The sequence below is a fragment of the Streptomyces sp. NBC_01384 genome, from assembly GCF_045040035.1.
Taxonomy (GTDB): domain Bacteria; phylum Actinomycetota; class Actinomycetes; order Streptomycetales; family Streptomycetaceae; genus Streptomyces.
In genome coordinates this window covers 8,876,246-9,337,618 of record NZ_CP109559.1, presented here as the reverse complement: position 1 = coordinate 9,337,618, position 461,373 = coordinate 8,876,246, and the positions used below count along the sequence as shown (strand labels likewise).

Annotated in this window: 391 protein-coding genes, 1 tRNA gene, 25 pseudogenes and 2 riboswitches (2 of these 419 only partly in view); of the genes and pseudogenes, 192 read left to right on the top strand and 225 right to left on the bottom strand. The window is 70.3% G+C overall.

Annotation, left to right across the window (positions count from 1 at the left end):
- Both OG747_RS42820 and OG747_RS42815 read left to right on the top strand, forming a co-directional pair.
- Positions 1-1,016 carry the 3' portion of an N-acetylglucosamine kinase gene (locus OG747_RS42820; RefSeq protein ID WP_405884730.1) on the top strand. Its footprint begins 40 nt before the window's first position, so 1,016 of the gene's 1,056 nt are visible here — the last part of the coding sequence; its start codon lies off the left edge, out of view; its stop codon occupies positions 1,014-1,016.
- A gap of 178 nt (positions 1,017-1,194) precedes the next feature.
- Positions 1,195-2,118, top strand: coding sequence for a sirohydrochlorin chelatase (locus tag OG747_RS42815; protein ID WP_405884729.1), 924 nt, complete (start codon positions 1,195-1,197; stop codon positions 2,116-2,118).
- 164 nt (positions 2,119-2,282) lie between these two features.
- Here OG747_RS42815 and OG747_RS42810 read toward each other — a convergent pair whose 3' ends face one another.
- From OG747_RS42810 to OG747_RS42800, 3 genes are all read right to left on the bottom strand, one after another.
- A complete protein-coding gene (locus tag OG747_RS42810) occupies positions 2,283-3,329 on the bottom strand; it encodes a lactonase family protein (protein WP_405884728.1) in 1,047 nt (348 codons plus the stop codon).
- A 62-nt stretch (positions 3,330-3,391) separates the two neighbouring features.
- Complete coding sequence (locus OG747_RS42805; RefSeq protein ID WP_405884727.1) at positions 3,392-4,798, bottom strand: nitric oxide synthase oxygenase; 1,407 nt, start codon at positions 4,796-4,798, stop codon at positions 3,392-3,394.
- A gap of 160 nt (positions 4,799-4,958) precedes the next feature.
- Positions 4,959-6,446 carry an FUSC family protein gene (locus tag OG747_RS42800; RefSeq protein ID WP_405884726.1) on the bottom strand — a complete coding sequence of 496 codons (1,488 nt, stop codon included), beginning with the start codon at positions 6,444-6,446 and terminating at the stop codon, positions 4,959-4,961.
- 214 nt (positions 6,447-6,660) lie between these two features.
- On the opposite strand from OG747_RS42800, the gene OG747_RS42795 reads away from it, so the two are divergent.
- Entirely contained in the window at positions 6,661-7,137 is a 477-nt protein-coding gene (locus OG747_RS42795) for an Lrp/AsnC family transcriptional regulator (RefSeq protein ID WP_405884725.1), read from the top strand.
- A gap of 61 nt (positions 7,138-7,198) precedes the next feature.
- On the top strand, positions 7,199-7,894 hold the full coding sequence (locus OG747_RS42790) for an HAD family hydrolase (protein WP_405884724.1): 696 nt from the start codon (positions 7,199-7,201) through the stop codon (positions 7,892-7,894).
- 82 nt (positions 7,895-7,976) lie between these two features.
- Here the strand turns inward: OG747_RS42790 and OG747_RS42785 are convergent, their stop codons facing one another.
- From OG747_RS42785 to OG747_RS42765, 5 genes are all read right to left on the bottom strand, one after another.
- Complete coding sequence (locus OG747_RS42785; RefSeq protein ID WP_405884723.1) at positions 7,977-8,909, bottom strand: NADP-dependent oxidoreductase; 933 nt, start codon at positions 8,907-8,909, stop codon at positions 7,977-7,979.
- A gap of 77 nt (positions 8,910-8,986) precedes the next feature.
- On the bottom strand, positions 8,987-10,159 hold the full coding sequence (locus OG747_RS42780) for an XdhC family protein (RefSeq protein WP_405884721.1): 1,173 nt from the start codon (positions 10,157-10,159) through the stop codon (positions 8,987-8,989).
- On the bottom strand, positions 10,152-12,320 hold the full coding sequence (locus OG747_RS42775) for a xanthine dehydrogenase family protein molybdopterin-binding subunit (protein WP_405884720.1): 2,169 nt from the start codon (positions 12,318-12,320) through the stop codon (positions 10,152-10,154). Before OG747_RS42775 ends, OG747_RS42780 begins: the two co-directional genes overlap by 8 nt.
- Entirely contained in the window at positions 12,317-13,309 is a 993-nt protein-coding gene (locus OG747_RS42770; protein ID WP_405884719.1) for an FAD binding domain-containing protein, read from the bottom strand. The genes OG747_RS42775 and OG747_RS42770 overlap by 4 nt, the downstream gene beginning before the upstream one ends.
- The gene (locus OG747_RS42765) at positions 13,306-13,929 is read right to left on the bottom strand and encodes a (2Fe-2S)-binding protein (RefSeq protein ID WP_405884718.1); all 624 of its coding nucleotides are present in this window, start codon (positions 13,927-13,929) and stop codon (positions 13,306-13,308) included. Before OG747_RS42765 ends, OG747_RS42770 begins: the two co-directional genes overlap by 4 nt.
- A gap of 215 nt (positions 13,930-14,144) precedes the next feature.
- Here OG747_RS42765 and OG747_RS42760 point away from each other — a divergent pair, with 215 nt between their 5' ends.
- Positions 14,145-14,735, top strand: coding sequence for a TetR/AcrR family transcriptional regulator (locus OG747_RS42760; RefSeq protein WP_405884717.1), 591 nt, complete (start codon positions 14,145-14,147; stop codon positions 14,733-14,735).
- A gap of 192 nt (positions 14,736-14,927) precedes the next feature.
- Here OG747_RS42760 and OG747_RS42755 read toward each other — a convergent pair whose 3' ends face one another.
- Positions 14,928-15,239: a hypothetical protein gene (locus OG747_RS42755; RefSeq protein WP_405886124.1), complete on the bottom strand. Its 312-nt coding sequence runs from the start codon at positions 15,237-15,239 to the stop codon at positions 14,928-14,930.
- On the opposite strand from OG747_RS42755, the pseudogene OG747_RS42750 reads away from it, so the two are divergent.
- The 3 genes and pseudogenes from OG747_RS42750 to OG747_RS42740 form a co-directional block, all read left to right on the top strand.
- Positions 15,172-15,480: pseudogene (locus OG747_RS42750) on the top strand (extracellular solute-binding protein); the annotation flags it as partial. The gene OG747_RS42755 and the pseudogene OG747_RS42750 overlap by 68 nt on opposite strands.
- 209 nt (positions 15,481-15,689) lie before the next feature.
- Positions 15,690-17,303, top strand: coding sequence for an MFS transporter (locus OG747_RS42745; protein ID WP_405884716.1), 1,614 nt, complete (start codon positions 15,690-15,692; stop codon positions 17,301-17,303).
- Positions 17,304-17,347: 44 nt separating this feature from the next.
- Positions 17,348-18,112 carry a dienelactone hydrolase family protein gene (locus OG747_RS42740; RefSeq protein WP_405884715.1) on the top strand — a complete coding sequence of 255 codons (765 nt, stop codon included), beginning with the start codon at positions 17,348-17,350 and terminating at the stop codon, positions 18,110-18,112.
- Positions 18,113-18,163: 51 nt separating this feature from the next.
- On the opposite strand, the gene OG747_RS42735 is transcribed toward OG747_RS42740, so the two are convergent.
- From OG747_RS42735 to OG747_RS42725, 3 genes are read right to left on the bottom strand one after another with little or no spacing between them, the layout of a single operon-like run.
- The gene (locus tag OG747_RS42735; RefSeq protein WP_405884714.1) at positions 18,164-19,126 is read right to left on the bottom strand and encodes a pirin family protein; all 963 of its coding nucleotides are present in this window, start codon (positions 19,124-19,126) and stop codon (positions 18,164-18,166) included.
- On the bottom strand, positions 19,123-19,641 hold the full coding sequence (locus tag OG747_RS42730; protein WP_405884713.1) for an OsmC family protein: 519 nt from the start codon (positions 19,639-19,641) through the stop codon (positions 19,123-19,125). The genes OG747_RS42735 and OG747_RS42730 overlap by 4 nt, the downstream gene beginning before the upstream one ends.
- A gap of 8 nt (positions 19,642-19,649) precedes the next feature.
- Positions 19,650-19,955, bottom strand: coding sequence for a GNAT family N-acetyltransferase (locus tag OG747_RS42725; protein WP_405884712.1), 306 nt, complete (start codon positions 19,953-19,955; stop codon positions 19,650-19,652).
- A 165-nt stretch (positions 19,956-20,120) separates the two neighbouring features.
- Here OG747_RS42725 and OG747_RS42720 point away from each other — a divergent pair, with 165 nt between their 5' ends.
- Positions 20,121-21,110 (top strand): pirin family protein, encoded by a 990-nt coding sequence (locus OG747_RS42720; protein WP_405884711.1) that lies wholly within the window; start codon positions 20,121-20,123, stop codon positions 21,108-21,110.
- Positions 21,107-21,538 (top strand): tetratricopeptide repeat protein, encoded by a 432-nt coding sequence (locus OG747_RS42715; protein WP_405884710.1) that lies wholly within the window; start codon positions 21,107-21,109, stop codon positions 21,536-21,538. Before OG747_RS42720 ends, OG747_RS42715 begins: the two co-directional genes overlap by 4 nt.
- Before the next feature lie 14 nt (positions 21,539-21,552).
- Here OG747_RS42715 and OG747_RS42710 read toward each other — a convergent pair whose 3' ends face one another.
- The 3 genes from OG747_RS42710 to OG747_RS42700 all read right to left on the bottom strand — a co-directional run bounded on the left by OG747_RS42710 (position 21,553) and on the right by OG747_RS42700 (position 24,537).
- Positions 21,553-22,803, bottom strand: coding sequence for an amidase (locus tag OG747_RS42710; RefSeq protein ID WP_405884709.1), 1,251 nt, complete (start codon positions 22,801-22,803; stop codon positions 21,553-21,555).
- Positions 22,800-22,937, bottom strand: a complete 138-nt coding sequence (locus tag OG747_RS42705) for a hypothetical protein (protein WP_405884708.1) — start codon at positions 22,935-22,937, stop codon at positions 22,800-22,802. Before OG747_RS42705 ends, OG747_RS42710 begins: the two co-directional genes overlap by 4 nt.
- A gap of 235 nt (positions 22,938-23,172) precedes the next feature.
- Positions 23,173-24,537 (bottom strand): FAD-dependent oxidoreductase, encoded by a 1,365-nt coding sequence (locus OG747_RS42700; RefSeq protein ID WP_405884707.1) that lies wholly within the window; start codon positions 24,535-24,537, stop codon positions 23,173-23,175.
- Between the two features lie 176 nt (positions 24,538-24,713).
- On the opposite strand from OG747_RS42700, the gene OG747_RS42695 reads away from it, so the two are divergent.
- The gene (locus tag OG747_RS42695) at positions 24,714-25,904 is read left to right on the top strand and encodes a PP2C family protein-serine/threonine phosphatase (RefSeq protein ID WP_405884706.1); all 1,191 of its coding nucleotides are present in this window, start codon (positions 24,714-24,716) and stop codon (positions 25,902-25,904) included.
- A gap of 274 nt (positions 25,905-26,178) precedes the next feature.
- Positions 26,179-26,352, top strand: a riboswitch (cyclic di-AMP (ydaO/yuaA leader).
- An 8-nt stretch (positions 26,353-26,360) separates the two neighbouring features.
- On the top strand, positions 26,361-27,746 hold the full coding sequence (locus OG747_RS42690; RefSeq protein ID WP_405884705.1) for a C40 family peptidase: 1,386 nt from the start codon (positions 26,361-26,363) through the stop codon (positions 27,744-27,746).
- 105 nt (positions 27,747-27,851) lie between these two features.
- Here the strand turns inward: OG747_RS42690 and OG747_RS42685 are convergent, their stop codons facing one another.
- The 7 genes from OG747_RS42685 to OG747_RS42655 form a co-directional block, all read right to left on the bottom strand.
- On the bottom strand, positions 27,852-28,061 hold the full coding sequence (locus tag OG747_RS42685; protein WP_405884704.1) for a DUF5825 family protein: 210 nt from the start codon (positions 28,059-28,061) through the stop codon (positions 27,852-27,854).
- Positions 28,027-28,719, bottom strand: a complete 693-nt coding sequence (locus OG747_RS42680; protein ID WP_405884703.1) for a SpcZ — start codon at positions 28,717-28,719, stop codon at positions 28,027-28,029. The genes OG747_RS42685 and OG747_RS42680 overlap by 35 nt, the downstream gene beginning before the upstream one ends.
- Positions 28,716-29,594: a TauD/TfdA dioxygenase family protein gene (locus OG747_RS42675; protein ID WP_405884702.1), complete on the bottom strand. Its 879-nt coding sequence runs from the start codon at positions 29,592-29,594 to the stop codon at positions 28,716-28,718. The genes OG747_RS42680 and OG747_RS42675 overlap by 4 nt, the downstream gene beginning before the upstream one ends.
- A 43-nt stretch (positions 29,595-29,637) precedes the next feature.
- Positions 29,638-30,363: a hypothetical protein gene (locus OG747_RS42670; RefSeq protein ID WP_405884701.1), complete on the bottom strand. Its 726-nt coding sequence runs from the start codon at positions 30,361-30,363 to the stop codon at positions 29,638-29,640.
- Positions 30,278-31,402 (bottom strand): GSCFA domain-containing protein, encoded by a 1,125-nt coding sequence (locus OG747_RS42665; RefSeq protein WP_405884700.1) that lies wholly within the window; start codon positions 31,400-31,402, stop codon positions 30,278-30,280. Before OG747_RS42665 ends, OG747_RS42670 begins: the two co-directional genes overlap by 86 nt.
- A 64-nt stretch (positions 31,403-31,466) precedes the next feature.
- Entirely contained in the window at positions 31,467-41,030 is a 9,564-nt protein-coding gene (locus OG747_RS42660; protein WP_405884699.1) for an amino acid adenylation domain-containing protein, read from the bottom strand.
- Positions 41,030-45,043, bottom strand: coding sequence for a non-ribosomal peptide synthetase (locus OG747_RS42655; protein WP_405884698.1), 4,014 nt, complete (start codon positions 45,041-45,043; stop codon positions 41,030-41,032). Before OG747_RS42655 ends, OG747_RS42660 begins: the two co-directional genes overlap by 1 nt.
- Before the next feature lie 721 nt (positions 45,044-45,764).
- Here OG747_RS42655 and OG747_RS42650 point away from each other — a divergent pair.
- Positions 45,765-46,919, top strand: a complete 1,155-nt coding sequence (locus OG747_RS42650) for a hypothetical protein (protein ID WP_405884697.1) — start codon at positions 45,765-45,767, stop codon at positions 46,917-46,919.
- 176 nt (positions 46,920-47,095) lie between these two features.
- On the opposite strand, the gene OG747_RS42645 is transcribed toward OG747_RS42650, so the two are convergent.
- Both OG747_RS42645 and OG747_RS42640 read right to left on the bottom strand, forming a co-directional pair.
- Complete coding sequence (locus OG747_RS42645; protein WP_405884696.1) at positions 47,096-47,713, bottom strand: GPP34 family phosphoprotein; 618 nt, start codon at positions 47,711-47,713, stop codon at positions 47,096-47,098.
- A 248-nt stretch (positions 47,714-47,961) separates the two neighbouring features.
- Entirely contained in the window at positions 47,962-48,918 is a 957-nt protein-coding gene (locus OG747_RS42640; protein ID WP_405884695.1) for an SGNH/GDSL hydrolase family protein, read from the bottom strand.
- A gap of 184 nt (positions 48,919-49,102) precedes the next feature.
- On the opposite strand from OG747_RS42640, the gene OG747_RS42635 reads away from it, so the two are divergent.
- The 3 genes from OG747_RS42635 (at position 49,103) to OG747_RS42625 (ending at position 52,531) form a co-directional block, all read left to right on the top strand.
- On the top strand, positions 49,103-50,839 hold the full coding sequence (locus tag OG747_RS42635; protein WP_405884694.1) for a 2OG-Fe(II) oxygenase: 1,737 nt from the start codon (positions 49,103-49,105) through the stop codon (positions 50,837-50,839).
- 88 nt (positions 50,840-50,927) lie between these two features.
- On the top strand, positions 50,928-51,434 hold the full coding sequence (locus OG747_RS42630; protein ID WP_405884693.1) for a methylated-DNA--[protein]-cysteine S-methyltransferase: 507 nt from the start codon (positions 50,928-50,930) through the stop codon (positions 51,432-51,434).
- 251 nt (positions 51,435-51,685) lie between these two features.
- Entirely contained in the window at positions 51,686-52,531 is an 846-nt protein-coding gene (locus tag OG747_RS42625; RefSeq protein WP_405884692.1) for a TetR/AcrR family transcriptional regulator C-terminal domain-containing protein, read from the top strand.
- Between the two features lie 708 nt (positions 52,532-53,239).
- On the opposite strand, the gene OG747_RS42620 is transcribed toward OG747_RS42625, so the two are convergent.
- A complete protein-coding gene (locus OG747_RS42620) occupies positions 53,240-54,892 on the bottom strand; it encodes an alkaline phosphatase family protein (RefSeq protein WP_405884691.1) in 1,653 nt (550 codons plus the stop codon).
- A 284-nt stretch (positions 54,893-55,176) separates the two neighbouring features.
- On the opposite strand from OG747_RS42620, the gene OG747_RS42615 reads away from it, so the two are divergent.
- From OG747_RS42615 to OG747_RS42605, 3 genes are all read left to right on the top strand, one after another.
- Positions 55,177-56,100 carry a phosphopantetheine-binding protein gene (locus tag OG747_RS42615; RefSeq protein ID WP_405884689.1) on the top strand — a complete coding sequence of 308 codons (924 nt, stop codon included), beginning with the start codon at positions 55,177-55,179 and terminating at the stop codon, positions 56,098-56,100.
- Between the two features lie 354 nt (positions 56,101-56,454).
- Entirely contained in the window at positions 56,455-57,243 is a 789-nt protein-coding gene (locus OG747_RS42610; RefSeq protein WP_405884688.1) for a CAP domain-containing protein, read from the top strand.
- A gap of 54 nt (positions 57,244-57,297) precedes the next feature.
- Positions 57,298-57,519 (top strand): hypothetical protein, encoded by a 222-nt coding sequence (locus OG747_RS42605; RefSeq protein WP_405884687.1) that lies wholly within the window; start codon positions 57,298-57,300, stop codon positions 57,517-57,519.
- An 8-nt stretch (positions 57,520-57,527) separates the two neighbouring features.
- Here the strand turns inward: OG747_RS42605 and OG747_RS42600 are convergent, their stop codons facing one another.
- The 7 genes from OG747_RS42600 to OG747_RS42570 all read right to left on the bottom strand — a co-directional run bounded on the left by OG747_RS42600 (position 57,528) and on the right by OG747_RS42570 (position 67,478).
- Positions 57,528-58,691: a substrate-binding domain-containing protein gene (locus OG747_RS42600; RefSeq protein WP_405884686.1), complete on the bottom strand. Its 1,164-nt coding sequence runs from the start codon at positions 58,689-58,691 to the stop codon at positions 57,528-57,530.
- A 70-nt stretch (positions 58,692-58,761) separates the two neighbouring features.
- Positions 58,762-59,901: an ABC transporter permease gene (locus tag OG747_RS42595; protein ID WP_405884685.1), complete on the bottom strand. Its 1,140-nt coding sequence runs from the start codon at positions 59,899-59,901 to the stop codon at positions 58,762-58,764.
- Positions 59,898-61,445 (bottom strand): sugar ABC transporter ATP-binding protein, encoded by a 1,548-nt coding sequence (locus tag OG747_RS42590; RefSeq protein WP_405885986.1) that lies wholly within the window; start codon positions 61,443-61,445, stop codon positions 59,898-59,900. Before OG747_RS42590 ends, OG747_RS42595 begins: the two co-directional genes overlap by 4 nt.
- Positions 61,446-61,645: 200 nt before the next feature.
- Complete coding sequence (locus tag OG747_RS42585) at positions 61,646-64,513, bottom strand: SpoIIE family protein phosphatase (RefSeq protein WP_405884684.1); 2,868 nt, start codon at positions 64,511-64,513, stop codon at positions 61,646-61,648.
- A gap of 141 nt (positions 64,514-64,654) precedes the next feature.
- The gene (locus tag OG747_RS42580) at positions 64,655-65,623 is read right to left on the bottom strand and encodes a cyclase family protein (protein ID WP_405884683.1); all 969 of its coding nucleotides are present in this window, start codon (positions 65,621-65,623) and stop codon (positions 64,655-64,657) included.
- Positions 65,624-65,853: 230 nt separating this feature from the next.
- The gene (locus OG747_RS42575; RefSeq protein WP_405884682.1) at positions 65,854-66,030 is read right to left on the bottom strand and encodes a hypothetical protein; all 177 of its coding nucleotides are present in this window, start codon (positions 66,028-66,030) and stop codon (positions 65,854-65,856) included.
- Positions 66,027-67,478: a purine-cytosine permease family protein gene (locus tag OG747_RS42570; protein WP_405884681.1), complete on the bottom strand. Its 1,452-nt coding sequence runs from the start codon at positions 67,476-67,478 to the stop codon at positions 66,027-66,029. Before OG747_RS42570 ends, OG747_RS42575 begins: the two co-directional genes overlap by 4 nt.
- A 544-nt stretch (positions 67,479-68,022) precedes the next feature.
- Between OG747_RS42570 and OG747_RS42565 the strand changes: the two genes are divergently transcribed.
- From OG747_RS42565 to OG747_RS42555, 3 genes and pseudogenes are all read left to right on the top strand, one after another.
- Complete coding sequence (locus OG747_RS42565) at positions 68,023-69,120, top strand: hypothetical protein (RefSeq protein ID WP_405884680.1); 1,098 nt, start codon at positions 68,023-68,025, stop codon at positions 69,118-69,120.
- 56 nt (positions 69,121-69,176) lie between these two features.
- Positions 69,177-69,725, top strand: a pseudogene (locus OG747_RS42560) (molybdopterin dinucleotide binding domain-containing protein); the annotation flags it as partial.
- Complete coding sequence (locus OG747_RS42555; RefSeq protein WP_405884679.1) at positions 69,715-70,359, top strand: protein-L-isoaspartate(D-aspartate) O-methyltransferase; 645 nt, start codon at positions 69,715-69,717, stop codon at positions 70,357-70,359. The pseudogene OG747_RS42560 and the gene OG747_RS42555, both read left to right, overlap by 11 nt.
- A 5-nt stretch (positions 70,360-70,364) precedes the next feature.
- Here OG747_RS42555 and OG747_RS42550 read toward each other — a convergent pair whose 3' ends face one another.
- Positions 70,365-70,817 carry a YbhB/YbcL family Raf kinase inhibitor-like protein gene (locus OG747_RS42550; RefSeq protein ID WP_266988595.1) on the bottom strand — a complete coding sequence of 151 codons (453 nt, stop codon included), beginning with the start codon at positions 70,815-70,817 and terminating at the stop codon, positions 70,365-70,367.
- A 111-nt stretch (positions 70,818-70,928) separates the two neighbouring features.
- Here OG747_RS42550 and OG747_RS42545 point away from each other — a divergent pair, with 111 nt between their 5' ends.
- Positions 70,929-71,489 (top strand): nucleoside-triphosphatase, encoded by a 561-nt coding sequence (locus OG747_RS42545; protein ID WP_405884678.1) that lies wholly within the window; start codon positions 70,929-70,931, stop codon positions 71,487-71,489.
- A gap of 189 nt (positions 71,490-71,678) precedes the next feature.
- Here the strand turns inward: OG747_RS42545 and OG747_RS42540 are convergent, their stop codons facing one another.
- Positions 71,679-72,101, bottom strand: coding sequence for a secondary thiamine-phosphate synthase enzyme YjbQ (locus OG747_RS42540; protein WP_405884677.1), 423 nt, complete (start codon positions 72,099-72,101; stop codon positions 71,679-71,681).
- Positions 72,102-72,231: 130 nt separating this feature from the next.
- Here OG747_RS42540 and OG747_RS42535 point away from each other — a divergent pair, with 130 nt between their 5' ends.
- Positions 72,232-72,429, top strand: a complete 198-nt coding sequence (locus OG747_RS42535; protein ID WP_405884676.1) for a hypothetical protein — start codon at positions 72,232-72,234, stop codon at positions 72,427-72,429.
- Positions 72,430-72,530: 101 nt separating this feature from the next.
- Positions 72,531-73,655: an NAD(P)-binding domain-containing protein gene (locus OG747_RS42530; protein ID WP_405884675.1), complete on the top strand. Its 1,125-nt coding sequence runs from the start codon at positions 72,531-72,533 to the stop codon at positions 73,653-73,655.
- 18 nt (positions 73,656-73,673) lie between these two features.
- Here OG747_RS42530 and mltG read toward each other — a convergent pair whose 3' ends face one another.
- Both mltG and OG747_RS42520 read right to left on the bottom strand, forming a co-directional pair.
- Positions 73,674-74,516: an endolytic transglycosylase MltG gene (gene mltG, locus OG747_RS42525; RefSeq protein WP_405884674.1), complete on the bottom strand. Its 843-nt coding sequence runs from the start codon at positions 74,514-74,516 to the stop codon at positions 73,674-73,676.
- 43 nt (positions 74,517-74,559) lie between these two features.
- Positions 74,560-76,359: an ABC transporter ATP-binding protein gene (locus OG747_RS42520; RefSeq protein WP_405884673.1), complete on the bottom strand. Its 1,800-nt coding sequence runs from the start codon at positions 76,357-76,359 to the stop codon at positions 74,560-74,562.
- A gap of 157 nt (positions 76,360-76,516) precedes the next feature.
- Between OG747_RS42520 and OG747_RS42515 the strand changes: the two genes are divergently transcribed.
- Positions 76,517-76,972 (top strand): MarR family winged helix-turn-helix transcriptional regulator, encoded by a 456-nt coding sequence (locus OG747_RS42515; RefSeq protein ID WP_405884672.1) that lies wholly within the window; start codon positions 76,517-76,519, stop codon positions 76,970-76,972.
- Positions 76,973-77,292: 320 nt separating this feature from the next.
- Here OG747_RS42515 and OG747_RS42510 read toward each other — a convergent pair.
- From OG747_RS42510 to OG747_RS42500, 3 genes and pseudogenes are all read right to left on the bottom strand, one after another.
- A pseudogene (locus tag OG747_RS42510) lies at positions 77,293-77,499 on the bottom strand (cation:dicarboxylate symporter family transporter); the annotation flags it as partial.
- A gap of 50 nt (positions 77,500-77,549) precedes the next feature.
- On the bottom strand, positions 77,550-79,211 hold the full coding sequence (locus OG747_RS42505; protein WP_405884671.1) for a peptide-N4-asparagine amidase: 1,662 nt from the start codon (positions 79,209-79,211) through the stop codon (positions 77,550-77,552).
- Between the two features lie 87 nt (positions 79,212-79,298).
- Complete coding sequence (locus OG747_RS42500) at positions 79,299-80,042, bottom strand: L,D-transpeptidase family protein (RefSeq protein ID WP_405884670.1); 744 nt, start codon at positions 80,040-80,042, stop codon at positions 79,299-79,301.
- A gap of 381 nt (positions 80,043-80,423) precedes the next feature.
- Here OG747_RS42500 and OG747_RS42495 point away from each other — a divergent pair, with 381 nt between their 5' ends.
- From OG747_RS42495 to OG747_RS42480, 4 genes are all read left to right on the top strand, one after another.
- Complete coding sequence (locus OG747_RS42495; protein ID WP_405884669.1) at positions 80,424-82,244, top strand: ABC transporter transmembrane domain-containing protein; 1,821 nt, start codon at positions 80,424-80,426, stop codon at positions 82,242-82,244.
- Complete coding sequence (locus OG747_RS42490) at positions 82,241-84,022, top strand: ABC transporter ATP-binding protein (protein WP_405884668.1); 1,782 nt, start codon at positions 82,241-82,243, stop codon at positions 84,020-84,022. The genes OG747_RS42495 and OG747_RS42490 overlap by 4 nt, the downstream gene beginning before the upstream one ends.
- Before the next feature lie 264 nt (positions 84,023-84,286).
- Entirely contained in the window at positions 84,287-84,757 is a 471-nt protein-coding gene (locus OG747_RS42485) for a DUF5709 domain-containing protein (protein WP_405884667.1), read from the top strand.
- 32 nt (positions 84,758-84,789) lie between these two features.
- Positions 84,790-85,065, top strand: a complete 276-nt coding sequence (locus OG747_RS42480) for a type B 50S ribosomal protein L31 (protein ID WP_405884666.1) — start codon at positions 84,790-84,792, stop codon at positions 85,063-85,065.
- A 162-nt stretch (positions 85,066-85,227) separates the two neighbouring features.
- Here the strand turns inward: OG747_RS42480 and OG747_RS42475 are convergent, their stop codons facing one another.
- Complete coding sequence (locus OG747_RS42475; RefSeq protein ID WP_405884665.1) at positions 85,228-85,470, bottom strand: hypothetical protein; 243 nt, start codon at positions 85,468-85,470, stop codon at positions 85,228-85,230.
- 210 nt (positions 85,471-85,680) lie between these two features.
- Here OG747_RS42475 and OG747_RS42470 point away from each other — a divergent pair, with 210 nt between their 5' ends.
- Positions 85,681-85,809, top strand: a complete 129-nt coding sequence (locus OG747_RS42470) for a hypothetical protein (RefSeq protein ID WP_405884664.1) — start codon at positions 85,681-85,683, stop codon at positions 85,807-85,809.
- Between the two features lie 371 nt (positions 85,810-86,180).
- On the opposite strand, the gene OG747_RS42465 is transcribed toward OG747_RS42470, so the two are convergent.
- Entirely contained in the window at positions 86,181-86,975 is a 795-nt protein-coding gene (locus OG747_RS42465) for a metal-dependent hydrolase (RefSeq protein WP_405884663.1), read from the bottom strand.
- A 145-nt stretch (positions 86,976-87,120) separates the two neighbouring features.
- On the opposite strand from OG747_RS42465, the gene OG747_RS42460 reads away from it, so the two are divergent.
- Positions 87,121-89,634 carry a DEAD/DEAH box helicase gene (locus tag OG747_RS42460; protein ID WP_405884662.1) on the top strand — a complete coding sequence of 838 codons (2,514 nt, stop codon included), beginning with the start codon at positions 87,121-87,123 and terminating at the stop codon, positions 89,632-89,634.
- Positions 89,635-89,653: 19 nt separating this feature from the next.
- Complete coding sequence (locus OG747_RS42455) at positions 89,654-90,520, top strand: acyl-CoA thioesterase (protein WP_405884661.1); 867 nt, start codon at positions 89,654-89,656, stop codon at positions 90,518-90,520.
- A gap of 63 nt (positions 90,521-90,583) precedes the next feature.
- On the opposite strand, the gene OG747_RS42450 is transcribed toward OG747_RS42455, so the two are convergent.
- Both OG747_RS42450 and OG747_RS42445 read right to left on the bottom strand, forming a co-directional pair.
- A complete protein-coding gene (locus OG747_RS42450; protein ID WP_405884660.1) occupies positions 90,584-91,528 on the bottom strand; it encodes a DUF6397 family protein in 945 nt (314 codons plus the stop codon).
- A gap of 128 nt (positions 91,529-91,656) precedes the next feature.
- Positions 91,657-92,070: a roadblock/LC7 domain-containing protein gene (locus tag OG747_RS42445; protein WP_405884659.1), complete on the bottom strand. Its 414-nt coding sequence runs from the start codon at positions 92,068-92,070 to the stop codon at positions 91,657-91,659.
- Between the two features lie 92 nt (positions 92,071-92,162).
- Here OG747_RS42445 and OG747_RS42440 point away from each other — a divergent pair, with 92 nt between their 5' ends.
- Positions 92,163-92,591 (top strand): PPOX class F420-dependent oxidoreductase, encoded by a 429-nt coding sequence (locus OG747_RS42440; protein WP_405884657.1) that lies wholly within the window; start codon positions 92,163-92,165, stop codon positions 92,589-92,591.
- An 81-nt stretch (positions 92,592-92,672) separates the two neighbouring features.
- On the opposite strand, the gene OG747_RS42435 is transcribed toward OG747_RS42440, so the two are convergent.
- From OG747_RS42435 to OG747_RS42415, 5 genes are all read right to left on the bottom strand, one after another.
- The gene (locus OG747_RS42435; protein WP_405884656.1) at positions 92,673-93,278 is read right to left on the bottom strand and encodes a GTP-binding protein; all 606 of its coding nucleotides are present in this window, start codon (positions 93,276-93,278) and stop codon (positions 92,673-92,675) included.
- Positions 93,279-93,305: 27 nt separating this feature from the next.
- The gene (locus tag OG747_RS42430) at positions 93,306-93,701 is read right to left on the bottom strand and encodes a DUF742 domain-containing protein (RefSeq protein ID WP_405884655.1); all 396 of its coding nucleotides are present in this window, start codon (positions 93,699-93,701) and stop codon (positions 93,306-93,308) included.
- A gap of 19 nt (positions 93,702-93,720) precedes the next feature.
- Complete coding sequence (locus tag OG747_RS42425) at positions 93,721-94,158, bottom strand: roadblock/LC7 domain-containing protein (protein ID WP_405884654.1); 438 nt, start codon at positions 94,156-94,158, stop codon at positions 93,721-93,723.
- Positions 94,155-96,743 carry a nitrate- and nitrite sensing domain-containing protein gene (locus OG747_RS42420; RefSeq protein WP_405884653.1) on the bottom strand — a complete coding sequence of 863 codons (2,589 nt, stop codon included), beginning with the start codon at positions 96,741-96,743 and terminating at the stop codon, positions 94,155-94,157. The genes OG747_RS42425 and OG747_RS42420 overlap by 4 nt, the downstream gene beginning before the upstream one ends.
- A 63-nt stretch (positions 96,744-96,806) precedes the next feature.
- Complete coding sequence (locus OG747_RS42415) at positions 96,807-97,580, bottom strand: MHYT domain-containing protein (protein ID WP_405884652.1); 774 nt, start codon at positions 97,578-97,580, stop codon at positions 96,807-96,809.
- 152 nt (positions 97,581-97,732) lie between these two features.
- Between OG747_RS42415 and OG747_RS42410 the strand changes: the two genes are divergently transcribed.
- Positions 97,733-98,332, top strand: a complete 600-nt coding sequence (locus OG747_RS42410) for a class I SAM-dependent methyltransferase (protein ID WP_405884651.1) — start codon at positions 97,733-97,735, stop codon at positions 98,330-98,332.
- Positions 98,333-98,356: 24 nt separating this feature from the next.
- Here the strand turns inward: OG747_RS42410 and OG747_RS42405 are convergent, their stop codons facing one another.
- Together OG747_RS42405 and OG747_RS42400 are read right to left on the bottom strand one after the other, a co-directional pair.
- Positions 98,357-98,614: an alpha/beta fold hydrolase gene (locus OG747_RS42405; RefSeq protein ID WP_405886123.1), complete on the bottom strand. Its 258-nt coding sequence runs from the start codon at positions 98,612-98,614 to the stop codon at positions 98,357-98,359.
- Between the two features lie 10 nt (positions 98,615-98,624).
- A pseudogene (locus OG747_RS42400) lies at positions 98,625-99,116 on the bottom strand (alpha/beta fold hydrolase); the annotation flags it as partial.
- A gap of 125 nt (positions 99,117-99,241) precedes the next feature.
- Here OG747_RS42400 and OG747_RS42395 point away from each other — a divergent pair.
- The 3 genes from OG747_RS42395 to OG747_RS42385 all read left to right on the top strand — a co-directional run bounded on the left by OG747_RS42395 (position 99,242) and on the right by OG747_RS42385 (position 101,226).
- Entirely contained in the window at positions 99,242-99,775 is a 534-nt protein-coding gene (locus OG747_RS42395) for a PadR family transcriptional regulator (protein WP_405884650.1), read from the top strand.
- 166 nt (positions 99,776-99,941) lie between these two features.
- Entirely contained in the window at positions 99,942-100,247 is a 306-nt protein-coding gene (locus OG747_RS42390; protein ID WP_405885984.1) for a hypothetical protein, read from the top strand.
- 136 nt (positions 100,248-100,383) lie between these two features.
- Complete coding sequence (locus OG747_RS42385; RefSeq protein ID WP_405884649.1) at positions 100,384-101,226, top strand: hypothetical protein; 843 nt, start codon at positions 100,384-100,386, stop codon at positions 101,224-101,226.
- Positions 101,227-101,265: 39 nt separating this feature from the next.
- Here OG747_RS42385 and OG747_RS42380 read toward each other — a convergent pair whose 3' ends face one another.
- The 3 genes from OG747_RS42380 to OG747_RS42370 form a co-directional block, all read right to left on the bottom strand.
- Positions 101,266-103,041 (bottom strand): hypothetical protein, encoded by a 1,776-nt coding sequence (locus OG747_RS42380; protein WP_405884648.1) that lies wholly within the window; start codon positions 103,039-103,041, stop codon positions 101,266-101,268.
- Between the two features lie 352 nt (positions 103,042-103,393).
- A complete protein-coding gene (locus OG747_RS42375) occupies positions 103,394-103,576 on the bottom strand; it encodes a hypothetical protein (RefSeq protein WP_405884647.1) in 183 nt (60 codons plus the stop codon).
- 129 nt (positions 103,577-103,705) lie between these two features.
- A complete protein-coding gene (locus OG747_RS42370) occupies positions 103,706-104,761 on the bottom strand; it encodes a fatty acid desaturase family protein (RefSeq protein ID WP_405884646.1) in 1,056 nt (351 codons plus the stop codon).
- 250 nt (positions 104,762-105,011) lie between these two features.
- On the opposite strand from OG747_RS42370, the gene OG747_RS42365 reads away from it, so the two are divergent.
- From OG747_RS42365 to OG747_RS42355, 3 genes and pseudogenes are all read left to right on the top strand, one after another.
- Positions 105,012-107,891, top strand: coding sequence for an SNF2-related protein (locus OG747_RS42365; protein ID WP_405884645.1), 2,880 nt, complete (start codon positions 105,012-105,014; stop codon positions 107,889-107,891).
- Positions 107,888-109,171, top strand: coding sequence for an SWF or SNF family helicase (locus OG747_RS42360; RefSeq protein ID WP_405884644.1), 1,284 nt, complete (start codon positions 107,888-107,890; stop codon positions 109,169-109,171). Before OG747_RS42365 ends, OG747_RS42360 begins: the two co-directional genes overlap by 4 nt.
- A gap of 138 nt (positions 109,172-109,309) precedes the next feature.
- Positions 109,310-110,527: pseudogene (locus OG747_RS42355) on the top strand (esterase-like activity of phytase family protein); the annotation flags it as partial.
- A 79-nt stretch (positions 110,528-110,606) separates the two neighbouring features.
- On the opposite strand, the gene OG747_RS42350 reads toward OG747_RS42355, so the two are convergent.
- Together OG747_RS42350 and xylA are read right to left on the bottom strand one after the other, a co-directional pair.
- Positions 110,607-110,867, bottom strand: coding sequence for a hypothetical protein (locus OG747_RS42350; protein ID WP_405884643.1), 261 nt, complete (start codon positions 110,865-110,867; stop codon positions 110,607-110,609).
- Between the two features lie 391 nt (positions 110,868-111,258).
- Entirely contained in the window at positions 111,259-112,425 is a 1,167-nt protein-coding gene (xylA, locus tag OG747_RS42345) for a xylose isomerase (RefSeq protein WP_405884642.1), read from the bottom strand.
- A 162-nt stretch (positions 112,426-112,587) separates the two neighbouring features.
- On the opposite strand from xylA, the gene xylB reads away from it, so the two are divergent.
- The 7 genes from xylB (at position 112,588) to OG747_RS42310 (ending at position 120,854) form a co-directional block, all read left to right on the top strand.
- Positions 112,588-114,033, top strand: coding sequence for a xylulokinase (gene xylB, locus OG747_RS42340; protein WP_405884641.1), 1,446 nt, complete (start codon positions 112,588-112,590; stop codon positions 114,031-114,033).
- Between the two features lie 58 nt (positions 114,034-114,091).
- Positions 114,092-115,300 (top strand): ROK family protein, encoded by a 1,209-nt coding sequence (locus OG747_RS42335; protein WP_405884640.1) that lies wholly within the window; start codon positions 114,092-114,094, stop codon positions 115,298-115,300.
- A gap of 439 nt (positions 115,301-115,739) precedes the next feature.
- Positions 115,740-116,081: a hypothetical protein gene (locus OG747_RS42330; protein ID WP_405884639.1), complete on the top strand. Its 342-nt coding sequence runs from the start codon at positions 115,740-115,742 to the stop codon at positions 116,079-116,081.
- On the top strand, positions 116,078-117,091 hold the full coding sequence (locus OG747_RS42325; RefSeq protein ID WP_405884638.1) for an acetamidase/formamidase family protein: 1,014 nt from the start codon (positions 116,078-116,080) through the stop codon (positions 117,089-117,091). Before OG747_RS42330 ends, OG747_RS42325 begins: the two co-directional genes overlap by 4 nt.
- Before the next feature lie 95 nt (positions 117,092-117,186).
- A complete protein-coding gene (locus OG747_RS42320; protein WP_405884637.1) occupies positions 117,187-117,786 on the top strand; it encodes an N-acetylmuramoyl-L-alanine amidase in 600 nt (199 codons plus the stop codon).
- 135 nt (positions 117,787-117,921) lie between these two features.
- Positions 117,922-119,274, top strand: a complete 1,353-nt coding sequence (locus tag OG747_RS42315) for a GAF domain-containing protein (protein WP_405885982.1) — start codon at positions 117,922-117,924, stop codon at positions 119,272-119,274.
- A 56-nt stretch (positions 119,275-119,330) separates the two neighbouring features.
- Positions 119,331-120,854, top strand: a complete 1,524-nt coding sequence (locus OG747_RS42310; protein ID WP_405884636.1) for an aldehyde dehydrogenase family protein — start codon at positions 119,331-119,333, stop codon at positions 120,852-120,854.
- Positions 120,855-121,016: 162 nt separating this feature from the next.
- On the opposite strand, the gene OG747_RS42305 is transcribed toward OG747_RS42310, so the two are convergent.
- From OG747_RS42305 to OG747_RS42295, 3 genes are all read right to left on the bottom strand, one after another.
- Entirely contained in the window at positions 121,017-121,394 is a 378-nt protein-coding gene (locus OG747_RS42305) for a hypothetical protein (protein WP_405884635.1), read from the bottom strand.
- A gap of 104 nt (positions 121,395-121,498) precedes the next feature.
- Entirely contained in the window at positions 121,499-122,842 is a 1,344-nt protein-coding gene (locus OG747_RS42300) for an endonuclease domain-containing protein (protein WP_405884634.1), read from the bottom strand.
- Between the two features lie 153 nt (positions 122,843-122,995).
- The gene (locus OG747_RS42295; protein ID WP_405884632.1) at positions 122,996-123,337 is read right to left on the bottom strand and encodes a hypothetical protein; all 342 of its coding nucleotides are present in this window, start codon (positions 123,335-123,337) and stop codon (positions 122,996-122,998) included.
- A 137-nt stretch (positions 123,338-123,474) separates the two neighbouring features.
- Between OG747_RS42295 and cutA the strand changes: the two genes are divergently transcribed.
- Positions 123,475-123,801, top strand: coding sequence for a divalent-cation tolerance protein CutA (cutA, locus tag OG747_RS42290; RefSeq protein ID WP_329371257.1), 327 nt, complete (start codon positions 123,475-123,477; stop codon positions 123,799-123,801).
- Between the two features lie 61 nt (positions 123,802-123,862).
- Here the strand turns inward: cutA and OG747_RS42285 are convergent.
- From OG747_RS42285 to OG747_RS42270, 4 genes and pseudogenes are all read right to left on the bottom strand, one after another.
- Positions 123,863-124,936, bottom strand: a pseudogene (locus tag OG747_RS42285) (transcriptional regulator); the annotation flags it as partial.
- A gap of 176 nt (positions 124,937-125,112) precedes the next feature.
- Positions 125,113-125,247, bottom strand: a pseudogene (locus tag OG747_RS42280) (helix-turn-helix domain-containing protein); the annotation flags it as partial.
- Positions 125,248-125,595: 348 nt separating this feature from the next.
- A complete protein-coding gene (locus OG747_RS42275) occupies positions 125,596-127,125 on the bottom strand; it encodes an MDR family MFS transporter (RefSeq protein ID WP_405884631.1) in 1,530 nt (509 codons plus the stop codon).
- A 58-nt stretch (positions 127,126-127,183) separates the two neighbouring features.
- Positions 127,184-128,626 carry an aldehyde dehydrogenase gene (locus OG747_RS42270; RefSeq protein WP_405884630.1) on the bottom strand — a complete coding sequence of 481 codons (1,443 nt, stop codon included), beginning with the start codon at positions 128,624-128,626 and terminating at the stop codon, positions 127,184-127,186.
- A 131-nt stretch (positions 128,627-128,757) separates the two neighbouring features.
- On the opposite strand from OG747_RS42270, the gene OG747_RS42265 reads away from it, so the two are divergent.
- From OG747_RS42265 to OG747_RS42255, 3 genes and pseudogenes are all read left to right on the top strand, one after another.
- Positions 128,758-129,315 (top strand): TetR/AcrR family transcriptional regulator, encoded by a 558-nt coding sequence (locus tag OG747_RS42265; RefSeq protein WP_329537201.1) that lies wholly within the window; start codon positions 128,758-128,760, stop codon positions 129,313-129,315.
- A gap of 157 nt (positions 129,316-129,472) precedes the next feature.
- Positions 129,473-129,661: pseudogene (locus tag OG747_RS42260) on the top strand (low temperature requirement protein A); the annotation flags it as partial.
- Between the two features lie 79 nt (positions 129,662-129,740).
- Positions 129,741-130,706, top strand: a complete 966-nt coding sequence (locus tag OG747_RS42255) for a Tn3 family transposase (RefSeq protein WP_405884629.1) — start codon at positions 129,741-129,743, stop codon at positions 130,704-130,706.
- Between the two features lie 232 nt (positions 130,707-130,938).
- Here the strand turns inward: OG747_RS42255 and OG747_RS42250 are convergent, their stop codons facing one another.
- Positions 130,939-131,763 carry a dienelactone hydrolase family protein gene (locus tag OG747_RS42250; RefSeq protein WP_053751392.1) on the bottom strand — a complete coding sequence of 275 codons (825 nt, stop codon included), beginning with the start codon at positions 131,761-131,763 and terminating at the stop codon, positions 130,939-130,941.
- A 99-nt stretch (positions 131,764-131,862) separates the two neighbouring features.
- Here OG747_RS42250 and OG747_RS42245 point away from each other — a divergent pair, with 99 nt between their 5' ends.
- The 3 genes from OG747_RS42245 (at position 131,863) to OG747_RS42235 (ending at position 134,047) form a co-directional block, all read left to right on the top strand.
- A complete protein-coding gene (locus tag OG747_RS42245; protein ID WP_405884628.1) occupies positions 131,863-132,873 on the top strand; it encodes a GlxA family transcriptional regulator in 1,011 nt (336 codons plus the stop codon).
- Positions 132,874-133,186: 313 nt separating this feature from the next.
- Complete coding sequence (locus tag OG747_RS42240; protein ID WP_405884627.1) at positions 133,187-133,534, top strand: hypothetical protein; 348 nt, start codon at positions 133,187-133,189, stop codon at positions 133,532-133,534.
- A gap of 15 nt (positions 133,535-133,549) precedes the next feature.
- Positions 133,550-134,047 carry a hypothetical protein gene (locus OG747_RS42235; RefSeq protein ID WP_405884626.1) on the top strand — a complete coding sequence of 166 codons (498 nt, stop codon included), beginning with the start codon at positions 133,550-133,552 and terminating at the stop codon, positions 134,045-134,047.
- 9 nt (positions 134,048-134,056) lie between these two features.
- Here OG747_RS42235 and OG747_RS42230 read toward each other — a convergent pair whose 3' ends face one another.
- Positions 134,057-134,593 (bottom strand): helix-turn-helix domain-containing protein, encoded by a 537-nt coding sequence (locus tag OG747_RS42230; protein ID WP_405884625.1) that lies wholly within the window; start codon positions 134,591-134,593, stop codon positions 134,057-134,059.
- Positions 134,594-134,776: 183 nt separating this feature from the next.
- On the opposite strand from OG747_RS42230, the gene OG747_RS42225 reads away from it, so the two are divergent.
- From OG747_RS42225 to OG747_RS42215, 3 genes and pseudogenes are all read left to right on the top strand, one after another.
- Positions 134,777-135,568, top strand: a complete 792-nt coding sequence (locus OG747_RS42225) for an alpha/beta fold hydrolase (RefSeq protein WP_405884624.1) — start codon at positions 134,777-134,779, stop codon at positions 135,566-135,568.
- A gap of 824 nt (positions 135,569-136,392) precedes the next feature.
- Positions 136,393-136,989: pseudogene (locus OG747_RS42220) on the top strand (DNA cytosine methyltransferase); the annotation flags it as partial.
- A gap of 227 nt (positions 136,990-137,216) precedes the next feature.
- Positions 137,217-137,966, top strand: a complete 750-nt coding sequence (locus tag OG747_RS42215) for an SDR family NAD(P)-dependent oxidoreductase (protein WP_405884623.1) — start codon at positions 137,217-137,219, stop codon at positions 137,964-137,966.
- 884 nt (positions 137,967-138,850) lie between these two features.
- On the opposite strand, the gene OG747_RS42210 is transcribed toward OG747_RS42215, so the two are convergent.
- Complete coding sequence (locus tag OG747_RS42210; RefSeq protein ID WP_405884622.1) at positions 138,851-139,099, bottom strand: hypothetical protein; 249 nt, start codon at positions 139,097-139,099, stop codon at positions 138,851-138,853.
- 105 nt (positions 139,100-139,204) lie between these two features.
- Between OG747_RS42210 and OG747_RS42205 the strand changes: the two genes are divergently transcribed.
- Positions 139,205-139,762, top strand: a complete 558-nt coding sequence (locus OG747_RS42205) for a hypothetical protein (protein WP_405884620.1) — start codon at positions 139,205-139,207, stop codon at positions 139,760-139,762.
- Between the two features lie 488 nt (positions 139,763-140,250).
- Here OG747_RS42205 and OG747_RS42200 read toward each other — a convergent pair whose 3' ends face one another.
- From OG747_RS42200 to OG747_RS42180, 5 genes and pseudogenes are all read right to left on the bottom strand, one after another.
- Positions 140,251-140,631, bottom strand: a complete 381-nt coding sequence (locus OG747_RS42200; protein ID WP_405886121.1) for a hypothetical protein — start codon at positions 140,629-140,631, stop codon at positions 140,251-140,253.
- 91 nt (positions 140,632-140,722) lie between these two features.
- Positions 140,723-141,319, bottom strand: a pseudogene (locus OG747_RS42195) (MGH1-like glycoside hydrolase domain-containing protein); the annotation flags it as partial.
- A 315-nt stretch (positions 141,320-141,634) separates the two neighbouring features.
- Positions 141,635-142,513, bottom strand: a complete 879-nt coding sequence (locus OG747_RS42190) for a universal stress protein (RefSeq protein ID WP_405884619.1) — start codon at positions 142,511-142,513, stop codon at positions 141,635-141,637.
- 26 nt (positions 142,514-142,539) lie between these two features.
- Complete coding sequence (locus OG747_RS42185) at positions 142,540-143,445, bottom strand: universal stress protein (protein ID WP_405884618.1); 906 nt, start codon at positions 143,443-143,445, stop codon at positions 142,540-142,542.
- Between the two features lie 492 nt (positions 143,446-143,937).
- Positions 143,938-145,041, bottom strand: coding sequence for an ABC transporter ATP-binding protein (locus OG747_RS42180; protein WP_405884616.1), 1,104 nt, complete (start codon positions 145,039-145,041; stop codon positions 143,938-143,940).
- A gap of 1,056 nt (positions 145,042-146,097) precedes the next feature.
- Between OG747_RS42180 and OG747_RS42175 the strand changes: the two are divergent.
- Positions 146,098-146,796, top strand: a pseudogene (locus OG747_RS42175) (CBS domain-containing protein); the annotation flags it as partial.
- Here the strand turns inward: OG747_RS42175 and tnpA are convergent.
- Positions 146,792-147,202 (bottom strand): annotated as a pseudogene (gene tnpA / locus OG747_RS42170) (IS200/IS605 family transposase). The pseudogenes OG747_RS42175 and tnpA sit on opposite strands and share 5 nt — an antisense overlap.
- Positions 147,203-147,388: 186 nt before the next feature.
- Between tnpA and OG747_RS42165 the strand changes: the two are divergent.
- The 3 genes from OG747_RS42165 (at position 147,389) to OG747_RS42155 (ending at position 150,939) form a co-directional block, all read left to right on the top strand.
- Positions 147,389-147,766, top strand: coding sequence for an STAS domain-containing protein (locus OG747_RS42165; RefSeq protein WP_405884615.1), 378 nt, complete (start codon positions 147,389-147,391; stop codon positions 147,764-147,766).
- Between the two features lie 517 nt (positions 147,767-148,283).
- Positions 148,284-148,865, top strand: a complete 582-nt coding sequence (locus OG747_RS42160; protein WP_405884614.1) for a hypothetical protein — start codon at positions 148,284-148,286, stop codon at positions 148,863-148,865.
- A 484-nt stretch (positions 148,866-149,349) separates the two neighbouring features.
- Positions 149,350-150,939 carry an oleate hydratase gene (locus tag OG747_RS42155; protein ID WP_405884613.1) on the top strand — a complete coding sequence of 530 codons (1,590 nt, stop codon included), beginning with the start codon at positions 149,350-149,352 and terminating at the stop codon, positions 150,937-150,939.
- 451 nt (positions 150,940-151,390) lie between these two features.
- On the opposite strand, the gene OG747_RS42150 is transcribed toward OG747_RS42155, so the two are convergent.
- From OG747_RS42150 to OG747_RS42125, 6 genes are all read right to left on the bottom strand, one after another.
- Positions 151,391-152,572, bottom strand: coding sequence for a PAS domain S-box protein (locus OG747_RS42150; protein ID WP_405884612.1), 1,182 nt, complete (start codon positions 152,570-152,572; stop codon positions 151,391-151,393).
- A gap of 39 nt (positions 152,573-152,611) precedes the next feature.
- A complete protein-coding gene (locus OG747_RS42145; protein WP_405884611.1) occupies positions 152,612-153,646 on the bottom strand; it encodes a SpoIIE family protein phosphatase in 1,035 nt (344 codons plus the stop codon).
- Positions 153,647-153,668: 22 nt separating this feature from the next.
- Positions 153,669-154,097: an ATP-binding protein gene (locus OG747_RS42140; protein ID WP_405884610.1), complete on the bottom strand. Its 429-nt coding sequence runs from the start codon at positions 154,095-154,097 to the stop codon at positions 153,669-153,671.
- Positions 154,094-154,480 (bottom strand): STAS domain-containing protein, encoded by a 387-nt coding sequence (locus OG747_RS42135; RefSeq protein ID WP_151474892.1) that lies wholly within the window; start codon positions 154,478-154,480, stop codon positions 154,094-154,096. The genes OG747_RS42140 and OG747_RS42135 overlap by 4 nt, the downstream gene beginning before the upstream one ends.
- A complete protein-coding gene (locus tag OG747_RS42130) occupies positions 154,477-155,697 on the bottom strand; it encodes a PAS domain S-box protein (protein WP_405884609.1) in 1,221 nt (406 codons plus the stop codon). Before OG747_RS42130 ends, OG747_RS42135 begins: the two co-directional genes overlap by 4 nt.
- Positions 155,698-156,082: 385 nt before the next feature.
- Positions 156,083-159,427, bottom strand: a complete 3,345-nt coding sequence (locus OG747_RS42125; RefSeq protein WP_405885980.1) for a BTAD domain-containing putative transcriptional regulator — start codon at positions 159,425-159,427, stop codon at positions 156,083-156,085.
- 162 nt (positions 159,428-159,589) lie between these two features.
- Here OG747_RS42125 and OG747_RS42120 point away from each other — a divergent pair, with 162 nt between their 5' ends.
- Together OG747_RS42120 and OG747_RS42115 are read left to right on the top strand one after the other, a co-directional pair.
- Entirely contained in the window at positions 159,590-160,288 is a 699-nt protein-coding gene (locus tag OG747_RS42120) for a hemerythrin domain-containing protein (RefSeq protein ID WP_405884608.1), read from the top strand.
- Entirely contained in the window at positions 160,285-161,211 is a 927-nt protein-coding gene (locus tag OG747_RS42115; protein ID WP_405884607.1) for a pyridoxamine 5'-phosphate oxidase family protein, read from the top strand. Before OG747_RS42120 ends, OG747_RS42115 begins: the two co-directional genes overlap by 4 nt.
- A 227-nt stretch (positions 161,212-161,438) precedes the next feature.
- On the opposite strand, the gene OG747_RS42110 is transcribed toward OG747_RS42115, so the two are convergent.
- The 12 genes from OG747_RS42110 to eccCa all read right to left on the bottom strand — a co-directional run bounded on the left by OG747_RS42110 (position 161,439) and on the right by eccCa (position 193,543).
- Positions 161,439-175,796, bottom strand: coding sequence for a hypothetical protein (locus OG747_RS42110; protein WP_405884606.1), 14,358 nt, complete (start codon positions 175,794-175,796; stop codon positions 161,439-161,441).
- A 10-nt stretch (positions 175,797-175,806) separates the two neighbouring features.
- On the bottom strand, positions 175,807-176,178 hold the full coding sequence (locus tag OG747_RS42105) for a WXG100 family type VII secretion target (RefSeq protein WP_405884605.1): 372 nt from the start codon (positions 176,176-176,178) through the stop codon (positions 175,807-175,809).
- Positions 176,171-176,602 (bottom strand): YbaB/EbfC family nucleoid-associated protein, encoded by a 432-nt coding sequence (locus tag OG747_RS42100; RefSeq protein ID WP_405884604.1) that lies wholly within the window; start codon positions 176,600-176,602, stop codon positions 176,171-176,173. Before OG747_RS42100 ends, OG747_RS42105 begins: the two co-directional genes overlap by 8 nt.
- 46 nt (positions 176,603-176,648) lie before the next feature.
- Positions 176,649-178,907, bottom strand: a complete 2,259-nt coding sequence (locus tag OG747_RS42095; RefSeq protein WP_405884603.1) for a hypothetical protein — start codon at positions 178,905-178,907, stop codon at positions 176,649-176,651.
- Between the two features lie 48 nt (positions 178,908-178,955).
- Positions 178,956-179,621 (bottom strand): hypothetical protein, encoded by a 666-nt coding sequence (locus OG747_RS42090; protein WP_405884602.1) that lies wholly within the window; start codon positions 179,619-179,621, stop codon positions 178,956-178,958.
- Position 179,622: 1 nt separating this feature from the next.
- Positions 179,623-179,913 carry a WXG100 family type VII secretion target gene (locus OG747_RS42085; RefSeq protein ID WP_405884601.1) on the bottom strand — a complete coding sequence of 97 codons (291 nt, stop codon included), beginning with the start codon at positions 179,911-179,913 and terminating at the stop codon, positions 179,623-179,625.
- Between the two features lie 41 nt (positions 179,914-179,954).
- Entirely contained in the window at positions 179,955-180,290 is a 336-nt protein-coding gene (locus tag OG747_RS42080; RefSeq protein ID WP_405884600.1) for a WXG100 family type VII secretion target, read from the bottom strand.
- 424 nt (positions 180,291-180,714) lie between these two features.
- Positions 180,715-184,008 (bottom strand): right-handed parallel beta-helix repeat-containing protein, encoded by a 3,294-nt coding sequence (locus OG747_RS42075; RefSeq protein ID WP_405884599.1) that lies wholly within the window; start codon positions 184,006-184,008, stop codon positions 180,715-180,717.
- Entirely contained in the window at positions 184,005-186,740 is a 2,736-nt protein-coding gene (locus OG747_RS42070) for a hypothetical protein (RefSeq protein ID WP_405884598.1), read from the bottom strand. Before OG747_RS42070 ends, OG747_RS42075 begins: the two co-directional genes overlap by 4 nt.
- Positions 186,741-186,744: 4 nt before the next feature.
- Positions 186,745-188,079 carry a type VII secretion protein EccB gene (gene eccB / locus OG747_RS42065; protein WP_405884597.1) on the bottom strand — a complete coding sequence of 445 codons (1,335 nt, stop codon included), beginning with the start codon at positions 188,077-188,079 and terminating at the stop codon, positions 186,745-186,747.
- A gap of 11 nt (positions 188,080-188,090) precedes the next feature.
- Positions 188,091-189,515: a type VII secretion integral membrane protein EccD gene (gene eccD / locus OG747_RS42060; RefSeq protein WP_405884596.1), complete on the bottom strand. Its 1,425-nt coding sequence runs from the start codon at positions 189,513-189,515 to the stop codon at positions 188,091-188,093.
- Positions 189,512-193,543 (bottom strand): type VII secretion protein EccCa, encoded by a 4,032-nt coding sequence (gene eccCa, locus OG747_RS42055; RefSeq protein ID WP_405884595.1) that lies wholly within the window; start codon positions 193,541-193,543, stop codon positions 189,512-189,514. Before eccCa ends, eccD begins: the two co-directional genes overlap by 4 nt.
- Before the next feature lie 250 nt (positions 193,544-193,793).
- Here eccCa and OG747_RS42050 point away from each other — a divergent pair, with 250 nt between their 5' ends.
- Together OG747_RS42050 and OG747_RS42045 are read left to right on the top strand one after the other, a co-directional pair.
- Positions 193,794-194,426: a response regulator transcription factor gene (locus OG747_RS42050; RefSeq protein WP_405884594.1), complete on the top strand. Its 633-nt coding sequence runs from the start codon at positions 193,794-193,796 to the stop codon at positions 194,424-194,426.
- Positions 194,427-195,150: 724 nt separating this feature from the next.
- Complete coding sequence (locus OG747_RS42045) at positions 195,151-195,900, top strand: ricin-type beta-trefoil lectin domain protein (protein ID WP_405884593.1); 750 nt, start codon at positions 195,151-195,153, stop codon at positions 195,898-195,900.
- A gap of 27 nt (positions 195,901-195,927) precedes the next feature.
- On the opposite strand, the gene OG747_RS42040 is transcribed toward OG747_RS42045, so the two are convergent.
- On the bottom strand, positions 195,928-199,407 hold the full coding sequence (locus tag OG747_RS42040; RefSeq protein ID WP_405884592.1) for an AAA family ATPase: 3,480 nt from the start codon (positions 199,405-199,407) through the stop codon (positions 195,928-195,930).
- Between the two features lie 566 nt (positions 199,408-199,973).
- Positions 199,974-200,165 carry a hypothetical protein gene (locus OG747_RS42035; protein ID WP_405884591.1) on the bottom strand — a complete coding sequence of 64 codons (192 nt, stop codon included), beginning with the start codon at positions 200,163-200,165 and terminating at the stop codon, positions 199,974-199,976.
- On the opposite strand from OG747_RS42035, the pseudogene OG747_RS42030 reads away from it, so the two are divergent.
- A pseudogene (locus tag OG747_RS42030) lies at positions 200,101-200,232 on the top strand (AI-2E family transporter); the annotation flags it as partial. The gene OG747_RS42035 and the pseudogene OG747_RS42030 overlap by 65 nt on opposite strands.
- A gap of 467 nt (positions 200,233-200,699) precedes the next feature.
- Here OG747_RS42030 and OG747_RS42025 read toward each other — a convergent pair.
- The gene (locus OG747_RS42025; RefSeq protein WP_405884590.1) at positions 200,700-201,338 is read right to left on the bottom strand and encodes a TetR/AcrR family transcriptional regulator; all 639 of its coding nucleotides are present in this window, start codon (positions 201,336-201,338) and stop codon (positions 200,700-200,702) included.
- A 297-nt stretch (positions 201,339-201,635) separates the two neighbouring features.
- Here OG747_RS42025 and OG747_RS42020 point away from each other — a divergent pair, with 297 nt between their 5' ends.
- From OG747_RS42020 to OG747_RS42005, 4 genes and pseudogenes are all read left to right on the top strand, one after another.
- Positions 201,636-202,286 (top strand): nuclear transport factor 2 family protein, encoded by a 651-nt coding sequence (locus OG747_RS42020; RefSeq protein ID WP_405884589.1) that lies wholly within the window; start codon positions 201,636-201,638, stop codon positions 202,284-202,286.
- Positions 202,287-202,547: 261 nt separating this feature from the next.
- A complete protein-coding gene (locus OG747_RS42015) occupies positions 202,548-203,291 on the top strand; it encodes an SDR family oxidoreductase (RefSeq protein ID WP_405884588.1) in 744 nt (247 codons plus the stop codon).
- A gap of 4 nt (positions 203,292-203,295) precedes the next feature.
- A pseudogene (locus OG747_RS42010) lies at positions 203,296-203,592 on the top strand (DUF5995 family protein); the annotation flags it as partial.
- Between the two features lie 110 nt (positions 203,593-203,702).
- Complete coding sequence (locus OG747_RS42005) at positions 203,703-204,635, top strand: LLM class F420-dependent oxidoreductase (RefSeq protein ID WP_405884587.1); 933 nt, start codon at positions 203,703-203,705, stop codon at positions 204,633-204,635.
- Between the two features lie 149 nt (positions 204,636-204,784).
- Here the strand turns inward: OG747_RS42005 and OG747_RS42000 are convergent, their stop codons facing one another.
- From OG747_RS42000 to OG747_RS41985, 4 genes are all read right to left on the bottom strand, one after another.
- Complete coding sequence (locus OG747_RS42000; protein WP_405884586.1) at positions 204,785-205,114, bottom strand: MarR family winged helix-turn-helix transcriptional regulator; 330 nt, start codon at positions 205,112-205,114, stop codon at positions 204,785-204,787.
- A 127-nt stretch (positions 205,115-205,241) separates the two neighbouring features.
- Complete coding sequence (locus OG747_RS41995; RefSeq protein WP_405884585.1) at positions 205,242-207,215, bottom strand: discoidin domain-containing protein; 1,974 nt, start codon at positions 207,213-207,215, stop codon at positions 205,242-205,244.
- Positions 207,216-207,291: 76 nt separating this feature from the next.
- A complete protein-coding gene (locus tag OG747_RS41990; RefSeq protein WP_405884584.1) occupies positions 207,292-210,852 on the bottom strand; it encodes a choice-of-anchor D domain-containing protein in 3,561 nt (1,186 codons plus the stop codon).
- 293 nt (positions 210,853-211,145) lie between these two features.
- Complete coding sequence (locus OG747_RS41985) at positions 211,146-214,310, bottom strand: discoidin domain-containing protein (RefSeq protein ID WP_405884583.1); 3,165 nt, start codon at positions 214,308-214,310, stop codon at positions 211,146-211,148.
- 184 nt (positions 214,311-214,494) lie between these two features.
- Between OG747_RS41985 and OG747_RS41980 the strand changes: the two are divergent.
- A pseudogene (locus OG747_RS41980) lies at positions 214,495-214,620 on the top strand (IS3 family transposase); the annotation flags it as partial.
- Positions 214,621-214,756: 136 nt separating this feature from the next.
- On the opposite strand, the gene OG747_RS41975 reads toward OG747_RS41980, so the two are convergent.
- The 3 genes from OG747_RS41975 to OG747_RS41965 are packed head-to-tail and all read right to left on the bottom strand — an operon-like array spanning position 214,757 to position 215,762.
- On the bottom strand, positions 214,757-215,092 hold the full coding sequence (locus OG747_RS41975; protein ID WP_405884582.1) for a transposase: 336 nt from the start codon (positions 215,090-215,092) through the stop codon (positions 214,757-214,759).
- Positions 215,074-215,571 carry a hypothetical protein gene (locus OG747_RS41970; protein WP_405884581.1) on the bottom strand — a complete coding sequence of 166 codons (498 nt, stop codon included), beginning with the start codon at positions 215,569-215,571 and terminating at the stop codon, positions 215,074-215,076. The genes OG747_RS41975 and OG747_RS41970 overlap by 19 nt, the downstream gene beginning before the upstream one ends.
- Complete coding sequence (locus OG747_RS41965; protein WP_405884580.1) at positions 215,568-215,762, bottom strand: hypothetical protein; 195 nt, start codon at positions 215,760-215,762, stop codon at positions 215,568-215,570. The genes OG747_RS41970 and OG747_RS41965 overlap by 4 nt, the downstream gene beginning before the upstream one ends.
- A gap of 271 nt (positions 215,763-216,033) precedes the next feature.
- Here OG747_RS41965 and OG747_RS41960 point away from each other — a divergent pair, with 271 nt between their 5' ends.
- From OG747_RS41960 to OG747_RS41920, 9 genes are all read left to right on the top strand, one after another.
- Complete coding sequence (locus OG747_RS41960; RefSeq protein ID WP_405884579.1) at positions 216,034-216,264, top strand: hypothetical protein; 231 nt, start codon at positions 216,034-216,036, stop codon at positions 216,262-216,264.
- 210 nt (positions 216,265-216,474) lie between these two features.
- Positions 216,475-217,233, top strand: coding sequence for an SDR family oxidoreductase (locus OG747_RS41955; protein ID WP_405884578.1), 759 nt, complete (start codon positions 216,475-216,477; stop codon positions 217,231-217,233).
- Entirely contained in the window at positions 217,230-218,045 is an 816-nt protein-coding gene (locus tag OG747_RS41950; protein ID WP_405884577.1) for an SDR family NAD(P)-dependent oxidoreductase, read from the top strand. Before OG747_RS41955 ends, OG747_RS41950 begins: the two co-directional genes overlap by 4 nt.
- 59 nt (positions 218,046-218,104) lie before the next feature.
- Positions 218,105-218,812, top strand: coding sequence for a hypothetical protein (locus OG747_RS41945; RefSeq protein ID WP_405884576.1), 708 nt, complete (start codon positions 218,105-218,107; stop codon positions 218,810-218,812).
- Positions 218,813-218,968: 156 nt separating this feature from the next.
- The gene (locus OG747_RS41940) at positions 218,969-219,670 is read left to right on the top strand and encodes an NAD(P)-dependent oxidoreductase (RefSeq protein ID WP_405884575.1); all 702 of its coding nucleotides are present in this window, start codon (positions 218,969-218,971) and stop codon (positions 219,668-219,670) included.
- Positions 219,671-219,727: 57 nt separating this feature from the next.
- Positions 219,728-219,871, top strand: coding sequence for a hypothetical protein (locus OG747_RS41935; protein ID WP_405884574.1), 144 nt, complete (start codon positions 219,728-219,730; stop codon positions 219,869-219,871).
- A 30-nt stretch (positions 219,872-219,901) separates the two neighbouring features.
- Positions 219,902-220,633, top strand: coding sequence for a DUF899 domain-containing protein (locus OG747_RS41930; RefSeq protein WP_405884573.1), 732 nt, complete (start codon positions 219,902-219,904; stop codon positions 220,631-220,633).
- Positions 220,626-221,579, top strand: coding sequence for a sigma-70 family RNA polymerase sigma factor (locus OG747_RS41925; RefSeq protein WP_405884572.1), 954 nt, complete (start codon positions 220,626-220,628; stop codon positions 221,577-221,579). The genes OG747_RS41930 and OG747_RS41925 overlap by 8 nt, the downstream gene beginning before the upstream one ends.
- A gap of 13 nt (positions 221,580-221,592) precedes the next feature.
- The gene (locus tag OG747_RS41920) at positions 221,593-221,826 is read left to right on the top strand and encodes a hypothetical protein (protein ID WP_143628633.1); all 234 of its coding nucleotides are present in this window, start codon (positions 221,593-221,595) and stop codon (positions 221,824-221,826) included.
- Positions 221,827-222,071: 245 nt separating this feature from the next.
- On the opposite strand, the gene OG747_RS41915 is transcribed toward OG747_RS41920, so the two are convergent.
- Positions 222,072-222,602 carry an IS110 family transposase gene (locus tag OG747_RS41915; protein WP_405884571.1) on the bottom strand — a complete coding sequence of 177 codons (531 nt, stop codon included), beginning with the start codon at positions 222,600-222,602 and terminating at the stop codon, positions 222,072-222,074.
- 928 nt (positions 222,603-223,530) lie between these two features.
- Between OG747_RS41915 and OG747_RS41910 the strand changes: the two genes are divergently transcribed.
- Positions 223,531-224,214, top strand: coding sequence for a phosphatase PAP2 family protein (locus OG747_RS41910; RefSeq protein WP_405884570.1), 684 nt, complete (start codon positions 223,531-223,533; stop codon positions 224,212-224,214).
- A gap of 22 nt (positions 224,215-224,236) precedes the next feature.
- On the opposite strand, the gene OG747_RS41905 is transcribed toward OG747_RS41910, so the two are convergent.
- From OG747_RS41905 to OG747_RS41805, 21 genes are all read right to left on the bottom strand, one after another.
- The gene (locus OG747_RS41905) at positions 224,237-225,571 is read right to left on the bottom strand and encodes a glutamate-1-semialdehyde 2,1-aminomutase (protein WP_405884569.1); all 1,335 of its coding nucleotides are present in this window, start codon (positions 225,569-225,571) and stop codon (positions 224,237-224,239) included.
- 7 nt (positions 225,572-225,578) lie between these two features.
- Positions 225,579-226,130 (bottom strand): dTDP-4-dehydrorhamnose 3,5-epimerase, encoded by a 552-nt coding sequence (gene rfbC / locus OG747_RS41900; RefSeq protein ID WP_405884568.1) that lies wholly within the window; start codon positions 226,128-226,130, stop codon positions 225,579-225,581.
- Positions 226,127-227,359 (bottom strand): polysaccharide pyruvyl transferase family protein, encoded by a 1,233-nt coding sequence (locus OG747_RS41895; protein ID WP_405884567.1) that lies wholly within the window; start codon positions 227,357-227,359, stop codon positions 226,127-226,129. Before OG747_RS41895 ends, rfbC begins: the two co-directional genes overlap by 4 nt.
- The gene (locus OG747_RS41890) at positions 227,356-228,303 is read right to left on the bottom strand and encodes a glycosyltransferase family 2 protein (RefSeq protein ID WP_405884566.1); all 948 of its coding nucleotides are present in this window, start codon (positions 228,301-228,303) and stop codon (positions 227,356-227,358) included. Before OG747_RS41890 ends, OG747_RS41895 begins: the two co-directional genes overlap by 4 nt.
- A complete protein-coding gene (locus OG747_RS41885) occupies positions 228,300-229,598 on the bottom strand; it encodes a hypothetical protein (protein ID WP_405884565.1) in 1,299 nt (432 codons plus the stop codon). Before OG747_RS41885 ends, OG747_RS41890 begins: the two co-directional genes overlap by 4 nt.
- Before the next feature lie 5 nt (positions 229,599-229,603).
- Positions 229,604-230,887, bottom strand: a complete 1,284-nt coding sequence (locus tag OG747_RS41880) for a DUF4910 domain-containing protein (protein ID WP_405884564.1) — start codon at positions 230,885-230,887, stop codon at positions 229,604-229,606.
- Positions 230,875-231,909, bottom strand: a complete 1,035-nt coding sequence (locus tag OG747_RS41875; RefSeq protein WP_405884563.1) for an NAD-dependent epimerase/dehydratase family protein — start codon at positions 231,907-231,909, stop codon at positions 230,875-230,877. The genes OG747_RS41880 and OG747_RS41875 overlap by 13 nt, the downstream gene beginning before the upstream one ends.
- Positions 231,910-231,912: 3 nt before the next feature.
- Complete coding sequence (locus OG747_RS41870) at positions 231,913-232,560, bottom strand: PIG-L deacetylase family protein (RefSeq protein ID WP_405884562.1); 648 nt, start codon at positions 232,558-232,560, stop codon at positions 231,913-231,915.
- Positions 232,557-233,366, bottom strand: coding sequence for a glucose-1-phosphate cytidylyltransferase (locus tag OG747_RS41865; protein WP_405884561.1), 810 nt, complete (start codon positions 233,364-233,366; stop codon positions 232,557-232,559). Before OG747_RS41865 ends, OG747_RS41870 begins: the two co-directional genes overlap by 4 nt.
- Positions 233,363-234,598, bottom strand: a complete 1,236-nt coding sequence (locus OG747_RS41860) for a class I SAM-dependent methyltransferase (protein WP_405884560.1) — start codon at positions 234,596-234,598, stop codon at positions 233,363-233,365. Before OG747_RS41860 ends, OG747_RS41865 begins: the two co-directional genes overlap by 4 nt.
- Positions 234,595-235,836, bottom strand: a complete 1,242-nt coding sequence (locus OG747_RS41855) for a glycosyltransferase (protein WP_405884559.1) — start codon at positions 235,834-235,836, stop codon at positions 234,595-234,597. Before OG747_RS41855 ends, OG747_RS41860 begins: the two co-directional genes overlap by 4 nt.
- A 2-nt stretch (positions 235,837-235,838) precedes the next feature.
- Positions 235,839-237,143: an O-antigen ligase domain-containing protein gene (locus OG747_RS41850; protein WP_405885979.1), complete on the bottom strand. Its 1,305-nt coding sequence runs from the start codon at positions 237,141-237,143 to the stop codon at positions 235,839-235,841.
- A gap of 1 nt (position 237,144) precedes the next feature.
- A complete protein-coding gene (locus OG747_RS41845) occupies positions 237,145-238,692 on the bottom strand; it encodes a right-handed parallel beta-helix repeat-containing protein (RefSeq protein ID WP_405884558.1) in 1,548 nt (515 codons plus the stop codon).
- An 8-nt stretch (positions 238,693-238,700) separates the two neighbouring features.
- Entirely contained in the window at positions 238,701-240,668 is a 1,968-nt protein-coding gene (locus OG747_RS41840) for an alginate lyase family protein (protein WP_405884557.1), read from the bottom strand.
- The gene (locus OG747_RS41835) at positions 240,665-242,863 is read right to left on the bottom strand and encodes a bi-domain-containing oxidoreductase (RefSeq protein ID WP_405884556.1); all 2,199 of its coding nucleotides are present in this window, start codon (positions 242,861-242,863) and stop codon (positions 240,665-240,667) included. Before OG747_RS41835 ends, OG747_RS41840 begins: the two co-directional genes overlap by 4 nt.
- Before the next feature lie 17 nt (positions 242,864-242,880).
- Positions 242,881-244,815 carry an asparagine synthase (glutamine-hydrolyzing) gene (asnB, locus tag OG747_RS41830; protein ID WP_405884555.1) on the bottom strand — a complete coding sequence of 645 codons (1,935 nt, stop codon included), beginning with the start codon at positions 244,813-244,815 and terminating at the stop codon, positions 242,881-242,883.
- 3 nt (positions 244,816-244,818) lie between these two features.
- Positions 244,819-246,339 carry a Wzz/FepE/Etk N-terminal domain-containing protein gene (locus OG747_RS41825; protein WP_405884554.1) on the bottom strand — a complete coding sequence of 507 codons (1,521 nt, stop codon included), beginning with the start codon at positions 246,337-246,339 and terminating at the stop codon, positions 244,819-244,821.
- Entirely contained in the window at positions 246,336-247,706 is a 1,371-nt protein-coding gene (locus tag OG747_RS41820; RefSeq protein WP_405884553.1) for a Wzz/FepE/Etk N-terminal domain-containing protein, read from the bottom strand. Before OG747_RS41820 ends, OG747_RS41825 begins: the two co-directional genes overlap by 4 nt.
- Positions 247,703-248,968, bottom strand: coding sequence for a glycosyltransferase family 4 protein (locus OG747_RS41815; RefSeq protein ID WP_405884552.1), 1,266 nt, complete (start codon positions 248,966-248,968; stop codon positions 247,703-247,705). Before OG747_RS41815 ends, OG747_RS41820 begins: the two co-directional genes overlap by 4 nt.
- A complete protein-coding gene (locus tag OG747_RS41810) occupies positions 248,958-250,274 on the bottom strand; it encodes a nucleotide sugar dehydrogenase (protein WP_405884551.1) in 1,317 nt (438 codons plus the stop codon). Before OG747_RS41810 ends, OG747_RS41815 begins: the two co-directional genes overlap by 11 nt.
- A 70-nt stretch (positions 250,275-250,344) precedes the next feature.
- The gene (locus tag OG747_RS41805; RefSeq protein ID WP_405884550.1) at positions 250,345-251,823 is read right to left on the bottom strand and encodes a sugar transferase; all 1,479 of its coding nucleotides are present in this window, start codon (positions 251,821-251,823) and stop codon (positions 250,345-250,347) included.
- Positions 251,824-252,974: 1,151 nt separating this feature from the next.
- Between OG747_RS41805 and OG747_RS41800 the strand changes: the two are divergent.
- Positions 252,975-253,127: pseudogene (locus tag OG747_RS41800) on the top strand (tautomerase enzyme); the annotation flags it as partial.
- A 19-nt stretch (positions 253,128-253,146) separates the two neighbouring features.
- Here OG747_RS41800 and OG747_RS41795 read toward each other — a convergent pair.
- A complete protein-coding gene (locus OG747_RS41795) occupies positions 253,147-253,737 on the bottom strand; it encodes a TetR/AcrR family transcriptional regulator (protein ID WP_405884549.1) in 591 nt (196 codons plus the stop codon).
- Between the two features lie 102 nt (positions 253,738-253,839).
- On the opposite strand from OG747_RS41795, the gene OG747_RS41790 reads away from it, so the two are divergent.
- A complete protein-coding gene (locus tag OG747_RS41790; RefSeq protein ID WP_405885977.1) occupies positions 253,840-254,271 on the top strand; it encodes a tautomerase family protein in 432 nt (143 codons plus the stop codon).
- On the top strand, positions 254,264-255,274 hold the full coding sequence (locus OG747_RS41785; RefSeq protein ID WP_405884548.1) for a zinc-binding dehydrogenase: 1,011 nt from the start codon (positions 254,264-254,266) through the stop codon (positions 255,272-255,274). The genes OG747_RS41790 and OG747_RS41785 overlap by 8 nt, the downstream gene beginning before the upstream one ends.
- A gap of 356 nt (positions 255,275-255,630) precedes the next feature.
- Here the strand turns inward: OG747_RS41785 and OG747_RS41780 are convergent, their stop codons facing one another.
- The 10 genes from OG747_RS41780 to OG747_RS41735 all read right to left on the bottom strand — a co-directional run bounded on the left by OG747_RS41780 (position 255,631) and on the right by OG747_RS41735 (position 268,028).
- Positions 255,631-257,418, bottom strand: a complete 1,788-nt coding sequence (locus tag OG747_RS41780) for an RICIN domain-containing protein (RefSeq protein ID WP_405884547.1) — start codon at positions 257,416-257,418, stop codon at positions 255,631-255,633.
- A 148-nt stretch (positions 257,419-257,566) separates the two neighbouring features.
- Positions 257,567-259,324: an amylo-alpha-1,6-glucosidase gene (locus OG747_RS41775; RefSeq protein ID WP_405884546.1), complete on the bottom strand. Its 1,758-nt coding sequence runs from the start codon at positions 259,322-259,324 to the stop codon at positions 257,567-257,569.
- Positions 259,325-259,430: 106 nt separating this feature from the next.
- On the bottom strand, positions 259,431-260,273 hold the full coding sequence (locus tag OG747_RS41770; RefSeq protein ID WP_405884545.1) for a carbohydrate ABC transporter permease: 843 nt from the start codon (positions 260,271-260,273) through the stop codon (positions 259,431-259,433).
- A complete protein-coding gene (locus OG747_RS41765; protein WP_405884544.1) occupies positions 260,270-261,253 on the bottom strand; it encodes a carbohydrate ABC transporter permease in 984 nt (327 codons plus the stop codon). The genes OG747_RS41770 and OG747_RS41765 overlap by 4 nt, the downstream gene beginning before the upstream one ends.
- 51 nt (positions 261,254-261,304) lie before the next feature.
- On the bottom strand, positions 261,305-262,552 hold the full coding sequence (locus tag OG747_RS41760; protein ID WP_405884543.1) for an extracellular solute-binding protein: 1,248 nt from the start codon (positions 262,550-262,552) through the stop codon (positions 261,305-261,307).
- 156 nt (positions 262,553-262,708) lie between these two features.
- Positions 262,709-263,740 carry a LacI family DNA-binding transcriptional regulator gene (locus OG747_RS41755; RefSeq protein WP_405884542.1) on the bottom strand — a complete coding sequence of 344 codons (1,032 nt, stop codon included), beginning with the start codon at positions 263,738-263,740 and terminating at the stop codon, positions 262,709-262,711.
- A gap of 329 nt (positions 263,741-264,069) precedes the next feature.
- Entirely contained in the window at positions 264,070-264,252 is a 183-nt protein-coding gene (locus tag OG747_RS41750; protein WP_405884541.1) for a hypothetical protein, read from the bottom strand.
- A 276-nt stretch (positions 264,253-264,528) separates the two neighbouring features.
- The gene (locus OG747_RS41745; RefSeq protein ID WP_405884540.1) at positions 264,529-265,677 is read right to left on the bottom strand and encodes an SMI1/KNR4 family protein; all 1,149 of its coding nucleotides are present in this window, start codon (positions 265,675-265,677) and stop codon (positions 264,529-264,531) included.
- A 411-nt stretch (positions 265,678-266,088) separates the two neighbouring features.
- On the bottom strand, positions 266,089-266,739 hold the full coding sequence (locus OG747_RS41740) for a response regulator transcription factor (protein ID WP_212728503.1): 651 nt from the start codon (positions 266,737-266,739) through the stop codon (positions 266,089-266,091).
- Positions 266,727-268,028 carry a histidine kinase gene (locus tag OG747_RS41735; RefSeq protein WP_405884539.1) on the bottom strand — a complete coding sequence of 434 codons (1,302 nt, stop codon included), beginning with the start codon at positions 268,026-268,028 and terminating at the stop codon, positions 266,727-266,729. Before OG747_RS41735 ends, OG747_RS41740 begins: the two co-directional genes overlap by 13 nt.
- 184 nt (positions 268,029-268,212) lie before the next feature.
- Here OG747_RS41735 and OG747_RS41730 point away from each other — a divergent pair, with 184 nt between their 5' ends.
- Positions 268,213-268,785, top strand: a complete 573-nt coding sequence (locus OG747_RS41730) for a hypothetical protein (protein WP_405884538.1) — start codon at positions 268,213-268,215, stop codon at positions 268,783-268,785.
- 113 nt (positions 268,786-268,898) lie between these two features.
- A complete protein-coding gene (locus tag OG747_RS41725) occupies positions 268,899-270,671 on the top strand; it encodes an amidohydrolase (RefSeq protein WP_405884537.1) in 1,773 nt (590 codons plus the stop codon).
- Positions 270,672-271,462: 791 nt separating this feature from the next.
- Here OG747_RS41725 and OG747_RS41720 read toward each other — a convergent pair.
- The 4 genes and pseudogenes from OG747_RS41720 to OG747_RS41705 form a co-directional block, all read right to left on the bottom strand.
- Positions 271,463-271,564, bottom strand: a pseudogene (locus tag OG747_RS41720) (hypothetical protein); the annotation flags it as partial.
- A 106-nt stretch (positions 271,565-271,670) separates the two neighbouring features.
- The gene (locus OG747_RS41715) at positions 271,671-272,462 is read right to left on the bottom strand and encodes an SAM-dependent methyltransferase (RefSeq protein ID WP_405884536.1); all 792 of its coding nucleotides are present in this window, start codon (positions 272,460-272,462) and stop codon (positions 271,671-271,673) included.
- A gap of 68 nt (positions 272,463-272,530) precedes the next feature.
- Positions 272,531-272,746, bottom strand: a complete 216-nt coding sequence (locus OG747_RS41710; RefSeq protein WP_405884535.1) for a Scr1 family TA system antitoxin-like transcriptional regulator — start codon at positions 272,744-272,746, stop codon at positions 272,531-272,533.
- Positions 272,665-273,156 carry a helix-turn-helix domain-containing protein gene (locus OG747_RS41705; protein ID WP_405884534.1) on the bottom strand — a complete coding sequence of 164 codons (492 nt, stop codon included), beginning with the start codon at positions 273,154-273,156 and terminating at the stop codon, positions 272,665-272,667. Before OG747_RS41705 ends, OG747_RS41710 begins: the two co-directional genes overlap by 82 nt.
- A 408-nt stretch (positions 273,157-273,564) precedes the next feature.
- Here OG747_RS41705 and OG747_RS41700 point away from each other — a divergent pair.
- Positions 273,565-274,017 (top strand): annotated as a pseudogene (locus tag OG747_RS41700) (helix-turn-helix domain-containing protein); the annotation flags it as partial.
- Here OG747_RS41700 and OG747_RS41695 read toward each other — a convergent pair.
- The 6 genes from OG747_RS41695 to OG747_RS41670 all read right to left on the bottom strand — a co-directional run bounded on the left by OG747_RS41695 (position 273,935) and on the right by OG747_RS41670 (position 279,768).
- Complete coding sequence (locus OG747_RS41695; protein WP_405884533.1) at positions 273,935-274,774, bottom strand: MIP/aquaporin family protein; 840 nt, start codon at positions 274,772-274,774, stop codon at positions 273,935-273,937. The pseudogene OG747_RS41700 and the gene OG747_RS41695 sit on opposite strands and share 83 nt — an antisense overlap.
- 2 nt (positions 274,775-274,776) lie before the next feature.
- Positions 274,777-275,589, bottom strand: a complete 813-nt coding sequence (locus OG747_RS41690; RefSeq protein WP_405884532.1) for an MBL fold metallo-hydrolase — start codon at positions 275,587-275,589, stop codon at positions 274,777-274,779.
- Between the two features lie 37 nt (positions 275,590-275,626).
- Entirely contained in the window at positions 275,627-276,277 is a 651-nt protein-coding gene (locus OG747_RS41685) for a DsbA family protein (protein ID WP_405884531.1), read from the bottom strand.
- A gap of 554 nt (positions 276,278-276,831) precedes the next feature.
- The gene (locus tag OG747_RS41680) at positions 276,832-277,587 is read right to left on the bottom strand and encodes an MBL fold metallo-hydrolase (protein WP_405884530.1); all 756 of its coding nucleotides are present in this window, start codon (positions 277,585-277,587) and stop codon (positions 276,832-276,834) included.
- A 170-nt stretch (positions 277,588-277,757) separates the two neighbouring features.
- Positions 277,758-278,807 carry a nuclear transport factor 2 family protein gene (locus OG747_RS41675; protein ID WP_405884529.1) on the bottom strand — a complete coding sequence of 350 codons (1,050 nt, stop codon included), beginning with the start codon at positions 278,805-278,807 and terminating at the stop codon, positions 277,758-277,760.
- A 160-nt stretch (positions 278,808-278,967) separates the two neighbouring features.
- Positions 278,968-279,768: an alpha/beta fold hydrolase gene (locus OG747_RS41670; protein ID WP_405884528.1), complete on the bottom strand. Its 801-nt coding sequence runs from the start codon at positions 279,766-279,768 to the stop codon at positions 278,968-278,970.
- Positions 279,769-280,056: 288 nt separating this feature from the next.
- On the opposite strand from OG747_RS41670, the gene OG747_RS41665 reads away from it, so the two are divergent.
- Together OG747_RS41665 and OG747_RS41660 are read left to right on the top strand one after the other, a co-directional pair.
- Positions 280,057-281,004: a GlxA family transcriptional regulator gene (locus OG747_RS41665; protein ID WP_405884527.1), complete on the top strand. Its 948-nt coding sequence runs from the start codon at positions 280,057-280,059 to the stop codon at positions 281,002-281,004.
- 118 nt (positions 281,005-281,122) lie between these two features.
- A complete protein-coding gene (locus tag OG747_RS41660; RefSeq protein ID WP_405884526.1) occupies positions 281,123-281,461 on the top strand; it encodes a response regulator transcription factor in 339 nt (112 codons plus the stop codon).
- A 16-nt stretch (positions 281,462-281,477) separates the two neighbouring features.
- Here OG747_RS41660 and OG747_RS41655 read toward each other — a convergent pair whose 3' ends face one another.
- The gene (locus OG747_RS41655; protein ID WP_405884525.1) at positions 281,478-281,750 is read right to left on the bottom strand and encodes a hypothetical protein; all 273 of its coding nucleotides are present in this window, start codon (positions 281,748-281,750) and stop codon (positions 281,478-281,480) included.
- Between OG747_RS41655 and OG747_RS41650 the strand changes: the two genes are divergently transcribed.
- The 5 genes from OG747_RS41650 to OG747_RS41630 all read left to right on the top strand — a co-directional run bounded on the left by OG747_RS41650 (position 281,749) and on the right by OG747_RS41630 (position 285,371).
- The gene (locus OG747_RS41650; RefSeq protein ID WP_405884524.1) at positions 281,749-282,426 is read left to right on the top strand and encodes a response regulator transcription factor; all 678 of its coding nucleotides are present in this window, start codon (positions 281,749-281,751) and stop codon (positions 282,424-282,426) included. The two genes, OG747_RS41655 and OG747_RS41650, sit on opposite strands and share 2 nt — an antisense overlap.
- 40 nt (positions 282,427-282,466) lie before the next feature.
- Positions 282,467-283,753, top strand: a complete 1,287-nt coding sequence (locus OG747_RS41645; protein ID WP_405884523.1) for a sensor histidine kinase — start codon at positions 282,467-282,469, stop codon at positions 283,751-283,753.
- Positions 283,754-284,078: 325 nt separating this feature from the next.
- Entirely contained in the window at positions 284,079-284,231 is a 153-nt protein-coding gene (locus OG747_RS41640) for a hypothetical protein (RefSeq protein ID WP_405884522.1), read from the top strand.
- A gap of 192 nt (positions 284,232-284,423) precedes the next feature.
- Positions 284,424-284,858, top strand: a complete 435-nt coding sequence (locus OG747_RS41635) for a MarR family winged helix-turn-helix transcriptional regulator (RefSeq protein ID WP_405884521.1) — start codon at positions 284,424-284,426, stop codon at positions 284,856-284,858.
- A 150-nt stretch (positions 284,859-285,008) separates the two neighbouring features.
- A complete protein-coding gene (locus OG747_RS41630) occupies positions 285,009-285,371 on the top strand; it encodes a hypothetical protein (protein ID WP_405884520.1) in 363 nt (120 codons plus the stop codon).
- Positions 285,372-286,123: 752 nt separating this feature from the next.
- Here OG747_RS41630 and OG747_RS41625 read toward each other — a convergent pair.
- On the bottom strand, positions 286,124-286,786 hold the full coding sequence (locus OG747_RS41625; protein ID WP_405884519.1) for an HD domain-containing protein: 663 nt from the start codon (positions 286,784-286,786) through the stop codon (positions 286,124-286,126).
- Positions 286,783-287,130, bottom strand: a complete 348-nt coding sequence (locus OG747_RS41620) for a DUF6616 family protein (protein WP_405884518.1) — start codon at positions 287,128-287,130, stop codon at positions 286,783-286,785. The genes OG747_RS41625 and OG747_RS41620 overlap by 4 nt, the downstream gene beginning before the upstream one ends.
- A 78-nt stretch (positions 287,131-287,208) precedes the next feature.
- On the opposite strand from OG747_RS41620, the gene OG747_RS41615 reads away from it, so the two are divergent.
- Both OG747_RS41615 and OG747_RS41610 read left to right on the top strand, forming a co-directional pair.
- Positions 287,209-288,174 carry a GlxA family transcriptional regulator gene (locus OG747_RS41615; RefSeq protein ID WP_405884517.1) on the top strand — a complete coding sequence of 322 codons (966 nt, stop codon included), beginning with the start codon at positions 287,209-287,211 and terminating at the stop codon, positions 288,172-288,174.
- Positions 288,175-288,369: 195 nt separating this feature from the next.
- Complete coding sequence (locus OG747_RS41610; protein ID WP_405884516.1) at positions 288,370-288,582, top strand: integrase core domain-containing protein; 213 nt, start codon at positions 288,370-288,372, stop codon at positions 288,580-288,582.
- Between the two features lie 102 nt (positions 288,583-288,684).
- On the opposite strand, the gene OG747_RS41605 is transcribed toward OG747_RS41610, so the two are convergent.
- The 7 genes from OG747_RS41605 to OG747_RS41575 form a co-directional block, all read right to left on the bottom strand.
- The gene (locus OG747_RS41605) at positions 288,685-288,999 is read right to left on the bottom strand and encodes a response regulator transcription factor (protein ID WP_405884515.1); all 315 of its coding nucleotides are present in this window, start codon (positions 288,997-288,999) and stop codon (positions 288,685-288,687) included.
- A 155-nt stretch (positions 289,000-289,154) separates the two neighbouring features.
- Positions 289,155-289,535: a YybH family protein gene (locus OG747_RS41600; RefSeq protein ID WP_405884514.1), complete on the bottom strand. Its 381-nt coding sequence runs from the start codon at positions 289,533-289,535 to the stop codon at positions 289,155-289,157.
- Between the two features lie 147 nt (positions 289,536-289,682).
- The gene (locus OG747_RS41595; protein WP_405884513.1) at positions 289,683-290,465 is read right to left on the bottom strand and encodes an alpha/beta fold hydrolase; all 783 of its coding nucleotides are present in this window, start codon (positions 290,463-290,465) and stop codon (positions 289,683-289,685) included.
- A 258-nt stretch (positions 290,466-290,723) separates the two neighbouring features.
- Positions 290,724-291,926, bottom strand: a complete 1,203-nt coding sequence (locus OG747_RS41590; RefSeq protein WP_405884512.1) for an AraC family transcriptional regulator — start codon at positions 291,924-291,926, stop codon at positions 290,724-290,726.
- Between the two features lie 256 nt (positions 291,927-292,182).
- The gene (locus tag OG747_RS41585; protein WP_405884511.1) at positions 292,183-292,758 is read right to left on the bottom strand and encodes an MIP/aquaporin family protein; all 576 of its coding nucleotides are present in this window, start codon (positions 292,756-292,758) and stop codon (positions 292,183-292,185) included.
- A 55-nt stretch (positions 292,759-292,813) separates the two neighbouring features.
- Entirely contained in the window at positions 292,814-293,158 is a 345-nt protein-coding gene (locus tag OG747_RS41580) for an ArsR/SmtB family transcription factor (protein WP_405884510.1), read from the bottom strand.
- Positions 293,155-293,613 carry an SRPBCC domain-containing protein gene (locus OG747_RS41575; RefSeq protein ID WP_405884509.1) on the bottom strand — a complete coding sequence of 153 codons (459 nt, stop codon included), beginning with the start codon at positions 293,611-293,613 and terminating at the stop codon, positions 293,155-293,157. Before OG747_RS41575 ends, OG747_RS41580 begins: the two co-directional genes overlap by 4 nt.
- 339 nt (positions 293,614-293,952) lie before the next feature.
- Here OG747_RS41575 and OG747_RS41570 point away from each other — a divergent pair, with 339 nt between their 5' ends.
- On the top strand, positions 293,953-294,237 hold the full coding sequence (locus OG747_RS41570) for a DUF1524 domain-containing protein (RefSeq protein WP_405884508.1): 285 nt from the start codon (positions 293,953-293,955) through the stop codon (positions 294,235-294,237).
- Positions 294,238-294,450: 213 nt separating this feature from the next.
- Here the strand turns inward: OG747_RS41570 and OG747_RS41565 are convergent, their stop codons facing one another.
- From OG747_RS41565 to OG747_RS41555, 3 genes are read right to left on the bottom strand one after another with little or no spacing between them, the layout of a single operon-like run.
- A complete protein-coding gene (locus tag OG747_RS41565; protein ID WP_405884507.1) occupies positions 294,451-296,799 on the bottom strand; it encodes an ABC transporter permease in 2,349 nt (782 codons plus the stop codon).
- A complete protein-coding gene (locus tag OG747_RS41560) occupies positions 296,796-297,488 on the bottom strand; it encodes an ABC transporter ATP-binding protein (protein ID WP_405884506.1) in 693 nt (230 codons plus the stop codon). Before OG747_RS41560 ends, OG747_RS41565 begins: the two co-directional genes overlap by 4 nt.
- Positions 297,485-298,009, bottom strand: a complete 525-nt coding sequence (locus OG747_RS41555) for a PadR family transcriptional regulator (protein ID WP_189145873.1) — start codon at positions 298,007-298,009, stop codon at positions 297,485-297,487. Before OG747_RS41555 ends, OG747_RS41560 begins: the two co-directional genes overlap by 4 nt.
- Positions 298,010-298,290: 281 nt before the next feature.
- On the opposite strand from OG747_RS41555, the gene OG747_RS41550 reads away from it, so the two are divergent.
- Both OG747_RS41550 and OG747_RS41545 read left to right on the top strand, forming a co-directional pair.
- Positions 298,291-298,638, top strand: a complete 348-nt coding sequence (locus OG747_RS41550; RefSeq protein WP_405884505.1) for a dihydropteroate synthase — start codon at positions 298,291-298,293, stop codon at positions 298,636-298,638.
- Between the two features lie 93 nt (positions 298,639-298,731).
- Positions 298,732-299,085 (top strand): annotated as a pseudogene (locus OG747_RS41545) (tyrosine-type recombinase/integrase); the annotation flags it as partial.
- 99 nt (positions 299,086-299,184) lie between these two features.
- Here OG747_RS41545 and OG747_RS41540 read toward each other — a convergent pair.
- Positions 299,185-299,258, bottom strand: a tRNA-Pro gene (locus OG747_RS41540).
- Between the two features lie 81 nt (positions 299,259-299,339).
- On the bottom strand, positions 299,340-300,266 hold the full coding sequence (locus OG747_RS41535) for a LysR family transcriptional regulator (protein WP_405884504.1): 927 nt from the start codon (positions 300,264-300,266) through the stop codon (positions 299,340-299,342).
- A gap of 71 nt (positions 300,267-300,337) precedes the next feature.
- On the opposite strand from OG747_RS41535, the gene OG747_RS41530 reads away from it, so the two are divergent.
- Entirely contained in the window at positions 300,338-301,225 is an 888-nt protein-coding gene (locus tag OG747_RS41530; RefSeq protein ID WP_405884503.1) for an SDR family NAD(P)-dependent oxidoreductase, read from the top strand.
- A gap of 8 nt (positions 301,226-301,233) precedes the next feature.
- Here OG747_RS41530 and OG747_RS41525 read toward each other — a convergent pair whose 3' ends face one another.
- The 4 genes from OG747_RS41525 to OG747_RS41510 form a co-directional block, all read right to left on the bottom strand.
- Entirely contained in the window at positions 301,234-301,722 is a 489-nt protein-coding gene (locus tag OG747_RS41525) for a hypothetical protein (protein WP_405884502.1), read from the bottom strand.
- 188 nt (positions 301,723-301,910) lie between these two features.
- Positions 301,911-302,135 carry a hypothetical protein gene (locus OG747_RS41520; protein WP_405884501.1) on the bottom strand — a complete coding sequence of 75 codons (225 nt, stop codon included), beginning with the start codon at positions 302,133-302,135 and terminating at the stop codon, positions 301,911-301,913.
- A gap of 116 nt (positions 302,136-302,251) precedes the next feature.
- The gene (locus tag OG747_RS41515; RefSeq protein WP_405884500.1) at positions 302,252-302,716 is read right to left on the bottom strand and encodes a hypothetical protein; all 465 of its coding nucleotides are present in this window, start codon (positions 302,714-302,716) and stop codon (positions 302,252-302,254) included.
- Between the two features lie 190 nt (positions 302,717-302,906).
- Complete coding sequence (locus tag OG747_RS41510; protein ID WP_405884499.1) at positions 302,907-303,155, bottom strand: hypothetical protein; 249 nt, start codon at positions 303,153-303,155, stop codon at positions 302,907-302,909.
- A gap of 3 nt (positions 303,156-303,158) precedes the next feature.
- Between OG747_RS41510 and OG747_RS41505 the strand changes: the two genes are divergently transcribed.
- Positions 303,159-303,314: a hypothetical protein gene (locus tag OG747_RS41505; protein ID WP_405884498.1), complete on the top strand. Its 156-nt coding sequence runs from the start codon at positions 303,159-303,161 to the stop codon at positions 303,312-303,314.
- Positions 303,315-303,480: 166 nt separating this feature from the next.
- A complete protein-coding gene (locus tag OG747_RS41500; RefSeq protein ID WP_405884497.1) occupies positions 303,481-303,825 on the top strand; it encodes a hypothetical protein in 345 nt (114 codons plus the stop codon).
- Here OG747_RS41500 and OG747_RS41495 read toward each other — a convergent pair.
- Positions 303,806-304,243, bottom strand: coding sequence for an Lrp/AsnC family transcriptional regulator (locus OG747_RS41495; RefSeq protein ID WP_405884496.1), 438 nt, complete (start codon positions 304,241-304,243; stop codon positions 303,806-303,808). The genes OG747_RS41500 and OG747_RS41495 overlap by 20 nt on opposite strands.
- Positions 304,244-304,426: 183 nt before the next feature.
- Here OG747_RS41495 and OG747_RS41490 point away from each other — a divergent pair, with 183 nt between their 5' ends.
- Positions 304,427-305,701: an ArgE/DapE family deacylase gene (locus OG747_RS41490; RefSeq protein ID WP_405884495.1), complete on the top strand. Its 1,275-nt coding sequence runs from the start codon at positions 304,427-304,429 to the stop codon at positions 305,699-305,701.
- A 30-nt stretch (positions 305,702-305,731) separates the two neighbouring features.
- Here OG747_RS41490 and thiD read toward each other — a convergent pair whose 3' ends face one another.
- The 5 genes from thiD to OG747_RS41465 all read right to left on the bottom strand — a co-directional run bounded on the left by thiD (position 305,732) and on the right by OG747_RS41465 (position 310,105).
- Positions 305,732-306,568 carry a bifunctional hydroxymethylpyrimidine kinase/phosphomethylpyrimidine kinase gene (thiD, locus tag OG747_RS41485; protein WP_405884494.1) on the bottom strand — a complete coding sequence of 279 codons (837 nt, stop codon included), beginning with the start codon at positions 306,566-306,568 and terminating at the stop codon, positions 305,732-305,734.
- A gap of 40 nt (positions 306,569-306,608) precedes the next feature.
- Positions 306,609-308,018 (bottom strand): purine-cytosine permease family protein, encoded by a 1,410-nt coding sequence (locus OG747_RS41480; protein WP_405884493.1) that lies wholly within the window; start codon positions 308,016-308,018, stop codon positions 306,609-306,611.
- A riboswitch (TPP riboswitch) is annotated at positions 308,008-308,102 on the bottom strand. Its footprint overlaps the gene before it by 11 nt.
- Positions 308,103-308,163: 61 nt before the next feature.
- Positions 308,164-309,243, bottom strand: coding sequence for a maleylacetate reductase (locus tag OG747_RS41475; protein ID WP_405884492.1), 1,080 nt, complete (start codon positions 309,241-309,243; stop codon positions 308,164-308,166).
- Between the two features lie 5 nt (positions 309,244-309,248).
- Positions 309,249-309,434 carry a hypothetical protein gene (locus OG747_RS41470; RefSeq protein WP_405886119.1) on the bottom strand — a complete coding sequence of 62 codons (186 nt, stop codon included), beginning with the start codon at positions 309,432-309,434 and terminating at the stop codon, positions 309,249-309,251.
- Positions 309,431-310,105: a class I SAM-dependent methyltransferase gene (locus OG747_RS41465; protein WP_405884491.1), complete on the bottom strand. Its 675-nt coding sequence runs from the start codon at positions 310,103-310,105 to the stop codon at positions 309,431-309,433. Before OG747_RS41465 ends, OG747_RS41470 begins: the two co-directional genes overlap by 4 nt.
- Before the next feature lie 622 nt (positions 310,106-310,727).
- Here OG747_RS41465 and OG747_RS41460 point away from each other — a divergent pair.
- On the top strand, positions 310,728-313,781 hold the full coding sequence (locus tag OG747_RS41460) for a hypothetical protein (protein ID WP_405884490.1): 3,054 nt from the start codon (positions 310,728-310,730) through the stop codon (positions 313,779-313,781).
- Positions 313,782-313,962: 181 nt separating this feature from the next.
- Here the strand turns inward: OG747_RS41460 and OG747_RS41455 are convergent, their stop codons facing one another.
- From OG747_RS41455 to OG747_RS41445, 3 genes are read right to left on the bottom strand one after another with little or no spacing between them, the layout of a single operon-like run.
- A complete protein-coding gene (locus OG747_RS41455) occupies positions 313,963-315,315 on the bottom strand; it encodes a serine/threonine-protein kinase (RefSeq protein WP_405884489.1) in 1,353 nt (450 codons plus the stop codon).
- Positions 315,296-317,440: an AIPR family protein gene (locus OG747_RS41450; RefSeq protein WP_405884488.1), complete on the bottom strand. Its 2,145-nt coding sequence runs from the start codon at positions 317,438-317,440 to the stop codon at positions 315,296-315,298. Before OG747_RS41450 ends, OG747_RS41455 begins: the two co-directional genes overlap by 20 nt.
- Before the next feature lie 29 nt (positions 317,441-317,469).
- Positions 317,470-318,309: an SAVMC3_10250 family protein gene (locus tag OG747_RS41445; RefSeq protein WP_405884487.1), complete on the bottom strand. Its 840-nt coding sequence runs from the start codon at positions 318,307-318,309 to the stop codon at positions 317,470-317,472.
- A gap of 410 nt (positions 318,310-318,719) precedes the next feature.
- Between OG747_RS41445 and OG747_RS41440 the strand changes: the two genes are divergently transcribed.
- The 4 genes and pseudogenes from OG747_RS41440 to OG747_RS41425 all read left to right on the top strand — a co-directional run.
- Positions 318,720-319,442: a tyrosine-type recombinase/integrase gene (locus OG747_RS41440; RefSeq protein ID WP_405884486.1), complete on the top strand. Its 723-nt coding sequence runs from the start codon at positions 318,720-318,722 to the stop codon at positions 319,440-319,442.
- 103 nt (positions 319,443-319,545) lie between these two features.
- Positions 319,546-320,070, top strand: a complete 525-nt coding sequence (locus tag OG747_RS41435; RefSeq protein ID WP_405884485.1) for a hypothetical protein — start codon at positions 319,546-319,548, stop codon at positions 320,068-320,070.
- Positions 320,071-320,158: 88 nt separating this feature from the next.
- Positions 320,159-320,686, top strand: coding sequence for a hypothetical protein (locus tag OG747_RS41430; RefSeq protein WP_405884484.1), 528 nt, complete (start codon positions 320,159-320,161; stop codon positions 320,684-320,686).
- 68 nt (positions 320,687-320,754) lie between these two features.
- Positions 320,755-321,825: pseudogene (locus tag OG747_RS41425) on the top strand (ISKra4 family transposase); the annotation flags it as partial.
- 74 nt (positions 321,826-321,899) lie between these two features.
- On the opposite strand, the gene OG747_RS41420 reads toward OG747_RS41425, so the two are convergent.
- Genes OG747_RS41420 through OG747_RS41405 form a run of 4 tightly spaced genes read right to left on the bottom strand, consistent with a single transcriptional unit; the run spans position 321,900 to position 326,106 of the window.
- Complete coding sequence (locus tag OG747_RS41420; RefSeq protein WP_331765063.1) at positions 321,900-322,382, bottom strand: hypothetical protein; 483 nt, start codon at positions 322,380-322,382, stop codon at positions 321,900-321,902.
- Between the two features lie 34 nt (positions 322,383-322,416).
- Positions 322,417-322,857: a DUF6262 family protein gene (locus OG747_RS41415; protein WP_331765064.1), complete on the bottom strand. Its 441-nt coding sequence runs from the start codon at positions 322,855-322,857 to the stop codon at positions 322,417-322,419.
- Entirely contained in the window at positions 322,854-325,007 is a 2,154-nt protein-coding gene (locus tag OG747_RS41410) for a tyrosine-type recombinase/integrase (protein WP_331765065.1), read from the bottom strand. Before OG747_RS41410 ends, OG747_RS41415 begins: the two co-directional genes overlap by 4 nt.
- A complete protein-coding gene (locus tag OG747_RS41405) occupies positions 324,997-326,106 on the bottom strand; it encodes a tyrosine-type recombinase/integrase (protein ID WP_405884483.1) in 1,110 nt (369 codons plus the stop codon). Before OG747_RS41405 ends, OG747_RS41410 begins: the two co-directional genes overlap by 11 nt.
- A 194-nt stretch (positions 326,107-326,300) precedes the next feature.
- On the opposite strand from OG747_RS41405, the pseudogene OG747_RS41400 reads away from it, so the two are divergent.
- Positions 326,301-326,774, top strand: a pseudogene (locus OG747_RS41400) (ISKra4 family transposase); the annotation flags it as partial.
- Positions 326,686-327,519, top strand: coding sequence for a site-specific integrase (locus tag OG747_RS41395; RefSeq protein ID WP_405884482.1), 834 nt, complete (start codon positions 326,686-326,688; stop codon positions 327,517-327,519). The pseudogene OG747_RS41400 and the gene OG747_RS41395, both read left to right, overlap by 89 nt.
- A gap of 964 nt (positions 327,520-328,483) precedes the next feature.
- Here OG747_RS41395 and OG747_RS41390 read toward each other — a convergent pair.
- From OG747_RS41390 to OG747_RS41365, 6 genes are all read right to left on the bottom strand, one after another.
- Positions 328,484-330,406, bottom strand: a complete 1,923-nt coding sequence (locus OG747_RS41390; protein WP_405884481.1) for a DUF2357 domain-containing protein — start codon at positions 330,404-330,406, stop codon at positions 328,484-328,486.
- Complete coding sequence (locus tag OG747_RS41385; protein ID WP_405884480.1) at positions 330,403-332,769, bottom strand: hypothetical protein; 2,367 nt, start codon at positions 332,767-332,769, stop codon at positions 330,403-330,405. Before OG747_RS41385 ends, OG747_RS41390 begins: the two co-directional genes overlap by 4 nt.
- A gap of 4 nt (positions 332,770-332,773) precedes the next feature.
- Positions 332,774-334,099 carry a hypothetical protein gene (locus OG747_RS41380; protein WP_405884479.1) on the bottom strand — a complete coding sequence of 442 codons (1,326 nt, stop codon included), beginning with the start codon at positions 334,097-334,099 and terminating at the stop codon, positions 332,774-332,776.
- A gap of 106 nt (positions 334,100-334,205) precedes the next feature.
- Complete coding sequence (locus OG747_RS41375) at positions 334,206-337,592, bottom strand: DEAD/DEAH box helicase (RefSeq protein WP_405884478.1); 3,387 nt, start codon at positions 337,590-337,592, stop codon at positions 334,206-334,208.
- A gap of 23 nt (positions 337,593-337,615) precedes the next feature.
- Complete coding sequence (locus OG747_RS41370; RefSeq protein ID WP_405884477.1) at positions 337,616-339,037, bottom strand: protein kinase domain-containing protein; 1,422 nt, start codon at positions 339,035-339,037, stop codon at positions 337,616-337,618.
- Between the two features lie 35 nt (positions 339,038-339,072).
- The gene (locus OG747_RS41365) at positions 339,073-339,726 is read right to left on the bottom strand and encodes a vWA domain-containing protein (protein WP_405885975.1); all 654 of its coding nucleotides are present in this window, start codon (positions 339,724-339,726) and stop codon (positions 339,073-339,075) included.
- Positions 339,727-340,095: 369 nt separating this feature from the next.
- Here OG747_RS41365 and OG747_RS41360 point away from each other — a divergent pair, with 369 nt between their 5' ends.
- Entirely contained in the window at positions 340,096-341,118 is a 1,023-nt protein-coding gene (locus OG747_RS41360; protein WP_405884476.1) for a hypothetical protein, read from the top strand.
- A 274-nt stretch (positions 341,119-341,392) separates the two neighbouring features.
- On the opposite strand, the gene OG747_RS41355 is transcribed toward OG747_RS41360, so the two are convergent.
- Together OG747_RS41355 and OG747_RS41350 are read right to left on the bottom strand one after the other, a co-directional pair.
- The gene (locus OG747_RS41355; protein WP_405884475.1) at positions 341,393-343,372 is read right to left on the bottom strand and encodes a hypothetical protein; all 1,980 of its coding nucleotides are present in this window, start codon (positions 343,370-343,372) and stop codon (positions 341,393-341,395) included.
- Between the two features lie 679 nt (positions 343,373-344,051).
- Positions 344,052-344,743 (bottom strand): annotated as a pseudogene (locus OG747_RS41350) (transposase family protein).
- Positions 344,744-345,197: 454 nt separating this feature from the next.
- Here OG747_RS41350 and OG747_RS41345 point away from each other — a divergent pair.
- From OG747_RS41345 to OG747_RS41315, 7 genes are all read left to right on the top strand, one after another.
- Positions 345,198-346,409: a hypothetical protein gene (locus OG747_RS41345; RefSeq protein ID WP_405884474.1), complete on the top strand. Its 1,212-nt coding sequence runs from the start codon at positions 345,198-345,200 to the stop codon at positions 346,407-346,409.
- A gap of 86 nt (positions 346,410-346,495) precedes the next feature.
- Positions 346,496-346,948, top strand: a complete 453-nt coding sequence (locus tag OG747_RS41340; protein ID WP_405884473.1) for a hypothetical protein — start codon at positions 346,496-346,498, stop codon at positions 346,946-346,948.
- Complete coding sequence (locus OG747_RS41335) at positions 346,945-347,625, top strand: hypothetical protein (RefSeq protein ID WP_405884472.1); 681 nt, start codon at positions 346,945-346,947, stop codon at positions 347,623-347,625. Before OG747_RS41340 ends, OG747_RS41335 begins: the two co-directional genes overlap by 4 nt.
- Complete coding sequence (locus OG747_RS41330; RefSeq protein ID WP_405884471.1) at positions 347,622-350,729, top strand: hypothetical protein; 3,108 nt, start codon at positions 347,622-347,624, stop codon at positions 350,727-350,729. Before OG747_RS41335 ends, OG747_RS41330 begins: the two co-directional genes overlap by 4 nt.
- Positions 350,726-352,087: a serine/threonine-protein kinase gene (locus OG747_RS41325; protein WP_405884470.1), complete on the top strand. Its 1,362-nt coding sequence runs from the start codon at positions 350,726-350,728 to the stop codon at positions 352,085-352,087. Before OG747_RS41330 ends, OG747_RS41325 begins: the two co-directional genes overlap by 4 nt.
- Positions 352,088-352,170: 83 nt before the next feature.
- A complete protein-coding gene (locus tag OG747_RS41320; protein ID WP_405884469.1) occupies positions 352,171-353,205 on the top strand; it encodes a hypothetical protein in 1,035 nt (344 codons plus the stop codon).
- 58 nt (positions 353,206-353,263) lie between these two features.
- Positions 353,264-353,437: a hypothetical protein gene (locus OG747_RS41315; RefSeq protein ID WP_405884467.1), complete on the top strand. Its 174-nt coding sequence runs from the start codon at positions 353,264-353,266 to the stop codon at positions 353,435-353,437.
- Positions 353,438-354,298: 861 nt separating this feature from the next.
- On the opposite strand, the gene OG747_RS41310 is transcribed toward OG747_RS41315, so the two are convergent.
- From OG747_RS41310 to OG747_RS41285, 6 genes and pseudogenes are all read right to left on the bottom strand, one after another.
- Positions 354,299-355,537 carry a tyrosine-type recombinase/integrase gene (locus tag OG747_RS41310; protein WP_405884466.1) on the bottom strand — a complete coding sequence of 413 codons (1,239 nt, stop codon included), beginning with the start codon at positions 355,535-355,537 and terminating at the stop codon, positions 354,299-354,301.
- A 61-nt stretch (positions 355,538-355,598) separates the two neighbouring features.
- Positions 355,599-355,805: a helix-turn-helix domain-containing protein gene (locus OG747_RS41305; protein ID WP_382119100.1), complete on the bottom strand. Its 207-nt coding sequence runs from the start codon at positions 355,803-355,805 to the stop codon at positions 355,599-355,601.
- A gap of 270 nt (positions 355,806-356,075) precedes the next feature.
- Positions 356,076-356,435 (bottom strand): MarR family transcriptional regulator, encoded by a 360-nt coding sequence (locus tag OG747_RS41300; protein ID WP_405884465.1) that lies wholly within the window; start codon positions 356,433-356,435, stop codon positions 356,076-356,078.
- Between the two features lie 420 nt (positions 356,436-356,855).
- A complete protein-coding gene (locus tag OG747_RS41295) occupies positions 356,856-357,737 on the bottom strand; it encodes a phosphotransferase family protein (protein ID WP_405884464.1) in 882 nt (293 codons plus the stop codon).
- Positions 357,734-358,753 carry a hypothetical protein gene (locus tag OG747_RS41290; RefSeq protein WP_405885973.1) on the bottom strand — a complete coding sequence of 340 codons (1,020 nt, stop codon included), beginning with the start codon at positions 358,751-358,753 and terminating at the stop codon, positions 357,734-357,736. Before OG747_RS41290 ends, OG747_RS41295 begins: the two co-directional genes overlap by 4 nt.
- 171 nt (positions 358,754-358,924) lie before the next feature.
- Positions 358,925-359,137, bottom strand: a pseudogene (locus tag OG747_RS41285) (helix-turn-helix domain-containing protein); the annotation flags it as partial.
- Between the two features lie 158 nt (positions 359,138-359,295).
- Here OG747_RS41285 and OG747_RS41280 point away from each other — a divergent pair.
- Complete coding sequence (locus OG747_RS41280) at positions 359,296-359,757, top strand: ATP-binding protein (protein ID WP_405884463.1); 462 nt, start codon at positions 359,296-359,298, stop codon at positions 359,755-359,757.
- 306 nt (positions 359,758-360,063) lie between these two features.
- On the opposite strand, the gene OG747_RS41275 is transcribed toward OG747_RS41280, so the two are convergent.
- Both OG747_RS41275 and OG747_RS41270 read right to left on the bottom strand, forming a co-directional pair.
- Positions 360,064-360,546 (bottom strand): SAM-dependent methyltransferase, encoded by a 483-nt coding sequence (locus OG747_RS41275; protein WP_382119104.1) that lies wholly within the window; start codon positions 360,544-360,546, stop codon positions 360,064-360,066.
- A gap of 72 nt (positions 360,547-360,618) precedes the next feature.
- Positions 360,619-362,007 carry a Tat pathway signal protein gene (locus OG747_RS41270; protein WP_405884462.1) on the bottom strand — a complete coding sequence of 463 codons (1,389 nt, stop codon included), beginning with the start codon at positions 362,005-362,007 and terminating at the stop codon, positions 360,619-360,621.
- A gap of 189 nt (positions 362,008-362,196) precedes the next feature.
- Here OG747_RS41270 and OG747_RS41265 point away from each other — a divergent pair, with 189 nt between their 5' ends.
- From OG747_RS41265 to OG747_RS41105, 33 genes are all read left to right on the top strand, one after another.
- Entirely contained in the window at positions 362,197-362,688 is a 492-nt protein-coding gene (locus OG747_RS41265; protein WP_376223318.1) for a DUF6415 family natural product biosynthesis protein, read from the top strand.
- A complete protein-coding gene (locus OG747_RS41260) occupies positions 362,685-362,828 on the top strand; it encodes a hypothetical protein (RefSeq protein WP_212726545.1) in 144 nt (47 codons plus the stop codon). Before OG747_RS41265 ends, OG747_RS41260 begins: the two co-directional genes overlap by 4 nt.
- A gap of 89 nt (positions 362,829-362,917) precedes the next feature.
- The gene (locus tag OG747_RS41255; RefSeq protein ID WP_405884461.1) at positions 362,918-364,819 is read left to right on the top strand and encodes a glycoside hydrolase family 15 protein; all 1,902 of its coding nucleotides are present in this window, start codon (positions 362,918-362,920) and stop codon (positions 364,817-364,819) included.
- Positions 364,820-364,845: 26 nt separating this feature from the next.
- Positions 364,846-366,363, top strand: a complete 1,518-nt coding sequence (locus tag OG747_RS41250; protein WP_405884460.1) for an ATP-binding protein — start codon at positions 364,846-364,848, stop codon at positions 366,361-366,363.
- 73 nt (positions 366,364-366,436) lie between these two features.
- Positions 366,437-366,952 (top strand): roadblock/LC7 domain-containing protein, encoded by a 516-nt coding sequence (locus tag OG747_RS41245; protein ID WP_405884459.1) that lies wholly within the window; start codon positions 366,437-366,439, stop codon positions 366,950-366,952.
- Positions 366,949-367,362, top strand: a complete 414-nt coding sequence (locus OG747_RS41240; RefSeq protein WP_405884458.1) for a DUF742 domain-containing protein — start codon at positions 366,949-366,951, stop codon at positions 367,360-367,362. Before OG747_RS41245 ends, OG747_RS41240 begins: the two co-directional genes overlap by 4 nt.
- A 52-nt stretch (positions 367,363-367,414) precedes the next feature.
- Entirely contained in the window at positions 367,415-368,002 is a 588-nt protein-coding gene (locus OG747_RS41235) for a GTP-binding protein (RefSeq protein WP_405884457.1), read from the top strand.
- Positions 368,002-368,637 (top strand): GAF domain-containing protein, encoded by a 636-nt coding sequence (locus OG747_RS41230; protein WP_405884455.1) that lies wholly within the window; start codon positions 368,002-368,004, stop codon positions 368,635-368,637. Before OG747_RS41235 ends, OG747_RS41230 begins: the two co-directional genes overlap by 1 nt.
- An 82-nt stretch (positions 368,638-368,719) precedes the next feature.
- Positions 368,720-369,973, top strand: coding sequence for an acyl-CoA dehydrogenase family protein (locus OG747_RS41225; RefSeq protein ID WP_405884454.1), 1,254 nt, complete (start codon positions 368,720-368,722; stop codon positions 369,971-369,973).
- 128 nt (positions 369,974-370,101) lie between these two features.
- The gene (locus tag OG747_RS41220) at positions 370,102-370,596 is read left to right on the top strand and encodes a LuxR C-terminal-related transcriptional regulator (RefSeq protein WP_405884453.1); all 495 of its coding nucleotides are present in this window, start codon (positions 370,102-370,104) and stop codon (positions 370,594-370,596) included.
- A gap of 74 nt (positions 370,597-370,670) precedes the next feature.
- Complete coding sequence (locus tag OG747_RS41215) at positions 370,671-371,243, top strand: hypothetical protein (protein ID WP_405885972.1); 573 nt, start codon at positions 370,671-370,673, stop codon at positions 371,241-371,243.
- Positions 371,240-371,815 carry a DUF6624 domain-containing protein gene (locus OG747_RS41210; RefSeq protein ID WP_405884452.1) on the top strand — a complete coding sequence of 192 codons (576 nt, stop codon included), beginning with the start codon at positions 371,240-371,242 and terminating at the stop codon, positions 371,813-371,815. Before OG747_RS41215 ends, OG747_RS41210 begins: the two co-directional genes overlap by 4 nt.
- A 74-nt stretch (positions 371,816-371,889) precedes the next feature.
- A complete protein-coding gene (locus OG747_RS41205) occupies positions 371,890-372,357 on the top strand; it encodes a DUF6082 family protein (protein WP_405884451.1) in 468 nt (155 codons plus the stop codon).
- Positions 372,358-372,489: 132 nt separating this feature from the next.
- The gene (locus OG747_RS41200) at positions 372,490-372,678 is read left to right on the top strand and encodes an FxLD family lanthipeptide (protein ID WP_057608338.1); all 189 of its coding nucleotides are present in this window, start codon (positions 372,490-372,492) and stop codon (positions 372,676-372,678) included.
- A gap of 87 nt (positions 372,679-372,765) precedes the next feature.
- A complete protein-coding gene (locus OG747_RS41195; RefSeq protein WP_405884450.1) occupies positions 372,766-374,805 on the top strand; it encodes a lantibiotic dehydratase family protein in 2,040 nt (679 codons plus the stop codon).
- Positions 374,802-375,872, top strand: coding sequence for a lanthionine synthetase LanC family protein (locus OG747_RS41190; RefSeq protein WP_405884449.1), 1,071 nt, complete (start codon positions 374,802-374,804; stop codon positions 375,870-375,872). The genes OG747_RS41195 and OG747_RS41190 overlap by 4 nt, the downstream gene beginning before the upstream one ends.
- Before the next feature lie 39 nt (positions 375,873-375,911).
- Complete coding sequence (gene fxlM / locus OG747_RS41185) at positions 375,912-377,957, top strand: methyltransferase, FxLD system (protein WP_405884448.1); 2,046 nt, start codon at positions 375,912-375,914, stop codon at positions 377,955-377,957.
- Positions 377,958-377,961: 4 nt separating this feature from the next.
- Positions 377,962-379,074 (top strand): hypothetical protein, encoded by a 1,113-nt coding sequence (locus OG747_RS41180; protein ID WP_212726558.1) that lies wholly within the window; start codon positions 377,962-377,964, stop codon positions 379,072-379,074.
- A 234-nt stretch (positions 379,075-379,308) separates the two neighbouring features.
- On the top strand, positions 379,309-381,249 hold the full coding sequence (locus OG747_RS41175) for an ATP-binding cassette domain-containing protein (protein WP_405884445.1): 1,941 nt from the start codon (positions 379,309-379,311) through the stop codon (positions 381,247-381,249).
- A 61-nt stretch (positions 381,250-381,310) separates the two neighbouring features.
- Entirely contained in the window at positions 381,311-382,447 is a 1,137-nt protein-coding gene (locus OG747_RS41170; protein WP_405884444.1) for an NUDIX hydrolase, read from the top strand.
- A 57-nt stretch (positions 382,448-382,504) separates the two neighbouring features.
- Positions 382,505-383,989, top strand: coding sequence for an NUDIX domain-containing protein (locus OG747_RS41165; RefSeq protein WP_405884443.1), 1,485 nt, complete (start codon positions 382,505-382,507; stop codon positions 383,987-383,989).
- On the top strand, positions 383,986-385,254 hold the full coding sequence (locus OG747_RS41160) for a M15 family metallopeptidase (protein WP_405884442.1): 1,269 nt from the start codon (positions 383,986-383,988) through the stop codon (positions 385,252-385,254). The genes OG747_RS41165 and OG747_RS41160 overlap by 4 nt, the downstream gene beginning before the upstream one ends.
- A 130-nt stretch (positions 385,255-385,384) precedes the next feature.
- Positions 385,385-386,287, top strand: coding sequence for an NUDIX domain-containing protein (locus tag OG747_RS41155; RefSeq protein ID WP_405884441.1), 903 nt, complete (start codon positions 385,385-385,387; stop codon positions 386,285-386,287).
- A gap of 29 nt (positions 386,288-386,316) precedes the next feature.
- Positions 386,317-387,489, top strand: a complete 1,173-nt coding sequence (locus OG747_RS41150; RefSeq protein WP_405884440.1) for a bifunctional class I SAM-dependent methyltransferase/NUDIX hydrolase — start codon at positions 386,317-386,319, stop codon at positions 387,487-387,489.
- 108 nt (positions 387,490-387,597) lie between these two features.
- On the top strand, positions 387,598-388,716 hold the full coding sequence (locus tag OG747_RS41145) for a hypothetical protein (protein WP_405884439.1): 1,119 nt from the start codon (positions 387,598-387,600) through the stop codon (positions 388,714-388,716).
- A complete protein-coding gene (locus OG747_RS41140) occupies positions 388,703-389,752 on the top strand; it encodes an enolase C-terminal domain-like protein (protein ID WP_405884438.1) in 1,050 nt (349 codons plus the stop codon). Before OG747_RS41145 ends, OG747_RS41140 begins: the two co-directional genes overlap by 14 nt.
- Complete coding sequence (locus tag OG747_RS41135) at positions 389,752-390,201, top strand: hypothetical protein (RefSeq protein WP_405884437.1); 450 nt, start codon at positions 389,752-389,754, stop codon at positions 390,199-390,201. The genes OG747_RS41140 and OG747_RS41135 overlap by 1 nt, the downstream gene beginning before the upstream one ends.
- Positions 390,198-390,896: an HAD family hydrolase gene (locus OG747_RS41130; RefSeq protein WP_405884436.1), complete on the top strand. Its 699-nt coding sequence runs from the start codon at positions 390,198-390,200 to the stop codon at positions 390,894-390,896. Before OG747_RS41135 ends, OG747_RS41130 begins: the two co-directional genes overlap by 4 nt.
- A complete protein-coding gene (locus tag OG747_RS41125) occupies positions 390,893-391,672 on the top strand; it encodes a class I SAM-dependent methyltransferase (RefSeq protein WP_405884434.1) in 780 nt (259 codons plus the stop codon). Before OG747_RS41130 ends, OG747_RS41125 begins: the two co-directional genes overlap by 4 nt.
- An 80-nt stretch (positions 391,673-391,752) precedes the next feature.
- Positions 391,753-392,523 (top strand): phytanoyl-CoA dioxygenase family protein, encoded by a 771-nt coding sequence (locus OG747_RS41120; protein WP_405884433.1) that lies wholly within the window; start codon positions 391,753-391,755, stop codon positions 392,521-392,523.
- Between the two features lie 14 nt (positions 392,524-392,537).
- Entirely contained in the window at positions 392,538-393,191 is a 654-nt protein-coding gene (locus OG747_RS41115) for an L-threonylcarbamoyladenylate synthase (RefSeq protein WP_405884432.1), read from the top strand.
- Positions 393,181-395,298: a phosphoketolase gene (locus OG747_RS41110; protein WP_405884431.1), complete on the top strand. Its 2,118-nt coding sequence runs from the start codon at positions 393,181-393,183 to the stop codon at positions 395,296-395,298. The genes OG747_RS41115 and OG747_RS41110 overlap by 11 nt, the downstream gene beginning before the upstream one ends.
- Positions 395,295-396,155, top strand: a complete 861-nt coding sequence (locus OG747_RS41105; RefSeq protein WP_405884430.1) for a phytanoyl-CoA dioxygenase family protein — start codon at positions 395,295-395,297, stop codon at positions 396,153-396,155. Before OG747_RS41110 ends, OG747_RS41105 begins: the two co-directional genes overlap by 4 nt.
- On the opposite strand, the gene OG747_RS41100 is transcribed toward OG747_RS41105, so the two are convergent.
- Positions 396,152-396,304: a hypothetical protein gene (locus OG747_RS41100; protein ID WP_405884429.1), complete on the bottom strand. Its 153-nt coding sequence runs from the start codon at positions 396,302-396,304 to the stop codon at positions 396,152-396,154. The genes OG747_RS41105 and OG747_RS41100 overlap by 4 nt on opposite strands.
- 107 nt (positions 396,305-396,411) lie before the next feature.
- On the opposite strand from OG747_RS41100, the gene OG747_RS41095 reads away from it, so the two are divergent.
- Positions 396,412-396,927: an AAA family ATPase gene (locus OG747_RS41095; protein WP_405884428.1), complete on the top strand. Its 516-nt coding sequence runs from the start codon at positions 396,412-396,414 to the stop codon at positions 396,925-396,927.
- Between the two features lie 108 nt (positions 396,928-397,035).
- On the opposite strand, the gene OG747_RS41090 is transcribed toward OG747_RS41095, so the two are convergent.
- Genes OG747_RS41090 through OG747_RS41075 form a run of 4 tightly spaced genes read right to left on the bottom strand, consistent with a single transcriptional unit; the run spans position 397,036 to position 400,663 of the window.
- Positions 397,036-398,466, bottom strand: a complete 1,431-nt coding sequence (locus OG747_RS41090) for an amidase family protein (protein WP_405884427.1) — start codon at positions 398,464-398,466, stop codon at positions 397,036-397,038.
- Positions 398,463-399,671, bottom strand: coding sequence for an MAB_1171c family putative transporter (locus tag OG747_RS41085; protein WP_405884426.1), 1,209 nt, complete (start codon positions 399,669-399,671; stop codon positions 398,463-398,465). The genes OG747_RS41090 and OG747_RS41085 overlap by 4 nt, the downstream gene beginning before the upstream one ends.
- The gene (locus tag OG747_RS41080; RefSeq protein ID WP_405884425.1) at positions 399,668-400,180 is read right to left on the bottom strand and encodes a ParH-like protein; all 513 of its coding nucleotides are present in this window, start codon (positions 400,178-400,180) and stop codon (positions 399,668-399,670) included. Before OG747_RS41080 ends, OG747_RS41085 begins: the two co-directional genes overlap by 4 nt.
- A 42-nt stretch (positions 400,181-400,222) precedes the next feature.
- Positions 400,223-400,663, bottom strand: coding sequence for an XRE family transcriptional regulator (locus tag OG747_RS41075; protein ID WP_235613867.1), 441 nt, complete (start codon positions 400,661-400,663; stop codon positions 400,223-400,225).
- Positions 400,664-401,546: 883 nt separating this feature from the next.
- Here OG747_RS41075 and OG747_RS41070 point away from each other — a divergent pair.
- The 10 genes from OG747_RS41070 to OG747_RS41025 all read left to right on the top strand — a co-directional run bounded on the left by OG747_RS41070 (position 401,547) and on the right by OG747_RS41025 (position 409,832).
- Positions 401,547-402,437, top strand: coding sequence for a helix-turn-helix domain-containing protein (locus tag OG747_RS41070; RefSeq protein WP_405884424.1), 891 nt, complete (start codon positions 401,547-401,549; stop codon positions 402,435-402,437).
- Between the two features lie 7 nt (positions 402,438-402,444).
- Entirely contained in the window at positions 402,445-403,143 is a 699-nt protein-coding gene (locus OG747_RS41065) for a hypothetical protein (protein WP_405884423.1), read from the top strand.
- Positions 403,144-403,303: 160 nt separating this feature from the next.
- Positions 403,304-403,945, top strand: a complete 642-nt coding sequence (locus OG747_RS41060; protein ID WP_405884422.1) for a WhiB family transcriptional regulator — start codon at positions 403,304-403,306, stop codon at positions 403,943-403,945.
- Complete coding sequence (locus OG747_RS41055) at positions 403,942-405,537, top strand: hypothetical protein (protein ID WP_405884421.1); 1,596 nt, start codon at positions 403,942-403,944, stop codon at positions 405,535-405,537. The genes OG747_RS41060 and OG747_RS41055 overlap by 4 nt, the downstream gene beginning before the upstream one ends.
- The gene (locus OG747_RS41050) at positions 405,534-405,725 is read left to right on the top strand and encodes a hypothetical protein (protein ID WP_212726578.1); all 192 of its coding nucleotides are present in this window, start codon (positions 405,534-405,536) and stop codon (positions 405,723-405,725) included. The genes OG747_RS41055 and OG747_RS41050 overlap by 4 nt, the downstream gene beginning before the upstream one ends.
- Positions 405,726-405,811: 86 nt before the next feature.
- The gene (locus OG747_RS41045) at positions 405,812-406,048 is read left to right on the top strand and encodes a hypothetical protein (protein WP_405884420.1); all 237 of its coding nucleotides are present in this window, start codon (positions 405,812-405,814) and stop codon (positions 406,046-406,048) included.
- A complete protein-coding gene (locus OG747_RS41040; RefSeq protein WP_405884419.1) occupies positions 406,045-406,656 on the top strand; it encodes a MobC family plasmid mobilization relaxosome protein in 612 nt (203 codons plus the stop codon). The genes OG747_RS41045 and OG747_RS41040 overlap by 4 nt, the downstream gene beginning before the upstream one ends.
- Positions 406,657-406,671: 15 nt before the next feature.
- Complete coding sequence (locus OG747_RS41035) at positions 406,672-408,411, top strand: mobilization protein (RefSeq protein WP_405884418.1); 1,740 nt, start codon at positions 406,672-406,674, stop codon at positions 408,409-408,411.
- 205 nt (positions 408,412-408,616) lie between these two features.
- On the top strand, positions 408,617-409,060 hold the full coding sequence (locus OG747_RS41030; RefSeq protein ID WP_405884417.1) for a hypothetical protein: 444 nt from the start codon (positions 408,617-408,619) through the stop codon (positions 409,058-409,060).
- 79 nt (positions 409,061-409,139) lie between these two features.
- Positions 409,140-409,832 (top strand): hypothetical protein, encoded by a 693-nt coding sequence (locus OG747_RS41025; RefSeq protein ID WP_405884416.1) that lies wholly within the window; start codon positions 409,140-409,142, stop codon positions 409,830-409,832.
- 57 nt (positions 409,833-409,889) lie between these two features.
- Here OG747_RS41025 and OG747_RS41020 read toward each other — a convergent pair whose 3' ends face one another.
- From OG747_RS41020 to OG747_RS41000, 5 genes are all read right to left on the bottom strand, one after another.
- Complete coding sequence (locus OG747_RS41020) at positions 409,890-410,297, bottom strand: hypothetical protein (protein WP_405884415.1); 408 nt, start codon at positions 410,295-410,297, stop codon at positions 409,890-409,892.
- Between the two features lie 146 nt (positions 410,298-410,443).
- Entirely contained in the window at positions 410,444-411,265 is an 822-nt protein-coding gene (locus OG747_RS41015) for a DUF317 domain-containing protein (RefSeq protein WP_405884414.1), read from the bottom strand.
- A 15-nt stretch (positions 411,266-411,280) separates the two neighbouring features.
- Complete coding sequence (locus tag OG747_RS41010; RefSeq protein ID WP_112438311.1) at positions 411,281-411,571, bottom strand: hypothetical protein; 291 nt, start codon at positions 411,569-411,571, stop codon at positions 411,281-411,283.
- Positions 411,572-411,675: 104 nt separating this feature from the next.
- Positions 411,676-412,029: a DUF317 domain-containing protein gene (locus OG747_RS41005; RefSeq protein ID WP_405884413.1), complete on the bottom strand. Its 354-nt coding sequence runs from the start codon at positions 412,027-412,029 to the stop codon at positions 411,676-411,678.
- A gap of 520 nt (positions 412,030-412,549) precedes the next feature.
- Positions 412,550-412,672 carry a hypothetical protein gene (locus OG747_RS41000; RefSeq protein WP_261679182.1) on the bottom strand — a complete coding sequence of 41 codons (123 nt, stop codon included), beginning with the start codon at positions 412,670-412,672 and terminating at the stop codon, positions 412,550-412,552.
- Positions 412,673-412,957: 285 nt separating this feature from the next.
- On the opposite strand from OG747_RS41000, the gene OG747_RS40995 reads away from it, so the two are divergent.
- The 9 genes and pseudogenes from OG747_RS40995 to OG747_RS40955 all read left to right on the top strand — a co-directional run bounded on the left by OG747_RS40995 (position 412,958) and on the right by OG747_RS40955 (position 422,543).
- The gene (locus OG747_RS40995; protein WP_405884412.1) at positions 412,958-413,854 is read left to right on the top strand and encodes a hypothetical protein; all 897 of its coding nucleotides are present in this window, start codon (positions 412,958-412,960) and stop codon (positions 413,852-413,854) included.
- A 7-nt stretch (positions 413,855-413,861) separates the two neighbouring features.
- A pseudogene (locus OG747_RS40990) lies at positions 413,862-414,088 on the top strand (hypothetical protein); the annotation flags it as partial.
- Between the two features lie 39 nt (positions 414,089-414,127).
- A pseudogene (locus tag OG747_RS40985) lies at positions 414,128-414,521 on the top strand (hypothetical protein); the annotation flags it as partial.
- A 409-nt stretch (positions 414,522-414,930) separates the two neighbouring features.
- The gene (locus OG747_RS40980) at positions 414,931-415,656 is read left to right on the top strand and encodes a TnsA-like heteromeric transposase endonuclease subunit (RefSeq protein WP_405884411.1); all 726 of its coding nucleotides are present in this window, start codon (positions 414,931-414,933) and stop codon (positions 415,654-415,656) included.
- The gene (locus tag OG747_RS40975; RefSeq protein ID WP_405884410.1) at positions 415,649-416,668 is read left to right on the top strand and encodes a hypothetical protein; all 1,020 of its coding nucleotides are present in this window, start codon (positions 415,649-415,651) and stop codon (positions 416,666-416,668) included. Before OG747_RS40980 ends, OG747_RS40975 begins: the two co-directional genes overlap by 8 nt.
- Complete coding sequence (locus tag OG747_RS40970; protein WP_405885970.1) at positions 416,589-418,115, top strand: integrase; 1,527 nt, start codon at positions 416,589-416,591, stop codon at positions 418,113-418,115. Before OG747_RS40975 ends, OG747_RS40970 begins: the two co-directional genes overlap by 80 nt.
- Positions 418,116-418,201: 86 nt before the next feature.
- The gene (locus OG747_RS40965) at positions 418,202-420,046 is read left to right on the top strand and encodes a hypothetical protein (protein WP_405884408.1); all 1,845 of its coding nucleotides are present in this window, start codon (positions 418,202-418,204) and stop codon (positions 420,044-420,046) included.
- A complete protein-coding gene (locus OG747_RS40960; protein WP_405884407.1) occupies positions 420,043-422,133 on the top strand; it encodes a hypothetical protein in 2,091 nt (696 codons plus the stop codon). The genes OG747_RS40965 and OG747_RS40960 overlap by 4 nt, the downstream gene beginning before the upstream one ends.
- Positions 422,130-422,543 (top strand): hypothetical protein, encoded by a 414-nt coding sequence (locus tag OG747_RS40955; protein ID WP_405884406.1) that lies wholly within the window; start codon positions 422,130-422,132, stop codon positions 422,541-422,543. The genes OG747_RS40960 and OG747_RS40955 overlap by 4 nt, the downstream gene beginning before the upstream one ends.
- A gap of 62 nt (positions 422,544-422,605) precedes the next feature.
- Here the strand turns inward: OG747_RS40955 and OG747_RS40950 are convergent, their stop codons facing one another.
- Positions 422,606-423,280 (bottom strand): hypothetical protein, encoded by a 675-nt coding sequence (locus OG747_RS40950; protein ID WP_405884405.1) that lies wholly within the window; start codon positions 423,278-423,280, stop codon positions 422,606-422,608.
- Positions 423,281-423,737: 457 nt separating this feature from the next.
- Here OG747_RS40950 and OG747_RS40945 point away from each other — a divergent pair, with 457 nt between their 5' ends.
- The 4 genes from OG747_RS40945 to OG747_RS40930 are packed head-to-tail and all read left to right on the top strand — an operon-like array spanning position 423,738 to position 427,238.
- Complete coding sequence (locus OG747_RS40945) at positions 423,738-425,045, top strand: Mu transposase C-terminal domain-containing protein (protein WP_405884404.1); 1,308 nt, start codon at positions 423,738-423,740, stop codon at positions 425,043-425,045.
- Entirely contained in the window at positions 425,039-426,109 is a 1,071-nt protein-coding gene (locus OG747_RS40940) for an AAA family ATPase (protein ID WP_405884403.1), read from the top strand. Before OG747_RS40945 ends, OG747_RS40940 begins: the two co-directional genes overlap by 7 nt.
- Positions 426,093-426,944 (top strand): TniQ family protein, encoded by an 852-nt coding sequence (locus OG747_RS40935; protein ID WP_405884402.1) that lies wholly within the window; start codon positions 426,093-426,095, stop codon positions 426,942-426,944. The genes OG747_RS40940 and OG747_RS40935 overlap by 17 nt, the downstream gene beginning before the upstream one ends.
- A 33-nt stretch (positions 426,945-426,977) precedes the next feature.
- Positions 426,978-427,238, top strand: a complete 261-nt coding sequence (locus OG747_RS40930; protein WP_405884400.1) for a hypothetical protein — start codon at positions 426,978-426,980, stop codon at positions 427,236-427,238.
- Between the two features lie 247 nt (positions 427,239-427,485).
- Here the strand turns inward: OG747_RS40930 and OG747_RS40925 are convergent, their stop codons facing one another.
- The 3 genes from OG747_RS40925 to OG747_RS40915 all read right to left on the bottom strand — a co-directional run bounded on the left by OG747_RS40925 (position 427,486) and on the right by OG747_RS40915 (position 430,502).
- Positions 427,486-428,736: a hypothetical protein gene (locus OG747_RS40925; protein WP_405884399.1), complete on the bottom strand. Its 1,251-nt coding sequence runs from the start codon at positions 428,734-428,736 to the stop codon at positions 427,486-427,488.
- A 612-nt stretch (positions 428,737-429,348) separates the two neighbouring features.
- Positions 429,349-429,648 (bottom strand): hypothetical protein, encoded by a 300-nt coding sequence (locus OG747_RS40920; protein ID WP_405884398.1) that lies wholly within the window; start codon positions 429,646-429,648, stop codon positions 429,349-429,351.
- Entirely contained in the window at positions 429,648-430,502 is an 855-nt protein-coding gene (locus OG747_RS40915) for an RNA polymerase sigma factor (protein ID WP_405884397.1), read from the bottom strand. The genes OG747_RS40920 and OG747_RS40915 overlap by 1 nt, the downstream gene beginning before the upstream one ends.
- Positions 430,503-430,812: 310 nt before the next feature.
- On the opposite strand from OG747_RS40915, the gene OG747_RS40910 reads away from it, so the two are divergent.
- Entirely contained in the window at positions 430,813-431,484 is a 672-nt protein-coding gene (locus OG747_RS40910; protein WP_405884396.1) for a helix-turn-helix domain-containing protein, read from the top strand.
- 327 nt (positions 431,485-431,811) lie between these two features.
- On the opposite strand, the gene OG747_RS40905 is transcribed toward OG747_RS40910, so the two are convergent.
- Positions 431,812-432,708, bottom strand: coding sequence for an aminoglycoside phosphotransferase family protein (locus OG747_RS40905; RefSeq protein WP_405884395.1), 897 nt, complete (start codon positions 432,706-432,708; stop codon positions 431,812-431,814).
- 42 nt (positions 432,709-432,750) lie between these two features.
- Positions 432,751-433,625, bottom strand: a protein-coding gene (locus tag OG747_RS40900; protein WP_405884394.1) for an IS5 family transposase whose coding sequence is annotated in 2 segments (ribosomal slippage) — positions 432,751-433,268 and positions 433,268-433,625 — 876 coding nt in all. Because the reading frame shifts where the segments join, the coding sequence is not laid out codon by codon here.
- Positions 433,626-433,921: 296 nt separating this feature from the next.
- Between OG747_RS40900 and OG747_RS40895 the strand changes: the two genes are divergently transcribed.
- Together OG747_RS40895 and OG747_RS40890 are read left to right on the top strand one after the other, a co-directional pair.
- Entirely contained in the window at positions 433,922-435,445 is a 1,524-nt protein-coding gene (locus OG747_RS40895; protein ID WP_405884393.1) for a gamma-glutamyltransferase, read from the top strand.
- A gap of 328 nt (positions 435,446-435,773) precedes the next feature.
- Entirely contained in the window at positions 435,774-436,277 is a 504-nt protein-coding gene (locus OG747_RS40890) for a DUF6233 domain-containing protein (protein WP_405884392.1), read from the top strand.
- Positions 436,278-436,646: 369 nt separating this feature from the next.
- On the opposite strand, the gene OG747_RS40885 is transcribed toward OG747_RS40890, so the two are convergent.
- The 19 genes from OG747_RS40885 to OG747_RS40795 form a co-directional block, all read right to left on the bottom strand.
- On the bottom strand, positions 436,647-437,378 hold the full coding sequence (locus OG747_RS40885) for a hypothetical protein (RefSeq protein ID WP_405884391.1): 732 nt from the start codon (positions 437,376-437,378) through the stop codon (positions 436,647-436,649).
- Between the two features lie 104 nt (positions 437,379-437,482).
- Positions 437,483-438,505: a collagen binding domain-containing protein gene (locus tag OG747_RS40880; protein ID WP_405884390.1), complete on the bottom strand. Its 1,023-nt coding sequence runs from the start codon at positions 438,503-438,505 to the stop codon at positions 437,483-437,485.
- 37 nt (positions 438,506-438,542) lie between these two features.
- On the bottom strand, positions 438,543-439,331 hold the full coding sequence (locus OG747_RS40875; protein ID WP_405884389.1) for a DUF317 domain-containing protein: 789 nt from the start codon (positions 439,329-439,331) through the stop codon (positions 438,543-438,545).
- Between the two features lie 52 nt (positions 439,332-439,383).
- Positions 439,384-439,872, bottom strand: a complete 489-nt coding sequence (locus OG747_RS40870) for a hypothetical protein (RefSeq protein ID WP_405884388.1) — start codon at positions 439,870-439,872, stop codon at positions 439,384-439,386.
- A 29-nt stretch (positions 439,873-439,901) separates the two neighbouring features.
- Positions 439,902-440,777, bottom strand: a complete 876-nt coding sequence (locus OG747_RS40865; protein ID WP_405884387.1) for a DUF317 domain-containing protein — start codon at positions 440,775-440,777, stop codon at positions 439,902-439,904.
- A complete protein-coding gene (locus OG747_RS40860; protein WP_405884386.1) occupies positions 440,774-442,003 on the bottom strand; it encodes an ATP-grasp domain-containing protein in 1,230 nt (409 codons plus the stop codon). The genes OG747_RS40865 and OG747_RS40860 overlap by 4 nt, the downstream gene beginning before the upstream one ends.
- A 54-nt stretch (positions 442,004-442,057) precedes the next feature.
- Positions 442,058-442,360, bottom strand: coding sequence for a hypothetical protein (locus tag OG747_RS40855; protein ID WP_405884385.1), 303 nt, complete (start codon positions 442,358-442,360; stop codon positions 442,058-442,060).
- A gap of 32 nt (positions 442,361-442,392) precedes the next feature.
- Entirely contained in the window at positions 442,393-443,628 is a 1,236-nt protein-coding gene (locus OG747_RS40850; protein WP_405884384.1) for an MFS transporter, read from the bottom strand.
- On the bottom strand, positions 443,625-444,104 hold the full coding sequence (locus tag OG747_RS40845) for a regulator (RefSeq protein WP_405884383.1): 480 nt from the start codon (positions 444,102-444,104) through the stop codon (positions 443,625-443,627). Before OG747_RS40845 ends, OG747_RS40850 begins: the two co-directional genes overlap by 4 nt.
- Positions 444,101-444,943 (bottom strand): winged helix-turn-helix transcriptional regulator, encoded by an 843-nt coding sequence (locus OG747_RS40840; protein WP_405884382.1) that lies wholly within the window; start codon positions 444,941-444,943, stop codon positions 444,101-444,103. Before OG747_RS40840 ends, OG747_RS40845 begins: the two co-directional genes overlap by 4 nt.
- 42 nt (positions 444,944-444,985) lie before the next feature.
- The gene (locus tag OG747_RS40835; RefSeq protein WP_405884381.1) at positions 444,986-445,399 is read right to left on the bottom strand and encodes a hypothetical protein; all 414 of its coding nucleotides are present in this window, start codon (positions 445,397-445,399) and stop codon (positions 444,986-444,988) included.
- A 10-nt stretch (positions 445,400-445,409) separates the two neighbouring features.
- Positions 445,410-445,853 carry a hypothetical protein gene (locus OG747_RS40830; RefSeq protein ID WP_405884380.1) on the bottom strand — a complete coding sequence of 148 codons (444 nt, stop codon included), beginning with the start codon at positions 445,851-445,853 and terminating at the stop codon, positions 445,410-445,412.
- Positions 445,850-446,332 carry a hypothetical protein gene (locus OG747_RS40825; RefSeq protein ID WP_405884379.1) on the bottom strand — a complete coding sequence of 161 codons (483 nt, stop codon included), beginning with the start codon at positions 446,330-446,332 and terminating at the stop codon, positions 445,850-445,852. Before OG747_RS40825 ends, OG747_RS40830 begins: the two co-directional genes overlap by 4 nt.
- Before the next feature lie 97 nt (positions 446,333-446,429).
- On the bottom strand, positions 446,430-446,750 hold the full coding sequence (locus OG747_RS40820; RefSeq protein ID WP_405884378.1) for an SH3 domain-containing protein: 321 nt from the start codon (positions 446,748-446,750) through the stop codon (positions 446,430-446,432).
- A gap of 180 nt (positions 446,751-446,930) precedes the next feature.
- Positions 446,931-447,674 (bottom strand): hypothetical protein, encoded by a 744-nt coding sequence (locus OG747_RS40815; RefSeq protein WP_405884377.1) that lies wholly within the window; start codon positions 447,672-447,674, stop codon positions 446,931-446,933.
- Positions 447,675-447,692: 18 nt separating this feature from the next.
- On the bottom strand, positions 447,693-448,388 hold the full coding sequence (locus OG747_RS40810) for a hypothetical protein (RefSeq protein ID WP_405884376.1): 696 nt from the start codon (positions 448,386-448,388) through the stop codon (positions 447,693-447,695).
- Between the two features lie 18 nt (positions 448,389-448,406).
- Complete coding sequence (locus OG747_RS40805; RefSeq protein ID WP_405884375.1) at positions 448,407-448,892, bottom strand: hypothetical protein; 486 nt, start codon at positions 448,890-448,892, stop codon at positions 448,407-448,409.
- Positions 448,889-449,422, bottom strand: a complete 534-nt coding sequence (locus OG747_RS40800) for a DUF4913 domain-containing protein (RefSeq protein WP_405885968.1) — start codon at positions 449,420-449,422, stop codon at positions 448,889-448,891. Before OG747_RS40800 ends, OG747_RS40805 begins: the two co-directional genes overlap by 4 nt.
- A gap of 233 nt (positions 449,423-449,655) precedes the next feature.
- Positions 449,656-450,411, bottom strand: coding sequence for a DNA-methyltransferase (locus OG747_RS40795; RefSeq protein ID WP_405884374.1), 756 nt, complete (start codon positions 450,409-450,411; stop codon positions 449,656-449,658).
- 514 nt (positions 450,412-450,925) lie between these two features.
- Between OG747_RS40795 and OG747_RS40790 the strand changes: the two genes are divergently transcribed.
- The 11 genes from OG747_RS40790 to OG747_RS40740 all read left to right on the top strand — a co-directional run.
- Positions 450,926-452,053: a C40 family peptidase gene (locus OG747_RS40790; protein ID WP_405884373.1), complete on the top strand. Its 1,128-nt coding sequence runs from the start codon at positions 450,926-450,928 to the stop codon at positions 452,051-452,053.
- A 138-nt stretch (positions 452,054-452,191) separates the two neighbouring features.
- Complete coding sequence (locus tag OG747_RS40785) at positions 452,192-452,506, top strand: DUF6112 family protein (protein WP_405884372.1); 315 nt, start codon at positions 452,192-452,194, stop codon at positions 452,504-452,506.
- Positions 452,506-453,198, top strand: a complete 693-nt coding sequence (locus tag OG747_RS40780; RefSeq protein ID WP_405884371.1) for a hypothetical protein — start codon at positions 452,506-452,508, stop codon at positions 453,196-453,198. The genes OG747_RS40785 and OG747_RS40780 overlap by 1 nt, the downstream gene beginning before the upstream one ends.
- 36 nt (positions 453,199-453,234) lie before the next feature.
- Positions 453,235-454,611 carry an ATP-binding protein gene (locus OG747_RS40775; RefSeq protein ID WP_405884370.1) on the top strand — a complete coding sequence of 459 codons (1,377 nt, stop codon included), beginning with the start codon at positions 453,235-453,237 and terminating at the stop codon, positions 454,609-454,611.
- An 81-nt stretch (positions 454,612-454,692) separates the two neighbouring features.
- Positions 454,693-456,165: an SCO6880 family protein gene (locus OG747_RS40770; RefSeq protein WP_405884369.1), complete on the top strand. Its 1,473-nt coding sequence runs from the start codon at positions 454,693-454,695 to the stop codon at positions 456,163-456,165.
- Between the two features lie 95 nt (positions 456,166-456,260).
- Complete coding sequence (locus OG747_RS40765) at positions 456,261-456,722, top strand: DUF6238 family protein (RefSeq protein ID WP_405884368.1); 462 nt, start codon at positions 456,261-456,263, stop codon at positions 456,720-456,722.
- A 28-nt stretch (positions 456,723-456,750) separates the two neighbouring features.
- Entirely contained in the window at positions 456,751-458,265 is a 1,515-nt protein-coding gene (locus OG747_RS40760) for a VirB4 family type IV secretion system protein (protein WP_405884367.1), read from the top strand.
- 14 nt (positions 458,266-458,279) lie between these two features.
- Positions 458,280-458,852 carry a hypothetical protein gene (locus OG747_RS40755; protein WP_405884366.1) on the top strand — a complete coding sequence of 191 codons (573 nt, stop codon included), beginning with the start codon at positions 458,280-458,282 and terminating at the stop codon, positions 458,850-458,852.
- A gap of 279 nt (positions 458,853-459,131) precedes the next feature.
- Positions 459,132-460,049, top strand: coding sequence for a hypothetical protein (locus OG747_RS40750; protein WP_405884365.1), 918 nt, complete (start codon positions 459,132-459,134; stop codon positions 460,047-460,049).
- A 30-nt stretch (positions 460,050-460,079) separates the two neighbouring features.
- Positions 460,080-460,853 (top strand): hypothetical protein, encoded by a 774-nt coding sequence (locus OG747_RS40745; RefSeq protein ID WP_405884364.1) that lies wholly within the window; start codon positions 460,080-460,082, stop codon positions 460,851-460,853.
- Positions 460,854-461,199: 346 nt separating this feature from the next.
- Positions 461,200-461,373, top strand: partial view of a hypothetical protein gene (locus OG747_RS40740; RefSeq protein WP_405884363.1) — the 5' end (the start) only. It continues 285 nt past the right edge of the window; only the first 174 of its 459 coding nucleotides appear in the window; its start codon is at positions 461,200-461,202; the stop codon falls past the right edge of the window.

Genomic DNA, 461,373 nt, shown 5'->3' with positions numbered 1-461,373 from the left:
CGGGTCTGCGCGTGGCACTCGGCGTGCGTGGCGGCGGCCGCAGCACGGTTCACCCGGGGCCGCTGACGTCCAAGAAACCGGTCCGCACAGGCCCGCGCGGCATTGAGGCCGGGCATCTGCTGGAGCAACTGCTCCCGATGGCCAGGGAATTGATGGCCGCTACCGGGGTAGAAGAACTTGAGGCCGTCGCCATCGGGGCGGCGGGCCTCGCCACCCTCGGCGACGAGCTGCGCACGGAGCTGCCCTCGGCGCTGGAGCGTGAACTCGGTGTGCGGCGGCTCGCGTTGGCCGCCGACGCGGTGACGGCGTACGCGGGCGCGCTCGGTCCCCGGCCGGGCGCGGTGATCGCCGCGGGCACGGGCCTGATCGCGGTCGGCACCGACCTGACGAGCTGGCGCAGGGCGGACGGCTGGGGTCATCTGCTCGGCGACTGCGGCGGCGGAGCGTGGATCGGCCGGGCCGGGCTGGAGGCGGCCCTGCGGGCTTTCGACGGGCGCCGGGGCGGGTCGGCGGCGCTGCTGGCTCGGGCCGAGAAGATGTTCGGGCCGGTGACCGGGTTGCCCGGAAAGGTGTACCCGCGCACCGACCGGCCCGCCGTACTCGCCGCCTTCGCGCCCGAAGTGGCCGCCTGCGCGGCGGACACCGCCGACGCCGCGGGAGATCCCGTGGCGCGGGACGTGCTGCGCGCCGCCGCCCGGCACATGGCCGAGTCCGCTGCCGCCGTCTGCCCGGACACGGACGAGGCCCAAGTCGCCCTCACCGGTGGTCTGTTCAAGATCGGCGATCCCCTCCTCGTACCGCTGCGCGAGGAGCTGGCGGAGCAACTGCCACATGCCCGGCGGGTACCGGCGGCGGGCGACCCGCTGGACGGCGCCGTACGCATCGCCGTCGATCTGGCGAACGACCGGCTCACGCTCCCCCGCAACGCACGCATGCTGTACGTGATGACCGAAAACGCCGCAAGCGAGCTATCCATGCCCCGAAAAGGGGATTCATCCGCCCTGTCGGACAAGTGAAATCACCCCTCGCCCCAGGCATCACAGCAGCACCACAGCAGCACCACAGCGCAGGCAAGTCCAGTCGTACCGATCATTTCTGATCCACGCGTAACTCATCAGACAAAAGCGGACGGAAACCGCTCACCTGCACCCTCCCCGAACAGGGGAGCCCAAGAAACCAGTAACATGCGGCGCCATGAGCTCCCCCACTGGGCCCGCGTCCGGCCTGCCAGTACGAATGCCGCGACCCCGCCAGCCCGGGCGGCACCGCCGTCCGGAACCCCTGGCGGCTCCCGAGGGCGCGCCCGCGCTCGTCCTCGCGGTGCCGGGCACCTCCAGCGCGGCCACGCGCAGCCTCGCCGAGGAGGTCGTGAGCATCGCGCGCTCCGAGCTGCCCGGCCTCGACGCCCGGATCGGGTACCTCGACGGGGACGACGCCGAGTTCCCCACGCTGCAGTCCGTGCTGACGCGCGCCGCCGCGGAGCGCACCGCCCGCTATGAGCAGGCCCGTGCCGCCGGTGCGGACGTGACCGCGCCCGACGGCCCCGTCGCCGTCGTGGTGCCGCTGCTCGCCGGCCCGGACAACGCGCTGCTGCGCCGGGTCCGCCAGGCCGTCATGGAGAGCCGGATCGCGGCCGACCTGGCCGATGTGCTCGGCCCCCACCCGCTGCTCGCGGAGGCGCTGCACGTGCGTCTGTCCGAGGCGGGTCTGGCGCGCGCCGACCGTGCCCGGCTGTTCACCGTGGCGACGGCCGCGGACGGCATCATCCTCGCCTCCGTGGGCGGCGAGGAGGCCGTGCAGGCGGCCGGGATCACCGGCATGCTGCTCGCCGCGCGGCTCGCCGTGCCGGTGATGGCGGCGGCGCTGGACGAGGAGGGCGCGATCGCGGCCACCGCCGAGCAGCTGCGCAACTCGGGCTCGCAGCAGCTCGCGCTGGCGCCGTATCTGATCGGCCCTGAGATCGACGCCGGTCTGCTGGACGCGGCCGCCAAGGAGGCGGGCTGCGCCGCCGCCGAGGCCCTCGGCCCGTACCCGGCGATCGGCAAGCTCGCGCTGGCCAAGTACACGACGGCGCTGGGCATCGCCCCGCAGCAGCCGCAGGGCGCGCCGGTCCGCTGATCGCCCCAGCACCACCCCTCGCACGCCGAAGGGCCCGCTCCTCTCGCAGGAGCGGGCCCTTCTCTCGTATCAGCGGCTCTCGTATCAGCAGCTCTCGTATCACTCCTGTCAGCAGCTCTCCTGTCAGCGGCTCTCGCGTCAGCGCCGCATCACCACCGGGCCGGTCAGCCGAAGACCACGCAGGAAGCCGCCGGAACCTCCACCGAGCCGCCCCGTCGCGGCACCCCGGTGTCCGGGTCGACCGTGAACCAGGTCACGTCCCCGGAGCGCTCGTTGGCGGCGTAGAGGAAGCGCCCCGAGGGGTCGAGGGCCAGCGCGCGCGGCCAGGTGCCCCCGCAGGGCACCGTGGCGACCAGCCGCAGTCCCTCGCCCACCGCGTCGGGCGTGAGTACGGAGACGACGTCCTGGCCGCGCGTGGCGGTCCACACGAAGCGTCCGTCGGGCGCCACCACGATGCCCGAGGGGTACGCGTCATCGTCCGGGACACCCGACAGCACCGGCGTCTCGCCGACGGGCCGCAGCGAGCCTTCCAGGGCGTTCCAGCGGCAGACGGTGACGGTGGGCGCGAGTTCGTTGAGGACGTACGCGTGTTCGCCGCGCGGGTGGAAGGCCAGGTGGCGGGGCCCGGAGCCGGGGCGCAGCGCGATCTCGCGGTGCAGCTCGAGCCGGCCGCCGTCCAGCGCGCACACCCGTACGGAGTCCGTGCCGAGGTCGACGCTCACGGCCCAGCGCCCGCTCGGGTCGGGCTGCACCTGGTGGGCGTGCGGGCCCTGCTGACGCCGGGTGTGCGGGCCAAAACCCTTGTGCTGGAGCACGCTGGAGGCGGCGCCGACGAAGGTGCCGTCGTCGCGCACGGGCAGCGCGGTGACGCTGCCGGAGCCGTAGTTGGCGGTCAGGACGTGTCCGGCGAACACGCTGAGGTGTGTCGGCCCGCTGCCCCCGACCGAGACCAGAGGCCCGGCGGGCTCCGGCTTGTCGCCGCCCACACGGTACGCGGCCACCGCGCCGTCGGCCGTCTCGCTGACCGTGTAGAGCATGTCGCGGGCGGGCGACAGGGCGAGGTACGAGGGGTCGGGTACGCCGTCCACCGCGCTCAGGAGGGTCAGCGCGCCGCTGCCGCGGTCCACGGCCGCGACGAGGACGCCCGGGCCTCCCGCCGCAGTGAACGAGCCGATGAACGCCCGCTGTTCCCGCCTGCCGCCGTCTGCCACTGCCGTTCCCCTCTCGGTCCCGCGCTGCTCGGGGCCGACGGTAGCAGTCGATGATCTGCGGTCTAGACCAAGGTCCCGCCCGTCTCGCCGTGCGCCCGGGTACGTGCCTCCGGGTGGTGGACGTACGCGGGGCGCCGCTCCACGGCCTCGTAGGTGCGGTGGAAGACGGGCGTGGCGCTGCCGGAGATGGGCGGCACGATCCACGACCAGTCGGCGCCCACCCGGCGGCCCTTGCGCTCCTCGCGGCCGAGGTGGGTGAGGAAGCGCCGGGACTCGGTGTGGTGGTCGGTGACGGTGACGCCCGCATGGTCGAAGGAGTGCAGGACGGAGCGGTTGAGTTCGACGAGCGCCCGGTCCTTCCACAGCGATCGGTCGCTGCGGGTGTCGAGGCCGAGGCGTTCTGCGAGGTGGGGCAGCAGGTTGTAGCGGTCGGTGTCGGCGAGGTTGCGGGCGCCTATCTCGGTGCCCATGTACCAGCCGTTGAACGGGGCCGCCGGGTAGCAGACGCCACCGATCTCCAGGCACATGTTGGCCACCGCGGGCACGGCGTGCCAGCGCAGTCCGAGGGCGCGCCACCAGGGGTACTCGGGGTGGGCGAGCTCCACTTCGAGCACCGCGTCGTCCGGCAGCGCGAACCAGCGCGGCTTGTCGTCGGCTCGCCGGCCGTCGGCTCCCTGGATCACCAGCGGCAGTACGTCGAAGGGGGTGCCCGGGCCGCCGGGCCAGCCGAGGCGCCGGGCGAGCGCGGTGAGGCCCGCGTTGCGCGGGTCGCCGGTCACACCGCCGTCCGGGCGTGCGTAGCCGGCGTAGCGGATGAGCTGTTCGTTCCAGATGCGCGGGCCCGGGCGGTCCGGCCGGTCGGGTGCGAAGACGGTGATGAGCGCCCGGATGCGGCCGTCGTGGGTGGCCTCCCGCAGATGGTCCGCCGACGCCTCGGCGACGTCCTGTGCCGTCCGCACGTCCCGGCGGTCGCGTACGCGCAGGGAGTGCCAGTACAGCCGCCCGATGCAGCGGTTGGCATTGCGCCAGGCGACGCGGGCTCCGAAGACGAGTTCCTCGGTGGTGTGGCGGTACGTGCCCGTCTCCGCGATCTCGGTCCGCGCCGCGGCGATACGGCGGGCCGGGTCGCCGAGGCGCTCCTCGGTGTGGCGGAGGGTGAGGAACTCGGCGGCGGCGCGGAGGAGTTCGTACGGCTCGGAGTGGTCGCGGGAGGTCGATACGGCGGCAGCGGCACCACCCCCGGTCACGGCTGTCAGGCGTCCTGTGAGGCCCGGGACGGACAGGTCGGCCTTGCGGGAAGCGGTTTCATGCGGTGGTGCGGCGGTCGGGGCCGCGCCGTGCGCCCGCCGACCGGGCGGGACCCGGTCCAGCCAGCCGCCCGGCCCCTCGGCCCACGGCGCCGGGTACCGCGCGCTCCCGTCGTCGCCGAAGCGCTCCGCGTGTCCGGTTCCGCGCGGGAAATCCCGCATGGTGCCACCCCCAAGCGGCTCCGCCCGCGGGCCGCGCCCGCACGGTCCGCGGGTTCCGTGCGTCTGATAGCCGCGGGGTTACCCCGCCCGTGCGGTGATCCACCCTCTACGTGGCCCGTGCATCTGCCTCACAACGGGGCCCGCTGTCCACCCGCCGACGTCAGACGCGCGCGAGCCGCGAGCCGCGCAGGGGCGTGGCCAGCGCGACAAGCGCCCGTTCCAGGCCGTGGAGGTGGGCGAGTGCCTGCTCGGCGCCCGGGTGGTGGCCCGGGGCGCCCTGGTGGGCGCTGAGGGCGCGTTCCGGCACCGCGCCGACCAGGGACTCCACCGCCGTCTCCACGCGTCGGCAGGCGGCCGTCAGACGGGCGTCGTGCGAGGCGTCCGGGTCGGCGGCGACGGCCGCGAGACCGCGCACCTCGCGGGCGCAGTCGTCGAGCAGGACGAGGACCTGGCGGGCCCGGCCCTTGCGCGCCCGCATCGGGGTGAGCGGATGCACCAGGGGCGCGAGCGCCATCCGTACGCGCCCCAGTAGTGCTTCGAGCTCCGCCGTGTGCGGTGCGGGGTCGGCCGCCGCGTCACCCGCGAGCCGTGCGGCCGCCGCCGCGGCGCAGGCGTGCACCGCGTGCAGCGCCCGCTCGACCCAGCGGTCGGTGACCGCGTGCGTGGTGATGGGCAGGATCAGCGCGACGGCGAGCGCGGCGCCGAGCGCGCCGACGCCGGTCTCGGCGAGCCGGAGGCCGAGCAGCCCCGGGTGCAGCACGCCGAGCAGCCCGTACAGCAGGCCCGCCATCACGGTCACCCAGAACATCATCCAGCTGTACGAGAGCGGGGCCGCGTAGAAGATCCCGAAGACGCTGACCGCGACAAGCACGGCGGTGGCTGCGGGGGCGCCGTGCAGGGGGACGGCGATCAGGAGCCCGGCCACGATGCCGGTGCCCGTTCCGAGGACCCGGCGGAAGCCCCTTACGAGCGTCTCGCCGCGCGAGGCCGTGTTGACGAAGATCCACCAGGCAGTGCCGACGGCCCAGTACCAGCGGTCGTGGGAGAGCAACTGGCCCGCCGTGAGGGCGAAGGCACAGGCGGCCGTCGCCTGGAAGGCCTGGCGCGTGGCGGGCCGGGCCAGGCCGCGTCCGTCCAACGGCGCGGTCGGGACGGGCGGCGGCGTGCGCCGCTCGACGCACCACGCGCCGAAGCGCACCACTGAGGACGCGGCCAGCGACAGTGCGACGGCCGCGTACAGCTGCGGGAGCTGATCCGGCACGGCGTGCAGGAACTGCGCGGTGAAGAACATCATGAACGCGAAGATGCCGAGGGCGTGGCCGCGCGGGCCCCAGCGGCGGGCGTACACCCCGCAGAAGATCACCGCGAGCCAGGTGGCGTCGCGCAGCGCCGGCACCCCGTGCAGCGCGGTGGCGAGGGCCAGGACCGGGAAGCCGACGACCGGCAGCAGGGCGGTCGTCACGGCCTGGTCGCGCACGGTCGGGTCGCCGATGGTGAACAGCGCGAGGAGCGCCGCGAGGCCGCCCGTGATCGAGGCGGGCAGCGAGAGCCCGGCCAGCTCCGACACGCTCACCGCGAGCCCGATGCCGAGGACCGCGCGCAGCGCGATCCGCAGTCGGAACAGTCCCGGATCCGGAGCCATGAACATCTTCTTCACCGTCGGCCGCCCGCCCCCATACGAAAAGACACACAAAATGGCGCTGCGGGTCCGGTACGGCGTCCTTGCCGTCCGGCGCTGTGCAGCGCCATCAATACAGACAAGGTAAACAGGAGGAGTGAACTGGCTCAACAGGCTCGCGGTCGGCTGGGCCATTGGTACAGTCGACGGAGATCACCCAAGGCGTCAGGGAGGCCAACGGACCATGGCCGTGGACGAACTCGACACCCGCATCCTGCGACTGCTGCTCGAGCAGCCGCGTACCAGCGTGCGCGAGTACGCCCGCATGCTCGGTGTCGCCCGCGGCACGCTGCAGGCCCGCCTGGACCGGCTGGAGCGGGACGGGGTGATCACCGGTACGGGCCCCTCACTGTCCCCCGCGGCGCTCGGCCATCCCGTCCTCGCGTTCGTGCACATCGAGGTCACGCAGGGCCATCTCGACGAGGTGGGTGAGGCGCTCGCCGCCGTTCCGGAGATCATCGAGGCGTTCTCGATCACGGGTGGCGGCGATCTGCTCACCCGGGTGGTGGCACGCGACAACGCGCACCTGGAGGATGTGATCCAGGCGCTCATCAGCATGCCCGGCGTGGTCCGCACCCGCACCGAGGTGGCGCTGCGCGAGCGCGTTCCGCACCGGGTGCTGCCGCTGGTGGAGTCGATCGGCCGGGCCCCGAAGAACTGACGGACAACACCCCGCGGGGTCGTTCCATGGCGGCGAGCCGCCCCTTGGCATCCTGGACCTCATGAGCACTCTCGGCAGCACTTCGGTCATCTTCGATCTCGACGGAACGCTCGTGGACAGCGAGCCGAACTATTTCGAGGCCGGGCGCCAGACGCTCGCCGAGCAGGGCATCACGGACTTCACCTGGGCGGAGCACGAGCGGTACGTCGGCATCAGCACCCGTGAGACGCTGTCGCTCTGGAAGGAGCGCTACGCCTTGCGGGCCCCGCTCGACGTGCTGCTCGCCGACAAGAACCGCCGCTACCTGGAGCTGGCCCGCGCCGCCACGCCCGTGTACCCGGAGATGCGGAAGTTCGTGGAACTGCTGGCCGGGGAGGATGTGCCCCTGGCCGTGGCCTCGGGCTCCTCCCCCGCCGCCATCGAGGCGATTCTGACGGGCAGCGGTCTGGCCGCCCGTCTGACCACCGTCGTCTCGGCCGACGAGGTCGCGCACGGCAAGCCCGCCCCGGATGTCTTCCTCGAAGCGGCGCGCCGCCTGGGGGCCGACCCGGCGGACTGCGTGGTCCTCGAGGACGCCGCTCCGGGCGCCGCCGCCGCGCACGCCGCAGGGATGCGCTGCATCGCGATCCCGTACGTGGCCGCGCAGGCCGACGACCCTGCGTTCGCCACGGCGGGGCTGCTGCTGCGCGGCGGCCAGGACGAGTTCACGGCGCAGGCCGCGTACGACTGGCTCGCGCGCTCGGCCTCGGCTTCCTGAAGCAGAGCTCCTGAACAAGGCAGAGCCCCTGAACATCGAAGACGCTGTCTGAACCGCGCGGTTCAGGAGACGTCGCGCCGGCTCAGGAGACGTGCAGCACGATCTTGCCCCGGCGATGGCCCTGCTCCAGCGCCGCGTACGCCTGCGCGGTCTCGGCGAGGGGGAAGACGCGGTCGACGGGCGGGGCCAGTTCGCCGTCCGTGACCAGGCGGGACAACTCCTCCAGTCCGCCGCGGTCGGGTTCCACGACGAAGAACCTGCCGCCCTCCTTCGTGGCGTCGGGCGGGGAGACGATGCTCACCAGCAGGCCGCCGGGGCGCAGCACCTGCCAGGAGCGGTCCTGGGTGTCGCCGCCGACGGTGTCGAAGACCAGGTCCACGTCCTTGACGTGCTCCTCGAAGCGTTCGGTCTTGTAGTCGATGACCTGCTCGGCACCCAGCTCCCTGACGAAATCGGCTGCCTGGGCGTCGGCCGTCGCGATGACGGAGGCGCCGAGCGCGGCCGCGACCTGCACCGTGAAGGAGCCGACGCCGCCCGCGCCGCCCTGCACCAGCACCCGGGCGCCGGGACGCAGCCCGCCGTGCACGACCAGGCCCTGCCAGGCGGTCAGCCCGGCCAGCGGCAGCGCCGCCGCGTGGTCGTGGTCGAGCTGAGCCGGCTTGGCGGCGAGCACGGCCGCGGGGACGGCGACGAACTCCGCCGCGGCCCCGTCCCGGGTGAACGGGATCAGCCCGTACACCTCGTCGCCGGCCTTCCAGTCCGACACGTCGGGACCGAGCTCGGCGACGACGCCCGACACCTCCTTGGAGGGCACGACCGGCAGGCGCGCAGTGCCGCCGCCGGTGAAGCTGTCGGTCCAGGTCGCGTCCCAGCCCAGTTCACCGAGCGTGATGGAGGCCGACCGCACCTCGACCAGAACCTCACCCGCGGCCGGCACCGGGCGCGGCGCGATCTCGTACGTGAGCTGCTCGGGGCCGCCCCGCCGGTGGCCGCGTACCGCGTGCATGGTGTCCATTCCAGCCCTCCCAGGTCATGCCGGCCAGGAACCGGCGATACCTCTACGGTGGCTGGTCGGGGCGCTTCCCGCATGAGTCATACGACTGCGTCCGCCCCCGCGCGGGCCGACGGGCGGCGCGTCCGTGGTGCCGCCCGGTGGATGGGCGTCCGCGAACCCGTCAGCGGGGCGCCCGTCCCGCCCTCCCGTGCCGCGACGATCTCCGCCGCGATGGACAGGGCGGTCTCCTCGGGCGTACGGGCACCGAGGTCGAGCCCGATCGGGGACCTCAGGCGGGCCAGCTCCCGCTCGGTGAGGCCGACTTCGCGCAGCCGCCGCTCGCGGTCCTCGTGGGTGCGGCGCGACCCCATGGCGCCGACGAACGCCACCGGCATCCGCAGGGCCGCCTCCAGCAGCGGTACGTCGAACTTGGCATCGTGGGTGAGCACGCACAGGACCGTGCGCTCGTCGGTCCCGGTGCGCCGGAGGTAGCGATGCGGCCAGTCGACCACGATGTCGTCCGCGTCGGGGAAGCGGACCCGGGTGGCGAAGACCGGGCGGGCATCGCACACGGTCACGTGGTAACCGAGGAACTTGCCCACCCGTACCAGTGCCGTGGCGAAGTCGACGGCACCGAAGACGATCATGCGGGGCGGTGGCACGCTCGACTCGACGAGCAGGGTCACGCCGCCCGGGCAGCGCGAGCCGTCCTCCGAGAGCTTGAGGGTGCCGGTACGGCCCGCGGCCAGCAGGGCGCGTGCCTCGTCCACCGCCGTACGGCCCAGCTCCGGATGGCCGCCGAGGCTCCCCTGGTTCGTGTCGCAGAAGCCGTCGGGGTGTACGAGCAGCGCTCTGCCCAGCAGTTCCACCGGCCCTTTGGCCACGCGGACGAGGGCCGCCGCCTCGCCCCGGGCCGCGGCCGCCAGCGCGGCCGCGTACACCCGCCGGTCCGGCGCGTCCGCGCCCACCGGCGTGATGAGGACCTCGATGACCCCGCCGCAGGTCAGCCCCACGGCGAAGGCGTCCTCGTCGCTGTAGCCGAACCGTTCGCGCACCGTGCGGCCGTCCCGCAGCGCCTGTACGCACAGGTCGTACACGGCGCCTTCCACGCAGCCGCCGGAGACCGAGCCGATGGCCGTACCGTGGCTGTCGACGGCGAGGGCGGCGCCGGGGCCGCGCGGGGCGCTGCCGCCGACGCTCACGACGGTGGCGACGGCGAAGTCCCGGCCCTCCTCGACCCACCGGTTCAGCTCGTCGGCGATGTCAAGCATCCCGGTCTCCGTCTCCCCCAGGGCCCGCATCCCGGTCTGCGCCCGCGCCTGCCGACAAAACGCGGTCGGGGCGGATCGGCAGGTTGCGGTGGCGTACGCCGGTCGCGTGCCAGACCGCGTTGGCGATCGCCGCGGCCGCTCCGACGACCCCGATCTCGCCGATGCCCTTGATGCCGACGGGGTCGTCCGGGTCCGGGTCGTCCACCCAGTCCGCCTCGATGGGCGGTACGTCGGCGTGCGCGGCGAAGTGATAGCCGGCGAGGTCGGCGCCGACATGGCCGCCACTGGCCCGGTCCCGGACCGCCTCCTCGTGCAGCGCCATGGACAGACCCCAGATCATCCCGCCGACGAACTGCCCGCGCGCGGTCAGCGGGTTGACGATCCGGCCCGCGGCGAAGATGCCGAGCATCCGCCGCACCCGCACCTCCCCGCTGCTGACGTCCACGGCGACCTCGGCGAACTGCGCCCCGAAGGCGTGCCGTTCCTTCTGCGTCAGCGCTCCGACGGCCTGGGAGGTGTCCGAGCGTGCCGTGATCCCCTCCGGTGGAATGCCGCCGCCCAGGGCGAGCCGCTCACGCAGTTCGCCCGCCGCGACCCGGATGGCCCAGGCCCAGGAGCGGGTGCCCATCGAGCCGCCGGCGATCATCGCGAACCCGAAGTCGCTGTCGGCGATCCGCATCCGGATGCGCTCCGGCGCCACCTCCAGCGCGTCCGCGGCGATCAGGGTGAGCGCGGTCCGCGCCCCGGTCCCGACGTCGGACGCGGTGATCCGTACGGTGTAGGTGCCGTCCGGCTCCGCCGTCACGGCCGCCGTGGACGGGGCGGAGAGGGTGGGGAACGTGGACGCGGCCGTCCCGGTGCCCAGCAGCCAGCGTCCTTCGCGCCGGATGCCGGGACGCGGATCGCGGTCCGCCCAGCCGAACCGGCGGGCCCCTTCCTCGAAGCACGCGAGGAGATTGCGGCTGCTGAACGGCAGCCCGGAGACGGGGCCGACGTCCGGTTCGTTGCGGGCGCGCAGCGCGATCGGGTCGATGCCGCACTTCTCGGCGAGTTCGTCGAGCGCGGACTCCAGCGCGAAGGAGCCCGGTGCCTCGCCCGGGGCCCGCATCCAGCTCGGGGTCGGCACGTCGAGCGGTACGACTCGGCTCTCGAAGTGGTGCGCCTCGGAGTCGTACATCGCGCGCCCGTACTCGGAACACCGCTCGACGAATTCATGGACGGTCGAGGTGAGGCACTCGGCCCGGTGCTCGAAGGCGCGCAGCCGGCCGTCCGCGTCGGCACCGAGCCTGACCCACTGGGCCGTGGGGCTGCGGTAGCCGACGAGCGAGAACATCTGACGTCGGGTCAGTACGACCCGGACGGGGCGGTGCAGGACGGTCGCGGCCATCGCGGCGGCGACCGAGTGCGGGCGGGTCCCCTTGGAGCCGAAGCCACCGCCGACATGTTCGGAGCGCACCCGAACCGACTCGGGGTCGAGCGAGAACAGCTTCGCCAGCTCGTCCGCCACGAACCTGCTGCCCTGGTTGGAGTCGATGACCTCAAGTCGCCCGCCGTCCCAGCGCGCGGTCGCCGCGTGCGGCTCCATGGGGCTGTGGTGCTCCTCCGGAGTGCTGTACTCGGCGTCCACGACGACGGCGGACGCGGTGAGTTCGGCCTCCACGTCGCCCTTCTGCGCGGCGGGGGCGCTCTCCGGCGTGTACGTGCCGGGCAGCCCGGCGGAGAACACGACGTCGTGCGGCTCCTCGTCGTACTGGACGACGAGGGCCTCGGCGGCCTCCCTGGCCTGCTCGGGCGTCTCGGCGACGACCAGCGCCACCGGCCAGCCGACGAAAGGCACCCGCTCGTGCTGGAAGAGCTGGGCGATCGGGTCGGGCACTCCGAACGCGTTCATGTAACCGCCGTTGAGACGCGGGGCGTTCTCGTGGTGCAGGACGGCGAGGACGCCCGGCATCCCGAGGACGGGCGCGGACTCCACGGCGCGGATCCGGCCGCGGGCCACGGTGGACAACACCAGCCAGCCGTGGGCGAGTTCGGGATACGCAACCTCGCCCGCGTAGCGCGCCGCTCCGGTGACCTTGGCCACGCCCTCCACGCGGGTGTGCGCGGTGCCGACGGCTCCGATCGTCGCCGTCGTCGCGGTCGTACCGGTCGCACTGGTCATCGGGCGGCCTCCTCGGTGAGTTCGGTCAGCATCGCCACGACGAGATTGCGCATCAGGGGCACCTTGTATCCGTTGTGGGGCAGCGTCCGTGCGGCCGCCAGTTCGGCGTCCGCGGCGGCGGCGAAGGCCTCGGCGCTCGCCGGTCCCCCGGTCAGCGCCCGCTCGGCCGCCCGGGCCCGCCACGGCCGGGACGCCACCGCTCCGAAGGCGAGGCGCACTTCGTGTACGACACCGCCCTGGACGTCGAGCGCGGCGGCGATCGAGCCGATCGCGAACGCGTACGAGGCACGCTCGCGCACCTTGCGGTAGCGGGAGTGGGCGGCGACCGGGGCGGCCGGCAGGGTGACGCCGGTGATCAGCGCGCCGGGCGGCAGGGCGGTCTCCAGGTGCGGGGTGTCACCCACCGGCAGATAGAACTCACCGAGCGGCAACTTCCCCGGCCCGTCGGCCGTTTCGTACGAGACGACGGCGTCGAAGGCGGCGAGCGCCACGGCCATGTCCGAGGGGTGCGTGGCCACACAGTGCGCGGAGGCGCCGAGGACCGCGTGGTTGTGGTGCTCCCCCTCGACGGCGGGGCAACCGCTGCCGGGGACACGCTTGTTGCAGGGCTTCGCGAGGTCGGTGAAGTAGCCGCAGCGGGTGCGCTGGAGCAGGTTTCCGCCGACGGTGGCCATGTTGCGCAGCTGCCCGGACGCGCCCGCCAGCACGGCCTGGGTCAACGCCGGGTAGTGCCGCCGTACTTCGGGATGGGCGGCGAGGTCGCTGTTGGTGACGGTCGCGCCGATACGCAGCCCGCCGCCTTCGGTGACCTCGACGCGATCCAGGGGTAGTTCGCGTACGTCGACCAGCCGCGCGGGCCGCTCCACCCCGCTCTTCATCAGGTCGACGAGATTGGTGCCGCCGCCGAGATAGCGTGCGTCCGGGTCGGCGCCCAGCAGGGCGACCGCGCCGGAGACGTCGAAGGCGCGTTCGTAGTCGAACTCCCTCATGCCGCCGCCTCCTTGGCCTCGGCCGGCTGGACATCGCCCGCAGGGGCATCGGCCATGCGCGCCTCGGGCACCCGCGTCTGCGCCGCCCGTGCGACGGCCTGGACGATCGACACATACGCGCCGCAGCGGCACAGGTTGCCGCTCATCCGCTCACGGATCTCCTCGGCGGTGAGCTGCGGGACCCCCGCCTCAGGCCGCACATCGGCGGTCACGGCGCTTGGCCAGCCCGCCGCGTGCTCCTCGATCACCCCGAGGGCCGAACAGATCTGGCCCGGTGTGCAGTAACCGCACTGGTAGCCGTCGAGGTCGAGGAAGGCCTGCTGCACCGGATGCAGCCGCTCACCGTCCGCCACCCCCTCGATGGTGGTGATCGCGCGCCCCTCGGCGGCGACGGCGAGTTGCAGACAGGAGACGGCCCGCCGTCCGTCGAGCAGCACCGTACAGGCGCCGCACTGGCCCTGATCACAGCCTTTCTTGGTACCGGTCAGATCGAGATGCTCGCGCAGCGCGTCGAGCAGGGTGGTGCGATGGTCGACGGGCAGCGTGTACTTCTCGCCGTTGATGTGCAGGGTGATGGCGCTGGACGTCGAGGTCGTACCGCTGGACGTCGTTGGGGCCATGATCAGCCTTCTTTCGCCTGTCTGAGGGGGAAGGAAGTCGCGAGAGGGCCGGGAATGAGGAGCACCGGTAGTCCACACTGGCCGAATCCGGCGGTATGGTGGACCCCTAACCGGACAGGTGTCCGTTAACCCTGAAACCTATCGGACAGCTGTCCGCTTAGCAAGTTCCGCTCAGCAAGTTCCGCTCAGCGAGGCGGAATGACGAAGGAGGCCGAGTGCAGCAGAAGAAGGACGCCCCGCTGCGCTCGGACGCGCAACGCAATCGCGAGCGCATCCTCGAAGTGGCCCTGACCGAGCTGACCCGGTCGGCGGACACCCCGCTCAGCGCGATCGCCAAGAAGGCGGGCGTCGGACAGGGGACGTTCTACCGCAACTTCCCCAACCGCGAGGCGCTGCTCCTGGAGATCTACCGCCACGAGGTGCAGCAGGTCGCCGACACCGCGGCCCAGCTGCTCGAGACCCGCGCGCCGGACCGGGCCCTGCGGGAGTGGATGGACCGCCTCGCCCAGTTCGCCATGACCAAGGTCGGCCTGGCCGAGGCCCTGCGCGCGACCACCCTCGCGCACGGCACCCTGACCAGGCTGGGACACGGCGCGATGTCCTCGGCCGCCGCGCTGCTCCTGGAGGCGAACGACCAGGCGGGCACCATCCGCCCCGGAGTCAGCCCCGAAGACTTCTTCCTGGTCATCGCCGGCCTCTGGCAGATCGACACGGACGGGGACTGGCAGCCGCGCGCCACCCGCCTGCTGGACCTCGTGATGGACGGTCTGCGGGCGGGCGCGCCGGGTGCCGCGGCGTCGGAGTGAGCTGAACCGCGCCCGGCGGGGTGCCGTCAGCGGCGCACCAACCGGGCGTGCGTCGCGGCCGGCGAACTGACCAGCTCGGCGACCCGGTAGCCGTCGATCCCGCCCCCCCAGACTGTCGAGCAGGCGCTCGCCCCGGCCGAGGAGCCGGGGGACGATGGCCAGGTGCGGCTCGTCGACGAGCCCGGCGCGCAGTTACTGCCGGACGGTGGCCGGGCCGCCACCGATGCGCACGTCCCGGCCCGCCGCCGCCTCGAACGCCCACTCCGGCTCTGTCTCGATGGGCTCGTCGGTGAAGTGGAACGCGGTCCCGCCCTCCAAGGTCAGCGACGGCCGGAGGTGGCGCGTGCGGACGAACACGTCGTTGGGGTACGGCGGGTCGTCGCCCCACCAGCCCTTCCAGGACTCGTCCTGCCACGGGCCGCGCCGGGGCCCGAACATGTTGCGCCCAAGCGGCAGCGGCAGCGGTTCCTCCACCTCTTCCAAGCCGGTCAGCCAGGCCGACATCGGCAAGGCGATGAAGGCCCCGACCGAGCTGACGTTCTGGACATGGGTCCCGGACATCGAGCAGGAGGTCGCGCTCTTCGAGAAGAAGTACCCGGCGATCAAGGTCAAGGTCGCCAACGCCGGTCAGGGGGTGCCGCACTACACAAAGCTGCGCACGGCGCTCAAAGCCGGCTCGGCTGCTCCGGACGTGGTGCAGATCGAGTACCAGGCCATCCCCACGTTCACCATCACGGGCAGACTCCCCCTCCCCACGGGCTCAGCCCCGTCCCCTGCCTGACCGGCCGCTTCTGGCGGCCCGTTCGGTGTCCGGGCCTTGGTGGAACCGCCGGGGCCGCCGCCGGAGTTACCGCAGTGATCCGGCACCATGGTGACGGACCGCGCAGGACACAACCGCCACAACGAGGTGGCCGCCGGAGAACCGCCCCCTTCTCCTCGTACGGAGGCCGCCGCATGACCGCCACGACGCCACCTGTGAGCCCCTCCCGGCCGGTTTCGGCGTGGGCGCCCTTGGCCGTGCCGGTGTTCCGGGCCCTGTGGATCGCGCAGTTCGTGTCCAACGTCGGCACCTGGATGCAGACGGTCGGCGCCCAGTGGCTGCTGATCGGGCACGGGGCGACCCTGGTGACCCTCGTGCAGACGGCCTCCAGCCTTCCCGTCGTCCTGCTGGCGCTGCCCTCGGGCGTGCTGGCCGACCGCTTCGACCGCCGCACCCTGCTGGTGGCCGCCCAACTCGCCATGTTCGCGGTGTCGGTGGCCCTGACCGTGCTGGCCTTCGCGGACTCGCTCGGCGCCGCGGCGCTGCTGGCACTGACCTTCCTGCTGGGCTGCGGCACCGCCCTGATGGGCCCCGCGTGGCAGGCGATCCAGCCCGAACTGGTCGGCCGGGCCCAGCTCGGACAGGCCTCGGCGCTGGGCGCCGTCAACATGAACCTGGCACGAGCGCTGGGGCCCGCCCTCGGCGGCGTCCTGGTCGCCACGGCGGGCGTGGGCTGGACCTTCGCCTTCAACGCGGTCTCCTACCTGGGCATCGCCGTCGTACTGCTGCTGTGGCGGCGCCCCAGGACGGCCACGCCCACCGCCGAACGGGAACAGTTCCTCTCCGCGCTGTACGCGGGCCGCCGCTACGTCTGGAACGCGCCCGGCATCCGACGCATCCTGCTGCGCACCGCCCTGTTCATACCCGGCGCCGCCGCCGCGTGGTCCCTGCTCCCGCTGGTCGCCGGAGACTCCCTCGGCCTCGGCTCCGGCGGGTACGGGCTGCTCCTTGCCGCGGTCGGCACCGGCGCCGTGGCCGGGGCGTTCGCACTGCCCCGCGTCCGGCGGCTGCTGGGCGCCAACGGCACCCTCGCCGCGGGGGCCGTCGTCTTCGCCCTCGTCCTGGTGGTCCTCGCCACCGTCCACGTCCCCTGGCTGGTCGCTCTCGCGCTGCTGCCCGCCGGGCTGGCCTGGATCGGCGTACTGTCCACGCTCAACGCCGCCGTGCAGACGCGGCTCCCGGGCTGGGTGCGGGCCCGCGGCCTCGCCGTCTACCTCCTGGTGTTCCAGGGCGGCCAGGCGTTGACGGCCCCGCTGTGGGGCGGCCTGGCCCAGTGGCTGGGGCTGACCGCCACGCTGCTGACGGCGGCCGTCCTGCTCCTGCTCGGAGCGGCCGGCGTCCGTCTGTGGCCGCTGCACGACGCGACCCACATCGACCCCACGCCCTCCGACCACTGGCCGGCCCCGCCCCTGGTCTTCGAACCGGGCCCGGCCGACGGCCCCGTACTCGTCTCCGTCGTCTACCAGGTAGCGCCCGCCGACGGCACCGCCTTCACCGACGCCATGCGGCACGTCGCCCGCTCCCGGCGCCGTACCGGAGCCCTCACCTGGGGCCTGTACGAGGACGGCAACCAGCCCGGCCGCTTCATCGAGAACTATCTGGTCGGTTCCTGGGCGGAACACATGGCCCAGCACCACACCCGTCTGACCGCCACCGACCGGCAGCGCGAGGAGCACTCCCGCGCACTGCTCCTCCCCGGCACCCGGCCCGAGGTCACCCACGCCTTCGACGCCACCGCCGACAAGTGAACCCGAGAGAACACCGCGAGAACACCGAGAGAACAAGGACGCGCATGACCGCTGTACGTGCAGTGCGGGGAACCGTCGTGGACATCCCCACCCAGGACGGCACCGCCGACGCCTACCTCGTCCACCCCGACGACGACTCCGCACACCCCGCGGTGCTGTTCTACATGGACGCCTTCGGGCTGCGCCCCCGGTTGAAGGAGATGGCCGACCGGCTCGCCGGGGCCGGCTACACCGTGCTGGTCCCCAACGTCCTCTACCGTCATGGGCCGGCACCGGTGCTGGAGCTGCCCGAGGTCATCGAGGCGGCCCACCGCCCGGCGCTGTTCGAGCGACTCGTCCCGATCATCCGGGAGCTGACCCCCGATCTGGCCATGCGCGACGCCGAGGGCTATCTCTCCTGGCTGGCCGCCTGCCCGCAGGCCACCGACGGGCCGGTCGGCATCACCGGCTACTGCATGGGCGCCGGTCTGGCCCTGCGCACCGCCGCCGCCCACCCCGGACGGGTCGCGGCCGCGGCCGGCTTCCACGGCGCGTGGCTGGCCACCGACGCCCCCGACAGCCCGCACCTGCTCGCCGACCGGGTCACGGCGGAGCTGTACTTCGGCCATTCCGACCAGGACGCCGCGATGCCGCCCGAGCAGATCGAGCGTCTCGACAAGGCGTTCGTCGAGGCGGGTGTCCGCCACCGCACCGAGGTCTACGCCGGCGCGCCGCACGGCTACACCATGGCAGACACCTCCATCCACAACGCCGAGGCCACCGAACGCCACTGGACAGCCCTGCTGGATCTCCTCGACCGCGCTCTCTGAACCCGGCTGACCCTCGCCGGCAGATCAGCGTGGCTCATCCGCCGGCGAGGGTCAGCGGGTGCGGCCACGGGGCTTGAGCGGGGTGGGCGGCAGGGCCGGGGCCGGTATCGGGGCGCCCTCGTAGCCCCGTACGGTCCCGAAGCGGTCACCCGACATCCATGCCTCCCGGGCCTCGGCGATCTCGTCCTGGGTTCGCCCGATGAGGTTCCACCACATGATGAGCTTCTCCTCGAAGGGCTCCCCGCCGAGGAGCAGCAGCCCGGAGTCGCTGAGGGCGCGCAGCGGCAGTTCGGCGCGGCCGGATCCCAGGTAGAGCATCGAGCCGGGGTCGAGACGTACGCCGTCGACCTCGGTGGCGCCTGACATCGTCAGGACGGCGTACTCGAAGTCCGGCTCCACGGGCAGCCGCACGTCCGCGCCTTCGGTGAGCGCGAGGTCCGCGCCGACCAGCGGCGTGAAGGTCGTGCCCGGGGACACGGCGCCGTCCAGTCCGCCCAGGATGACGGTGGCCGTCAGTCCCGGGGCCGTGACGACCGGCAGGTCGGCGTGGTGCTCGAAGGCGGGCGCGGTGTTCCGGTGGGCGTCGGGCAGCGCGACCCACAGTTGGGCGCCATGCAGGAAACGGGGGTGCGGCACCACGCTCTGTTCGGAGTGGGCGATGGCGCGCCCGGAGGTCATCAGTCCGAGCTGGCGGGGCCGCAGGGTCTGAACGCTGCCGACACTGTCGCGGTGCAGGACCTCGCCCTCGTGCAGCCAGCTCACCGTCTGCAGGCCCATGTGCGGGTGCGGCGCGACCTGCATCCCGGGCTCGTCGGAGATGTCATCGGGACCGTAGTGGTCCACGAAGCACCACGCGCCGACCATCCGCCGCCCCAGGTTGGGCAGCAGCCTGCGTACGACCGTGCTGCCGAGGCTCGCCTCGCGCGGGTTCAGCAGTTCCCGGACCGGTTGGCCGGACACATGGGTCCGTCCTCCGCACTCACGGAGGGCGGGCTGGAGGTCGAGGTCGCTCATGACAGTGACGTCCTTTCGGTGGCGGGCGCGTGCGGCGGGGACTGGCGGGGCGGCAGGGGGTGATCCGCCGCGGGTACGACCGGCGTCTCTCCGCGCACCGCACGGGTGACCGGGGTCCGGTCGGCGATCTCCAGCAGCCTGGCGCGCCGGTCCTCGTCGAGGTCGCCCATGAGCTCGATGCGCCGGGTGATACGGGCCGTCCGGTCCGGCCCCTTCTCGTAGGCGAGATGTACCCGGACGCCCTCCAGGGGCCACTGCTTGCGCTGGGCGTACATGCGCAGCGTGATGGCCGTGCAGGACCCCAGCGCCGACAGCAGCAGACCGACGGGGGTGGGCGCGGTGTCGGCGCCGCCGACGGACTCGGGTTCGTCGGCGGCGAGGGGATGGCGGCCGGCGCGGATGTCCACCCGGTAGTCCTCGCCGGAACTGGTGGCCACCGCGGCCGCGGCCCGTACGAACAGCGGCGGGGCGGCGTCCGCGGTATCGAACTGTTCCGTCCGTTCCGTCTCCGGCACGGACCGGCTCACAGCCCGAACCGCGCCCGCTGCCCCTGCGGTACCAGGTCGGCGTACTCGGGATGCTTGGAGATCCACCCCCGGATGAAGGGGCAGAAGGGAAGCACCGCGAGCCCGCCTTCCCGGGCCGCGTCGAGCGCGGCACGAGCCAGCGCGCCACCCAGACCCCGGCCTTCGAAGCGCGGATCGATCTCGGTGTGGATGAAGGCGATCTCGTCCTGGTACCGGTGGTACTCGGCGAAGCCGGCGAGTTCACCGCCGTCGAAGATCTCGTAACGCGATCGGTCGGGGTTGTCCACCACTCGGGGTTCCATCGTTCCGTTCCTCCGCTTCTCCTGAGGTGATCTCCGCGCCCAGCCAACCATCGACATAGTTGAGTAGTCAACTACCGATCGCGGTCGCCGCGAGTCGCGGAATGAGGGCCGCTGGTTGAATGTTAAACTACACAGATCGGATCGGCACTCCCCGAGGAGGACGACGTGCCCGCTGTGACCGTTGAGAGCACGCTGCGGCTCCCCCGCATCCCCGAGCTCGACCCGCGGACGACCGAAGAGCGCGCCGTGCGCTCGGTCACCGGCGCGCCACGAGGCTTCGAAGGCGAGGGGTTCCCGGTCCACCGCGCCTTCGCGGGCACCTCGCTGCGCGATCTGGACCCGTTCCTCCACATGGACCAGATGGGTGAGGTCGAATACGCCCCCGGCGAGCCCAAGGGCACCTCCTGGCACCCGCACCGCGGCTTCGAGACCGTCACGTACATGATCGACGGCCGGATGCGGCACCAGGACTCGTACGGCGGCGGAGGGACAATCACCGACGGGGCCACCCAGTGGATGACCGCCGGCAGCGGCATCCTGCACATCGAGGCGCCGCCCGAGGACCTCGTGATCTCCGGAGGCCTGTTCCACGGCGTCCAGTTGTGGGTCAATCTGCCGCGCGCCAACAAGTGGAACCCTCCGGCGTACCAGAGCATCGAGGGCCCCGAGGCGACGCTCCTGTCCTCCCCGGACGGGGGTGCGCTGGTACGCCTCATCGCCGGCGGCGTCGCGGGCCACCGGGGGCCGGGCAGCACCTTCACCCCCATCACCATCGTCCACGCCACGCTCAACCCCGGGGCCCGTCTGGTCCTGCCCTGGCGGCCGGATTTCAACGCACTCGTCTACGGGTTGTCGGGGCGCGGCTCGGTCGGCTCCGAACGGCGTCCGCTGGACGCCCACGACCTCGCCGTCTTCGGGCTGGGCGAGGCGCTGACGATCGAGGCGAGCACGACACCGGACAGCCGTACGCCGAACCTCGACGTGCTCGTCCTCGGCGGGCTGCCGATCGGCGAACCGATCGCACACCGGGGCCCGTTCGTGATGAACACCAAGGCCGAGGTCCTGCAGGCGATGGAGGACTTCAACAGCGGCCGGCTCGGCTTCGAGCCCGCCGGCCGCATGCCGCATACGACGCCGGGAAAGGAACTCTCATGATCGACAACTTCAACGACTACCAGCCGAACGGCGATGTCGCGGCCGACCGCTGGGTGAGCGCCCTGCACCTCTTCGACAGCGGCGCCGGCGTACCGCACGAGGAGACCACCGTCGAGCGCTGGGAGCGGGCGCGGGCGCTGTTCGAGGCCAGGGACTACAACGGGGCCGCCAAGCTGCTCGCCGTCGTCGTCGAGGAAGCCCCGGAACAGACCGGGCCCCGGCTGCTGCTGGCCCGCGCGTACTACCACTCCGCGCAGCTGCGGCGCGCCGAGGAACAGCTGCGGATCGTCATCGACCGCGACCCGGTCGAGCACTACGCCCACCTCATGCTGGGGCGCACCCTGGAACGCCAGGCGCGCCACGAGGAGGCCGCGCCGTGGCTGCGCATGGCCGCCGCCTTCTCCGGCGAGCTGCTGGCCGACGGCTGAGCGGCGTCCGACGTTCAGCCACGTGCGGCAGGGCCGGGGATGAGGGTCTCGGTGTGCCGGGCGATGCCGAGCAGCCGGCCCACGCGGTCGGGGTGGCCGACGAGCTGGAGTCCGAGCGGCATGCCGGAGGGGTCGCGGTGGCCGGGGACCGTGACGACGGGCAGGCCGAGCAGCTGCCAGGGGCGGCTGAGTACGGGGGTGCCGGTGGCGTCCAGTCCGTGCGGAGCGGGACCCGGGGCGGCCGGGCCGAGGATCGCGTCGACGCCGGTGAGCAGGTCCAGCACGCGGGCGCGAGCGGTGCGCGCGGAGTCCAGCGCTGCCTCGTAGTCGTCCTGGGCCGTCTTCCTGCCGCGGTCCAGGAGTTCGCGCAAAGGTGCGCTGAGCGCCTCCGGGTGCTCGGCCTCGGTCGCGAGGGAGCGCGCCGCCTCGTAGGCCATGACGACGGCGTGGGTGTCGGCGAGTTCGGGCGTACGGATCCGATCGCCGAGGCCGTCGGTCCCCGCCCCCGCTCTCGCCAGCGCCTCCCCGGTGCGGTCCAGCGCGTCGCGCATCGCCCGGTCGACGTCGGCCAGTTCGGTGCCGGGCCACACCAGCAGCCGTACGGAATCCAGCGCCCGTACGGGATCCAACGCCCGTGCAGAGTCGGGCACTTCGGCCTTCGTGCCGTCGACGGCCTCGATCACCGTGGCCAGCGTGGCGACGTCGGCGGTGAGCAGCCCCGGTGCGTCCAGGCTCGGACTGAGTCCGGTGAAGCCCCGGGTGGACCAGGCGCCGACCGGGGCGACGTATCCGGCGACGCCGCAGAAGGAGGCGGGCCTGGTCAGCGAGCCGGCGGTCTGCGAGCCGAGGGCGAGGGGGACCACGCCCGCCGCGACGGCGGCGGCCGAGCCGCTGGAGGAACCGCCCGGGGTGTGATCCGGGCGGTGCGGATTGCGGGTCGGTCCGGGCTGGAGGTACGCGAACTCGGTGGTGACCGTCTTGCCCAGCGGTACGGCGCCCGCCCGGCGCAGCCGGTCCACCAGCCAGGCGTCGCGCGCGGCGATCCGCCCGCGGCGCAGTGGGGAGCCGCACTCGGTGGGCAGCCCGGCGACGTCGATGATGTCCTTCACGCCGAAGGGCATGCCGTGCAACGGTCCGTCCGGAGCCCGCCGGGCCGCCGCGCGGGCACCGTCGGCGTCCACCCGGACCCAGGCGCGGATCTCCGGTTCGGTTTCGTCCAGGCGCCGTAGCGCTTCGTCGACCGCCGCCGTGGCAACCGCGGTCACGACTGCGCGCCTTCCGGTACCAGGGGCATGGCGTCGAGCCGGTGGAACGCCCGGTCGAAGTGGACGAGGCTCTGGCCGCCCGCGCGGGTGCGGACCTGTTCGATCTCGACGAAGAACACGCTGTGAGAGCCCATGGGGACAGTGTCCTTGATCGTGCCGACCGCGAGCCCTGCGGGCTCCTGCGATTCTCCCGGGTGCCCGCAGGTGGCCGGCTGCGCGGAACCGATGGTGTAACCCGCTGGGCCGACGCCGTCCTGGCCACGGTCAACGGGTCCTGACGGGCCCCGATGACGGCTGAGGGCTGAAGGCCGACCACCGACGGCCGAAGAGCGAGCGTACGGCCGCCGTCGACGACGGCCGTTGACGGGGCTACGCGCCGCTCGCGTCGAGCATGTCCTCGCGCTCGACGAGCTTCACGCGCTCACGGCCCTGCGGTTCACCCAGGGCCTTCTCCGCGGCGTCCAGCCGGTACCAGCCCTCCCAGGTGGTGAAGCGGACGTTCCGCTCGGCGAGGAACGCGTCCACGGCCTCCGGGGCGGGCGACGCGGGCGTGTGCAGCCGGCCGTTCGCGTGGTCGTCGAGCAGACTGGCGACGGTCTCGTTGGCGTCACCCTTGGTGTGGCCGATCAGACCCACCGGGCCGCGCCGGATCCAGCCGGTGACGTACGTCGACTGCTGGTGTTCGCCGGTCTCCTCGACGACCCGGCCGGCCTGGTCCGGGACCGTGCCCGACTCGACGTCCCAGGGCAGCTTGGGCAGGCTGTCGGAGAGGTAACCCACGGCGCGGTAGACCGCGGTGACGTCCCAGTCCTTGAACTCGCCGGTGCCCTTGACGTTGCCGGTGCCGTCGAGGGCGGTGCGCTCGGTGCGCAGGCCGACGACCTCACCGTTCTCGCCGAGGATCTCGGTCGGCGACTCGAAGAAGTGCAGGAACAGCTTGTGCGGCCGCTCGCCGATGTCGCGGATGGCCCAGTTCTCCAGGGTCTTGGCGACCATGTCGGCCTGCTTGTTGCCGCGCCGGGTCGCGATCGAGCCGTCGTCGTAGTCGATGTCCTCGGGGTCGACGATGACCTCGATGTTCGGGGAGTGGTCCAGCTCCCGCAGCTCCATCGGGCTGAACTTCGCCTGCGCCGGGCCGCGGCGACCGAAGACGTGGACCTCCAGGGCCTTGTTGGCCTTGAGGCCGTCGTAGACGTTCGGCGGGATCTCGGTCGGCAGCAGTTCGTCGGCGGTCTTGGCCAGGATGCGCGCCACGTCGAGCGCGACGTTGCCGACGCCGAGCACGGCGACCTTCTCCGCCTCCAGCGGCCAGGTCCGCGGCACATCCGGGTGCCCGTCGTACCAGGAGACGAAGTCGGCAGCGCCGTACGAGCCCTCGAGGTCGATGCCGGGTATGTCGAGCGCCCGGTCGGCCGTCGCCCCGGTGGAGAAGACGACCGCGTCGTAGAAGGCGCGCAGGTCGTCCAGGTTGATGTCCCCGGGGTAGTCGACGTTGCCGAAGAGGCGGATCTGGGGCTTGTCGAGCACCTGGTGCAGGGCCGTGATGACGCCCTTGATCCGCGGATGGTCGGGGGCGACGCCGTAGCGGATCAGACCGAACGGGGCCGGCATCCGCTCGAAGAGGTCGATGGACACACCGGGCTCGACGGCCACTGCGGACTTCAGCAGCGCGTCGGCAGCGTAGATCCCGGCGGGGCCGGCACCGACAATGGCTACCCGCAGAGGGCGAGGCATGATCAGGTTCCCTTCGAACGGTGGCAGGGTGACTCGCCCGGAAGCCTAAACTAAGGCAAACCTTAGTCAGTAGTCGGGCCGGATCTATGACCCCATAAGCCCACCTTATGAGTCGTTTCCCGAGAAGCAGGCGCCCGGGGAACGGGAGCAAAATGGGATATGTGGGTGTCCGACGTGTGTCAGTGGACCGCCTCGTGGAGCAGCCGTCGGGCCGCGGGCTGGTGGCGATTCCTCTCGCGCTGATCGTAGTGATCGCCGTGGTGGACCTGCACTCCCCGACCGATGTCCACCTGGGTCCGTTGCTGGTCATCGCCCCCGCCCTCACCGCCTCCTTGGCCGGGCCGCGGCTGACCGCGCTGGTCGGGGTACTGGCGGTGGCCGCCCAGGTGTTCATCGCGATATTCCACGGCGGGCTGACCACGGCCAACCACATCGCGCAGATCATCGCCCTGTCCGTACTGTCCGCGCTGGTGGTCTTCGTCTGCCACGTACGGGAGCGGCGCGCTCGGGAGCTGAGCCGGGCACGGTCGGTGGCCGAGACGGCGCAGCGCGTGCTGCTGCGGCCGCCGCCCCGCAGGATCGGGCCGTTGCGTGTGGCCTGGCTGTATCTGGCCGCCGACGACGAGACGCAGATCGGGGGCGACCTGTTCGCGGTCACCCGCGCCGCCCAGGCCTCCTCCACCCGCGTCATCATCGGCGACGTCCGCGGCAAGGGCCTGGGCTCCATCGGCGAGGCGTCGGTGGTGCTCGGCGCGTTCCGCGAGGGTGCTCACCGGTACGCCACACTGCCCGAACTCGTGGCGGCGCTCGAGGTGAGCGTGCGCCACGATCTCGAGGACGTGGCCGACACCCGGCACGACCCCGGCGAGCACTTCGTCACCACGCTCGTCCTCGACATCCCCGACGAGGGACCCCAGTCCGAATTGATCAACTGCGGTCATCCGCCGGCCCTGCTGCTGCGCGATCACAAGGTGACGGCCCTGCACGCCCACCACCCCATGCCCCCGCTGGGCATGTGCGAACTGCCCGTCGCGAGCCACCGCCCCGATCCGTTCACCTTCGAGACCGGCGACATCCTGCTGCTCTACACCGACGGCGTGATCGAGGCGCGCTCACCGACAGGCGCGTTCTACCCCCTCGCCGAACGGGTCGCCGCCTTGGCCGCCCCCAGCCCCGAAGCCCTGCTGCGCCACATCCACGACGACCTCGTCGCCCACGTCGGCGACCAGCCCAACGACGACGCCGCGCTCCTGATCATCGAACGCATCGCCTCCCACCACCTCCACCGGCCGCACTTCACGACCCGCCCCGTCAACGGCCACCACCTGCCCCACCCCAGCGGAACGTCCCCGCCCGCGGAACGCTGACCGCGGGCGTGGCGCCTCACCCGTGCTTGCGGCGTTCGGGAAGGTCGGCCCGGAAGGCGCGGGCCGCGTACGTTCGGCCGCCGTTGTCCAAGGGTCAACGTCCAAAGGGCGCCCCGGACGCTCTCCGGCCGACGAGGCCGAGCACTTCTGCCAGTACGACGAAGGTCACAAATACATATCGGGCACTTCGCACTTCAACCTTCACACGAGGCGCACAAATTGGCTAAGTTGGCGGATGGACCGCACGACTCCCTCCGGCGAACCTCGCCGGGTCGCGCGGCCTCCGCCAAGTCCGGTGCGCCCCTGGGGCAACCGGAGCCGGGGACCCAACCGAACTTGGGGTGAATCGGCCCAACTGCCCGGCAGGGCAAGGGTCGTAGGGCATGCCTTCCGGAATCCTCCGCCCGAACCCGACAGCCGACTCGGTAGGCGGAGCACGGAAGGAGTACGTCCCCCATGGCGCCGGAACGAACCCCGCGCCCTGGAGGCAGCAGCCTCCCTGGCACGCGCACCTCCGCCCGAGCGACGGCGGCCCTCACCGACGCGGACGGACCGAGCCGCGAAGAGGTCCAGCAGCGGATCCACAGCCTCTACGACCAGGCCGAGAACGCCACCGGGTTCGTCAACGGAACCCGCGCGATGACCACAGGGAGCCGCAACCGCGTCAGCCCGGCACCCGAAACCGTGCGCAGGCGCAGCGATCCCGCCCTCGACGACGTCACCAAGCCGTGGTTCGACGTGGCGCGCACGCGGTTGGGTCCGACCGTGCCGGCCAGGCTGCCCGCCGACAGAATGCCGAACCGCCCGGCCGAGACGCGGCCCACGGACCCGGCGCGGCGTTCGGAAGAGGGACTCACCAACCGTGAGCGGGCGGCGGCCGGCCGCCCCGTACCGGAGTTGACGGCCGGACCCGCGACCGGCGCGGCAGCCGGTCCCGTTGCGGAGCTGACCGCCAGGCCCGCAGTCGCCGCACTCCCGGCGGCCCCCACACTCCCGGCAGCCCCCGCGCTCCCTGCAGCCCCCGCGCTCCCTGCCGTGCCGGAGACATGGCAGGAGGCCACGAAGGCTCTGCCCGCGCCGGCCGCCGAGCCGCAGCACTCCTCGCTGAAGGCCTCCAAGGAACAGAGCCGGCGCAAGCTCACGACCGCCCGTGAGCTGCTGTCCAAGCACACCGGACAACGGAGCACGCCGCTCGCGGCAATCGAGTCGCGATCGACGGAGGACGCCTGGGGTGCCGCCGAGGAACAGGCCCTCCTTCAGGCCCAGGCCCAGGCTCAAGTCCAAGCCCAGGCCCAGGCTCAAGCCCAGGCCCAGATCCAGGCCCAGGCCCAAGCCGAGGAGGCGTGGCTGGGACAGCAGTCGGCCGCCCTCACCATGGACGCGTCCATCGGCACCGGCATTCCCCTCGGCATCATCGGAGCCCCCCTCGACACCGGTGCCGGCACCGGCACCGATACCGGCGCCGAACCGAACTCGGGTTACGGCATGAAGGCCACGAAGGCACTCGCCTTCGCCCGCGCGCAGATCGGCAAGCCGTGTGTCTGGGGCGCGACCGGACCGGACTCGTACGATTCCTCCAGCCTCACCCAGGCCGCGTGGAGGGCCGCCGGGGTGGCACTCCCCCGGACCGTGCACGGTCAGGCGACCGCCGGGACGCCGGTCCCCCTCGCCGACATCCAACTCGGCGACCTGATCCTCTTCTACGGCGACGTCAGCCACATCGGCTTCTACCTCGGCAACGCCATGATGATCCACGCCCCGAGCCCGGGGGCGTACATACGCGAGGAGTCGATCTTCTTCGCCGGACAATCGGCGATCTACAGCGCGGTACGGCCCACCTGACTCCCTGAGACTCGGCCCCCTCGGACCGGAACAACCGGCGAGTACAGCGCACTCGCCGGTCCTTCCGGTGGCGCCGGCATCCCGGACACCGTCCCGGTCCTCTCCTCAGACGGCCATCGCCTCCTGCAGCCACCGGGTGACCCGGTACGGCAGCCACCAGTCCAGCTCGCCCACCCGCAGGACCAGGTGTTCCGCGAGGACGTCGGCGGGGACACCGGTGTGGGGGGATGCCTCGGTCCAGGCGGGCGATGGCGTCTCAAGAGCAAGTAGACATTCCGCTTTATGCCATGAATCCGAGCGGTTTGAACGGCCCACGCTCCAGGGCGGTCAGCAGGCCCTCCGCGAGTCGCGCGTACGCCGACGTGTGCCGGGCGTCGGCGGCGACCGCCCGCGCGTACGCGCGGGTTCGGGCACCGGGGAAGGTGCGAGCGAAGGCCTCGGCGTCGGCCGTCGCATACGCCGCCGCCACCGCTCGCGCGTTCGCCAGGGCGTTGGCCTCGGCGTAGGCACGGGTGTTGGGCTCTGTGGTCGACTCCGCGTAGTCGGTGCCGTACTTGTCCGCGTCGGCGCCGTCGAAGCCGTTGGCGACGGCGTAGGCCCGGGCGTTCTCGTAGGCGACGGCGAAGGCCTCCTCGAAGCCGTAGGCGTCGCGATAGACCTGCCGGAGCACCGGTTCCAGCAGGTCGGCCCATTCCTCTCGCGTGACCGACCTTCCCTCAAGTGCTCGTTCGTGCGCGGCGGCCAGGGCCGCGCAGGCAGCCGTGGTGCGCCCCGCGCGTGCGTCCACCGCGGCCAACAGCGGGATCACCGTGTACAGGTGCCACGCGTGGACGACGTCCAGAGTGACAGGGACACGCCCGTCACTGAGGGCGGTGTGCAGGCGGCGGGCCCAGTCGGCGCCCGCCGTCTCGCTCTGGCCTTCGTGGAGCACCCCGGTCAGCTCCGCGAACCAGGTGGGCGGAGCCGAGGTCATGCCTGGGGCCGGGTGCCGTCGATGGCCACGCGGCGGCCGTGGCGCGTGTGCGGGTAGTAGTCCCAGACGGCGTGGTGCTGGACGCAGCGGTTGTCCCAGAACGTCAGCGTCTTCGGCTGCCAGCGGACCCGGCAGTGCAGCAGGGCCGTGCGGGCGATGTGCTCGTACAGCATGCCGAGGACCGCGGCGCTCTCGGAACCGGACAGCTGGGGGATGTGCGAGGTGTAGGGGGCATTGACGAAGAGCAGCTTGCGCCCGGTGTCGGGGTGGCGGACCACGACGGGGTGTTCGGTACGCGGGACGTCGTACTCGGGCGGCGGGGTCTGCCCCTGCGCCAGCCAGGGGCGGGCGCCGTCGTGGACGGCGGTGAGGCCGTCCAGGAACGTCTTCATCGACGGCGACAGCATGTCGTAGGCCAGGTGCATGTTGGCGAACAGGGTGTCCCCGCCGCTGCCGGTCTCCGGAATCCTGGTGAGATGGAGCATGGAGCCGAGGGACGGCTCGGGGTCCGCGGTGCCGTCGGCGTGCCAGCCGTTGCCGGCCACCTCGCGGGAGTTTTTGTCCGCGCTGATCTCCAGGATGTACGGGTCGGAGCCCTCGGCGGGCAGGGCGACGGGGTGGAGCGGGCCGAAGAGCTCGGCGAACCGCTTGTGGTCCTCGGGCGTGAGGTTCTGGTCGCGGAAGACGAGCACATGGTGGGCGAGGAAGGCCTGCTTGACCTCCTTCTCCTGCCGGGGCGTCAGCTCGCGGGAGAGGTCGACGCCCGATATCTCTGCGCCGAGCAGCGGGGTCAGTGGCTCGACGGCGAGGGTTTCGTACGTCTCCCGCGGCCGGGTGGTGAGGCGTTCGAGGGCGTCCAGCGCGAACTGTTCCATGGGGGCTTCTCCTGTAGGGCTCGGGGGATGGCGGTCGCGGGGTTCACAGTCCGCGGGCGAGGAGGTCGGCGAGGATGAGCCGGCCGAAGGCGAGGTTGCCGTGGATGGTGTCGTCGGCCTCGCAGAAGGCGGGGCGCTGGAGGCCGGTGTCGTCGGTGACGCGGGGGCGCAGGTCGACGATCTCGACGCCGAGGCGGTCCAGTTCGGCGCGGACCACGTCCTGCGCGGCGAGGAAGACGTCCTGGTCGGACATGCCGGGGACGCGTTGGGGCGGCATCACGGCCAGGACGCGCAGGCCCAGCCCGAGGGCGTGGGTGTAGAAGGCGAGGGCGCCGCGGACCATGGCGCGGATGATGTCCGCGAAGAGCGCGCCGGTGAGGAAGCCGGGGGCGAAGGCGCCGGTGACGTCCCGGTAGACGCGCCAGTTCTCGGTCGTCGCGAGCGTGTGCGCGCTGAGTCCGAAGGTGGCGACCAGGGGGACGGTGAGCCGGTCCAGTCCGGCCACGCCGAGTCCGCCGAGGAAGCCGCGGTACAGGCGCTCGGCCTCCTCGGCGCGGAAGACGACGTCGTCGCCCCGCAGGTCGAAGAAGTCCGCGTTGAACTCGCGCCCCGCACCGATCGGCCCGCCCTCGAACGGCAGGGCGGCGGCCCGGGCCGCGCGGCCGACCGGACCGGCGTGGGAGTCACCGAGCAGGAGGAACCGGGCCGCGGTCGTAGTGGCCGGGGTTGTAGTGGACGGGGTTGTAGTAGTCGAGTACGGCGTCGTCACACCAGTGGTCCTCTCCGCTGTCGGTTCGGGCGGGGTCGGCAGCGGGCTGGGCCGTCTCGCGGCGGCCGTGCAGCGCGTCGCCGTGCAGTGCGTCGCCGTGCAGTGCGTCAAAGAAGTGGCGCATCACGAAGGCGACGCCGTCGGCGCTGACGGTGCGCTGGTTCGGCTCGTAGAAGGCCCCCTTGAAGGGGTGGCCGGTGATGATCTCGTACGACGGGAAGTAGTCGACGTGGTCGAGTTCCTGAGCCAGTTGGCCCGCCGCGGCCCGCAGGACGGACTTGGAGTAGGTCGTGGCGACCAGGGCGTGGCCGGCCGTGGCGGTCGCGGTCAGCGGCACCGGTGACACGGTCAGCAGGACCCGCAGACCGGGGTTGGCGCGCCGGGCGAGCGAGACGGCCGCCGTCAGGTCCCGGTGCACCTCGGCCACGGTGAAGTTGTGGAAGACGTGCCGACCGGCATCGAACGAACCGCGTACCGTGCCCGGACACACTGGATAGGCGATGCCCGTCGCGGCGTCGAGCCAGGCCTCGGTCAGGCCCAGCGTGAAGATCAGACAGCCCGCCGAGGAGACGGCCGTACGGATGGCCGCGAGGGTGCGTTGCCGCGCGGCCCGTACGGCCTCGGGGGTGACATGGCCGTCGGGCTCGACGGCGGGTCGGTGAGGGTCGTAGAAGCGGCCGTCCTCCTCCCACGCCTCGTCCGGGGGCGGGGACTCCTCGAACGCCCAGGCGAGCCACTGCCGGAGGGCGGCGGCCGTGTAGATGTTGCCGGTGCGGAAGGAGAACTGGCCGTACCAGCGGGCTTCGCGCTCCGCCGCGGTGAGCCCGGGGGGCGCGATCTCGGCGTCGCACCAGTTCATGCCCTCCAGGAGGAGCGCGGGACCCAGATGACGGGCGAAGCAGGAGCCCGCGGTGAGCAGGGGTTCGTCCGGGTCGATGGCGAAGGCGGGCGTCCACAGGTCGGTGAGGGCCGGGGCCGCGCGCTCGGCGACCGCGGTGCGCCAGAAGGAGCGCGCCGGCAGGGACTCGTAGGGGTGCACGTGAGGGTCTCTTCCTGGGCCGGGGCTGGGATTCAGGAGGCGGGGCGCCGGGGCGCGGGAAACGTCAGGCGGGATTCGCCGACAAGGGCGGCGCCGGGGTGGCGGAAACCTCGGGCGGGCGAGGGGCACGGTCGCCGGCTGCGGGGCGGAGGTCGGACGGGGCCTCGTCGTCGATCGTCCGGGCGATCCGCTCGATGTGCGGGCCGGTGACGATGTCGTAGTGCGAGGCGTGCAGGTGGTGCACGGCCGAGCCGTCCGGCAGGAGCCCGCGCCACTCCCCCGCCGCCGATCGCGGGGCCGGTGCCAGGGGCAGATCGGTGACCGCCCGGGTCGCCAGCCACAGGGTGCTGGGGGTGCGGGTCAGCCGGGGCGGGGTGTGGGCCGCCATGGCGGCGAGGTTCGCCCGGCAGCAGTGGGCGAGCCGCTCGGCGTAGGCCTGTCCGGGTCCGGCGAGAGGCAACTGCGCGCCATTGCCGCGCAGTTCGTGCTCGAAGACCGTACGGAGGTCGCGGTCGTCGTACGCGTAGGTCCGTGACCCGGCGTGCGGCGGTGGCGGGTCGAGGAGGTAGAGCCGGTCGAAGGGGTGGCCGGCCGCCTCCCCCTCGGCGGCCATGGACACGGCGACCAGGGCGCCGAAAGACCACCCGGCGAGTCGGAACCGCGTGTCCGCGCCGGGGAAGCGGGCTCGCAGCGCCGCGTGATAGCGGGCGGCGCGTTCGGCGACCGACCAGGCGGGCAGGCCGGGATCACGCAGGGCGGGGTCGGGTATCAGACAGACCGTGGTCCGGGGGTCCAGGGCCGACACCAGGGGCCGGTACGCCTGGATGTCGCCGCCGACCGGATGGACCAGGCACAGCACATGGCGGCCGTCGCCCGGTTGCCAGAGCTCGACAGACACCGGATCGTCGGCCGTCGCGTCATCGGCCCTCTCCACGGCCGTGGTGGGCGGGTCGAGTTGGGCCAGGATCTCGTTCAGGCTCACCCGGTGGCCGAGCCGGGCGAGATCGAGGTCGACGCCGTACAGCCGTTTCACCTCGGAGAGCAGGTCCAACAGGGTGAGGGAGTCGGCGCCGAGGTCGTAGAGGGAGGCGGCCGGATCGAGCGCGTCGACGCCCAGCAACCGGCTGACCACGTCGGTCAGTTCGTCCGCGGCCGGTGTCACCTCGTCGGTCGGCGTGGATGGGCGTACGGGCTCGTAGAAGAAGCGGGACGCGTCGAGCGGAGTGGTGGACACGAGCAGGTGCGGCAACTGGAGTTCGACGGCGTCGGCGAAGACCCGCATCCCCTCGGCGTTCGACAGTCCTACCTCAAGGTGCGCCTGGTGGCGCCGGTCGGTGGCGAGGGCGTCGCGGGCCATGCCCGCCTCCCGCCACACGTCCCAGCCGATACCCAGCCGTACGGTGCCGGCCGGGTCGTGTGGGCCGTGGTGGGCGAAGGCGTCCAGTACGCCGTTCGCGGCGGCGTAGTCGAACTGGCCGGCGCCTCCGAACAGGGCCGAAAGCGACGAGCAGTAGGCGGCGTAGCGTGGTCGCCGCTCGGCGATCAGCCGCTCGGTCAGCAGCGCGGCGCGCAGCTTCGCCCGTGTCGCGCCGCGCAGGGCGTCGCCGTCCCGGTGCGCGAGAAGCGCTCCGGCCGCGGTGCCGACGGCGTGCACGATGCCGTCGAGACGGTCGAGGTGCGGGGCGAGCCGCACGAGCACGTCGTCGCAGCTCTGCTCGGCGAGGTCGGCCTCGACGAGTGTGATGCGCGCCGACCGGCCGGCTGGTCCGGCCAGTCGCTGTGGCAGGTGCGGGCGGCGGGCGAGCAGGACGATCCGGCCGTCGGTGTGTTCTAGCAACCAGGTGGCGATGCTGCCGCCGATGCCTCCAGTGCCACCGAGGATCAGATGGGTGCCGGTCCCTTCGGTGAGGCCGGCCCGGGTGTGCGGGAGCGGCCGGGGCACGGGCTGCTGCACCGGGCGCCACCAGTAGCCGTCGCGGAGCGCGGCGCGGCGCTCCGGCCCAGGAACCGTCGTCGGCTCGTCCACGAACACGAGGGGCAGCAGGTGCGCCCAGTCGGTCGGCACATTGCCTGGCAGGTCCAACCAGCGTACGTCCAGGTCTAGTTCCTGACGCGGCACCTCCACCGCGCTGGCCAGCAGCCCCAGTTCGGGGCGGTGGACCGGGCCCGTCACCGGTTGGGCCCGGTGGGAGAGCCACCACACGCGCGGTCGCAGGTGCCGCGGGAGGGCGGCCAGCGCCTTGCACAGGGCGGCGGGGGTGTCTAGGCATGCCTGGCGGGCGTGGTCGAGGGACGCCTCGTCCACCGTTCCCTCGACTGCGAGGGGCAGGGCGTGCAGCCAGTCCACACCGTCGTCCGCGTCACGCGTCACGGCCTTCAGCAGGTGTGTCAGGGCCTGCGGATCGGCGGGGTCGACTTCATAGCGGTCTGCCCCGACGCGGACACAGGCGTGGGCAGCGGCGGCGGTGACGTGCACGACGCGCGCGAAGTGCGCTTCGAGACCGCGCCAGTCGACCGGCGCCGAAGCCTTGTCGGCGACGACGACCACGACCCGGCGGGACGGCGGACCGGTGACCGGGACGGCCCGCCGGGTGCGCGACCATGCGGTCTGGTGCAGCCACTGCTCGTCGGGGACTCTGCCGGGCGCCTGGCCGACGGTATCCGCGGGGAGAGTCTCGGCCGGGGCGCGGGGGAAGTCGTGGTCGGTCAGGTCGAAAGCCGGGGGCGGGAAGTCCCAGGGGGCCGGTGCGGGCCCCTCGGGCCAGGCCGGGGGCTCGCCCGCCGTCCAGGCCCGCACCAGCTCCTGCTCCTGCTCCTGCTCCTGCTCCTGCTCCTGCTCCTGCTCCCGGCTACCGTCGATGCCGTCCGTGCTGTGAATGCCGTCCGTGCCGGGGATCGGCTGTGTCGCGGTACCGTCGGCCACCGTGCGCAGCCATGCCACGGCGGTGTCGGGGTCGGCGCAGACCGCCGCCGCGCGATGGGGCAGGGCCGGACGGCCGGCCTGCAGGTGGCGCAGTACCTGGGGGTACGTCTCCGGTCTGGCGGTCAGGTAGTCGGCGATGCCGCGCGCATCAGCCCGTAGCGCGCTCTGGCTGCCGCTGGACAGGACGAGACAGGGGATCGCCACGGGCGTGGGGGCGGTCGCCGGACCGGTGGTGTCGGGGTGCTCCAGAATCAGATGGGCGTTGGTGCCGCCGATGCCGAAACTGCTCACCGCGGCGACGCGCGGCCGCTCGGCCGGCCAGGGCTGGGCGGTCACGGGGATGTGGAAGGGCGTCGGATCGGGGCCGATCTCCGGGTTGAGCCGCCGGAAGTCGATGGTGGGCGGGATCACGCCGTGGTGGACGGACAACGCGGCACGGACCAGGCCGACGACACCCGCCGCGGCACCCAGATGACCGATCTGGCTCTTCACGGACGACAACGCGCACCGCGCCGAGTCGGCCAGGTCGAAAGCCTGGCGCAGCGCGCTGACTTCGACGGGGTCGCCGAGACGGGTGCCGGTGCCGTGCGCCTCGACGTATCCGATGTCGGAGCCGGCCCGGCCGCCGCGCCGCAGGGCGGTGCGGATCACCTCCCGCTGTCCGGCCACCGACGGAGCGCTGTAACCGAGCTTCTCGGAGCCGTCGTTGTTGACGGCCGAGCCGGTGACGACCGCGTACACGGTGTCGCCGTCGCGCCTGGCCTGCCGCAGGGTTTTCAGCACCACCACACCGACGCCGCTGGCGCCGACCGTGCCGGCCGCATCGTCGCTGAAGGGACGGCAGTGGCCGTCCGGGGAGAAGATGTGCTGCGGGCGGTAGGTGTAGCCGTCCGTCAGTTGGGTGTCGACGAGCACTCCCCCGGCGAGCATGACGTCGGCGTCGCCCTGGCGCAGCAGTCCGGCCGCGACGTGGACGCCCACCAGGGAACTGGCGCAGGCGGCCTGGACGGTGAAGGCGGGTCCGGTCAGTCCCAGATGGTAGGCCGCCTTGGTGGCGAGGAAGTCCTTGTCGTGGTGGAGGGCCAGCCGGAAGCCGTCGGGCAGGTCGGCGGGGTCGGCCTCGCGCAGCATCGCCTGGAAGTAGGTGTTCTCACCGCAGCCGGCGATCAGCCCGGTGCGCTGTGCGCCGGGGTCGGCGATGCCGGCGTGGGCGAGCGCCTCGACACAGCTCATGAGCAGGTGCCGCTGCTGGGGGTCCATCAGGCGTGCTTCCTGACGGCTGATGCCGAACCGGTCCGGGTCGAAGGCCAGCGGACCGTCCAACTGGCTGCGGGCTCCCACGAGTCCGTCGGCCGCGGAGAAGTACGCGATGCCGCTGGCACCCGCTTCCACCATGTGCCAGAAGGCGGCCAGATCCGGAGCTCCGGCAACGCGGACGGCCATGCCGATGACGGCGACGGGTTCGGCCGCACCCGCGTCCTGGCCGCCGGGTCCATCGGTGGCGGTAGCGATCGCGGTGCCGGGCGCCCGGCCGGACGTGTCCAGATAGCAGCTCAGACTGCGGACGGTGACGTGCTCGAAGAGGTCGGCCACCGTGAAGGTGAGGCCCAGGTCGGCGGCGCAGCGCAGATGGAAGCGCATCAGGTCCAGGCTGCTCGCACCCGCGTCGAAGAACCGCTGGTCCGGCGCGACGGGTTTACCGGTCACCTGCTCGAACAACGCGCATAGTCGGGCCTCTTGCACGGTGACCTCTACGGCACCCTTTGCTGCGCCCGTTGCCGCGCCCTCCGCAGTGACCTCCGCGCCGACGGCGGTCGTCGCCCGCAGCTCCCTCCCCTCGGCGGTGGCCGCCCGGCGGTCGAGCTTGCCGCTCGGGGTGCGCGGCAGCGCGTCCACTCTGCGGAAGCTGCGGATGCGGACGTGGGGAGGCAGCAACCCGGCCAGGTGGTGGGTGAGTTCCGCGGGGTCCGGGTCGTCGCCCCGGCACTGCAGCAGGGCCATGAGGCCGTCGCCTTCGCGGCCGACCAGGGCCCCCACGATCCGCGGATGCCGCAGCAGCGCGGCTTCGACCTGGCCCAACTCCAGCCGGTGGCCGCTGAGTTTGATCTGCTCGTCGCCGCGGCCGTCGTAGTGGAGCAGCCCGTCGGCGTCGAAGTGGGCGTGGTCGCCGCTGCGGTAGAACGTGCCGAGACCGGGCAGTTCGAGGAAGCGGGTGCGGTTGAGGCCGGAGTCGCCCAGGTAGCAGGGCCCGGCCATGGGACCGCCGATCAGCAGGTGCCCGATGGCACCCGGCGAGACCGGTTCACCGCTGTCGTCGACCACGCGCAGGACGGCGTTGGCCACGGGGCGGCCGATGGCCGGACGCGTCGGCCAGAGCGTGGGATCGCCGTCGAGGCACAGGCCGCTGACGACATGCGTCTCGGTGGGCCCGTAGTGGTTGAACAGGCGTGCGCCGCCGGGGAGTCCGGTGAACCAGCGACGGACGGACTCGGTGCACACCAGTTGCTCCCCCGCGGTGATCACCTCGCGCAGCCGGGAGGGGAACCGGCCCAGGTGGACGGCGTGTTCGGCGAGGAGCTGAAGGGCCACGTAGGGCAGGAACAGCCGCTCCACTCCGGCGCTCTCCAGCTGGTCGAGCAGGACCGGCATGTCCTGCCGCCACTCGGGACGCACCAGGTGCAGCCGGCCGCCCGCACACAGCGTCGTGAAGATCTCCTGGAAGGACACGTCGAAGGACAGCATCGAGAACTGCTGGGTGACCACGGCGCCGCGCAGACCACCGGTCCCGCCCTGCCAGTGCAGCAGGTTGCACAGCGTGCGGTCGGGGACATCGACCCCCTTGGGTGTTCCGGTGGAGCCCGAGGTGAACAGCGTGTACAGCGGCCGGAGGCCTTGGTGCGGCGCGGGTTGGGCCGGTTCGGGCACGAGCGGGGCGGGCACGGGCGGGGCGGGCACGGGCGGGGCGGCGGCGGACAGGTCGACGGTGCGCCGGGCGAGGCCCGGGGGCGCGATCGTGTCCACGTCCGCCTCGCCGCCCGGTGCCACCAGGACGCACAGGGGATCGATCTGCCGCAGGATGCCGCGCAGCAGGGCAGGCGGGTAGGCGGGGTCGAGGGGGACGACGGTGAGGTTGAGACGCGCGGCGGCCAGCAGCGCGACCACATGCTCGACAGAGGGCGGCAGGTACAGCGCGATCCGGGCCGGCGCTCCCGGATCGGCCGGCAGCGGATGGTGGCGCAGCAGTTCGGCGGCGAACTCCGCCGCGTGTGCGTCGAGTTCGGCATAGGTGAGGGTACGGTCGCCCCAGGTCACCGCGGGTGCGTCGGGGGTACGGCGGACCTGCCGGGCGAAGCCGTCGGCCACCGTGGTGAAGGCGGGCTCCGTCAGCGGTCCCCGGCCCTGTTCGGGCAGCGCGCGCCGGTAGGGGCCGACGAGGTCGGTCAGCGTGTGGGGGTCGCCGTCGGTGAGCAGGTCCACCGCCCGTCGGAACAGGTGTGCGGCGGCCGCGACGCGTTCGGCGTCGATCCACCCCTCGGCGTACTCCCACATGCAGTCGAACCCGTCCTCGCGCTCCACGACGGAGAGGGTGAGTGCGCACTTCGCCTCGGTGGCCTCGATCCACAGGGGCCGCACGCGGCAGCCCGGCAGGGACAGGGCGTCGAACTCCGTGTTCTCCAGGACGAACATGAAGTCGAAAGGCGGGCCTTCGGTACGGAAACGATGGTCGGTCAGTACGTCCGTGAGTGCCACGTCCTGCCGGTGGAGGATCTCCTGGACCCCGGCGGCCTGTCGGCGGAGCTGCTCGCGCAGTTCCCGGCCCGGGTCGAGGGCCAGGGGCAGCAGGACCGTGTTGGCGAACATGCCGACCGTGGAGTCGAATTCCGCCGCGGGCCGGCCCGCCACGGGTCCGGCGATCAGCGGCCGGGTCCGGCCGGTCACCCCGTACAGACTCCAGGCGTATGCCGCCAGCAGGAGCTGGAAACGGGTGAGCCCGAGTTCGGCGCCGAGGCGGTCGAGGCGGGAACGCAGGACGAGGTCGAGCGAGGTGTGCAGCAGTCGGCCGCGCATCCCTCCGACGCCGGTCGGTGACAGCGGTGTGAAGGCTTCCGGGACTTCCAAGGCTTCCAGGGGTTCCAGGGCGGTTTCCGGTGCGGCTTCCAGCCCGGTGTAGTGCTGGTGCAGTGCGGCGCGCTGCTCACGGTAGGCGGGACCGCGGTGCCACTCCCGCTGCCACAGGGCGAAGTCGACCGGGGTGGCCCCCGGCGCGCCGTCCGGCCGCGCGCTCCGCTCCGCGCAGAGGGCGGACAGGTCGCGGAACAGCGTGTTGAGGGACCAGCCGTCGACGGCGATGTGGTGCAGATGCAGCAGGAGTACGGGGCCGTCGGCGCCGTGGATCAGGCCCGCCCGGAGCATACGTGCCGTGGCGAGGTCGAAGGGCGGGGCGAAGAAGCCGCGGGCGCCGTCCTGCCAGTCGGTGCTGTCGGGTGCGTCAGCGGCCTCGGTCGGCTGCCAGGGGTCGTAAGGCGCGCCGATCTCCTGGAGCAGACCGTCGGGGGTGGCGCGGAAGGAGGTGCGCAACGCGGGGTGCCGGTGCACCAGTCGGCGCAGCGCCTCGCGCAGTACGTCCTCGTCGACGGTTCCTTCCAGCCGGAAGGCGAGCGGAACGTCGTACGCCTGGCTGTCCGGGTCGCGCCGGTGCAGCAGCCACAGGCGCTGCTGTTCCGAGGTGGCCGGTGCGGTGCGCCGCCCGGTCGGGGCGGGCACCGGCGGCGGGAGGAGGGCCGACTGCCCGGCGCCGGCGGCGATCGCGGCGCTCAGCTCGGCGAAGTCGGCCTGAAGGACGAGGGACTGGGGCAGGTCGACGTTCCACCGGCGGCGGACCTCGAACCTCAGCCGCAGGGCCTTGAGCGAGTCGCCGCCGTTGGGAATCCACCGGTCGTCGGGCCGTAGGCCGGGTATGTCGAGGAGCCCTTCCGCCAGTTCCAGCAACTGCCGCTGGGCCTCGGTCACTTCGCTCTCGGAGGTGCGGGTGCGTCGCCACGGCGCGCTCGGCGATTCCAGCAGGGCGGGCTCATCGATCTTGCCGTTGGGGTTGCGCGGCAGGGCGTCCACGAGGTGGGTGCGGTGCGGGCGCATGTACGGCGGAAGGGCGGCGGTCAGGTGGCGGTCGTACGCGTCGAAGTCCAGCTCCGCGGCGAGGATCAGGTACGCCAGCAGTTCGTGGGCGCCGTCGGGGTCACGGCGGGTGCAGACATACGCCTGCCGTACGGCGGAATGGGCGGCGAGCTGACGCTCCACCTCTCCCGGCTCGATACGGAAGCCGCGCACCTTGACCTGCCGGTCCGTCCGGCCGACGTAGGTGATCAGGTCGGAGGCGTCGCGGCGGGCGAGGTCGCCGGTGCGGTACCAGCGTTCCCGGCCTCCGTCGTGCCAGGGCAGTCGTACGAAGCGGCGTACGGTCTCCTCGGGCAGGTTGCGGTAGCCGGCCGCCAGTCCCGCGCCCGACAGGTGCAGTTCGCCGACCTCCCCGGGCTCGGAGGCGCGGGAGCCGTCGGCGACCAGCAGGGCGCCGGTGGCGGGCAGCGCTCGGCCGATGGGGACGACATCGCCGTCGAAGTCCCGTGGGATCGGGTGACAGAGTGCGAAGGTCGTGCACTCGGTGGGACCGTAGACGTTGACGAGCCTGGTCACGCTGTGCGGGTTGTCCCGGTACCAGCCCTGGATGCGGCGGGCGTTGAGCTGCTCGCCGCCGATGAGGACCTGGCCGACGGAGTCGAAGCAGTCGGGCACCTCGTCGACGACGGCGTTGAACAGCGCGGTCGTGACGAAGAGGGCGTCGATACGGTCCTGCCGCAGTGTGTCCGCCAGCAGGCGGGGGCTGCGGATCTGCTCGTCGCTCAGGACGACGCAGGTTCCGCCGCTCAGCAGCGGCACCCAGACCTCGTGACTGAGCGCGTCGAAGGCCGGGTTGGAGACGCTCGCACAGCGCGCCCCCTCGGCCAGGCGGATCGGTCCGGGCCGGGCCAGGCGCAGCACGCCGGCGTCCCGTACCTCCACGCCCTTGGGGCGGCCCGTGGTGCCGGAGGTGTAGAAGAGGAACGCCACGGGTGCGTCGGAGCCGGGCGCCACGTCGACCCCGGCAGGGCCCGCGGTCGACGTGGCCAGAAGGTCCGCGGCGCGCAGGGGAAGGACGGACCCAGGGGCCCGCGTGCCGTCCGCGTCCGCGTCCGCGTCCGCGTCGACAGTGGCATGGGCGTCGGCGTCGGCGTCTTGGACGAGGACGACCGCGGCGGAGTCGTCGAGGATGTGGCGGCGGCGCCCGGCCGGGCTCTGTGCGTCGAGTGGCACCACGGTGGCGCCGGCCCGGCGGATGCCGAGCATGACGCACACCAACTGCCAGGACCGGGGCAGACACACCGCCACGGCCTGTCCGGCGCCGACGCCGTGCGCGCGCAGGCCCCTGGCGACGGCATGGCTGGCGCGGTCCAGTTCCGCGTAGTCGAGGACGCGGTCGCCGTCCACCAGGGCGGGGGCGGTGGGGCGGCGGCGCGCCTGGGCGAGGACGGCGTCGGCCAGGGTGACCGGAGGTACGGCGTCGAGCGCGGTGGCGGACGCCTCGTAGCCCTCGTAGTCCCTGTCCTGCTCGCACTCCCTGGGCTGCTCGCACTCCCTGGACTGCTCACACTGCTCGTACTCATGCGTCATCACGCCTCCTCGGCCGGGACCGTGGACGCCGCTGCGAGCGCGGCGAGTTCCGTCTCGATCTGGCGCGCCACGCGCGCTGCCCCGGCGCTCTCCAGCACCTCCCAGTGGTCGCAGTCCAGCGGCTCGACGCGGAAGTCGCCCTCGGCGCGCCGCCGCCAGAAGTCGCGCACCTCGGACACGAAGGAGGGGTCGGGATCTCCGCCGACGGCCTGGACCAGCACCAGTCGGGCCGTCGAGGGGGCCGGGACGTGGTCACGGACGGTCATCCGGTTGTGGTTGTAGATGCGGAAGTACTGGTCGACCTGCTCGTCGTCGATGCCCGGGTACATGCCGTTGAACTTGACGAGCTTGTCCTTGAACTCGGCCAGGTCCACGGGGGCGACCGCCGCGCGTACCGCGGGGTCGTCGGTGGCCTGGGTGTCGAGCAGCACCACGCTCACGTCACGGTGGCCGGCCCGCGCGAGACGGCGGCCCATCTCGTGCGCGACGAGACCGCCGTACGAGAGGCCGGTGAGGACGAGGGGGCCGTCGCCGAGCGGTTCGACGAGCCGGAGGTAGGCCTCGGCCATGGCCTCGACGCCGGGCAGGAAGTCCTCGCCGGGGTTCACCCCCGGTGACTGGATGCCGTACAGGCCGATGTTCTCCGGCAGTGTCTTGGCAAGGGAGAGATAGCAGAACGCGGTGCCGCCGGCGGGATGGACGCACACGACGCGTGCGTGGCCGGTACCGGGCCGGAACTCTATGAGGTTGCTCGGCGGCGGGCCCGACCTGCCCCGCCGGACGAGACCGCCGAGGGCCTCGATGGTGGGGTGCAGCATGAGGTCACGGACGGGGATCGCGGTGCCGAGCCGATCGCGTACGCGATGGGCCATCTTGATGGCCGACAGGCTGGTGCCTCCGATGTCGAAGAAGTTGTCGCTGATGCCGATATCGGGGTACAGCAGGATCTCGCGCCATATCTGATACAGGGTCAGTTCGATGTGGTCGCGGGGACTTGCCGTATTGACCTGGCCGAGGGCGCTCTCGCCCGCCTGCCGCAGCAGGGTCTCCCTGTCGAGCTTGCCGCTGTGGTTCAGCGGAAGGGACGGCAGGTCGACGACGACCGCCGGAATCATGTAGTCCGGCAGACGGTCCGCCAGGACCGCGCGCCACTCCTGCCGCGTGCGGGTCGGCGCGTCGCCCCGGCCGACGCCCGCCACCAGACGCGGCTCACCGTCCGTGTCCCGGTCCAGCAGCACCGCCGCCTCACGCACCCCGGGTACGGCCAGCAGCGCGGCTTCGACCTCGGCCGGTTCGATCCGGAAGCCGCGCAGTTTCACCTGGTCATCGGCGCGTCCCAGGTACACGGCGTTGCCGTCGGGCAGCCTCCGGGCGAGGTCGCCCGTTCGGTAGACGCGCGCCCCGGGGACGAAGGGATCGTCCAGGAACCGTTCCGCGGTGAGATCGGGCCGGTGCAGATAGCCCGCCGCGAGGCTCGCGCCGCCGATGTACACCTCACCCGCGACTCCGACCGGCACCGGCTGCATCCGGTCGTCGAGGAGGTACAGGCGTGTGCCCGCGAGCGGACGTCCGATGGGGCACGGCCGGTCGATCGGCTGCGGGTCGTAGTACGCCGTGCTGTAGAGCGTCGCCTCGGTCGGCCCGTATCCGAAGCAGATCCGCAGGCCCGGCAGCTGCTGTCGCATACGGTGCAGCGCCGCCTCGGGCAGGGACTCCACCCCGGTCAGCACCTGGCGCAGCGCGAGCCCGTGGAGCCGCTTTCCGGGGTCCTCGTCGATCCACTTGATGTACGACGGGGGCAGGAAGGCCTGCACGATGCGGTGCTCGCGCATCCAGTCCAGCAGCGCCTCGGGGTCGCCGCGCAGCTCGTCCGGGACGAGGTGCAGCTCGCCGCCCGTGGTGAGCGGCATCAGCAGTTCGTGCACCGAGGCGTCGAAGCCGATGCTCGACCACGCGGAGGCGGCCTCGCCCGGCGCGGCGCCCATCCTCACCAGCCAGTTGTCGAACAGGTTGATGACACTGCCGTGGGTCACGGCGACGCCCTTGGGCCGGCCGGTCGATCCGGAGGTGTAGATCACATACGCCAACCGTGCGGCGTCCGGGGCCACTTGGGGCGGCGTGTCACCGTCGGCCTCGACCTCGGCTTCGGCTTCGACCGCCGCGAGGTCGCACCAGTCGACGGGCCGGTCGGCTGCCGGAGCATCGCCCCCGTCCGCGGGCCGGTCGGCTGCCGGGACGTCGGTCAGGACCAGGGCGGGAGCCGCGTCCCGCACCATGGCGGCCAGCCGCCGCCACGGCTGCGCGGGATCGAGCGGCAGGTAGGCGGCGCCCGCCTTCAGGATGCCCAGGACTCCGACCACGTAGCGCGTGGAGCGTCCCGCGTGCAGGCCGACGATCTGTCCGGGGCGTACGCCACGAGCGGCGAGGGCGCGGGCGAGGCGGACCGCCCGCCGGTCCAGGGTGGCGTAGTCGAGACGCTCGTCCTCGCTCACCAGTGCGGTCTGTGCGGGACGGAGGCGGACCTGCTCGTCGAACCGTGCGAGGAGCCCGGCGGGCGACGCTGCCGACGGGGACGCCGACAGGGATGCCGGCAATGGAACCTCGGTGGCGTCCCAGTCGGCGAGCAGCCGCTGCCGCTCCTGGGCGTCCATCAGCTCCAGCGTGTCGACCGGCGCGTCCGGACGCTCGGCCATGTCGGCCAGCAGGTGCCGCAGTTGACGTACGTACCGCTCCGCGGTGTCCTCGTCGAACAGGGCCCGCGCGTAGTCGAGGTGGCCGACCGTGCGTCCGTCCGACTCGGTCAGCGACAGGGCGAGGTCGAACTTCGCCGGTGCGTGCGGGATGTCGAGCGGTGCCACGTCGATGCCGGGCAGGTTCAGCAGACCCGCGCGCGCCGGCTGCCAGGCGCACATCGTCTGGAACAGGGGTGTGTGCGCGACGCTGCGCGGCGGGTTGACCAGCTCCACGATGCGTTCGAGGGGCAGGTCCTGGTGGTCCAGGGCGGCACGGAGGACGCCCCGGACGCGCCCAAGGGCCCCGGCCGCGGTGGGGGTGTCGGAGAGATCGACCCGGAGGGGAAGGGAGTTGACGAAGAAGCCGATGAGTCCCGCCGCGTCTCCGCGCGGACGATTCGCCGTCGGTGTGCCCACGACGACGTCGCTACGGCCGCTCAGTCGCGCCATCAGCAGGGTCCAGCCGGTCAGCACAGCGACGAACAGGGTGCCTCCGTGACGTCGTGCCAGTGCCCGCAGAGCTGCGGTGAGGTCGGCGTCGAGGGTGAAGTCGACACGGCCGCCCCGCAGATCCTGCTCGGCGGGGCGCGGGCGGTCGGTGGGCGGACCGGTCAGCGGGGGCGCGCCGCGCAGGGTCTCCCGCCAGTGGTCCGTCTGTGCGCCGAGTTCGCCGCCGAGGACGCGGGCCCGCTGGGCGCGGGCGTGATCCGCGTACTGGAACGCAAGCGCGGGGAGCGGGTCGGCCCCATCGTCCTGGAGTAGCGCCGCGTAGACCGCTCCGAGTTCACGCATCATCACGTTCATGGACTGACCGTCGAAGATCGTGTGATGCATCGTCAGCAGCAGGACATGGTGCTCGGGCGCGAGGGTGACGAGCCGACCACGGCCGAGCGGTCCCCGGGCAAGGTCGAAGGGCGTCGAGACCTCTTCCAGCCGGAGAGCGTCGAGCCGGGTCCCGGCGTCGGCCGGCCCGGTGAAGTCGTCCAGGGCGAGGGCGAACCCGGTATCGGGCGGGTCGATCCGCTGGAGCACCTCGCCGTCGGCCGCCAGGAGGCGGGTGCGCAACACCTGGTGGCGGGCGACCAGCGCGTCGAGGGCACGGCCGAGGAGGGTACGGTCCAGCGGTCCGCGCAGGGTGAAGGCGATGGGCTCGTTGTACGCCTCGTTCGCGCCCGGCAGTTGGGAGAGGAACCACAGCCGCTGCTGGGCGAAGGATGCCGGGGCGAGTGCGGAGGTGTCCACGGACTCTGCCGGGGAGCCGTCCTGGGTCACGGCTGTCACGGCTGTCACGGGTCGGCGGGGGGACGGAACATGGGGGTGGGGGATGCGCTGCACCGACAAAGCTGGCTCTTCCCGTCTACAGGGGTACTGGTTTCGAGAGTCACGGATGCTGTCGACATCGTTGCCAAGAGACCGTCCGACTGTGCTGCCGAGCCGGGCCACCTGGACGCACGGCGATAATTGATCAGCGAGCGAGAGCCTGTCAATGGCTTCCATTCGGCGGCCACCAAATTCCCCGAACAGCCGCTTATGCAACCGAGTTGCGGATTCGCCGGTCCTGCACCAAATAAGAATGTCCGGGGCACGCACGAAACCTCAGTGCAGCGGCCACCTTTCCCCACACACCCGAATTAACAGGTGTGATTTCCCTAGCCGAAGCCTTGCGCAACCAGCGCCGGGACCCAGGCCTCACTCCACGCCGGTGGGGTTGCGAACGCGACGTGAAATTCACCGGACATCGCCGCGTCTCGAACCTGGACGGTCATTATGGGCGACGAACACCGCACAAAGTTTTATGGTTTGACGGCCCCAAAACAAGGGGACAGATACAATTTTCTTCGATTTTCCGGTCCGGTGCACGACTCGTTTCCACGCCGCGCCGATGAGCGCGAGCTCCGTCATGGGCTCCGCAGACGTGATCTTCATGGCCCCCGCCTGCCGGCCCGCGACCCGCGGTGACCATACTGGGACCGCACCCCGCCTCCCACCCGCAGAGTGACTCATGCCCAAGCTCCCCAGCACCCGCGCCACCGCTCCGGAAACCGTCTGGCTGGCCGGCGGGCGCCATGCCGGCCCCGCCCCGCAGGAAGTCCTCAGGGAACACCTGCGCAAGCTGAAGGCCGACGAGACGATCCACGACTTCCTGGAGACCGAGAACTCCTCGGAGCCCGACGGGCACGTCTTCGAGGCCCGCTGGCAGGTCGCCGACGCCATCACGGTCCGGGCCCGGCTCACGACCGACGGACGCGAGCACGCGGACGAGGAACGGCGCTGGACGCTGGCGGCCGAGGCGGAGAGGCCCTGGGACCCCGCGTGGCCCTCCCCCGCGACCATGTTCTGGCCCGAGGAGAGCGAGATCCCCTGGGACCACGACCTGGTCGGCGGGCTCCGGCTGCGGGACATCAACCCGCTGCCGCAGGAGGACAAGGCACTGCGCCGCCTGCTCAGGGAGGCCGCACACCACAGCTGGAGCATCAACGTCGTCGTCCACGAGGCGATGACCACCGACCATCGCGGTCGCCTCCCGTTGGCGCGCCTGCTCCCGCCCGGGCTGCGGCACCGTGTCGTGGAACACCGCGCCGCACCCGAGCAGTTCCAGGCGGTCAACTGGGCGCTGTACGACCTGGGCGTGCGGGTACCGCGCGGTGGCGCCGTGATCCTGCCCGGCTCGCCCGCCCGACTCGGGTACGAGGAGCGGGACTTCACCGTACGCAGTGTGTTCCTCGACGGCTCGGAGCCCACGGAGCTCCTGGAGAAGGTCGTACGGTACGCCGCGCTGCCCTGGCCGCTGCCGGAAGCAGCGGCGGACGCCGTCACCGGGCTCCGGGAGGACTGGCATCTGCTGACGCTGGAGGAGGCGCGCACGCTGGTGGCTGTCTACGCCGAAGCTCTCGATGCCATGACCAAGTCGCGCGATCAGTACCGCGAGGCGACCGAACTCGCGCATGCGGCGCTGGCCTCGATCAAGGACTTCCGGGGTACGGCGTCCGGCGCGCCAGAGATGTCCGGCAGCCAGGACGGGCGCCGGTTGAACCAGCTGACGAGGACGTTTCAGCGGGTCGCGGACACCGTGCGAGCACGGCGCCCGGCGATGCGCGACGATGCCCCGGACCGGGGCGCGGGCGGGCCCGGGACCGAGCCCGGCGCACCCGAGTGATCGCTACCGGTCACGGGTGACGCCCGCAGGCCAGGCCGCGAAACCGGTTGGGCATGGCGGTCCGCGCGCACCGTACGGCTGGGTCACCCTCGTCGGCGCCTGCGAGGCACCGCGGAGTACCGGGCAGCCCCGGGCACCGGGCCGCGCGGGGCCGCTGCGGGCCGCGCCCGCTCTCCTCAGGCACCTCGCCAGAGGTTGGCGAACGCCGCGTTTTCGATGGACCGGCGCTGGCGTTCGGCTTCCAGTTCCATGACCGCGTCGTGCACGGCGGCCAGCACGGTCGTCACCTCGTCGTCGGTCACACCCGCCACGTCGGCGGTCTGGTCACCCTGAATCCCGACGGCCGCCGCGAGGACGGCGAGGATGGGCTCGTCCGCCGCCCAGCGGTTCCTGGCCCGGCGACGAGCGGGTGAATCGACCACCACCACCCGGGTGGCCCCGAACGGCATCCGGCGATGGCGTTGCCGCGTCAGTTCGCCGCTGCGTTCGAGGGCGACCCGATAGGCCGAGGACAGGCCGCTGCCCCTGCGCCACAGCCAGTCCGCGACCGACTCGTACGGCACTTGCGGCGCGAGTGCCGACGCGGCCTCGGCCAGGAGGCGATCGTCCAGGTGATCTTCCGTCGTCGGCTGCTGGGCCGGCACGATACGGTCGCCGTCCAGTTCGAGGGCGCGAGCGCGGAGGAGGTCGATCACCTCGGCTCCGGCGAGCGCCAGCGACAGGTCGCCCTGTCCCACAGGGCGGCTCGGGTCCATGTCAATGGCGATGATCAAGAGGTCCTTGGCCGTGGTCATGAAGGGCTCCCTACACAGTCATCGCCGACGAGCAGACGATACGTCGCTCACCAGTTTTCCTGCATCCGGTGTAGATCCGGCGTGCGTCCGCGATGCGTCCGCTGTGCATCTGGCGTGGACAGGGAAGACAGAAGACAGGGGAGGGGCCCGTCACTCCACGTGACGGGCCCCTCCCCTGTCTGACGAATGTCCCCTGTCTGACGAATGTCCCCTGTCCGGCGATGTCCGCCCCTGCGTGCGGGAGGACGTCAGGGACGCAAGACGTCCGTGGTCTTCTCCTTCGCCTGGCGCGCGTCGCCCCTGGACAGTCCCTTGAGCACCGCCTGCGCCATGGCCGCCTCGCCCTTGGCGTTGGGGTGTGCGGGGGCGGCGGGTGAAGCGGGCTGCAGCGGCTCGATCCAGCGATCGGCGGGCGCCTTGCACATGTCATGCCCGATCGTGGGTTTGTACGTGTCGACGTACTCGGCGCGGTTGAACCAGGCCACCGTACGCATCATCAGGTTGAGCCGCTTGCCGACGTCACGCAGGTAGGCGAAGTCCCCGGCGGCGAACGGGACGGACGGATAGCAGCCGCTGCCGTCGTCGGGCAGGAGGTCCGGGTAGCCGACCACGAGCACCCGTGCGTGCGGGGCCCTTTCGTGGACGGCGCGCAGCACCCGCGCGAGCTTGGGAGCCGTCTCGAGGATGTTCAGCGTCAGCCGGTCGACCCCCGACGCGTTGTAGTACTGCCGACAGGGGTCTCCCGACGGATCCTTGGAACTCAGCGCGGCGCAGGTGCCGATGATGGACCCGAAGCCGACGTCGTTGCCCCCTATCTGAACGGTCACCAGATCCGTGGAGTGCCCCAGGGCGTCCAGTTGGGGACCGTTGGTTCCCTGCGGCTTCCACATCTCCTCGGTCGTCGCACCGCTGCAGCTCACATCCGTGAAGGTGCTGGTCGGCCACTTCGCCGCAACGAGCGACGGGTAGTTCTGGTCGGACCGGGCACAGTTGGCGTCGACCTGACGCGGAATCAGGGGGCCAGAAGTGTACGAGTCGCCGAGCGCCACATACTTCGCTCCCCAAGGGGAGTGCGGTCCGCTCGCGGCGGCGGGAGATGCGGCGGCGGCGCCGAGGAACAGGACGCCGCAGCCGAGAGCGGCCCCCAGCGTGGTGGCGCGTCGCCGTCTTCGGGTGCGGCCACTCCGGACCATGTGATGGTTCATCAACTCTCCTCCGTCGTCGCCGGCACAGCGAGCCCGAGCGCAACCGTCTCTCAACATCGCTTGTATACCGGCCGGTAGGTCACCGGAACAGAGGTCGGTCACGTCTCTCTCGTACGTCTTTTGACACCAGCGCCTTCGGCAACGAGATCTGGCATCGGACTCTCGCCGCGAACGCGACGTCCGAATGCCGCCGGCATCCCCGCGGCCGGAAGGCGACCATCAGGTGATCTTCCCGGTCCGACACCGTCCGGTCCACGGCAGGAACGGCTACCGCCGCCACCGCGTACGCCACGGCACCGACGCCGTCGAGTCCGGCCGGCTCACCATCCTCGGGATCGCCTTCCACAACGCCCGCCGGCCGCCCCGCGCGGGCGAGCACGATGTCCGTTTCCCGCCAGTGGGGCCGCGTCGCCGGGCGCACCATGGAACGGTGACGACCGATGACAGCAGGTACGAGGCGGTGTGCAGCCGCGACGCCCGGTTCGACGGCGACTTCTTCTTCGCCGTGTCCACGACCGGGATCTACTGCCGCCCCAGCTGCCCGGCCACCACACCCAAACGGCAGAACGTGTCCTTCTTCCCCACCGCGGCCGCCGCGCAGGGCTCCGGCTTCCGGGCCTGCCGCCGCTGCCGCCCGGACGCGGTGCCCGGCTCCGCGGAGTGGAACGTGCGCGCCGACGCGGTGGGCCGGGCGATGCGGCTGATCGGCGACGGTGTCGTCGACCGCGAGGGCGTGGCAGGGCTCGCCGCCCACCTGGGCTACAGCGCCCGGCAGGTGCAGCGGCAGCTGAACGCGGAGGTCGGCGCCGGCCCGATCGCGCTGGCCCGGGCGCAGCGGGCGCACACCGCGCGGATCCTGTTGCAGACCACGACCATGCGGGCCGCCGAGATCGCGTTCGCGGCGGGGTTCGCCAGCGTGCGGCAGTTCAACGACACGATCCGCGAGATCTACGCCCTCACGCCCAGCGAACTGCGGACCGCCAAGCCGGGGCGCTCCTCCCGTTACGGATCTGTCGGTACCGCGAACGGCGGGGCCGGGGTGCCGCTGCGCCTGGCTTATCGCGGCCCGTACGCGGTGGCCGAGGTCTTCGACCACCTCGCCGCCCGCGCCGTCACCGGTATCGAGGAGATCACCGGCGAGCGTGGGGCCCGCCGCTACCGGCGCACCCTGCGTCTCCCGAACGGCACCGGTATCGCCGAGGCCGGCGAGAGGCTCGGGGCGGGTGGCTGGCTGGAGTGCCGGCTGCACCTGAGTGATCTGCGCGATCTGACCACCGCCACCCAGCGGATGCGTCGGCTGTTCGACCTGGACGCCGACCCCTACGCGGTGGGCGAGCGGCTGGGCGCCGCCGCGGCGCTCGCCCCGCTGGTCGCCCGGCGCCCGGGACTGCGCGCCCCCGGCGCCGCGGATCCGGACGAACTCGCGGTGCGGGCCGTGCTGGGCCAACAAGTCTCCGTGGCCGCGGGACGGAGACTCGCCGGCGCTCTGGTCACCTCATACGGTCAGCCACTCGGGGCCCCCAGCGGCGCGCTCACCCACGTCTTCCCCACCAGCGACCGGCTGGCCGCGGCGTCATTCGACGAGCTCGGCATGCCCGGCTCACGGCGCGACACCCTGCGCACGATCACCGCGGCGCTCGCCGACGGCACCGTCAGCCTCGACCCGGGGGCGGACCGGGACGAGACCGAGAAGGCGCTCCTCGGCCTGCGCGGCATCGGCCCGTGGACGGCCGGCTACATCCGCATGCGCGGGCTCGGCGACCCTGACGTCCTGCTCACCGGTGACGCGGCCGTCCGGGCCGGGATGCGGCACGCGGGCGCCGAGGCCGTCGACGCCGAAGCCTGGCGCCCCTGGCGCACGTACGCCATGCACCACTTCTGGAACGCCGCCGCCGACCGGCGCCGCCCCGGCGAAGCGTGACGTCCGAATTCCGCCGGAGGAACCGCCGCGGCGAGCGCAGTGTTGACGGTGGAACACAATGTGAGGATCTGGGAAAGGAACGAGAGCGATGACGGTCTACACGACCATGGACAGCCCTCTGGGTGAACTGCTGCTGGTGGGCGAGGAGTCGGCCACCGCGAAGGGCGGCACCGCGCTCGCCTCGCTCTCCGTGCCGGGCCAGAAGTACGGCGCGGTCGTCCAGGAAGACTGGAGCGCGGACGCGGACGCGTTCACGGAGATCGTTTCTCAACTGCGCTCCTACTTCGACGGCCGGCTCACCCACTTCGACATCGAGTACGTCAGCCGTGGCAGCGAATTCCAGCAGCGGGTCTGGAAGGCCCTGGAGGCCATTCCGTACGGGACCACGCTCAGCTACGGCGAGATCGCCGCGCAGATCGGCGCGTCGAGGGCCGCGGTGCGCGCCGTGGGCACGGCGATCGGTGCGAACCCGCTGCTGGTCGTACGGCCCTGCCATCGTGTGATCGGTGCCAACGGCGCCCTCACCGGCTACGCCGGCGGCCTGGAGCGCAAGCAACAGCTCCTCGACCTGGAAGACGTCCGCCCGGCCGCCTGAAAAGTCCCCGCCCGCACACTCCTCATAGCGGCGCGGGGACTCCCCCGTCACGTGGCCGGGGTGGCACCAGCAGGTACAAGGAACCCTCGACACGATCGACACCACCGTCTGCCCGGCCGCCCGGCGGACCGAGCGCGGCTGGTCGAACGGCCCGATGCGGCACGAGGTGAGCACCGTCCACTCCGGCCGACGGCCCTCGGCGGCAACCGACGCGGACCCCTGTACGGACGCCCTGACTGCCCCGCCGCGGTGTGTCTGCCCGAGGCCGCATCGCGGCCGTCGGTGTCGTGGCCGCCGGAGCCCTGTTGCTCTCCGCCTGCGGCGACAGCGGCAACGACATGAGCAGCATGGACCACGGCAGCGGCAAGGGCTCGGCGACGGCCACAGCGACGACTGCCGCCAAGGCCGGGGACTTCGACGACGCGGACGTCACCTTCGCGCAGACGATGATCCCGCATCACAAGCAGGCCTTCGAGATGGCCCGACTGGCCGACGGCCGCGCTTCCGACGCGGAGATCAAGGTGACGATGCGTCGCATCGCCGCGGCTCTCGACACCGGGCCCGCCTCCCTGTACGTCTACGTCCGCGACACCGCGGACCTGCACGCCCAGATCCTCGACTGCCTCCTGGGACCCGTCACCCTGCCCTCGCCCGAAGCGGGAACGTGGCGGGAGCGACTGAAGACCCTGTTGACCGACTACGGGCAGATCCTCTTCCAGCATCCGGAGATCGCCCGCATGGCACTGTCCACACAACCCAGCGGCCCGAACTACATGGCACTGGCCGACTCGATCCTCGCTCTCCTGGACGAGGGCGGTGTCTCGGGCCGCGCGGCCGCCTGGGGCCTGGACCTCCTGCTGCTGCACCCCACCGCCGTAGCCGTCGAACACAGCGGCCCCAAATCCCCGGCGCAGGCGGCCGACGAGTTCTCCGCCCTCGCCACGAAGATCGCCACGGCAGACCCGACCCGCTACCCCCACATCGCCCGGCTCGGCGACGAACTCATCTCCGGAGACGGCCCGGACCGCTCCGAGTGGGCCATGGACGTCCTCCTCGACGGAATCCTCGCCGCGGCCTCTCGCACGCCGGCCGCATAGGGACGAACCGACACCGCCCGCCCACCGTCGGGAGCCCCCTCACCAGGTGACGTGCAGCGCCGTCAGCCCGCGTAGTGCCGACCCTGTCCGCCGCTCCGGCCCGGCCGGGTGCGATGGCGGTGTCGTTCAGGTCGACGGGCTCGGCGGTCATCCGGGGGAAGGTCATGTACGTCGCGGAGTTGGCCCTCAGCAGTTCCTCGACGACGTCCGGCCCCCGTTCGGGGTCGTCGCCCGCAGCGACACGGCCGGCCAGTTTTTCGGCGGCGGCGTACGACGCTGATGGCCCCAGCCGTCCGCGGCAGCAGACCGCTGACGCCGCCGAGCGTGTTCGGGGCCGCGAGCTCCGGCGACGAAGCGGTCGCGTCGGTGGCGACGATCGTGACCCCCGAGGGCGTGCCGGCCGAACCCGGGGCAAGCCGAGAACTACGACTGCCGGGGATCGGCCCAAAGGACAAGCCCCGCCTCCAGAACACAAGAGGCGGGGCCGTGTAGAGCGCCGGGCAGGCCTTGCACCTGCATTTCCCCGCAGGAAGCGGGACGTCTTTCCTTGGACCACCAACGCCAGTCGTACCGCCGCGAATTCCGGCCGAACGCTTGAGATCATCGTAGCGCAGTCACGGAGCCCGCCGGACCGCCCGATGGACCGCGGGCTCGGGGCGGGACCGCCGGCACGGCGACGGTCCCGCCCCCGGAGCACCGGGGACGGTGTCAGCGCACCGGCAGCGCAGCGGTGTGTTCGATGCGAACGGCGTCCAGGGCCCGGGGGTTGAGGCCGAGCAGCCGCAGGATCGTCGGGGCGATCTGCGTGGTCTCCACCGGGCCGCCGACACGTACGCCGTGCGGGGTGGCGGCGCCGGAGACGACGAGCGGGACGTCGAGGTCGTCGGCGTGGGCGCCACCGTGCTCGGCGATCTTGCCCTTGCCGCCGGTGTAGACGACGCCGTACCGGGCGATGCCGAACAGGTCCGGCACCCGCGAATCGCCCGGCCGCACGTGGAAGTAGCGGGCGGCGGCCGCACCGGCGTACAGGGTCTTCAGTCCGCTCGCCGTGAAGGGCCTGGCCTTGCCGTCGATGCCGTTGCCGGTGCCGGACTGGGCGAGCAGGTAGGCCTGGGCGAAGGCGGTGGCGGCGGCCGAGCGGTCGGCGAGCCAGATGAGCATGGCGTCGTCGTCCACGGCGTGGGCGACCAGGTCACCGACGCCCGGGTGAGCCTTCTTCCAGGCGGCGTTGAGGCCGTCGAGCAGCGCGCCGTCGTCGATACGGGTCAGGGCCTTGGGATCGGTCGGCGACTGACCGTGCTTGGAGGACAGGATGACGGTCGTGCTGCCGTCGAGGTGCTGCTTGCGGAGTTCGGCGAGGAACCCCCCGACCTCCTGGTCGACGAAGGCCAGGTTCTTGGCCAGCAGCGGGCCGGGCACCCCCTTCGCCACATAACCGCCCGTCAGTCCGTCGGAAGCGGGCAGTTTCTGGGCGGTCGAGACGGACTGGAAGTTCATGCCGAAGACCGCCGGAGTGCCGGCCTTGTGGGTGCGGCCGTGGTCGTAGCCGTCGATCTCGTTGAGAACGGCCCGCACCTTGTACGCGTCGTACTGCTCGGTCGCCGCGTTGTCCTTCGTCCAGTCCGTACCGGCCCGGTAGCCGATCGCCTGGCTGTTGATCTCGGGGGCGAACAGATCCTGGACGCCGCTGCCGGAGGGGCCGTTCAGGATCTCGTACGCGACATGCTTGTCGGACCAGGCGGTCCGCAGCCCGGCCTTCCTGGCCACGTCGAAGACCGTGTTCACCTTCAGATACGCATGCGGGTAGACCGGCTTGCAGGTCTTCGGGTCGACCGGCAGCTTCGACGGGTCGATGAGGCCCCGGGCGTCGCCGGTCATCTTCAGGATGCTGCCGGGCAGGCCGGTCAGCCCCTGGCCGGCGTCGATGGAGTCCTTGTTGCGGTCGAGATCTTCCGTGAAATCGACCTCGGCGCCGGGCTTGGCACCCGCGCAGTCGGTCGTGCCGGCCGGGAGGAGGGCCGAGCTGTAGCCGTCGTCGTAGTAGACGCCCGTGGTACCCGGGTTGCCCCCGGTGAGCTGGCCGACCAGGCCGGGGAACGAGTCGGAGGGGTTGGTGGTTCTCGCGTGGGTGTACTCCACCCCACCGGTGGCGAGCCGGGCGAGCGCCGACTCCGGATGACGGGCCACGTACCAGGCCAGGTCGGACTGGTGCAGGCCGTCGACCGACAGCAACAGGACGTGCCGGGCGGCATGCGCGGGCGCGTGCGCGGAGGCGGGTGCGACGGCAGTGGCGGTCAGAGCACCGACCGCTGCGAGCGCGGCGGCAGCCGCGGTGACGGGACGGACCGGGGGACGGAACACGGGGGTTCTCCTAGGGCTGTGCGGAGCTTGTGAAGCCTGCGAGCCATGCACCGACATACGAGACGGCGAACATGTACGGGAGTGAACGTCCGTGTCCGGCGATGCCCAAGAAACGCATCCGCACGCGCAAAGTCCGCAAGAAGCCGTGCGGCGTGCGCAAGGTCAGAGGGTCGAAGATCGTCGATGGCGGCACGCCACGCTACCGAACACTTGTTCGACTGACGTACCGTTGCGGTGAGCGGTCTGCGGTCTGCGATCTGCGATCTATGGTCGAAGGGGTGGGGATGGCCGTTTTCCAGGGCGAGTTGGTGCGTGCGCTGCCCGAGACCTTGAGGGAGCGCTCGGCTCGGCCGGGAGGCAAGACCGTCTACTTGGACGGCCGTCGCGCCGTCACCTACGAGGAGTTGGAAGAGCGCAGGTCGTGGGCGGACACGCCCTGGCGCCGTGCCGCGTTCGCCGACCTGGTGCTCCACGCCGGTGACACGTGCTCTTTCGCCGTGCTGGAGGATCTCGCCCTCCTGTCCCCGCTGTTCCTGCCCGCCGCCGACGAGGAACGGATCCAGGTCCAGGCGGTCCTGGGAGAACCGGACGGCACCACTGCCCGCCGGGGCCCCGTTCCGCCACCGCTGCGTGGGCTGCTGCGCCCGGACCGGCCGACGGCCTCGCCCGCAGCGGTGGCCGCGGGCGACGAACCGGACGGCACCTCCGGGGCCTGGCGGGAACGACTCACGGCACTGCCGCTGCCCGAGCGGGCGCCCGCCCTGGTGAAGCTGATCCGCGTCGAGGTTGCCGCGGTGCTCGGACTCACGGGGGCCGACGCCGTCGACCGGAACTTCACGGAACTGGGCCTGGACTCGCTGATGAGCGTCCTGCTGCGCAACCGGCTGAGCCACCTGACCGGGCTGCCCCTGGTGGCGAGCATCGCGTACGACTGGCCGAACGCGGAGCAGCTCGCGGATCACGTGTACGCCGAACCGGGCGGCGTACTGCCGGGCGAGACCGCTGCCGCGCCGAACGAGAGCGATCGGGATCGTGCACCCGCGCGACCCGCGCCGCCCGCGCGACCCGTGTTTTCCGGGAGCCCGGCAGCGCCACGCTCGGGGCAGACCACGACCGAAGGCCTGAGGGGAGGCCACCGCCGGGAATGGTTGCAGCGGCTCGAGGTGACATCCATCACGCCGACTTCCCGTATCAACGCGGTCCGGTAGTACATGGGGCCCGGGCGATATAGGGAGACTTGCCGTCCGGAAACAGACATACAGCGCACATGACTCGATGGCATACGTCTCACTCGGTCTCTTCACGCCGCCTGCCGGGCACCTGAGGCCTTCTGACGGAGCGCCAGGCCCTGCGGCGCTCCGGTGAGCCGGGTCAGCACACCCGCGCGCCCGATTCAAGCGCGCGGGATGACTACGAGGCCGGGTAGTAACGAAGCCCGTTGCCGCTCACTCACTCAGGTTTTAACAATGACGGCCCCAGACGGCGTCACCACAGCTCAGGCACAACATCCGTGCGGAGCCGGCCCACCGGAGGCGCCACCGCGACGACCGAGCGAGGCCCGCATGAGCAAGCACCGCAGGAAGACGCGCCACCGGCAGATAACCATCGCTGCCGTCATGCTGAGCGCGCTGGCAGTACCGTCCGCCGCCATGGCCTGTCTGAACGATCAAGGCACCAAGGACGACGAATCATACGGTCGGTGGAGGAACTGGACGAACGCGTCCATGGAGGAGTCGTGGAAGGGTCGGGAGTGGACCTCGCAGCGCCTGGCACCGGGTTCACTTGCAGCCACCGCGCCCGCCTCAACGGCATCCACCGCACCCAAGGCAGCCACCTCGACGACACCTACCGCCCCCAAGGCGCCCGCCTCGACGGCGCCCACCGCACCCAAGGCGCCCGCCTCGACGGCGCCCACCGCACCCAAGGCATCCACCACCGCATCGTCGGGCACCCCCGGCGCGGCGGCCCCGGCATCCGGCGCCGTGGCTCGCGTCGTGGCCCTGGTCAACAGCGAGCGCAGCAAGGCCGGCTGTTCCCCGGTGACCCTGAACGCGAAGCTCTCGAAGGCCGCCCAGGACCACAGCGCGGACATGGCGAGCCACCAGAACATGTCGCACACGGGCTCCGACGGTTCGGATCCGGGCACACGGATCACGCGCGCCGGCTACAGCTGGAGTTCCTACGGCGAGAACGTCGCGTACGGATACCCCACCCCTGAGGAGGTCATGGCGGGCTGGATGTCCAGCCCCGGCCACAAGCGCAACATCCTGGACTGCGGTTTCAAGGAGATCGGTGTCGGCCTTGCGCAGCCCGGCAGCTACTGGACGCAGGACTTCGGCGCGGCCCGCTGACGCTGGGACTCCTCAGTGGGCGTCGAGGCGCGCGAGTTGTCCCGGGACTCGGTGATGCATGGGGGGGGCGACGCCGAGGGAGAGGCAGCGGGTGCGTGCGTCTCGCGCCTCCGCCTCGGGTCCGGCGGCCGGCAGGGCGTTGCCGAGGTGGACGAGGGCACGGCCCGCGCCGACCGGGCGGACGACATCGCACTCCTGCTCACCGAGTACGCCCCGCCCCCGCAGATGGCTACGGAGCCACCGTCCGCGCACGCCGACTTCGGCCCGTCGCCGTGAAACTGCTCCTACCTGCCCCAGATCCTCCGGTACGCCTCCCGATAGCCCGACGGGTCCCAGGTCGTGGCCCCGTGGCTGTTGTCGGCCGTGCTGAGGTGGACGGGGGCCACATATCCGCTGGCGGGCCGCCCGGAGAAGGCGCGGTTGAACTCGTCGACGATCTGCCAGCCCTGCAGGGACAGCGGCTCGGGGACGGTGGCGGCCTGGTACTGCTTGCTGTTGATGCGCTGGAAGGCGGAGGGGTCGCCGTCGCCGGCGCCGATGTTGAAGGGTGGGCCGGAGCCTTTCTTGCCGGCGGCACGGAAGGCGGGGGCGGCGTCGGCGAAGTACAGATCGTTGATGGCGACGGAGTGGGTCCACTTGCTCCGGAAGCGGGCGAGGAGAGAGGAGATCTCCCGGGGAGTGCGGCTGCTCGCGTCGGGGATCGGGATGTTCTCGTACGACAGCAGTTTCACGCCCGAGCAGATGGCGAGGTCCTTGCGGATCAGCTCGGACTTGTTCCTGGCGAAGGGGATCGAGGCGTCGGTGAAGAGCACGACCCCGGCGTGGCCGTTGGAGTGCGAGATGATCCACTGCGCGCTGATTCCGGCCACGTCCTCGACCCGGGTGGTGACGTTGGTGAAGAGCCTGGGCCGCCGACTGGGTCCGGGAGCGGCGACCGCGTGCCAGCCGATGAGCGGGATGCCCGCCGCGTCGGCCCGCGAGACCTGCCGCGAGGTCGAGTTGGGGTCGAAGCCGCCGATGACGATGCCCGAGGGTTTGAGGGTCACGGCCGCGCTCATTGCCGCCTGAATACCGGCGGGCGTGGCCCCGCCGTCGATCACCCGGACGTTCCAGCCGATGACCCTTGCCGCTTCCCGCACGCCGCCGGCGGCGCCCGCGACTCCGGGATTGGTCATGGTCTCGGCGACGTAGACGATGGTCTTGCCGGACACCGCCGAGGGGCCGCTGGTCGGCCCGTTCCAAGGGACGTCGGTCTTCATCGCCTGTCCGACGGCGGCCCGGGCCCGGGCATGGGCCGCGGGGCAGCCGCTCGGGCCCGTGGAGGAGCCCCCCGGGCCACTCGACGAGCCGCGTCCGCAGCCCGCGAGGACGGTTGCCGCGGCCAGCAGGACGGTGACGGCGGACCGAGCCCTCATGACACCGGGAGTGGCTTTGCGGTTGCCGTGCACGGGAGCTCCTCGCGGAGGAATGAGCCGGAAGATGCGGCCGGGGGCACGCAGGTGGTCCCCGTGGCGTGGGTCATGGAGTGGTGCCCGCTGCACCACCGTCGCGCATGGGGGAGGACGGCGGTGGAGGCTCCGCGGCGGGCGAATCACGGGCCGCTGCGGCGCCGCTGCGCAGGCGGCGGGCGGAGTATCCGGACAGGCCTACGGCCATGAGCAGGGTGCCGCCGTAGAACAGCGGAATCGTCCAGAAGTCGGCGCCCATCTGGCCGATGCCGGTGAGGCCGACGGCGAGGACGGCGACGGCGACGACGGTGCCCATGGCGTTGGGGCGGCCGGGTTTGATCGCGGTGGCGCCGAGGAGGGCGCCGACGAAGGCGGGCAGCAGGTAGTCGAGGCCGACGCTGGGATTGCCGATCTGCTGCTGGGCCGCGAGCAGCACACCGGCGAGGCCGACGATCAGCCCCGATGCGGTGAACGCGTAGACGGAGTACCTGCGCGTCCGGATACCGACGAGGTCGGCGGCGCGCGGGTTCGAGCCGATGACGTACAGGTACCGGCCGAGCGGCAGCCGTTCCAGCACCAGCCAGAGGACGACGGCGAGCCCGAGCACGTAGAAGGCGGGGACGGGAAGGCCGAGGAACGTGGAGTCGTAGAGGCCGGTGAAGGCGGCCGGAAGGCCCCCCGGGCCGGGGACGATCCGGCCGCCGCCGGTGATCCAGCCGGTCACGGCGTACAGCATGCTGCCGGTCCCCAGAGTGGCGATGAACGAGTCGATCCGGCCGAACTCGACGATGACACCGTTGAGAACGCCCACGCCCGCCCCGCCGATGATCACCGCGAGGCAGGCGAGCGGCCAGGGCCACCCGTCGTTGACGACGAGCTGCATCACCATCACATGCGCCAGGCCGAGGCCATAGCCGATGGAGAGGTCGAAGTTGCCCGTCACGATGGGGACCGTGGCGGCGAGCGCGAGGACGGCCGGGATCGACTGGATGGACAGGATCGCGTCGACGGTGTCCAGCGTGGGGAAGGTACGCGGCAGGGCGAGGGAGAAGATCAGGAAGAGCAGGGCGGTGAGAGCGAGGAGGCCGTACGTGCCGATGAGGTGCCCGCCCGGTCCGCGTGGTCGCTGCCGCCTGCCCGGTCGGCCGAGGCGGCGCGGCGGACGCGGTCGCTGCGGCCGGGGTCGGGGCGAGGAGGGAGAGGCCGTCATGGGTTCGTCGCGGTTCCGGAGAGGGGCACGGCCGACGCCGCGCGGGTGAGTCCGGCGACGGTGAGGGCCGGACCACTCAACTCGGCCGTCACGGACCCGCGGACGAAGACCAGGGCCCGCCGGCACACGCCCGCGACCTCCTCGAAGTCGGTGGAAATGAGCAGGACCGCGAGGCCGGCGGCCAGCGCGTCGTCGAGCAGACGGTAGATGGCGGCCTTGGCGCCGATGTCCACGCTCGCGGTCGGCTCCTCGAGGATCAGCAGGCGCAGGCCGACCCGGAGCCATCGGCCGATCATGACTTTCTGCTGGTTTCCGCCGGACAGGGTGGCGATGGGGGCCTCGCTGTCGCGAGGACGCACCGAGAAACGTTCGATCAGGGTGGTGGCCTCGGCGCGTTCGTGGCGGGGGCTGATCCAGGACAGCGCCGGCTGACCTCCCGCGCGGGGGTTGGCCAGGAAGTTCTCCCGTACGGCCAGCTCGGCGGCGCAGCCCTCGCGCTGTCTGTCGCCGGTCACCAAACCCACGCCGAGCCCGACGGCGTCGGCGACCGAGCGCGGGTTGTACGGCCGCCCGCCGAGCAGGACGTGCCCGTGGAGGACGAGCCGGGAACCGGCGAGGGCCCGGCCCAGGTCCGTGTGCCCGGCGCCCGTGAGACCGACCAGGCCCAGGACTTCCCCGGCCCTGAGTTCCAGGCTGACCGGTCCCGCGCCGGCGGTCCGTGCGCCGTCGAGGGTCAGGACGGCCGGGCCGTCGACCGGGACCCTGGCCGGGCGGTAGCCGGTCCGTTCCTCGCCGACGATGTCGCGCACCAGGCGGGCGGGACTGTGGCCCGCCAGCGGGCCGTGGCTGACGAGGTGGCCGTCGCGCAGGACGGCAAAGGTGTCGGCGACCTTGTACACCTCGTCCAGCCGGTGGCTGACGTAGAGAATGCCGTGCCCCCGGTCGCGCAGGGCGTGCAGCACGCGGAAGAGCCGGGCGCAGTCCGCGGCGGGGAGGCGGGCGGTCGGTTCGTCGAGGACGATGAGCTTCGCTCGTGCCGCCAGGGCTCTCGCGATGGCGACCAGCGAGCACTCGGCAGGGGCGAGCCCGGCGATCGGCGCATCGGGGTCGAGATGTCCGGCGACGATCTTCAGGGCGTCGGCGCAGCGCTCCCGGGTCCGCCTCCAGGAGATCAGGCCGGCGCGGCGGGGATACCCGGTGCTCAGAGCGATGTTCTCGGCGACCGTCATCCATTCCACGAGACCGAGGTCCTGGTGGATGAAGGACATGCTGCGGGTGGCGGCCTGACTCCCGAGCGGGTGCCCGTCCACCGCGATCTGCCCGGCGTCGGCGTGGTGGACGCCGGCGAGCACCTTGATGAGCGTGGACTTTCCGGCACCGTTGGGACCGAGGAGGGCGAGGACGCTGCCGGCGTGGACGTCGAGGTCGACCCCGGCCAGCGCGAGGGTCCCGCCGAACCGCTTGCCGAGCCCGCGAATACGGACCAGAGGTTCCGCCCCGAAGGACGGGACTGCCTTCGGGGAGGTGTCGGGAGCGTCATGCACGGACATCTCCGGGGGGTCGACCTGGCGAGTTCTTCCCGACTTTCATCGTTGATACTAGCGGCGCAAATCGGCGCATTTCTTATATCTTGCCGTCTTCTGTGGCTCCAACGGGTCAGTGGGCCGCCCGGGCATTCCACGTGTCCGACGGTCGCGTCTCGCATGTCCGACGGTCCCGTCCACCGGATGACGTGCTCAGCCCCTCAGGCGACGTCGAGCCCGCATTCGGCCCAGATGACCTTGCCTTCGGGCAGGTAGCGCGTACCCCAGCTCTGTGACAGCTGGGCGACGAGGAACAAGCCACGGCCGCCCTCGTCGGTGGTGGCCGCCCGGCGCAGGTGCGGGGCGGTGTCGCTGGTGTCGGCAACCTCGCAGATCAGGGTGTGGCCGTCGTGGAGGAGCCGTACCCGGACGGGCCCGGCACCGTGGCGGATGGCGTTGGTGACCAGCTCGCTGAGCATCAGTTCCGCGGCGAACGCGGCCTCGTCGAGTCCCCAGTCGGCCAGCTGCTGGAGGGCGGCGGCGCGGACTCCGCTGACCAGGGCCGGGTCGGCGGGCAGGTCCCAGGTGGCGATCCGGTGAGGGTCCAGGACGTGGGTGCGGGCGACAAGCAGGGCGATGTCGTCGCAGGGGTGGGCGGGAGCCACGGTGTCCAGGACTGCCTGACAGGTCTCCTCGGGTGTGCGCTCCGGGTGGGCCAGGGCTCCGCGCAGCTGGTCGAGGACCACGTCGACGTCGCGGCACCTGTCCTCTATGAGTCCGTCCGTGTAGAGGACCAGTTGGCTGTCCTCGGGGAGGTGGATCTCTGCGGATTCGAAGGGCAGGCCCCCGAGGCCGAGAGGGGGCCCGGCGGGCAGGTCGGGGAATGACACGGTGCCGTCGGGCTGTACCAGCGCGGGCGGAGGGTGGCCGGCACGGGCCATGGTGCACTGCTGTGAGGTCGGGTCGTAGATGGCGTACAGACAGGTCGCGCCGATGATGCCGACACCGGCGGCGGCGGGATCCTCCCGGTCCAGGCGCCCGACGAGGTTGTCGAGGTGGGTGAGGACCTCGTCCGGGGGGAAGTCGAGTTCGGCGAAGCTGCGGGCGGCGGTGCGCAGCTGGCCCATCGTGGCGGCGGAAAGCATGCCATGGCCGACGACGTCGCCGACGAAGAGACCGATACGGGTGCCGGAGAGGGGGATGACGTCGTACCAGTCTCCGCCCACGTCGGACTCGGCGGGGAGGTAGCGATGGGCGACCTCGACGGCGTCCTGATCGGGCAGACCGTGCGGAAGCAGGCTGCGCTGCAGGGTCAGGACCATGGTGCGTTCGCGCGTGTAGCGCCGGGCGTTGTCGATGGACAGGGCGGCACGATTGGCGAATTCCAAGGCCAGCGAGCGGTCGTCGTCACCGAAGGGAGCCGGGTCCTGAGCGCGGTAGAAGCTGGCGATGCCCAGGACCACGCCGCGGGCGACCAGGGGGACCACGATGAGGGAGTGGACCTCGGTGAGCAACCGCTCGGTGTGCTCGGGGTCCTGGGAGAGCCAGCCCGCGGCGACCTTCAGGTCCGGCTCCAGCACTGCCTGCCCGCTGGTCAGACAACGCAGCTGGGGCGTGGTCGGGCCGAAGTCGACCAGCTTGCCGACCGGGCTGAAGGGAAGGTCGTCGCGGATGCCGTGGACCACCGTACGGTGCAGGTCACTGCGGGGGTCGGCGGACTCCTCGCCGCGCAGTACGGCCTCGGGCAGGTCGATGGTGACGAAGTCGGCCAGTCGCGGCACCGCCGTCTCGGCGAGTTCCTGGGCGGTGCGGCGCACGTCCAGGGTGGTGCCTATCCGGGCGCTGGCCTCGGACAGCAGCTCCAGGCGGCGGCGCGCGGCCAGGGCGTACGTCCCCACGCCCACCTCACCCACCATCACGAGCCCTCTCGCCGGGGGCTGAGAGTCGCGGTGGTCGTCCGCCACGCCACCCCTGCCGGCCGTGGCGAACCGGCCGGATGCGGCGTCGGAAAGATGCCTTGACGGCGGGGTGACGGAGAGAGGCCCGGGCGCCGCGGCGACGGAAACGGGGCCGGACGGCGGGGCGACAGTGACGACGGCGGACTCGGCGGGGAGGCGCAGCGGCTCGTCGCCCCGGCTCGGGACGGCGAGGGGCTCTCGCGATGCGGGGCCGGCGAGGACCGCCTCGATGGCGACGCCTTCCACCCCCGACCCGCTCGTCATCGGACGGCTCACGAGCGTGACCTGCCGGCCGTCGAGCAGGGACACGTCGACTGCGGCCCGCTGCGCGCGGGAGATCAGCTCGGCTGCCTTCTCCATGAGGATCGCCCGGTCACGGGAGTGCAGCTCGAAGGCAAGTTCGTCCATCCCGATGCTGCGGTGAAGGCCGACGGCGGCATCGGCTCCGATGTCCAGGTACGTCCGCAGCAGAGCCCGCTCACGCGCGGAGCTCTGCCTCAGCAGCCGCAGCTCGATGGCCTCGGCCGCCTTGCGTATCGTGATGGCCAGCGCCCGGTCCTCGGTGCTGCTCGGATAGCCGAAGCACAGGACGCCCTCGATGCGGCCACTGAGCGGGTCGCGGACGGGAAGCGCGCGGCAGGCGCTTCGCTGAGAGCGCTCGGCGAAGTGCTCGGCACCGTGGACCCGGATGAGTCGCCGCTCCGCCAGTGCGAGACCGATGCCGTTGGTACCGGCGAACCGCTCGGAGAACACGAATCCCGGGACGCGCTGAATCGCCGGGAGTCTTCTGGCCAGCGACGCCTCTCCGAAACGGCGCAGGAGGACCGTCCCGTTCGCATCGGCCACAGAGATGTTCATCGCGCTGCCGGCGAACTTGGCCTGCAGCCGGTCGAGCACAGGGACGGCCGCACGGACGATCCGACCGTCCCGATCGAAATCGTCCCGGAAGGGAAGGTCGGACTGGTCGGGCGAGAGGCCCAGGGAGCGGCTGCGCCGCCACGAATTCAAGATCGGTGTGCGCACGCCCGCCTCGACCGGCTCACCCTGAAGAAACCGCTCACGGGAACGGGCGGGCCCTGTGCCGCCTGTCGCACGCCCCGTCGGCATCGGTACCCCGCCGGACCGAACCACGCTGCGCCTCACTCGCGTCTTCGAAAATCCGCTTTTCGAAATAATCTGTTACTGACGAGAATACGGTTATTAAGGGTATGAGTCACGGTTCGTAAGGTTTCGCACGGGCTATCACCGTACGGGCCGTTACCGTACGGGCCATCACAGGACCGCGACCGGGTTGATGGGCGAACCCGTCCCGCCCGGAACGTTCAACGGCGCCACGACGAGCAGGAACTCATGCCGGCCGGCCTCGGCGGTCGCGGCCGAGAGCGCTTCCAGGTCGAGGTTGTCCAGCAGCGGCACGCCCATCGCGGCCGCGGCCAGGGCGTGGACCGGCGAGTGCACGCCGTCCACGGGCGAGGGCCGTACGTCACTGTCGCCGTCACCGCCGAGCAGCACGATGCCGCGCTCGGCCAGTAGCGGTACGGCGTCGACGTGGAAGCCCGCGCTCGCCGTGTCGGGGTCCCAGGCACCGAGTTCCCGGCGGCGGCGGATGTGTCCGGAGCGCAGCAGCACCGCGTCGCCCTCGCCGATCGTCACATCGAGCGCCTTCTCCGCGGCGATGATGTCCTTCGCGTGCACCGCCTGTCCCGGCTCCAGCCAGCGGATCCCGAGGACGGCGGGGAGGTCGAGGAGCACACCCGTCGTGACGAGGGGCCCGAGTGTCGACACCGCGCCGAAGCGGGCGCCTGCCGCGTCGACGACCTCGCGTGCCGTCCGGCCGTCGTAGAGCTGCCCTCGGTAGGCGATGTGGCACAGCGCGTCGAGATGGGTGACGCCCTTGCCGTGGTATTCGACGGCGATGAAGTCCTTGTATGCGGAAGGTTCCGGGGTCTCCACGTCACCGAGATCGGTCATGTGGTGCAGAGCGGGCTTGCGGTTGTCGGGTCCGGGCCGGGTGTTCCAGGGCAGCGCCATCGGGACGACCCTCCCGGACCGCACCCTCGCCGTGGCCCGCCGCACATGGTCCGCGGTCACACGGTTCCAGGCACCGCGGTCGGCCGGGACCCAGCGACCCCACGTGCGGACCGTGTCGAAGAGTGCGTCGAACTCCCGACGGGAGACGGCAGGCCCGTTGCCGGTACCGGTCGGCCCGGGACTCGGGGCGTCGGCGGAGCTGGAACTCATCTGCATTCACCGCTCCCAGTTTCGGCACCATTCACCGCTCCCGGTTTCGGCAGCCGCTCCGGCGGCGGGATGTCACCGGGCGCGATGTGGATCGCGATGTCGGGGCGTGCGCCGGGTCGAGGCCTTGACGTCATGGCCTTGACGTCACGGCCATGACGTCAAGGCCATGGCGTCGAGGCCATGACGCGAAAGAGTGCCGTCCTCGTGATCAGAACTCCAGCTTTGCACAATCACGGCGTGGCCTCGGCCGACGGGAACCCGGCCAGGGGCGACCACGTCGCCGCGCTCCGGGCGGGAACGCCTGGGCCGCGGAACTGGACCGGCTCCGAGACGCCGGGTACGAAGGCCACGTAGGCATCGGAGCGCATCCACTCGGCGACAGCCGTCACGCCTACGCAGACGGTCACGGCTCTCGGTGTTCGTGCGCCGCCGATTCCAGCGCCACGGCCTCCGCCTCGGCCACGCGTGCCTCGGCTTCGACGTCGATCGATCGGGTGAGCAGCCAGTAGAGCACCGCGGAGACGGGCAGCCCGATGAACAAGGAGATGTCCGCGCCGCCGAGCGCATGGGCGGCGGGTCCGACGTAGAGCGTGCCGACGGAGAAGAACGGCACCATGACGGCGAAGCCGACCAGGTACGCGATGATGCCGTGCCAACCCCAACGGCCGTAGATGCCATGCGGGTTGAAGATCTCGGCGACCGCGTAGTGACCCCGGCGCACCACGTAGTAGTCCATGAGGTTGACCGCGGTCCATGGAATGAACAGGTAGAGCACCAGCAGCAGGAAGTTGTTGAAGTTCTCCAGAAAGTGGGCGGTGGCGGCCAGCGCACCCATCACGGAGAGCGCCGCGGTGAGGCCGATCGTCACGAGCCGTACGGCGAGGGTCGGCCGCACTCTCTTGAACGAGTCGATCGCGCTGATGAGCGTGAGGGACCCGCCGTACATGTTCAGCGCGGTCACCGAGACCAGCCCCAGTGCGGCGAACAACAGTACGATCGCGCCGAACCCGCTGAAGACCTTGTCACCCGCGGCGTTGATCGAGCGGATCGTCTCGAAATCCTTGCCCGCCCAGGCGGCGAGCAGCGCCCCGAGCGTCATCAGCCAGATACCGCCGAGCGCCGACCCGAAGTACGTCCAGTAGAAGGTCTTACGGACGGTCACGTCCGGAGGGAGGTAACGGGAGTAGTCCGAGACGTAGATGGCCCAGCTGATCTGGTATCCGGCGACCACGCCGAACTGCGCGAGGAACGGGGTCCACTTGAAGCCGCCGAGGTCGAAGGAGCCGGCGGGATAGTGCAGGGTGAGCAGCACGCCCACGGTGAAGATCCCGAAGACGACCAGGAAGGTGTAGGTGAGGATCCGCTCGGCGCGATGGATGATGTCGTAGCCCACCAGCGCGATGACGAGGGCGATGAGTGTGACCACGACGACCCACAGCTTGACGCCACCGTGCACCGTGGCGTGCAGGGCCTCCCCGGCGAGGATCGTGTTGAAGACGTTGAATCCGGCGTACTGCACATAGGCGAACAGCCACACCAGGAGGGCTCCGACGTAGCCGAACTGCGGCCGAGACTGGATCATCTGTGGCAGGCCCAGCTGCGGGCCCTGCGCGGAGTGGAAGGCCATGAAGAACGTGCCGAGGATGGCACCCGCGGCGATCGCGATCAGCGACCAGATGAGGTTGCCGCCCTCGGTGATGCTGATCAGTCCCACCGCCAGTGTGGCGATCTGCGCGTTGGACATGAACCACAAAGGCCCCAGATGCCACAGCTTTCCGTGCCGCTCGTCCAAGGGGACGTAGTCGATGGAGCGGATTTCCAGACCTGATACCCGTGGCTGCGATGTTGTGGTCACGAACGCCTCCTGTGAGGTGGTTCACCAGGTAGTGAGAAGATTCATCACCTGTGGCCACGTTCACCCCCCGAGCCATACCGGTCAAGGAGGGCCGTACTGGTCGGTGTGTCCGACCGGTACGCCGGAATACGTGACCGGTTACGTTCGGGGGTTCGGACGACGCCAGCGATTTTGAGGGGCCTGAGCGAAAGCAACCCCGGAGGCGTGTGGGTAAGTTGGGTGCCCCTCCTGATGGCGAGGAGTCTGCCGGCCGGCAGTGCGGACGGTTCCGGCGGTTCGGCCAAAGGGGTGCGTCACCCGTGGCGCGTAGGGGCGGATGTGGCCAACGAGGACATCACCATCAAAGCCGAGCAGAGGACACCTGACCGAGACGACTCAACCGCGCACGTCACCGCCGGCCGGTGAGCTCATCGCGGAGGACGTCGGCTGCTGCAGGCCGGCGCCTGACCGCCCCGCGTTCCGCACCGCTTTGCGCTCGTCGAGCTCCATCGCCCCTCGGGGCGCGCATCATCAAAGGAGGGGGGACCATCGACGAGGAGTGGCGATGAGGTTGTCGTTCCTTGAACCCCTCTACGCGGAGCCGGGCCCGTTCGCCTCCGTGTACCTGGACACCTCCCGAGACGGCGAGCATCCCGAGCGGGCGATCGCGCTGCGCTGGCGGCGGCTGCGCGAGAGTCTGTCCCGTCAGGGTTCGGACCGGGCGCTGCTGAACGTACTGGAGGAGGCGGTCGGCGCCGACACAGAGGTGCCGGGGGTACACGGTCAGGCCATCTTCGCCGCCCACGGCACGCTCGTCCTGGACGGGGAGCTGCCCAGGCCGCCCGAGCACGACTCCGCGCGCTACAGCACCCTGCCGGACGCGATGCCCCTGGTCACCCAGCACGTTCCGGAGATCCCCTACATGGCCGTAGTCGTCCACTACGGCGGCCTTCCGACCGCCGAGACCCACGGCTGGGTAACTCTGGAGGCGGAGACCGGCACCTGGCCCGCGTCCACCGTCACCCCAGGTGAGCGGCTGCACCGCAGGGTCGCGGTGGCGACCTGGCACCGCACCTCCCTCCGGCTCGGCCACCGGCTGGACGAACGGGCGCGGCGCGCCCATGCCGATGCCGTCGTCGTGGGCGGGGACGAGTGGGCGTGCAACGTACTGATCCGCCGCCTGCCGCACACCCTGCGGGACAAGGTCGTTCGCGTGGGCGGCCGGACCCCCACCGACACCGGACGCGCCCTGTTGGAGCCGCAGCTCGACAGCGTCTTCCGCGGCCGCATGGCCGCGCACGACCGGGAACTCGTGGACATCTTCATCGGCCGGCGTGCCCTGGACGGACCCGTGACGGAGGGGCTGGCCGCCACCGTCGCCGCCCTCCAGCGCGGCCAGGTCGCGGCACTGCTGCTGAACCGGCCGCCAGGGTCTTCGCTGCGGCTCTGGGCGGGCTCCCAGCCCACTCAGCTCGCCCTGACCGAGGCGGAGCTGATGTCCTTCGGCGTGCGGGCCCCGCGCGAGGAACGCGCCGACGAGGCCCTCGTCCGGGCCCTCGTCGGCACCGGTGCCGAGCTGGTCGTCGTACCGGAGAGCGAGCTGAGGCTGTACGAGGGCGTGGGCGCCCTGCTGCGGTACACCGACCCGGGGACCCCGTCCTGACGCCGGCACGCTGCGCCTCCCGGATCACGGGTCGCCCCTTGCGCCCGACCGCCCCGGCCGGCTTCGAGGACTTCAACGCCCGGGCGGCCCGGCCCGGTGGCTTTCGGCTGCCCAACCCCGTGAACGAAGGAACGTTCCCCACCCCCGGCGGCAGGGCCGTCTTCACCCGCAACTCCTACGCCATGCTGCGGGCGCCCCAAGGGCATCTGCTGTTGCAGACCCTGCGCTCCCACGGCCAGTGGAACACCGTTCCGTACACGGACAACGACCACTGTCGCGGCGTGCAAGGCACCCGGCGCGTCGTACTCGTGAGCCCGGCGGACCTCACCGCCCTCGGGCTCTCCGACGGCGAACGGGTGGACCTCGTGAGTGTCTGGACGGACGGCATCGAGCGCCGCGCGGAGGACTTCCGGCTGGTCGCCCACCCGACCGCACCCGGCTGCGCCGCCGCCTACTACCCGGAGACCAATGTCCTGGTGCCGCTGGACAGCACGGCCGAGATCAGCAACACGCCGACGTCGAAGGGGATCGTGGTCAGACCGGAACGCACCACGACCGGGGCCGCCGGCGCCACCGCCACGGCCCCGCGGTCCGATGGCCCATGAAGGGACCCCCAAGGACCTGGTCCGCGCGGCCCACGCCGTGGGCGTGACCGACGACCGTCTCCTGGAGGCCGTACGGAGCATCCCCCGGGCGGAATTCGTCCCCGCGGACGAGGTGGCATCCGCGTACCGGGACACACCCGTTCCGCTCCCCCACGGGCAGGTGACCACCCAGCCCTCGCTGATCGCCATGATGGTCTCCGCTCTCGGCCTCACCGGAGACGAACAGGTCCTGGAGGTCGGGACCGGATACGGCTGGCAGACCGCGCTGCTGGCCCGCTTGGCCGCGTACGTCGTCAGCGTCGAGCGCCGGCCCGACCTGGTCGACGAGGCCCGCCTGCGGCTGGCCGGGCAGGGCGTCGGCAATGCCGAGGTCGTACTCGGCGACGGGACCCTCGGGATGCCGACCCGTGCCCCGTACGACGCCGTCATCGTCTGCGCGGCCTTCCCGCGAGTGCCTGAGCCGCTCGTGGATCAGCTCCGCACCGGTGGCCGGCTCGTCCAGCCGATCGGACAGGGCGGGCAGGAGCGCGTCGAGCTGTACGAGCGGCGGGCCCGCGGCCTGGTGCACCGCAGGACGGTCACCGCGGCCCGGTTCGTCCGGCTGTACGGCGCCCATGGCTACGGCCAGCGGTGACGCGCTCAGCGCTGATAGGTCCCGACCAGGGTGCCGGAGGCCAGCTCCCTGCCCTTCAGGGCACGGTGCACGTCCTCGGCGCCCGGGTGGTCGTGCAGCGGCAGCGGCTCGGACAGGGCGTACAGGCGGAAGAAGTAGCGGTGCGGCCCGTGCCCCGGTGGAGGCATCGGCCCTCCCCAGCCCACGCGGCCGAAGCCGTTGGGCCACGGCAGGCCCCCGTGGGGCTTCTGGCCCTCCGCCGCCCCGGTGGTCCCCGGATCGATGCCGGTCACCAGCCAGTGCAGGAAGGTCGTCCCCGGCGCGTCCGGGTCCTCGCACAGGAGCACCAGCTCCGTGGCCTCGTGGGGCACCCCCGACCAGGTCAGGGGCGGTGAGATGTTCTCACCCTCCCCGCTGTACCGACGGGGGATCACCGTTTTGTCGTCGAACGCGGTGCTGCTGAGTTCAATTCCGCTCATGCGCGCCGCCATACCCGCAATGGCGGCGCCGGCACCGGTCCGCACCCCCAAAACCCCCGTTCGGCCGAGCCCACCCGGGCCGCCTCCGGAAGCTGGGGTGAAGATGGCAGTGTGCCGACAAGGATCCTGCTCGAGGGCCGCCCTGGCGCGGGCAAGACGACCGCCCTCCGTCGACTGGCCGCGCTGCTGCCCACCCACGCGGCCACCGGCTTCACCACGGAGGAGATCCGGCAATCCGGCGCCCGCGTCGGTTTCGCCCTGGAGACCCTGGCAGGCCGGCGGGAGGTGCTCGCCCATGTCGACCTGCCCGGTCCGCCACGGGTAGGGAAATACGGCGTCGACCTGGGCGTCTTGGAACGACTGGCGCTGCCGTCGCTTCGGCCGGCAGCAACCGAGGAGGCAACAGGGCGGCTGGTGCTCATCGACGAGCTGGGGCGGATGGAACTGGCGTGCACGGCGTTCCGGCACGCGGTCGACGCGCTGTTCGTCGCGGAGGTCGACGTCGTCGCCACGGTCCACACGCACCGCGATCCGTTCACCGACGCCCTCAAGCGGCGCGCTGACATCGAGGTCCTCCAGCTCACTCCGGCAAACCGGGACGTCCTGCCGGGGGAACTCGCGGCCCGGCTGCAGCAGCCCCGGACGCACGGAAGGCCTCCCTCTCACGGATGAGAGACCGGCCTCCGACCCGCTGAAAGCAGAGTCGGGGCGACAGGATGTGAAGTCGCCGGTCGGTGCGACCGGCGACGCCCACTACCAAGGGTCAGTGCCTGCCCACCGAGTACGCGGCCGGCATCGCCTTCACCACCCGGTTCGGCGCCCGCCCCTCGTGTACGGCCGGATATCGCGCCTACAGTGCCGCTACCCGAGGAACGACAGCCGGACCTGACGCTCCGAATTATCCCTGTTCGTATCCACCAGACACACCGACTGCCACGTCCCCAGTTCCAGCCTCCCGCCCAGCACCGGCAGTGTCGCGTGGGGCGGGACGAGGGCGGGAAGTACGTGGTCGCGGCCGTGACCGGGGCTGCCGTGCCGGTGTTGCCAGCGGTCGTCCGCGGGGAGCAGGGAGTGCAGGGCGGCGAGGAGGTCGTCGTCACTTCCGGCGCCGGTTTCGATGATGGCGATTCCGGCGGTCGCGTGAGGTACGAAGACATTGAGGAGGCCGTCTCGGCCGGCTGCCGCCTCGCGGAGGAAGGCCTCGCAGTCGCGGGTGAGGTCGAAGATCGTCTCCGCAGAACCGGTGGTGACGTTCAGGACTCGGGTGGTGAAGGCATCGGACATGACCCCAATTCTCACCCGCAGGTCGGGCTTCGCATCGGCCCGGCCGATCGCCCTGCGATGCGAACCGCCCCGTGAGGCGAACCGCCCTGCGATACGAATGGTCCATTCCGCGTGACACCACTGACCGGACATGGAGCAGCTGGCTGCTTTCGGCCGCATGTTGCGTTCAGCCATGCTCACCACGCGCGCTCACATCGGCCTGCTGCGGGTGGCCTCCGCCGATAAAGGGTGGGTCTCGTCCGGGGTGGCGCGGGCACCGCTCTCGTCGGGGCGCGGCGCACCGATTCCGGTCGCAGGGGTCGCCGACCGGCAGGACACGCGTCACTGACCGGCAGGACACGCCTCGCGGGCCTCCCGCACTGCTCGTCGGGTGGCTCATAGGGGTCGCCCTCCGGGAAGATCCCGGACCCCGGTCGAGTTAGTGGAAGCGTGAACAACACCGGGGTGCAGGCGCGCGAGGTCGATGTCGTCGTCATAGGCGCTGGGCAGGCAGGACTGTCCAGCGCCTATCACCTGCGGCGCACCGGTTTCGAGCCGGAGCGGGACTTCGTGGTGCTGGATCACGCTCCGCGTCCGGGCGGCGCCTGGCAGTTCCGCTGGCCGTCGCTGACGTACGGCAAGGTGCACGGGATGCACTCGCTGCCCGGTATGGAACTGGAGGGCGCGGACGCCGCGCGGCCGTCCTCCGAGGTGATCGCGGAGTACTTCGACACCTACGAGCGCACCTTCGACCTGCGCGTACGGCGACCCGTCGAGGTGAAGGCGGTCCGGGAGGGTGAGGGCGGGCGGCTGCTCGTCGAGACCTCCGGCGCTACCGGGGCCTCCAGCAGTACCGGGGCCTCCGGTGCGACCTGGTCGACGCGGGCGCTGATCAATGCCACGGGTACCTGGGACCGGCCGTTCTGGCCGCGCTATCCGGGCCAGGAGACCTTCCGCGGGCGGCAGTTGCACACGGCACAGTACCCCGGGCCCGAGCAGTTCGCCGGGCAGCGGGTGGTCGTCGTGGGCGGTGGTGCGTCCGGCACCCAGCATCTGATGGAGATCGCACCGTACGCGGCCGCCACCACCTGGGTGACGCGGCGGCCGCCCGTGTTCCGTGAGGGGCCCTTCACCGAGGACTTCGGCCGGGCGGCCGTCGCGCTGGTGGAGGAACGGGTCCGGCAGGGGCTGCCGCCCAAGAGCGTCGTCTCGGTGACCGGACTGCCGCTCAACGACGCGATCCGGCAGGCTCTGGACGACGGCGTACTGGACCGGCAGCCGATGTTCGACCGGATCACCCCGGACGGTGTGGAGTGGGCCGACGGGCGTCATGTCGACGCGGACGTCATCCTGTGGGCGACCGGCTTTCGCGCCGCCATCGACCATCTGGCACCGCTGCGACTGCGCGAACCGGGCGGCGGCATCCGCGTCGAGGGGACCCGTGCGGTCGCCGATCCGCGGATCCATCTCGTCGGGTACGGGCCCTCGGCCAGCACGATCGGCGCCAACCGGGCCGGGCGCGCGGCGGTACGGGACATCAGGAGGCTGCTGGCGGGAGCGTCGGTCGCCGCCTGAGGTCCGTACGACGGCCGTTCAACGGGTCGGCGACGCGGTGATGCGGTTCCGGTTGAACTCGGCGACGTTCTTCTGGTGCTCCTCGTAGCTGGCCGTGAAGCGGGTGTCGCCCGGCTTGACCGTGACGAAGTACAGCCAGTCACCCGGGGCGGGATTGATCGCGGCGCGCATCGCATCGTCGCCGGGGTTGGCGATCGGCGTGGGCGGCAGCCCCATGCGCTGGTACGAGTTGTAGGGACTCTCCAGCTTTGCGTCGTTCGTGGTCGTGGTCAGCTCGGAGCGGTTCAGCGCGTAGTTGAGCGTGGAGTTCATCTGCAGCGGCATGCCCCGCTCCAGGCGGTTGAAAATGACCCGGGACACCTTGCCCATGTCCGCCTTGGTGGCGGCCTCGGCCTGGATGATGCTCGCGATGGTCACCGCCTGGTAGACGTTCATCGCGTTGCGCTGGGCGCCGGCGGTGACGGGGCTGCCCCTGAACTTCTTGTTCGCGGTGTCGACCATGCACCTCAGCAGGGACTCCGGGGTCGCCTGCTCGTCAAGGGTGTACGTCGCCGGGTAGAGGTAGCCCTCGGGGTTGCCCTCCGCGTCGTTGGGCAACTTGAGGTTGGCCTTGGCCAGGGACTTCTTGGTGGAGCCCGGGGGCAGAGCGAGGGCCTTGTCGACGGCGTTGTACACCTGACCGGCGCGCCAGCCCTCCGGGATCACGAGGGACGCGGGCCGCGTCTCCTCGTCTCCCGCGGCCAGGATCAGCAGCGGCACCGCCACGGCGGTGGCCACCACGACGGCTCCGGTCGCGATGAGGGCGACCCGGCCCCGGCGCGTCAGTCGAATCGTTTTCCGTGGCGGAGTGTTCATCTGCATGCGGGAACGGTAACCCGCTAAAGCTCACAAACCCGGCATATCGTCATCTTGTCGGCTCCAGTTGGGCGTCCCGGCGAACCAGGGCGGCATAGCGCCCGTCCCGGGCCACCAGCTCCTCGTGCGTGCCGCGTTCGACCGCACGGCCGGAGTCCAGGACCACGATCTGGTCGGCGCCCCGAATGGTGGACAGCCGGTGGGCGATGGTGAGCGTGGTCCGGTTGGCCGACAGGGCGTCGATGGCCTGCTGGACGGCGTGCTCCGTACGGGTGTCCAGGGCGCTGGTCGCCTCGTCGAGGATGAGCACGGGCGGGTCGCGCAGTATCGTACGAGCGATGGCCAGGCGCTGCTTCTCGCCGCCGGAGAACCGGTGGCCACGCTCGCCCACGACCGTGTCGTACCCGTCGGGCAGCGAGGCGATGTGGTCGTGGATCTGGGCAGCCCGGGCCGCCGCCTGCAGCTCCTCGTCGGTGGCGTCCGGCCGGGCGAAGCGCAGGTTGTCCGCGACCGAGGCGTGGAAGAGGTACGTCTCCTGGGAGACGACACCGATCGCGCGTGCGAGCGTGTCGAAGTCGAGGTCGCGCACGTCGACCCCGTCCAGCGTGACCCGGCCGCCCGTGACGTCGTACAGCCGTGGCACCAGATAGCTGAGCGTGGACTTGCCGGAGCCGGTCGGGCCCACGACGGCGAGACTGCCTCCGGCGGGGACGGTGATGTCGATGCCGTCGAGGATCGGGCCGCTCTTGTCGTCGTAGTGGAACTCGACGTCCTCGAAGCGGATCTCGCCCTTGACCTGGTCGAGGTGGACCGGGTGCTCCGGTTCGGTGATGTCGATGGGCAGGTCGAGGTACTCGAAGATGCGCTGGAAGAGCGCCAGCGAGGTCTGGATCTGCACGCCGGTGGACAGCAGGCTCACCGCGGGGCGGAACAGGCCCTGCTGGAGCGAGACGAAGGCGACGAGCGTACCGAGCGAGACCGACGGGCCGCCGAGCTGGAGGGCCATGCCCGCGGCCCAGTAGATGACCGCCGGCATGGCGGCCATGACGATGCCGATGACGGACATCCGCCAGCGGCCCGCCATGTTCGACTTCACCTCGAGGTCGACCAGGCTGTCGGACTCGGCCTCGAACGCCTTGGTGAGCGAATCGCCGCGGCCCATCGTGCGGCCGAGCAGGATGCCGCTGACGGAGAGCGACTCGGTGACGGTGGCGGCCATCGCGGCCATCTGCTTCTGGCGCTGAGTCGCTATCTTCTTGCGTTCGTTGCCCACGCGCCGGCTGATCCATACGAAGACCGGCAGCAGGAGCAGCGAGACGACGGTGAGCCGCCAGTCCAGGGCGACCATCGCGACGATCGTGGCGACGACGCTCGTGAGGTTCGAGACCAGCGAGGTGGCGGTCGAGGTCACCGTCGCCTGCATGCCGCCGATGTCATTGGCGATGCGGGACTGGACCTCGCCGGTGCGGGTCCGGGTGAAGAAGGCGAGCGACATGCGCTGCAGTCGGCCGTACACGGCGGTGCGCAGGTCGTGCATGACGCGCTGGCCGACGGTCGTGGAGATCAGGGTCTGCAGGACGCCGAAGATGCCCGTGACGACCGCGCTGAGGATCATGCCGAACGCGAGCAGGCTCAACAGGCCGGTGCGACCCTGGGGGATCGCGACGTCCAGGGTCTCCTTCAGCAGGAAGGGGGTCGCGACGGAGACGAGGGACGAGGCGCCGACCAGCAGGCCGACGATCGCGAGGCGGCCGCGGTAGGGCCGGAAGAGCTTCAGGATGCGGCGCACCTGCCGTGGCTGTTCGCCCTCGGCGGGTGACGGGGTCCAGGTGGGTTGGTCGGGACGCATGGGCTCCTACGGGAGGTGAGGCGACGAGTGTGGGTGACGACCACGGGCGTGCCCGTCACGCGAGTGACGGCCACGGAAGCCATGAGACGACGGCTTCCGGAGCCTAGCTCATTGTTACCTATACTCACAATGAACGGCATCCTGTTATTGTTCCCGTATGACCACCCCCGATGCCGACGGCCTGCTCGCCGAGCAGTTGCTGCGGCTGACCCGTCGCGTGCACCGCATCCAGAAGCGCCATCTGGAGCAGCGCGGGCTGGGCATCACCCCGGCCCAGTCCCGGCTGCTGCGTACGCTCGCGCACTACAGCTCACCGCCACGCATGGCCGATCTCGCCGAGCGCCTGGAGGTGGTGCCCCGGGCCGTGACCACGCTGGTGGACGGCCTGGAGGCGAGCGGAAAGGTGCGCCGGGTCCCGGATCCCACCAATCGGCGGGTGATCCGGATCGAGGTCACGGACGAGGGGCACAGGGCACTGCAGGAGCTGCGCGGGGCGCGCCGGTCGGCGGCCGAGGAGATCCTGGCTCCCCTGACGGACGAGCAGCGCGAGGTGCTCGGCGGGCTGCTGGACACACTGGTGGACGGCATGCCCAGGCTGGAGCACCGCTGCTGAGGGGTCGCCGTGGGCGGACTTCTGGAGCAGTGCCGCCGATGGCGAGAGGGTTGGCGCGACGCTCAGTGCGACGACCAGCGCGGCGGCCGACGGAGGGGCGCTGCGCGAGGACGCCTGAGCAACCCGACGGGCCGCGGCTCCTCCTCCGTAGCGCCGAAGTGGGAACGCGCGGCCCGTCCCTGGTCGGTCAACCGGCCTCGGGAGCGGGCTCCTTGGCCGACCGGGCGGGGACCTCGGCCTTGGTCGACTCGAACCCCGACCGTGCGGGCACTTCCGCCTGCGGCTGGTCGCCTTCCTCTACGAACGCGATCTCGCCGTCGGAGCGTGCCGATGGAGAGATGGATCGAGGCGCCGTCGAGGTTGAAGGAGTAACCGGTGGGCAGCACCAGGCCCACAGCGTCGTCGCGGCAGCCCGCCTGGCGCAGCTTCTGCATCATGCGGGGCATGACGGTCTCGCCGGAAGCGGTACCGAGCGCGAGCAGTATCTCCTCACGGGTGTAGCGGGCGAACTTCCAGAGGCTAAATCCTGGAACAGACGTGCCGTTCCTCATCAGTGGGCCCAAGAGTCCCAGCGGGCTCAGCAGTTGCTGCGGTCTCCCGTAAGTACTCCCTGCTCAGTGACCAGTCCGTGGTCGTAGCAACCGTCCGAGCCGTAGAGCCGGTAGCGCTCGCTCGTCGTAGCGACCGCGTGCCGTTGGTCGCGCGGCACGTTCGCCGTATACGTCGCGTCGCCGGCGTACGAGTCGTCGAGCCGTGACCACATGGTGCGCCGCCCGCCGAGCGCCTCGTCGACCGCCGCCCGGTCGCCGAGCGTCAGGACGGTCCGCAGGCGGTCGTCCGCGCCGAGCGTCGTGGCGGCGTCCATCGTGTACGTCCGGTGGGTGCGTGTCGTCCTGACCGGTCCGCGCCCGCCGACGGTGACCGTCTCGTCGTCGGCCCAGGTGGCCTTCAGTCCGTCCGTGTTCTCGCCGTCGGTCCAACGGTGCACGGAGGCGTTCGCAAGCGTGCGACGGACGGTGGTCCGCACCCGGCCGTGCGAGGTGTCGACGTACCCGGACGTCGTCAGCCGGTGGCCGCCCGCGGTGTCCAGGCGTTCCTCCGAACCGGGCGTGTACGTGGTGGAGTTGGCGAGGTCGCCCGCTTTGACCTCGGTGAGCGCGCCGCTCACGTGCGCGCGCTTCGCGTCCTGCCAGACGAGGACGTTGACGGGGGTGCTCCAGCCGGTCTGCCCCTCGGGGACGCCCACGACGGAGACGTCGACCCGGTGCGGACGACCGTCGTCGAGGAGACCGGCGTAAGGCGTCAGGTCGTATTCGATCGGCTTGATGTCGAAGGCGCGCGGGCCCGGGATCACGTACCAGAGGAAGGGGTTGGACCAGCCGCCGGTCCACACGGTCGGGAACGGCTCGGCGATGCCCGCGAGGTGGCCGTCGACCTTGATCTGCACCTCGCGGTAGGGGCCGTTGTCCGCCTTGCAGGAGTACGGGGCCGGGTCCGGCACCGTCAGGTACCAGTTCTCCTCGCAGCCGCCGCCGGACCCGGTCGCGTACACCTCGGCGACGACGCGCTCGCTGTTGCGTGGTGTCGTGAGGGTGCCGTCCTGGAGGGTGAGGACACGGTCGGGAATCGCGGCGGGCTTCGCGGCTCCTGCCTCCGCGTAGAAGGTGAGCGTCACCTTCACGTCGAGGACTCCGGTGTACGTGTCGTCGACGACGTTTCCGATGAGCATCTCGACGTCGCCGCCACGGCGGAACGTGTCGCTGTAGCGCGTCACGTCCTTCTCGACCGACCACTCGATGCCGTCGGGCGAGGGCTCCGGGGTGGACGTGCGGAAGATCTCCACGCCGCCGATGTGCAGATAGCCGAGCCGGTCGAACTGCCGTCCCTTGACCTTGCCGTCAAGCCGCAGGACGACCTTGCTCCAGCGGTCGCCGCAGCCGCTCGGCGGTGTGTACGTGCCGCGGTACGGCGTGAAGTCACGGAACTGTGCCTCGGCGACCGTCACGGCACAGGACTTGGCGGCGGGTTTCGATATCGGCGGGGCGGCGGTCAGGGGGTCGTGCCAGTCGGTGCCGAACTCGGCGGGTGCGTCGGCGACCACGGCCGCGGACCGGGCGACCGGGCCGGCGGACCCGGCAGTGCCTGCCGACGGTGCCGCCGAGGCGGGGCCCGCTCCCAGGAAGGTGCTCGCCGTGAGGATCACTCCAGCGAGCATGGACATGACGATCCGTCTTCTCATGTGCGGTGTTCTACGGGGGAGTCGGCCCGCCCCGCAATGGGTACTCGGGGACGGCACGCCGTGGAACACCCCGGTCGGCCACGGCGGCTACGCCTTCAGATCGGCCTTGTCCCCCATCACGATGACAGGGTGCAGCTTCGGGTCGAGCTTCTGCAGGAGGTACTCCATGGCCGACTTGGACACGCTGACACACGCGGACGTACCGCTGCCGTGGTCCATGTGCAGCCAGATGCCGCCGCCCTTCGTCTCGCCCAAGGGGCGGTCCGGGTTGTCGGGCGGGGTGCCCGGACGGCGGTTGTAGTTGATGGCGACGATGTAGTCGAAGTCGTGCCAGTGCGACTTGGCCCAGTCGTGGGGCGCCTGATAGGCCGCCGAGTGGTCGTACGGGAGCAGGGCGCCCGGGTCGTCGAGCACTCCGCCCGCGTCGGTGAGCGAGAAGACCCCGACGGGGCTGCGCTTGTCGTCCTCGTGATGGTCGGTGGTCCAGCCCTTCGTCCCGTTGTGCGCGCGCCAGGAACGCTGCACCTCCCAGGTGGAACCGGACTTCGTGTACAGCACGACCGTGGAGTCCGCGGAGTTCCTGCCCTCGCCGTAGACCGCCACGACCTGGTGGGAGTGGGACGGGATCCGCGCCCGCAGGCGGTCGCCGACGTCCGGTATCCGGGTGAGATCCGCGGTGCGCGCGGGGCGTTCGGCCTCGGGACTGGCTCCGCCGTGCCCCTTCACCGCGCCGCTCCCCCCTTCCGAACCACCGCAGGCCGACAGGAACACAGCAAGGACCCCGCATGCCGCCACGGTGAGCCCCGTACGTATCGCACCGCCGTTTCGCATGCGGCCCATCGTCGCATCACGTATCGGACGAATATTCCCCACCCCCCTGACTTCTCGGGCACGTGTCGCCTTCCAGGCACGCGTTCGGCGGGGCGCAGGTGGTCCCGCCTTCGCCCCGAACCCCCTGTCCCCAACCCTCGCCCCCCGAACTCGCTTCCCGATTCACCGTCCTGAATCCCCGCCCTGAATCCCCGCCCTGAATCCGTGTCCTGATTCCGTGTCCTGATTCCGTGTCCTGGAGAGAAAACCGTTTGCATCCGGCCACGCCGCGACGCGAACCTTTCACGGTTTGCTGCCGACCTCCGCGGTCGGCCGGTTGCCGGAACCACCCGGCTTCCCTCACCTTCTGACCTCACTCCTTACACGAGCCACTGGGACGTCATGCAGATTCAAGACCTTCCCTATCCCGACCCGGGTGTGCCGGACGCGCGCTCGGGTCCCCGATTCCTGTGGTGGCTCGGCCGGAATCAGCTCGGCGGGCAGTTCAAGGCCCTCGCCTGGGGGCTTGTGCACTTCGTGGCCGTCTCCGGGCTGCCGTTCTGCGTCGGCCTCGCCGTCCAGGCCGTCGTCGACCACTCCGGCACGCGACTCGCCCTGACCGGTGGGCTGCTGGCGCTGTGCGGCGTCTGCATCGCGCTGGGCGACACCATGCTGCACCGGGCAGCGGTCACCAACTGGATCACCGCCGCCGCACGCGTCCAGCAGTTGCTGGCCCGCAAAACCGCCCAGTTGGGCTCCGCCCTGACCCGGCGCGTCGCCGCCGGCGAGGTCGTCGCGGTCTCCACGGGCGATGTCGAGAAGATCGGCTGGTTCGTGGAGGCCCTGTCGCGGTTCGCGGCGGCCGCCCTGACCGTCGTGCTGGTCTGTGTCGGCCTGGTCGTCTACCAACCGGCGCTGGGCGTACTCGTCGCCGTGGGCGTGCCCGTCCTGGCACTCGCCGTGCTGCCGCTGCTGCCCCGCGCCACCCGGCGCGCCGACCTCCAGCGCGAGAAGGCCGGACGCGCCACCGAGCTGGCCTCGGACACCGTCGCCGGCCTGCGCGTACTGCGCGGCATCGGCGGCGAGGAACTGTTCCTCGACCGCTACCGCCGCGCCTCCCAGGAGGTCCGCCGGGCCGCCGTACGCAGTGCCCGGATGTGGTCGCTGATCGCGGCCATCCAGGTGCTGTTGCCCGGTCTGCTGATGATCGCCGTCATCTGGCACGGCGTGCACCTGGCCCGCGACGGCCGGATCACGGTCGGCGAACTCGTCACCGTGTACAGCGCGGTCATGCTGCTTGCCTACCCCTTGCGGCACTTCGTGGAAATCGCCATGGCGTACTCCTTCTCCCGCCCGTCCGCCAAGCGCGCCGCCCGCGTGCTGTCCCTCGAACGGGCCATGGACAGTGGCGGATCACGCCCGGCCGAGGTGCCGGACGGCGATCTGTACGACCCCGCGACCAGGCTGCTCGCACCCGCCGGTCAACTCACCGCCGTGGTGTGCGGCGACCCGGACGCGGCGGGCGTGCTCGCCGCACGACTGGGGGGCCACCCCGCGGAGGAGGGCACCTCGGTGCTCCTGGGGGGCGTACCGCTCGACGAGTTGCCGCTCGACTCCGCCCGTACGGCCGTCCTCGTCCAGGACAAGGACCCGGTGCTGCTGTCCGGCTCCCTGCGCGAACTGCTCGACGTGCCCTCCTCCGGTGCGGTGGGCGCCGCCGATGCGCTGGCCGCCGCACAGTGCGGCGACGTCCTGGACGCGCTCGCCCAGGGGTCGCTGGACGCCGAGGACCCGATGGACGCCCGCATCACCGAACGCGGACGATCCCTGTCGGGCGGCCAGCGCCAGCGCCTGGCACTGGCCCGGTCACTGATCACGGATCCCGAGGTACTGGTTCTGGACGAGCCGACGTCCGCCGTCGACTCGCACACCGAGGCACGGATCGCGGACGGCGTACGCGCCCTGCGCGCCGGGCGCACGACAGTCGTCTTCACCTCCTCACCGCTGCTCCTGGACCACGCGGACCGGGTCGTGCTGGTGCACGAGGGCGAGGTGACGGCGGTCGGAGTGCACCGCGAACTGGTGCACAGCGAGCCCCGGTACCGGGCCGTGGTCACCCGGGAGACGGATGACGAGGCAGCGCGGAGCCACGTGCGGGAAGAAGACGAGGCCGCCATGGACGGCGTGCTGGAAGCACTGGAAGAAATCGAGGAGACCGCATGATCGGCCTGGCGCCACCGGCCTACGACCCGGCGGCCCCGACGACGGCGAACACCCTGCCCGTCGGCGCCCCCGCGACCGTACGCGCCTACGTGGCCGAACTCTTCCAACGGCACCGCCGGGCCTTCCTGCTGCTCATCAGCGTCAACACGGTGGCCGTAGTGGCCTCGATGGTCGGGCCGTACCTGCTGGGCTCGATCGTGGAGCGGGTCTCGGACCACGCACGGGAGCTCCATCTGGAGCGCACCGCCGCGCTGTTCGTCGTCGCACTCGTCGTACAGGCCGTGTTCGTGCGCGAAGTGCGGCTGCGCGGGGCCGTGCTCGGCGAGCGGATGCTGGCCGATCTACGCGAGGACTTCCTCGTACGGTCGGTCGGGCTGCCGCCGGGTGTCCTGGAGCGGGCCGGCACGGGCGACCTGCTGTCCCGCATCACCACGGACATCGACCGGCTCGCCAACGCGATGCGCGAGGCCGTGCCGGAGCTCGCCATCGGCGTGGTGTGGGTGGCACTGCTGCTCGGCGGACTCGCCGTGACCGCGCCACCGCTCGCCCCCGCCGTACTGATCGCCGTGCCCATCCTGCTGATCGGCTGCCGCTGGTACTTCAAGCGCGCACCGTCCGCCTACCGCTCGGAGGCCGCCGGTTACGCCGCCGTCGCCGCCGCCCTCGCCGAGACCGTGGACGCGGGACGCACCGTCGAGGCGCACCGCCTGAGCGAGCGCCGCATCGATCTGTCGGAGCGCCGGATCAAGGAGTGGACGGCCTGGGAGCGCTACACGCTCTGGCTGCGCTCGGTACTCTTCCCGGTCGTCGGCGTCACACACGTCATGGTCCTCTGCTCGGTCCTGATGATCGGCGGGGTCTTCGTCCTGCGGGGCTGGATCGGTGTGGGCCAGCTGACGACGGGCGCGCTCATCGCGCAGATGCTCGTCGACCCGGTGGGCCTGATCCTGCGCTGGTACGACGAGCTGCAGGTCGCCCAGGTCTCGCTGGCCCGGCTGGTCGGCGTCCGGGACATCGAGCCGGCCGCGGGCGATCCGGAGATGATCCCGCACGGGCGAGACGTGCGCGCGGACGAGGTGCGCTTCGGGTACCTCGCCGGAGTGGACGTGCTGCGCGAGGTCTCCTTGCAGGTCCCGCCCGGCACCCGGCTCGCGCTGGTCGGCCCGTCCGGCGCGGGCAAGTCCACGCTGGGCAGGCTGCTCGCCGGGATCTACGCACCCCGGGACGGCCGCGTCACGCTCGGCGGCGCCGAACTGTCCCGGATGCCCGCCGAGGCGGTCCGCTCCCACGTGGCCCTGGTCAACCAGGAGCACCACGTCTTCGTGGGCTCCCTGCGCGACAACCTGCTGCTCGCCCGGACGGGAGCGGACGACGCCGAGCTGTGGGCGGCGCTGGGGGCGGTCGACGCGGACGGCTGGGCGCGGGCGCTGGACGACGGTCTGGACACCGAGGTCGGCTCGGGCGGGCTGGCGCTCACCCCGGCTCAGGCCCAGCAGATCGCCCTGGCCCGGCTGGTCCTCGCCGATCCGCACACGCTGGTCCTGGACGAGGCCACCTCGCTGCTGGACCCGCGCGCGGCCCGCCACCTGGAACGCTCGCTGGCGCGTGTCCTCGACGGCCGCACCGTCGTCGCCATCGCCCACCGGCTGCACACCGCCCACGACGCGGATGTCATCGCCGTCGTGGAGAACGGGCGGATCAGCGAGCTGGGCAGTCACGACCGGCTGGTCGCGGCGGACGGCGCCTACGCGGCGCTGTGGCGGTCCTGGCACGGGTGAGCGAGCCCTGCCGGTGCGGCCCGCGCTCGCGCGTGGCAGCGGTCGCACCGGCGCCCCGGGCCCCCTCCGCGGGCGGACCCGCCCCACGTCGGACCGTGTGGCGTTGCGCAGTGCCGAACGGGGGTGGAAGTCTGGATATCGGCACGGGCTCGGGGAACGCCCGGCAGCCACCCGGTTCGCGAGGGGCGAGGTCTGTGCCGCGCGGCCCGCGCCCGCCGTCGAGCGCGGTGGGACCGGGCTCGCCCGCATCACCTGGAGGTACCCGTGGACAGCGCCGACGGATGGGGAGACGACGTCTACCAGCCCGACGGATCCGAGGTGCAGGACGACGCCGGGCTGCTCGACGCCGAGGACACCCTGCTGTCCGACGGCGTCGGTGACCCGCTCGACCGGGGCTGGTCCCCGCCGGAGCGGCCGTGGGCGGTCGAGCACTCCGGGGTGACCGCCGCGGAGCGCCGGCAGGGCGAGACCCTGGACCAACGCCTCGCGGAAGAGATGCCCGACCTCACCGAACCCGGCGGGGACGGCATCGGCGACTGCCAGGGCACCGACGGCGAGCCCTGGGACAACGAAGTGGGCGCCAGCCGCTCCGGCCGTCTCGTCGCCCCCAATGAAGGAGCGCACGAGGATGACGAGAGCGGACTGATCGCCACCGACGTCGGCATCGACGGCGCCGCGGCCTCGGCCGAGGAGGCCGCCATGCACATCGTCGACGAGGACACCCTGTCCAGCTGACCGGCCCCCGCCCCTCCCCTCAAGGAGCACCCATGCAGCAGGACAAGCACCCCGACTACCACCCCGTCGTCTTCCGCGACCGCGCGGCAGGCTACGCCTTCCTCACCCGGTCCACCGCGACCAGCGACCAGACCATCGAGTGGGACGACGGCGAGGCCTACCCGGTCGTCGACGTCGAGATCTCCTCGGAAAGCCACCCGTTCTACACGGGCAAGGCCCGAACCGTGGACTCGGAGGGACGCATCGCCCAGTTCGAGAGGCGGTACGGGGGTGCGGGACAGGGCGCGGGGAAGGACGCGACGGCGTAAAAGGCCATAGACGGCGTGAGGGGCCATAGTGGCACTTTCCGCCCCTGAGCCGCACTCGTGGCTTCACCTCCAGAAGCGTACGGTTCCGGGCCTGCCTGGGACGACGCGGTCACCACACCGCCGCCTTCCCGTGCCGCCGCCCCATGTCTCCCCCTCATCCGTTCAACACACGCGACCGATCTCCGCCCTTGAGGTGGCCGGCAGCGCTCCCAGCAATTGGGCCACCTCGTCCCGCCACGCTCGCAACTCCGCCGGGGTCGGGGACAGTTCGTAGCCGTGATAGTGGCGGGCCCGGCTGAGCCCGGTCCATACGGCCGACCAGCAACGGACTGTGTCGGCTCCGGCGTACGACTCCAGGCACAAGGCCTGGGCGTGCATGGGGCAGTCGGCCAGTTCGGGGCGCACGCGGCGCCAGTAGCGGCGCCGCGCCTCCTCCAGCGCGTACCGCAGCAGCAGGGCCGCGGCACGCGGCCGGACCTTCGTGGTGGACGCGGTCGCCGTGCCCAGCAGACGGTCGGCGCGACTCCGTCAGCGTCAGCGTCAACGCGAAGATGCGCGCCGAGCGAGAGCTGCCCGTCCCGGTGTCGGTGAGCCCCGACAGAACGATCTTCATAGGTGCTCACATCAAGCTGGACCACCGAGGCGCCGTCTCCCCCACGCCTGCACTTCGACGACGACACCGGCGGCAGCACGGGGAAAATCTGGGTCGGCTCTCTCGGCCGGCACCTGACGACCACGCTCTAGAACTGACACGCTCTCGAACTGAAGGGAGCGGAAAACCGGCAGCAAGCAGCCGGAGCGCTCCTGCTTCGCAAGCGTGCCTGCCGGCATGCCCGCGGCAAGTCTTCCCTGGTCAGAGTTCTCCCGCCGACACATGCAGACCAGCCGGCCGCGCAGACTCCGGTGCTCATCAGATTCCGGGGCCGCCGCCACTACGGCCCCGGCACCTGCTGAGCGCCGGCCCGCCACCAAGCTGGGGCCGGAGCGCTGTGTCGCGTGTCTGTAGGGGTGCTCACGGCCAGCCGGAGGAGGGGGCGAGAGCCACCCCTCCCGGCCCGGCCCGGCCAGGCCAGGCCAGGCCAGGGATAGTCTCCGCGTATCGTCCCGGCTCAGATTCAGATGACGTTGAGCGCCGCCGCGCAGCCCACCCCGCCGAGCAGCATGAACACCGGCATCAGGACCTTGAGCTCGACCCAGCTGCCGGCCCGGAAGCGCATGGCCTTGGGCGGGCCTATCGGGTACCAGCGCTTGCGGCCGACCGGGATGGGCCACAGGACCGGGCAGCCGGACACCGTGAGCGCGTCCCCTATGTCGTGCACCAGGGCGCCCAGGACGATCGGCAGGCCGAGCCACAGGTACCCCTGGCCCGGTGCGGTGAACAGCCAGTCCGAGCCGTTGCCCGGCTTGTCCAGGACTCCGGCGAGGATCCAGGCGCTGGTCGCGGCCAGCAGCCAGACCAGAATGTCGCTGCTGGAGCCGCGGGCGGCCCGCCACAGCAGCCCCTCGATCGCGAGCACCATGTGCACGAAGAGGATGGCCAGGACCGCCCAGCGGCCGCCAGTGATCGCCAGAACCGCGGTCCCGGCACCGATCAGCACCGCCCACAGCCAGGTGTGCGTCAGCGTGCGGTGGCCACCGGAGCGCCGCGGGTCGCCCGGCTTGCGGGTCGACTTGTAGACGGCGTACGAGAGCTTGTCGACGATCTCGCACAGGGTCCGTGAGACGGGTCCGAAGGCCCGCGAGATGGTCGCCGCCTTGTGGTCCAGGTCGGGGGCGAGCGCGGCACCCGCGCAGATCAAGGCGCCGACGAGGAGGACCGGCCAGGGCATGGTGTGGCCGGCCGCGGCCGCCGCCGCTCCGACGCCGAGCCAGGCTGCTGCTCCCGACAGTGAGTGTGCTGGTCCCATCATGGCCGTTCCCCGCCCCATTCCTCTTGTGCCGCTGTCCCGTTGCCCGCGTACGCTGACGCCTCGTCGGCGCCACAGCGTAGCGTTCGCGATCTTCGGACGAGCATCCGATTCCCCCATCGAGCGGGTTGACAGGCAAGATGGGGGCGTGACCCTTATCGATCAGCTGCCACAGACCGCAGATCCCGACGCCCTCTACGAAGCCTTCGAGTCGTGGGCTCAGGAACGCGGTCTCACGCTCTATCCCCACCAGGAGGAGGCGCTGATCGAGGTGGTCTCGGGTGCGAACGTGATCGTCTCGACGCCCACCGGCTCGGGCAAGAGCATGATCGCCGCGGGTGCGCACTTCGCGGCGCTCGCCCGCGACGAGGTCACCTTCTACACGGCGCCGATCAAGGCGCTCGTCTCGGAGAAGTTCTTCGAGCTGTGCAAGATCTTCGGCACCGAGAACGTCGGCATGCTGACGGGCGACGCCTCCGTGAACGCCGACGCCCCCGTCATCTGCTGCACCGCCGAGGTGCTGGCGTCCATCGCGCTGCGGGACGGCAAGCACGCCGACGTCGGCCAGGTCGTCATGGACGAGTTCCACTTCTACGCGGAGGCCGACCGCGGCTGGGCGTGGCAGATCCCGATCCTGGAACTGCCGCAGGCGCAGTTCATCCTGATGTCGGCGACGCTCGGCGATGTCTCGATGTTCGAGAAGGACCTCACCCGGCGCACCGGCCGCCCCACCTCGGTGGTCCGCTCGGCGACCCGGCCCGTGCCCCTCTCCTACGAGTACGTACTCACTCCGCTGACGGAGACGCTCACCGAGCTGCTCGCGACCAAGCAGGCCCCCGTCTACATCGTGCACTTCACCCAGGCGCAGGCCGTGGAGCGGGCGCAGGCGCTGATGAGCATCAACATGTGCACGCGTGAGGAGAAGGACCAGATCGCGGAGCTGATCGGCAACTTCCGCTTCACCACCAAGTTCGGCCAGAACCTTTCCCGCTACGTACGCCACGGCATCGGCGTGCACCACGCGGGCATGCTGCCCAAGTACCGGCGGCTGGTGGAGAAACTGGCCCAGGCCGGTCTGCTGAAGGTCATCTGCGGCACGGACACCCTCGGTGTCGGCGTCAACGTCCCCATCCGCACAGTGCTGTTCACGGCGCTGACGAAGTACGACGGCAACCGGGTGCGGACGCTCCGGGCGCGCGAGTTCCACCAGATCGCCGGCCGCGCCGGGCGCGCCGGTTTCGACACGGCGGGCTTCGTCGTGGCGCAGGCGCCCGAGCACGTCATCGAGAACGAGAAGGCGCTCGCGAAGGCGGGCGACGACCCGAAGAAGCGCCGCAAGGTGGTGCGCAAGAAGGCTCCTGAGGGCTTCGTCGGCTGGACGGACAACACCTTCGAGAAGCTCATCGCCTCCGAGCCCGAGCCGCTCACCTCTCGCTTCCGGGTCACCCACACCATGCTCCTGTCGGTGATCGCCCGGCCCGGGAACGCCTTCGAGGCGATGCGACATCTCCTGGAGGACAACCACGAGCCGCGCAAGCAGCAGCTGCGGCACATCCGGCGGGCGATCGCGATCTACCGCTCGCTCCTCGACGGCGGCATCGTCGAGAAGCTCGACGAGCCGGACGCCACCGGCCGTATCGTGCGCCTCACTGTCGATCTGCAGCAGGACTTCGCGCTCAACCAGCCGCTGTCGACCTTCGCGCTCGCCTCGTTCGAGCTCCTGGACCCCGAGTCCCCTTCGTACGCCCTGGACATGGTGTCCGTCGTGGAGTCCACGCTGGACGACCCGCGGCAGATCCTCGCGGCCCAGCAGAACAAGGCACGCGGCGAGGCCGTGGCCGCGATGAAGGCGGACGGTGTCGAGTACGAGGAGCGCATGGAGCGGCTCCAGGACGTGTCGTACCCCAAGCCGCTGGAGGAGCTGCTCTTCCACGCCTACAACACCTACCGCAAGAGCCATCCGTGGGTCGGCGACCATCCGCTGTCGCCGAAGTCCGTCATCCGTGACATGTACGAACGGGCCATGTCTTTCACGGAGTTCGTCTCCTTCTACGAGCTCGCCCGCACTGAGGGCATCGTCCTGCGCTACCTGGCGAGTGCCTACAAGACGCTTGATCACACCATCCCGGACGACCTCAAGTCGGAGGATCTCGAGGATCTGATCGCCTGGCTGGGCGAGATGGTGCGCCAGGTCGACTCCAGCCTCCTCGACGAGTGGGAGCAGCTCGCCAACCCCGAGGAGATGACGGCCGAGGAGGCACAGGAGAAGGCGGACCAGGTCAAGCCGGTCACGTCGAACGCGCGCGCCTTCCGTGTCCTCGTCCGCAACGCGATGTTCCGCCGCGTCGAGCTCGCCGCGCTCGACAACGTCGACGAGCTCGGCGAGATGGACGCCGACTCCGGCTGGGACGCCGATGCCTGGGGCGAGGCGATGGACAAGTACTGGGACGAGTACGAGGACCTCGGCACCGGCCCCGACGCCCGTGGCCCCAAGCTGCTGTCGATCGTGGAGGAGCCGCAGAACGGCCTGTGGCGCGTCCGTCAGACCTTCGCCGACCCGAATGGCGACCACGACTGGGGTATCAGCGCGGAGGTCGACCTCGCGGCCTCCGACGCGGAAAGCCGCGCTGTCGTCAAGGTCACCGCCGTCGGCCAGCTGTGAGCACAGGAGAATCCCACCCATGACGAACCCAGCCGAGAGACTCGTCGACCTGCTCGACCTGGAGCAGATCGAGGTCAACATCTTCCGTGGCCGCAGCCCGGACGAATCACTGCAGCGGGTATTCGGCGGCCAGGTGGCGGGCCAGGCCCTGGTCGCCGCCGGGCGCACCACGGACGGTGACCGGCCGGTGCACTCGCTGCACGCGTACTTCCTGCGCCCGGGCCGGCCGGGCGTGCCGATCGTGTACCAGGTCGAACGGGTCCGGGACGGACTGTCGTTCACCACCCGTCGCGTCACCGCCGTGCAGCAAGGCCGCACGATCTTCAATCTGACCGCCTCCTTTCACAAGCCTGAGGATGGGAGCTTCGAGCACCAGCTGCCGCCGGCTCGCGAGATCCCGCATCCGGAAACGCTGCCGAACGTGTCGCAGGAGATCACGGAGCATCTGGGCGCGCTTCCCGAGTCGTTGCAGCGCATGGCCCGGCGCCAGCCGTTCGACATCCGGTATGTGGACCGGCTGCGCTGGACCCCCGAGGAAATAAAGGACGCGGAGCCGCGCAGCGCGGTGTGGATGCGTGCGGTCGGGCCGCTGGGCGACGACCCGCTCGTGCACACCTGCGCCCTCACGTACGCGAGCGACATGACCCTCCTGGACGCCGTCCGCATCCCGGTGGAACCGCTCTGGGGTCCGCGCGGGTTCGACATGGCCTCGCTGGATCACGCGATGTGGTTCCACCGGCCGTTCCGCGCGGACGAGTGGTTCCTCTACGACCAGGAGTCCCCGATCGCGACGGGCGGACGTGGGCTGGCCCGCGGGCGCATCTACGACCTGCGGGGACGTCTGCTCGTCTCAGTCGTCCAGGAGGGGCTTTTCCGGGCGCTGTAGGGAAGTGCCCGACCTTCCCGGGAAGGGCTCTTCAGGGCCGCCGTAGGCACAAGGGTCGGCCTGTCATGGGTTTCTGCGGCGCAGCCACCCGAGCAGCCTCCGTGGCCGCTCGGGCTCCGCGGTCGGGGGCCGGTCGTCGAGGGCGGCTTCCCCGGGCCGCGAAACCTCCGAAGCTGCGGCAGCCAACTGTGAGACCAGCGTCGGTGAGGCCTTCGGCCTGGGGCGGGGCGCAGGCCGAAGCTCTCGGGCCTGTGCGACCGCCTGGCCCAAGTCGGCCCGGAGCCAGCTGATCTCGTCGGGATCCTCGGCCGTCATGATCCGCGCGACGAGGTGCGCGGCGGGAGAGTCCGGCGCGCCGTGGGAGGCTTGCTCGGGCCGGAAGCGGTTCAGATAGGCCCGCTCGTACGGGTCCCTGACGATCTCCGCCACCTGAACGGGATCGAACAGGGATGCCACGACCGCGGCTTGCGCCCACGGGTCCTCGGTCTGCCGCAGCAGGAATCCCATGTGACGCCCCCGCCAGTTGCGGGGGCGGAGGTCCAGTCCGGTCTCCAACTGGTCGCGGAGTTCCTCGGGTGTGCGGCCCCTCAGCACCGGAGCGTTCTGCTCGTCGGCCGCGAACTGGCGCAGTTCCTCGGCCAGATAGAGCCAGACCACCGCCCGGTAGCGGTTCAGATAGAACTTCACGGGCACCACCAGACCCAGGCGCGCGAAGCGCGTGAACCTGGCGGTCGTCACCCCCATGAGGGCGGCGCCCTCCGTGGTGCCGACGGCCTTGACGCGCTCTCGCAACGCCTCGGGGAATCCGTCCTCGGAGCGAACGCGGTCGATCTCCGCGCGAGTGACGCGGCGTCCACCTCCTCCCTCGTCGGGGATGGTACGGACACATCCGAGGTGCAGGGCCAGGTCGAACTCGCCGCGCCTGAGCTCCAGTTCTCGCGCGGCGCGGCTGAGCGACGACGTGGCGGACCGCGTGGCGGCGGACTGCGTAATGGTGTGGCCGGACATGACAGTTCTCCCCCGTGGAGTGAGGTGCTCGCGCTGGCGTGCGCTTGCTTCGAGAAAAACCGTAGCCGGTTCGGCGGATCTCGTGGCGGGCCTGTGGATAACTCCGACCGCGACGGCGTATCCGCAGGTCACATGTCTATGGTGGGTGAGCGTTCCGGCTGGCGCGCATCCACGCCGAGGTGTTCGCCGACACGGTTCACGAGCAGAGTCATCTCGTAGGCGACCTGGCCGATGTCGGCCTCCGCCGCGCTGAGGACACAGAGACAACTGCCGGTGCCCGCCGCGGTGACGAAGAGCACCGCGTCGTCGAACTCGATCATGGTCTGCCGCACGTGGCCCGCGCCGAAGTGCCGGCCGGAGCCCTTGGCCAGGCTGTGCAGACCCGATGAGACCGCCGCGAGATGTTCGGCGTCCTCGCGCCGAAGTCCCGTGCTCGCGCCCGTCACCAACCCGTCGTTGGACAGCACCAGCGCGTGTCTCACGTGTTCCACGCGCTCGGTCAGGTCGTCCAGCAGCCAGCCGAGTCCCGTGTTCTGCGCCATGGTTCTTCTCCCCGTGTTGTCGCTCCCCCGGCCGGAGGATCCGACCAGCCAGCCTTCCCCACGGCCGTCGTCCGAGCAAGGAGGATGGGGGCATGGCACAGAAGATGACCGATGAGCAATGGCGGGCCTTCGTCTCGCACGGCACCCGCACCGGAAAGCTGTCGACCGTCCGGGCCGATGGAAGTCCGCATGTGGCGCCGATCTGGTTTCTGCTGGACGGCGACGACATGGTCTTCAACACGGCAAAGGAGAGCGTCAAGGGACGGAATCTGGCCCGCGACGGCCGAGTCGCCCTCTGCGTGGACGACGACCGGCCGCCGTTCGACTTCGTGGTGCTGGAGGGTCGGGCCGCACTGTCGGAGGATCTGGACGAGATGCGTCACTGGGCCGCTCGGATCGGCGCCCGTTACATGGGCGAGGAACGCGCCGAGGAGTTCGGGAAGCGCAACGGCGTCCCGGGGGAGCTCCTCGTGCGCGTGAGGATCGAGAAGGTCGTGGCCTACGCCGCGATGACGGACTAGACCTTTTTCCCGGCGGCCTCAGCCGATTTCTCATCCGCCTCAGGCTGCCCCTCAGCGGCCTCGGTCAATTTCTCCGTGGCCTCATCCGACGGAGTCGAGCAGCCGGGCGGTGTGCACCCGCCCGGCGTACTCGACGAGCCGGATCAGTACCTCCTTCCCGGAGTCACGGTCCCGGGCGTCGCAGAGCACCACGGGCGTACCACGGTCGAGGTCGAGGGCGCGGGACACGTCCTGGGCGCCGTAGGTGCGGGCGCCCACGAAACAATTGACGGCCACCACGAACGGGATGTGCCGGTGCTCGAAGTAGTCCACCGCGGGAAAACAGTCCTCGAGCCTGCGGGTGTCCGCGAGGACGACGGCGCCGAGCGCCCCCTGTGACAGCTCGTCCCACAGGAACCAGAACCGGTCCTGGCCCGGTGTGCCGAAGAGGTAGAGGGAGAGGCCGGAGCGGATGGTGATGCGTCCGAAGTCCATGGCGACGGTCGTCGTGACCTTCTGGTCCACGCCGTCGGTGTCGTCCACCGACTGCCCCGCCTCGCTCAGCAGTTCCTCGGTGCGCAGCGGCCTGATCTCGCTGACCGCGCCCACCAGGGTGGTCTTTCCCACGCCGAACCCGCCGGCGACCAGTATCTTCAATGCCAGGGCGGCCGTCTCGCCATCCGAGGCATCGGAGTTCTCGGAGACCATCGATCACTTCTCTCGGGAGTAGTTCATCTAGAGCGCCCTCAGTCCCTCGATCACCTCGCGGAGGATCCGCTCGTCGGGCAGTTGCGCGGGCGGCACCGGGCGGCTGACCGTGACGCAGCCCAGTTCCAGCAGGTCGCCGAGGAGCACTCTGACCACGCCCACCGGGAGGTCCGCGCCCGCCGCGAGTTCGGCCACGGATTGTGTCTCGATACGGCACAGGTCGATGAGGGCCCGGTGTTCCGGTCCGAGCGAGGTGTCGTCCTCGAATCCGGGCGCGCCCTTGTCGAGGGTGACCAGAGCGATCAGGTCGAAACGCACCCCGGTGGGGCCCGGTTTGGTCCGGCCGCCCGTCATCGCGTAGGGGCGGACGAGCGGCCCCGCCTCGTTGTCGTACCACTGGCTGCCCGGCATGTCCTCGGTCATCTGCGCCGCCCGCCCCCGGTCATCCGGCGGCGGGCGGCTGCGCAGCGGCGCGCGGCGGCGTGTAGAGGTGCTCGCCGACGCGTTTGACCAGACGCGCCATCTCGTACGCCACCAAGCCGATGTCGGCCGTGACGGCGGTGAGGACGGCGAGGCACGAGCCGTCGCCCGCTGCCGCCACGAACAGAAAGCCGTCGTCCATCTCCACCATCGTCTGGCGTACGCCCCCGGCGCCGAAGTGGCGTCCGGCGCCCTTGGCCAGGCTGTGGAAGCCGGAGGCGACGGCCGCCAGGTGTTCGGCGTCCTCGCGCCTGAGGCCGGTGGAGGCGCCCACCGCGAGTCCGTCGTTGGACAGCACCACCGCGTGCCGCACCTCGGCGACGCGAAGCACCAAGTCGTCCAGCAGCCAGTCGAGTTCGCCGGATCGCTGGGCGGCGCTCATGCTCGGGTCCTGGATCATGCGGGGTCTCCTTCGCTGCTGTCGCTGCCCGCATCTGGGTCTGGGGCGGCGCCGAAACCGGGTGTAGTGCCGCCGCCGCGCGCCCAGCCGTCGCGGTAGGCCGCCATACGGTCCCGTACGAGTTCGGGGGTTCGTTCGGCATCGCTGTGGGGGGCCACCGCTTGGGCCGACTCCTCGGGTCGCTGTGCACGCAGTTGAGGTGCGAGGCTCGCCTGCCGTACGCGCCGTGGGAGGTCGTCGGACCCTTCGGAGTCGTCCGAAGGACGGTGCAGCCGCAAGGTGGTGACTCCAGGAGGCGGGGTTTCGGCCGAGCCGTTCGCGGGAGATTCTGGAAAGCGGTTCACAGAGGATTCGAGCGAGCCGTTCACGGGGGTTTCCGCACTGGTCTGCAGGGGAGGCACAAGTGCGGGCCGCTCGGCGGGTGCCTGGACGGAATCGTGCTCCGGGGCGGCCGACACGCGCGCGTACTCGCGTTCGCGTTCAGCGGGCCTTGCGTCGTCGGGCTTGCGGGGGGAGCGTTGCGCAGCGCCTCCGTGCAGCAGCGCGGTGGGCAGCAGGACGACGGCGGTGGTGCCGCCGTAGGGCGAGGTCCGCAAGTGCACTTTGATGCCGTGCCTGGCCGCGAGCCTGCTGACCACGAAGAGACCGAGACGGTCGCTGTCGAACAGGTCGAGCGCCTCGGACTGTTCGATGCGCCGATTGGCCTCGTCGAGCGTCTCCTTGCCCATGCCGAGCCCACGGTCCTCGACCTCCACGGCGTAACCGTTGCCGACCGGCTCGCCGGTGATCCGGACACGAGTGTGGGGCGGCGAGAACTGGGCGGCGTTCTCAACGATTTCCGCCAGGAGGTGCGTGAGGTCGGCCACCGCGGCACCGACAACGGATGCCTCGGGAAGCTGGCGTACCTCCACGCGCGCGTAGTCCTCGACTTCGGACACGGCCGCGCGGACCACGTTCGTCAGCGACACCGGCATGCGCCAAGCCCGGCCGGGTGCCGCGCCGGAGAGGATGATCAGGCTCTCCGCGTGGCGCCGCATCCGCGTGGTGAGGTGGTCGAGCCGGAAGAGGTCACTCAGCTCGTTCGGGTCCTCGGACCGTCGCTCCATGCTGTCCAGGAGGCTCAGTTGACGGTGCACGAGAACCTGGCTGCGTCGGGCGAGGTTGACGAAGACCCCGGAGATTCCGCTGGCGAGCTCCGCGCGTTCGACGGCGGCGCGCAGGGCGGCGCGGTGCACTGTACCCAGGGCCTCCGCGACCTGTCCGGTCTCGTCCTCCGAGGGCGGTCCGGGCGGGGCCTCGGCTCGGACGTCGATCTCCTCTCCCGCGCGCAGTTTGCGCATGGCCTCGGGGAGTTTGCGCCGGGCGATCTCGAGGGCGCTGTTGCGCAGACTCACCAACTCGACGACAAGGCCGCGTCCGATGCGTACGGAGATGACGAGCGAGGCGGCGACGGCAGCGAGACCGAACACGACTGCGGCGCCGGCGGGTGTCAGCAGACCGCGGGTCAAGGGGTCGGCCCGGTCCGCGACACCGCGGCCCGCCTTCGCCTCGATGGTGCGCATGGCGTCCTGCACGCGCGCGTGGGCGGTGTTCCAGTCGGCTTCCGGCGCGGCGCCGATGGCATTGCCGCCGGGCCTGGACGCGAGCACCTTGTCCTCCACGGCGCGTACGTCGGTGTACGCGCTCCCTGCCACAAGGTCGTGCCAGGATGCCTGTTCGGGCCCGCGCAGATCCGCGACGGCGGCGTCGGTCAGGGTGCGGCGGGTGTCGACCGCCCCGGTGAACAGCCGCAGTCGCTCACCGTCGAGGGTGCGGGCGAGCCGGGCGCCGGACAGCACCGTGTCCTCTTGTGCGAGGGCCTCCCCCGCCCGGGAGAATTCGAGGAGTACGCGCGCGTCGGAACCCAGGTCGGCGTCCTGGATGCCGGTGAGCGCGCCGCCCACCGCGAAGGCCGCCGAAATGGTCCTGGTGTACCGCCCGTACGCCTCGTCCCAACGGGTACGGCGGTCCAGTACGGCGGTGCGCAGGGTCCGCAGCTGCTCGGCTCCGGTGACGAAGGCGTCGAGTCGCCCGGCCACTCCGGCGGGCAGGTCGGCGCCGTCGGCGACGGTGTGGTGATCGCCCAGCCGCAGCTTCGCCACCGCGCGGTCGGTGCGCTCCGCCAGCGTCTTGAGGTCGCTCTTCTGCTCGGAGGCGGGGTCGGTCGCGTAACGGACGGCGGCCGCGCGTTCGGTCTGAAGCGCGGCGACGGCGGCGTCGACCGGGGCGCGGACCGTGGAGTCCACGCGCTGCAGCTGCCGCAGCCTCGCGACGTCCTGGGCGGTGCTCACCGTGGCGTACGCCCATAGGGCGAGCAGGGAGACGACCGGCACCATCAGCAGACAGACGATCTTGGCTCGCACGGTGCGGGGGCGCAGATGCCAGCGTCCCGCGCGCGTGGGCGCCTCCGGCGGCGGCCCCGTGACGTCCTCCTCGGGGTCGCCGTTCTCGTCGGCGGGCGGGCCCGCGTGTGCGCGGCGACCGCGCACGGGGGGCTGGGACGGCGGCTCGGCGCCGGCCGTGGGGGTCCTACGGGGTGTACGCATGGCCTCCTCGCTCGGGATGGTTCGGGGCGTGTCCCCCGGGCCGTTGTGGCTCCGGGTCCGCAACTAGCGGGCGACGCTCTCGACCGGCCGCTGGGCCGATGCGGATGCCTCGCGCTCGCCGGCCGTCGGGGACAGCGCGACGAACGCCGAGGTCAGGAAGAGATAGGACCCGAGGCCGACGGCGAGGGGGAAGACGAACTGCATCGCCGTGGCCCCGGGAAGGGCCTCGCCGGAGGGGTTGACGCGCACGCTCACCGCCATCATTCCGGTGTAGTGCATGCTGCTCACGGCCCCTCCCATGACAAGCGAGGCGACGGCGACCGCGACGGGCGACTTGATGTTCAGTGCCGCCCACAGGGCCGCGGTCGCCGCGACCACGGCGATCACGACGGAGAGCCCGACGAGCACCGGGTCGTAGCGCACGGCGCCGTGCAGCCGCAGCGCAGCCATGCCCAGGTAGTGCATGCTCGCGACGCCGAGCCCCGTGGTGAGTCCGCCGAGGACGAGCGCGCGGCCCCGGTCGCGGCCGTAGCCGACGGCGAAGACGCCCGCGCCGACCACGACCATGGCGACGAGCAGGCTGAGGATGGTCAGTGGCACGTTGTAGCGCATTTCCGTGCCGCTGACGCTGAAGCCCAGCATCGCCACGAAATGCATCGTCCAGATGCCGGTACTGATCGCGGAGGCCGCGGTGAGGAGCCAGTTGCGGCGCGAACGCCCGGTGGCGCCGAGCGCGCGGACCGTGCAGCGCAGCCCCAGGGCGGCGCCTATACAGGCCATCACGTACGACAGCACGGGGGTCAGCCAGCCGAAGGCGGCGTGGTCCAGGTGTCCCATGGCCCAGGGACGGTAGTCCGGTCAGGGGCGCACAAAGAGGGCGCATTTCGAAAGGTGTTGCAATATGACACAGAGAGGTACCTGAATGATCGCGTCACGCTCGAACGTGTGCACTGCGTCGTACTTCGTGTCAGTGAGGGATCATGCGGAACATGAGCGACGACCACACACACGTCCAGGAATTCTTCACCGCGCGCGCGGCCGACTGGGACACCCGGTTCCCCGACGACGGGCCGGCCTACGCGGCCGCGGTCGCCGAACTCGGCCTGCGCGAGGGGGACCGTGTGCTCGACGCGGGCTGCGGCACCGGGCGGGCCCTGCCGCCGCTACGGGCGGCCGTGGGGCCCTCCGGAGTGGTCATCGGGGCCGATCTGACCCCGGCGATGCTTGCGGCCGCCGTACGGGCCGGTCGGGACCGCGAGGGGCAGTTGCTGCTCGCCGACGTCGCCGGGCTGCCGTTGCGCACCGAGTCGTTGGACGCCGTGTTCGGGGCGGGCCTGATCGCACATCTGCCCCACCCCGCCGAGAATCTGCGGGAGTTGGCACGGGTGGTGCGACCAGGTGGCACGCTGGCGCTGTTCCACCCCATCGGCCGGGCGGCGCTCGCGGCGCGCCAGGGTCGCCGGATCACACCCGACGATCTTCGGGCGGAGGCCAACCTTCGCCCCCTGCTGGCCGGCTCGGGCTGGGACATGACGTCGTATGTGGACGAGGACGCCCGCTTCCTGGCCCTGGCCGCACGACGGCGCTGAGGCATCAGACCGTTCGCTGCGGCCTCAGACCGTTCCGACGATCTCCGCCGCAAAGACATCGGGGTTGTCGAACATGACGTTGTGCCCCGCGCCGGGCACGGTCACCACGCGCACACCGGCGGCCTCCAGCTCCTCCCTGCCGGCCAGTTCGCCGCTCAGCTCCCCCTGGAGGTAGACGCGTTCCACCGTCAGTTCTTCGAGTAGATGGCGCATCGTCGGGGTCGTGCCGCGCACGAGGCCGGTCGCGGTGCGGTGCAGGGCGCGCGGGTCGGCGAGTCGCATGGTGGCCGCCCAGGAGGGGGCGATCTTGTCGAGTCACGCGCGCGTGGCCGCCGTTCTCGACATACTCCTCCTCCGTGTACGAGGCGATTCCACTGCTGCCCGCCGTGACCGGAGGGTGCGGATCGAGGTTCGCCTCCGCGAGGACCAGCCTGGACACGAGTTCGGGGCGCCGGTGGGCCAGCACGATGGCCACTGCTCCGCCCATGCTGTGCGCGACGAGCTCCGCCGCCCCGACACGGGCCTCGTCCAGCGCGACGGCGAGGGCGTCCGCGTGGTCCTCCAGGGTGTAACCGAAGTCCGCAGGCCGGTCGCTGATGCCGTGACCGGGCAGGTCGACGAACAGAGTGCGACGGCCCGCCAGTTCGGGCCGGGCCGCGATGTGGGCGTGGTAGACCGTCGAGACCGACCCCAGGCCGTGTATGTACACCCGGGCCGGTTCGGCGCCCGTGGCCTCCGTCCAACGGATGTGGCTTCCCTCGCCATCGAACTCGACCTGCTTCATCGCTCTCCTTTTGGTGCCGTTTCATCGTTTCCCACGCCTTAGGGAGAATACCTCGTACTCGATGTATAGAGAGCCCGATGTATAGAGTGTGTGATGTACAGCGTGCGTGCGGCAGAATGTCGGGCATGCTGGAGCTGGCCATCCTCGGTTTTCTGTACGACGCCCCATTGCACGGCTACGAGCTGCGCAAGCGCATCGCCGCGCTGACCGGACACGTGAAGCCCGTCGCGGAGAGCACGCTGTATCCCGCGATCAAGAGGCTGGAGAAGGCGGAGCTGCTGGCGCGGGCAACGCAGCCCGGCTCCGTAGCCGCCCCTCGTCATGTCCTGACGCTCACCGAGGAGGGCGGACGCGAGCTGCGCCGTCGGCTCGCGGAACCCGTACAGCGCGACATCACCGACGAGAACCGCTGGTTCACGGTGCTCGCCTTCCTCCGACACCTGGACGACCCGGCAGCGCAGGCCGCGGTGCTGCGGCGTCGGCTCGCCTTCCTGGAGGAACCCGCGAGCTTCTTCTACGAAGGCGACCGGCCGCTGCGTGCCGAGGAACTGGGCGATCCCTTCCGGCGGGGCATCCTGGTCATCGCACGGGCGACGAGCAGGGCCGAGCTCTCCTGGCTGCGGGACACGATCGACTCACTCGACAGGAGTGGCCGGTGAGTCAGCGCGGGCGTCGAGGCGCGCCTAAGGAGTGCGAGCGGCTGCTGGTAGCGCTTCACCGGGCCGTCCCCCTTCTGCCGCCGAAGCTTCAACTCTACGTTGAGTAGCAGCACATGAACGATCAGCGATGGCAACCGCGTAGGAGGAAGGTGGCCCGATGGCCGGCATGTTCGGCAGACTCCGCAAGATATGGCACCGGATAGCCGCCGAAGGGGCCGGGACACAGCGGCCCGTGAAGCGGCCACCCGAGAAACGTGCACACAATCTTTTCGAGGCGGCCGCGGCGTATGTGTCGGCGCGCGCGGAGGACGATCAGGAGCAGATCGACGAGGCCGCGGCCTGGGTGTCGCCCGAGGCGCTGTCGTTCGGGGTGAACGAGCTGGCCTGCCGGGCCGTCATCGCCCTGGCGCGGGAGCGCGGCGAATCGCCCCGGACGGTGGCGCGGACACTGCTCGGTCTGCCCACGGTCTGACCGCCGAGGGCCATGGCAGGTCGTTTCGCCCCTGTCCGGCCGGGTAACTGCAGCTCCGCGTGTGTTTCGGGGCCGTGACAACCGCCGTCCGATCGCATTATGGTGCGCCGACGAACGTAGCGATCGGGAGGCTGGGATGGCCGGGACGGACGATGGCGCCGTCGCCACCGGGGACGACGACGCGCTGCTTGTGCTGACGGCGGCGCTGCTGACGCCCGCGAAGTTCCCCAGCGTGCTGGGAGACGACTACCCGGAGGCCTGCGCGGCGCTCGACCTGGCGCCCCTGGCCGACGGGTACGGTCTCGTGCTCGGCCAGGACGGCGACGGTGCGCGGTGGACGGTCGTCATCGACGACGTCTCGCTGGTCGCCGTCGCCATCGCGTCCTGGGACTGCGGCATGGAGCACGAGCTGTCGCCCGACGAGCGTACGGTCGTCTCCGCGCTGCCCGGCTGGCCCCTCGATGTCGCCGTGTCGGCCCCCGGAGTGCCGGCCCCGCACGACCCCGCGCCCGAGCTCGCGGAGCGGCCCCCGCTCACTCCACCGGACACCACCGTCTGGGGACCGGCCCAACGGCGCCTCGGTGCTGACGAGATCGCCCTGCAGTGGGCGATCTGGCGGGAACAGGTCGACGACGGCGACTTCGTCAGACCGGACGATGTGGCTCGGTCCGAGGACGCCCCCGGGGAGGGGACCGGGAGCGGCGGCGAGCCGCGCAGCAGTGTCCGCCGGGTGCTCGAGGAGGCGCGGTCCTACGTGGACACGCCACCGCCGCTGGGCCGCGTCCGCTCGGCCTTCGCCTCCGGCGACGCCCGGACTCTGCGCGCCGACGGCCCAGGCTGGTCCATGGTCGCCCGGACCGACGACATCGCGTTCGTCCTCCTGGACGAGGAGCCCGGAGAGGTCATGCCCGTCCGCCGCGGGCCCGAACTGCCCGGTCTCCTGGAGGCCCTCGACAAAATGGCCGTACGCCCCAGCTGAGGGGCCGCGCCGCGTCGGATTCCCGTGGCGCGGCCACGGTCAGAGGCGCGTGTCCGGGTCGATGAGGAGTGCGCCCATCGCCGTGTCGTGGTCGCAGCGCTGTTCGCGTGAGCGCGGTGGCCGCACCCACGCCGCGGCAGCACAGGCCGCCAGTTCCGGGTCGTCGTCCTCGATCGCGGTCCGACGCGCCTGTGCGTCGAGGTCAGGGAGCGCGGCGAGATGACGGCCGAGGAGTTCGGCGGCGGTCGTGCTCAGTTCGGGGCGCGCCGACGCCTTGGGTGACAGGACGGACCAGATGGCCCGGGCCGTCTCCTCGTCGACATGCAAGGGTGCCACCGGGCCGGTATGCCGTGCTGTGGAGAGGATCTGACCGAGCAATTCAACGGCGAACGCCGCCCGTTCGTGTCGGCCGGTGGTCGCGGCGCGCTCCACGACGCGGCGCAGCAGCCGTTCGCCGGCGGACAGGGTGGGGGCGGTGGAGTCCCGCGCCTGGACCGTGGTGAGGACGGCGTCGCGCAGGACGCGTTCGGGAAGTGCCGCGAGCAGGCGGGGCGCGGCCCCCGCGAGTTGATCGAGGGTGGCTCCGCGCACCGCGTCCTGGTCGTGCCAGGCCCGCTCGCAGTCGACGGCGACCCGTGCGAACTGGGCGGGGTCTCCTTCGAGTTCCGCGCACGTCAGCAGGGCCGGCCAGGCCTGGACGCGGTGGTGGATACGGTGGTTGGCGGCGAGTTCACGCAGGAGGGGCTCGCCCTGCGCGAGGGGCAGAGCCGCGGCCACCCGTGCCGTCGACCAGGAGGGCCGCCTGTGCTTCTCCAGCCAAGGGGCGAGCAGGGCCGTACGATCCGCCGGTTCGAGGGCGGCGAGCGCGGTCAGCTCGGCGCTGCGCATCCGGCCCCGGTCCACGGTGCGCCGCTCGACGACGCGTCGCCGTTCGACGGGCGGCAACAACCGCAGCAGGCCGTCGGGGGCCACTTCGCGGCGACCGGGGCCGCGTGCGCGACTGCCGGTGGACGCGCAGCGTTCGGCGAGTACGACGAGGTCCTCGGTGGGCAGTCCACGCAGAGCACGTCGCAGGGAAGGCGGCAAAGGTCCTGCGGGGATGGGGAGTTCCCGGGGCGACCCGTCGCTGCCGGGCTGTGCGGCGCGCAGTACGGCGACCGCTTCGCCGGGCAGGTGGAGTGCCGCGAGGACTGCCCGCGGGGTGAGCAGACCGGGTGCTCGTTCCAGCAGGATCAGGGCCGCACGTGGGTCGCGTTGTGCCGCGACCGAGGCGACGGCCCGGTGGCGCCGGGTGAAGCGGTACGCGTCCCTTGACGGCCGTCCCTCCCCCAGTGCGCTAAGATGTTCCGCCACCGCGCGGGGGGCCGTGCGGGCCAGCGTGGTCAACGCGCCAAGCGGCACATTGAGTCGGGGCAGCCATGCGGCGGCGGTCTCCGCGGGGCAGGCGGACAGCAGCCGAGCCGCTTCCTGGGCGCCATGACGCTGGAACACTTGAGGCAGCAGTTTGGCGGCGAGGGCCCGGCGGTGGCTGAGCCTCAGAAGTCGGTACGTGTCGTGGCGCGTCGCCCTGATCTCGCTCAAGGCGAGGCGTTCCAGGGCCTGTTCAGGGACAGGGAGCCGAAGCGCGGCCGAGCGGGCGCGGCGGCTCAGTAGTGGGTCGGCGAGGGCCTCGGTCACCCGGTCGAGGTCGTGGCGTGCGACGGCCAGGAACAGCGCCGTGTGCCGTTCGTCGGAGTCACCGGCGTCGAGTGCACCGTGGAGCGATGCGTAGGCGTGCGGGGTGAGGGTGCGGGCGTAGCGCGCCAGGGCGCTCATACGTGCCGGGAAGGGCAGGGGGTCGAAGTGAGCCCTCAGCCAAGCGGGCGTCAGTGGAGCCGGCGGGGTCTGGGGCTGTCGGGGTGGCGTGGGGGACGCCTCGTATCGGGCCATCAGCGCTCACCGTGGAGTCGCTGGGCCTCCTTTCGATCCATCATGCCGATCATCGTCGCGAACCGGTGATCGTCACGCAAGGGATTTTCGCGCCCGGCGGCGGCCCCGACGCCCGGGGCAGTCACCGCCGGGCTGGAGCGGGGCATGCGGCCGCCCGCGGACCGTGCCGTCGGCACGCCCGCGAGCGGCGACGGGGTCGCCTCGCGCTGGCGAGGACGCACCCGGGTCAGGCAGCACCTCAGCGGCCGAGCTCCTTGCGTGTGATACGGCGCAGCCTGCGCCGCTGCGAGGGGTCCAGCGTCAGGTACGCGGCCGCCGGAACTCCCAGCACGATCAGGAAGGCGGCCCACCAGGGCAGCCAGATCAGCAGGATGAGGCCGACCGCCACACCTCCTGCGGCGATCTTCGCGTTCTTCGACATGTGTCGCCTCCTTCGCGGCTGGTGCCGCTCTCTGTCCTGAAAACGGGTCCGCGCCTCTCACGGTTCCAGTGCGCGACCCTGAGACATCCCTGAGGCGCTCCCCCGACTCACCCCTGAGACCCACCGTCGCTACTCGGTCCTGAGGGGCTCGCCGACCTCGTACATGTGGCGCAGGGCCTGCCGGTAGGAGTCGACGAGCCCGGTTTCCACGTATGGGATACCCAATTCCCGGCAGTGTGCGCGCACCAGCGGCTGGGCAAGGCTCAGGTGAGGCCGGGGCATGTTCGGGAACAAGTGGTGCTCGATCTGATAGTTGAGGCCGCCGAGGAACCAGTCGGTCAGGGCGGCGCCACGAACGTTGCGGGAGGTGAGCACCTGGCGGTGCAGATGGCCCCAGCGCTCGCCGCCCGGGTCGGGCATCTCCATGCCCTTGTGATTGGGCGCGAAGGCCATGCCCAGGTGCAGGCCGAACAGTGCCTGGTGCAGCGCGGCGAACGCGAGAGCCTTGCCAAGGGACATGGAGGTGAGCAGCATGGTCGCGTACGCCACGACGTGGGTCACCAGCAGCAGGGCCTCCGCCGCCCGCTCGCGCGGCGGCTGCCGGCGCAGGTCCTGGAAGCCGTGGATCTTCAGGGCGACGCCTTCCAGGAGGGTGAGCGGGAAGAAGAGCCAGGCCTGGTTGCGGGTGAGCCAGCGCCGGAAGCCGACCCTGCCCTTGGCCTGCTCGCCAGTGAAGACCAGGATGTCGGCGACGACGTCGGGATCCTTGTCGATGTGGTTGGGGTTGGCGTGGTGACGATTGTGCTTGGCGTTCCACCAGGCAAAGCTCATTCCCAGGAGCAGGTTGCCGTGGATCAGGCCGATCACGCGGCCGGCCGCCCTGTTGCCGGTGATCTGCGAGTGGCCCGCGTCGTGTCCTATGAAGGCAGTGCGGGCCGAGAACACGGCGAGCAGTGGGGCGAGGAGCAGGGCCCACCATGAGTCGCCGATCAGGACGACGCCCGTCACGACACCGGCCAGGGCCAGCGCGTTCAGGGTGATCGTGCGCGCGTACCAGCCGTGGCGCCGGTCCAGCAGTCCCTGGATCTTGACGGTGCGCAGGAGGGGTGCGAATTCACTTCCGTGGGTCTGCCCGACGCTCGCCCCTGGAGGGTTTTCCGCGACGGTTGCGGCGGTCTGGGACATGGTGGGTCTCCGGTCTTTCAGTGGACGGGCCGACCTGATGAAACGTACGAATCAGTAACCCTCGGCGACCATGGCGCCACCACCCGTGTCCGTACGGGGGTTTCCCCGCGCCTCCAGGGGGGGTACACGTACACCCCTGGCATGAAGTGAGCCACCTCACGGCCCGGACATGCCCGCCCCGCCCCGCGCAGCGCTGTATCCTCGGCGGCTCCGAAGCCCGGTAGTCAAATTTGAGGAATGCGCCAACGCTGTGCAGAGAATTCCTGCGGCAACGCCCGCCGAGATCTCCGAACTGGCCCATTGCTGTGCCGTGTTCATGCCCGCCGACCCGTCCCGCGCCGGAAGCGTCGCCTTCTGGCGGCCCGACGGCGGCGTCCCGCCGGTGGTGGCGTCCGGCGCCGCCGAGGAGCTGACCGTCGTGCTGCCCGGAGACCGCGGTGTCGAGCTCGTGACGGTACCCGCCGTCCTGCTCCCGGTGCGCGCCGCACTGCCGGTTCTCACGCGCACGCGAGGCGCCGCACAGGCCCACCGGGCGACTTCGTTCTGGGGCGCAGCCGCCGTGCTCGCCCTCCAACTCGCCGCGCGCGGACTGCTGCTGCCGGGTCTGACCGCCGGTGACCACGACGCGTGGCGGGCGGGGCCGCTGCGCGCCGACGACCTGGAGCGGGTCCGCGAACTCGCCGCCGCAATGCCTCCGGACGCGCACGCCGTGCCGGTGGACGGTGCCGAGCCGCTGCGGCTGCCCGACCCGGAGCGGCTGCTGCGCGCCTTTCTCGACGCCGTCGCGGATGCGCTGCCCCGCTCCCCCGCCGCGTCGCTCGCCGCGGGAGGTCCGGCCTTCGCGGCGCGGGAGCCGCAGCACGTCCCGGAGCAGCGCGCCTGGGCCGCCGACGTCGCCGCGGGGCACGACGCGGGCGTACGTATCTCGCTGCGCATCGAGGTCCCGGGGTTGGCGTCGGTCGTGGCGGACGAGACGCGGCTGTCGTTCCGCGGGGTGCTGCAGGTGCACAGCGTGAGCGATCCCGGCCTCGTCGCGGACGCCTCGAGCGTCTGGGCCGGATCAGCGGCCTTCGGCCCACGCGCACGGATGGACGTTCTGCTGGCCCTGCGCCGCGCGGCCCGCGCCTGGCCCCCGCTCACGCCGTTGCTCTCGGCGACGGTGCCGGATACCGTCGAACTCGCCGACGAGGAAGTCACCGAACTTCTCGGCGAGGGCGCCCGACTGCTGGCGTTCGCCGGCGTCGACGTGCACTGGCCCAAGGAACTGGCGCGCACGCTGACCGCCCGCGCGGTCATCGGCCCGCCGGACGACGAGCCGGGTCCGGACAAGGCAGCGGACGACCGGGGCCCGGACCTCGGCGCGTCGGACATGCCTTCCTTCCTGTCGGCGGACGCGCTGCTCGCCTTCAACTGGTTGTTCGCACTGGGCGATCAGCAGCTCACCCGACAGGAGCTGGACCGGCTCGCCGAGGCCAACCGCCCGATGGTGCGGCTGCGCAACCAGTGGGTCCTCGTCGACCCTCAGGAGGTGCGCCGCGCCCGGGCGCAGCAGGACCGCAAGGTCACCCCCATCGGCGCGCTGAGCGCCGCTCTCACGGGCTCGACGGAGGTCGACGGCCGCAGGGTCGACGTACGGCCCACGGGGTGGCTGGCGACGCTGCGGGAGCGGCTCTCGGACCCGGAGGGTCAGGAGCCGGTCGGGCAGCCCGCCGCGCTCACCGGGACGCTGCGGGACTACCAGGTGCGGGGCCTCAACTGGCTGGCCCGGATGACCTCGCTGGGACTGGGCGGCTGTCTGGCCGACGACATGGGCCTGGGCAAGACGATCACGCTGATCGCCCTGCATCTGCACCGGCAGACCGACGCGTCGGCCGCGGGCCCCACTCTCGTGGTCTGTCCGGCCTCTCTGATGGGCAACTGGCAGCGCGAGATCGAGAAGTTCGCGCCTGGCACACCCGTGCGCCGTTTCCATGGCTCGCGGCGCAGTCTGGAAGGCCTGGCGGACGGAGAGTTCACACTCACCACGTACGGCACGATGCGGCTCGACTCGGCGCGGCTGGCCGAGGTGGCGTGGGGCATGGTGGTCGCGGACGAGGCCCAGCATGTGAAGAACCCCTACTCGGCGACGGCACGAGCCCTGCGCACCATCGGCTCACGCGCGCGCGTGGCGCTCACCGGCACCCCGGTGGAGAACAGTCTCTCGGAGCTGTGGGCGATCCTCGACTGGACGACGCCGGGCCTGCTCGGCAGTCTCGGCGCCTTTCGAACGCGGTACGCGCAGGCCGTCGAGGGCGGTCAGGATCCCGCGGCCGCCGAGCGGCTCGCCCAGCTCGTACGACCGTTCCTGCTGCGGCGCCGCAAGTCGGACCCCGGGATCGCGCCCGAGTTGCCGCCGAAGACCGAGACCGACCGTGCCGTGTCGCTCACCCAGGAGCAGACGGGGCTGTACGAGGCGATGGTGCGCGAGACGCTCGCGGAGATCTCGGGCGCGGACAGCATGGCGCGGCGCGGTCTGATCGTGAAGCTGCTCACCGGGCTGAAGCAGATCTGCAACCACCCGGCGCAGTTCCTCCAGGAGGACCTGCCGAAGATCCCCGGCAGGTCTGGGAAACTGGAACTGCTGGACGAACTGCTCGACACCATCCTCTCCGAGGGAGCGAGCGTTCTGGTCTTCACGCAGTACGTGCGGATGGCGCGTCTCATCGAGCGCCATCTGGCGGCGCGCGGCGTGCCGACGCAGTTCTTGCACGGCGGGACGCCCGTCCACGAGCGCGAGGCCATGGTGGAGCGCTTCCAGAACGGCGAAATCCCCGTCTTCTTGTTGTCGTTGAAGGCCGCGGGCACAGGGCTGAACCTGACGCGGGCCGAGCATGTCGTGCACTACGACCGCTGGTGGAACCCCGCCGTCGAGGCACAGGCCACGGACCGCGCGTACCGCATCGGGCAGAGCCGGCCCGTGCAGGTCCACCGGCTGATCGCCGAGGGAACCATCGAGGACCGCATCGCCGAGATGCTGCGGCGCAAGCAGCGGTTGGCCGACGCGGTCCTCGGGGCAGGCGAGGCGGCGCTCACGGAGCTGACCGATGCCGAACTGGCCGACCTGGTGGAGCTTCGAGGGGGCACACGATGACCGACCGGAACGAGGAGCGCACGTTCGCTGCGCTGCCGGCCACGCAGGGGCGGGGCTTCGCGCAGACATGGTGGGGCCGGTCCTGGCTGAAAGCGCTGGAGGACGCGGCGCTGGACGCGGAGCAGGTGAAGACGGGCCGCAGACTCGCGCGTGCGGGGGCGGTGGGCGCCGTGTCGGTGCGTCCGGGGCGCATCACGGCCGTCATCCAGGACCGCGACCGCACCACACACCGCGCGGACGTGCTGCTTCAGGAGCTGTCGGCGGAGCAGTGGGACCGGTTCCTGGACATGGCGGTCGAGCGGGCCGGGCATGTGGCGGCGCTGCTCGACCGTGAGATGCCGCCGCACCTGTTCGAGGACGCGGCCGCCGCGGGAGTCGAACTGCTGCCGGGCCTGGGTGACTTGGAGGCCCAGTGCGACTGCGGGGCCTGGGACCACTGCGGGCACACCGCGGCGCTCTGCTACCAGATGGCGCGTCTGCTCGACCAGGATCCGTTCGCCCTGCTGCTGATGCGCGGTCGCGCCGAGCGCATGTTGCTGGACGAGCTGCAGCTGCGCAGCAGCGCGAGCGCACAGGGTCCGCTGGAAGCGCCGGGCCCCGCTGAGGAAGGCGTGGACGCCGTCGAGGCTTACGCGTCCGGGGACATCCTGCCGCCCCTGCCCGCCATCCCACCGCTGCCTGCAGAGCCCGGCCCCCCGCCCGTCCTGGACACCGAGGCCGCGCCCGCGCCCGGCGTCGACCCGTCCGCCATGGAGTTCCTGGCCGTCGCCGCGGCGGCCGAGGCGCACCGGCTGCTCGCCGAGGCTCGCAGGCCCGGTCATGGACAGGACGCGGCCGAGGCGGAGTTGACGCTCGGGCAGGACGCGGTCCGGCTCGCGGCGGCCACCACCGAGCGCGCGATCGTTGAGCGGTTGGCCAACGGGTCGGGGCGTGACCGGCAGGAACTGGCGCTCGCCGTACACGCCTGGCACCACGGGGGTGTGGTCGCGCTGGCCGTCCTCGAGGACGAGTGGACCGTGGAGGCGGACGCACTCGCACGCGCGCGTGCCGCCCTGGAGTCGGCCTGGGACGAGGACGAGCGGCCGCGACTACGCGTCGCGCACAACCGCTGGACGGCGGTCGGTACCTCGACCCAGCTGCGCCTGGGGCACGACGGCCGCTGGTGGCCGTACCGCAAGGAGCGGGGCCGTTGGACGCCCGCAGGACCGCCGGCCGGGGATCCGGCCACGGCCCTCGCCACTGCGGAGGGAGACCCGGGCGGCGAGCCGACGAACGGTTGACGCCCCTGCGTTCACCTTTGCGTCGCACGACGTTCGGTGCGGCGGCCAACTCTGGCCGCTGTCACCGAACTTGTGCCCCAGGAGGCTTGATGTTCCCGCACGCCGTCGGCCGACGCCGCGTCCACCGATCCGTCGCCGCGGGTGACCCGCACCGCAACGCTCGGCGACATACCCCTGGGCACGTTCAGCAACGCGCTGCTGCCCGGCACGGTGGACGACGACCGGGGTGTGGAGCTCGGCGGGATCGGCAGCGACATCTACCCGGCCGGACGCAAGGGCGAGTTCTGGACGGTCACCGACCGTGGGCCCAACGGGCAGATCAAGGTGGACGGCAAGAAGCGCCGCACGTTCCCGGTGCCCGGTTTCGACCCGGCGATCGTGAAGATCGGAGTGTCCGGTGACACCGTCGAGGTGCTCGACGCGATCCCGATCACCACGTCCGCCGGGGAGCCCGTCACCGGGCTGCCCGACCAGGCGGGGCGAGACGAGGCGCCGTACTCCTATGACGCGCGGACGCCGCTCACGTACAACCCGAACGGGGTGGACACCGAGGGCATCGTGCGGTCCGCGGACGGCAGCTTCTGGCTCGCCGACGAGTACAGTCCCTCACTCATCCATGTCTCTGCCCGCGGAAAGGTCCTCACGCGCTATGTGCCCAAGGGGCTGAACCTGACCGGCGCGGACTACCCGGTGGTCGAGGCGTTGCCCGCCATCCTGCTGCACCGGAAGATCAATCGCGGATTCGAGGGGCTCGCCCAGCTCCCGGGCGGCGACCTGGTGATGGCCGTGCAGAGTCCGCTGTCCCTGCCCGACGGCGACGCGGGCGACGCCTCGCGCACGACGCGGCTGCTGCGCTTCTCACCGAAGAAGCGGGCCGTCACCGCCGAGTACGCGTACCGCTTCGACCCGGTAAACGTGGTCGACCCGAGTGAGGACGACACCTCCGAGCTGAAGATATCCTCCGTGGTGGCCGTCGGCCACGACCGGCTGCTGGTGGAGGAACGCACGGACAAGGCGGCGCGGTTGCAGCTGGTGAAGCTCACGCGGGGCGCGGACATCCTCGGCGGTCCCTGGGACACCGACACGACGTCGCCCTCCCTGGAACAGCTTGACGACCCTGCGGCCTCCGGCGTCCCGGTGCCGGCCAAGCGTCTGATCGTGGACCTGGGCACGGTGGCGGGGGTGCCCGGCAAGATCGAAGGCATCGCGCGCGTGGACCACGACACGCTCGCCCTCATCAACGACAACGACTTCGGGATGACCGACGGGGCGGGCGCGTTCGACGCACAGGGCCGTCTGGTCGACAGCGGCATCGAGACGACGGTCACGTACGTGCGGCTGCCGCACGGGATCTGACCTCGGGACTCTCTTCGTACGGCACGCGTGCGTGAGCCACCAACGGCGGCCACGCGCGCGTGCCGGTCACGTCACCGGCTCAAGGCACTGCGCCGTCCGCAAGGGTCGGGATGAGCGATTGCAGGTCGCTCGGCAGGATGCTGCGCAGACCGCTCGGCAGCTCCGAGGGCAGGGACGAAGGGAGTTTGCTGGGCAGTTCGGACGGAATGCTCAGCGAGGGTGAGGGCGAACCCCGCGTGCTGCTGGTCTCGGTGGGTCCCTTCTTGTCAGGCGAGTTGCCGCTGCCGGCCATCAGCACCACGGCGACGACGGCTCCGACGGCCACGACCGCGGCCAGCACGATGAACAGTGGGTTGCGGCGGCGCCCCCCACCAAGGCTTCCAGGACCGTCGGGAGGTTCAGGGGGTGGCGGAGGACCGTAACCGTAACCACCGGAAGGGGGACCATAGCCGCCCGTAGGCGGCTCGTAGCCTCCGGGCGGCGGGCCGAAGCCACCGCCTCCTGGAGGGGGCGTGTTTCCTGGCGGCCGGGGAGGCTGGGGCGGTAAGGGCGGGGTGGCCATACCATCAAGAGTCGCCTCGAATCGGTCACGACGCGACCCCTGTACGGAAGTTGATACGGACTCATGCCATGGATCGCATGATTCCGGAGCATCGCACGCGGGCATCCGCGGAACGAGACGTGAGGCCCGGGCCCGCCAGGAGACGGGCACGGGCCTCACCGGGACACGATCAGCCCCGTGCGCCCAGCAGATGGTCCATGGCCAGCTGGTCCAGACGCTCGAAGGCCATCCCACGCGCGGCGGCCGCCTCCACGTCGAACTCTTCGAAGGCGGCACGGTCCGCGAGCAGCCCCGTCAGGCCGTCCGCCGCAGTGGGCTGCGCCAGTTCGTCGAGGCGCGATGCGCGCAGCGCCTCCTGCACCTCGGGGTCAGCCCGGAAGGCGGCCGAACGCTCCCGCAGGATCAGGTAGTTGCGCATGCAGCCGGCGGCCGACGCCCACACCCCGTCGAAGTCCTCGGTCCGCGGCGGCTTGAAGTCGAAGTGCTTCGGGCCCGCGTATCCGGCGCTCTCCAGGAGGTCGACCAGCCAGAACGCGGAGCGCAGGTCGCCGGCACCGAAGCGCAGGTCCTGGTCGTACTTGATGCCGGACTGGCCGTTGAGGTCGATGTGGAAGAGCTTGCCCGCCCACAGGGCCTGTGCGATGCCGTGCGGGAAGTTCAGCCCGGCCATCTGCTCGTGGCCCACCTCGGGATTGACGCCGTACAGCTCCGGGCGCTCCAGGCGCTCGATGAAGGCGAGCGCGTGGCCGACGGTGGGCAGCAGGATGTCGCCGCGCGGCTCGTTCGGCTTCGGCTCGATCGCGAACTTCAGGTCGTAGCCCTGGGAGGTCACGTACTCGCCGAGGAGGTCGAAGGCCTCCTTCATGCGGTCGAGGGCGACGCGTACGTCCTTGGCGGCACCGGACTCGGCACCCTCACGGCCGCCCCAGGCGACATACGTCTGGGCGCCGAGTTCGACCGCGAGGTCGATGTTGCGGACCGTCTTGCGCAGCGCGTAGCGGCGCACGTCCCGGTCGTTCGCGGTGAACGCGCCGTCCTTGAAGACGGGGTGCGTGAACAGGTTGGTGGTGGCCATCGGCACCCGCATGCCGGTCGCGTCCAGGGCCTGGCGGAAGCGCTTGATGTGCGACTCGCGCTCACTGTCCGAGGACCCGAAGGGGATCAGGTCGTCGTCGTGGAAGGTCACCCCGTAAGCACCCAGCTCAGCCAGGCGCTGTACCGACTCGACCGGGTCCAGGGCGCGCCGGGTGGCGTCGCCGAACGGGTCCCTTCCCTGCCAGCCGACGGTCCACAGGCCGAAGGTGAACCTGTCCTCGGGGGTGGGCTGGTAGTTCATGCCGCGGCTCCTTGCTAGCTCCGACTATTTCGTCATGGCGGTTAACAAATTAGTATGCGAAGGCATCTCTGGGAAGAGACGAAGTGCGAAACCTGGGCCACACCGGTCCGGGGAGCCCCAACCAGGACAGATCCCGCGGAGCCGCGGAAGAGGGAGAGCCCGATGTCAGCAGCCGAGGGTCCGCTCGTCGTCGGGGTGGACACATCCACCCAGTCCACCAAGGCCCTGGTCGTCGACGCATCGACCGGACGGGTGGTGGCGAGCGGACAGGCGCCGCACACCGTCTCCACGGGGGCGGGCCGCGAGAGCGACCCGCGGCAGTGGTGGGACGCGCTCCGCGCGGCGCTGCACCAGTGCGGCGAGGCGGCCCACGAGGCCGCGGCGGTGTCGATCGGCGGCCAGCAGCACGGGCTCGTCACGCTCGACGCCCAGGGCGATCCCGTACGCCCGGCCCTGCTGTGGAACGACGTGCGCTCGGCGCCGCAGGCCCGGCGACTGGTCGAGGAGCTGGGCGGCCCGAAGGCCTGGGCCGAGCGCACGGGCAGCGTGCCCGGCCCTTCCTTCACGGTCACGAAGTGGGCCTGGCTGGCCGAGAACGAACCCGACGCCGTACGCGCGACGGCGGCCGTACGGCTGCCCCACGACTACCTCACCCAACGGCTCACCGGAGAGGGCACGACCGACCGCGGGGATGCCTCCGGTACGGGCTGGTGGGCGTCCGGGACCGAGACGTACGACCAGGAGGTCCTCGCGCACGTCGGACTCGACCCGGCCCTGCTCCCCCGCATCGTCCGGCCCGGCGAGGTGGCCGGCACCGTGCACGCCCGTGATGAGCTGCCCTTCTCCAGGGGAACGCTGGTCGCCGCCGGCACCGGTGACAACGCGGCCGCCGCGCTCGGTCTCGGGCTGCGCCCCGGTACCGCGGTGCTGAGCCTCGGCACCTCCGGCACGGTGTACGCCGTCTCGACGCGGCGCCCCGCCGACCCGACCGGCACCGTGGCGGGCTTCGCCGACGCGCGCGGCGACTGGCTTCCGCTGGCCTGCACCTTGAACTGCACGCTCGCCGTCGACCGCGTCGCCGCCCTGCTGGGACTGGACCGCGAGGCCGTCGAAGCGGGCACGGGCGTGACCCTGCTCCCCTACCTGGACGGCGAGCGCACCCCCGACCTTCCGAACGCCTCGGGGCTGCTGCACGGACTACGGCACGACACGACGGGCGGGCAACTGCTGCAGGCGGCGTACGACGGCGCGGTCCACTCGCTCCTCGGCGCCCTCGACCTGGTGCTCGACCCGGACGCCGACCGCTCCGCGCCGCTGCTTCTCATCGGCGGCGGCGCCCGCGGAACGGCCTGGCAGGAGACCGTACGCCGATTGTCGGGACGTCCGGTTCAGGTGCCCGAGGCCAAGGAACTGGTCGCGCTGGGAGCCGCCGCCCAGGCCGCAGGCCTGCTGACCGGCGAGGACCCGGCCGCGGTCGCCCGCCGCTGGGACACGGCCCGCGGGCCGGTGCTCGACGCCGTGGAGCGGGACGAGGAGACGCTCGCGAGGATCGCCGGGGTACTCTCCGACGCGGCCCCGCTCCTGGAGCGGGAGCCGAACGGGAACTGAGCGAGCACGGACAAGGACAGCCCCGAGGGGGACCGGCCGGACGAGGACTGACGGAGGCATGACCGCACCGCTGCACGAGGCCCACCCGACCGGTTCCGGCCGTCGGCTGCCCGACACCCAACAGGGCATGCGCCGCCGCAACCTCTCCCGTGTCATGCACACCGTGAGCGCGGAGGGGCCACTGTCGCGCGCCGCCGTCGCCTCGCGCATCGGTCTGACACGGGCGGCGGTCTCCACGCTGGTGGACGAGCTGATCCGCTCGGGGCTCCTCGAAGAGCTGGGCCCCGAGCGGCCCGGCCGGGTGGGGCGGCCGGGCTCGGCACTCGCCGTCAGCGGGCGCGGCCCCTCCGGGATAGGCGCGGAGGTGGGCGTCGACCATCTGGCCGTATGCGCGGTCGATCTGCGCGGTGACATACGGGCGCGGGCGGTGCGGCACGGCACGAACCGCGGTCGGCCGCCCGAGCCGGTGCTCCAGGAACTGAGCGCGCTGGTGCGTCAGGTCGTCGCCGAGGCCGAACGGGAGGGGCTGTGGCCCGCGGGCCTTGCGGTCGCGGTACCCGGCCTGGTGGCCCGCGACGCCCGGACCGTGGTCCGCGCTCCCAACCTCGACTGGCACGACACGGACCTCGGCGCGCTACTGCCCGGGGATCTCCCGCTGACCGTGGACAACGAGGCCAACTTCGGCGGCCTCGCGGAACTCTGGCTCGGCGATGCCACCCCGCGCGACTTCCTGCATGTGTCCGCGGAGATCGGCATCGGTGCGGCAGTGCTCGTGGACGGACGGTTGCTGCGCGGAACGCGCGGGTTCGCGGGTGAGCTGGGGCATGTGCCGGTGCGACCGGAAGGGCCTCAGTGCCCGTGCGGCGGACGCGGCTGCCTCGAGCAGTACGCGGGTGAGGAGGCCGTGCTGCGCGCGGCCGGTCTGGAGCCGGGCGAGGACCGCGTCGGACTGCTGGCCGAGCGCGCCGCCCGGGGCGATGCGGAGGTACGACGTGCCCTGCGCGACGCCGGAACCGCGCTCGGTATCGCGCTGACCGGCGCCGTCAACCTGCTCGATCCCGAGACCGTCGTGCTGGGAGGAGCGCTCTCCGGCCTCGCGCCATGGCTGCTGCCCTCGCTGGAGGGCGAGTTGGCGCGGCGCACCGCGGGTCCCGTCTGTGCCGTGTCCGTCTCACGGCTGGGGCCTGAGGGCCCGCTGCTGGGGGCTGCCCACTCGGTGGTGCGAGCGGTGCTGGATGATCCGGCGGGGGTCGCGGGGCGGTCGTAGTCCACCGGTAAGCAGAGCATTTGAGGCGGTCGGGGCGCAGTAATCGCGGGCGGGACGCAGTACTCAGGTTGCTCTTCCCCCTCACGGGTGACCGAGTTGTCCACAATCCCGGAGTTCTCCACCGCCGCACGCCTGCCGTTCCGGCCCAACCGGCAAGCGCCGTACCGTGATTCACGCGAGGCGCAGCCGTCGGACTCGGACCGGTTGCCGTGTGCCAGGCGAATTGGGGGGTTCACGTGTCGGGAGAAGCGGTTCCGGGACTGCGGCGCGAGGCCGTCGGACTGCGCGCGGTCCAGTTCCAGAGCATCACGGCCCTGGCACCGGCCACGGCGGTCGCCGCGTCCATTCCGTCGGCTGCGGCCTTCGCGGGCGGCAGTCTGCCCCTGTCCGTGCTGAGTTCCTGCTGCGCGCGACGGAGTTCGCCACGGTCGCCATCGGTGTGTACACCGTGGTGAACTTCGCCTGTGCGGGCTACTTCCTGCGCCGCAGGCGCGAGTTGTTCAAACCAGTACGGCATCTGCTGTTCCCGCTGCTGGGCAGCGTCGCGTTCGTCCCCGCGCCACTGACCGCCGCGGGTCTACCGTTCTTCGACTTCGTTTCCGAACTGACCGCCCCCGTGTCCTACACGGGACCCGTCGTCGGAGTCCGGATGATGGCCGGAGTCGTGGTACAGATCGTCCTGTTGCGCCGCCACCCGGGACGCATATCCGAGACCGCCGGTGTCCACCTCGACGAGATCTCCTCCCCCGACCTTCGGCAGAGCGGAGCAGTGCAGCCATGAGTGACCCCCGGATCCTGACCGTTCGGCCCGAACCGGGCGAGTACGCCTGGACGTTCGGCGGCGCGCCGCCTGTGTCACGCATCGCGCCGGGCACAGTGCTCGATCTGTACACCGAGGACTGCTTCGCCGGGCGGGTGCGCTCCGAGAAGGATCTTGTGTCCGAGGTGTGCGAGTTCCCGTTCCTCAATCCGCAGACCGGCCCCTTCCACGTGGAGGGCGCCGAGCCGGGCGACACGGTGGCGGTGCACTTCGTCTCGATCGAGCCGGCCCGCGACTGGGCGGCCTCGACGACGGTACCGCTGTTCGGCGCGCTCACCTCGACGCACTCCACGGCCACGCTGCAGCCGCCGTTGCCGGAGACCGTGTGGATCTGGCAGCTCGACCGGGAGCGGCGCACCGCGCTCTTCCGCGCGCGTGACAGTGACATCCAGATCGCGCTGCCCATGGATCCGATGCACGGCACCGTCGGTGTGGCGCCGGCGAATCTGGAGGTGCGCTCCGCGCTGGTGCCGGACGCTCACGGCGGAAACATGGACACTCCGGAGATGCGGGCTGGCGTCACCTGCTTCCTCGGGGTGAATGTCGAGGGCGCCCTGTTGAGCCTCGGTGACGGACACGCGCGGCAGGGGGAGGGCGAGACGTGTGGAGTGGCCGTCGAGTGCGCCATGAACACCGTGGTGATCGTCGAGCTGCTCAAGGAAGTCGCCACTCCTTGGCCGCGCATCGAGTCCGACACACACATCATCTCGACCGGCTCGGCGCGCCCGCTGGAGGACGCGTTCCGCATATCGCAGCTCGACCTGGTGCAGTGGCTGGTGCGCGACTACGGATTCAGTGAGCTGGACGCATACCAGTTCGCGACGCAGGCGGTCGAGTCGCCGCTCGCCAACGTCTGCGACACCAACTACACGTGCGTCGCCAAGCTCCGCAAGGAATGGCTGCCCCCGCGCGAGACACATCGCGGTCTGCACGCACAGCTGCGCGAGACAGCCGCGACGCTGCGCCGCTGAGAGGGGCGGAACCTCACCTCACCTCACCTCACCTCACCTCACCTCACCTCACCTCACCAACGAAGCGTCTCCCACCACCGAAAGGCAATCACCCCATGGAACGGGCAAGATCGTTCCCAAGTCGGCGACGGCTGCTCAAGGGCGCCGCCCTCGCAGCCCTGCCCTACGCGTTACTCCCCGGCACGGAGGGCACGGCAGAGGCCGCGGCCGTCGACTATGCGCTCGCCGAATGGGCACCGGCGAGCACCTCCAACTACACGGCGTCCAGCCGACCGACGGCCTATCCACTCGACTACGTGGTCATTCACGTCACGCAGGAGACCTACTCCAAGACCGTTTCCATCTTCCAGAACCCCCACAAGCAGGTGTCCGCGCACTACCTCGTGCGATCGGCCGACGGACATGTCGCCCAGTGCGTCAGGGAGCACGACATCGCCTGGCACGCGGGGAACTGGGACTACAACACCCGCAGCATCGGCATCGAACACGAGGGCTGGGTGGATCAGCCCTCCTATTTCACCAACGCGCTGTACGAGGAGTCGGCCAAGCTGACAGCCGCGATCTGCACGAACTACAGCATCCCCAAGGACCGGGCGCACATCATCGGCCACTACGAAGTACCGGGCACCGACCACACGGATCCGGGGCCGAACTGGGACTGGACCCGCTACATAAGGCTCGTCAACCTCGCCTGACAGTGAAGGCCGCCGCTGGATCCGGGCCATGCGCGATAAGGTGAGCGCCGCGTGAGGAGCACGGTCACAACGCTTGTCCGCGCCCGTACCGGGAGTGACGATGGTCCCAGCCGCATCGCCTTCCGGGAGGCCGAGTTGACCAATCCGTGGGTGGCACTGGAACCCGGGGCCGATCCCGTCGAGCGGGTACGGACACTGCACCGCGCGCACCAGGCGTTCACGGAGGCGGGCACGGTGCCGCGGCCGGTGCGCTCCGTGGTGGCCGACTCGTGGCGGCGTTCGGCGCGGGCCGGTGTCGTACCGGACGGGACCGCGACGGTAGAGCTCACGGACGGCGACCTGGGCTCCTATCGGGCGGAGCATCCGCTGGCCCGGGTGATGCCGCTCTTCCGGGAGCTCATGGGGACGTTCGCGTCGGACGGCGAACACCTGCTGGCGGTATGCGACGCGCAGGGCAGGCTGCTGTGGGTCGAAGGACACCCGGAGACCCGACGGCAGGCGGGGCGGATGAACTTCGTGCCGGGTGCACGCTGGTCGGAGACCTCGGTCGGCACGAACGCACCGGGAACGGCGGTCGCCGTCGACCGGCCGGTGCAGGTGTTCGCGGCCGAGCACTTCATTCGTCGGGTCCAGCCCTGGACGTGCGCGGCGGCTCCGGTGCACGATCCGCGTACCGGGCGGGTGCTCGGCGCGGTGGACATCACCGGCGGGGACTGGCTCGCGCATCCGCACAGCCTCGGTTTCGTCCAGGCGGTGGCGCGAGCCGCCGAGTCCCAGCTGGCGTTGCTCGCGCCGGCGGATGCGGCGACCGACACGGTAGAACTGACCGCGCTCGGTCGCGACGAGGCTCAACTGGTCATGGGCGGCCGGAAGGTCGGGCTCAGTCGCAGGCACAGCGAGATCCTGGTGCTGCTGGCCGGACACCCTGAGGGGCTGACGGGCGACGAGTTGCTGTGCGCGCTGTACGAGGACGAGTCGGTGACGCCAGTGACGCTGCGCGCCGAGCTGACCCGCTTGCGTCGACTCCTCGGCCCCGACCTGCTGGCCTCGCGCCCCTACCGGCTGACCGCGCCGGTCGAGTCCGATGTCGCGGTCGTGGAACGACGGCTCGGCGCGGGTGCGGTCACGGCCGCCGCGGCGGCGTACGCCGGTCCGCTGCTGCCGGGTTCGGGAGCCCCGGCGGTGGTGCGGTTGCGGCGCCGACTCGCCGACGGGCTGCGTACGGCGCTCATCGCCCGTCGTGACCCCGACCTGCTGGCGGACTGGGCGCGCGCCCCGTGGGGCGAGGACGACCTCGACGTATGGCGGGCGCTGGCCGCCGTACACCCGACGGCGGCGGTGAAGGCGCGCCTGGACGAGCTGGAATCCGAGCAGGCCGCACCGCCGGGCCGACCGCGCCCCATGACGCCCGCCGGGCGGGGCCGCCCCCACGACAGGCAGGGAGGACTGCCCGCGTCCGCAACGTCGTTGCAACGTCCTCGCTCCTAGCCTCGCGGCGAGAGCTGCCCAACGGCGGGCAGCGCTTCTCCGGGAGGCACACCAGCATGACCCGTTACGCGGCGCCCGGCACCGAGGGCGCGATCGTCTCCTACCAGGCGCGTTACGACCACTTCATCGGCGGCGAGTACGTAGCGCCGGCTCGCGGGCAGTACTTCGAGAACCCGAGCCCGGTGAACGGGCAGCCGTTCACGGAGGTCGCGCGGGGCTCCGCGGAGGACGTGGAGCGGGCGCTTGACGCGGCGCACGCGGCCGCGCCCGGCTGGGGCCGCACCTCTGTCACTGCGCGGGGCGACATCCTGCTCAAGATCGCCGACCGGATGGAGGCGAACCTGGAGAAGCTGGCGGTCGCCGAGAGCTGGGAGAACGGCAAGCCGGTACGCGAGACGCTGGCCGCCGACATCCCGCTCGCCATCGACCACTTCCGTTACTTCGCCGGGGCGATCCGCGCCCAGGAGGGTTCGCTCGGCGAGGTCGACGACGACACCGTCGCCTATCACTTCCACGAGCCGCTCGGGGTCGTCGCGCAGATCATTCCGTGGAACTTCCCCATCCTGATGGCGGTCTGGAAACTCGCCCCGGCGCTGGCGGCGGGGAACGCGGTCGTCATCAAGCCCGCCGAGCAGACCCCGGCGTCCATCCACTACTGGATGAGCCTGATCGCGGATCTGTTGCCGCCGGGCGTCGTCAACATCGTCAACGGCTTCGGGGTGGAGGCGGGCAAGCCGCTCGCGTCCAGTCCGCGGGTGGCGAAGGTGGCGTTCACGGGTGAGACGACGACGGGGCGGCTGATCATGCAGTACGCCTCGGAGAACATCAAGCCTGTCACCCTGGAACTCGGCGGTAAGTCCCCGAACATCTTCTTCGACGACGTCTGGGCCAATAACGACGACTTCCGGGACAAGGCGCTCGAAGGCTTCACCATGTTCGCACTCAACCAGGGCGAGGTGTGCACATGTCCGTCCCGGGCGATCGTCCAGCGCGGTCACTACGGCGAGTTCCTGGAGGCAGCGGTCGCCCGCACCGAGCTGATCAAGCCGGGTCACCCGCTCGACACCGACACGATGATCGGCGCGCAGGCCTCCAACGACCAGTTGGAGAAGATCCTCTCCTACCTGGACATCGGCCGGAAGGAAGGCGCCCGGATCCTCATCGGCGGTGAACGCGTCGAGTACGACGGGGAGTTGAAAGGCGGCTACTACGTTCAGCCGACGATCTTCGAGGGCGACAACCGGATGCGGATCTTCCAGGAGGAGATCTTCGGCCCGGTCGTCTCAGTCACGTCGTTCGACGACTTCGATGACGCCGTCAAGATCGCCAACGACACGCCGTACGGCCTCGGAGCCGGCGTATGGACGCGTGACATCAACACCGCCTACCGCGCGGGCCGTGCGATCCAGGCGGGCCGGGTGTGGACGAACTGCTACCACGCCTACCCCGCACACGCGGCGTTCGGCGGCTACAAGCAGTCCGGCATCGGCCGCGAGACCCACAAGATGATGCTGGAGCACTACCAGCAGACCAAGAATCTTCTGGTGTCGTACTCGCCGAAGAAGCTGGGCTTCTTCTAGGCGCACGAAAAAAGGCGCCTGACCTGGTCTTTCACCCGTCAGGCGCCTTTCCCTCAGCTTACTCTCGGCCGAGCCCGGCTTGCGTGCTAACTCCCAATTCCTCCCGCATCTGTACCGCTCCTGACCAGTACTTCCGGACCAGTCACGGACCAAACCCACGCTTCAGCCCTCGGTTGCTTCGCCTTGGCTGACACGCCCCCACTCCTGCATCGACTGCTCGATGAGGCAGTTCGCCTGTTCTCGAACGCCGTCGAGGAACTTGGCGTAGTGACGGAAGAGAACCTCGATGCTTTGGCCGGCGCGGCGGGCGCATTCGGCCGGGTCCACTCCGGAGTAGAGCCAGAACGAGATCCCCGCGTGCCGGAGATCGTAAGGTCGCTTAGCCAGGTCAGAGGTGCGCTCCGGGCGAGTCAGGGCGTGTTCCCGGGCCCGCGCCCACGTCTTGCCGTATGCGGCAGCGTCGACGTAGTTGCCAGCCTCGTTCCGGAAGAGTCGGCCATCAGGTGCCACGTCGAAGCGTTCCACGTGGGCACGCAGCATGCGTACGGACTCTGCTGCGCATTTCGCTGGGGCGTGTGGGCGTGACCGTGTCGGGGCCGGCAGCTGCGAGGTGACGTAGGGGCGTCAGGTCTCCCGGTGCTCGCTCAGAACAGTGCTGGGCCCTCGCCGCTGGTGTCCACGATGACTGGCCGGAACTGGGCAGGGAGGCCGTCCAGGCGGTCAGGACCGGCCGCGGCGGCCACGGCAGGGGCCGTCTCGGCCAGCCAGGTGCGAAACCGCTCGGCGGCTTCGCGGTAGGGGACTCGCGCCAGGACACGGTGCTCGCCGGAGGGGCAGAAGTCGACGGCGACCGTGAGCAGGCAGGAACGGGGCGCCTGGTGACTGCCCGTCCAGGACACGCGCAGGACACCGCAGGGTGTGCGCCCGCGGGGAGCGGGGTGGGTCGGGCGCAGTGATCGGCAGGCTGTGTGGGCGGTCCATGCGGCGAGGTGGGGCAGGGGCAGGGTGGTGCGTGCGCGGCAGCCGGGGCAGCGGTGCCAGTGGCGGAGCCAGTCGTCGGTGTCGGTGTGGAAGAGGCGTGTGTAGCGGTTCGCCACGCGGATGTCGTTGCTGTACAGGTGGTCGGGGCGTTCCAGTGTGTTGCAGGACTGGCAGAGGGGGGCGCGGACGTAGCCGTGTTCGTGGCAGTGGTCGAGGACTGTGGCGGGCGCAGTGCGGCAGACAGCGCACGCCCACCCAGCCACCCTGCGGGAGGTACCGGGCTTCCTGCTGAGCACCGAGTACAGCTGGCCTTCCAGCTCTTTGTTGTACGGGCGCAGTGAGGCGGTGGGGCCCTCGGGGCTCGTCGTCTGCCGACCGCCGGCGTCTCGGGCCTGCCGGGGGTAGGACGGCGGCTCGGTGACGGCTGCGCCTGCCTGGCGGGTCCGCGCGGCTTGCACCCACTGCGTTTCGGCGTGCTCGGCCGCGTCCAGCAGCCTGACCACGGCGCGCGGCAGCCACCACGTGCGCTGCGTCCCGTCGCGGGTCTGCTCCACGAGTATCTGTCGCCAGTCGATCCCCGCCAGATGGTACGGCCGGCCGACTTCACATCTTGCTGCCCGCGCGGGGCCGCCCGGCTCCTGCAGTTCCCGCGTGATGCGCCGGCGCCAACGCAGCGGCGTTTCCTCGTTGTACTCCTGCCTCGGCGCCCCACGAAACGGACCGATGCGGACCAGGTCCTGCCGGTCCATTCCCACCGCGTTCAGTTCCGCGGCCGCCCGGCGCACCTGAGCCTCCGGAACACTCCACTGACCGCCGCTCGCCCTCACCGTCGCCACCACATGGCCGCCGAGCAGGACGTAGCCCGCCCGGGCATGGGCAGGAGAGCAGGTGAATGCCCCAGAAGCCGTCGGCACAGCACTGTCGGCCGTCAAGTCGACCCACAGAGCGTCCGCGGCACTCAGGGTGATCAGGCCGTCCGTGCGACCGGGCATGACACGCTCTGACATACCGACAGGCTAACGGCCTGCAACGCGGCAACGGGTCTCCAAGCTCCTCGGTCAGCTGGGCCGCCGTCCGCAACTCCTTATTCCTGAGCATCTGGTTCGTCAGCACCTCCCGTGCCCGCAGCGTCACCACCAGAACGTCAAGAACCGGGCAAGTCACCCTCGCGCATCAGCGGTCCCCGAGCCCAGACGAATTGAGCAACAGAGTCCGTACGTCTCGCGAAACTCGGCGTACTCGGCCTCGGTGACCGCGCCGGTCGTCGTCATCTTGACCGCCGTAGAGACGAGATCCCACTCCGAGGGCCCGACAGAGACCAGCTTGAAGTCCATCAGTAGCGGCCGGGCCGCCGTGCGGTCGACGTTGCCGACCCACGCGCCGTGCACGACGCATTCGGGCGTGCCTGCGGGCCTGTGCTCCCACCACTCGCGGAGTTCCGCATGTCGATGCCGCAACCACCCGCGATCACCCTCAGACAGGGACGTCGCCGCCTCGATCACTCGGCGACCCGTATGAACGTTCGGGTCTGTCGAGCGGAAAGTCCGGCACGGGCAAGGGACGGAGCTGTTTCAGCAGCGTGACGTGTGCCCTTGACGGCTGGGTAGAGTCGCGGTATCCGAGCTGGAGAGGTAGTTGTATGGCCAACGATATTGTGATTGCGCAGACGACCAGCGACGACGAGGATCAGGCGAAGGCGCTGGCCCGGGGCGCGGTCGAGAGCAAGCTGGCAGCGGGCGTTCACGTTGATGCGCCGATCACCGCCTTCTATTGGTGGAAGGGGAAGGTCGAGACGGCGCAGGAGTGGCGGATCTCGTACATGACTACGACGGACCGTCTCCCGGCACTGGAGGCGTGGCTGCACGAGCAGCACCCGTACGACGTTCCCCAGTGGATCACGCTGCCCGTGAGTGGTGGGTCGGAGGCGTACCTGTCCTGGGTTGTCGAGGAGACGGCACGCGACTGACGGCCGACAGGTCATACGACGGCGTTCGCATCCTGAGCTTGCCCGTGTGCCGCGCGGGGGGTCAGGAAGCGAACTGCCGCAGGTGAAGGCCAAGTTCCTGCTCGCTGTCGGGAAGCGACGCTGCGATAGTCGCGGCGCGCTCCTTGCCCATCGTGTTGGGCTTGGCCTGAGCCGCTGCGGCGAACTGGCGTGACACGTAGACGCCTTGGTCAACGTCACCTCCACGCAGCAGGGCCGAAGCGAGATCACCGAGAACCACGACACCCCCATCCGACAGTTCGTCTCCGAGGCGGCCGACCGCGGTGTCGGCTGTAACGGTGAGTTCAGGACGCCCCAACTGTCCGTATACGGAGAGGGCCAACGAGTCCATGCGGTACGGGGTCACGAACCGGACCCACGCCTGCTCGCTGGTGTGATCCGCAAAGTCGTAGGCGAAGCGCGCTCGCTCCAACGCCCGGAGCGCCCCCGTCTCGTCGCCGACCGCCGCGGCTTCCTGCGCGTGCCTGCCGAGGACCCAGGCGGCAGCCGTAGCGTTGCCGTGGCCTCGCACGTCGTTGGCCGCTTGGGAAAGGAACTCCAACTTCGCCTTCGGCGACGAAGCGCCGTAGCTGGCGTAGGTCAGAGCCAGGGCCCGGAGTGGAGGGTGTCCGGCGGTCGCCGCGCACTGCGAAGTGACCCTGTAGTAGGCGTCGGCTTTGTCGTGCTCGCCCAGGTCCCAGGCCACCCAACCGGCCAAGGCCGCGGTTTCTCCAGCGGCGATGGCGAGAGCCCGTTCGTGCTCGCCGGCACGAGGCAGAGCCGCGGTGATCGCGTCAAGGTGCGACTCGACTGTGCTTTGTAGTCGCCAGGCGCTGAGATTGAGTTCCTGGACGTGCAGTTCAGCGGCCTGGTCGATGAGCGCGACAGCGGAGGACGAATCGATCTTAGAGCCCTTGCTGAGAGCGAAGGCGAGTCGCCCCCAGGGCTCGGCAGCCGCGCTCACGCTGATAGCCGCCCCGCCCAGCAGCGTGCGACGCTTCACGGCATCCTGGTCCTCCCCTGCATTGGCATGCCCCTCTCTCTTCCGAACGCGGGCAGCCTTAGCCTCCCGCTGTAGTTCCTCGAAGGGGACACCACTGGCCGTCGCGATGCGGCCGCGTTCCCGGCACCGATCGCCATCGCCGCTGCTGCGGGCGGCCCCCTCTGGGCTCGCGCCGGAGCCTTGGCCCTGGCCGAGTTCGGGGGTCCGGTAGGAACGGCGCAGAAAGCCGGCGTTGCTGTCAAAACTTTTGACGGACAGTGATCCGGACTGCCCCTGCGAGCCCCTGCTCCTTATTCGTGTGGCTCAGTGGGGTGCGGCAGCGCCGAAGCCCCCGCCCCTGCCAGGGCGGGCCGGCCTTCCTTGAGCTCAGGAACGTACTTGTAGATGGTGCTGCGGGAGACGCCGAGGAGTTTGGCGATGGAGACGACGGTGTTCTCTCGGCGCGGTTGCGCCTATGAATAAGCGGCGGTGCATACCTCGGCGCTGCGCGGCGCTGATGTACTCTCCGCGGTCGTCGACGAACAGACTGGCCGCCGGCACTGGGCTGACGTGTCCGATCCGGTCGGAGAACCCGACGGCGGGGAGCCAACCGGCCTCAGCAGGCCGACCACCCGAGGGCGCTGCCCGAATCTGCTGGCGCCACCCGGCAGGCTGTACCTCGACCACGCATTACGGGTCGCCGATGGAAGGCTGGCGGCGGCCGCCGGCCAGCCCGTTCACTACTCGGCAGGGTCGGCCCGATGCGTACGCATCGGGCCGACCCTGCCGCTTGCTCAGTTCGACTGGCGGGAGCGCGCGGTAAGGAACATGGCCAGCAGGGTGCCGACGATGGCGAACGCAGTGATCCACAGGAAGCCGGTGGCGGTGGCGTGGGCGAAGGCGTCGAGGACGGCTTGGCGGGCGATGGGCGGCAGCGAATCAACCGTGTCGGTCTGGGTCGGGTCGATTCCGCTCGGCACGTGGATGCCTCGGTGCGCCGCGTCGTGCAGTCGGTCGGCCAGACCCACGTTCAGCAGGGTGCCGAAGATCGCGACGCCGAAGGCTGCGCCGGTGGAGCGGGCGAAGGTGACTGCGGCGCTGGCGGCGCCGATGTCCGCGGCGGGGACCGAGTTCTGTACTGCGGTCAGGACGACCATGGGCACCATGCCGATGCCGGCGCCGGTGACCAGGAAGTATGCGCTGAGCACCAGGGTGCTTGTGCCGGCGCCGATGGTGGCGAGCAGGAGTAGTCCGACGACGTTGAGGGCCATGCCGGCGATCAGGATCACCCCGACCCGGTCGGGGCGGGCGGTCTGGCGTCCGGCGAGCGTCTGGGTGACGACCAGGCCGCCGACCAGCGGCAGCAGGTGCACGCCGGAGAGGGTGGCCGACACACCGTGCACCACTTGAAGGTAGGTGGGCAGGTAAATCAGCACACTGAACATTGCGACGTTCGCCGCGAAGCCGATCAGCGAGCCGAGGACCACGGTGCGCGAGCGCAGCATGGCCGGCGGCAGGATGGGGGCGGACGCGTGCCGCTCCACCGGCACCAGCAGCGCGCTGAGCGCAACGGCGGCGAAAATCAGCCCGGCAATTCGCGGCGAGCCCCAGCCCCAGCGTTCGCCGAAGGAGGTGACCATGACGAGGGCGGTGGCGATGGAGGCCAGGAGGGTCGCGCCGGCGTAGTCGATGCGGGCGGTGGCGGCGCGTGCTGCGTTCGGCAGTACCCGGGCGGCCAGCAGCAGGGCGACGGCGCCGACGGGCAGGTTGATCAGGAACGCCCAGCGCCAGGACAGATCGTCGGTGAAGACGCCGCCGAGTAGCGGGCCGATTATGCTGGCCACGCCGTAGACGGAGCCGAACATGCCCTGGTAGCGGCCGCGTTCGGCGAGGGCGACGATGTCGCCGACGAGGGCGAAGGTCAGCACGATCATGCCGCCGCCGCCCACGCCCTGCACCGCGCGGGCCGCGATGAGCTGGGGGAGGTTCTGTGCCAGGCCGCACGCGGCCGAGGCAACCAGGAACAGCGCCGTCGCCGACAGGTACAGGCGTTTGCGGCCGACCATGTCGCCGAGCTTGCCCCACAGCGGGGTGACGGCGGTCGAGGCCAGCAGGTAGGCGGCGCTGACCCAGGCGATGTTCGCGAAGCCGTTGAGGTCGGAGGCGATGCGCGGCAGCGCGGTGGAGACGATGGTCTGATCGAGGGCGGCCAGCAGCACGGCGAGGACCAGAGCGCTCATGGCCGCGTTGACGCCGGGGCGCCTGTCGTGTTCGAGGGGAGTGTGCGGCGCCGCTGCGGGCGCGGGGGTAAGGGCGGTGGACATGGTGGGGCACGCCTCCAGTCGGGGGCCGCGTGCCCGCGGCCCCCTGTTCGACGGGTGATCAGATGGTGACGGTCTTGTATTCGAGGTAGGTGTTCAGGCCGGCGAAGCCGTACTCGCGGCCCAGGCCGCTGGCCTTGAAGCCGCCGAACGGGCCGTCGAAGCCGACGGGGGCGCCGTTGATCGTGACGGTGCCGGTGCGAATGCGGCGGGCGATGGCCAGGGCGTGCTGCTCGTCGGCGGACCACACGCCGCCGGACAGGCCATACTCGGAGTCGTTGGCGATGCGCACGGCGTCGTCCTCGTCCTCGTAGGCGATGACGACCAGCACCGGGCCGAAGATCTCCTCCTGGGCGATCCGCATCGCGTTGTCGACGTCCGCGAAGACGGTCGGGGTGACGTAGTAGCCCTGTTCCAGGCCGACCGGCACCTGCGGGCCACCGGTGACCAGGCGTGCGCCTTCCTTGATGCCGATCTCGATGTAGTCGCGCACCCGCTGTTGCTGGTCGCGGCGGATCATCGGGCCGATGAAGGTGTCCGGGTCCTGCGGGTCGCCGACCTTCAGCGACTCGACGACCTGCTTGACGGCGGCGACGACCTCCTCATAGCGCCTGCGCGGGGCGAGGATGCGGGTCTGGGCGATGCACGCCTCGCCGTTGTTGAGCAGGCAGGAGAAGGCCAGGCCGGCTGTGAACTTCGCCAGGTCGGCGTCGGGCAGGACGATGGCGGCGGACTTGCCGCCGAGCTCCAGGCTGACGCGCTTGAGCTGCTGACCAGCGATGGAGGCGATCCGGCGCCCGGCGCCGGTCGAACCGGTGAACGCGATCTTGTCGACGTCGGGGTGGGACACCAGGTGCTCGCTGGTCTCGCGGTCGGCCGGCAGCACGCTGATCGTGCCCGTGGGCAGCCCGCACTCGGCCAGCAGGTCGGCGAGCAGGCCCATGCTCAGGGAGTTCTCCGGTGAGACCTTCAGGATGACCGTGTTGCCGGCCAGCAGCGCCGGAATGATCTTCGCCAGGGAGGCGGAGAACGGCGAGTTCCACGGGATGACGGCGGCCACGACGCCGATCGCCTCGCGGCGCACCACGCTGCGCACGGTGGCCGCGGGGTCGGTGGGAGTCAGGTTCTCCTCCCACGCCAGGTCCTCGGCCGCCTTCAGGTAGGCGTTGGCCTGCCGGGTCAGGCTCGGCTGCCCGGCGCGGGTGAACCAGCCGGCGGAGCCGTTCTCCGCGGTGATCACGGCCGCGATCTGCTCGGCGCGGGCCTCGCGTAGGGCGTTCAGGCGGCGCAGCACCGCGATCCGCTCGGCCGGCGGAGTGTTCGGCCAGGTCCCCTCGTCGAAGGCCGCGCGGGCGACGGCCACCGCACGGTCCACGTCGGCCGGCCGGGCCTGGGCGGCGCGCCCGACGAGCGACTCGTCGTGCGGGGACAGGATGTCGAGCAGGTCCGGGCCGCTCGGCTCGGTCCACGTGCCGCCGATGAACAGCTTGTCGTAGGTGATCATGATCGTCCTCTCGGTCCCGGGGCGAAGGGCTTCGCCAACCGCCTCATCAATGTAGCACTTAGATCTAAGCATGGCACAAGAGTGTGGCAGCAATTAGTCTATCTGCCTCTTGAGTGTGTATACTCGTGACCATGAGAGCCGACGCAGCGCGCAACCTCGAACTTGTCCTGAGCACCGGGGCCCGGATGCTCGCCGACGATGCCTCGGCGAGCATCGCCGCCATCGCAGCGGAGGCGGGCGTGGACCGGCGCACCGTCTACCGGCGCTTCGCCTCCCGCGAAGAACTCCTGGCCGCCGTCTACCAGGCCCGATACGACGCGGTCGAGCAGGCCGTTGACGCCGCCAGGCTCGATCAGGCTCCGGTCCCGGTGGCGCTGCACCGCTACGTCGAGGGGATCATCGCGGCCAACCGGAAATGGCCTGTGGAAACCAGCCGTCTGCACGCCGAGGAGACGATCCGCGAGCGCCGCCAACGCCTGATTGACCAGGTCGACGCCTTCCTGCGGCGTGCGACCGACGAGGGACTGCTGCGCTCCGACCTGCCGCCCGGCTGGGTGGCCGCGCTCCTTCCGCCGCTGATGCGGCACGCCGCCGAGAACCTGCCCGACCTCAGTCCCGCACAGGCCGCCGACGTGGTGGTCGACACGCTGCTGCGCGGAGTCGGCGCCCCCCTGCTCGCGGCGAGGTGAGTCACCGGGGGTGGGCACTCAAGACCCTGCGGCGGCGGAAAATCGGCTCCCCGGCCGGCCGCATCGCACCCAGGACCACTCGTGAGCACCGGCGTCAGTGTCCCGGCGAGGGCGGCTCCGCCTGGCCGGTGGGGACGCCTCGTGGCGCCGCCCGGCGATGACCGCCGAGTCCCACCGGGTGATCTCCTTCGAGATCTTCTTCGACCTGGTCTTCGTGTTTGCGATCACGCGGGTCGTCTCGTTCATGGCCCGGTCGCTCACGGCCGCCACCCTGGCCCCGGGCCTGATCCTGCTGTTGCTGCTGCGGTGGTCCTGGGCGGCCTACGTCTGGCTGGGCAACTGGGTGTTTCCTGCCCGACCTGCTGAAGACCTTCACCTTCCAGGCCAGCCCCGTCGGCCAGCCGGTGCTGGACGCGGTCACCTTCGTGAAATCCCACAAGGGCCGCCGCCGACCGATCGAGGCGTGGGAGGTACCGGCGAAGTTCCTCACCTCCGCCTGGCGCCGCCTGGTCTTTCCCCCGCCGCCGATGCCCGTGGGCAGCGTCGACAAACGCGCCCTGGTCGTGGCCGGCACCGAGGCCCTGCGCTCGGCCCTGCACCGGCACGAGGTCTTCGTGCCCGGCCTGCGCAAATGGGGCGACCCCAACGCCCGGCTGCTGGACGACACCGCCTGGCAGGCCGCCCGCGCCCGGGTCTGCGAGGAACTGGACCTCGACCCGCAGCCGGACCGCATCCTCGCCCAGTGGACCGACCGCCTCGACTCGGCCCACCGCGAGTTCGCCGATGGCCTGGCCGCCAACCCCGCGGTGCGGATCGAGCAGCAGAACGGCCGCGACCGCATCATCCTGACCGGCCTGGACCGCCTGGACGAACCCGCCTCCCCGGTCGAGCTCCACAAGGACGTCGCGGCCCGGATGCCCGCCGTCGAACTGCCCGAGATGGTGCTGGAGGTCGACTCCTGGGTGCCCTACCTGGGCGACTTCACCCACGTCTCCGAGGTCAACTCCCGCATGGACGACCTCCCGCTGTCGGTGGCCGCCGTCCTGACCGCCGAGGCCACCAACGTCGGAGTCGAACCGATCGTCCACGACGGCGTCGACGCCCTGTCGCGCGACCGGCTGTTCTGGGTGGAGCAGAACTACCTGCGCGCCCAGACCCTGACCCGGGCCAACGCCCGCCTGGTGGACTTCCACATGCGTCTACCGATCGTCCAAGCCTGGGAAGGCGGTGAACTGGCCTCCGCCGACGGCCAACGCGATCACCGACGGCAACGGCCACCTCCCGCATCGAACCAACCACCCCTGGCAGCCCGCCGCCGGCCACCCCGACACCGCCACCACCCGAAAGCCACTGGTCATCGAGCTACAGAACGGTTCACCACCACGCTCTGACAAAAGGGAAGATCGACTGTCACCGGACAAGTGCGGCCCGGACGTGGTTCCAGTCGCGCTGGGCCTCGATGTCCTGTGCCACTGAAGATTGAGCGTGTGTCATCGAAATCTGAGTGGCCTGTGTCACTCGTGGTCGCCGAGGGGCGGTCACGAGTGCCCCAGGTCGACGACCAGATCGCATCGGGAAGCGGCGGCGCTCTGTCGCATCGCCAGGTGCCGGAGTGCCAAGGGCTCATTCAGCCCACATCCCGAGCCGCTCGGCCAGGAAGGCGATGATCTCGTTCCGGGCCTGCATGGTGGGGTGACCGTCCTGGTCGACGAGGTGTGCCGTGACGACGCTGTGGGCGCAACCGACGACGTCACGGAAGAAGGGCGGAGGGTTCGTGTTCGCCGTCTCGGCTTTGAGTACGCGGCCGTCGAATGCGTCCCCGAGCAGCGCTCGGTAAGCCGCGAACCGCTGACCAGTGCACCACCTGTCGTTGTCGAAGCGGTAGGCGAGAACCTTCAATCCCTCTCGCGCTACGCGTTCAGCCACGGCGGCAGCGTCTTCGTCGCTGATCTCCAGACCGCCGGGATCGTCCAGCGGAAGCGACGGATGGTTGACCACTGGTGCGATGACAGCCGGTTCGAGCGCCATGGTCAAGGCGAAGTTGCCGGTAAAACACAGACCGACGGCGCCGACGCCAGGCCCGCCACGCTCGGCGTGCGCCAGGCGGGCGAGGCCGCGCAGCCATGTGACGACGGGGCTGGTGCCGCCACCGGCGAAGGCTCGGAACTCGGCGCTGACGCAGGCGCGTCGAACGACGGTCTCGCGTGCCTCGGCGAGCGGATAGGCACCGTCGACGCCGAAAAGAGAGGGCAGGTACACGGAGAAGCCGGCATCACGCACCCACCGCGCGAACCGCGCGACGTCGGGGCTGATACCCGGCATCTCAGGCATGAGGATGACTGCCGGTCCTGACCCGGCAACGTACACGGTCTTGTCGACGTCATCGACGCTGACGGCTCTCCGTGAGAAGTCGTCCAAGGGGTCGCTCTGTCCTCGCATGATTGTCATGACCGAGATGATGACGAGCGGCCGCCCTTCTGAGAAGCGGCGGCATCGCCACGTATCACGGTAATATCGCCACCCGTTCGAAGGTGCCGGAGGGGCCGCATGAGTCCGCTGCGCGTTGGTGTGCTGGCCTACCCCGGCTGCTTCGCGTCGGAGGTATTCGGCGTCCCTGACCTCCTGGTAATGGCAACTCACGTCGCCGCGGCGCAAGGGTCGGTTAAGCCGGCCTACGAGGCGTCGGTCATCTCGCCCCGGCGTCGTGTGATCGCGGCCGGCGGCTCGGTCCTCGACGTCTCGGCGGTTCGCCCGGTGGACGTCCTGATCGTGCCGGGATTCGAGCTTTCGCCCACCCTCGATCTCGACGCGACACTCGCAAACCTGGGACCGGAAGCAGCGTCGATTCGATCGCAGGCGGCCTCGGGGACCGCTGTCGTATCGATCTGCGTGGGCGCCTTCCTGGTCGCTGAAGCCGGGCTGCTCGACGGGCGCCAAGCGACCACGTCCTGGTTGTTCGCGGATCAGTTCGCCCGCCGGTACGCCGACGTGCGCCTCCGCCCGGAGAGCTTGGTCGTGACCGACCGGGGGGTGACGACCACAGCGGCCTTCAGTGCCATGTACGACTTCGCCCTGCAGTTCATCCGCGAGCACGACGGCCCCCGCGTCGCCCGTAGCACCGCGCGTATCGCGCTTGTCGATGATGCGCGTTCCACGCAGGCTCCCTATGTCGACCCGGGGCTCATACCCACTGTGGGCAGGGAGTTCTCGCTCAGCGTCAAGCGGTGGCTCGACCAGAACCTCAGTGCTCGCTATGACCTGCCCACCCTCGCCCAGGAGTTCCACGTAAGCACGAGAACCATGCTCCGCCGCTTCGGCGACGAAGCCGGCGAGACGCCACTCGCGTACCTGCAGACGGTCCGGGTGCGTCGAGCCAGACACCTGCTGGAGACGACCGACAGGACCGTCGCGAGCATCGCCGCCGACGTCGGGTACGGCGACCCTGGGGCGTTCAGCGGCATCTTTGCCAGACATACGGGCCAGCGGCCGAGGGAGTACCGCGCGATATTCCATCGTCGCTGCGACCACCACGGGTCAACCCGACGAACGGAGACTTGAGACCCGCCCGCGACGGCAACAGGCCCCCTCAAGGCCGGGCCAAAGCGCAGGCCTCCGCGAGCCCACAACCCCTACCCCTGGCACACCAGCACTGAAGTTTCCCAGGGAAGCTTCACCCGAGACCACCACGCACACCGCGACTTCCTGCGCCACCTCGACCACTACGTACGGGACAGCGAGAAGATCCTCGACGCCTGGGACGCCTACTCCGACGAGCACACCGGCCTCGACGGCTGGCCCCACGACGACCACGCCTACGGCATGCGCAAGCGTCGACGGGCAGCTCGCTCGCACGAGCGCCGAGGACGCCGTCGTGGTGGACAGCGATCAGCAGGTCCGCGACCTCCTGGCCGCCCGCGCCGAGGTCCTGCACCTCGGGGTGGCCAACTACTGCTGGTTCATCGACCCGTCCAAGGCACTGTGCCTGAAACTGGCCGGCACCCCCGATGCCACGAAGCCCCTGGTGGGCATGTGTGACTCCTCGCGCTGCCCCCAGGCCACCCACCACCCCTGCCACCGGCCCGTCTGGGCCACCAGCGCCCAAACCAAGCAGACGTTCATCGGCTCCCTCGCCCGCCGTCAGAAAGTCGAAAAGTCCTGGCTCCAAGCCGACTTGGACCGCGACCTTGCGGTCCTTGCCGCCATAGACGCCACCGCGTGAACAGGAGACCGGTAGATGGCACGCATCAGCGAAGAGACCCGGGCCCGCAACGAGCACGCCATCCGCGCCGCGATGGAACGTCTACTCAGCGGGGACGTGCCGCCCGACGGCAGCACCGACCTGAAGACCCTCGCCCGCATGGCCGGGGTGCCCCGCACGGGCTTCTATCCGAAGAAGCACCGTGACGGCACCCCGCGGCCCGGGCCCTACCAGCATCTGGCCGCGGAGTTCGACCAGCGCCTTGACGCACTTCACCAGGCCGGAACGATCCCAGACCCGAAGGCCGCACAGATGGAACGGCTCAAGAACGCCAACGCGGCGCTCAAGAAGCGCCTCGAACAAAGCGATGCCGAACTCGCCGAACTCAAGGCGTTCAAGCAGCTCGCGCTGTCCCGGATCGCCGCCCAGCACCTTGAGGTCGAGCGCCTGCGAGCCCATGTCGCGGAAGGCAGCAGGGTCACTGATCTGACGAGGTGGAAGACGACGACGGGCACGATCGGCTCCTGCAGTTGACGGAAGCGCTCAGGAGGATGAGGGATCGGTGGGGAAGAGAACGGGGCTGAGCAGGTGCGGCACCCGGCCCGGGCTGGGCTGGTTGCCTAGCCGGGGCTGCAGGACGGCGACCAGTTCCCCGAGGAGCTCGGTAAGTTCGTCCGGGCTGAGCCAGAGCGTGCCCTGGCGGTAGGAGACCAAGTCGGCGGTCGGGTTCGCGCCCTCGCGATCGAGGTAAGCGTTGAACTCGGCGATGAGGACGGCCATGGCGGCGGCGAAACCGCGGCGGTGGTCGTCCAGGGACATGGTCGCGGCCGCTTCGCCGTCGATCGAGGGGCGCTCGCGGCGCAGCCGGTACCGGCGCTCGACGACATTGCGCACGCGGCGCTCCTGGGCCACTTCGAGGAAGCCGGCCTCCGCGAGCAGGGCCACGTGCCGGTAGACGCTCACCTTCGGGACATCGGGCAGCCGGACGGACAGCTCGCTGGTGGTGAGCTCGCGCCCACCGGACAGGGCGTGCACCACGCGCAGGCGTACCGGGTGGAGAAGCAGTTCGGCGGTGTCCATGGCGCTACTATTTCACGAGTGATACCGTTATCGAAATTGAAACTGTAATGGGGGTGCGGCTCGGATGAGGCGGGCAAGCGGGCGGGCAGTGGCAGTGAACGGGCGCTCCGTCCATGTCGAGGAGTCGGGCCAGGGCACCGACTGGGTGATCTTCGAGGCCGGAGCGGGCCTCGGCCGGACCAGTTGGGACGCGGTACTGCGCTGCTGGCCGATCGCGCCCGACTGGTGGCCTACGACCGTGCCGGGTTCGGTCGCAGCGGCCGGACCTCGGGCCAGCCGGGTATCGACGACATGGCCGCCGACCTGGCCGCACTGATCGAGGAAGTGGTTCCGCGGTCGTCCCCTCTGGTGCTCGTCGCGCACAGCATGGGCGGGCTGGTCGCGCGCCGCGCGGCGGACAGCCTGGGCCCACGGCTGCGCGGCCTGCTGCTGATCGACCCGACGCCGGAGAGCGCACCCGTCTACGACCGGTTCGACCAGACCGCCAGGAAGGTCGACCGCGCGCTCGCTGTGGCGCAGGCGCTGGTGCGGTTCCGCCCACTCGCCCGCATGGCCAGCGGGAACGCCCGGCGCGCGTTTCCGGCCGACACCTACGCGACCATGCTCGCCGAGGACTTCGTCCCCACAGGGATCGCGCAGACCAGGAAGGAACTCAGGGCCGTGGTCGCGGCCATCCCCCGGTTCCGCGCCGAGCCGCCGGGACTCCCGACCTGCCCGACCGTGCTGCTCGCGCCATCCCGACCCGAAAGGGGGCGCGGTGAGCAGCGCACTGCCATGACCGCCCACCAGCGGCAGTGGGTCGCGACGCTGCCGGACGGACTGTTCAAGGAGGTCGACTCGGGCCACCTCATCCAGGCCGAGCAGCCCGGGATCGTGGCGGAAGCGGTCGGGCACCTCCTCGACCGGACGGCCCGGGCCGGCGAGCACGGTCATACTCACGGTTCTCCGCCGCCCGCAGGGGGCTCCGTCGGATGACGCCGCCGAGGCCGATCAACCACGGGCCCACGCAACCGTTCCGTTGCACCCGTCGGGAGGGAGCCCACCCGTTGACGTCTCACGGCCACGCCCGACGAGCCCCTCGCCGGCGAGGGCACTCCCTGGCCACCAGGCGCTCCGCGCATCCGACGCGGACCGCGAGCGGCCCGCGGCCGTCCTGTGGCCGCCGTTACCGATGACCGGGTCTCCGTCGGCGAGTTCGAGGAGCGCCTGGCCGCGGTCCACGGCGCCGCGTCCACGGACGAACTGGCGTCCGTCGTGAAGGATCTCCAGCCGATCGCAAGGCCGAACGGCGTGCCCGCTCCGAACATGCGGTCAGCTTCCTCGGCGATATCGTCCGCAGGGGACGGCGGAGCTCAGTCTGCGACAAGAGCCACCCCGGCCTCCCGTCACGCCCACGATGAGGGCTGCAGCCCTGGCCTGACCACAAGATCGCTTGGGAGACACCCGGGCGCCGACCGACGTTCGGCCCACCCGGTTCACTCGGCCGTGGGCGCGTTTACCGATCACCGGCAGGGTGGTCCGGAACAACTTGCTGCAGCGGTGGTTCCCGAAATTCTTGCTCCACTGGTACCGAGAAGACCTGCTAGAGACAGGTGTATCTGCCCGAGGCAGATCAGGACCGTCCCCTCGCCCTAAAACACCCGCGAGGTGACCTTCGTCACCACGACGAAGGTCACCCCTGATCGAATGCAACACGCTGTGATTACCAGCCACCACACCCCAACCGCCGCTTAAAGCGACACCGGGCCGAGGGACACAGACTCTGCCGGCAGAACGGGCCGGGCGGCTGGAGCAGGGCGCTGCATGTCCTCGGCGTGCGCGACGTCGGGCTGGAATGGGACCAGTGGGCGTGCAAGACCCGGGCTGCGGCTGGGCAGTTGACCATCCGGACCGACGTGGCGATGTATCCGACCTGGCCCTTCATCGGCCGCACCCGCGGCGTGATCGCTTCCCCGCCGTGCCAGGCGTGGAGCATGGCCGGCAAGCGCCTCGGCCTGCTCGACCAACCGCTGGTGCACGCGGCGGTCGAGGACCTGGCCGCCGGACGCGACACCCGCGAACGCCTCCTCGCCGCCTGTCGCGACGAGCGCTCCCTGCTCGCAGCCGAGCCAATGCGCTACCTGTACGCCCTGAACACGGTCGGCGAGCCCGACTGGGTCGCCATGGAGGAAGTGCCGGACGTCCTGCCGCTGTGGAAGCAGTACGCCGCCGTCCTGCGCGGGTGGGGGTTCTCCGTCTGGTACGGGATCCTCAACGCGGCCGACTTCGGCGTTCCGCAGACCAGGAAGCGGGCGATCCTCCTGGCCTCCCGCGTCCGTACGGCGCAGCCACCCACGCCCACGCACTCCCAAGTCGCCGAGCCGGAATCGCTGTTCGGTCCGGGCCGTGCCCGCTGGCCCGCGAGCTGGGCCTGGACCGCCGCACGGACGGCGAGCCATCGTTCACACGTTCGACTCTAGGGGCGTTTGGACTACCCACCAGCTACGGGCCCGTGGTCGAAGTCCGACGGTTTGCCATCGGGGGTCGTCACCCGCAGGAATACCCGCCGCATGGGTCAGCGCTACCAGATACAGCGAAAAATCCTAGATGCGCTGAAATGAGAAACTTCAAGGAAGTGGACATCATGGGACTGCTCGATGAGAAGGTGACCCTGGTAACCGGTGGCTCGACCGGGATCGGCCTGGCCATCGCTCGCCGGTTCGCCGACGAAGGCGCCACCGTTTACATCACCGGCCGGCGCAAGGCCGAACTGGACGCGGCCGTGGAAACCATCGGCGAACGGGCCATCGGCGTCCAGAGCGATGTCTCTCATCTCGACGATCTCGACCGGCTCTTCTCCACCATCGAGGAGCTCAGCGGACGGCTGGACGTCGTCGTGGCCAACGCCGGAATCGCCGAACTCGCCCGACTGGGGGAAATCACCGAAGAGCAGTTCGACAAGACCTTCGGCGTCAATGTCAAGGGCACCCTCTTCACCGTGCAGAAGGCGCTTCCCCTGCTGCCGGACGGGGCCTCGGTGATCGTGCTCTCCTCCATCAATGCGTCGAAGGGTTTCGAGGCGATGGGCGTCTACAGCGCCACCAAGGCAGCCGACCGCAACCTGGCCCGCACCTGGGCCGCCGAGCTCGCGCCCCGTGGCGTCCGGGTCAACGCCATCAGCCCCGGCCCCATCGAGACGCCCGGCATCCGTGGCCTGGGGAGCCCGGCACAGGGCGAACAGCAACTGGCGGACACGCTCACGACGATGATTCCGCTCGGCCGGATGGGCAGTGCCGACGAAGTCGCCGCCGCAGCTGTTTTCCTCGCCTCGGACCAGAGCTCCTTCACCACGGGAGCCGAACTCTTCGTCGATGGCGGCCTCGCCCAGATCTGAACTCGCCCGTGCGCAGCTTCTTACGCCGAGGCTGACATCTGCGCGCTGGTCCCCAGAACGTCCAGCGGGAGGGGGCCAATACGGCCACAGGATCACCGTGAGCCGCAGAGCGGACGACGCGACAGGAGCCCGCGTAACTAGCTTGGATGCGGAAAAAATTCACCAAGCGTGATCGACGGGTGAACTTCTCCTGCGGGCGTGCGTCACGGTACCTGCCCCTTGCGGGACTATCGGCGCTGGAAGCCACTGGGGGTGGAGGCGGCGCCCGTATTGCTTGCGCTGGTGGCACCTCGTCGACCTATGGGGGGCAGCAGTTGCAGATAGAAGTGTCACGCTGGGTAAATTCGGGGTTCCTCTGGTCGGCTCCCTCACTGCGGCGGCGGCGCTCGCTGGCGCGGCACGCGTGGGCGTACCTCTGACAGCAGCGATGCCTGCCGCACTCGTCTTCCTCATGGGTCCGCTGCATTGTGGGGAAGTCGACACCTAGGAGTGACCCCAAGCGCTCCTCGATACAGCACGATCCTCAATAACCCGCTCGGAACAGGGCAGTTCCAGCAGCACGCGAGATCCTGAAGCGTCAAACAGGAGCGATGCGGCCACGTATGCGCAACCGGTCGCGCAGCAGCCCTACAAAACAGCGCAGTGGGCCCTTTCCTCCGGAACGTCCGGCGGAATGGGCCCATCTGTAGGCTCGCTAGCGCATCGGCTTCACTCAATGTGCGGCGCACCGCTATGTGGTGTCGCCGTCTTCCTCCAGTGCTGTCGCAATCTTGGCGTTGGCGACTTCCTCGCGACCGTCGATGCAGAATCTAATTGACGGGCTGCGCAAACGACGAGGCCCCTGGAATCCGCCGGTGCCAGGGGCCTCACGCGCGGCTCAGTGTTCACGCTTGGATCTCGCGGACCAAGGAGCCGTCTCCGTCGTAGAGCTCCAGGGAGTACTTGAGTCCCCGCCGGCCGAGCAGGCCGGCGGGCTCGTCAACGCGCCGCGGGTCGGTGGTCCCGTTCCGCAGGACATCCGGACCCTTGATGTGCTCGATCTCCACCTGGGACCACCTGGTCTCCACCTCGTAGCCGTGCCACGAAGACGAACTCGTGCGGTGCGTGCTGCGTTTCCACCTGGCTGGACTCATGGTGTCACCCCTTGGATATATCCGAAATGACAGGTGTAAGAGCTTTCGTTACGTTCATCACAGTTCGGTCGCACGGCCGACGTCCGTGAGACAGAGAGAAGTGACATGCCCACGCGTACCTTTGCTGTGGCCGGTGCCGGAGTAGGCGCGGCGGTCCTTGCAGCCGCCGGTATCACCTACGCCTCGACCGCCGGATCCACCCCGGCGTCCCCGTCTGTCCACCGGGCGGCCGTATCCGTCCATCGGGCGGCCCGGCCTGTCCAACGAGCCGCTCCTGCCGTTGCGGCTCCCTCGGGCGGCGGCAGCGCAAGCAGAGAGAAGGACGAGGGCCGCGACCGTGAGGGCGGCGGACGCGGCCACGGCCACGGCCATGAGGAAGAGGGAAGGATCTACTTCAACGAACGTACGTACTCCGCCTCCGCTGAGGGCTGCATCACAGCGGCCAGCGGACCGGGCTCCACCAGCTTCAGCGTTTTCAATGACAGCCGGAAGACTGTCGAGGTCTTCCGCGGCTTTAGCTGTGACAACGGCGGTCCGGTCGCCACCGTGGGTCCCCACAGCGACACCAATGGCGTTGTGACCCGTACCGACCACGGGGGCGTGTTCGGTGACGATGGCGTCGTGGGCAGCTTCCGGGTGATCGGCGACTACGACGAGTGGTGACAGATCACGGGTTGGGGGGCGCCGTCCCGCCGTCATCTGGCTCTGCAATCCCCGATGAAGATCTGAACTCAGTACACGCCCAGTACGCCGGGCAGAGCTTGTCAAGAACGCCCCACTCGCCTGACATCAGCATCCTCGCTCCTGGCCAGCACACGCAGACGATCGGCTGTCTGGCCAAGCAGGATCTTCACGTCCGTGCCACCTATCAGCCGAACAGCCGCTACTGGCCCTTCCAACTCATCGGGACGGGAATCTTCCTCGCCGCCGCTGCGGTCCTCTCAGGCCTCTGCTTCTGGCGGATCAGGCGTACAGACTGAGCCGCCGTCAACCTCACATGCCGAAAGCGCTGTTCCCGCGTCGGTGCGTCCGACGCGGGAACAGCGCCGACCAGCCGAGCGAGCATCCTCAGCGAGGGTGGGTCATTCAGGCCCAGGACTTCGGTCGCTCCGGTGTCGTTCATGGAGGAATCCCCTTTCGCTCCACGCAGGTCAGCGTCCGGCACTGACACGGCCGCCCTCGGCGAGGCGGGCTTCCAGGTCGGCGAGGCGCCTGTCTTGGAAGCGGAGGTTGGAGCGAGCGGCCGTGAGCCGCTCGTCGAGGGTGCGGTTGTCGACCGTGAGCTGGCGGACACGCTGCTTGAGCGTGGTGTTCTCGGTGGTGCTCCGGTGGATGGCCTCCTCGGTCCACTCGGCCTGCAAGTCGCGGATCTGGCCGAGGAGTTTGCCGATGCGGGTGCGCTGGGCGAGGATCTCGGCGTGGGCGGCCTTGAGCGCGTCCTCGGCGTTGAGCGCGCGTTCGCGCCAGGTCGCCTCGCGCTCGCCGTCCTGGTCGGCGAGCAGTTGGGACCGGCGTTCGCCGGCCTCGGCCATGGCCGAGGCGACGGTGACTCTCGCCTCGGGGTTGTCGTAGAGGAAGGTGCGCGAGACGTCCGCCCGGCGGGCGACAGCGGCGACGCTGACCTGGGCTCCAGATCGGGCCGCGCCAGTAGCCGTCAGGGGCGTAGTGCGCAGAGGTAGGTAGCTCGGTGGCCAGGCCGTACGGGGTGAGGTGCGCCTCGATGCGGGCGGCCAGGCTCTTGCTGACGTTCTCGGGCAGGTGCTCGCCCAGGACCATCGGCATCAGGTCGAGCAGGCTGGAGCTGCTCCAGGTGTCACCGCTCTCGGCGCCCCGGGTCACGAACCGCTCGCCCGTCCACAACTCGTCCAGCATCGCTGCCTGAGTCGCCTCAGCAGTACGGGCCCAGCGGTGAGCCTCATCATGGAGGCCCAATTCCTCGGCCAGAGCGGCGAGTTCGTGCAGTTGCAGGATCAGGAAGGCGGCCAGGTCGACGCTGACGACCACACACTCGGGATCGAAGGTCGTGGCGTTGTCCCAGCCGCTGTCGTTGCCGTGCTGATAGTGGGGCAGGGCGGCATCCAGTGCTCGTCGTGCGGTGAGCCAGAAGTCCGTCCAGCGCTGCAACCCGCCGTAGATTTCGGAGAGTTCCGCACGGTTCAGGGGTTCGGGAAGCCGTCGGCGCAGCCAGGCCAGGGCCCAACCGTGGATGGGGGGTTTGACTCCGAGCCGACCGCCGCCCCATCGGGTCACGGCGAGAACGCCTCGCCGTCCTGACCCACCACGGGTGAATGAGCGTCAGGAGATCGCCTCCAAACACGCGAAAGGTCCCGAGACAACCAGAGACACGGGGAGGACAGCCGACCCCGGGCCCGCCCGCGCGGCGGACCGCAGGCAAGCGCGATGCTCCCCTGCGGCCGCCCGCAGCCGGTCTGGCGACCCGCTGCGGCCCGCCCCGGTCCCACTCCTCGTCCGCAGGCCGGTGCCCGGCCGCGCGATCTGCAGACCTACGCCCCGATCACGCGGCGGGTTTGTGACTCACGCCGGCTGCGGCACGATGGCCACCGGGCAGGCCGCGTGGTGCAGTGCCGCGTGGGCGACCCGGCCGAGCTGCAGCCCGAAGTGCCCTTCGCGTCGTTTGGCTCCGACGACCAGGAGGTCGGCACCGTGTGAGGCGTCCACCAGCACCCGGCGGGCGAGGCCCTCGGCGGTACGGCGGTGCAGTTCCACGTCCGGCGGGATGTCTCGCAGAGCCTGCGTGAGGGTGTCCTCGGCGTGCTCTTTGTGCAGCCGGGCGGGGGCGTCGGCCAGCAGCGGGTGGTCGGTGGTCTCGTGTGCGGGGCACCGCCAGGCCCGTACGGCCTCCAGGGCGGCACCCCTTCGCCGCGCTTCCTCGAAGGCGAAGCGCACCGCCGCCGGGTCCTGCGCTTCCTCACCCACGCCCACGACGACGCGTCCGCCGCCCGAGGGCGTCGCCCGGATGTCGTGGCTGCCGCGCAGCACGATCACCGGGCAGTCGGCGTTTGCGGCCACGGTCAGGCTGACCGATCCCAGCAGCAGCTCGGCGAGGCTGCTGCGGCCCCGGGCGCCCACCACCAGCGCGCAGGCCTGCCGGCCCTCGTGCACCAGGGCGTACTCCGGCTCCTCGAACACCACGCCGGACGACACCTTCAGACCGGGCTGCCGGGCACGCGCCCGCTGTGCGGCGGCGCCGACCAGGTCCTGGGGCAACACCTGCGCGGACGGCTTGCCGATGTCGTGGGCGAGAGCGGCGCCCTCGTAGCGCTCCCACAGGCAGGCGTACACCAGCCGCAGCGGCACCCCACGCAACACGGCCTCGTCGGCCGCCCACTCCACGGCCCGCAGGCTCGCCTCGGAACCGTCCACGCCCACCACCAGGGGAAGTTCCGCGTTCATGACTACTGCTCCTTCTGCGTGTGCGTTCAGTCGTGCGCGATGACGGCGACGGGGGCGGGGGCATGGTGCAGCACAGCGTGCGTGATGGGGCCGATATGGGCGCCGAGTGGGCTGCGGCGGATGCGGCGGCCCACGACGACCAGCGAGGCCCCGCGGGAGGCATCGACCAACTCGACGGCCGGGCTGCCGCAACGGGACTCCTCGACGACCTGGACGGCCGGGTACTTCTCCTTCCAGCGGTGCAGCACCTCGGCCAGCGTGGCAGCGTCCTGCTTGCCCAGCACGGCGTTGAGCTCGGGGTCGGCGGGCAGACCGTAGACGACGTACGGCGGCAGGTTCCAGGCGTGGACGACCCGCAGGGGTGTGACCCGGCGGGCGGCCGCCTCGAAGGCGTAGGCGAGCACCGTGTCGTCGGGGTGATCGGTGTCGAGCCCGAGGACGACGGGCCCGGACAGGGCCACCGACGACGGGAGTCCGGACGGATCCACCGCATGACCGTCCGCGGCCTGCTCCCCGGCACGGACCAGGACCACCGGCTGCTCGGCGCCCGCCACGACGGCCTGGCCCACGGAGCCGACCAGGAATCCGCCGATGCCGCTCAGCCCTCGGGAGCCGAGAACCACCAACTCGGCGTCCTTCGCCGCCTCAGCCAGCACCTCGGCGGGCCGGCCCGCGACCTGCTCCACGGTCACGTCCAGGCTGGGGTGACGTACCCTGAGCCCTTCGACCACCGCGCGCGCGACTCGCTCGCCCCACTGTTGCCGCGTCTCGGCACCGAGGAACCGCGCCAGGGCCAGGGGCTCGGGCACCGCCTCCCAGACGTGGACCAGTCTGACCGACAGCCCGCGCCGCTTCGCCTCGCGGGCCGCCCACTCCGCCGCGGCACGGCTCTCGGCCGAGCCATCGATACCTACGACAACACTGCGGACCATGGCTTCTGTCTCCTCATCGGGGATTCGATGCCAGCGTGGTGGTGCGGGGACCGGTGGTGCAGGGGCCGCAGGTCCCCGACCGGGGCCGATGGGCCCTGTGGGCCGACAGGTGTGGGGGGACCGCCCCCTTCGCAGGGCCCGCTGGGCAGCCGGACTCGATCATGAGGGGTGCCGCATCAGTGGGCCGTCTGTCCGGCGCAGACCGGCCCCGGCTCCTGGACGCTCCTGCAGGACGCAGCGCCACCACCGTCTACGGCAGCTGCACCCTCCGCAGTGAACCGTCCGGACAGGGCGTCGCGGGCGCAGAGGGATGCGCGAGCCAGGCCCGGCAGCAGGTCGACGGCGGCGTCGAAGCCGTGGCGGTACGCCGCGACGCGGAGGACGGCGCGTACCGCCTGTTCGGTAGGCGACCGTCACCGCACGAGGCCGTCCCGTGGCGGCGCTGTGACGCCGCCCTCCCCGGGCGCGGCCCTTCGGTGTCGCCGGAGCCGTTCAGCCTTCCAGGCGCAGGCCGGTCTCTGCCGAGAAAAGGTGAACGGTCTGCGGGCGCGGAACGACGTGCAGCTCCTGGCCCTTGTCCGGTGTGTGCCGTCCTGGCACACGGAGGATCACGGGCTCGGTGTCCTCGCCGAACCGGGCGGTGCCGTAGACGTAGGCGTCGGAACCGAGCTCCTCGACCACGTCGACCGCGATCCGCAGGCCGGTCGGCTCCGCCTGGCCGCCGCCTGGCAGCACCTCGAGGTGCTCCGGGCGGACGCCGAGGACGACCTCCCGGGCGTGGGGCCCGGCCGCGTCCAGGATCTCGCGGGGCAGTGGGATGACGGTGTCGCCGAACCGCACGCCCTCCGGGGCAAGAGGCACCGTGAACTGGTTCATGGCCGGAGAGCCGATGAACCCGCCGACGAACGCGTTGGCCGGCCGCTCGTACACCTCCTTCGGGGTGCCGACCTGCTGCAGCACGCCGTCCTTCATGACGGCCACGCGATCGCCCATGGTCAGCGCCTCGACCTGGTCGTGGGTGACGTACACGGTCGTGATCCCGAGACGGCGCTGCAGCGACGCGATCTGCGTACGGGTGCTGACCCGCAGCTTGGCGTCGAGGTTCGACAGCGGCTCGTCCATCAGGAACACCTGCGGCTCACGCACGATCGCGCGGCCCATCGCCACGCGCTGCCGCTGACCGCCGGAGAGGGCCTTGGGCTTGCGGTCGAGGTACTCGGTCAGGTCCAGGATCTTCGCCGCATCGACGACCTTCTGCCGGATCTCCGCCTTCGGCATCCCGGCGATCTTCAGGGCGAAGCCCATGTTGTCGGCGACCGTCATGTGCGGGTAGAGCGCGTAGTTCTGGAACACCATGGCGATGTCCCGGTCCTTCGGCGGCAGATGCGTGACGTCCCGCTCACCGATCCGGATCACCCCGGCGTCCACGTCCTCAAGGCCCGCCAGCATCCGCAGGGAGGTGGACTTCCCGCAACCCGACGGACCCACCAGAACCATGAACTCGCCGTCGGCGATGTCCAGGTCGAGCGCGTCCACCGCCGGATGGTCCATCGTGGGGTAGACGCGGGTCGCCTTCTCGAAGCTGACCGATGTCATGACCGCAACTCCTCTCCCCCGCCGACCGCGAAGGCCTGGCAGCGCGCCGACCCCACCTTGCAGTCGGCCCCTTCTCGACAACTCACAGCCTGGCCATGACTCATGACGTTGCATCAGGGCCGCACCGGTCCCCGGCCACGGGCCGGTGGACCCGTGGCCGTGGGCTGCTCGGCCCGGCCCGCCTCGGAGGCGGCACCCACGACCATGACGAGGCAGGCCGACGTACCCGCCGGGGCCGCACCCGCACGGGACCGACTCAAGGTCCACGCCCGACAGCGCCCCGGTGCAGCCCCGCCCGGCACGGGCGGGGCCCCGGGCCCCGATGCGCTCGCGTGGATGGGGCCGGTCGGCCTCTGCCTCATCGACGGCGGGCAATCCGGATGGTGACCTCGTCGGCGCCGATGACGAGGGCGACGTCGGCCCGCGGGCCGTGTGGACCGGTGTCGTCCGCCCAGGTTTTTGGGGACTCGACGCCCAGGCAGGCCCGCTGCCGCGGAAGGGGCCGACCGGTTCCACGGTTCGGAACGGAGCCGTGGGGCGCTGTGCTCCCGTGGCCGATCGGCCGGCTGCGGGAGCCGGTCGCTGCCGAAGCGGGCTGCCCGGTGGTGGCCGGCGGACCGAGGGCGATCAGTTCCCCCTGCTGTGTCGGTGGCGGCTGTCACGTGCGACCGCACACCGTGTCACAACCCTCACCACCGTCCCGGCCGCCGCATGCACCGCTGCCGGGCCGACGCGCAACCGCATGCCGCACGTCCCGCACGTCCCGCACTGGCCCATCGGGCCGGGGGCGCTTCGGCCTCCGCCCACGGGACGGTCGGCCCCTGCCCCGGCCCACGGCGGTGCGGGAAGCTGAAGGGGCATCGGGGGGCCGGCTCCCCGGGAGAGTCCTACAAGGGACAGCAACGGCTGCTCGGCCGACACAGCCCGTGCGTTCCGGCCCCCGATGCGATCGCAGACCGACACGCCCCGCAGGACTCCAAGCCGTCGGGCGGGCCGCCGCAGCAGATTCCGTCGTGCTCCGTCTGCGGACGGCGAGTGCGGAAGGGAGTGGGTGTGATGAGCCGGACCGTCGGCGAGGTGATGACCCGTGAGGTCGTCGAAGCGCACCGGGAGACCTCGTTCAAGGACGCGGCACGGCTGCTGGACCGGCACCGGATCAGCGGGCTGCCCGTGGTCGACCACGACGACAAGGTCGTGGGCGTGATCTCCGAGACCGATCTGATCCGCCACCAGGCGGCCCGCTCCGTGCCCGGCCGTGGCCGGCGGCTGCGGATGCCGGCGCTGCGCCGCTCCGCGCGCCGTACGGCCGCCGTCGCCCGCGCCACGCGGGCGCAGGAGCTGATGTCGACGCCCGCGATCACCGTGCACCCGGAACAGCGCGTCGAGGACGCCGCGCGGATCATGGAGCGGCGCGGTGTCGAGCGACTTCCGGTGGTGGACGAGGAGGACCGCCTGATCGGCATCGCCACCCGCCGCGACCTGCTGCGTGTCTTCCTGCGCACCGCCGAGGAGATCCGCCAGGACGTGATCGACGACGTCCTGACCCGCGCCCTGTGCCTGCCGCCCCACACCGTGGTCGTCTCGGTCCTGGACGGCATGGTCACGTTGGAAGGACGGCTCGAGCACCGCAGCGACATCCCCCTCGCGCTCCAGCTGACGTGGCGCGTCGACGGAGTGGTCGGCGTGGTCAACAGCCTGACCTTCCGCATCGACGACACCCGCCCGCCCGAGCAGCGTGACTCGGACGGCATCAGCCCACGGGGCGCTGCTGGTTCTCGATGTACTGGCGTACGACGGTCAGCGGCGCAGGTGCGCACTGTACTCCTTGCGCAACAGGCGGGCGGAGACGCCCTTGAAGCTGTTGACCAGCTTGGAGAGCTGGACCTTGGGCGGGTAGTGCACGAGCAGGTGCACGTGGTCGTGTTCGCCGTTGAACTGTTTCAGTTCGGCCTCGAAGTCGGTGCACACGTCCCGCATGATCTCTTCGCACCGGTTGAGCATGGCGTTCTTCGCACCGGTTGAGCATGGCGTCGGTGAAGACGCCGCGCCGGTACTTCGTGACGAACACCGAATGGGCGTGAAGGTTGTGGACGACGTGAAGGCCGGTACACACATCGGGGTTTGGATTCCAGCGCGGTGACAGCGCGGACAGAGGGGCCATCGGTCCCGGCCGTGCCGGAGAACAGCCCCGAATCCACCCGGATCCGGCACCCCGACGGCACGCGCCCTGCTGCCCGCCCACGGATCACGCCGCCCCCGGCCAGAACATGGTGTCGGCCCGTTCCGCGAGGCCGGCTGGGGCCGGTCGGCCCTTCCCTCGCCTCGCCGTGGCCTGTTGTCTCGGACCATGCCCGAAATCGACACAAGGCCCGCGCCCCACCACACGGAACGCACCGTCGGTGGCACGACCGTCGTGGCACTGCACGGCGAGATCGACCTCTTTACGGCGCCCTCCCTCGCGGCCCGGCTGGAGGACCTGACCGCCGGCCCGCACCCCGATCTGGTGCTGGACCTGCGCTCGATGGCCTTCATCGACTGCACCGGTCTGGGGGTCCTGTGCCGGGCACGGAACCGGGCCGCGGCACAGCACGGCCGGCTGCGGCTGGTCACCGACAGCGTCCGCCTGCGGCGGATCCTGCGCGCCGTCGGCCTGACCGGTGTCTTCGAGCTCCACCCCAGCCTGGGCGAGGCGCTGGCCCGTACGCCGGAGGCCGTCGCGGTCTGAAGTCCGGGCCAGTGGGCTGGCGACTGGCGAGCCCTTGATTGAGCGCCGCCCCCGGCGAGCCCGCCTCAGGGCCCGGTTCAAGATCTCATTGCGTCCGGCGGCTGCTCTGCGTCGCGCGGCCCGGGTCGATGCGGTTGTGGTGCTCGGCCTTGACCGTCAAGCGCAGCAGGTGCTCCGCCTGTGGGGTGTCGGGTAACCAGAACCATGCGCCCTCCACCCGGTGGCTTCACCAAGTTCGTTGCGCAGATGCGAGGGCAGCGGCCGGCCCGAGAAGGGGAGGCGGCTGCTGTGCCGACGCCACAACGCCTCGCACGATCTGCCTCACCGATGGAGCGCGTACGCGCTGCAGCAACGACGCCGTGCCTCCGGTCGTGCGCGGAACAGGGCCGAACGGCCCGACACCGGCGGCGAGTTGAACCCCGGCCGGCCCTCCGGTGCCGCCTGGCCGGCCCATACCGGAGCACGCTCTGGAGTGTCACGCTTCGTGAGCATGATGCCGAGGAGGAGGTTCGGGCCGATGGGCGGCGGGCGTACGAGGAAGTGGCTGTGGCGGTGGCGGTGGCGGAACAATCCGCTGCGACGGCGCGACGACATCGTCGAAGCGTGGATCGTGCTGGCCGTGTGGGCGGTCGTCGCGGTCGGGGGCACGGTCGTCGGCCTGGTCACGGCCCACGCCGCTGACGAGGTGTTCGCGCGCCAGCGCGCCGAGCGGCATTCCGTGCACGCTGTGCTCCTGGCCGACGTCCCGCAAAGCGTGTCGGAGACCGGGGCGGGCGACAAGGCCGCGGCGCGGGTCCGCTGGACGGAGGCCGACGGGTCCGTCCACACCGGCATGACGCTGGTGGACACCGGGCGGATGGCCGGGTCCGGGATCGTGGTCTGGACGGACGGCCGGGGCGAGGTCACCGCCGAGCCGCCGAGCCCGGGGGAAGCGGCTGTTGAAGCCGGCCTCCTGGCCCTCTCGGCCGCGCTCGCGTTCGCGGGCATCGTCTTCGGTGCCGGAGCCGTCGCACGGTGGCGGCTCGACCGGCGGCGCACCGAGTGGTGGGGCACGCAGTGGGACCTGGTCGGCCCGCAGTGGGGCCACAAGACCGGATGACCCACGCGCGGCTGCCCAAGCGCAGCCAGGCGGCGACACACCTACGCCGAGCGGCCTTGTCGCGCGGCCCGCTACAGCCTCCACGCAGTCATCGCGCAGCACTCGCCCCTCGACGCGGCACACCGTCGACGGCCGGGTCCGCCTCCCCGCCCGCACGAGCCACCCCCGCCCACCGCCCCGGGTGGGCACGCTGTGGCGGACGTCGGAACGCGGCGCCCGGCCACCCGCGGGATCCGGGCCGGCGCCGCCCGCGGCACGACCCCCAGGTCGGGCCCCTCGGCACACAGGCAGGGACATCCGGCCCCTGCCTGCGCCATCGCCCCGCGAGTTGACTCAGCGCTACGAGCGCCGCACTCGGTTCGATCCCGCGGGCGCCGTGCCGTGCGCACCGCGCAGCCGCCTCACGACGGACACGTCCGGCACGCGGGCTATTGATCACTTTTGAGCCGCCGGCGAGGTCCCGGCGGCAGAACGGAGGAACGTCATGACAGACGCCCAGCAGTCCCACGCCTACCTCGTCGGAGGCGGCATCGCCTCGCTCGCGGCCGCCGCCTTCCTGATCCGTGACGGCGGCTTCCCCGGCAAGCACATCCACATCCTGGAGGAGCTCCCGGTCGCCGGCGGTTCCCTGGACGGCAGCGGCGAGAGCGCCGGGTACGTCACCCGGGGCGGACGGATGCTGGAGGAGGAGGCGTACACCTGCCTGTGGAACCTCCTGGAGACGATCCCCACGCTGACCGACGAGACCGTGTCGGTCAGGCAGGAGATCCGGGAATTCAGCGCCAAGTGGCCCACCGACGCCAAGGCCCGCCTGATCGGCACGGGCGCCACGATCCTGGACGCCTCCGACTACGGCCTTGACACCCGCGACCGCCTGGAGCTGACCCGGCTGCTGATGCTGCCCGAGACGGTCATCGGGGCCCGCCGGATCGAGGACTTCTTCTCCCCGCACTTCTTCGACACCAACTTCTGGGCGATGTGGCGCACGACCTTCGCCTTCCAGAACTGGCACAGTGCCATCGAGCTCAAGCGCTATCTGCTGCGTTTCATGCAGGAGTTCCCGCGCATGCACACCCTGTCCGGGGTGCGCCGCACCCGCCTCAACCAGTACGACTCGATCATCCGGCCGCTGAGGGCCTGGCTGGAGGGCCACGGCGTGCGCTTCGAGTACGGCGTGCGGGTCACCGATGTCGACTTCACCACCGACGAGCACGGCGCCCGGCGCGTACGGCGCCTGCACGTCGAGCGCGCCGGGCAGCCGGACACGTACGACCTCGCCGACATCGACTACGCGTTGATCACCATTGGCTCGATGACCGCCGACGCCGCCTGCGGCAGCGACACCGCCGCGCCCGAGCTGATCCGCGACAAGCGGGACGGGGGCTGGCGGCTGTGGGAGACCATCGCCGCCGAGGCCGTCGACTTCGGCCGTCCCACCGCATTCACCGGCAACGTCGACGAGGCCAAGTGGGAGTCCTTCACGCTCACCATGCGCAGCCCCCAGTTGCTGCACCGCATCGAGGAGTTGTCCGGCAATCTCCCCGGCACCGGCGCGCTGATGACGTTCAAGGACTCCAACTGGCTGATGTCGATCGTGGTGCCGCACGCCCCGCACTTCGAGGACCAGCCGGAGGACGTGTACACGCTGTGGGGCTACGGCCTGTTCGTCGACCGGGAGGGCGACTTCATCGGCAAGCCGATGGCGCAGGCCACCGGCCGCGAGATCCTCACCGAACTCCTCGGCCACCTCGGCCTCTCCGACATCGAGGAGCAGGTCGCCGCGACCACGACCGTCATCCCGGTGATGATGCCCTACATCACCAGCCAGTTCGCCCCGCGCACCGTTCACGACCGTCCCCTGGTCATTCCACGCGGTGCCGCGAACTTCGCCTTCCTGGGACAGTTCGCGGAGATTCCGGAGGACGTGGTCTTCACGGTCGAGTACTCCGTGCGCGGCGCGATGCACGCCGTCTACGGCCTGCTCGGCCTCGACGACCACGAGATCCCCGGCATCCACCACGCTCTGGCCGACCCGAAGACGGCCTTCGACGTGCTCAAGGCCACCCTGAGCTGAGGGATGATGCCCGGACCAGGTGAGGGGCTCTGCCGTCACCGCCCGAAACGGCGCCCGCGCCAGGGGGACAGCCCGGCGAAGCACCGCGGTCGTACGTGGGTCGTCGGCCGCGCATCCGCGAGGGCACGTCCCCCGCATCCGTCCATGGCCCGGGCCGAAGCGCCGGGAAGGGAGCCAAAGGGGTCATCTCGTGCGGAAAGGCTACTTCTGGGGTGTTGGTGTCGGAGCATTTCCTCGATGGTCTGCTCGCTGAGGTAGGTCTTCTGCGCCCGGGAGCTCCTCCTGATCAGGGCGCTGACCCGCTGGGCCTCGGCGGTGGTCGGCAGGAGCCCCACCAGGAGGACCGGTAGCAGCAGGCACCTGACGGTCACGCCGCGCCCGGCCCGGACTTCGCCGGTGTCCCGTGACGCTGAACGTTGAGGGCGTGCCGTCCGGTGCGGGCCGGTCGGATTCAGGGGGTGAGGGAGGAGCCCTTGGCGGTGAGAGGGATGCGCCAGCGCAGGCGGGTGCCGCCCTCGGCGCGGCTGGTCACCTCGAACGTGCCGCCAAGTCTCTCGGCGCGGCGGCGCAGGTTGGTCAGGCCGCTGCTGCGGGTGACGGCCGGGTCGATGCCGCGGCCGTTGTCCGTGACGTCCAGGAGCAGTTCGTCCCCGGCGCGGACGGCGACCCGGGCGGCGGAGGCGTGGGCGTGGCGGGCGACGTTGGACAGGGCCTCGCGCAGCACGGCGAGCAGGTGTGCGGCCGTCTCGTCGGGCAGGGCGGCATCCACGGGACCGTCGAACTCGACCGTGGGGGCGAAGCCGAGCCGGTCCTGTACGGCGGTGGTCTCGTCGAGGACCTGGGCGCGCAGGCTGGCCGCCTTCTGGGTGGGCTGGTTGAGGTTGAAGATGGTGCCGCGCAGCTCCCGGATGGTGGCGTCGAGTTCGCCGATCACGTTGTGGACGCGGGAGGCGGTGTCGGGCTGGGTGATGCGGGCGGTGATGCTCTGCAGCGCGAGGCCCGCGCCGAAGACCCGCTGGATGGCCATGTCGTGCAGGTCCCGGGCGATGCGGTCGCGCTCGTCCATCACCTCGCGGGCGGCGCGGGCGGCGGCCAGCTCGGCCTGGGCGGCGAGCTGGTGGGTGATGTCCCGCGCGACCGTGGAGAAGCCGATCAGGTCGCCACCGGCGTCGCGCATCGGCGAGACGGTGACGGCCACGTCGACTTCGCTGCCGTCGGTGCGCAGCCAGCGGGTCTGGTAGGAGTCGGCGTGCCCGTGGGAGCGGATCTGCTCCACCACGGCCCGGTAGGCGTCGAAGGCCGGCTCGGTCATGAGCGTGTCGATCGTCTGGCCGAGAATGTGCTGCTCGGTGTGGCCGAACAGCCGCTGGGCGCCCGGGTTCCAGGTCTGGACGAGGAGGGCCGGGCCCACCGCGATCATGGCGTCGTCGGACGAGGCCACGATGGCCGCGAGCCGGGCCTCGGCCGCCCGGACCGCCTCCAGCTCGGTGTGCAGCGCGATCAGGCCGCGGTTGGTGTCGTTCAGCTCCTGGCTCAGCTCGTCCGCCAGCTGCGCGCGGCGCTCCAGTTCGGCCTGCCGCCCGGCTGTGTCGCCCGTACGGTCAACAGTCCGGGGAGTGCGTACGTCCCCCATGTCTGACCGCCCTTTCGCCTGGTGACGGGAACCGGCTCATCATGCCATGTGGGTGACCTGGCGGACCACGAGCACCGTGGCGTCGTCGGTGGGGCGGCCGTACTCGCGGTGCAGTACGGCGGCGATGAGCGACGGGTGGTGGTCCAGCAGGCGCGGATGGTCCTCCAGGTTCCAGCCGGAGCGGATCCCGTCGGAAACCAGGACAAGCGCCGATCCCGGCTCCCAGGGGCCGTGCTGCAGACGGAGAGACGGAACGGCCAGGTGCGTGCCCAGGGTGCCTGGGCGGTCCAGCAGGTGCACGGACCGGGTGCCGGTGACGACGCGGCCGGTGACGTTGCCGACGGCCGCGTAGGCGAACTCGCGGCGGGCGGGGTCGATCAGGCAGGCACCCAGGACGCCGCCGCGGGTGCCGCGCATCGCCTCGTGGGTGTGCCTGAGGAGCCGATCGAGGTCGGTGACCGGGGCGTGCTCGAAGCTGGTGATCGCGGCGCGGGCCGCCGCGGCGGCGCCCGGGCCGTGGCCGAGTCCGTCGACGACCAGGGCGGCCGTCGGCCGTCCGGGGGCGACGGCCCAGGCGTCCCCGGACTCGCCGTCACCGCCGAGGGGAACGTTGATCCCGCCGAAACGCCACCCCGCCGGCACGCCCGGTTCGGGGCTGTTGCCGAGCCGGGCGTAGACGACGGTGCCGCGCCGGGTCGAGTACCAGTCGAACTCGACGGCGTTACGCCGGACGACATTCAGCCCCGCACCCAGTCCGCCCCCGCGGTAGGGAGGCGGCACGGCGGACGAAACCGTCCCGGCCGGTGGGCCAAACGCCGCGGCGGTCATCCCCGGGCCGTGGTCGACGGAGATCAGCTCGATCCCGTCGCCCGTCTTACGGGCCAGCACATACCCGCCCGGCAGGGCGTGGCGGAGCAGATTGGTGCCCAGCTCGGTGGCGACCAGTTCGGCCACGCCCTCGCGCAGCGCGTGCTGTCCGGCCGCCAGCCTGGCCACCGCCCGGCGCAGGGCGCCGACGTCCTCCTCGGCGCCGATGCCGTGGCGGCGGTGTTCGCTCTCGCTCAGTGCCGCCACGTCCTCGTCGTCATCATCGGTCTCACCGCTGCCATTTCACGATGACCACGGTGGTGCCCGTTCCGGCCTCTGAGGTGAGGGTCATGTCGTCCACCAGCCGCCGCGCTCCCGGCAGGCCCAGCCCGAGGCTGCCCCGGGTGGAGAAGCCGTCGGTCAGCGCCGCGTCGATGTCGGCGATGCCCGGTCCGTCGTCGGCGAACGTGGCCCGCACCCCGCGCCGGCCCTGCCGGTAGACCTGCTCGACGCTGATCCGGCCGCGGTGGCCGGTGGCGTAGTAGAGGATGTTGCGGGCCAGCTCGCTGCCGGCCGTGATCAGCTTCGTCGCGTCCACCAGATTGAGCCCCACCTCCTCGGCCTCGGTACGCAGCACCTTGCGCACCCGGATCAGGTCGGTCTCGTCGACGATGTCGAAAACGGACGGCTCCCGGTCCGTCACAGCACCGGCGGTCACAGGCGGCCCGTACCTGTGTCGGCGCGCCGCAGCCGCTCCAGCAGGGCCAGGCCCTGTTCGGCATTGAGCGCGGTGTCCAGATGCCCCATCTGCACGCCGAGTTCCACCAGGGTGATGGCGACCGCCGGCTGTATCCCCACCACGGCCGCCTGCGCGCCCAGCAGCCGGACCATCGCCACGATCCTGGCCAGTACCCGGGCGATGAACGAGTCGACCACGCTGAGTCGGCTGACGTCGATGAGCATGCCCGACGCGCCGGTGCGCGCGACCTCCCGGGTGAGCTGCTCCTCGATCTGGACCACCGTGGTGTCGTCCAGGTCGCCCTGCAACGCCACCAGCAGAGTGTCACCGATCTTCATGACCGGAACCACGTCGTCGGTCACTGCGGCCCCCCGGACGTCAGGGCCCGGGCTGCCGTCGCCGCGGTTCCGGCCCGCTCGGCCAGCACCGCCAACGCCAGCTGCAACGCGTCCTGCAGCGTGTTACGGGAGCGCAACCGCCCCATGTCGATGCCCAGATGCACCATGGACTGCGCGGTCTCAGGCCGCACCCCGCTCATGATGCTCACCGTCCCCATCAGCCCCGCCGCCTGCACGGTCTTCAGTAGGTGCTGGGCGACCTGGGTGTCGATGGTGGGCACCCCGCTGATGTCCAGGATGGCGACCTCGGCCTGCGTCTGCGCGATCTTCTCCAGCAGGCCCTCGGTCAGCCGGGTGGCCCGCAGCGTGTCCAGAGTGCCGATGATCGGCAGCGCGAGGACCTTGTCCCACACCTGGATGACGGGCGTGGACAGTTCCAGGATCTCGTCGCGCTGCCGCAGGAGGCGCTGCTCGGTCTCCCGGCGCTCGGTGACGTCCCGGATCGCCGCCACCACCAGCCGCCCTTCCGCGGTCTCCAGGGGGCTCAGGCTGATCTCGACGGGGAACTCGGTCCCGTCCCGGCGCATCCCGGACAGCTCGAATCCTGCGCCCATGGGCCGCAGCCGGGGATCTGAGAGGAACCCGTTGCGGTGGCCGACGTGACGGCCGCGGAACCGGGGCGGCACCAGCACCTCGATCTCGCGGCCCACCAGCTCGGCCCGCTCGAAGCCGAACAGCGCCTCCACCTGCCGGTTGACCAGCACGATCCGCGCGTCCGCTCCGACGATCACCATGGCGTCCGGGGCCGACTCCAGCAGACCGTGGAACAGCGACTCGACCCGCGCGCTCTCGGTGGCGTCCTGGAAGACCTTGACGAAACCGGTCACCGCGCCCGCTCCGTCGCGCACCGGCGTCAGGGCGATGCGGGCCAGGAACCGCTCACCGTTCTTGCGGACCCGCCAGCCCTGGAACTCCCGCCGCCCGTCCTGACGGGCCGACTCCAGTTCCTGCTCCATCAGGGCGGCGGTGCGGTCCTCCTCGGTGTGCAGCACCGACGCCGACCGCCCGAGGACCTCGCTCTCCGCATAGCCGGTCAGTGCCTCGGCAGTGCGGCTCCAGCGGACCACGTCCCCGCCCGGCCCCAGCTTGACGATCGCCTGGTCGGTGACCGAGTCCAGCATCGCCTCGAGATCCCGCAGGTCAGCCTGCGGATCGTGGTCGCCTTCCGGTGGCGTCGTCATGCCCGGCCCCGCCCTTCGCATCGTTCATCCCCAAGCCGGGCAGCGTGCCTGGTGGCGCCTCTGATCCCGGCGGGGCCGATGCTACCCGGCCTCCACCGCAGCTGATCGTGACACCCGGCACACCGCACCGATCAAGGTCCGTGCATCGCCGACCACGACGCCGGCACCACGGGGGCGCCGGGCGCCGTCCCGCGCGCACGTCCACAGCGCCGGCCGCAACCCGAAGGCCATCTCTCAGGACTCACAGGGGGCACTCCGCCTGCCCCCGGGGACGGGCGGCCTGGTCCGCAAGTCTGGGTTCCGGCGACGGTCATCGGTCGGCGTCCCGGTCGTACACCACGTAGGCGATTACGCCGAAGATGTTCCCGAACACGCAGATCACCCCCTACGGCGCGAAGGTCCGCCGCCGCGCCCGCTCTGTAGACAGCTCTGCAACAGCCCGGCATGCACTCGCGGCGAGATGGGGTGAGCCCCAGGTGAGCGCGGTGTGTTCGGCCAGTGCGTAGTTCTCGGCCGCGGCCTGTTCCTCGCCGAGGAGCCGGTACAGGTCGGCGAGGGCGTGGGCGAGGGGACGGGTCGCGTAGACCGCGCCGGCTGCTCCAGCCAGCTGTTGCCGGAGTGGCAGCAAGTGCTCGGTCAGAGTTGCCGCGGTCTCCAGGTCGTCGTGGAGGACAGCGAGCTGGGAGCGAAAGTCGAGTTCCATACCGTAGAGGTGGTCGGTCACAGGCTCTGCGGGGAAGCTCACTGCGCGCGCCTCGTCAAGTCTGCCGAGGCGGGCCAAAACGAGGGCGAGTGCCACCCCGACGGGGGCCCCGACGGACTCGTACACGCCGCGCATCACGGGCTCGATCTCGGCCGTGCGGCCCTGGGCCAGCCGGATGGTGATCACTCCTAGCGTTCTCAGGCTCTGGGCTTGGTGTGATCCGACGCGCTGCAGCAGGACGGCGGCCTCGGTGTACTGGGACTCCGCCTCCTCGAACCGGCCCGCGATGCTCGCCAGCATGGCGGAGGTCGCGGTGTTGATGCCCTGTGCCCACACCATTCCGTAGCGCTGCGCGAGCGCCAGGCCTTCAGCGGTGTGCCGGCGTACCGCGGCCGGATTATTGAGGGTGGCGGCGGTCATGGCATCGAGGTTCTGGCAGACCCAGCGGTAGGCAGGGAGGTCGTGCGCGCGGGCGAGCTCGCGGAGTTCGGAAACCAGCGGTCTCCGTTCGTCACCCATCGCCTCGTGCGGGAGCAGCTTGGCGGACGTCATCAACGCGGCTGCCAGCAGGCGCGGTTCGCCCTTTGCGCGGGCGAGCCTCAGTTGCGTGCGCGCCGCCTCGATGGCCCGTGGCGCATCCTCGACCGCCACCGCGTCGACGAGAGCCTGCAGTACACCCGCACGTGTGGGATCGTCCAGCTCCGTATTGGACGCCAGCTTCTCCAGACGGGCCAGCAGGGCAGGGTCGTAGGAGTCTCCCAGCCTGCTGTGCCAGGGGGAGGGTTCGATCCAGGAACCGAAAACCGCCGCGACCAGGTCGCCTCGGTCTGTCTCTTCGGCCAGTTCGACTGCCTGCTGCCGGGTGCGCCGGGCCGCGTCCGTCGAGCCTGCCCGGACCTGTGCGCCGAGCAGCCGCACCAACAGGCCGACCGTGCGGTCGGGTTGTGTGTCGAGATCGCCCGAGGCTGTGGTGTGCGCCTCGATCGCCTGCTGGATCAGTTCTACGGCGGTGTCGTGGGCGTAGCGCCGTTCTGCCACCTCGGCCGCGCGCAGCGCGTAGTCGACAGCCAGAGGGGCGTTCGCGGTGCTGCCCGAATGGGCGAAGTGGTGGGCCAGGGCGGTGAAGTCGTCGGGGCGGTGAATGCGCAGCGCCTGTGCGATGCGGGCGTGCAGGCGGGACCGTCGCACGCCGGACAGGTCGGTGTACACAGTGTCGCGGACCAGGGCGTGCACGAATCGGACGCGCCCAGGGCCGGACTCGGTCAGAAGGTCCGCGGCGATGGCGGCGTCGAGTCCTTCCAGTACCTCGTCCTCGTGAGCGACGGCCGCGTCGAGCAGAAGTGCCACTTCGGCCTCCAGGCCCACGGCGGCGGTGAGTTGTACGGCGGAACGGGCTCGGGCGGGCAGCAGAGCCAGGCGCCGGCGCAGGACGTCGCGTACTCCCTGGGGCACGTCCGAGATCGCGACCAGGGCACCCTCGCTGGCCAGCAGGCGCGCGCTCTCCAGGACGTAGAACGGGTTGCCGCCGGTGCGTTCGGCGAGCGCTGTCACCGTGACCGTGTCCACGGGTTCCCCGCAGACGGCGTCGACCACGGTGGCTACGTCCGGGGTCGCAAGGCCGCGCAGCGCGACCCGGTAGGGGGCGGCGGGGGCGAGGTGGGCGAGGGTCTTGACGAGGTGTTCACCCACCTCAGCAGGGCGGTAGCTCGCGACGGTGAGCAGGGGTACGCCAGTGACTGAGGCTGCCGCTTCAAGCAGGGCGAGCGTCTCGCTGTCAGCGCGGTGCAGATCCTCCAGGACGACTGCGAGCGGACACTCAGCGGCCGCGTCGCGCAGCCAGGTGGCGAGCGCGCGGTGCATCCGGAAGCGTCCTGCGGTCACCTCGTCGCGGCTCGTGGCGGCCACGTGCTGGGGCTTGAGGAGCAGGGCCGACAGTTCCTCGGGTTGCGCCGGAGGAATGTCGCGGGCGAGCGCACCGAGCACCTCCACCCATGCCCAGGCGGGTGGCGCACCCTCGTACTCCGGACAGCGCCCGATCACCACCCTCCAGCCGCCGGACTGCAGACGGCCGCCGAGCCGGCCGAGCAGCGCGGACTTTCCCGCGCCGGCCTCGCCGGTGACCAGCATGACGCCGCCGATGTACCGGGCGGCCCGTGCGGCGGCGTCCAAGGCACGCAGTTCACTGCTCCTGCCGACGAAGAGGTTCTGCCCGGGCCTTGGAGGTTCGTCAACGGACGGAGCGAGTGGCGACACGGCCCGCGCAGGCCCGGACATGGATGCCTGCAGCACATCGAGCCGCCGGGCGAGCACGGCCTGTTCCAACTCGGCCAGTGCCGGGCCGGGATCGCAGCCGAGTTCCTCCTGCAGCACCCGAGTGGCACGACGCAGTGAGGTGAGCGCATCGGTCTGCCGTCCGCAGGCCCACTGGGCGAGGGCGAGCAGTCGCCAGCCCTCCTCGCTCAACGGGCTTTCCCGGACCAGGAGTTCGGCCGCCGGTACCGCTTCCGCCGGGCGGCCGGTGTTCAGGTCGGCCGCTACGGCGAGTTCGCGGGCCTCGGTGTGGAGGGCGGTCAGACGGGCCGCCTCCGGTTCGGCCCATGCCTCGTCCGCGTGTTCCGCGAAGGCCGGACCCTGCCACCAGCCGAGCGCCTCGGCGAGCAGCTGTCGGGCCTCCTCGGCCTGGGCGTGACGGGCGCGGTTCACCCAGGTCTCGAAGCGCCAGGCGTCCACCGCGTCCCGGGGCAGCCGCAGGGCATAACCGGGCGGCGCGGTGACCAGCACGGTCGCCGGGGTGCGCGGTGGCCGGCCCGGTTCGAGGGAGCGGCGCAGGTTGGACACGTAGGCGTGCAGGGAGGCCGTCGCCTTCACCGGCGGCGCTCCCCGCCACAGTTCGTCCGCCATCCGGTCGACCGGCACGACGCTACCGCGGGCGGCTATCAGCAGCGACAGAACGGCCCGCTGCCGCGGAGCACCCAGTTCGACCGGCTTACCCCCGACATCAGCGCCCAGCGAACCCAGGACTCGAATGTGCAGCACGCGACGCGAATCTACCGGAGCCGTTGGTCCGGCCCGTCAACAGACGATAAACGCGGTGCTCATCAGCCCCAAGTGGGGCGCCAAGCAGACGCCAAGGAGGCAGCGGCACCCTAGGAGGCTGTTGCCGGTACCTGATCGTTGGAGCAAGCAAGCGTGTCCCCCAGCAGCACGACGGACGAACTTCCCACGGCCGAACGTCCGTACACCCACGAGATGATCGTGGTCCACCGGGTCTTCCGCCGCGAGTCGGCGTATCTGCCCCGACTCGTACGAGCCGTCCCCGACGGCGACACGGCACGCGCGACCAAGGTCGCGGAACACCTGCGCGAGTACGTGGCGGGACTGCACAGCCACCACTCCGTCGAGGACGACCTCATCTGGCCGCACCTGCACGACCGTGCCGCAGACGCCCAGTTGGTCGCCCGCATGGAGGAACAGCACCAGCGCATCGACGTGGGCCTGACGGTCGTAGCCGAATGGACGGCCGCGTGGGAGCGGGCGGCGGACCAACTCGCCGGGGAGGAACTGGCGTTGGCGCTGGAGCAGCACCGTGATGTGCTGCTCGAACACCTCGATGACGAGGAGCGGCTGGTCCTTCCGTTGGTCGCCGAGCATCTGACGGTCGCCGAGTGGGACCTGGTCGGACGCCGCGGACTGGAACGGGTACCCAGGAACAGACTTTTCATCACCCTCGGCGCGATCCTGGAGGACGCCACACCCGAGGAGCGGGACTACTTCCTCGGCCGGACCCCGCTGGTCGGCCGGCTGCTGTGGAAGGCAGTGGGCCGCCGCCAGTACGCCGCCGCCTGTCGGGCGATGCGCGGCCCACTGGACGGGGAGCGGGGCCGGTGACCCTTCTCGACTCCGCGCCGCTCGACGTCCTGGACGCCTACCGCACCTGCGAGTTCGTCACCCTCGGCCGCGACGGCACGCCGCTGGCCTGGCCGACCGCGGTGCGGCGGCAGAAGGACGGAACACTGCTGTTGAGCACCTCCCTCGCGTTCGCGCAGAAGGCGCTCAACATCCGCCGGGACGGCCGCGTCGCCCTCCTCTTCTCCGATCCCACCGGCAGCGGACTCGACCACGCCCCGCAGATCTTCGTCGGCGGCCGGGCCGAGTGCCCCGACACCGTCATGACGGGCCCCCAGGGCGCCGAGGACTACTGGCGGATGCTCTTCGAACGGCAGCCGCACAGCAAGGCGTACGTCGCCGCTCCCCTGCGGCGGTTGATGGACTGGTACTACCTACGGCTGCTGATCACCGTGATCCCGGACCAGGTCGCCGTACGGCCGCCGCTCCTCGCCACGCCCCCGCAGGACCCGAAAGGACAGCACGCGCTGCCGGGCGCCGCCCAACTCGCCCGTTTTCCCTCGGCGGTGCTCGCCGCGCGCGACGCCTCCGGGGCACCGGTGCTCGCCCGGACCCGGCCCGTGCCGACCGGCAACGGCTTCGCGGTTGAGGTGCCCACCGACTGCGCCACGACCGCCGGACCCGCCTCCCTGCTGGTGCACCGGCACGACCAGCACCTGAACCACATGCACAACGCCCTTGTCCGCGGCACCCTGGAGGCCACGGACGGCGGGTGGCTGCTGGTCCCCACCAAGGTGGTGGAACCCATGGGCACAGGACGCCCGACCGACGCGATCCGCCTCCTGCGCAGCACACGGCGCGCCACCGCCCGCTATCTGGAACGGCGCGGCCTTGACCGCCCCCGTGTGCAGTGGGACGAGTTCAGAGCACTCGCGGCATCGGTACGGCAGCACAGCAGCGCCTGAGCTGTTCGTCGGTGTGGTTGCGGGCCATCGCACGTCACCTGGGCTGGGGACGACACGCCGTCCAGCGGTGTGCCCAGGCCGTCCGGTGGAGTACGAACTCCGCACCCCGCCAGTAGCCTGAAACCAAGCAACTCGACTCCACCCAACCGGGGACAGTCCGAAGACTCGACGAAACGGGGCGCGGCCCATTCTGGACTGGGACTTCGGGTTTCTGTCGACTGGGGGCGTCAGGAGGTTGTCGGGCCTGGGGTGTCGTCCTGGGGGTTGCGCCAGTGGTCGACCTCGAAGGTGACCTCGGGGCCGCGGGACCGGCCGTCGTCGCGGTGGAGGCCGGCGGCGATGGAGATCGTGAAGGCGTCGGCGGTCGTGGTCGCGCCGCGATTGTGGAGCAGGGCGCCGATTCGGGTGCGCAGTTCGTCGCGGATCCGGGTGGCCATGGTGGTGGTGAGGCCGAGGTCGAGATGCGGCGCGTGTCCTTCACCGTGGCCGGTCAGACGTACGGTCGGCAGGCGCAGGCCGTGGGCCACGTTCCAGAGGCCGGTGCGGACGACGTGTTCGGCCAAGTGGTCGAGCTTGTAGCCCGCGCTGTCCGCCATGTTGCCGGACGCGTCGAACGGGATGAAGCGGTGCTCGGGCGCGGACACGGCGTGGCCGTGGAGGACGACCAGGGTGAGCGGGTTCGCCTCGGCCGAGACATGGTCGGACAGCAGTTCCGCGTGGGACTCGTGCATCGACTCCCCAGGGCGCTTGCTGTACGAGCGGAAGTACCACTGGGCCTTGCCATCGATCACGGGGGCAGTGTGCAGCATGGCCGTGGCGGCCTTCCGCAACGTACGCTCCTGCTCCTCCTCGGACGCGCCCCGGTCGCGGGCCTCCCTCGCCGTGACCAACCGGTCGGCGAGGGAGGCCCTGGACTTGAGGGTCGCCTGGCGCTCGGTGGGCGCGCCGACCTGTTCCGCGTAGCGCGCGCGGTCGTGCAACGAGGCAGCCAGCTCACGGAGTTGGGCTGCGGAGCTGCGCAGGTTCTCCTCGACCGCGGCGCTCATCTCCATACGGTTCCTGCTGACCCGGGCGTGGTTCTCCAGAGTGAGCTGGGACCGGCCGTCCTCGCTGGCCAGGACCACGGAGGCGAAGTGGTAACCGAAGTGCGATCCGTTGCTTGCCGTGGGTTTGGCGTAGTTGACCGCCAGGGTCGGCCTTCCTTCGGGGTCGGCCGCGTTGATCGACTGGACCAGGTAGCCTTCGCCGACCTCGGCCCAGGCTCCCTCGTTGACCCCGGTTCGTCGCGCCGCCTGCGCCACTGCGTCGCGGCGCGGGTTGTCCACCTGCTCGTAGCTGAGCGCGCTGCCGTACTCCCGGCCGGGGGTCGGCGAGCCGCCCTGCCCGCCGACGCCCCGGTTGTCCCGGGCGATCTGGGAGGCGGCCCAGGACGGGCCGGTGGCGGCCGGGTCGATCAGGCCGTCGGCGACCTGGACCAGGGACTCGGCGAGGTGGTGTGTGCCGGTCACCTCGGCGGTGTCCAGGGCGCTGATCGGTCCGGTCGCGACCCGCCCCGGCACCCGGAACACCACGTCCGATGCCCTGACCTGGCCGGACACCATCTGCGCGAAGTCCCGGCAGGCCTCCTCCTCGGACCGGCCGGATGTGGTCAGGAACTCCGGGGTGACCCGCAACAGCGGCGCCGTGGACGGTTCGCCGTCCCGAGTGAGGGTGAGAGAGACCTCCGGATCGGCGGTCAGCCGCACCTTGCTGCCGGCGGCGGCCAGCTTCGCGTTGGCCTCGTCGACGGCCCGCTCGGTCGCGTACGCGTGCTGGCTCAGCCCGCCGGCGTCAATGGCCAGCGTTCCGTCCTGCGACACCTGGATCGCGGGGGAGTCACCAGCAAGTACTACGTCGAGTTCCTGGGTGGGCAGGATCAGCGCGGCGGAGTGAGGGTGAGCCGGGGAGCGGAAGTGGTGGGCCTCCAGCCGGGTGCCGGGCAGCCGGTGGAAGAGCACGGGGTCGTCGGCGTTGGACGCGACCGAGTAGTCCTCGGTGAGCAGGCGTTGGGCCCGCAGGTGCGCGAAGTGGTCGGGGCCCGCCGCCGAAGTGGTCGGCGCCCAGTGCGGGTCTCGGCCGGACAGCTCGATCTGCTCCACCGTCCCGGGCGACCGGACGGTCCTCAGTTCGAGGCTGGCGCCCGACGGCGTCCAGACCCGGTTCCCTGTCGCGGCGAACACGGCCTGCGGCAGGCCAAGGGCGTCCTGCGGAAGGCCGCGTACGGCCAGCACGATGTCGGCGTCCGGCGGCCTGATCGGGTCGTCCGCCAGCAGGGCGGCGAAGTCCTCGGGATGCGTCAACCGGACGTCGCCGTACGGGGTTACCAGGGTGATGTGGTTCCGGCCGGCACGGGCCAGGACGACGTAGGCACCGTCGGCCCAGGGCGTGGCGCGCCGGTCCTTGCTCCCGTCGTCGTGGCGGACGTGGTACCAGGTGGGATCGAACCGGGGCCGCCCCGGGCCCCGCCAGTTGCGACCGCCGCCGTCGTCCATCGCGGTGTACTCGTGCCGGACCTGGCGGACCAGCTCCGCGGCCTCCGCGTCGGAGCGGTCGGCGAACGGCGCGGCGGCGGGGGCTCGGACCGGGGCCACCGCGTCCGGATCCACGGCGAGCAGGATCTCGCGGGCGGCGGTTCCGGTCAGCCCCGGCGGGGCGACGGCCGGCTTCCTGTCGTCTCCGGCATCCCCGGCATACGGCAGGTCGCGCAGCACCGGGCCGGAGTCGGTGACCTCGGCGATGGCCCTCAGATATGTGTCGGGTACGTCGATGGTGTCGATGTCCGCCATGAGGCCGGTGCGGTCGGTCTGCCGTTCGAGGCGGCGGAAGAGCGTCGTGACGTCGTGGTAACGGTCGGGCAGGCCGCCGTAGTGCAGTAGTTCGTGGAGCGCCCGGGCATCGTCCCGGACGTCCTCGTGGATGCCCAGCGGGAACGTGAACTGGTCCCAGGCTCGCTCGGGCCCGTCACTCCGGCTGATCTCCACGGCCTCCGGGTGGTCCGGGCGGTGCTCCAGTTCCACGTCGATGTGCAGGTGATCGCCCGAACCGGGCAGCCGGCGACCGTCGTTGACGTGCGTGTCCAGCAGCGACTGGAGCCGCTCGCGGTACGTGACCAGGTCGCCGGGGCCGAATCCGGCGCCGAAGCGCACCGGGAGGTGCAGGGAGAGGTTGCGGACCCAGCGGCCGTCGTCCGCCTGGATCCGGGCGACGGCCGCACGGACCACGACGTCCCGTCCAGCGAGCAGTCCGGGCGCGGGACGGTCGGCCGACGGGTCGCGGGCGGGGTCGTACCGCTCGGTCCGCAACACGGCCCAGACCGCCTGGTCGCGCCGGGTTCGCCACTGTTCGGGGCGTCGGGGTGGGTGGGGGGCGGAAGGTGGTGTGACGGCGGGTGGGGCGGTGGGTGCTTCGTGGGACGGAGACGGGGACGAGGTGACCGTGATGATCGCGCGGCGGCGGGCCTCCGGGGTGTCCTGGGCGGGGTCCGTGCCGTGCGGGAGGTCTGGGCCGCGGGACTCGGCCGTGATCGTGAACGCATCCGATGTCAGCGGGGCGTCCAGGTCGCGCAGGTGGGCATCGAGGCGGAGGGCGAACAACTCCCGGACGCCCTCGGCACGTTGGGCGCCGAGCTGGACCGCCCTGCCGAAGTGGGGGAGGCCGGAGACGGATGCGGTGCCGTGGCCGGTGACGAGGATCTCCGGTAGCCCGAGCCCAGTCTCCGCACGCTGTACGGCGTCGTGGGCCACGTCGGCGGCGAGCGTGTCGATGTGGGCGGTGTCTTCTGGGGTGAGGGTGGTGACGTCCTCGGCGGTGAACGCGATGCCGTGGGTGAACACCTCGGCTCCGCCTCCGGCGGGAGTTCTCCCACCCGCACCGCCTGTGCGACTTCCGTCGTCGGGCGCGGGTGGCCCCTGTAGGGCGGATGCGCCGTCAGCGGCTGTGGGGGCCCGGGGGGCGACCTCGACGGAGCGGAGGTCGCTGGGATGCGTGTCGGTGCGGCGGGAGGGAGGAGCGGCGGCGGGTCGCCGGCCGAGTGGGCCGAGGGGGGACGGTGTGGTGGGGCGGTGCAGGGGGTCGGAGACGGACGGGGCATTGAGGCGGCCGGCGGAGCCAGAGGAAGACGGGCCGGTGAGACGGCGGACGGAACTGGAAGAGGACGCGGACGGGGACGGGGTCGTGGAAAGGTGAACGGAATCGGAAGGCGACAGGGCCGTGGCGCGGTTGGCGGACCCGGAAGAGGACGGGGACGGGAACGCGGTCGTGGAAAGGTGAACGGAATCTGAGGGGGACGCCGGCGTTGCCCGTTCGGATGTGGACCAGTGGAAGATGTGGCCGGTGACCGTGCGGGGGGTGCCGTAGGGGCCCTTGTCGTCCTGGCCTCGGACGGTGATTCTGACGGGCTGGCGCATCAGCACGGCCGGGCCGGTCAGCTTGGCCTTGCCGGGTTCCGTGGGAGGCGCGCCGTGCGGGAACGTCGGGTCGGGGGTGGGGGCACCCGGGGTCCCGGGGGCGCGGGTGACGGGGCGCGTCGAGTCGTCGGTCTGGTCGCGGGTCATGCGCCCGGTGGCGAGGGGGACGGTGACCACCGGGTCGTCGGTGAGGACCGCGAAGTCGAGTGGGGAGACGGACCAGTTGTACGTGGCGGTGGCGGCGATGGCGGGCTCGTCCTTGACGGCGACGGAGAGCTCGTCGGCGGCGGCGGTGCGGTGGCCCACCTCCTCGGCGGGGCCGATGGCCTCCATCGACAGGGCGAGCGAGGTGCCCGGCACGCGGTAGCCGCTGTCCGGTGTGCCGAGCCGGTGGAACAGGGCCGGCAGCGACTGTCCGGAGAACACCTGGCGGATCGCGAACTGCTCCTCCGGCGCGAGGCGTTGCTCCTGACTCAGGTCGTGTTCGCGGCCCAGCCGGGGGTCGGCCGTGAAGGTCTCCACGAAGCGGGAGACCGTGCCGGTCAGGTGCTCGGGCAGGGTGGACCGCGCCGCCCATCCGGCCAGGCCCGCGCCCTGGGCGAGGGCCCATGAGTAGTACGCGCCGGTCTGGCCGAGCAGTCCGTCGCCCCAGGGGCGCGGGGTCGCCTGAACCTGGACGGCGGTGTCGTGCAGGGCCTTGGTGTTGTCGAAGCCGACCATGTCGTGGGCCCCGCGCAGGGTGTTCTGCCAGGCGGTGTGCTCGGCGCGGCCCGGGCCGGGCAGCCGGCCCAACTCGATGTCGAACGGGTGGGCGGCAAGAGGCGCGCGGCGTGGCGCGTCGTCGGGCACGCGCGGGTGGGGTGCGGCGGTCGCGCTCTGGGTGAGGGACTCGGGCACCCAGGCGGTCGCCTCGTAGGGGCCGATGGTCTCTGGGTCCTTCGTCAGGCGTACGAAGCGGCCGGTCTCGGTGCGCCGGGTGACCGCCACCTCGAACCGCATGCCGGTGATGAACCGGGCGTTCGCGTCGCCGAACCCGGACGTCTTGTGCCCGACAGTGGTGGTCACGCCGGACTCGGCGCTGCTGCCCCGGCCGCCCTCGAACGCGACGGCGGGTGCGATGGAGGCCGAGTCGAAGTGCGGCACCGGCGGGCGTACGGAGGCCCGCAGGTTGCCCTCGACGCCGAGCGTCCCCTTGCCGCCTGCCTTGCCCTTGACCGTGTCGGCGGCGGTCACTTCTCGGGTCAGGGAACGGTCCGAACGGGAGCCGTCGTCGCGCCAGCCGTCCGTGATCCCGCGCACCAGCACCTCGGTGACGATGCGTCCGGCGCGGGTCACTTCGACGTGCCGCTCCAGGATGCCGGGGCCGACGAGTTCGTCGTAGCGGGCGGCGAGGGCGTCCGGTGAGTAGGTGTCCGCGAAGGGCAGCGCGGCGACCGGGACGGTCTCGTCGTTCGGGCCGCGCAGCTGATGGTCGATCTCCCGGAGGATGGGGTCGGTGTCCGGCAGATCCACCAGGACTCCGCCCGAGATCCCCTGGTCCAGCAGCGTGGCCCGGAGTTCCGGCGGGACGTCGTCCCGCTGCCCGTCGCCCGCCAGTCGTGCCACGTCCTCGTCGGACAGCAGCACGAACACCACGTGGTCGCTGCGGACCGGGCGGCCGACGTGCGACGTCCCGGACGCGTCGGTGACCCGCCCGGCGATACTCACCGCGGCCGTGGCCCGGTAGACGTGCCAGGTGCCGGTGTGGCCGGCCTTGCGGGTGGTGCTGGTCTGCTGCTTGACCGTGTCGACGCCGTCCCACTGACCGCCGCCCTTGACTTTGCCACCACCGCGCACCTGGTAGCCCGTGGTCAGCGTGCCGGTCGGGGTCTCGGGGAAACGGCCGAAGTCCGGGCCGATGCTGCCCTTGACCGACCACGACGTCTGGTCGGCGAGGGCCGTGCCGCCGCTCGCCTTCAGCTCCAGGTCGAGCGTGCCGTCCCCGGACAGGGTCTCCTGGTAGGTCAGGTCGGTCAGCCGGGTGCGCACCGACAGGCCGACCGTGTCGGGGGCACGGCCGTCGCCGACGTGCCGGTCGAGCGTGTTGACCCAGCCGGAATGCGACGCGGAGACCAGTCCGGGCAACTGGGACCGGCCGGCCAACGCGTCCACGCCCTCATCGAGTTCGGGGACGCGCGGCTCGCCGTCGGTCTCGCGGGACGCGTACGCGTGCCTCAGCGCGGCCCGCGCCTGCTGCCCGAACCCGGCCTCGTCGGCGACCCGGGTGACGGAGTGCAGTTGCGGCAGCCGGGCGGGCCGCAGATAGCGGGGCGCCGACGCGGAGACCTCCGGCCGCCGTACCTCGACGCGCAGCAGGTCGCCGTCCGCGAGGACGACATCGCGTACGTTCTCCGGCCCCCGGCCGGCGGCGGCCGGTACGGCAGGCAGGGTGCCCGGTGGGTCTCCCTCCCGGTGCGGGCCGACCAGGACGCGGTAGCGCACCGGGTAACTGAACGCGTCCGCCTGCCCCTTGTGCTGGAACGCGCGTCTGGACTGGGTCTCGCTGGACGCGACGGTCCCCCGGGACGGGGCGTACGAGCCGTCGACGCCGCCGAGTCCGAACACCCGCACGCTGTCCTGCGGGTTGAGCGCGCTGCGCACGTTGCCGCTGACACCGAGGGTGTGCTTGCTGCCCCGGGTCACCCCCTTGTCGGAGGCGTGGGCCCGGGCCACCGTGTCCGTCGCCGTCGCCGCCACGGCCCCGTCGTACCGGCCCGCCCCGGTGTCGGCCCCGACCACGACCTCGTACGTACGGCCGGGCAGCCCCGGCAGGTGCGAGGCGTCCAGGGTGATCCGGAAGGTGCCGTCGAGAAGCTGTCCGCCGTCGGCGCGCAGGCCGGACCGCGACACCCGTTCGCGCAGCAGGCGCTGGTTCTCCATGGCCTGCGGCGTGACGCGCCCTTCCTCGCCGTGGGGTGGCGGCAGGATGCCGGGGGCCAGTGCACGCAGCCGGTCGGTGATGTGCCGCTCCAGCTCCATCGATCCGGGGACGTCGACGAAGGCGGTGCGCTGTGCGGTCAGGGGGGCGCGGAGGTTGCCGGGCGCGGGGCGGGGGTTCGGGGTGCCAGGTGCGGTGTCGCCGTCGGCGGACGGCGGGGCGGTGGTTTCGGTGGCGTTCTCGGCAGTGGGCTCGGCCGGGTGGGGGCGGACGCGGATGACCTCGCCGGTTCGTACGGCGGGTGGGTTCTCCTCGTCCTGCGGGGCCTCCCCGCGCGCGGGTCCGGGGTCGGGCTCCCGGCGGACCGCGTGCAGGCCGTCCGCGCCGGGGGACAGATGTTCGCGCAGTACCTCGACGCGGAACCCTACCTCGGTCCTGACCAGGTCGCCGGTGCCCGCGTGCTCCAGGCTGTGCTCCACCGCGAAGGTCTGCTTGCCCTTCGCCTGGTGCGCCTGGCTGTGCGCGTAGGAGTATCCGCCGGTGACCGTCAGCCAGGTCGACTCCTTGTCCGTACGGCTCTCCCAGATCCGCCGTGCGCCGCCCCCGTTCAGACCGAGACCCCAGGTGGAGGTGCCGGTCCGGCCGGTGGCCTGCTCGCCCGTCTCCTTGCTCGTGAAGGTGTCCTTGTCGGAGACCGTGCCCTCGTGGACGGACGTCCTGGGCTCCAGGGTGAGCCGGAGCCAGGCGTGGCCGCCGTCGGAGAGGTCCAGCCGCTTGGAGGTCAGGCCCCAGCCGGCGGCGTGCTCGAAGCCGTCGAGGACGTTCTTCGGGGACAGGAACTCCAGGATGTCGCGGTGCGCGGTACCGTCGGGGCGCTCCTCGCGCGGGAGGTGCCGGAAGACGTCGGCGTGCAGGCCGGTCAACCCTGTGACGTCGAGCGGGCGGCCCTCCACCCGGCCCGAGCGGTCCCTCTCCCAACCAGCCCAACTGGCAGGCGGCCCGCCCTCCGGGTCCGTCTCCGGGCGAGTGATCTCCGCCGTCACGTCGGCGTCGAGGGGAGGGCTGTCCGGCTGGGCCAGCGACCGGCCGTCGGGGCCGACGACCTTCGCCTCGTAGTGGAAGCTGGAGACGTAGGTGTCGGTGGGGCCGGTGAGCGCGCTCTTCGTGCCCGTCACGGAGACGGTCTTCACCGAGGTGTCGGTCGCGTGGGTGGCGCCGCCCGCCTTGACGGAGGGGGTCACCACGGTCAGCCGGTCGGGGTGGTCCGCGACCGGGCGGATCACGGTGGGGGCCAGGTCGAGGCCCGCCTCGGACGTGGTGCGAGAGGTCTTCTGCGGCTCGGTCTCGCGCTTGGTCTCGGCGGACCGCTCGAAGCCCTTCGCGTCCTTCTCCCCGTCCGGTGTGCGCCCCGCCCCCAACCGCCAGTCCCCCGGGCGGGCCGTGAGCACCACGTCGTGCAGGACGCCGCCCACCCTGAGCTGGAAGCGCCAGCCGCCGTTGACCATGTCGTCGTGCCTGGCCCGGAAGTTGGCCGGGTCGAACTCCGCGTCGAGTTTCTGGACGACCTGACGGTCGCCGCGATGCGCGGCGGGAAGGGTCTCCAGCACCCGCGCGCGCAGCGCCTCGGGGCCGGGCGCGTCGGTGATCCTGATCCCGGCCAACGACCGCTGGTACCGGCCGCGCAGTCGTCCCGGTGGCCCGGCCGGCGGTTCGGGGGACAGCTCGGCGCGATCGAGGTGCTCGTGCGGAGCCGGGTCGCCGTCCCCGCCGGGGGCGTCGCCCGGCGGAGGCGGTGTCATCGGGTCACCCTCGGGCTCCACGACCATCGGCTCGCGCTCGCGCTCGGGCTCGGGCTCGGGCTCGGGCTCGGGCTCGGGCTCGGCAACAGCGCCCTTGACGACGTCCACGGAAGTGGCCCCAGGCTCCACGACCGACGCCCCGGGGTCACCGGGCCGCGCCGAGGTCTCGGTCTCCGTCGCAGCGAACACGGGCGAATGGGCGTGGCGGAGTCGCGAGTCGGCGCGCGGGAGCGGTGAGTCGGCACGGCTGAGAGGCGAATCGGCACGACGGATCGAGGATTCGGCCTGCGCAAGCGGGTTTTTGGTCTGATCGGCGATGGGCTCCGCGCCGGTGGGTGAGGAGCGAACCCTTGCGGTGCTGGATTCCGCATGCGCGAGCACGGGTCGGGGCTCCTCGGCGGGGAAGTGCACAGGACCTATGGGAAGTTCGGTCGGTTCGGCCGTGATGTGCCCCTGTGCGAGCGGGGGTTCGCCTTCGCCAGTGGTCGGGACGGGGTCTGCCGGAGCGGGCTTTGATTCGGCCGGCAGGGGTTCCGGTTCCGGGCCTGTGAAGCGGAACTCGGCCGGGGCGTGGACGAGTTCGGCGTCGTTGACGCCGGGGCGGAAGCGCAGCAGGGGCTCGCCACCCTCCTGATGGGACTCCACGATCTTGCTGAAGATGCCCTTGCTGAAGGGCGAGGACGGCTCCCAGTCCATGTGCGCCCCGTGCATCACGGCCATGTCGTTGCCGATCATGGTGCCGACGACCTCGTCGTACGGCTCGCCCTTCAGCCGCGTACCGCCCGGCGTGCTGATGTCGAACACGTCGTGGTCGCCGGTGATCTCCTTCCAGTCGCCCTGGCCGTCCCGGCCGAACACGAGGCCGTCCTCGACCTTGAACCGGCCCTCGTTCTGGAGCCTGGCCATGACCGGTGCCAGGACCTCGAACTCCTCGGCGCGCTGCGCGAACCGAGCTTCGAGCCGGTTCCAGGTCGTCTCGTCGAGGCTGCCGCGCTCCGGCCGCACCGGCTGGAAGTACCCGATCAGTCCACGGTGTTCGGCCTTGGCGCCCAGCCGGATGTCCAGGTCGTTGACGGACTTCGCCTTGATGTCCTTGGGCTTCGGCAGCTTGCCCTGCTCCAGCCAGTGTGCGGCCGTCGGATTGGTCGGGCGGACGTCGATCCGGAGGTTGCGACTGGCGGAGATGTCCTGGAACTTGCGGAAGTTGGCCGTAGGCATGCCGTAGCGCGACCGCGCGTCGGACTCCGTCACCTCGGTGGAGGAGAGGTGGCGCAGTTCGGCGAAGCCGTCGGTGGTCGGGACGGCCGAGCGGGAGGGATGGTCCGGGGACGGTTCCGCACGGTTCTCCGCCCGAGGGGGCCGCGTCATCATGGCGATGCCGTCGGAGTGCGAGACGGTGCCGTCCGCCTGCGGGGCCTGGGGTGCGACCTCGTCACCGCCGTGCGCAACCGTTGTGGCCTGCTGCTCGTTCTGCCACTGGTGGTACGCCGCCCAGGTGTTGTAGTCGACCCTACGGCGGATTCCCCACACGTCCGGCAAGGTCGGCAGGACCCGCTGGACGAAGTCGGCGTACATCTGCGTGGCGCCCACGCCCTGGTAGGTCGCCGGGTCCTGGTTCAGGAAGGCGTCGTAGTGGGCCAGGTACGCGTCGACGTCGTACCCCGCGAAATGGCTGTAGTTCGGGTACTGCCGGATCGCCGCGGTCTCCTTCCGATACCGGCGCCCGACCTCGCGCATCCGCTCCGCGTCGAACGGCTCCTGCCCCTGACGGTCTTCGGTGAGTCCCAGGTCCTCGCGGAGCCGCTCCAGGTCCGGGTAGCCGAAGCCGCGCTCCATGCCGTACGCCGCCAGCGGCTTACGGAATCGGGAGCCCGGGTCGGGCGGCTGGTACGTCCCGTGCAACTGGGGCTTCAGGACCACGTCCTTGGAGTGTCTGCCGGAGGCGGTGGGAGGGTCGGCGACGACGGTCCGTTCGTATCCGGGAGGCAGGCCGCCCTTGCGGGTCTGTCCGTTGTGCGACGCGTGCCACGCCTCCATGCGGCGGGCACCGGTCGCGTCCCCCTCCTCCAGGTAGCGGACCGGGTGGCCGATCAGCGCCACGGCCTCAAGGTTCCCGGAGCGGAAGCCGACGTGCTGGACGCCGTGGTGACGGTCGAGGTGGTCGTAGAGCCGGAATTGGCCGGTCCGGGTGTCGCCGCCCCAGGTGCTCAGCCCGGATTCGGGTCTCCGCCAGAAGCCGGTGAGGTTGTGAATGTGCTGGGTGTCCAGTTCGGCGCGCATCTCCTGGACCAACGTGTCCCACTTGCCGGCCTTGGTCTGGTCGGGGTGCGGGTCACCGGTGATGATCACCGTCTTGTAGTCGCCGGCCAGGTTCCGCAGGAGCTGACGGGTGCCCTCGAAGCTGGTGTCGTGCTCCATCCGGCCGCGCAGGTCCGACCAGTTCGCGGCCTTGCCGGTGAACCGGGACCACAGCACGAGCACGCCCTTGTCGCCCGCCGGGATCCGCACCCCCTGCCCGGCCAGCCAGTCGGTGATCTCCGTGTCGCGGTGGTCCTCCAGGTGCCATGCGCCACGGATGGCGGACCGCATCGGGTCGGAGAAGTGCTCGGCGACGTAGTCGGTGCCGTGGGTGACCCCCCACAGCTCCTTCCGCTCGTGCATCTCCTCGAAGTACTTGTTGATGCCCCACTTCTCCTGGGCGATCCGGGCGGCCTCGTCGTTCAGCTGGCGCCAGACATTGCCCTGCTCCAGTCTCGGGAGGTCCAGCGTCCAGATGCGGTCCTCGTCGATCCCGCTCTCCCGGTAGAACGCCTCGATGGCCCGCGACTTGTCCAGCACCGGATCGTGTCCGGGTAGGCCGGGGCCGGGGCCACGCGCGATGAGGACATGCATGGTGGGCTCGGCGAGCAGTGTCGCGAGGATGCCGAACTGGTCGCCGGACGCGTAACCGGGCTGCATGATCAGTGATTTGTCGGGCGAGTAGACCGCCGGCCGCTGGGACTGGTGCATCCGCGGGGCCACCGCGGGCGCGGTCCGCCGACCGGACGTGATCCCCTGGACGCTGCGCCCGTCGCCCAGGGGATCGGAGACCGGGTCGACCCATGCATGGCGGCGCTCATGTCCCTCGGCGTCCTGCCGGGCCCGCTCCCACTCCGCGTCGTACGGCGGTGCCCCGTCGTGCGCATGGGCTGCGGACGGCGTCTCCGGCACCGTCCCGGCCACCGTGTCCGCGTCGGTGTGCCGGGGAACGGCCGGCTCACCGAGGTCGCCGATCCCGGCGCCGATCAGCTGGAGATGGCGGTCGCGCAGTCCCGCCTGCCGCAGGCCCTCGGGGGCGGCCGCGCGGTAGTCGCCCTGGAGGCTGCCCTCGACGGCGGGGCGGTGCGGGGTGGTCCTGTCTCGGTACTCGTCACGCAGGCCGATCTGGTGGGCGATCTCGTGCGCGAAGTCGACGGGGTCCGCGTCCGGCCACCACGACCGCTGGTCCATGGCCCGGTCCCGGCCGACCAGATCGACCGTCAGGTGCGGCTCCTCGCCGGGACGGGCGCGCACCACGGTGACGTGCAGACCGTCGCCGTTGGGGAGGTGGTAGCCGGGCGCGTTGAGGAACTGCGCGACACCGTCGGACATCCGGTTCCATACGGTGTCGGTGTCGCTCCCCCTGCCGCCGTCCCGGATCGCCACCCTGATGGTCAGGTCGGTGAACCGCTCGTCCCGGTGCAGGAACCGCCGGGCCTCGTAGGCGGACCGGACGACGAAGCGCGGTGTGCGGTCGGGCGTCATGCGGGGGGCGGGTTCCCGTACGGCGGGGTGGCTCCCCGGGGGTGGCGTGGGGTCCGGGATGGGGGTCCGCTCGTGGGGTGTCTGCTCGTGGGACGTGGCGACGGCTGCCGCGTGCTCCCGCACGTCCGTCGTGGTGCTCACGGTGGCTGTGGCCGTGGACTCCGTGGTCTTGAGGGCCTCCGGTCCGGTCTGCGCGTGCGCGCCGACGGCCGACGGTGTGCTGGTCTCCGTACGGACGGAGGTGCCGTTTTCCGTACGGGCAGGGGTGCCCGTCTCCGTTCGGACGGACGGCGTCGGGCCGGAGGTGCCGGTACCGCCGACGCGGTCCGTGCCCGTGCTCACCGTGGTCGGGTGGCCCGTCCCAAGGGTGGTGGCGCCACCCCCTGTCGTGACGCGGGTCGGTGCGGTGACCGCTGTCTCCGTGCGCGTGGTGGACGGACCGGTGGCCGTGGATGCCGAGGTGCGCGACGTCGAGGTCTGCGACGTGGTGGTGATGGTGGTCGTGAAGCCGGGCAGCCCCTGTTCGTGCGGGGCGGTGACGGCCGGGGACGTGCCGTGAGCCGTCTCCGTCTCGTGCGCAGTGGCGGAACTTCCGGTACGGGAGGCGCCGTTGCCCGTCTCCGTGCTGTGCGTACCCGCCCTGGTCGCGCTCCCGTCCCCTGCCGTACTCCCGTTCCCGGTCGCGTTGGTGCCAGTCGCCGCCGTGCTCTCCGTCGCCGTCCTGAACGTGCCCGGGTCGGACAACTCGTCCTTCGCGGCCGACAGCAGTCCGGGCAGGTCGAACGTGAGGGCGCCGGGTACGTTCACATGGACGGGGTCCACCTTGACCGTGTCACCCTTGCCGCCGAAGCGCCGCTTGCCGCCGCCGCCCAGTGCCCCCAGCGCACCCGCGGTGATGGACGAGCCGAACTCGCTCTCCCCGCTGTGGTAGATGCCGTACATGATCCCCGAGGTGCCCAGTCCGGTGGCCGCGCCGAGGATGCCCTTGCCGAACAGCGAGTGCGCGAACTTCGGCGCCAGGACACTGCCCGCGCCGAAGAAGATGCCGCCCACGGCCCCGCCGATGGCGCCCGACACCACGGCGGAGACCGTGTTGTCGGTAGACCACTCGGTGCGGTCGCCCTTGAGGAACTGGATGGTCTGGACAGCGACGTCGAGGCCGACGTTGAGGGCGACACCGGTCGCGACCGAGATGAGCAGCCGGCGCAGGATCATCTTCACCGCGACGCGAGCCGCCGTGATGGCCAGCGGAATGACCTCGGGCGCGAAGAAGATCCACTGTGCGATCTGCGCGGCCAGCAGAATGAGTTGGCCGAGGATCATGTACTTGGAGTACTCGACCTGGACGCCGGTGTGCCGGCCGAGCTTGCCCAGTTGGTTCGCGGACTCCGCCATCTCCGGCAGGCTGGACTCCAGTTGCGTGACGAAGGCGCGGAACTCGTCCGCGACCTGCCCGCCCACGCTCTCCAGGACCCCGTTGCCGGACGCGCCGAGCTGCCCGCTGATGCCCTTGAGCTCCTGCGCGGCCTCGTTCCACGCCTGTCCGAGGGCGTGCAGGTTGTCCTCGTCGCCCTTCGGCCAGGACTGGCCGACCGCCAGCCGGGCGACCCAGGCCAGCTCGGGGGGCATCTCGACGCTCATGTGCGGGGACTCACCGCCGGGTGCGGTGCGGCGACGAGTCGCCCACCGTCACGGAGTCGGAGGACGGCGTAATGGCGCGCAGGTCCTCCACGTTCCGTTCCTCGGTCCGCGCGAACCCCTTGGCCATGGTCCGGATGCCGTCGACGGCGCTGTCGAGCACGGTGCCCGCGCCGGTGATGCCCTCGCTGAGCTGCCGCTTGGGCTCGGCGTACTGCTCCAGGAACTGCTGTCCGCTCTCGTCGTCGCCCCAGCACGCGCCGAGGGCCTCAAGGCGGCCGTCCAGCTTGGTGGCGATGGATCTGATCCGCCCGGCCAGCTCCTGCATCTGCGGGGCGGCCTGGTCGAGGCGTGCGGTGTCGACGGAGAAGGTGCCGTCACTCATGGGAGTCTCCCTGGAAGCCGTGGTCCACGTAGTCGCGTACAGAGTCGGGCATGACCGGGTCCTCGGGCAGGACGGAGGCCGGATCGACCCGGCCCTGGAGCAGGTCGGGCACGGTCACACCGGGCGGCAGTTGACCGGCGAGCACCCCGGCGACGCCCTCCAGCGCCTCGGCCCTGGCCTGTCGAAGCGTGGTGAGCAGTACGTCGGCCAGCTCCCGGGGTGCCATCCGGCGATAGGCGCCGGTGGGGAACTCGATGGCGGTGACCTCCCCCTGGGCGCCGACGGTGATCTTCACCGTCTGCCGGGGGGCGGTCACGGTCGACGTCGTCTCGTTGATCCGGCGCCGGGTCTCGGCGGCCTCGTCACGCTGACGGCGGTACTGGTCCAGCAGGTCCTCGATCTGCTGGTCGTACGGACCGGGCATGTGAACTCGTCTCTTTCAGGCAGTGTTCGGTGGGCGCAAGGGCCGGTCAGAGGGTGGCGGCGGAATCGCCGGGAACGGTGCCCCAGGTGTTCTCCGACTGGACCAGCAGGTCTGCGATCCCCCGGGCGGCCGGCTCCTCCTCCGCTTCCTCCTCGGGCTCGTCGGGTTCCTCCGGTTCGGGGCCGCCGTCCCCGCAGGCCGCCGCCCTCAGGACCCCGGCGCCCACGCCGGCCGGCGCCCCGCCGCCGGTGCGGTCCGGCTGCCAGGTACCGCGCGGCTCGCCGGACACGCCCGGCTCGGCCGCCACGGGGTCCGACTCCCGCTCGCGCTCCCCGCGCACCGCCCGCAGCAGCGGTACGAACGCGCCCGCACCGACACCGGTCTCCCACGCGGAGAAGTCCTCCTCACCGTCGTCGGCCTGTGGCTGCCGGACCACGGCACTGTGGTCGTGCGCGGGCAGCGGCAGCCCGTCGGACCCGACCGCGACCGGCGCCTCGGCGGTGACCGGGGCCGTACGGGCTTCGACCGTGCCTTCTTCGGTCGTGCTCTCTTCCGCCGTACGTCCTTCGGTCGTGCCCTCTTCGTCGGTTGTCGGCTCCCCCGCGCGTTCGCCGGTCCGGGTGTTGGCACGGCCCGTCGCGGTGTTGGCCTCGGGCCCGGTCGTGCCGAATCCGGGTAGGTAGGGCACCCCGGGCAGGGCTCCCGTCAGGGAGCCGGCCTCGTCGTCGCCGGTCTCCTCGGCGCCCGCCCAGGGCTCGGTGCTCGGGTCGAGCAGCCCGGAGGCGTCGGTCCGTTCGTTCGTGCCGTCCCGGCCCGCGCCGGGGGCGCCCGTACCGCCCATCCCCGGCATGTACGGCATCCCGGCCGTGCCCAGGCCCTCCCCGCCGGCCGCCGCGCCCAGTTCCGAGCCGACCTCGTCGCCGCCGGGGATCTCCTCACCGTCCCAGGGGTCCGCGCTGGCGTCGAGCAGCCCCGAGGCGTCCGTCGGCTCCGCCGTCTGACCGGCACCGCCGGCCCCCGTACCGCCCATCCCCGGCATGTAAGGCATCCCAGAGGACGTCGCGAGCTGCGAGGGCGAGAGCGAGCCGGCGGACAGGCCGTCGTCGAGGCCGCTGCCCAGCCCGCCGGTGAGGCCGTCGCCGATGCCGTCGTTGAGCCCGGTGTCGCCGAAGGCGGCCGGGTCGGCCGTGGACAGGCCGCCGAGGGAACCCACGCCCTCGGACCCCAGGCCGCCGCTGCCGAGACCGGCCAGGCTGCCGAGGCCGGGGAAGGAGAGGGGGTTCAGCGCGCTCTCGATGGCCGACGGGTCGAGGCTGCCCAGGTCGCCGAGGCCTGAGCCGTCGAGGCCGGACGTGCCGAGTCCGGTGTCGCCGATGCCGGACAGGTCGCCCGGGTACGCGGTCGGGTCGCCCGACCCGTCCAGGCCGGCGAGGCCACCGATGCCGTCGCCCGTGCCGGTCCCGGTGTCCAGGCCGGTGCCGGGATAGCCGGACAGGTCCGAGAGGCTTCCGGTGTCACCGATGCCGTTCCCGATACCGCTGTCGGACCCGCCTGGGCCCGGGTCGTGCAGGCCGGCATTCTGGTCGCGAAGGCCGTCGTCGTTCCCCGAGCCGTCGTCCGGGTTGTGCGTCGGCGAGGTCACCGGCGTCGGGTTCACGATCGCGTCGGTCGTGACCTGGTAGGAGTGCGCCAGGCTCTTCAGGACGGCACGCATGTCCTCTGTCATCATCGAGACGAGCTCGGGCTTCTGACTGATCGGGACCAGCCCGTCCGACATCGGGGTGACGCCCATCGCGACGGCCTGGTCGGCGTACCAGGAGTCGATCTCCGCGAGGGTGTTCTGCGCGCTCTGGAAGGCGATCGCGTTGTTGGCGAGTTGGTGGGGAACGGAGTGGTCGCCGGTCGAACCCCCGGACAGGACATCGGCGTTGGCCTTCACCTGGCGGGAGAAGTTGGTCATCATGTCGAGGAAGGAGTCGGCCGCGCTGCCGCCCCACGGTCCGTTGTCACCGGCGAGCGCCTTGGCCTGGTCGACCAGGCTCTTGGTGACGCCCTCCAGGATCCGCTGGACGTGGAAGAACCCGTTGGCCGCGTCCAGCAGCGACTGCGGATTGGCGATGGACCGGGCGTGGGCCTGGTTCGCGTCGGTCGCGACCCCGGAGGACATACCGTAGACGGCCGCCTTGATCTGCTTCCAGTCCCAGTTGTCGTAGTCCGTGATGCTTCCGTTGGACGAGCCGTCGGGATTGCCGAAGATCGTCCCGTCGTCGCCCTGGTGGAAACCGCCGCTGTTGTAGTCCGGCACTCTCGCCCTCCCGTGGAGCCGCCGATCCGCTGTCCGCCGAGGCCGCGCCTAGGCGGTCGTGCTGTTCGAACCGGTGTGGTTGTTCGTGTTGCCTGAACCCGTGTTGCCTGTACGGGTGTTGGAGGTCATGCCGGTGCCGCCGTTGGACGTCATCACCGTGTTGAAGTCGGCGGTGGTGGTCGTGAAGGCGTCCGCGAGGTCCTGGGCCGTCATGTGGTTGGCGTCCTCGGTCGTGCCGTAGTTCCGGCTCAGCGTCCGCACGCCGTCCCGCAGGTCCGTCAGGCCCCGGACCAGGGCCGAGAGGGCGTCGCCGTAACTCTTCTTGAGACCGCCGTCGGCGTTCGGGCCGTTGACCGTCGCCCTCATGCCGTTGGCGTGGTAGAAGGCGCCCGGTGCGACCGCGACGTCGCCCAGTCTTGTGGCGACGTCGCGCACCGGCTGGATCAGCTGATCGATGTTGGAGGCGAACAGGTCCAGCGACGGTGTGCTGATCGAGGTCCCGTTGTGCCCGTCGCCGCCGGGCACCGACGGGGGCACGAAGGGGTGCAGGTCGGTGAGGATCCCCGGGACGCGCGGGACGTCCGTACCGCCGTGGTAATGGTGATTCCCGCTGGAACTCGTGCTGGAACTGCTGCTGTTGTCGTGGTCCCCGTAGTCGTTGTGGTTGATGTTCGGGTCGCTGCCGTGGGCGCTGTCGGCGTTCTCGTTCGCCATGTCACTGCTCCCAGAGACTCACGCCGTGCCGCTCACCCGCGTAGTAGGACTCGTTGATGTGGCCGAGGGAGTTGGTCGCGTTCTGGGACTGGGTCACCATGTCAGCGGCGGCGGCGTCCCACTTTGCCTTGGCGACGTCGTAGGTGGCGCGGGCGTCGCTGGTCCACTCGCTCAGGTGCACCTTGGCGCTGTCGTCCAGTTCGGTCAGCGCCGCCTGGATCTTCCCGCTGATCGCGGTCATCTCACCGACCACGTACTCGACTTGGTTCATGTTGACGGTGTAGGTGGGCATGGGTCGCTCCTCGTGTGCGGGGTGGTTGAGCGGTCGGGGGGCTAGAAACCGGGCAGCGGGGTGGTCATGCTCTTGTGGAGCTGGGTGGCGGTGTCCGAGGTGGCCTGGTGCGTGGTGTCGTAACTCCCGGTGTTGGCCTGGAGCTTCTGCAGCATCAGTTCCAACTGCTGCTTGACGGTGCCGAAGTCCGTGAGCCAGGTGTCCATGGCGCTCTGGAAGGTGCTGGCGGCGTCACCGGTCCAGCTGCTGCGCAACGTGTCGATCTGGCTCTGCATCTGCGTGTAGGTGGTGTTGACCTCGTCCAGGGCGGTCTGGAAGCTGCCCTGGGCGATCTTCATGCCCGAGGTGTCCACCGATGTGTTCGTGTTGCCGGCCATGGCCGTCCTCTCGTGGCGGGTTCGTCGCGGTCCTCGTGTGTGATGGTGGTCCGGGGCCGCACCCGCGATGCACCAGAAGCCGGACTCGCTGCCCCACCGGCCGTGTTTTTCTGTCCCTGCGGACTGTCAGTCGGCCACGAGTACGTCCCCCAGCGGAAGTTCGCCGACCAGGTCACCGACAACCAGTACGGGGGTACGCGCGCGTGTGGCGATCCGGTCCGCCGGCCGATGCGCACCGTGAGCCAGAGCCGCAACTCGCGCACACAGCCACTCAGCCGTGACCAACACGTCTCCCAGCGGGAGTTCAGCCGTCGGCCGTCCGAGAACCAGTGCGGGGGCGCCCGAGCGAGAGGCGATCCGGTCCGCCGGCCGATGCCGCCCTACGGGTCCTGAGCAGCACGAGGCTTTCTGTCCCTGCAGTCCGTCAGCCAGCCACCAGTACATCCTCAAGCGGAAGTTCACCGGCCAAGTCCCCGATGGCCAATGCGGGGGCACCCGCACACGCGGCGACCCGGTCCGCCAGCCGATGCGCACCATGCGCACCGCCGGACGGGTCCTGAGCGGCGAGCGCAGCGAGGACGTCGTCGGGTACCTCGAAGCCCTGGGCCGTGAGCCGTCGCCGGGTCAACTCAGCGAGACCTGCGCCGGTCCAGGCCGGCAGCCGCAGGTACTCGGCGAACGCCCCGGCCAGATCGGTATGGGTGCGTAGCAACTCCCCCAGGTGCGGGGCGCTGCCCGAGAGCACCAGGACGGCGTCGTACGGGTCACGCGCCGCCGTCTCCGCGGCCAACGCGTCGACGACCGCGACCCGTTCGGTGTCAGGGCGGGACACGAACGCGGGGTCGGCCTCCAGCAACAGCAGGCCGCCGGCCGCGCGACGGAACACGTCGGCGAGGAACACGCGCGGCTGCGCCGCCCAGCGGGCCGGGACCGCAGAGAGCGGTACCCAGGTGAGCGCGCCGGACGGGAGGATGCCGAACTCTCCCAGGGCCCTGCCGTACGCGGCGGCCACAGCCCGGCGTCCACTGCCGGGGGCACCCTCCAAAACGACGTCCGCGAGACCCGCAGTGCCCTGACCGGTCCTGACCAGGGTGTCCAGTCGCGCGGCCAACGCGTCGGCGACGGGGGCGAGCCCGGTGAGGGCCGCGAGGTGACGGGTGGGCACGAGAGCGGAGGACGGACGGGCGGATTCCGGGAGCCCGGTCGAGGGGAAGAGCGGGTCCGGGACGGGAGCGGTCCCCGGGCTCGTAGGGGAGACGGAAGCGGAGGGGCTGTCGGCCTCGGGAGCCGGTGTCGGTGCCGCAGACAGAGGGACAGCGGATGGTGCGGAGGAGGCGGCCGGGACAGGGGTGTCCGTCGGTCCGACGGGAGGCCGGGGAGACAGCGGCTGCGGGGCCGGTGTGACGTCGGCGGCGGTCAGCAGGCTCAGTTCGCTGTCGTGGCCCGGTGGGCGGACGACCAGCCGGGATGCCTGGGCGCCGATCATCGACTCGAAGACCTGGCGGGCGACCCGGCCGTTGCCGAAGGTCGGGCCCTTGGGGACGGTTTCGAAGTAGCGGGACAGCGCGTCCAGGGCGTCGTCGGACAGTTCGTAGTAGTGCTTGGCGCACAGGCCCCGGACGATGGTGACGAGTTCCTCAGGCGAGTAGTTGGGGAACTCGATCGTGCGGGCGAAACGGGACGCCATACCGGGGTTGGAGGCGAGAAACCGGTCCATGTGCTCGGAGTAGCCGGCCGCGATGACAACGATCTCGTCGCGGTGGTCCTCCATCAGCTTCATCAGCGTCTCGACAGCCTCCTGGCCGAAGTCCGGTCCCGTGCCCCGGGACTGGTTGGTCAGGGTGTACGCCTCGTCGATGAAGAGCACTCCGCCCAGCGCCCGGTTGAAGACCTCCGTGGTCTTGATGGCGGTCCCGCCGATGATCTGGGCGACCAGGTCGGCGCGTGCCACCTCGACGATGTGTCCCTGGCCGAGGATGCCGAGTTCGGCGAGGACCGCTCCGTACAGCCGGGCCACGGTCGTCTTACCGGTGCCGGGGGGTCCCGCGAAGACGAGGTGGCGGCTCATCGGCGGCATCGGCAGGCCCATCTCGGTGCGCCGCTTGGTCATCTTGTTGAGGTTGATCAGCCCGGTGACCTCCAGCTTGACGCTCTCCAGGCCGACCAGCGCCTCCAGTTCGGCCAGCGGTCCGGTGCCCGAGCGGGGGGCGTCCCCACCGGCCGCCGGACCAGTACTCCCGGAACCGCCAGGGTCCCGGACTCCACCCGCACCGCTGTCGACGCGGTCATCCACTCCAAAGCCGTTACCCACAGGGCTAGTTGGGTGGTCTGACAGACGGTCGCCCGCGTTGTCCTGGATCGCGCAGTTGCTGAGGTCGGTGCGGGCCTCGGCGTGGGCGTTGACGCCACGACCACGCGCGCCGGTCATCCGGCACCCGACGGCGGTGAACGAACCACCGGTCAACACCCGCACCGCGTCACCCGGCGAACCGGTGAACTCGCTGTCGTGAGCGGTCAGTTCCGCGTCCTCGCCGACGACCGCACCGCACTCGCGCAGGACGGAGCCGGCCACGAAGGCGCTCGCCGAACCGGTCAGCCCCAGCCCCGTCGTCCCCTGACCGCCGCCGCTCACCGTGATCTCGGCGTCCCGCAGGGTCACCCGGGCGCCGCCCTGCGCCCGGACCCCGGCGCCCGCGTTACCGGTGACGGTAAGCCGCTCCAGCTCGGCCGTACCGGAGTCGGTGGCCTGCACGGCGGTGGTCGTGGCGCCCTTGACGACGAGACCCGTGACCGTGACGGCGGTCGCCGCGCCGGTGACATGGAGCCCCACCGGAGTGTCGGTGATCTCGCAGTCCTCAAGGCGGGGCCGGGCGCCCCCGGCGACCTGGATGCCGCTGCGGGCCGCGCCGGTGACCGTGCAGCGGCGCAGATGCGGTACGGCGCCGTCGGCGATGTGCACGGACTGCCCGCCCGAACCGGAGAAGGCACACTCGGTGAGCGTGGTCTCGCCCCGACTGGTCAGGTACGCGTCCAGTGCGGTGCTGCCGGTCACGGTGACCCGGAGCAGAGCGGCACGCGCCTCCTGCTCCACAGCGAGGGCGGGCTTGCCGCTGCCGGTTATCAGGGTGGCCTCGACGGTCGCCGAGGCGTTGCCGTTGACGCAGATGCCGTTGCCCCGGGGGCGGTCGAGACGGCAGTCCCGTACGTCGAGACAGCCGTGCTCGGCGACCACGACCGCCGAGGATCCAACCTCGGTGACCTCGGTGTCGGCCAGCACGTTGGCGCCGCGAGAGGTGACCACCACGCCTGCGCCGTGCGGGTTCGTCACCCGGCAGTCGCGGGCGGCCAGGGTGCCCTCGTGCCAGACCAGCACCGCCGTCCACGCCTCGCCCTCGATCCGGCAGCCGTCCAGCGCCGACTGGCCGCGCCGCAGGTCGAGAACCGGGGCGTCCCGGACGGCGCCCGACAGAACGAGCCCGGACAGCTGGACCGCCTCGGCGTCCACCACCACCGTGCTTCCGGCGGACGCATGCACCCGTACGGTCCCGGCGCCGCCCTCTGCGGCCACGGTCACGGGCCGGACGACAGTCAGCGACTCCTCGTACCGGCCCGGGGCGACTGTGATCAGCGCTCCCTCCGCGGCCTCGGCCAGCGCCTGGGCGATCGTACGGTAGGCGCCCGGACGGTCCGGGGATACCAGCAAGACCTGCCTGCTCACGGCTTGGCTCCTTCTGTACAGACCGAACTGGGCGTCACGATCAGTCCCGGCGGATCGGCGCTCTCGGCCGCGGCGTCGGTGCCGGCCCGCTCCAGCGCGTCCAGGATCTTTTCCAGCCCCTTGACGGCGATGTCGTCGAGCTTGGTGGATACGTCGCCCGGTCGGACCCGGCCGTCCTGGGTGGTCTCCGACGACGACAACTCCCGCATCAGCACCGCGGAGCCCTCGGTGCGCAGCACCTTGAACGCGGTGCCCGGCAGGAACAGCACCCGGTCGGGGACGGCCGGGTCCAGCGAACTGGTCCGCCGGGCGGTCATCGACCAGATCAGCACGTCGGTGGCGCCGCTGCCGCGCGGGCCCGGGTGCAGCGTCGTACGGGCATGGCAGAACGCCCACTCGGTGGCGAGCCTGCCTTCGCGGTACCAGGCACGCTCCGCCTCACCGAGCCGGGTGCGCAGCAGGGCCGGGCCCCGGTAGGACGGCAGCCGCCGCAGCCCTGCCGTGACACAGCGCGCCAACGGCACGTGCGGTCCGGCCGCCGCCTCGCGCACGGCAGCGTCGGCCTGGCGGCTGTCACCGGACAGGTACAGGCGTACGGCGACCAGTTCGGTCAGCGCGTCCGCCACCTCGGTCCGGGACCGGCCGCGCAGCCCCGGCGACTCCGACATCACCCGCGAGACGGAACCGGCCAAGGCGTTGTACTGCTCGCTGAACGTCCGGCGCATCCACTCCCGCTCCTGCGCGATCCCCCGCTCCGGCGGCAACGCGCGGGCCGCGGCCCGCGGCACGGGCTGAACCCGCACACCCTGTCCACCATCCACTCGCGCGTCCACCGACTGCACACCGGCTGTACCGCCGGGCACGGACCCGGTGCCGGGACCGTTGCCGGCGACCGGGCCGCCGGCCGCTGGGGGGACGCCCATGTCACCGACCTCCGCGATCTCCGGCTCAGGCGCACCGGACTCCAGCCGGAACCGAGGAGCGGCGGGCGGGGCGAGCCACTGCGCGGGGGCGGGGGAAGGGGTAGGGCCGGGGGTGGGTGCGGGGGCGGAGTCGGGCTGTGGGGTTGCTTGCAAGGTCGAGGCTGGGGCCGGGGCCGCGGCGGGAGTCGGGATCGAGGCAGGGACCGGGCTGACAGTCGAGGCCGGGGCAGGGTGGGGCCTTGGCGGAGACCCTGATGCCAGGTCAGGTCCCGGTACGGGTTCGGATGTGGGCGCGGGTTTGGGCTGTGGGACTGTTTGCGTGGTCGGTACCGGGGTGGAGGGCGGTGCGGGCATCTGCACAGGGCCGGTCGCCGGGGCCGGGGCCGGCCTCGCATCCGGGACCGGGCCCAAGGCTGGGTCCGCTGCCCGTGCCGGTGCGGGGTGCGAGTCCAAGGTCGGGGCCAACACCGGATCCGGGGTCGGGTCCAAGGCTGGGTCCGGTGCCTGCGCCTGCGCCGATACTGGCATCGCTGCCGGGGTTGGAACCGGGGCCCTGTATTGGGTGGTGCGAAGGGCGTTTCGAATCGTAGGCGTTTCCTCGAGGTCCGCCGCACCGCTGATGGCGGACTCCAGGCCAGAGGACCTGAAGGACGTGGGGGCGCCGTCGTTGCGAACGGTGGGCGCCTCCGAGAGGTCCGTCGCTTCGGTGTCGTACGGGGTGGTGAGGGCTTCTGCGAGACCCGTCGCGCCGATTTCCCCCTGCACCGGAGGTGGTGCGAGCGCCGGCGTGACGGTGTCCGGTGTCGAGGCGTTCCACGACGCCCCAGCGGGAGCCCCGCCGTCGGGCGCGGGGGTATCGACTCCGGACTCCGTGCGGATGGGCAACGGGGCCGGTACAGCGGTGGACGCGCCGACGGCCGGAGTGATCGGAGTGATCGGACCGTCCGCAGGCCGTGGAGTGGAGCCGGTGGGCAGGTATGTGGACTCGGCCGGGACGGGCCTGCGGTCGGGCTCGGCGCAGGGCAGTCCGTCGTACAGGGCGACCGGGTGGTTCAGGGTGTCGGCGAGGGTCTGGGCCGGTGGGCGGTCGGCGGGGGCGTCGAGACTGCCGTACAGGACGAAGCGCACCGCGGGGCGGGCACCAGGGAGCACGGTGTCCCAGAAGCGGGCCACGTCGTCGAGGGCGAGGGGTGGGGTGCCGGGGCTGCCGAGGACGATCAGGAAGAGGTGCGGGTCGGTGGGTACGGCCTCGACCTCGCAGAGGTGGTGCGCGGCCAGTGGGTCGCGGTCGGTGTGGCGCAACCACACACCGGCCGGCACCGGTTGGGCGACGGCGTGCGCGCCGGCCGGCCGGGTGCTGGTGGGCGCGGAGAACTCCCAGTGCGGTTTGGGGTAGCGCTGCGCCTCGGGCTCGGGGTCGCGGCCCGGCCGGAACCGTAGCCAGGCCGCGCCGTCGTCGCCCTGCACGAACAGGCCGCCGGTCACGGTCGGGACGAGGGGGCCGTCGGGAGCGAACACCTCTCGTCCGAGCCGTTCGGCGAGGAGCCGGCAGACGGTACGGATGTCGTCGCCCGTGCCCCGGCCGAAGACCAGACGTGGGCTGCCGTACCGCGCGGACGACAGCAGCCGGGCCACCGCCTCCCACTCCGTGGCCAGGGCGTCCGCGGGCAGGTCCACCACCACAAGGGTGTGGTGCGGGTCCTCCGCGATCCCGGCGGCGAACGCGGAGGCCCGGTCGTCGCACCTCCCCTTGGGATGGATCAGCAGGGCGTCGCCCACCAGTGTCGAGCGAAGGCGGAGCCGGGCCATCGGCTCAGCCCTTCGCGGCGGCGGCGCGGCTGAGCACCGGGCCGTCGGGTACGAGGGCGAGGACGCCCGCGGACAGGGTGAGCCGGTGGTTGGTGTCGCCGAACCCGAGGGCCCGCGCGGCGTCGGCGTCGGCGATCCGGTACTTCAGACCCTGCTCGGTGATCAGGTACTCGGTCCGCCCGGCGTCCGGGACTGCCAGCACACCGCCGCCGGCCGGCAGGACGATCCCCCCGGCGCCGGGGGTGCCCACGGTGATCCGGGCCCGGCCGTCCGCGAGTTCCGTCAGACAGACGGTGCCGCCGTCCAGCGGGCGGACACCTGTCAGGTCCGGCACCCGGCCGGTCGTACCGTGGTCCGCCGAGACCGGGGCGACGGCGATGTCCGCCTGACCGACCTGTCGCGCCGCCGGTACGCCGGGGCGGGCGGCGAGCAAGGCGTACTCGGTGGCGTTGACGAGGGCGAGTCCGTCGGACCGCATCACGTAGTAGTGCTCGATGCCGCCGCCCGTGGCGGTGCGGAAGACCTGGCCGATCTCGACGGTCTGTCCGGCGACCTTGCCGGCCGCCTTCCCGGCGCCGGGCGGCACGGGCGCGGCGAGCGCGACGCCCGTGGGGACGGCGGCCAGCCAGTCGGCGGTGGCGGGGAGGGCCGTCTGATCGTCCAGACCGAGGGCGATCAGCGCCGGGTCGCCGGGGACCGGGTACTTCATGCCGCTCAGCAGCATGTACCGGGCGTTCCCGGGCCCGCTGAGCAGCACCTGCCGGTCGGCGGGCAGTGCGGCGAGCGCCGCGGCGGAGCCCCCGAAGACGAGGGTCTGCCCCTTGCCGGGAGAATGCTTCCCCTTCGCGCCCGTACCGGCCGTACCGTTCGCGCCCTCCCCCGGCAGGCACCGCGCCCACGCCCCGGTCGCCAGCGCGGACGCGTCCGGCACGGTGTCCGGTGCACCCTGGATGCCGACGGGGGTGCCGTGCGGGACCCCGGCCAGGGACTTGGCGGACACCGTCTCGGGCGCGGCCCGCTCGCCCGCGATGAGCAGCGCGGAGGCGTAGTTGCGGAGGGGGCGCAGCTCGCCCTTCGCGTAGACGTACCGGTTGCCGGTGTCCTCCTCCAGCACGATCGCCCCGTCCTTGCGCCAGTCGTCCTTGGCGACGGGCGAGATCAGCCCGTACACCCCGAACCCGGCGCACAGCAGCACCACCAGGCCCACCCCGAAGACCGAGCCGAGCGCGGACCGCCGGGTCGGGCTGTCGCCCCGGCCGGGGTCACCGCTGACCAGGGCGGAGGCGAGGCGACCCATGGCGAACTGGTAGGCCTGTACATGATCGCGTCGTGTCTGCATGAGTGCCCCTCCTAGCCCGCGAGGCCGCGGAAGTAGGCGTACGCGTGCAGCACTTCGAGCAGTAGCGGCAGCAGGGCGATCGCCGTGACGGTCTCCAGCAGGTCGCCGAAGTGCCCCCACACCGGCAGGAGCCGGGCCCGCGGGAGGCGCCAGGCTCCGACGAGCAGCAGCAGGGCGGCGGCCAGCAGTACCGCGAGTACGGCGGCCCGACCGCCGGGGCCGGTGGGCGCGACCCGGACGATGAGGACGAGCCCGAGGCCGTAGGCACCGGCGAGTACGGCGGGGACCCGCTGGAGAGTGCCGTTGGTGCCACGTGCGCGGAGCAGGACGGCCAGGCTGAGGCAGAGTGGGAGCAGCCAGCCGGCCCAGCCGTGCTCGCGGTCGGCGAGCAGCCAGAGGGCGACCGCCCACACCAGCGCGGAGGAGATGCCGATGGTGTCGAGGCAGGCGGTGGCGACGGTGACCCGGCCGGCCACGGTCTCGCCGGGCGCGGGCTCGATGTCCAACTGGAGTTCCTCGGCGTCGTGCGGGAGTTGGGGCACCCGCAGGCGGGCGGTGCGCAGGGCCAGCCGGGGGGCGAGGTGGCCGAGCACGAAGAGGCCCACCGCGACCACCGAGGTGGCCTGGACCCCGTGCAGTCCGGCGGTCTGGGCGAGTCCCGCCCCCACCGCGGCGGCGACCGCCGTGAGCAGGACGGTGCCGGGCACGACGAGGGGCAGCGCGCCCAGGGCGAGCAGCCCTCCGGCCAGCGCGACCACGCACCCGGCGGCCACGAGCACCCCCGTCGTGCCGGGGGCGAGCCCGCCGGACGGGCCCTCGCGCAGGGTCGCCCCGGCCAGCGCGGCGAAACCGAACGCGCCGACCCCGGCGACCAGGACGGCGCCCCGGTCGGCGCGCATACGGGCGCCGCTCGCGCAGCCCGCGGCCAGCACCAGGGCGATCGTCCCGGCGGTCACCGCGGTCAGCGGGCCGGGTCCCGCGCCGAGCAGCGCGGCGGCGAGTGCGGCCAGGGCCAGGCAGGACAGGGCGAGGCCGAGGCTCCGGGTGAGTTCGGGGCGCCAGCGGCCGGGTCCGGCGCCGACGCTGTGGGCGACGCCGTCGGAGACATCGTCGAAGTGCAGGGCGGGCAACGCCGCGTCGGCCGGACGCAGATGCAGTACGTCGCCGTCGCGCAGCCCGGCGCTCTCAGGGGTCGCCTCGAGGTCGAGGGGGTCCTCGCCGAGCCGTTGCAGTATCCAGGGGGTGCCCTGGGGTTCGGGTCCTGCGGCGGTGTGGCGCAGCAGCACCGGCAGCAGGGCGGAGACGGGGGTGGTGACCGGGACGGCGAGGTCGGCCCGGCCGTCCGGCGCCTCCACGGTGAGGCGGCAGACGTCGGAGGTCCGGCCGCCGGGCAAGGGTACGGGGGCGGGCCCGGCGGTGGGCGCGGCGGTGATCATCGTGCTCCTGTGGGGACGGGGGCCGCCGACACCAGGCCGGTCTGGACGAGCTGGACAGTGCGGCGGGTGACGAGCTGGGCGCGACCGGCGGGCAGGGTGCGGGGCTTGGCCTCACCGATGAACTTGCCCTCCTCCTTGGGGTAGGAGAACAGCAGCGCCGGGTTGCCCAGCTCCCACATCCGGCGGATCAGCGGATCCATGACGGACCGCATGGCGCCGGAGGTGGAGCGGGCGACGACCAGGTGCAGTCCGATGTGGGCGCCCTGCGCGAGCAGCGGCACCAGCGGCAGCATCGGGGAGGGTGTGCCGGGCGCGCCGGAGAAGAGGTCGTAGTCGTCGACGAGAACGAACAGCAGTGGGCCGGTCCACCACTCCCGCTTCTCCAGTTGCTCCGGGGTGACGTCGGTGCCGGGCTGCCGCTTGGCCACGGACACGGCGGCGCTGTCGGCGAGTTTGCCGAGCGCGTCGTTGTCGACGACGTAGCCGACCCGGTACTCCTCCGGCACATCCTTGAGGAGGCCGCGCCCGGGGTCGGCCAGCAGGATCCTGGCCTCCTCCGGCCGGTAGCGGGCGGTGATGGCGCGGATGGCCAGCCGCAGCGCGTTGGTCTTTCCGGTCTCGCCGTCGCCGAAGACCAGCAGGTGCGGGGTGGCTCCGAAGTCGTGCCAGACGGGGGCGAGCCGCTGCTCGTCCCAGCCCAGGCAGAACTTCAGGTCGCGGGTGTCCGCCGGGGCGGGCAGCCTGCGGGCGTCGAGCCGGGTCGGCAGCAGGCGCACACCGGGGGCCCGGGGGCCGGTCCAGAAGGTGTCGATCTCGGCGACCGCGGCCTTGGTGGCGGCCGTCAAGTCGTCGGTGCGCGAGGAGCTGTCGAGCCGGGGCAGCGCGGACAGGAAGTGGTGTCCGGAGCTGGTCAGACCGCGTCCCGGCTGATGCGGGACACCGGCCGCCGCGCGGGAGCCGACCTCGGACTCCATCGAGTCGCCGAGCCGCAGTTCGAGCTTGGTGCCGAGCATGTCCCGCAGCCGGGGCCGTACTTCGGACCAGCGCACCGCGGAGGCGACCACATGCAGGCCGAACGACAGGCCGCGCGCGGCGAGTTCCATGATCCGCTGCTCCAGGTCCTCGTAGTCCTGGCGGAGCGTGGCCCAGCCGTCGACCACCAGGAACACGTCACCGAAGGGGTCGTCGATCGTGCCGTCCGCGCGCAGCGCCCGGTAGGCGGCCATCGACTCCAGGCCCCGGGACGTGAACAACTGCTCGCGCTGTTCCAGGAGTTGGGTGAGTTCCTCAACGGTTCGCAGAACCCGGTCGCGCTCGAGCCGGGTGGCCACCGAACCGACGTGCGGCAGTCCGGCGGTGGAGACCAGACCGCCGCCGCCGAAGTCCAGGCAGTAGAACTGGACTTCGCGGGGTGTGTGGGTCAGGGCCAGCGACAGCATCAGGGTGCGCAGCATGGTGGACTTGCCGGTCTGCGGCGCGCCCACCAGGCCGATGTGGCCGTCGGCGCCCGACAGATCGGCGATCAGCAGTTCGCGCAGCTGCTCGAACGGACGGTCCACCATGCCCAGCGGTACGCGCAGCGCGCCCTGGACGCGGGGGTCGGCGGCGCCCATGCCGCGGTCCGGGTCGGGCACGATGCCGGGCAGCAGCTGGTCCAGGCCGGGCGACTCGGACAGCGGGGAGAGCCAGACCTGCCGGGCGGGCGGGCCGCTGTCCTCCAGCCGTCCGACGAAGACCTCCAGCAGACTGTCCTCGCCGCCCTCGCCGCCGCCCTCCTCGGGTCCCGCGCCGGCGCCCTGGTCGCGCAGGGCCTCCTCGGCGAGCGAGACCAGCCGGGCGGCCTCCTCCGCCTCGCGGTCCGCGGCCGGCGGGCCGTGCCGTTCCAGTCCGAAGGCGGTCACCTCACGGGCTGCGCCCGCCCGGTGCGCCGTCTCCTCCGGGCCGGCCGGCGCGGGCGCCGCCCCGGAGACGTAGGCGGCCTTGAACCGGACCAGGTTGGTGGTGTCGACCTTGAGGTAGCCGTTGCCGGGGGCGGACGGCAGTTCGTAGGCGCTGGAGGTGCCGATCACGCTGCGCGACTCCATCGAGGAGAAGGTACGCAGGGCGAGCCGGTACGACAGATGGCCCTCGACCCGGTGGATACGGGATTCGTCCAACCGCTGCGAGGCCAGCAGCAGATGCACGCCCAGGCTGCGCCCGAGCCGCCCGATGGAGACGAACAGCTCCACGAACTCCGGCTTGCTGGCAAGCAGTTCGGAGAACTCGTCGACGATGACCAGCAGCGAGGGCAGCGGGGCCAGCGTGCTCGCCCCGGCGGCGCGCGCCTTCTCGTACTCGAAGAGCGAGGCGTAGCCCGCCTCCCGCAGCAGTTCCTGACGGCGGATCATCTCGCCGTTGATGGAGTCCCGCATACGGTCGACGAGGTGGAGTTCGTCGGCGAGGTTGGTGATGACGGCGGAGGTGTGCGGAAGCCGGTCCATGTTGAGGAAGGTGGCGCCGCCCTTGAAGTCCACCAGGACCAGATTCAGGATTTCGGAGGAGTGAGTGGCGGCCAGACCCGTGACAAGCGTGCGCAGCAGTTCGCTCTTGCCGGAGCCGGTGGCGCCGATCAGCAGCCCGTGCGGGCCCATGCCCCCCTGCGCGGACTCCTTCAGATCCAGCTCGACGATCTCGCCGTCCTCGGTGACCCCGATCGGCACCTTGAGCCGGGCCTCCTGAGCCAGCCGCGGGCGCCACTTGGCCGCGACGTCGAAGGCACGTACGTCGCGGATGCCGAGCATCGTGGCCAGGTCGAAGTCGGACTCCAGGGGGCGGTCCACCAGGTCGACACCGCCGCCGGTGCGCATCGGGGCGAGCGTGCGGGCCAGTTGCTCGGCCTCGACGGGGCCGAGTCGGTCGGCCCGGCCGCTGACGTTCTCGGTGCCGCTGGGGAAGTCGACCCGGCCGTCGCGGACCGTGAGCCGCAGCACCCTGGGGCCGCCGGGCACCGCGCCGGTGAGGTCGAGCAGCACCACCCCGCGCATCCCGGCCCCCAGCAGCCTTGAGGTCGCGGGCAGTCGCACGCCCTGGGCCACGATCACCGTGAACGGCTCGGCGACGCTGGGAGAGGAGGCGGGATCGTGGTCGGGGCGGTCGCGGAGGTCGGGCCCGAGCAGATCGAGGAGTTCGTCATGGTCCCCGGCGGCCAGCCGCACCGCCCCCGCTGCGTCCTCCTCCGTTGGATGGGTGTTGTGCGGCAGCCACTTGAGCCAGTCCCAGTCGCGGCGCGCGGCCTCGTCGCCGAGCACCGCCACGCGCAGTTCGTCCGGGGAGTGGAAGACCGCCAGCTGCCCGAGCACCGCGCGGGCCAGAGCCACCGCCTCCTCGGTCTCGCCGGTGAACTCGACGCTGGTGAAGCGCTGGAGCGAGACCGGCACCGGCAGCAGGGGCACGGTCTGGTGGGCCTTGGTGAACCGGCGCAGCGAGATCGCGCACAGCGGTTCCAGGTCTTCCACCGGCCGGGTCTGCGGCGGCAGGAACTCCAGCGCGGCGCGGCGGGTCGCGAGACCGATGCGGACCCGGCCGAAATCTTCGTGTCCTGGCCTGCGTTCCCACAGCCGGGGACCGGCCGCGACCGCCCACAGGTCGGACGCCCTGGGGTTGTCCCACAGCAGCGCGGCCCGCTGTTCGTCGGCCGCCTGCCGGGCTTGGACGCGCTTCTGGGCGAGGTAGCGCAGATAGTCCCGGCGTTCGGCGCGCATCCGGCGGCGCCGATCCGCGCCGGGCCGGCCGATCTGGGCCAGCGTCATGCTGATCATGGCGACGCCCATCATCCCGGTCATCATGTACATGGACGTACCGCCGCTGCCGACCGAGTACATCAGCACCATGGCCCCGGCACCCAGGCCCATCGGCAGATACGTCATCACCGAGCCGAAGTCGGCGGTAGCCGGTTCGCCGAGGACCGGGGGCTCGGCGAGTTCCACCTGGCCCTCCGGCATCGGGGGACCTTCGGCACGCGGCGAGCGCTTGGCGACGACGGTGCTCAACGTGCTCTCTTCTCTGCTTCTTCGGGCATCCCACGGCCGGATCCACGAACTGGATCCGCCGATGGAGAGTAGGCAGGACGCCGCCCGCGTCCGCACCGCGCGGGCCGATGTCCGCCCCCGCGGACAGCGAAGCCTGGCCGGAGGGGCAGCTTTGCCAAGTGCACGCCAAGTCGGCGTTAAGGGGGTCCGGTGACGATCGTCGCCCGCCCTTCCAGGGCGACGATCCACACTCGGAAGGAATGCAGGAACGTTGGGGACAATCTCGATCGCAGTCCTCGCCAGTGACCCGATCACCGGCGAGGGGGCCGTCTGGTGCCTGCGCAGGTACCCGGGGCTGGCGGTACTGCCCCAGGAGGAGCACCGGCACGCGGACGTAGCGCTCATGATCACACCGGATGTCACCGAGGAGACCCTGCTGCTGATGGAGTCGGTGACCGGCCACTCGGCCAACCCCGGCATGGGCATCGTGCTGATCACCGGGCACATCGGCGAGGCCCACCTGCTGCGGGCGGTACGGCACGGTCTGCGCGGGGTGATGTGGCGTCAGGACACCACGTACGACAAGGTCGTGGAGGCCGTGCGCGCGGTGGCCGACGGCGGGGCCGCCCTGCCGCTCCCGGTCCAGGGGCGGCTCGTCGACCACATCAAGGCGGTCCAGCGCGACGTACTGGGGCCGTTGGGGCTGACCGCGTCCGGTCTGGAAACCCGCGAGGTCGATGTGCTGCGGCTGCTGGCCGAGGGGCTGGAGACGACGGAGATCGCCCAGAAGCTGAACTACTCCGAGCGCACCATCAAAAGCATCGTCAGCGTCATGATGAACCGCCTCGGCCTCCGCAACCGCACCCACGCGGTCGCCTACGCCCTGCGCTCGGGGACGCTGTAGCGGTTTCCGCGGGCCGATGGTCGCCCTGCGGACTTCCGGGGAAATCCGGCCCGCAGGGGAAGGGATTCCGGCCCTACGGGGCAGAACCCGCGCCGTCCGGCAGGTGCCCGTCCCCGCGACCCTAGAGTCGCCCGCCGGGGAACATCACGCACGGAGAGCGGGGCAGACAGACATGGAGCACGCAGCGGGGCACCCGGAGACACTGGAGGAGCCGGCCGTCTGGGAACGGCCACTGCCGTGGCTTCGGGAGACCGAGTCCGAGTCCGAGTCCGGGTCCGGGAGCGCGTCGGCGGCGCGCCCCGGTTCCGCTACGACACCCGGTCGCCACCCCGGGACAGGTCCCGCTCCCGAACCACCGACCGAGGACCCCACGTCACACGACGGGGCCGGGTCCACGCCGGACGGCGAGAGCACTCCCGCACCCGTCCCGACGTCGGCTTCCACCACTGTGCCCGACGGCGCGGTCGCACCGGGTACGGACCGGGGATCCTCCAGGTCCGGCGGACTGTTCCGGCCGCGGCCGACGAGTTCGAGCGCAACCGCACCCGACCACGCACCCGCACCCGCTTCCACCTCCGCCACCACACCCGGCACGGAAGATGGACATACCGCGCCCGGCGGACTGTTCCGGCCCCGAGCGGCAGGATCGGGCGGCCCCGGCGCACAGAGCGAGGCGGCTGTCGGCGAGGGCCGGCCGGAGCGTGGCGCACGGGTCGCCGGGGCCGTGGTCGCCGGATGCGCCCTGCTGGCCCTCGGCCTCGGCACCGCCGCGTTCATCGCGCTGCCGGGCCACGACGACTCCGGTCCACACGCCGCCGCTGTCGGTAACGGCGCCATTCCCCAACTCGCCGCGAGCGGCTCGGCGGGACCGGCCGGCTCCCCGTCCGCGTCGGCTTCGGGCAGCGGCCGTCCGGCCCACCACACGAAGGGGGCGAAGCCCGACACCGCCAAGGGCCCGCACGCCGAGGGAAGTTCGTCCCCGGTGGCGGACGCCGCCCACCCGGACAAGGCGTCCCTCACCGAGGCCACCCACGCCACGGGCACCGGCAGTACGGCGACGACGAAGCCGACGTCCAAGCCGGCCACCGGAGCCGGTGACGCGATCGTCGGCTACGGGTCCTCGAAGTGCGTCGAGGTAAGCGCCCACGCCGGTGTGGACGGTTCCCCGCTGCGTCTGTGGGGGTGCGACGGCGACGCCTGGCAGAAGTGGGTCTTCAAGTCCGACGGCAGTGTGCGTGCCATGGGCCTGTGCCTGGACATCGCGAACGCCTCACAGTCCGACGGCGCGGTCATCCAACTGGCGACCTGCAACGGCGGCTGGGCCCAGCGGTTCAACCTCAACAGCTCACACGACCTGGTCAACACCGTGATCGGCAAGTGCGTGGACGCCAAGGACTCGGGCACCGCCAATGGCACCCGGCTTCAACTGTGGGACTGCGGCGGAACGTCCAACCAGAAGTGGTACCTGAGCTGATCCCGGCCGCCGCCAGGTCACATCACGTCACTTCCGGACGGACCGGTCGTCCGCGGCGGCCCGCGCCGCGTCGACCATGTGCCGAGAACCCCATCGCCGCGCCACGTCCTCGGCGCGGGCGAATTCCCGTAGCGCCTCGGCCTCGTCACCCAGTAGCCGGTTCAACTCGCCCAGCGAGTGGGCGAACGGGCGGGTGGCGAAGGAGACGCTGGCGGCGCCGGCGAGCTGGGTGCGCAGGGGCAGCAGGAGCGGAATAAGTTCCACCGCAGCGGTCATGTCGCCAAGCAGGAAGGCCAGTTCGGCCCGGAGGGACAGGGCGATGCCATAAAGGTGGTCGGGTACGACGGGCACGGCGATCGGGATACGTCGGCCGAACGTGTAAGCCCGATCGCGCGCGCCCTGCCGGGCAAGGACGACACCGAGGGCGAGTTCGGCGGTGGGCGTTGATTCCGGCGGGAGGGTCCGCAGCAGCAGTTCGGACTCCCGCGGGCGGCCCTGGCCGAGCCGTACGGTCGTCAGCCCCAGGACGTGCACGAAGTCGCCGTACGGCGAACCGTGCGCGCGCAAGCGGTCCCGTACCTCCGTATAGCGGGCCTCGGACTCGGCGAAGCGGCCCTCGACATGGGCCAGCATGGCCAAGGTCGACAGGTTGACCGCCTCCGCCTCCACCAGCCGGTGCCGCTCGGCAATCGACCGCCCCTCCCCGGTGTGCCGGCGGACCTGCGCAACGTCGTTGCGGGCCCCGGCGGCCATGGCCCCGGTGTGCTCGCGCACCCAGTTGTTGGCTGGCAGGTCGTGCGCGTACCCGAGCACCCGCAGCTCCGCCGCCAGCGACGCGCGGCGGTCCGGGACCCTCTCCGGCGTCACGACGGACGCCACGGTCAGCGCGGAGGAGAGCAAAAGCGGATCCCCGACCGCCCGAGCCACCGCCAGCCGCCGGGCCATCTCCGCCAAGGCCCCCACGGCGGTGTCGTCCTCCACCCCGGTGCTCTCCGTATCGCCTTCGACGCGTGCGGCATCGTGTCGTACGGCCGCCGCATCCCCTTTCTCGTCCCGGTTCCAGTCGTCTGTGGGGGTGGGCGGCAGGAGGCCGAGGACGGCCGGGTCGAGGTCGGCGCGGGCGATCAGCCGGTCGACGAACGGGTCCACGGCCGCCGGGTCGGCGAGTCCCCGCGGCCCACTCAGCGCCGGCCCCGGGCCGATCCACGCGCCTAGCGCCGCCGCCGCCAGTTCGTCATACCCGACGCCCTCGGCCGCCTCCAGGGCGCGCTGTCGGGTGTGCCGCGCCGCCACGATCGACCCGGCCCGTATCTCCGCCCGCAGCAACCTGCCGAGCAGGGCGACCAGCTGGCCGGCCCGGGCGTTCGTCATGGCGTCGTCCTCGGCGGCGGGTATCAGCGCGAAGGACTCGATCGCCTGAGTGAGCAGTTGGACCGCGGTGTCATGGGCATAGCGCCGCTCGGCCAGATCGGCCGCGCCCAGCGAGTACTCGACGGCGAGTGACGCCGTCCGCGCGCTTACGGCCCGGGCGTAGTGGTGCGCGAGAGCCGCCAGGTCGTCCGGGCGGCGCCGCCGCAGCACCTCCGCGAGCCGGGCGTGCAGCCGGGCCCGGCGCACGCCGACAAGGTCGGTGTAGAGGGTGTCGCGGACCAGCGCGTGCGCGAACCGGACCACACCGGGCGCCGGTTCGGTCAGCAGCCCGGCCACGACGGCCGCCTCCACGGCGTCGAGTACGGTGTGCTCGTCGTGCCGGGCCGGATCCGCGGCCTCGACGAGCACCCCGATCTCGGTCTCGCGGCCCACCACGGAGGCGAGTTGCAGGACGGCCAGCGCCCCGGCGGGCAGTTGCCGCAGCCGTCGGCGCAGCACGTCGCGCACGCCCTGCGGCACCTCGGACACGGCCACCAGGGCGCCCTCGCTGGCGAGCAGCCGCGCGCTCTCGCGGACGTAGAAGGGGTTACCGCCGGTGCGTTCGGCGAGCGCGCTCACGGTCGCCGGGTCGACCCGCTCCCCGCACACCGCCCTGACCAGGGTGTCCACACCGGGCAACGGCAGTCCGCCGAGCGCCAGCCGGCACGGCGAGCGGTGAGCGAGTTCGGCGAGGGTCCCAGTCAGCCGGTCGGCCGCGTCGGCCGGGCGGTACGCGGCGATCGCCAGCACTGGCGATCCGACCAGTTCGGCAGTCCGTTCCAGCAGGGCCAGCGTCTCACCGTCCGCCCGATGCAGGTCGTCGACGACCACCGCCAGCGGCGCGTCCGCAGCGGCCTCCCGCAGCCAGGTGCTGAACGCCTGGTGCAGCCGGAACCGCCCCACGGACGCCCTGTCGCCCCGCCCCGGGAATCCCGCCGGAACGCCCCCGCGGCCCTCCTCTCGGCTCTCTTCCGCTTCGCCGTAGCCGGCTTCCTGAAGCAGCGCACCGAGCGCGTCCGGGTCGGTGGGAGGGGTACGACGGGCCAGCGCGCCGAGTGCCTCCACCCAAGCCCAGGCGGAGGGGGCGCCGTCGAACTCGGGGCAACGGCCGACCACCACGGTCCAGCCCTGTTCCCGCAACCGCCGCTGGTACCGGCCGAGCAGCGCCGACTTACCGGCCCCGGCCTCCCCGGTCACCAGGACGACGCCGCCGCCCCGCCGGGCGTCGCGCGCCGCCTCGTCCAGGGTCCGCAGTTCGTCGTCCCGGCCCACGAACAGCTCGCCGGCCGGCCAGGGGGCGCCCGCCGTGTCTCCAGCCTCCGGAAGCGGTACGACCTGCCCCGGTACCGCGGGCATCGCAGGTACTGCTCGTACTGCCGGTACCGCCGCGTGCAGGACCTCGGTCCGACCCGCCAGCACGGCCCTCTCCAACTCGGCCAGGGCGTCACCGAGGCCCAGCCCGAGTTCGTCGGCCATCACGCCGGCCGCCCGCCGCAGCTCGGCCACCGCGTCGGCGCGGCGTCCGCTGGCCCACAGCGCAAGGGTCAGCAACCGCCAGCCCTCCTCCCGCAGAGGATGCTCCCGCACCAGTGCCTCGGCCGCCGGCACCGCCTCCCGCGGGGCCCCAGTTGCGAGGGTCGCGGTGATCGCCAACTCCCGTGCCACCAAGTGCAGTTCACCCAACCGGGCGACCTCCGCCTCCGCCCACTCCTCGTCCGCCCACTCGCCGTACGCCGCTCCGTTCCACCACTCGAGAGCCTCCTCCAACAGGCGCCGGGCCTCGGCCTGCGGCGCAGTACGCGCCTGCTGAACCGACGCCTCGAACCGCCAGGCGTCAACCGCGTCCTCGGGCAAACGCACCGCGTACCCGGGCGGGGCACTGACTAGGACACCGGCCGGGGTGCGGGGCGCCCGGCCAGGTTCGAGTGCGCGACGCAGGTTCGACACGTAGACATGCAGAGAGGCCGCCGCCTTCTCCGGGGGCCGACCCTGCCACAGGTGCTCGATGAGCCCGTCGACGGACACCACACGGCCGCGGTTGACCAGCAAGAGAGCCAGGACCGCACGCTGCCGGGGACTTCCCAGGCAGACCGGCACACCATCAATGTCCGCACCGATAGATCCCAGGACCTTAACGTTGAGCATGACCCGTCAATCTACAGCGCGGATCCCTTCCTCTCGGAGGCTCTCCACGGCGTGCCAGAGGTCGATGCCACGTCGCCGCCGGAAAACTCTGTATCCCCGACACCGAGGTGGGCAAATCTCCGGAGTCCCCCGCCGAGGCAGTTACGGTTCAACGCTTAGGAGTCCTCACAGAAGCTGCTGAGCATGTGGCTTTCGGCTCGGGCGGTCGTGGGGAAACGTCAGTCGGCCCGCTGCCCCAAAAGAAAACACACTCCGGCGGACGCCTCCGGCCGACCTCTGACCGAGGGAACACGCGATGCCCGACCCCGGCGCCGAGGTGCTCACCGCCTCCTTCCGGACGGCACCGTGCCGGGCCGGGCCGAACCGGCATCAGCGACCGTCACGGCCTGCCGTCCGGGCGAGGCCGGGGCAGGCCGCCGGTCCGGTGGGGCGAACCGGCGGCCTGCCATCCGTCAGAGGTCAGGGGCTCAGGAGCAGTCGGTCCCTCCGTTGAGGAAGCCGAGCTCTACCGCCCCTGGTCACACCCCGACCCCGCACCCGCCGACCCCGCCCTGCCCGACGAGCACCAAGAGTTGCTGGACGCCGCCCTGACCCGCGATCCCGATCGCGCGACCGACGCCCTGAGCTGTCTCATCAACCTCACCGCCGGACGCCGCCTTCGCGTCCGTACTCGGCGGAGCCGCGCTGCTCGGAGCGGTTGGTGCCGTCATAGCCATTCCCGCCGTGGCCACCATCCAGGCCTTCGTGGTCACGTATCTGCCTCGCTATGAGGTCTCCCCGGCCTCCGAGCCGACGAATGAACCCGGCGATCGCGAAACGAACTGAGGCCGCGACAGGAGAAGCCGATCACGTCCCGCGCAGCGGTGGAGTGGCGCGATCTTGCTGCGTCTCGGCGTCGCATGGCCGCGGGGACTGATGCAGGCACGCCCCGAAAATCGATCGCTGCCACACCGCTCAGCGGGACATGGCCCGAGTGCGCCACCAAGCCCGCGGAGCCTGTCGCTGAACCCATCGTTCAGCTGCCGAATGCCCGGGAATGGTCCGACCCCCTGTCCGCGATCAAGATCCGGGCCATTTCCGGACCAAGTCGCCCTCCACCACCGACAGCGGACTCGTTTCAGCAGCTCATAGCAGGAGTTTCGTGTGTACCACCAGCAGACCAAGAATCTGCTGGTGTCGTACTCGCCGAAGAAGCTGGGCTTCTTCTAGACGCATGAAATGGATTCCGGTGGCCTTTGGCCTGGTCAGCGGCCGGCGGCGGCGTCCCCGCGGAACGCCCCGGCCACCACGGGGACCAACTGCCGCTCGATCTGCTCGGCGGACAGGGCGGCCAGCTCGGTGCCGATGGGGGCCAGCGCGAGCCAGTTCAGCAGGCCGGCCGCGCATCGCGTACGGAAGATCAGTTCCTGCTCGTCGACTCCGGGAAGGTTCGGGGCCAGCATCCGGACGACCCCCCGGCGGCTCCGGTCGAACTTGCCGTCCAGCCGCTCCCACCCCTTGGGGGGTTCGATGCCGACCCGCGCCACGGTCCGCATCACGTCCAGGTCTTGCCCTCCGGCCGCCAGTGCGCGCACCATCGGCCGGGCGAACGCCGCCGCCACTTCATGGAGTGTCGCAGTGGAGGCGAGGGAATCGAGTTCCAGGATCTTGTCGTCCAGATACCGTTCCAACGCGTGCTCGATCGCCGTGTCGCACAGCTTCTTCAGCGACCCGAAGTGGTAACTCACCGCGGCGACGTTGGCTCCGGCGCGATCTGTGATCTCGCGGAGTGTCACGCCCTCCTGGCCCCGTTGCGCGAGCAGCTCCAGGGCGGCCGTCTGCAGGCCCTCCCGGGTGCGCTGACCGGCCTCCCGGCGCAGGTCCGTCTTTTCCGCCCGTATCATGCAATGTACTCAAGCATATGCTTGAGTACATTGTCAACAGTCACCTCGCAGATCGAGGCCGAACCCCGGTCACCGAACGCCGCACCGGCCCGGATCACTGACACAGACCCCGCCTGACCAGCCGCGACACGGGCGGGTACGCATGCCCCGCGGCTGCGCGACCACAGAATTCAAACAGTGGCTTGACAGCCCACACCGCCATTCATAAGGTTAAGCGAGCGTTTGAATTACTAAGGGCGCGACAGAGACCGCTGCGGCGGATCTCGAATCCTGAGTACCGACCTGGAGGAACACGACATGAAGCTGCTCAGCCGGAAGTCGATCACCGCCGCGACCGCGGTAGCTGTCCTGGGTGGTCTTTCCATCGCCGCTGTGCCGTCACAGGCCGCAAGCCCCGCCCACAACGGGGCAGCGGTCCACAGCACCACGGCCGCCCCGACCCTGACCGCACGCCAGCTGGCGAAGCTGCCGCTCACCGACCGCCACCTGACCAAGCACGAGAAGGCCAACCTCGCGGTCGTCCTGCGCGACTACTACGTGGCGGAGGGCAGCCACATCGACGTCCCGACGTTCGTCAACAGCTTCACCAAGGACGGCGTCTTCAACGACATGGTCGGCGGCCAGGCCTATCGGGGGAAGGCGCTCGGCACCGTGCTGCCCTACATGAAGGGCCTCTTCTCCAACGTTCACCGCGACCTCAAGCGCATCACCGTGAACGGCGACACGATCAGCATCGAGCTGTCGATCGACGGCACGTTCGACGGGCAACTCCAGACGCCGGCCGGAGTCGTCAAGGGGAACGGCCACAAGGTCGCCGCGCCGACCGCCGACTTCTGGTACCTGAAGAACGGCAAGGTCAAGACGTTCAACTGCTTCGTCGGGTACTCGAAGATGTACCACGACATGGGCGTGGACTTCGACTGGGCCTCGGCCGTCAACAAGCACTGACCCGCTCACCTGGCGGGTGATGCCCGGCGCTACCGGCCGCGCATCACCCGCCCAGCTCGACTGCCGGCACGCCGGCGCAAACCGGGCCGTGCGGCTCCTGGAGGTGAGGCGCGGTCACCCGGCACGGCGCAGCCGTCCGAGTGCCTGACGTGCGACGTCTGCTCACCCATGGTGATCCCGCCACCCGGCTGTCCAGCGGGCGCAAGACCGCCATTGCCCCCATCCGCTGTCCCCCGTCATCGACTACAGCCGGAGAATCCCTTGATTCCCACAGGCAACACCGTCTTCGTCGCCGGATCGACCTCGGGCATCGGCCTCGGCCTCGCGCTGCGGCTGCACGCGGCAGGCAACCGGGTCATCGTCTCCGGGCGTCGCGAGGACAGGCTGGCGCGGATCGTCTCGGAGAACCCCGGTGTCGAGTCCGTCGTGCTCGACGTCACCGACCCGGTCTCCGTCCAGGACACCACCGCGCAGCTGCTGCAACGCTTTCCCGACCTCAACGTCCTGGTGGCGATGGCCGGCATCATGCTGCCCGAGGACCTTCACGGTGCTGGTTTCCTCGCCACGGCGGAAGCGACGGTGGCCACCAACCTCCTCGGACCCATCCGCCTCGTGGCCGCCCTGACCGAACACCTCGCCACCCGGCCACACGCGACGATCATGACCGTGTCCTCCGGACTGGCATTCGTCCCCCTGCCCATCGCCCCGACCTACAACGCCACCAAGGCCGCCGTCCACTCCTTCACCGAGAGCCTGCGCGTCCAGCTGGCGGACACCCGCATCGACGTCCTGGAACTGGTACCCCCGGCGATACGCACCGCCTTGATGGGACAGGAGGACTCGGAGACCGCCGTCCCCCTCGACGCCTTCCTCGACGAGGTCATGGACATCCTCGGCTCCGGCGAGCAACCGGACGAGATCCTCGTCAAGGCGGTCGAACCGGAGCGATTCGCCGAGGCCCGCGGCGAGTACGCCAGCAGGCTGCGCATGCTGTCCAACCAGTGACGACTGCGAACCGGCCGATCTGGAGGACGAGTTCGACCGCGTGGGCAACCTGCTCATCTCGCTGGAGGAACGCATCCGCGAGGATCTGATGCCGGGTCCCGACCTGCTCCAGATCGCCGATCCGCTGCCCCATCCGCTCGGTTCCTGGAGCCTGAAGCGGGCCCGGGACGCGACCTGGGCGGCGGCTCGGGCGCTGTGGGTGCTGCGCAGGTTCGAGGACCTCGTCGAGGAGTTCACTGAGCGGCTGGACAGGGCCGCGGGACTGGCGGACCGGATGCTGCCGACCCCGCTCCCGGACTGACGGATCCGTTCAGGCCAACCTCGGCCGCGTATCGCCCTGACCCTGTCGAGATAACGTTAACTTGGTCGCGCGAGCTTGATTGCGCAACCAACCATTAAGGAGCGCATGCCATGGCGACCCGGCTCGGAATCGGTCTCCCGCAGAATCGGCAGTACAACCTCGGCAAGGACGTGCCCGACGTGGCACGCGCCGCCGAGGACATCGGATACGACAGCCTCTGGGTCTACGAACGGGCCCTGTTCCCGGAACCCCAGACCCAGCCCCTGTACGGCGTCCCGGGCCTGCCCTGGCCCGACGCCTACCGGGGCGTGGCCGAGCCGCTGGTCACACTGACGCTCGCGGCGGCGGCCACCGAGCGGGTCGAGCTGGGCACCGCCGTGCTGGTGGCGCCGCTGCACATCCCCTTCCAGCTGGCCAAGTCCCTGGCGACTCTGGACGCGGCGAGCGACGGCCGGGTGGTCGCGGGCCTCGGCAGCGGCTGGTCCCTCGACGAGTACGCGGCCGCCGGGGTACGCCCGTTCGAGGAGCGCGGCAAGGTCATGGACGAGGTGTTCGAGGTGTGCCGGGCGGTGTGGGGCCCGGACCCGGTGGTCTACGAGGACGGCCGGATCACGAGGATCGCCTCGGCCGTGGTCGGGCCGAAGCCGGCCCGGCCGATCCCGATCCTGGTGCCGGCCAACACCCCGCGGGCGATGCGCCGGCTCGTCGACCACGCCGACGGCTGGCTGCCGTACGCCGACGGTCCCGATCAGGTGGCCGCTCACTGGCGCCAGTTGCAGGATCTCGCCGCCGAGCGGGGCCGCACCCGGCCGCTGCGGACGGTGGTGCGCGTGAACCCGGACTACACCGCCAAACGGTACGAGGGGCCGGACCGCCAGCCCTTCCAGGGTGACGTCGAGCAGATCGTAACCGATCTGATGGCGTACGCCGAGATCGGTCTCGACGAGTTCCTGGTCGACCTCTCGTGGGCCGCGCGGGACGCGCAGGAACTGAAGGACGTGGCCGCCGAGGTGTACTCGGCGGCCCGTGCGGCCGGTTTCTGACCGGCTCGCTCAGTCCTCGGGGAGTTCGACCGGCGCGATCTCGTCGTAGAGGTCGGGGCCTCACCCATATCTGACGCCGGGTCACCGGCGCGCGGCGACCTGCGGACCGCACGGTGACTCTCTACACCCGTCACGTTGCCGAGAACACCTCATTGAGGGGAGCCCATGGCGATGCTCCACAGCATCGACCTCAGGAGCGCCTGCTGGGCGGCCGGGATGGTCGCCAGCCGCTCATGGATCGCCTCATCGCGCGCCGCGGCCACCTTGTCGTGCAGGGTGAGCCCGGCGGCGGTCGCCTCCGGGATGCGGACCCGGCGATCACGTGCGGAGAAGGTGCGGACGATCAGCCCCTGCCGCTCCAGTCGGTCCAACAGGGAGACCGGCGTCGTCTTGTCGATGCCGAGCTGCGCACCGATCTCCGAGTGAGTGCGCTGCCCCCCTTCGCCCACCAGTGCGAGGACGAGCCAGTGAGGGCGCACGGGTTTACGGACGGCTTCGGCGGCCTGAATCCGAGAAGGAGGAGCCCCTCTACGACGCCCTGGGCATCACCATCACCTACGACAACGCAACGAGGACCGCGACCGTAAGGTCGAGGCCCTCTGTTCATCAGACGCCGAAGACCTGGAACTCCGAGACCTGCCCGGCCGGCCAGCCGTTGTTGGCGGTGAAGGTGAGTCGTACGTAACGGGTGGTGACGGTGGAGGGGAGCGTGAGGGTCGCGGTGTTGCCGGTCGCCGGGTCGAAGGTGTAGCCCGCCGAGGCAAGAAGCTGGGCGAAGGTGCCGCCGTCCGTGCTGCCCTGGACGGAGATGGTCTGGGTACGGGTGGCCCAGGCGGTCGCCGGGGGAAGGTGGAGAACGATCCGTTTGACGCCGGTCGTGGCGCCCAGATCGACCTGGACCCACTGCGGGAAGGCGTTGTTGGCGGACTCCCAGTAGGTGTTGGTGTCGCCGTCGGTCGCGTTGCCCGAGACGTATGTCTGGGTGTGGCTGCTCTCCGAGGTGGGGCGGTGGAGGGCGAGGTTGGTGGTGCTGGAAGGGGGGTCGGTGGTGACGGTGACCTGGTTGGAGGGCTGCGACACGTTTCCCGCCGCGTCGAGTGCGACGACGTCGAAGGTGTACGCGGTGGACGCGCCGAGTCCGGTGACAGTGAAGGAGGCGGCGCTGGTGGTGCCCACCTGTGTGCTGGTCGAGCCGGACACCTGCAGGACGCGGTAGCCGGTCACGCCAACGTTGTCGGTCGACGTGTTCCAGGCCAGCGAGACGGAGTTGCTGGTGTGCCCGGTGACGGTCAGGGCACCCGGCGCGGCGGGCGGTGTGGTGTCACCGCCGGTGGGGACGGTCGGCTGGGTGGGGCGAGTTGCGGTCAGCGCGATCTGGCCCTTGAGCATGCGGCCGCCGTCGCCGGTCAAACGCAGGTAGTAGTCGGAGGAGCAGGCGGTGCCGTCTTCGTCGAGGGCGAGGAATCCGGAGGTGGTGGGCACCCAAGCCTGAGTCTCGGCGGTCTTGGCGATCTGGTTGCCCTCGTTGTACTCGTCGAACATCGAGATGTAGATGCCCTGCACCCCGGCCCGCACCATGTTGTAGAACTGCCGCCACATGAAGTCGCCGTGCACGCGCTGCCGGGCGGAAACGTCGCCGGGCAGGACGCAGGGCTGGTAGTCGATGCCGTTGGCGTTGCAGTCGGCCTGGTCGCCGAGGGTGTAGGTGCTGTAGGCATTGTCGGCCTCGGTGACATTGGCGATGGCGCCGACCATCCACGGCGAGATCATGTTGAAGGCATGGTAGACGCCCAGATAGCCGGGCCGTGAGCCCCCGGTGCCCGTCCGCCATTCGCGCGGGACGCCGCCGATGACGTAACAGCCCTGGCCCTTGAACCAGTTGATGACGTCGAGGCAGGCGTCGGCGGTGAAGGGGTGGTCGTTGTCGTTGAAGCCGAAGCCCCAGATGCAGACGACCGGCTTGCCGTTCTGCTTCGCGTATGCCGAGGACGCGGTGTGCGCGGACATCTTGGTCGTCCAGTCCGTCTTGATCTCGGACTGCATGTTCGTCCAGTCCGTCACGTCGTACATGATGTAGAACTTCCGCCCGTACGACTCGGCGGCGCTGCGCACCTTGGTCGCCATGGCGTCGCGCGTGGGTCCTTCGCCGCCGGTGGGGTTGAAGCGCTGCAGTGCCGCGGTGTCGATGCTGTTCTGCTGCATCCACAGGAAGTGGGTGTTCACCGTCTGCTGGTCGTACGAGGAGAACAGCGTGGCGGGCCGGCCGTTGCCGAGGCCGGCGTACGACGTCTGGTACGTGTTGGTGTAGTCACGCACATCGGGCCAGCACTTGATGGCCGTGTTGGACGGGGACGGCGACTGGCCCCAGTTCTGGGTCCAGTGCCACCAGCCGTTGATGGGCGCGCCGTCGCCGATGCACGCGAACCAGCCCTGGTAGCCGACGCTGATCTTGCCGACCACGTCACCCGGCGGGCCGGCCGCTGACGCGGTCTGGGCGAGTACGGTCTCGGTGGCGCCCACGGTTCCCACCGCGGTGGCCGCGATCGCGGCCCGTAAGAAGACTCTGCGTGTGACACCCATGTGGACTCCTCTGGACTCCTCTTCGGTGGTCGGTGCCGCCGAGCGCGCGTGCGCTCGGCGGCACCCTCAGGTCGGATCAGGTGTTCCACACCTGGAACTCCGAGATCTGACCGGCCGGCCAGCCGTTGTTCGCCGTGATGTTCACCCGGAAGTACCGCTGGGTGGTCGCGGTGAACGTGATGGTGACCGTGTTGTTGGTGGTGGGGTCGAAGGTGTACGTGGCCGACGACTTGATGGTGGTGAAGGCGGCGCCGTCGGTGCTGCCCGACAGGGACAGCGTCTGGTTACGGGCGCCCCAGGCCGCGGGGAGTTGGAGGACGACGCGGTCGGCACTCTGCGCGGAACCGAGGTCGACCTGGACCCACTGGGGGAAGGCGTTGTTGGCGCTCTCCCAGTAGGTGCCCTGGTTGCCGTCCGTCACGTTCGACGACGGGTACACGTCGGTGTGGCTGGACTCGGTGGTGGCCGCGCCGGCTGCCAGGTTCCTGCTCACCGTGCCGGCACCGGTGCCGGTCAGCGCGACCGTGGTCGTGCCGTTCGACGCGTTGCTGGCGATGCTGAGGTCGCCGGTGCGGGTGCCGGACGCGGTGGGCCTGAACGTGACGTCCACCGTGCAGGAGGCACCCGCCGCGATTGACGTCCCGCAGGTGTTGGTCTGCGAGAAGTCGCCCGTGACGGTGATGCCGGAGACGGTCGCGGCCGCGGTTCCGGTGTTGGTCACCGTGACCGTCTGCGCACTGCTGGCGGTGTTGAGCGCCTGGGTGGGATACGACAACGACGTCGGGCTGGCCGACAAGGTCGCGTTCGAGGAGCCGCCATCGCTGGGGAACACCTCGAAGTCCGACAACTGGGCGGCGTTCCACCCTGTGTTGGCGGTGATGTTCACCCGCACGTATCTCGCCGTGGCGGCGCTGAACGTGATGGTCACCGTGTTGTTGTTGGTGTTCGGATCGAAGGTGTACCCAGCCGATGCCTTGATCGTCGAGAAGCTCGAACCGTCCGTGGATCCCTGCACCGACAGGGTCTGCGTGCGAGCCGACCACGCCGTCGCCGGCGGGAGCTTGAGCACGACCTTGCCGACGCCGTAGTTCTGGCCGAGGTCGACCTGGGCCCATTGCGGGAACGAACCGTTCGCGCTCTCCCAGTACGTCGACGCGTCCGGGTCGGTGAGGTTCGAGGCGACGTACGGGCTATTGCTCGAACTCGCCGACGCCGGCCGCCCGGCGGCGACATTGGTGGTGCTGTCGATGCCGCTGCCGGTCAGGGAGACCACGGTCGGGCTGTTGTTGGCGTTGCTGGTGACCGTCAGGTTGCCGGTACGGGATCCGCCCGCGGTGGGCTTGAACCCGACGTTCACCGTGCAGGACGCACCGACCGCGAGGGTGGAGCAGTTGTTGGTCTGGCTGAAGTCACCGGTCGCCGCGACGCCCGAGACGGTCGCCGATGCGGTGCCCGAGTTCGTCACCGTCACCGTCTGCGCGGTGGCCGACGAGCCGACCACCGTACCGGCGAAGGACAGGCTCGCCGGGTCGGTGTTCAGAACCGGACCCGGCGCGGTGCCGGTACCGGAGAGGCTGACCGTGTTGGTGATGCCGCCCGCGTTGACGGTCAGAGCGCCGCTACGGCTGCCGGTCGCCGTCGGCGCGAACTTCACACTGACGGTGCACGAGCCGTTCGCCGCGATCGACGAACCGCACGTGTTGGTCTGGGAGTAGTCGCCGCTGGTGGAGATCGACGAGACGGACGCGGCGGTGTTGGTCGGGTTGGAGACCGTCACAGTCTGTGCGTCGCTCGTCGAACCGGTCGCGACCGAACCGAAGTTCAGCGCGCCCGGGGTGGCCGTCACACCTTCGGACGGGTACGGCGGATACACCGGAGCCGGCCAACCGCCGCAGTACGGCGTGCCGCTGATGCCGGAGTTGCCGCCGCCGTCGGTGACGACGAAGTTGCCGCCCGAGCAGTTGTACACCGGGGACGAGTAGCCGACGCCGGTAGCCGTGACATTGGTGAACTTCGCCGCGCCGCCGGTCTGCTCCTGCAGGGCGAAGGTTCCGGTGCCGGCGATGGTCACGTTGCTGAGGTTGACCCCGCTGATGGTGCCCTCGACCCACTGGACCGCCTCGTACGGACTCTGCTGGATCAGCGCGTTGGTCACGTTGACCGGGCCGGTGATCGCGCCCTGACTGCCGTCGAACCACAGTGCGCCCACGCCGAACTGCCAGTTCGGGTCGAGGCTGCCGTCCCGGATCATGGTGTTGTCGGAGATGGTGGTGGTGCCGACCGGCGTCGATGTGAAGCGTTGCCCCACGTGGATGCCGCCGCCCTGGGTGATGCCGCTGTCCACCACCCGGTTGCCGCTGACGGTGTTGTCGTGGCCGCCGTAGATCGCGATGCCGTTCGCGAGGATCTGCAGTGACACGGTGTTGTTGGAGATCGTGTCGTTGGCGTCGGCACCGATACCGGAGTCCGCCCAGGTGGCGATGCCGTCGTCACCGGTGTTGCGGATGTCGCTGTTGGTCACCTTCGAGTTGGTGACGGCGCCGTGGAAGTTGATGCCGTCCGCGGTGGTGTCGCGGATGCGCATGCCGCTGAACGTCAGCCCGTCCATCGGCCCGTCCATCCAGGCGCCGACCTTCATGTGGTCGATCCACAGGCCGGCCACGGTCGAGTTGCTCATCGCGCCGCCGATGCCGTTGACCTGGGCGCTGTCATCGCGTTCCTGCACATTGCCGAAGATCGCGAAGTTCTGGAGATGCACGTTGGTGCTGGCCGAGGGCGCGGAGTTGCCGTAGAAGCCGGGTGCCGTGCCGGTGACGGTCGAGTACCACATGCCGGCGCCGGCGATCGTGACGTTGTTGACACTGATGTGGCCGGGGATGTTGTAGGTGCCCGGCGGGATCCACACGGTGCCGCCGGAACCTGCCGCGCTGATCGCGGCGTTGAACGCGCTGGTCGCGTCGGTCACACCGGTTGAGTCGGCGCCCTTGCTGGTCACCGACACCGACCCCGAGGGTGCGGTCAGGGCGGCGCCGACCTGCTCGAAGTCGGCGAAGTCGATCGTGTACGAGGAGGCCGTGTCCCCCGAATCGACCTGCAGCTTGAAGGTCGTTCCCGCCGGATAGGTGGTGGAGAACAGGCGGTGGGCCTCGTCGAAGAAGTGGTGCGGGTTGCTGCCCGGTGAGTTGGTGAAGGGGTAGCTGCCGTAGTACCAGCTGTAGGCGTTGGTCAGGGTGAAGTCGGGCTGCTTGACGCCGTTGATGTACAGAGACAGCGAGGCGGTGTAGACCGAGCCGCCCGAGGTGTCGGGGATGCTGTACCGGAAGTTGATCGAGTTGGTCGCCACCGGCGTGGTGAACGTGACGTACTCGCCGGTGCCCTGCAGCGTCGTCGCCTTGCGGTACGACGCCTCGTCAGCCAACTGGCCCTGGGTGTAACTGGGGCCGATGGGCGTGCCGTTGGTGGCGGAGTTCTCCGCCTGCACCTCGACGTACGGCAGGCTCGCGCCGCTGCCGCCAGTGGCAACGGTCGCCGCCCAAGCAGGTTGGACAGCCAGAGCGAAGACGCCGACGGCGGCCAGCATCGCGGTGCTGACTGCCCAGACGAGGGCTCGTCTCAGATCTCGGATGGAATGGAACACTTACCACTCCTTTCATCACGAAATGCCGGAACTATGCCGCTTGCTCCGCCAGCGAGGGAGGGACGGGGCTCAAGGGGAGACGGGAGACAGGGGGAAGACAGTGGGCGCTGACGACGCGAGGGGGACCGTAATATCGTCGACATGGACACGCAAGAACTAGACAGAACATTGCAACAATAAAAATTTAGCCCGCAAGATCTAATGCGACGCCTTGAGGCTGCATCCAGCACCGGGCCGCGCACATGGCGGTGCCGCCGGACGGCGTGTCCGGCGGCACCGTGGAGAGGGCGGGGTCAGGAGTTCCAGATCTGGAATTCGGACACCTGGCCCGCGGGCCAGCCGTTGTTGGCGGTGATGGTGACGCGGAAGTAGCGCTGGGTGGCAGCGGGGAAGGTGAGCGTGACGGTGTTCTTGGCGTTCGGGTCGAAGGTGTAGACGGCCGAGGACTTCAGGGTGGTGAAGGTGGTGCCGCCGGTGCTGCCGCTGAGGGTCAGGGTCTGGGTTCGGGCGCCCCAGGTGGCGGGCAGCTGCAGGACCACGCGGGAGGCGCTCCGGGCCGAGCCCAGGTCGACCTGGACCCACTGTGGAAACGTGTTGTTGGCGCTCTCCCAGTAGGAGCCCTGGTTGCCGTCCGTCACGTTCGACGACGGGTATACGTCGGTGTGGCTGGACTCGCTGGTGGGTTTGCCGGCGGCGAGGTCGGTCCCGGTGGTGTCGGTGCCGGTGCCCGACAGGGCCACCGTGGTGGGGTTGTCGGACTGGTTGCCGGTCAGGGTGAGGGTGTCGGTGCGGGTGCCGGAGGCGGTGGGTCTGAAGGTGACGGAGACCGTGCAGTTCGCTCCGGCGGCCAGGGAGGTGCCGCAGGTGCTGGTCTGGGCGAAGTCACCGCCGGCGGTGACCCCGGTGATCGAGGCGGTGGCGGTGCCGGAGTTGGTGACCGTGACGGTCTGCGCGGCGCTGGTCGTGTTCACCGCCTGGTCGGCGAAGGTCAGTGATCCGGGAGACGCGGTCAGGGTGGCCGACGGTGAGCCGCTCCCCGCGGCAAAGCCGAGGTAGTTGATGTTCCAGCCGCCGCTGTCCTGGTTGAGAGTCAGAATCTGCCGGCCGGCGGGCAGGACCACATGGGTGGTCACGGTGGCCCAGGTCTGCCAGTCGCCGGTGGCGGGCAGGTCGACGGCTCCGGTGAGGTCGGTGCCGGAGGCGTCCGACAGGTGCAGCGCGCCTGCCACCGCGGAAGGAGCCGCGACGCGGAGGCCGAGGGTGTAGGTGCCGGCCGTGGCGACGTCCACGGTGTAGCGGAACCACTGTCCGCCGCTGGTCCAGCCCAGGTTGTAACCGCCGCCGGTGTCCGCGGTGTTGTCCAGGTCCACGCCGTCGGCGCGGTAGGAGTTGGCGTTGCCGTTGACGGAGGTGACGCTGTAGGCCACCCCCTGGCCGCCGGTGTCGTAGTCCTCCGCCTGCACCATGCCGGGCACGGCGGCAGGGTTGCCGCCGTAGGGGCCCTCGGGAGCGGCCGGCGGCCAGTGGTTGTCGCTCACCGTTGCGACGAACCCGCTGGAGTTGTTGACGAAGGCCGAGGCGCCGGAGCCGAGCCCGGTGACCGTGTTGCCGGTGATCGTCGCGGAGCCGGTGGGCGCGGGGTAGAACGGCGGTGAGATCGCGATGCCGTTGCGGCCGGGGTTGCTCACCGTGTTGCCCTGCAGCAGGGTGTTGGTGGAGGTGGAGAAGCCGATCCCGTCGTAGAGGGAGTCGGTGACGGTGTTGCCGGTCACCGTGACCTTGTCGACGGTCCCGGTGTTCTGTCCGTCGCCGCCGTTGCCGACGTGCAGGGCGGGCTGGCCCTGGCTGTAGGCGTTGCCGCCGGAGCGGACCACGGTGTTGCCCGTCACGGTCGCGGACAGCAGGTCGCTGCCGTTGACACCGAAGCGCCCGGCTCCCAGACCGATGTAACGGGCCGTGTCGCTGATGTAGTTGTCCTTGACCTGGTGGCCGCTGCCCCCGTAGATCCCGACACCCTTGCCGCCCCACGGTGCGATCGAGGTGTTGTTGCTGACGGTGACATTGCTCATCGGGTTGTAGTACGTCTTGGAACCGTCGCTGTTGGTGTTGTAGTTCACCGAGTTGATGGCGATCGCGTCGTCCCCGGTGCCGCGGACGAAGTTGTCGGTGACCGTCAGGTTGTTCCCGGTGTCCGCGCCCAGCGACACGTTGTTGACGTTGATCCCGTCCGCCCAGATCGACGTCAGCCTGCTGTTCTCCACCTTCCCGCCGGTGCCGGAGGCCCAGAAGCCCGACATGGTGTGCTGGGTCCAGATGCCGTCGGCCAGCCAGCCGGTGCCGGTGGTGTCCATCGCGCCGCCGTCCCCGCCGATGGTGCTCCGGCTGACGGCGTTGGCGTCGATGTGGAAGTTCCGCACGGTGCAGGAGGTCAGGTCGAACAGTGCCGCCAGCGGCGTGCTGTTGGGGAGCGGGACGTCACGGTAGACCGTGCTGTACCACATGCCCGCGCCCGCGATGGTGATCCCCTGTGCGTTCAGTCCCGCGGTGCCCTTCACGTAGAAGGTGCCCTTGGGGATCCACAGGGTCTTTCCCTGCTGCTGGGCCTGGTCGATGCAGTTCTGGATGGCGGCCCGGCTGTCCACCGACTGGCTGTCGGCCGCGCCGTTGGTCGGATTGTTGTCCGCCACCGCACCGCAACTCGTGATCGAGATCGAGTTCGCCGGCTGCGTCAGCGGCGCCGGCGGGTTCTCCACGTCGACGGAATCCACGTCGTAGAAGGACGCACTGTTGTCGGAGTCCTTCCGCAGCGAGAACGTGGCGCCCGCCGGGATCGGGGACCCGGTGACGAAGGTGTGCGACTCGTCCCAGAAGACCCTCGGGTCGCCGTCGGCCGGGTTCTGGTTGTCGCTCGTGTTGTAGTTGCCGTTGCCCTCGTACACCCAGCTCTGACGCGAGTTGAGGTTCAGCGCCTGCCGGAACACCCCGTTGACGTACAGGTTCAGCGTTCCGGTGACACCACCGCCGGATGCCGAATCCGGAATGCCGGCGCGGACGTTGACGAAGGAGATCGGCTGCCCGGTGGTGTTCGTCCACTGCACCGACTGGCCCGTGCCGCCCAGGTGGACATAGGAATGGCCCGAAGCTTCCAAGGCGGGGCTTGAGTACTGCGTCGTCGGCGCCGAGGTCAGCGACCGGACGGCCGCTCCCCCGCCTGGCGTTCCCGCCTCGGCCTCGTAGACCGAGAACGGCGTCGTCGCACCCACCGCCGCACTCGCTGCCGCCTGCGCCTGCGCCTGCGCCTGCGCCTGCCGGGGAGCGTGGGCCGTCGGGCCGGCCCGGAGCGCCTTGGACGGCGGCGCCCCCTGTGTGGCGGCGGCCGGTAAGACGGACACGCACATCGCGCCGACCGCGGCGACGGCGGCCACCGCCAGTCGCCGGGGTCTGGGGATCGTCAGCATCTGATGCTCCTTCAAGGAGAGCGGGAAACCGGCGCCCCGACCGTACAGAGCCCCCTTCCACCCCGCTAGATTCTGACGAAGTAAAGAATGAGCCATGCAAGTCATTGCAAGTTTCTTACTAAAACCCGCAAATATCGGATGGAGCATGGCATGGCCCCTCGGCGCCTTGCCGGTGCAGATTCGTGAGGCCCGTCTCGCAGTGTTCCGGTGGGTCACCCGCTACCACACGCGACGCAGGCACTCGGGGCTTGGCTACATCAGCCCGATCGCCTTCGAACAGCGATCAGTTACGCTGGCCGCTGCCGCGTAGCAAACGGTGTCCTCGCTTCAGGGCCCCCAGCCGAGCGCCTGCACAAACTGCTCGCTGCTTGATGCAACCGATCACGTGTTGCAACAACCCTTGGAAACCGCCCGGCCCGGCGGAGCTTAGTCGTCTCACACAGCCCCTATGACGGGGGGCATGACTGTGTGGGCCTGACCAGGTGGAAGACCTCCCGGGCAGCGTAGCGTTTGAGGCATCGGACGATGTCGCGTCGGGTCTTGCCCTCCTTGATGCGGCGTTCGTAGTAGTCCTGGGTGCGCGGGTCGAAGCGCAGGCGAGTCTGCACGATCCGGTGCAGGGCGGCGTTGGCCTGCCGGTCACCGCCACGATTGAGACGCCGGTACTGCCGACTGCCCGAGGAACGCTCCACAGGGCTGACCCCGCACAGCGCGGCGAAGGACGCCTCACTGCCCAGGCGTTCCGGGTTGTCCCCTACCGTGATCAGCAAAGAGACGGCCATTCTGGACCGATACCCACCACCCTGAGCAGCTGCGGAGCGTGGCGTGCCACGAGCCGGACCAGGCGGCCGTCCAAGTCCCGGATCTGCTCGGTGAGCTGTCCGACGCGCTGGGCCAGCAGACACAGGGTGATGCGGGTGGCCTGCAGCACCGCTTCTTCCCCGTTCCCGTCACTCTTGTTGTCGTCGGCGAGCCGTGCGCAGGTCCGGAAGAGTTCTGCATTGCCCAGCCCGGCCAGTTCTTCCCGCAGGTTCGGGCCGGCACTGACGAGGACGGCCTTGAGCTGGTTGATCGCCTGGGTGCGGGCCTTGACTGCCGAGCCCTTGGCGAGTTTGTACATCCGGGCGATCTGCGCCGGTCCATCGCCTGACTTGGCCTGGGCGCGCGCTCGCCCGCTCAGCACCGCCCGGGCCGCGTTCTGGGCATCGAGCGGGTCCGACTTGCCGCGCAGGCGGCGGTCGGTCCGGTCGGGCCGGTTCACGTCGACCTTGGGATCCCGGTACTGGACACCTGGACGTGCTGAGCCAGCAGGTAGCGGGACAGGCCCGCTCCGAAGGTGCCGGTGCCCTCCACACCGGCCCGGCGCACCGTCCCCAGCTTGCGGGCCCAGACGAGCAGCCGCCGGTAGCCGGCCGCCGCGCGGTCTGGACCGACGACGACGGTCGGCGCCACTACGTCGGAGACAGCCCCGACGTGTATCTCACACTGGCCCGTCAGCGCGCGGCGGGAACGGCATGAGCACTACCGTCTACGGCTAGCACGCGCGGCGACCGGCAGAGATCCAGATCCTCGGCTCCGCGCCGAGGACTCGACACCGGATGGACTCCGCTCCGATGAGAAAGCCGGCTGGCTATTCCCACCGACCACGCGACGACCCGCCGGCCGACCGCCGAGTCGGCAGCCGGTGGCGCTGGCGGGTGAGTTCGTGCTCCCAGTGCCTCCGATGCCGCAGCCCGGCACCGACGCTGACGAGCACAGCAACGACACGCTGGCGTTGTTCGTGGCGCGGGCGCGCTTTGTCCTGTGTGACGACAACCGCGCCGAGGTCGTCGCGTGGTGTCAGCGGCTGGACGGGATCCCGCTGGCGATCGAGGTTGTTCCGAGATCGAAGCGTGTCCGGGTGGTCACCGCCCAGCACCCGCTGGAAATCGGTGTGGGTCTGCTCGAACAGTGAGATCGCGCGGCGGCCCAGGTCCCCCGCCGACTGATAGGCACGGCGAGGTTGTTCCGCGACGACAGCGTGTCGCGATGGTCGCTGCGGCAGTGTGCGGGCGGTACCGCCACGCATGGCGTGATGACGCTGAGGTTGTTCGACGAATCCGTGTCGGCAACCCGACCCGAGCCGCAGCGATGACTTTCGCGATGAGCTCGCCTCTGTATAGGTATGAGCTCATCGCGCCAGTCACAGACCACGGCGGTGGTCACCGGAGCCGGCCGCGGCTTCGGATCGGCGATCGCCGCCGCGCTGATCGACCAAGGTCACCAGGTCGTCGGTGTTGCGCGCACCGCCAACGACCTGGCGGACGTGCACCGACGATTGGGTGCGGCGTTCGTCCCGGTAGTCGCCGACGCGACCGACGCGGAGACCGCCCGCACCCTGATCGAGCAACACCAACCGACGTTGCTCGTGCTCAACGCGGGCGCGACACCCGCCGTCGGCCCGGTACAGGAACAGTCGTGGGAATCGTTCAGCCGCAACTGGCAGGTCGACACCCAACACGCTTTCCATTGGATCCGCGCGGCACTGCGGCGCCCGCTGACGCCAGGCAGCCTGGTGGTGGCGATATCCAGCGGGGCTGCCCTGCGCGGCTCACCGCTCAGCGGCGGATACTCGGGCGCAAAGGCGATGATCCGATTTCTCGCCGGATACGCCGCCGATGAATCCCGCCGCGCCCAGCTCGGCATCGGCTTCGCCACCGTGCTGCCGCAACTGACGCCTGCCACCGAACTCGGCGCCGCCGGGGTCGCCGCATACGCCCAGCGGCAGGGAATCGACACCAACACATTCACGGCGGCACTGCAACCGCTTCTCACGCCGGCCATCGTCGGCGCCGAGATCGCGCGGCTGTGCCAGGACACCGACAACCAGGACGAGCACCGGGAGTACCAGCTCACCGGCCACGGACTTCACGCGCTGGCGTGAACAACCAGAAAGAGAAGGTTATGTTGCTGGAAAACAAGAATGTCGTCGTCTACGGCGCGGGCGGCGCAGTCGGTCGTACGGTGGCCCGCGGTTTCGCTCACGAAGGTGCCAGGGTGTTCCTGACCGGGCGCAATCTCGACGTCATCGACACGGTCGCGAAGGAGATCGCCGCCGCGGGTGGAGCGGTCGAGACCGCTGTCGTGGACGCCGGGGACGAAAAAGCCGTGACCGAGCACCTGGACGCGGTCATCGCCGACGCGGGCAGCATCGACGTGTCGTTCAACGCGATCGGAATCTCGCCGGTGGGATTGCAGGGCATCCCGCTCACCGAACTGCCGGTCGAGAATTTCCTGCGCCCGATCACCACGTATGCCCAGGCTCATTTCATCACCGCGAAATCCGCCGCGCGGCACATGATCGCCCGGCGGTCGGGCGTGATCATGATGCACACACCCGAACCGGCCCGCCTGCCCATGCCCCTGGTGGGCGGCATGAGCGTCGGCTGGGCGGCGATGGAAGGTCTCAACCGGGCACTGTCGGCCGAATGGGCCCAGCATGGTGTTCGCGCGGTCTGCCTGCGCACCACGGGCATGGTGGAGACACCGGTCATCGACGTCGTGTACGGGCTGCACGCCGACGCGCTGGGCATCACGAAGGAACAGTTCACCGCGGTAGCGGGTGGGATGAGCCACCGCAAGCGCCCGACCACGCTGGCCGAACTCACGCAGGCGGCGGTGTTCCTCGCCTCCGACCGGGCATCCGCGATGACCGGCACCGTCGCCAACCTGACCGGCGGAGTCATCGTCGACTGACGACTCGCCCCGGCCGCCGTTTCGGCGGCCGGGGCATCCGGAACAGAGGAGCAAGAGCAATGAACGATCTACTCGCGAGCGCCGTCGCCGCGCACGGTGGCGTGGACCGGTGGAACCGGATCCACACGATCGATGTCGACGCCGCCATCACCGGGGCCTTCTGGCAGATCAAGGGACAAGGCGACGCACTGACGAACGTCCGCATCGAGGTGGACACCACGCGGGAACGGCTGACCATGGACTTCGTCGGGCAGGACCGACGGTCGGTCTTCGAACCCGACCGGGTCGTCCTGCAACGACCGGTCGGCACGGTGGTCGAGGCACGCGACAATCCGGAGCGGTCGTTCGACGGTCACCAGTTCGAGACGCCGTGGGACGACCTGCATCTCGCGTACTTCACCGGGGAAGCACTGTGGACGTACCTGAACACGCCGTTCCTGTTCACCTGGGCGGGGTTCGTCTGCGAGGAGATCGCCCCGATCGAGGCCGACGGTGAACAGTGGCGACGACTGAAAGTGACCTTCCCCGACCACATCAAGAGCCACACCCGCACGCAGGTGTTCTGTTTCGGCCCGGACGGGTTGCTGCGCCGCCACGACTTCACCATCGACATCGTCGGCCGGACCGTCGAGTCACAGCTTCACGCCACCGACTACCGCGACGTCGACGGCATCATCATCCCCGCCACCCGACGCGCCTACGCCCCAATGGGCGACGACCAGATCGTCTTCGTCGCCATCGACATGGCCGACATCGCCGTCGGTTGACCAGGCCCCAGCCGTCACACCGGCGAAGCGGGAGGCCGCCCGCCTACGGCTGCTGACAAAGGAAAAGAAACCGATGCCATGGCTGATCAGTACGGCCGCCGACCTCTGCGGCGCCCGCGGTCGTTCATCGCACGAATAGCACGAATAGGGAGAACCATGCACATCGGAGTTATCGGCGCCACTGGCACCATCGGCAGCCGAATCGTCGCAGAGGCACTCGACCGCGGCCACCAGGTTACGGCGTTCAGCCGCGACGTCTCGAATGTTCGGGACGGTCGTGACAACATCGCGTGGAAAGACGTCGATGTCACCAATGCCGACGGCATCGCCGCGGTCCTACCCGGCCTCGACGTCCTGATCAGTGGATTCGGACCCGGCAATACCGCCAACGATCCCGCTGACGCCGTGACGCGCGCTATCGGGGACCCCGGGATCTACGCACGGGCGGCCACCGCGTTGCTGACCGCGCTGGCGAGCCATGCCAGAGTCCGGCTCATCGTCATCGGCGGCGCCGCCACCCTCGAGGTCAAGCCCGGACTGGTGTTCGCCGACTCCGACGAGCTTCTCCATGCCGCGATCGACAGCTTGGGCCTGCCCAGAGAATATGCAGCGGCGATGCGCGGCCACCGCGACGCGCTGAACATCTATCGCACCTCCAACCGGCTCTGGACTTACTTCTGTCCGGCCGTGGAAATCGCCCCCGGCGAACGCACCGGCCGTTTCCGCATCGGCGGCGACCAACCCGTCATAGACGCCGAGGGCCGCAGTCGTATATCCGCCGAGGACGCGGCCGTCGCCCTTCTCGACGAAGTGGAGCTTCCGCGTTTCGTACAGCGCCGCTTCACCGTCGGCTATTGACCGCGGCACCGATAGCCGACCTGGAAAACACCTGACCACGAACGGATCTGAGGCATCATGACCTCGCTCGACCGAAGCAACGCTGCCGGAGACGACACCACGGTCTCCGGCGACGTTCACCGCCGGCGAGCCTTCTCGCTGCTCGCCGCGGCATACCTGATGACGGCCGTCGTCGACATGGCTGACATCGCCGTTCGTTGATCCGAATTCCATCTCACAAGGGGCATCACGATGAACTACAGCTACCGGGCCCCGGTCGTCACGCCGGCGGAATGGGAGGCCGCCCGCCTGCGCCTGTTGGCGAAGGAGCAGGAGCTGACCCGCGCCCGGGAGGCGATGGCCGCTCAGCGCAGGCGGATGCCGTGGCTGAAGGTGGATCAGGAATACGCCTTCGACGGTCCGAACGGAGCCGCCCGGCTGCTCGACCTGTTCGAGGGCCGTCGTCAACTGCTGCTCTACCGCGCCTTCTTCGAGCCAGGCGTGGACGGCTGGCCCGACCACGCCTGCGTCGGCTGCTCGCTGATGGCCGACCAGGTCGCCCATCTCGCGCATCTCTACGCCCGCGACACCACGCTCGCGTTCGCCTCACGCGCACCGCAACCCGACATCGAGCGGACGAAAGCGCGTATGGGCTGGGCCATAGCGTGGTACACGATCACCGACAGCTTCGACGCCGACTTCGGCGTGGCCGAGTGGTACGGCACCAACGCATTCATCCGGGACGGCGACAACGTCTACCGCACGTACTTCATCAACGACCGCGAGCACGAGCCGATGGGAGCAACGCTGGGTTCCCTCGACTTCACCGCACTCGGACGCCAAAAGGACTGGGAGGACTCCCCCGACGGATACCCCCAGGTGCCGCGATATTCGTGGCTGAAGCGACACGACGAATACGGCCCGACCGGGCGAGCCGCGCACCTCGCCACCACAGAATCGGCGGATCATGCACACCATGACTGAAGCCAAGGCCGGCGACAAGGATTTCGGAAGGCTGAGCGAACCGTTCCGGCGTGAGCTGCTCGCCTACTGCTACCGCATGCTCGGCTCGGTCGACGAGGCCGAAGAGGTGGTGCAAGACGTCTACCTCGACGCCTGGCGTGCCTACGACGCGTTCGAGGGACGGTCGTCGCTGCGTACCTGGCTGTACCGTATCGCGACCCGAGCGTGCTTCAAGGCGCTGGAAAAAAGTAGACGCAGGCCGCTGCCCGCGGATCTCGGCGCCCCCCAGACAGACCTGGATGCGGCGCTCGGCGCACCAGCTCGGGAGGTACCGTGGCTCCAGCCGATACCCGACTTCCTGTTCACCACCGCACCGGCCGATCCGGCGACGGTCGTGGTGGAACGACAGACTATGCGGCTCGCGCTGGTGGGAGCGCTCCAGCAGCTGCCGCCGCGACAACGAGCCGTGCTGATTCTCCGCGACGTGCTGCAATGGCGTACCGCCGAGGTGGCGCAGCTGCTGGAGATGACGACAGCGGCCGTCAACAGCGCGCTCCAGCGCGCCCGAGCCCAGGTTCCGCTCAGCCAAGACAACCTGACCGAACCCGCCGAGCCACGACAACGGGCCCTGCTCGACCGATACGTCACCGCCTTCGAAACCGCGGACGTCGATCAGCTCGTCGCGGTATTGACCGAGGACGCCAGATGGGAAATGCCGCCGATCGCGACCTGGTTCGAAGGCCGCGACACCATCCTCGCCTTCCTGGCCAAACAGATGCGAGTGATCGGACCGGCCGCGCTGGTCCCCACCTCCGCCAACGGACAACCCGCCTTCGCGGTGTACGCCCGCGGCCGCGACGGCGCACACCGCCCACATGCGCTGCACATACTGACACCCACAACCGAGGGCGTCTGCCGGATCGTCGCGTTCCACGGCTCAGGGCTGTTTCCACTGTTCGGGCTCTGACACGGCCAACGGCATGTCCGAACCAGAAAACATCACCCAGCACAACGAGGAGCTTCACGCACAGCTGCGACTGTTCTGCCACCTCATGCTCGGTTCGGCCGACGCCGCCGACCGCGTCATGCGGCAGATCTACCATCGCGCACTCGATCACCAAGACGATCAACAGCATCGGCAATCAGAACGCGCCCGACTGTTCAGTATCGCCGCCGACCTCTGCGGGGCCCGCGGTCGTTCACCGCACGAATAAGCTACGCGACGAACCCCAACGCCTGCATCTGGGCACCTTCACCGGCCCCGCCGGATCCTTCCCCAGCGCACCGAGCTGACCCCGGCCGTCAAGAAGACCCTCGCCGCACTCGGCCTGCCCGAACCACGCCGCGTCTACGAGGCCACGCCAACAACCCACTGACCAGCGACGACACCACCGCCCAGTGACACGCCCCGTCACAGGGCCAATCAGCGTTTCTCCAGCTCAACCCACGTTTTCACCGACTAATCAGCAACCTGAGCCGCGGAACCCGGATGCGGGTCTGGCCAGGAATCACCAGGTCGGCGTCCGCGCGGGCGGAGGTCTCCCAGGCCACCAGGCATCCTGATCTGAGTGACGGCGATGGTGTGGAGGACGGAGTTGAGCTGACGGTCGCCGGAGCGTGAGAGCCGGTGGCGGGCCTTGTCCGCGCTGGCGATCTCGACCGGGGCGACGCCGGTGTAGTTCGCGAACGCCGTCGCAGTGGCGAACCGGCTGGCGTGTCCGACACGGCCGACGAGCCGTGCCGCCAACACCGGCCCGACGCCGGGCGTGTTCATCAGCGTGCTGCCCGAGGACTCGACCAGTTCCTCCATGCGTACGGCGTTCTCCGCCAAGCGCTTGTCCAGCGCCCGGATCTCCGTGACCAGGTCGCGGGCAAGGTCCTTGCGGACCTTTTCGACGTTGCCGGCGGGGCGGACCGTGCGCAGCAGCGCGGCGGCCTGGTCCGCCGCGAGCTGAGGCGGAGCACCGCCGGGAAGCAGATCTCGCAGCACAGCGTGGAGCTGGACCGTAACTGCCTCGTGACCGGACACGCTCCCGGCGCAGGATCCCGAAACTGGACATATATGTCCGCATAGGACTGGATGGACGGCCCTGGACGGCTTCTACAACCTGTGCCATGTGAGACCGTCATAGCTCACGACGGATGGCCACCACCGCACGCGGCCACGGCGAGCGGATTATCGCTCTACGCCAACAGCGTGCGGGTTTCGGCGTACCGGGCGGTATCGGCCGATGGCTATGTCACACCAGAGTGCGAGCGGATGCAGTAGGCGGCACCCCCCTTTTTTTCGGCTCCGACCGCTGCGTGGCGCCGGGCGGCCACCCAGTCCGAGGGACCGCATCGGTCAAGATCCGGACCATTCCCGGGCCAGCAATCCTGTCAAAGCCGAGACGGGCGCTGTTTGCGCTGGTCAGCGATGCGCTGCCTGTGTACCACCGGCAGACCAAAAACCTCCTCGTGTCGTACTCGGCGCAGAAGCTCGGGTTCTCCTAGAGCCTCAAGTCGGTTGCCTGGAGGGGAACTTTGCCCCTCCAGGCACCTCAGGCTCGAAGTCACTGTCCGCGAACATCCGCTACGAAACAGGGCGCGGCTCACACTCCGAGACTGTCCGACGGCGGTTTGCCGCGACCGGATTGCGGTTAGGGTGCTGACGGCTCCCGCGGAGGCGTACAGGCCAGGAGCGGGTGTCCGCGGGGCGGTCATGGTCGCTGGAGAGTGAATCGGACACGACGGGGGCTCGCGTTGGATCACCTGGCAGGAGAGGACCTGGAAGTCGGCCCGGCCCAGTTCGCGCTTGACGGGTTCATCATCTTGCTCGGTCCAACCGCGCAGCCCGTACAGGCTGACGATCCCGGCCATGTCGGCGGGCGGCAGCGGAACAAAGTCACTACCGCAGGTCGACCGGACGCGGTGAACGTGTGACCGGCCGACCGGCGCCCGCGGTGCTGCCCCCGTCGCTGCGCCCGTGGCTCGGGCTGATCGCGGCCCTCACCGCGCTGGTGGTCGTCGCGCTCGGGGTCCTGTATGCCGGCCATAGTGAGCCCGGCGTGGTGGACAGGTGGATCATCCAGCCGACGGCGGACAGTCTGCGGCCGCCGTGGCGGTACGTCGCTCTGGCCATGGACTTCTTGGGGGAGCCCGTGGGAGCGGCGACGCTGGTCGTGGCCGCCGTGACGGGCTGCCTGCTGCTTCGGCGTCCTCGCGCAGCGGTGCTCATCGTTGCCGGCGTCGGCATGACCGTGGCGACGACGACGCTGCTCAAGTCCCTGGTGGGACGCACCATCCACGGCGACAACCTGTCCTACCCGAGCGGGCACACCGCCTTCGCCACCGCGCTCGCCCTCATGGTGGCGCTGCTCGCGACCGACCGGCTCGGCCTCGGCAGGGAGGCCGGCACGTTACTCGTGCTCGCCGCGGCGCTGGTTGCCGGCGCCGCGATGGGATGGGCGCAGGTCGCCCTGGGCGCGCACTACCCGACCGACGTCCTCGGCGGCTGGTGCACCGCGCTGGCGGTGATACCGGCGACCGCGTGGCTGGTCGACCGGATGGCCGACCGGATGGCCGACCGGTTGGCCGACGCCGGTCGGCGGGAGCGTCGCTGACGTCACGTCACGTCACGTCACGTCACGCCAAGCGGCGGAATACGGGCTTCACCGGCCGCCCGGCCAGCCAGGGGGTGGGGTCAGCGGCGTCCAGCGCCTTGCGGTACACCGCACATGCCTGGGCCACCACGTCGACGGTGCGGTCGATGTCCGCGTCGTCAAGTGCGCTGCTCACCACGAAAGACGGGGCCAGCACTCCGCCCGCGAGGAGCCGGCGCAAGAACAGGGTGCGGTACTGCTGCGACGGCTGCCGGTTCTCGTCGAGGGTGGCGAAGACCAGGTTGCTGGCCCGGCCCCGAACGACGATGTGGTCGCCGACGCCCATGCCGGCCGCGGCGTCGCGGACACCGGCGGCCAACCGCTCGCCGAGGGTGTGCAGCCGCGCGGTGACGCCCTCTTCGACGTAGGTGGTGAGCACGGCCATCGCGGCTGCCAGGGAGTGCGTTTCCGCACCGTGCGTGGTGGACAGCAGGAACACCCGGTCGCCGGAGTGACGCAGCCCGCCCCGCTCCATCAGGTCGCGGCGCCCGGCCAGCGCGGAGACGGCGAATCCGTTGCCCAGCGCCTTGCCGAACGTGGAGAGGTCGGGGACGACGTCGTACAGGCCCTGGGCGCCCGCCTCGGACCAGCGGAAGCCGGTGATCATCTCATCGAAGATCAGTACGCAGCCGTACCGGTCGGCCAGCTCGCGCAGGCCGGCGAGGTACCCGGGCGGCGGCTCGGTGTCGGTGGCGGGTTCGAGGATCAGGCAGGCGACCTCGTCCTGGTACCGGGTGAGCAGCTCCTCCGTGGCGGCCAGGTCCCCGTAAGGGAACGCCACGGTGAGCTCGTTGGTCGCCGCCGGAACACCGGCGGACATCGGCGTGGTGCCGATGAACCAGTCGCCGACGGAGAAGAACGGATGGTCGGCGCAGATGGCCACCCGCGGGCGCCCGGTGACGGCGCGGGCGAGGCGCACCGCGGCGGTGGTGGCGTCGGAGCCGTTCTTCGCGAACTTCACCATCTCGGCGGTCGGCACCGTGGCCAGGAAGCGTTCCGCGGCCTCGACCTCCACGATGGACGGCCGGACGAAGTTGCTGCCGCGGTCGAGTTCCCGCCGCACCGCCTCGATCACGCGTGGGTGCGCGTGGCCGAGGCTGACCGACCGCAGGCCGGAACCGTACTCGATGTAGCGGTTACCGTCGATGTCCCACACGTGGGCACCGCGGCCGTGGCTGATGACCGGGGCCAGGTTTTCGGGGTACTGGTCGTCGCCCTTGGCGTAGGTGTGCGCGCCCCCGGGGATCATGGCGTGCAGCCGCTCGTTCGCCATCCGCGACCGGGGCAGGAGGAGATCTTCGGTGTCTTCGGTGGCCACGCCAACCTCAACTCTCTTTGTGCTGCAGGACCTCGGCGAGGCTCGGCGCCGCCCGGTCCCGCTTGGACATCGATATGACCGGCAGCGGCCAGGGGATGGCGAGCTCCGGGTCGTCGAAGGCGATCGTCACGTCCTCGGCCGGATCGTGCGGGCGGTCGATCCGGTACGAGACGTCGGCGGTTTCGGTCAGCGCCTGGAAGCCGTGTGCGCACCCCGCCGGGATGTACAGGGTCGTCTGCGTCTCGTCGGACAGCTCGAAGAAGGCCCGGTTGCGGTAGGTCGGCGAGTCCGTCCGCAGGTCCACGACGACGTCGAAGATCCTCCCGTACGAGCACCGCACCAGCTTGGCCTCGCCCGAGCCGGAGCGCAGGTGCAGGCCGCGCAGCACGCCCCGGACCGAGCGGGACACGCTGTCCTGGACGAAGGCGTCCGGGTCGAGGCCCACCGAGCGGACCACGGCGGCGTCGAAAGTGCGGCAGAAGAAGCCGCGCTCGTCGGCGTACGGCGTCGGCTCGAACAGGTACGCGCCGACGATCTCCGGGACTTCGGTCGCCTTCATGGAGCCTCCCGCATGGCGTGGGCGTGGTCGGCCGCCGGGAACAGGGCCGCGGTCAAGGCGGTGAACTGGTGCTCGAGTTGCCGGGCGGCGGCCAGGTTCCGCTCGGCGAGGGTCTGCCGCAGCTCGGCCGATCGCTTCTCCAGCGCCCGGAACTGCTCAAGCAGCCGGTCGGCGTCGACCTCGCGCGCCGGGTGGCAGTACGCGCCCAGCCCCATCCGGTCCATGAGCGCGTCGCTCTTGGCCGCATAGCTGATTGCGAGCACCGGCGTGCCGGTCTTCAGCGCGCAGATCAGGTTGTGGTACCGGATCGCCACCACGGTGTCGGCAGCCGCCATCTCGTTCATCAGGTCGGACAGTGAGGACGGCTCGGCAGCGGTGACCAGCGGTGAGTCCACCGCGTCGAGGATCGCGGCGACCACCGACGCATCGCACTCGTCGCCGGTGAGCAGCCGGACCGGCCTGCCCTCCTCGACCAGCGCGCGGACGAACCGGATCGTCCCGTCGAGGTAGCGCCGGTATATCTCCTCGGCCCGGGCGCGGTCGTCGTTGCCGCCGTGGAAGTCCATGACGCCGACGCAGACCGCGCCCGGCGGGCCCGAGGGCGCGCTCGCCGGCGGCGTCGGCAGGGCGAAGGCGAGGTCCGGGTAGACCTCGTCGCGCGCGGTGTCCACACCCATCGCCCGCATCGCGTCGCGGGACGGGGCGTCCCGGTACGACCGGTGCGCGGCCAGCCGCGCCGACCAGCGCACCAGGGTCCGGGTGGGCCGGTTGCCGATCTCGGCGGCGCCGACGCTGACCAGCGCGACCCGGGTGCGCAGCAGCCGGCCGCTCGCGCAGAGCAGGAACAGCGCGTACGGGAAGCCCCACGGCCGCAGCGGCAGTGTGGCCTCCAGGACGCCCATGCCCGGCACGATCACCACGTCGTGCCGGCGCACCCAGGCGGCGGTGCGGAAGACGTCGACGAGTTTGCCCAGACCCTTCGCCGCGATCGCGCCCGCACGTGACGCGGTCCGGTACTCCGCGCGGTTCCAGTGCAGCCGCGTGGCGGGGATCCCGAACCGGGTCGTCACGGCCTCGGGCCCGCCGCACAGCGCGTCCACGACCGCCTCCGGGTGCTCGGCGCGGAGGTACCCGAGGACGGCCTCGAGCGACCCGTCGTTGCCGAGGTTGCCGGAGCCGAGCAGGCCGAACACCCCGACGCGCACCGGAGTTTCGTCCGCGGACGTCATGCCTGCCTCCCGTCACGGCCGGCGACGAGGGCGTCGACGGAGACCGTGAGCAGGGCCGGGTCGACCGGGGCGCGGTCCTCGACCCGCTCGCCGGCGCCCGGCCGGACCCGGCTGGTCATCCACGCGGCCAGGTGGCGGTAGCACGCGCGCCGGTCGGCCGGGGACAGCGGCGCCCGCCGGATCGCCGAGGCGAAGCCCCAGATGTACTCGGCGAGCAGCCGGGGCGTCGGGTGCAGCGGGCCTGCCCGGCGCGGGTCCAGGTTGACGCACCGGGAGCGCTTGGAAGGGTTCGCCCGCTCGGCGCGGGTGGGGTGGTCGCGGCGGAAGTACAGCAGCTCCGGCACCTGGTGGAAGGGCCCGTGCAGGGTGATCTCGGCGACGAACGTGCGGTCCGCGTGGTGGTAGCTGTCCATCGGTTTCACCCGGCGCAGCATGTCGGCCCGCATCACCCCGTAGAAGTCGTCGCCACCCGGCTCGAACAGCAGACTGCGGAAGCGCTCCGGTGCGTGCGGCGAGCCGGTGGCGAGGGTGTACTCGTAGGGGACCGTCACCTGGCCGTCGCCGTCGATGACGGCCTGGTCGGTGTGCGCGAGGATCACGTCCGGCCGCTCGTCCAGCGCCTCCACGCAGCGTCGCAGCAGGTCGCGGCCGTAGAGGTCGTCGTGCGAGGCCCACTTGAACAGCTCGCCGCGGGACTCGGCGAACACATGGTTGTGATTCGGCGTGGCGCCGATGTTCCGGGGCAGCCGGTGGTACCTGATGCGGGAGTCCTGCGCGGCGTACTTGCGGCAGATGTCCTCGGTCCCGTCGGTCGAGGCGTTGTCGGAGACGACCAGTTCGAAGTCCTCGTAGGTCTGGCCGAGCAGGGCGTCGAACGACTCGGCCAGGTACTCCTCGCCGTTGTACACGGGCAGGCCGATGCTCAGCCTGGGTCGGGCGGTCATGGGGTCCTCACTTCGGGGATGCGGTTGTGGTGGTGCTCGCGCAGGGCGGACCGCAGTTGCAGCCACCACACGGCCGAGGCGCTGAGGGTCGCGGCGGCGACGCCCCAGGCGGAGCCGGCCGTGCCGGCGGCGGCCGCCCCGCCGAGTCCGCCGCCGACGTAGCAGGCGGAGGCGAACAGCTGGCAGCGCAGGCTGCGCCGGGCCGCGCCGAGCGCGCGTAGCCCGGCCGCCGCGCCGGTGCCGAGGCCCGCGCCCGCGACACTGAGGGTGATCTGCACGATGAGGTGCGAGGAGGAGTGCCACACGTCGCCGAGCGCCAGCTCACCGAGCCGGCCCGGCATCAGGAGCAGCGCCGAGCCCCAGAGCAGCGCGCCGGCTGCCTGCCCGCCGCCGAGCAGGAGGCAGAACCTGCCCAGTTGATGCGGGGCCCGCCGCAGCACCCGGGCCGCCTCCGGGACGGTGACCAGCGAAAGCCCCATCAGCACGGCGAGGAACGGGCCCATCAGGAGCTCGGCACCCCGCACCGCGCCCACCGCGCTCACCGCGACGATCGCTCCGAGCCCGTACGCCCGCGCCTGGCTGGCGCCGCTGAGGCTGACGTTCTCGACCAGGTACCGGTAGCCGAGATCGCGCTGTTCGCGAAGCCAGCCGCGCGCCTCGGCCATCCGGGGCCGGATGCCGGACTGGAGGTAGCCGTACCCCGCGGCCACCGTGGCGGACGCGCCCCAGGCGAGCACGAAGGCGGCCACGCTGTCCGCGTGGGCCGCCACGACCATGGCCGGGACGAGCGCGACGCCCCACACGACGTCGTTGACGAACGCCTTCCGCCCGGCGCCGGCGGCGAAGAACGAGAACCGCCAGGCGTCCTGGAGCAGCAGTCCCGGCAGCATGACACCGAGGGCCACGAACGCGGGCCCCACCCGGCCGCCGAGGCCGAGCCCGGCCGCCAGGCACACCACGCCGAGGGCCGCACCGACGCCGAGCGCGGTACCCGTCGACCGGGCCACCGCCCCGCGCCAGGACGCCTCCGGCACGCCGCTGAAGCGCACCACGAGCGGGTCGGTGGCCAGGCCGCGGGAGACGTTGAGCACCACGCCGTAGGTCACCCAGGCCAGGCTGAACACGCCGAACGCGGTCAGCCCCAGCGAGCGGGCCACGTAGACGCCCACCGCGAAGTTGCTGATGCTGGAGGCCGCCTGGTCGGCCAGTCCCCAGGACAGCCGACCGACGAGGGCCCGTTTGGCGGACCGGGCCGGTGGCGCCGTTCTCTGCGGATTCTCCCCCTGGGTGGTCATCGGCCTCATGCCTTGATCAGCCCGGCGCCGTGCAGAGCGCTCGCCGCGCCGGCGACGGTGTCGAACGGCAGCCCGGACCGCTCGGCGACGTCCAGCAGACTGTGCTCGCCGTCGGAGAGGTTGAGCACCCAGAGCATGGCCATCTGGGCCTGCTTGGTGTCGCTGCGGCCGCCGAGCGCGTCGTACAATCCGCGCCGGCCCAGCTGTGGTTCGCCGTAGGGGCTGAGGTTGAGGTACCGCCGGTTGCGGTCGAGGACGGCGAATGCCTCGCGGCAGACGGCGAGCGTGTCCGCCATCGCCTCCGGGGAGACGAAGTCCAGGTTGTCCGCCGAGGTGTGGTACTCGGGGTAGCCGGCGTACGGGGTCCGGGTGAGCGAGCCCACGCCGAGATCGAACCCGGGCGAGCAGAACTGCCGTTCGTCGTAGCCGTACGGAGTGAACTCGGTGACGTGGTGCGGGCGTTCGGATGCGGCCAGCACGTGCCGCATCACCCGGTCGATCTCCGCGTCGCCGCGCCTGCTCTGCTTGTACGTCAACTGGCCCGGGTCCCCGGCGCAGGCCAGCACGAGGCCGTGCTTGACCCGTTCCACCCGCTCCGCGTTGCGGGCCAGCCAGGTGATCGCCCCGATGGTGCCGGGCGCGTAGATGAACCGGTAGGTGTAGTACGGCGTCTCCTGCGCCAGCGCGCGGGCCAGGAACGTCGCCACCGCGATGCCGGCCAGGTTGTCGTTGGCCAGCGACGGATGGCAGACGTGGCAAGAGACGATCACCTCGTCGGGGACCTGCCCGGGGACCACGTGCTCGGCGTAGGTGAGGTGGCCGTCCGCGAGTGTGGAGTCGATGCGTACCTCGTACTCGCCGTCCGGCAGCGCGTCCAAGGTCTCCTGGGCCAGGCAGAACCCCCATTCCGGCTTGTAGTAACTCGTGCGGTACGGCACCCAGGACGGGTGGTCCGGCAGGGTGTGCAGGTGTCCGCGCAGCTCGGCCAGCGGCATGGTCGCCGACACCGGCACGCTGTAGCCGAGCACGTGCAGGCTGGACGCGGCGAAGTCGACGACCCGGTGGCCGGCGGTGTCGGCGATGTACGCGTCCCGGATGTTCCACTCCTGCGGCACCGTCCAGTCGAGCACCTGCGTCCCGGTCGGCACCTCGTGCACCTGCAGCGGGACGTACTCGCCGACGATCTGCAGGGTGGCGCGCACACCGTCACCGGTGATGCTCCGGCACAGCGGGTACAGCCGCTCCACCAGCGCGTACATCTCTTCGCCGGCGTTGGTCATCGGCGCCACCGCAGGGTGTCGTCGACGGTGCCGGCGTCGGTCGCCGCGCGGAGCACGGCGAGCCGGGTGAAGCGCTGCTCGAAGTCCTCCCGGGTCAGCCCGAACTTCCGGTAGGCGTCGGCGAGTTCGAGGGCGCCCTGCTTCACCGTCCACTCGCAGTCGAAGCCGGGAATCGCGGTGCGGAACCGGGAGAAGTCCACCCGGTACGACCGCGGATCGGCACCGTTCTCCCCGGTGATCACCACCTTCGCGCCGGACACTGCCTCGGCGACCTGCTCGGCGATCTCGGCGACCGTGACGTTGTTGATCTCACTGCCGATGTTGAATGCCCGGTCGTGTACCGCCTCGCGCGGCGCGGTCAGCGCGGCCGCGAAGGCGCGTGCGATGTCGGCGGCGTGCACCAGCGGGCGCCAGGGGGTGCCGTCGGAGAGCACCAACACCTCGCCGGACAGGAGCGCGTGGCCCACCAGGTTGTTCAGCACGATGTCGGCGCGCAGCCGGGGCGAGTAGCCGAAGGCGGTGGCGTTGCGCATGAACACCGGGGTGAAGTCGCCGTCGGCCAGCGCGTGCAGGTCGTCCTCCACCCGCACCTTCGACTCCGCGTACGGCGTCACCGGGCGCAGCGGGGCGTCCTCGGCCACCAAGTTCGACAAGTCGGGGTCGCCGGAGGCGCCGTAGACCGAGCAGGTCGACGCGTACAGGAAGCGCCGCACTCCGGCGTCGCGGGCCAGCCGCGCAAGGCGGACGGACGCGTGGTGGTTGATGTCGTAGGTGAGTTCCGGCGCCAGCGATCCCAGCGGGTCGTTGGACAGCGCGGCCAGGTGGATCACGGCGTCCACCCCCGCCACGTGTTCGGCCGTGACGTCGCGCAGGTCCATCCGCTCCCCCGGCGGGTCCGCGGGCGCCGGGCCAAGGACGCAGTCGGCGAACAGGCCGGCGTCAAGGCCGACGACCTCGTGCCCGGCGGCCGCGAGGACCGGAGCCATCACGGTGCCCAGATAGCCCTGGTGACCGGTCAGTAGTACGCGCAAGGTTCAACCCCCTAGGTTGAGCGTGAGTTTGGCGACGGCGAACGCCTCGGCGTAGCGCGTGTGGCATTCGATGCCGCGGATCCGGGCAAGGCCGAGGAATGCCTCCCGGTCGTACCAGGGCCGGTGCCGCTGCGAGGGGTAGTGCTCCTGCAGCAGCCGCACCTTCCGTTCGGCGATCTCGGGCGACAGCGGCTGGTACGCCGCCGGTCGGCCGAGATCGCCGTCCCACTTGACGATCTCGTAGCCGAGCACGAGGTGGTCACGGAACGCGGTGGTCATCAGCTTCGCCAGGCCGCGGTGATCCTGATGCGCGTCATCGGTGCGCGGCGCGAGGACCAGCTCCGGTTCGGTCTGCAGGCGCAGCTCCTCGACCGCGGCCTTGGCCTCCTCCCAGTGCGCGGGCAGCCGTCCGTCCGGCAGCTTGCGCACGGTCAGCCGCAGGTCGGCGCCCGGGCAGAAGGCGGCGAGCGCGGCCTGCTCCTCCTGCTCCCGCTCGCTGCCACCGCCGGAGAGCACCAGCGCGTCGACGCGGATACCCGGTCGCGCGAGGCACAGCGTCAGCAGCGTGCCGCCGGCGCCGATGGCGATGTCGTCGCAGTGCGCGCCCACTGCGACGATCCGGTCCAGGCGCCCGGCGCTGAGCTGGATCATGCGGTCCTCACTCCGGCGTTCGCCCCCGCGCCGTCCCGTTCCCACACGGCCCACGGACGGTCGCCCCGGGCGTAGGCGTCGTCGAGCGCGGCCCGCTCCTTCACGGTGTCGGTCGGCTTCCAGAAGCCGCGGTGCTGATGCGCCACCAGCCGCCCGCGCTTGGCCAGTTGGGCACATCCGTCGGCGACCAGGTCCCCGTTCTCCGGTATGTGGTCGAAGACCTCCTGGCGGAGCACGAAGTAGCCGCCGTTCTCCCACAGCGGCAGTTCGCTCACCGCGGTGATGCCCCCCACCAGGCCGTCCTCGCCCAGGTCCACGCAGTGGAACGAGGACTGCGGCGGTACCACCATCATCGACGCACCGGCGTCGCGCCGGGCGAAGTTCTCGATCATCTCCGGCAGCGGGGCGTCGGTGAGCACGTCGGCGTAGTTGGCGAGGAACATCTCGTCGCCGTGCAGGTGGTGCCGCACCCTGCGCAGCCGCTCCCCGATCGGTGACTCGATGCCGGTCTGCGCGAACGTGATCGTCCAGTGGGCTATGTCGGTGGACAGCAGCTCGGTCCGCCCGCCCCGCAGCACGAAGTCGTTGGACGCCGTCTCCTCGTAGTTGAGGAAGAAGTTCTTGATGTGGTGAGCCCCGTAGCCGAGGCACAGGATGAACTCCGTGTGCCCGAAGTGCGCGTAGTAGCGCATGACGTGCCAGATCAGCGGTCGCGGCCCGACCATCGCCATCGGCTTGGGCACGTCGTCGGAGGCTCCGTTGCGCATGCGCATCCCGTAACCGCCGCAGAACAGAACGACCTTCATGACTTGACCTCGACAATGCTCAGTTCCGGGATCGGAAAGACCAGCCGGCCGCCCCAGTCGTGCACGAAGGACAGTTGCTCGACCAGCTCGGCCCGCAGGTTCCACGGGAGGACGAGGACGTAGTCCGGCTTGTCGGCGGCTATCTGCTCGGGCGGCAGGATCGGGATGCGGGTGCCCGGGGTGAACCTGCCGTGCTTGTACGGATTGCGGTCGACCGTGTACGCGAGCAGGTCGGGGCGGATACCGCAGTGGTTGAGCAGGGTGTTGCCCTTGCCCGGGGCGCCGTAGCCGACGACCGTTTCGCCGCGCTCGGCCGCCTCTATGAGGAACCGCAGCAGATCTCGGCGCACCTTGGCCACCCGGGCGGAGAACTCGGTGTACCCGGACAGCTCCTGCAACCCGGCGGCCTTCTCTCGGTCCAGCACGTCGGCCACCCGCTGGGTCGGCTCGCCGGCCACCTCAATCGGCCGGGCCCACAGCCGGATGGAGCCGCCGTGCGTGGGCAGCATCTCGACGTCCACGAGCGCGAGTCCGCCGCTCGCAAGGGCTCGGGTCGCGGACGCGACCGTGTAGTACTGGAAGTGCTCGTGGTAGATCGTGTCGTACTGGTTCTCCTCGATCAGGGTCAGCAGGTGCTGCACCTCGACGGAGACCCAGCCGTCGTCGGCGACCAGGGCGCGCAGCCCCTGGGTGAACCCGACCACGTCGGGGATGTGCGCGTACACGTTGTTGGCCACGACCAGGTCCGCCGGGCCGTGCTCTTCGCGGACGGCGGCGCCGGTGGCCGGGTCCAGGAACGCCGTGAGCGTGGGCACACCCGCCTCCCGCGCCGCGGCGCCGACGTTCACCGACGGCTCGATGCCGAGGCAGCGGATCCCGCGGTCCACCACGTGCCTCAGCAGGTACCCGTCGTTGCTCGCCACCTCGACCACGAAGGCGTCGGGGCCGAGACCCAGCCGCTGTACGGCGTCGGCGACGAACGTGCGCGCGTGCTCCACCCAGGAGGTCGAGTAGGAGGAGAAGTACGCGTACTGCGTGAACGTCTCCTCCGGCGTGATCAGCGGAGGGATCTGCGCAAGCCAGCAGTCGGTGCAGACCCGCAGGTGCAGCGGGTACGCCGGCTCCGGCTGGTCCAGTTGGTCCGCGGCGAGAAAGCTCTCACATGGCGGGGTCGCCCCAAGATCGACGACGCTCGTCATCGCTTCCGAGCCGCAGAGTCGGCATCGTGTCATCTGCTGTCCCCATCCCCCCTGCTCGCACGGGTGTCCCCACCGCGAGCCAGTGCTGACCGACCCGCGATCGCGGTGCGGTACCCCTCCACCAGGCGCTCAAGGCCGACGGCCGGGCTGAATCCTTGCTCGTAGCGGCGCCGGGCCGCCTGGCCCATCTCCCGGTTGCGGGCCGGCTCGGCCGCGATCCGGCGTATGCAGGACGCGAGCGAGGCGGCCTCGCCCGGCTGGTGCAGCAGCCCGGTGACGCCGTCCTCGACGAGTTCGACGAAGGCGCCGTGACCAGCGGCGACGGTCGGGACCCCGGCCGCCATCGCCTCCACGACCACCAGGCCGAACGCCTCCAGCCATGTCGAGGGAGCCACCACGGCGACCGACCTCGCGATGGCCTTCCGGCACTCCGCCGCGTCCAACAGGCCGACGTAGCGCACGTCGTCACGTCCCGCCGCCCAGGCGGTGACCTCTCGTTCCAGTGGCCCCGTGCCGGCGATCACGAGCGGGACGCCCACACCGCCGCTCGCTGCGATCTCGTCCCACGCGGCCATGAGCAGCCGCACTCCCTTGGCCTCCGCGAGCCGGCCGAGAAAGAGCAGCTGCTCTCCCCCGCCCACTCGGCAAGTGCCCGGGTCGGGCACGAAGTTGTGCTTCACCGCCAGCCGCTCGGCCGGCATGCCGGACCGCACCAGGACGTCGCGCTGCGCCGCGGAGATGCAGAAGAACCGCTCCACGCCGGACCACCACCGCCGCCGGTTGACCGACAGGCTGACCGCGAGCGGCACCGTCGCCAGACGGGAGTTCCGGTAGCAGCCGTGCCGGACGGCGGGCAGCGGCGCCGATCCGACGCACTCGGTGCATGGTCGGCCGTCCCGCTGCAGCGTGCCGGGAGGGCAGACCTGGGTGTAGTTGTGCAGCGTGGCGACGGCGGGCACACCGGCGTCGGCGCAGGCGGCAAGCACCGCGGGCGACAGGAGCGGGAAGACGTTGTGGACGTGCACCACGTCCGGCCGCTCGGTGCGCAGCCGGGCGGCGAGTTCCGCGCGCACCGCCGGGTTCCACGGCACAAGGAGCGGCAGCGCGGCCTTGCCAAGGAGGGAGCGGGCGGCGATGTCGTCGCTGCGCCGCTCGAACGCCTCGACCCGATGGCCGGCCGCGCGCAGCAGCTCCACCTCCTGGTCGACGACCTTGTTCTCCCCGCTCGGCTGCGCCGAGGCGTAGCGGTTGTGCACCACGAAGACGTGCATGCTCAGGTCACCTCCTGTCTACGGGCCCAGCGCGGGATGTGTCGTCGAGGGATTTCGGGCGTCGAGAGGGGAGCGGCCTCGGCGGGTGCCGCCAGCAGCGAGGCGGCCAGGGCCAGATGCAGCAGATACGGCGAGGCGTCGCCAAGACCGGCCTCGGTGTACGACGCGATCGCGCAGTAGCTGATCAGGAAGATCGCGCAGGCCCTCTGCAGCGACGGTGGCCGCAGCATCGCGACGCCGCCCAACACGATGATGATCGCCGCGACGAGGGTGACGCCGATCAGACCCTGCTCGTTGTAGACGGCCAGCCAGCTGTTGTCGATCGGCAGCCCGCCGAACGACTTGTCGCCCAGGCCCACGCCGAACACCTTCTCCGAGGTCGACCGGGGCGCAGCCAGCAGGGCGTCCCAGACCTTGGCCCGACCGGTGAGGTTGGAGAAGTTCTCCTTGCTCTGTCCGCGCAGGAACCACGCCTGCAGCGCGGAGGCGAACCCCACCGCGGCCACCACGGCGCACAGCACCGCCCAGGTGAAGAACCGGCGGGCTGCGTCGCTGGTCAGGATGAGCGAGCCGATCGCCAACGCCAGCCCGATGAACAGGCCGAGCGTGGCCGTTCGGGTATGAGTCAGCGCGAGCAGCACGAATGACGGCACGATGACCACCGCGGCGCTGGCCCTGTCGGTCCGGCGGCCCAGGACGAGCAGCACGGTGAGCCCGATGATCACCGCTGCGTACTGCCCGATCTGCGGCGGGGTGAGCGGCCACAACGCGCCGACGAGGCGTCCGCCGTAGAGGCCGGGCAGGGCCGCGCCCGGTGAGACGACCAGGCCGGCGGCCACCGATCCGAGCACCGCGAAGTACATCCGGATGTGGTACCGGACGAACGTCAGGCTGCCGTCCCACCAGCGGCTGAGCAGCCACAGTGTGCCGATGAAGAGAGCCAGCCGGAAGCAGCGGAACAACGCGCCGAGCCCGGACTCCAGGCTCGCGCTGGAGATCACGCTCGACACCAGCAGCAGGGTGAGCAGGAGCACGTAGGCGCTGGGCCGGATGCGCAGCAGTTGGTTGACCGCGAGCGCCAGCGTGAACGCGGCGACCAGCGAGCCCATGGTGACCATCTGGATGAGGGAGCGGGGCAGCGGGACGATGGTCTTCGCCCCGGCGGAGCCGAGCGTGTTGAGGACCAGCAGCCCCCAGACGATCCCGACGATCCTCGGTGTGCCGGCCGGGCGCGCTTCGGCGCCGGGCCGCGTTCCCGCCGTGTCCGGTCCGCCCGGCAGGCCACCGCGCGTCAGGTCGCCGCCCATCTCAACCACCGGCCTGTGGGTCGAGGGTGCTGCCCGTGTCCTGCTGGTACGGCGTGGCCTGCCACTGCCCGAAGTCGAGCACCCGGCTCGTGTCCTGGGCCACGAATTTCCATGGTCCGATGTAGACGTTGTCGTGCCAGCGGTTGTGCTGCTTGGTGGTGATCGCGTCAGCCACCCGCTCGCCCTTGTACGGCGACCAGTCCGGATAGGTTCCGTAGTTGGCAAGGAGCGCCATTCGGTCGCACTTCTCCGTGCACTTGACGACGGACTTGTCCAGCACGAAGCGGTTGTCGTGGATGTCCACCCGCTGGGTCTTCCACCGGCAGTCGGCGTAGAGCGGTGCCTTGGCGACCGCCGGCTTCGCGCAGCGCTTGGTGTCCCGCACCAGCAAAGTGCAGTCACCGGACGAGGTGTTGGCCGGGCTGTTGCAGAACCGGTCGGCGTTCTCCCACAGGGTGATCCCGGACCAGTTGTTCTCCAGCACGTTCCGGTAGATCTCGATCTTGTCGGTGCGGGCTCGGATCCGTGGTTCGCCGCCGGACTCGGACAGGTAGATGGTCGCGAACGGGAAGCTGTCGCCGCTCTCGGCTGCCCTGCGCCCCTCGACCCAGTTGTTCCGCCGGATCGTGTTGTTCCGGATGACCGCGTTGTAGCTGATCTCGTAGATCAGCGCGGCACCGTCGTTGGCCTCGATCACGTTGTTCTCGATGCGGAAGTCGTTGTTGTTGGTGTCCGCCCACAACCCGACTCCGCGGTTGTCGTGCACCCAGTTGCCGCGTACGTCGGCGCCGTTGACGGCCCAGAACTTGATGCCTCCGGTGCAGCCGCAGCCCTTCCGCCGCCGCTCCCAGTCACCGGTGTTGTTGCCCACGATCTCGTTGCCCTCGACCACCAGGCCGGTGATGCGGCCGTTGCCCTTGTACGCGTTCATGCCGTACTGACCGTTGTCGCGCAGGCAGCTGGCACGGACCTGCTGGCGGGCACCGGCCATCAGCCCGGCGCCGGAGTTGTCCTGGATCGTCGTGTGTTCGATCACCCACCCGTCGGCCGAGTCGTGGTTGACGACGCCCTCGTCCTGCGGCGCGACGAAACCCTGCACGGTCAGATAGCGGATGGTGACATCGCGGGCGGTACCGCCGAACGCGTACTGGTTGATCTTCCGGCCGTCGAGCACCGCGCCCGGCGCGCCGAGGTAGCGGTCCCCTTCCTTGGGGATGACCTGGGCGTAGCGGTCCGGGTCGAGCCTGTGCTTGCCGGGTCGAAGCCAGAACGTGGTGTTCGGGGGGCTGCTCTTGGTCTTCGCTGCCAGGTCATCGACCACCGCGGGGTCGACGGTCACCGCGCCTGCCGGCGCCTTCGCCGGCCCGGCCGCGGGGTGGGCGCACACCCGGGCCACGGATCGGGCCGCGGACGCGGCGGATGCAGATGCGGATGGCGCGGCCTTCGGGTCCGCCTCGGCTCCCGACGTGCTCTCACAGCCGGTCGCCGTCAGCAGGGCCAGCGCCAGCGGTGCCGCCGCCAACGCCCAGTGCCGCCTCTTGATCCCCACGCGCCCCCCTAGCCGTGGAACCTGAGCGCGGTGGTGAACCCGTCCGTGCCGTCGGCGAAGCCGGTGCCGACCAGCGTGGTGGTGGGTTCCTTGCGCCCGAATCCCGCGGAGTACCAGCCCAGCGGCGGTTCGGTCTCGCCGCGGTGCGCCTGCCAGGACAACTGCCCGGGCAGGTCCAGCACGGCGGAACGCCCCTCACCGTCCCGGATCCAGGTGAGCACTGCCCGGTTCCCCACCAAGTCGGCGGCGATCGCCGGGCCGAGGTGGAACGCCAGGCGCACGGCCCGGCGCGGGCCGCGCACCTCGTCGACCACCCGCAGCTCCTGGCTCGCGGCCGTCAGCTCCACCTGGCGGCGGTGCACGGAGCCCTGGTAGCCGTCGTGCTCGGCACACCAGCGGGCCGTCCCCCCGTCGGAGGCGTCGGATGTGTCCGCGACCAGGACGCGGCTGCGGGCATGCCGGGTCCACAGGAACGGGCCGCCGGAGACGGACTGGTCACTGCCGTCCAATTGCAGGGTGTTGTGGCCGAGGGTCGACCGGAAGTACTGCCGCCACTCGGGCTGCCCGTGGTAGCAGAACGTCCCCGGGTCGGCGAGCACGTCGACCCCGTCGTGCCGGACCTCCACGGACAGCGCGTCCGCGTGGCCGTGCGCGGCGATGGAGAGGAAGCCGTGCGGACCACCGTCGCAGCGGGCCCAGATCTCTGCCGGACCGCGCAGGATGGTCATGCCCGCGTCGGCGAAATGGGCCGGTCGGCTTGCCGGGCGGGTCACGGCTGGTGCAGTTCCATTCTTCGAGTACGGCCGGATGAGCGCGGCCAGCAGCGGGGTGCGCACATCGGTGCCGGTCACCGCCGGCCACCAGGCGAGCCGGCCGAACACGGCCTCCCCGGTGACCAGCAGCGAGGCCCAGCGGTCGGTGCCCGCGCCGTCCACGACCAGACCGTGCCCGTCGTCCGCGTCCCCCTGGCGCGGCGGCCGCAGCCGGCTGTCCATGATGGCCGCGAGCGTGTCGGTCATCCGCAGCAGCACCAGCCGGATCGACGCGGGGACCGGCACGTCGGCGGCATCCGCCTCGGCCACCGCGGCCAGGCCGAGTTCCAGCACCAGTCCGTGATACTCGGTGGCCAGCTCGCGGTTGAGGCCGGAGTCGAAGGTGTTGCTGCGCAGATGCCGCTCCAGCGACCGCAGCGCGTCGGCTCGCCAACGCGCCGAGGAGGGGAACCACCCGAACGCGCAGGCTGCGGCGAACTGCCCGGCGGTCTCGGCGATGACGTGGTTGTTCGCCGAAGACCCCCGGCTGGGGAAGGCGGCCAGCCAGCGCTGGTGGTGCCAGATCTGGTTCAGCGCGACCGGGTTTTCCTCGAACAGCCCGGTCGCGCCCGGCCAGCCGTCGAGCAGCCGGCGGATCCACACCCAGGACAGCAGTCGGATGCCCAGCTCGATGCCGCTGATCCAGTGCACGCCGCGCAGCGGTGGGTTGGCCGCCCACCACGACCGCAGGTGCTCGGCCACGCGCTCGGCGTACCGCTCGTTCCCGGTGATCGCGTAGGCGGCGGCGAGCACGGTGAGGTACTGATGCCGGGACAGCTCCCAGATCTGCTTGATGTCCCCGACCGCGTCCTCGTTCCGGTACGGCACGTCGAAGGCGTAGCCCCACGGAGCCCGGCGCCCGGTCTTCGGGTCGCACCACCAGTCCGGGTCGGCCAGGTCGTCGCGGACCACCCCGAAATACTCGGCGTGCCCGTACATCAGCCGGTCCGCCCCGGCGATGAGCCGTTTCGCGGCGTCCGGTGGCACTGCGGCGATCGTCCCCGCGGGCAGGACCGCGGTGAACCGGGCGCCGGTCACGCTCGGGCAGTCCGGCCGCGCCGAACGCCACCGCCGCCTGCGCACCGCGTCGCCCACCCGGCCCGCGACCTCCTGCGGTCCCATCCGGGACAGCCGCCGCAGGTACCAGCCCGCGCTCATGGTCATCGCGTCCTCGTCAACGTCACCGGCGCACCGCCGGTCAGGCCGGTCTGCACGGCGAGGGTGGCCGAGGTGGTGGCGACCAGCGACTCCAGTGGCACCGGCATCGGCCCGCCGGTCCGCACGGCCTTGATGAACGCGGCCAGCTCGGCGGACTGGCCCTTGTCCCGGGCCTTGGGCAGCCGCGAGCTGACCCACCGCTTGCGGCGGCCGTCGTACACAGTGGCACGGACGAAGTCGTCGAGCCGCAGCACCTTGCCGTCCGCGACCAGGTCCAGCGTCTCCTTGGGGAAGCCGGCCGCGCCGGTGGTGACGTAGCTGATGGTGGCGGTGGACCCGTCCGGGTAGCGCAACACGACCTGCAGATCCTCGTTGCCGGACGTGGCGACCGCGTACACCGATACCGGATCGGCCTCGATCAGCCAGCTCGCCGTGTCGATGAAGTGTCCGCCCTCGCCGGCGAACCGCGAGCCCTCGGTGCCCTGTTGGAGGTACCAGCTGCCGTGTTGCAGCCGGCCCGCGTTGACCAGGTAGCGCAGGCTCGCCGGACCGGTCCGGGCGCCGAACCGCTTCCTGGTCTCCTGGAGCAGCGGCGCGAACCGGCGGTTGAAGCCCACCTGCAGCCGGTCGTTGCCGGACTCCTCCACCGCCGCGAGTACGCCGGCCAGCTCGTCCTCGGTGAGGGCCAGGGGCTTCTCCACGAACACGGTCTTGCCGGCCAGCAGTGCTCTTCGGGTCAGTTCGGCGTGTGAGCTGTGCCGGGTGACCACGAACACCGCGTCGATGGACTTGTCGCCGAGCACGGCGTCGAGATCGGTGGTCGCCTCGGCGAAGCCGAACTTCCGCTGCGCGTTGGCCGCGGACAGCGCGGTCGTGGTGACGACTGTCGACAGCTTGACGCCGTCGCGCTGTGCCAGGTGCGGCAGCAGCATCGACGTCGCGTAGTTTCCCGCGCCGACGAACGCAAGGCGCACCGGCGTCTTGGCGGCCCGGGCAGGCGTGGACACTCCGCCGCTGGGTCGCTTCACCGCGGGCACGGCCACCGCCGGGGCCCCCGCTCCCTCCGCTTCCCCCGCGTGTTCGGGGTACCGGAACAGCACAGCCACGGCCTTCAGGTCGCCGTCCTTCAGGCGCTGGTACGTCTCGACCGCGTCATCGAAGTCGGCGATGTGGGAGACCAAGGGTTCCACGTCGACGCTGCCGCGGGCGAGGAGATCGAGGAAGCACGCCAGGTTGCGGCGCTCGGTCCAGCGCACGTAGCCGATCGGGTAGTCCCGCCCCTCGAGCTCGTACTCCGGGTCGTAGCGCCCGGGGCCGTACGAGCGCGAGAACCGGACGTCGAGCTCTTTCTCGTAGTACGCGTTCCACGGCAGGTCCAGGCGGCACTTGCCGATGTCGACGACCCGGCCGCGGTCCCGGCAGAGCCGGGCGGCCAGCTCGACGGGCTGGTTGCTGCCGCCGCCGGCGGCCAGGTACACCTGGTCCACGCCGTGACCGCCGGTGAGTTCGGCGACGGCAGCTTCCACGGACGCGGACGCGGGATCGCCGCAGGCCGCGGCGCCCAGGCGCTCGGCAAGCTCGCAGCGCACCGGGTCGGGGTCGGCTCCGACCACGCGGACTCCCGAGGCGGCCAGCAGCTGCACCACCAGTTGCCCGATCAGCCCGAGGCCGATGACCAGCGCCACGTCGCCGAGTTGGGGCTCGCCGCGGCGGACGCCCTGCATCGCGATCGATCCGACGGTGCCGAAGGCCGCGTGCCGCGGCGCGAGGCCGTCGGGGACCGGCGCGTAGAGGTTCTTCGGCACCCAGTTCAGCTCGGCGTGCAGCGCGTGCTCGTTGCCGGCGCAGGCCACGAGGTCGCCGACCTTCACATCGTCGATCCCGGCGCCGACCTGCTCGACCACCCCGCACAGCGAGTAGCCCAGCGGCGTGTAGGAGTCCAGCTTGCCCATCACCTTGCGGTAGGTGGCGGGCACCCCGTTGGTGGCCACGCTCTGCATGACCTTGGCCACCTGGTCCGGACGGGAGCGGGCCTTGCCCAGCATCGACATGCCGGCCTCGGACACCTTCATGAGCTCGGTGCCGGTGGATATCAGCGAGTAGGCGCTGCGGACCAGCACGCCGCCCGGCTTGCACCCCGGCACCGGCACGTCGAGCACCGCCAGCTCGCCGCTCTTGTAGTTCTGCACAACCTGTTTCACCCGAACTCCTCTGATTCCTAAGCCGTCAACCGAGTGCTCTGGCCGGACCCAGAGGTCGCGTCGCGATACCAGTACTCGAGGGTCAGTACGTGCCACAGATGCTTGGAGAAGTCCCGCTGTCCGGCGGCGTCCTCGGCGACCATCCGCGCCAGCGCGTCGCGGCGCAGGAGCCCGGAATTGACGAGCAGGCCGTCGTTGACCACCTCGCGTACCAGCGGTGCCAGGTCCCGGCTCATCCAGGCGCGCAGCGGGGCGCTGAACAGGCCCTTGGGCCGGTACACGATCTCCCGGGGCAGGACCGAGGTGGCCGCCTCCTTGAGGACGGCCTTGCCCTGTCGTCCGACGATCTTGCGATCGCCGGGCACGGCGAACGCCGCCTTGACCACCTCGACGTCCACATACGGCACCCGTACCTCGGTCGACGCGGCCATGCTCGACCGGTCCGTGTATGTGAGGTTCAGGCCCGGCAGGAACATCCGGGAGTCGGTCAGGCACATGCGGTTGACGAAGTCGTCAAGGTCGTTGTCCTGGTAGACGTCCGCATGTTCGGTCAGCACGTCCTCGACCGTCCCGGCCAGGTCCGGATCGAGAAGGGCGAGCAGCTCGTCCTGGTCGTACATGGTGTAGCTGCGCCGGAACGCGGTCTCCTCCGGCAGGTCGGCGAAGGAGAGGAACCGCTTCGCGAAGCGCACCGACCGGTACCCCCGGCGGGCCGTGGCGACCGGCAGCCGGTCCACGGCGCTGGACAGGCCGCGCCGCAGGGGTCGCGGGATGCGCTGGTAGCGCAGCGCCATCAGGTTGGCCAGGTGCTTGCGGTACCCGGCGAACAGCTCGTCGGCACCCATCCCCGAGAGCATCACCTTGACCCCGGCCTCCCGGGCGGCCGAGCAGATCAGGAACGTGTTGATCGCGGCGGGGTCGCCGATCGGCTCGTCCAGGTGGTACGTCATCTGCGGCAGCAGGTCGAGCACGTTCGGGGCGATCTCGATCTCGTGCAGGTCGACGCCGAACCGCTCGGCCACCTGCCGGGCATAGCGCAGGTCGTCCGGCATCGCCTCGAACTTGGCGTCCTCGGCGCGGAAGCCGATCGTGTAGGCGGAGATCCCGGGTTGGTGGCGGGCCGCCAGCGCGGTCAGGTAGCTGGAGTCGAGGCCGCCGGAGAGGAAGGTCGCCACGGGTACGTCGGAGAGCAGGTGGCGCCGGGTCGACTCCTCGACGAGGGCGGCGAGGTCCGGCTGCTCGCCGGCCCGGGCCCGCTCCCGGCCCTCGGCGGCGACGTCCTTCAGGTTCCAGAACCGGCCGCGCTCCACCCAGCCGTCGGGCCGACACCTCAGCCAGCTCCCCGGCGGCAGCTTCTCCGCTTCGCGGAACGCGCAGCGCGAGTCCGGCACCCAGTAGTACAGCAGTGAGGCCACCAGCGCCGCATGGTCCACCTCCAGCGACCCGCCGGTCGCGGCGGCGAGCGCCTTGAGCTCGGAGGCGAACATCAGGCCCTCGCCGCGCCGGAGCAGGAACAGCGGCTTGATGCCGAGCTGGTCGCGGGCGAGCACCAGGTCACCGGTTCGCTCGTCGAAGATGCCGAACGCGAACATGCCGCGCAGTCGGGGCAGGCAGTCCGTGCCCCAGCGCCGCCAGGCCTCAAGGAGTACCTCGGTGTCGGAGGTACCGCGGAAGCGCACCCCGGTGGCGGTCAGCTCGGCACGCAGCTCGGGCGCGTTGTACAGCTCGCCGTTGTACGTCAGGGCGAGGCCGTCCGAGACCATCGGCTGGGCGCCGGTCTCGGACAGGTCGATGATGGCCAGCCGGCGGTGCCCGAGCTGTACTTCGCCGTCACCGACGGGGTGGCCGTAGCGGCCCGCACCGTCCGGGCCGCGGTGGGCGAGGGTGTCGGTGAGCCGGTCGGTCACGACCTTTCCGTCCGGCCATCGGTAAGTGCCTGCGATGCCACACATGTCCTACCGCACCTCCTGGTCGTTGTCCGGGACCCGTGCGGCCCGCATCGGCTGCCGCTCCGTGCGCCGCCGGCCCGTCCCGTTCTGCAGGGCCGGCCGCTCGCTCCGGCCGCGCAGCGCGGTGTGCAGCCCGTCCCACAGCGTGCCGTCGGTCCGGTCACGCGGATCGGGGTCGATCAGCACCACACCGATCACCGGAATGCGCTGGTCCACGAGCTGCCGCGCCACTGTGTGCAGCCATGCGGCGCTGCCGTGCCCGGCACGCACGACGAGCACGGTCTGGGTGCCGAGATACTGGAGGTCGGTCCACGCCGTGCCGGGCGCCACCGAGCCGACGCCGATCCGGTGCTCCTGAGGCGACACGGCCGCGGCACGTTCGCCGCTGACCACGGTGGGGTCTCCTGGCTTCGGGCGGCGGCCTGCGAGCTGCGGGCCGGGGAGACCGTCGATGACGACCACTGGCCCGTCCTCCGCCAGTGCCCGGGCGAGGCCCAGGGCGATCACGCTCGTGCTGCGCACACAGCCCAGTTCCAGCAGCGACAGCGGTTCCGCGGAGCCGCGCGCGGTGCGGGCCAGCGTCGCGGTGAGCCGTTCGCGTGCCACCCGTGTCCGTCGGCGCTGCCACAGCCTGCCCGACCGGCGGGGCAGCTCCGCGATGACCGAGGCGCCGAGGTTCGCCGCGATGTCCCGGCGCAGCACGGGGCGGTCTGCCACCACCGCGCCGACCGCGGCCAGCGCGAGCCCGAGGACGAGCCCGAGGACGAGCCCGATCACGGCGTTGGTGACGGCGGCCTTGGGCAGGGAGTGCCGCACCGCGCGCGGGGCGTCCACGATCTGCGTGCCGACGATGAGCTGGGGCGTGCCGATGCGCGCCTCCTCGGCGCGCTGGCCGAAGTCGTCGATCCGCGAAGTGAGCGCGGCCCGGCGGGCGAAGAGCGACTCGATGCTCGCCGACGCTTTCGGGTCGCTGCCCGGCGATCGGCCACCGATCGCCTTGTTGACCTCGGCGAGCTCCGCCTGCATGCGGTCACGCTGGTCGAGCAGGGCCTTGGCCTCGGCGTCCGCGATGTCCCGTATCCGCTTCACATGGTCCGCGACGAACGCATCGGCCAGTGCCTTGGCCCGGGCCACCGCTTCCGCGTCGGTGTCACCTGTCACATCGATCTGGAGCACGTTGTTGGTCAATCCGGTGCCCCGGTAGTCCCGCATGAAGTCTTCCGGTTTTTCCGGGGACTTGAGGGACCGCAGGGCTTGGTCGGCGATCTGCGTGGTCCCCAGCAGCTGGACGTCGGTGCGGATCAGCGTTCCGGTGTCGTTCGGCTGGTCCTCCTGATGCGCGACCAGCACCTTGGTCACCGCGGCCGGCGACGGCGGCAGCAGGACCGCCACCGCCGCGCCGATCAGCAGTCCGAGCAGCGCCATCGCGCACCACAGACGGCGGCGCCTGCGGACCGCGACCACCAGCGCCTGCAGATCGAGGAGCGGAGTGGCGGCCGACGACTCCGTAATCGTGCTCGTCGTCACGCTGAATCTCCCGTCGCGTGGCCGTGAACCGCGAGCGCCGAAGTGGCCTCGTCCGAAGGACGGCCGGCAGTCCGCGTCGGACGGGTGCGGACCGTGCCGGCGACGACGACGCCGACGACCTCGTGCCCGCCGTCCGCACACGCCTCGGCGATGCCGGCGAGCTCCTCCGCGGTCCAGCTGCCCGCGCTGAGGACGACCAGGGCACCGGACTCCGTGTCGCGGTCCGGCACGATCGGCCGGTCCACCGAAACCTCCACCGCCCGCAGCAGCGGATCGCTCGTGGCCTCGGCGACGAGCTGCCCGGCGGCCCGGCGGGCGACCTCGTCGCCTTCCGGTACGACAACCAGCAGCTGCCGGGGGGCCGGCAGCTGGTCCCGGAGGCGAGCGCACACCCGCCGGTAGCGGACCCGCCTGTCGGCCTCGTCGCCGGACCTCCGCGGGGTCGGTATGTCCCACCGGGTGTCGACGCCGAGAAGTCGGCGGATCCGGGCCCGTGGGCCACGGCTTTCCGACCGGTGCGCGCGCCGTTCACCAGGCACGTCGACGGTGCCGAGGAGCGCCGAACCCAGCGCCGCGGCGATCTCCGGTTCGGTGCGCAGCCGGCGGCTCACCCGTGCGGCGGCGAGATGGCCGATGACCGCGAGCAGGAAGAACAGCAGCGCCCCGGCGACGATCAGCTGCATCCTCGTCGGCGCTGCCGCGCCGGTCGGCAGGGGCGCCGGCCCCATGACGACCATGCTGGCCTTGTTGGTCGCCGGGTCGGCCTCGGCCAGCTTCTTCATGGCATCCTGCAGCGCGGTGCGCAGACTTTCGAGCTCGGTGCGGGCCTGCACGCTCTCCACGGTCTGCCCCGGATCGGCCGCATTGGCCAGGTCGGTGATGCGGCGGTTGGTCTCCGCCACCTTGTTCCGCAGCGCCTCGGTCCCCGTAGCCGCTTCGGGGTCGGTACTGCCGCCCGCGATGCGCGCGGCGAAGGTGACGAATTGCTGGGCCACCTGGTCGGAGAGCCGCTGCGCGCGCTCCGGGGTGTCGGCCGTACCCGAGATCTTGATGATGTTCCCGTCGGCGGCCTTGGCGCTCACTTGATCCCGCAGTTCGGCGCCGCTGACGCCCTTCCAGCCAAGCGTGGCGGCCGCGCGGTCGACCACCGCCGAACTGGTCGCGATGTCCACCTGAGTCAGCAGTTCGCGCTCCTCCCACTGCCCCGGCAGCAGTACCGATGCCGCCGCCGTGTACCGCGGCGGCAGCAGCAGCACCGAGGTGCCGTAGCCGACGAGCGCACCCACTACGGCGAGTACGGCGAGAAGCCGCCACCGCCGACGGAGAATCCGTCCGATCGTGACCAGGCGGATCGTGTCATCACTCAATGGCGCGGCCTCTTCCCCGTACGGACCGGCCCACCTGCCGACACCGGGGCATGGTCCCGGCAGGCAGCGGTGTAGGCGGCGAGCAGCGACGCTTGCGAGTTCCGCCAGGAAAGCGGCCCGCTGATCCGCTCCTGGCCGATCTTGCCCATCCGGGCCCGCTTCTCCGGATCGTCAAGGAGCAGCGCGATGAGCTTGGCGAACTCGGCCTCGTCGTTGGCGGGCGCGTAGACGGCGGCGTCACCGGCGGAGACGCGCGCCTCCCGGAGGTCGAACGAGACGATCGGCCGCCCCATCGCCATGTACTCCAGGACTTTGTTCATGGTCGACACGTCGTTGAGCGGATTGCGCGGGTCGGGGGAAAGGCACACGTCCGCGGTGCACAGGTAGCGCACCAGGTCGGCGTCCGGAATGCGCCCGGTGAACTGCACCTGCTCGGAGAGACCGAGCCGCCGGGACAACTCCACCATCGCGTCGAAGGCGTCGCCGGCACCGACGAAGACCGCATGCCAGTCGGTCCGCCCGAGCTCGTCGCGCAGCTTCGCAAGGGCCCGCAAGGCGTAGTCGACGCCGTCCTGAGGGCCCATGACGCCGAGGTAGCACAACAGATGAGGCTTGCCGCGCTTCAACTCCGGCTCCGGCGGCACCGGTTGGAACCGGTCGGTCGCGGGCGCGCTGCGCACCACGAAGACGTCCTCCGGCCGCCGGCCGCCACGGCGCAGCGCGACGTCCCGGTAGCTCTCGTTCGTGGCGAGCACGATGTCCGCGGCCCGGTAGGTCCGCCGTTCCAACGCACACACGGCGCGGTAGAGCAGGTCTTCGCCGCGGTCGAACCGGGAGAGGTACAGCTCGGGTACCAGGTCGTGTTGGTCGAAGACGAACCGCGCGCCGCGCCGCTTCAGCCACAGTGCCGGCAGGAACAGCAGGTCGGGCGGGTTGCAGGCGTGGACCACGTCGACCGGGCCGACCTTGCGGGCCAGCCGGACCGTGTGCCACAACGCCGATCCGTATTCCCGCAGGTAGCCGGCCGGCCCTCCGGTGGCCGCGCGCAACGGGTAGCGGTGAATCCGCACCCCGTCGATCACCGCCTCCAGCTCCGTGTCCCGCTTCTCCCCCCGGGGACAGATGACGTGCACCTCCCAGCACGCGTCGCGCAGCGTCGTGCACTCCTGCCACACCCGCCGGTCGAACGGCACCGACAGGTTCTCCACCAGGATCAGCGCGCGCCGGTCCGGCCCGTCGCCGCTGGTTGCGTTACCAAGCAAGGCCCATGTACCCCGGTTCGGCCCGGCGCGCCTCGGCGTCGGGAAGGCGGATGAGGTCGACGATCACCGGTCCGTCCTCATGGGGCAGCGACGACAGCACGGCCGGGTCCCTGGTCCCGACCAGGCACACCTCGGCGTGCTCGAGCACCTCGTCGACGGAGTCCGCGAGCAGCTGCGCGAGATGCGGCAGCCGGCTCTCGATGTACTCGCGGTTCGCGCCGAGCAGCCGGGAGAGGCTCACATTGGCGTCGTAGATCTTGAGGTCGTAGCCCTTGCCGAAGAGCCGCTCCGCCAGCTCGACGAGCGGGCTCTCGCGGAGGTCGTCGGTGCCGGGTTTGAAGGACAGCCCGAACAGGCCCACCCGGCGCTTGCCGGTGCGCTCGACCAGGTCCACCGCGCGCTGCAGATGGTCGGAGTTGGAGGCCAGCACGTGGGAGAGGATGGGCACCGAGACGTCGGCCCGCTGCGCCGCGTGGACCAGGCTGCGCAGGTCCTTGGGCAGGCAGGAGCCACCGAAGGCGAAGCCGGGCCGCAGGTAAGCGGGGCTGATGTTCAGCTTGCGGTCGGCCAGGAACACATCCATCACCTGGTGCGAGTCCACCCCGAGCGCCTGGCACACCGCGCCCAGCTCGTTCGCGAAGCCGATCTTGAGGCCGTGAAACGCGTTGTCCGCGTACTTGATCGCCTCGGCGGTCGGGACCGGCACCCGGAACACCTCGCCGGGCAAGCCGTCGTACAGCGCCGTCACCGCGTCGCCGCTTGCCGGGTCGAGCTCGCCGATGACGGTCTTGGGCGGGTCGAAGAAGTCCCGCACGCTCGTGCCCTCGCGCAGGAACTCCGGGTTGACCGCGACCCCGAAGTCCACCCCGGCCGTGCCGCCGACGTTCTTCTCCAGGATCGGCACCAGCAGGTTCAGGCAGGTGCCCGGGAGCATGGTGCTGCGGAACACGACGGTCTGCCGCCCACCCCGCTCGGCCAGCGCGGCGCCGATCTGCTCGGTGACCCGCTCCAGATACGTGGTGCACAGGCTGCCGTTGGGCTCCGACGGCGTACCCACGCAGACCAGCGACACCTCGCTGCCCATGATCGCCTCGCGGACGTCGGCGGTGGCGCGTAGCGCTCCGGTCCGCACGACCTCGGCGATGAGCTCGCCGATCCGCTCCTCGACCACCGGGGCCTTGCCGTCGTTGACCAGGTCGACCTTCACCTGGTTCACGTCCACCCCGATGACCTCGTGCCCCATGCTGGCCAGGCACGCGGCCGATACGCAGCCCACGTAGCCGAGCCCGAAAACGCTGACTCTCATGACCCGTCTCTCCCCCCAGTCAGGCCCTTGCGGCCTGCGGTCCGCGCGCCGGTCGGACGACCCCCGCGCATCAGTAGGCCCCCTGCCCGTGGAGCACGGCACGCAGCGTCTTCCACAAGATCACTGTGTCCAGGGCGAGCGACCAGTCCTCCACGTACCGCAGGTCGAGGCGGACCGCCTCCTCCCACGGCAGGTCGCTGCGTCCGCTGATCTGCCACAGGCCGGTGAGCCCGGGCTTGACCAGCAGCCGCCGTCGGATGTCCGGGCCGTACGCGGCGGACTCCTCCGGTAGCGGAGGCCGTGGTCCGACGAGCGACATTGATCCGGTGAGCACGTTGAAGAGCTGCGGGAGCTCGTCGAGCGAGTACCGGCGCAGCACTGCTCCCACCCGGGTCACCCGCGGATCCCGGCGGAGCTTGAACAGCAGGCCTGCGCCCTCGTTGCGGTCGGCCAGCTCCGCACGTGCCCGGTGGGCCCCGGCGACCATGGTGCGGAACTTGACAATGGTGAACTCGCGGCCGTCCTTGCCGACCCTGCGCTGGCGGTAGAACGCCCCGCCCCGGCTGTCCACCAGCACGAGCAGCCCGACGAGGACCATCAGCGGCGCGAACAGCACCAGCAGGATCGCCGCGCCCATCCGATCGACGACCCCTTTGATCGCCCGGCGGCCCCCGGTGAAGGTCGGCATGCTGACCCGCAGCAGCGGGATCCCGAGCACCGCGTCGACGTGCAGCCGCGGGCCGGCCACCTCCATCAGCACGGGGGCCACGATCATCTCGGCCTCGCTGCCTTCGAGGTTCCAGGCCAGCCGCTGCAGCCGGTCCGGTGACCAGTGCGGGTCCGGTGTGACCGCGACGACACGGTAGCCGTCGTGGCGGACGTGCTTGGCGACATCCGCCAGTAGGCCGATGACCGGCACTCCGTCCAGTTGGTCACCGTCGAGCCCGCGGCCGTCCGTCGTGCACACCGCCTCCACCCGCCAGCCGAGGTGCGGGAGCTTGCGGGTTCGGGTGATCAGGTCGCGCACGGTGGCCGGGCTCCCGGCAGCGAGCACCGGTCTCAGGCACCGTCCTTCCTTGCGCTGTTTGTGCAGCCAGAGGCGGAGCAGATACCGCGCGGTCATGGTGACGAGCGCGATCGCGGGGATCGCGACGAAGATCCAGAGCTTGATGTTGCGCGAGGTCAGGGCGATCCCGCCGAGCGCCAGGACGACGGTCGCCGTGAACAGTGAGCGTCCGAGCCGGCGGAATTCCTCGGCACCCTGGCCGAGCACGGCCGGAGCCCACGACCGGCTCACCGCAAGCGCTCCCAGCACCAGCAGCTGGGTGCCGAATGCGAGAATTCCCCACTTCTCGTGCCAGTTGGCCGCGTCCCGGGCCCCGAAGAAGTTGCCGATCGCCGCCACCACGAAGGCGGTGGCCACGGTGTCGCTGATGATCACGGCACGGCGGTACCGCTGCTCCCAGTCGATCGCGGGCTGGCTGATTGCCCCGTTCGCCAGACGCCCGCGCGCCGACGGAAAAGGGCCGACTATTCCCCCCTGCCGCACAGAACCCCCCAAGGTCCCCAGTGGTTCGACGTGTTCGCCTAACACTGTTTCGCCCCCTGCGGGAGGCCCCCGCCCCCCGCCCCGCTGTTCCCCCTCTCGGGAGGCCCCCGCCCCCGCGCATGACATCCCGGCTATTTCAGAGCTACGTGAACAACCCACCCTGGCGGCAGCAGACTCGCATGTCCTGCCAGGCTCTTGAGGTGCGCGGGAACCCGTCGAAACCTCGGATGCTCCCCGCACCCCAAGCCCCTCTCGGGCTCCAAGAATTGATCACCCCCACGTCTGACGCGAGAGACGCGGCTGCTGGCCGTCTGTATCGCCGGACCCATAGATCATCATTTGTTGCCTGGTGTCCCAGCATGCGAAGCACGGTCAATCTAGACCATCGGGGCCCGTCTGAAGAGAGGGGTGTGTGGAATTTGTGCGCAAGATTTGAAGCCGGATCCATGGATCGGTGACTGCCTGCGGGTGCCTTGGCGACGGAGGACGTGCCTTGTGACCTGTGATGGCGGGAGTTCTCCGGGCCGCCGGCACCGGCAACCCCGAGGCGTCCCGGCACTGATCGACGGCACCTGGGAACGGGTCTTCACCGCTCTGCTCGCGCAGGCAGACGCCGAGGGCGACCTCGACCGGGTCGTCGCCGTCGACTCCACGATCGTGCGCGCTGACCAGCACGCCTCCGGAGCCCACCCGAACGGGCCCCGGCCGTGTGCGGGTGCCCAGCCTGCTGGGCGCGAGCCAGCCTCGTCTTGTCAACAGGGCTCTCAGGCCCGGGCATACTCAAAGGCTCAGCTCGCGCCCCAGAACGGCAGCTACCGCCGACGTTCGCTTCCCATTAGGCGTACTCCTCGCGAGCCATCCGAACTCACCTCAGCAGGCAGGGCATTCGTGCAGTGGTGCCGCAAGCGGCCGATCAGATCGCCACACGCAAACGCCGTGGCGGATCCGGTGGCCGGTCGCCGGCCTTCGCTGGTACGGGAGCGCAACAAGACCACGCCGAACACCGCGCACCAAGCCGTCCCCGATCAGGAACCCCCGCCGGGGCCAGCCCGGCGAGGGTTCCTCACCTCTCACTTGCTGTCACACGCGTCTCACCAAAACCGTCGACACACCTGGATCACAAGGCGCCCATTTGCGCAAACGGCGGTTGGGAACCGTCGCCGGCCTGGTGGGTCAACTTCCGGGTCATCGACGAAGGGAGCTGGGGCTCCAGCGGCGGTGTCCTGTCCATCCTCTCCCTCCTCGGCAGCGGCGTGTTCACCGAGGAGAAGATCAAGGCGATCCGCACGGCGATCGGCGCCTGAGCCCGGAAGCCCTTCGCCGTCAGGCTCGACGGTCGAGCGCGCCGTCAATCAGGGCTTCGAGCTGCTGCGCCACCTGGTCCAGAGGCTGCATGCTGCGCTTCGCGCGGCACATGGCGATGGCGCCCTCGACGGACGCCACGATGAGGGCCGCGAGCCCCGGAGCCTGCTCAGGATCCGCGCCCTGGTCCCGTAGCGACTGGGCGAGCAGTCGCTCCCAGTCCTCGAACGCCTCGGCCGCGGCGGCCAGCGCCGGCGGGATCTCATCGACTGGCGGCTCCTCGACCGAGACGGCCAACACAGGGCAGCCGGCACGGAACTCACTCTCGACGACGACGCCGCGCCACAAAGCAAGGAAGGCACGCAACCCGGCGACCGGCCCCGCATCCAGCTCCTTGCGCAGGATGCGGGCGACGGCCGTACCCGCGTACTGCACCGCCTCGGTGGCCAACTGCTGCTTCCCCTCAGGGAAGTAGTGGTACGTCGAGCCGAGCGGCGCCTTGGCGTGTTTGGCCAGTTCGCGAATGCTGGTGGCGTTCAGACCGCGCCTACTGATCATGTCGGCCGCACCGGCCACGATGCGCTCGCGCGACGGCGCGCTGGACTTGGCCAAGACCGTGCCCCTCTCTGGATATAACGCTCGTCATAGTCTAGCGTGACTGCCGTCTATAACGATCGTCATAGGCTGTGTGTGCAGCCGAAGGGAGACTTCGTCATGCCGATGATCCGGCTCACCGTCCCGTCCGGTTCCCTGACCGAGGTGGGACGCAGGAGCGTCCAACGCGACCTGGCCGCGGTCCTGCTGCGCTGGGAAGGTGCGCCTGACACCGCGTTCTTCCGCGCCCAGGCGTGGAGCTATCTCGTCGAGTTGCCCGAAGGGGCGCAGGCCACCGCAGAGGACGACGAGCCCCGTTTCCTCGTAGACGTGACGGTTCCCCAGGGCGCCCTGTCCGAGCGGCGCAAGGCCGGTCTGGTCGAGGACACCACTAAGGCCGTGCTCGAAGCCGCCGGGCTCTCCCAGGCCGAGGCGCTGCGTGTGTGGGTGCTGGTACACGAGCAGCCCGACGGCACCTGGGGCGCCGGCGGCTCGGTCATCCGCTACGCCGACCTGGTGGCACTGGCGAAGGGACAGCAGAGCGATGCGTGAACTGACCTACGTTGCCCGGCGCACCGTTGAATGGCGCGAGGCACCCGACCCCAAGCTCCAGTCCGACCAGGAGGCCCTTGTCGCTCCGGTGGCCGCCACCTCCTGCGACGTGGACTCCGCCATCCTGGCCGGGCACGGTTTCATCGACCCGCCGTTCGCCCTCGGCCACGAGTGCGTGGCCCGGGTCGTCGACATCGGCAACGCCGTGACGGCCGTGGCCCCCGGCGATCTGGTGGTCGTCCCCTGGTCCATCAACTGCGGCTCCTGCGACAACTGCCGTGCCGGACTGACCGCTCACTGCACGGCCGTACCGCACATGGCGATGTACGGCGCGCCGATCGGCGGGAGCTGGGGCGGGCTCTTCTCCGACCTGGTCCGGGTACCGTGGGCGGACGCCATGCTGGTGCCCCTGCCCGCGGGCCTCGACCCGATCGCCATGGCCTCGGCCAGTGACAACTGGTCCCTGTCCTGGCGCCTGGTCGCACCCCATCTGAAGAACAGGCCCGGGGCCCGGGTCCTGGTCGTCGCCCGCGGCAGTATCGGCCTGTACGTGTGCGACATCGCCCGCGCACTCGGCGCCTCCGTCGTCCTGTACGTCGACCCGGACCCCGAACACCGCGAGATCGCCCGCGGCTACGGCGCCACCACCGCCGAGACGCTGGAGCCGGTCCGGCACGGCTTCGACATCGCCGTGGAGGCCACCGGACGCGTCGACCAACTCGCTCTCGCCGTCAAGTCCCTTGCCCCGGAAGGCATCTGCGAGTCCGCCGGCAACCACTTCCGCCCCGGCGAGCTGCCCCTTCTCGACATGTACCTCACCGGCGTCACCCTGCGCGTCGCCCGCGACAACGTCCGCAACCACATCCCCGACGCCCTCGACCTCGCCCGCTCGGGCAAGGTCGATCCGGCACGGGTCGTCTCCCACGTCCTCGACTGGGAGCAAATCCCCGACGCACTGCCCGAGAAGCACCTCAAGCCCGTCTTCGTCCGCGCCGACGGCTGACCGCGTCGCGACCACGACCACTACACCCCCACCGAGAAACCCGATGAACGTAGTACCAACCGAATCTCCGGCGACGAACCCCGACCCCGTAGGACCGACAGGAGAGGAACTGGACCACCAACGGGCGGCGATCGCCACTCTCGGCCACGAACTGCGGGCCCTGGTGGACGCCACCGTACGCACCGCGACCCCGACCGAAGTCCTGCACCACGTGACGGAGGGCGTGCGCCGACTATCCGGGCAACCGAAGCCGGGCAGTACTCGCCTTCCCACCCGAAGGGCCGCAGAACAGTCCCGGTTGAACGATGTGGAGGGGCACCTGGACTGCCCCTCCACATCGTCATGGGTGACGGCAGTCAGCTCTTGCCGAGCAGACGCCAGATCTGGTTCTTCTTGGTGCTCAGGACGCTCGCCGCGTCGCACGTCCACTGGTGGATCTTCGCGCCGGCGGTGGTCGACACATCGCTGACGTCGACACACTTGCCGCTGTGGACGGCGACCAGCTGGTAGTCGTGGCTGTTGCCGAGCGCGGTGACGGGATTGAGCGTGAACTGCTGGTTGGTGGCGCCGTTGCAGGTGTACTGGATGACGGCGGCGCCGTCGGCGGAGGACGCGCCCGAGACGTCCAGGCACTTGCCGCTCGTCTCGTTGACGACCGTGTAGGTGCTCGTCTTGCCGCTGACCGGCTTGAAGTCGAACATCTGCTGGTAGCCGCCCTCGCAGTAGTACTGCTGGTACTGGGTGCCGTCGGCGGCGCTGAGGTTGGTGTCGTCCAGGCACTGGCCGCTGTTCTGGCTCACGGCGACCGTGGCGACGGTGGCGTTCGACGGGGGCAGCAGGGTGACGGTGTAGCCGTCCTTGGCGTTCGACCACGGGAGGCTCACCGAGGCAGCGTTGCCGCTGACCGTGAGGGTGCTGTCGGCGATGGTCTCCGGGCCGGTCACAGCGGCCCCGCTGTTGTACGGGATGCGCTGGACGACGGCGCGGACCTGGCTGTTCACCACGACGGACGTGGTGTTGAGCCCCGTCAGGCTGACGGTGACGGTGCCGGTGTTTCCGCTGCTGCCCAGCAGCACCTTGGCGTTGCCGGCGGAGTTGTCCTTGGTGGCCAGGCCGTCGGTGCCGGTGCCCGGGGTGAGCTTGACGATGTTGCCGGTCTGAGCGCCGTAGTAGCGGTACATGAACCACTCGCCGAGCGGCAGATACTGGCCGGCGCTGTTCTTGGTGAGCAGGTTGGCCTCGTTGTCGTGCAGGCCGGTGCCGGAGGCCCAGTTGCCGCGCAGGCCATCGGCGCCCGCCCGCTCCAGACGGCCTATGAACCACGCGCCACCGCCCGGGGACTGCATGGACAGGGTGGCGTACTCGTTGATCTGGTACGCGCGGGTGTTGGTCAACCCGGCTGCGGCGAGCGTGGAGTTGGCGCGGCCGACGTCGGTGGCGGGGTCACCCGGTTCGTCGTGCCAGCTGTAGATGTCGGGCGCGACGTTGTTCGCCTTGACGTACGTCAGATACGTCGTCCACCAGCTGTTGGAGGAGTTCGGCTGGCCTGCGGTGCTGGGGCCGACGATGAGCTGGGAGGGGAAGGCGGCGCGCACCTTGGCGTAGAAGCGCGACCACATCTGCAGGTACTGCGTCTGCGACGCGCCCCAGAAGCCGCTGCCGTCGGGTTCGTTCCACAGGTCCCACTGGACCGTCATGTTGTTGGCCTTGACGTCACTGATGAGCTGGGTGACGAAGGCGTCGAACTGTGTCCAGTCGCCGTTGTCACCGGGCCAGCCCTGACTGGTGGTGCCGTCGGCGCCCCACAGGTCGTGCGGCAGCAGCACGAAGGTGCCGCCGAGGGCAGCGGTGCGCTTGTACTGGGCCAGGGTGGAGGCCCAGCGGATCTGATAGTCGGCGAGGCTGGTGGCGTAGCCGCCGCTGTTGAGCTGGGCGCCCCCGGCTCGCATGAAGTGCCACTTGATGTCCGTGAAGAAGTGGTCCTGGGGCAGCGAGCCGTCCGGGGTCATCCCGTAGATCATGCCCGAGGCGCGGTACGTGGGGGCGCCTCCGGCCGTGGAGAAGTCGACGGTGACGGAGGTGTCCGCCGCATGGGCCGCGGTGCCGGGGAGCGTGACGGCTGCGAACGAAGCGAGGAGTGCCACGACCGCCGCGGTCGTGCGGCGACGGTGGCGGCCTCCCGCGGCACCTGGTCTGCGGGCGCTTCCGGTCAAAGAAGGGATCCGAGGTATGCGCATGGTGCGGGTCTCCCGAAGGGGGTGCTACCTGGGCGCGGACCGCCCAGGTGGTCTGTCAGCCGCCGATGGCCTCGGCCGTCTCGGCCCGCCGGAGCTCGTGGGCCTCGGCGAGCAGGAGATAGCTGCTGGCGGTCCAGGTGTAGGCGCGGTCGCGCAGGCCCGTGCCGGTGAGGGCGTCGAAGTTCTCGGCGAAGCCCGACGTCTCGCACAGGGCACGGAAGCGGGCGCTGATCTCGTCCGCGAGGCGGTCGTGGCCGGCGCGGCGCAGACCGTCCTCGATCAGGACGGTGGACGGCGCCCAGATCGGGCCGCGCCAGTAGCCGTCGTCGAGGTAGTGCGGTGAGGTGGGCAGCTCGGTGGCGAGGCCGTGCGCGGTGAGGTGGGCCTCGATGCGGTCGGCCAGTGCGTCGCCGATGCTCTCGGGCAGGTGCTCGCCAAGAACGATGGGCATCAGGTCGAGAAGGCTGGAGCTGGTCCAGGTGGCCCCGCTGTGTGCAGAGCGGGCGACGAATCGCTTGCCCGCCCAGAGCTCGTCGAGCAGCGCTGCCTGGATCTCGGCTGCGCTGCGCGTCCATCGCTCGGCGTCGAGGGGCCGACCCAGTTCGGTGGCGAGGTCGGCGAGTTCGCGCAGTTGCAGGACGAGGAAGGCGGCCAGGTCGGCGCTGACGATCACGCGCTCGGGGTCGAAGGTGGTGGCGTTGTCCCAGCCGCTGTCGTTGCCGTGCTGATAGTGGGCGAGGGCGGCGCCGGGTGCGCGCCGCGCGGTGAGCCAGAAGTCCGTCCAGCGGGCCAGCCGGCCGTACACCTCGGTCAACTCCGCCTGGCTGAGCGGCTCGGAGAGCCGTCGGCGCAGGTGACGCAGGGCCCAGCCGTGAATCGGAGGCTTGACGAAGTTGTAGAGGATCTCCGAGTGGGCCACCGAGTCGGGCAGCGCGCCGGTCTCGTCCTGATGGTCGAAGGGCAGGGAGAACTGGTCCAGGGCGAGTCCGGGGCTTCCGGGGGCCAGGGCAAGGGCGTTGAAGCAGTGGTCCCAGCTCCACACCTTGTCCATCCAGTGCTTCGACATCAGTACCGCGGGCCGGGTGAAGAAGCCCAGCGGCCGGACGGTCGCGGACCACAGCACGTAGGCGGCGAGTTCCGCGGCAGGCGTCTCGGACGTACGCCAGGGCGCGACGGAGTCGGCGAAGGCGGCGAAGGCGGCGCGCGCGGTGTCCACGACCTGGTCGAAGGGTGCCGAAGACGCGTAGGGGCGGCGCGCGGTCTCGTACTCCTCGACCGCGACCTCCCAGGCTGCGCCGGCCTCGGCGCCGATCGTGACACCTCGTGCGGCGCTGCCCAGGGTCTGCGTGCCGGACGCCTCGGTCACGGTCCCCGACAGGAGGGTGACGCGGTAGCGTCGCCCGGTCTCGTACGAGGTGAACACGCACGCCCCCGTGCCGGGTTCGCGGTAGAAGTAGGTGCCGCTGAACGGGGTCAGCGTGGTCGCCGCCGCGCCGATGTGCAGGCCGAGCCCGTCACCGCGCAGGCGTACGGTGTCCGGCGATTCGTAAGCGAGATTGATGCGGCCTTCGGCACCGGTCCAGCTGAGCAGGCTCGGTGTCGCGTGCGGCATGGTGGCAATGCGGTCGCCGGTGGCCATGTCGAGCGGGACGAGACGCAGCACGGCGTGCATGCCGTTCTGGTGCGAGACGAGGTGAAGGTCTTCGGCGTACGTCTTCTCCGCCACCACGGGTGAGATACCGAACCATGACCCGCGGGTGCTGAACGGGATGTCGTGGACGGAGAAGGCCGGGCCGGACGGGGCGGCGGTCATGCAGCGTGACTCGTTTCTGGAGCAGGGGTGATCGGCTCTTGGGCAGGCAGGAATGACGGGCCGGCGGCAGGCGGCCGGTGGTGGACCGTGACGCGGTGGGGAGGAGTCAGTCCTTGACGGCGCCGGCGGTCACGCCGGCGGCAACGTAACGCTGGGCGAGCACCAGAATCACCGCGGCGGGCAGCGAGGCCACGACGGCGGTGGCCATGATGGCGTTCCACTCTTGGTTGTTGTTGCCGATGTAGTGGTAGATGCCGAGGGTGATCGGCTCGTGCGCGCCGCCGTTCGCGAGGGTGCTGGCGAAGACGAAGTCGGACCAGGACCACAGGAACGCGAACAGCGACACCGTGACGACGGCGTTGCGGCTCATGGGCAGCACGATCGACCGGAAGGTGCGCACCGGCCCGGCTCCGTCCGTTTTCGCGGCCTGAAGCAGTTCGCCGGGGATGCCGGACATGAACGCGGTGAAGATCAGCACGGCGAACGGCACGGCCAGCGTGGAGTCCGCGACGATCAGGCCGGGCACCGACTGGAGCAGGCCGAGGCTGAGGTAGATGGCGTAGAAGCCCATCGCCATGATGATGCCGGGGATCATCTGGGCGACCAGGAAGAGGAAGCTGAGGACGCCGCCGCCGCGCGGGCGCAGTTTGGCGAGTGCGTAGCCTGCGGGCGCGGCCAGTGCCACGGTGAGGACCACGGTGCCCAGGCCGATGACGAGGCTGGTGCCGAGGTAGGGCAACTGCTGGTCCAGGACGGCGCGGTACCCCTCCAGGGTGCCATGCACGGGGATCAGGTCCGGCGGGCTCTTGCGCATGTCCTGGTCGCGGGTGAAGGACACGTTGAGCATCCAGTAGACCGGGAAGAGCATCACCGCGGTGAACAGCACGCCGATGGCCGTCTGCCACCACGTACGGCCACGCGGACCCGTGGCGGTTCGTGTTCTCGTCATGACAACGCCTGCTTCCGCTGGACCCTGACGTAGACCAGTCCGAACACCAGGGCGGCGACCACGAGCAGGTTGCCGACGGCCGCTCCGGGGCCGAAGGCGGGCAGCAGGTTGCCGAAGCCGAGCTGGTAGGACCAGGTGGCGAAGGTGGTGGACGAGTCGGCCGGGCCGCCCTTGGTCATGATCCAGATGATGTCGAAGACCTTGAGCGTGTAGACCAGGCCCAGCAGCAGGGTGATCGCGGACACCGGGCGCAGGAGCGGGAAGGTGATCCGCCAGAACCGCTGCCAGGCGTTCGCGCCGTCGAGGGCGGCGGCCTCGTAGAGGCTCGCGGGGATGGACTGCAGGCCGCTGTGGAGGACCACCAGGTTGAACGGGACGCCGATCCAGATGTTCGCGATGATCACCGAGGCCAGCGACCAGCCCGGTGCGGTCAGCCAGTTCACCGGCCCGATACCGACGGCGTGCAGGGTGGCGTTGACGACACCGGAGTCGCTGTTGAGCATCCACGACCAGGTGGACGCCGAGACGATCAGCGGGAGCAGCCAGGGCACCAGGAAGAGGGCTCGCAGGGTCGCGGAGAGCCGGAACCGCTGGTTGAAGAAGACCGCGAGGGCCAGGCCGATGGCGTACTGGAAGACCAGACACACGGTGGTGAAGACCACGGTGTGGAGCAGGGCCGGGGCGAAGGTCGGGTCGTCGAGGACGGTGCGGTAGTTCGCCGGCCCCGTGAACGGTGCATCGCCCTGGACGAAGGACCGGACCGTGTAGTTGCGCAGGCTCAGGTCGATGTTGCGGTAGAGGGGATAGGCGTAGAAGAGGACGAGGTAGAGGGTCACCGGGGCGAGGAATCCCCAGGCGGCCCACTGCTGGGACGTGGGCCGGCGCCGCGTCTTGACGGCGGCCGGGGGCGGGGCGGCGGTGGCCGCCCCGTTCCGGGAGCGCGCGGACCTGCGGTCCGACAGTTGTGTCGTGTCATTCATCGACGGTCCAGAAGGTCCTGACTGCGTGACGGTGGACTGCTTGACGGCGCGCTACTTGACGGCGGACTGCGCCGCGGCCAGCGCGTCCTTCGGCGACTGCGAGCCGCTGAGAGCGGACTGGACCGCCTTCCACAACTGCTCGGAGATCTTCGGGTACTTGGTACCCAGGTCGTCGCTGGTGCGTCCCTTGGCCGCCTTGACCGCGTCGACCCAGGGCTTCAGCTCGGCGTTCGCCGCGACCTGCTTGTCCTGGACCTCGGTGGTGGGTGCCACGTAGGACAGTGTGGTGTCGGTGTTGAGGAGGTTGTCGGTGCTGGTCAGGCAGGTCACGATCTTCTGTGACGTCGTGTAGCGGTCGGTCTTGCCCTGGACCGGGATGGTGACGAACTCGCCGCCGGTCGGGGCGGCCGCGTTGCCGCCGTCGGTGGCGGGAACGGGGATGACCCCGTAGTCGAAGCCGGCCTTCTTGGCGTTGGCGAGCTGCCAGGTGCCGTTCTCGCTGAACGCGTAGTCGCCGCTCGCGAACTCCTGCCAGCTGGTCGTCTGCGTGTTGTTGAGGACCGAGTTCGGGGCGTAGCCGTTCTTCAGCCAGTCCTTCCACAGCGTCAGCGCGGCGACAGCCTGCCCTGAGCCGAGCGCGGTCAGCTGGGCGCCCGACCCCCAGTACCAGGGCAGGAACTGGAAGGTGCCCTCCTCCGTACCGATCGCGGAGAACGTGATGCCCTTCTTGCCCGCCTTCTTGACCTTCGCGAGCGCCGCCGTCAGCGACTTCCAGTCCTTGACCGAGGCTATGTCCACCCCGGCCTCCTTCAGCACCTTCTTGTTGTAGTAGACGGCGAGGGTGTTGGCGCCGATCGGCGTGCCGTACGTCTTGCCGCCCGACTGTCCGGCCGCGAGGAGGTTGGCGTCCACCTTCGAGGTGTCCAGCTTGTTGTCCTCGGTCGTGGTGAGGACGCCGGCCTCGGCCAGGGTCGACACCACCGGGTTGTCGACGATGAGCACGTCGGCGGAGTTGTCCTGCTGGGCCGCCAGCAGCGCCTTGTTCGCCAGGTCGCTGGTGTCGAACGCGGTCCGCTTGATCTTCACCCCGGCCTTGGTGCCGCAGGCGTCGAGCAGCTTCGCCCACGCGGAGCTCTTGTCGAACTGCGGGTACGGGTCCCAGATGGTGTAGGTGCCGCTGTCCGCGGCCTTGGTGCCGGTGCTGCCCGCACCGGAGGAACAAGCGGTGGCGGTGCCGGCGACGGCGAGGACAGTCACGGTCGCGGCGGTGAGGCGGAGCCGTCTGACGGAGCTGTGCATTGCGCGTTCCTTCGTTTTCTGGCACGGGTGTGCCGAGGGAGGGTGACGAGGGGGGAAGCGGGCATGCCGAACAGCCACGGCGAGCGGTGCGTACGGTGAGGGGGGGACGGAGGATGCCCGTGATCCGTGGTCAGGAGGTGGTGCCGGGGGCCGAGGTCAGGGGGCCTCGGTGGACGGTGTGCCGGTGACGGGTCCCGTGCTGGCGCGGAGCGAGATCGGCGGCGCGAGCAGGTGGTGCCGGGGCGGCGCGTCGGGATGGTCGAGCCGCTCGACGAGGAGGTCGACGGCATGTCGGCCCATCTCCTCCGCCGGTACGTCCGCCGCGGTGAGCTGCGGGGTCACCGTCTCCGCCCACCGGCCTGCCACGACTCCGGTGACGGAGAAGTCGCGCGGTACATGACGGCCGGCCTGGGCCAGCCCGCGGTACAAGCCGCCGAGCGCGGCCTCGTTGAGGGTGACCAGGGCCGTGGTGGCCGGGTCTTCGTGCAGGATCTGTTCCAGGCACGCCTGGCCGGACGCGGCGTCGTCCCCGCAGCAGTACGTCCGGACGGCCAGCCCGCGCTCGGCCGCGGCCTTGGTGAAGCCGTCCAGCCCGCGGTGGGCGGACTCGTATCCGGCCCGCAGCAACTGCTCGGGCCGGTTGACGAAAGCGACCCTGCGGTGGCCGAGATCCGCGAGGTGATGGATGCACGCCTCCACCAGCGCGGTGTGATCCAGCCCGACCCACCAGGTGCCCTCGGGATGTGCGGTCCGGCCGATGGCGACGGAGGGGAAGCCGAGGGCGGCCAGGTGATCGACCCGGTCGTCCTCCAGTCTGATCTCCATCAGGATCGCGCCGTCGACCCGCCGCTCCCCCAGCAGCCGCTGGAACGAGCGGTCGCTGTCGACGCCGCTGGGAGACAGCAGCACGTCGTAGTCATGGGCCGCTGCCGCCTCCACCACACTGCCGATGAAGTCGAGTTGCATCCCTGTGTAGTGGTTGCCGGCCGGCGGAAAGACCAGGCCGATCGTGTTGGTCCGGCCGTTGGCCAGGGCGCGCGCACTGGCGTTGGGCCGGTAGCCCAGCTCGTCGATGACGCGCTGGATCTTCCGGCGGGTGTCCTCCGACACGGGGCGCTTGCCGCTCAGCGCGTAGGACACGGTGCTCCGCGAGACACCGGCCCGCTGGGCGATCTCACCGATGTTCACGGGCACTCCTTGAAAGGTCGAACCGGTTCGATGACTCCGGGGAACACGATCGAACGGAGTCGGTCGGCGAACCAGCTGTCGAACCGGTTCGCGTGAAGTGAAGGTAGGAACAACCCCAGCGGCTGTCAACACCTCTCATGACACTTCTCGTAACGACCCTGGAATCCAGGAGGAGCTGCTGCAACTCCCTGTGTCGGAAGTATTGCTGGTGGATTTCTGCGGTGCTAGCTTCCCTCGAACCGGTTCGATCCACCTCGTCCAGCGTCCGAACCCGCAGGGAAACCACGGAGACCCCAGAAGGCGTTTGATGTTGATTCGCGCCGACCGTTTCAACATGCTTTGCCGCATTTATGCCCGATGGTGGATGGTTGCTCATCGGCGCGGCCGGCGAGAGCGCGCAGTTCGTCGGCGTAAGTGGCCCAGTCGTCCCGGGCAAGGAAGTGGCCGACTGCGGGCAGGGTGCGCAGGTGGGCGCCGGGGATGGCATCGGCGATGTCGCGCGCGGCTGCCACGCGCAGCAGCGGGTCGCCCTCGCCATGCAGTACCAGGGTCGGCGCAGCGATCCGAGCGAGCGGGCCGTTGCCGAAGCCCTGAGCCAGCGGCAGCCTCGATTACTTCATCCCAGAATCGCTGAAACTTCGCTGGCACAAATCCGCCAGTACCCAAGATTCGGTGACAACGCTCAGCTCCCGATGGCACGGGACAGCCGATCCTGGTGTCCTGTGCCATCGAGGTCTGAGCCGGCCTGGTCGAGGTCTCCATGGCCTGCGTGCCCGTAGGTCGAATCATCAGCCTTGTTCCTGGGCATAACGGGCCGCGTACCAGATGGAGTCGATGTCGGGGTTACGCAGAGTCCCCCAGAAGCGGTCGTCGGGCATCTGTGGGATGGGCGGGTTGCCGAAGTCGGCGAGCAGTTCGGCGCGCCAGTCGACGCTCAGGTGGCTGCGGGTGGTCGCGATCCCGTACACCGCCCGGTGCGGCGAGCCCCATACCGCCTCTACCATCTTCTCCGCCGCCCATCTGCGGAGGTCGTCCCGGTGTGCGTTCGCCTGGACGATCACCTTGCGCAGCCGCAGGCCCAGCGGGCCGACCTGGCCCGGCGAGATGGTCTCGTCCCGCCCCAGCGCGTCCAGAGCCGCACTGACCTCGGGGTACTTGGCCAGCCCGGTCTCGACGGCCAGCCTGCGCATCTGCTTGCACGCCGCCTCGGCCACGCGTTCATGGGGCAGGGTGGCGACCAGCGCGCCAAGTTCTTGCAGCCCATGCAGGTACGCCACCGGCAGCGGTTTCATCCCGCCTCCGGGCAGATCCAACGGCGGGAGCTGTGCCTCCGGCCCGGGAAGGGGGTCGTCGGCGCTGCCCCACTCCGGCCGGGGTGTACGCGCGGACTCCCAGATCAGTCGGCCGTTGAACGCCACTGCGCTCCGGCCCTTGCCGCCCTCCAACTGGTCCGCCACTTCCGCCAGATAGGCGCCCAGCGAGTCGGCGCGCCCGAAGTCCGTTCCGGTCTCGTCGAAGAACCGCCCGATCGCACCGTAGGAGTCCCTCCCGGGGCGGCAGTCGATGGTGAGGCCGTCGGCGGTAACCTCGTAGGAACCGAACTTGAGGTAGCCGTGCTGCCAGTAGTACTCGGCCTCCTCCTCGTCCAGGTCGGCGCCGATGTCCCGCAGGAGACCGGTCGCTTCGACGATCTCCCGCCCGCCGAGCAGCCGGTCGTGCGTCGGGAACCGAAACGCCTCCGCGCCGCCCCGCGCCCCGTTGTGTCGACGCAGCGACGCGACCAGGTCGGGATGGAAGGTGACGTTCAGCTCCTCCTCCACCGCCCGTATCTCCTCGTCCGCCGCAGGCGGGCCGAGCGAGACGAATGTACGAGGGGCGTGTTCCCACAGCCAACTGTCAATGCGGTCCCAGGAGTTCTCGACCAGGTCGGTAGTCATGCGGCCGACTCTAGAGACAGGCGCTGACAACGCGGCGGCATAGCGCTGCCGGCCGTCGCGATCAACATTCGGTGGCACAGGACAGACCGTCCCCGCCTGGTGGGCGGCTGAGGAGATGTTCCGTCTCAGCCGATCTGATCCCTGTCTCAAATGATCTGGCCCGATTCGCCCGTCGTCTCAGATGATCTGTTCCCGTTGGTGCTGCTGTTGTCTCGTCTCACTGAGCTTGGAGAAGTGTCACTGATCCGAGCGGGATGGCCTCGAATCTCATGTCCGGTGGCTGTTGTCGAGGGTGCGGTCACCCACTGGGGTGACTCGCGTCTCGTTCAAGGTGGCTTGTCTCACGGTGGGCCCGTGGGCTGCCGGTGGCCCTGCCAGGAGGGCGAAGCCGACGATCAATTGACGGGGCCGTCAGTTGGGTGCGGCGTGCAGGAAACGCAGGACGGCAAGGACGCGCCTGTGATGGCCGTCCGCGGGGGGCAGGTCGAGCTTGGCGAAGATGTTGTTGATGTGTTTGGCGACCGCGCTGTCGGTGACGACCAGGTCTTCGGCGATGGCGGCGTTCGAGCGGCCTTCGGCCATCAGGGCGAGTACCTCTCGCTCGCGCGGCGTCAGCCGCTCCAGCGGGTCACTGTCACGGCGCAGTAGCAACTGGGCGACGACCTGCGGATCCAGTGCCGTGCCGCCGGCCGCCACCCGCCGTACCGTCGCGGCGAACTCCTCGACGTCGGCGACGCGTTGCTTGAGCAGATAGCCCACCCCGCTGGTGTCGGCGGTCAGCAGGTCGGCGGCGTACCGCTCCTCGACGTACTGGGACAGCAGCACGACGGCCGTCGCCGGCCACTGCCGACGGATCGCCAGCGCCGCGTGCACGCCCTCGTCGGTGAAACCGGGCGGCATGCGGACGTCGATCAGCGCCAGATCGGGCCGGTGTTCCCCGACCGAGGCCAACAGCGCCTCGGTGTCGCCCACTTCGGCCCTGACCTCGAAGCCCGCCATCTCAAGCACCTTGACCAGCCCCACCCGCAGCAGCACGGAGTCCTCGGCGATCACCGCTCGCACAGCGACTCCCACGGCAGCTCCGCGGCGACCGTGGTCGGGCCTCCGGCGGGGCTGCTGATCCGGAAGACGCCGTCGACGGAACCGACGCGCTTGGCCAGCCCGGTCAGCCCGGTGCCGGCGGCCGTGTCGGCGCCGCCCACACCGTCGTCGGTGACCTCCACCCGCACCGCCTTTCCGGTCCGCCGTACGCTCACGTCCACGCGTGTGGCGCGGGCGTGCTTGGTGACGTTGGTCAGCGCCTCGGAGACGACGAAGTACGCGACCGATTCGGCACCGGGCGCCACACGCCCGTCCAGGTCGACGTGGAGGCGTACGGGCAACGGTACCCGGGCGGCCAGACCGGACAGCGCCGCGTCGAGGCCGCGGTCGTCGAGCACCGCGGGATGCAGTCCGCGGACAAGGTCGTTCAGTTCGCTGATGGCCTCCTTCGCCTCACGGTGCGCCTCGTCGATCACCCTGCGCGCCTCGTCCGGCAGGTCCGTGAGCGTCGCCCTGGCCAACCCCAGGTTGACCGCGAGGGAGACCAGGCGCTGCTGAGTGCCGTCGTGCAGATCGCGTTCGATCCGGCGGCGCTCGGCGTCGGCCGCCTCGGCCAGGTCGGCGCGGCTCACGGCGAGATCCGTGACCCGCCGCTCGAGTCGCTGCGCACGGCTGGGCCCGAGCAGCACCCGCGCCGCGCGGGTCTCCACCCGGGTCACCGCCGCGGCGAGCGGGGGCGCCGCGGCGAGGAGCAGCACGCCTACCGCGGTGACGTACGCCGCCTGGATCGTGTAAAGGTCGGTGAGTCCCGTGTGCGGGAGCACCACCCACATCCACCCGTAGACGGTGGCGCACGCGATGCCGGTGCCCCATACGGCCAGGACCAGCACTTCCGCGGCGGCGAGAAGCGGCCCCAGGAGCGTGTGGTAGGCGGCCTTCCGCCAGGTCTGCGCGGAAGCGAGCAGACGGAGCGGGTGATGCGGCCCCAGACGCTCTCCCGCCGGTGCCGAGGCCGGCAGGGAGCGGGGGATGTCCGCTCCGAGCAGTTCTCGATGACGCCACCTTTGAGCCGCCGTCAGCGGCAGCGCGACCAGGAGGAGCAGGAGGACGACGGCGACCAGGCCGGGAACTATGTCCCAAGGCGTGTGCACCGATCTGACGATCGGCTTGGCCCCGAGCCACAGCCACGCCGGTACCGCGGCGAGATGCGGCACCACGCCCGCGGCCAGGAAGGTGGTGTCCTGCCGGGCCGTCCTGACCCGTCGTCGCAGTAAACGGCGGGGCGGCCCGAGTACGGAGGAGAGCGTCATAGACCGACCGTAAAGCTCCAGGTGGGGCGGGGACCATGCACCTGTCTTCAGGTTCGATGGTGAAGTCCGCACCACCCCGAAGCCGGATCCGTCCGTTACTGACCTTCGCGCGCCCCGCAGCCACGCTGTTTCCACAAGGCCGCAGACCCGCTGCGGTACTGACAGAGACGGGGTGGAAGACGCCATGGACGCACCACACGCGCAAGATCCGGGAGCCCACCGTGAGCAGGCGCCTCAGCAGCCGCGGTCCGCGGGGCGGACGGTCACCGAACTCCAGGAGACCGGAGTTCCGTACGACGCGGAGGCGGCGCCCGGTCCTGGGCCGTCGTCGCGACGCAAGTGGCGCGGTGGCGAGCCCCGTTGCCTCAGCCTGGCGCTCGTCGGCTGCGGCGTGGCCATGCTGCCCTGGCTCGTTGTCCTCGCGAAGACCCTGCCGGCCACCATGCGCGTCCGGCACTGGTCGACCGCCTGGGTGGGACTCGACGCCCTCGAGGCGCTCGGTCTGGCTACCACCGGCCGGCTGCTGCTGCGCCGGGATCCCCGCTGCGCCCTCACGGCCACGGCCACCGCCGCCCTCCTGGTCACCGATGCCTGGTTCGACGTGACAACTTCGGCCGCAGGCACCGAGTTCACCACGGCCGTCGTGATGGCCCTGGGCGCCGAGCTGCCCATGGCGACGCTGTGCACGCTGTTGGCGGTCCGCTCGCTGCCGCGTCCGTCCCGGGACCCGGGCCGAGGTGTCCGGACGGGCTGGTGACCGAGAGGCGCGGCTTCCCGCTGCTGACCGGCGTCGATCAATCACGTTTCGCATGTAATTGACTACTCTTCGTGGTGAAGGTTGATCATTACCAGGAGAACAGGTGGTGTGTGATGTCCCAGGAAATCTCGCCGGGAACGCGGTCTGGAGATGCCGACATCATCTTCTCCGGCGGTTTCATCGTGACGGTCACCGACGAGAAGTCGGCAGCGCCCGAGGCGGTGGCGGTCAAGGACGGCCGGATCGTCTTCGTCGGCAACCTGTCCCAGGCGCAGGCCAAGTGGCAGGGGTCAGACACGCGGTTGCACGACCTGCTGCCGGACCAGGCTCTGCTGCCGGGTTTCATCGATGCGCACGGCCACATCACCGGCACCGGCCTGCAGGCCACCATCGCCAATCTCCTGGCCGCTCCCGACGGCAACGTCACCGACATCGCATCCCTCCAGGACAAGCTGCGCGCGTTCGCCGAAAGCGAGGTGGGGAAACGCTCGGACTGGATCATCGGTTTCGGTTACGACGACTCCATGCTCACCGAGGGCAAGCACCCCACCCGCCACGACCTGGACGTGGTCTCCACCGAGAAGCCTGTTCTGGCGATCCACCAGTCCTTCCATCTGGGAGCGGTCAACAGCCTGGGGCTCGAACGGCTTAAGTACACCGCCACGACACCGGACCCGAAGGGTGGGGTGATCCGGCGGAGGCTGGAGCGCGCGACCGAATCCGAGCCCGTGTACGGAGAGCCGAACGGGGTGCTGGAAGAGACCGCGTTCAACCCCGCCGCCGACCTGGCCGTCGCCGGGATGGACCCCATCGACAGCGGGCAGTTCCTGGCCGTGGGCCTCCTGGCGGCGGCGAGGTTCGGCTTCACGACCGTGCAGGAGGGTGGAGCGAGCCTGGAGGTCCTGGGCCTCCTGCGGCAGGTCGCGGACGCCCACCCCGATGGCCTGCCCACCGACGTGGTCGTCTACGTCAAGGCCGACCAGGCCATGAAATCCCCTGACACGGTCCAGTCGAGCCGGGAGTACACCAAGGGCCTGCGGACGGCCGGAGTGAAGCTGCTCCTGGACGGCTCGCCCCAGGGGCGCACCGCCTGGCTCACCGAGCCCTACCTCACCCCTCCCGACGGCCAGAACGAGAACTACCGCGGCTATGCGACCCTGCCGGACAAGGACGTCCTGGCCCAGGTCCGGGCGGGTTTCGCCAACAACTGGCACGTCATCGCGCACGTGAACGGCGACGCCGCCATCGACCAGCTCATCCAGTGCGTGCGCACGGCCACCAAAGAAGCCGGACAGGACCGGCGTACGACGGCGATCCACTGCCAGACCGCCCGCGAGGACCAGGTCGAGGCGTTTCGGGAACTCGGGATCATCCCGTCGTTCTTCTCCATGCACACCTACTACTGGGGCGACTGGTACCGCAAGACCGTGCTCGGTCCCGAACGTGCTGTCGACATCTCGCCGGCCCGGTGGGCGGTGGACCGCGGCATGGCCTACACCTCACACCATGACGCCCCCGTCGCCCTGCCCAACTCGATCGCCATCCTGTCCAGCCAGGTCACCCGCGTCACCCGCGTCACCCGCTCAGGAAGCGTCCTGGGCCCGGACCAGTGTGTGTCGGCCCTGGACGCGGTGAAGTCCATCACCATCAACGCCGCCCGCCAGTACTTCGAAGAGGACACCAAGGGCAGCATCGAGGTCGGCAAGCTCGCCGACTTCGTGATCCTCAGCCACAACCCGCTCACGATCCCCGAGCGGAAGATCAAGGACATCATCGTCGTGGAGACCATCAAGGAGGGCAGGACCGTCTACCCGCCCTCTCCCACGCTCCCAGGCCCCGCCCCCGTCCTGCGAAAGGCCATGTCCGCAGCCTTTGCCCACTGCTGACGCCCCGAAGGTCACCCAGCCGAGGGGTTGAGTACGGGCCCGCCGACTGCGAACACCCCCTGAGACCCCCAACAGGCGACGCACGTCTCGCAGCGTAGGAAAACGGGAGATTACTCCAGCGACCCACAGCGTTCATCCAAGCCCATCCACTGGTCTCCGGGCACCCCGGCACCAGCAGACCAGATCGGCTGAGACGACGTGCAGCATCCGCACGCACCGGACCGGATCAGTTGAGATTCCGAGCCGCTGCTTATCTCAGCTGATCTGGTCGCCGCAGGTCACGAGCACGGCTTCGGGCCAGACCAATTGAGAAGGGACAGGAGACACGGCTGGTCGCCACCTGGCGGCCCCGACGTCGGGCGCGGGTCAGAACGAGGCGGGCTCGATGATCTGCTCGCCCTCGCCCTCGGGCGGCTCGAACCGGTCGTAGAAGTCGTCCAGCGCCTCGGCAGTGACGGCCAACGCGTTGGCATCCTCGCGCTGGTTGCGTGCTTCGAGGCGCCGCAGCAGCTCATCGCGCGGGACGGGGAGATACAGGAGCCGGGGCCGGACTCCGGACCCCGGACTCCGGAACGAGGTTCTTCCACTCGTCGCGTTCCTTGCGCGTCCACAGCCCGTAGTCCAGCACAGCGCAACGACCCGCGGACACCGGCCTGGTCAGTTCGTCCCGGACTTCGGCGACCACCGGGGCATCCCAGGCCGAAGTACTCCCGCTCGGGACAGTCCACGCCGTACCGGCCGTGCCGGGCATGTACCCGCTCGTCGACCGACAGCCGCACCGCACCGCCGAGCTCCAGCCGCCGCCTGGCGTACGTGGTCTTCCCAGATCCGGTCAGCCCGACCAACAGGAACACCACCGGCTCCGCGCCGGGCACCACCGCCGCCACACCCATCCTCGATCCGCTGCAGTCCCTGTCCCTCCCAACCTGTCACCATCCGCCCCACCGCTCGGCCGACACCGACCAGGGTCGTCGTCTGATGATCGACGCGTTCAACAACCTACCTGCGCGTCTTGCGAGCAACTCCTACGTAGACAGGAACCCGTTCGTCGTTGATCTCCAGATCGGGTTCAGGGCGCCAGCGTGTGGCAACCTCGATGCCCGGGTCAAGGAGTTCCAGGCCGTCGAAGAAGCGAGCGAATTCGTCACGCGATCGCACCTGGGCGGGAATGCCGCTCTTCCGATAGATGCCGACGATGCGATCCCACACCTCAGGTTCAAAGTCGCCCGTTACATGCGACAGCATGAGGTAGCTCCCCACAGGTAGGGGTGCGAGAAGTTTATCCACAAGTTCGTATGGGCCATACTCGTCCGAGACGAAATGCAGGAGAGCCACCATAGACAGCGCGATCGGCTCGTCGAAGCTAAGGATCTCCCTCGCCGAGTCGATGATCTTTCCGGGATCTCTGACGTCCGCCTCTATGTATTTGGTCGACCCCTCGGGGGTACTCCGTAGAAGCGCCTCAGCGTGACGCAGCACGATGGGATCATTGTCCACGTACACCACGTGTGCGGCAGGGTTTATTGCCTGGACAACCTGGTGAAGGTTCGGTTCAGTCGGGATTCCAGTTCCAATGTCGAGGAACTGCCGAATGCCGTGACCAGCCAAGAGCTGGGAAGCTCGATGCATGAAGTGTCGGTTAGTCCGCGCGGCAACCTTGATACCCGGAAACAGGGATATAGCCTGCTCCGCCGCCTCTTCATCGACGGGATAACTATCCTTCCCTCCCAGATAGTAGTCATACATGCGCGCCGGATGGGGCCTGCTGGTGTCGATGGGGCGTAATGTCATCCTCGGTCCTCTCTCAGTCACAAACAAACAAACAAATCGAAGGCCGCCGCCAATCGGCCCTACCCGACTCAGGCCAGAGGGAAATCGGCCAAGCCTGACTTAGCCCCCTCGGCCTCATCCATGATGGCCCACAACTGAGGCGGCTCCGGGTCCGTGCGCTTCAGTAGTTCCTGGCGCTTCGCGCGCAGGCTCACGCGTCTTTCTAGGATCTCGGGAGATATACGCGGCAACCCGAGTCCCAGCACAGCACGGGCATAGCCCTCGGTCTGGAGCAGCCCCGGCACGACGGCAGGTTCGTAGGTCCGGCACGACGGCAGGTTCGTAGGTCCGGCACGACGGCAGGTTCGTAGGTCCGGATGCTAGTCGCGGCCGCCTCCAAGGCAACGTGAACACCGAACCAGCTCGGGAGCACGTCGCGGAAGCCCTGCCACCAGCCTGGCCGATTCGCTTTCTCAGTCAGGTCGAGGAACTCGGCGATTTCCGCCTCGCTGACTTCGTATATTTCCAGCAGCGCGTTGCCAGTTGCCCACTTCAAGGATGTTTCTGCTCGCTCAATCCTGGTGATCGTCGTGTGCGCCATGCGCAGCCGCTTGGCAGCCTCCTGCGCCGTCAGGCCGGCGGCCACGCGCAGTTGGGTCAACCGTCGGCCAAGGACGATCTGAAGCACCGTCGGCGCAGACCGCGGCTCGCCCACGTCAGTCCCCTCCTCCGGAAGCCATCACTCCGAGCAGTGCGCCACGGGCTCAGCGCACAGCACAGCCCGCACATCGAGAGATGCACATTGCAGAATAGGCCTTTCTAACTGCCGTGCGTCGAGGGATAGTTACGCGGTGATACAGCTCACGTTCGGCTCCACGCTTCCGTAACCTTCGCCCCCAGGAAGACCGAAATGCCCCACCCCGCGTTGTTCCGCGTCCTCCTCCAGGAGCGCCACTGGGACGACTGGGCTGTGTTCGCCCCGCTCTTCGAGGAGACCGCACGCAACGTCGGCAAGGAACTCAGCTCCCGCAAGGTGGAGTTGGCCACGCTCCCCCGACGCACCTTCGACCACTGGTTCTGCGGGGACTGGTTTGGCACACCGCAGCGGCACTACCGGCCGGTCCTGGAAAGGGTGCTGGCGGTCCTGGTGCTGCGCCTTTCGCAGCGCACCGCGCCCGTCGGCAGCCCGGCTCCGGATCCTTGGGAGACCTTCGTCGACTTCCGTGACGCGGTCGAACGCGACTTCACCCGCACGCGCCGCCTGGCGGACTACGCCCGGGCTCTGGGCTACTCGCCCCGCACCCTCCCTCGGGCCACCCTGGCCGGCGCAGGCGTGGGAGCGAAGGAATTCATCGACCGGCGGGTGATCCTGGAAGCCGAACGCCTTCTTACGCACGGCGACCAACCAGCCTCCCGTATCGCGGCCCAGCTCAGCTTCACCAGCGCCACCGACTTCAGCACATACTTCGATCAGCGCACCGGTCAGTCGCCCATCACCTTCCGTGCGACCGTACTCGGCCGCTCCGCGAAGAATGGCCCAGGCGATACGCCCGGTACCGGGCGACCAGGGCAGTGAGGGCCGCCCCTGCGAGCGGTGCCACCAGATAGACCCACAGATGTGACCAATAGACGGGCTGGTGGGCCCAGAGGGCGGGACCGAACTGGCGGGCGGGATTGGCGGATCCGCCGGTGAGGGTGATGATGGCTACGGCGGTGGCGGCGGGGCGGGCGAGCGGGATCCAGCGCGTCCACGTGGGGCGGGACATCAGCAGCAGGGTGACGGTGAGGATCGCGGCGGTGGCCGCGGCTTCGGCGGTGAACACGGCGGCGGCCGAGCAGGCGGGGGCAGGCTGGAGGGCGGCGTAGGCCATGCGTTCGCCGACGACCGGGCCCCATATGAGGCGGGCCAGGCCGGTGCCGGCCACGGAACCGGTGAGCTGGGCGGCGAAGTACGGCAGGACACGGCGGCCGGGAAAGGCACCGGTCAGCCACAGGGCGAGGGTGACGGCCGGGTTGAGGTGGCCACCGGAGTGACGGCCCCATGGGCAGGACAGCGCCCACGAGAGCGCCGCCCCGACGATCACGGCCACGGCCGCGAGCTGGAGGTGCGGTTGCGGCAGGGCCTGGCTGATGGGGGAGGCCATCACCCAGCGGACGACGGTGACCAGGACGAACAGCACGCCGGCAGTGAGGGCGAACTCCACGGCGGCCGCGGCCCTGGCGGTCGTGCCGCCCGGGGTCGCGGACCGCCCCGCGGTGCCGGCTCCACCGGTGCCGCCGCCGGGCACCGTGCCTGTGGCCCACCGGGCGGACACACGGGACGAGGCGAGCATCGTCAGCCCCAGGTCATCTCGCCGGTGGCAACCTTGGTGCCCAGGTCCAGGGCCACGAGCAGGCCCAGGTCCCGGTGGCGCTCCAGGATCGCGGCCTTCAGCGCCTCGGAGTCGTTGCCGCTCTTGGCCAGCTCCTCTTCGAACTCGGCCAGGTAGGTGCGGGTGTAGGCGATCACGGAGGCGTCGGTGGCGGAGCCGGCGGAACGGTGGCCGGCCACCACGAAGCGCGGGGCGAGCCGCTCCATCTCGGCGAGCGTCTCGGCCCAGGCGGCCCGCTCGCGCGGCGTTGGGGTGTCGGCGGTCCACACGTGCAGGCCGGCGAAGAGCAGAACCCCGCCCACGACCGCGCGGTCCTCGGGCTGCCACAGGTACTCGGTGCGCCAGACCAGGTCGGGGTGGCCGCCGCGGAACTCGAAGTCGTGGCCCTCGATGCTGACGCGGTCCCCGTCCAGCACGTCGGGGATGATCACCTCGGTGGTCAGGTTCTTGCCCAGGTGTGCCCAGGTCTTGAGCTTGCCTTCCCAGCTGGCCTTGATCCGCTCCACGATGGTGGCGGTGGCGACGATCCGCGCCTCCGGGAACGCCTGGCGGATCACTTCCAGGCCGAAGTAGTAGTCGGGGTCGGAGGTGGTGACCACGACGGTGGTCAGCTCCTTGCCACTGTCGATGATGTCCGCCAGGACCCGGTGCTGCTCGGCCAGTGTGAACTGGCCGTCGACCAGTAGGGCTTCGCGCTCGCCGGTGATCAGGACGGACGACTTGTGCAGGCCGGTTTCGCCGGCGGTGTGGACGGTGTACGTCAGGGTGGACGACATGGGAGTACCGCCTTTCAGAGTGTTGTGAGGGGTGGGTTCAGGCGGCCGTGGCAGCGGCCAGGTGCTGGTTCAGGGCGCGGGTGAGCATGTCGGCCGAGGAGGCCGGGCCGCCCAGACGGTCGGTGCCATGTGCGGTGTGCAGCAGCAGCGTCGGGTAGCCGTCGACATTCAGACGACGCACCTCGAGGAAGTCGGCCTCCGCCTCGGCACGGGCGGCGGGCGAGGCGTACACGGCTGCTACCGCCTCGGCGTCCAGCCCCAGCTCGGCGGCGAGGTCCCGGTAGACCGCGGCGCCGGAGAGGCTGCGGCCGTCGACGTACCAGGCACGCTGCATCGCGGCGGCGGCATCCAGGGCGTTCACGCCCGGCTGGCTGCGCAGCGCGACCAGGCCCGTGGCAGCATCGGCGGAGTCCATCACGACCGTGCCGTCGGCCAGCGCGGCACGGTAGCCGTCGCCGAAAGTGACGCCGGTCAGCTCGGTGATGCGCTCGTTGGCGCCCGGGATGTGCGGGTAGGCCGACACCGGCAAGGCGCGCGAGCCGGTGAACAGGCCGCCGGACAGCACCCGCAGCTCGATCCGGTCCGCGTTGGCGGCGGCGAACTCGTGCAGGGCCTGGCCGAAGCCGTAGCACCAGCCGCAGTAGGCGTCGAAGGCGTAGGTCAGTCGAATGCGCTCCACGGAGCTCATCACGTGTCGTCCTTTCCAGATTCCGTCACCCGGCTCCCTGGCTCGGCCGGGCTGACACTCTCAAAGCCATGGTCAGAACGCGGGCACAGCCGCGAGCACACCCGGATACGCAGACGACTCTCTAGGGTGAAAAACTGACAGCCTCGCGAGTCCCCCTCGCTGTAAGTCCCACCAGACGGCCGCCGTCCCGCCCCGGGCTCTCTGCCTTCGCAAGACGGATCAATCGCCCGCAGGACTGATCAGGAACGGCTGCCCGGGTACATCGAAGTCGTCCAACCGCAACGCTTGAAAAGGCGAGTCGAGGTGGCCCAGGTGACCGCGACGGGATGTCGGTCACCTGTCGGGGGCAGTCTGTCCGGTGGCGGCGGCTCGTCGGGGGGCCGGCATCTTCCAGAGACGGCCGGCGCTCACCGGGCGGCCCCGACCCCGAGGCGCCACCATGCACACCCCCGTCACGGTCATCGGCGCCGACCAGGCAGGGCGGCCCCGCCAGCGTGAACAGAGTCACCGCCAGGTCCCGCCCCGACCTGGCGGTCCGGTCCGAGGACCCGTGGTCACGCCGCGGCTTCTTCCTTGGTGCGCAGGCGTCCCCGCGCCATGAGGCGGTCGAGCCGTCGCTGCTCCGCGGCCGCCCAGTGGCCCACCCGCTCGGGGTCGAGGGGCGTGCCGTGGCCGACGTGGAGTTTGGTGGGGCCCAGGGCCAGCATCTCGCGCAGGCTCGCCAGGTTGCCGAGCCGGTCGTCGTGGAAGGGCGGGTTGGCGGGCCGCCCCTTGACGAAGCCCATCAACGGGGTGGCCACGAGGTCTCCGGCCACCAGGTCGCCGTCGTCGGTGAGGACGGAGACGGAGCCGGCGGTGTGGCCCGGAGTGGGCATGATGCGCGCCTCGACACCGAAGTCCGACAAGTGGGTCTCGCCACGGATGAGCACGTCCGGTTCGAACGGCTCGGCGGTTTCGCGCACCATCGAGGTGCGGGCGAAGAGCCGCCCGAACAGCCCAGTGGGCAGGTACGGCTCACTGACCCGGCCCGCTTGGTAGATGCCGAGGTCGGCGATGTGGCCGGCGATCGGTGCGCCGGTGAGTCGGCTGAGTTCTGCGGCGGAGCCGAAGTGGTCGATGTGTCCATGGGTGACGACGATCAGGCGAACGTCCTTGGGGTCCACGCCGTGGGCGGCGACCTGGTCGTGAATCAGCCGGCCGCTGCCGGGTGTTCCGGCGTCGACGATGATCGGTTGCCTGCCCAGCAGCAGATAGGCATTGACGGCGTGCCGACCGAACACGGGAATGGCAATGACCTTGGTCGGAGACATCGAGGAACTCCTCAACAGGCATGGGGGGCTGGGCCGCCGGGCGATGAGGCGGGGACGCGGTCGGCCCGCAACGGACATCCCTCACAGCATCCTGAACATTGATCAGATGCTTGCTAAGCACTGGGAGGGGCGGGCGGCCTGTGCATCCGTGCCCAGGCCGCCCGACGCGGTCAGCTGAAGAACGGGTCGTCCACGACGTGAACCCAGCCGCCGCCCGGCTGGCGTCGGAGGATCTCGGTGGTGGTGGAGACCACCGGTTCCGGTCCGACCCCGGTGAGGGTGGCGATGTTCGACACCAGGGCGACGTCGTCGACCTGTCGGATCTCGCGCATTTCGAGCTTGAGGTGGGCACCGCTGTCGACCATCTGCTGCATGGCCTGGCGGATGGCGTCCGTGCCCACCAGGTGGGTTCCGGGGGTGGGGACGAAGTGGGCGTTCGGCTCGTAGAGCGACACCAAACCCTCGACGTCGCCGGCCTCCAGGTACTCCATGTACAAGGTCCCCACCTGCTGGGGTGTCTCGGCACGGCGCCGGGCGGTGACGCCGACCGGCTTGTCGCCCCAGCCGGCCGCGTCGATCAGGTCGTACCAGGTGGGATAGGCGCCGTAGGGCAGGTGGCGACGCAGCAGGTCGCCGATGAAGGTCGTCGGGGACGCCTTGTGGGGCTTGGCCACGGCCTGGGTGATGATGAGGTCGCTGAACCCGTGGGCCAGGTCCTGACGCGGCAGCAGGGCGTGCACTTCGTCGGCGAGGCCGGCCGGAAGGCTCTCGCGGTGGATTCCGAGGATGTCGGTGGCGATACCCAAGTGGGCCAGCGCCACCTCCGTGCCCTTGCGCGGGGCGATGCCTTCCGTGGTGTGCAGAGCGATGGCGTCCCAGGCGACGGCGATACGCTCTTCCTCGACACCCTGCTCGCGCAGGAATGCCGCTGCGATGTCGGCGCCGTCGACCTCGAAACGCTGGTCGCCGTTGCTGCCCTCCTCGCTCAGTCCCAGGTCGTGCAGGACGCAAGCGACGAACAGCAGCTCGTCGTCGTAGTCGGTACCGGCGCGCAGACCCTGGTTCTGGGCATGGGCGCGGGCGAAGACGTAGCTGCGGACGCAGTGATCGTGAATGAAGGCAGGCGTGGCCTGTGCCGCAAAGGCGAATGTGTCCCGGGTGAGGCTCGTGTCGGGGAGGTCGAGCTGCTCGAAGAGGGACAGGTGTGCGTCGGTGGTCATGATGTGTCTCCTTCATTTGGGCCCCGGTCCGGGGCGGATCGGCACGGTGGCCGGGCGGCACGCTCACGCGTGCCGGGTATGGGGGGTGTGGTGCGGTTGCACGGCACGTGGCGTGACAGCCGATCGCCACACGGGGGGATGTGCGGCTGGAGTGCTGTGCTTACAGCTGGGCGACGAACGCGTCGATGTGCGCGGCCACCTGGTCGGGCACCTCAAGGGGCGAGAGGTGGCCGGTGTCCTTCAGGACGGTCAGCGTGGCGGTCGGGATCAGCGGCAGCAGGTGGTCGGCGAGCACGGTCGGCGGGTCGACCTTGTCGTCGCTGCCCGCGAGAACCAGCACCGGCACCTCGATGGCTGAGACGCCGGCCGACACGTCCTGGACCAGGCCCTGGCGCGGCCACTCGAGACGGGCCTCGTCGCCGCCGCGCAGACTGTCCTCGACCACCTGCCGGCGCAGCTCGGGAGTCAGCCCGCCGCGGGTCAGCATCAGGTCGATGCTCTGAAGAACCGCCTCCTCGCTGTCGTAGGCGTGGGAAACCGTCTCCTGTACCTGCTCGGTCACCCCGACCGGCGCGGGCGGCGCGGGCGCCACGAGGACGACTCCCCTCAGACCGGCGGGCTTGCGTGCGGCCAGCAGCTGAGCCACCTTGCCACCCATGGAATGCCCGACCAGCACATAGCGGGAGTATCCGAGCGCGTCGACGACCCGCTGCGCGTCGTCCGCGAGCTGCTCCAGGTCATAAGGTCCCGGCACGCCCGTGGAGTCGCCCCAGCCACGCTGGTCGTAGGCCACGAAGCCCTGCCCGGGATCCAGACGCTCCAGCACCGGGATCCAGGTGCGCCGAGAGCCTCCCCAGTAGTGCAGGAAGATCAGCGCCGGACCGTCACCCTCGCGGACGTGGGCGTACACCTGGCCGCCCTGCACGTCGAAGAAGCGGCCCACCACATTCTGCGAAGTCATTGCCGGCTCCTCGTCCGCGGCCGGGGCTCTCGGACCGCTCCACCGGTGTGTGGAGTCGGCTGCCCCGTGCTCGCTCTTCGATCCTGCTCCGGAATCTCCCTTCCAGGCCACGGCTCATCTGCCAGCATGCGCATCTTTTAGGCCAGAACGGTGCGGGTGGGCCCTTACTTTCCGGTCACGCGATCAGCAGCTTTATCAGGGGATTCATCCCGGGAACGTCCCTGGGGCAGGGCACGGCGGCTCCCTGTCCCTCGCCGCGACATTGGTGCCGGACGTAATATTGCGGCCATGAACAAGCACCGGGTCATGGTCCTGGCGGTCGACAGCGTGCTGCCCATGGATCTGGGGATCCCCACGCAGATCTTCAACGCCCGTCCGAACACCCCCTACGAGCTCACCGTGTGCGGCGACACCGAGGAGGCCGTGACCACGAGCGCCGGTTTCACCCTCGGGCTGACCGCGGGTCTCGAGGCGCTCGCCGAAGCGGACACGATCATCGTCCCGGGCTTCGAGGACTTCCGGCGCCCTCCGCGCCCACGGGTGAGGGCCGCTCTCAAGCTCGCCGGCCGCGCCGGGATACGCATCGCTTCCATCTGCACCGGCGCCTTCGCCGTCGCCTCGGCCGGACTGCTCGACGGCCGCACCGTCACCACCCACTGGGCCAAGGCGGACGACCTCGAAGAGCTCTACCCCCGGCTGCGCGTCGACCGCAACGTCCTCTACATCGACAACGACACCATCCTGACCTCCGCGGGATTCACGGCCGGCATCGACCTGTGTCTGCACCTGGTCCGCAAAGACCTCGGCGCAGCCGTCGCGAACGACATCGCCAGGGACATCGTCGCCGCCCCACACCGCGACGGCGGACAGGCCCAATACATCAACAGGACCCTCCCCACCCCCCAGGCCACCACGCTCGCCGACACCCGTGAACGGGCCCTGCTCCACCTCGAAGAAGACCTCACCATCCCCCACCTCGCCGACCATGCCGGCGTCTCCCCACGCACCCTGACCCGCCTATGGCGCCAGGAAACCGGCGTCAGCCCCCACCAATGGCTCCTGACCGCCCGCATCAACCGCGCGCGAGAACTCCTGGAGACCACCGACCTGCAGATGGAACAGATCGCCATCCGGTGCGGCCTCGGCAGCGGCGCCAACATGCGCGCCCGATTCCGTGACGCCCTCGGCGTCACGCCCACGGCCTATCGCCGCACCTTCCAGCACCAGGCCGCCTGACGGCGAAGGCCGCACTGCGCGGTCACAGAGTCCGTCGACCTTCCTGACTCTCCGACCTCAAGGCACCGGGACTGAAATACCTGGATTTACCGCCGCAAAACCGGGCTAGACGCCCAATGTGAGGTCGTGTTCTACGTCTCTGCTGTCCGTCCAAGAGGCACTTCGGGGGGCGGGAGTCCGACACGCGAAGTGGGCCTCGGAGACGACTCGCCCCGCAGCGGGGTGGGAGGCACTGACCAGGACAGAACTGGCAGTTACCCGTCTGATCGGCTCCGGGCTCACGAACCGGGCCGTCGCAGACAACCTGGGTCTGTCGCCGAACACGATCGGCACGCACGTCCGGTCGATCTTCGCCAAGCTGGGCATTCACTCGCGCGTACAACTGGCGAACGCTCTCCACAGACGGGGAGCCGAGTTGTCGGGTCGGAGTCCGACGCCCCCGGGAACTCCGGATTGAACCGACCGCACTTGGATCAGGCGGAGCGGTCGCAGAGTTCGTCGACGTACGTGCGCGCATCCGCCTTGGGCAGCGTCCAGGGCAGGAAGACGACCCGGTAGATGATGGGGGCCACCACCCGGTCGATCAACTCGTCGCCGCTGAATGTGCTGCCAGGCCGGGCGGCGAATTCGGCTGCCTCTGCCCGCTGGTCGCGCAGGCAGTCCGATCCGCCGACTGAAGGGCCACTGAACGTCCTGAAGATCCTCTTCAGCGCCTGGCACGACCGGTCGGGCAAGGTAGAGGGCATGCGTGTGCTGGTGATGGACGACGACGCCCGTCTCGTGGAGCTGCTCCAACAGGGCCTACGGGCAGAGGGTTTCGCGGTGGACGCCGCGAGTGACAGCCTTGACGGTCTTGCCAAGGCAGCGGCCGACAACTACGACGTGATCATTCTCGATGTCATGATGCCCGGCCTGAACGGCTACAAGGTGTGCGCCCACCTGCGGTCGATCGGCGACAACACCCCGATCCTGATGCTGACGGCGAAAGACGGTGAGTACGACGAAGCGGAAGGACTGGAAACCGGGGCCGACGACTACCTGACGAAGCCCTTCTCCTTCGTCGTCCTCACCGCTCGGCTGCACGCCCTGATACGCCGCGCGCGCCCGGAGCGGCAGATCGTCCAGCACTTCGGAGACCTGGAGATCGACACAGGAGCCCGCCGCTGCCGCCGCGCGGGTAGGGACATCGCCCTCACTCCTCGGGAGTTCGACGTCCTGACGCTGCTCGCGGCAACGCCGGACATCGCCATCAGCAAGGCCGCCATCCTGGACCGGGTCTGGGACAGCGCGTACGAGGGCGGCCCGAACATCGTGGAGGTCTACGTCAGTGCTCTTCGCCGGAAAATCGACCGGCCCTTCGGCCGGGCCAGTATCGAAACCGTGCCCGGCGGGGCCTACCGGCTCCGCTCCGACGGAGCCTGACCGCGGACGCAGCCGACGCCTGTGGCTGCGGCCGCAGACCGTGCGCGTCCGTGCCACCGCCGCCGTCGCACTCGTCGCCAGCCTTGCCCTCGCCGCCTGCTCGGTGGTCCTGCTCTACGCCGTCCACACCAACCTGGTCACCTCCGCCCAGAACGCGGCTCGTGACCACGTCGACAAGGCAGCCCACCAACTCGGGTCAGGAACACCTCCGGCCGACGTACAGGCCGCTCTGCCGGACATCATCCTGGACACCGCGCCCCCCGCCGGCTCATCGTCCACCGCATCAGCAGACCAGGGTGCCAGTGCCAGTGTGGGAACGCCCACGGGGCCGATCCTGGTGCAGGCTTTTCCGAACCGTGCTCCCGCGCATACCGCCGTCATCACTCTGACCTGGGCCCTGGTCCCCTGTACCGCCCTGCTGGTCCTGCTGGTCGCCTACCTGACGTGGTACGCCATGGGCCGGGCGCTGCGACCGGTGGAGAACATCCGTGCCGAGTTCGCCGACATCACCGCCCACAGTCTCCAGCGGCGCGTCCCCGTCCCCGACTCCGACGACGAAGTCGCATCGCTGGCGGAGACGATGAACGGCACTCTCGATCAACTCCAGCGTGCCGTCGGACGGTTGCGGACCTTCACCTCGGACGCCTCGCACGAACTGCGCGGCCCCCTCACCACCCTGAAGGCCCGTCTTGAGCTGGCCCTGGCCCGTCCCGACCGGGCTGAATGGACCGCGGTCGGCAACGAAGCCCTGCGCGACACCACACGTCTTGAGGACATCGTCACCGATCTACTGCTCCTTGCCCGCCTGGACGCCCGCCAGCCCCTGAAACTCCAACCCCTGCGCGTCACCGACCTCTTGCGACGGACCCTCGCCGAGCGCTATCCCCGTCAACCGGTCGTCCTCGTCACGGACTCCGACCCCGACGAGGCGATCCTGGGCAGCCCTACGGCACTCGCCCGCCTCTTCACCAACCTCCTCGACAACGCGCTGCGCCACGCACACAGCACGGTGACCGTGGAAGTGCGCCACACCGAACATGAGGTGGTCGTCGAGGTGAGCGACGACGGTCCGGGCATCCCCGAACCTGACCGAGAGAGGGTCTTCGACCGCTTCACGCGTCTGGACAACGCCCGTACCCCCAGCGAGGGCGGCACCGGTCTTGGCCTCGCCATCGCCCGTGACATCGCGACCGCCCACGGGGGGACGCTCACCGCCGAACCACCTCGGACCACCGACGGGGGTGCCCGTCTGCTCCTGATCATCGCCAGGCAAGACCAACCGCGCAGCCACGTCGCGGCCGCGCGCCTGAAGATCGGACGCGCGTGAGGGCGTGTGAGTGGGCGCCGTGCTCAAGGCTCCCGTGGCGTCGAGAGTCGAGAGAGGTGTTCTGCGCTCCTTACGGCCCCGCGGTCCGGAGAACGCTCCATCACCCATTCATGTGAGAGACAAGCGGCCGATTGATCATCGACGCTGGATCCAGAACCGGTGCCCGCGCGAAGCCGGACACGGCTGGACGGGCACCCTGGTAAACACTTGTGGCCGCCCGCGGGGCTGGAACGGCACCCAAGTGTGACCGCGTGCCTCCGGTACCCGGACCGGGGACCCAGGCACGCTCCAGTGAGAGATGGATCCGATGGAAGGGGCAGCTCCGATGGCGCTGAACTACTCCCTGGCGTCGACCAGAAAGGTGACCGCCGCCAACGGAATCGAGTACGCGTACCGTGAGGTCGGCGAGGGCGGAGTGCCCCTGGTTCTGTCGGTGCACTTCAGGGGCAACCTCGACAACTGGACCCGGCGCTGGTGAACGCGCGGTGGGCTGCGGGGTCGGCGCTGCTTTTGACGGGCCCGGCGGTGTGCTGGTGAGCGCAGGCGACAGTGGAGTCCACCGCGACGATCCAGCCGAGGTCGCCTTCAGTGTCGGCCTGGGTCGGCAGAGCGGGCCGGTCCGGTATTTGAACGTGATCGCGTTGACCTGCCCGGCATCGACCCGCTCGCCATGCGGCTGGTGTTCACGCTCCACCGGGCGGTCAACATGGTGGTCTACGACCTCGAATCCACCGTGCACCGGCCACGCGGCTGGTCGTGGCCCGGGTTCCGCGTGCTGTTCGCGATCTGGCTGTCCGCCCCGGTCGAGGCGAAGAAGGTCGCGGAGCTGTCCGGCATGAGCCGGGCGGCCGTGTCGGCACCGGTGAACACGCTGGAGCGGGACGGCCTGGTGCGGAAGGAGCGCGCGGCCTACGACGGACGCGCCGTGGGACTCTCGCTCACCGATTCAGGCCAGGAGGCGATCACGTCCGCGTTCCTCGCCCACAACAAGCGGGAGCAGGAGTGGGCGGGCGCCCTCAGCGAGGACGAGACCCGCACGCTGATCGAGCTACCGGGCAAGCTGACCGCCCACTCCGTCGACTTCGACGCCAGGCATCGGGCCTGAGACATCAGGTGCTGAAGGGGATCTTCAGGACGTTCAGCGGATCTTCAGCCGGCAGGGGCGAGGGTTGCCTCGTACTCGATCCCGAGGGAACCGGGGCCGGACGTGTGCCGGTACCCCCTGTGTCCCTCCACCTGCGAAGGAGTTGATCACATGAAGGTGCGTAGGAACAGCATCTCGCGTCGTCGGGGTGCCGTGATGGCCGGCGCACTGGCCGTACTGCTCGCCTCGGGCGGGGTTGCCGCTGCGGCCTCGACCGGCAGCAGTACCACCAAACACGGCGGCGTCACGGTCTCCGAGGTGCCCGGCAACCCGCACCCGCACCACATCAAGCCGGGCACCGCCAAGAAGCTGCGAGACCTCCCGGTCGTCGAGGGCGGCCCCGTCACGGCCGAGAAGCCGTCCGTCGTCGAGGTGCCCGGCGCGAAGCCGAAGGGCTGGGATCTCGGCGAGGCCACGCCGGTGAAGGATGCCCCCGTCGTCGTCGGTGGCGAAGGCAACACCACACTGCGCTAGCCGCACAGCGACAGGGCAGAGGTGGGGCTGCCGCGTCGCAACCACGAAACGCCCGGCCGGAGACGTCCGGCCGGGCGTTTTGCATGACATCTGCATGACGTGCAGCGGCGGCTGCGATGCAGCGTGCTTGGTACCGTGACGGCCGTAGCCTGTCCGGTGCCGGAGTGTACCGGGAGCTCGCGGCCGAGCTGAGTCTGGACGCCGAGGCGGTGGCGGCCGCGTTCGCCTCGCCACCACGGTCGCCGACATCGCGGCAGCGGCCGAGGTCGCACCCCGCACGGTCCCCCTGTACTTCCGCTCCAAACAAGACATCGCGCTCAGCCGGTTCACCGAATCGATGGACCAGCTGACCGCCCGGTTGCGCGACCGCGAGCCCCACGACACAGCCATGGAAATCCTGGGCCGATGGCTACGGACCGAAGGACAGGACGACGAGACCAACAGGCTCGAACACCGCATGGTTCGCAGCCGACCCGAACTGCGCGCCTCCCGCATGACCGCCACCATCGACGCAGCCGTGAAAGCCCTCGCCGAAGAACTCGGCGCCGCTCCCGACGACATCGGTCCCCGCATCGCGACCGCCCTGGCATTCCTTGAAGCCGGGATGCCGCTCTCAAAGGCCCGGGACGTGATGCCGGGTCAACACAGGCGCGGAGCCAGGCACACGGGGTGCCCGGCTCCGCGTCTTCTTCGTCACAGCTGCCCGCCGGCAAACGGCCACGGCACCCGGCCGCAGCCATCGCGAGACGTCGTCAGTCCGGACGCACCGGGCCGGCGGCCAGCTCGTCCAGCCCGGGGAACGGATTGTCCGGCCGGTGCTTGCGATACACGATGTCGACGAACGACACCGGCGCCCACTTCGACGGCTGCTCGTCGATCTGATGGACCACCTGCGCATGGATGTTGTTCCGCAGATCCAGATACGGAAACGCCTCGTGCGCCGCGTCCAGTACCGCCCGGTCCACCTCCTCGACACCGAAAGCGAACATGTCGGCACCGATACCGAAATGCGCGAGAGCGCCGAGCAGATGCTTGTGGGGCGCGATCCCCGCCGAGGTGTGCAGCGCCACCGCATCCCAGATCTGGTCGGCGGCGACATCGGACAGCCCGTGCTCCCGGGCGAATCGAGCGGCCCGGAATGCACCGTCCACCTCGAACCGGTTCGGACCCTGCCCCGCGTCGGTCAGACCGATGTCGTGCAGCACTGTGGCGAGAAAGAGCGTCTCGTCGTCGTAGTCCTCCCCGGCAACGAGGTTCCTGGCGGTGGCGATACTACGAGCATAGAAGTAGCTGCGGACAGTGTGGTTGAGCAGCCATTCCGGGGAGTGCTCGGCAGTGAAGGCGACAGCGGCCTCCGTAGCGGCCGTACGCGGCCACCCTCCGATCTCCTCCGGCAGATTCTCGAGCACGCTCACTTGACCTCAGCCTCCAGCGCCAGGTGCTCGGCGATGACCGCCTCGGCCGGCCGCAGCTCACCCACGACGTTGGTCTGCTCGAAGTAGGTGTACCAGCCGGAGCTCTCGACACCGCTCAGGAACACGTCAGCCACTTCTCTCGAAGGGGCCTGCCAGACCGCAAACCACTCGTAGGACGCGGAATGCGCGGCCGGTTCCACCCTGCCCCAGCCGAGCGTCACGAATCCGATTTCCGCGAGCTGCTTCATGGCTTCCTGAATCCCTGTGAACAGGTCGTTCCGCGCCTCCTCGTCGGCGGCGAAGAACGCGGGCTTCGGTGTCCACGTCTCGACGACTACGTACATATTGCGCATCTCCTCACTAATCGTGATCGGCGTGATGTGACCAGCCTAGAAAGACCGAGGCCACCGTACGATGGCCAGATGGACAACAATCCCAAAGATCCGGCCACGGTTGCAGTGGTGGTGCAGCCGGGCTACGTCCTGTTGGACGTAGCCGTTCCCCAGCAGGTGTTCGGCCACTGGCCGGACTACGTGACCGCCTGCTGGCCTGGCGGCGCCCCCTACGAGCTGACCTTGGTGAGTGCGGTTCCCGCGGAAAACTCGCTGGTGCCCCGCGAGGTCGAGCCGCTCGACCGGCTGGACACGGCGGACACCGTGATCGTCGCCGGAGTGCAAGACCCCACCGAGTCTCCGGACGCCGAGCTGGTCGAACGGCTGCGTGACGCATACAACCGGGGCAGCCGGATGGTGTCGATCTGCACGGGCGCCTTCGCCCTGGCGGCGGCCGGGATCCTGGACGGCCGCAGCGCCACCACCCACTGGCACTGGGCCAGGCTGCTGCGAGACCGCCACCCGTCGGTCAGGGTCCGCGAAGCGGAGCTCTACGTCGAGGACACTGGCGTCTTCACCTCCGCGGGTGTCCTCGCTGGAACCGACCTGTGCCTGCATCTCCTGCGGCTCGACCATGGCCAGGCCGCCGCGAACACGATGGCCCGCTTCCTGGTCAGCCCGCCGCATCGTGAAGGAGGACAGGCCCAGTTCATCGAGCACATCCCGCCCGGCGGCGACTCCGAGATCACCGAGGTGATCACCTGGATCCTGGAACACCTCGACGAGCCGCTCACCCTGGAGTCGGTCAGCCGGTACAGCCACATGAGCACACGAACCCTGCGCCGCAGATTCCGGGCCGTGACCGGAACGAGCGTCATGAACTGGGTGGCCATGCAACGCGTAGCCTGCGCGCGCGAGCTCCTCGAGACCACTCGCCTCGGCATCGACGACATCGCCCACCGGTGCGGCTTCGGCTCCGCGGAGTCATTGCGTATCCACTTCACCGCGATGACCAGGACCAGCCCGTCGAGATATCGCCGTACCTTCGCCGCCTGACTGCTGGCTTCCGTCTCCAAACAGAGAGCCGATACAGCCGCTCACTGCTCGCCGGCCGGGAGGCGTACGGCTGGCGCCTGATCACTCCGACGCCCACTCGCCCAGTACACCAGCTTCCGCGTCGCCGCCCACCTGGCCGCCGAAGAGATCGCGGCCTCCATCGGCACCGTCGGCGATGCCCTCGACAACGCCCTGATGGAATCGACCATCGGTCTGTACAAAATCGAGTTGATCAAGCCCCAGCGGCCCTGGAAAGCCCTCAGCGACGTCGAGTTGGCCACTGCCGAATGGGTCGACTGGTACAACTACCGCCGACTCCACGGTGAGACAGGACACGTCCCACCAGCCGAATACGAAACTATCTACTACCAACAACACCCAAACTCGCAGGTCACAGCCACAATCTAGAGTCTCTACCGAATCCGGAACGGTTCACACTGCCCGAGGTGGATGCGCGCACGTACGTCGACGAACTCTGCGACCGCTCGGTCTGATCCAAGTGCGGTCGGTTCAATCCGGAGTTCCCGGGGGCGTCGGACTCCGACCCGACAACTCGGCTCCCCGTCTGTGGAGTGCGTTCGCCAGTTGTACGCGTGAGTGAATGCCCAGCTTGGCGAAGATCGACCGGACGTGGATGCCGATCGTGTTCGGCGACAGACCCAGGTCGGCGGCGGCTCCGATGGTGAGCCCAGAGCCGATCAGACGGGTGACCGCCGGCTCGGTCCTGGTCAGTGCCTCCCACCCCGACCCGGGGCCTGGCGCTCCCGTCGCCCACTGTGCGCGTCGAACTCCCGCCCCGCGAAGGACCTCTTGGACGGACAGCATCGAAGCAGCCCACCACGACGAATTCGCCGTAGCCGAGCGCGCCGTCGACGCGCTGTTCGATGACCGGTCCGAGCCGCCCCAGTGGTGGACGAAGACCAGGGGCGGGCGCCGATTGCTGAGGGGGGCTGGGTTCCGGGGAGCCCCCCCACGGACGCTCAGGCGGCGGTACCGAGGGGGTTGAGGATGGCCATGCGCCAGGTGCCGTCCTGACCACGACGGGCGACATTGGCAGTGGTGCCGGTGGCCTTCTTCCGGTTGCCGTCGGGACCGGTGATCTCGAGGGTCCACTCCTCGCTGATAAACGCGATGTCGTCGCCGGCCACGATGCGCGACGGGCCGTTGGACAGCTGGGCGTTACCGGCGATCGACCCGGCCGTGTAGTCGCGCAGCGCCTGACCGGTGACGGTCTCACCGGTGACGGTACGCATGACGGCACCGGGCGCGAGCAGGCTCAGGACCTCGTCAAGATTCCCGGAATTCATGGCCGTCTCGAAGGCCGGGGGGAGCTGCGCCGGGTCGGTAATGGGAGTCGACATGGTCGTTCCTCTCAGAATTGGATGTTGTGCAGATCGTTGAAATAGCGGGTGCTGCGCCCCGTGTGTGAAGGTCCGTCAGGATGCTCCGCGGGCAGCAGCGCCGTGCTGGCCGCCGCCGCAGGTTCCACGCATGGGGGTGTGGGACCGTCAGGCATACCGGCGAAGGAAGCCGGCCAATGCCGGGTTGACGTGGTCGGGATGAGTGAGGTTCGGCGTGTGTCCGGCCCCGGTCACGGTGACCAGCTCCTGTGCACCGGGGATCTTCCCGGCCAGTGCCTGGCCCAACGGGTACGGGATCGGCTGGTCCGCGTCGCCATGGACGACCAGGGCCGGCACCGTGATCTCACCGAGCCGGCCGGTGATGTCGTCCACTCCCATCAGTACCTGCACCGCGTCGGCGAGCCGTTCACGCGGCTGCGCCCGCCACTTCGCCAGCCACTGATCGTGGATCGCGGGCTGTCCCAGCAGCATCCCCAGCAACACCGGGGCCACTGCCTCCGGACCCGCGCCGCGGAATCCCTCCGACACACCACGCATCTGCTCCAGCGCCTCGAACGGCCAGGAGACCGACGTCGTGTCGATCAGAGCCAGGGCCTTGACCCGCTCAGGCGCCAGCAAAGCGGCCCGCATCGACAGAAAGCCGCCCTGCGAATGCCCCACCAGCGTCGCCTGCCGCACGCCCAGGTGATCCAGCAGCCCGATCAAGTCGGCAGCCGAATCCCAGTAGGTGTAGGTCTTGCCGTCGTCCTCGGTCCGGCCGTGCAGCCGCTCGTCCCACACGACGACCCGGAAGTCCCCCGCCAGGACCGGGATCTGATGCACCCACATGTCACGGTCCATGAGGTTGCCGTGGCTGAAGACCACGACCGGGCCCTCACCACCACTGTCCTCGAAGTAGAGGCGGGCACCGTTGACGTCTGCGTACGGCATGGTTGTTTTCTCCTTTCCTCCCGGCCTCACCAGGCAGTCAGAGGCTTGACCGGAAGCGGATAACGCGCTGACTGCGTGCTTAAACAATGCGCGATGCGAGCAGCGCAGGCGAGGTGTGCAAGAGACGCGCCATGGTCGAAAATGGACTCACCGATCCGCTCAAGGCGTGCGCCTTGGAGAGCTCTTGGAGAGCCCTGGCTCGGCGCAGTCCCCGCCCCACGGCCCAGATGCCTCTGGCTGTCCGAGCGGTCGGGGCTGTCAGCGTTGCGTGGCACGGAAGGCCCCGGGAGTGGCACCCACCGTCCGCTCGAAGAACTTCCCGAAGTTGGTAGGCTCCGTGAAGCCCAGCATGCGCCCGACGGACGCGACAGGCAGGCCGGTATGTACCAGCAGCCGCTTGGCCTCCAGGGCGACACGGTCGTCGATGAGATCCTTCGCGGTACGGCCCGTAGCGGCCAGACAGGCTCGCGTAAGCGTCCGCGGCGAGTAACCGAGGTGCGCGGCGTACTCGGCAGCACGGCGCCTCGTGGCGAACGCGCGCTCCAGCTCGCCACGGAAGACCCGGAACACCTCGCCCCCCGCCGCAGGATTCCATTCACCGGGATGCGGCAGCCGGGCAATGCGTACCAGCAGCGCTGCAAGAAGCTGCCTCAGCAGCTCCACAGTGAGTTCCCCCTGCGAAGCGTCCCGTTCGGCCAGCGTGGCGTATTCCGCCGCTATCTCGGCCACCGCCACCGACATGGCCCGGTACTCCACCGCGGACAGTGAGAAAGCGGCAGGACTGAGCCCCTCGTCGATGACGGCCGCGCTGGCAGGCACCGGCGGTGGAAAGGCAGGCGTGAACACCACCAAGGTCGCATCGAGATCCGCAATGCCCCCCTGAGGATCCGCGGGGAAACGCTGCACCTGACCAGGACGCAAATGCAGCAGAGTCCCCGGAGCGCACGGGTAATCCACAAAGTCGATCAACGCGGTACCCTCGCCGCGGGTGACCAGGGTCAGCTGGTGGAAGTCCGGACGGCTGGGCGCCGCCGCGACAGACGGCAGCAGCCGCTCACGCAGCGTCGCGAAGGACAGAACCTCCAGCCCCAGCCGGGGCTGATCCGGGTTGTAATAGCTGACGTCGACAACATCCGGGCTTCCCATACCAGCCATCCACCGATGATCGCAGCTGCGGCTGACCACACCGGCGACGAGCTTCCTTCGTCTTGAAGCCACTGACCACGAGGCCGGCGCAAGCCTTTGCACGGCTGCCTTCCGCCTGCCGGTCGGCGGCCACGTCGGCACGGCGCACTCAACACCACATCGTGCCGCACCGGGAACACAGCCCACCCGTCCAAGACGCCGCTCTGCGTGGGTAACGATGCCGCCGATCACCATCATGGGAACCACCAGGGCCGAGCACGGCACCTCGGTGATCTGTGCGAGGGAGGCGCCGCCCAGGCTGTTGACGCAGATCACCGTGCCCGCACCCAGGCTGGCCGGCCACATGACCGGTATCAGTTTCCGCGGCGCGCGTCACGCAGCGGTCGGCGCCGCGCCCGCATCATGGACCTCGCTCGCTGGGACGCCCTATCCGACGGACGCACCCGCACCACCGCCGGCTACACCCCGACCTCACGTATAGCCGTGACGGGTCATGCCGCGTTTGCCAGGTAGTACGGGCTGACGTCGCACCGTTCGACGGGCCGGGCCTTGCGGCGGATGAGCCGGCAGCTCATCGGCCACTCTCCGATCGCCTCTCGCGCGACTGTCCGCCGTCGCTCTTCGGAGGATGGACAGGGCGATATGCCCGGTACCGGGCGACCCCACCGGTGAGGGCCGCCCCTGCGAGGGGTGCCACCAGATAGAGCCACAGATGTGACCAGTCCCCCGGCCGGTGGGCCCACAGAACGGGGCCGAACTGGCGGGCGGGATTGGCGGACCCGCCAGTGAGGGTGCCAAGGGCAATCATGACCACAGCGGAAGCGGCGGGGCGAGCCAGCGGGATCCAGCGCGTCCACGCGCGACGGGACATCAGCAGCAGAGTGACGGTGAGGACAGCGGCGGTAGACACGGCTTCGACGGTGAACAGCAAGGTCGGCGAGCAGGAAGGAGCGGGTTCAACCGCGGCGTAGGCCATCCGGTCCCCGAGGACCGGGCCCCACACGAGGCGGGCCAGGCCGGTTCCCGCCACGGAACCGGTGAGCTGGGCAGCGAAGTACGCCGGAACCCGGCGGCCGGGGAAGGCACTGGTCAGCCACAGGCCGAGGGTCACCGCCGGGTTGAGATGTCCGCCGGAACAACGGCCCAATGGAGCTGGAGAAGACTCCGCACTGTGATGGGCTTTTGAGGCGGCAGTGCGAGGTTCAGGGCCCAGTGGCTCCCTCCGCCAGGTCCTTGATGGTGTTGAGGCGGTGTTCCCACTGGGTGGCTAGGGTGTCCATCCACTGCGTTGTCCGCCTCAGCGGCTGCAGGTCGGCTTCGTAGCGGACTTCACGTCCGGCCCGGTGGGCGCGTACCAGTCCGGCGCGGTCGAGGACCGTCAGGTGTTTGGCCACGGCCTGCCGGGTAACGGGAAGGTCGGCTGCCAGGGATGTCGAGGTCGCGCCGCCTTCGCGGGCGAGGATGTCCAGCATCTTTCGGCGGATCGGGTCGGCCAGGGCGACCAAGACCTCCTCGGGGGCTTGTTCGCCCTGGGTGGTGCGGGTCATGCCGTGGTCTGTTCGCAGACCGCGCGCAACTGGTCGAGTTTGCCGGGCCAGTTCCGGCTGTTGGCGCGGTGCCGGTCGGTGGCCTCGCCAGCGGGCAGCCCGAGGTGCGCGAAGCCGCTCTCGACCATGGTGAGTCGGGTGCCTCCCGTGGAGTTGTCCTCGGTCAGGGTGAACTCGACCAGGGTGGCGTTGATGTCGTCCGGCTCTTCGCCGGCGGCGCCCTGGGACCATCGCCAGGACAAGACGCGTGGCGGCTCAACCGTCTCGATACGGGCGGGAATGACGCCGTGGACGCCATGGTCGAAGACCAGGAGACCGCCGGGGCGCAGGTCCATCTTCACCGGCTCGCCATTGCCGAACCAGCGGCCCAGGAAAGCGGGTTCGCTGAGCACGGACCAGACTCGTTCCACGGAGGCGTTGATCACGATGGCGCGTTCGATCGTGTCAGGGATCATTGCAACCTCATCTCATGCGGATGCGCTACCCAAAGGTTGCACATCCCCGCCCCATGTGCAACCAATCGGTTGCACATGGGGCGGGTGGTTGCCTGGGCACCCCACCAAGCCGCAAGAGCCCACCACCCATTCCGTTAGGAGTTCTTACTCGTCGGCCTTCGCCTGGGCGGCTCCGGGCCTTGACCCGGTCAAGGCCCACTCGCCACCGTGCCCCCTCTGTCATCACTGTCGGCGGCATCTCACCGCATACCGGACAACGCACCGCTCACGGAGAGGACACGGTGCACATCACCTATGTCACAGACGTAAGCGGCACCGCGAACAAGGTGCGGATAACACATGGTCCCGCTCGCGGAAGCCTGGCGCTCCGGCGCCGACACCTGGACCGCGGACCAGCGCCGCGACTTCGGCAACGACCTGAAGGACCCGCAGTTGCTGATTGCGTCGGAGTCGTCGAACAGCTCGAAGTCCGACTCCGGGCCGGCGGAGTGGGGGCCGACGAACAAGACCTTCTGGTGTACGAACGGGAAGGACTACACGCACATCAAGTCGGTGTGGAAGCTGACCACCACCGACGAGGAGAAGACGGCCCTGTCGTCGATGCTCGACACCTGCTCTGTTTGACGCAGCGAGCTGTCCGGCCGCGGAGTTCTGCCTTGTCGCGGTCGGCAGGCTCCCGGCCGACGCCGTCTGGTGGCGTGTTGGCCTCGGCTGAGGATCCTGCTGTGCGCCGAGGGCGCCCTGACGGTAACTGTGCTGACGCCGACCGGGCTTGCCTGCGTGCAGGGGTGGGCTCCTCCTGGTAGGAGGAGCCCACTTCATGGAATGTGTGAGGGGTTATTCCGTGCGCAGGCCCGCTGGGCGCATCATGCGCAGTAGCGGCGGCAGGCTGAGCAGCGTGACCATGCCGACCACGGCCGCGCCCACGCCGGTCATGGTGAGCACGCTCGCCCAGTCCATGGTCACCGGTGTACGGGTCATCTTCAGCAGTACTGCGCCGAGGGTGACGCCCACCGTCGTGGCCAGTACGAGACCGAGTCCGACCGGGAGGGCTGTCTGCCACAGGACGGAGAGGCTGAGTGTGTGGCGCCGGGTGCCGAGGGCGACCAGCGCGGAGAGTAGCTTCTTGCGTTCGCGCAGCTGTTCCAGCTGGGAGACCAGCAGGCTCGCTCCGATCAGTGCCAGCACGAAGGCGGAGCCGACGAACAGGCCGGTACGGATGGAGGTGTACTTGACGTCCTCCTGGGACGCCGACCAGCCGAAGGTTTGTGCCAGGGGGTCGATGCGGGCGGCGACGTTGCGTATGTACTCCCGTGAGTCCGGCACCGAGGGGTCCAGACGCAGGTAGACACCGTCCGAGAGCACCGCGGGCGCGGCCTTGTGGGGCAGGGCGGCGGGGGTGACCAGCAGACTGGTGTAGTCCTGCAGTGAGTCCTTACGCGCGTTCACCTCCCGAACGTTTGCCGGAACGGTCCAGGGCACTTCGAGGCCGCGTTCGGTGGCGTCGTCGTACGACGGGTCGATGTAGAGCTGCCGACCGGGCTTCACCAGGGCGATTTCGGATGCGTTGCCGGGGTCCGAGTAGCCGCTCCGCGTTCGCGTGATGAACACGTCACCGTCCTTGCAGGAGGGCAATGTGGCGAGTTCGCGCAGGGCGGCGCAGTTACCCACGGTCAGGCCGTTGCTGTTCTCCGGGTTGCGACGTGAGTCCCCGTACTGGGAGCGGGCCAGGGCCACCGCGGCCCGGACACCCTTGGTGCCGGTGAATTCGCGCTCGATGCCGGACAGCGGCTTGCGGCCGCTGAAGTCGACCTGCATCTGGACCCGGCTGGGGTCCTTGCCGGTGTTCTCGGTGTACTGGCTCTGCGTTCCCGTGAAGAGCATCTGCAGCGCGATGGCCCCGGCCACCGCCACGGCGATGCCGTTGACCATGCGGGCGGCAGTGCCGCTACTCAGCTGCAGCCGTCGCACGGCCAGCTGCCAGGACAGCGGGCCCTTGCCGAGCCGGACGACGACCGCCTCCACGACCCAGGGCAGCAGGGCGGTGATGCCGATCAGCAACATCAGGACGCCGCCGATGACGAGGTACTGGTTGAAGTTTCCGTTCTTGTGGCCTTGGCCGATCATCGGGTAGAGCATCCCGAGGCCGGCCAGAGTCGGCAGCAGCCGCCACCACAGCCGGCGGCGGCTCTGCTTGGCCGCGCGCACGACACCGAGGGGTTCGACGACCACGCCGCGCATCGCGAGCAGCGTGACCAGCACCGCGGCGACCGGCACCGCCACCGCGACCAGCGCGGCAAGCGCGGGAGTGGGGTCGAGGTAGCTGGGCCAGACGCTCACGCCCAGCAACTCGCCGGTGCCCAGCTTCTGGCGGCCGAGCAAGAAGAAGCCGGTGCCCACGGCCAGGCCGAGCAGGGCTCCGGCCAGCGCCTCGCCCGCCGCGATCCGCCGGGTCATCCCCCGGTCGGAGCCGACCAGGCGCAGCGCGGCGAGGCGGCGGTCGCGGCGTTCGCCGCCGAAGCGGACGGCGGCGGCGATGAACACGGCGACCGGCGTCAGCAGCACCACGAACACGACCAAGACCATGAGCAGCAGCACCGGGTCGGTCTTCTCGGGCGTCGCGTCCGGTTTGCCGAACTTGGCCAGCCGCGTCACCAGGGAGGAGTCCGTGAGCTTCAACCCCGAGGCGCCCGCGTAGTAAGTCAGTTCGTGCGAGCCGATCAGCCCGCTCTCGCCGATCGTGCCGGTGATCTTGTACGGCAGGCGCTCCCGCAGCAGTTTCGCGTCGTCCGAGTCCAGCAGGTCCTTGAGCGCGGGGGAGACCACCATCTCGCCCTTACCCGGGAAGCGGTCGACCCCTGGGGGCAGCGGCGCCCGCCTGCCCTCGGGTTCGACGAACCGGCCCTGGATGTCGTCGTCATGCCAGGTGGTGTCGGCGTCGGCGATCAGGAGAGTGTTGTCGGCCTTGGGCGGGACCGTGCGGGAGTACACGTTGGCGTAGCGGGCGTCCTCCACCTTGTTGCGGGAGGCGAACACGTTGGGTATCGCGGTGCACAACAGGAGCAGGGCCACGCCGAGGCCGACGCCGACCGCTGTCAGCGTCATTCGGACCCAGCCCTCGCGGCCGCCGGTGACGGCGAACCGGGCTCCCATGGCCAGGTCTCTGGACCACTGGCGCGGACTCATATGGCGCGCTCCATGTCCTGGGACTTGCCGTCGCGTACGACGATCTCGCGGTCGGAGTAGGCGGCCACCCGTGTCTCGTGGGTGACGAGGACGACGGCGGCGTTGGTGGAGCGGGCCGCGTCGGTGAGCAGGTCCATCACGCGCTCGCCGTTGTAGGAGTCGAGCGCGCCGGTCGGTTCGTCGGCGAACAGCACCCGGGGGCCGGTGACCAGCGCGCGGGCCACGGCGACGCGCTGGCCCTGGCCGCCGGAGACCTCGCCGGGCCGCTTGCCCTTCAGGTCGTCGACCTCCAGGCGTTCCATCCAGCCGAGCGCCGCCCGCTCGGCTTCCTTGCGGGAGGTGCCGTTCAGCCTGAGCGGCAGGGCGACGTTCTCCACGCAGGTCAGTTCCGGCACGAGCTGCCCGAACTGGAACACGAAGCCGAACTCGGAGCGGCGTAACGCGCCGCGCTGGGCGCCGCTCATCGTCGTCACCTCGCGCCCGTTGTAGGTGATCGACCCGGAGTCGGGCGGCAGGATGCCCGCGAGGCAGTGCAGCAGCGTCGACTTGCCGGAGCCGGAGGGGCCCATGACGGCGACGACCTCGCCGGGGTGGATGGAGAACTCGGCGCCGTCGAGGGCGTGGGTGTGCCCGTAGGTCTTGCGCAGGTCCTGCGCGGTGAGCAGGGAACCAGGGGGAGAAGTCGTCATCGGGCTACAGCCTCACGGAGTTTGTCGAGTCGGGCGGCGGTCAGCTCCAGCCAGCGCAGGTCCGCCTCCAGGTGGAAGAGGGCGTGGTCGCAGATCAGCTGGTCCGCCAGATCGCCCTTGCGCTTGCGGTCGGTCAGGATGCGCATGCTGCGCAGGTGCTCGGAGCGTTGGGTGTCCAGGATGTCGGCGGCGTCCCGGTGGGTGAGCAGCGCGAGGACGACTTTGGTGTAGAGGGCCGACTGGAGGTACTCCTCCGGCTTCTGCGGGGTCGCGAGCCACTGCTCTACGTCGGTGATGCCGGCGTCGGTGATCGCGTAGCGCTTGCGCTCCGGGCCGCCGCCGGCCTCGATCCCGTCGACCTCGACGAGGCCGTTCTTCAGCAGCCGGGACATCGTCGAGTAGACCTGGCCGTAGTGCAGCGGCCGGTCGTGACCGAACGTCTCGTCGAAGGCCCGCTTCAGGTCGTAACCGTGTCGCGGGCCGGACTCCAGGAGCCCCAAAAGGGTGTGACCGATGGACATGAGCACACTATACACACCGTGTATACGCCGCATGTATACGCCGAGTGTGTAGCTCATGGCGGGGCGTACGGCCGTGCAGGTGAGGGAGGGGAAGGCTCCCCTTGTCACGATTCCGAAACAGGCCGAGCCCGAACCGCCCGACCCATGGCAGGGCGCAGTAGACGGGCGGCTACGACCCGCCAGGCGGTGCTCCTTTGATGTTGGGGGCGCACTTGCGGGAGATCACCGGCAGGACGCGACGCTTGCGCAGCTCGCGCCGGTTGGGGTTGCTGTCGTAGCCCTTGTCGCCGCTCGAAGCTGCGGGCATCGGCCGGGACCGGCTGGTCATCGACCCGGGGCTCGGCTACTTCCTGGGCGCCAGTCTGGAACCGTCGTTGGCGACCCTGGCGGGTCTTCGTCGGTTGAAGGCCCGGTTCGGCGTGCCGGTCCTGGTCTCACCTTCCAGGAAGTCGTTTCTTCGCGCGCTCACCGGGAGCAGTCTTCCGGGGATCGGTCCGGCCAGCCTGGCGGCGGAACTGTACGCCGCGTGCCAAGGGGTGGACTACATCCGCACCCATGACGTTGCCGCCATCCGCGACGCGCTCATCGTCCTCAACGCCCTGGAAGCGACCAAGGAAGGTGCTCGATGAACCAGCGAGAGGCAATCGTCGCGGTGGTCCGGCGAGGCGAGCGGGTGCTCGTCATCCAGCGGGGACCAGGAGCCCGGCTGCCGGGGTACTGGGCTGTCCGCCGGCCCCAATCCCGACGCCCGCCTGTTCACCGGCCCGCGCGGCGGACGCATCTCCACCGCCGTCCTGCGCGACGCCACGCACTGGGACGACGCGGTCACCAAACTCGGCTACGAGCACCTGCGCCGCCACGACCTCCGGCACACCGGACTGACCTGGTTCGCCGACGCCGGAGTCCAAGTGCACGTCCTACGCAGGATCGCCGGCCACGGGTCACTGACCACCACCCAGCGCTACCTACATCCGGACGTACACAAGATCACAGCCGCCGGGGCCGCCCTCTCCGCCCACTTCAGCGTGCTGCGCGCACCGCGCTCGCTGTCGAGTCCGATCGTCGTGACACGCTGACCTCGGTCAAGGACGCCGGTCCCCAACTGGTCCCCAAGAATGATCAAGGGTCGGTTTCGGATGTCTCCGAAACCGACCCTGATCTGCGACTTCGCAAAGTCGGGACGACAGGATTTGAACCTGCGACCCCTTGACCCCCAGTCAAGTGCGCTACCAAGCTGCGCCACGTCCCGATGCGTTCACCCGCGGTTGCCCGCGTGATCGTGCAGGTGAACCCTACCGCACGTGCGGGGGACGCCCCACACACGAGGAGGTCAGCGGGCCGGGGTGCCCAGGTCGGACGCCGCGGTGCGCAGGGCGTCGGCCAGGCGGGCGGCGGGGTCGGGCAGCGGGTGCGGGAGGCGGGCCAGGACGAGGCGGCGGTTCTCCTGGGGGCCGCCGACCACGGAGAGGACGCGGACACCGGGGGGTGCGGCGGGGGCGAGGGCGGCGGGCACGGTGGTCAGACCGCAGCCGGCCGCGACCAGGTTCAGCTTGGCCAGCCAGTCGCGGGCGGTGTGCGCGATCTCGGGCCGTTCGTCGAGGCCGGGCCAGACCCCCATCAGTCTCTCGTCACCGGAGGAGGCGCCCGCGATCCAGCACTGTCCACGCAGGTCGGCTACGTCGACGGAGTCGCTCGCGGCGAGCGGATGGGAGGCGGGCACCGCGAGGCGCAGGCTGCGTTCGCTGAGCGTCTCCAGGGCCAGCGGGGGCGTCTGTGCGTCGAAGGGACGGAACGGCGGCTCCGAGGCGAGGAGGGCGAGATCCAGCGTGCCCGCCCGCAGCGCACGGACCAGGGCGGGTGTGCTGCCCTCCCGGGTGCTGACCGTGATCGCGGGGTGGCTCCGGCGCAGCGCGGCGACGGCCCGCGGCAGCAGCACGGCACCGGCGCTGGTGAACCAACCCAGCCGCACGGTCCCGGCCTCGGCGGGCAGCCCCGCGAGTTCGCGCGCGGTGGCATCGATCTCGTCGAGCACGGTCACGGCCCGGCGCAGCACGACATGCCCGGCGGCGGTCAGCCGCACCCCGTCGCGGCGCCGCTCCAAAAGCGGTGCCCGCGCGGCCCGTTCGAGCGAGGCGATCTGCCGGGACACCGCGGACTGGGTGTAGCCCAGCGCCGCGGCGGCGGAGGTGAGCGTGCCACGCTCGGCCACCTCACGGAAGACACGCAGCGCGACCAGTGAGACATCGGTGAAGTCCATGACTTTTATGCATACCAGAGATGAGTAACTTTCGTTGGACGCATGGCTGGGCCGCTCCTAGCGTGGAGGGCATGACAGTTGCACGCATCGCTCTCGTCACCGGTTCCAACCAGGGCCTCGGCCGCGCGCTCGTGGAGGGGCTGGCCACCCGGATGGGTCCGGACGATCTGGTTCTGCTCACTGGACGCCATGCCGGGCGGGTCGCGGACGCCGCCGCCCACGTCGCCGAGGCCCCCGGCACCAGGAGCCGGGTGGAGGGCCGGGTGCTCGACGTCACCGACGCCGACGCCGTGGCCCGGCTGGCCGCCGAACTGAAGGAGCAGTACGGCGGCGTGGACATCGTGGTGTCCAACGCGAGCGCCATGCTCACTCCCGACCGCTCGCAGTCCGCGCAGGCCGACGAGTTCATCGACGTCGCGAACGGGGGCGCACACGCGGTACTGCGCTCGTTCGTGCCTGTCCTGCGCCCCGGTGGGCGGCTGGTCGTGGTGGCCAGTTCGCTGGGCACGCTCGGCCATCTCGAACCCCGGCTCCAGCCCCTGTTCGACGGCGCCTCGCTCGACGAGGTGGAGAAGGCCGTCGAGTCCTGGCGCGCGGCCGTACACGCCGGTACCGCCGAGGAGCAGGGCTGGCCGCGCTGGATCAACGTGCCGTCCAAGGTGGCCCAGGTCGCCGCCGTACGAGCGGTGGCGGCCGAGCGCCGGGCAGCCGACCTGGCCCGGAACACGCTGGTCGCGGCGGCCTGTCCGGGCCTGGTCGACACTCCCCTGTCCCGGCCGTGGTTCACCGACTTCAGCGGGGCCCAGACCCCGGCGCGGGCCGCGGTCGCCGTGCTCGACCTGGTGCTGTCCGAGCAGGTCGAGCCGGCGACGTACGGGGAACTCGTGCGCTTCGGCGCAGTGGTGCCCTGGCACAAGGGGACACCGCCTCGCGAGCAGGACCGGCTGCTCTGCGATTAGCCGGTCAGCTACATCTTGCCGTCGGCGAGCTTCCCCTCCCGGTGCGACGTGCCCAGCGGGATGCTGTGCTGGAGGACGGGTGTACCGAAGACGGCCAGCTGGATCTGCAGGGTGCCGCTCAGGTCGAGGCCGCCGTAGAGGGCCCAGGAACCCGCCCCTTCGACGTCGGACTTCGTGTCGGAGCCGACCGGAGTGGTGGCCGTGACCGCGCCCACGGCCTCACCGCGCAGATAGGGGGTGAGGTCGGCCGTGACGCCCACGGTGCCGTACAGGCCGACGGTGGCCTGGGCGCCGAGGGCCGCCTTCACGCGCCCGGCGGTCGTGACGGACGTACGCACCGGGCTGCTGTCCATGTGCGACTCGTTGACCGGAGTCCAGCCCTTGGCCGTGCCAAAGGTGCCGCCCGCCTTGAAGTCGCCCTTGAGGTCCTGCTCGACGCCGACGGTGACGCTGCCGTCGCCGCTGATCTCGAAGTAGCAGGTCAGGTCGAGGTTCACGACGACGGGGATCGGGCCGACCTGGAGGACGGGGCACCTTGGTGACCTTGGCGAGGAGCCCGTCCGGGGCGCCGGTATGCGTGGAGCGAGCCCCGCGAGGAGCTCGCTCTCCTGCGCGCCGCCGCGCCGTCGGGAGCCTGCTTCCCCCTCCCGCCCCGTCCAGTGAGAGCGACCGGGTGCGGGCACCCTCATCTCCGGGTCTCGGGCCCCCAGTACTCCGGGCCGACGCCACGCCAGTCGATGAGCGGGGACACCGCGGCGGTCACAGGATCCACGTCGAGACCGGCTCGACGCAGGAACTCGGACAGATCCTCCAGGTTGTAGGCCAACCCGAGGTTCTCGCCGTGCACGCGGACTCGGCGGCCACCGGTGTCAGCCGGCGGAGCCACGATTACAGGCAACGGTTCGGACATGAATCCAGCCTCGCCTCTCCAGTCGCGGCCTGCATCCCGGCCGGGTGGCTCACATGACCACCGTTCGTCGCGATCGGATCGTCGGGGAAGTGTTCGTACGCCATGCATGGATTCAATCATGTGTTCGAATTCTCGCGCACGGGCCATCGCTGTGACCGTGGTCGGGTAGCCGGAGGGCATCGCTGGACCCCGGCCCCCTCACCGGAGGGCCGGCGCCGCAAGGGGCCCAGCTCCGCACAGTCGTAGATGCGGTGATTGATCTTGACGCCGTGGGAGTTGACGGCCCGCCAGGCCGCGGGCAGCAGCTCGAGGAAGTCGTCCCCGGCCAGGGCGAGCGGGACATAGCCTGCGCTCTCGATGAGACTGGCGTACTTCTGGTTCGGTATGAACGTGCGGCCGGGACTGCCGGGGTCCCTGAGTCCGTCGCGGTGCCTGTTTTGCCACTTGGCGACGAACCATTCGTCCAGAAGCTCCGGGATCGCCAGCATTGACCACATCGGTTCGTCCTCGACGCGTCGGCCGCGGCGCTCGGCGGTGCGGCCCAGGTGGCCCGGGAGGAACCGGGAGAACAGTGTGGCCACTAATTTGGGCCAGCGAACCAAGCCGCCCGACGCCGTCGGCACCGACGAACCCCACTCGGACGTCCGACGCGAACTCCCAGGCGGGTACCGCCTCCGCAAGCTCGCCCACGAACACCTCCCCACAGCCCTCGGCCCCACACTTCGAGGGTGGAACACCCAGCGAAGCTCCATGCTCCGGACGCGGAAGGCGTCACCCCAACGGGCGACAGCCCGCGTCAGGATGGTGAGACGCCCGCTCGCAGGATTCGCGCCGAAGCCGGCAGTTTCCGTCCAGCCATGCGGCGACGTCCGCGATGACCGCCGCGTCGACGTGCTGGGGTGCCATGTACCCGGCGGGTGTCGACGGTCCTGTCCCTGGGAAGAAGAGGTGGTCGTCGGCTTCGTGGATCTGGATGGTGACGTCCGGACGCCCGGTCAGCCCCTCTCGCCAGAGGGTCAAGTCGTGCTCGACGGTGACCTGGTAGTCGCGGCCGCCCTGGAGGATCAGCAGCGGCTTGTCCAGGGCGGCGGCGGTGGCAACCGGGTCATAGGAGCGCAGGTCCAGCCAGTACGAGGCAGGGAGGCCGAAGGGCAGGTCCTCTCGGGGCGTACGGGGTGACAGGGCGGCCTCGACGATCGCGGCCTGACGGGTGATCTCCGTCTCGTCCTCGTCGGATGCCGACGATCGTGGTCTTCCCGCACTTTCCCGGCCTTCCCGGACCCTGAGGGTGCGGGAAGGCCGTGTCTTTGTGATGGGCGGTCGTTAGGCCGATCGGAGTGCCGGGATGCGGCCGCTGCTGAAGATGACCGGACACGTGCGGGAAAGCGGGGTGGCGGGCATGGCCAGGCTGATGGCGACGGCGACGTGCACCGCCTTCTCCGGTGTGCTGGAGGGCAGTGGTGAGCGGGTCGGGCAGCGTGTCTTGCTGGAACGGGTGGGTTTTCTGGCCCAGTTGAGCCGGGAGCTGGCCGGTGCTCTGGTGGCCGCCCGGTGGGATGAGGATTCCCTGGATGTGCTGGCCGCCGGGGTGGACGAGCCGCGCCCGAAAAGCCTGGAAACCACAGGCACACACAGAGTTCCAGAGACGCTGCCCCGCCCGTGGAACGGGCTCAGACCCGCGGCCGGTTGATGAGCCCGGAGAGCACGATCACGCTCTCGGTGCGCTCGATGACCCTGGCCTCGCGCACCCGCTGGATGGCCCGTTCCAGATGCGGAATGTCCAGGGCCATCATGTGCACCATCGCGTCCGCGGCCCCTGAGACCGTGTAGGCCTCGACCACCTCCGGCACGGCCTCGAGGTCCCGCCGCAGCTCGGCGGGGGTCGGATTGCCCTTGCAGTACACCTCGACGAAGGCCTCGGTCCGCCAGCCCAGCGCCTGGGTGTCGACGAGCGCCGTGAAGCCACGGATGGTGCCGTCGGCCACCAGCCGGTCGAGGCGCCGCTTCGCCGCCGGTGCCGAGAGCCCGGCGGCCTTGCCGATCTCGGCGTACGTACTGCGCGCATTGCGCAGCACACACCGGACGATGGCCTCGTCGATGGCGTCCATGGCCACGCCCCTCACCCATTCCCCTAGCGCAAGAAACCCGTGCAAGACGCCTGTACAAGACATCTGTGCAAGACATCTGTGCAAGAAATCTCCGTAGTGGCGTCATTTTCGCAAGAAAACAGTTCCAGGGTGAAACAAACGGTGATTGATTGCACGAGCGCACCGTTCGTAGCATCCCCTGACATGCGCACAGTGCTCACTTCCCAGGAGGCCGCCGCCCTGGACGCGGTCGACGAAGCGGCCCTCGCCGCGCTGCTGCTCGACATACTGGCCGTGCCGAGCGTGACCGGGAGTGCGGCCGAGTCCGAACTGCAGCACCGACTCGCGCGGGAGCTCGGCCGGTTCGGCCCGGACGTCGACCTGTGGTCCATGGACCTGCCCGGCCTGCGCGCCGCGCCCGGCTTCCCTGGTACGGAGGTGCCGCGTGACGAGGCGTGGGGGCTGGTGGCGACGCTGCCGGGCGCCGGGGACGGCCCGACCGTGATCCTCCAGGGTCATGTGGACGTCGTACCGCCCGGTGACCTCGCACAGTGGGCGGGCGACCCCTTCGTGCCGAGGGTGCGCGGTGACGTCGTGCACGGCCGGGGCGCCTGCGACATGAAGGCCGGGGTCGTCGCCAACGTCGCCGCCCTCGCGGCGATCCGCGCGTCCGGGGTACGGCTGCGCGGCACCGTGGCGGGCCACTTCGTCGTCGGCGAGGAGGACGGCGGGATCGGGGCCTTCGGCACCCTGCACCGCGGCCACCGCGGCGACGCCTGCGTCATCTCCGAGCCGACCGGCGGCACGCTGGTCACCGCCAACGCGGGCGCCCTGACCTTCCGTATCACCGTGCCGGGCCGGTCCGCGCACGCGAGCACCCGTGACGCCGGAGTGAGCGCCATCGACGCCTACGGGCCGATCGCCGCCGCCCTCGCCCGGCTCGAGCTCGTCCGCAACAAGGAGCCGGATCCCTTGATGGCCGAGTACCCCATTCCGTACAGCGTGTCCGTGGGCATGTTGCAGGCCGGTGACTGGGCCAGCAGCGTGCCGGGTCTGCTCGTCGCCGACGGGCGGCTGGGGCTGCGGCTCGGCGAGGAACCGGTCGCGGCCCGCGCCGAGTTCGAACGCCGGATCGCCGAGGCGTGCGCGTCCGATCCCTGGCTGCGCGAGCATCCCGCGGTCGTCACCTGGCCCGGCGGCCAGTTCGCCAGCGGCCGGCTGCCCGCCGGACATCCGTTGCGCGAGGTGGTGGGCACGGCGCACGCGGACGCCACCGGTGCGCCCCGGGCCCGGGAACGCGGCGCCCCCTACGGAAGCGATCTGCGGCTGTACGCCGGGGCGGGCATACCGACACTCCAGTACGGCCCCGGGGATGTGCGCCTGGCCCACGGCCCCGACGAGCGGGTGTCGCTCGCGGAGACGGTCGCGGTCGCCCGCACGCTGGTCCTGACGACACTACGCACCGCAGGAACCGCGTAGCGCCGCACCGCAGGAACCGCACCACGGGGTTCACCGCCCCGCGCGTATCCGCCAGCCGTGGTCGACCGGTCCGAGGCCGGAGCCCAGGGCGAATCCCGCCGCGATCGCTCCCGTGACGTACTCCTTCGCGAGCCGCACCGCCTCCGGCACCGCCCGCCCCTGGGCCAGCCCCACCGCGATGGCCGAGGCCAGAGTGCAACCGGTGCCGTGCGTATGGCGGTTGTCGTGACGCGGGGCCCGGAACCAGTGCTGTTCGCCGCCGTCGGTCAGCAGGTCGACGGCCTCGCCGGGCAGATGGCCACCCTTCACCAGGACCCAGCGGGGCCCGTACGACAGCAGCCGTGCCGCGGCCCGGTCCATGTCACGCTCGCTCGTCGCCTTGATCCCCGTGAGCTCGGCGGTCTCGTCGAGGTTCGGTGTCGCCACCGTCGCGACCGGCAGCAGCAGGGTCCGTACGGCGTCCAGCGCGTCGTCGGCCAGCAGCCGGTCGCCGTGCTTGGAGACGCTCACCGGGTCCACCACCACGGGCGCGCCGACGTCCGACAGCAGCTCGGCGACGGTCGCGACGAGCAGCGGCGAGGCGAGCATGCCGGTCTTCACCGCCTGCACCCCGATGTCGTCCACGACGCTGCGGTACTGGGCGCGCACCGCCTCGGCGGGAAGCTCCCAAGCGCCTTGTACGCCAACGGAGTTCTGCGCGGTGACCGCGGTCAGCACGCTCATCCCGTGCGCGCCCAGCGCGAGCATCGTCTTCAGGTCGGCCTGGATGCCCGCGCCACCGCCGGAGTCCGATCCTGCGATGGTCAGGACGCGGGGCGGTGCGGTGGACGGGGGCGTGGACGTGGACTTGGGCGTGATCGGGAGCATGGTGAGTGTCACTCCGTACGAGGGGTGAAAGGGGGCGGGGTCAGCGGCGCAGGCGCAGCGGGGCGTAGACCAGCAGGGCCGCGACGAACGCCACCCCGTAGGCGAGGTCGGCGCCGTGCAGGGCCTCGGCGACCGGACCGACGTACAGGCTGGTGCTCATGAACGGCAGCGCCGCGGCGAAGGCGGTGACGAACGCGACGAGCGCGGGCCACCACGACTGCGGGCGGGCGCTCTCGGCGGCCAGGTCGACGGGGGCGCCGCCGCGGGCCCTGGACCGGGCGAGCCAGTCGACGGCGACGATCGCGACGAACCCGGGAATCCAGTAGCCGACGAGCAGCAGGACGTTCTGGAAGCGGGCCGTGGTGTCGGCGGCGTGCATCCACAGCACGAGCGGGAAGCCGAGGACGGCGGCCAGCGCGGCGGCGGCCGGGCGCGGCAGCCGTACGCCCATGGTCTGCAGGGCGAGCGAGCCGCTGTAGTCGTTCATGGCATTGCTGCTCAGCGCGGCGAGCGCCACGGCGAGCAGGCCGAAGGCGCCCAGCGCGCCCCCTCCGAGCAGGGTGTCCACGCCGCGGGCGGTCTGGTCGGTGAAGACGGCCGCGCCCCACAGTCCGAGCGCCTGAACGGCCACGAAGGACACGCTGATGCCGGCCAGGGTGTACCAGAACATGCGCGGGCGGGATGCCGTACGCGGCAGATAGCGGCTGAAGTCGCTCGCGTACGGGGCCCACGACAGCGCCAGACTGAGGGCGATCGTGCAGGTCAGAACGAAGGCACCGGCCTGGTCGGCGCCGTGCGCGGTGGCGGTGGCGGTGGCGGTGGTGTGGGCACCGCTCAGAAGCTTCACGGTCAGGGCCACGAACGCGGCGGCGAGGGCGAAGGTCATGACGCTCTGGAGCCGGTGGATGGCCTCGTAGCCGAGGACGCCGAGCGCGCCCTGCGCCGCCATCATGACCAGCACGCCCAGCCAGAACGGCCAGCCGCACAGCTGGGCCAGCGCGTCCCCTCCGAAGAGGCCGATCAGCGCGTCCCAGGCGATGGACGACAGCCACTGCAGGGCGCCGGGGACGACCACGGCCCGCCCGAACGCGAGCCGGGCGAGCGGCAGCTGTCCGGCGCCCGTCTGACTGCCCCAGGTGCCGAGGTACGCGGTCGGAACCGCGCCCAGGACGGTGCCCAGCACGACGGCGGCGAGCGCGGTGGCGAAGTCCAGGCCGAGGGCGATGCCGACGGTGCCGGTGAACACGCCGGTCATGGTCAGGTTGGGGGCGAACCACACGGTGAACAGGCGGCCGGGGCCGCCGTAGCGGTGGTCCTCCGGGACCGGGGCGATACCTCGCGCCTCGACGCGCAGATCGCCCGGGGCGGTGGGCATCCGCCCGTCGAAAACGCCCTGCGGGCCCCCGACGGCCACCTCATCGCGAGCATTGCGGGCATACGGCAACGACATGAGACATCCCTCCGCCAGTCCTAACTGGTTCAGGTTCGACGGGTGTGATCTCAGCCCTCGTGCGGGGCACCCCGTGTCCGGTTCGGCGGTCAGGATAGCCCGGCCCGCGCATACGCCCCAGAGGAAGGGTGCACACGCGGCACGGCTACGAGTCGACGCGCGGCTCCCCGCCCTCGTACGCCGCGGTCAGAATCCCCAGCACACCGTCCTTGGTGACCTCGCGGGGGTTCGGATACGCCTGCCCGGCGGTCCGCTCCGCGGCCTCGGCCAAGTCAGTCTCCTTCAGGCCGAGTTCGGCGAGGCTGTGGGGAGCGCCGAGGCCGGTGGCCAGCTCCCGCAGAGCGCGGGGTACGTCGTCGGTGCCCAGGACGCGCGACAAGGTCGCGATCGCCTGGGGTACGGCGGGCGCGTTGTACGCGAGGGCGTACGGGAGGACCACCGTGTGCGTCTCGGCGTGCGGCAGGCCGAAGGTGCCGCCGAGGACATGGCACAGCTTGTGGTGCAGGCCCATGGTGGTGGCGCCGAGGCAGGCACCGCAGAGCCATGCGCCGTACAGGGCCCTGCCGCGCGCATCGAGGTCGTCCGGTGCGGCGGCCACCAGCGGCAGGGCGTCCGCCATCGCCCGTGCGCCCTCCTCGGCCATGAGCGAGACGAGGGGTGAGGTGTCGGGGGCGTAGAGGGCCTCGACAGCGTGCGCGAGCGCGTTGACGCCGCTGGTGACGGTGAGGGGGACGGGGAGCCCGAGGGTGAGCTCGGGGTCGTAGACGACGCTGCGGGGCTGGACGACGGGGTCGCGTCCGGTGCGCTTGGCGCCGTGCTCGGTCAGGCCCCAGACCGGGGTCATCTCCGAGCCGGAGTAGGTGGAGGGCACGGCGATCAGCGGCAGGCCGGTGCGCAGCGCGATCGCCTTGCCGAGGCCGATCGCCGAGCCGCCGCCTACCGCGACACAGCCGTCGGCGCCCACCGCGCGCGCCGCCTCGACCGCCCGGTCGGCGACCTCGACGGGCACGTGCTGGCCGGCCTCGGCATGCAGCCCCGCGCAGGCCTCGCCCAGCGCGTCGGCGACCGCGCGCGCCGTGTCCTCGCCCCTCCTGCCGCAGACCACCAGCACCCTGCGCAGACCGAGCCGCGCGGCCTCGCCGGGGGTCGCGGACACCGCGGCGCCGGGCCGGAAGACCACCCGCGCGGGCTGGGTCTCGTACGAGAAGTCGAGAGGCGTGTTCATTGATGTCATTCTGGTCGTTCTGGTCGCTCCGGCTCCCGTACGAGGTCGAAGCGTGCGTGGCGGAAGGGGTTCGGGACCCCGAACTCCCCCGCCAGAGACGGGTCGTCGGTCTCGGTGAAGTCCTGGACCAGGCTCTTCTTGACGTCGAACACCGAGTCGGAGTCGAGGTGGTCCTTCACGCCGTCCTTCACCACGTCTTCTCGGCGCGGAATCCGAACAGATCGGGGACGCCGCCCGGGCCCGCCTCCGCGGTCCGCAGCATCCGCAGGCCGGCCGCCGCGGCGGCGTTGAGGAGGTCCGCGAGGGGGACGTGCCGGGCACCCACCCGGGCGCGGACGCCGGCCGGGTTCCAGGCGTCGAAGCTGCGCGACCGGTCGGCGTACCGCTCGTCGACCACGATCCTCGTCCGGTCGCTCCAGTCGGCGAACGCGCCGATGAAGCACGGGTGCACCCCGAGGTGCACGAAGCGCCCGCCGGGGCGCAGTACCCGGGCGGTCTCGCGCAGCACGGCGGCGTAGTCGGGTACGTCGGTGCTGGCCAGCACGCACACGGCGGCGGGGAGGGAGGCGTCGGCGAACGGCAGGGCCGCCGCGTCGGCCACGGCGACGGGCAGCCGCTCGGCCGCATGGCGCAGCTGCCCGCGCGAGAGATCCACCCCCACCGGCGTCCGTCCCAGCCCGGCGAGCACGGACGCGTGGGCACCCGTCCCGCAGCACACGTCCAGGCACGGGCCGTCGCCCGGGCCCAGCAGATCCTGGATCGTGGCGTGCACTCGCTGGATGTAGTCGCCGGCTCCCGCCGACATGAAGTCGTTGTACCAGTCGGCGTGTTCGTCGTACGGCGCTGTTGCCCCAGGACTCATGGCACCGATGCTACGGACGGCGCGGCGGGCGGTGCGGGGTGTTCGCCGACGGCTTTGCCCTGGCCGCGGTGTGGCGCGGGGGGGGTGGTCCCGGGGCCGCTTGCGCCCATCTCCAGGACGACCGAGAGCCCCGCCTCACCTCAGTGAGACAGGGCTCCGATCTGCGACTATGAGTACATCTCCAGTCGGGACGACAGGATTTGAACCTGCGACCCCTTGACCCCCAGGAGTAGGGGTCAAGGGTATTTTCTGGATATAGCAGACTTAATCGGGACAGATAATGTGCATAGTAGGCTCCGTTGTGCACCAGCGCGCACACCGCGTGGTCCCCAACTGGTCCCCAAGCCGTCCCTCTAGAACCCTGCAACGGGGGACCCAGACCTCGCCGCGCTCTCGCCAGGCTGGCACCACCGCTCCACCGACCGCTCGCTCACTCGCACAGCAGCCGCGACTTCGAGCTGCCTCATTCACCGGGCCCTCTCGGCCCTGACGCGGTCACCCATCACGTCTGCCCGCCCCGATCGTGGGTGGGCGGCTGCTCCCCCGCGCGCAGCAGATCGGGGCTCACGACGTTCCCGCCGACAGCACGCCCGTTGTCAGTGGTGTGGGAGAGAATCCTTGTGTGGCGACTTTCCCTGAGACCGAACGCTATATCCAGTTTCTGCTTGAGCAGTTGGCGGGCCGCAACGAGCACCACGTGTTCGAGCAGATCGTGTTTCAGATTGCGCTGCGCCGGCTGAGCAGCAACATCGTGCCGGCTACCGGTCCGGTAAGTGCTGGCGGGGACCAGGGACGTGATGCCGAGTCGTACTACACAAACCTGCCACACGAGCTGGCTGGGGCGGGCGGGTTCGTCGGGCGTGCCACCACGGAGCCCTGGGTCCTGGCGGCATCCGTGCAAAAGCCGCCGTTGGACGGGAAGATCCGCGACGACCTGAAGTCGATCTGCAGCCGAGGCGAACCCGTGCGCAGGGTGGCCTTCTTCGCGGTGCACGGAATCCCGGTGGCGGCACGTCACCGGCTGCAGCAACACGCGCGGGATACCTACGACGTCGCCCTGGACGTGTTCGACGGGCAGGCTGTGGCCGGCATGCTCACCCAGGGCGACCTGGTCTGGATCGCCCAGCGGTTTCTGGATCTGCCCTCGGCGATGATCCCGGATGAGTCGGCCGAGGCACAGCCGGACTGGTACCGCTCCACCCTGACCGCCTTGCGGGAGCGGTCGGGGAAGCGTCTGACGCCGGGAGCCCTGTCCGAGGTCCGGGACGGTTTGCGGCATGCGACCTTCGACGACGAAGCGCGGGTGGACCTGCCCGAGTGGCTCGGCTACGTCGGGGAATTCGTCGACGCCGGGGACGGAGAGCTCGCCCTGCGGGCGCGCTACGAACGAGTGCTGGCCGTGCTGCGCGGGAAGAACAGCCTGGATGGTGTCGAAGCGGATATCCGGGCGGTCATCGACGCCGCTCTGTCCTCGGAGCGTGTCGCGCTCCTGGATGACGCGGGCCAACTGCTGCTGTACTGGGGCGGCGCCTGGCTGCGTCACCTGGGTACGACGAACGCCGAGGAACTGCGCGAGCTGGACCTGCGCCTGCGGCAGCGTGTGGCCGTCTTGATCGAGGCCACCGACGCCGCTGTCTACCCGGTACGCAAGGCGTCGCTCCTCGACGTGGCCGCCCGCCTGTGTCTGCACCCGCGCTGGCCGCAGGTCACACGCCCGGCCGCAGGGGCGCTACCCACCCCGCAGGAGACGACACGGCTGCGGCGGGCGGGTGAGATCGTGCCCGATGTCAGCCCGGCCAGCCGCCCGGTGGACGTCACCGAGGCGATGGACTGTCTGGAACGGCTGGTCGACCTGCTGCCGCAGGCCCGTGCCTTCCCGGTCGGCGGTGTGAGCGAGACGTTCCAGATGTTCGCACCCGCCCTCACCGAAGACCCTCGCTACGAGAAGATCCGCGACGCGCTGGACGCCGCGCAGGCGGACCTCGCAGGCGACAGCAGTGTCGCCGCACGCTGCCGGGACCGTGCGATGGCATTCCTGCGCGCGGGCAGACCGCTGGACGCGCTGCACGAACTGCACGAGGTCAAAATCAACTGGTGGCACGGCGACACCCTGCGCGGCGCGCTGCTCACCATGCGCATGATCGGGAAGATCTACGGCGACCTGGACCTGCAGCAAGCCGCCCGGCAGTACGCGCTGACCGCCGCCGCCGTCGCAGCCTCACCCGCGGGCCAAGAACATCAAGACCTACTGCCCGCCGCATTGACCCAAGCCATGGCCCATACCCACGCGGCGGGCCACTGGGGCGACGCCCTCGCTCTCGGCGGACTCGCCTTCATGGCCCACCACCTGTTCGCCGACGCCCCCGAGGACTACCCCTCTCACGGCTATATCCAGCAACTCGACTTCCACGCCAGCATGGTGATGCTCAGCGCAGAGCGGTTCCACCCCGCGCTCATGCCAGCCCTGCGTGAACTCACCGATGCGGACTACCTGGCCGACCTGGACGAACACCTCCCGCTGATCCGGCCCAGCTTCACGCAGACCGAGCAGCAGTTCATCCAGAACGCAGACGATCAGCTCACCGGAAGACCATTTTCGGACGTGGGAGCGCACCGGGATCTGAACTTCGCAGCCCTGGGCACGACATGGCGTATCCGGTGCGACAACACCCGCGCCACCGTCCTGGCAGCCGAGCGTTTCACCGCCGCGGTGCAGATCTCGCTTGCGGAACTCGCCCCGCGCGATCCTCTGTTCTTCCCCCAGGACATCCTGGTTCGGGTGATCACGGGCACACCGCTGGGCGGAGGGGACAGAGTCACCTTCCGGCCCAACAATCACGCCGTCGACTGCACCGTCATCCTCAGCCCCTACAGCGCCTCGATGAACCACACAGCCTTCGAACGCGAACTGTCCGCCACGGTGGTGCACCTGCTGGCCCACCTCAGCGCCAGACCCACCGAGGCGTTCATGTCCCTGCTGGAGACAACATTCGCCCGCGGACTCCTGCACAAACTGATCAGCGCCCGCCCCTATGACGAAGTCGCCGGCCTGCTGACCGAGGCCCACTACGACACCCTGCGGCAAACCGTCATGCCGCCGTGGTCGGACACGGCATTCCAGCCTCCCACCGCCCCAGCACTCGCCCAGCCCACGACACCGGGACCCGGCTACGACCGCACCAGAGCACTCGACATGATCCGCGACAACTACACCGACCTGCCCCAGGTGCTCAGCAAGACACTGCCCCGTGTCCTAGCTGACCCTGACACCCGCGCAGGACTGCGGGAACTGCGCGAGGAGGGATGGCTCGACTGGCAGATCCTGCTAATCCTGGCCAACATCGCCGCCAACCTGCGGCTGCAGCAGGCCAGCCCGGGCAGCATTCCGCGGGACTATCCCACCCGCTTCTTCCAGACACCGGAAAGCCACTACACAACCGCACTGCCCCTGAACGCCTTCACCGCCGACCGCCTGCGCGCGCAGATGGACGTGACCGTGCTGGCCGTCGCCCAACGCCGCTGGAAACTGGGCTCCGCCATGACGACCCCCAACCTGCAGGCGTTCATGGAGCTGTTGACCACCCGCTACGGCTACGCGACAGATGACGTTCCGCACCGCGACCTGCTCAACGGCGCCCCGGACGAGCACGGGACCCTGCTTCCTCCGAGCACCTGAGGAATAACCGAGTGAGATGCCCCGAGTTTCGTAGAGTCCGGTGATCTTGGTCCAGGCGGACTGCGGCGCCACAGCAGACGGTTAGGCGTGTTCCGAACGACTCACCGGACACGGCCTAATACGGTCTGCCAAGCCGTGGGTGGCACGAGTTCGTAGGTCCGTCCGTTGTGGAGGACACGTCTCAGCCGGCGTAACCCCGCCTGATCCGGTCCAGATGCTGGCTCACCACCATCAGTTCCTGGCGGTACGGCTCCCTGGGCATGGACAGCAGGAGCTGGTGAAGATCGGTGAGTTCGATCGTGGCCGCGCCGTAGTCGCCCAAGGTGACCAGGAGAGTTCCGGCGTGGAGCCGAACCTCCAGCAGGAGGGGGTCGTCGGACGGGCGAACGGGGGCCAGTTCGTCGACCAAGGCGCGGAACTGATTGAGCGCCTCGTGGAGGTGCCCGAGGCCCATGCGGCAGTGGGCGGCGCGGGCCCGGCAATGCGCCGCCTGGTCCGCGTGCTGGGGGCCGGCGCTGGCGAGCTCCGCAGCCAGGGCCGTGTAGGCGGGAAGAGCTCGGCCGAGGTCTCCGTCGTCGAAGAGGGCCTGGGCGTGGCTGAAGCGCTCAGGAACCGGCACGGCTCCGGAGCCGTCGCCGGACGCCGGTACAGAGGGGGCGGGAGTAGGCTCCGCGCCCGGTTGGAGGGGCAATAAGCGGTCGTGTACGGCCCGTGCGGAGGGCGGCCGCTCGTCCTGCCGCTTGGCCAGCGTCTCGGTGATGGCGGCTTCCAGTACGGGGTGGATATCGGGGCGCAACATCGCCAGCGGGACCGGAGGATCGAAGAGGACCGCACTCAGCTCATCGGTGAAGGGCGGCTCTCCAGCGAGGAGTTCGTAGAGGATGCAGCCCATCGCGTACAGGTCGGTCTGCGGGACAATGAGCCCGGACTGTACGACCTGCTCGGGGGCCAGGTATCCGACGGTGCCGAGGACCTGGCGGTGGCGCGTCAGCCGCTGACGGGTTCGGGCAGCGCCCTTGAACGTCGCCGCGACCCCGAAGTCGACCACGGTGATCCGGCCTGTGGGCGACACCATAATGTTCGCCGGCTTGAGGTCCCGGTGGATCACTGGGAGGGCGTGGGTGTGCGTGAGAATGTCGCAGAGCTGCAGGGCGATGTCGACCACCTGCGCTTCCGTGAGGGGCTGTCCGTACCTCAGGACGGATTCGAGGGTGTCGCCGAGGACGAGCTCCATCACCATGTAGACGTGCTCCGCCGCCCGCCCGAGGCACGCGTCGTAGAGCACCGGGAGGCCGGGATGGCGAAAGCCCGCAACAAGCCGGGCCTCCCGGCGGAAGCGCTCGATCAACTCGTCGGCGGTCGCGCGGTCGCCGGTGGTGGCGAGGTGGTGCGGATGGATGAGCTTTACGGCGACCGGGCGGCCCAGCTCCCGGTCGTACGCCTGCCAGACCTGTCCCATGGCCCCAGCGCCGAGTCGCGTGCGCAGTTCGTAGCGGTTGTCGAGGACCCCGATGTCACGATCCATGGACGTCATCGCCCGATCCGGCCGCGCCGTCGGCCATGAGTTCCTCGGCAATCTCGACGAGCGTGCCTTCCCCGGGCAGGACCCAGCACCGGGGTCCTTGCACCGCCACAGGAGCCTCGGCCCACGCGGCCTCCTGCCAGATGCGCATCACCAGGCCGCTTGGGGAGTAGCGCGCGCCATCCACCGCCCAGATCAGGGGCGCAGCCGCGTCATTGATCCAGGTGGCGAGATAGCGGCGCGGATCCTCGCCGAGCCAGTCGCCGAGCGCCTGCTCCTCCGGGCGTGTGGTGGTACGGAAGACGAGTCGCGCGCCGTCCTCAATCCGCTGGTGGTCAACGAGCAGGCGCACGCTGCTCAGTCGTCGTCGGGACGGGCGCAAGCGGTGGTCCGGAGAGGTGAGAACCGGCAAGGTGGGAAGGCCCTCCGCGGCGAGGCTGTCCAGCGCTGCCGCCGCGATCTGCCGGCACCTGGTCTCGTCGCTGAAGACCCTGGCGAGAAGGGCGCGCTCACCGTAGAGGTCGCCCAGCAGTCTCGTCAGCAGAGGGACGATCGTGCCGATCCGCCCCGCGACGGCGTTCGCCCTGCTCTGCCAGGCGTCCCCCGGCTCGTCGATGTCGTCGTCGCCGACGAGCCGAAAGGCGATGTGGTTGAGCAGGAGCGACCCCGGGCCGATCAGGGCCCGGTCGCGGCCGGAGAGGGTGCCGGACGTGTCCTCCAGCGCCTGTCCGATCGCACGGGTCAACTGGACCGAACGCCAGATCTGGAGTGCGGTGGGGCGGCGACCGAAGAGCTTGCTGTACGCGCCGTCCGGTCCGGAGCGCCAGAGGTGGTCGTGGTCCGCCCGCACGCGTGCGACGAGGCCCGCGTCCCGGTGGGCGCAGGCGAGAGCGATCGCGGCTTCAACGATCGAGCAGCCGGTGGCCGGTGACGGGTCGAGTTCGCCGCGCTTGTAGACGTACGACTTCCCCAGGTTGTGGGCGAAGTCCTCGCGGATCAGAGCCTGTTCTGGGGCGAGAGCGACGAAGTCCCGTGGCTCGACGTGGTTCTGTGTATTGCTGGCCTTCGCGATGCTTCGTGCGAGCCCGTCCGGAGCATCCTTGACGCACATGACGCGGAGCATGACACGGGCCTGCGCGGTGGCGTCGGGGGCCTGCCGGAAGGCGTGGTAGGCCGAGGCGGCGGTCTGCGCGCCGTTGACGATCTGGGCGTTGGTCAGTTCCAGCCGCACCGGCTGACCGACCGTGCGGCGGGCGAAGTAGTGGGGCCGGACGTCGTCGCAGAGAACGGTGACGCCGTTGTTGAAGTACCAGAAGTGGTCGGGATCGCTGATCAGGCTGCCCACCAGCTCCTGGTTCACCCTCGTCATGCCGAGGTAGCGGCGTACGTTGCCCTCGTACAGCCGCTCGCCGTGCTGCTCGTACCAGCCGGCCAGTTCGTCCGCCGCGATCGCGCCCATGTAGGTCTCGTACGGTTGGTGCATGGCGACCCAGCCGTCGGCCATGGTCGCGGTCACGGAGAACCGCTTCGGGGCCACGTCCTGGCGGACCGCGGCGTGGAAGTCGGCGAGTGCGAGGGACCGGAAGTCCACGAGCTCACCGAAGTCGTTGAACTCGGCCACGGAACGCGTGAGGACGGTCTCGGCGGCCGGAGCCAGTCGTCCGTCACCCGTCACGGCAAGGACCAGGTGAATGCGGCAATCAGGGGAGGCGAGCACGTCGTCGACCCTGGCCGCGAGGTGCTGGAACCTGGCGTTGAAGTCTTCGTAGCGCAGATTCGTCAGCAGGTGCAGGCCATGAATCAGGCGGTGGGCGTCGTCGGCGGAGATCCCCGCCGTTCCGCGGTCGCTCCACTTGGCCTGGATGAGCCACAGTTCAGGAGTGGCAATGGAGAAGGCGACGGCGTCGATGCCCATGTCGTCGGCGCCATCGATAACGGCCGCAGCGGCCTCGTCCGGATCGCGGTCCGTGAGAAGGGAGACGGCTTTGGCGGCCAGGGCCCGCGAGAGGAAGGCACGCTCGCGCGAAAGATCAGGCGCGGCAGACGGGAAGTCCGTCATGTCGATCAGGCCCGCGAACTCCCGGCTCAGCGCGCCACGCAGCTGTTGGACCGCTACAGGGTACCCCTCGTCGTGCATCGACATCTCCTCTTCGGTCGGCGCCCCGGTCAGGGGGTCTCTCCGACGTACTCCACCGTGAGCGGGCTCGCCACGAGGCAGCGAGGTGCTCCATCCCGCTCGGGGAGCAGTGCCGTGACGCGGGCGTATCCGGTCATCGGGGCGGTGGTGTCGATGCCATCGTGGCTGGCGTCGAGGGCACGCAGCAGGTCACGGATGCCCGCGGCGCTCAGGGCGGGGGCCAAGGGTGACGCCGAGGCCGCGTCGGCGGGCGCGGCGGCGCCGGGATCGGAGTCGGGGGAGAGCGCCTCGACAACCTGTCCGGCCCTGGTGAGGAAGACGGCGCCGACGCTGTCGCCGCCGCCGATCTCGTTCAGCGTGGGGCCGTCGGTGAGCTGGGGCGTCCAGCCCAGCAGGTGTTGGGCGGAGCCGTGCAGCAACAGGCGGCAGCTGGCGCCTCCACCGCCGCCGGAGCCCGGCCCGGAGTCGACGAAGAGCAGCAGGTCCCGGTAGGCCCCGCGGAGCGTGACGCAGCGCATGGGTACCTCGAACTGCACCCACAGGCCGGGGCGGAGGCCAGGCTCCTCGTACCAGAGCGCCGACTCCTCCAGATGCTTCTGCACCTGCTGCAGATGCCGCATCCGTCCGTGCTCGCCGTCGGCGGCCTGCGCGTCCACGTCGACCCCGACGCCGAACGGTGTGGACAGGCGCACCGCCCCGGCGCGGGGCGCGCGGCGCGGCTCCGGCAGGAACTGCTGCAGCTTGCCCACGGACAAATAAATGACGTCGCGCAATCGGGCCCCCAAGTCCGGTCGCTCGGCCCTGCTGGTACGCGGAAGCCGTCGCCTCCACCATACGGGCCGCGAGGCACCGGACCGGCCTGAATTCACCAGGAGGGCCGGTGTCGGGTGTCCCTGAGGACAACCGTTCCTGGGGTTCCGTCAGAACGCGAAGACCGTACCGTCCGCCGTGCGGGCCCGCAGTTCGCACGGGTTGCCGTAGGTCGCCGACCAGGGACGCGCCGACCCTGCCGGACACCGTCACCGGTGATCGTGACCGGGTTCCACTCGCGCGTACAGGGGCGGCCTTCCCGTGGGCCCGTCAGGCTTGTGAAGTCGCGGTCCGCCAGAAGGGTGTCTCGCCTGCACCGCCAGCAGACGAAAGATCCTGGGCGTCTCCGGATCCCTTAGCGCGCCGACAAGGGAAACTCGCTGGTCACATGCCTCTGGAAGGCATCGTGGTCGCCTGTGGTCGCAGGCTGGAAGCATCCATTTCCCTCCGCCTCCCGGAGGCGATCCCCATGCGTACCAGCGTCGGCCGCGGCCGCATCTACCGCCGCTGCGGCTGCCGGGACACCCAGCATCACCAGCTCGGCACCCACTGCCCTCACCTGATCACTGACAGTCAGCACGGCGCCTGGAGCTTCGCCGTCGACGTCCCCGCCCCAGACCACCGCCGCACCACGGTGCGCCGGGGCGGATTCTCCAGCCAGGACACGGCCGAGCAGGCTCTGAGCCGGTTCCTCGAGGGCGAGGCCGGCGGGTACAACGCCGATCCGAGCCAGACCGTCGCCTCATACCTGGAGGCGTGGCTGGACGCGAAGGCCCTGGTGCTAAAGCCGACCACGATGGCCCGCTACCGCGACTACGTCTGCAACGACCTCGTCCCCGCCTTCGGCACCCTCAAGCTCGACCAGCTCGCCCACCGGCACATCTCGGCCTACGTCACCTGCCAGCTCGCCGCCGGCCGCGGCCGCACCACTCTCTACCGCTGCCTGGCCACCCTTTCTAGCGCCCTCGGCGACGCCGTCCGTCAATACCGCCTCCCCCACAACCCGGGCAGTCCCCCGGTCCTGCGCCGGCCGCCGTCGCCGGAACGGCGGATCTGGACGGCGGAGGAGGCGGCCCGCTTCCTCGCCCACTGCCACCGGGCCGACCCCGAGATGGCCGACCTGTTCGAGTTCCTCATCGGTACCGGCATGCGCAAAGGGGAAGGGTGCGGATCCTCTGAAGTGAAGGGCTAAACGGCCGTCGCTGAAGTGGGCAGCGGCGAGGAGGTCACGCGTACCTTCGTCGCTCAGTCGGAGCTTGCTTGCGAATGAGCACTGGGCCTGCCAAGGTCCCGACGTGACCGTACTTCTGGGAGACAAGAACAGGTTCGCGGCCGAGGTCGGGGAGTGGGACGACGCGTTGCGTCGGGTGGACCTGTGGGCTGCAGGGAAGTTGCTGACCTGCGACGACAACTTGTCTTTCGTCAGCCAGTTTCGCCGGGACGTGCTGGACACGGCCGTCTGGCTGCGTTCCGGGCAGGGCTCTCCGCTGCCGTTCGAGGGACTGTCCCCTCAAGCCACGCACCGGCGACTTATGCACCGTGCCGGGAGTGATGACGAGACCGAAGCCGAGTACGAGCTTCGCAGCCAGTTCCGCGTCCTGAGCTGGGGGCCCACGACTGACAACGTGACGGCTCACGTCTTTTGCGACACGGACCGCTTGGTGCTCACTCTTCAGTTCTGGCGTGAGGAGCATCTGATCAAGCATCCGGAGGATGCGGGCGAGGTCTTCGTGGCGGAGATCCCAAGGGCGGAGTTCGTTGGGATCCTTGAGGATCTTGTGGCTGTGCTCGACGGCGGCCCGGATCGGGAATGCCCGTGATCGGCTGACACGGTCGCTGGGGCTTCGAGCTGATTGGGGCTGTGTTCGGGGCTGCCCGTCTCTACCGTGGTGGTGGAGGTGGATCGCCATGGCGTCTTTGCCGGAAGAGCTGCAGGTGCGGGAGGCCGCGGCTCGGCAGCGAGTGGAGGGACTCCAGGCTGAGGCGGCCGAGTTGGCCCTCCGCCTGGAGAAGGCGCGGGAGGATCTGTCGCGGTTGGAGATCACGCGGGAGACCGTCGCGCAGGTGCTGGCGGAACTGTCGGCCGTGGAGGCCGAACCGCATGATGTGGCGGGGGATGCGCCGGAGGCGAACGAGACATCGGCGCCCCATGGCGTCGGGGTGATGATGGTGCCGCCGTGGCGGGAGGGCCTGCTCGTGGCGGTATTGCCGGATGTCTACCGGGACATCGTGGAGGTCATCGCTGACGCGCCGGGACCGGTGAAGGCCAAGCAGATCGTGCCGCGGATCGGTCTGCCGACGACGACCGGGAAGATCGAGGGGACCCGGGGAAAACTGAAGCGGCTGGTGGAGCGGGGCTGGCTGGACGAGGACGCGCCGGGACAGTTCACCCTCGCCCGCCGGGGCCCGGGGCGAGACCGGGTCAACTCCCAGTGACCAAGGGCTCTTCTCCGTAGATTCGTAGGTGCCAACCAAAACGAATCACTCCCGAAGAAGAGCCCTCGATGGAACCGTACGACGCCTTACCCGAGCCTGATCCATACTCCGCCTCCCGCGATGCCTTCGAACGCCTCATCTCGACGCTGGCTGACGGCCCGGCATCAGACTTGCCCCACGACGAACTCGAGGCCCAGCTCGAACAGTTGGGACGCGAACTGCTGCGGCAGTTGATGCAGAACCACCTCGATCAGCGAGCCAGGAAGGAGGAGGAAGCGGTGCGAGCGGACGGAGGGCAGCCGCTGGTACTCGGTCCGGAAGGACAGCCGCGGACCTGGCGAGAGATGGGCCACCCTCGCCTGCTGACCTGTGTGTTCGGGCCGGTGCGGGTGACCCGGATCGCCTATCGCGGCCGAGGCGTTGCCAACGTGCACCCGGCGGACGAGAAGCTGTCGCTGCCCGCCGGCCGACACTCACGCGGCTTAGCCCGGCTCGCGGTCCTGGAGGCGGTGCGCGGTTCGTTCGACCAGGCCACTGCCGCGGTCGAGCGTCGGTGCGGAAGAGTACTCGGCAAGCGCCGCCTCAAAGAACTGGTGGTCGCCGCCGCCGTCGACATCGCCGCCTACTACACGGCGAAAATCCCCACCCCGTGCACCCGCGAAATGCCACTGGTCATCCAGATCGACGGCAAGGGCATAGTGATGCGCCCTGAAGCCCTGCGCGAAGCCACCCGCCGGGCCGCAACCAAGACAGCGGCAGCCGGGCGACGCGGCCGCCTGGCACCGGGCGAGAAACCCAACCGCAAACGCATGGCGACCGTGGCCTGCATCTTCGACACCGCTCCCGCCCCACGCCGACCGCACGACATCGTCCATCCGCCCGGCGGCCGCAGCGAAGCCCGACCAGCGAGGCCGGGCCCGAAAGCCGAGCGGAAATGGTGCACCGCCTCAGTGATCCGACCTCCCGAGCAAGTCGTCGCCGACGCCTTCGACCAGGCCGAGGCCCGCGACCCACAGCACCTGCGGGCCTGGCTCGTGCTCGTCGACGGCGCCCGCCACCAACTCGACCTGATCCACACCGAAGCCGCCCGCCGCGGCATCCGCCTGCACGTTCTGCTCGACTTCGTGCACGTCTTCGAGTTATCAACGGGTTTTAGCTTCTGATGCGGCGTTCTTGCACTTCAGAACGTTGATGAGATTGCTGCCAGGTAGCGTCAGCGCAGGCTGGAAAGTTCATTGACGTGGCGGGTGGGGATGCCGAGGAAGAGGTCGGGCTGTGCCGGGCCATGGACGATGTTGAGCGTGTCGAGTCGGTAGGTCCATTCGCCGCCGCATGAACCGGTAAAGCGGTAGTTGATCTGCCAGCGGAGCCACTCTCCGCGGGCGAGGCGAACAGCCGGAGGACGCCGCGATCTGCGTGGCATGCCGAATGGCGTGGCGACCAGCTGAACCCGCAGCAGTCCGTCGACTTCCCGCAAGAGCACGCCGGCGTCCGTGCTGGAGTCGGGCATGCTGTCGTGCGTCACAGCCCGGGGCTGGAAGTCTCCGGCTTCGTCCATCCGAACCTCGTGCATGAAGGGTGGCGAGCCGAGCGGCAGCGGAAAAGCCGTCGGGGTCGCGTTCCGACGCGCGGCTTCGAGCCCGCCGCGGGATTGTTTGGTCCATGACGTGCGGACCCACTGCACCACTGTCTCCACGAGGCTGATCCTGCGGCATGGCGGTGGCTGGCCGCTACTCCGTTTCGGCGGGGGCCGTCCGTGGCAGACCACGGCGGGCGAGTTCGCGTCGGAGGTCGAGATTCTCGCCGTGTGCCTGGGCGAGGGCATCCCGCAATGCCTTGTCGTTGTCGCGGAGTTGTTTCTTCAGTCGTGTGATCTCTGCGGTGAGGGCGAGGACGATGTTGCTCTCTGTGGCTCCGGCCGCGGCTGGAGCTGGAGCGGCTGCGGCCTGGTGCTGACGCCGGAGGTGTTCGATGCGTTCGCGCAGGGTGGGGTGGGTGTAGAGGAAGGAGTGTGAGACGCCCGCCTCGCGTTGGATGGACTGGAAGGTCACGGACTTGCCGCGCTTGACCAGGGTGCGGATGGCGGTCTCGGCGGCTTTCGTCTTGGCCTCGGACTTGCGGCGGGCGGCCTGGCTCAGGGTGTCGATACGGCGTTGCCGCTGGTCGTTCATGGTTGTGGCTTCCGGTGGCGGGTCAGGTCGATAGAGACGGGGGTAGGGGTGCTGGGGCTGCCGGCCCCCTGGATCGCGCGGCCGAGGTTGGCTCGCATCGCGCCCAGGAGCTTGACGAGGGCCTCGCGTTCGGCTCGGCGCTGGAGGAGCCAGACGTTGTCGTCGGGCATGGGCCGGCCGTGCCGCTGCTGGAAGCGTGTGGTGTTCCGTTCCATCAGTGTGGTCGTCTCGGCCAACTGCCGTTCCAAGATGTCCAGATGGCTGTCGTCGGTGACGAAGACGCCGCAGGTCAGGCAGGCATTGCCCTTCTCGCACTTCTGGAGGGGCGGCAGCAGGCAGTAGCCGTTGGGCAGGAATCGGTCGGCGCGGTCCAGTAGGTGCAGCGAGTCGTGGTCCTCCTGGGAGAAGACCACGCGGGTGCCGTCGGCTTTGAACTTGCGGGTGGCCAGGAACGCCTGCTCGGCGTGCTCCTCCCGGCGTGCGACGTAGTGCATGGACATCGTCGGTGTGGAGTGCCCCGCGTACCGTTGCAGGACGTGGACGGGCAGGCCGAGCTCGGCGAGTTTGGTCAGTTTGGTGTGCCGGAAGCGGTGGGTGTGGCTAAGGCGGATCGGACGCCCGGCTGCGTCGGTGATCTGTGTCAGATCGCTGAACAGCCCCAATGCCCGGCCGTAGTTGGAGTTGCCGTAGGGCTTCGTTCCGTGGGCGTTGGCACGCTTCTGCGGGAAGAGGTGCGGCGGGGCCCCTTCGGGGAACCGTTCGCGCAGCCACTGCCGTTGTTCTTCGATGATGGCGACGGCCTCCGCGTCGATCAGGATGTTGTCCGGCGCCTCGTCGATCTTGCTCTGGCCGTAGTGGAACCGGGCGACGGCTTCCCCTTCCGCGGCCTGGACGGCCGCGGCGGTGGCCGGGGAGAGACAGTCGAAGGTGCAGAGGCAGATCTCGCTGGCCCGGCGGCCGGTGAGAATCTGCAGCAGGAGCATCCGCATCAGCTGGGGATCGTCCTGGCCGGGAAGCTCGTGCACCAGGCCGTCGCGGGTGACGGTAGTCGTTCGGGTGCTCGGCTCGGCGAGCACGGGAAGACAGGTGGTGATCTGCGCCAGGGCATGATCATCGACATAGTGGGTCTCGTCGGCGACGGGCTGATGGCGTCGCAGTCGGGTGCGTTGCCGCAGCCAGATCGCGGGATGCGCCTCGGTCAACTCGTCCCAGGGCGAGGGACCCAGGACCTGCGCAGCCTCATGGCGGTGGTCGATGAGCAAGGTCATCAGTTCAGCGATGGCCCAGACATCCAGATTGACCTTGTTGGTGGAGACCTTCTCAGGTGGGCGGTTCACCGAGGACCGGTGACCTGGCTCGCAGGCCCAGCGCCGGAAGGCGGCGGCGAAGCTCCCGGCCTGAGCCGCGTCGCGGATCGCCTCGGCCGGATCATCGAGGATCTCCAACCAACGTGCGAAGCGCAGTAGGGCCGGGCTTCGCTGGCCTGTCAGGGTCGACCAGGTGATCGTCCCGGCCTCGAGGAGGGTGCCGAGGTGCCACTTGATCGCGTTCCGCACCCATGGCAGCCGCGCCGCCCCTGGGGAGCACCCAACCGATCGGCACGGTTCGCGCTCCCGCAGCGGAATGCGCGGATCGCAGCGCGGGTGCCAGGTATCCATCTCCCACCAGATGCCGTCGTGCAGACGGGCCGTCAGTGCCAGGCGCGGATAGCCGAGCAGGCGCTCCAGGCGGGCGCGCCGGCCCTTGTCGGCCGCTGGCAGCCGACCGTGCTGGTGGTGGAACCAGATGCCATGCAGTCGCAGGAGTTCCGTCTTCTCGACCCAGGCCAGGGAGTGCGGCAGCGGATATTCACTTTCGGCGGCCCAGGCCAGGACGGACGCGAACTGGTTGACCACATCGACCGCGACCTTCATCCCGTCCCGGTGCTGCCAGTGCGCCATCCACGCCAGCTCGTTGCGGAGCCGCTCGGGAACCCCGTGGAGGTGCACCGCGCGGCCCCGCCCCGCTTCGGCCATCGACTCCCAATTGCCAATGCCGGGACCGATGACCGTGCTGTGCCACTGGGGCGGCAGATCCGCAAGGATCCGGGTTACTGGATCGGCGACGGACGTGGGGACCAGTCGCAGTCGTGCCGTGCGGTCACCGGTCATGCTCGGTCCGCCATCCCGCGGTGTACGTCTTCCAGTTCGCTGCCGCCCGCAGGGCCTCGTCCTCGCTGACCCAACCGTAGAGGTCCAAAGTGGTCTGGACGTGTGCGTGCCCGAGTCGCCGGGAAACCACCCAGTCCGCCGTACCTGCCAGCAGCAGGGCGGTGGCGTGGCTGTGCCGGAACCAGTGCGCGCTCCAGTCCTTGGGGCCAAGGCCGCGGCGCTTGAGCGCGTCGATCTTGTCGCGGACCGTACCCTCCCGCAGCGCGGCCAGGAAGGGAGGACGCTGCAGGTTGACGAACAGGGAGTCATCCGCAGAGATAGGCATCCCCAACTCAGCGGCCCGCAGGGCAAGATGAGTCAGATAGTCGGCGTAGAGACGCTCCAGATCAGCGCCGACGTAGACGCGCCGGGCCCGCATCATCTTCACCCGGGCACCATTCGTGTTGTCCTCACGCGGCACGATCTCCACATGCGGAGTTGCCCCCTGCCCCATGACGAAGTCGCGAATTCGCAGGCCCAGCACCTCACCGATGCGCATCCCGCTGTCCGCGAGCAGCGCGAACAGGAACCGGTCGCGCAGGTTACCGACCCACTCGCCGCGTACGTCGTCCCAGATTGCGCAGCCGTCGAGGATCGCCTGGATCTGCTGGGGTAACAGGATCGGCGGCCGGTCGCGGCGCCTGGTCTTGCGCACCCGTACCAGCGAGGAAGGCCCGGCGGGCATGCCGACGTTCAAATGCGCGAGCAGCCCGCGGGCCGGGATGCGCCGTGGGGTGCCGCGCAGCAGCCGCTTGGCGACCGGTACCTCGTGCACCGCGTCCTGCCATCGGTAGAAGGAGATCAGCGCGGCGAGCCGGGACTCCAGCGTCGTGTCCTGCGGGACGGTCCCATCAGCGGTCGGGAGAAGTGCTGCGGACCGGCCGTTGCGTAGCCACGACAGATAGGCTGATACCGCCGGAACCCCCAGGTCACGCCATGCGGCGGCGTCATCACGCTGTTCCAGGAAGCTCCACCACTGCGCGAGCGCGGTGGCATAGGAGCGGACCGTGTTCGGTGACCACTCGGCCCGATGGGCTTCCAGCCACTCCTGAACCGGCACCACTGTCCGGTACGCGTCGTCGACGACTGTCCAAGTTCGGCCTCCGCTTGGTGGCTTGGCCGTGATGCTGTACGCCACGCTCGTTCACTCTCGTTGAAGAAACCCCGTCGATAGCACTGAAACAACGAGGGAGAACCACCGCGCGTCACGCTCGTCGTTGACGTAGGAGAGAGTCAGAGAGCTCCCGTTGATAAGCCGAGTACTGCTGGACGGCCGCGCACGCCTTCCACCCGGTCGGCAGCCGCGAGGCGGAAACCTGGGCCGCGGACAAACTCACCGCGATCCTCGCAGGACACGCCGAGCGCGCCGCCACCGAGATGTCCGCGCAGGCCGCAGCCGAACAACTTCCCGCCGCCCGCCGCGAGGCAGTCACCACCTGTCACCGCTACCTCACCGGCCACCTCAACCAGCTCCACTACGACACCGCACTCGCGGCCGGCTGGCCGATCGCGACCGGCGCCGTCGAAGGCGCCTGCCGACATCTGATCGCCGACCGCCTCGATATCACCGGCGCCCGCTGGGGACTCGACGGCGCCGAAGCTGTCCTCCAACTCCGCGCATTGATCACGAACGGCGACTTTGAGGACTACTGGAAATTCCACGCGGCCCGCGAACATCAACGCCTCTACCCCAGCCCTGACCAGCAGAACTACACCCTCACCGCTTGAACCCGACGGTCACTTCAGAGGATCCGCACCCAAAGGGGAAGCCCTCGGTCTGCACTGGGACGACGTCCACCTGGCGGAAGGCGTCCTCTACGTGCGCTGCACCCTCTCCGCGATCGACAACAACCGCCTCGTCATCACCACACCGAAGACCCGGTCGAGCCGCGGCTGGGTGGCCATCTCACCCCGCGTCGCCACCGCCCTCCGGCACCACGCAGGAACAACGCCCCGCACGTGCGGTGATCCTGACGACCCGTTCACCGGTCTCGTCTTCTGCCGCCCCGACGGCCGACCGCTCGGCCCGCACCAGGTCCTCGACCGTCTCCATCAACTGTCCGAAGAGGCCGGCGTCCCGCGGATCACGGTCCACGACCTGCGCCACCTGGCCGCCACCATCACCATCACCGCCGGCGTGCCGCTCACCGTCGTCTCCAAGACGCTGCGGCACTCCACCCTGTCGACCACCGCGAACATCTACAGCCACCTCACCCGGCAGGCAGCCCGCGAGGCCGTCGACACCATCGACCAGACCCTCACCGGAACCGAGAAGGCCAGCCGCCGCACGGACCATGCGTCGTGGCTGCGACCACCACGCGACCACATCCACCGGCTCCGCGAGGTTGTGCGCCGGCTCCGCTCCCCCGCTGTCCCCGGCTTCAGCGCCGCAGCCGACCACCCACAGACTGGACGTGCGACCACACTGCGACCACCATGGCTCCGGACGCGCGAAAGGCCGCCCTCTCGTTAGTGAGAGAACGGCCTCCGACCTGCTAAAAGCATGGTCGGGACGACAGGATTTGAACCTGCGACCCCTTGACCCCCAGCGCGAGCCCCAGAGCGCGAGCCGCGAGGCACTCCCTACTGGGCCCAGGAACTGGCGCATCACGCTTCGTCGCGAGCGGGCGTGGACAAGGTGCTGGCCGAACTCGAAACCGCGGCCAAGGAGCTCGCGCCAGCAAAAGCCCCGTTGGACAGCAACCACAACCGGCCAAGAAGATTTCGGCCGAGCTCGGCGCTCTGGCCGAAGCCATGGCCTCCGCGAAGAAGGAGTGCGCAGCGCTTGAGGACCAATATCGAGGAGCGGTTGAGGACTACCGGCGACTGGGACAGCGCGGATATCTCGCGCTGGCTGGCCTGAAAGCGGTCACCGCCGAGCACGAGGGCGTGGCTTTCGTCGAGACACAGGCCCGATCGCCGCGGCGCAGTGGCGGACGAACCGCGGAGCGAAAAAGCCCGGGATCAGGCACGCAACGACGCCGAGACTCTCCAGAAAACCATCCCATACACCCCGGCGGGGAAGTGCCAGTTTGCCGTACGAAGATCGGCGCCGACGGTGGCGCGCCGAGCTCGATCGCACAGCATCACCTGACGCACACGCCGTACCGAACCTGTCCGCCCTCCCTGAGCGTGCGAGGCTACCTCCTGTGTTCCACATGTCGGTTGACTGCATGCCGGGTCGTGTCCCGCGTCGTAGTGTAGGGGATCAAGCGTTACGCGTTCCGGTACGAGGCTCCTGACGATCTCCGCAGACCCAGCAGTCCACGAGGCGCCCTGCTGAGGCGAGTTGAACGCCTGGTCGGGCGAGCCACCGTCACTGACCTGCGGATTCCGGCGCCTTGATCGGCTACACCACCCGGTGGGACGCCATCACATGCCGACAGGACACCATCGTTGCTTGACTTCCACCCGGCATCAGTCCACCACTTGTAGCCTCAGGACGGCGCCCGAGATGAACATCCGCGTGGGCAGGAAGTGACTCGGCTCGTCTCACCACAAGTGCTACAGGCTGGGCATATGTACTGGCCAGGGCGACTCGCAGCCCAGCACGGAACCGCCAGAAAGGAACCGCCGACACGGCGGTCCAGGTCAGGTTCGTGGGCACCGGCAACGGCAAGGCCAACCGGGTCGAGCAACGGAAACTTGTGGCCACAAGCAACGCAACGGCGGAGTTCCCACCGGGTGCGGCATGAGGAACAGGCTGCAGCGAACAGGCCATCCGCACGAGGCTCGAACACTGTCTGGCGCTGCGCTCCCGTCTTGACACAGACCGGGCACACTTCGAGAAGCTCGGTCTTGGTGGCTGCGTCTTCCACCGCCGTGTACACGGTGCGCAGCCTCTGGGCTTCGTGCTGGGCTGCCCGCCCGCCGCCGCGGCGCCCTCGGGTTCCTTTTAGCAGCGTGGGAAGCCGGTCCAACTCCTCCGGACGCGCGGCACGCACGACCGCGACGCCGTCGGGGCGGGCTTCGAGCCAGCCGCAGTCCGCGAGAACGGACCGTTCGCCTGTGGACATGGGCACAGTGTGGGGATATTGGCGCGCGTCGGCGCCCAGGGTCGCCCACTGGATGGCCCGCACCAAACGGCTGACACTGAAAATGTCCAGTGGGGACAGGGGGGCCACGTCGGCGCCATGCTCGGGCGCGACGCTGTCGCGGTGCCCGATCCGATACGCGGACTGGACCACGTCAGTTTCCGCGTTCTGCCGCGGTTGAAGCAGGCCCGGATGGACGATGAGGTCGTTGTCGTCCTCGGCAGGCGGTCGGTTACGGCGGATGTCTGCGACCGAGGCAAGGTCGGGAGCTGCGCACAGGTCGGTCGTGACAGGCAGGACGCTCAGCGCCCGCTGTCCACGCCAGTGCAGGGTGAACTCGCCTGTCCGGGACCAGGTGACCGTCAACGGCGCGCCCCGCATGCGGAAGCGGGTGGTGCGGCCAGGGGCGGGAGCCGGCTGGTCGGCCTCCGGTGCAGCCTTGAGCAGCTTGCAGGCGAGTAGCAGAAGGAGAGCGGTGAAACGTTCGAAGCCGATGCGGACTTGCTGTCGGCGGCGGGCCACTTCGGCGGCCCCGGGACGCACGGCCTCGATCGCGGTGCATGCCTGCCAGAGCAGGGCCACCCGTCGGTAGTGCGGGTCGCTGCTGAACAGATTCGTCGGATGCAGTTCGCGGGGTGGTACGGAGCGATGGTCGACCGCGCGTGCCAGAGGCGAGCTCAGCATGATTTCCACCGACGCGAGGGACGATTCGAGTCTTCGCAGGCGCACCTCCGCGGCCGCCTGGTGCCTACCGGAGTCCTCGACGTTTCTCAACAGTCCGGTCAGCTCCCGTCGTGCCCGCCAAGAGCTCTCCTCGGAGGACATCAGCAGGCCATGTACATCGCCCACCATCCTGCTCAGGTCCCTCAGCTTGGCGATTCGCTGCTGCAGATGCGACCGCATCACGTTGAGGACGGCGACAGCCACCCGGTTCTCGTAGATGTCGGCGTCCTCCTCACTGCGCCTGGCCAGGAGACGGCTCGGCCGCACACCAGCAAGGGTGTACGAGTCCCAGTCCTCCGGGCGGGCAGCCAGACGTGCCGCCGCTCCAGTGGCGATGGAGCGTACCCGGGACGTCGGCAGAGTCTCCTCCACCGTGCGCAGGCGCGTGTACGGGCGGTGACACACCATACGCAGCTCACCGGACTCACGCTCGAAGAGGTCTTCCACCGGCAGCGCTTCCGTCTCGTCGGACACGTCGAGAATGATCGGCGGCATGGCCAGCCAGTCGTCGAGCGTAGTGGCCTCGGCCAGACGGACCGACAGCGACAACAGATGACGGACGAGAAGGGAGTCGAGATCCGGCTCAGTCGCTTCCCGACTCATCGCCGACCACGCGAGCGAATCTCGTCGTCCAGCAGGCGTTGCGTTGCCACGGGTTCGTGAGCGCTGTCGAACAGCATCAGGCTCTCGACGAGATCGGTGCGCAGCGTGTCGAGAGTGTCGGCATGGATGTCGTACCGTCCCCGGACGGAGCGGAGGATCCGCGCGGCCATGAGGTGGTCCAGTGCCTCTCCCGGACTGCCGCCGGCGGCGACGACGACGGGGGCGAACTCCTTGATCTGCAACTCCAGCCGGTTGCCCCAGCCGATGCGCATGTCCTCCGCGAAGCGTCTGCGCCAGTGCGTGTCGAGGAAGTCGATGATGCCGGCGGCCTGTGTCCCGTAAGCGGCCTGCGCTTCGGTGAATGCCTGGCTGAGACCTCGATGTGCGAGGGGTTCGGGCAGCGCGGTCGCCCTCTCCGGGAGGTCCGGGTGCTGCCAGGGCAGTTCCAGGACGAAGGCCCGGTCGTACGTCTTGTCGGCGAATCCGACGGTCGTCTCGTCGTGGTTGGCGGTTCCGATGAACCAGACGTTGTCCGGAACAGCGATGTGTGTTCCGTCAATGAGCAGGCTGGGAGGGTTTCTGACCGGCGCCGTGGTCAGCGCCAGTCTGGGCCGGTCCTTGATGGCGAGCGCCGACAGCACTCCGCTGAAGTACTGCTCGGGATGAGAGAGGTTCATCTCGTCGAGGACGATGAAGAAAGGCCGGTCCTTGAAGGCGGGGCACTGAGCGCGGTAAAGAGCCTTGGTGAACTCGGATTCATAGAAGATCCGGTCGAAGCTATTGTAGTAGCCCATCAGGTCCTGCGGGTCACGCCAGCCGGCCTGGACGGGGACCACGGCCACGCTGTTGTCGCTGCCGAAGGCGGCGGCGAGTGCACGGGCCAGGCCGGTCTTACCGATACCACTGATGCCCTGGAACAGGTGCAGGCGGCTCATCGCCATGCCTGCCAGGACTAGGCGCAGCTCTGACAGACCATAGGAGAGGCTGGCCTTCTGCCGGATGACCGCCTGCATCTGGCGCACGAGTTCGGCCAGTTCCGGCGTGTGTGGGTCGGACGGCCACGGCGTGCCGAACTCCCGGTCCATGTGGGAGCAGGCCGGGAAGGCATGACCCTCCTTGCCGACCTGGGCGGTGGCCTTGAGCTTGGCCGCTTCCTCATTGAGGAGTTGCTGGAGTTGGCCGTTGGCCGCGCTCAGCCAGTTGTTGACTTCCAGATAGTTCTGGCGTTCGTTGACCGCGATGCGATCACGTTGCAGGGCGGACTCCAGCTCTCCGCGCTCCCTGACCAGTTCTTCGTTGTCGGCGGCCAGTTGCATCACCTGCTGCCGCAGTTGCTCGAGCAGGCGCGCGTCAGCGCGTGGTGCTGTGGCGTTCTCCTCCGTCAGGCGAGCGTTCTCCGCGCGCAGTTCGGCCATGCGCTCGACAACCTGCTCGAGGGTCATGCCGCCGAGAGAGGCCAGTGCGCTGTCGTATGCGCCGAGGCGAGCGCTCAGGCGCGCATTTCCCTCAGTGACGGACGCCAGCCTGCGGCGGTCCTCTTCCACCTGCTGGAGCAGTTGGTCGGTTCGGCTTGCCACCTCGCGCTCGATCCGTTCCGCGCGGCCGACTTGCTGCTCCCTGAGCGCGGCTTTGAGCTGCGTGATGTCCTCACGTTCGTCTTCCAGCCGGAGCTGGGCCGACCGCACATCCCTCTCGCGCTGGGCGAGGTCGCTCTCACGCCGGTCCAGGGCCGCCTGCGCGTCCGCCAGGCGATGTTGCGCCTCGCTCCACCGGGTCCGCCAGGCTTCGTGTTCGGCCTCGAGAGCGTCCGCCGCCGTCCGGCGCTGGTCCGCCAGCCAGGCTTCTAGCTCTCGGCCAGCCTCCAGACGACGCTTTGCGAACTCTGTTTCGGCCGCTTGCTCTCGGTCGGACTGGTCGCGCTCCCTGCGGTCAAGGAGTTCTGTGCGGACGTCGAGTGACGCGCGCTGTTCCTGGAGGGCTGCGGCCTCCTCGGACTGGCGGGCGAGCGTGGCATCGAGCTCCTCGCGCTGAGCACGAAGTCGCTCCCCCTGTACCGCCAGGACGTCTATGGTTTCTGCCTGGCGCTTCGCGAGCGCGCGGTAGAGCTGCCAGGCCCGCTCGAGCTCGGAGGCCGCGCTGTCGGGCTCGTCACCTGCCGCGAGGACCACCTGGGCCTCGGCCGCGACCTCCTGTATCTCCGTGAGCAGCGCCGCAGTGCCGTCCTTGTCCTTCGGATCGGCGGTGGATCCCGCCGGAGCCGACTGAGGAACACGGGTGGCCGCAGTGCGCTGGGAGGCGGCTGGCTGGCCCGGCCACACCGCTCCCTTTACCTTGCCACGCGTTCGCGGCTGCCTCTTGCCCATGGCGTCAGTTCACTCTCTTGCTCGTGGTGGATCGGCCGCCGCTCAGACCGAGCAAATGGCGGGCTGCTTCGTAGGCGAGAGTCCGGATGTGTTCCAGCTCGTCGGGCGCCGGGGCACCGGTCGATCCGTGCGTCGCGTTATTGCGCAAAATCCGTGACCGGTCGAGATCTTCCAAGAGCGTGGGGCGCTGCCTGATGAACGTGCCGAAAGGATGGTGCGGGTTCTCTCCGGCTGCCCAGACAGCTCTGATGACGTCCCCCGCCAGACCGTTGGCCGGTTTGGCGCAGTATTTGCGCATGTCCGGTGGCACGGAGGTGGCACCCAAGCGCTCGGCGGTCAGCACGAATGCCCGCTCGCGCACCCCTTGCACTCTGGACGTCTGCAGTTGGGCGGGGAATCTTTCGTTGAGCCCGGGAAGTATGCACTCGAAGACGCGGATCGCGTTGCGTGCGGCATTCTCCCGCTCCCGCGCGGTGTCCTTGACGAGCGCCAACTCGATGTCCGCGAGATGGGTGAACACCTCCGGATGGTCCCGGATCTCCTCGCCGAGAATACGCACGACGTCGGCGCGGGCGTCCTCGGCGAGTTCTCGGTCGACTTTGCGGGCAGCGACTGTCCGATCGCGGCGGATCTTTCCGAGCAACTCGTCGATCAGCCGGCCCAACTGCTCGTCGCTCTCGGTGCGGATAGCCAGCAGGTCGGCAAAGAGCCGCCCGTCGCCCACCGCGAATGGGTCGTCAACGGTCCACATGCGCCCCGACCCGTCGTCGCCCTCGACGACGTAACACACCAGGTAGGCCGGGTTCGCGGTGCCGTGGAATCCGATCCGCTGAGCCGCCACCACGGTGTTGTCGCGGTCGCGGGAAGCTCCGCGAAGACCCCGAGCCGCCAAGTCGTGGCTTTTGCACGCTTCGAGCACATCCCGTTCCGACGGGCGCATCGACGTGCCGTTGGTCCGGAGCGTCAGTGCGCTGACCTCCCTGGACGCACCAGCAGTGCCGAACTGGATGGTGACCCAGCGACCACGGTGCTCCCGAAGGTCCGCGCGGACCGGATCTGCGATCAGGATGCGGGGCAGCAGCGCCCCGGAGGTGGGATCCTGGAAGACACGCAGGAGGCGGGGGTCCGTCTCCGCCACCTCTCCCTCGGCCACGGTCCGTCTCCCCGCCTCGGTCAGCGCAAGACCGGGCTCCAAGAGCCGACCCTCCACAAGCCGGGCGATCACTGTGCGGCACAGGGCGGTGTCGAGACCGATCAGCCGGCACATATCGCCCACGTCCGGAACTCCGGCGGCGCACAGGCGCAACACCACGGTCTGGAACACGTCCAAGGTGCGGGAGTAGCCGGTCGGTGCTGTCACCTGGTGGACCCACACGGGCAGCAGGACGGGCCGGTACCGTTGCCGCGGCGGGAAGGCCAGCTGGAAGACCGGGGTCTCACGGTCGAATGACACGGCCGTCCGTCCCCTTCCGGCACAGTTCCAGGAACGCGGCAAGAGGCTTGACCGCTGTGGGGCTCTCAAGCCCGAACATGTCGTCGTCCCCGACCACGGCGAGCAGTCGCTGCTGGCGGCTCATCGCCACGCACAGCCGGTTGGTGGCGGTCACATGGCCGTAGGCGCGCTTGGCATCGGTGCGTGCAGCCGGTGCGCAGCTGCGCACCGTGGAAAGGTACGTGACGGAGAACTCCATCCCTTGGAAGGCGTCGACAGTGCCGACCCGCAACCGGTCGAGCGGTGCACCGTCTTCGTCGCGGCAGAGCCGGGGCACGGGGCGCCATCCGCCCGCATCGGTGAACTCGGCGAGCCCGGCCTTCTTGAGTTCCTTCCAGACCTCGGTGACCTGTGCCGCGTAGAACGAGATGACTCCGAAGGTCATCCGCGGGTAGCGTTCGATCAGAGCGGCTATCTCCGCTGCGATGACAGCGGCTTCGGCGGGACGGGCTCGGCTTGTTCCCCGTTGTGTTTCGCCGCCGGCTGACAGCGGCACGGGAAGCCATACCGCAGGGACCTCGCCATATCGGTCGATACCGTGCACGAACTCGGCCGCATCACGGCCGTTGCGCAGTTGACGGTCGTAGAAGTTTTCGCTGACGAAGCTGCCGAGGACCGGGTGCATGCGGAACTGTGTGTCCAGGCGAACGAACCGGTGATGCCCGTCGGACGAACCACGCTCCCACTGCCGGGCCAGTCGCTGGAAGAGGCTTTCCTGCAACCGGTCGCGAATGTCGTCGCCGAGCGAGGTCAGTTCACGTTCCACATCGGGTTCCAGCATGTGCGGAAGCTGTTGGTGGTCCCCGACCAGCACGATCCTGCGGCGGGCCTGGGCAAGCGGGATGAGGAGGTCCAGTGGGTTGGCCCGGGCCGCCTCGTCGACGATGACGGACTCGAACACCCCGTCCTGACGGCCGACGGCGACCATGGCTTTGGAGACGGCCTGCTGGCAGGTCGAGGCGAGCGAGACGGTGTAGGCGCGGAGGGTGTTGTCGACGCCTTCTGGATCGCTGCGCAGGTCGTCCCGGTAGTCGAGCAGCGCCGCCGCTATGGCGTCGGGTGACCGGGTCACGGCTTCCGCGAGTTGCGCGGCGAGCCGGTCCAGGAGGTCGACGATGGCGGGATCGGCCACGGTGACCTCGGGCAGCCGGATGCGCCCGGTGAGACTGTCGAGCAAGACGTCGCGCAACCCGGAGAGCGAATCGAGCAGTTCGGGCGGCGGCGACGTGGCGGTGACCGCCGCCCGCAGCGGCTCCTTGTACGAGATGCCATCCAGCAGCGGGCTGTCGGCGAGATCGAGCCGCGTCAGCAGTGCTCGGGCGGTGCGGGGCCCGTCGTCCTGGAATCCGGTCGGGGTACAGCGTAGAGCCCGGATGTACGGCAGGAGGTCCGCGCGAAACTCGGGGTCGGCCACTGCGGCGGCCCGCATGCGCTGCTTCTGGGCACTGTCCCTGCGACTACGGAGTTCTGATATCAGGGACGCCTCAGCGATGTCGCCCAGTTGGTCGAGCACCTGGTCGAGGAACTGGGGCATGAACTCGGGCGGGACCGGTGCCACCCGGTAGGTGGCGGCCAACTCGGCGGCGGCTCGCTGGGCAGCCAGATAACGTCCTGTCGGGCGATCACGCAGCCGTAGGTCGGCGGCGCGGGCCGCCTCGATACGCCAGGTGTCAAGCGCGACTTTACTGCCTCGGCCTCGGGAATCCACCTTGAGCGGAGGCAACCCGAAGACCCAGCCACGAGTGACCAGGTGATCCACCGCGGCGTGCTGGAAACTCGTCAGCAGGGTACTGCCGGCGACATCCCCGCCCTGGGCGAGGTCGCCCAGTTGGTTGACCAGAGCGGCGATCACCTGCGTCTTTCCTGTACCCGGCGGTCCTTGAATGATCGCCACATCGGGGGTGTTGAGGGCGGTGAGTACCGCTTCCCGCTGCGCCGGCGTCGGCCCGTGGGGAGCGAAGCAGTTGAGTGCGGAACGGGAGAGCTCGGTGATCCGCCGTTGGGCCGGCTGCGGCCAGGAACGGCCCTCCAGCAGAGTCGGCAGCGCGGGAATGTGCGTCCCGTCGGTGCGCAGCTTCTGCATGGCTTTCTCGCGCCGGTCGAGCCGGCGCTGATCACCGCGGTGTGCCAGGTAGAGCCACCCCTGGGACGGCGGGTCCTGCTGGTCGTTGAGAGTTGCGGCAAGCCGCAGCGTCTCGGTGACGGTGTCGTATCCGAGTGGTTCGCCGACCCATGCACGTACCTTCTGCGCGCGGGACGCCTCCAGCCACTCCCGATCGGTCATCGCGGTGTCCGTCACGGAGGCCGGAACCTCCGCAGCCGCCTCGATCTCGGCGCGTTCGACCGCTGTCGTGTTCTCCAGGGCAGCTCGTGTGCGGGGCAGCGCACGGTTGAGATCCACCGTGAAAGCGCAACGGCCGTCGGGCTCGACCTTGACGTTGGTGTACCGAATGGTTCCGAAGTCGCGGATACGTCCCCTGATGTGGCGGGCCTCCAGTTCCTGGTACCTGTCCCACATGGCCAGGTAACTGTTCTGGCTGGCCACCAGATCGAGTCCCTGCTGGATTCTCTCCCGGTCGCGCTGTCTGGCCGTCATGTCGCGGAACTCGACAGAACCGACGGCCAGCGCCTTCCGACCGGTGCCGAGCCGGTCGTGGACCGAGCTGAGCAGGCGGACGATGCGGTAACCGGCACTGTGTTTCTCGACGTCGGCCATGAGCCCGGGCCCGTGCACCCGAAACCCGGCTGCGAAACTTCCGGCTGGTCCGGCCGAGACCACCATGCGCCTGGCGTCTGCGGGAGCCCCGGGACGTGGGCGCAGGAAGAGTTCGCGTCTCATGAAGTCCAATGCGGACCCGACGTTGACGGTGTCCGCCCGGTCCGCGTACTTCGTGGCGTCCTCGAGAACGGCGTCATTGACGTCGAGCAGAAGTCCGGAGCTGAGCGGAACCGCGAGCCCCACGGCGGGCGCGTAGATGTGCGCCCGCAAGGTGAACGGTTGATCGGCACCTGACGCGGACGCGTTGGGCCTTCCGGCACGAGGCCGCTGCGGCGTGACAGCCGCGGGCGGCTGCGGCCGGACGGGATGAGCGGTCACCGTCACACAACTGGTCCCGGCTGCCACGACCTCGTCGAGCTTTCGTTCGTCCTCAGGACTCGCCGGCTTGACTCCGAACGTGGCGGTCTCGGTGACCAGGTCGAGTTGGCCTGTGGGCCGACGATACAGGCGGACCTCGCTGCCGTCGGGAATGGTCTGGTCGGTGAACCCCTGCGGCACTCGACGCCAGTGGAATGACAGCAAGACGGGCTCTCCGGGCATACGAGCCGGCATGACCGGCCCCTTGGGCCGAACGCTCATCCGCTCGCCCCCAGAGCCATCAGGCATACCCAGCGGTGGATGACGCCTGGCTCCCCGAAGTGGAGCGTCCAGGTGCGACCGTCGACGGGTACGGTTGCCTGGCTTCCCTGGCCGATCTCCCGCCATGGCCGCCCGTCCTGATGGTCCAGCCAGAGGCTGTCGCGTGAAAGATTCAGCACCGTGGCGTCCCGGCCCTGGAACTGCAGCTGGGCGACCACAGCGTCGGGCCGATCCGGTGCAGGGGAGGTATGGCGAGCGGTCAGTGTTGTCCAGGCACCGGAGCGCAGCACGGTGAAGTCGGGCAGCGGCACCTCTGTCAGCTCGACACCAGGGACATCGTCGCCGCTGCCCGACTGGGCTTCGGGCTCGATACCCACCGGCCCGGTCAGTCCGTGGCGCAGCACCCAGACTCGTTCTCTGGGCCTCCCGCAGGCGAGGCAGGAGGGCGCGACGGCACGGTAGGTCCACCCACACTCCGGGCACCCGACGGTCTGTCCCGCCGCGGAGTGCAGGGCTGCGGCCCACCGGGCAGCAGGGGGCCGGAGCAGAGGATCGCCCACGGCGTTCACGAAGCACTGGGTGGCCAGGTCCCACAGCTGACCGGACAGCAGTTCCTGTCGGGGCGCGATGCCCGACGTGCACTCGTTGGTGTGGTCAGTGGGGTGATCGATCCAGGGAAGGCGAAAGCAGTCCGCGTACTCCTGTTGATAGGCCGGGTCGGAGTCCAGGACCTCATCGCCTCGAAACGGGTGACTCGCCGTGAGGGTCTCGAAGATCAGCACGCCGAGTGCGTGCGCGTCAGCCAACGTGGTGGCGCCGCTGCGCCCCGACACGATCTCCGGTGCCCCGTAGCCCGGAGTGTGGACCGGTGCGGATTCGACTGTCGAGACCAGGCCGAGATTGTCCACGTCGATGAGCCGGATCTCGTGCTGCTCGGGGGCGGCGGAGACCAGAACGTTCGACGGCGACAGGTCCTGGTACACAATGGCGCGCGCATGAAGAAGGGCGACGGCGTCCGCGAGTTTGGCCAGCAGTCGCAGTCGGCGTTCCAGCCCTCCGGTGCGTATGTACCAGGCTGCCAGGTCCTCCTCGTCGGGGACGCACAAGGTGTCCAACGGAACCATTTCGTCGGCCAGTTCCATCACGTAGCCCAGCTTCGGCGGAGCGAGCAGGGCCAGCACGCCGGCCAGCGGGACACCGGCCAGCGGCAGGCGCTGGATGCGGCGCAGTCGGGCGTGAACGGCCTCTGCCGCTTCCTGGTTCGCGGCAGTGATCATCTTGACGGCAGTGCGTCCGCCTCGGGCCAGCCACACCTCGCCCTGGCCGCCGGCTCCGATCGAGTGGGTCAGTGACCACAGTTGGTGGTACTCGTCCTCGACGGGCCGCAGCAGACCGCCAAGGTCCCAGCGCGATGCCACTGGTTGGATTCCTCTCGCCGCGTGCCTCAGCCGACTCAGGCGCCGAAGTCGGACAGGTCCTCGGGGCTCAGCACCGGTGTCCGGTCCGGCCGGGTGCTCTGGGCACGCTGAGTGACGGTGACCGTGACCCAGCGGAAGTACTGCTGGATGCGTCCGACGTCCTGTGCCTCGAACACACCGTTGGCCTCGTCGCTGACGAAACGGCGGAGCACGGCCTTGGCCTGCTCGGTCATGTCAGGACCGATGGCGATCGCCAGTCGGTTGGCCTTGGCGCCCTTCGGGGAGTCGAGCAAGGAGTCGAGGGCTTCCTCCCACTCATCGGTGGGCATCCCGTCGGACACGAGGACGAGAGTGGGAGAGAAAGCCCGGGCCGGGACAACGGACTCGTCGCGCAGAACCACACCAGCGAGTTCGAGGGCCGCGCCGAGCGGGGTACCACCCCGGGCCTCCATATCGGTCCAGGAACCCTCCGCTGCGGGCACCAGTTCCTGGTGCAGGACAGCCCGATCCTGACTGAAGGCGATCACTCCGACATGGATGACGCCTCGCCCGACGTCGGCCGTCGCGAAGTCGCCGAGCATTCGGCGGATGCACTCGTTGAGCACATCGATCTTCTCCTGGGGCTCCCCCATGCTTCCGCTCACGTCCGCCAGCACAAGTACCGGTAACGGACGCGCCTTCGCGGCCATGAAACGCGGCGCAACACCCACGACGTCCCCCCATCGTCCTCACCGCACTGACAGCTGCAAACCGACGCGCCTGGTTGCGGCAAGGTCATTCCTGACGCTGAGGCAGACAAGGTACTACGAATTACGCCGGACGGTATTCCCACGACTTGAACACCGTCGGGAGGGTCTGCGAATCGCTGCCAGGGACAGTACGTCTGCCTGGACGACACGAATAGGAACAATCAACGGCGGCAGGTGCGCTTGTCGTTCCCCGGCTAGCGGTCACCGCTAGACGGTCTCGGCACCCGGACCTGAGGCGATAGATTTGGGATGACTGTTCGACGCGCCGTGCCAAGGTCGCGGGCGGCGCTAACGAGGAGTGAAGGGAACGTGGGCCGAGTGCACCAGGCAGCCGACGAGGACGCCCTTGCGGAGCTGGCCGCCGCTTCCGCGAACTTCGGCTTCCTGCTGCCGCTGGAGCCCCTCCTACTGCTGTACGGCGCGGGTGCCGAGGCCGACGCGCACGCCCATCCGGAACGGTCCCTCGCTCAGGCCCGGCAGTTCGCAGAAGTGCTGACCGCGGAGTCCGTCCGGCTGCTCGGCCCGGAATCCACCGATGACGCCGCCGACGGTCCGATGCACCGCGCGCTGACTGAACTGCGCCGTTCCGGCACCCCCGCGCCCGGCGGCGAGACCGGACCAGCTGACCAGTCCCGTGCCCGACGTCTCGTACGGCACTGCTTCAACCTGGGCGTCTGGTACTTCCGGCTGCGGACCGGAGTGCGTGACGCGCTTTCCTTCGTTCCGCCGGCCGAATGGGACGACACCGCGGCAGGCTCGGCACACCAGCAGGTCACCGCGTGGGAGCCCGTGACCGACCCGGCCAACTGGGTCGCTCTGCTCGACGACTACGTCCCCGCGCTGCGGCGGACGTTCGACCGGCAGACGCCCGCCGGGACGGCCACCCGCGCGTCCCTGAAGGCGCGGGCGGCCCGCCTGGAGGCGGAGTGGCGCGTCGCGGACTGGCTGACCGAGGCGGGGTGGACTGTACGAGACGATTCCGATGTGCTGTACGAGCTACCGGTACGGGGAGTCGCGGTACGGGGCACGGCGCACCCTGACGGTACGGAGGGACCGAACTATGTGCTCCACGTAGACGGCCAACCGGTGGGCACCGTCGCGGTGCGGCCTGGCGGCGGGGATCTGCCGACGGCGATGGCCCGAACCCGTGAGGCCGGCACCCCGTCGATGGCGTCCGCGGAGCGGCGGATGCCCTACACATACGCCACCGACGGAGTCCGGGTGCTGTTCCGGAACGGCGACGACCCCGAGCCGCACCCCCGGGAGGTCTTCACCTTTCACCAGCCGGAGACCGTGGCCCGCTGGCTGCGCGAGTCCGCGGCCGACCCCTAGGCGCCGACGTTCCAGGCCCGCGTGCGCCGCCGTCTTCCGGACCTCAGGGATGACGGTGACGCCCAAGACTCCCTGCAGTACGACGCAGTGCGGGCCTTCGAAAGCTCGCTGCGCCGAGGTGAGCGCCGGGTGGCTTTCGTCGAACGGAAGTCCCGATCGGGCGATCGCCGCCGGGGCCTTCCGGCACCGGAGATCGGTGCGCTCGCGACGAATCGGGATGGATGACGTCCCATGACGCTCGTCCAACGGTCGCGCGCCGGATCAAGAGGCCGACTCACCAGGGCCCGTCACAGCGTGCGACCTTGCGCCTGAGCTCGCGGATGATGTCCTGCCATTGCCAGGAATCGCTGCCGCACCACTGTTCCTCATCGACCGGCTGCCAGGCCGCCAGTTCCTCCAGATGGGTGATCATCGTCGAGGTGTCGGTGTCGGGGACTTCGCTCTTGCCGTCGAGCCACCGTTTGATGCCGTGCAAGCGGTGAGCCGCACGGTAGTAGGACAGCTGGGAGTCGGTGAGCCTGCGTAGGGCGTATCCACCACACTTGCTGCACCAGTCGAAGTCGGTGCGCGCCATAAGGTCGGCAACATTGAGAAGGTCGTCGCTGGCCACAACGGCGCGTTCGTGGGCGTGCCGGCACAGCGGCGAGTGGCCCTTGCCCTCGATCAGAGGGTTGGCGTTGGTGGTGTAGAACTGGACAGCGGCCAGGGGCCCCAGAGGGAGACCGCTGCCGCTTCGCCACCGGTCGCTGCTCGGCGGCCGGAAAGGCGCGAAGTCGAGGTGGTTCTCCGTGAGCAGGCCGTGCCATACCGCCACCGGCAGCCCGCCGGGCCGGTCTGTGTCCAGGCTCCGCAGGTCGTGCGCGCCGCGCGCCAGGGCAAGCAGACGCAGATTCAGGTCTCGGTCTTCGGTGCCGTAGGTCTGGCGGAGGGTCTGACGTCCGCCTTCGGCGAGACCCAGACTTGCACCGAAATGCGGATCGTGGACGCGCTGGCCGGGACCAGGCCGCTGAGCATCACATGCCTCGGGCCCGGCGCTGCTGCCAGGCTCCTCCAGGCCGATCACGCTTGCGGGCAGGTCACGGGCTCCTGCGATGAGGACGCCCAGCCACCCCTTGGCCAGCCGTCTCTCGATGGTGTCGATCGGCAGGACTTCCGCTCCCCCGCTCGCCGAAAAGACCAGGTACAGCTGGTCGGCACCGGGCGCCAACGTGCGCAGCGCACGGATGTGATCGTGGGTGACAGGGCGTCGGTCGAAGACCGGGGTGTCGTCGAAGATGCCCGGACGGACGGTGCCTGGCTGACTTCCCGGACCACGGTCGCACTCGGGCAGATCCGCTGCCCCGTCGACTGGGCAGCACGGGAGGTCGCTCGCCGGGCCAAGGAGCCGTTCGGCGACGAGATCGGGGACTTCCAGCGTGAGGACGCGGTTCCTCCAGTCAGCATCGACGGTCCACGTGACCAGCACACCGAGCGTCCACGCGTCCAGCCCCTCCAGGAAGTCCCGCCCATCATGACGGGGCGAGATGTCGGACGCCTCCGGCACGTGCGCCGTCAGCCGACGTGTCGGGGCCCGGTCCGCCGACTTCGCTGCCGCCCGGGCCCGTTCCTCCCAGGACTCGATCAGGCGCGCGGCCTCGGCTCGGGCCGCGTCGTAGCCCTTCCGGTTACTGCGGATGCCTCGCACAATCTCGTACGAGAGATAGGCACGCGCCTTCGGCCCTTCCCAGGGGCGTCCGGCCGCGTTCTGCCACCGGCGCCACAGGTCCACGAGTGCCGCAGACACCCGGCTGTTGGCGCCCAGCACCGCGAAGGCCGGGGCCGCGCACGGAAGCTCGGGCGTGCGGAGAGTAGTTGCGGCAGCAGCTACAACGAGTTCCTCCGGGTTCGCGAACCGGGCCGCCTGGGCCCGCAGCGTCTCCAGGTACCGCGTCTTCGCCGTCAGCGACGGCTTCGCCCACTCCTCCAGCCAGGGAAAGTGAGCGAGGACGGCCTGTGCCCGATACAGGCTCCGTCCCGCGCCGCGCCAATGGGAGAAGATCAGGCCCCACAGATGTTCGGCGTCCTCACGTGCATCCCGTACCGATGCGCCGCCTTCCGCCTCCTCGTCGTCATCACCGTCAAGATTCTGTGCAGCACGAAGAAGCACAGCGGCGTCTCGTACCTCCTCGTCGGTCCAGCATTCGTCCTCGTCCGGCTCCGTGTAGGACTGCAACTGGTACAACAGGCCCGTCCCGCCCAGAGCCCGCAGGAACATGCCCAGCCCGGTAGTCGGCCGACCCCCGACACCCCATGCGGCGCACCCCGAGCACAGCCGTCGCAACGTCGTCGCTTCCAGCCGCACGTCGACAGTTCTCACGTCGGAAGTACGCAGCTGTCCGCACTGCCTGTCCACATGCAGATTGGCCGCCTTGCTCCTGGCCGAATGCACCGTGATCAACGAGCCCTCGAACAGCCCGAGTGGAACGTCAGCCATCGACAACTTGCCACCCACAAGTCCCCCCATCCCTGTCCCTCGAAGACTAGAACCAAGCAACACCTTCACCCCTTCCAGACGTCAGAACGGCCTCCACCGAAGGACGTCTTCATCATTTGCATGCTCGTCGCCAACACCGACACCGCAAGGCCACTGCGTGTAGCGGGCACTGGTCCCCAGCCTTGGTCCCCAGGCCGACGCCGCACCATCTCCCGCACCTCTGCGCGCACTCAGCTCACGCACCCCCACTGCGAGAACGTGACCTCAGCAGCGAAGCTCCGAAAATGCACATGCCTCGGACAAGAAGATCGTGACGTCCGCCAACGAACGCAGACAATGATCCGGGGAAGCCCCGGTTTGGCCAACCGGCGATCCCGTGTTACAAGCACCAGGCATAGCAGCCAGCACGGATGCCCAAGAGCCGAATAGAGCAGGCGTCTTCTAAGCACCTGCTCGATTCTTACCTTGAATTCGGACTACACCGGGACTTGAGTAAGATCCGCCATGCCTTCAAGCGTGTGACGCCGCCTTCGACCGGCGCCGGGCTATAGCCAGCGCCCAGTTGACGGTTCGCCAGGTCGGCGAAAGCTCCCGTCCCGGCGGGCCGCCTGCCGGAAATCGCCGACACGGGTCGGCGCCGATGTAGGCACGGTCAGCGAGAATGGCAACGCCCTGACGTTCGCTTACGGGATGATCCGGTAAGCGCGGGCTGCAGATGAGAGCGCGCGGCCGGGCATCTTCGGCCGGATCCACAACAGCTGCCCGACCGGGTAGGACACATCTGCACGTTGTTACCCCGCGCTCGTGAGACATGTCTGCCCGGCTGCCGCCAACCCGGTCACACCCCGCGAGATGCTGTTCAGCAGCACGTCGTCAGGGCCCGATTCGCGCAGCGCGCAGCAGGCCGGGGGCACAGTCGGCGAGCAGGTCGACGAGGGCCGTCGTGTAGGCGTGACCCGAGCCGACGGAGATACCGAATCCGGCGGGGAGCTGGGCGGGGATGTCGGGACGGTGCAGGTACGCCGGGCCGACCAGAACACACTGGTGCGGTAGGAGCTTGCAGCGACGGTCGCCCTCGCGAGTGACGATGGGCATGGTGACGCACTCGGCCAAGGCGCGCGGCAGGTCGAACGCAGCAGAATACAAGGCCAACGCGGCTCCTGCGCCCGTGGGCTGAGACTTCGAACAACCCTCCCCCAATGCCACCGGAGCCTCGTGCGTTGCGGACATCGAGCCCGTCACTCGAACACCGGCCACACTGAAAGAGGTCCGCACTTCCGCTCAGTATCGAGCGCAGTCTCGGACATCCCCTGCCCAACGGGTCGATCGCTGTGTGTACGAACATCTTGCCGTTATTGAGGGCCACGGCCTCGACGTCGGCTACTCCCCTGGGCATGACGGTGATCGCCAACTCCCCGAGACCTCCCCATCAGATCGACTACCCTACGTACTGTGGGTGGGACTGGGGGCGACAAGATCAGCCTGGAGCGGCCAGCTTCTCATGTACGACTAGCTCCCCGTTGAATGCATCAGAATCACACCTCACCCAGGCAAACCGCAGCCTGAACCCCAAGCCCAGAGTCAGGAAACAACCAGGAGCGGTCCAGTGGTGGACGAACAGTTTGGACTGGATACAGTGGCGGCCGAGCAGGCCGTCGCTTCTGTGTTCGAGCAGATTGTCGCCGTCCTTGCGCGCCGGGCGGACGCAGCGATCGATGACGCGACCCTCTTCCGACTGGCGAACACGCTGTTTGCTGCGTTTGCCCGCGCGGGCGAAGACGGACTGACAGCGGAGCAGATCAGGGCGGCATGCGCCGCATTCCCGGACGAGGTGATCGACAATCGCCTGAGCGTCCTGAAGAAGCTCGGCGCGATCCAGCCCGCGTTTGATAAGCCTTACCAGCGCGAGTTCCGGGCCTCGTTCACCAGCTACGTGTCAATGTTGTTCGTCCAGCGGATGCTGGCCCGCGGGGGTCAGTCTGAATTGCACCATCTTCTGACGATGGAGAAGATCAGGCTGGAGGGCGGGGAGGGTACAGCCGAGGAAGCCCTCGAGGTAGTCGTAGGAGTAACCACGGCGCTTCGGCTCCTCGTCGCCGAGCTCGTGGCGCTGACCGTCGGCGGCACCGTGGAGGCGCTGCGGGAGCGCGCGCCACTGCTCTGGAACGCGAAGTCGCTCATTGACCAGGCGTCCGCGGTACATGCGATCTTGCTGAAGTTCTGGCCGGAACTCAGCCGCAAGTGTGGGGAGCTGCGATCGGCGATCGCCGCCTACGAAGATGCTTCGACGAACGCGTCGGCACGCCTGATGACCGCAGCGGGGACCACGAGGGCGCTGAACCTGCTACCGCCTGAGATGTGGAGGCGCTTCGCACGGCGGGCAACGGTAGATGAGCTCGCGGCGGTCCTGGCTGATCAAGTCTTCGACGCTCCTGCCCCGTGGCACGATATCGCCGACCTGACGGAGGCCGTCGCCAGCAGGCCGCAGCCAACCGGCAGCCGTTCCACGCCGCCGCGTTCCCGGGTTCCCGATGGCGATGAGCCGCCCTCCCAGGAACGCTCAGACGCTGAGGCCGAGCGACTGATGGGAGTCGCCGAAGAGGTACTGAGCGGCGGGGACTCAGTTGCGATCGAGCAATTGCTGTCGGGCATGGACTGGGTGACGGCGCGCCGCGTGCTTGCCGACCTAGTCGCCGCGAGTAACAACGACCAGTTCGGCTACCGGCTGGCATGGTCTGGTCCGGTCCAGGTACAGGCGGGCAGTGTGCCGTCCTGGCTTACCCCTGGCGTGTTCGAGCGAGAGCGGAGGCCCGCGTGAGTAGTACCGAGGCGGCGCTGTGGTGGGCGAGGGCTCGAGCCGAAGGTCCACTGCGCGTACCGTCAGCGACTAGAATCCCTGCAGGCATGCTGCGACTAGTAGAGCGGGATAGTGAGCACTGCTGGCTGCTGCACCGCCCGCCCGACGACGTGACGCCGGCTGTGCTGCGCGAGCTGCGAATGCAGGTGCTCCCAGTGGAGTTTCCGAACGAGACCAGCCGGGTCTTGGCGGCGGCGCTGCGCTGCTGCTGGCCCGATGTCCAAACAGGCCCGTGGCCGGGGCAGTCGGCGACGACGCGCGAGGTGCTGGATGTAGTGGACCAGCTCATTCCCGGACGTGGGGAAGAGGTACTGCACCGCCTCGGAACGGGGGCGCTCCGACGCCTGCATACCAGCCGGTGGCTGGACATCGATGCCGAGGCGCAGAGGGTCTGCCTCGGCCCCCGGGTGGCTACCTGGCCGGAGCAGGACCTCCCGGCGCTGCGGGAGCTGCGCCGGGAGCTGCCACTGCCGCGGCCCGACCGTGAGCTGGACCAATGAGCGGCTTGTTCGATGATCTGCTCCAGCCACTCGGCGACAAGCAGCGCGACGCGCTGGTCTCGGCTTGGGCCGCACTGGAGTACGGTAGCGAACCCGCCAGCGAGGCCGCACTGCCGGCACTTCGGGACGCGACGCTACGTCACCTGCTAGACCAGATGCTGCAAAGGACCGGCCGCACGCTCATCCACGCGGGCGCCCACCTGTGGACGTCGGGGTACCGGGACGACATAACCGCGGAACTCGCGGCGAAGGGCTGGGGGATATTAGCACCTCTGGAACGGGCTGCTCTGATATTGGTGCTGATCCACTCGGTCGCAATCCCCCGAGCAGAGGGGCAGCTGATCGGGGATGACTGGCAGTCGCCCCATCCGACCACACCGACCCGCCTGCGGAAGCTGTCGCAGGTTCACGGGCAGCGGCGCTTGTCCGATGCCTTGCAGTGGCTGCGCGCAGCCGGGTTGGTCCGCGCAGTGCGCGGCTCCGATCCCGAGACCGCCGGCGCCTCCTACGTCCCTGGGCCGGCGCTGCGTCGGCTCACTCCCGCCGCGCGCCAGCGCCTGCAAGAAAACCTAATCCTGGCCGTAGGCCCGGATACCGCGCTCGCAACGGCGATCACGGTCCGCCGGAGCTTGAGCCGCCCCCAGGAAGTGACATTTTCCCCAAGGAGCGGTTCATGAGCGACAGCACACCGCAAGAAGAGGACATCGTCGGTGACCGTGTCCTTGTCGGCCTGCAGAGCGTGCGAGTCTCCCGGCTGTCCACGCATCCCATCCCGATTGCCGCTGGCACTCTCATCGCCGTGGCCGGGCAGGGGCCGAAGGACTCCAATGGCGCGGGGAAGTCGTCGCTGCTGGCCCAGATCAGCTTGCTGCATGCTGATGAGCAGTGGCGATTCGGCTCCGGTGCGCCCGCCGCAGTCGACCTGCTGTTTAACTCAGAGGACGCTGGCGGTGAAGACCGTTGGGGTAACGCCGACCATGGGTACGTCATCGGCGTGTTCGCTCCCGCCGCCGGGACCCTTGATCAGCTTCAGGCCAGGGCTCTGACCGTGTGGATCCGGATCGATCGCAACAGCCAAAAAGGGCCCCGCCTGAAGCTGCGCTGGCAGGACGGTCTGCATCTACCCGCCGGGGGCAGCGAGGACGAACGAGAACAGGCCGCTGACACAGTTTGGCAGGCCCTGCCCCCGCGGGCCGTCCCGCGAGCTAGGCGGCAGGACGTGGCGGCCCGTGATCTTCCGCGCACCCTCTACGGAGAGCACGTGCGATGCGTGTCGTTTTTGTCGACATCGGTGCGGGCCAGTGCTGCCCCCAACCTTCTCGCCCAACCGCTGAACGAGATCTCCAAGCGGCGGATCTTCGAGGCGATCGCTGCGCTCACCGGCATCGACCGCGAGCTGGAGACGGAACGCCAGGCACGCCACCACGAGTACGACCTTCTCCAGAAGGCCAACGCCGTCAAGTCCGAACTTGCCACCTGGGAGGAAAGCACCCAGGTCATCGAGGGTGGTATCGACGCCCGGGACCAGGCACGCGGACATGTCGCGGAAGCAGCCGATCGCTGGCGGTCGCGCACGGCACGCCTGCTGCACGAAGCCCTCCAGCGCAGCGCCGAAATCCAGGTCGAGGTTGCTGGGATCGATATCGAGATCGAGAAGGCCAGTCGCACAGTGCAAGAGCTGGTCAGACAGGTGGCGGAGCTGGCCGATAACAAGGCGTTCACACAACGTCAGCAGGCCGCGATGAGCACTTTCAACAAGCGCGACGGCGAAGACCGCGAGCTTGGCAACCAAATTGCAACGCTGGAACACCAGATCGAGGAGACCGATCGTCGGCTGCGCGAGGCCAGGGAAGCGGCCCGTGATGCTGACGGCCGTGACGAGCCAACCGCCAATCGGGAACGCGCCGACGCGGACACTAACCTGGAAGTGGCGGTCAAGGCAGTCGGAGTGGCGGAGAAGGTGCTCTCCGACGCCGAAGCAAGCCTGCATGACGCGGAAAGCGGCAGGGACCTGGCCCGGCAGCAGATCGATGTCCTCGCAGCCGAAGGAATCAGCGGCATCTGCCTGCTCGACGCAGTTGTCCTCAGCGCCCAACAGAGGCCAAAGTGGGAGCCCGCACTCTGGCCGTACCGTGAGGCGGCTGTCGTGGACTCCGAAGATCTCGACAGGGCCAGCGTACTTTTGGCGGGTATACCCGGTTCGACCCTGATCGCCGCCAATCTCACCACCAGCGCGAGGCACGTCGGCCTCCCGGGCAATGCCAACCCGCAGTACGACCTGAGCGGCTTCCTCGCGTCCCTTGACGCGCGAGTCACTTCCCGCCCCAACCCTGACCGGGTCCACGACGACGCGGGCCTCGTGATCATCGGCGGGTTTCCCAGCCCCGTGACCGGTCGTGCCGCCCGCATTGTCGCCGCACGGGAGCGCGTTCGCCAGGAGTCCGAAAGCCGCCAGCAGGCTGAGAAAAAGTGGAAGGCTGCCAGCCAGCAGGTCACCGCCGCTGAGCGTCGGCAGAAAGGCGCAAGGGCCGCAGTCGAGGCGAGCCAACTGGACGTGCTGATTGGCAGCCTGCGGAAGAGAGATCAGACCACCCGGGAAGAGCGCGCGAAACTTACTCCGGTGCTCGGCGCTGCAGTCGCCGAGCGGAACGAGGTGATTCGCCTGGAGGGTGTCCGCCAGAAGGAGATCCAGTCTCTGCAGCATCAGAAGACCACCCTCGACGGCACAAACAAGGCTCAGCGAGCGAAGCGCGAGAACCTTGAGAAGGAACGATCGCAGCTCGGCCTTCCGGAACTGACTGCCCAATGGGGTGGCGCCCTCGACTCTGCCAGCGAGCACCTGCTCGCTCTGCCGGACAACCAGCAGTCCTGGACGGCCGACGACTGGTGGGAGGAAGCCAGGCACCTGATCAGTACTGCGATATCCGAGTGCTTCCCTCCCGCCGCCTCTGGCAGTATGCCGACGGAGATCACTGGCCTGCTGGGAGAGTTCCGCCAGCGCGGGCCAGGCAGCGGCCGACGGGCACAGGCCGCCTTCGCCCAGTTGCACCACGCTCTCCATGTCTACCTCCGCCAGCACGAAGGCACCGACCAGTACGAGCGCCAGCAGATCGCCATTCATCGCAAAGAACGCTACGAGAGCCTCAACGCCGCGCAGATCGGCCACAGTGAGGCGATCCAGGCCAGCCGAGCGCACCGAGGAGCACTCACCTCCGCCATCAAGAAGAAGCTGGACGACGTCGCAGCCGAGTTCGACCGGCTCGATAAGGCCCATGGCGGGTACGGGGCCTCACTCCAGTACGACGAACCTCCGCCGCCGGCCGACCCCACGGAGGACTGGAATTGGGATGTCACGCCGATATGGCGACGCGCCCACGGGCGGCGGCACATCCCCTACAACCGGCGCGCCAACACTGCACAGATCGATGATCGGGCAATCAAGCTCGTGTGTGCCGCCGCAGCGGCGAGCGGCACAGGTCGTCCACTACTACTCGTTCTGGACGAGCTCGGCCGCAACCTCGGCAAGCAGCACCGCCGCGAAGCGGTCGCCCTTCTCGGGCAGATCGGCAGGGAGAGCGGTATCACCGTCGTCGGGGCACTGCAGGACGACATGGAATCCTATGCCATCGGCGCCTGCGGCGAGTACGTCAAGCTGCGCCGCAGCTCTGACTCCAGCCCGTACAACGAGGAGCCCGTCATTGTCGGCTATGACGAGCACACCCCGCGTGTCGAACTGCTCCGTGCCTGGCTGACCGGCAACGGGTACCGTGAGCCGGCATGACCGACCGCTCCCGCCCGCGCGGCTTCGCGATGCGCCACCTCAGCGTCTACCCGGGCCTGACCACGTACGCCGTCCCTCTGCCCGACGGCAACTACAACACCGACCGCAACGGCAATCCGAAGGTCACGCGCGTCACTCTGGAGCCGGAAGGCTTCCCGACACCGCGCCGCCCGCCCGGCCTGACCGACAGTCAGTGGGCCTTCGCCACCAACGGCCCCCGCAGGTGGCAATCGGCTGTGACCACTTTCGGTGACCATGCCGAGGGCATAGCCACCGAGCTTGCGCGCAACGGGTGCATCGTCCTCGAATGTGACTTCCGCGACGCCCGCGTGGTCCTGCCACCCCGTGGCTGGGCTCCGCATCCTGATCTGCAGGCGGCCCGGCAAGAACACAGCAACCAGCGCGCCGCCCGACGAGCTGCTCAAGGTGACGAGGCACGCCGTCTTACCATCGAGCTCGCTCCCTATCCCGAGGTCAGGCCACTGGTGGCCCTCCTCGCAGCACAAAGGGACGGGGCCTTCCGTAACCACGTCATCAAGGTCGCCCAAGACTTTCTCACCGACGAGACCATGAAGGGCGCAGGCGAGGTCGCGCCGTGGGCCGCTGTGCGGTGGCTCAAGCGTGGAGCGAAATCGGACTACGAAAGGGATCAGGAGCCGCTTGCGGAAGGTGGCCAGGGAGCGGTCTACAGAGGCGTGCACAAGTACACCCGCATCCCCGTCGCTTTGAAGCAGCTCCGCTACGGCGATGAGGACTCTGTACACCGCATGGGCCGCGAGATCGCCATCGGGCACCTCTACGGAGAGCACCCGAACGTCATGCCGGTGCTTGACTCTGACCCGGACGGACGGTGGTTCGTCATGCCGCTCGCGAGCGGCAGCGCCGCCAGCCACGCACAACGTCTGCGGCGGGAGACCGGAGCTCTCCGCGGCCTCGTCACTGCGGTTTGTGAAGGACTGCGGGGCCCACACGCCGACGACCGGATTCACCGCGACATCAAGCCAGCAAACGTCCTGCTCCTCAACGGCAAGTGGGTCGTGGCGGACTGGGGGCTGGGGCGCCAGCCCCGAGGGGAGACTAGCGTTCCGCGCCGAACTCGGACCGGCACCGGCTTCGGGTCCGAGGGATTCGCGGCACCGGAGCTGACGTCCGGAAACCCCCATAACGTGGCGGCCACTGCCGACGTTTACAGCATCGGACGGCTTATCGCAGCCATTCTGACCGGGGAGCGTCCGGAGCAGAACCTCCCGCTGCTGCCCGCACGCGGACCATGGCGCGCCGTAGTAGCGGAGGCAACCCGCCGCAAGCCGGCCGACCGACCCCAAGACGTGGACGAGTTCCTCCGTCTACTCATATAGACATCCCGTGACCGTTGCCACGCCGTCCCAGCGTTGCCAGGCACTGAGTCTGGTCCGCCTCAGCTAAAAGGATCATGTCGTCGATGACGCGCATCTCGCTAGAGCCGTACTTCCTGCACCAGGACCAGGTGCAGTCCCTCCTCGGTGAGCACCGGACAGAGTCTGCGCGGGCGCGGGCTGACCGCAGGAGCGATCCCGAGGCAGCGTTGCCTTATGTGCTCGCCACAGAACTGGCCGATGCGCTCTCCTCTCTGGGAGTCGGCGAGCTGGCGAGGTGCGTACTGGGACAGGGCCTCCGCACGGGGCAGATCGTCGGTGCTGAGCTGGAATTTGTGTTCCAGCGGGACCGAGACCACGACGCCCCAGGTTTCAAGCCGGTCAGGTTCACGGCGGTACTCGACGCGGACAAGCCGGTGCACGTCACCGGCACATTCAACTCGGCAAGAACTGCCAGCTCGTCCGCGACCGGCAGTCTCGCCGGAAATCGGCGGGCCTACTTGATCGGAACGGTCACCAATCTCAGCGCAGCGCAAATTGAGATCAGGCCGGTCTTCATCGGAGTCAGGTCGTTCGTCGATGGCCGCCTTGCTGCCGGGGGCCCAGCACCGGGAGCGCGGGTGTACCCCGGAGATATCGGCCAGTTCAGCGGGATCGACTTCGCTTCTCCCCTAACAGAAACTGAGCGTGAAGCGGTCCTGAGCGTGCCGGAGGACACAGTGAAACACGCCTTCGCCAGGCTGATCGGCGAGTCGTACGTTCCCAAGGACTGGGGTGGAGAGCGCTCTGATCTCTACACATCACGAGTGTTCGCCCGTGGGCACCAGATGTCAGCCGCGTGGCTATTCAAGGGACCCGGCTACCCTCGCGCCATGGATATTAGGGCCCTGGGCAAGAACGGCGACCAAATCGACCGGCTGTTCACCGAGCCAGCGGAGCTACTCGTTCTGCAGCACTGTCATCAGATCAAGCCGAGCGTGGTTGGCATGATGGACGCCTACGCCCACGACGCCCGGCGCCCCCGCTCCTACATGATCATCGACGGGTCGGACACCGGGCGCATACTGAGGTCGCTGGGCCTGCTCCCGGCAATGCCAGCAAAGCTGACTCTGTTCGAGTGACAGGCTCGATGTCTGCAACGCACAAAGCTCCCGTGCCATTCGGAAGGTGTCGTATGGCTTGAACGACGGGCCTTGGCTGCAGGCACTCCGCACGGGCCACGGGGTGATGGTCGCCGACATGTACCTCCGCCCGAGCGGAAGCGAGCCGCCGGCAGGGACGGCGACGCGCTTGTGGGTGACCGGCCCCCGCCGCGGCGCCCGCCTACGGCGCGACCAGCTGGCCCGCGCCTAGCACAGCCCCGCTTGCCCTTCGTCGAGTAGAACCAAAAGGGAGTCCGTCAGCCGTGGGGGTTCTCTGGGACTTCCGGCTTCATCAACCGGCACGAGCATGGAACAACTGAAAGACCATTCGCGCAGGTCAACGACCGAAAGCCCCTCATCGTGGCAGGTCACCGCGCTGACTGGTCTCTTCCGGGACATCTGACAAGCGGGACTCGGTAGGTCTGCGCTCAGCGTCACCTGCCCTCGGCACCCCATCGATGCTCGTCACTCTTGACAGGGTCTGACCTGCCCACAAGGCGCCTGACACTCCATCAGAACGAGCGTCAAATGAGCGTCACGAGCGTCATTACAGCGTCAAGATATCGCCCGTAACGCCCACACCGCACATAATGCGCACAAGCGAAACCGCAGGTCAGCGACCCAGGGCGGCTCTCGCCGCCCGCCGTGGGGCGAGCAAATCGAAGGCGCCAGGGCCCTGATGACCTTGGAACCGACCTATTTGCGCGTCAGGAGCCCTTAGCGACCGGTTCAAGGATCGCGACACACTCCACATGATGCGTCATAGGAAAGATGTCGGCCTGGACGCAGGCGGTAAAACAGCAGGTCAGAGAGGCTTTCGGGTCCCGAATGAGGGCCAGCGGACGCCCGAAGCGTCAAATGAGCGTCACGGCCGTACGTCGGTTCGGCACGGGCAATCTGGCGTGGCATGGCTACCCGCAGTACGGCAGCACCTCCCCCGGTACGAAGCCTCACGCGGTGGCGTCGCGTCGGTGCGCCCACTGTGGACCCGCCGCGCGTCAGTCGGCGGGGGGCTCTGTCCCCGGCATGTCGTGATCGATTCCGGCATGCAGGGTACGGCCGCCCGACGGGATCACCTCGACGAGGCATTCCTCCTCCGCGTGGGATAGATCCGTGAAGAGTCGAATGGACGTGTTCGGAGCTCCAGTAGGGGGACACTGCCGCGGCGCGGTTTTAACAAGGCGGTCCGGGTGGAGAAGTTGTACCTCACCGGTATGCCACTTGGCGGCAGGGCTGCTTCGAGTGTCTTGACCAGGGTTCCCGGTCCGAGGACGGCCTTGTGCGCGTCCGGCTGCAGGTGAGCGTAGCGCTGGGTGGTCTGGAAGCTCTCGTGGCCCAGGAGGTGCTGGACCTCGTAGAGCGAGACTCCCTTCTGGACCAGCCACGAGGCGCAGGTGTGGCGCATGGAGTGCGGCGGGTAGTGCGGGACGAGCTGCTGCTCGCCGTCGGTGTCGAAGTAGTGGGCGGCCTCGACGGTGGGCCACCAGGTCTGCCGACGCCAGTTGCTGTCGGCGAGGAGCCGTCCGGCACGGCCCTTGGTAATGGTGGTGAACACCACGGCGTCCCGGTCGAGCCGGTGGATGTGGCGTTCGAGGGCCTCCAGGACGTGAGGCGGGAGCGGGACCTCTCTACGGCTCTTGGAGCTCTTGGGGTACTCCTTGATGCCGCTCTTGCTGTTGACCTCCACCACAAACAGTCGAGAGCGGCGCTGGTCGATGCGGTGGCGATGCAGGCCAGACAGTTCTCCCCATCGGAGTCCGGTGTAGAAGCCAAGCAAGCACATCGTCCGCCACGCGGCGGGGAGTTCGTCCAGGATGCTCTGCGCCTGGTCAAGCGTGAACCACTGCGGCGGCTTGACCGCGATCTGGGGCAAGTCGATGCTGCGGCACGGGGTCACCGCCAGGACATCGTCGTCGACGGCCGCACGCATCATAGAGGACGTCAGGTTGTAGGCCCGCTTGATCGCAGCGGCCCCCGCCCCCTTCTCAACCAGGGTCCGGATCCAGCTCTGGACGTCCATGCGGGTGATGGCCCGCATCTCCCAGTCCGCCCAGTAGGGCATGACGTGGTTCTTGATATTGGAGGCGTCGCCGCGAAGCGTGTGGGGCTCAACGATTCGGGCGTTCCACCACCGGTCGTGCCACTCGCGGAACGACACTTCACCGGCCCGCGGGTCGCGCATGCCTCCGCGGGCGAACTGGGTTTCCATCTCTATACCCCAGGCGCGCGCCTGCGCCTTGAGGGGGAACGACTCGCTGAACCGGTCTCCTGTCCGGTTGCGTACGGTCGCCTGCCACTTGCCGGACTTCAACTTACGGAGGTACGAGGCTCTACTCCTTGTTCAGCGGTGACGGGGCCGGGACGGGCCAGGGTCAGCGGCGGGCTGCCGGCGGTACGACGGCGCGGCGGCCGATGAACTCGTCGAGGCCGGCCACGGGAACCCGTACACGGGACCGGCCTGGTCCGGTACGAAGGTCGACCACAGGAAGATCGCCGGCGGCGATGAAGCGGTAGACGGTGCGCCGGTCGACATCCAGGGCAGCGGCGACAGCAGGAATTGACAGCAGGCGTGCAGGCATAGCGGAGACCTTCTCGAGAGCGAGGAGCGACAGGGGCGCGGCAGCATCACCTCGCGCGGTCCGTGCCAGGACGGCCGCCTGCCAGCGGCACGCGCTGCCTACGGCAAAGGCGCCGCAGCAGAGCTGCTCCGCGCCTCCTCTTGCCAACGCGAAGCTGCCTGCGTCCGCCACGACTCCACCGCCAAGCGCAGCCGAAAGGCGAACACCTCAATGGTCGCGACGATCGCCGGTTTGGCTAACCGGCGATCGTCGGCTATGTTGTGCGCCGCGTCACGTACCCGACGTCTGCTTGGCCTCGCCGTCGACGGGGAGAAGAAGGTATGAGCGCGGGGCCCCGGATGCGCTGTCCGAGGCAACCGCCAGCAGACCGTGGTCCGTAAACCGGTCGAGGTTCGCCGTGACGCGGCACTTGGGAATCCCGAGCGCCTGCGCCACTTGCTGGGGTGTGGCGCCGGGATACTGTGCCACGTGCGCAAGGACGGCCCGATCGCCGCGGTAGCCTCGTTGCAAGAGATCTTCACCGAAAGGGCCGACCGCGCAGACGCCGTCACAGAGCCCGGTGGAGACTGCAAGGTAGTCACCTGCCGTCTGGCCTACCCAAGCGTTCAACCCGCCGAGGGCAAAAAGCATGGGTGAAGTGAACCGGGCAGATCGGATTGCGGATTCAGACAGACGGGCCTCCCAAGTAGGAGCCACGCCAGCGGGTCAGCCCGCGCGACGCTCTCCCTCCGAGTGGTTTCGGAGAAGTGATCGCAGCCGAGCAATAGCACCGTCTGGCCTGGATTTTTGCGGGACGTTGTACGTTGACATGGTCCTCGCGCAGCTATCCAGTCTTTCCGCCCTCTTTTTTGTCTGCCGTAGGCGAATGCGCCTCTGTGGCAGTCCGGGGGCATCACGGCAAAGAGTCAGATTGAGGCTCAAGCGGTGTGTAAGCGCCAGGATAAGTCCGCCTCAGAAACGAGTTGCCACACCAACATCTAAGCCGTCGGCGAGAGACCCAGGTCCCGGCGGCTGGAGCGCGAGCAGCCGGTAGTTGGCCCAGTCCATGGGCTACATGATCCCTTTCCATTGCCATGGTGGTGCTCCGGCCCGGCCGCGCAGGCAGTCGATGCGGTACTGCGCCTCGCGCCGCCACTCCGAGCGAGTGGCGGCGTGCTGCGCGGCGTAGGTCGCCATCCGCAACTCGCGTGCTCGAGCAAGAAGTTCGTATCCCTCCCACTCTGTAACGTCAGTGCCGTAGGTCTCGCAGAACTCGGCGTACTCCTGGGCAGACACCGCGCCGGTCGTGGTGAGCTTCACCGCGGTCGACACGAGATCCCACTCCGGCGGGCCGAACGAAGCGCGCTCGAAGTCCATCAACAACGGGCCAGCCGCCGTGCGCGCCACATTGCCGACCCACGCATCCCCGTGGACTACGCACTCCGGCAGGCCCTTCGGTCTCGTAGCCCACTGGTTCTTGAGCTCTTTGAGCCGGCCGTGCAGCCACTGCCGGTCATCGTCGGAGATTGTGCTTGCTGCTTCGATTCGCTCGACCACCCGGACGAAGGGGTCCAGCTCGCCGAGCGGCAGGTCCGGCTTCGGCAGGGCGTGCAGTTGCTTGAGGAGCGTGACGACGTCGGCGACGGTCCCGATTTCGTGAGGTGGCAGTTCTTGCCAGAATGTCACCGGGTGTCCGTCGGCAGTTACCGGCTGCCGCAGGTCAAGGGCGCGTACGGCGGGCACGCCCTGGGTCGCCAGCCAGCGGGCGACCTGAACCTCACGCGTTGCAGCGGCAGATTGGCCGGGCTGAGTGATGCGCACCACAATCCCCCCAGGCAGACGCCATATGGCGTTCTCGGCAAGCCGTATCGGTTCGGCGTCCGTCGCGTCGAGGCCGGCGGCGAGGCACGCCGCCTGAAGTACTGCTGGGGTGGGCGTTGGTGAAGTGGTCACGCTCGCACCGTAGCCGCGATGCGCTCACGCAGGTCACTGGCCTCGGAGAGCTTCCGGTACCGGCCAGCGAACCGGGCGAGTTCCCGCAGGTCGTCGGCGGCCCGGCACGAGGTCAGCTTGCCGGCGTCGTCCAGCGCTCGATGACCCAGCACGACCGCGTGCCGCGGATCGTCGCCCTTGGCCATGACCAGGGAAGCGAGCTTCGTCTCAGAGATGGCACGTGAGCGGGCGAAGGCGCTGCCGTGGCCTTTCACTGCGATCTCGAAGCGGCGGCCCGCTTGCCCCGGGTCCTCGTCCGCGTGGACCGCGAGATCGAACAGCGCGTGTGCGGTGTCGCCGTGGTGCTGGGCATAGTCGTAGTACGCCATCCACGGTGGATCCTGTGCCGGGGCGGACTGTTCGAAGGCGGCGTCGGCTTCTCCGACCGCGCGCAGAGTGTTGCCCACGTCGCGCATCTTGGCGAAGGCGCGGGCACGTGCGGTGTGCAGCATGGCGCGCTCGGTCGCAGTGAGGCGGTCGGAGCGCACCAGGCCCTTCTCCGCGTGGGTGAGGCCGGTGTCCGGGTCTCCGACCCAGATCTCCTGCCGGGCCATGAACGAGTACGTCTTGGCCCGCAGGTGCCACTCCCCGGCTTCTTCCGCGCACTCGGCGGCTAGCCGAAAGCTGACCCGGGCGTCGTCGTGGGCGTATGCGTCGAACTGAGAGGCGCCGACAACGATCCCTAACCGGGCTACAGATGCTAGGAGTTCAGGCCGGAGCGGCTCGGGGCAATGGACCGACAGCAGGGAGGCTCCCCACATGATGGCGCCGCGGGCGAGTTCTCGTACCGCGCCGCCGCCTCCGTGCTCGTTGTCCTGGCGGTGGATGACATCAGCAAGCGACTTCAGCTGCCCGATCTCGCGCGGGCGGATCTGTGTCGGGGTCTCCCGAGGGGCGGCTGGGGCGACGAGGTGGACGAGGTCTATGGGGGCGATGGCGGCAAGGCCACTCGTGGCGAGGAAGGCGCGACGGTCCACAGAGGCAGGGCTCCCGCTTGGAGGTGTTGTACTACCTCTGCCCAGGATGCGGCCTTCATGGACCTGAACCGACGCCTCCGCCCTACCGCGGGGTGCACTTTCCGTTTCGGGGCGGGGTTTTTCCGTTTGACCAAACACCATTCCCCACGCCCTGGTGAAGACGCCGCCGGTCTGCAAGACCTCGTCCAGGCGCTCGGCCAAGTCCTTCGAGCAGGTAGCAGTCCCCTTCTCGATCTTCTCAATGAGTGAGCCGCTGACCTGCACTCTCGCGGCCAAGTCGGCATGCGTGAGAGGGCCGCGCTTCTTGCGCCAGGTTCGCAGTTCATAGCCAAACCAGTCGCGCGGAGACGCATCCGGAGTCAACTGCTTCTCGGGTCTTGGCATGGGCTGTTCCTCGCTCGCGAAACGGAAGATCGAGGTTTCCGAATCAAGATCTGCACGCGGTCCTATCGGCCTGGCTCAATGGTTGCTCACGGCCGCCACCCCAGTACACACCGCATCCGGCGCCGGTTGGAGAGATTTCGTCGAACGAGGGACTCCCCATGAAGGCAGACTTGATGGAGGCTCAACAGCCCATCACGGAGGGCACAAGCTCAACGGTCCGGACACGCTCCGGCGCATGCGAAATCGACATCGCTCTGACAGCCGCAGCCGTCTCGGGCGTGCGTGACCTCGTCAGGGCGTGCCTACGTCTGTGGGGCCTGACCGAACTCGACTGGCGGGTCACTCTCACCGTGTCCGAACTGCTGACGAACGCCTTCCAGCACGCCCGCAAGGAGCACGAGTCCTCGGTTCCAGTGAAGGTCGTTCTCACCCGAACCCCTGACGGTGTCTTCCTGTGCGTCAGTGACCCGCACCCCCGGCTCCCGGCCCCCGTTTTGGCTGGCGACAACGACGAAGGCGGTCGCGGCCTGGTGCTGATCAAAAAGCTCAGCGACAGATACGGCTGCTCGTCCACTGCGCACGGCAAGGACGTTTGGGCCACGATCCTGCACTCCGCGTAGCCACACCTGCCCGTCTCACACGAGCCGCGAAAGGACCACCACCATGTGCCGGCACTCGCCGCCGTTCTCCAGGGCCGACGCAACCGACCCGAAGGCCGACGGGATTTCATCGGCGGCGACGATGCGTTCGGAGAGCCCGGATGAGGCTTCGGTCCGGGGCCCAGCCCCCGTGCGGAACCTCTCCGGGGAGGGGAACGTTAGCGAGGACGCCCGTGACTCCGGGTCTACCCTCCTCCGTATCTCCGCGGGCAGGCCGTGATGAATGCCCGCGGGGACGCCACCGTCGAGGAGTTACGACAAGCCTGTCTACGAGCGCTCCGACGCGTCACGCCAGTAGGTCGCAAGCATCTCGCTCGGCCAGGCCGGCTGGCGGACGGTGCCTCGGGGCCCCATCTCCTGAAAGTAGGGGGCCAGGTCCACAACAGGTGTTCCGTCGACCGCGTCGAGATCCGTCACCAGGAGGTCGCGGCCTTCCACGCCCAGCAGCCTTGGGTAGCTGACGGCCAGTTGGTTGGGGCGCCGGTGGTTCCGGTGGACGAATGTTCCGGTCGCCGGCCACTGCGGGTTCCCCCGGGGGCTGCGGGCGTGGAGCTGGACATCCTCGGGCTGCGCCAAGTGAAAGCGCCACGTCACCGTCAAGTGGGAGAACTCTTCGATCCCCTGAAGGGTTTCGAGGGGGTACCCCTGGTTGAGTCGGATCACCGACTGGACCCCGCCCTGGTAGTCGTCCTGAACGCGGGTGTGGCCGCCGACGACCGATGCGATCGATTCGACCTCGTACGTCGTCACCGGTACTGGTTCCTCTCCCTTGGAGATGCGGATCCACGAGCTGCTGTGGGGCACCACAAGCCCGTGTCGCGATCAGCCTATGGCCCGCAGCATGCTCCGTGCCCGGTGGTCCAGTTCGGCGACATGGCGGCCCCCACGTTGCCGGACGGGCGAGAGGTCGCTCTGGAGGCGGACGATGACGTCGCGGGCGCGGCCAGACTGGACGCCAGTCATGGCGTCGAGTGCTTGGTTCCAGGTGGCGCATGCCTCGTCGAGGCGGCCTTGCTGGACCTGGACGGCGCCGAGGTAGCCGAGTGTGACGCTGTGGGTTCGGGCGTACTGCTGGCGTCGGCGGGTGGCAACGCTGCGCTTGAAGTGGATCTCCGCGTCGAGCGGCTGGCCCAAGTCGCGCAGAGCGCAGGCAGTTTCGTGGGCGAGGGACGCTTCCTGGAAGAAGCCGACGCGGGCCGGCGCCTCGACTGTGTCGGCGCGGGCAAGGTCCCGCTCTGCGCGGCTGATGGCCGCGAGAGTGCCGGCCCGGTCACCGTCGGCCGCGAGTGCGCGTGCATGGACGATCGCCAGCAGTGCCTTCTCACGATTGCTGGCCTGGCCGTAGCGGTCGCGGGACATCGAGGCGTCGGCCAGGGCGAGCGCCCTACGCGGATGCCCGAGGTCCACGGCCTGGTGGGCGAGGGCGCGCAGGACATGGCCGCCGAGCGGTCCGTCTCCGGCTTCCGCCGCGATCCGGGCGGCGATGGTGAGGTAGCGCTGGGCGGTGCGGTGCTCACTCGCATCGAAGGCCATCCAGCCGGCGAGATAGGTCATCTCTGCCACGGCCGAGTACGTGTCGCGACGGAGCTGATCCGTGCGGAATCGACCGCCGAGCAGCGGCACCGCTTCGTCGAGCAGGTGGCTGGCAAGGGCCTTGCGGCCGGAGGCGCCGCCTCGCTGCTGGTCACGCGCGGAGTAGTAGACCGTGAGGTCGCGGACGTCGTCGATGTCCACCTGGGTCACCGAGCGCGGGGATACCGGTCGACGGTTCGCCACTGCAGCAGGGGCGGCTGCCCACCACGAGGCGGTAGGCAGGGCGAGGCCAGCCGCGGAGTAGGCGGCGGTGGCCAGCAGCTTGCGTCGGTGCATGTCGAGATCGTCGCTTCCCAGCTCGGCCAATGCGGTCAGAGGGTCGACGCTCCAGTCGGAACCGCTGTCGGTCGTGCCTGTCGGCTCTTCTTCCAGCCCGAGGTCGGCCAAGGTGAGGCGGCGGCCGAGTCTGCGGGACAGCGTCTCGCGCAGGATATGCGGCGCTCTGCCACTCGGCTTCGTGCCCAGGACCCACATGGAAATGTGCGAGCGGGAGATCGCCTCCAGCTCACGCACGCCGCTCTCCGCGGCCACCCGGGCAACGGCAGCGGCTGCTTGCGGCTGGGACCAGCCTGCTTCGCGCAGGAGTGCGGCGAGGGCGACGTTTCGTTCACGGGCCATGGACTGCCCCTCGGTTCCGAAATGATCTTTGGCGCCTTTGGCGGCCTTCCGGTCCGCACAGGCATACCCCTCAGACGGGATTCACGGTTCGCTCAACGTAGCGGCCAGATCACTCACTTCGCACGCCAGCCGTCGGTGCCAACGGGCGATCTCGGCTCACTTTGGCTTGATCCGAACAGGAGTTGTGTCATGCGTCTTTCGCTGGTCCCTCGCGGAGGAGACATCCAGGGCGGGAGCGGAGGGCGAGGGTCCGTCACCGTGGAGCGGGCGCCGCAGCGTGATCACGTGGTGGCCGCGTCGGAGACGGTGACGCTCGTGCTGGGCGATGATTCGCCACTGCCCGAGAGCGCTGCTGACGTGGAGAACCTCGTTCGTCGTCTGCGCGGTCACGTTGCCCAGTTGGGAGCACGGACCGCTTCGGGCACCCCTGTGTTGCTGCGCGCGCAGAGGCTCTGCTCGGACAGCGTCCCCGAGGGCTACATGCCCAGCCGGGTGTACCTGGTCCAGCTCGCCGAAGCGACCCAGGAACTGGTCGCGTATGTGGAGCGCGTCGGCCCCGGGGCGATGCTCCCGAGGCGCAGGCGGCGTTGGCGGAAGCCGAGGATCAACGTGCTGCGCGGGGCGGTCTTCGCTGTTGCCCTCGCCTGCTTGGTCTGGGCCGCTTCGGTGCCGCGGACATGACGGCGACCGGAGCCGTCGTCATCGGGCTGATCCTCGTGCCGATGGCCTGGCTTGTTCTGCGCGGCGAGCGCGCAACCGGCCCTGCTGCGCCCGGCGAGGAGTCCCCGCCGTCTCAGATCGCACCTTCCCCGCCCCGGTGACACCGGTGCCTCTCGCTCCTACCGTTCCCGGCCGCTGCGGCGGCCCCGAAGCCATCCCCGGATTCGCGGGGCCTACGGAGATCCACACGATGAAGCGCCTTCCGCGTATCGAGCAGTACGGCCTGATCGGCGACATGCAGACCAGTGCCCACGTCTGCGACGACGGTTCGATCGACTGGCTGTGCCTGCCCCGGTTCGACTCGCCGGCCGTCTTCGCCAGCCTGCTCGGCACGCAGAAACACGGCACCTGGCGGATCGCTCCGGCCGCTCCCGCTGGCCGTTCCAGCTCCGAAGCAGTCGCCGAGCGCCGGTACCGCGGTGACTCGCTCGTCCTCGAATCGGTATGGCGCACCCAGGCCGGTTCGGTCCGCGTCCTGGACTTCATGCCACCGCGCGACGGGGCACCGCAGGTGATCCGGATCGTCGAGGGCCTGACCGGTGAGGTCTCCATGGTCTCGGCCATGCGTCCGCGGCCGGGGTACGGCGGCGTCAGCCCGTGGATTCACGAGGTTGGTGGGCGCATGGTCGCGGAGGCCGGCGCGGACGCTCTGTGGCTCGACACCTGCGTCCAGCAGGTGGAGAAGGACGGCGTCATCGTCAGTGCCTTCTCCGTCGCCGCCCGGCAGAGCGTGGCGTTCGTCCTCAGTTGGTGCCCGTCCCACGCGACGGCGCCCGGCGTTCCCGACCCGGAGGCCGCGCTCAGCGAGACGCTCACCTTCTGGCAGGACTGGACGCGGGAGTGCACCTACGAGGGGCCCTATCGCGAACCCGTGGTCCGTTCATCGATCGCGCTGAAGGCGATGACGTACGGGCCGAGCGGTGGGATCGTCGCGGCGCCGACCACGTCGCTGCCTGAGGAGATCGGCGGAAACCGGAACTGGGACTATCGCTTCACCTGGTTACGGGACGCCTCCACGACGCTGGCCGCGCTGCTGGGAACCGGATACCGGCAGGAGGCGCAGGCATGGCGGCGATGGCTCCTGCGAGCCGTGGCCGGCGATCCGGAGAACCTGCAGATCATGTACGGGATCACCGGGGAGCGTGACCTGCGGGAGCGGGTGTTGCCCTGGCTGCCCGGGTACGAGGGATCAGCACCCGTGCGGGTCGGCAATGAGGCAGCGGACCAGCTGCAGCTCGACGTGTACGGCGAGGTGATCGAGACCCTGTACCTCGCGCACGAGAGCGGTGTGGCCCACTGCGCCGACACCGCCGTGCTGCACCAGCGACTCGTCGAGCACCTGGCACAGCGCTGGCAGGATCCCGACGAGGGGATCTGGGAGATTCGCGGGGCACGCCGGCACTTCGTGCACTCGAAGGTGATGGCCTGGGTGGCGATCGACCGCACCATCCGCTTGGTGGAGGCCGGCTCCCTCCACATGGACCTGGACTACTTGGTCGAACTGCGGGCGAAGATCCACCACGAGGTCTGCACCAAGGGCTTTGACCCGGTGCGCAACACCTTCACCCAGTCCTACGGCTCGCAGGAGCTGGATGCCGCCACGCTGCTGATCCCCCGCGTCGGCTTCCTGCCGCCGGACGATCCGCGCGTCGTCGGCACCGTGGACGCGGTACGTCGTGAACTCTCCACCCCGGACGGGCTCGTGCGCCGGTACCCGACCATCGGCGACCACGCCGGGGTGGACGGCCTGACCGGAGACGAGGGCACATTCGTCCTCTGCTCCTTCTGGCTCGTCGACGCCCTGGCCCTGACCGGCCGACTGGACGAGGCCCACGCCCTGTTCGAACGCCTCCTCGCGCTGCGCAACGACCTCGGGCTCCTGGCCGAGGAGTACGACCCCGTCCAGCAGCGCCAGCTCGGCAACTTCCCGCAGGCGTTCAGCCACATGGGCCTGATCCAGAGCGCCCGGCTCCTTCAGCTCCTGGCGACGCAGTCCTCCCACCACCGCGGCGTGGTCGCGGTTCCGACGCCCCGCTCGACCTCACGCAGCACACGCCAGACCTGCGCAGACCTGACGCCGCAGCACGCTTAGCCACCCCCACCCTGACGAGGATTCCCATGCCTGACAGCGCCTTCCCGGCACGGCCGGCCGCTACCGGCCACCGCAGACGGCGGCCTCCGATCGACGCGTTCACGCTGCACCGTGTCCGCCGCGCCGTGGCACTGCCCCTGGTGCTCCTTGCCGCGCTGCTCGGTGCCGCCTTCCCCCTCTGGTCGGTGTCCGCGGTAGGCCCCGGCTGGCTCCTGGTCGGCCTGGTCTGCGGACTGGCTGGGGTCGCCACGGTGGCGGCTCGCGGAGCGCGAACGGCCGCAGGGGCCGTGCAGACAGCCGCGGAGGAGGCCCGGGCAGCGGCACTGACAGCGGTCGCGGGGGCAGCTGCAGCCGTCGAGAAGTCGGTGCAGTGGTCGGCGGACGAGCTGTGCCGCGGGGGACGCCCGCCGCTGCCGGACCTGCAGGCGCCACCATCGGCCAGTCCGAACGCCGAGATCAACAAGGCGTTGAGTGGAGTCCAGGCGCAGGCCATCGCGTCGCTGATACGTGTGCACGACGAGTCCCAGTCCGTCGTCCTCCTGGAAGTGCTGCGCCGTCTGGCCATGCGCGAGCACGCCCTGGTCGGCAAGGCGCTTCAGGCACTGAGCCAGTTGGAGATGCTGACCGACGACCCGGAGCTGCTGGCCAAGATCTTCGAGATCGATCACCTCGTGACGCGGATGCGTCGCCAGGTCGAGAGCACGGCGGTGCTGGGCGGGCAGTCCCTGCGCAGCGTGCGCCGGCCTGTTCCCGTCGCGACGGCGCTGCGCGGCGCGGTCTCCGAGGTCGTGCAGTATCCGCGTGTGGCCGTCGCGGCCGGGTCTGTGGGCGCCGAGCTGGGTCTTCCCGGACATGTGGGTCCGGACCTGACGCACCTGCTGGCCGAGCTGATCGAGAACGCCTGCGAGTGCTCCGATCCGGCGACGAAGGTGATGGTGCGTGCGCAGCGGGTGGCGAACGGGCTGGCGGTCGAGGTCGAGGACCGGGCCATCCCCATGCATCCGCAGACGCGGGCACAGATGAACCACCTGCTCAAAGCCCCCGACGAGGTCGATGTCAGCGGCCAAGTCCGAGCCGGCCAGCTCGGCTTGCTGGTCGCCGCGAAGATCGCCCAGTCCCACGGGCTGTCCGTTCTCCTGCAGGAGAACGTGACAGGAGGCACCACCGCCCTGGTCGTTATTCCGGCACGGCTTCTCGTAGCGATTCCCTCCGTCGACGATGCGAGCGCGCTGCCAAAGGAAGCACGCCCCTCCGCGCCGCAGCCGCGGCAGGTTGCCGCGACTCCAGCCATCCCGACGGCAGGCCAGGTCACACGCCCCGGCACCGCAGGGGCACCGGGAGCCGCAGAGACAGGTCACTCTGCTGATGCGCCCGCTCTTCCCACGCGTAGACGTCAGGTCGGCTCGTTCCATCCACCACGCGAGCGGGAGCAAGCCCCCGTGACCGCGGCGACGCCAGGGCTCGCAGCCGCCTTCCGCAACGGCATCCAGGCCGGCGGGGCCGCCGGTTCTCCCACCGCTTCGACAGAGCAGCCCAGGCCCTGAACCTCGCCCTTCCTTCCACGTTCCCGGCGGCCCGTCACATCCGCTGGCCCTTCCCCCTTCTGGAGCGATCCCTATGAGCACCCACGCCGCGATGAACAACGTGACCGGCGACGCGCCCGCATCCGAGACAACGGCAAGCGGACAGCGGGACAACATGGCCTGGCTGCTGCGTCAGTTCGCCTCCGATGTCCCGGGCGTCACCCACGCCGTCCTGCTGTCGCGGGACGGACTGCGGCTGCTGGACAGCGACGTCGACAAGGACTGGGCGGACGAACTGTCGGCCGCGCTCAGCGGAGTGGCCTCACTCGCGGCGAACATCACCGGCCCCAGCCACAAGAAGCGGCCGGCCAGGCAGGTCGTCATCGAGCGAGACGACTGCCTGTTCTTCGTCCAGAGCGCCGGTCGCAGCGCGGCCTTCGAAAACCACCCCGGCAACGAACGCGGTGAGGTGGACACGGTCCTCGCCGTCATCGCCACCACGGACGCCGACGCGGGCACCGTCGGGTACGAGACGGGGCGCCTCGTGCAGAAGTTCGCCCCCTACATGCTGATCCCCGTCCGCGTCGGCACGGGTGCTGATGTCCGGTGAGCACACACGGCCGCGCGGCCGAGGATTCGACGTTCGTGCGGACCTACACCTTGACGCGCGGGCGTACCAAGCCGCGGTATCTGCTCGGTCTGGAGACCGTGCTGGACGCCGGACCGGGGCGGCCCAGCCCGGCGCAAGCCGAGGAATGCGAGGAGATCCTCGCCCTGTGCCGGGAGCGCCGGCGTTCGGTGACCGAACTGGCGGGCCGACTCCGTCGCCCCGTCACCGCCGTGAAGATCCTCGTCTCGGACCTCCTGGACGCCGATGTCTTGGTCGTCCCCGTCACCGCCCCCTATGCCGCATCCGACACGGACTCGGATGCCAGTCCCTCCACCCAGCTACTGGCGGCCCTCTCGGCGGGCCTGAAGAGGAAGTGGCCCGATGCCATCGCCTACCCCCAGGCCGGGTGACCCGGCTGTGGGCCTGCGGACTCCGTCGCGCCCGCCTGCTGGTGCACCGACCGTGCTGAAGGTCGTGATCGCCGGGGGCTTCGGCGCGGGCAAGACCACCGCCGTGGGCGCGGTCAGCGAGATCACGCCGCTGAGCACGGAGGAGTACCTGACCGAAGCGAGCGCGGACGTAGACAGCCTGGAAGGCGTCGAGGCCAAGCAGACCACCACGGTCGCCTTCGACTTCGGTCGCCTCAGCCTGCCCGACGCGCCCGTACCCCTGGAACTGTTCCTGTTCGGCACGCCCGGCCAGGACCGGTTCGTCGACCTCTGGTACGACCTCTCCCGCGGAGCCGTCGGCGCGGTCGTCCTGGTCGACACCCGCCGCCTGGAAAGCAGCTTCACCCCCGTCAGCTTCTTCGAAGACATCGGCCTGCCCTTCGTCGTCGCCGTGAACCAGTTCGACGGAGCACACCGCTACCACCCCGAACAGGTCCGTACCGCCCTCGAACTACCCGCCTCTGTACCGGTGGTCACCTGCGACGCCCGCGACCCGAACCACGTCGCCGGCGTCCTGCTGACCCTCGTCGGCCACGCCGTGAGAAACGCAGCGGCAGGCCCCGTCCGTCCCACACCCACTACCACCCTCCAGGACGCCTGATGACATACCAGCCCACCAACCCCTACCTCGGACCGCAGACCCCGCCCACGCAGGCACTACCGCGCCGCAACATGCGGGACCTCGCCCCTGGGCCGTCCGTCCCGGCCGCCGCCGTCACCGGCCTGCAGGTCCAGCAGGCGACCGAACTGGCGCGGCGGTATGAGCTGCTTGAGCGCCTGGGCATGCCTACCGCTGCCAGCGAGGACTTCGACGAGCTGGCCCGCGACATGGCCACGCAGGCCGGATTCCTGTACGGGTTCGTCAATCTGTTCCTGGAGGAGCAGACCTTCGTCGGACTGCACCAGCCGTCGGCGGACAGCGGGTACGTCATCGTCGGCCGCACCATGAGCCGCGACCACGGCTGGTGCCCAGAGGTCATGGCCCGAAAGAAGGCCCTCCCGCTGCACGACGTGCACGCCAGCCCTCGCTTCAGCAGCAACCACGTGGTCGACGCGGTCGGGATCCGCTCCTACTTCGGCGCCCCGCTCATCCACGACAGCGGCACCGTGCTGGGCACGGTGTGCGTCATCGACCCCGAGAAACGGCCCCTGAGCGAGGCCCGACGGCTCAGAGACATCGTCATCAACGCCGGCGCGCAGGTGATGGACCACATCGTCCGCGCCCCCGTCCGCTAGGCCGTTCCACACCCCCACCCGGGAGCCGTAGGCGATCCCCGGCCGCTCCACGTTGCGACCTTCACCCAGGGAGAGGGAGACCATGTCCGCCACACCCACCACACCGCCACCAGCGCTGCGTCCCTACCTCACCGCCCGCCACGAACTGCTGTGGGACGAGGCCGACGCCTTCGCGGCCGAGCACGTCGCGCCGCGCGCCGCTCGTATGGAGGCCGCGCCGGGCAGGGTGGAGCGCAAGGTCGCCGACCTGATGGCCGCACGGGGCTGGTTCGCCGTCACCGTCCCGTCCGCCTTCGGCGGTCTGGGCGCCGGCCATGTGGCCAAGACGATCCTGGTCCACCGCATCGCCTGCGTCTCGGGGGCTGCCGCGGCCATCCTGCAGGCCACCCTGATCCCCGTCGGCGCCCTGCTGCACTTCGCCACCTACGAACAGAAGGGCTGCTGGCTGCCCCGTGTCGCGGACGGTTCACTGCTGTTGTCGATCGCCGTGACCGAACCGCAGGCCGGCGGACACATCGGCGGCATCGAGACCGTCGCCGAACGCGCCGGCAGCGAGTGGGTGATCACCGGCAGCAAGATCCATATCGGCAACAGCCACCTCGCGGGAGCCCACCTCGTCGTAGCCCGAACCGCCGAGGCAGGCGTGAGCGCCTCCCAGGCACTGACCGCGTTCATGGTCGAAGCCGACCGCCCCGGACTCGCTGTCTCCGACCACCGCTCCGGCCTCGGTCTGCACGGCTTCTCCGCCGGCCGCCTCGACCTTGACCACGTCCGCGTCCCCGAAGACCACGTGGTCGGAGAGATCGGCCGAGGGCTGAGCGTGGCCCAGAGCAGCAGCATCCTGTACGGCCGTCCCAATCTGGCCGCCGTCAGCCTCGGCATCCACGAAGCGATCGTGGCCACCACCACTGCTCGTCTCAAGACCCGTCCCCGCTACCGGGGCACCCTGTCCGACCTGCCCGTACTACGGGACCGCATCGGCGACATGGAGGCCCGCCTGCGCGCCGGCCGGATACTCGCCTACCAGTCCGTGCACCTCCTCGACCAGGGCCTGCCCTGCGACGCCGACCTGATCAACGCCAAGTACCTCGGCCACCAGTGGGCCGTGCAGTCGGCCCAGGACGCCATGGAACTGCACGGCGCCCACGCCCTCGACCGCGACTACGTCCTCCAACGCCTGTGGCGCGACATCCAGCACACCTACCCGCCCGCCGGAACCGGCGAGGTCCAGCGCATACGCCTGGCCGACGCCGCCTTTGACGAGGACCACATCCAGTGGTCCGAGCGCCTCGCCGCCGAAGCTGCCTGGGCACGTCCCGGCCCGACCGCCGCATGAGCCCCCGTGCGCGGCACCCCGTGAATCCAGACCGCCGCGCACGGGCCCGTTCCGCCGGCCCCCGTCCCCCGCGGGGACCGGCGGCACCCATCCCGGTGACCGTCCATTCCAGCCGAGAAAGAGACATCGTGACCCCGCCCGTGACGATCAGCGCACCGATCACCCCCCTGACACCGACCCTGCAGCGCGTCGCCCAACACCTCGCGAACGGCCTTACACCCCAAGAGATCGCCACGAAGGCAGGACTGTCGGCGGTCACCGTCCGCCAGTACATCCGCGACATCCGCGAGAGCCTCCACTGCCCGCCCCGCTGCAAGCCCCCGGTGATCGTGCACCAACTGTTCACCATCCAGCGGGTGGCCCCTCCCACGACCGACAGGCCGACGCCGGAGCTCAGCTCGAAGCAGCTGCTGCTGCTTCGAGCCGTCGCTGAGCACAGCGATACCCGCGCCATCGCCGTCGCCGCCAAGATCGCCCCGGCCGACCTGCGCGCCGCGCTCGACCAGCTCCTCGCCGACACGGGCGCACAGGACACCACCGAACTGGTGGTTCTGGCGCACAGCTGGCAGCTACTGCCGGCCGAGCAAGCCGCCCACGCGACGCGAAGCGGGGCAACCCAGTGACCCGCCCCACGACCCCCACGGCCAGCGAGGACCGCTCCGCCCCCGTCCCGTTCACGCAGGCGCCGCCGGCCGCCATCTACGAGATGCGCATTCTGAGCACCGCGGCCGAGCGCGAGGAAGCCGCCGCCCTCGTCCAGGACCGCCAGCGCTGGCTCACCCTGCACGGCCTGCCCGTACCCGCCCGAGCCGACATCCCCGCGCAGTTCCGCGAGGCGCAGACCATGCCCGCCGGGCTGTTCGAGGACGGGAGGCTGCTGGCCTGCATGATCCCCGAGCACGACCCCGACCTCGGATGGGGCCAGGGTCCGTGCCTCTTCCTCCAAAGCGTCCACACCCTGCCCAGCCAGTCCGACGACATCACCCGCCTGATCACCCTGTGGGCGTCCGACTTCGCCGCCCGAGTCGACCTCCATGTCGTACGGGCCGAGACCCTGGCCCGCCACGCCCTCGAAGCCGAACCCCTCGCTGCCCTTCTGCGTCGGCTCACGGACACCGGCAGGGACGTGTGCGGATCCGCCCCCGGACGCGACGGCGATCGAGTCGCCCGCCTCGAACTCCCCGCCGAGCACCGCCCCGGGCTCCGCGCGCTGATCAGCTGCCAGGTCCACGCGCCTCAGCCGGCCCCGGATGATCGGAGCAACGCGTGACAACCGACGAACCGCAGCGGCCCGACCTCGCCCGCGAGCTGATCGCCCGCGCCACGGAATCGGCCGCTCACCGGGCCAAGCGCGTGCGCGACCAGCTCGACGCCGTCCAACTCGGACAGGGCCGGCACACCGACCACGCCAACACCAAGGTGCTGCGCCGCATCCTGGCCGACCACGACTGGCCCGGGCACCGCCTCGTCGGCCCCGACGCGGCCCGTGCCGCGTGGAGCATCGCCCTGCACAGCGACGACGAACCCGACTTCCAGCGCGCCGCCACCACCCTGCTGGGACGTGCGGTCCAGGCCGGCGACGCACTGGTCCAGCACTGGGCGCACCTTCACGACCGCGCCCTCATCACCAGCGGGCGCGACCAGGAGTACGGCACCCAGCTCCTGCTGCGCGCCGACGGCATCGAACTGTGCCCGCTGCGCGCGCCGGCGTCAGTCGACACACGCAGGGCCACCGTGGGTCTGCCGCCGATCGCTGTCGCTCTGAAGGCGGTGCACCGCCGGTACACCGCGCATAGCTCTGCCGATGAAGCCCCGACCGTCGTCCTCGCGGGGGCCGCGTGAAGCAGCGGAACCGCAGGTTCTCCACCAGTCGGCCTCCCGGCCGCAACTCCGCTCCGCGAAAGGATCGTTGACAGATGAAGCTCACCACCGCCGTCCTCGCTGCCGGTACTGCCGTCTCCCTCACCACCGCCGTGGTCGGAGCCGTCCGGCTCAGGCAGGACGCGCGGCACCAGGCCGAGCGCAACGAGGCGGTCGTCGCCCGCAACCAGCTCGACTGGCTGGCGCAGATGTCCACCAACGCCGACCTCGCCAAGCTCTGGGCGCCCGAGGACATGGACGTCGAGGAGTACACGCAGCTGCTCCATGCCAACCAGCAGATCTGCACCCTCAGCCTGCGCGACCGCCTGGGTTTCGTCCGCGACGGACAACTGCCCTTCTACGCCTCGATGCTCATGAACAGCGACGTCTGCCGGCGCTACTGGGCCCGTTTCGGAGACCTCCGCGCCCAGGAGGCCGAGGGCGACGAACGCGCCGAGCACTTCACCAAGGTCCTGAACCAGGCCGCGAAGGCCCACCAGGAAGCGCAGCCCGTAGCAGCCTGACGGCACGGGTCCCATCGACTCCCAGACGTCCTGGACCAGGCGACGCCTTCGCCCGCCACCGTCTGGCACCAAGCTCCGGGCCCCGACCGGGTCCCGGGATCCCGCACCACCCATCGCCACAAGGAGGCAAGCATGACCGCCGTGCAGACGGAGAGGCCGACCGCCCCCGTGCAGTCGGACCTGGCAACCACCGACGAGACCGACCCGTTCGGGCTCGACATCACCTTCATCGAGGGCACGCCGGCGACCGAGACGGTCCTGATGTGCAGCACGGGCGACACCTGCGGCAGCTCCTGCCCCAGCGCCTGCACCACCTCGTAAGCCGGGCCACCCCGGCAGCGCGGGCCGGACGGGGCTCTCCCCGTCCGGCCCGCCCCGCCCGCCACGCAGAAGATGAGGAGAGCCCTGATGACACGGCACCGGCCCAGCCTGTACGAGGCCGCGGGGCAGGCCATGCTGCGCGCCGCGGTACACACGACCGAGCCCGCCATGCCGCCCTGGCCGACGACCACGGCGCCCGTGGAAGAGTGGCGCGCGTGGCTGAGCACGGTGTGGTCCGACACCGGCTTCCGCCGGACCGTGTCGCAGGCGAGCCCTCACCTGGCGGACCAGGTGCAGGCCATCATCGACGGCCGCACACCGAAGGTGCGCCGGATGCGCCGGGCGGCGCTGGCCACCGCCCGCTACGCGATCCGCTACGCCCGCCGCTCCACCCCCTACGGCCTGTTCGCCGGCGTCGCCCCGCTCGGCTTCGCCCAGGTCACGTCTGTCCGCATCGGCGACGAGCACCAGGCCGTGGCCCGCCCCGAGCCGGTCGGACTCGAGGAGATGCTCAGCGCCTGGGAGAGCGACGCTGCGCGCATGGCCGACGCCGAGGTCTGCGTCAACACCCTGATCTGTCAGCGCGACCAGCACATCCACGTGCCCTCCGAGGGCGACGCCGAGTTCCGCCTCGCCCTCAGCCCCGCGCTGCGTCTCGTGCTCGGCCTGGCCCGATCGCCGATCGGGTACCGCCAGTTGTCCGACAAGCTGGCCGCGGAGTTCCCCGCCGTGAGCGGCACCGCGCGCGACCGGCTGCTCGGTGATCTGCTGCGGGTGCGGCTGCTGCGCTCCTCGCTGCGCGCGCCCGCCACCGTCGCCGACCCCACCGACGTCTTACCGCCCGCGGCGCGCGCTCAGGCAGCCGGCCTGCGGACCGCGTGCGACCTGCGGCTGGACTCCGACGTGCGGCTGCCCGAGCAGGTGCTGACCGAAGTGGAGACCGCCGCGACCGTCCTGGCCCGCCTGGTCACCCATCCGACCGGGACACCGACCTGGCGGCGGTGGATCGAGCAGTTCTCCGAGCGCTACGGCGAGAACACCGCGGTGCCGGTGGAAGCGGTGACGGACCCTGACCGGGGCGTGGGCTTCCCTGCAGGCTTCGTCACGGCGAGCGAACCGCCCCGGCCGATGTCCCGGCGTGACCGCCTGCTGCTGGAGCTGGCCGGCACCGCCGCCGCCGAAGGCAGCCGCACCGTCGCGGTGACCGGCGCGATGATCGAGGAACTGGAAGCAGCGGCCGGCAACAAGCCCCACGGCCTGGCGCCTCACCTCGAACTGGCCGCACAGGTCCACGCCACCTCTGTTCCGGCCCTGGACCGGGGCGACTTCCGGCTGCGCGTGCTCACTGTCTCCCGCTCGGCCGGCTCGATGACCGGTCGGTTCTGGCACCTGTTCCCCGGCGCCGAGGAGGCGTACGCGAACCTGCCCACCGTCGATCCGGAGGCGGAACTCGCGCAGCTCTCCTTCCACGCCGGACGTGTGCCGGCCGACCTGCTCACCCGCGCGCCCCAGGCCCTGCCCCGGATCGTCAGCGTCGGCGAATTCCGCCGCCCCGAACCGCGCGTCCTCTTCCCCCGCGACCTGTCGGTCACCGTCGCCGACGGCCGCCCCCAGCTGGTGGAGTCCGCGACGGGCAAGCCGCTGGAGCTGCTGGCCCCCACCGCCATCAACTTCCTGTGGAACAACTACACCCCGCCGATGGCCCGCTTCCTCGGCGAGATCAGCCGGGCCACCTCCCCGCAGGTGACCTGGTTCGACTGGGGCGCCGCCTGGACCCTGCCCTTCACCCCGGCCCTCACCTACCGGCGCACCATCCTCATCACCGCCCGGTGGAAGATCCGCAGCCGCACGCTGCCCGCGCGCACCGCCCCACTCCAGCAGTGGGCGGACCAACTCCATGCCTGGCGTGCCCGGTTCCGGGTGCCGGAGCGGGTCCTGCTCGCCGAGGACGACCAGCAGCTGCCCCTCGACCTCACCCGCGACGTCGACCTGGACCTCCTGCGCGCGCACCTGGACGCCAACCCCTTCGGCATCGCCACGCTGCACGACGCGCTCCCGCCGGACGCCGACGGGTGGATCGGCGGCCGGGCCCACAGCGTCGTCGTCCCCCTGGCCAGGCGCTCATGACCACGACGACCGTGCCCTGTACGCAGGACCTGTCCGAGGGCGCCCTGGGGATGGCCCTGCTCGACATCGAGCGCCGGGACCTGTCCACCGCCCGCCGCCACCTCGCCCAGGCCACCGTCCGAGGGGTGAGCACCGGAAGCAACGCCAGCCTCTTCCACGGCGCACCCGCCCTGGAGCTCGTCCTGGCCCGCGCCCACGGGGCCGGCGACGACGTCCGCGCGGCCGTCGACCGCGTCGTGGACGCCCGGCTCGCCGCCGCCCGCCGCCGTCAGGCGGCCGGCGCGCTGCCCCACCTCGCCGAATGGGACCTCATCCGCGGCCTGACCGGACTCGCCGCCCTGCTGCTGTCCCGCCGCCCGATCGCGCCCCGGCTGCCCTACGTGCTCGCCTGCCTCGTCGCGCTCGCCCACCCCGCCCGTGGTGAAGGCCGGATGCTGCCCGGGTGGTGGTCGGCGGTCGGCCCGGACGGGAAGGAGATGGCCGGCGGGCACGGCAACAACGGCATGGCCCACGGCATCGCGGGGCCCCTGGCCGTGCTCTCCCTCGCCCTGCGCGCCGGAGTCAGCGTCCCCGGCCAGGAGGAAGCCGTCGGCACGTTCGCGACCTGGCTCGACCGGCACGGCGCCCACTACTGGTCCACCGCAGCACACCTGGACGCCGACCAGCCACCCGAGGCGGAACCGGCCCGCCAGTCCTGGTGCTACGGCCAGCCCGGCATCGCCCGCGCCCAGCAGCTCGCCGCGCTCGCCCTCGGCGACCCCGCACGGCGCCGAGCGGCCGAGGACACCGTCGAGACCATCCTGACCGACCCGCTGCGGCTCGCCCGCATCACCGACTCGACTCTCTGCCACGGCTGGGCCGGGCTGCTGACCCTCACCCGCGCGGTCGCCGCCGACAGCCCCGCACCCGCACGCTTCACCCCGATCATCCAGGACCTGCACCGACGGCTGGCCGCCGACTGGGAGCACCTGCCCAAACCCGGATTCATGGAAGGCCGCGCCGGAGCCCAACTCGCCCTGAACGCCACGGACACCACCGGCTGGACCCGCGTCCTCCTGCTCGCCTGACCTTCTTTTCCCCGCCGCCTCGCAAGGAGTTTTCTGCCCATGACCTTCGACGACGAGAACCTGCCGATCCCTCCGGACATGTCCTGGTGGCACGCCTCCGTGGCCTTCCCCGACCCGCACACGGACGCCGCCCGGGCCCTGGCGACCGCGCTGGCCGGGCGCCGCTTCCACTTCCTGCGCAAGGACGCCGGCGTGCGCCTGCGCACCGAACAGCCCGCCACCGGCCTGCTGGACCAGCTCGTCGCCGACCGCGTGATCACCGGCTGGGCGGGCGGGATCTACGAGCCGGAGACCCATGCCTTCGGCGGCCCCGAGGGCATGGAGGTCGCGCACGACGTGTTCTGCGCCGACAGCCCGGCCGCGCTCGCCGAGACTGGCACCCCCGGCGCCCGCGAGCGCAGCGTGATGCTGCTGTCCGCCATGATCCGCGAGGCCGGGCTGGACCCGTTCGAAGCCGGAGACGTGTACTCCCGGTGGGCCGCCCTGCGGCCCCCCGTCACCCCGCCCCAGGGGACCGCGCTGGAGCAAGCCGTCTCCGCGATGCGGCGGCTGATGAACGCGGACGCCGCCCGGCGCCCCGACGCGGAGGCGGGCTGGGGCGAGCGCGTCGCCGCGTTCGAGGACGCCGGCCGCCGCCTGCGCCGGCTCGTCGCCGACGGCCGACTGATACGCGGAATCCGGGGCGTCATCGCCCATCACGCGATCTTCGCGTTCAACCGCGCGGGCGTGCCTGCCGACGCGCAGGCCGCCACCGCGTGGCTCGGCCGTCACGTCGCCTTCTCCGCCGGAGAAGGAGCTGACGTGTCTACCCGCAAGTCCGTATCCGCGGACTCTAGCCTCCCTCGAATGGAGACCACCGTGACACCCGTGACCGACCCCAACCAGCTGCGCGAAGCCCTCGCCCAGCGGCTCGTCGACAGCGGCCACCTGCGCAGCCAGGCGGCCATCGACGCCTTCCGCACCACCGACCGGCACGCCTTCCTGCCCGGCGTCGACCTGGAGAGCGCGTACAAGGAGGACGCGGTCCCGATCAAGCACGACGAGCACGGGGAGATGATCTCCTGCATCTCCGCGCCGTCCATCGTCGCCACCCAGCTCGAACAGCTCGGCGCCCAGCCCGGCCACAAGGTCCTGGAAGCCGGCGCCGCAACCGGCTACAACGCCGCCCTCCTCGGCAAGATCGTCTCCCCCGGCGGGCAGGTGTGGACCCTCGACGTCGACCAGGACCTCGTCGCCGGCGCGAGCCAGCACCTTGCCGAAGCCGGCGTCGACAACGCCACCGCGGTGATGGCCGACGGCGCGGCCGGGCTGCCCGAGCACGCCCCCTACGATCGGATCATCTTCACCGTCGGCGCCGGCGACGTCCCCGTGAAGATCCTCGACCAGCTCGCCCCCGGCGGACGCCTGGTCCTGCCGATGCGCATCCGCGGCAGCATCTCCCGGAGCTTCGCCTTCGAACGCGACGGCGTCACGTGGAAGACCGTCTCCTGCGAGATGGCCACCTTCATCCCGCTGCGCAAGGGCGTCTGCGACGACGTGTACACCCTCGTGCCGATGGCCGGCGAGGGCAACGTGCGCCTGGAGACGTTCAGCGAGCAGGACGTCGACCGCGACGCGCTGCGTACCGTCCTCGACCAGCAGCAGACCAAGCTCTACACCGGGGTGAAGTTCCGGCAGGGCTCGGCGTGGGAGTGGCTGTACCTGTACCTGGCCTGCGTGCTGCCCAACGGCCTGTCCCGGCTGCCGGGCCAGCGCCCCGGGTTCACTCCGCACTTCGGGTGGGGGTCCATGGCCGCCCTCGACGGCGGGTCGCTCGCGTACCTGACCATCCGCGAGGGCGAGGACGAGAAGGGCCGGTACTGGGAGGTCGGCGTGATCGGCCACGGCGAGGGCGGCGCCGACCTCGCCGAGCGCGTCGTGAGCGAGATCCGCGCCTGGGACGCGAGCGGCGGCAACGACGCCTCCGAGCCGGGCTTCCGGATGGCCGTCGCGGACTCCCGTGACCTGCTCACGGCTGACGACTCGCGCTTCGTCGTCGACAAGCCCTACAGCCGTCTCGTCGTCGACTGGGCGCGCAAGGGCTGAGCCGATGATCCCCGCGATAGCCAGCCGCATCCCCCTGGTCCGCCGCACCAAGGCGCCCGCGCTCCCCTTGGAGGAGCGCATCAACCATCTCACCGGGCTGACCGTCGCGCCCGCAGGTGCGGGCCACCACGACCTGGTGGCCCGCACCTGTGGGGTCCTCAACTACGCCGCGCTCATCGCCTCCGACGTCGGCCTGCCCGACCTGGCCGAGGATCTGTGCTGGCGGCAGCACCAGGTCTTCGCCAACGCCGGACGCCTCAGCGGACGGGTCGCCGTCATGTCGCTGATGCCGCTCGTCAACCTCTCCCGGTTGCAGACTCGCGCTGGCCACGGCGAACTCGCGTACGACTTGTTGTACTGCCTCAACGACGCTGCCCGACACCGGAACAAGACTGACATCGACGGCCGCACCGTCGACCTGTCTGCTCTGACCGGCACGGACGAGGACCACCGCACGGTGTGCCAGGAGCTGTACGTCACCCTGCTCGTGGACGGCGCCCGCGCCCTCGCCCAGATCGGGCGGTGGACCGAGGCCGCCGACGCCATGGCCCAGCACCGCGGCATCGGCAACCGGCTCCTCGACGGCCGCCAGATCAAGATCATGGCCCTGATGGAGCAGGGCCTGGATCAGCAGGCCCGCGACCTGATCGACACCACCCAGCCCGCCGAGCCTTGGGAGAGAGCCATCGCCCTGCTCCTGCACGCCCACTGCCGGCCCGCAGGCACTCCCGTCCCTGAACCCGACCTCGACCGCACCCTGGATGAAGCCGTCCAGCTCCTTGCCCATCCGGATCCGCCGACCGCCGCCTTCCAGACTCGGACGGGCCTGTCAGCCCTGGAGCTGGACCGCACCGGACGCCACGCCGCCCGCGTACTCAACTCCCTCGTCAGCGTCGCCCGACTCGACGCCTACGCCGCACGAGACGCACTGCACCACCCCGTCGCCGCGTCCGCCCTAGGCGACGGGGCGACGGACGCGCTCAACGCAGTGATCGCCACGGCCGGACTGGGATCCGGCGTCCTGTCCGCCCACCACCAGGAGGCTCTGACGGGCGCGGTCGGCCACGCCGAGACAGAGCTGGTGAAGCTGCTGCAGGCCGAACCAGACCCCGGCTAGGAGGGGACGACCCGAATGCCCCGCCGTACATCCCCACGCTGTTTGACGGTGTCGGCGTTTCGGCCATTTCCTGCCCGCAGCCGCTCCAAGCCAGACCAGGGATCCCGCGCCCGCGGGCTTCCCTGACGCAGGAAATAGCGGGCTCCCCAGCACGACCGAATGACGTGTGTTCGATATCGCAGCCGTGTCGTTAGACCTCACGACTCTGCCGCAGCGACCGTCCTAGGGGGAACGATGACCTCGGCCATTACACAGGACCAGCCGCCACAACCGCCCAAGGGGACCGCGCCGGACAACGAACCGCAGGAGGCCGGTGTTCGAGAAGAGGAATACCTCTACCGCGACGAGTCACGGCTCCAGGCCGGCTCCCTGCTGACCTCCCGCACCATGGCGCGGCGCCTTCCCTCACTCGTGCGGCGCTCGGTGCAGATGGCCTGGCGCGTGGACCGCGGCGCGACCATCGGCCTGCTGGTGTGCCAGATCGGGACCGGCGTCCTCGCGGCCCTCGGCCTCCTAGCCGTCACGGGCACGATCACCGCGCTGATCGCCTCGGGCGACATCACCGAGCGGCTGTGGGATGCCGCCCCACAGCTGGCCGTGATCGCCGCCGCCGCTGGCCTGCGCGCCCTGCTGGGCATCATCGTCGTCTGGCTGACCGGCCGTCTGCGACCGGTGCTCGGCCGGGCAGCGGAGCTGACGATGATCGAGGCCGCGCTCGGCGCGGAATTGGCGGCCAACAACAAGCCCGGCTACAACGACGCCTACGACATCGCCGACCGCGGCGCCCAGGTCACCCCCGACCTCGTCGAAGAAGCGCAGGACGTCCTCGCGGCCACCGCCACGCTCGCGGCCGGCGCCACCGTCCTGACCGTTCTACACCCCCTGCTCCTTCCCCTGCTCTTCCTCGCCTGCCTGCCGCAGGCTGCGGCCTACGTCCGCTCCGCCCGCGTGCTCTACCTCGCCGGGCTGGAGACCTCCGGGCGGCGCCGGATGCTGGGCAAGCTGCGCTGGCACATGGCCTATCAGGAGTCCAGTGAGGAGATGCGCGCCTGCCTGGCCGGCCCCTTCCTGATCGGCCGGTACCGGCGGCTGGCCGCCTCGGTCAACGCGGCCGAACGAAAAGCCGTGAACACCGGTGCCTGGATGGGACTGGCCGGAGCCGTGGCCGGCGGGATCGCCTCGACCGCGGTGTGGGCGGCGCTGCTGTGGCTCCTGGCCTCCGGGCGGATGAGCCTGGCGGCCGGCGGCGGCGCCGTCTTCGCTCTCCAGACCGCCACCGGCTCGGTGCGCGGCATCATCAACGGCGGGGCCCGCCTGGTGCGCACCGGCTGGTACGTGCAGGACTGGCAGAATTTCCTCGACAACGCCCACGGCCAGGCCATGACTGACTCCCGCGGCACCGCGCCCGTGGCCGTGCCCCCGGAGCGTTTCGAGGTCCGCGACGTCACCTACCGCTACGACGGCGCCCCGAAGGACAGCCTGAGCAACGTCTCCCTGCACGTGCGGCGCGGGGAGATCGTGGCGCTGGTCGGGGAGAACGGCTCCGGCAAGACAACCCTCTCGCGCCTGCTGTGCGGGCTGCTGCTGCCCACCGAGGGCGACGTGGCCTGGGACCACGCCTCCACCGCGGACCTGGACCCGTGGGGGTCGTGGGAGCACGTCGCGCTGGTGCCGCAGAAGTTCACGTACCTGCCGCTGACGATGCGTGACAACATCACGTTCGGGCAGGGCGACACCAGTGACGCGGCTCTGCTCGCCGCATGCGAGGCGTCCGGCGCCGCGGAGATGCTGCCGGGCCTCCGCTCCGGCCTGAATACCCTCCTGACCAGTGAGTGGTTCGGCGGACAGCAGCTCTCCGGCGGGCAGTGGCAGCGCCTGGTCCTCACTCGTGCGTTCCACCGGCAGGCGGCGCTGCTGGTGATGGATGAACCCACGGCCGCCCTCGACGCCCGGGCAGAGCACCGGATCTTCGCCGGCCTGCGCGAACTGGCCAAGGACCGCGCCATCCTGCTGATCACGCACCGGCTCACCAATGTGGCTGTCGCCGACCGGATCGTGGTCCTGGATGAAGGGCGGATCGTCCAGGAGGGCACCTACGCCCAACTTACCCAGGAGCCCGGTCTGTTCCGGACCCTGTGGGAGCTGCAGCGCCGGATGAGCGGTGTTGCCTCCTGATCACCGCTCGCCGGTCCGCGCTGCGCACTCGCCCGTCCACCGTCGCGAAAGGCAGAGCCACGTGACCTCTCCCGTCTCCCCTTCGGATCACGTCACACCGCGTACGGCTCTGCCCGCAGCGCAGTACGCCGCATCCCGGCATGCGGCGTGGCTCGGCGCCGCCGCGATCATCACCGACGAGGTCGGCCGGGTCCTGCTGGTGCACCCCACCTACCGCAAGGACGACTCGTGGCTGCTGCCCGGAGGCGTCGTCGAACCCGGCGAACACCCGCACATCACCTGCCGGCGCGAGATCACCGAGGAACTGGGCCTGGATCTGCCCCTGTCGGCCGTGCTCGCCGTCCACTCCTTCTCCCCGCACCACCCCGACCTCCAACCCGGCACGCCCTGCCCCGGAGAGGTCCGGTTCGTCTTCGACGGGGGAACCCTCACCCCCGACCAGGTGGAGGCGATCCGCCTGCCGCACGAGGAGCTGTCCGAGTACGCCTTCCTGGAGAGCCGGGACGCGGTGCAGCGGCTGCGCCCCGTGGACGGGCAGATCATGCTCGCCGCCTACCGTGCCCGGCTCGGGAACACCGCCACCGCTCACCTCGCCGACGGCCGGCACATCCTCGACGTCCCGGCGCTGGACCGCCACGACGTGCACGTCCGCTACCGGCCCTTGTGGGACAGCCCTCTCCACCGCGGCCCCGTCCCCGGGCAGCTGCCCGTGCAGCAAGCCTGGACGTGGTGCTTCGTCCCCGACGGCCGGGTCGTCCTCGTGGCCGACCCCGGCCCGCGGGGCGCGCTGCCGATGCTGCCCGGCGGCACCGTGGAGAGCACCGACGCGACGCCCGAGGACACCCTGCACCGCGAAGCCGCCGAGGAAGCCCAGCTCACCCTGGCCGATCCGGTGCGACTGGGCTGGGTGCTGGACGAGACTGGCGAGGTCTACGGCGGCGTGGGGCCCAACGCCCGGCTGCGCCTGGCCGCCCGGGTCACCGCTATCGGGCCGGCGGCCGTCGACCCCGCCACCGGCCACCCCTTCGCCCGCCTGCTCACCACCCCCACCCAGGCAGCCGCCCTGCTGGGCTGGGGCCCGCCCGGCGCGCGGCAAGCCCAGCTCGCAGGGGAAACAGCACGGGATCGGTGGGGCCTGCCCACGGCCCGCGCCGCCTCCATCGAGGAGATCCCGGCGGAGGGGATGCGGCTGAGCTGACCCGAACGACCGCCCCGCCTCGACTCGTCCCGCTCCACGTCCCTCTGAGGTAGCCCCATGCCGTTGTCGCACGACCACATCCGCACCACCGTCGAGACCTACCTCGCTCGCCACCCTCACGAGCGCGAGCAGCTCGGCGGCCTCCTGGACGCCCTCGACCGTCCCACCGACATCGCCAGCCGCTCCACCTTCACCGGACACGTCACCTGCGGCGCAATCGTCGTCGACCCGCTCGGTCGCGTCCTGCACGTGCTGCACCTGGCGAGCGGGAAGGTCCTCGCCCCCGGCGGACACACCGAGCCCGCCGACGAGTCCCTGGCAGCAGCGGCGCTGCGGGAGCTGCACGAGGAGACCGGGATCCCGCCCCAGGCCGTCACGCCGTGGCCCGGCTACGAGGCCGTGCCGTTCGACATCGACATCCACGACATCGACGCCCACCCGGGCAAAGGCGAACCCGGACACCAGCACTTCGACCTCCGGTTCCTCTTCCGCCTGCACACTGCGACAGATGTGCCGGTGGTGCTGCAGGAAGAAGAGGTCGGCGGCATCGAGTGGCGGCCCGTGGACAGGGTGACCTCCCCGTCCCTGCGCGAGAAGCTGCTCAAGCTCCCGCCGAAGACCGAACCGGATACGGCCAACGCCTCCGCCCTGATCTACAACGACCGCGGCGAGTACCTGCTCCACCTGCGCGACTACTTCCCCGGCCGGATCTGGGAGCCGGGCATGTGGTCCCTGCTGGGCGGCGGCCGAGAGCCCCAGGACGCCACCCTGGAACACACCGTGCGGCGCGAACTGGCCGAGGAAGCCGGCCTCGGCATCGCTGATCTCACCCCGTTCGGCACCGAGTACGCCACCGACGACGCCGGCGCGACCGTGCCCATCGCCATCTACGCGGGCCGCTGGAACGGCGATCCCCGCGAACTCCACCTGCCGGAAGGGGTGATGCTGGCCTGGTTCACCCCCGACGACCTCCACCGCCTCCGTATCGCAGACACCACCAGCGACCTCGTACGGCGCCACGCCGCCAGCCGCCCCGCCGGCACCGCGCCACAGAGCGGGCTCTCATCCCGCGAGGAGTGCCGGTCTACCTCCCCGCACGGCACGGTCCTCAACGTCATCGGCGTCCACCTCTACCTGGAACGGCCCGACGGAACGGTACTGCTCGGGCTGCGCCACCCCGACTCCCCATTCGCGCCGTCCACCTGGCACGTCCTGGCCGGCCACTGCGAGCAGGAGAACGCCATCGCCTGCCTGATCAGGGAGGCCCGGGAGGAAGCCGGCCTGCACATCGAGCGCCAGGACGTCGAACTCGTGCACGTCGTCCACCACATCGATAAGGCCGGGGACCGGCCCCGCATGGGCCTGTTCTTCCGCACCCGAACCTGGAGCGGCGAGCCGGAGTTGCGTGAGCCGGACAAGTGCACCCAGTGGAGATTCTGGGACCCGGTCGCGCTCCCCGACAACCTCGTCTCCTACACCCGGGTGGCCATCGGAAAGATCCAGAACGGGGAGCTGTACAGCGAGACGGGCTGGCCCGCATGACCGGCACACCGAGCGGCGCACCCTGTCACGTGTCTGTTGCAACTGCGGCCGGACGTCCGGGCACTCGCCTCGTGGTGATCCGCGGCAACTCGGCGTCAGGCAAGTCAAGCGTGGCCCAGAGCCTGCGAGACCACTACGGCCGCGGTATCGCGATCGTGGGCCAGGACGTGATCCGCCGGAACGTGCTCAGGGAACACGACACCGCGCGCGGCGCCAACATCGCTCTGCTGGGCAGGATCGCGCGTGACGCCCTGGACGCCGGCTTTCACGTCGTACTCGAAGGGATCCTGTACGCCGACCGTTACGGCCACATGATCACGTCCCTGGTACGGGACCACCGCGGCGTCTCCAGCTGCTACTACCTGAACGTGCCGCTGGAAACGACATTTGTCCGACACGCGTCGAAGGCGGATGCCGCGTACCTGGAGCAAGTCACCGACACCCACCTCGCCTCCTGGTACCGCGAGCTGGATCTATTGCCCGGCGGTCTGGAGACCGTGATCCCGGCCGCCAGCACGCTACAGGACACCGTCGCGCGCATCCTGCGCGAAACCGACCTGGCCTCTGCCTCTCCCGTCCCGCCACCGCAGTGCCAGCCGTCACAGGGAGACTCGATGAAGCCTCTGGTGTTGATGTCCGATCCGCAGGTCGCCGCGATCCCGGTGCGCGAGTGCGGGGAGCCGCTCGTCGACGTGCGCGATTACAACTTCCGCGTCGATCCCCGCAAGCAGGATCCGCTGGGCGCGTTCACCCACGTCCGCGAGGGAGTCCTGGCCCGGCTGAAGCACGCCCGCTCGCTCCTGCCCGCTGGCACCGACCTGCTGTTCATCGAGGGCTACCGGCCGCTCTCCCTCCAGCATCGTTACTTCACCGAGTACCGGGACGAGCTGGCCGCCGCTCAGCCCGGCTGGACAGCTGAGCAGCTGCACCACGCCGCCAGCCGCTACGTGTCACCGCCAGAGATCGCGCCCCACTCCGCGGGCGCGGCCGTGGACGTCACCCTCGTCGACCAGGACGGCCACGAACTCGACCTCGGTACCCGTGTCAATGCCTCCCCCGAGGAGAGCGACGGGGCCTGCTTCACGCACGCCCCGAACCTCAGCGATCAGGCGCGTCACCACCGCACGCTGCTGCTCAACGCCATGGAGAACGCGGGCTTTACGAACTATGGAACCGAGTTCTGGCACTTCTCAGTGGCGGACCGGTACGACGCGCTGATGCGGCAGAAGTCGCACGCTCGCTACGGACCGATCGAACTGCCTTAGAGGGCAGCCGGACTCGTCCACTTCCTCGCCATCCCTTCCGATTCCGGAGACACGGGAGCGCGGCCATCGCTCCTTGGCCTGACGCAATCCCAAGACCGCGACGGACCGAGCACATCGAACGGAGGCACTTATGCCTGACGACACCCAGCAGGCGATCCCAGCCGTCCCGAGCCCGGCGGACGGAGACGTACCGCCCGAGCACCACATGCACCTGCTCGGGCGGTACTACCGCCAAGTGGAAGCAGGGCGCAAGACGATCGAAGTGAGGGTGGCCACGCCGAACAAGCGCGACATCGGCGTCGGCGACACGGTCGTCTTCCACGACCGGGACACCGGCCAGGAACTCGACGTCATCGTGCAGCGGATCACCCCGTACCCCTCCTTCGAGGACCTGCTCAGCTCGGAGGACGCCGCGCGCATCGACCCTGACGGGCCGCCCGGAGAACTGCTCGCCAACCTCCGCAGCATCTACCCGCCGGCCAAGGAAGCCCTCGGCGTTCTCGCCCTCGCGTTCGACCACCGCCCTGCACGGCCGGGCCGCCCCATGCCGATGACGCCCACGCAGTACGCGCAGACCGTCCCCCACCACACGGTGTACGGCTGCCTCTACATTCGCGACGCGAACGACCGGCCGGTCCAGCTCCGCTCGGTCTACGGCTCGAGACTCTGGCAGTTCCCGGGCGGCAACTTGGACACCGCAGGCGAGGACCCGCTGCAGACCGCACGGCGAGAGACAGTCGAGGAAACGAGCCTCGAACTCGGTCTGGAATCGCCGAAGCTGCTCCTGACGCACTTCCTGCACGCCGGGCCGCGCCAGCCGCTGAACAAGGTGGGGCTCATCTTCGACGGAGGCCGGCTGACCGCCGGCCAGCTCGGCCGGATCCGCCTCGATCCCGCCGAGCACGACATGTGGGCCGTCCACGACCTCGCGACCTGGCAGGAGCTGATGGCACCGCGCGCCTTCGCCCGCCTCGACGCCATCGAACGAGCCCGGCGCGGCGAGGGCCTCGCCTACCTGATCACGCACACCTGATCCCCAGCACCCCCACCCAGGAGGCAACCGTGCCCGCCGAGGACACCAACACCAGGGCCTGGCAGATCTACGGCCAGCGCCAACTGGCCCGCGCCTACACCCCGCCCATCCCCGACCGGCTCGGCTGGGCGCCCTGGGAAGGGATCGGACCGGGAGCAGAAGTCCTCGGTGACGTGGCCGGCCGCCGGGTTCTGGACATCGGATCCGGAGCCGGCCACCACGCCGTCCACCTCGCCCAGATGTACGGAGCCCGCGTCACCGGCATCGAGCTGTCCCCTACCCAGCACGAACGCGCCGTCTCCGCCCACGCGGACGTTGACGGCGTGGAGTTCGTCCAAGCAGACGTGGCCGAGTACCTGACCGGAGCCGAGCCGTTCGACGCCGCGTACGCGATCGGGACTCTCGCCTTCATCGACCCGCACCGCTCGCTGCCGGCACTGCGCGACGGCCTGCGTCGCGGCGCCCCTCTGATCCTCTCGCTCCTGCACACCGACCTGCACGGCCGCGGCCCGTCCACGGAGGTGGCGCCGCGCGAGCAGATGATCCTGCTGCGCGACGACCCGCCCCTGCCGACACAGATGTGGGTCTTGGCACCGCAGCTGTGGGAAGACCTGCTCACCGAGTACGGCTTCCGCATCGAGGCCATCGACCTGCTACCGCACCCCGACAAGAGCGCCACGGTCATCCAGCAGCTCATCCGCGCCCGGCGACTGCCCGACCGGCCGGCGCGCGTCTCCAGCCGCCCCCGCAGCACTAGAGCACCAGCCGCACACGCGGCCGTCGGCGTCGGAGCGATCCTGCTGAGCGAGCAGGGCATCCTGTTGGGCCGGCACCGCCGCGGCACCCTCGAACTACCAGGCGGCAGCGTGGAGGCCGGGGAATCCTTCGAGGACGCGGTGATCCGCGAACTCGCCGAGGAGACTGGTCTGGTCGCTCGCGCCGATGACGTGAGGCTCCTGGGCACGCTCATCGACCACGTCGCTGGTGTCCTGCGGGTCACCGTCAGCGCGCTCGTCCACGCCTGGCAGGGGCAGCCCGCCACGCAGCCGGACGAGAGCGTCGGCGACTGGGCGTGGTACCCGCTCGATCAGCTCCCCGACGGCCTGTTCGTATGCAGCGCCCAGATCCTCACCGCCTGGCGGCCCGACCTGGCCATCGACCACCCGCCGGCGCACTTCACTGCCTTCGCCCCAGCCAAGTAGGCGGCGCATTGGCACAACAGCCGACACCGATGCCCTCCCGCGACACGACGTAGGTGCCGCGCCCCCGGTTGCAACACCCCACCGCTCAAACTCAAGTTGGAGTCCTCCATGTCGCATCTCTCCACGCGCCGGTCCATATCCTCGGACGGCGCCGTCGGTACCGAACGCCTGCATGATCTGGAGCGGGCTGCCCTACGCCACGGAGTACCCGTCGAGGACGTGGTGCTGATCGCCGTCAACCTGTACGGAATCACCTCCGACCAGGACCGTCACCGGGCCCGGGTCAACCTCCGCCTCGCACGCCGTCCCGAGGTTCCCTGGCAGATCATCGTCCCGCTGAACCAGCCGGCCAGCCCATTCCAGCTCCGGGGCGACGAGCTGTCGCTGAACGGCGAGGTAGTCGCGCACGTCGAGCGCATCGATGCCGACGAGGCGGTCGGGGGGTACTTCCGTAACGACGGCCGCGCCGCGACCCTCAACCCCAACGCCCGCAGCCGGTGCGTCGGGTGCGGCTGGTGCCCGAACACCCTGGAGGCCGCCGCCGATCCGAGGATGCGGGAAGACCAGGGACTCGAATCCTTACTGCGCGCCCTTGGCGAGCAGCACCCCCGCCGCAGCCTGGCCGAGCTGACCGAAGTCACCGTCTCCACCGGCTGTTTCGAGCGCGAGGAGGCGGCCGTCGCTCACCTGACCGCCCTGCGGCCCGCTCTGGAGCGGGCCGGCGTCAAGGCTCGGATCGGCTTCCTCACCTCCGTGCTGCGCAGCGACGAGGCGTTCGAGACCATCGCGTCGCAGGTGTCACCGTTCGTGCTCAGGCTGACGGCCGAGCACTTCACCCGGCGGGAGGCACTGATGAAGGCGACCAAGGCCGACCTTCGGCCGGAGCAGATGCCGGACCTGCTGACGCGGGCGCGGGAGGCGGGGCTGGACACCTCGTACACGTACATCGTCGGGCTGGACCCGATGGAGGACCTCGTGCGCGGGGTGAACGCGGTGGCGGGCGAGGTCACCGCGTTCCCGAACTTCCAGGTCTTCCAGGCACACACGGTGACGATGCAGGGGATGCGGACGCCGGGCGCGGAGAGCCTGGAGTACTACCTGCGGGCGCGTACGGCGATCGAGCGGGCCATGGCGCCGACCGGGCTGCGGCCGGTGGGCTGGGAGTGCTACCGGCCGCTGTGGTACTTCACCTACGCGGGAGAGGACCTCGTCGATGGACCCCGCTGACGCGGTCATCGACCGGGTGCAGGTCGAGCGCCTCGACGAGAGCGTGGCGGGTCCGTGGAAGGCTGGCGACAGTCGGTTCGCGGTAGTGGTCGAGGCCGGCGAGGTGAACGGGGTATTCGCCCCGGTCGACGAGCTGCCCGCCGCGCTCGTCGCCACCCGGCTTGGGCAGAGCGCTCTGCGGCACCCCGTGGCCGACCACACGGGTCTGCTGCGCAGGCTCCTGGCCGAACTCGGTCCGCACGCGGCGGGGCTCGGGCGCTGGGCTGTCGGGGCGTTGGACTGCGCGGTGTGGGACCTGCACGGCCGCCTCGCCGACCTCCCGGTCGCGGCACTGCTCAGCGACCGGCCCGCGCCGCGGGTGCCGGTCTACGCCTCCTGGCTTTCCCTGGACCTGGCCGCCGAGTCGGCCGCCGAATCCGTCAAGGCCACCGCCGGTGAGGGGTTCGCCTTCACCAAGTGGGCCCTGCGCGGCGCTGAAGCCGCCGAGATGATGCTGCTGGCCGAACGGGCGGCGAAGTGGGCGGGGGACAGTGTGGCGGTGGACGCCCTGGGCGCATGGGGGCACCTGCGGACCATGGAGGTTGCACCGCTCCTCACTCCGGAGACGGTGCGCTGGGTGGAGGACCCGCTCGCGCGGACCGACCGGACCGCGTACACGCATCTGCACGAGCAGGCGAAGGGGCTGCGGATCGCGTTCGGCGAGCGGCTGTCCCATGTGGATGATGCCAGGGCCCTGCTGGAGCACTGCCGGCCGGAGGCGTTCACGTTCGACGCCGTGTGGTGCGGCGGCATCACCGAGGCTCGGGGCTGGCTGGGCGCCGCCCACGACGTTGGGGTCCCCGTCCACCTGCACGGGCGGGCGTTCCTGCCCGCCGTGCACCTGGCCGCAGCCTTCCCCGACGCGGCGGGCGCGGTGGAGTACCAGGTGGTGTGGGAGCCACGCCGCCAGCAGGCACTGTGCGGCACGCTCCAGCCGGACGGCGGGCACGTCGCTCTCCCCGACCGGCCCGGTCTCGGGATGGAGGTGCGCCGGTAATGCCCAGGCACACAGACGAGTTGGCGGTCCACGGCCGCCTGGAGCGGCGCGAAGGGACAGAGCTGTTCGTCGTGGACGAGCGGCTGAGCGGCTACGACACCTTCCTGTCCACGACCCTTCGCCTCGACCGGCCGGTGCACCTGCCCGAACTCCCGGTCCGGATCCTTACGTTCGACGACGTCACCGTCCTTGCGCCCCTCGTATCCGTCCTTCCCCAGGCGCAGGCTGGCGAGGGGTGGAGCGGCACGCTGCTGATTCCGCACGGCGCCCGCCCGCCGACGATCCCCGACGACCTCGCCCAGGCCGCTGCCGAGGCCGGGGTCGACACCAGCGGCTGGTCGCCAGCCGAAGCAAGGCAACTGCTGACCTTCCTCGGCGAAGCCGGCTGCGGGCCCGTGCGCACCGAGCGGATCGGCATGATCATCGCGGCTCTGGCGGGTCGTTCGTGAACGCGGCCCCGGTGCGGCTGGTGAGCCTCGATGTCGGGTACACCCTGGGCGAGCCGTCCGGAACGACGTTGACGCAGCGCCTCGTGGAGCTGTCCCCGCTCCCGGCCCGGCAGGCGAAGCGGATCGCCCAGCAGATCCTGCACGCCCTGGACCCGCGCGCCGACGCGACAGCACCGCAGACGGTGTGTGCCGCTCTGGGGATCGCGCTGTCCGCCTTCCCCCACGACCACCGTCCGCCCGGCTTCGCCCTGTGGCCTGGCGCGGTGGAGGCGGTGGCACGGATCGCGCGGGTCGTGCCGGTGGTCACCCTGTCGAACGTGAGTCACTGGGACGAGCAGGAGACCGACGTCGCAGCCCTCCTCGCCCCCCACCTCCAGGCTCATCACCCGTCGTGGCAGCTCGGGTTCGCCAAACCCGACGCGCGCGCCGTGGAGACTGTCGCCCGGCTGCACGGCCGCGCCCCCGCAGAGGTGCTGCACGTCGGGGACAGCCTCGACTACGACGTACGCGGGGCCCTCGCCGCCGGAGCCCACGCACTGTGGATCACCTCGCGCCCGCCGTCGTCCGAGGCGCTCCGGCTGCTGGCCGAGTACCCCGGCCGGCTCACGGCCGTACCGGACCTCACCCGTGCGGTCGAGCACATCGAGCAGACCGTCCTTCCGTCAACCCAGATGATCAGGAGTTCTACCCCGTGAGCCAGTTCGACACCACTGCCCCGTACTACGCCGCCTACCGGCCCGGCATCCCGAGGGAAGCCGTCGAGTTGCTCGCTCAGCGGGTGGCCGGCAAGGAGCACCGGGCCCTGCTCGACCTCGGGTCCGGCACCGGGCAGGTCCCACTGGCCCTGGCCGGGGCGATGACGGAGATCGACGTCGTCGAGCAGGACGCGGGCATGCTCGCCGAGGCCGACAAGGCGCTCGCCGGGCTGCCGGTCACCGTCCGCCTGCACAACGCTCACGCCGAGGAGTTCACCCCGCCCGGCTCGTACCGGGCCGACGTCGTCACGGTCTGCCGCGCCTTTCACTGGATGAAGCAGGACGTGGTGCTGTCGCGTCTGGAGGGCATGACCACGCCGGACGCGACCGTCGCGGTCATGGGCGACGGAAGCCTGTGGACCGCGCGCATCGCGTGGACCGACGCCCTGCGCGCCCTGATCCAGGAGTACCTGGGAGAGGAGCGGCGGGCCGGGGTGGGCAAGAAGTACGCGGCGCACAACCGGCCGTACCGCGAGATCCTCGCCGAGTCCGCGTTCGGCCAGGTCGAGGAGCACACCGTCGCCGTCGAGCGGGAGTGGAGCACCGAGACGGTGATCGGCTACCTGTACTCGACCTCCTTCGCCGCCCGGCCGCTGTTCGGCGAGCGGGTCGACGACTTCGAGCGCCGCGCCCGGGCTCTGCTCGACGAGCACGTCGCCGGCGGCGGCCTGATCGAGCACGCCTCCTTCCAGGTCGTCCTCGGCCGGCGCGGCTGACCCGCTCCTCTCCATTCGCGCCGGGGCGCCCCCCCTCCCGCCCCGGCCCCTTATCCCGTCCTTTTGGAAGGAGATCCACCATGCCCAGTCCTGTGACGTGGAGCGACGGCGAGCGGCGCCGGTTCGTCGCTGACGGCGTCCTCATACGCCGCGGCCTGGTCCACGGCGCCGTCCTGTCCCGGGCCCGTGACCTCGTCGGCGGCTGGCTGGCCGAGGCGTACGACCCCGCGCGGCTCACCCCCTACACCGAACGCAGCTTCGCCCCCGAGCTGGAGGAGCACCCCGGCCTCCTGGCCCTCTACCAGCGAAGCGGCCTGGCGGAGTTGGCCGGAGACCTGCTGCGGCCCGCGAGGTCCGCCCCGGTCACCCGGGCGCAGATCCAGATCCGGCTTCCGCACGGCGCGCAGCAGCCGGTGAAGCGGATGCATGTCGATGGCGTCTCCTGCCCCCACCTGGAACCGCGTGACTTGCGCACGTTCACCTTCATCGTCGGCGTCGTCCTGGACGGCAGCGCCACCGCGGACGCCGGCGCTCTGCACTACGTGCCCGGCGGGCACCACCGGATGGCCGCCTACTTCGCCACGGACTGGGTCCTGGGGCAGCCGGCCCAGACCCCCGACGACATCGACGCCCAGGACGGCACCCCCCTCACCGCCGAGCCCGGCGACGTGGTCGTGATGCACCACCTCGTCCCGCACCGGGTCGGCCTCAACACCAGCAGCACCCCAAGGGTGATGGCGTACTTCCGGGTCCAGCACGCCCAGCACCCCGACCTCGCCCTGCGCGCCCTGTCGGACCCGTGGTTGGAGTACCCGGCGCTCGGCGCCCTCGCCCGCCCCGGAACCGCGTGAGAAAGGGGAGCACCGTGGACGTCCTCACCCCCGCCCGGCTTCCCGACGCGGCCCGACTCCTGGCCGCCGGGCAGATGGTCTCCGTACCCACCCCCCGCTGGTACATGCTGTGTGCCCGCGCCGACGACCCCGCCGCCACGAACGCGGTCTTCCGCGCCAAGCAGCGCCCCACCGCCAAGCCGCTGCTGCTCCTGCTCGACTCCCCAGCCACGGCCGAGACCCTGTTCAACCTGAGCAGCGACGCTCGCCTGCTGACCGGCGGCCTATGGCCGGGGGACCTCGCACTGCGTCTTCCGTGGAAGCCCGCCGTGGAGCCCGTCGAGGCGGTCGGCTCCCCTGCGCTCGTCGGATGCCCCGACGGAATCCTGGGCCAACTGGTCGCCCTGGCCGGCGAACCGCTGGCCGCCGCCGTGTGCAGCATCTCCACCCCCGCCGCCGGCGAGAAGGACCACCCGGCGCTCACTGCCGGCCAGGTCGCCGCCTTCGAGCGGACCACGGGGGCCGGGATCGGCGCGGTCGTCGACGGCGGTATCTGCCCGTACGGCCGACACATGACCATCGTCGACTGCCCCGCGGGCGCCGCCGCCCGCCTGGAGCGGGAGGGCACCGTCCACGCCCGCGCCGTCGAAGCCGCTCTCACCCCGGCAGGAGGACCGCATGTGGGCTGACCTCGCCCGCCGCACGAACCGCCTGGTGCCCGACGCGTCGGTGGCCGCCGTCGCCGACGCGCTCGACTACCTCTGTCTCGCCCAGCTCTACCTGCGCGACAACCCCCTCCTGGCCCGGCCCCTGTCCCCGGCCGACGTCAAGACGCGACCGGCCGGCCACTGGGGAGTTTGCCCGCCCGTCAACCGGATGCTCGCTGCCCTGGGCCCGCTCCAGGCGGCCGTCCCCGACGGCTACGAGCTGCACGTCCTGCACGGCGCCGGGCACGCCGGCCCCTCCGCCCTCGCCCATGCCTACCTCATCGGCCGACTCGGTCACGCCCACCCCCACTTGCGCCAGGACGCGGCCGGACTGCGCGAACTCGTCGCGGGCTTCCCTCGGGCCGACATCGGCGGGGAGATCACCCCGATGATCCCCGGCCACCTGCACACCGGAGGCCAGCTCGGCCCCGCCCTCGCGATCGGGCAGGGCACCGTCCTCGACGCGCCCCACCGGCTGTCCGTGGTCCTGATCGGCGACGGCGAGTGCGAGACCGGGACGACCGCCGCCTCCTGGCTCGCCACCCGCGCCCTGCACAGCACGGGCGACCACGGCACCGTTCTCCCCGTCGTCCTGCTCAACGGAATGCGCATGGGCGGCAAGAGCCTGCTGTCCACCCTGAGCCGCGCCGAACTCACCGCCTATTTCGCCAGCCTTGGGCACCGGCCCGTCTACAGCGACGGTCTCGACACCGGCCAGCTCCGCCAGGCGGTGGCCGAAGCGCTCGGCGCCGCCCAGCCCCTGGGCATTCCGGGACCGTCGAGCGTCCTGGTCCTCACCCTCGACAAGGGCCACGGCGCCCCCGCCCACCTCGCCGGCACCCCGGCGGTCCACAAGACGCCGCTGCGCGACCCGGCCGGTGTGCCCGCCGAGTTCGACGCGCTCGCCGACTGGCTGGCCTCCTACCAGCCCACCCAGCTCCTCACCTCCAGCGGCCGGCCCCGGCCGCACCTGCTGCCCGCGCTCCCGCTGCCCCGCCCCGAGCCCGACGGCCTCCCGGCACCGCGCGGCTGCGTCGCCGCCTCCGCCCAGGTCGCCAGCCGCGCCGCCGGGCGCCCGTTCTCGCAGGTGGTTCCCGAGGTCCTGCAGGCCCGCGCCGAGCAGGGACCGTTCCGCGTGTTCAGCCCCGACGAGCTGGCCTCCAACCGCCTCGACCTCACCGACGAGGACGGACGCCCGGTGCCGTGGACGGTGGAAGTGCTCAGCGAGGAGTTGTGCCACGCCTGGGCCCAGGGCTACACGGAGACCGGCCGGCACGCACTCGTCGCCACCTACGAGGCGTTCGCGCCGATCACCCTCAGCCTCGTCCAGCAGCAGCTCAAGCACCGGTCCGTGCGTCGGCACGCCGGGCTCGCCCCGCTGCCCAGCCTGGTCTACCTCCTGACCAGCCTGAGCTGGCACAACACCCTCACCCACCAAAACCCCAGCCTCACCTCGGCGCTCCTGGCCGGCGGCGACCCCACGCTTCACGTCCTCACCCCCGCCGACCCCGCGCGCACCGCCGCCGCCCTCACCTTCGCCCTACGCAAACTCGGCCGGTGCACGCTCGTCGTCGCCGGCAAGCACATGAGCGTCCACCACCCGCTGGACACCCTCGACGAGGAACTGCGGCACGGCATCGCGATCTGGCCCCACCTGACCCACCCCAGCCCCGGGGAACCCGACCTGATTCTCGTCTCCGTCGGCGACCTGCCCGCCGAGGCCCTGACCACCCTCGCCCAGCGGCTCCGCGCCGAACGCCCCGGCCTGCGCCTGCGGTACGTCCACGTCCACGACCTCACGGCCCTCGCCGAGGACGGCACCCGCCCCCTCGCCCTCGCCCCGGACGCGTTCGACCGCCGCTTCGGCACCCGGGCGCCGATCGTCCTGGCCACCAGCGGGCACCCGGCCGACATCCACGCCCTCCTCGGCCGCCGTCACCCCGGGCCCCGGCTCACCGTACTCGGCTACCGCGACCCCGGCCGCCCCGTCTCCCAAGCCCGCCTCCGACAGCTCTGCGGCCTCGACGACGCCAGCCTGTGGCAGCTCGCCACCACCCTCACCGACACCCCGAAGGAGATACCGGCATGAGCACCCCGCTCCCACCCGTCGCCCCCGCCGCCGTCACCATCGACAACTTCGAACGCGACGGGTACGCGGTCATCCGCGACGCGATCACCCCCGCCCTGCGCGACCAGCTCCTGACCGCCGCCGAGAAGCTACTGGCCAGCGACATCACCCAGGGCCGCGACCGAGGAGGCGACGGCAAGGACGGCTTCCGCGGATGCCTCAACCTCGACCCCGCGTTTCTCCCGCTCCTCGCCAACCCGTCCGTCCTGCCCACCGTCGTCCAGCTCCTCAGCCCGAACATCCACCTGCTGTCCGCCCACCTCATCGCCCTGCCCAGCGGCCCGCCCCGCACCATCCGCATCCCCGGACGCCACGGCTGGCACCGCGACATGTACGGCGTCACCGCCGACCTCGGCTTCCCCCACACCCCCCGCATGGCCATCAAGGCTGCCCACTACCTCACCCCCGTCACCCCCGACTGCGGGCTGACCATGTTCCTCCCCGGCAGCCACCGCCTCACCGAAGAACCAGTCGTCCCCGTCGGCGCCATCGACCCCCCCGGCGCCATCACCCCCAACATCACCGGAACCGACGCAGTCCTCTTCGAGAACCGCACCTGGCACACCGGAGGCATCAACCTCTCCGGCCGACTCCGCATCGCCCTGATGCTCCAGTACGGATACCGCTGGCTCCACCCCGTCGACGACCCTGCCACCAACCTCCGGAAAGACTCCGCTCTCACCCCCATCGAGCAGCAGCTCCTCGGCCTGCCCGACCGCCACCCGGACGGATCCCTCGCCAAGGGCAGCGGAGCCGCCCCCATCCGCTCGTGGTGGGAGACCGGCCCGTGGACCCCCCTGTCGGCCAAGAAGCGCTAGCCGAGATGATCGCCGTCGCCGAAAGAGCCGGAGAATCCGCCCTCGGCGGGCGCACGCTCCACCGGATCGCCGCCGACGGCACCACCGCCCCGTGGCCACCGAACACCGGCCTCGACGCCACGCATCCTCTCGGCGTCCACCTCACCCACCGACTCCTTCACGGCGCCCCCCGCCGTTCAAACCCCCGCTAGAACCACAACCACGGGTACGCCACAATGACCCCACCGGTACGAGCACCACGAGGGAGCACAACATCGTGAGCGAGCCGACCGCCATCCTGCTCATCGGGATCACCGGCTCCGGCAAAACCCACCTCGCCCAGGCCCTCGCGGACCACGGCCTCGTCCGACTCAGCGTGGACGAGGAGGTCCACCGTCTCTACGGGCGGTACGGCGTCGATTACCCCGAACACGGGTACTTCGAGCGCGAGGCCCCCGCGATCGAAACCGTACGCGCGCAGCTCACGGAGCACCTGCTCGTCGGCCACTCCGTCGTCCTCGATCACGGCCTGTGGCGTCGCTCCGAACGCGACGAGTGGAAGAAGACAGTCCGCGCCGCCGGCGGACGCCCGCTGATCGTCTACCTGCCGGCGTCCAAGGAGGAACTTCTGCGGCGCCTCGCCGCACGCAACCAGCGCCAGGACGCCAACGCGCTCGCCGTCACCCCCGAAGCCCTGGACGACTTCTTCGCCCGCTTCGAGCCCCCGGCCGACGACGAGGACGCCACGGAGTACCACGGCGACATTGACGCGGTCTACTCGATGACGCAGTGAGACCCGCACGCGACGCCGGCCGACTGGGAGACAGGAAACCCCCTGCTCGGCTTGGCGTGGGGGAACTGGTCCGATTCTCGGTGCCGCTGCTCTGCTGGAGCCCGGCCCTCAACTCGACGCGCCTGAGGTAACAGCCTGAAGCAGCGGCGTCAGCTCCTCCGCCAAGGCGAGGAGGACGCGGTCTGCGTACGCCGGTCCGATGATCTGGACGCCGATCGGCAGCCCCTCCTCGGTCGTGGTCACCGGTATGACCAAGCTGGGCAGGCCAACGTGGCTGGTGAGGTTGGCCCACCCGGTCTGGTCGAAGAAGCTGCGCTCCGTGCCGTCGACCACGAGCGAACGGCTGCCGGCGGGGATCGCGGGGGTGGGGGCGGCTGGCGTGAGGAGGACGTCGTGCTCCGTGAAGAACTGCTGCCAGGTCTGTCGGAGCCTGGCTCGGTCTTCGTCCGCACGGAGCCAGGTGCGATGGGTCTGGGTCCGGTGGCGGAGGAATGCCGCGCGGGGGCTGGCGTCGTCGTCCCGTAGTGCTCGCGCGGCGGCCAGTTCCTCGGCTGCGGCTTCGTCGCCGGTGGTGGCTGTCGCGGTGGCGTGCAGCAGCTGCTCGAACAGGCGCGTGGAGTCACCGAAGTGCACAGGGCCTATGGAGCGGCGGACCAGGGCCCCGGTCCTCGACAGCGTCTGCTCGACGGCGTCCAGGGCCCGTGCGGTCGCCTGGTCGACGGGGCAGCTCGGGTCCTCAGCCCAGATCGCGACGCGCAGCTGGTCGATGTTCTTGCTCGGTGTCGGCAGTTCCACGCGCCAGGGTGTGTTCTCGCCCGGCGACGGTGTGGTCAGCGCGGCGAGCAGCAGGTCGAGGTCTCGGGGGTGGCGGGCCAGGGGTCCGGGGGTGACCATGTCGCTGCTGGTGAGCCAGCCTGGCAGCCTGGGGATATGGCCGCGGGCCGGGACGAGCCCGTGTGTGGGCCGAAGGCCGTACACCCCGCAGTAGTGGGCCGGCAGGCGGAGTGAGCCGGCGAGGTCGCTGCCGAGGTCGGCGGGTGTGAGGTGGGCGGCGACCGCTGCGGCGGGTCCGCCGGAGGAGCCGCCGACTGTGCGGGCTGGGTCGTGCGGGTTGAGTGTGGGGCCGAAGAGGGCGTTGTCGGTGTGGAGGTCCTGGCAGTAGGCGGGGGTGTTGGTCTTGCCCATGATTACCGCGCCTTGGTGGCGGAGCCGTGCGACCGCGTCGGCGTCCCGCTTGGGGATGTGGTCCTTGAGGTCGTCGGCTCCGCTGGTGGTGCGCAGGCCGGCCGTTTCGAAGCTGTCCTTGATGGTGAGCGGGAGGCCGTCGAGGATTCCGGTGTTCTCGCCGCGGGCTCGGCGTTCGTCAGCCGCGTGGGCGGCTTGCCGGGCCGCGTCGTCGTCGCGGGTGATGACGGCGTTGACGGTGCTGCCGTCGATCCGGTCGAAGTGGAGATCGAGCAGTTCGCGGCTGGAGATCTCGCGGCGGTCCAGGGCGCGGAGCTGGACGTGCGCGGGCTGGCGGGTCAGGTCGGTCGTCATGCGCAGGCTCGCTCGGTGTGGGGGGTGCGGGCGGGTTCGTGGGGAAGGTGTCGGGCGACGGCGAGGAGGGCGGCGATCTCATCCAGGGGCCCACTGGTCTGGCGGTCGGCGTCGGCGAAGTCGGTGAGCTGGTCGGGGTCGGGACGTTCGCCTGCGGCGCGGGCGGCGATGCCGGCGAGGATCTGGTCGGCGGTGACAGCGGCGTTCAGCTCTTCGCCGTGGAGCCCTTCCGCCCGGTGGTGGGCTTCGCTGCTCTCGCGGACCGTTGTGTCGAGGTACGGGCGGATCACGAAGCGGCCGTCACGGATCTCAACCACGCGCCGGTAGAGCTTGATCCCGATGCTGCGGAAGCGACGTCGCTGGGCTGGGTCGGCACGGTCGATCGGCAGGGCGATCTCGGGCACCTCGCTGTAGAAGGCCAGCCACAGGGGGCACAGGCCACGGTAGCTGCGGTGCTGCTTGATCCGGTGCTGGACGTTGCGGGCCTGGTCACTGACCGTGGGCACCAGCCAGCCGATGAGGGTGAGCATGGCGCCGACGTCGCCGCAGGTCCAGGCGAAGCTCTCCCACTGGGCGAGGGACCTGTCGAAGGCGCCCGCGATGACGTCGCCGATCCGGACGGCGCTGTATCCGAGGGTGATGGTGGCGCCCAGGGCGACGACCCGCAGGCCGATGCGGACGGAGTCGCGGCTGCTGCGTCGGGCGAGTCGCCAGCAGGCCCGGACGAGGAACAGCTCTCCGAGGGTGTAGGCGGTGACGTACAGGGTGAGGTACGCCGCGTACAGGTTGTCGTGGGCGTAGTACAGCGTGAAGTCGATCGGTCTGGGGGCGCTGGGTGTCAGCAAGGCGAACAGCACCAGCAGCCCCGCGATCACCCCGAGGCCGACGCTGAGCCACGTCCGCGCCCTCCTGCGGGCGACCTCGGGGGGCGAGCCCCAGTAGGTGAGAACCACCTGCTGGCAGGCGATCAGCGCGACCACACATCCCATTGCCAGCGGCACGGAGAGGTTCACGGTGCCCAGGACGCGGTCGAGGTACTTCCACATCGGGGTGATGGAGAACAGGAACGACAGGCCCGACAGCAGAAAGACGGCGGCCAGGGCCGTGGAGGCGGGGTCGCGTCGCCGGGCGGGGACATCCCGCAGGAGGCACAGGAATCCCAGTGCGGCGACGACGAGACTGATCGGGTGGAGCAGGTCCTTCACCGTCGCGCCTCCCGTCGGCGCAGCAGGGTGTGCGTGACCCGGTCCTGGACGTCGTCGCCGGAGGACTCGTCGCTGCGCAGCCAACGGTCGATGATCCGGCTCTGGACGAGCGAAGCAAGGAGTTCGGTGTCGCGTTCCTCGGCCTCGTCGTACTTGGTCCGCCCCAACATCATCTGCACGACCGCTGGGTCCAGGGTGGTGATGAGAGCCGGCGCCAGGGCGGACAGCGGGCGGGACTCATGGTGCCCGAGCAGCAGGTGGCTGAACTCGTGAGCGATGATGTGATCTTGATGCAGAGGGCTGGTCCGCGGGTCGTAGAACACATAGACGGCACTCTCGGTGACGGCACATGCCCCGCAGACCGACGGCGCCTGCTCCTGCGGCACCAGAATTACCTCGCGGCCGGTGCGACGGGAGATCTCGTCCCGTAGGTCGCGGACGCTTGTGACGTGGGGGAGGTCCAACTCGGCCAGGAGATCCCCCTGGCGTCGCCTACGTACAGACCACATTCTCGTTCCTTGCTCATTTCCTGAACTGCAGCCGGAAGTCGGCTAGTTGGAGGGCGGAAGCCCCTCCATCTTTCGCACGCCGTCCACGAGACCGAGAACCGCGTCCTTCCCGTCCGCCGAGACATCGGAGAGACGAAGGAGAACGTTTTTGATCTTCGAATCGCGGAGCAATTCCAGCAACTTCAGCTCCTGCGCAGTCTTTTCGGCGACTTCATCGTCGAACCAGTAGGCGGCAGGAACACCGAAAAACGTTGCGAGCGCTTCGAGATGACGCATCGTCGGATTATCGCGGCGTCCGGTGCGCAGCATCCACAGATAGGTGGACGTCACCGTTTCAAGCCCTCGCGCGGCCATCAGCTCGGCCACCTCGGCATTGCTGTATGGGCCGCGATCAGGCGGGTGCACCACGTCAAACAGGCGGTTGAGCCGCTCGCTGAGCTTCCGCGCGCGCGGACTCATCGGCTCCTTTGTCAACTCTTTCATGATCCTTTCCGGGACGCGGGTTCATTCGGGTTGAGTCACTGTACTCCACCATTAACACCAGTTGACGCACCGATCCTGAATATGGATAGTTCTTCCTCACCAGCACGTTTCCGCGTTTAGGCGCGCCTCCTCGGTCGGCCCGTTCGTGTTTACCGGCAGAGGCGCACTGGCCGACGTGACGCGTGCCATATTCACCCGGCGACATACGTTGCGCCTGGGGTTGCAGGGCGTTTTTGATCTTCGAGCGGAAGGTGCAGGGGTGGCGGTGGGAACACTCAATCCACTTCGCAATGGCAGTGCGGCCAATTCCGCGCGCCCGCTCTATTTCGGACATTCTGGCGCACTTCGCAAGTTCCGGGCAACCATGGCCATGGACCGCCCGGAGGCTTTGCCGCAGACCGCGCCATCAACCGCGAGCGATTACGAGAGCTTTTCGCGTCGTCACGCTCTGCGACTAGTACAGAGATTAAGAACCAACTCTGGATCTTGACACGGGTCCGTGCGTATGTTCGTCGTCCCCGGGCAGCCCGCCCGGCGCCATAAACGTGAGGAGCACGGCAGGTACCGACCAGACCGTGTAGGTCCGCATACAGCGGCGGCGCCCGAGAGCGGTAACTCCCGGACGCCGAACGCTCAGCGGCATAACCCGCCCCGGCAAGGGCGGAGATTGCCCACTATCACCACGCTGATCCCTTCCACGGGGCGCTTCAGCGTGGCAACACTGCAAAGGGGATTCTTGCATGCCTCCTGCCCTGCGCAAAAGGCCAAACTGCCTGGCCTGCGCGGCAGCCGCCTCCATCTCGGTGCCTTCCCGACCCGGGCCGGAGAACCCCACCCCGGCCTCGGTAAACCGTCGGCCCCGCCTCGTGAGCGGGAGCGGCCGATGAGCAGCGATGCCCGCGAGTGGGTGTGGGAGCACAGCTCCAGCCGGGGAACCGCACGCCTGGTCCTGCTGTCGATCGCCGACCGGGTGACCGACGAGCAGTGCGTCTCCTGGGCCTCCCTGACCAGCCTGGCCAAGCGCACGCGCGCCTCCGTGTCCACGGTGCGCGAAGCCATCAGCCGACTCGTCGACGACGGTGAGCTGGAGCAGCTCGACGACCTCACCGGCCCGCAGCGCAGCACGGTCTACCGCCTGCCCCTCGCCGCCAAGGCCGTCGCGCAGGCCCCGCGAGAGCAGCAGGAGGACAGCCACGCTGCGTCGCCCGACGAGTCCGAGCCCGCCTTGACACTCCGGATCTCGGCCCTGCGACGGTGCGGAATCCGCCCGCGAGAGGTACCGGAATCCCCCGCGAGGGTCCGGAAACCGGCAGTACCGGAAACCGGCAGGTCCCGACGGAAACCGGCACCTCGACGTACCGGAAACCGGCACAGCGATGTACCGGAAACCGGCACACAGAACCGTAGTGAACCGGAATTGAACCGTAGGTACAGCAGTGGTGGTGCCGCCGTCACCTCGGCTGCCGAGTGGCAGGTCGACCCAGCCACCCACGCCTGGACCCGCCAGCAGGGACACCTCGACCGCCTCGGCGAGGAGGGCCTGCAGGCAGCCGATGCGAAGTGGCGTGCCCACCGCGCCGACTTCAAACCGCGGACCGCGGCGGCCTGGGCTGCCGACTGGCGCTCCTGGGTCGCTCGGGAGCACGCCTCGGGCCGCCCGACTCTCTACGCCGTGCCTGGCAAGGACCCCGCTCAGCCGGGCGGCATGACGCGGGCCGAGGCCCACACTGCCGCTCTCCTCGCCGCCCTCGACGAGCCGACCGGAACGGAGTAGCCACACCGTGGACCGCCGCGAAATCGCCGCCCTGCTGGCCTACATCGGCCGACTCGACCCCCGCACCATCCGCACCGACCAGGGTGAGGCCCGCGACCAGCTCGCCCAGTGGCACGAGCTGCTCGGCGACGTGCCGATGGCCACCCCGCACGGCTGGGACGCCCGCGTCGCCGCCCGCCAGCACATCCGCATCTCGCCGTACCCGATCCTGCCCGCGGACGTCGCCCGCCCGTGGGAGAGCTACCGGCGCGACCGCCTGGCCCGGCACACCGACCCAACGCCATCCGTGGACCCGGACGACCAGGCCGCCTGGACCGCCGAGCTGGCCGGTACCCGCCGCGCCGTCGCCACCGGCACCACCCAGCCCGCACAGGCTCGGGCGATCACCAGCGGCCGGGGCGGGATCGACCCGAAGCTGGAGGCGCGGCTGCGGGAGATCGGCTCCTGCATACCGCCCGCCGCCCGCGCCGCCCTCGCGCCCTACCGTCCAGCCCGAGCAGCCCGCGAGGCCGCCGTAGCGCAGGGAATGCCCGACGCTCTGAGCGTTCGGTGCGAGTGGTGCCTGGCCCAGCCCGGCGAGCCGTGCCGCCGCCGGAGGATCGGCCCCGACGACGGAGCACGCGGAACCGCCCCGCGCGCCACCCCGCACCCCGGCCGCCTTGACCTCGCCGCCGCCCAGCAGGCGCAGCAGCCCGCCATGGCCTGACCGGCGCATCCGGCGCGTGCATCCCGTCCGCTGCACCGCCACAACATCCCCGTCCCGCACCGGCTGCGGCGCACGCCCTCGTGCCGCAGCCGGCACCCGACGCCGCGCCCGCCGAGCACCGCCCCGGCCGGCCGACGCGGCAGCACATCGGAGACCCGCCTTGCGCCACATCACCACCCACGACCTGCCGGCCACCGGCCTGCGCGGCATCGGCGACACCAGCTGGCACACCCGCGGTGCGTGCCACGGCATGGACGTCGAGGACGCCGACGCCGTGTTCTTCCCCGGGCCCCGGGACCACGAAGAGATCGCGGAGGCGAAGGAGCTGTGCGGCTGGTGCCCCGTACGCCGCGACTGCCTCGACTTCGCCGTTGAGAACGTCCTCAAGGACGGCATCTGGGGCGGACTCACCGAAGCCGAGCGGCGCCCCCTGCATGACGGCCTGCACCAGCGCCTCGACTACCGGCGCGTGACCGCCTTCTTCCAGGGACGCGACGTGCACCTGACCGAGGCCGAGCGGCAGGTCGTCATCGACCACGCCTACGTCCGGGGCTGGCGGCCCAACCGGCTCGCCGCCGCCCTGCAGATCAGCCACAAGCACGCCCGAGACCTGCTCCGGCAAGCCGCCAACAAGGTCTTCGACCGCGACCGCACCTACGGCGTCCCCCGCCCCAAGAAGAAGCGGAAGAAGACCTCCAAGGCAGCGAGCACCCCTACGCCCGCCGCTCCCGGCACTCAGCAGCCGGCAGCCCGCCCGGCAGCGTCGACCACGGCGCCCGCCCCTCTCGGAAAGGCCGCATGACCCACCCCGTCCTCGCCTTCGGTGCCGCTTCGGACCTCCCGCTCCCTCTCGCCGCCGTCGTGCCCGCCGCCCTCGCGCTCGTGCTGACCGCCTGGACCATCCGGCGCCGGGGAACCCGCCCGCAGAAACGTCTCGGCGGCCCGGCGGTCAAGGTCGCCGCCCTCGCCGCCCTCGGCTGCACCGCCTACAGCGCCGACACGAGCTGGCGCTTCGCCGCCGACTACCTCGACATGGCCGGCACCGCCGAGCGGGCCGGCATGTTCGCCGCCGCCGAACTCGCCCTGTTCGCCACCGCGCTCATGGCCCGGCAGAACCTGGCCACCCAGGGCGCCCCCGGTCTGCCGGGCACCCTGGTCTGGGTGATCACCGGAGTGCAGGTGATCCCCGCCTACGCCGAGAGCGGCCCTGTCGGCGGCACGGTCCGCGCCTTCGTCGGGCCGGTCATGGCAGCGATGCTGTGGCACCTCGCCATGGGCATCGAACTGCGCCTGCGCACCCCCGGCGCCGCTTCCCACGGACTGATCGCCGTCCTGGGCCGGGAGGCACGCGAGCGGCTCCTGTCCCGCCTCGGTATCGCCGCGCGAGACCGCGACGCAGCACAGATCACCCGAGACCGGGCCACCGCCCGCGCAGTCGCCCTCGCCGCCCGCCTCGCCGAGCGCACGCCCGAGCAGCAGCGAAACCGTAACGGTCGACGGCTGACACGGCGCCTGTCGAAGGCGGTCGGCAGGGCCTCGGTCGGCACCGACCCCCTCCAGCGCGCACAGCTGCTCGACCAGCTCGCCGCACGTCGGCACGCCCTCGCGCTCGCCACGGTCCCGCTTCCCTCTCCCTGGTCCCCGGCGCACAGCCCCACAACGGCAGCAACTGTCCCCTCACAGCCAACGTCGAATGTGCCGGTCTCCGTCCACGATCTCCACGGTCCCGACGAGTCGGACTCGGACCGGGGACCGGGCGGCCCGCGGGGACCGGTCCCCGAAATCGCGGACTCGAAGGCATCGGCAGACGCGGGGACCGGAGGTGACGAAACGGGGACCGTCGTGGGGACCAAGGCACCGGAAAATGGCCCGGTCCCGGGGACCGGTCCCGCCAATCCGGAGACCGCGGAGGGGGACGCCGCAGGCGCGGGGACCAGCCGCAACACGCGAGAAGTCCCTGCTCAGGGCCCCGATTCGCATCGGGGACCGAGCGCCGCCAATTCGGGGACCGAGACCACCGCGGACCAGGGACCGACCGACACCGAGTCCGGGACCGAGACCACCGCGGACCGGGGACACAAGGTCCCCCTCCGCCGGAAGACGACCACGAAGCCCCGGACGAAGAACAAGGGGAAGCGTGCCCGGTCCCGCTCCCCGCAGACGCAGCGCACGGTCCGCGAGCTGGACGAGTCGGAGCGCCAGCTTGTCCGGGAGGTCCGCCCCCACCTCCCCGCCCTGCTCGCACGGGACGGCAACGAAGCGATCACCCGGGTACAGCTGCGGGAAATCATCCGCCGCGAGGGCCTGATGGGGGTCGGGAACGACCGAATCACCTTCGTCCTCCGAGAGCTGCGGAGCGACGACATCACGACGACAAGGAGCACCGCCCGATGAAGACCTGCCACCAGTTCGACACCACCCGCGCGGAGTACGAGCGAGAGATCGGATTCATGCTCGCTCACTCCGAGCGGCACGCGGGCAGGCCGGCGGCGAAGTCCAGCGCGAAGCAGGCTGCCTCGACGAAGCAGAGGATGGCGCGCGCTCTCAACAGCCACGTCGGGCGCTGCCCCGAGTGCGGCTGAACCGACAAAACCCCAGTTCAAAGCCCCTATCCGTAACGGGTGGCCCGGCTCCGTGCCGGGCCACCGCCCCGCTTAGGAGGTACGCCGTGTTTCCGCGTCCCCCTCGTTCGTCCGAGCCCACCGTCGCCGAGGCCGGCACCTGGGCGGACGTCCTGGTCCGCCAGCGACTCCTGCACGCTGCCGTCCTCACGCCGACCGGCCAGTGGCTCGTCCAGGACCACCCCGACGGACCCGTCCGCGTCCTTGCGGGACCCGCCCATCTCCTCGCGCTGGCCGCGACCATCCAGCACCACACCCGCTCCACGAGGCCCGAATCCCGATGACGAACGCACCCAAGAACGGCACCACCCCGGAACCTGATCCCGACTCCAACTCGGTCTCGGGGCGAGCAAGTTATCCCCTTGGATACTCCGCCTTGAGCGGAGCATCCAAGGGCTCCCCCGCCCCTGGGGGGCCGGGGCTCGTCCGGCGCCGGGGGACGCCAGACGACGAGGCTGCGACCGAGGGCGGATCGCAGCCAGAAGGGACACAGGACGAACGTGAGCAGCCTCGCACGCGCCGCCGCAAGTACCAACGTCGCCAACGTCCGCACGTCCGCAACACCCGCTTCAGTGACGACGAACTCATCCTCGTGACCGCCGGCGCGAAGGCCGCCGGCCTCACCCTCGCCGGCTTCCTCGCCCGTGCTGCTCTCTCTGCTGCCCGTGACCTCGAACGAACCGCTAGTGCCGTTGCCGACGAGCGTGAGGTGATCGCCGAGTTCTTCGCCGCCCGTCGGCACCTCGGCCACATCGGCAACAACCTGAACCAGATCGCCCGAGCGGTCAACGCCGGAGCTCACCCGGCCGAACTCGACGTGGTCATCGCGGCCACCGACCGCGCCGTCCAGCGCGTCCAGCACGCCACCGACCGACTCCTCCACCAGGACTAGGACCGCCTCACCTCCATGATCCCCAGGATCCAAAAGCGCGGCCAGCGCACCATCGGCCTCCTCTACTACCTCTACGGACCGGGCAAGTTCGAGGAGCACACCGATCCCCACCTCGTCGCCTCCTGGGACCACAACGCTCCCGACCCCGGCCGCGACGCCACCGCGACCCTCAAACAGCTCCAGCAGCTACTGGACCAGCCCGTCGAGAACATCGACCCGTCGCAACGCCCGAAGAAGCATGTGTGGCATCTGTCCGTGCGCAATGGCGGCGAGGACCGGATCCTGTCGGATGAGGAATGGGGCGACGTGGCACGCCGGATGGTCGCCGCTGCAGGGATCGACGACCCCGAGGCTGGAGCGGGCTGCCGGTGGGCTGCTGTGCGGCACGCTGACGACCACATCCATATCGTCGCCACCCTCGTCCGTGAAGACGGGTACAAGCCTGATCTCGACAACGACGCCATCCGTGTGCAGGCGCAAGCCCGGCTCCTCGAAGCGGAGCTGGGTCTGCGGCGCCTCAACAAGGGTGACGGCACCGCAGCGAAGCGGCCCACCAGCGCCGAACGCCACAAGGCCGAACGCCAGGGCCGTGAGCGCACCGCACGCGAGGAACTGCGCGAAACCGTACGGCGGGCGGTGGCCGGCGCGAGGAGCGACGAGGAGTTCTTCGACCGGCTCGCAGCCGCCGGCCTCCTGATCCGCAAACGCGCCGCGCCCTCCGGCGACCTGCTCGGATACAAGGTCGCTCTGCCCGACGACCTGAACAAGGACGGCGAGCCGGTGTTCTATCCCGGCGTCCGCCTGGCCCCCGACCTGTCGCTGCCCCGCATCCGCGAGCGCTGGACCGGTGAGGCCCAGGATGTTCCAGCTGCCCGGGAGGAGGCGATCCGTACGGGGCCGGGCAGTCCGGCCGCCGCGCGCCGCGGGACGACATCGGCTGTGTGGCAGGCCGTGCTCGTCATCGAGCACGGCGACGATGCGGTCGCCGCCGCCCACATCGCCGCGGCCGGCGAGGTCCTGGACGCCCTCGCGAAGACCTCAGCTGCCCACACCCGCCGCGAACTACGCGACGCCGCAACGGCTTTTGAACGGGCCTCGCGCTCTCACATCCGCGCCGTACGCGGGCACGATCGAGCCCTGCGGCAGGCCGCCCGCGACCTCGTCCAGGGCGGCCCGGCCCTCGGCCGCGGTGAGGACGGCGCCACCACGGCGATGGTGATCGACATGCTGTTCTTCCTGATCACCGCCGCCGCGCACTGGCATGCCAGGAAGGGGCACGCCCAGCAGGCAGAGGCAGCCGCCCGCGCCGCCGAGCACCTTCGCACCGCCTACCAGGCCGCCGCCGCCCAGCCCCTCGGTGTGCTCTACCAGCGCGGCCGGCGTCTGAGCCGGCCGGTGCTCCAGCGGCAGACGGAGCTGCTGCGCGAGGCGCTCCCGGAGCTGGCCGAGCAGATCCTCGCCGAGCCCGGCTGGTACGCCCTGGCGGCGACGATCGCGGAGGCCGAAGCCGCCGGCCACGACCCGGCCGCCCTCCTGTCCGACGTTGCCTCACGGCGTGAACTCGGCACTGCGGACTCCGTCAGCGACGTGCTCGTGTGGCGGATGCGGCGGACCGCCGACCTGCCCGCCGATGCCTCCCACCTGCCCGAGACCAGCACCGCAGGGAACCGGTCCGCGACGCGCGGGACGACCACCAGGCCCTCCGCGCCCGGCAGGCGACGCAGCGGAGAAGAGAGCCCGCGTCAGGCCCGGTAGGGCCGCCGGATGCCGGTACAACGACGTGTGATCGGGCACACCGTGGCAACGCCGCCGCACCGTACCGAAATACGCCCGAGAAGCCGAGCGCCCCTGCTGACCTGGCCGGAGAGGCTGTGGACTTTGTGAATTGAAACCACCGGTGGCGTGGGGCACGATCATGAAGCGCACAGGACGAGATGACGAGGTAAAGGAGGCCGCCAGGGTGTTTCACCGGATACGCCGCCGGGCCAAGGAGCCGACCGAAGCTCAGAGGCAGTTCGCCGAGCTGCACGCTCAGCTGCAAGGCCAGGTACCGCCCGGCTTCGGAGTACCGGCGCCTGAGCCGGAGCCCGCCGAGCCGGCCGCCGTCGTGGACGACTTCCTTCCGCCGGAACTGCGCGTGCCGAGTCACGACCAGGTCGAAGGCAAGATGATGCCCTGGGCGCAGCCCCTCGTTCTCGACGGCGAGATGGCCGCCTGTGCCGACTGCGGCGCGTACCGGGACTGGCTCATCCTCTCCACCCGCGGTGAGATCTGGCTGCGCTGCCGAGCCGGCCACCAGCAGCGGGAGACTCGCATCGACACCGCCTGGTACAACCGGCACTCCGGGCCGGCGGACGCGACGCACGCCACGTTCGAGGACTGCCTGCGCCACCTCGGATACTGACCACCACTCCTCCGACCCCACCGGGCCTGCGGGCCCCCACTGACCACCCGTCGCCTAGCACCAAGGGGTCAGTTCCGCCATGCGCGTTCGCGTCGCCACCACCGCACTCGGCATCACCGCCGCCCTCCTCGCTCTGCCCGCCTGCTCCACCGACACCACCGGGACCAAGCACCAGACCTCTTCCTCCTCCCGTACGGGAAAGCCGTCCGGTGCCGTCCAGAATCCGGTCGCGCTCTCCTCGGCCGCGCTCGGGTCCCGCCTGCTCGACCAGAGCGACCTCGGAAGCGGCTACCTGCCGAAGCCCGAGCGTCCGGCCCAGCACGACGACGTCACCGTCATCGGCTGCCCGGCCCTCAGCGAGCTGGGCGGCGACGCGGCGACCGGCGGCACTCTCGCCTTCCCGCACAAGGCGAAGGCTGACTTCACCTACGGCAACAGCTCCTCGGAGATCTCCGAGGAGCTGTACAGCGACAGCCCGAACAAGCTGTCCCACGGCATCGACCGGATCTTCGACGCCATGACCGGCTGCCCGACCTATCAGGTCGTCGCGGGCGGCACCCCGGTTGACGTGACCTCGCAGAAGCTGCCCACACCCCACCGCGGCGACGAGCGGTGGAGCCAGCTCCTGACGTTCGTCGCCGGGGGACGGAGCACCGTGGTCAAGCAGACCGCGATCCGCGACGGCAGCCTGCTGCTCGTCGTCTCCGGCTCCCCGGCCCTCGTCGACCGCCACCTCGACAAGGCCCTCGTCAAGGCCACGGCGACCAGCTGACCTGCGTGCACGTCACGCTGCTGCCTCCGACCTGCACAGGTCGGGGGCAGCAGTGCGTTACGGGCTGACGCGTTGAGCAGCGCGAGCGGCTTGGGCCGGCACCCAGGCTCGGACCTGGCCGGGCTGTACGTAGAGCACGTTCGGGTTGTGACTGTGCGGCCCGTAGCCGCTGGAGGCGTTCACGAGCAGGTACGCCCCCGCGGGGACGTGCCAGTTCCAGAACCAGGCGTCCTGCTGCCGCCCGGTGTCGCACCAGGTCACGACAGCTTTGGAGCCACGGCGACCGCGCTGGTAGACCCGTGCCACCTGGAGGAGTTGGCCCTGCCCGGAGCTTCGGTGCTGCTGGAATGCCTGCCACTGCGCCGCGAGGGCGGCCGTGCGCTTGCGACGTGAACGGACCGTCAACGCGATCGTCACGGCGACGACGAGGGCGACGACCAGAAAGGCCCCGAGGCTGGTGGGCATTGCCGCATCCTGCACCGTTCCATCATCGGGCAGCAATCCTTCCTCGGAGGACCCATCGGCCACTTCACACCCGAAAAGCAAGAAAGTCCGGCACCCCCAACTGGGGGGGTGCCGGACTGCGTTTGTCGAGAAATACGAGCGAGGCATTAGATGGCCGGCGCGCGCAGGAGGCGTTCCCGGGTGGCCTCGGGCAGTACCCTCCGCAGGACCGGTGCGGTCGAGCTGAGAGACGCGGCGAAGGCAGCGACGAGATCGTGCGGGACGCTCGCGGCGAACGATGCCGCCCACAGACACGGTGCGCCGAGCGCGGGCTCGGCCCACGACTGCCATCCAGACGGCCCCGTGTCGTCGTCTTCGGCGGACAGGGTCCGCGGGTCGGCGTCCTGGATGAGGGGCGGGACCTCGCCGAGGCTGATGTGCGAGGTGAACGTCGGGTCCGTCGCTGCCGCCTGGGGCTGGTCGATGTCGCGGAGCCATCCGTGGGCGGCGACAGCGTCGAGGACCAGCTCGGCTCCGGCGAGCGGCACGGCAGGCTGGTCGCTTGCGTCGAGCGCGACGAGGAAGTCGGCCACCGCCTCGCCGGGGACGTCGCGGGTGAAGTAGGCGGACCACTGGGCGAGCGGGCTGCTCGCCTCGGCTCGGGCGGAGATCTGCCAGGCGACCGGCAGCTCGCCCAGGTGGAACGGCTCGTCCGCCAGGCCCCACTGGGCCCACCGCAGGGCGTCGGGACTGATGTGCAGGACGGTGCTGCGCAGGACCTGGCGGTCCTCCGGTGCCTCGTCCGGCTCATGCCGTCCGCGGACGATCGTCAGGCTCGTCCAGCCCAGGCCGGCGAGCGTGTCGGCGACGACATCGTAGAGGCGCCCGTCGTCACCGGCCAGGTGTCGGGGGCCGACCCAGAACGCGGGCTGGCCGCCGCGTGGGGCGGACGAGTGGGGCGGGAACTCGGGGTACAGGGGCGCCTCCAAGGGCTCGGTGCGTATCTAGTTGCCGCCGGCACGGCGGCGGGGGCGGCGCGGGGGTGCCTGGACGGGGCCCTGCCACGTCAGCTCGATGGCGACCTCCGGCGGCAGGTGGCCGAGCTGTGCGTCCTCGTCCCGTCCTTCGGCGAGGTAGACGACGGTCCGTCCGGTCTCGTCGACCGACTGCAGGACCTGCGCCAGGCGGTGGGCCATCGGGAAGAATGGGTTCATGGCCTGGCGGACCGGAGCACTCCGGTCGCAGCCGGACAGCAGGTCGATGAGATCGCCGACGGTCATCTCCGGGGACGTCACGAACAGCCTCCTGGGGTGAGGAGCAACGAGTACCGATGGCACGGACCGGCCATCGGTCGCAGGACAGCCCTGCGAGTGCGGGCTACCAGTGGGAGTCACCACGGTCATACGCGACGTGAGGTCTCCAGTACACGTGCCACGGCGGCGGCGACGATGTCGGCCGGCGTCTGGGTATCGAACGACAGGCGGTAGCCGGGCACCTTGGCCGTGCCGGTGACGGCGATCTTCCATCCCTCGCCGTCCGTGCCGGGACGCCCGAGCGGGAACCAGCCGAGGTAGAACCTGCCGTCCTTCGAGCTGACGTGTACGTCCGCGCGGTCATCCACAACCAGGTGGAAGTCCTCTGCGGAGAACTGGTCCATGACCAGCGTGGGCTGGCCGGGGCCGAGCTGCCACTCGCGCAGCCGCAGGGCTTCGACGGTGGTGGAGAAACCGGGGCCCACAGGGGCTACGGTCACGGGCAATCACCTCTCTGACCTGGGGTTTCTTGCAAGGTCGTCTACGTTGACATGACCTCGCACCCGTTGGCCAGCCTTTCCGCGATCTTTCCTGTCTGCCCCGGGCGAACTTGGTCCTTTGACAGCGCTGTAGGGTCTCAAATTTCGTGTCGGAATCTCACGGTCGATGTCGGATGGAAGTCGGATCCGACACCGAGATGAGATTCGCAGGTCGCTGCTGCACCTCATTCGAGTGGAAGCGTTGCGGGTGTGCTCCCGTCGGCGTCTTGGGCGGGAGCATCGTGCTGCCGGGGGCAACTCCAACTCGGGAGTGGGGATGGAGTCGGAACTCACCGTCGATAGTGCGCCGATACCGGAGAGGCACCTGCCGGTGAGACGACCGTAGCCTCGCGCTGACGCCGAGGCTCTGGCCAAGTACTCGATAGATCAGGCGTGACCAGCGCTACCGCGCATCTGTACACCTTCGGTGAGATGGGTCGGCTGCTCACCTATGACGAGGGGATCAACTGCGGACCGGTCATCACTCCTGGGCGGAGGTGGTCAACTCCATCATCGCCTGGGCGTAGGTTGCGCCGTCAATCTCCTCCTCGTCGTACTGCCGCATCAGCTCGTCGATCTTGGCCTTTAGCTCTGTCCGGTCCATCGTCATCTCCCAACATCTCAGTGCCGCAAGGTGGGGACAGTAGCGCGACACGTACCGCACGGACGGCGCTTTCCCCAGACGAGGGCACTCTGGCCCTTCCACTTTCGAGCCGGTCGCGCGCCTGCTGTCCACCTTCGGTGAGACGGACCAGCCTCCGTCCATCTTCAGCGAGACACGGCCCAACTCCGGTGAGACAGGTCACGAATCGTCAACTCCGCTTCCCGGAAAGGCCCCGAAAGCGTCGAACCAGTCGACATGTCGAATCGATCGACATACCGTGAGGGCATGGACTCCACTGTCGACCCACTCGACACCGAACCGACAGACGTGCGCGGCGCGGCGCTGGCCGCTCTGCGCGGCTGGGCCACCCGCCGCGACCGCCTCGCCGACAACCGCGCCGACTTGATGGCCGCCGCCTGGTGGGCGGGCACCCGCACCGTCGCCGAACTCGCCCGCGCCGCCGACGTCTCCCGCGACACCGTCTACGACGACCTGCGCGCCCGCAGCGTCGAACCCACCGACAAGACAGCCGAAGGCGTCGGCATCCTTCCGCCCTACGCACCGCTCACCGCCGAGCCCGTGCGGGAACTCGCCCAGTACGCATGGTCCCTGGTCCGGCCCGCGATGCTCATCTGCCGACCCGACTGGGCGACTTGGGCCGCCTGGCACCTGAGCATCGCCCTGGACCGCATCGGCATCCTGCTGGAGGACTCCACCAACTCCGACCGGAAGGTGGACGCGGGCGAGAGCCTTCTCGCGCTACTGGCTGCTGCCCAGGAGGCCGCGCAGAAGCACTGGGCGGAACTGGACACCCCCCACAAAGAGCATCTGACGGCGTTTCGGACCGCCGTCCCCGTCGGGGGCGAGGGCCAGGCCGTGATCCACGGCGTCGAGCTGACCCTCGGCCTGTCAGGCTCCCGAGAGACCTTCAGCGTCAGGTTCGACCCCGATCCCTTCGAGCCCGCCGGATGGACCGCTGTGAGCACCGACCACCCGCAGCTGGGCCCCCAGCTCACGGCCGCCGACCGTCTGGCGATCCAGACCGCCGTGCACACGCTCGGCCGCCTCCTCAACCGCCGGCTGTACCCGGACGACACCGACGGCAGTGACTCGGCGATGTCCGAGCCCGGCCCTACTGTTCCTCCCGTGCGGCCCTGGCCCGGTACGGACACCCGCGGGTGACTCGGCGGTCGGACTCGAAGGGCCTGAGCTGATCCCGATCACAGCTGCCTCCCTCGCCGAGTGGCAGCGGGCCCGCGACGCAGGCCGCCTCGGTGAGTACGACAGCAGGTTCGGGATCACAACCGAGCTGCCCGTTTCGGATGGGAAGGCCACGACCCCGAACAACTCGCCTACGAGGAGTTCGAGGAAGTCTGGGCTTCTGCCCGTCCGCAGATCGCGTCCCGGCCAATCTGACCTCTCGGCGCCGCGGAGGCTTCTTGGGATCATCTCGGCATGCCCCCGACCCTTCCCCGCACCGTCCGAGCCGTCGACACCGCTCAGCTCGTGGACCTGGCCCAGGAGGCCGCCATGCACGGCTTCAGCCAGCGGCTCCCGGTCGACTGGCTTCGAGAGCACCTCGCCGCAGATGCGACGCACTACCTGTTCCCGACACTCGTGCAGTGGCTCACGCACCGGCCCGAGACGCCGCTGCAGTGGAGGTGCCAGCAACTGCTGACCGTCAGCACCGGCGAACAGATCTGAGGTCTCATCAACGTTCTTCCCGACACCTTCGACAAGATCCCGGAGACCTTGGGACACGGCGCCCAAGAAGGACATCCTCAGCCGCATCGAGCGAGCAGTGAAGGTGCATGAGTGGGTGGAACGGATGGTTGCCGATGCAGGTTCGTGCCGCCCTGGACAGTGGTGGAGGCGGCTGGACAGCTCGAGGAAATGGCACCGCTCTGAGACAGCCGCCTGCCGACATGTCGTGAGACTGAGGGGGAACGTCCAGGTCGCAGCGTCGGCACATGACGTCGAAAGTGAGAACCTACACCGTTGTAGGTTCTCAGATCCCGTGTCATTTTCTCAGTCGCGATGTCATGCGACTGGCCGAACTGACACGGGATTGAGTGTCCTGTCGCACTGAGGTTGTCGGATTCTCACCGCTTCTCGTTTGCGCTGTCGGATTCTCATTGCGTCGTGCGCTGAGCGACGGCGTTTGCCCCGTACGTGGGGTTTGATCTCATTTCCCTGGTCCGGTTCTCGCTGTACCTGGCACGGTCGTTTTCGGCAGATACGCGAAGCCGGGGGTGGCGATGGATCTGGGTCTGGTCGATGTCGAGTGGGCCGACGGTGAGGGCGGCGGGCTGCGGAAGTCCGTACTGGAGGCGGCGTCCCGGGTTCCGTTCGAGTCGGTGCTCCCGGTACGGCGGTTCACGTCGTACCGCGGGCAGCGGCACTTCACGGGCTGGTACTGGGCGGCGACGACGGAGTCGCTGGTGGGGTTCGAGTCGTGGCTGGAGCGGGACCGGGCCATGCTCCTCGATCACGACCGGAGAGTGGTGGGGCTGGCCTCGCAGCCGTTCCGGGTGACATGGCAGGGGGCGACTCGCCGGATCTCGCATACGCCGGACTACTTCGCACGGCTGGAGGACGGCTCGGGCCTGGTCGTCGATGTCCGGCCGGCGGACCGGGTCGGCCCGGAGGATGCGGTGAAGTTCTCGGCGACTGAGTCGATGTGCCAGGAGATGGGCTGCTGGTCCTTCGCGCTGGTGCACGAGCCCGATCCGGTGGAGATGGCCAACGTCCGCTGGCTGTCTGGCTATCGGCATCCACGCAACCGGGTCGGCGACGTCGCGAAAGGGCTCATGGACGCCTTCGACGACCCGCGGCTGCTCATGGACGGTGCCGAGGCAGTGGGGGACCCGCTGTCCGTCCTGCCGACGCTCTTCCACCTACTGTGGTGCGGTGACCTGCGTCTTGACCTGGCAGTGCCGCTGGGAGACGGCTCCATGATCGGCTGCGCGGTGAGTCATGGCTGAACTGGCGCCACGCGGAGTTCTGAGGGTCGGGGACCGGATCCGGTTCGAGGGCCGGAACCAGCAGGTCATCGGGCTGGAGGGAACGGCCTTGCGACTGCTCAGCGACGAGGGCGACACCAGTGTCATGGCTGCCGGCTATGTGATGGCGGCCGCCGATTTCGAGGTGCTGGACCGGGGGCCGGAGGCGGTCCCGGAACGAGTCCTGCCGCCGTTCGCGTTGGTGGACGCGTTGCCGCCGTCGGCCGTCGAGCAGGCCCGGTTCTGGGAACAGCATGTGGTGGAAGTACTCACCGGGCTGCCCCTGGATGCTCCGGAGGGCACGACTCCTCGGCCCGAGTACGACCCGGCCTGGCGGACGCTGATGGAGCGAGAAGCCGCGAAGGTCGCCGAGCTGGCGGCCGGCGGGCAGCAGATCAGCAAGCGGACCTTTCTGCGGATGCGGCAGCGCTACGAGGCCGAGGGGTTGTGGGGACTGGTGGACGGCCGGTCCCGGAAACCACCGGCCCCGGTCCCCGGCACCGGAAGGACGGACGAGCGTGTCGTCGAGGCGGTCACCGAGGCACTGGCCGGGCAGACGGACCTTTCGACGGGCGACCGCAAGCGGCTCATGCTGCAGGCCGAGCAGATCCTCGCCGCGAAGCACGGCGAGGAGGCGGTGAAGCTCCTGCCGACGAGGGCAACCTTCTACCGGCTGGTGAACAGCCTCGCCAAGAACAACGAGTCCTTCGGGTCGGCAACGGTCCGCCGCCAGCGGGCTCTTCGGCCCGTGGGGCCGTTCACCCCCTCCATGGCCGCCCGCCCGGGGGAGATCGTGCAGATCGACTCCACGCGGCTGGACGTGATGGCGGTGCTGGACGACGGAGTCGTGGCCCGCCCGGAACTGACCATCGGTTGTGCACGACTGGTCACTGACCGCGTACGTTGCGCCGGTGATGCAGAGATCTGGCTGGACGGTGCACTACGCCAGCCGCGACGTCGACCGGCCCGCTACTGGGCCGTCCTGGCTGCGTGACCTGCCCGATGACCTGATGCCATGGCTCGACGAGGTCGGGCTCCCGGACGGACTGCCGTTCCTGCTGTCGCCTCGATTCGAGTACGACGTGGTGCTCAACTCGTACTTCCATCGAGTGGATCTGATCGACGCGCCGTGGAACAGCAACGCCAACCGGGCCCGTGCGCTGGCGGGTTACCTGAACTTCCTGCACTGCGCCCGCGGCGGGAAGTCATGGCGGCAGGCGACTGAGGCCGATCATCTGGCGTTTCATCAATGGCGGCGCCGCGATCCGGCCGGGCCTCGGGTGGCAGGCGGCACCTGGAGCCAGGAGGTCGCACACGTCAACCAGTTCTTCGAGTGGGCGGTACGGCAGAACCAGCTCGGAGCCGTCCCGATCCCGCACCGCTCGCGACGGCCCGCGCCGCTGGGGACTTTCACGGGTACATCGAGGGCTCGCGGGGAGGAGACGGTCCCGGCGACCTACGCGCATGACGAGGACGGCGAGCGGATCGAGTGGCTCCCGCCGGCTTCCTACCGGCTCTGGCGGGACGTGGGCCTGCGCGGATACGGGGCTGACGGCCTGCCCACGGGCCGGTTCAAGGGCCGCTGGTCGGCGAGGAACGCGACGTTCACGGATCTCATGGTCCGCACCGGCATGCGGCTGTCCGAGCAGTCCCACCTGACCACGATGGAAATGCCGGTCCAGGTCGGTCTGGGCGGCTACCAGCGGTTTTGGCTGCCGGGAGCGATCGCGAAGTACTTCTCCGCCCGCTGGATCTACGCCCCGCACAGCGTGGTGCGCGACCTGGTGGCCTACGCGGAGCTGGACCGGGCGGAGGTGGTCGCGGACGCCCGCGCCGCTGGCCGCTACCGGCGGTGGCGCCGCGCGCTGGTGATCGACGACCCGTCGCGTCCGCAGCTGGTGCGGGTGACTGGCAGCGTCGCGCGCCGGGTGGTGAACCTGCGTGAGCTGAAGGCGATGGAACGGCGTCGGCTGCTGGTGGAGACCGCGGACGGCCTGGAGCCGGCGTTGTTCTGGCTCGGTGAGGACGGGCAGCCGCTGGCGGTGTCGACCTGGAAGAGCATTTTCGCCGTCGCCAACGACCGCTGCCGGGACCAGCGGATCGCGCTGTCGTGTCATGCCCACCTTCTGCGGCACGGTTTTGCCGTGGTGACCTTGGAACAGCTCCAGCGCGGCCACCTCGCGGCCCTGGCCGAGCTCAATGAGGCCCAGCGCGGCCACTACACCCGCATCTTCGGCGACCCGCTCGACTGGGTCCGCCGCAGACTCGGACACCGGTCGGTCCTTACCACGGCCATTTACCTGCACGCTCTGCAGGAGCTGGAGATGGAGACGCGGATGGCTCTGGTCCCCGACACCTGGGAAGACCCGCGCGACACCCCGCTGCAGCGGATCGGCGACGACACCCCGCCGCCCGCCGACGCATTCGAGGCCACCGGATGAGCCGTCAAGGACGCGGCAGCACCGGTCCCGGACGCCCCGCCCCGATGGCGCCCCACGATTATGAACCGCCTGCGTCAGTACGGAACTTGGACGACGGGCGCCTGGTGGTGGCCTTCCACGGTGACGACGGACGCCGCAGGCTCTTCGATGTCTCCGCACTCCCGCTGCCGGGCTGGCACACGGCCTTGGCCGCGGCGGTCGCCGAGCGGACTGGCCCTGGAGGTGGGCTGCGCACGTTCGCCGCGGCGACCACCGGCTGGGGGTCCCTGGGCCGACTGGTGCGGTTCCTCGGCACGCTGCCGCAACCTCCGGCCACCCCCGGCCACCTCACCGCCGCCCACCTGGACGCCTTTCACACCCACCGCGCCCGGACCGCGCCGACCGCGGCCCTGCGGGAGCTGGGCGAGGCCCGGATGCTGTTCACCTCATCCGCGCTGCGCGGCCTCGTCTCGGCCGAGGTCCTCGACCACGTCCAGCGGCGCCTGCCAGCACCCCGGGACGCCGAGGCCCCGGCGGGAGACGGCACGAAGCGGGTGACCACCGGGTTCTCGGACGGGGAACTGGCCCGGCTGCTGGCCGCGTTGCGATCGGACAGCGCCAAGATCCGAGACCGGATCCGGGCAGGCGAAGACCTGCTGCGTCGCTACCGAGACGACCCGTCGGCCCTGGACGACAAGGACCGGGAGACGGGCGGCCTGCTGGAACAGATGGCCACCACGGGGCGGGTCCCTATGCCACCCGGCACGCGCAACCCGTTCTCCTCCGAGCGCCAGGAGCTGGCGGGGAAGCTGTTCCTGACGCTCAAAGACCTGCCCCCGCTGATGATGCTCGCGGCGGCACTGAGTGAGCGCAACGGCGAGACGATCAAGGAACTGCCGCTCCGTCACCGGGTGTTGGAGGGCCGGGCGGTCGAGTTGGTCATCGTCAAGCGGCGCCGGGGTGCACGACGCTGGTTCGAGACCGTGACCTGGGAGATCGGGGCACCGGGACGCGAGTTGCACACGCCGGGAGGTTTCTACCTCCTGCTTCTGGAACTGACGGCCCGCAGCCGCGAGCAGTGCGGATCACCGCTGTTGTGGTGCGTCTGGCGCAACGGGCACGGCGCCAGACTCAAGACCGCCGACGCCGACCACGTCGCGCCGTTTGAGAACTCGCTGAGCTGCACGTCGCTCCTGCCCACCGTCTGGGCAGCGAACCGATCGCGTCCGCTGCTGGCCGATCCGCAGCCGGACTCCACCAGTTCGGGCGGCATGTCCGCGGGCCTGCCACTGCAGGTGAGCTTCAACCGGATCAAGACCAGCATGGAGGTGCGACGCACGAAGCGGATGGGCGGCCACCTGCCGTCGGCCGCGAAGTCCAACACCATGCAGGTGCTGTTCCGCAACTACCTCAGCGGCGACCCCGTCATCACCTCCTGGGCCGAGGAAGTCCTCGGCGAGGCCCTCGTCGATGCCGAACAGGCCGCCCGCCGAGCCCACGACCAGGCGGTGCGGGCCACCGGAGGAGGCCCACGCGTCCTGCCCGGCCCGGGCGACGCCGAAGCTCTGACCATGAGCGGTCTCGATGCGGACATCGCCCGGCAGACCGCAGAGGGCAGTCTCGACACCGGATGGACGGCCTGCGCCGACCACGACCGGCACCCGCTCACCCAACAGCCGTGCCAGGTCACCTTCCTGGACTGCTTCCACTGCGGGAACTGCCTGGTCACCCGGGACCACCTGCCCCGCCTCCTCGGCCTGCTCGACGCCCTGGCCCAGCGGCGCCGCGAGCTGTCCGACGAAGTGTGGTGGCAGCGCTACGGCCCGGCCTGGGTCGCCATCCGCCAGGACATCCTCACCAAGTTCACTCCCGCCGAACTCCAGCAGGCCCGGACCGAGCAGCCAAATGACGCTCTGCTCGACCTGGTCGAGAACCCTTGGGAACTGCCGTGACCACCGCCTTGCGAACCCTGCCCGGTCCGGGCCTGCTCCCGCAGTCCCGGACCGACCAGACGGATCCGTACGTCTTCCACGGCCGACGCCTGCGCGAGGGCTGCCGGCTCGAAGACACCTCGCGGTTCAGCGACGACGTGTGGAACCTGGCCCCCTCGATGCTCAAGAAGCATGAGCGCCGGTTCATCCTCGACTTCACGCTGATTGCCGCCAGCCACCGGCAGGTTGGCAAGGAACTCTGTTACGCGATGCTCTCCGGGAGCGTCCCGGCAGGTGAGGCCCGGCCGGCGGTCGGCACCATCCGCACCGCCTTCACCGAGTACATCCGGTTCCTGCGCTGGGCAGCCGCCCGCGACCTCCCGCTGGACACCTTGACCGGCCGCGATCTCGAGGACTTCCAGCGATTCCTGGCCCGGACTCTGCCTGCCGTCGGCGCCCGGCAAGGAGCTCGGGCGGGAGTGCGCAAGTTCTGGCTCTGGCGCATCTCCCTGCCCTCCGGAGCCCTGCGGTTCGACCCGCGGCACGTCGATGGATGGGGAGAGCCAGCCGGCCAGGGCGCCTACGAGAACGCCACCGCACGGATTCCCGAAGAGGTCCTGGGCCCACTGTTCGTCTGGGCGATGCGGTTCATCGACGAGTTCTCCGCCGACATCCTCGCCGCGGACCGCGCATGGCGCACTCCACCCCCGGCCAGCGCCGAGCCGCACACCTACGGCGACCTGCCCGTTCTGCTGCGGGCCTGGCTGGACGAGCGCATCGCCGCGGGACGGCCTCTTCCCGCCTGGCGCGGCAAGACCAGCACCACGGCGATCGCGGACGCTCTCGGTCGCAACCGGATTTCCCTCGCCCGCTACCGGCACATGATCGACGAGGCAGCAGCCCTTGTCGGAACCGCACCCCAGACGGTCAGTGACCAGCCGATCCGCAGCCGTCTCGAGGGTGAGCCGTGGATCGAGGCGATCCTGGCAGACCACACCGAATGCGACGGTCTCGCCGCCCTGGCCCGCATGCTGCAGGACGCCTGCTACCTGGTCCTGGCCTTCCTCTCAGGCGCCCGCGACAGCGAGATCAAGCACCTCAAGCGCGGCGGCCTGACCATCGAACGGGACGCGAACGGGACGCCCTACCGCTGGAAGATGCACAGCCTCGCCTTCAAGGCCGAGGACGACCCCGCCGGCGTCCCAGCGGTCTGGAACATCGGAGAGCCCGCCGCCCGCGCGATCAGGATTCTGGAGCAACTCCAGCCTGCTGGCAGCGAGTTCCTCTTCGCCCGGCTCCAGCACAGCCCCGGAGTCAAGGCCGACGCAGTCAGCCAGGTGCTGACCAGCGGGGCGACCAATGCCCGTCTCAACACCTTCGCCGCCTGGATCAACGACTACTGCATGCGCAACGGCCGAACCGATTGCATCCCCGACATTGACGGACTGACCTGGCGTCTGAAAAACAGCCAGTTCAGAAGGACATTGGCTTGGTTCATCGCCCGCCGTCCCGGTGGCGTCATCGCCGGGGCACTTGCCTACCGGCACCACTGCGTCCAAGTCTTCGAAGGCTACGCAGGCACCAGAGAATCCGGCTTCCGGGCCGAGGTGGAGAGCGAGCAGGCCCTCGCCCGCGGCGAACACCTCATGGCCGCGATCGACGCCCACGAGCACACCGGCCTCACCGGCCCGGCTGCCGAGGAAGCCGCCCGCCGCCTGGAGACATTCGGCTCGCGAGCCCGCTTCCAGGGCAAGGTCGTTCTCGACGACAACCGCCTGAGGCGGCTCATGGCCAAGCACGACCCGGCCGTCTATCCCGGCGAGTACATCACCTGCGTCCACGACCACGCCAAGGCCCTCTGCGAACGCGCCCGCCGGGGACGAACCGAGGGACTGCCCGACCACGGCGGCTGCAAGCCCCTGGCCTGCCGCAACGTCGCCCTCACTCCGGAGAACACCGCGGCCTGGCAGCGCGAGGTCGACCGCATCACACGCCGCTTGGCCTCCCGGCCCACGCTGCCGCCGCTGCTGCGGCACCGGCTGGAGTCCCGCCGCGCGGAGATCACCGCGTTCCTCCTGGAGAACACCACCGCTCGGGAGTCCGCATGAGCCGCGCCGCCGATGTCCCCGCCGATGCCCGCGCCCGCCGTGTCATGGACCGGTACATGGCGGAGTGCCAGGACAACGGCACCAGACCGAGCGTCCTCACCCTCGCCACCAAGCTCGGCCTGAGCAACACCACCTTCCGCAGGCACTTCCCCGACTTGGCCAACGAGATCTCCACCATCCGCAGCAGCCCGTCCTCACCGGCGGGAAACGAAGACAGGCCGAGTCCCTACGACGTCCTGGTTGCCAGGAACGCGAAGCTCCGCCGGGCCAACCTGTCGCTGGCCGAGAGCCTCCGGTTCGCCGCGGCCCAGATCCAGCGTCTGGCGGTGGACAACAGCCGTCTCCGCGAGGCGCTGGAGGCCAGCAGCAATGTCACCCGCATCGATCGGACCGGTCGTCCTGAACGCTGACGATGGCCAGTCGGCCGGGATCCGAGCCGGTGGGTGACGGCGCGGACCATGACGAGCGACGCTCACCGGTGGCGCGGCTGGTGACGGAGGCGAGACGCCGGTCTCCCGGAGTGACGCGGAGGCTTCAGCGCCTTGGCCTGGGCTCTGGCGAGCGGATCGGTGAGAACCTCCACGTCGCAGGTGCTGTCCAGTTCCGCAAGCGTCCTCTCCACCGCTTCCACATTCCTGCTGGTCGGGTCCATGCCCATGTGGTCGAGTGCGAACGTCAGCAGCTTTCGGTGCCGGAGACCGTCCCCCAGCGCCCGGGCACGGAAGAGCTCGGCTCGCAGACCCTCGGCGTCCAGGACCTCGCACTGCGCTGCGAGGGCGTGGAAGTCACTGCGTGACCAACCCACAATGGTCTGGAAGTCGTGCTCACACAAGGTGTCGTGGAAGCAGGCCAGGAGAAGGGCAGACCGGGCGGTGCACCATGCAGAGCCCGAGACCAGGACGCGGTCCACCCGCCCAGGTCGCAGCCGCAGGCCGTCGGCGACGAGCCAGCGAGATTCGGGTTCCGCAGGCTGTTCCGTCGATCTGACGCGACGAAGCTCGTCGAAGAGGGATCGGCATGTGTCCGCCGACGGCTCGCCGTCCGCAGGTCGGCGCCGGTGATAGAGGGCGATAAATAGCGCGCGCTCGATGATGTCCGTGTCGTCCCGGCCCAGGAGGACGCTGCCCGGCAGCAGATCGGCGGTCATATCTCCCGAATCCGCTGCCTCCACCACGCTGCCGCATGCCATGAACTCACCGATGCGGCCCTTGGGTCGGGCAGCGTGCGACGGAGGAACTCCGCATCGAGTCGGGCGACGATACCGCCCAGCCTTCTCCGCGCTGCGGGCGGCAGCCGACGGAGCGCTTCTTCGAGGGTGTCCCGAGCGTCCGTCGGGTCGCAACAGGGGCAATCGTCCCAGGGCAGATACAGGTATCGGCCGGGCCTTTGGAGGAATCTCTCGTATCGGTGCAGGGCCTCAGCAACAACGCCGTGCCCTAGATACCGGGCTTCGATCTGGTTGATGGCCACCTGAGTCCGGCGGGGAATGCCTGGCATCTGGCGGACGGGACGGACGCTGCTGCGGGCTGGCCATTGCTGAGCGCGGATGGCGCCGGGCGGCTTACGCGCCATCGGCCTTTCGGGTCTGCGTCATGGCGCCCATCATGCCAGGGCTCACGGGCACAGTCAGCGGGGGCCCGGCAGAAAGTGACAGCACCAGCCCATCTACCCAGAACCAGAAGACCCTGACCACCGGTCAACGGTCAGCTCTCAACTACCTCCACAAGATCGCGGTCGATGTCACGACGCGCACGATCTGCGCGGCCCTGCTCAGGCCCGCGGGAACGAAAGGCGTCGACGCCGCAGTGCTGCTGGCGAGGATGCTGGTTCCCGAGCCGATGCGGCCGGGCTGGAGCCAGACCCTGGCGATGTCGGACTCGATCCTGCCGCACCAGCGGCTCATGGCGGTGGACACGCGGTTGGAGAAAGCCGCAGCCAAGCCGGTCATCGTCCCGGACACCATCGTGATCGACCACGGCAAGGTGTTCGTCTCCGACACGTTCTCCTCCGCCTGCTCGCTGCTGGGGATCTCCCTGCAGCTCGCCCGGCCCAGGACCCCGACGGACAAGGCGATCGTGGAGAGGACGTTCGCGTCGATCAACTCGCTGTTCTGCCAGTACGTCGCGGGTTACACCGGCTCCGATGTCACCCGTCGCGGCAGCGATCCGGCCTCCGAGGCGGTCTGGACCCTCGCCCAGCTCCAGGACCTTCTGGACGAGTGGATTATCTGCTGGCAGCAGCGTTCCCACGAGGGCCTGCGCAACCCCTATATGGCGGGGCGGACGCTGTCGCCGAACGAGTCGTACGCCATCGCCGTCGCCCGCGCCGGATACTTGCCCGTCGCTCTGTCGGCGGAGGACTACATCGAACTGCTGCCCGCGGTCTGGAGGGCCGTCAACGACTACGGCATCAAGGTCAACTACCGCACCTACGACAGCCCCGAGCTCAACCGGCTGCGGCGGCAGCCGTCCGGGGTGACGGGCAAGCAGGATTTGTGGGAGGTCCACTACGACCCCTACGACGTCTCCCGCGTCTGGGTACGGCGAAGCGACAGCCGGCGCTGGATCGAAGTCCCGTGGACCCATCTACCCATGGTCCGGGCGCCGTTCGCCGACTTCACCTGGCGCCACGCACGCCAGCTTCTCGCCGACCAGGGCCGCGACGACACCAGCGAGACCGCTATCGCCCAGGTCCTGGCCAAGCTTCTGCGCAGGTCGGGGAAGCCGCCGGCCGGATCGAAGCAGGTCATGGCCCGCACCCGGGCCGCCCTCGAGGCCCCCGCACGGCCCGCACTGCCGCCCGCCGGATCCGCCGATGCGGACAACAGCGAGAACGAAGGGCCGGAGGAGGCGCCGGTCACCCCGTTCGGCGTGTTCAACCCCCTGGAAGAGGAGGGAAATCCGCTGTGGTGACTCCGCCCGACGCCCATGACGACGAGCACAACCCGCTGACCACCAGGGACGGCTGGCGACAGTTCGTCGATGACACCCCGGCCTGCCCGCCGATGCTCTCGCTGCGGGCTTTCATGGCCCTGACCGAGGAAAGGCGACTCGCCTACAACGAGCTCCGGCTGGACTACCACTCCCGGCTCGTGATCGTGGCCACCCCCACCATCCGCAACGTGTTCACCACCGGACGGCGCCTGGTCCTGCTCAACCGGCACCAGATTTCCGGCCGCCGCGGGCTGATCGTCACCGGCCAGGCCGGGACCGGCAAGACGACCGCCATCGCCCAACTCGGCCGCAACCACGAACTCCTGGTCCGTAAACGGCTTGGCCCGGCCGCCGCAGGACGGCTGCCGGTCGTCTACGTCACCGTCCCGCCCCGGGCAACCCCGAAGATGCTCGCCATCGAGTTCGCCCGGTTCCTGGGCCTCCCGGTCGTTCGGCAAGAGACCCAGACCTCCATCACCAACGCCGTATGCGACCTGCTGATCAGGATGCGCGTCGAACTCGCGCTCGTCGACGAGATCCACAACCTCAACCTCGCCACCCAGGCCGGAGCCGAAGCCTCCGACCAGCTCAAATACCTATCCGAGCGCATCCCCGCCACCTTCGTACTCGCCGGCATCGACGTCGCCGCGAGCGGCCTGTTCAGTGGAGTCCGAGGCCAGCAGATCGCCGGCCGATACACCGTCACCGACACCGAACCGTTCGCCTACGGCACCACCGCACAACGGCACAACTGGCGGAACCTGATCGCCTCGCTCGAAGACGCCCTACGACTCCACCGCCATAAGCCAGACAGCCTGGTCAAACTCGACGGCTACCTCCACGAACGCACTGACGGCGCGATCGGCAGCCTCTCCCAACTCGTCCGCGGCGCCGCCCTTGAGGCCATCATCAACGGCAGCGAGGCCATCACCCGCAAGACTCTGGAGACCATCGAGGTCGACCAGACCGCCGAGGACGCTCGCCAGGAACACCGCCGCAACCGGCGCCCCCGCCGCCGGAGGCCGGATGCCGACGCAGCCTGACCGACTCCGCCAGCTGCCTATCGCTCTCGGCCCCGTCCGCAACGAGACCCTCGGTTCCTATCTCCACCGTCTGGCCGTCGCCAACAATCGTCCCGCGGGCTTCCTCGCCCGCCTCCTGGGACCGCTGCCGCCGGAGTTCTCCCCGCTCAGCAACACCACCGCAGGCTGGAATCCCCACTCACCCGACCGTCTGGCCACACTCTCCGGGCGCCCAACGCCCCAGCTCGCCCGGGCCCTGCCCGCGCTCGCCGACTTCCTCAGCCCGCATGGTCCCGGGCGGCGAACGGAACAGCTGATCAGCCGCCCCTGCCGCTGCTGCACAGCCCGCCGCAGCCCCACCGCTTCCGTGGTCATCACCCTCTCGCCTGCCCACGTCCACCTCTGCCCGCGGCATCAGCTCTGGACCCGCTCCACACGTGACATCCCGCTCGGCGTCCTACCGGAAGTCATCGAGGCCCAGCGTCGACTCGACCAGCTCGCCCGCCGTCACCGGAAGGTCCCGCAAGCCCTCGACCTGGCGCGGAGAATCGTCGAGGACTGGTCCGCCTCCGGAATGCCGATCGACCTCGGGAAAGAGTGGACCGATCGCCTCGACCGAGTCGAAGCTCTCGCTGTCAGCAAGAAGGTCTCGGCTGAGGACCGCAGTCACCTCGCGGCGTTCCCCGAGATCGTGGTGCTGACGCACCTGATCCTCGACCCGCCCACCACTGCCCTCGATCCCAAGGAGCTCTATCTTGCGACGACCGCCGAACTGAGCCGACGATTCGCGCGGATCTACACCACCCTCGGAACCCAGGACCCCCTCTACCGGCGCTTCTGTCTCTACCGCGAATGAGACTTCCGTGAGGCGCCGGGCTAAGTTCGACTCGTGGACGACACTGAGATCACAATCAAGCTCACCTCCGACGAAGCCCTCGTCCTCTCGGACTGGCTGGAGCGAGTTCAGATGACGGACCTCAGCCGTCTGGTCGACGACCCAGCCGCGTGGGCCCCGATCCACAAGCTCGCGGGGACATTGGACAAGACACTCCCCGGGATCTTCGCTGCTGACTACGCGGAGCGTCTGGCTGCGGCACGGCGCCGTCTGAGGGAGACCATGGGCAGCTTCGCTGAAGAGCAAGACGGCTGAGTCAGCTGTCCCGCCTGTCAGCACGATTCCGTGAAAGCCATGTCAGTTGAGAACACTGAGGGCCAGCGTTCTCAATCAACGTGGCACCCCACCAGGTCAGCGGCTCACCATCTGACAGACGCACTTCGACAGGACATTGAGAATCGCTGGCCACTGCCGTCATTCGTTCGGGTGGCCTTGCCTCAGGTCCGGCGTGGGCGCCTCACGCGGATGCGAACGTAGCGCTCGCGGAGGAGGCTGCCCACGTTCACTCGTTTGGGGACTCCGTTGCCAGCGGGATACCGCACCGCGGGCAGCCGTTCGCATGGTCGTCCTGGCAGATGTAGCCGATGGCACCTTCCACGCACCATTCGGCGGCCTCCTCGGACAGCAGGTCGGGCCCGGCATGGAGCAGCCGACGAAATTCCGTGGTGTCCGCAATGTCGGCCGGGCGGTTGGTGAACCACTCGTCGAACCAAGGCTTGTCCCGGTGTATGCGCCAGTGCGCATTCTCCCGGTCGTCGACAGCCGCAAGGAACCGATCGACGATGCGCCCCCAACTTGGTGCTCCGAACCAGCCGTTGTCGGACGCACAGAAGGATTCGATCAGGGTTCGCAGGCCGAACTCCTTCTCGCGAAGGCAGTAGCTTCGCCCCCATGAGATCGCGACCTGTGCCATCTCCGCGAGTTCTTCTCGTGGATCAACCTCGTGCGCCGGGTCGTCAGGGTTGTGGCAGGCCAGCCCGAGCTCGAGCACGGACTGCCCTGTCGGTAGAACCCGGGACGGGTTGACGATCGCGAGACCGAGACCGATCCAGTCGACATGGTCGAACGACAACATCGAGCGCACGAGTCGGGTGGTTGCCGTGTTGATCCTCATCATTGTGCCGTCGTGGAGCGGACTCTTCCCTGCATGCCAGTTCTCGACGGGTGTGTTGCGCCACACGGCGAGCGTGATGCGGGTGGCAGCGAGCCACAGCAGGGCGTCGTCGTCGAGGTGCCCGAACCGCTTGGCACACTCCTGGGCGCCGTAGGTGATCAACTCTTCCGGTTTCGGCCACCTGTGGCTGTCGGGCCCTTCAGGCCCTTCAGGCGCGTACTCATAGTCGTCGGCGTACTCGTCGAGGATCGCGCTCAACTCGGTTGCGCTGTAAGCCTCGCTGTACTCGGAGCTGTCCGGCTCCTCGACGGTGTACATGTCGTGGTCCCAGGAGACGTACACGTCGCCCCAGAGCACGACGTCGTCGCACTCGCTGGCGTTGTCCGTCACAACCGGCCTGATGGTGATCGGGGCAGTACGCCCGTCGGTTCGCTCGCCGTCCTTCTTGGCCGCCCATGCGGTGATGACCCCGAGCGGCTTCGGAAGGAGAGGGCCGACCTTGGTGATGCTGAACGGCTCGTCGTCGTCATCGGTGTCGAACCGGCTGTTGACGAACGCGACCACCTCGGAGGGCGTGCTGACGATGGACTGTGTACCACTCTCGTTGTCAACCACTCGCCACAACGCGCTGTTCTTCACGATGCTCTCCGATCGCGGTGAGTGCACCCGGGGCGGGTGCGATGCGCCGGGTCGCTCGGCACTGACTCCAATTATGGGCTGATCAACCCGTCCGTAGTCCCGCAGGCGCTTGTCGGCGACGACGCTCGGGACGTTCGTGTGCAACCTGCTTTTCGCGACCGCAGCGACACAGCCGAGATCACGCAAAGTGCAACGGAGTATCCGCGCAACCTGCGCTGCACGTCACCAGGAGCTGATGGTTGCCGATGCAGGTTCGCGACGCCCCGGGCCGCGTTGCAGCCTGCTGGACAGCCTGAGGAAATGACACCGATCTGAGACAACCGCCTGCCGACACATCGTGAGACTCAAGGGAAACATCCGGGTCACAGGGTCGGCCCCTGACACTGAAGTTGAGAACCTACAAGCGAAGTTAGTCGCTGATCTTGTCCTGGCCTGCGGTGACTAGGTTGGTTATCGAAGGGCGGCCCAGGGCCCGCAGGCTCTCTGGCCAGATAGACCATTCGGTGGGGCGCCGCTGGGCTCCAGCACGCCTACCGCAATGGAAGGGCCCGAGGTCGTTGCGACCGTCGGGCTCTTCCCTGTGCTGTGGCGCCTGGTGGCGTCGGCGGCCGCTCACCGGCGGTTCCGGCTGGTCCTCCGGCGGCGTTCCAGGAATCGGATGAGGGCCAGCCAGAGGTCGCGCTTGTGCTCGGAGTCCTGAGGGACGACGGCCTGGACGAAGAGGATCGTGCCGGGTGTCACGATCGCGAGCACCACGGCGATGGCGACCACCCACCAGGGGGCGCCCACGAAGGTGAGCGCGCTGATCGCGGCGCCTCCGCCGAGCAAGGTGGCGCCCGTCACCCGCGTCGGGCCCGGCCGGGGCGCCGACGGTACGGGGGACGGCTCCGGCTGCTGCGTCGGAATGCTCATCAGGCGGCCTTCTTCCTGGCCTTGGCTTGCGCGCGGGTGCGGGCCCACTCAGCTTCGACCCCCGGCGGGACGTGCAGCTCACCGCTGCGCCTGCGCGTCCTGACCTGGCTGCGCAGGCGGTAACGGGCGTTCTCGACGTCGCCGACCTTGATGCCGAGCACGTCAGCTATCTCGCCCTGGCTGAGGCCGTCCACGGTCAGGTTCCACACCGCATGGTCGCGCGGCTTGAGCCTTTTGATCATGGCGGTGAGGGTGTCGCACAGGTCGCCGACATCCTCGGGGACAGGCTCAGGGCCCGTCTGCCCGAGCGCGTGGGCGAGGGCGCCATCCCCCATCCGCACGGCGTGCAGGAGGAAGCGGTCCGTGCGCTCGGCTCGCCAGACGTAGAACACCCGGGGGAAGACGAGTCCGCACCGGCCGTAGAAGTACGACGTCAGGTGCGAGGCCCTGCCGTCCTTGCCGCGGTTGTGGGCGGGGTCGTACCCGCCCATCTTCAGGAGCTGGGGGAAGGTCTCCATGGCGACGTTGAGCGTCAGGATGGCCAGGTGCTCACGGTCCGGGGCACTGCGGTACAACGTGGCGCGGTCCTCGTCCGTCATCGCCAGCGGCGTCTTCGACTTCGCGGTCAGGTACATCAGCTTGTCCGTCCGGCGCATCACCGCGCACAGGCGGCCGAACGTGTAGGCGTACAGCTCCTCAGCCATCTGTTGCCAGACCGGACCCCGGAAGCCCGCGGCGACCACGTCGGCGACGCGGTCAACGTCGTTCTGAACATCCTCGGGCAGGTCCTGCCCGTCGTCCTCGGTGCTGCCCCGGGCGGCGGCGCCCGGGTCCCCCGTATCGTTGAAGCGCATGATCTTCCTTGTCTCGGCGTCCGCATAACCCGAGGGTCGAAGCTGGTTCTAACGTGTCTGTCGCCTCGTATATGCAGAGCGGGAACGGATTTCCTTAAAAGTGACGCCCGCGTCATAGCCGGACATCCAATTGCCCGCCCGGCAGGGGCCAATTGCGGGGCGGCAATGTCAACGAAACCGTGTCCGGCGGGTGTCCGGACAGCACTCCGGCACGGTTGCGGCACTGTCCGGACGGATGCCGGACACGGCCGGACAGCGGTACCGGACGCCTCTACGCTGGGCGGGCACAGACGCACCACCGGAGGTTGCCGTGACCGCAGTTGAGGGCTTCGCCCACCATCTCCGCCAGTTGCACGCCGCGGCGGGCGTGCCCTCCACACGGCAAATGGCGGCACGGACCGGGTACGGCAAGAGCACGATCAGCGAAGCCTTCGCGGGGCGCCGCCTGCCCACCTGGCCGGTCGTGGAAAAGCTCGCCGCCGCACTCGGCGCAGACGCAGACGATCTGCGTGATCGGTGGGTTGCGGCTCGGGGGCGACCGGCCACGGTGCAGCCGGCACCCGACTGGCTCACCTCCGTGCGCACCAGTGCCGACATCCCCGAGATCGTCACCGGCCTGAGCCTTGAGGACGCGGTCGCGGTCGCGCCGAGCGACCCGAAGCGGGCCATCGCATCGAGCTGGGAGGTCTTGCGTGTGTGCGCCCTGCAACTGGCGCACTGCTACTACGGCGACATCCCGGGAAGCTGGTCATCCAACGTCGTGGAGACCTATCAGCGGGCCGAGAAGGACGGACTGCTCCCCGCCGGCGTCGCCGCCGTCGCCCACACGGTCCACTACCGCCACGTCGAAGCCCAATTTCCCGACAAGGAACTGCCAAGCACGGCCGAACTCTTCCAGATCATCGTCCTCGCCTACCGGCTGGCCTGGCAGGCACGCGACGTTGTCGAGATCTACGAGGAGACCGGCAAGCCCCAGCCGTAGGGCTTCACTCCTCCAACGGGCCACCGAAGCGCGTCCGTCACCGGTACGGTGGCGCGGCCTATTTGCGGGTGGAGCATGCCGGAGTCGGCAGGGCTCGGTTCGATGGCAAAACGACTGGGTTCGATGTCAACGGACAGAACTGCCCAAGCACCACCTCGGACGAGGGTCATACCAACATCCGGCTGTTCCGTCTCAGCCGATCTGATCCCAGTCTCAAATGATCTGGCCCGATTCGCTCGTCGTCTCAGATGATCTGTTCCCGTTGGTGCTGCTGTCGGTGAGGGCGGCAAGCGATCGTCTCTGTCACGGCCTACGACCGGGGCGACATCACTCCATCGACTCCAGAAGGCGATCGAGTGTCCTACGCCCCATGCTGCTCATCGTCGGATTGCTCTCGACGTAGTACCAGACAACCCCCATCGCCTGTTCGAACGCCCACGCCTTGCCGCGCTCCCACTCCAGATCGTCGCAGGCCAGGGTCTGCCGGAGCACTTCCCGCGGGCCTGACTGCACCAGGTGCCAGGCACTGACCAGATCCAGCGCGGGGTCGGCCGGGCCGAAGCCACCGGTGTCGAGTACGCCGCTGAGCCGGTCTCCCGCGACCAGTACATTGCCGGGAATCAAGTCACCATGGCTCATCACGTCGGCACCCGTGCGGGGCAACTCCCGAAAATGGCTCCACAACTCGCGCAGCCGGGGCACGTCGAGCAGCCCCTCACTCTCCTCGAAGCACTTCGCCATCCAATCGTCGTGGTCGGTGAGAACGCCGCCACGATTTTCGCCGCTGAAAAGCCGCCCCCGCGTCTCGGCGTCCCGCAGGGCTGCGATGAAGGCCGCAAGGTCCTCGGCAAAAGCGTTCGACCCACTCGGGTCGGCATCAAAGGCGACCGTTCCCGGCAGCCATGTCTGGACCGACCACGGCATGGGATAACCCGCTCCAGGCTTTCCCAAGGCGACGGGTTCCGGGGCGGGGAACCGAGACACCTGTGCCAACTCCGCGCTCGCCTGGGCTTCCTGTTCCAGAACCGCCAGCGCCTCGGCAGCATCGACTAGACGCAGTGGGAAACGCGCGGAGAGGTCGTTCCCGATGCGGAAGATGGCGTGGACCGTCCCGGTCGACGACAGGGGGCGGATCGGCTTGCCGCTCCACTGAGGGAACTGTTCTTGGATCAAGGTCGCAACGATGTCGGTGGTCAGGTCCACCTGGTCATCGTGCATAGTCATTCTCGCAGGCCCTTCCACTAGGGCGTGTATCGAATGTGCTGGTCACAGCCACTCGTTGATGGCCGCTATGAGGACGGTCGCCTCGTAGCGGACCGCGAGTTTGTCGTACCTCGTGGCCACGGCCCGGTGCCTCTTGAGGCGATTGATACCGCACTCGACCGCGTGCCGAGCCTTGTAGTCCTCCGGGTCGAACTTCGGCGGACGGCCACCGCGCGAGCCGCGTTTCTTACGGTTTCGGACCTGGTCGGCCTTGTCCGGGATGGTGCATCGGATGCCACGTCTGCGCAGGTAGGCGCGGTTCTTGCGGGAGGCGTACGCCTTATCGGCGCGCACCCGCTTGGGAAGGGTGCGCGGTCTGCCCGGCCCCGGTCGGGGCACCCTGATGCGACCCAGGACGACCTCGAACTGCGGGGAGTCTCCGCGCTGCCCGGCGGTGATCACGATGGACATGGGCTTCTGTCCCTGCTCGACGGCCAGGTGCAACTTGGTGGTCAGGCCGCCGCGCGAGCGCCCGAGGCCGTGGTCGTCGGGCTCGGTGGCGACGCCGCCGGGCGGCTCCTTCTGCAGCTCCCCCTTTTCCTCGCTCCGGCGGCGTGTTGGTGGGCCCGGCAGACGGTGGAGTCGATGTTGAGGTCCCAGGTGATCAGGTCCTGCGTATCGGCCCGGGCCTGGAGCTGGGTGAAGATGCGCTGCCAGGTGCCGTCCCGCTGCCACCGGCGGAACAGGTCGTACGCCCGGCCCCACGGCCCGTACTCGGCGGGCACATCCCGCCATGGGATACCGGTACGGACCCGGAACCGTATGCCGTCGATCAGCTGCCGCCGGGTCCACACCGGCGGCCGACCCGGCTTCTTGCCCTTCGGCAACAGCGGCTCCAGCACGCCCCATTGCTCGTCTGTCAGGTCTCCACGTGCCACAAACCAAGATCATCTCACGACCAAGATCCACTTTCGATACACGCCCTAGTCCAATTCGAAACGCCGGAAGCAGACCAGATCAACTGAGACGACAGCCAGTATTCATACGCCAGGGTCCAGATCAACCGAGATTTTCGCCCACCCAGGTGTCTCAACCGTTCTGGTCGCCCCAGGTCACAGTGGCGGCTTCGGACCAGATCATTTGAGATGGGACACCGGCGCACCCCGCCGGGGTCCCACAGGTGGCTCGGCACCCGGCACCGGGAGCGGTCCGGGGCCGTGCCAGAGTGATCCGCATGATCCCCGCACATGTCCCCGACGAGCCGCCGTTGACCTACGCCGACAGCTTCGACATACCGGTCCTGTTCCGTAACGGGCCCGCGAAGAAACCCCGGCGGCAGTGGCGGACGGCCCAGCACAAGGCGTGGACCGGATCGGACGGATTCCCGGCCGCCGACGGCTGGTACGCGCCGACCACCACGTGGCGGGAGATCATCAAGGCCGCCACCGAAGTCGGCCGCGACGTCACCCCGCACTTGCAGAACCAGCCGCGCTACGCCCACGGGGAACTCGTCGCCCGAGTCTCCCCGCTGTACGCCTACCTCGGCGCGCACCCCGTGACGCCCCGGCACCCCGTGGACGGCGCAAAGGGCCGGCGCCTGACCTGGAACCCGGTCTACGCGCACGGCACCGAGCGCAGCGCCAAGGTCGCCGCTGGCTACCGGCTGGGCATGACGATGACCGAGTGGGCCTGCCGCTCGCTGCTGGGCCTCGGCCAGACCGAGCACCTCGAACTCGGCGGCCCCATCCCCGCCCTACTCAATACGTTCAAGGACCCGAAGAAGAAGCTGCCCGACCTGTGGGGACACCACGAGACGGAGCAGCTGTACTGGCTGATTGAGGCCAAGGGCGGCGACGTGGGGCTCAGGAAGCTCCGCGAGGGGTGGGAGCAGCTCGCGGCCGGCAGCAAGGTCCTCGGCGCGTACGGGCACCGCACCGTCCTGGTCGGAGCATCCGTGAGGCCGGACGACGACCTGTTCCTCACGATCGACCACGTCCTCCACCCCGGCCAGCCGCCGCTCGCCCCTGCCGGATCCGATACCGACGACGAGGCGGCGGGCCCGGGAAACCTGGAAGACCGCCTCGGCGACAGCGACGACGCACTCATCGGCGCCGCCCGCGCCCAGATGCTGGCCTACCTGGCACTGCGCTCGGCTCCCGCGGCGCAGCTGCGCACCGTACCGGTTGCCGCCGACCGCGCCTCCCGCCGTCGGCGCTCGGGGCTGACCACCCCCCTGGAAGACGACAGCCTCACTCTCGCCATGCGAGCCGACGCCCGCGGAGCAGCGGCCGACACCGAACAGCACGCCTTGCGCGCCGGAATCCGTGCCATGGGCCTCGACGACTTCCTGAGCTGCCGTATCCCCGGCACGGAGGTCCACCTCGGCATGTCCCGAAAGCTGTTCGCCGCCTGCGAGCGCCTCCACGAGGAGGACCTCGCCATCGCCCGGCGCACCCCAGGACTACGCGCCGAGGACCAACAGCCCGCCGACCTGGAACTCAGCGACGAAGCCCAGGAAGAACAGCGCCTCACCCAGCGGCGCATCTTCCGCGAACAACAGGAGGAAGCCCGCCCACGGCTGCGTCCCCTGCTGCGCGACGCCTACGAACAAGGGGCAGCAAGCGACTGGAGCGACCTCCTCCATCATCCCCAAGAGCCGGCACTCGACCTGGAGGGCGACGAGAGCCTCCTCGAAGCGGCGACGCCGGAAACCTACGTAGCCGTCAGCCGGTATGACCTGCCCGCCGCACGCCTCTAGCTCTCCCTGCACGACGATCATGGCGAGGGGCTACCTGGTCTAGCGGCTCACCTGCAAGGATGCGCCCGAAATCGAACACGTGATGCAATAGCTTGTATGCGTTGCTCTGCTATCCCTGAGGACTTGGTCGCCGCACAGTGTGCGTGGGAGCGGACCTACCGGAGCCTTGCCGATCCGGCCAACCGGCAGCGGACGACAGCTCTCCGCTGCCGCTTGCTGGAGTTGTCGGTGCAGGTGTGGTGGCATCCCTACTGGCAGCAGGCCGACACCGGGGCAACGGGCAGCGCTGCGCTCCTCGGCCCGAGAGCTGGAACCAGGGCCCCGGTAGGTGAGCGGCCCGCGCAGTGACCGGCGAGCGGCCGGACCCACTCCGGCCGCCATATCGCTGACGCTGCCCGACGGGCAAACCGTGCGGGTCCGGCTCCACGCCCGCCAGGAGGTCGCTGGCCCCCGTCCGTGGCGTTACCTCGTAGGCGTCCCCTCCTGGATCGCGCGGCCGGACGGGGTCGAGGCGGCCGAGTACACCGTCTGGGTGACCGACCAGCAGCTGACACCCATCGAAGGAGTGGACCTGTCCGGCGTGCCGACCCGGCATCTGCCCGGCCCTCCACCGCAGCCTGCCCCCGGCTGGGTAGTACGTCCCGCCCCCGAGCGCCGGGGGCGGACGGTCGTGCACGACGCCGCATGCCGCCTCGCCTCGGGCGGCGGCACGGAGCTGGGCACGCAGGAAGCCGTGGACGCTCTGATGCGAGACGGCGCTCGGGCCTGCACCGACTGTGACGCGGCCGCGGTACTGGTCCCGGCGCTCGAACTCGGCCAAGGGCACGGATAGCGCAGCGACGGCCGCTACCCTCGGCCTGCTATGGAGATCCCGGAGCCCGCCGGCCCGCCCTACCTCGATCCCGACCGAGGAGATCCGCAGCGACCGGTCTGCGGAATCTGCCCGGCCACCCGTTACCCACGAGAGCAGTTCGTCGTCTACAGCAGGCCCTCCTGGGCATGCCCCTTCAACCCGGCGGACGGGCACCGCTACACCCGCTACGAGGGAGTGCCGGCCTGCGTGCACCCGGACAAAATCAATCTGGAGCCCGACAGGATCGCACCGCCTCCGAAGACACCGCCGGACCAAGAGGAGACACCGGCTCGCCGCCGGGGGTGGCGGCATTCCTGGTGGGCTCGCCTCACGCGCCGGCAAGGCCGGTCATGAAGCGTCGGGCCGCCAGGAGGCGCCAAGATCGGCAAGGTGCCCGCGGAGTACACCGCGCTGCTCCTCCAAGTCCTGCGAGGCCGGCGACAGGAGATAGATGTTGTCCCGGTAGGGGCGGAAACCCAGGCGCTCCCACCCCTGGGCGATCCTGGCGTTCACACGGTCCCACTCGGCCTTGTCCGTCAGACGCTGGCTGCTGAGGTCGGTGATGCCGGGCGAGCAGGCGACGGCCCGGCAGCCGGCCATGAGCCGGGTGATCGCCTCACACGCGAGTACGGCCGCCAGGCCGTGCCCGCGCCACGGGAGATCCAGCGTCACGCGATCCATGACGAGCAGCGCCGAGCCGACGTACTCCAGACGTTCGCTGACTTCGTCGGTGAAGGAGCCAGTGTCGGGATCAAGGAGGGCCTGGGCGGTCTCGTACAGCTCCTCGGACTCCTCCTCCATGGCCCAGAAGGCGTTGCGGCCTCGGTCGAGGTGCACCCGGTAGAAGGTCATGGACCCGACGGGGGCGTCCTCGACTGTGCGGAGCGAGGCATCGCGGGCCATGTCCCCGCTGGGGCCGACCAGTTCGTGCTCCGCGGCGCGGGTGCGTCGGCGGTGCAGGACTGCCACGTTCCAGCGCTCCAGCGTGTCGGCCTGCGGGGTGTCCCAGAGTTCGTCGTCATAGGAGATACGCAGGCGCAGCTCGGAGGGATCGCCGGGGAGAGAGGAGGGGTCGATCACTGCGGCAGCCTAACGAGAGCCGCGTGCGTGCGCGCACGACAGAGCCCTCGGATTCCAGGCGGTGGAATCCGAGGGCTCGGAGTCGTGAAGAGGTGGAGTGTGGGTTAGTTCTCGGTGGAGTCGTCGGCGGGGCTGTCCGTGTGGTTGCGGCGTGCCAGGAGAAGGGCGCCTCCGCCTGCTGCGATCAGCACGCCGGCACCGCCGATCAGCCACGGTGTGGCGTCGGCTCCGGTGTGGGCGAGGGAGCCCGTCGGCGCCTTCGGCGTGGAGTCCCCGACAAGGGTCGCGGCCACGGACGAGGAGTCGGCATCCGGCGTGTGGCTGTCCGAGACGGAGGGCGTGGCGCCTCCGGTGCCGCTGCTCGGCTTGCCAGTGCTGGACGGGGAGGGGGTGGGCTTGTGCGTCGGCTTGTCCGAGGGGTCGGGCTGCGGTTCGGTGGCCGTCTTGGCGTTCGTGACGGTCACGGTCACCGGGGCTCCAGGGCCCGCGGTGAACGTCTTCGTCGACTTGTAGAGGTCGTAGCCGGCGGGGGCCTTCATCTCCTTGACCCAGAACTTCGTGCTGCGGCTCGGCACGGGCAGTTCGCCGGCGGCCGTGCCCTTGGACCCGGTGGTCAGGGTGAGCAGCGTGGAGGTGCCGGTGCCGATGTTCACGGTCGCGCCGGGCAGGAGCTTGCCGGTCTTGTCGTCCTTGGCCTGCAGGAGGACCTTGGCCGCCTTGAACGGGTCGGTGATCGTGAGCCGGGTGGCGTTGCCCGGGGTGACGATGACGTCCTGGTCGGCAACGACCTCGTGGAGCGGGCTGCCGGACCCCGTCTGCTTGAGCCGGTAGATGCCCGGCGCGAGGTCGGGGAAGGTCAGCTTCCCCTGGGCGTCGCTCTGACCCCGTCCGGCTTCCTGGCCGGTGGAGTCGAGCAGCAGGAACGCGGCGCCGGGCAGGGCGTCTCCGGCCGTGTCCTTCGTGGTGATCTCGACGCTGCCTGCGTCCGGGGCCGGGGTCTCGGCGGGAGCGGCGGAGGCCAAGGGGGCCGGTTCGGAGGGCTCGGCGCTGGCGACCGGCGCCCAGGTCAGGGTGCCGACCGCCGCGACGGCGACAGCAGCAGCGGATCGAACGAATCGTGCGTGCACGAGGAAGAGGACTCCTTGGGGCAGGGGACGAGGGAGGTCATCGGGTGTGGCCAGAGGCCGGGGCGGGAGGTGGCGGGGCGACGGGTGGGTTGCTGTTCGGTTGCTTGCCTGTCGGAGTGGCGACGTAGAGGGCGCGGCGGGTCTGGGTGGGGACGTCCTGGACAGTGCGCCGCAGTGGTTCGGTGGAGATGAGCGAGGCGGTGAAGGCCGCGACGAGCGTGGTGGGCGTACCGAACGAGAAGCGCGCCGTCCAGTGCGGCTCACTGGGATACCCACCCCAAGCCCGCCAGGCCAGCTCGCTGGAACCGCCGGTGGCGTAGCGGTGGCGTACACCGCCGAGTCCCTCCGGAGTGAGGAAGGTCTGGGTGCCGTCAGTCTTGACGGCATGGCTCCAGGCGCGGGTGAGCAGCGGCGCGTACGCCTCGTATGGTGCCGTCTCGTCCTGGAACAGCCGGTCCTGGTCGCTGTACCTGTCTTCGAGATAGAGGTCGAGCAGCTCGCTGTGGACGTCGTGCAGCATTTCGGCGGGGGTGGTGGCGTCGAAGGTGATCCGCCAGGCGGGCGGGGTGAACGGGGCCCGGTGGGCGTTGATGGTCCACGTGCCCTTGCCGGGCTTGTCGGGCTGGGGGTCCAAGGTGGTCTGCAGGCGTAGGCACGGGCTGAATGCGGCGGCCGTGCCTGCTTCGGTCTGGGCGAACGGCCAGCCCTCCTCGAAGGGGAAGGCCCACACGACGCGGGGGTCGACGGCGCCGGGACCGGCGAGGTGGCGAGGCAGGACCTGCACACTCTGGGCCGGGTCGAGATTCTCAAGGGAGTGGGTGAGCACGGGCGGGGCTCCTGCGGAGGAAGGACGGGCTGCCGGGTGGGAAGGGCTCGGCTCAGCGAGTGCGAGCGCCGCCGCGCGCGGTCGGCGGGGCGGGAGCCGTTGGCGTGCTCCTGTTGGCAGCACGGCCCGGCGAAGACGCCGCCCATGCTCCCGGGAACCAGACAGCGGTGTATTGCTCAATGGCGTCACGGAGCCCGGTGAACTCAGCTCCCTCCCACGGTGGTTGACCGGCGCGGTGGTACTTGTTGAAGGTGCCGTGAGTGGAGTTGTTCAGGGGCCTGTTGCTAGCCACGTCGCGGCGGTGGAAGGTGCCGTGGTCCAGGAAGCTGAGGGTGACCGCATCAATCTCGCCGCGGTCCGGGTGGACGACCGCGAGGCGCAGACCGCCGTAAGTGTCCGCGTGGATGGTGCGGGTGAAGTCGATTCGGAGCCGAAGGTGCGCGCCTGGAGTCGGCGCGGCGAGGTAGGTGTTGCCCACGACGGTGCTGTCGTGAAAGGGGAGGCGGAGTTCGGCGAAGAACTCAGGGGCTTGCAGGGACAAGGATGATCTCCGGTCGGGTCAGGCGCGTGCTACCGGCGCGGGCCGGGCAGGGCCGGTCGGCTGGTGGTGGTGCTCCAGCGCGGGACGCTGGCCGCGGGTAGCGCAGCCGGACGGCGGGAGGAGACGGCCCGCTGCACGTCGAGCGGAGTGGGAGCCGGCGGGCCGGGCGGGAGGATCGGGGTGAGCTGGGCCATCCCCTTGATGTAGCTGGAGGTCACCTCGCGCCACCGGGGCAGGGGCGCCGGATCGGCGACGCACTCGGTGACGGCGGTGAGCAGGGCGACCGGGGTGTCGGTGCTGGCCGTGGCGTACCAGACGGGCCGGTCGATGGACTTGCCCGCCCACAGCTGCCAGCGGGCGTCCCGCGTGGTCAGCTCGGCTTCCGGATCGAGGTCGCCGGTGGTGAACTCCATGCCGGCGTGCCCGTCCGGGGCCTGGACGGCGAAGACGCCCCAGCGCGGGCGGTCGATCTCCCAGCCCTGTTTCAGGAGGGGGACGACGGCGAGGAAGGGGTCGTGCTCGTCGGTCCCGGAGACCGGCCGGGCGAGGTAGGCGTCCGGTCCCTGCTCGTACGCCGTGGCCAGGACCGTGGTGAACGCGGTCACGAACTCGGTGGGGACGCGGTCGTTGAAGCAGACGCCCCACGCGGGCGGTCCGAAGGAGTCCTTGTAGGCGTTGATGCGCCAGAGTCCGTCGTCCTCGCCTTCGGGCAGGTAGCCCAGGCGTACGCGCCGGTCGGGAGCGCTCACGTACACGTTGGAGTCCTCGTCGTACCGCAGGTCCCAGCCGAGGTCGAGCAGCGGGGCGAGGGCGGGGTCGCCGGTTCCGGTGGTGGAGGCGAGGTGGCGCGGGGAGACGTAGACGTCGCCGTCGATGTCGTGGTGCGGATCGGACTGTGGGTTCATCGGTCCGCCCTCGTGGAGACGGTGATCTCGTCGGCGGCGAGGTCGAGGCGTTCGGTGACCTCGGCGGTGGTGCGGCCGGTGACGATGTAGAACCCGGCCCGGGCGGTGAACAGGTCGCCGTCGGGCGGCAGAACGAGCTGGTCGCCGATCTCGCGGATCCACTGCACCTGGCGCAGCCAGGGGGTGTGGGCGGCGAAGGGCTGGTTGATGTGCCGGGCGGTGAGGGTGCCGGAGGCGTCCGGGTAGAGCATGCGGATGCCCGCGGCCCCGCTGCGAGTCCGGGTGAGGTCCGGCGCTCGGCCGCAGGCAAGGTCGGCGGCGGCCCTGGGCAGGTCGATGCCTGTGGCGAGGCGGACGAGGTGGCCGATCATGTCGCCGCCGATACGCGCGTTGACCTCGATCAGCCGGGGCCTGCCGTCCACGAGACGCAGCTCGACGTGCTGCACGCCGTCGGTGATCCCCAGGGCCTTGACCGCAGCAGCGGCGGCCGGGGCGACCTGGGCCAGGAGCGGGTCGGCGGCATCGACGGTGTGCCCGGTCTCGTCGAAGTACGGTGCGGGCCCGAGGTGCTTGCGAGTCACGGCGACCGCGGTGGTCTCGCCGCGGTGGGTGACGCATTCGACCGAGAACTCCGGCCCATGGAGGTACTCCTCGACCAGGACGCCGGTGTCCTCGCGGCTGCGGCTCGCTCCGGCCGAAGCGAACGCGAACGCGGCGGGCAGTTCTTCGGGCTGATCAACGCGGATCACGCCGATGCTGCCGGCGAACGCCGCTGGCTTGATGACTGCTGGCAGGCCGAGAGTCATCGTCGCCAGGCCGGCCTCCAGCAGTGTCCGCGCCCTCATCGAGGCGGCCGAGGGCACGCCATGACGGGCGAACAGGGTGCGGGCCGTGGCCTTGTTGCGGCAGGCCCGCATCACCTCGACGGACGGCGAGGACAGACCGAGCGCGCGGGCGAGACGGGCGGTGGGGACGAGGTGCCACTCGTCCCAGGTGACCACGCCGGCAAGGTCGTGGCGCTCGGCCAGGGCTCGGCCTCCGGCGAACAGTGCCGCGGGGTCGCTCAGATCGACCACGGCGTGGTCGACGATGAACGGCTTTTCCCACGACGGCTCGGTGCCGGTGAGCAGGACGACGTCGTACGCGGCGGCCACTTGCTCCAGGCAGTAGCCGCGATAGGTCTCGTCACCGGGAGAAACGACGAGTACGAGGGGACGAGCGGACAAGAAGAGGTTCTCCGTATCGGTGGACGGCAGGGTGAGAAGAGGAAAGGGGGTGTCTCAGGCGGCACGGCGGCGACGCAGCTCGAACGCCGCAGCCCAGTGCGGGTGTTCGTCGATCAGGCGGCGGGCGTAGAGGGCGGTGTAGTTGTTGTTCAGCCCGGCGACTCCGTGGGGGAGCTGGCGGCGCAGGTCCTCGAACAGGTCCTTCGAGCTGACCCGGGTGGCGCCGGCGGCCAGGCGGCGAGCGGCCATGCGTTCCAGGGCCCTGTAGACGTGCGGGTTGTGGGCGTCGAAGGCGTGGAACTGCTCGGTGATGGTGCGACCGGTCGCGCGGTGCGACCCGAGAGCGGCGATGGACATGAAGGTCTCCACAGGCTGGGCGTGCAGCGGGTTCAGGTGCGCAGGGCGGGATCGGTGCGCAGGCGGGCGAAGGCGTAGAACAGACCAAGGGCTTGCAGGGCGGCGCAGGCGGTGATGACGTGGCCCAGTGCGTCGGGCGGGGTGAGTGCGGTGAGTACGCCGGCGACGGGGAAGGGCAGCAGGAGGATGAGGATGGTCGCCGACAGGGTGCTGCCGAACTTCTCCGGTGGGATCAGGCGGGAGCGCAGGGTGCGCAGGACGACCGTCATGCCGCCGTCGCCCGCCATGAGGACCGCGACCAGGACCAGGTAGGACCGGTAGTCGGGGGCCTGGGCGGCGGCGAGACATCCGAGCGAGGCGAGGGCGGCGCAGGCGGCGCCGACCGGCCACAGGCCGAGGCGGTCGAGGGCGAAGCGGCAGAGCGTGACGCTGAGGAGCGTCGCTGCGGCAGCGGCGGACCAGACGAGGCCGACTGCGGTGGTGGACTGCCCGAAGTGCTGGACGACGATCACGGGGCCGGCCGCTTGGAGAAGGCCGGTGGCCAGGTTGGACAGGGTCAGCCCGGTCACGAGCCAGCCGAGCGCGGGCAGCGAGCGGATGGTGCGCCATCCGGTGAGCAGTCCGGCGCCGGACTGCCGCTTCGGTGCAGGGGCCGGTGCCACGGGCGAGGGTGGGGTGCGCAGGGCGAGCAGCGCGGCAAGCAGCGAGAGCACGGTGATCACCGCGAGCATCGACGGCGGCCCGGTAAGCAGGATCACTCCGGCGAGCGCCGGACCGGCCAGGGTCGCCGTCTGGTCGATGCCGAGCAGGACGGCCTGGACGCGGTGGGCCCGCCGTCCTGCTCGGCGTCCGGCGGTGGCGCCCGCGGTCTCGGCCGCGATATAGCTGAACTCGGTGAGCACGCCGGTCGTCGCCGCCAGCACCATCACGGTCGCGCTCGCCATGGTGCCGGACGGGTGGAAGTGAAGCAGGACCGCGCCGGCGGCGAGGGCCAGCGCCCGGCCCAGGGAGGCAAGGTGGAAGACCACAGCGGCACCGCGCCGGTCGACCATCGATCCGGCCCACCCGAACGCAGCCAGACGCGGGATCCACTCCAGGGCGAACGCGGTGCCTGTCAGCGCGGCGGAGCGCGTCGTGGCCAGGACGAGCAGCGGGATGCCGTAGGTGGACATCGCGAACGCCAACGCGTCCGCCGTGCGCGGCAGATAGATGCTGCGCATCAGCCCGCCGGTGTGGCGTGCGTGCCGGGGGGTGACCGCTACGTTCACGCGACCGGCTCAGGCTCGGACACCCTGGCCACCTGGAGGTTGTCGGCCAGCCACTGGATCAGGAGCGTGCGGAGACGCGCCAGGGCCGCCTCCGCACCGTCGGCGCGCTCGGTGGTGAGCGACGGCACAAGCAGGTCAAGGACGCACCGGATACGGCCGCTGAACTCGCAGACGGGGGCCGGGACTGCATGACGCCGGGCCCAGCGAGCCATCGCGTCGTACAGATCCGCCAACTCCATCCCTGCCGCGGTCAGTTCCAGACCAGCACCGGGGGCGATCCGAACGAGACCGTGGGCGCGGGCCGTGTCGGAGGCGCTGCGCAGTTGATGCGTGGAGAGGTCGGGCAGGGTGCTGGCCAGCCGTCGCGGCGGTATGGCGCCGTTGTCGTCGATCTCGGTGATTAGGCGGACCAGGGGCCGTGAGGCGAGCACTTCGACAGCACGCTGCGCTTCGGCAGAGGTGAAGGGGGTGTTCATCGGCGCGGACCTCCCGCCGGGATGGCTGCCTTCGGGCGGGCGGTCGTGGCGTGCGAGAAGAGGTCTCCGTTGTGCCAGGCCGGAGAGGGGTGGGCTGTCCGAGCGGTTGGGAGTGCCGTGGGGGCCGGCCTCGACTGGCTGCTGATCCACGGCTTCGGCTCGGGCTTCGCCTGGGGGTGCCCCCAGACCGGGTGCTGGGCGGCCTGGTCGAGGGGCTGCCCGGCGGACCAGGCGGACAGGGTGCCGAGCACAGGGCCCAGGCCGTCGCCGGCCTCGGACAGCCGGTAGGGCTGCCCCATGCCGTCGGAATCGACCAGGCCGTCGGCGACGAGCTGCCGCAGCGGCGGGTAGATGTTTGTCCAGTCACTGCTGGGCATCACGATTCGGGCCAGCGCCCGGCCGCTGACTTCCTGGCGGGACTTGAGCACCCACAGGATGGCGGCGGCATGGCGCCGAGTGAGCAAGGTGAGGCTGTCCTCGATCTGCTCGATGGCGGGCAGCGGGCGGTCCGCCTTCTCCAGGTGCTCCTCGGCCCAGGTGACGATCATCGGCAGGACCGGCAGCAAGGCGACGCCGCGTTCGGTGTGGCCGTAGGTCACGTGCCGCGCGGTGTGCTCGGTGCGTTCGACGAGGCCGGCGTCGCACAGTGCCTTGAGCTTGGGGTGAAGCTGGCCGTTCTGCAGCCAGGACACCTTGGCCGCCAGCTCGCTGTAGCGCAGCGGCGGGCCGGAGAGCGCCAGGAGGATCCTCACGTTCCAGCGCGGGGTGATCATGGCGAGGGCCTCGGTGACCCGGGCGATGTCGGCGCCGGTGTCAGGGGGCAGAGCGGTGATGGCCAAGGGAGGAACTCCTGGGTAAATGAAGGGGGGATCGCCTGCGGGTCAGCGGCTGTGCGCAGGACTTGGCGCCACAAGAGGCGGAGCAGGAGCTGGCGGCGAAGGAGCCGGCGGGGTCGGCGTCGGGGCCGAGACGCGGGCCAGGCTCTGCAGGACGGCGGCGACCGATTTGGCCTGGACCTCGCGGACGGCGACGGCTTCGGCGAGGCGGCGTGCACCGTCGAGGAGGTGGGAGACCTCGTGCGGGCCGAGCTGCCGCTCGGGGTGGACGAGCCGGGCGAGGTGGTCGCGGTGGAAGGCGATGCTGCGCTCGGCGAGGGCGAGGTCGTCGTGCATACCGAGCAGGGCGGAGAGCATGCCGGGCGGCTGGTCCTGGGCGCGGGCTTCGAGGTCGGCGAGCGGTGCGCCGTACAGGTCCTCGATCCGTCCGGCTATGTCGGTGGACGTGAGGTGGGGCAATCGGTGGCTTTCACGGTCGGCGGGCCCGGGCCGCCCCGGCACGCGGAGGTGCCGGGGCGGCGGACGGGGGCAGGGTTGCGGTGGCCCTGAGCTGAGCCGTGCGGACGGGCCGGGCATGCTGGGCCGGTGGGGGCATGGTGCGCAGCAGCTCGCCGAGGGCGGCGCGGTAGCCGTCGCGGGCCTCCAGTGCCGCGTCCAGCCACTGCGCGTCGAAGCGGAGCTGGTCCGCCGACAGTTCGCCCATGTCGCGGTCCGGATCCATGTCGGCGTGAACGCGGTCGCGGACGCGGGCGACCTGTTCCTCGGTCAGTGCCAGGAAGGACCGCAGTTCCAGGGCCCGGGCGAGCGCGGGCGCGGCATCGTGGCCGACAGTCGCCTCGTACAGCTCGGCCACCGGGCTCCCGAAGACCTTCTGCAGGTCCGCGTCCATGGTGCTGGCCTTGTCCCGGCTCATCGAGCGGCCCTTGTCGACCGCCACGCCGTCGCCGGGGCGGCTGTACCAGCAGGCCGGTGGGGGGCGCTGGTCTGCACCGCCGGCCCGGTTCGAGGTCGAAGACGGGCGAGGCGCTCTGCGGCGAGGTCCTTCTTCCCCGGAGCGTCTGGGTCGAGGAGCCATCGCACGACCATCGCCCGGCCGTCGCGGGCGGTGACGGCCGCGTTCACCCGGTGTGCGAGACCCATCGTCGGGTCGTCGACCTCACTGGGCTGGCTTTGCAGTGCGGCGAGGAGGTCGTCCTCCGCGCGCTCCAGCACGGACTGGGCCTCGACGAGAAGGCCGTGCCACTTGACGACGTCGGTGGCGTCAGAATTCGCGGTCGGCACCGCGGCGACCGCAGCCTTCAACTGGTCCATGCCCATCTCGAAGCGCGCTTCGATCCGTTCGGTGAGCACGCCCACGACATCCTCAGACTCATCGGATATGCCGTCGGACAAAAGAGGTCTCCTGTTCTGAAAGGCCGATGCCTAGGGGAATGTGAGAGGCGGCCGTACTCGGCGGCTCAGCTGCTTACCGGGGCGTGCTGAATTCCGGTCAGTCGAGACACATACGGACGTCGCGGTAGACGTACGTGCCGGAGACCCAGCCCTTGACGCCGGTCGTCTTGTCCGTGATGTAGACCCAGTTGCCGCTCTTCTTGGAGACGCTGAACTTGTGGCTCTTGTAGAGCACGCCGAGCGCCGTGGACTTCGAGCTGGCCTTGGACCGGATGGTCACCGCCTTGGCGTGCACCGCGTACGGCAGCGGCGGGAGGTCCTGGCAGCTGACCGCAGGAACGGCGGTTGCTGCGGTGGGTACGGTCGCCGCACTGGCGGTGGTGGCGGACAGCACCGGCAGCGCAACTGCGCCGAGCATCGCTGCGGTTATGGCAATTCGGGTGGAGCGCATGCGGAAGAAACCTCCGTGAAGGTGTGGGGAATGTGCGGAAGGGCGCCGCGGGGTTGTCCCGGCGGCTGTATAAGAGTCCGGAGAATCGCCGGTTTGGCTAACCGGCGATCGTCGGCTATGTTGCGCCGCCCGCGTCGGGCTGAGCGCTCAGCGCGAACGGCCAGGCGGGCGCGCGGCAGGGGCCTTCGCCACGCCGGCCAGCCGGCTGGTGGCGGCTGCTGGGCGGACCGGCGGGAGGGGGCCAGCCTCGCCAGTGAGGCGGTCGTCGCACCACTGCAGAGCCTCGCCCACCGTGTCGAAGCCGCCCTCGCGCAGGGTGTGTGTCCACGTCTCGGCGTCGACCTCTTCGACCACGACGCGAAACGGCGACGGGGCGCGCTCGTCCAAGGCGCGCAGGGCCACGACGACGACCATGTCCTCCGGGTTGTCGCTGGTATAGGAGTAGCCCATGGCGTAGTGGTCGCCGTCGCCGGCGAGGCGTCGTTCCAGCGCTCGCGTGGCGTCGTCCGCCGCCGGCGGGCCCAGCTCGGGGTCGAGGCCGATGGCGTCGGTCGGACAGCCGCGGTGGATGAGCCACGACTGCGCCATCGCGGGCAGCGGCAGCGGGGCCTGCTCGAAGCTGAACGTCTGCTTCTCGTAGTCCCGCTGCAGATGCACGGCGAGCACCTGGGGCATGCCGGGGTGTCCCCAGGTCGCGGTGCGGTCGAACAGGACGTAGTAGCTATGCGGCCCGTCGTGGTGTTGGGCGAGGGGGACGAGCATGTCCTCGTGGACGGCGACCTTGCGGTAGAAGTCGAGGTACTTCTCCTCATCGGCATCGAGGTCGTCCAACTCGAAGTCAACTTGGGGGATGGGCTTCCGGACCGGCTCCGGTTCGGTGGGAGACAACAAGGGGCCTTTCGATGGAGTTCAGCGCCGCTGCACCGAAGTTGACGGCGATGTGCCGGGGCGCGCTGGGACCTTCGGCGTCTGTGTCGTTGGGGTCCGGCGGGCGGCGAACAGTGCGGCTCGTCCAGCGTCGGTGAGCGCGACCGGCTGGCCGGCGTGTACGGGGTGGCCGGTGTCCCGGGCAACCAGGCCGGCGTCCTCCAGCCGCCGTAGCTTGGCGTGGGAGATGCGGGTGCCGGAGGCGGCTGTGACGGACATCCGGCCGGTCAGAAGGTGTTCGTAGAGCTTGGCGCCGCCGGCAATGGCGAGCAGCGCTGCCTGGTCGTCCGTCGAGAGCTGCTGTGCGTCGGGCGCGCTGAACGCTGCTGCGGCTTCGATGGGTTCGAGGACGGCGAGCACCGCCCGGGCGGCGGCGTCCCGCGCGTCGGCAGCCTCTTCCAGCTGGTCCACGGTGCGGTCGATACGTGTGAACAGGGCGCCGTCGACGTCGAACTCGCCGCTGGAAAGGCGGTTGAGGAGGCGCAGGTAGAAGATGACGCCGGCCTGAGTCTTGGCCAGTTCCCGGTGCCGGTCGACCAGCAGGGCGTGCTGCTCGTCGAGGACGCCGCGGTCGCGGAAGGCCCACAGAGTGTCGATGTCGTGCCCGGTGGCGGCCTCGAGGCGATGGTCGAGCGGGGAGACCACGCGCCGGGTGGTCGGCGCGGGTTCAGGGGGCATAGGCGACGCTCCGTGCGTTCAGCGGGTGGGATGGTGCGCAGGGTTGGGTGCGGGACGGGGCAGACCCGGCGTCGCGGTAGGCGGCGGACCGGGCCGGGGCACAGGCGCGCGGGTGGCCAGCTGCGGGGAACGGGAGCGTGCCGCGTGGGTGCGGGCGCTCAGCGGCCGGCGGGTCATCCCCAGGCGGCGGCCGACCTCGTCGTAGACGTCGTTGCCCGCGCGCGGCCGGACCGCGACGACGTGGATCTCCTTGTGGTGGGCGGATCCCGCTGGCGCCGGGCGGACGCCGTAGACGACGCGCCAGTCCTTGCGGGAGTCCACGAACAGCTTCCTGAAGCCTTCCAGGTCGCCGTCGAGGCGCAGTCCAAAGCGCTGTGCGTTCACGACTTCTTGCAGGTAGGCGAGGGTGAGGTCGCGTATGTCGCTGGGGGCCTGGAGGAGGTCGGTGAGCGCGCGGGGGTCGAAGCTCAGTCCGAAAGCGGGCTGTCCCTGTCCCGCGGTCATGATGCCGGCTCGGCGGCTTCCGGCGTGGCTGCCGACTCTGTACGTACGGACGGCGGCGGGCCGGGCAGAAGACGGTGCGCGGGACGGTCAGGAGAGGTCATGCAGGCTGACAGCGGTCCACCTGGAGCGCGGATCGCCGCGACAGCGTGAGTGAGGAAGTCCCGGTGCCACACAAACAGGCCGGAGAGCCCGGACTCGGGATCCTTGTGCTGTTGGTAGGCGAGCCACAGAGCATGAAGCCAGGCCACGACGTCGTCGTGCTCCTGCCACTGCAAGCACCAGGGCGCCGCGGTGGTGACCTCCGCCCCGTAGACCGGGAGGAAGAAGTCGTCGACCCAGTCGGACAAGGCGTCGAGTTCGTCCTCGCGCTCCTCGCCGTCCAGTTCCAGGATCGGACGGGGCTCCGGTGGAGCGGCGGCAGGCGGGCCGCCGAGTCCCGGCATGCCGAACGCGGCGAACGGTGACCCGCCCGGTGTCGGGGCGGACGCGAGGTGGTCGATCTGCTGAGCCTGTTGCGCCGACTGCTCCATGAGCCGTCGCACGCTCGCTTCGATTCCCTCCAGGTGCTGATCCGGAAGACGAATCGGCTCCAACTCTCCATCGTCAACTGGCTTTTCGGATTCGGGCATTGAGAAGTTCGGCCTCCTACGAGACGCGGAATGAAGGAAATGCGGGGGCCCTCGCGCGGCGCCGCCGGCGGATTGGACGGTGTTCCGGCGGTATTGCGCCGACGGCTGCGCGTGGGGGCAGGCAGGGACAGGGATCAGAAGGTGAGAACCACGTCGTCCTGGGTGAGGGTTGCGCGGATCGTCTCGGTGAGCCGGTCGGCCGCGATCGACGCGTAGTGCTCGGTCTTCTCCACGCCGATGAAGTCCCGGCCCTCCAGCAAAGCGGCCACGCCCGTGGAGCCGGAGCCGGCGCAGAAATCGAGAACTGTGCCGCCCTCGGGGCTGATCTTGACCAACTCGCGCATCACCTCGACCGGCTTCTGCGTGATGTGCTGCCTCGCCTTACCGCTGGGCTGCGATGCCGAGTACATGCCCGGCAGATAGACGGGGTTGCGGGAGCCGTCGATCGGCCCCTTGCTGGCCCAGACGATGAATTCACAGTTCTGGGTGAAACGGCCCTTCTGGGGCCTGGCCTGCGGCTTGTGCCAGGCCAGGACACCGCGCCACAGCCATCCGGCCGCCTGGATCGCGTCCGTCGTGGTCGGGAGCTGGCGCCAGTCGGTGAAAAGCAAAGCGGTCCCACCGGTCTTGGTCAGGCGGTGGGCTTCGGTCATGATCTGCGTCAGCCAGAACGCGTAACTGCGTCCGTCCATGTTCTCGCCGGTGAAGTCGGCGAGGTCGTTCTTGGCGTCGGCGGAGGTGTACTTCTGCTTCGCGGAGCGGGTAGTGCGCTCCTTCGCGGTCCGGCCTCCGCTGTTGTACGGCGGATCGGTGATGACGGAGTCAACGGAGCCGTCCGGAAGGCCGGAGAGAACGGCCAGGGCATCGCCCTGGTGCAGGGAAAAAGGCAAAGAGGAACCCCGATTCGGGTGCGGAAACGCGGAGGGAAATAGCCACCTCGCGCAGGAGTCCTCGCGGGCCGGAAGTGGGCATGCAGAAGCCCAGGGCCGCAGACCGAGGAAGGCGAGGGGGAGTCCAAAAACTGTAGAGGCGAAACCGCCGACGACCAAGAAGCGCCCTGCCGAGGTATCGGTTTCCGGCACCTCACGCCGACTTTTTGGTCAACCGCCGATCCGGGCCTACTGTTTTTGAACCGCCCGGCGCACACCGCCGCTGGCTACTTCCCTGCCACACCTCACGGAGGTACCCCCTGCCCCGGCACGCCTAGCTCACGGCCCGGCCACGCGGAGCGAGCGGCAACTCCCCCGCACCGGCCCGCCCCTGATCGCCCACCCCGGCTGCCGCGCCCTTCCGAGACGCCTCGCGCACGCGGCACGCCGGACACCGCACCCCCAAGGACACGTTCATGACGTCGCGCTACCCACCCATGCCCGAAACCGCTGACCGGCGAGCGGTCCGCTCGGATTGAAGGGGCTCGCCGCCGGCATCGGCGTCGTCTTCCTCTCCCCGATCCTGATCGCCGGTACCGGCATGATGCTGGCCTCCTCGGCCGACGCCGTGCAGAGCAGCGGCTCCTTCACCAGCTGCCTGACCGACATCGACAGCGACAAGGTCGCCGAACAGGTCACCAAGATCCTCGACGGCGCATCCGCCAAGGACGTGCACGTCGAGGGCCTGGACCTGCCCGCCGAGCAGGTCCCCAACGCCCAGACCATCGTGGCCACCGGCCTCTCCCTCGATGTTCCCAAGAAGGGGCAGATCATCGCGCTCGCCACGGCGATGCAGGAGAGCCGACTGCGCAACTTGAACTACGGCGACCGCGACTCCCTCGGCCTGTTCCAGCAGCGCCCTTCCCAGGGCTGGGGCAGCGCCGAGCAGATCCGCGACCCCACCTACGCGAGCGAGCAGTTCTACAAGCACCTGCTCAAGGTGAGCGGGTGGCAGCAGATGACCGTCACCCAGGCCGCCCAGGCCGTGCAGAAGTCCGGCCTGCCGGACGCCTACGCGCAGTGGGAGCAATTGGCCACCGCACTGCAGACCGCCATCGCCAAGACCTTCCCCGACGGCGGTAACGCGGACGGCAAGAACACCGGCCAGGACAAGAAGCCGTCGGCCACAACTGGCTGTACGCCGGGCCAGGACGGTTCCGGGTTCGGTCGCATCCCCGAGGGGAGCGTGCCGAAGGGCTACGCGATCCCCAAGGACGCCGACCCGAAGGCGCGCAAGGCCCTCACCTGGGCGATGCAGCAGCTCGGCACGCTCTACCAGTGGGGCGGATCCTGCACGAACGCGCACGGTCCCGACCCCCTGGGCCGCTGCGACTGCTCCAGCCTGATGCAGCAGGCGTACGCGCACGCCGGCGTCACGCTCACGCGCACCACGTACACGCAAGTCAACGAGGGCAAGGCGGTCTCGCCGTCGGAACTCAGGCCCGGTGACCTGATCTTCAGCCGCGGCAGCGCCGCACGACCCGAGCACGTCGGCATGTACATGGGCGAGGGCCTCGTCATCGAGGCGCCGCGCACCACCAAGCCGGTCCGGATCACCCCGATCAAGGACTGGACGATCCTCGCCGCCCGCCGCGTCCTCTGACGCCGCAGCCGCCCGGCATCGCCTCGCGCGGCCCTGCCCCGCGGCCACTTCCGCGCCCTTCGCGCACCTCCCCCTCCGCTTTCACCTTCCCCGCCGGCCCTCGCTGGGCCCGCGTATGCAAGGAGCCCCACCACCCCTATGTCCGTCCCCCTCGCAGACCGCGTCATCCAGCTCGCCTACGACCCAGGAATCTCGCCCAAGGGCGGTGGGTTGCCCGGTTTGAGCGTGCTGAAGAACGTCGTCAACAGCATCAACCTGTTCGGGATCATCGCCGTCGTCGGCGCCCTCGCCGTCTCGCTCGGCGTATGGGCCTGGGGCCACCACACCGGTGGCCACCAGGCCGAGGCCAACGGGAAGAAAGGCGCGATCGTCGCCGCCGGAGCCGCCCTCGGTCTGGGTGCCGCGAACGGCATCGTGGCCTTCTTCTCCGGCCTGGGCTCGCAGGTCCACTGATGCGGAAACGATCCCCTTCCCTCTCCCTGTCCTCGTACGGCACGGGGTGGTCGGCCAACCGTCGCATCGCGATCGTCGCCGCCTCCGTCGCCGTCCTGCTCGCCATCGCCGGTGTCGTCGCCCTGCTGACCGGAGGCGGGAACGGCCACCAGGCTCCGGATACTGCGACGCCCGCCCCGACCGGCAGCCCTTCCTCCTCCGAAGCCGCACCGAAGCCGTCCTCCGGATCCGGGTCGGTGCCCAAGCCGCCGCAGATTGCCGAGCCGGTCGCCTACGCCACGGCAGCGGCCCAGATGCTGTGGTCCTACGACACCCGTGACACCAGCCGTGACCAGCAGCTCGCCGGCATGCGCGCCTGGATGACCACCGAGACCAAGTACGCCGACTGGGCATCGGTCTCCAGCCAGGTACCCGACCCGGTGCTGTGGTCGCGCATGGCCGACCAGGACCAGCACGCCACCGCCCACGTCACCGAAGGCCACTACCCCGGCGCCTTCAAGCAGGCGCTGGCCGAGGACCCGTCCGCGATCACCGAGGCGTACATCTACGTCGTCACCGTCAACGGCAAGCAGCAGATCGCCTGGAAGAAGGGCGGCGGCGGGACCGAGGAACGGGCAGTGACCCTCGCCGTCCAGTGCCGCCCGAACCACGACTGCACCCTGGCCGCCATCGCTCCGAGCGTCACGCAGTGACCCGCGCCTAAGACAAGAAAGGAGGAGTAACTCCTCGTGGGTTTCTGTGATTTCCCCTTGGCGGACAAGCTGTGCGCCGTCGGCGACGCGGTCGACTTCGCCTCGGATCCCGGCAAGGCCATCGGTGACTGGATGGCCAAGTCCGCCGGTGAACTGGCCGCCGCCGCAGCCGATCTGGCCGCCGAAGCCGTCAACACCACCACGAAGGTCGACCTCAACGCGACATGGTTCGTCGACAACTACGAGATGTTGCTGCCACTGGGCTTGGTCCTGCTGGTCGCCACATTCTGCGCACAGCTGGTCAGGGCCGCCATTCGGCGCGACGGACAGGCGTTGACACAAGCGTTCACCGGCACCATGAGCGGCGTCCTGTTCGCCTTCTGCGCCATCGCCTTCACCACGGTCGCCGTCGAAGTCGTCGACGCCGTCAGCGACGGCCTGTTCAAGACCGCGCACCTGAACATCGAGTCAGCCGTACGACGCATCGTGAAGGTCAACCAAATCGGCGGGCTCGCCGGCCTGGGCTGGCTCGTGCCAGTCGTCGCCGGGCTCGGCGCCGCAATCGGCGCCTTCCTCTACTGGTGCGTGATGATGGTCCGCAAGGTCGGCATCCTCGTCATGGTCACCCTCGCCGTCTTCGCCTCCGCCGGCGGCGGCTGGGAGGTCGCCCGGCGCTGGCGCAAGGGCTGGATCGAAGCCACCGCCACCCTGGTGGTCTCGAAGCTGCTGATGACCGTGATTTTCGTGCTCGGCATCGCCGCCATGGGCAAGACCGAGGCCAAGGACGGCATCGCCGCGCTGGCCGACGTCATGTCCGGCATCGTGATCATGATCCTGGTGCTGCTGTGCCCGTACGCGGTCTTCAAGTTCGTGCACTGGGCAGCCGACGGCACCGACGGGGAGTCGATCCACCGTGCTGGCGGCGCCGGTGCGCAGATCGCGAAGGCTCATGCCGAGAAGGCCGCACGCAAGGCCGCCGCAGCTGCGGCCACCGCCGGAACCGGTGGCGCCGCTGCTGGAGCGGGCGCCGCACCGCAGGGCCCCGACGGCGGCGGGGGATTCCCTGGCGACATCGCCGCCAATCCGACCGGCGGAGGCGGCGAAGGCAAGGAAGGCTCGCAGAGCGGCGGAACGGGTGCCTCGCCCGGCGGCGACGCGGTCAAGTCCGGCCTGGAGAAGGCCGTTCAGCCTGCGCCGACGAACGTGTCCGACGACACCAGCGGTCAGGTGGGCGGCAGCCCGGGTCCAGGCGCATCCGGCCCGAATGCCGCGTCAGGGCAGAGCGGCGGATGGCAGTCCACCCCGCCGACCACGACCCCGCCGCCGCAGGGCGCACCGCCGTCCTCCGGTACGCAGAGCGCCGGTTCCAGCGGGGCGAGCGGATCCCCGCCGCCGCCTCCGACCGGCCTCTGATTCCCTGACCGACTCCCGGGGGCGGGACGTGCACGCTCCCTCCCGCCCCCGGGTTCCACCCGCGCCTCCAGGACCCGCCCCATGACTGATCTCTCCGTCGCCCCGGTCACGGTGAAGTTCCCTCACCGGTCCCGCCGCGGCATCCTCCTCGGCCTCTCCCTGCCCCAACTCGTCCTCGTGTCCTGCACGCTGGCCCTGCTGCTGATGACGGTGATCTCCACCGGACTGCTCGGTGCCATCGCCCTGGCCCCCCTGTGGGCCACGTCCGGCGCCCTCGTCGCGATCCGCCGGCACGGCCGCTCCCTCATCGACTGGGCACCGATCGTCACCCGATACGCGCACCGCCGCCGCACCGGCCAGACCCTCTGGCTCGCCCGGCCCGTCACCCGGCCCCGGCAGGACGGCGTCCTCCACCTTCCCGGCACCGCCGCCTCCCTCAAGGTGGTCACCCCCGGCGACTCCGCCAACGGGGCCGCGGCCGTCCACGACCCTCAGCAGCAGACCCTGACGGCCATCGCCCGCGTCACCAGCCGCGCCTTCGCCCTGCTCGACCCCGCCACCCAGAACCACAACGTGAGCAGTTGGGGCCGCGCGCTGGCAGGCATCGCCCGAACGGGGCACATCTCCACCGTGCAGGTGCTGGAGCGCACCGTCCCTGACAGCGGGGACACCCTCACCCGTCACTGGACCCACAACGGGCAGCCCAACGCCCCCGTCGCCGGGCAGATCTACTCCGAACTGGTCGCTTCGGCAGGCCCTGCCGCCGCCCCGCATGAGACGTACCTCGCCATCTCTCTCGACCTCAAGGCCGCCCGGCGCCTGATCTCGCAGGCGGGTGGAGGGCTGCCCGGCGCCTTCACCGTCATGGAGCAGACCACTGCTTCCATCGCGCAGGCCGCCCGCAATGCAGGTCTCCAGGTCACCGGCTGGCTGAGCGCGCGGGAGATCGCCGCCGTCATCCGCACCGCCTACGACCCCAAGGCGCTCGCAGCCCTCCAGCAGTGGTCGGAGACCGGCCGTGCCGAAGCGGACCCTGCCGCCGCCGGACCAGTCGTGCAGTTCGAGGAGTACGACCGACTCGCCACCGACAGCGCACGACACGCGACGTACTGGGTGGAGAACTGGCCGAGGACTGAGATGGGGGCCGGGTTCCTGCACGGGATCATGTTCACGGCCGGTGTGCGCCGCAGCCTCTCCCTCATATACGCGCCCCAAGGACTCGAGTCCGCGCTACGCGACGTGCAGCGCCGCAAGGCCGCGATCATCGCCGACGCCAACGAGCGCGCACGCCGCGGCCAGGTCGATTCGGAAGAGGACTCCGTCGAGTACGCCGACGTGAAAACACGCGAGCGCCAGCTCATCGCCGGGCACGCCGACGTGGCCCTGACCGGCCTTGTCACCGTCACCGCCGAGACCGACGCGCTCCTGGACGCCGCCTGCGCACAGATCGAGACGCACGCCGTCACCTCCGGCGTCGACCTGAGAAGGCTGAACTACCAGCAGCCGGATGCCTTCGCCCTCACCGCACTTCCACTCGCCCGCACCGCCCTGTGAGCCAGCATCGCTAGTCCGTGCTCTGCCCCACCGCACTCCGGTTCACCCGCGACGGGACGCCCCAACTGCCCTGCCGGCAGGAAGGACCACCACCTTTGACCTCCTCTACGCGCCCCGACGACGCGCACCCCTACCTCCGCGCCGCGAGCGCTGGCATCCGCCACCACGCACGGACCTTGGCGCCATCCGGCGGAGACCGGCCCAGGCCCGGTGACCGTCTTCACCTGGACGTACTGCACGCTCACCTCACCGCTCTGCTCCAGCTTCTGGATCGGCTCGCCGACCACACCCGGCCCCCGCACCCGAGCGCCGGACGTCACCTGGCCTCCGCACACACCCGTCTGTGGCAAGCCACCAGCGAAGTCCACGCCGCCTTCCACCTGCTGCCCGGCACGCCCCAGGCCGACACCGAGCCAGGCGCCTGCCATCCGGAGCGGCTCCCCGAGGGGCCGCCCGTGCTGACGATCTGCCAGCGCCACCTCGCGGCCGGGCACGTCGTCCGCCGCAAGACCACGCCCACCGACCTCCGCCCGCACACCACGGCCTGCGTGCGATGAGTACCACCCGCAGAATCGAGGGCCCCCGATGAGCCACCGGCCCGCCCGTCGCGCCCGTCGCGCGTCCGCCAGCCCGCTGTTCACCCCCCACGGCACCGACCGCGCCAGCCGCAAGGCCGCCCGCCGTCAGCTCGCCGAGGCCACCGCCAAAGCCCGCGCTGAAGCCAGCGCCCACCAGAGCGACAGCACGGCCGCCGAGCACCTGATGCCCGTCGCGCTCTACCCAGCCGGCGGACGCCCCGGGCCCGCCTCCGCTCGCGGGAACCGGCTGAAGCTGCCCGCCCACCGCATGACCACCGCAGTCGCGGCCGGCGCCTATCCCTTCCTCGCCGAAGGCGGACTCGGCGCCGAGGGCATCTACATCGGTCGCGACGTCCACGCCGAAGCCAGTTTCGTCTTCGACCCGTTCGCGCTGTACGGCAAGGTCGAGGGCTTCACCAATCCGAACCTCCTGTTGGCGGGCGTGATCGGCCAGGGCAAGAGCGCCCTCGCCAAGTCCTTCGCGCTGCGATCGGTCGCCTTCGGATACCGCGTGTACGTGCCGTGCGACCCGAAAGGCGAGTGGACTCCGGTGGCAGAGGCCCTCGGCGGCCGATCCGTCGCCCTCGGCCCCGGACTGCCCGGACGTCTCAACCCCCTGGACGCTGCCCCACGCCCGGCGAGCGTGTCCGAGGCCGACTGGGTCGGCGAGATCCGCAAACGGCGCCTGCTCCTGCTCGGCTCCCTGGCCCGCACCGTCCTGGGCCGGGACCTGATGCCCATGGAGCACACCGCCCTGGACGTCGCCCTCGATGCCGTCGTCACCCGCGCCGCCGACACGCACCGCACCCCGCTCCTCGGCGACGTCGCCGCCACCCTCAACAACCCCCACACGCTGGACGAGGCCGCCGGGATGATGTCGGGCCAACTCGGCGACGCCGCCCGCGACCTCGCCCACGCCATGCGTCGTCTGGTCCATGGCGACCTGGCCGGCATGTTCGACGCGCCCTCCACCGTAGCCTTCGACCCGACTGCGCCGATGCTCACCATCGACCTGTCCCGCCTCGGTGGCTCCGGTGACGACACCGCCCTCGTCCTGGCGATGACCTGTGCCTCTGCCTGGATGGAGTCCGCGCTCTCCGACCCCAGTGGCGGGCGGCGCTGGATCGTGTACGACGAGGCATGGCGGTTGATGCGGCACGTCAGCCTGCTCCAACGGATGCAGGCCCAGTGGAAGCTCTCCCGGGGCCTGGGCATCGCCAACCTGATGGTGATCCACCGACTTAGCGATCTGCTCACCGCAGGTGACGCCGGATCACAGGGCCGCGCCCTGGCCGAAGGACTTCTCGCCGACTGCTCCACCCGGATCATCTATCGCCAGGAGACCGACCAGCTCCACGCTGCAGCCTCGCTGCTCGGCCTGACCTCCGTCGAGATGGACGCCATCGCCCACCTCAACCGAGGGCGCGGCCTGTGGAAAGTCGCCGGACGATCTTTCATCGTGCAGCACCTCCTGCACAGCCACGAGCTGGCGCTCTTCGACACCGACGCCCGGATGCACTGACGACCAAGAGGCCCGTGAAACCCGACTTCCAACGCGACCTGATACCTCGCGACGACGCCCTCCAGCTTATCGGCACGCTCAACGCGATGAAGGACAAACTGTACGACGCTGCCCAGCAGTGGGAGCTTCTCGACGAGAACGGAAACGTACCGGCGGCGCCCTCCTACACCGCGTTGCTCCAGCACGCCCTCGACGCACAGGAGCTCTCCCGCGACGTCCTCCAGCTGACTGCTGACTTCGCCCGAAGCTCGCACCACACCACCCGCGCCGGAATCACCGTTCTGAAGCATCTCGGCACGGCGGCGACCATGTCGAGCCACGCAGCACCGCACTTCACCGAGACCGCGGAGTGTGCTCTGGCGCTGCCCCGGTCCGCCAACCCGACCGACCGGCGCTTCCTCGCCAATCGCATGGTCATCGATCACGCCTCAGCCCGCGCCTTCCTGCGGCGCACCTCGGAATCCCTTCGTGACGCGGCCGAGGAACTCGACGACCACGTCGGCTTCCAACGCTTCCTCGCGTCGCTCACTCGTCAGGAAGGCCCGCCGGCGCCTCCGCTACCCAGGCCGGGCGGTCGCCACCGCTGACCGCGCCTGCCCCGAGCCCCGATCCACCCGCAACCCCAAGGAATGTTCTGAACCGCCCCGCTCATTTCAGCGACGACGACTGGGCCGAATACCAGCAGTGCCAAGCCGAGCACGACGACCTCATAGCGCAGGTCGCCGATCGTGAAGCCCAGCTGGAACACGACCTGATCGCCGCCCACGACGAGTACGAACTCGGCTTCAGTCCGGCGCCGAAGCCGGAAGCCGACCTCGCTCGCCGAACGCCTCCGCCACACCGACCGGCGTCCCGCAGGAGAAGCCGTGGCCGCTGACGAGGCGAACGTCATGGACGCTCGCGCGGCTCCGATCGCGCCGATGCCTGACCACCGCGACGTGAACATGCCGTGGTGGCAGGAGCTGTGGCGTCGCCACGCGCACATCACCACGCCGCTGCGGGCGCGCGGACTGCCCTGCGCCATCGAGTTCGGCCTCAGCGCCTACATCGTGCGCGTCTCTCTCCCCGACGACAGCTACCTGATCATCAGTCCGCCGCAGGAGCCGGCCTCCGAGCGTCCACCCGGCGACCCCGAGGGCTGGATCGCAACCCGCGAGCACTCCGACGACCAGACGCTGTTCGAGGTCCTCTACGACTCGGCCCCCACCGACGACCTCGGCGCTCGCCAACGGCCGGAAGCCCTCCACGGTGGCAGCGCCCAACCCCTGATTGAGGCGATCGACCACCGCCTCGCCCAGCTCGGACTACTCCCGCATCCCGTCCTGCCTCACGAAAGCCCCCACGTGCACCCAGCCCAACCGACGCCCCCGGTCGGGGACACCCCCGGCACACCAGACCGTGGCCCCGTTTACGTCTACGGCGACGCGCTGCGCGATCTGACCGACCGGCTCAACGGGACCGAGTCGCACGCGGATGCCGCCACCTTGCTGCACCAGATCCTGGAACCCACCGACGGCCTTCTGACGCAGCTCGGCGAGTTCTTCGAAGCAGCCAGCGAGAAGGCGAAGGAAGCCGAGGAAGACGACGGCTTCGACCTGTCCTACGACCTCGCCGACGCTGCCGCCGAGGTCCGCAACCTCGGAGAGGTCCTGCACGTGGCCGAGGACCGCATGCGGGCCCTCACCCCGCTCGCGCCCGCACCGCGGCTGCCTTCCACCCCCGCTCGTGCACCGTCCCTTCCGCCGCGAGCCCTCCCGCCAGCGCCGCCGCGGCACACGCGCTGACATCGCTTCACCGCCTCCCTCCAGGAACACATGACCTCACCCCGCACCGATCTGTCCGCCTTCGCCACCGCCCTCGCAGAACGCCTGCCGGGCATCTGGACCAGCGACTACCAGCGCCACGCCCGGTATGAGGACCAGTTCCCCCGCACCGAGCAGCTCTGGGACATCGGCCACGTCGACTACATCGTCAGCCAGTACGTCCTCACCCACGACGCCGTACTCCACGGGCCGGCCAACCAGCGCCTGTACGTAGCCGACCGCCCCCTCTACCCGCATCAGTTCGTAGTCGCCCCGCTCGCCCCCGTCGGCACGCACATCAAGCCACACCACCTCGACGCAGTCAGGGAACCCAACGGCATCGCCGTACCCAAGGACCCCGCCCGAGCAGCGGCTCAAGTGGCCCGACGAGTGCTGCCCCGCTACGAGCAGGCCCTGCAGACAGTGCTCACTCACGCAGCGGACCAGCCCGAGCCTCCGCACCGGCCCGGGCCGCCGCAGGTCGAACAAGTCCTCACCCTGACCCTGTACAGCGACGGAGCCCTCGGCGCACCGTACGAGAGCGTGCCGGTGGACGCCCGGATGACGCTGTACGCCCACGGTTTCCAATACCACCCGCACCAAGCGGCGTTCCTCCTTCCCGCCGCCGATGGGGACAACGGTCGTGCACTTCGCGTCCACGGCGTGGTCCAGCAACTCACGGCCCAGGGCATCGGTGTGAACCTCCGCCATTCGGCGCCCACCACCAGCGCGGCCCTTCCGCCGGCATCGCCGAAAACAGCGCCCACGACCAGCCGTACTCGCTGATCCTCACCCGCCCAACAGATCCTTGGAGCCCCCATCCGCACCGCTCGCCGTTCCCTGTCGCTGCTCACCGGCGCCGCCTGCCTCGCCCTGGCCCTCACCGGCTGCGCCAACGACGACGGCCCCGCCGAGGCCCGGCAGACGCACAGCGCCAGCGCCGCCCCGAAGCCCGAGCCCGCTCTCAGCGCCGCCCAGGCCCGCGACGTCATCACCCGTTATTCGAAGATCAACAACGAGGCCAACCCGACCCTGTCCGTCACCGCACCAGCCCGTCCCCTCACCGCGGCCCGGCCCGCGCACCGCGTGCCCTGACCCTTCCGCCCCACGCCCCGAGGAGAACCCCGCCCCCTTGCGACCCGGCACCCACTTCGCCTTCGGCGACCACGAGGAACACGGCTTCGTGGCTTCCTTCACCGCCGGCCTGCCCGCGCACCTCGCCCATTGGTACCTGGAGCGCGAGCAGTTCGAGCCCGTTCCCGGAGAACCCGGTCTGTACCGGCTCAGCGAGCCCGAGCGCGACGGA

Excerpts from the sequence above, each read along its gene's own strand:
- OG747_RS42025 (WP_405884590.1), bottom strand. The coding sequence starts at position 201,338 with ATGATACGGGCGGAAAAGACGGACCTGCGCCGGGAGGCCGGTCAGCGC.
- OG747_RS41000 (WP_261679182.1), bottom strand. The coding sequence starts at position 412,672 with ATGGACCGGACAGAGCTAAAGGCCAAGATCGACGAGCTGATGCGGCAG.
- xylA (WP_405884642.1), bottom strand. The coding sequence starts at position 112,425 with ATGAACTACCAGCCCACCCCCGAGGACAGGTTCACCTTCGGCCTGTGG.
- OG747_RS42540 (WP_405884677.1), bottom strand. The coding sequence starts at position 72,101 with ATGTCCGATGCCTTCACCACCCGAGTCCTGAACGTCACCACCGGTTCT.
- OG747_RS41690 (WP_405884532.1), bottom strand. The coding sequence starts at position 275,589 with ATGTCGTCCACCCTGACGTACACCGTCCACACCGCCGGCGAAACCGGC.
- OG747_RS42450 (WP_405884660.1), bottom strand. The coding sequence starts at position 91,528 with ATGTCCGGCCACACCATTACGCAGTCCGCCGCCACGCGGTCCGCCACG.
- OG747_RS41225 (WP_405884454.1), top strand. The coding sequence starts at position 368,720 with ATGTCCGCCACACCCACCACACCGCCACCAGCGCTGCGTCCCTACCTC.
- OG747_RS41330 (WP_405884471.1), top strand. The coding sequence starts at position 347,622 with ATGAGCGACAGCACACCGCAAGAAGAGGACATCGTCGGTGACCGTGTC.
- OG747_RS42200 (WP_405886121.1), bottom strand. The coding sequence starts at position 140,631 with ATGGCCGAGGCCGGCGAACGCCGGTCCCAACTGCTCGCCGACCAGGAC.
- OG747_RS42420 (WP_405884653.1), bottom strand. The coding sequence starts at position 96,743 with ATGCGTACACCCCGTAGGACCCCCACGGCCGGCGCCGAGCCGCCGTCC.
- mltG (WP_405884674.1), bottom strand. The coding sequence starts at position 74,516 with ATGCAGATGAACACTCCGCCACGGAAAACGATTCGACTGACGCGCCGG.
- OG747_RS42100 (WP_405884604.1), bottom strand. The coding sequence starts at position 176,602 with ATGCCCGGTCCGTACGACCAGCAGATCGAGGACCTGCTGGACCAGTAC.
- OG747_RS40745 (WP_405884364.1), top strand. The coding sequence starts at position 460,080 with ATGACCTCACCCCGCACCGATCTGTCCGCCTTCGCCACCGCCCTCGCA.
- OG747_RS40785 (WP_405884372.1), top strand. The coding sequence starts at position 452,192 with ATGTCCGTCCCCCTCGCAGACCGCGTCATCCAGCTCGCCTACGACCCA.
- OG747_RS42805 (WP_405884727.1), bottom strand. The coding sequence starts at position 4,798 with ATGCGGGATTTCCCGCGCGGAACCGGACACGCGGAGCGCTTCGGCGAC.
- OG747_RS42535 (WP_405884676.1), top strand. The coding sequence starts at position 72,232 with ATGGAGCAGCTGGCTGCTTTCGGCCGCATGTTGCGTTCAGCCATGCTC.
- OG747_RS42325 (WP_405884638.1), top strand. The coding sequence starts at position 116,078 with ATGAGTGACCCCCGGATCCTGACCGTTCGGCCCGAACCGGGCGAGTAC.
- OG747_RS42070 (WP_405884598.1), bottom strand. The coding sequence starts at position 186,740 with ATGGCCCGGCTCCGCCTTCGCTCGACACTGGTGGGCGACGCCCTGCTG.
- OG747_RS41335 (WP_405884472.1), top strand. The coding sequence starts at position 346,945 with ATGAGCGGCTTGTTCGATGATCTGCTCCAGCCACTCGGCGACAAGCAG.
- OG747_RS41520 (WP_405884501.1), bottom strand. The coding sequence starts at position 302,135 with ATGTCCGAACCGTTGCCTGTAATCGTGGCTCCGCCGGCTGACACCGGT.
- OG747_RS41600 (WP_405884514.1), bottom strand. The coding sequence starts at position 289,535 with ATGTCGACTCCCATTACCGACCCGGCGCAGCTCCCCCCGGCCTTCGAG.
- OG747_RS42435 (WP_405884656.1), bottom strand. The coding sequence starts at position 93,278 with ATGGTCTCCGAGAACTCCGATGCCTCGGATGGCGAGACGGCCGCCCTG.
- OG747_RS41735 (WP_405884539.1), bottom strand. The coding sequence starts at position 268,028 with ATGACGCTCTCCTCCGTACTCGGGCCGCCCCGCCGTTTACTGCGACGA.
- OG747_RS41570 (WP_405884508.1), top strand. The coding sequence starts at position 293,953 with ATGGTCCCGCTCGCGGAAGCCTGGCGCTCCGGCGCCGACACCTGGACC.
- OG747_RS41745 (WP_405884540.1), bottom strand. The coding sequence starts at position 265,677 with ATGACTACCGACCTGGTCGAGAACTCCTGGGACCGCATTGACAGTTGG.
- OG747_RS42705 (WP_405884708.1), bottom strand. The coding sequence starts at position 22,937 with ATGGGCTCTCACAGCGTGTTCTTCGTCGAGATCGAACAGGTCCGCACC.
- OG747_RS41810 (WP_405884551.1), bottom strand. The coding sequence starts at position 250,274 with ATGAGAGTCAGCGTTTTCGGGCTCGGCTACGTGGGCTGCGTATCGGCC.
- OG747_RS42385 (WP_405884649.1), top strand. The coding sequence starts at position 100,384 with ATGGCCGGGACGGACGATGGCGCCGTCGCCACCGGGGACGACGACGCG.
- OG747_RS42595 (WP_405884685.1), bottom strand. The coding sequence starts at position 59,901 with ATGACGGCCTCTCCCTCCTCGCCCCGACCCCGGCCGCAGCGACCGCGT.
- OG747_RS40770 (WP_405884369.1), top strand. The coding sequence starts at position 454,693 with ATGACTGATCTCTCCGTCGCCCCGGTCACGGTGAAGTTCCCTCACCGG.
- OG747_RS41500 (WP_405884497.1), top strand. The coding sequence starts at position 303,481 with ATGCGGCCGCTGCTGAAGATGACCGGACACGTGCGGGAAAGCGGGGTG.
- OG747_RS41670 (WP_405884528.1), bottom strand. The coding sequence starts at position 279,768 with ATGACTTCGCAGAATGTGGTGGGCCGCTTCTTCGACGTGCAGGGCGGC.
- OG747_RS41725 (WP_405884537.1), top strand. The coding sequence starts at position 268,899 with ATGTCCCAGGAAATCTCGCCGGGAACGCGGTCTGGAGATGCCGACATC.
- OG747_RS42180 (WP_405884616.1), bottom strand. The coding sequence starts at position 145,041 with ATGACATCGGTCAGCTTCGAGAAGGCGACCCGCGTCTACCCCACGATG.
- OG747_RS41775 (WP_405884546.1), bottom strand. The coding sequence starts at position 259,324 with ATGACCGCCGCCCCGTCCGGCCCGGCCTTCTCCGTCCACGACATCCCG.
- OG747_RS41305 (WP_382119100.1), bottom strand. The coding sequence starts at position 355,805 with ATGCCTGCACGCCTGCTGTCAATTCCTGCTGTCGCCGCTGCCCTGGAT.
- OG747_RS42380 (WP_405884648.1), bottom strand. The coding sequence starts at position 103,041 with ATGAGCGCCCTGGCGCGCTACGCCCGCACCCTCACCCCGCACGCCTAC.
- OG747_RS41635 (WP_405884521.1), top strand. The coding sequence starts at position 284,424 with ATGCGGCTGGTGTTCACGCTCCACCGGGCGGTCAACATGGTGGTCTAC.
- OG747_RS42310 (WP_405884636.1), top strand. The coding sequence starts at position 119,331 with ATGACCCGTTACGCGGCGCCCGGCACCGAGGGCGCGATCGTCTCCTAC.
- OG747_RS42390 (WP_405885984.1), top strand. The coding sequence starts at position 99,942 with ATGTTCGGCAGACTCCGCAAGATATGGCACCGGATAGCCGCCGAAGGG.
- OG747_RS40950 (WP_405884405.1), bottom strand. The coding sequence starts at position 423,280 with ATGACCGCCGATCTGCTGCCGGGCAGCGTCCTCCTGGGCCGGGACGAC.
- OG747_RS42715 (WP_405884710.1), top strand. The coding sequence starts at position 21,107 with ATGATCGACAACTTCAACGACTACCAGCCGAACGGCGATGTCGCGGCC.
- OG747_RS42020 (WP_405884589.1), top strand. The coding sequence starts at position 201,636 with ATGAAGCTGCTCAGCCGGAAGTCGATCACCGCCGCGACCGCGGTAGCT.
- OG747_RS40970 (WP_405885970.1), top strand. The coding sequence starts at position 416,589 with ATGCAGAGATCTGGCTGGACGGTGCACTACGCCAGCCGCGACGTCGAC.
- OG747_RS42090 (WP_405884602.1), bottom strand. The coding sequence starts at position 179,621 with ATGGCGAACGAGAACGCCGACAGCGCCCACGGCAGCGACCCGAACATC.
- OG747_RS42580 (WP_405884683.1), bottom strand. The coding sequence starts at position 65,623 with ATGAGTTCCAGCTCCGCCGACGCCCCGAGTCCCGGGCCGACCGGTACC.
- OG747_RS42605 (WP_405884687.1), top strand. The coding sequence starts at position 57,298 with ATGCATGGGGGGGGCGACGCCGAGGGAGAGGCAGCGGGTGCGTGCGTC.
- OG747_RS42215 (WP_405884623.1), top strand. The coding sequence starts at position 137,217 with ATGGGACTGCTCGATGAGAAGGTGACCCTGGTAACCGGTGGCTCGACC.
- OG747_RS41385 (WP_405884480.1), bottom strand. The coding sequence starts at position 332,769 with ATGGGCAAGAGGCAGCCGCGAACGCGTGGCAAGGTAAAGGGAGCGGTG.
- OG747_RS42635 (WP_405884694.1), top strand. The coding sequence starts at position 49,103 with ATGCCGCCGGCATCCCCGCGGCCGGAAGGCGACCATCAGGTGATCTTC.
- OG747_RS41945 (WP_405884576.1), top strand. The coding sequence starts at position 218,105 with ATGAACGATCTACTCGCGAGCGCCGTCGCCGCGCACGGTGGCGTGGAC.
- OG747_RS42500 (WP_405884670.1), bottom strand. The coding sequence starts at position 80,042 with ATGCGAAACGGCGGTGCGATACGTACGGGGCTCACCGTGGCGGCATGC.
- OG747_RS41765 (WP_405884544.1), bottom strand. The coding sequence starts at position 261,253 with ATGAATGACACGACACAACTGTCGGACCGCAGGTCCGCGCGCTCCCGG.
- OG747_RS40995 (WP_405884412.1), top strand. The coding sequence starts at position 412,958 with ATGGACTCCACTGTCGACCCACTCGACACCGAACCGACAGACGTGCGC.
- OG747_RS41265 (WP_376223318.1), top strand. The coding sequence starts at position 362,197 with ATGCGTCTTTCGCTGGTCCCTCGCGGAGGAGACATCCAGGGCGGGAGC.
- OG747_RS40915 (WP_405884397.1), bottom strand. The coding sequence starts at position 430,502 with ATGCGCTTCAACGATACGGGGGACCCGGGCGCCGCCGCCCGGGGCAGC.
- OG747_RS42230 (WP_405884625.1), bottom strand. The coding sequence starts at position 134,593 with ATGGACACCGCCGAACTGCTTCTCCACCCGGTACGCCTGCGCGTGGTG.
- OG747_RS41025 (WP_405884416.1), top strand. The coding sequence starts at position 409,140 with ATGCGCGTTCGCGTCGCCACCACCGCACTCGGCATCACCGCCGCCCTC.
- OG747_RS41490 (WP_405884495.1), top strand. The coding sequence starts at position 304,427 with ATGCGCACAGTGCTCACTTCCCAGGAGGCCGCCGCCCTGGACGCGGTC.
- OG747_RS40800 (WP_405885968.1), bottom strand. The coding sequence starts at position 449,422 with ATGGAGCAGTCGGCGCAACAGGCTCAGCAGATCGACCACCTCGCGTCC.
- OG747_RS42445 (WP_405884659.1), bottom strand. The coding sequence starts at position 92,070 with ATGGCGCAGAACACGGGACTCGGCTGGCTGCTGGACGACCTGACCGAG.
- OG747_RS41195 (WP_405884450.1), top strand. The coding sequence starts at position 372,766 with ATGACACGGCACCGGCCCAGCCTGTACGAGGCCGCGGGGCAGGCCATG.
- OG747_RS42650 (WP_405884697.1), top strand. The coding sequence starts at position 45,765 with ATGCCCAAGCTCCCCAGCACCCGCGCCACCGCTCCGGAAACCGTCTGG.
- OG747_RS41070 (WP_405884424.1), top strand. The coding sequence starts at position 401,547 with ATGAGCAGCGATGCCCGCGAGTGGGTGTGGGAGCACAGCTCCAGCCGG.
- OG747_RS41865 (WP_405884561.1), bottom strand. The coding sequence starts at position 233,366 with ATGAAGGTCGTTCTGTTCTGCGGCGGTTACGGGATGCGCATGCGCAAC.
- OG747_RS42300 (WP_405884634.1), bottom strand. The coding sequence starts at position 122,842 with ATGTCAGAGCGTGTCATGCCCGGTCGCACGGACGGCCTGATCACCCTG.
- OG747_RS41630 (WP_405884520.1), top strand. The coding sequence starts at position 285,009 with ATGAAGGTGCGTAGGAACAGCATCTCGCGTCGTCGGGGTGCCGTGATG.
- OG747_RS42515 (WP_405884672.1), top strand. The coding sequence starts at position 76,517 with ATGACCACCCCCGATGCCGACGGCCTGCTCGCCGAGCAGTTGCTGCGG.
- OG747_RS42800 (WP_405884726.1), bottom strand. The coding sequence starts at position 6,446 with ATGTTCATGGCTCCGGATCCGGGACTGTTCCGACTGCGGATCGCGCTG.
- OG747_RS41175 (WP_405884445.1), top strand. The coding sequence starts at position 379,309 with ATGACCTCGGCCATTACACAGGACCAGCCGCCACAACCGCCCAAGGGG.
- OG747_RS40830 (WP_405884380.1), bottom strand. The coding sequence starts at position 445,853 with ATGAGCCGGGACAAGGCCAGCACCATGGACGCGGACCTGCAGAAGGTC.
- OG747_RS42520 (WP_405884673.1), bottom strand. The coding sequence starts at position 76,359 with ATGCGTCCCGACCAACCCACCTGGACCCCGTCACCCGCCGAGGGCGAA.
- OG747_RS42690 (WP_405884705.1), top strand. The coding sequence starts at position 26,361 with ATGGCGCCGGAACGAACCCCGCGCCCTGGAGGCAGCAGCCTCCCTGGC.
- OG747_RS42320 (WP_405884637.1), top strand. The coding sequence starts at position 117,187 with ATGGAACGGGCAAGATCGTTCCCAAGTCGGCGACGGCTGCTCAAGGGC.
- OG747_RS42270 (WP_405884630.1), bottom strand. The coding sequence starts at position 128,626 with ATGATCACCTACGACAAGCTGTTCATCGGCGGCACGTGGACCGAGCCG.
- OG747_RS41995 (WP_405884585.1), bottom strand. The coding sequence starts at position 207,215 with ATGGGTGTCACACGCAGAGTCTTCTTACGGGCCGCGATCGCGGCCACC.
- OG747_RS41855 (WP_405884559.1), bottom strand. The coding sequence starts at position 235,836 with ATGCACGTCTTCGTGGTGCACAACCGCTACGCCTCGGCGCAGCCGAGC.
- OG747_RS42785 (WP_405884723.1), bottom strand. The coding sequence starts at position 8,909 with ATGGACACCATGCACGCGGTACGCGGCCACCGGCGGGGCGGCCCCGAG.
- OG747_RS42630 (WP_405884693.1), top strand. The coding sequence starts at position 50,928 with ATGACGGTCTACACGACCATGGACAGCCCTCTGGGTGAACTGCTGCTG.
- OG747_RS41205 (WP_405884451.1), top strand. The coding sequence starts at position 371,890 with ATGAAGCTCACCACCGCCGTCCTCGCTGCCGGTACTGCCGTCTCCCTC.
- OG747_RS41770 (WP_405884545.1), bottom strand. The coding sequence starts at position 260,273 with ATGACGAGAACACGAACCGCCACGGGTCCGCGTGGCCGTACGTGGTGG.
- OG747_RS41135 (WP_405884437.1), top strand. The coding sequence starts at position 389,752 with ATGCCCAGGCACACAGACGAGTTGGCGGTCCACGGCCGCCTGGAGCGG.
- OG747_RS42455 (WP_405884661.1), top strand. The coding sequence starts at position 89,654 with ATGACGAACCCAGCCGAGAGACTCGTCGACCTGCTCGACCTGGAGCAG.
- OG747_RS41615 (WP_405884517.1), top strand. The coding sequence starts at position 287,209 with ATGGACAACAATCCCAAAGATCCGGCCACGGTTGCAGTGGTGGTGCAG.
- OG747_RS42745 (WP_405884716.1), top strand. The coding sequence starts at position 15,690 with ATGACCGCCACGACGCCACCTGTGAGCCCCTCCCGGCCGGTTTCGGCG.
- OG747_RS41415 (WP_331765064.1), bottom strand. The coding sequence starts at position 322,857 with ATGAACGACCAGCGGCAACGCCGTATCGACACCCTGAGCCAGGCCGCC.
- OG747_RS41440 (WP_405884486.1), top strand. The coding sequence starts at position 318,720 with ATGCGTACCAGCGTCGGCCGCGGCCGCATCTACCGCCGCTGCGGCTGC.
- OG747_RS42680 (WP_405884703.1), bottom strand. The coding sequence starts at position 28,719 with ATGACCTCGGCTCCGCCCACCTGGTTCGCGGAGCTGACCGGGGTGCTC.
- OG747_RS42005 (WP_405884587.1), top strand. The coding sequence starts at position 203,703 with ATGGCGACCCGGCTCGGAATCGGTCTCCCGCAGAATCGGCAGTACAAC.
- OG747_RS41940 (WP_405884575.1), top strand. The coding sequence starts at position 218,969 with ATGCACATCGGAGTTATCGGCGCCACTGGCACCATCGGCAGCCGAATC.
- OG747_RS42660 (WP_405884699.1), bottom strand. The coding sequence starts at position 41,030 with ATGACGCATGAGTACGAGCAGTGTGAGCAGTCCAGGGAGTGCGAGCAG.
- OG747_RS41270 (WP_405884462.1), bottom strand. The coding sequence starts at position 362,007 with ATGGCCCGTGAACGAAACGTCGCCCTCGCCGCACTCCTGCGCGAAGCA.
- OG747_RS41340 (WP_405884473.1), top strand. The coding sequence starts at position 346,496 with ATGCTGCGACTAGTAGAGCGGGATAGTGAGCACTGCTGGCTGCTGCAC.
- OG747_RS41885 (WP_405884565.1), bottom strand. The coding sequence starts at position 229,598 with ATGACCACCCAGGGGGAGAATCCGCAGAGAACGGCGCCACCGGCCCGG.
- OG747_RS41890 (WP_405884566.1), bottom strand. The coding sequence starts at position 228,303 with ATGACCGCCCGACCCAGGCTGAGCATCGGCCTGCCCGTGTACAACGGC.
- OG747_RS42080 (WP_405884600.1), bottom strand. The coding sequence starts at position 180,290 with ATGGCCGGCAACACGAACACATCGGTGGACACCTCGGGCATGAAGATC.
- OG747_RS42610 (WP_405884688.1), top strand. The coding sequence starts at position 56,455 with ATGAGCAAGCACCGCAGGAAGACGCGCCACCGGCAGATAACCATCGCT.
- OG747_RS42740 (WP_405884715.1), top strand. The coding sequence starts at position 17,348 with ATGACCGCTGTACGTGCAGTGCGGGGAACCGTCGTGGACATCCCCACC.
- OG747_RS41020 (WP_405884415.1), bottom strand. The coding sequence starts at position 410,297 with ATGCCCACCAGCCTCGGGGCCTTTCTGGTCGTCGCCCTCGTCGTCGCC.
- OG747_RS42410 (WP_405884651.1), top strand. The coding sequence starts at position 97,733 with ATGAGCGACGACCACACACACGTCCAGGAATTCTTCACCGCGCGCGCG.
- OG747_RS42425 (WP_405884654.1), bottom strand. The coding sequence starts at position 94,158 with ATGATCCAGGACCCGAGCATGAGCGCCGCCCAGCGATCCGGCGAACTC.
- OG747_RS41675 (WP_405884529.1), bottom strand. The coding sequence starts at position 278,807 with ATGACCACCGACGCACACCTGTCCCTCTTCGAGCAGCTCGACCTCCCC.
- OG747_RS41230 (WP_405884455.1), top strand. The coding sequence starts at position 368,002 with ATGACATACCAGCCCACCAACCCCTACCTCGGACCGCAGACCCCGCCC.
- OG747_RS40810 (WP_405884376.1), bottom strand. The coding sequence starts at position 448,388 with ATGCCCCCTGAACCCGCGCCGACCACCCGGCGCGTGGTCTCCCCGCTC.
- cutA (WP_329371257.1), top strand. The coding sequence starts at position 123,475 with ATGGCCAACGATATTGTGATTGCGCAGACGACCAGCGACGACGAGGAT.
- OG747_RS41850 (WP_405885979.1), bottom strand. The coding sequence starts at position 237,143 with ATGGGCGGCGACCTGACGCGCGGTGGCCTGCCGGGCGGACCGGACACG.
- OG747_RS41655 (WP_405884525.1), bottom strand. The coding sequence starts at position 281,750 with ATGCCCTCTACCTTGCCCGACCGGTCGTGCCAGGCGCTGAAGAGGATC.
- OG747_RS41640 (WP_405884522.1), top strand. The coding sequence starts at position 284,079 with ATGGCGCTGAACTACTCCCTGGCGTCGACCAGAAAGGTGACCGCCGCC.
- OG747_RS41075 (WP_235613867.1), bottom strand. The coding sequence starts at position 400,663 with ATGAAAGAGTTGACAAAGGAGCCGATGAGTCCGCGCGCGCGGAAGCTC.
- OG747_RS42160 (WP_405884614.1), top strand. The coding sequence starts at position 148,284 with ATGGGCGGCGGGCGTACGAGGAAGTGGCTGTGGCGGTGGCGGTGGCGG.
- OG747_RS42645 (WP_405884696.1), bottom strand. The coding sequence starts at position 47,713 with ATGACCACGGCCAAGGACCTCTTGATCATCGCCATTGACATGGACCCG.
- OG747_RS41840 (WP_405884557.1), bottom strand. The coding sequence starts at position 240,668 with ATGACCATGAGCGCGGGCTGGTACCTGCGGCGGCTGTCCCGGATGGGA.
- OG747_RS42415 (WP_405884652.1), bottom strand. The coding sequence starts at position 97,580 with ATGGGACACCTGGACCACGCCGCCTTCGGCTGGCTGACCCCCGTGCTG.
- OG747_RS41565 (WP_405884507.1), bottom strand. The coding sequence starts at position 296,799 with ATGAGTCCGCGCCAGTGGTCCAGAGACCTGGCCATGGGAGCCCGGTTC.
- OG747_RS42275 (WP_405884631.1), bottom strand. The coding sequence starts at position 127,125 with ATGTCCACCGCCCTTACCCCCGCGCCCGCAGCGGCGCCGCACACTCCC.
- OG747_RS41110 (WP_405884431.1), top strand. The coding sequence starts at position 393,181 with ATGTGGGCTGACCTCGCCCGCCGCACGAACCGCCTGGTGCCCGACGCG.
- OG747_RS42150 (WP_405884612.1), bottom strand. The coding sequence starts at position 152,572 with ATGGGGGACGTACGCACTCCCCGGACTGTTGACCGTACGGGCGACACA.
- OG747_RS42765 (WP_405884718.1), bottom strand. The coding sequence starts at position 13,929 with ATGGCCCCAACGACGTCCAGCGGTACGACCTCGACGTCCAGCGCCATC.
- eccB (WP_405884597.1), bottom strand. The coding sequence starts at position 188,079 with ATGCAGACACGACGCGATCATGTACAGGCCTACCAGTTCGCCATGGGT.
- OG747_RS42495 (WP_405884669.1), top strand. The coding sequence starts at position 80,424 with ATGCAGATTCAAGACCTTCCCTATCCCGACCCGGGTGTGCCGGACGCG.
- OG747_RS42105 (WP_405884605.1), bottom strand. The coding sequence starts at position 176,178 with ATGAGTGACGGCACCTTCTCCGTCGACACCGCACGCCTCGACCAGGCC.
- OG747_RS42780 (WP_405884721.1), bottom strand. The coding sequence starts at position 10,159 with ATGCTTGACATCGCCGACGAGCTGAACCGGTGGGTCGAGGAGGGCCGG.
- OG747_RS41650 (WP_405884524.1), top strand. The coding sequence starts at position 281,749 with ATGCGTGTGCTGGTGATGGACGACGACGCCCGTCTCGTGGAGCTGCTC.
- OG747_RS41300 (WP_405884465.1), bottom strand. The coding sequence starts at position 356,435 with ATGCTTTTTGCCCTCGGCGGGTTGAACGCTTGGGTAGGCCAGACGGCA.
- OG747_RS41365 (WP_405885975.1), bottom strand. The coding sequence starts at position 339,726 with ATGGCCGCGAAGGCGCGTCCGTTACCGGTACTTGTGCTGGCGGACGTG.
- OG747_RS41465 (WP_405884491.1), bottom strand. The coding sequence starts at position 310,105 with ATGAGTCCTGGGGCAACAGCGCCGTACGACGAACACGCCGACTGGTAC.
- OG747_RS42370 (WP_405884646.1), bottom strand. The coding sequence starts at position 104,761 with ATGTCCCAGACCGCCGCAACCGTCGCGGAAAACCCTCCAGGGGCGAGC.
- OG747_RS41145 (WP_405884439.1), top strand. The coding sequence starts at position 387,598 with ATGTCGCATCTCTCCACGCGCCGGTCCATATCCTCGGACGGCGCCGTC.
- OG747_RS42130 (WP_405884609.1), bottom strand. The coding sequence starts at position 155,697 with ATGACGACGCCACCGGAAGGCGACCACGATCCGCAGGCTGACCTGCGG.
- OG747_RS41180 (WP_212726558.1), top strand. The coding sequence starts at position 377,962 with ATGATCCCCGCGATAGCCAGCCGCATCCCCCTGGTCCGCCGCACCAAG.
- OG747_RS41530 (WP_405884503.1), top strand. The coding sequence starts at position 300,338 with ATGACAGTTGCACGCATCGCTCTCGTCACCGGTTCCAACCAGGGCCTC.
- OG747_RS42405 (WP_405886123.1), bottom strand. The coding sequence starts at position 98,614 with ATGCGACTCGCCGACCCGCGCGCCCTGCACCGCACCGCGACCGGCCTC.
- OG747_RS42815 (WP_405884729.1), top strand. The coding sequence starts at position 1,195 with ATGAGCTCCCCCACTGGGCCCGCGTCCGGCCTGCCAGTACGAATGCCG.
- OG747_RS42555 (WP_405884679.1), top strand. The coding sequence starts at position 69,715 with ATGGCCCATGAAGGGACCCCCAAGGACCTGGTCCGCGCGGCCCACGCC.
- OG747_RS41475 (WP_405884492.1), bottom strand. The coding sequence starts at position 309,243 with ATGAACACGCCTCTCGACTTCTCGTACGAGACCCAGCCCGCGCGGGTG.
- OG747_RS42430 (WP_405884655.1), bottom strand. The coding sequence starts at position 93,701 with ATGACCGAGGACATGCCGGGCAGCCAGTGGTACGACAACGAGGCGGGG.
- OG747_RS41580 (WP_405884510.1), bottom strand. The coding sequence starts at position 293,158 with ATGACCCGCACCACCCAGGGCGAACAAGCCCCCGAGGAGGTCTTGGTC.
- OG747_RS41935 (WP_405884574.1), top strand. The coding sequence starts at position 219,728 with ATGACCTCGCTCGACCGAAGCAACGCTGCCGGAGACGACACCACGGTC.
- OG747_RS40955 (WP_405884406.1), top strand. The coding sequence starts at position 422,130 with ATGAGCCGCGCCGCCGATGTCCCCGCCGATGCCCGCGCCCGCCGTGTC.
- OG747_RS41165 (WP_405884443.1), top strand. The coding sequence starts at position 382,505 with ATGCCGTTGTCGCACGACCACATCCGCACCACCGTCGAGACCTACCTC.
- OG747_RS40980 (WP_405884411.1), top strand. The coding sequence starts at position 414,931 with ATGGATCTGGGTCTGGTCGATGTCGAGTGGGCCGACGGTGAGGGCGGC.
- OG747_RS42265 (WP_329537201.1), top strand. The coding sequence starts at position 128,758 with ATGAGAGCCGACGCAGCGCGCAACCTCGAACTTGTCCTGAGCACCGGG.
- OG747_RS42790 (WP_405884724.1), top strand. The coding sequence starts at position 7,199 with ATGAGCACTCTCGGCAGCACTTCGGTCATCTTCGATCTCGACGGAACG.
- OG747_RS41320 (WP_405884469.1), top strand. The coding sequence starts at position 352,171 with ATGACGCGCATCTCGCTAGAGCCGTACTTCCTGCACCAGGACCAGGTG.
- OG747_RS40920 (WP_405884398.1), bottom strand. The coding sequence starts at position 429,648 with ATGAGCATTCCGACGCAGCAGCCGGAGCCGTCCCCCGTACCGTCGGCG.
- OG747_RS42465 (WP_405884663.1), bottom strand. The coding sequence starts at position 86,975 with ATGATGGGACCAGCACACTCACTGTCGGGAGCAGCAGCCTGGCTCGGC.
- OG747_RS41325 (WP_405884470.1), top strand. The coding sequence starts at position 350,726 with ATGACCGACCGCTCCCGCCCGCGCGGCTTCGCGATGCGCCACCTCAGC.
- OG747_RS41925 (WP_405884572.1), top strand. The coding sequence starts at position 220,626 with ATGACTGAAGCCAAGGCCGGCGACAAGGATTTCGGAAGGCTGAGCGAA.
- OG747_RS41280 (WP_405884463.1), top strand. The coding sequence starts at position 359,296 with ATGAAGGCAGACTTGATGGAGGCTCAACAGCCCATCACGGAGGGCACA.
- xylB (WP_405884641.1), top strand. The coding sequence starts at position 112,588 with ATGTCAGCAGCCGAGGGTCCGCTCGTCGTCGGGGTGGACACATCCACC.
- OG747_RS41355 (WP_405884475.1), bottom strand. The coding sequence starts at position 343,372 with ATGTTCCTGCGGGCTCTGGGCGGGACGGGCCTGTTGTACCAGTTGCAG.
- OG747_RS41140 (WP_405884438.1), top strand. The coding sequence starts at position 388,703 with ATGGACCCCGCTGACGCGGTCATCGACCGGGTGCAGGTCGAGCGCCTC.
- OG747_RS41930 (WP_405884573.1), top strand. The coding sequence starts at position 219,902 with ATGAACTACAGCTACCGGGCCCCGGTCGTCACGCCGGCGGAATGGGAG.
- OG747_RS41430 (WP_405884484.1), top strand. The coding sequence starts at position 320,159 with ATGGCGTCTTTGCCGGAAGAGCTGCAGGTGCGGGAGGCCGCGGCTCGG.
- OG747_RS41555 (WP_189145873.1), bottom strand. The coding sequence starts at position 298,009 with ATGTCCATCGGTCACACCCTTTTGGGGCTCCTGGAGTCCGGCCCGCGA.
- OG747_RS41410 (WP_331765065.1), bottom strand. The coding sequence starts at position 325,007 with ATGACCGGTGACCGCACGGCACGACTGCGACTGGTCCCCACGTCCGTC.
- OG747_RS40865 (WP_405884387.1), bottom strand. The coding sequence starts at position 440,777 with ATGAACCCACAGTCCGATCCGCACCACGACATCGACGGCGACGTCTAC.
- OG747_RS41035 (WP_405884418.1), top strand. The coding sequence starts at position 406,672 with ATGATCCCCAGGATCCAAAAGCGCGGCCAGCGCACCATCGGCCTCCTC.
- rfbC (WP_405884568.1), bottom strand. The coding sequence starts at position 226,130 with ATGAAGGCGACCGAAGTCCCGGAGATCGTCGGCGCGTACCTGTTCGAG.
- OG747_RS42490 (WP_405884668.1), top strand. The coding sequence starts at position 82,241 with ATGATCGGCCTGGCGCCACCGGCCTACGACCCGGCGGCCCCGACGACG.
- OG747_RS42615 (WP_405884689.1), top strand. The coding sequence starts at position 55,177 with ATGGCCGTTTTCCAGGGCGAGTTGGTGCGTGCGCTGCCCGAGACCTTG.
- OG747_RS41895 (WP_405884567.1), bottom strand. The coding sequence starts at position 227,359 with ATGACGTCCGCGGACGAAACTCCGGTGCGCGTCGGGGTGTTCGGCCTG.
- eccD (WP_405884596.1), bottom strand. The coding sequence starts at position 189,515 with ATGATCACCGCCGCGCCCACCGCCGGGCCCGCCCCCGTACCCTTGCCC.
- OG747_RS42235 (WP_405884626.1), top strand. The coding sequence starts at position 133,550 with ATGGCACGCATCAGCGAAGAGACCCGGGCCCGCAACGAGCACGCCATC.
- OG747_RS41160 (WP_405884442.1), top strand. The coding sequence starts at position 383,986 with ATGACCGGCACACCGAGCGGCGCACCCTGTCACGTGTCTGTTGCAACT.
- OG747_RS42725 (WP_405884712.1), bottom strand. The coding sequence starts at position 19,955 with ATGGAACCCCGAGTGGTGGACAACCCCGACCGATCGCGTTACGAGATC.
- OG747_RS41255 (WP_405884461.1), top strand. The coding sequence starts at position 362,918 with ATGAAGCGCCTTCCGCGTATCGAGCAGTACGGCCTGATCGGCGACATG.
- OG747_RS41595 (WP_405884513.1), bottom strand. The coding sequence starts at position 290,465 with ATGCCGTACGCAGACGTCAACGGTGCCCGCCTCTACTTCGAGGACAGT.
- OG747_RS41040 (WP_405884419.1), top strand. The coding sequence starts at position 406,045 with ATGACGAACGCACCCAAGAACGGCACCACCCCGGAACCTGATCCCGAC.
- OG747_RS42035 (WP_405884591.1), bottom strand. The coding sequence starts at position 200,165 with ATGACGGCACCAACCGCTCCGAGCAGCGCGGCTCCGCCGAGTACGGAC.
- OG747_RS42205 (WP_405884620.1), top strand. The coding sequence starts at position 139,205 with ATGCCCACGCGTACCTTTGCTGTGGCCGGTGCCGGAGTAGGCGCGGCG.
- OG747_RS42245 (WP_405884628.1), top strand. The coding sequence starts at position 131,863 with ATGAGTCCGCTGCGCGTTGGTGTGCTGGCCTACCCCGGCTGCTTCGCG.
- OG747_RS42565 (WP_405884680.1), top strand. The coding sequence starts at position 68,023 with ATGAGGTTGTCGTTCCTTGAACCCCTCTACGCGGAGCCGGGCCCGTTC.
- OG747_RS41535 (WP_405884504.1), bottom strand. The coding sequence starts at position 300,266 with ATGGACTTCACCGATGTCTCACTGGTCGCGCTGCGTGTCTTCCGTGAG.
- OG747_RS41695 (WP_405884533.1), bottom strand. The coding sequence starts at position 274,774 with ATGCTCGCCTCGTCCCGTGTGTCCGCCCGGTGGGCCACAGGCACGGTG.
- OG747_RS40895 (WP_405884393.1), top strand. The coding sequence starts at position 433,922 with ATGATCCCCGCACATGTCCCCGACGAGCCGCCGTTGACCTACGCCGAC.
- OG747_RS41760 (WP_405884543.1), bottom strand. The coding sequence starts at position 262,552 with ATGCACAGCTCCGTCAGACGGCTCCGCCTCACCGCCGCGACCGTGACT.
- OG747_RS41390 (WP_405884481.1), bottom strand. The coding sequence starts at position 330,406 with ATGAGTCGGGAAGCGACTGAGCCGGATCTCGACTCCCTTCTCGTCCGT.
- OG747_RS42395 (WP_405884650.1), top strand. The coding sequence starts at position 99,242 with ATGCTGGAGCTGGCCATCCTCGGTTTTCTGTACGACGCCCCATTGCAC.
- OG747_RS40935 (WP_405884402.1), top strand. The coding sequence starts at position 426,093 with ATGCCGACGCAGCCTGACCGACTCCGCCAGCTGCCTATCGCTCTCGGC.
- OG747_RS42185 (WP_405884618.1), bottom strand. The coding sequence starts at position 143,445 with ATGGTCCGCAGTGTTGTCGTAGGTATCGATGGCTCGGCCGAGAGCCGT.
- OG747_RS40975 (WP_405884410.1), top strand. The coding sequence starts at position 415,649 with ATGGCTGAACTGGCGCCACGCGGAGTTCTGAGGGTCGGGGACCGGATC.
- OG747_RS42085 (WP_405884601.1), bottom strand. The coding sequence starts at position 179,913 with ATGCCCACCTACACCGTCAACATGAACCAAGTCGAGTACGTGGTCGGT.
- OG747_RS42335 (WP_405884640.1), top strand. The coding sequence starts at position 114,092 with ATGACCGCACCGCTGCACGAGGCCCACCCGACCGGTTCCGGCCGTCGG.
- OG747_RS41610 (WP_405884516.1), top strand. The coding sequence starts at position 288,370 with ATGGAATCGACCATCGGTCTGTACAAAATCGAGTTGATCAAGCCCCAG.
- OG747_RS41120 (WP_405884433.1), top strand. The coding sequence starts at position 391,753 with ATGCCCAGTCCTGTGACGTGGAGCGACGGCGAGCGGCGCCGGTTCGTC.
- OG747_RS41960 (WP_405884579.1), top strand. The coding sequence starts at position 216,034 with ATGCCGCAGCCCGGCACCGACGCTGACGAGCACAGCAACGACACGCTG.
- OG747_RS41870 (WP_405884562.1), bottom strand. The coding sequence starts at position 232,560 with ATGATCCAGCTCAGCGCCGGGCGCCTGGACCGGATCGTCGCAGTGGGC.
- OG747_RS41975 (WP_405884582.1), bottom strand. The coding sequence starts at position 215,092 with ATGGCCGTCTCTTTGCTGATCACGGTAGGGGACAACCCGGAACGCCTG.
- OG747_RS41080 (WP_405884425.1), bottom strand. The coding sequence starts at position 400,180 with ATGTGGTCTGTACGTAGGCGACGCCAGGGGGATCTCCTGGCCGAGTTG.
- thiD (WP_405884494.1), bottom strand. The coding sequence starts at position 306,568 with ATGCTCCCGATCACGCCCAAGTCCACGTCCACGCCCCCGTCCACCGCA.
- OG747_RS41790 (WP_405885977.1), top strand. The coding sequence starts at position 253,840 with ATGCCGATGATCCGGCTCACCGTCCCGTCCGGTTCCCTGACCGAGGTG.
- OG747_RS42110 (WP_405884606.1), bottom strand. The coding sequence starts at position 175,796 with ATGAGCGTCGAGATGCCCCCCGAGCTGGCCTGGGTCGCCCGGCTGGCG.
- OG747_RS42155 (WP_405884613.1), top strand. The coding sequence starts at position 149,350 with ATGACAGACGCCCAGCAGTCCCACGCCTACCTCGTCGGAGGCGGCATC.
- OG747_RS41985 (WP_405884583.1), bottom strand. The coding sequence starts at position 214,310 with ATGCTGACGATCCCCAGACCCCGGCGACTGGCGGTGGCCGCCGTCGCC.
- OG747_RS42305 (WP_405884635.1), bottom strand. The coding sequence starts at position 121,394 with ATGCTGCGTGCCCACGTGGAACGCTTCGACGTGGCACCTGATGGCCGA.
- OG747_RS41920 (WP_143628633.1), top strand. The coding sequence starts at position 221,593 with ATGTCCGAACCAGAAAACATCACCCAGCACAACGAGGAGCTTCACGCA.
- OG747_RS41050 (WP_212726578.1), top strand. The coding sequence starts at position 405,534 with ATGAAGACCTGCCACCAGTTCGACACCACCCGCGCGGAGTACGAGCGA.
- fxlM (WP_405884448.1), top strand. The coding sequence starts at position 375,912 with ATGACCTTCGACGACGAGAACCTGCCGATCCCTCCGGACATGTCCTGG.
- OG747_RS41680 (WP_405884530.1), bottom strand. The coding sequence starts at position 277,587 with ATGTCTCCGACCAAGGTCATTGCCATTCCCGTGTTCGGTCGGCACGCC.
- OG747_RS42360 (WP_405884644.1), top strand. The coding sequence starts at position 107,888 with ATGACCGACCGGAACGAGGAGCGCACGTTCGCTGCGCTGCCGGCCACG.
- OG747_RS41105 (WP_405884430.1), top strand. The coding sequence starts at position 395,295 with ATGAGCACCCCGCTCCCACCCGTCGCCCCCGCCGCCGTCACCATCGAC.
- OG747_RS40855 (WP_405884385.1), bottom strand. The coding sequence starts at position 442,360 with ATGTCCATCGCCGCTCTCGGGTCGCACCGCGCGACCGGTCGCACCATC.
- OG747_RS42755 (WP_405886124.1), bottom strand. The coding sequence starts at position 15,239 with ATGTCGGCCTGGCTGACCGGCTTGGAAGAGGTGGAGGAACCGCTGCCG.
- OG747_RS40805 (WP_405884375.1), bottom strand. The coding sequence starts at position 448,892 with ATGACCGCGGGACAGGGACAGCCCGCTTTCGGACTGAGCTTCGACCCC.
- OG747_RS40780 (WP_405884371.1), top strand. The coding sequence starts at position 452,506 with ATGCGGAAACGATCCCCTTCCCTCTCCCTGTCCTCGTACGGCACGGGG.
- OG747_RS42210 (WP_405884622.1), bottom strand. The coding sequence starts at position 139,099 with ATGAGTCCAGCCAGGTGGAAACGCAGCACGCACCGCACGAGTTCGTCT.
- OG747_RS41495 (WP_405884496.1), bottom strand. The coding sequence starts at position 304,243 with ATGGACGCCATCGACGAGGCCATCGTCCGGTGTGTGCTGCGCAATGCG.
- OG747_RS41480 (WP_405884493.1), bottom strand. The coding sequence starts at position 308,018 with ATGTCGTTGCCGTATGCCCGCAATGCTCGCGATGAGGTGGCCGTCGGG.
- OG747_RS41260 (WP_212726545.1), top strand. The coding sequence starts at position 362,685 with ATGACGGCGACCGGAGCCGTCGTCATCGGGCTGATCCTCGTGCCGATG.
- OG747_RS41455 (WP_405884489.1), bottom strand. The coding sequence starts at position 315,315 with ATGACGTCCATGGATCGTGACATCGGGGTCCTCGACAACCGCTACGAA.
- OG747_RS42770 (WP_405884719.1), bottom strand. The coding sequence starts at position 13,309 with ATGAGGGAGTTCGACTACGAACGCGCCTTCGACGTCTCCGGCGCGGTC.
- OG747_RS42190 (WP_405884619.1), bottom strand. The coding sequence starts at position 142,513 with ATGAACGCGGAACTTCCCCTGGTGGTGGGCGTGGACGGTTCCGAGGCG.
- OG747_RS41450 (WP_405884488.1), bottom strand. The coding sequence starts at position 317,440 with ATGCACGACGAGGGGTACCCTGTAGCGGTCCAACAGCTGCGTGGCGCG.
- OG747_RS41375 (WP_405884478.1), bottom strand. The coding sequence starts at position 337,592 with ATGCCGGCTCGTATGCCCGGAGAGCCCGTCTTGCTGTCATTCCACTGG.
- OG747_RS40905 (WP_405884395.1), bottom strand. The coding sequence starts at position 432,708 with ATGACTATGCACGATGACCAGGTGGACCTGACCACCGACATCGTTGCG.
- OG747_RS42250 (WP_053751392.1), bottom strand. The coding sequence starts at position 131,763 with ATGACAATCATGCGAGGACAGAGCGACCCCTTGGACGACTTCTCACGG.
- OG747_RS42165 (WP_405884615.1), top strand. The coding sequence starts at position 147,389 with ATGCCCGAAATCGACACAAGGCCCGCGCCCCACCACACGGAACGCACC.
- OG747_RS41605 (WP_405884515.1), bottom strand. The coding sequence starts at position 288,999 with ATGCTGTCCGTCCAAGAGGTCCTTCGCGGGGCGGGAGTTCGACGCGCA.
- OG747_RS41685 (WP_405884531.1), bottom strand. The coding sequence starts at position 276,277 with ATGAGCTCCGTGGAGCGCATTCGACTGACCTACGCCTTCGACGCCTAC.
- OG747_RS42795 (WP_405884725.1), top strand. The coding sequence starts at position 6,661 with ATGGCCGTGGACGAACTCGACACCCGCATCCTGCGACTGCTGCTCGAG.
- OG747_RS41955 (WP_405884578.1), top strand. The coding sequence starts at position 216,475 with ATGAGCTCATCGCGCCAGTCACAGACCACGGCGGTGGTCACCGGAGCC.
- OG747_RS42440 (WP_405884657.1), top strand. The coding sequence starts at position 92,163 with ATGGCACAGAAGATGACCGATGAGCAATGGCGGGCCTTCGTCTCGCAC.
- OG747_RS42775 (WP_405884720.1), bottom strand. The coding sequence starts at position 12,320 with ATGACCAGTGCGACCGGTACGACCGCGACGACGGCGACGATCGGAGCC.
- OG747_RS41665 (WP_405884527.1), top strand. The coding sequence starts at position 280,057 with ATGAACAAGCACCGGGTCATGGTCCTGGCGGTCGACAGCGTGCTGCCC.
- OG747_RS40845 (WP_405884383.1), bottom strand. The coding sequence starts at position 444,104 with ATGAACACCCCCTTCACCTCTGCCGAAGCGCAGCGTGCTGTCGAAGTG.
- OG747_RS41200 (WP_057608338.1), top strand. The coding sequence starts at position 372,490 with ATGACCGCCGTGCAGACGGAGAGGCCGACCGCCCCCGTGCAGTCGGAC.
- OG747_RS41250 (WP_405884460.1), top strand. The coding sequence starts at position 364,846 with ATGCCTGACAGCGCCTTCCCGGCACGGCCGGCCGCTACCGGCCACCGC.
- OG747_RS42700 (WP_405884707.1), bottom strand. The coding sequence starts at position 24,537 with ATGCCTCGCCCTCTGCGGGTAGCCATTGTCGGTGCCGGCCCCGCCGGG.
- OG747_RS40760 (WP_405884367.1), top strand. The coding sequence starts at position 456,751 with ATGAGCCACCGGCCCGCCCGTCGCGCCCGTCGCGCGTCCGCCAGCCCG.
- OG747_RS42675 (WP_405884702.1), bottom strand. The coding sequence starts at position 29,594 with ATGGAACAGTTCGCGCTGGACGCCCTCGAACGCCTCACCACCCGGCCG.
- OG747_RS41190 (WP_405884449.1), top strand. The coding sequence starts at position 374,802 with ATGACCACGACGACCGTGCCCTGTACGCAGGACCTGTCCGAGGGCGCC.
- OG747_RS41860 (WP_405884560.1), bottom strand. The coding sequence starts at position 234,598 with ATGACACGATGCCGACTCTGCGGCTCGGAAGCGATGACGAGCGTCGTC.
- OG747_RS41620 (WP_405884518.1), bottom strand. The coding sequence starts at position 287,130 with ATGTACGTAGTCGTCGAGACGTGGACACCGAAGCCCGCGTTCTTCGCC.
- OG747_RS41560 (WP_405884506.1), bottom strand. The coding sequence starts at position 297,488 with ATGACGACTTCTCCCCCTGGTTCCCTGCTCACCGCGCAGGACCTGCGC.
- OG747_RS40820 (WP_405884378.1), bottom strand. The coding sequence starts at position 446,750 with ATGCTCGGCGCAGTTGCGCTGCCGGTGCTGTCCGCCACCACCGCCAGT.
- OG747_RS41090 (WP_405884427.1), bottom strand. The coding sequence starts at position 398,466 with ATGACGACCGACCTGACCCGCCAGCCCGCGCACGTCCAGCTCCGCGCC.
- OG747_RS41055 (WP_405884421.1), top strand. The coding sequence starts at position 403,942 with ATGACCCACCCCGTCCTCGCCTTCGGTGCCGCTTCGGACCTCCCGCTC.
- OG747_RS42480 (WP_405884666.1), top strand. The coding sequence starts at position 84,790 with ATGCAGCAGGACAAGCACCCCGACTACCACCCCGTCGTCTTCCGCGAC.
- asnB (WP_405884555.1), bottom strand. The coding sequence starts at position 244,815 with ATGTGTGGCATCGCAGGCACTTACCGATGGCCGGACGGAAAGGTCGTG.
- OG747_RS42505 (WP_405884671.1), bottom strand. The coding sequence starts at position 79,211 with ATGAGAAGACGGATCGTCATGTCCATGCTCGCTGGAGTGATCCTCACG.
- OG747_RS41785 (WP_405884548.1), top strand. The coding sequence starts at position 254,264 with ATGCGTGAACTGACCTACGTTGCCCGGCGCACCGTTGAATGGCGCGAG.
- OG747_RS41715 (WP_405884536.1), bottom strand. The coding sequence starts at position 272,462 with ATGACATTACGCCCCATCGACACCAGCAGGCCCCATCCGGCGCGCATG.
- OG747_RS42735 (WP_405884714.1), bottom strand. The coding sequence starts at position 19,126 with ATGAGCGACCTCGACCTCCAGCCCGCCCTCCGTGAGTGCGGAGGACGG.
- OG747_RS42640 (WP_405884695.1), bottom strand. The coding sequence starts at position 48,918 with ATGAACCATCACATGGTCCGGAGTGGCCGCACCCGAAGACGGCGACGC.
- OG747_RS41155 (WP_405884441.1), top strand. The coding sequence starts at position 385,385 with ATGCCTGACGACACCCAGCAGGCGATCCCAGCCGTCCCGAGCCCGGCG.
- OG747_RS41730 (WP_405884538.1), top strand. The coding sequence starts at position 268,213 with ATGGACGCACCACACGCGCAAGATCCGGGAGCCCACCGTGAGCAGGCG.
- OG747_RS41245 (WP_405884459.1), top strand. The coding sequence starts at position 366,437 with ATGAGCACCCACGCCGCGATGAACAACGTGACCGGCGACGCGCCCGCA.
- OG747_RS40945 (WP_405884404.1), top strand. The coding sequence starts at position 423,738 with ATGCCAGGGCTCACGGGCACAGTCAGCGGGGGCCCGGCAGAAAGTGAC.
- OG747_RS42550 (WP_266988595.1), bottom strand. The coding sequence starts at position 70,817 with ATGAGCGGAATTGAACTCAGCAGCACCGCGTTCGACGACAAAACGGTG.
- OG747_RS42375 (WP_405884647.1), bottom strand. The coding sequence starts at position 103,576 with ATGTCGAAGAACGCGAAGATCGCCGCAGGAGGTGTGGCGGTCGGCCTC.
- OG747_RS41575 (WP_405884509.1), bottom strand. The coding sequence starts at position 293,613 with ATGATCCCTGACACGATCGAACGCGCCATCGTGATCAACGCCTCCGTG.